This is a genomic window from Mesorhizobium kamtschaticum (assembly GCF_056174585.1).
Window position 1 is genome coordinate 171,098 of the sequence record NZ_JBWBWI020000002.1, and the last position, 461,373, is coordinate 632,470.

The 461,373-nt window shown below is 59.9% G+C and carries 330 protein-coding genes and 117 pseudogenes (1 of these 447 running past the window's edge); 212 read left to right on the forward strand and 235 right to left on the reverse strand.

Annotated features, from left to right (window positions below):
- Positions 1 to 131: 131 nt before the first annotated feature.
- Genes AC0V7N_RS36530 through AC0V7N_RS36550 form a run of 5 tightly spaced genes read right to left on the reverse strand, consistent with a single transcriptional unit; the run spans position 132 to position 4,438 of the window.
- Positions 132 to 668 carry a hypothetical protein gene (locus AC0V7N_RS36530; protein ID WP_496628323.1) on the reverse strand — a complete coding sequence of 179 codons (537 nt, stop codon included), beginning with the start codon at positions 666 to 668 and terminating at the stop codon, positions 132 to 134.
- Entirely contained in the window at positions 665 to 3,076 is a 2,412-nt protein-coding gene (locus tag AC0V7N_RS36535; protein WP_496628324.1) for a VirB4 family type IV secretion/conjugal transfer ATPase, read from the reverse strand. The genes AC0V7N_RS36530 and AC0V7N_RS36535 overlap by 4 nt, the downstream gene beginning before the upstream one ends.
- Before the next feature lie 9 nt (positions 3,077 to 3,085).
- Positions 3,086 to 3,382 (reverse strand): VirB3 family type IV secretion system protein, encoded by a 297-nt coding sequence (locus AC0V7N_RS36540; protein ID WP_183455121.1) that lies wholly within the window; start codon positions 3,380 to 3,382, stop codon positions 3,086 to 3,088.
- Positions 3,383 to 3,392: 10 nt separating this feature from the next.
- Entirely contained in the window at positions 3,393 to 3,704 is a 312-nt protein-coding gene (locus tag AC0V7N_RS36545; RefSeq protein WP_475461717.1) for a TrbC/VirB2 family type IV secretion system protein, read from the reverse strand.
- Positions 3,705 to 3,715: 11 nt separating this feature from the next.
- Positions 3,716 to 4,438, reverse strand: a complete 723-nt coding sequence (locus AC0V7N_RS36550) for a transglycosylase SLT domain-containing protein (RefSeq protein ID WP_496628325.1) — start codon at positions 4,436 to 4,438, stop codon at positions 3,716 to 3,718.
- A gap of 295 nt (positions 4,439 to 4,733) precedes the next feature.
- Between AC0V7N_RS36550 and AC0V7N_RS36555 the strand changes: the two genes are divergently transcribed.
- The 8 genes from AC0V7N_RS36555 to AC0V7N_RS36590 all read left to right on the forward strand — a co-directional run bounded on the left by AC0V7N_RS36555 (position 4,734) and on the right by AC0V7N_RS36590 (position 9,085).
- The gene (locus tag AC0V7N_RS36555; protein WP_496628326.1) at positions 4,734 to 5,075 is read left to right on the forward strand and encodes a hypothetical protein; all 342 of its coding nucleotides are present in this window, start codon (positions 4,734 to 4,736) and stop codon (positions 5,073 to 5,075) included.
- Positions 5,075 to 5,680, forward strand: a complete 606-nt coding sequence (locus AC0V7N_RS36560; protein ID WP_496628327.1) for a thermonuclease family protein — start codon at positions 5,075 to 5,077, stop codon at positions 5,678 to 5,680. Before AC0V7N_RS36555 ends, AC0V7N_RS36560 begins: the two co-directional genes overlap by 1 nt.
- Positions 5,681 to 5,712: 32 nt before the next feature.
- Positions 5,713 to 6,051, forward strand: coding sequence for a single-stranded DNA-binding protein (locus AC0V7N_RS36565; RefSeq protein WP_496628328.1), 339 nt, complete (start codon positions 5,713 to 5,715; stop codon positions 6,049 to 6,051).
- Between the two features lie 13 nt (positions 6,052 to 6,064).
- Positions 6,065 to 6,628, forward strand: a complete 564-nt coding sequence (locus tag AC0V7N_RS36570) for a thermonuclease family protein (RefSeq protein ID WP_496628329.1) — start codon at positions 6,065 to 6,067, stop codon at positions 6,626 to 6,628.
- Complete coding sequence (locus tag AC0V7N_RS36575; protein ID WP_496628330.1) at positions 6,628 to 7,182, forward strand: hypothetical protein; 555 nt, start codon at positions 6,628 to 6,630, stop codon at positions 7,180 to 7,182. The genes AC0V7N_RS36570 and AC0V7N_RS36575 overlap by 1 nt, the downstream gene beginning before the upstream one ends.
- A gap of 114 nt (positions 7,183 to 7,296) precedes the next feature.
- Positions 7,297 to 7,869: a hypothetical protein gene (locus AC0V7N_RS36580; RefSeq protein WP_496628331.1), complete on the forward strand. Its 573-nt coding sequence runs from the start codon at positions 7,297 to 7,299 to the stop codon at positions 7,867 to 7,869.
- Positions 7,870 to 7,916: 47 nt separating this feature from the next.
- A complete protein-coding gene (locus AC0V7N_RS36585) occupies positions 7,917 to 8,402 on the forward strand; it encodes a hypothetical protein (protein ID WP_496628332.1) in 486 nt (161 codons plus the stop codon).
- On the forward strand, positions 8,399 to 9,085 hold the full coding sequence (locus AC0V7N_RS36590; RefSeq protein WP_496628333.1) for an acyltransferase: 687 nt from the start codon (positions 8,399 to 8,401) through the stop codon (positions 9,083 to 9,085). The genes AC0V7N_RS36585 and AC0V7N_RS36590 overlap by 4 nt, the downstream gene beginning before the upstream one ends.
- Before the next feature lie 23 nt (positions 9,086 to 9,108).
- Here the strand turns inward: AC0V7N_RS36590 and AC0V7N_RS36595 are convergent, their stop codons facing one another.
- From AC0V7N_RS36595 to AC0V7N_RS36610, 4 genes are all read right to left on the reverse strand, one after another.
- Positions 9,109 to 9,354: a hypothetical protein gene (locus tag AC0V7N_RS36595; RefSeq protein ID WP_475460744.1), complete on the reverse strand. Its 246-nt coding sequence runs from the start codon at positions 9,352 to 9,354 to the stop codon at positions 9,109 to 9,111.
- A gap of 290 nt (positions 9,355 to 9,644) precedes the next feature.
- Positions 9,645 to 10,517, reverse strand: a complete 873-nt coding sequence (locus AC0V7N_RS36600) for an isocitrate lyase/phosphoenolpyruvate mutase family protein (protein WP_496628426.1) — start codon at positions 10,515 to 10,517, stop codon at positions 9,645 to 9,647.
- Complete coding sequence (locus AC0V7N_RS36605) at positions 10,492 to 11,730, reverse strand: aminotransferase class I/II-fold pyridoxal phosphate-dependent enzyme (RefSeq protein ID WP_496628334.1); 1,239 nt, start codon at positions 11,728 to 11,730, stop codon at positions 10,492 to 10,494. Before AC0V7N_RS36605 ends, AC0V7N_RS36600 begins: the two co-directional genes overlap by 26 nt.
- Positions 11,731 to 11,855: 125 nt before the next feature.
- Positions 11,856 to 12,767, reverse strand: a complete 912-nt coding sequence (locus AC0V7N_RS36610; RefSeq protein ID WP_496628335.1) for a LysR family transcriptional regulator — start codon at positions 12,765 to 12,767, stop codon at positions 11,856 to 11,858.
- 165 nt (positions 12,768 to 12,932) lie between these two features.
- On the opposite strand from AC0V7N_RS36610, the gene AC0V7N_RS36615 reads away from it, so the two are divergent.
- The 6 genes and pseudogenes from AC0V7N_RS36615 to AC0V7N_RS36640 form a co-directional block, all read left to right on the forward strand.
- Positions 12,933 to 14,108 (forward strand): ATP-binding cassette domain-containing protein, encoded by a 1,176-nt coding sequence (locus AC0V7N_RS36615; protein WP_496628336.1) that lies wholly within the window; start codon positions 12,933 to 12,935, stop codon positions 14,106 to 14,108.
- 68 nt (positions 14,109 to 14,176) lie between these two features.
- Positions 14,177 to 15,061 (forward strand): ABC transporter permease subunit, encoded by an 885-nt coding sequence (locus AC0V7N_RS36620; protein ID WP_496628427.1) that lies wholly within the window; start codon positions 14,177 to 14,179, stop codon positions 15,059 to 15,061.
- Positions 15,058 to 15,893: pseudogene (locus tag AC0V7N_RS36625) on the forward strand (carbohydrate ABC transporter permease). Before AC0V7N_RS36620 ends, AC0V7N_RS36625 begins: the two are co-directional and overlap by 4 nt.
- Positions 15,894 to 16,360: 467 nt before the next feature.
- The gene (locus AC0V7N_RS36630; protein WP_496628337.1) at positions 16,361 to 16,642 is read left to right on the forward strand and encodes a winged helix-turn-helix domain-containing protein; all 282 of its coding nucleotides are present in this window, start codon (positions 16,361 to 16,363) and stop codon (positions 16,640 to 16,642) included.
- A gap of 185 nt (positions 16,643 to 16,827) precedes the next feature.
- Positions 16,828 to 17,629 (forward strand): annotated as a pseudogene (locus tag AC0V7N_RS36635) (transposase); the annotation flags it as partial.
- A gap of 294 nt (positions 17,630 to 17,923) precedes the next feature.
- Positions 17,924 to 18,180: pseudogene (locus tag AC0V7N_RS36640) on the forward strand (transposase); the annotation flags it as partial.
- Positions 18,181 to 18,253: 73 nt separating this feature from the next.
- Here AC0V7N_RS36640 and AC0V7N_RS36645 read toward each other — a convergent pair.
- The gene (locus tag AC0V7N_RS36645; protein ID WP_496628338.1) at positions 18,254 to 18,622 is read right to left on the reverse strand and encodes a Rid family hydrolase; all 369 of its coding nucleotides are present in this window, start codon (positions 18,620 to 18,622) and stop codon (positions 18,254 to 18,256) included.
- 290 nt (positions 18,623 to 18,912) lie between these two features.
- On the opposite strand from AC0V7N_RS36645, the gene AC0V7N_RS36650 reads away from it, so the two are divergent.
- Genes AC0V7N_RS36650 through AC0V7N_RS36660 form a run of 3 tightly spaced genes read left to right on the forward strand, consistent with a single transcriptional unit; the run spans position 18,913 to position 21,765 of the window.
- Positions 18,913 to 20,058 (forward strand): FAD-dependent oxidoreductase, encoded by a 1,146-nt coding sequence (locus AC0V7N_RS36650; RefSeq protein WP_496628339.1) that lies wholly within the window; start codon positions 18,913 to 18,915, stop codon positions 20,056 to 20,058.
- On the forward strand, positions 20,042 to 20,356 hold the full coding sequence (locus AC0V7N_RS36655) for a 2Fe-2S iron-sulfur cluster-binding protein (RefSeq protein ID WP_496628340.1): 315 nt from the start codon (positions 20,042 to 20,044) through the stop codon (positions 20,354 to 20,356). The genes AC0V7N_RS36650 and AC0V7N_RS36655 overlap by 17 nt, the downstream gene beginning before the upstream one ends.
- The gene (locus tag AC0V7N_RS36660) at positions 20,353 to 21,765 is read left to right on the forward strand and encodes an FAD-dependent oxidoreductase (protein ID WP_496628341.1); all 1,413 of its coding nucleotides are present in this window, start codon (positions 20,353 to 20,355) and stop codon (positions 21,763 to 21,765) included. The genes AC0V7N_RS36655 and AC0V7N_RS36660 overlap by 4 nt, the downstream gene beginning before the upstream one ends.
- On the opposite strand, the pseudogene AC0V7N_RS36665 reads toward AC0V7N_RS36660, so the two are convergent.
- Positions 21,753 to 21,992: pseudogene (locus tag AC0V7N_RS36665) on the reverse strand (IS110 family transposase); the annotation flags it as partial. The gene AC0V7N_RS36660 and the pseudogene AC0V7N_RS36665 sit on opposite strands and share 13 nt — an antisense overlap.
- 461 nt (positions 21,993 to 22,453) lie before the next feature.
- Between AC0V7N_RS36665 and AC0V7N_RS36670 the strand changes: the two are divergent.
- The 3 genes and pseudogenes from AC0V7N_RS36670 (at position 22,454) to AC0V7N_RS36680 (ending at position 26,407) form a co-directional block, all read left to right on the forward strand.
- Positions 22,454 to 23,668, forward strand: a complete 1,215-nt coding sequence (locus AC0V7N_RS36670) for an IS701 family transposase (RefSeq protein ID WP_496628342.1) — start codon at positions 22,454 to 22,456, stop codon at positions 23,666 to 23,668.
- Between the two features lie 235 nt (positions 23,669 to 23,903).
- Positions 23,904 to 24,674 (forward strand): annotated as a pseudogene (locus AC0V7N_RS36675) (IS5 family transposase).
- A gap of 487 nt (positions 24,675 to 25,161) precedes the next feature.
- Positions 25,162 to 26,407: pseudogene (locus AC0V7N_RS36680) on the forward strand (IS256 family transposase).
- Between the two features lie 396 nt (positions 26,408 to 26,803).
- Here AC0V7N_RS36680 and AC0V7N_RS36685 read toward each other — a convergent pair.
- The 3 genes from AC0V7N_RS36685 to phnF all read right to left on the reverse strand — a co-directional run bounded on the left by AC0V7N_RS36685 (position 26,804) and on the right by phnF (position 29,007).
- Positions 26,804 to 27,157, reverse strand: coding sequence for an antibiotic biosynthesis monooxygenase (locus tag AC0V7N_RS36685; RefSeq protein WP_496628343.1), 354 nt, complete (start codon positions 27,155 to 27,157; stop codon positions 26,804 to 26,806).
- Positions 27,158 to 27,295: 138 nt separating this feature from the next.
- Positions 27,296 to 28,162: a TauD/TfdA family dioxygenase gene (locus tag AC0V7N_RS36690; RefSeq protein ID WP_496628344.1), complete on the reverse strand. Its 867-nt coding sequence runs from the start codon at positions 28,160 to 28,162 to the stop codon at positions 27,296 to 27,298.
- A gap of 125 nt (positions 28,163 to 28,287) precedes the next feature.
- Positions 28,288 to 29,007 (reverse strand): phosphonate metabolism transcriptional regulator PhnF, encoded by a 720-nt coding sequence (gene phnF, locus AC0V7N_RS36695; RefSeq protein ID WP_496628345.1) that lies wholly within the window; start codon positions 29,005 to 29,007, stop codon positions 28,288 to 28,290.
- Positions 29,008 to 29,194: 187 nt separating this feature from the next.
- Between phnF and AC0V7N_RS36700 the strand changes: the two genes are divergently transcribed.
- Positions 29,195 to 30,469 (forward strand): extracellular solute-binding protein, encoded by a 1,275-nt coding sequence (locus AC0V7N_RS36700; RefSeq protein WP_496628346.1) that lies wholly within the window; start codon positions 29,195 to 29,197, stop codon positions 30,467 to 30,469.
- A gap of 464 nt (positions 30,470 to 30,933) precedes the next feature.
- On the opposite strand, the gene AC0V7N_RS36705 is transcribed toward AC0V7N_RS36700, so the two are convergent.
- Both AC0V7N_RS36705 and AC0V7N_RS36710 read right to left on the reverse strand, forming a co-directional pair.
- Positions 30,934 to 31,275, reverse strand: coding sequence for a hypothetical protein (locus AC0V7N_RS36705; RefSeq protein WP_496628347.1), 342 nt, complete (start codon positions 31,273 to 31,275; stop codon positions 30,934 to 30,936).
- A gap of 64 nt (positions 31,276 to 31,339) precedes the next feature.
- Positions 31,340 to 31,785, reverse strand: a pseudogene (locus tag AC0V7N_RS36710) (ISAzo13-like element transposase-related protein); the annotation flags it as partial.
- Positions 31,786 to 33,034: 1,249 nt separating this feature from the next.
- Between AC0V7N_RS36710 and AC0V7N_RS36715 the strand changes: the two are divergent.
- Together AC0V7N_RS36715 and AC0V7N_RS36720 are read left to right on the forward strand one after the other, a co-directional pair.
- Positions 33,035 to 34,186, forward strand: a complete 1,152-nt coding sequence (locus tag AC0V7N_RS36715) for an aminotransferase class I/II-fold pyridoxal phosphate-dependent enzyme (protein WP_496628348.1) — start codon at positions 33,035 to 33,037, stop codon at positions 34,184 to 34,186.
- A 57-nt stretch (positions 34,187 to 34,243) separates the two neighbouring features.
- Positions 34,244 to 35,020: a methyltransferase domain-containing protein gene (locus AC0V7N_RS36720; protein ID WP_496628349.1), complete on the forward strand. Its 777-nt coding sequence runs from the start codon at positions 34,244 to 34,246 to the stop codon at positions 35,018 to 35,020.
- A 213-nt stretch (positions 35,021 to 35,233) separates the two neighbouring features.
- On the opposite strand, the gene AC0V7N_RS36725 is transcribed toward AC0V7N_RS36720, so the two are convergent.
- From AC0V7N_RS36725 to aepX, 6 genes are read right to left on the reverse strand one after another with little or no spacing between them, the layout of a single operon-like run.
- The gene (locus AC0V7N_RS36725) at positions 35,234 to 36,034 is read right to left on the reverse strand and encodes an SDR family oxidoreductase (protein ID WP_496628350.1); all 801 of its coding nucleotides are present in this window, start codon (positions 36,032 to 36,034) and stop codon (positions 35,234 to 35,236) included.
- A complete protein-coding gene (locus AC0V7N_RS36730) occupies positions 36,031 to 37,629 on the reverse strand; it encodes a hypothetical protein (protein WP_496628351.1) in 1,599 nt (532 codons plus the stop codon). Before AC0V7N_RS36730 ends, AC0V7N_RS36725 begins: the two co-directional genes overlap by 4 nt.
- A complete protein-coding gene (locus tag AC0V7N_RS36735; RefSeq protein ID WP_496628352.1) occupies positions 37,629 to 38,237 on the reverse strand; it encodes a CDP-alcohol phosphatidyltransferase family protein in 609 nt (202 codons plus the stop codon). Before AC0V7N_RS36735 ends, AC0V7N_RS36730 begins: the two co-directional genes overlap by 1 nt.
- A 24-nt stretch (positions 38,238 to 38,261) precedes the next feature.
- Complete coding sequence (locus AC0V7N_RS36740) at positions 38,262 to 39,041, reverse strand: sugar phosphate nucleotidyltransferase (RefSeq protein WP_496628353.1); 780 nt, start codon at positions 39,039 to 39,041, stop codon at positions 38,262 to 38,264.
- Positions 39,038 to 40,273 carry an aminotransferase class I/II-fold pyridoxal phosphate-dependent enzyme gene (locus AC0V7N_RS36745; RefSeq protein ID WP_496628428.1) on the reverse strand — a complete coding sequence of 412 codons (1,236 nt, stop codon included), beginning with the start codon at positions 40,271 to 40,273 and terminating at the stop codon, positions 39,038 to 39,040. The genes AC0V7N_RS36740 and AC0V7N_RS36745 overlap by 4 nt, the downstream gene beginning before the upstream one ends.
- A gap of 30 nt (positions 40,274 to 40,303) precedes the next feature.
- Positions 40,304 to 41,143, reverse strand: coding sequence for a phosphoenolpyruvate mutase (aepX, locus tag AC0V7N_RS36750; RefSeq protein ID WP_496628429.1), 840 nt, complete (start codon positions 41,141 to 41,143; stop codon positions 40,304 to 40,306).
- 776 nt (positions 41,144 to 41,919) lie between these two features.
- Here aepX and AC0V7N_RS36755 point away from each other — a divergent pair.
- Positions 41,920 to 42,111: a hypothetical protein gene (locus AC0V7N_RS36755; RefSeq protein ID WP_244662151.1), complete on the forward strand. Its 192-nt coding sequence runs from the start codon at positions 41,920 to 41,922 to the stop codon at positions 42,109 to 42,111.
- A 402-nt stretch (positions 42,112 to 42,513) separates the two neighbouring features.
- Here AC0V7N_RS36755 and AC0V7N_RS36760 read toward each other — a convergent pair whose 3' ends face one another.
- Positions 42,514 to 42,870 carry a transposase gene (locus AC0V7N_RS36760; protein WP_496628354.1) on the reverse strand — a complete coding sequence of 119 codons (357 nt, stop codon included), beginning with the start codon at positions 42,868 to 42,870 and terminating at the stop codon, positions 42,514 to 42,516.
- A 422-nt stretch (positions 42,871 to 43,292) separates the two neighbouring features.
- Here AC0V7N_RS36760 and groES point away from each other — a divergent pair, with 422 nt between their 5' ends.
- From groES to AC0V7N_RS36780, 4 genes and pseudogenes are all read left to right on the forward strand, one after another.
- Complete coding sequence (groES, locus tag AC0V7N_RS36765) at positions 43,293 to 43,589, forward strand: co-chaperone GroES (RefSeq protein WP_095495974.1); 297 nt, start codon at positions 43,293 to 43,295, stop codon at positions 43,587 to 43,589.
- 63 nt (positions 43,590 to 43,652) lie between these two features.
- Entirely contained in the window at positions 43,653 to 45,305 is a 1,653-nt protein-coding gene (gene groL / locus AC0V7N_RS36770; RefSeq protein WP_496628355.1) for a chaperonin GroEL, read from the forward strand.
- Positions 45,306 to 45,463: 158 nt separating this feature from the next.
- Positions 45,464 to 45,598 (forward strand): annotated as a pseudogene (locus tag AC0V7N_RS36775) (sulfite exporter TauE/SafE family protein); the annotation flags it as partial.
- A gap of 77 nt (positions 45,599 to 45,675) precedes the next feature.
- The gene (locus AC0V7N_RS36780) at positions 45,676 to 45,894 is read left to right on the forward strand and encodes a hypothetical protein (protein WP_496628356.1); all 219 of its coding nucleotides are present in this window, start codon (positions 45,676 to 45,678) and stop codon (positions 45,892 to 45,894) included.
- A 77-nt stretch (positions 45,895 to 45,971) separates the two neighbouring features.
- On the opposite strand, the gene AC0V7N_RS36785 is transcribed toward AC0V7N_RS36780, so the two are convergent.
- The 15 genes and pseudogenes from AC0V7N_RS36785 to AC0V7N_RS36855 all read right to left on the reverse strand — a co-directional run bounded on the left by AC0V7N_RS36785 (position 45,972) and on the right by AC0V7N_RS36855 (position 61,839).
- The gene (locus AC0V7N_RS36785) at positions 45,972 to 47,879 is read right to left on the reverse strand and encodes an EAL domain-containing protein (protein WP_496628357.1); all 1,908 of its coding nucleotides are present in this window, start codon (positions 47,877 to 47,879) and stop codon (positions 45,972 to 45,974) included.
- Between the two features lie 237 nt (positions 47,880 to 48,116).
- Positions 48,117 to 49,298, reverse strand: coding sequence for a 5-demethoxyubiquinol-8 5-hydroxylase UbiM (gene ubiM / locus AC0V7N_RS36790; RefSeq protein WP_496628358.1), 1,182 nt, complete (start codon positions 49,296 to 49,298; stop codon positions 48,117 to 48,119).
- Complete coding sequence (locus AC0V7N_RS36795) at positions 49,298 to 49,630, reverse strand: globin domain-containing protein (RefSeq protein WP_496628359.1); 333 nt, start codon at positions 49,628 to 49,630, stop codon at positions 49,298 to 49,300. Before AC0V7N_RS36795 ends, ubiM begins: the two co-directional genes overlap by 1 nt.
- 56 nt (positions 49,631 to 49,686) lie before the next feature.
- A pseudogene (locus AC0V7N_RS36800) lies at positions 49,687 to 51,584 on the reverse strand (glycoside hydrolase family 127 protein).
- Positions 51,581 to 52,054, reverse strand: coding sequence for a substrate-binding domain-containing protein (locus AC0V7N_RS36805; RefSeq protein ID WP_496628360.1), 474 nt, complete (start codon positions 52,052 to 52,054; stop codon positions 51,581 to 51,583). The pseudogene AC0V7N_RS36800 and the gene AC0V7N_RS36805 overlap by 4 nt, the downstream one beginning before the upstream one ends.
- Before the next feature lie 297 nt (positions 52,055 to 52,351).
- Positions 52,352 to 52,507 (reverse strand): cbb3-type cytochrome oxidase assembly protein CcoS, encoded by a 156-nt coding sequence (gene ccoS, locus AC0V7N_RS36810; RefSeq protein ID WP_095496053.1) that lies wholly within the window; start codon positions 52,505 to 52,507, stop codon positions 52,352 to 52,354.
- Complete coding sequence (locus AC0V7N_RS36815; protein ID WP_496628361.1) at positions 52,504 to 54,789, reverse strand: copper-translocating P-type ATPase; 2,286 nt, start codon at positions 54,787 to 54,789, stop codon at positions 52,504 to 52,506. The genes ccoS and AC0V7N_RS36815 overlap by 4 nt, the downstream gene beginning before the upstream one ends.
- On the reverse strand, positions 54,786 to 55,283 hold the full coding sequence (locus AC0V7N_RS36820; RefSeq protein ID WP_496628362.1) for a FixH family protein: 498 nt from the start codon (positions 55,281 to 55,283) through the stop codon (positions 54,786 to 54,788). Before AC0V7N_RS36820 ends, AC0V7N_RS36815 begins: the two co-directional genes overlap by 4 nt.
- Positions 55,280 to 56,842: a cytochrome c oxidase accessory protein CcoG gene (ccoG, locus tag AC0V7N_RS36825; RefSeq protein WP_475460800.1), complete on the reverse strand. Its 1,563-nt coding sequence runs from the start codon at positions 56,840 to 56,842 to the stop codon at positions 55,280 to 55,282. The genes AC0V7N_RS36820 and ccoG overlap by 4 nt, the downstream gene beginning before the upstream one ends.
- 204 nt (positions 56,843 to 57,046) lie before the next feature.
- Entirely contained in the window at positions 57,047 to 57,910 is an 864-nt protein-coding gene (ccoP, locus tag AC0V7N_RS36830) for a cytochrome-c oxidase, cbb3-type subunit III (protein ID WP_258600345.1), read from the reverse strand.
- Between the two features lie 2 nt (positions 57,911 to 57,912).
- On the reverse strand, positions 57,913 to 58,062 hold the full coding sequence (locus AC0V7N_RS36835; protein ID WP_095496049.1) for a cbb3-type cytochrome c oxidase subunit 3: 150 nt from the start codon (positions 58,060 to 58,062) through the stop codon (positions 57,913 to 57,915).
- 11 nt (positions 58,063 to 58,073) lie between these two features.
- Positions 58,074 to 58,805 (reverse strand): cytochrome-c oxidase, cbb3-type subunit II, encoded by a 732-nt coding sequence (gene ccoO / locus AC0V7N_RS36840; protein ID WP_496628363.1) that lies wholly within the window; start codon positions 58,803 to 58,805, stop codon positions 58,074 to 58,076.
- Positions 58,796 to 60,426: pseudogene (gene ccoN, locus AC0V7N_RS36845) on the reverse strand (cytochrome-c oxidase, cbb3-type subunit I). Before ccoN ends, ccoO begins: the two are co-directional and overlap by 10 nt.
- Positions 60,423 to 60,764, reverse strand: coding sequence for a hypothetical protein (locus AC0V7N_RS36850; protein WP_496628364.1), 342 nt, complete (start codon positions 60,762 to 60,764; stop codon positions 60,423 to 60,425). Before AC0V7N_RS36850 ends, ccoN begins: the two are co-directional and overlap by 4 nt.
- A 329-nt stretch (positions 60,765 to 61,093) precedes the next feature.
- Positions 61,094 to 61,839 (reverse strand): annotated as a pseudogene (locus AC0V7N_RS36855) (Crp/Fnr family transcriptional regulator).
- Positions 61,840 to 61,995: 156 nt separating this feature from the next.
- Between AC0V7N_RS36855 and hemN (AC0V7N_RS36860) the strand changes: the two are divergent.
- The 4 genes and pseudogenes from hemN (AC0V7N_RS36860) to AC0V7N_RS36875 all read left to right on the forward strand — a co-directional run bounded on the left by hemN (AC0V7N_RS36860) (position 61,996) and on the right by AC0V7N_RS36875 (position 65,084).
- Positions 61,996 to 63,344: pseudogene (gene hemN, locus AC0V7N_RS36860) on the forward strand (oxygen-independent coproporphyrinogen III oxidase).
- A 151-nt stretch (positions 63,345 to 63,495) separates the two neighbouring features.
- Positions 63,496 to 63,978, forward strand: a pseudogene (bioZ, locus tag AC0V7N_RS36865) (3-oxopimeloyl-[acyl-carrier-protein] synthase BioZ); the annotation flags it as partial.
- Between the two features lie 136 nt (positions 63,979 to 64,114).
- Positions 64,115 to 64,438, forward strand: coding sequence for a hypothetical protein (locus tag AC0V7N_RS36870; protein ID WP_258580783.1), 324 nt, complete (start codon positions 64,115 to 64,117; stop codon positions 64,436 to 64,438).
- 58 nt (positions 64,439 to 64,496) lie between these two features.
- The gene (locus AC0V7N_RS36875) at positions 64,497 to 65,084 is read left to right on the forward strand and encodes a Y4lK-related protein (protein ID WP_496628365.1); all 588 of its coding nucleotides are present in this window, start codon (positions 64,497 to 64,499) and stop codon (positions 65,082 to 65,084) included.
- Between the two features lie 220 nt (positions 65,085 to 65,304).
- Here AC0V7N_RS36875 and AC0V7N_RS36880 read toward each other — a convergent pair whose 3' ends face one another.
- Both AC0V7N_RS36880 and AC0V7N_RS36885 read right to left on the reverse strand, forming a co-directional pair.
- Entirely contained in the window at positions 65,305 to 66,384 is a 1,080-nt protein-coding gene (locus tag AC0V7N_RS36880) for an IS5 family transposase (RefSeq protein WP_496628224.1), read from the reverse strand.
- Positions 66,353 to 66,715, reverse strand: coding sequence for a hypothetical protein (locus tag AC0V7N_RS36885; RefSeq protein WP_496628366.1), 363 nt, complete (start codon positions 66,713 to 66,715; stop codon positions 66,353 to 66,355). The genes AC0V7N_RS36880 and AC0V7N_RS36885 overlap by 32 nt, the downstream gene beginning before the upstream one ends.
- Before the next feature lie 2 nt (positions 66,716 to 66,717).
- Here AC0V7N_RS36885 and AC0V7N_RS36890 point away from each other — a divergent pair, with 2 nt between their 5' ends.
- Positions 66,718 to 67,683, forward strand: coding sequence for a redoxin family protein (locus AC0V7N_RS36890; RefSeq protein WP_496628367.1), 966 nt, complete (start codon positions 66,718 to 66,720; stop codon positions 67,681 to 67,683).
- A gap of 1,237 nt (positions 67,684 to 68,920) precedes the next feature.
- Here the strand turns inward: AC0V7N_RS36890 and AC0V7N_RS36895 are convergent.
- The gene (locus tag AC0V7N_RS36895; RefSeq protein WP_496628430.1) at positions 68,921 to 69,622 is read right to left on the reverse strand and encodes a DsbA family protein; all 702 of its coding nucleotides are present in this window, start codon (positions 69,620 to 69,622) and stop codon (positions 68,921 to 68,923) included.
- A 33-nt stretch (positions 69,623 to 69,655) separates the two neighbouring features.
- Between AC0V7N_RS36895 and AC0V7N_RS36900 the strand changes: the two are divergent.
- Positions 69,656 to 69,766 (forward strand): annotated as a pseudogene (locus AC0V7N_RS36900) (TlpA family protein disulfide reductase); the annotation flags it as partial.
- A gap of 683 nt (positions 69,767 to 70,449) precedes the next feature.
- Here AC0V7N_RS36900 and AC0V7N_RS36905 read toward each other — a convergent pair.
- The 4 genes from AC0V7N_RS36905 to queC form a co-directional block, all read right to left on the reverse strand.
- Complete coding sequence (locus AC0V7N_RS36905; RefSeq protein WP_496628368.1) at positions 70,450 to 71,565, reverse strand: hypothetical protein; 1,116 nt, start codon at positions 71,563 to 71,565, stop codon at positions 70,450 to 70,452.
- Between the two features lie 631 nt (positions 71,566 to 72,196).
- A complete protein-coding gene (queE, locus tag AC0V7N_RS36910) occupies positions 72,197 to 72,931 on the reverse strand; it encodes a 7-carboxy-7-deazaguanine synthase QueE (RefSeq protein ID WP_496628369.1) in 735 nt (244 codons plus the stop codon).
- Entirely contained in the window at positions 72,928 to 73,284 is a 357-nt protein-coding gene (queD, locus tag AC0V7N_RS36915) for a 6-carboxytetrahydropterin synthase QueD (protein ID WP_258580774.1), read from the reverse strand. Before queD ends, queE begins: the two co-directional genes overlap by 4 nt.
- Positions 73,284 to 73,982, reverse strand: coding sequence for a 7-cyano-7-deazaguanine synthase QueC (queC, locus tag AC0V7N_RS36920; protein WP_258580773.1), 699 nt, complete (start codon positions 73,980 to 73,982; stop codon positions 73,284 to 73,286). Before queC ends, queD begins: the two co-directional genes overlap by 1 nt.
- A 613-nt stretch (positions 73,983 to 74,595) precedes the next feature.
- Between queC and AC0V7N_RS36925 the strand changes: the two genes are divergently transcribed.
- Positions 74,596 to 74,985 carry a hypothetical protein gene (locus tag AC0V7N_RS36925; RefSeq protein WP_258580772.1) on the forward strand — a complete coding sequence of 130 codons (390 nt, stop codon included), beginning with the start codon at positions 74,596 to 74,598 and terminating at the stop codon, positions 74,983 to 74,985.
- A gap of 966 nt (positions 74,986 to 75,951) precedes the next feature.
- Here AC0V7N_RS36925 and AC0V7N_RS36930 read toward each other — a convergent pair.
- Both AC0V7N_RS36930 and glmS read right to left on the reverse strand, forming a co-directional pair.
- Positions 75,952 to 76,206: a helix-turn-helix domain-containing protein gene (locus AC0V7N_RS36930; protein ID WP_496628370.1), complete on the reverse strand. Its 255-nt coding sequence runs from the start codon at positions 76,204 to 76,206 to the stop codon at positions 75,952 to 75,954.
- 666 nt (positions 76,207 to 76,872) lie between these two features.
- Positions 76,873 to 78,696, reverse strand: coding sequence for a glutamine--fructose-6-phosphate transaminase (isomerizing) (gene glmS, locus AC0V7N_RS36935; protein WP_258580842.1), 1,824 nt, complete (start codon positions 78,694 to 78,696; stop codon positions 76,873 to 76,875).
- A 684-nt stretch (positions 78,697 to 79,380) separates the two neighbouring features.
- Between glmS and AC0V7N_RS36940 the strand changes: the two genes are divergently transcribed.
- Positions 79,381 to 81,012, forward strand: coding sequence for an IS66 family transposase (locus tag AC0V7N_RS36940; protein ID WP_496628371.1), 1,632 nt, complete (start codon positions 79,381 to 79,383; stop codon positions 81,010 to 81,012).
- Positions 81,013 to 81,288: 276 nt separating this feature from the next.
- Here the strand turns inward: AC0V7N_RS36940 and AC0V7N_RS36945 are convergent, their stop codons facing one another.
- The 3 genes from AC0V7N_RS36945 to AC0V7N_RS36955 form a co-directional block, all read right to left on the reverse strand.
- On the reverse strand, positions 81,289 to 82,263 hold the full coding sequence (locus AC0V7N_RS36945) for a hypothetical protein (RefSeq protein ID WP_496628372.1): 975 nt from the start codon (positions 82,261 to 82,263) through the stop codon (positions 81,289 to 81,291).
- 201 nt (positions 82,264 to 82,464) lie between these two features.
- Entirely contained in the window at positions 82,465 to 82,599 is a 135-nt protein-coding gene (locus tag AC0V7N_RS36950) for a DUF2285 domain-containing protein (protein WP_258580844.1), read from the reverse strand.
- 846 nt (positions 82,600 to 83,445) lie between these two features.
- Positions 83,446 to 84,837 (reverse strand): TolC family outer membrane protein, encoded by a 1,392-nt coding sequence (locus AC0V7N_RS36955; RefSeq protein WP_496628373.1) that lies wholly within the window; start codon positions 84,835 to 84,837, stop codon positions 83,446 to 83,448.
- 374 nt (positions 84,838 to 85,211) lie between these two features.
- On the opposite strand from AC0V7N_RS36955, the gene AC0V7N_RS36960 reads away from it, so the two are divergent.
- Entirely contained in the window at positions 85,212 to 85,394 is a 183-nt protein-coding gene (locus tag AC0V7N_RS36960) for a hypothetical protein (RefSeq protein WP_496628374.1), read from the forward strand.
- A gap of 311 nt (positions 85,395 to 85,705) precedes the next feature.
- Here AC0V7N_RS36960 and AC0V7N_RS36965 read toward each other — a convergent pair whose 3' ends face one another.
- Positions 85,706 to 85,870: a LuxR C-terminal-related transcriptional regulator gene (locus tag AC0V7N_RS36965; RefSeq protein ID WP_496628375.1), complete on the reverse strand. Its 165-nt coding sequence runs from the start codon at positions 85,868 to 85,870 to the stop codon at positions 85,706 to 85,708.
- Positions 85,871 to 86,018: 148 nt separating this feature from the next.
- Here AC0V7N_RS36965 and AC0V7N_RS36970 point away from each other — a divergent pair.
- Positions 86,019 to 86,720, forward strand: a pseudogene (locus tag AC0V7N_RS36970) (IS6 family transposase).
- Positions 86,721 to 87,920: 1,200 nt separating this feature from the next.
- On the opposite strand, the gene AC0V7N_RS36975 reads toward AC0V7N_RS36970, so the two are convergent.
- Together AC0V7N_RS36975 and AC0V7N_RS36980 are read right to left on the reverse strand one after the other, a co-directional pair.
- Positions 87,921 to 89,588 carry a Y4lR C-terminal helical domain-containing protein gene (locus AC0V7N_RS36975; protein WP_496628376.1) on the reverse strand — a complete coding sequence of 556 codons (1,668 nt, stop codon included), beginning with the start codon at positions 89,586 to 89,588 and terminating at the stop codon, positions 87,921 to 87,923.
- Positions 89,589 to 89,780: 192 nt separating this feature from the next.
- Positions 89,781 to 90,768 (reverse strand): annotated as a pseudogene (locus tag AC0V7N_RS36980) (IS5 family transposase).
- Between the two features lie 622 nt (positions 90,769 to 91,390).
- Between AC0V7N_RS36980 and AC0V7N_RS36985 the strand changes: the two are divergent.
- The 3 genes from AC0V7N_RS36985 to AC0V7N_RS36995 all read left to right on the forward strand — a co-directional run bounded on the left by AC0V7N_RS36985 (position 91,391) and on the right by AC0V7N_RS36995 (position 95,645).
- Positions 91,391 to 93,481, forward strand: a complete 2,091-nt coding sequence (locus AC0V7N_RS36985; protein WP_496628377.1) for a prolyl oligopeptidase family serine peptidase — start codon at positions 91,391 to 91,393, stop codon at positions 93,479 to 93,481.
- A gap of 628 nt (positions 93,482 to 94,109) precedes the next feature.
- The gene (locus AC0V7N_RS36990; RefSeq protein ID WP_496628378.1) at positions 94,110 to 94,640 is read left to right on the forward strand and encodes a Spy/CpxP family protein refolding chaperone; all 531 of its coding nucleotides are present in this window, start codon (positions 94,110 to 94,112) and stop codon (positions 94,638 to 94,640) included.
- A gap of 285 nt (positions 94,641 to 94,925) precedes the next feature.
- Entirely contained in the window at positions 94,926 to 95,645 is a 720-nt protein-coding gene (locus tag AC0V7N_RS36995; protein WP_496628379.1) for a Bax inhibitor-1 family protein, read from the forward strand.
- Positions 95,646 to 95,994: 349 nt separating this feature from the next.
- Here AC0V7N_RS36995 and AC0V7N_RS37000 read toward each other — a convergent pair whose 3' ends face one another.
- On the reverse strand, positions 95,995 to 96,978 hold the full coding sequence (locus AC0V7N_RS37000) for an IS5 family transposase (RefSeq protein ID WP_496628431.1): 984 nt from the start codon (positions 96,976 to 96,978) through the stop codon (positions 95,995 to 95,997).
- Between the two features lie 539 nt (positions 96,979 to 97,517).
- Here AC0V7N_RS37000 and AC0V7N_RS37005 point away from each other — a divergent pair.
- The 3 pseudogenes from AC0V7N_RS37005 to AC0V7N_RS37015 form a co-directional block, all read left to right on the forward strand.
- Positions 97,518 to 97,640, forward strand: a pseudogene (locus AC0V7N_RS37005) (insulinase family protein); the annotation flags it as partial.
- Positions 97,641 to 97,692: 52 nt separating this feature from the next.
- Positions 97,693 to 98,735 (forward strand): annotated as a pseudogene (locus AC0V7N_RS37010) (class I SAM-dependent methyltransferase).
- A 249-nt stretch (positions 98,736 to 98,984) separates the two neighbouring features.
- Positions 98,985 to 99,691 (forward strand): annotated as a pseudogene (locus AC0V7N_RS37015) (IS6 family transposase).
- Here the strand turns inward: AC0V7N_RS37015 and AC0V7N_RS37020 are convergent.
- Positions 99,679 to 100,116: a hypothetical protein gene (locus tag AC0V7N_RS37020; RefSeq protein WP_496628380.1), complete on the reverse strand. Its 438-nt coding sequence runs from the start codon at positions 100,114 to 100,116 to the stop codon at positions 99,679 to 99,681. The pseudogene AC0V7N_RS37015 and the gene AC0V7N_RS37020 sit on opposite strands and share 13 nt — an antisense overlap.
- Before the next feature lie 303 nt (positions 100,117 to 100,419).
- Entirely contained in the window at positions 100,420 to 100,833 is a 414-nt protein-coding gene (locus AC0V7N_RS37025; RefSeq protein WP_496628381.1) for a signal peptidase II, read from the reverse strand.
- A 287-nt stretch (positions 100,834 to 101,120) separates the two neighbouring features.
- Here AC0V7N_RS37025 and lgt point away from each other — a divergent pair, with 287 nt between their 5' ends.
- The gene (gene lgt / locus AC0V7N_RS37030) at positions 101,121 to 101,975 is read left to right on the forward strand and encodes a prolipoprotein diacylglyceryl transferase (protein WP_496628382.1); all 855 of its coding nucleotides are present in this window, start codon (positions 101,121 to 101,123) and stop codon (positions 101,973 to 101,975) included.
- A gap of 218 nt (positions 101,976 to 102,193) precedes the next feature.
- On the opposite strand, the gene AC0V7N_RS37035 is transcribed toward lgt, so the two are convergent.
- Positions 102,194 to 102,655, reverse strand: coding sequence for a transglutaminase-like cysteine peptidase (locus AC0V7N_RS37035; RefSeq protein ID WP_496628432.1), 462 nt, complete (start codon positions 102,653 to 102,655; stop codon positions 102,194 to 102,196).
- 156 nt (positions 102,656 to 102,811) lie between these two features.
- Here AC0V7N_RS37035 and ald point away from each other — a divergent pair.
- Both ald and AC0V7N_RS37045 read left to right on the forward strand, forming a co-directional pair.
- A pseudogene (gene ald, locus AC0V7N_RS37040) lies at positions 102,812 to 103,926 on the forward strand (alanine dehydrogenase).
- A gap of 613 nt (positions 103,927 to 104,539) precedes the next feature.
- Positions 104,540 to 104,997: pseudogene (locus tag AC0V7N_RS37045) on the forward strand (Ros/MucR family transcriptional regulator).
- Between the two features lie 250 nt (positions 104,998 to 105,247).
- Here the strand turns inward: AC0V7N_RS37045 and AC0V7N_RS37050 are convergent.
- A pseudogene (locus AC0V7N_RS37050) lies at positions 105,248 to 105,450 on the reverse strand (cold-shock protein).
- A 1,055-nt stretch (positions 105,451 to 106,505) separates the two neighbouring features.
- On the opposite strand from AC0V7N_RS37050, the gene AC0V7N_RS37055 reads away from it, so the two are divergent.
- From AC0V7N_RS37055 to repA, 7 genes and pseudogenes are all read left to right on the forward strand, one after another.
- Positions 106,506 to 107,888 (forward strand): AAA family ATPase, encoded by a 1,383-nt coding sequence (locus tag AC0V7N_RS37055; protein WP_496628383.1) that lies wholly within the window; start codon positions 106,506 to 106,508, stop codon positions 107,886 to 107,888.
- 379 nt (positions 107,889 to 108,267) lie between these two features.
- On the forward strand, positions 108,268 to 108,945 hold the full coding sequence (locus AC0V7N_RS37060) for a S8 family serine peptidase (RefSeq protein WP_496628384.1): 678 nt from the start codon (positions 108,268 to 108,270) through the stop codon (positions 108,943 to 108,945).
- Positions 108,897 to 109,268 (forward strand): hypothetical protein, encoded by a 372-nt coding sequence (locus AC0V7N_RS37065; RefSeq protein ID WP_496628385.1) that lies wholly within the window; start codon positions 108,897 to 108,899, stop codon positions 109,266 to 109,268. The genes AC0V7N_RS37060 and AC0V7N_RS37065 overlap by 49 nt, the downstream gene beginning before the upstream one ends.
- Entirely contained in the window at positions 109,229 to 110,560 is a 1,332-nt protein-coding gene (locus AC0V7N_RS37070; RefSeq protein WP_496628386.1) for an autotransporter-associated beta strand repeat-containing protein, read from the forward strand. Before AC0V7N_RS37065 ends, AC0V7N_RS37070 begins: the two co-directional genes overlap by 40 nt.
- 180 nt (positions 110,561 to 110,740) lie before the next feature.
- Positions 110,741 to 112,022: pseudogene (gene tnpC / locus AC0V7N_RS37075) on the forward strand (IS66 family transposase).
- 159 nt (positions 112,023 to 112,181) lie between these two features.
- Complete coding sequence (locus AC0V7N_RS37080) at positions 112,182 to 112,895, forward strand: IS6 family transposase (RefSeq protein ID WP_496628387.1); 714 nt, start codon at positions 112,182 to 112,184, stop codon at positions 112,893 to 112,895.
- Positions 112,896 to 113,115: 220 nt separating this feature from the next.
- Positions 113,116 to 114,405: a plasmid partitioning protein RepA gene (repA, locus tag AC0V7N_RS37085; RefSeq protein ID WP_496628433.1), complete on the forward strand. Its 1,290-nt coding sequence runs from the start codon at positions 113,116 to 113,118 to the stop codon at positions 114,403 to 114,405.
- Between the two features lie 28 nt (positions 114,406 to 114,433).
- Here the strand turns inward: repA and AC0V7N_RS37090 are convergent.
- A pseudogene (locus AC0V7N_RS37090) lies at positions 114,434 to 115,140 on the reverse strand (IS6 family transposase).
- Positions 115,141 to 115,369: 229 nt separating this feature from the next.
- On the opposite strand from AC0V7N_RS37090, the pseudogene AC0V7N_RS37095 reads away from it, so the two are divergent.
- A pseudogene (locus AC0V7N_RS37095) lies at positions 115,370 to 115,921 on the forward strand (plasmid partitioning protein RepA); the annotation flags it as partial.
- Positions 115,922 to 115,998: 77 nt separating this feature from the next.
- Entirely contained in the window at positions 115,999 to 116,712 is a 714-nt protein-coding gene (locus AC0V7N_RS37100) for a GntR family transcriptional regulator (RefSeq protein ID WP_496628388.1), read from the forward strand.
- Positions 116,713 to 117,224: 512 nt separating this feature from the next.
- Here AC0V7N_RS37100 and AC0V7N_RS37105 read toward each other — a convergent pair.
- The 18 genes and pseudogenes from AC0V7N_RS37105 to AC0V7N_RS37190 form a co-directional block, all read right to left on the reverse strand.
- Positions 117,225 to 117,532: pseudogene (locus AC0V7N_RS37105) on the reverse strand (formyl transferase); the annotation flags it as partial.
- 9 nt (positions 117,533 to 117,541) lie between these two features.
- A complete protein-coding gene (gene hypE, locus AC0V7N_RS37110) occupies positions 117,542 to 118,594 on the reverse strand; it encodes a hydrogenase expression/formation protein HypE (RefSeq protein WP_475460865.1) in 1,053 nt (350 codons plus the stop codon).
- Positions 118,591 to 119,916 (reverse strand): hydrogenase formation protein HypD, encoded by a 1,326-nt coding sequence (gene hypD / locus AC0V7N_RS37115; RefSeq protein ID WP_496628389.1) that lies wholly within the window; start codon positions 119,914 to 119,916, stop codon positions 118,591 to 118,593. The genes hypE and hypD overlap by 4 nt, the downstream gene beginning before the upstream one ends.
- A 56-nt stretch (positions 119,917 to 119,972) precedes the next feature.
- A pseudogene (hypF, locus tag AC0V7N_RS37120) lies at positions 119,973 to 121,478 on the reverse strand (carbamoyltransferase HypF); the annotation flags it as partial.
- An 18-nt stretch (positions 121,479 to 121,496) separates the two neighbouring features.
- Positions 121,497 to 122,360: a hydrogenase nickel incorporation protein HypB gene (gene hypB, locus AC0V7N_RS37125; RefSeq protein WP_496628390.1), complete on the reverse strand. Its 864-nt coding sequence runs from the start codon at positions 122,358 to 122,360 to the stop codon at positions 121,497 to 121,499.
- Positions 122,360 to 122,701 (reverse strand): hydrogenase maturation nickel metallochaperone HypA, encoded by a 342-nt coding sequence (gene hypA / locus AC0V7N_RS37130; protein WP_107653069.1) that lies wholly within the window; start codon positions 122,699 to 122,701, stop codon positions 122,360 to 122,362. Before hypA ends, hypB begins: the two co-directional genes overlap by 1 nt.
- Entirely contained in the window at positions 122,694 to 123,758 is a 1,065-nt protein-coding gene (locus AC0V7N_RS37135; protein WP_496628391.1) for a nickel-dependent hydrogenase large subunit, read from the reverse strand. The genes hypA and AC0V7N_RS37135 overlap by 8 nt, the downstream gene beginning before the upstream one ends.
- Before the next feature lie 41 nt (positions 123,759 to 123,799).
- The gene (hybE, locus tag AC0V7N_RS37140; protein WP_475460876.1) at positions 123,800 to 124,324 is read right to left on the reverse strand and encodes a [NiFe]-hydrogenase assembly chaperone HybE; all 525 of its coding nucleotides are present in this window, start codon (positions 124,322 to 124,324) and stop codon (positions 123,800 to 123,802) included.
- Positions 124,314 to 124,529 (reverse strand): rubredoxin, encoded by a 216-nt coding sequence (locus AC0V7N_RS37145; protein WP_095494259.1) that lies wholly within the window; start codon positions 124,527 to 124,529, stop codon positions 124,314 to 124,316. Before AC0V7N_RS37145 ends, hybE begins: the two co-directional genes overlap by 11 nt.
- A pseudogene (locus tag AC0V7N_RS37150) lies at positions 124,526 to 125,373 on the reverse strand (hydrogenase expression/formation protein). Before AC0V7N_RS37150 ends, AC0V7N_RS37145 begins: the two are co-directional and overlap by 4 nt.
- Positions 125,370 to 125,819, reverse strand: a complete 450-nt coding sequence (locus tag AC0V7N_RS37155; RefSeq protein WP_496628392.1) for a hydrogenase accessory protein — start codon at positions 125,817 to 125,819, stop codon at positions 125,370 to 125,372. The pseudogene AC0V7N_RS37150 and the gene AC0V7N_RS37155 overlap by 4 nt, the downstream one beginning before the upstream one ends.
- Positions 125,820 to 125,986: 167 nt before the next feature.
- Positions 125,987 to 126,283 (reverse strand): HypC/HybG/HupF family hydrogenase formation chaperone, encoded by a 297-nt coding sequence (locus tag AC0V7N_RS37160; RefSeq protein ID WP_496628393.1) that lies wholly within the window; start codon positions 126,281 to 126,283, stop codon positions 125,987 to 125,989.
- Between the two features lie 269 nt (positions 126,284 to 126,552).
- Positions 126,553 to 126,744, reverse strand: a complete 192-nt coding sequence (locus AC0V7N_RS37165; protein ID WP_496628434.1) for a HupE/UreJ family protein — start codon at positions 126,742 to 126,744, stop codon at positions 126,553 to 126,555.
- Positions 126,741 to 126,875 (reverse strand): hypothetical protein, encoded by a 135-nt coding sequence (locus AC0V7N_RS37170; RefSeq protein WP_496628394.1) that lies wholly within the window; start codon positions 126,873 to 126,875, stop codon positions 126,741 to 126,743. Before AC0V7N_RS37170 ends, AC0V7N_RS37165 begins: the two co-directional genes overlap by 4 nt.
- A gap of 10 nt (positions 126,876 to 126,885) precedes the next feature.
- A complete protein-coding gene (locus AC0V7N_RS37175; RefSeq protein WP_496628395.1) occupies positions 126,886 to 127,494 on the reverse strand; it encodes a HyaD/HybD family hydrogenase maturation endopeptidase in 609 nt (202 codons plus the stop codon).
- Positions 127,495 to 128,208: a Ni/Fe-hydrogenase, b-type cytochrome subunit gene (gene cybH / locus AC0V7N_RS37180; protein WP_496628396.1), complete on the reverse strand. Its 714-nt coding sequence runs from the start codon at positions 128,206 to 128,208 to the stop codon at positions 127,495 to 127,497.
- Between the two features lie 12 nt (positions 128,209 to 128,220).
- A complete protein-coding gene (locus AC0V7N_RS37185; RefSeq protein WP_496628397.1) occupies positions 128,221 to 130,011 on the reverse strand; it encodes a nickel-dependent hydrogenase large subunit in 1,791 nt (596 codons plus the stop codon).
- Positions 130,012 to 130,036: 25 nt separating this feature from the next.
- Positions 130,037 to 131,137 (reverse strand): hydrogenase small subunit, encoded by a 1,101-nt coding sequence (locus AC0V7N_RS37190; protein WP_496628398.1) that lies wholly within the window; start codon positions 131,135 to 131,137, stop codon positions 130,037 to 130,039.
- Positions 131,138 to 131,831: 694 nt separating this feature from the next.
- Between AC0V7N_RS37190 and AC0V7N_RS37195 the strand changes: the two genes are divergently transcribed.
- The 3 genes from AC0V7N_RS37195 (at position 131,832) to AC0V7N_RS37205 (ending at position 135,750) form a co-directional block, all read left to right on the forward strand.
- Positions 131,832 to 133,058, forward strand: coding sequence for a DUF8612 domain-containing protein (locus AC0V7N_RS37195; RefSeq protein WP_496628399.1), 1,227 nt, complete (start codon positions 131,832 to 131,834; stop codon positions 133,056 to 133,058).
- A 502-nt stretch (positions 133,059 to 133,560) separates the two neighbouring features.
- A complete protein-coding gene (locus AC0V7N_RS37200) occupies positions 133,561 to 134,232 on the forward strand; it encodes a PAS domain-containing protein (RefSeq protein WP_496628400.1) in 672 nt (223 codons plus the stop codon).
- Between the two features lie 120 nt (positions 134,233 to 134,352).
- Positions 134,353 to 135,750: a DUF234 domain-containing protein gene (locus AC0V7N_RS37205; protein WP_496628401.1), complete on the forward strand. Its 1,398-nt coding sequence runs from the start codon at positions 134,353 to 134,355 to the stop codon at positions 135,748 to 135,750.
- Positions 135,751 to 136,311: 561 nt separating this feature from the next.
- On the opposite strand, the gene AC0V7N_RS37210 is transcribed toward AC0V7N_RS37205, so the two are convergent.
- Positions 136,312 to 136,668, reverse strand: coding sequence for a hypothetical protein (locus tag AC0V7N_RS37210; protein WP_496628402.1), 357 nt, complete (start codon positions 136,666 to 136,668; stop codon positions 136,312 to 136,314).
- Positions 136,669 to 137,119: 451 nt separating this feature from the next.
- A pseudogene (locus AC0V7N_RS37215) lies at positions 137,120 to 138,159 on the reverse strand (cytochrome-c peroxidase).
- A gap of 568 nt (positions 138,160 to 138,727) precedes the next feature.
- On the opposite strand from AC0V7N_RS37215, the pseudogene AC0V7N_RS37220 reads away from it, so the two are divergent.
- Positions 138,728 to 139,197, forward strand: a pseudogene (locus tag AC0V7N_RS37220) (Ros/MucR family transcriptional regulator).
- A 251-nt stretch (positions 139,198 to 139,448) separates the two neighbouring features.
- On the opposite strand, the gene AC0V7N_RS37225 reads toward AC0V7N_RS37220, so the two are convergent.
- On the reverse strand, positions 139,449 to 139,661 hold the full coding sequence (locus tag AC0V7N_RS37225; protein ID WP_464614976.1) for a cold-shock protein: 213 nt from the start codon (positions 139,659 to 139,661) through the stop codon (positions 139,449 to 139,451).
- Positions 139,662 to 139,866: 205 nt separating this feature from the next.
- Here AC0V7N_RS37225 and AC0V7N_RS37230 point away from each other — a divergent pair, with 205 nt between their 5' ends.
- From AC0V7N_RS37230 to AC0V7N_RS37260, 7 genes and pseudogenes are all read left to right on the forward strand, one after another.
- The gene (locus AC0V7N_RS37230) at positions 139,867 to 140,115 is read left to right on the forward strand and encodes a hypothetical protein (protein ID WP_183455186.1); all 249 of its coding nucleotides are present in this window, start codon (positions 139,867 to 139,869) and stop codon (positions 140,113 to 140,115) included.
- Positions 140,116 to 140,740: 625 nt separating this feature from the next.
- Positions 140,741 to 141,208, forward strand: coding sequence for a biotin carboxylase N-terminal domain-containing protein (locus AC0V7N_RS37235; protein WP_496628403.1), 468 nt, complete (start codon positions 140,741 to 140,743; stop codon positions 141,206 to 141,208).
- The gene (locus AC0V7N_RS37240; RefSeq protein ID WP_258580866.1) at positions 141,205 to 141,327 is read left to right on the forward strand and encodes a hypothetical protein; all 123 of its coding nucleotides are present in this window, start codon (positions 141,205 to 141,207) and stop codon (positions 141,325 to 141,327) included. The genes AC0V7N_RS37235 and AC0V7N_RS37240 overlap by 4 nt, the downstream gene beginning before the upstream one ends.
- Positions 141,309 to 141,846, forward strand: a pseudogene (locus AC0V7N_RS37245) (class I adenylate-forming enzyme family protein); the annotation flags it as partial. The gene AC0V7N_RS37240 and the pseudogene AC0V7N_RS37245, both read left to right, overlap by 19 nt.
- Before the next feature lie 1,353 nt (positions 141,847 to 143,199).
- Complete coding sequence (locus tag AC0V7N_RS37250) at positions 143,200 to 144,498, forward strand: M16 family metallopeptidase (protein WP_464614975.1); 1,299 nt, start codon at positions 143,200 to 143,202, stop codon at positions 144,496 to 144,498.
- 4 nt (positions 144,499 to 144,502) lie between these two features.
- Positions 144,503 to 145,899: pseudogene (locus AC0V7N_RS37255) on the forward strand (M16 family metallopeptidase).
- 470 nt (positions 145,900 to 146,369) lie between these two features.
- Positions 146,370 to 147,827, forward strand: coding sequence for a succinate-semialdehyde dehydrogenase (locus AC0V7N_RS37260; protein WP_496628435.1), 1,458 nt, complete (start codon positions 146,370 to 146,372; stop codon positions 147,825 to 147,827).
- 432 nt (positions 147,828 to 148,259) lie between these two features.
- Here AC0V7N_RS37260 and AC0V7N_RS37265 read toward each other — a convergent pair.
- Together AC0V7N_RS37265 and AC0V7N_RS37270 are read right to left on the reverse strand one after the other, a co-directional pair.
- Positions 148,260 to 149,111, reverse strand: a pseudogene (locus tag AC0V7N_RS37265) (type II toxin-antitoxin system HipA family toxin); the annotation flags it as partial.
- Positions 149,104 to 149,232 (reverse strand): annotated as a pseudogene (locus AC0V7N_RS37270) (XRE family transcriptional regulator); the annotation flags it as partial. The pseudogenes AC0V7N_RS37265 and AC0V7N_RS37270, both read right to left, overlap by 8 nt.
- Before the next feature lie 298 nt (positions 149,233 to 149,530).
- Here AC0V7N_RS37270 and AC0V7N_RS37275 point away from each other — a divergent pair.
- The 12 genes and pseudogenes from AC0V7N_RS37275 to AC0V7N_RS37330 form a co-directional block, all read left to right on the forward strand.
- A pseudogene (locus AC0V7N_RS37275) lies at positions 149,531 to 150,163 on the forward strand (prolyl oligopeptidase family serine peptidase); the annotation flags it as partial.
- A 352-nt stretch (positions 150,164 to 150,515) separates the two neighbouring features.
- Complete coding sequence (locus AC0V7N_RS37280) at positions 150,516 to 151,211, forward strand: OmpW family outer membrane protein (protein ID WP_496628404.1); 696 nt, start codon at positions 150,516 to 150,518, stop codon at positions 151,209 to 151,211.
- Between the two features lie 655 nt (positions 151,212 to 151,866).
- Positions 151,867 to 152,544 carry a methyltransferase domain-containing protein gene (locus AC0V7N_RS37285; protein ID WP_496628405.1) on the forward strand — a complete coding sequence of 226 codons (678 nt, stop codon included), beginning with the start codon at positions 151,867 to 151,869 and terminating at the stop codon, positions 152,542 to 152,544.
- Between the two features lie 244 nt (positions 152,545 to 152,788).
- Complete coding sequence (locus AC0V7N_RS37290) at positions 152,789 to 153,442, forward strand: hypothetical protein (RefSeq protein WP_496628406.1); 654 nt, start codon at positions 152,789 to 152,791, stop codon at positions 153,440 to 153,442.
- A gap of 3 nt (positions 153,443 to 153,445) precedes the next feature.
- Positions 153,446 to 154,588: an HNH endonuclease domain-containing protein gene (locus tag AC0V7N_RS37295; RefSeq protein WP_496628407.1), complete on the forward strand. Its 1,143-nt coding sequence runs from the start codon at positions 153,446 to 153,448 to the stop codon at positions 154,586 to 154,588.
- 221 nt (positions 154,589 to 154,809) lie between these two features.
- The gene (locus AC0V7N_RS37300; RefSeq protein WP_496628408.1) at positions 154,810 to 155,781 is read left to right on the forward strand and encodes a DUF4007 family protein; all 972 of its coding nucleotides are present in this window, start codon (positions 154,810 to 154,812) and stop codon (positions 155,779 to 155,781) included.
- A 1,049-nt stretch (positions 155,782 to 156,830) separates the two neighbouring features.
- A complete protein-coding gene (locus AC0V7N_RS37305; protein ID WP_496628409.1) occupies positions 156,831 to 159,260 on the forward strand; it encodes a hypothetical protein in 2,430 nt (809 codons plus the stop codon).
- Positions 159,250 to 160,062: a phosphoadenosine phosphosulfate reductase domain-containing protein gene (locus AC0V7N_RS37310; RefSeq protein WP_496628410.1), complete on the forward strand. Its 813-nt coding sequence runs from the start codon at positions 159,250 to 159,252 to the stop codon at positions 160,060 to 160,062. The genes AC0V7N_RS37305 and AC0V7N_RS37310 overlap by 11 nt, the downstream gene beginning before the upstream one ends.
- Positions 160,063 to 160,071: 9 nt before the next feature.
- Positions 160,072 to 161,949, forward strand: coding sequence for a hypothetical protein (locus AC0V7N_RS37315; RefSeq protein WP_496628411.1), 1,878 nt, complete (start codon positions 160,072 to 160,074; stop codon positions 161,947 to 161,949).
- Positions 161,946 to 163,511 carry a hypothetical protein gene (locus AC0V7N_RS37320; protein WP_496628412.1) on the forward strand — a complete coding sequence of 522 codons (1,566 nt, stop codon included), beginning with the start codon at positions 161,946 to 161,948 and terminating at the stop codon, positions 163,509 to 163,511. Before AC0V7N_RS37315 ends, AC0V7N_RS37320 begins: the two co-directional genes overlap by 4 nt.
- The gene (locus AC0V7N_RS37325; RefSeq protein WP_496628413.1) at positions 163,508 to 168,742 is read left to right on the forward strand and encodes an FtsK/SpoIIIE domain-containing protein; all 5,235 of its coding nucleotides are present in this window, start codon (positions 163,508 to 163,510) and stop codon (positions 168,740 to 168,742) included. The genes AC0V7N_RS37320 and AC0V7N_RS37325 overlap by 4 nt, the downstream gene beginning before the upstream one ends.
- Positions 168,739 to 169,905 (forward strand): aminotransferase class V-fold PLP-dependent enzyme, encoded by a 1,167-nt coding sequence (locus AC0V7N_RS37330; RefSeq protein WP_496628414.1) that lies wholly within the window; start codon positions 168,739 to 168,741, stop codon positions 169,903 to 169,905. The genes AC0V7N_RS37325 and AC0V7N_RS37330 overlap by 4 nt, the downstream gene beginning before the upstream one ends.
- A gap of 23 nt (positions 169,906 to 169,928) precedes the next feature.
- Here AC0V7N_RS37330 and AC0V7N_RS37335 read toward each other — a convergent pair whose 3' ends face one another.
- Positions 169,929 to 170,075, reverse strand: coding sequence for a hypothetical protein (locus AC0V7N_RS37335; protein WP_496628415.1), 147 nt, complete (start codon positions 170,073 to 170,075; stop codon positions 169,929 to 169,931).
- A gap of 97 nt (positions 170,076 to 170,172) precedes the next feature.
- Here AC0V7N_RS37335 and tnpA (AC0V7N_RS37340) point away from each other — a divergent pair, with 97 nt between their 5' ends.
- From tnpA (AC0V7N_RS37340) to AC0V7N_RS37360, 5 genes and pseudogenes are all read left to right on the forward strand, one after another.
- Positions 170,173 to 170,610: an IS66-like element accessory protein TnpA gene (tnpA, locus tag AC0V7N_RS37340; RefSeq protein ID WP_496628075.1), complete on the forward strand. Its 438-nt coding sequence runs from the start codon at positions 170,173 to 170,175 to the stop codon at positions 170,608 to 170,610.
- Entirely contained in the window at positions 170,607 to 170,957 is a 351-nt protein-coding gene (gene tnpB / locus AC0V7N_RS37345; protein ID WP_352608055.1) for an IS66 family insertion sequence element accessory protein TnpB, read from the forward strand. Before tnpA (AC0V7N_RS37340) ends, tnpB (AC0V7N_RS37345) begins: the two co-directional genes overlap by 4 nt.
- Positions 170,958 to 171,028: 71 nt before the next feature.
- Positions 171,029 to 172,612 (forward strand): IS66 family transposase, encoded by a 1,584-nt coding sequence (gene tnpC, locus AC0V7N_RS37350; protein ID WP_496628153.1) that lies wholly within the window; start codon positions 171,029 to 171,031, stop codon positions 172,610 to 172,612.
- 83 nt (positions 172,613 to 172,695) lie between these two features.
- Positions 172,696 to 172,860 (forward strand): annotated as a pseudogene (locus AC0V7N_RS37355) (UPF0149 family protein); the annotation flags it as partial.
- 34 nt (positions 172,861 to 172,894) lie between these two features.
- A complete protein-coding gene (locus tag AC0V7N_RS37360) occupies positions 172,895 to 173,209 on the forward strand; it encodes a hypothetical protein (RefSeq protein ID WP_496628458.1) in 315 nt (104 codons plus the stop codon).
- Between the two features lie 44 nt (positions 173,210 to 173,253).
- Here AC0V7N_RS37360 and AC0V7N_RS37365 read toward each other — a convergent pair whose 3' ends face one another.
- The 20 genes and pseudogenes from AC0V7N_RS37365 to AC0V7N_RS37460 form a co-directional block, all read right to left on the reverse strand.
- Complete coding sequence (locus AC0V7N_RS37365) at positions 173,254 to 174,294, reverse strand: DGQHR domain-containing protein (RefSeq protein ID WP_496628436.1); 1,041 nt, start codon at positions 174,292 to 174,294, stop codon at positions 173,254 to 173,256.
- A 64-nt stretch (positions 174,295 to 174,358) separates the two neighbouring features.
- A complete protein-coding gene (locus AC0V7N_RS37370) occupies positions 174,359 to 174,910 on the reverse strand; it encodes a GIY-YIG nuclease family protein (protein WP_496628416.1) in 552 nt (183 codons plus the stop codon).
- Positions 174,911 to 174,931: 21 nt separating this feature from the next.
- Positions 174,932 to 176,582: pseudogene (gene tnpC / locus AC0V7N_RS37375) on the reverse strand (IS66 family transposase).
- Between the two features lie 64 nt (positions 176,583 to 176,646).
- Positions 176,647 to 177,009 (reverse strand): IS66 family insertion sequence element accessory protein TnpB, encoded by a 363-nt coding sequence (gene tnpB / locus AC0V7N_RS37380; protein WP_496628057.1) that lies wholly within the window; start codon positions 177,007 to 177,009, stop codon positions 176,647 to 176,649.
- On the reverse strand, positions 176,997 to 177,422 hold the full coding sequence (tnpA, locus tag AC0V7N_RS37385) for an IS66-like element accessory protein TnpA (protein WP_496628058.1): 426 nt from the start codon (positions 177,420 to 177,422) through the stop codon (positions 176,997 to 176,999). Before tnpA (AC0V7N_RS37385) ends, tnpB (AC0V7N_RS37380) begins: the two co-directional genes overlap by 13 nt.
- Before the next feature lie 223 nt (positions 177,423 to 177,645).
- Entirely contained in the window at positions 177,646 to 179,052 is a 1,407-nt protein-coding gene (locus AC0V7N_RS37390) for an aminotransferase (protein WP_496628059.1), read from the reverse strand.
- A gap of 163 nt (positions 179,053 to 179,215) precedes the next feature.
- Positions 179,216 to 179,713, reverse strand: coding sequence for an Lrp/AsnC ligand binding domain-containing protein (locus AC0V7N_RS37395; RefSeq protein ID WP_496628060.1), 498 nt, complete (start codon positions 179,711 to 179,713; stop codon positions 179,216 to 179,218).
- A gap of 502 nt (positions 179,714 to 180,215) precedes the next feature.
- On the reverse strand, positions 180,216 to 181,760 hold the full coding sequence (locus tag AC0V7N_RS37400; RefSeq protein ID WP_496628061.1) for a FumA C-terminus/TtdB family hydratase beta subunit: 1,545 nt from the start codon (positions 181,758 to 181,760) through the stop codon (positions 180,216 to 180,218).
- Positions 181,761 to 181,766: 6 nt separating this feature from the next.
- On the reverse strand, positions 181,767 to 183,200 hold the full coding sequence (locus AC0V7N_RS37405; RefSeq protein WP_496628062.1) for an aldehyde dehydrogenase family protein: 1,434 nt from the start codon (positions 183,198 to 183,200) through the stop codon (positions 181,767 to 181,769).
- 199 nt (positions 183,201 to 183,399) lie between these two features.
- Positions 183,400 to 184,326 (reverse strand): LysR substrate-binding domain-containing protein, encoded by a 927-nt coding sequence (locus AC0V7N_RS37410; RefSeq protein WP_496628437.1) that lies wholly within the window; start codon positions 184,324 to 184,326, stop codon positions 183,400 to 183,402.
- Between the two features lie 126 nt (positions 184,327 to 184,452).
- Positions 184,453 to 185,355 carry an aldolase/citrate lyase family protein gene (locus AC0V7N_RS37415; RefSeq protein WP_496628063.1) on the reverse strand — a complete coding sequence of 301 codons (903 nt, stop codon included), beginning with the start codon at positions 185,353 to 185,355 and terminating at the stop codon, positions 184,453 to 184,455.
- Positions 185,356 to 185,470: 115 nt separating this feature from the next.
- A complete protein-coding gene (locus AC0V7N_RS37420) occupies positions 185,471 to 186,622 on the reverse strand; it encodes a CoA transferase (protein WP_496628064.1) in 1,152 nt (383 codons plus the stop codon).
- 12 nt (positions 186,623 to 186,634) lie between these two features.
- Positions 186,635 to 187,887: pseudogene (locus tag AC0V7N_RS37425) on the reverse strand (methylaspartate ammonia-lyase).
- 170 nt (positions 187,888 to 188,057) lie between these two features.
- Positions 188,058 to 188,216 (reverse strand): annotated as a pseudogene (locus AC0V7N_RS37430) (ectoine/hydroxyectoine ABC transporter ATP-binding protein EhuA); the annotation flags it as partial.
- An 84-nt stretch (positions 188,217 to 188,300) separates the two neighbouring features.
- Positions 188,301 to 189,740 carry an amidase gene (locus tag AC0V7N_RS37435; RefSeq protein ID WP_496628065.1) on the reverse strand — a complete coding sequence of 480 codons (1,440 nt, stop codon included), beginning with the start codon at positions 189,738 to 189,740 and terminating at the stop codon, positions 188,301 to 188,303.
- 559 nt (positions 189,741 to 190,299) lie between these two features.
- Positions 190,300 to 192,078: an ABC transporter permease subunit gene (locus AC0V7N_RS37440; protein WP_496628066.1), complete on the reverse strand. Its 1,779-nt coding sequence runs from the start codon at positions 192,076 to 192,078 to the stop codon at positions 190,300 to 190,302.
- Positions 192,079 to 192,098: 20 nt separating this feature from the next.
- Entirely contained in the window at positions 192,099 to 193,148 is a 1,050-nt protein-coding gene (locus AC0V7N_RS37445) for an ATP-binding cassette domain-containing protein (RefSeq protein ID WP_496628067.1), read from the reverse strand.
- A 196-nt stretch (positions 193,149 to 193,344) separates the two neighbouring features.
- Positions 193,345 to 194,451: an extracellular solute-binding protein gene (locus AC0V7N_RS37450; RefSeq protein ID WP_496628068.1), complete on the reverse strand. Its 1,107-nt coding sequence runs from the start codon at positions 194,449 to 194,451 to the stop codon at positions 193,345 to 193,347.
- Positions 194,452 to 195,206: 755 nt separating this feature from the next.
- Positions 195,207 to 195,767 carry a hypothetical protein gene (locus AC0V7N_RS37455; protein WP_496628451.1) on the reverse strand — a complete coding sequence of 187 codons (561 nt, stop codon included), beginning with the start codon at positions 195,765 to 195,767 and terminating at the stop codon, positions 195,207 to 195,209.
- Entirely contained in the window at positions 195,671 to 196,201 is a 531-nt protein-coding gene (locus tag AC0V7N_RS37460; RefSeq protein ID WP_496628069.1) for a M14 family metallopeptidase, read from the reverse strand. The genes AC0V7N_RS37455 and AC0V7N_RS37460 overlap by 97 nt, the downstream gene beginning before the upstream one ends.
- Positions 196,202 to 196,932: 731 nt before the next feature.
- Here AC0V7N_RS37460 and AC0V7N_RS37465 point away from each other — a divergent pair.
- Complete coding sequence (locus AC0V7N_RS37465; RefSeq protein WP_496628070.1) at positions 196,933 to 197,745, forward strand: IS5 family transposase; 813 nt, start codon at positions 196,933 to 196,935, stop codon at positions 197,743 to 197,745.
- 2 nt (positions 197,746 to 197,747) lie between these two features.
- Here the strand turns inward: AC0V7N_RS37465 and AC0V7N_RS37470 are convergent, their stop codons facing one another.
- The 3 genes from AC0V7N_RS37470 to AC0V7N_RS37480 form a co-directional block, all read right to left on the reverse strand.
- Positions 197,748 to 199,376 carry an IS1634 family transposase gene (locus AC0V7N_RS37470; RefSeq protein ID WP_496628071.1) on the reverse strand — a complete coding sequence of 543 codons (1,629 nt, stop codon included), beginning with the start codon at positions 199,374 to 199,376 and terminating at the stop codon, positions 197,748 to 197,750.
- 394 nt (positions 199,377 to 199,770) lie between these two features.
- Positions 199,771 to 200,859 carry a phosphotransferase gene (locus AC0V7N_RS37475; RefSeq protein ID WP_496628072.1) on the reverse strand — a complete coding sequence of 363 codons (1,089 nt, stop codon included), beginning with the start codon at positions 200,857 to 200,859 and terminating at the stop codon, positions 199,771 to 199,773.
- Between the two features lie 14 nt (positions 200,860 to 200,873).
- Complete coding sequence (locus tag AC0V7N_RS37480; protein ID WP_496628073.1) at positions 200,874 to 202,202, reverse strand: aminotransferase class III-fold pyridoxal phosphate-dependent enzyme; 1,329 nt, start codon at positions 202,200 to 202,202, stop codon at positions 200,874 to 200,876.
- 633 nt (positions 202,203 to 202,835) lie between these two features.
- On the opposite strand from AC0V7N_RS37480, the gene tnpA (AC0V7N_RS37485) reads away from it, so the two are divergent.
- From tnpA (AC0V7N_RS37485) to AC0V7N_RS37520, 8 genes and pseudogenes are all read left to right on the forward strand, one after another.
- Positions 202,836 to 203,339 (forward strand): IS66-like element accessory protein TnpA, encoded by a 504-nt coding sequence (gene tnpA, locus AC0V7N_RS37485; protein WP_496628074.1) that lies wholly within the window; start codon positions 202,836 to 202,838, stop codon positions 203,337 to 203,339.
- A gap of 47 nt (positions 203,340 to 203,386) precedes the next feature.
- A complete protein-coding gene (gene tnpB, locus AC0V7N_RS37490) occupies positions 203,387 to 203,680 on the forward strand; it encodes an IS66 family insertion sequence element accessory protein TnpB (protein WP_496628438.1) in 294 nt (97 codons plus the stop codon).
- A gap of 44 nt (positions 203,681 to 203,724) precedes the next feature.
- Positions 203,725 to 205,473: pseudogene (gene tnpC / locus AC0V7N_RS37495) on the forward strand (IS66 family transposase).
- Entirely contained in the window at positions 205,445 to 205,882 is a 438-nt protein-coding gene (gene tnpA, locus AC0V7N_RS37500; protein ID WP_496628075.1) for an IS66-like element accessory protein TnpA, read from the forward strand. Before tnpC (AC0V7N_RS37495) ends, tnpA (AC0V7N_RS37500) begins: the two are co-directional and overlap by 29 nt.
- Positions 205,879 to 206,229 carry an IS66 family insertion sequence element accessory protein TnpB gene (gene tnpB, locus AC0V7N_RS37505; protein ID WP_352608055.1) on the forward strand — a complete coding sequence of 117 codons (351 nt, stop codon included), beginning with the start codon at positions 205,879 to 205,881 and terminating at the stop codon, positions 206,227 to 206,229. Before tnpA (AC0V7N_RS37500) ends, tnpB (AC0V7N_RS37505) begins: the two co-directional genes overlap by 4 nt.
- A gap of 71 nt (positions 206,230 to 206,300) precedes the next feature.
- The gene (gene tnpC, locus AC0V7N_RS37510; protein WP_496628076.1) at positions 206,301 to 207,884 is read left to right on the forward strand and encodes an IS66 family transposase; all 1,584 of its coding nucleotides are present in this window, start codon (positions 206,301 to 206,303) and stop codon (positions 207,882 to 207,884) included.
- Positions 207,881 to 208,480: a UPF0149 family protein gene (locus tag AC0V7N_RS37515; protein WP_496628077.1), complete on the forward strand. Its 600-nt coding sequence runs from the start codon at positions 207,881 to 207,883 to the stop codon at positions 208,478 to 208,480. Before tnpC (AC0V7N_RS37510) ends, AC0V7N_RS37515 begins: the two co-directional genes overlap by 4 nt.
- Positions 208,481 to 208,564: 84 nt before the next feature.
- Positions 208,565 to 208,750 (forward strand): annotated as a pseudogene (locus tag AC0V7N_RS37520) (IS1595 family transposase); the annotation flags it as partial.
- 423 nt (positions 208,751 to 209,173) lie between these two features.
- Here the strand turns inward: AC0V7N_RS37520 and AC0V7N_RS37525 are convergent.
- From AC0V7N_RS37525 to AC0V7N_RS37555, 7 genes are all read right to left on the reverse strand, one after another.
- Positions 209,174 to 210,265, reverse strand: coding sequence for an ATP-binding cassette domain-containing protein (locus AC0V7N_RS37525; protein WP_496628078.1), 1,092 nt, complete (start codon positions 210,263 to 210,265; stop codon positions 209,174 to 209,176).
- A 4-nt stretch (positions 210,266 to 210,269) separates the two neighbouring features.
- Positions 210,270 to 211,097 (reverse strand): ABC transporter permease subunit, encoded by an 828-nt coding sequence (locus tag AC0V7N_RS37530; protein ID WP_496628079.1) that lies wholly within the window; start codon positions 211,095 to 211,097, stop codon positions 210,270 to 210,272.
- Between the two features lie 2 nt (positions 211,098 to 211,099).
- Positions 211,100 to 211,948 (reverse strand): ABC transporter permease subunit, encoded by an 849-nt coding sequence (locus AC0V7N_RS37535; RefSeq protein ID WP_496628080.1) that lies wholly within the window; start codon positions 211,946 to 211,948, stop codon positions 211,100 to 211,102.
- Positions 211,949 to 211,996: 48 nt separating this feature from the next.
- Positions 211,997 to 213,082 (reverse strand): extracellular solute-binding protein, encoded by a 1,086-nt coding sequence (locus AC0V7N_RS37540; protein ID WP_496628081.1) that lies wholly within the window; start codon positions 213,080 to 213,082, stop codon positions 211,997 to 211,999.
- Between the two features lie 78 nt (positions 213,083 to 213,160).
- The gene (locus AC0V7N_RS37545) at positions 213,161 to 213,868 is read right to left on the reverse strand and encodes an aspartate/glutamate racemase family protein (protein WP_496628082.1); all 708 of its coding nucleotides are present in this window, start codon (positions 213,866 to 213,868) and stop codon (positions 213,161 to 213,163) included.
- A 700-nt stretch (positions 213,869 to 214,568) separates the two neighbouring features.
- A complete protein-coding gene (locus AC0V7N_RS37550; RefSeq protein ID WP_496628083.1) occupies positions 214,569 to 215,726 on the reverse strand; it encodes a M24 family metallopeptidase in 1,158 nt (385 codons plus the stop codon).
- A 273-nt stretch (positions 215,727 to 215,999) separates the two neighbouring features.
- Positions 216,000 to 217,103 carry a DUF2817 domain-containing protein gene (locus AC0V7N_RS37555; protein WP_496628084.1) on the reverse strand — a complete coding sequence of 368 codons (1,104 nt, stop codon included), beginning with the start codon at positions 217,101 to 217,103 and terminating at the stop codon, positions 216,000 to 216,002.
- A 1,009-nt stretch (positions 217,104 to 218,112) separates the two neighbouring features.
- On the opposite strand from AC0V7N_RS37555, the pseudogene AC0V7N_RS37560 reads away from it, so the two are divergent.
- Positions 218,113 to 218,543 (forward strand): annotated as a pseudogene (locus AC0V7N_RS37560) (aminotransferase class III-fold pyridoxal phosphate-dependent enzyme); the annotation flags it as partial.
- Between the two features lie 173 nt (positions 218,544 to 218,716).
- Positions 218,717 to 218,992 carry a M20/M25/M40 family metallo-hydrolase gene (locus tag AC0V7N_RS37565; protein WP_496628439.1) on the forward strand — a complete coding sequence of 92 codons (276 nt, stop codon included), beginning with the start codon at positions 218,717 to 218,719 and terminating at the stop codon, positions 218,990 to 218,992.
- A gap of 42 nt (positions 218,993 to 219,034) precedes the next feature.
- Here the strand turns inward: AC0V7N_RS37565 and AC0V7N_RS37570 are convergent, their stop codons facing one another.
- The 4 genes and pseudogenes from AC0V7N_RS37570 to AC0V7N_RS37585 form a co-directional block, all read right to left on the reverse strand.
- Positions 219,035 to 220,114 (reverse strand): IS630 family transposase, encoded by a 1,080-nt coding sequence (locus AC0V7N_RS37570; RefSeq protein ID WP_496628085.1) that lies wholly within the window; start codon positions 220,112 to 220,114, stop codon positions 219,035 to 219,037.
- 194 nt (positions 220,115 to 220,308) lie between these two features.
- Positions 220,309 to 221,477: pseudogene (locus AC0V7N_RS37575) on the reverse strand (M24 family metallopeptidase).
- A gap of 710 nt (positions 221,478 to 222,187) precedes the next feature.
- Positions 222,188 to 223,180 (reverse strand): enoyl-CoA hydratase-related protein, encoded by a 993-nt coding sequence (locus tag AC0V7N_RS37580; protein WP_496628086.1) that lies wholly within the window; start codon positions 223,178 to 223,180, stop codon positions 222,188 to 222,190.
- A gap of 179 nt (positions 223,181 to 223,359) precedes the next feature.
- Positions 223,360 to 224,079 (reverse strand): hypothetical protein, encoded by a 720-nt coding sequence (locus tag AC0V7N_RS37585; RefSeq protein ID WP_496628087.1) that lies wholly within the window; start codon positions 224,077 to 224,079, stop codon positions 223,360 to 223,362.
- A 263-nt stretch (positions 224,080 to 224,342) separates the two neighbouring features.
- On the opposite strand from AC0V7N_RS37585, the pseudogene AC0V7N_RS37590 reads away from it, so the two are divergent.
- Positions 224,343 to 224,495 (forward strand): annotated as a pseudogene (locus AC0V7N_RS37590) (IS5/IS1182 family transposase); the annotation flags it as partial.
- Between the two features lie 37 nt (positions 224,496 to 224,532).
- Here the strand turns inward: AC0V7N_RS37590 and AC0V7N_RS37595 are convergent.
- Together AC0V7N_RS37595 and AC0V7N_RS37600 are read right to left on the reverse strand one after the other, a co-directional pair.
- On the reverse strand, positions 224,533 to 226,164 hold the full coding sequence (locus AC0V7N_RS37595; RefSeq protein WP_496628088.1) for an IS66 family transposase: 1,632 nt from the start codon (positions 226,162 to 226,164) through the stop codon (positions 224,533 to 224,535).
- A 310-nt stretch (positions 226,165 to 226,474) separates the two neighbouring features.
- A pseudogene (locus tag AC0V7N_RS37600) lies at positions 226,475 to 226,795 on the reverse strand (transposase); the annotation flags it as partial.
- Between the two features lie 386 nt (positions 226,796 to 227,181).
- Between AC0V7N_RS37600 and AC0V7N_RS37605 the strand changes: the two are divergent.
- The gene (locus AC0V7N_RS37605; protein ID WP_496628089.1) at positions 227,182 to 228,471 is read left to right on the forward strand and encodes an ATP-binding protein; all 1,290 of its coding nucleotides are present in this window, start codon (positions 227,182 to 227,184) and stop codon (positions 228,469 to 228,471) included.
- A gap of 150 nt (positions 228,472 to 228,621) precedes the next feature.
- A complete protein-coding gene (locus AC0V7N_RS37610; RefSeq protein WP_496628090.1) occupies positions 228,622 to 228,879 on the forward strand; it encodes a hypothetical protein in 258 nt (85 codons plus the stop codon).
- On the opposite strand, the gene AC0V7N_RS37615 is transcribed toward AC0V7N_RS37610, so the two are convergent.
- Together AC0V7N_RS37615 and AC0V7N_RS37620 are read right to left on the reverse strand one after the other, a co-directional pair.
- Positions 228,876 to 229,040: a helix-turn-helix domain-containing protein gene (locus AC0V7N_RS37615; RefSeq protein ID WP_496628091.1), complete on the reverse strand. Its 165-nt coding sequence runs from the start codon at positions 229,038 to 229,040 to the stop codon at positions 228,876 to 228,878. The two genes, AC0V7N_RS37610 and AC0V7N_RS37615, sit on opposite strands and share 4 nt — an antisense overlap.
- 812 nt (positions 229,041 to 229,852) lie before the next feature.
- Entirely contained in the window at positions 229,853 to 230,746 is an 894-nt protein-coding gene (locus AC0V7N_RS37620; protein ID WP_496628092.1) for a TauD/TfdA family dioxygenase, read from the reverse strand.
- A 642-nt stretch (positions 230,747 to 231,388) separates the two neighbouring features.
- On the opposite strand from AC0V7N_RS37620, the pseudogene AC0V7N_RS37625 reads away from it, so the two are divergent.
- Positions 231,389 to 232,330: pseudogene (locus tag AC0V7N_RS37625) on the forward strand (ATP-grasp domain-containing protein); the annotation flags it as partial.
- Positions 232,331 to 232,366: 36 nt separating this feature from the next.
- Here the strand turns inward: AC0V7N_RS37625 and AC0V7N_RS37630 are convergent.
- From AC0V7N_RS37630 to AC0V7N_RS37640, 3 genes and pseudogenes are all read right to left on the reverse strand, one after another.
- A pseudogene (locus tag AC0V7N_RS37630) lies at positions 232,367 to 232,444 on the reverse strand (IS6 family transposase); the annotation flags it as partial.
- A gap of 63 nt (positions 232,445 to 232,507) precedes the next feature.
- Positions 232,508 to 232,813 (reverse strand): group II intron maturase-specific domain-containing protein, encoded by a 306-nt coding sequence (locus AC0V7N_RS37635; RefSeq protein ID WP_496628093.1) that lies wholly within the window; start codon positions 232,811 to 232,813, stop codon positions 232,508 to 232,510.
- Entirely contained in the window at positions 232,726 to 233,127 is a 402-nt protein-coding gene (locus AC0V7N_RS37640; RefSeq protein ID WP_496628440.1) for a hypothetical protein, read from the reverse strand. The genes AC0V7N_RS37635 and AC0V7N_RS37640 overlap by 88 nt, the downstream gene beginning before the upstream one ends.
- Before the next feature lie 520 nt (positions 233,128 to 233,647).
- Here AC0V7N_RS37640 and AC0V7N_RS37645 point away from each other — a divergent pair.
- Positions 233,648 to 233,806: a hypothetical protein gene (locus AC0V7N_RS37645; RefSeq protein ID WP_496628094.1), complete on the forward strand. Its 159-nt coding sequence runs from the start codon at positions 233,648 to 233,650 to the stop codon at positions 233,804 to 233,806.
- Positions 233,799 to 236,024, forward strand: a complete 2,226-nt coding sequence (locus AC0V7N_RS37650) for a recombinase family protein (protein WP_496628095.1) — start codon at positions 233,799 to 233,801, stop codon at positions 236,022 to 236,024. The genes AC0V7N_RS37645 and AC0V7N_RS37650 overlap by 8 nt, the downstream gene beginning before the upstream one ends.
- A 157-nt stretch (positions 236,025 to 236,181) precedes the next feature.
- On the opposite strand, the pseudogene AC0V7N_RS37655 reads toward AC0V7N_RS37650, so the two are convergent.
- Positions 236,182 to 236,673: pseudogene (locus AC0V7N_RS37655) on the reverse strand (IS110 family RNA-guided transposase); the annotation flags it as partial.
- A 188-nt stretch (positions 236,674 to 236,861) separates the two neighbouring features.
- Between AC0V7N_RS37655 and AC0V7N_RS37660 the strand changes: the two are divergent.
- Positions 236,862 to 237,881 (forward strand): annotated as a pseudogene (locus tag AC0V7N_RS37660) (IS110 family RNA-guided transposase).
- A 570-nt stretch (positions 237,882 to 238,451) separates the two neighbouring features.
- Here the strand turns inward: AC0V7N_RS37660 and AC0V7N_RS37665 are convergent.
- Positions 238,452 to 238,640: pseudogene (locus AC0V7N_RS37665) on the reverse strand (IS630 family transposase); the annotation flags it as partial.
- Between the two features lie 58 nt (positions 238,641 to 238,698).
- Between AC0V7N_RS37665 and AC0V7N_RS37670 the strand changes: the two are divergent.
- Positions 238,699 to 239,038 (forward strand): annotated as a pseudogene (locus AC0V7N_RS37670) (transposase); the annotation flags it as partial.
- Positions 239,039 to 239,123: 85 nt separating this feature from the next.
- Here the strand turns inward: AC0V7N_RS37670 and AC0V7N_RS37675 are convergent.
- Both AC0V7N_RS37675 and AC0V7N_RS37680 read right to left on the reverse strand, forming a co-directional pair.
- The gene (locus AC0V7N_RS37675) at positions 239,124 to 240,110 is read right to left on the reverse strand and encodes an autoinducer binding domain-containing protein (protein ID WP_496628096.1); all 987 of its coding nucleotides are present in this window, start codon (positions 240,108 to 240,110) and stop codon (positions 239,124 to 239,126) included.
- A 352-nt stretch (positions 240,111 to 240,462) separates the two neighbouring features.
- Positions 240,463 to 240,657: pseudogene (locus tag AC0V7N_RS37680) on the reverse strand (IS630 family transposase); the annotation flags it as partial.
- On the opposite strand from AC0V7N_RS37680, the pseudogene AC0V7N_RS37685 reads away from it, so the two are divergent.
- Positions 240,655 to 240,906: pseudogene (locus AC0V7N_RS37685) on the forward strand (IS110 family transposase); the annotation flags it as partial. The pseudogenes AC0V7N_RS37680 and AC0V7N_RS37685 sit on opposite strands and share 3 nt — an antisense overlap.
- 225 nt (positions 240,907 to 241,131) lie before the next feature.
- Here AC0V7N_RS37685 and AC0V7N_RS37690 read toward each other — a convergent pair.
- Positions 241,132 to 241,281 (reverse strand): hypothetical protein, encoded by a 150-nt coding sequence (locus tag AC0V7N_RS37690; protein ID WP_496628452.1) that lies wholly within the window; start codon positions 241,279 to 241,281, stop codon positions 241,132 to 241,134.
- Positions 241,282 to 241,583: 302 nt separating this feature from the next.
- A pseudogene (locus tag AC0V7N_RS37695) lies at positions 241,584 to 242,660 on the reverse strand (IS110 family RNA-guided transposase); the annotation flags it as partial.
- Between the two features lie 105 nt (positions 242,661 to 242,765).
- Here AC0V7N_RS37695 and AC0V7N_RS37700 point away from each other — a divergent pair.
- The 3 genes and pseudogenes from AC0V7N_RS37700 to AC0V7N_RS37710 all read left to right on the forward strand — a co-directional run.
- Positions 242,766 to 243,200, forward strand: a pseudogene (locus AC0V7N_RS37700) (IS110 family transposase); the annotation flags it as partial.
- Positions 243,201 to 243,258: 58 nt separating this feature from the next.
- Positions 243,259 to 244,890: an IS66 family transposase gene (locus AC0V7N_RS37705; RefSeq protein ID WP_496628097.1), complete on the forward strand. Its 1,632-nt coding sequence runs from the start codon at positions 243,259 to 243,261 to the stop codon at positions 244,888 to 244,890.
- 30 nt (positions 244,891 to 244,920) lie between these two features.
- Positions 244,921 to 245,616, forward strand: a pseudogene (locus tag AC0V7N_RS37710) (IS110 family RNA-guided transposase); the annotation flags it as partial.
- A 473-nt stretch (positions 245,617 to 246,089) separates the two neighbouring features.
- On the opposite strand, the pseudogene AC0V7N_RS37715 reads toward AC0V7N_RS37710, so the two are convergent.
- Positions 246,090 to 246,590: pseudogene (locus AC0V7N_RS37715) on the reverse strand (helix-turn-helix domain-containing protein); the annotation flags it as partial.
- A gap of 704 nt (positions 246,591 to 247,294) precedes the next feature.
- Here AC0V7N_RS37715 and AC0V7N_RS37720 point away from each other — a divergent pair.
- Entirely contained in the window at positions 247,295 to 248,230 is a 936-nt protein-coding gene (locus AC0V7N_RS37720) for a 3-hydroxyacyl-CoA dehydrogenase NAD-binding domain-containing protein (RefSeq protein ID WP_496628098.1), read from the forward strand.
- 88 nt (positions 248,231 to 248,318) lie between these two features.
- On the opposite strand, the pseudogene AC0V7N_RS37725 reads toward AC0V7N_RS37720, so the two are convergent.
- The 6 genes and pseudogenes from AC0V7N_RS37725 to AC0V7N_RS37750 form a co-directional block, all read right to left on the reverse strand.
- Positions 248,319 to 248,497: pseudogene (locus AC0V7N_RS37725) on the reverse strand (IS6 family transposase); the annotation flags it as partial.
- A gap of 126 nt (positions 248,498 to 248,623) precedes the next feature.
- The gene (gene istB / locus AC0V7N_RS37730; protein WP_496628099.1) at positions 248,624 to 249,505 is read right to left on the reverse strand and encodes an IS21-like element helper ATPase IstB; all 882 of its coding nucleotides are present in this window, start codon (positions 249,503 to 249,505) and stop codon (positions 248,624 to 248,626) included.
- A pseudogene (gene istA, locus AC0V7N_RS37735) lies at positions 249,502 to 250,432 on the reverse strand (IS21 family transposase); the annotation flags it as partial. The gene istB and the pseudogene istA, both read right to left, overlap by 4 nt.
- 29 nt (positions 250,433 to 250,461) lie before the next feature.
- The gene (locus tag AC0V7N_RS37740; RefSeq protein ID WP_496628100.1) at positions 250,462 to 251,283 is read right to left on the reverse strand and encodes an IS5 family transposase; all 822 of its coding nucleotides are present in this window, start codon (positions 251,281 to 251,283) and stop codon (positions 250,462 to 250,464) included.
- A gap of 78 nt (positions 251,284 to 251,361) precedes the next feature.
- Positions 251,362 to 251,586: pseudogene (locus AC0V7N_RS37745) on the reverse strand (helix-turn-helix domain-containing protein); the annotation flags it as partial.
- A gap of 145 nt (positions 251,587 to 251,731) precedes the next feature.
- Positions 251,732 to 251,963, reverse strand: a pseudogene (locus AC0V7N_RS37750) (transposase); the annotation flags it as partial.
- 551 nt (positions 251,964 to 252,514) lie between these two features.
- On the opposite strand from AC0V7N_RS37750, the gene AC0V7N_RS37755 reads away from it, so the two are divergent.
- From AC0V7N_RS37755 to AC0V7N_RS37785, 7 genes and pseudogenes are all read left to right on the forward strand, one after another.
- Complete coding sequence (locus AC0V7N_RS37755; RefSeq protein ID WP_496628101.1) at positions 252,515 to 252,778, forward strand: hypothetical protein; 264 nt, start codon at positions 252,515 to 252,517, stop codon at positions 252,776 to 252,778.
- Between the two features lie 63 nt (positions 252,779 to 252,841).
- Positions 252,842 to 253,978 (forward strand): serine hydrolase, encoded by a 1,137-nt coding sequence (locus tag AC0V7N_RS37760; protein WP_496628102.1) that lies wholly within the window; start codon positions 252,842 to 252,844, stop codon positions 253,976 to 253,978.
- 1,106 nt (positions 253,979 to 255,084) lie between these two features.
- Positions 255,085 to 256,746: an ABC transporter substrate-binding protein gene (locus AC0V7N_RS37765; protein ID WP_496628441.1), complete on the forward strand. Its 1,662-nt coding sequence runs from the start codon at positions 255,085 to 255,087 to the stop codon at positions 256,744 to 256,746.
- 132 nt (positions 256,747 to 256,878) lie between these two features.
- Positions 256,879 to 257,769: an ABC transporter permease subunit gene (locus AC0V7N_RS37770; RefSeq protein ID WP_496628103.1), complete on the forward strand. Its 891-nt coding sequence runs from the start codon at positions 256,879 to 256,881 to the stop codon at positions 257,767 to 257,769.
- Positions 257,766 to 258,650: an ABC transporter permease subunit gene (locus AC0V7N_RS37775; RefSeq protein ID WP_496628104.1), complete on the forward strand. Its 885-nt coding sequence runs from the start codon at positions 257,766 to 257,768 to the stop codon at positions 258,648 to 258,650. The genes AC0V7N_RS37770 and AC0V7N_RS37775 overlap by 4 nt, the downstream gene beginning before the upstream one ends.
- Positions 258,643 to 260,346, forward strand: a pseudogene (locus AC0V7N_RS37780) (ABC transporter ATP-binding protein); the annotation flags it as partial. The gene AC0V7N_RS37775 and the pseudogene AC0V7N_RS37780, both read left to right, overlap by 8 nt.
- An 11-nt stretch (positions 260,347 to 260,357) precedes the next feature.
- Complete coding sequence (locus tag AC0V7N_RS37785) at positions 260,358 to 260,708, forward strand: oligopeptide/dipeptide ABC transporter ATP-binding protein (RefSeq protein ID WP_496628442.1); 351 nt, start codon at positions 260,358 to 260,360, stop codon at positions 260,706 to 260,708.
- A gap of 133 nt (positions 260,709 to 260,841) precedes the next feature.
- On the opposite strand, the pseudogene AC0V7N_RS37790 reads toward AC0V7N_RS37785, so the two are convergent.
- Positions 260,842 to 261,045, reverse strand: a pseudogene (locus tag AC0V7N_RS37790) (DDE-type integrase/transposase/recombinase); the annotation flags it as partial.
- A gap of 83 nt (positions 261,046 to 261,128) precedes the next feature.
- Positions 261,129 to 261,555, reverse strand: a pseudogene (locus AC0V7N_RS37795) (transposase family protein); the annotation flags it as partial.
- Positions 261,556 to 261,613: 58 nt separating this feature from the next.
- On the opposite strand from AC0V7N_RS37795, the gene tnpA (AC0V7N_RS37800) reads away from it, so the two are divergent.
- The 5 genes and pseudogenes from tnpA (AC0V7N_RS37800) to AC0V7N_RS37820 all read left to right on the forward strand — a co-directional run.
- Entirely contained in the window at positions 261,614 to 262,051 is a 438-nt protein-coding gene (tnpA, locus tag AC0V7N_RS37800) for an IS66-like element accessory protein TnpA (RefSeq protein ID WP_496628075.1), read from the forward strand.
- Positions 262,048 to 262,398: an IS66 family insertion sequence element accessory protein TnpB gene (gene tnpB, locus AC0V7N_RS37805; protein ID WP_352608055.1), complete on the forward strand. Its 351-nt coding sequence runs from the start codon at positions 262,048 to 262,050 to the stop codon at positions 262,396 to 262,398. The genes tnpA (AC0V7N_RS37800) and tnpB (AC0V7N_RS37805) overlap by 4 nt, the downstream gene beginning before the upstream one ends.
- Positions 262,399 to 262,469: 71 nt before the next feature.
- Positions 262,470 to 264,053, forward strand: a complete 1,584-nt coding sequence (gene tnpC / locus AC0V7N_RS37810) for an IS66 family transposase (RefSeq protein WP_496628076.1) — start codon at positions 262,470 to 262,472, stop codon at positions 264,051 to 264,053.
- On the forward strand, positions 264,050 to 264,670 hold the full coding sequence (locus tag AC0V7N_RS37815) for a UPF0149 family protein (RefSeq protein ID WP_496628105.1): 621 nt from the start codon (positions 264,050 to 264,052) through the stop codon (positions 264,668 to 264,670). Before tnpC (AC0V7N_RS37810) ends, AC0V7N_RS37815 begins: the two co-directional genes overlap by 4 nt.
- A gap of 245 nt (positions 264,671 to 264,915) precedes the next feature.
- A pseudogene (locus AC0V7N_RS37820) lies at positions 264,916 to 265,332 on the forward strand (hypothetical protein); the annotation flags it as partial.
- Positions 265,333 to 265,411: 79 nt separating this feature from the next.
- Here AC0V7N_RS37820 and AC0V7N_RS37825 read toward each other — a convergent pair.
- Positions 265,412 to 265,669 (reverse strand): annotated as a pseudogene (locus AC0V7N_RS37825) (aspartate aminotransferase family protein); the annotation flags it as partial.
- A 115-nt stretch (positions 265,670 to 265,784) separates the two neighbouring features.
- Between AC0V7N_RS37825 and AC0V7N_RS37830 the strand changes: the two are divergent.
- The 3 genes and pseudogenes from AC0V7N_RS37830 to AC0V7N_RS37840 form a co-directional block, all read left to right on the forward strand.
- Positions 265,785 to 265,940 (forward strand): annotated as a pseudogene (locus tag AC0V7N_RS37830) (aspartate aminotransferase family protein); the annotation flags it as partial.
- A 208-nt stretch (positions 265,941 to 266,148) separates the two neighbouring features.
- Positions 266,149 to 267,090: a M24 family metallopeptidase gene (locus AC0V7N_RS37835; protein ID WP_496628106.1), complete on the forward strand. Its 942-nt coding sequence runs from the start codon at positions 266,149 to 266,151 to the stop codon at positions 267,088 to 267,090.
- Positions 267,091 to 267,462: 372 nt separating this feature from the next.
- On the forward strand, positions 267,463 to 268,017 hold the full coding sequence (locus AC0V7N_RS37840) for an aspartate/glutamate racemase family protein (RefSeq protein WP_496628107.1): 555 nt from the start codon (positions 267,463 to 267,465) through the stop codon (positions 268,015 to 268,017).
- A 12-nt stretch (positions 268,018 to 268,029) separates the two neighbouring features.
- Here AC0V7N_RS37840 and AC0V7N_RS37845 read toward each other — a convergent pair.
- A pseudogene (locus tag AC0V7N_RS37845) lies at positions 268,030 to 268,173 on the reverse strand (tyrosine-type recombinase/integrase); the annotation flags it as partial.
- 12 nt (positions 268,174 to 268,185) lie between these two features.
- Between AC0V7N_RS37845 and AC0V7N_RS37850 the strand changes: the two are divergent.
- Both AC0V7N_RS37850 and AC0V7N_RS37855 read left to right on the forward strand, forming a co-directional pair.
- A pseudogene (locus AC0V7N_RS37850) lies at positions 268,186 to 268,431 on the forward strand (group II intron reverse transcriptase/maturase); the annotation flags it as partial.
- Positions 268,432 to 268,607: 176 nt separating this feature from the next.
- Positions 268,608 to 268,730 (forward strand): annotated as a pseudogene (locus AC0V7N_RS37855) (IS5/IS1182 family transposase); the annotation flags it as partial.
- 103 nt (positions 268,731 to 268,833) lie between these two features.
- Here the strand turns inward: AC0V7N_RS37855 and AC0V7N_RS37860 are convergent.
- Both AC0V7N_RS37860 and AC0V7N_RS37865 read right to left on the reverse strand, forming a co-directional pair.
- On the reverse strand, positions 268,834 to 270,054 hold the full coding sequence (locus AC0V7N_RS37860) for an ATP-binding protein (RefSeq protein WP_496628108.1): 1,221 nt from the start codon (positions 270,052 to 270,054) through the stop codon (positions 268,834 to 268,836).
- Between the two features lie 412 nt (positions 270,055 to 270,466).
- Positions 270,467 to 270,688, reverse strand: a pseudogene (locus AC0V7N_RS37865) (IS6 family transposase); the annotation flags it as partial.
- 453 nt (positions 270,689 to 271,141) lie between these two features.
- Between AC0V7N_RS37865 and AC0V7N_RS37870 the strand changes: the two are divergent.
- The 5 genes and pseudogenes from AC0V7N_RS37870 to AC0V7N_RS37890 all read left to right on the forward strand — a co-directional run bounded on the left by AC0V7N_RS37870 (position 271,142) and on the right by AC0V7N_RS37890 (position 276,391).
- The gene (locus AC0V7N_RS37870) at positions 271,142 to 272,146 is read left to right on the forward strand and encodes an L-histidine N(alpha)-methyltransferase (RefSeq protein ID WP_496628109.1); all 1,005 of its coding nucleotides are present in this window, start codon (positions 271,142 to 271,144) and stop codon (positions 272,144 to 272,146) included.
- 43 nt (positions 272,147 to 272,189) lie between these two features.
- Complete coding sequence (gene ectB, locus AC0V7N_RS37875; protein ID WP_496628110.1) at positions 272,190 to 273,503, forward strand: diaminobutyrate--2-oxoglutarate transaminase; 1,314 nt, start codon at positions 272,190 to 272,192, stop codon at positions 273,501 to 273,503.
- Between the two features lie 370 nt (positions 273,504 to 273,873).
- Entirely contained in the window at positions 273,874 to 275,268 is a 1,395-nt protein-coding gene (locus AC0V7N_RS37880) for an MmgE/PrpD family protein (protein ID WP_496628111.1), read from the forward strand.
- Between the two features lie 23 nt (positions 275,269 to 275,291).
- A pseudogene (locus AC0V7N_RS37885) lies at positions 275,292 to 275,586 on the forward strand (transposase family protein); the annotation flags it as partial.
- 49 nt (positions 275,587 to 275,635) lie between these two features.
- A pseudogene (locus AC0V7N_RS37890) lies at positions 275,636 to 276,391 on the forward strand (IS6 family transposase).
- Between the two features lie 159 nt (positions 276,392 to 276,550).
- Here the strand turns inward: AC0V7N_RS37890 and AC0V7N_RS37895 are convergent.
- The 9 genes and pseudogenes from AC0V7N_RS37895 to AC0V7N_RS37935 form a co-directional block, all read right to left on the reverse strand.
- Positions 276,551 to 278,028 (reverse strand): annotated as a pseudogene (locus AC0V7N_RS37895) (NAD-dependent succinate-semialdehyde dehydrogenase).
- A 308-nt stretch (positions 278,029 to 278,336) separates the two neighbouring features.
- On the reverse strand, positions 278,337 to 279,566 hold the full coding sequence (locus AC0V7N_RS37900) for an aminotransferase class V-fold PLP-dependent enzyme (RefSeq protein WP_496628112.1): 1,230 nt from the start codon (positions 279,564 to 279,566) through the stop codon (positions 278,337 to 278,339).
- A gap of 66 nt (positions 279,567 to 279,632) precedes the next feature.
- Complete coding sequence (locus AC0V7N_RS37905; RefSeq protein WP_496628453.1) at positions 279,633 to 280,106, reverse strand: hypothetical protein; 474 nt, start codon at positions 280,104 to 280,106, stop codon at positions 279,633 to 279,635.
- 48 nt (positions 280,107 to 280,154) lie between these two features.
- Positions 280,155 to 280,450 (reverse strand): annotated as a pseudogene (locus AC0V7N_RS37910) (IS110 family transposase); the annotation flags it as partial.
- A gap of 78 nt (positions 280,451 to 280,528) precedes the next feature.
- Positions 280,529 to 280,974, reverse strand: a pseudogene (locus tag AC0V7N_RS37915) (transposase); the annotation flags it as partial.
- Positions 280,975 to 281,226: 252 nt separating this feature from the next.
- Positions 281,227 to 281,700 (reverse strand): winged helix-turn-helix transcriptional regulator, encoded by a 474-nt coding sequence (locus AC0V7N_RS37920; protein WP_496628113.1) that lies wholly within the window; start codon positions 281,698 to 281,700, stop codon positions 281,227 to 281,229.
- 191 nt (positions 281,701 to 281,891) lie between these two features.
- Positions 281,892 to 282,425 (reverse strand): annotated as a pseudogene (locus AC0V7N_RS37925) (IS6 family transposase); the annotation flags it as partial.
- A 166-nt stretch (positions 282,426 to 282,591) separates the two neighbouring features.
- Entirely contained in the window at positions 282,592 to 283,419 is an 828-nt protein-coding gene (locus AC0V7N_RS37930; protein WP_496628114.1) for a Ulp1 family isopeptidase, read from the reverse strand.
- A gap of 434 nt (positions 283,420 to 283,853) precedes the next feature.
- Positions 283,854 to 284,672, reverse strand: a complete 819-nt coding sequence (locus AC0V7N_RS37935) for a hypothetical protein (RefSeq protein ID WP_496628115.1) — start codon at positions 284,670 to 284,672, stop codon at positions 283,854 to 283,856.
- A gap of 146 nt (positions 284,673 to 284,818) precedes the next feature.
- Between AC0V7N_RS37935 and AC0V7N_RS37940 the strand changes: the two are divergent.
- A pseudogene (locus tag AC0V7N_RS37940) lies at positions 284,819 to 285,295 on the forward strand (transposase); the annotation flags it as partial.
- Between the two features lie 23 nt (positions 285,296 to 285,318).
- Here the strand turns inward: AC0V7N_RS37940 and AC0V7N_RS37945 are convergent.
- The gene (locus tag AC0V7N_RS37945) at positions 285,319 to 287,544 is read right to left on the reverse strand and encodes a recombinase family protein (protein WP_496628116.1); all 2,226 of its coding nucleotides are present in this window, start codon (positions 287,542 to 287,544) and stop codon (positions 285,319 to 285,321) included.
- The gene (locus tag AC0V7N_RS37950) at positions 287,537 to 287,695 is read right to left on the reverse strand and encodes a hypothetical protein (protein WP_496628094.1); all 159 of its coding nucleotides are present in this window, start codon (positions 287,693 to 287,695) and stop codon (positions 287,537 to 287,539) included. Before AC0V7N_RS37950 ends, AC0V7N_RS37945 begins: the two co-directional genes overlap by 8 nt.
- Before the next feature lie 324 nt (positions 287,696 to 288,019).
- On the opposite strand from AC0V7N_RS37950, the pseudogene AC0V7N_RS37955 reads away from it, so the two are divergent.
- Positions 288,020 to 288,895: pseudogene (locus AC0V7N_RS37955) on the forward strand (IS1380 family transposase); the annotation flags it as partial.
- Between the two features lie 381 nt (positions 288,896 to 289,276).
- Here AC0V7N_RS37955 and AC0V7N_RS37960 read toward each other — a convergent pair.
- Both AC0V7N_RS37960 and AC0V7N_RS37965 read right to left on the reverse strand, forming a co-directional pair.
- On the reverse strand, positions 289,277 to 289,660 hold the full coding sequence (locus AC0V7N_RS37960; RefSeq protein WP_496628117.1) for a hypothetical protein: 384 nt from the start codon (positions 289,658 to 289,660) through the stop codon (positions 289,277 to 289,279).
- 110 nt (positions 289,661 to 289,770) lie between these two features.
- The gene (locus tag AC0V7N_RS37965) at positions 289,771 to 290,169 is read right to left on the reverse strand and encodes a GNAT family N-acetyltransferase (RefSeq protein WP_496628118.1); all 399 of its coding nucleotides are present in this window, start codon (positions 290,167 to 290,169) and stop codon (positions 289,771 to 289,773) included.
- Positions 290,170 to 290,286: 117 nt separating this feature from the next.
- On the opposite strand from AC0V7N_RS37965, the gene AC0V7N_RS37970 reads away from it, so the two are divergent.
- The gene (locus AC0V7N_RS37970) at positions 290,287 to 291,639 is read left to right on the forward strand and encodes an IS5 family transposase (protein ID WP_464614840.1); all 1,353 of its coding nucleotides are present in this window, start codon (positions 290,287 to 290,289) and stop codon (positions 291,637 to 291,639) included.
- A 3-nt stretch (positions 291,640 to 291,642) separates the two neighbouring features.
- On the opposite strand, the gene AC0V7N_RS37975 is transcribed toward AC0V7N_RS37970, so the two are convergent.
- Together AC0V7N_RS37975 and AC0V7N_RS37980 are read right to left on the reverse strand one after the other, a co-directional pair.
- A complete protein-coding gene (locus AC0V7N_RS37975) occupies positions 291,643 to 291,765 on the reverse strand; it encodes a hypothetical protein (RefSeq protein ID WP_496628119.1) in 123 nt (40 codons plus the stop codon).
- Between the two features lie 147 nt (positions 291,766 to 291,912).
- A pseudogene (locus AC0V7N_RS37980) lies at positions 291,913 to 292,190 on the reverse strand (LexA family protein).
- Positions 292,191 to 292,233: 43 nt separating this feature from the next.
- Between AC0V7N_RS37980 and AC0V7N_RS37985 the strand changes: the two are divergent.
- Positions 292,234 to 293,358: an IS630 family transposase gene (locus AC0V7N_RS37985; protein WP_258580779.1), complete on the forward strand. Its 1,125-nt coding sequence runs from the start codon at positions 292,234 to 292,236 to the stop codon at positions 293,356 to 293,358.
- Between the two features lie 143 nt (positions 293,359 to 293,501).
- Here the strand turns inward: AC0V7N_RS37985 and AC0V7N_RS37990 are convergent, their stop codons facing one another.
- The 4 genes and pseudogenes from AC0V7N_RS37990 to AC0V7N_RS38005 all read right to left on the reverse strand — a co-directional run bounded on the left by AC0V7N_RS37990 (position 293,502) and on the right by AC0V7N_RS38005 (position 298,703).
- Positions 293,502 to 294,341 carry a 2OG-Fe(II)-dependent halogenase WelO5 family protein gene (locus tag AC0V7N_RS37990; protein WP_496628120.1) on the reverse strand — a complete coding sequence of 280 codons (840 nt, stop codon included), beginning with the start codon at positions 294,339 to 294,341 and terminating at the stop codon, positions 293,502 to 293,504.
- The gene (ectB, locus tag AC0V7N_RS37995) at positions 294,338 to 295,591 is read right to left on the reverse strand and encodes a diaminobutyrate--2-oxoglutarate transaminase (protein ID WP_496628121.1); all 1,254 of its coding nucleotides are present in this window, start codon (positions 295,589 to 295,591) and stop codon (positions 294,338 to 294,340) included. The genes AC0V7N_RS37990 and ectB (AC0V7N_RS37995) overlap by 4 nt, the downstream gene beginning before the upstream one ends.
- A gap of 866 nt (positions 295,592 to 296,457) precedes the next feature.
- Positions 296,458 to 297,630, reverse strand: a pseudogene (locus AC0V7N_RS38000) (IS110 family RNA-guided transposase); the annotation flags it as partial.
- Between the two features lie 326 nt (positions 297,631 to 297,956).
- A complete protein-coding gene (locus AC0V7N_RS38005; RefSeq protein ID WP_496628122.1) occupies positions 297,957 to 298,703 on the reverse strand; it encodes an autoinducer binding domain-containing protein in 747 nt (248 codons plus the stop codon).
- A gap of 369 nt (positions 298,704 to 299,072) precedes the next feature.
- Here AC0V7N_RS38005 and pyrE point away from each other — a divergent pair, with 369 nt between their 5' ends.
- Positions 299,073 to 299,669 (forward strand): orotate phosphoribosyltransferase, encoded by a 597-nt coding sequence (gene pyrE, locus AC0V7N_RS38010; RefSeq protein WP_475461153.1) that lies wholly within the window; start codon positions 299,073 to 299,075, stop codon positions 299,667 to 299,669.
- A 351-nt stretch (positions 299,670 to 300,020) separates the two neighbouring features.
- Positions 300,021 to 300,141 (forward strand): annotated as a pseudogene (locus tag AC0V7N_RS38015) (glycine oxidase); the annotation flags it as partial.
- A 273-nt stretch (positions 300,142 to 300,414) separates the two neighbouring features.
- On the opposite strand, the pseudogene AC0V7N_RS38020 reads toward AC0V7N_RS38015, so the two are convergent.
- The 3 genes and pseudogenes from AC0V7N_RS38020 to AC0V7N_RS38030 all read right to left on the reverse strand — a co-directional run bounded on the left by AC0V7N_RS38020 (position 300,415) and on the right by AC0V7N_RS38030 (position 302,226).
- Positions 300,415 to 301,427, reverse strand: a pseudogene (locus AC0V7N_RS38020) (1-aminocyclopropane-1-carboxylate deaminase).
- A 260-nt stretch (positions 301,428 to 301,687) separates the two neighbouring features.
- Entirely contained in the window at positions 301,688 to 301,918 is a 231-nt protein-coding gene (locus AC0V7N_RS38025; protein ID WP_496628123.1) for an exopolysaccharide production repressor protein, read from the reverse strand.
- A gap of 29 nt (positions 301,919 to 301,947) precedes the next feature.
- A complete protein-coding gene (locus AC0V7N_RS38030; RefSeq protein ID WP_258581105.1) occupies positions 301,948 to 302,226 on the reverse strand; it encodes a LexA family protein in 279 nt (92 codons plus the stop codon).
- Positions 302,227 to 302,269: 43 nt separating this feature from the next.
- Here AC0V7N_RS38030 and AC0V7N_RS38035 point away from each other — a divergent pair, with 43 nt between their 5' ends.
- Positions 302,270 to 303,394, forward strand: a complete 1,125-nt coding sequence (locus AC0V7N_RS38035; RefSeq protein WP_258580779.1) for an IS630 family transposase — start codon at positions 302,270 to 302,272, stop codon at positions 303,392 to 303,394.
- 135 nt (positions 303,395 to 303,529) lie between these two features.
- Here AC0V7N_RS38035 and fdxB (AC0V7N_RS38040) read toward each other — a convergent pair whose 3' ends face one another.
- The 14 genes and pseudogenes from fdxB (AC0V7N_RS38040) to nifH all read right to left on the reverse strand — a co-directional run bounded on the left by fdxB (AC0V7N_RS38040) (position 303,530) and on the right by nifH (position 317,283).
- On the reverse strand, positions 303,530 to 303,847 hold the full coding sequence (gene fdxB, locus AC0V7N_RS38040) for a ferredoxin III, nif-specific (RefSeq protein WP_496628124.1): 318 nt from the start codon (positions 303,845 to 303,847) through the stop codon (positions 303,530 to 303,532).
- On the reverse strand, positions 303,844 to 304,047 hold the full coding sequence (locus AC0V7N_RS38045; protein WP_496628443.1) for a CCE_0567 family metalloprotein: 204 nt from the start codon (positions 304,045 to 304,047) through the stop codon (positions 303,844 to 303,846). The genes fdxB (AC0V7N_RS38040) and AC0V7N_RS38045 overlap by 4 nt, the downstream gene beginning before the upstream one ends.
- 51 nt (positions 304,048 to 304,098) lie before the next feature.
- A pseudogene (locus tag AC0V7N_RS38050) lies at positions 304,099 to 304,540 on the reverse strand (NifX-associated nitrogen fixation protein); the annotation flags it as partial.
- 359 nt (positions 304,541 to 304,899) lie between these two features.
- The gene (locus AC0V7N_RS38055) at positions 304,900 to 306,057 is read right to left on the reverse strand and encodes a redoxin family protein (protein WP_496628444.1); all 1,158 of its coding nucleotides are present in this window, start codon (positions 306,055 to 306,057) and stop codon (positions 304,900 to 304,902) included.
- A gap of 538 nt (positions 306,058 to 306,595) precedes the next feature.
- The gene (locus AC0V7N_RS38060) at positions 306,596 to 306,715 is read right to left on the reverse strand and encodes a FixH family protein (protein WP_496628125.1); all 120 of its coding nucleotides are present in this window, start codon (positions 306,713 to 306,715) and stop codon (positions 306,596 to 306,598) included.
- A gap of 693 nt (positions 306,716 to 307,408) precedes the next feature.
- Positions 307,409 to 308,296, reverse strand: coding sequence for a universal stress protein (locus tag AC0V7N_RS38065; RefSeq protein WP_464615152.1), 888 nt, complete (start codon positions 308,294 to 308,296; stop codon positions 307,409 to 307,411).
- A gap of 96 nt (positions 308,297 to 308,392) precedes the next feature.
- Entirely contained in the window at positions 308,393 to 309,181 is a 789-nt protein-coding gene (locus tag AC0V7N_RS38070; RefSeq protein ID WP_496628126.1) for a winged helix-turn-helix domain-containing protein, read from the reverse strand.
- 28 nt (positions 309,182 to 309,209) lie between these two features.
- Positions 309,210 to 309,689 (reverse strand): NifX-associated nitrogen fixation protein, encoded by a 480-nt coding sequence (locus tag AC0V7N_RS38075; RefSeq protein WP_258580979.1) that lies wholly within the window; start codon positions 309,687 to 309,689, stop codon positions 309,210 to 309,212.
- Between the two features lie 17 nt (positions 309,690 to 309,706).
- The gene (nifX, locus tag AC0V7N_RS38080; protein WP_496628127.1) at positions 309,707 to 310,201 is read right to left on the reverse strand and encodes a nitrogen fixation protein NifX; all 495 of its coding nucleotides are present in this window, start codon (positions 310,199 to 310,201) and stop codon (positions 309,707 to 309,709) included.
- Entirely contained in the window at positions 310,167 to 311,549 is a 1,383-nt protein-coding gene (nifN, locus tag AC0V7N_RS38085; protein ID WP_496628128.1) for a nitrogenase iron-molybdenum cofactor biosynthesis protein NifN, read from the reverse strand. The genes nifX and nifN overlap by 35 nt, the downstream gene beginning before the upstream one ends.
- 8 nt (positions 311,550 to 311,557) lie before the next feature.
- Positions 311,558 to 313,048 carry a nitrogenase iron-molybdenum cofactor biosynthesis protein NifE gene (nifE, locus tag AC0V7N_RS38090; RefSeq protein WP_496628129.1) on the reverse strand — a complete coding sequence of 497 codons (1,491 nt, stop codon included), beginning with the start codon at positions 313,046 to 313,048 and terminating at the stop codon, positions 311,558 to 311,560.
- Positions 313,049 to 313,111: 63 nt separating this feature from the next.
- A complete protein-coding gene (gene nifK, locus AC0V7N_RS38095; protein ID WP_496628130.1) occupies positions 313,112 to 314,653 on the reverse strand; it encodes a nitrogenase molybdenum-iron protein subunit beta in 1,542 nt (513 codons plus the stop codon).
- A gap of 135 nt (positions 314,654 to 314,788) precedes the next feature.
- Positions 314,789 to 316,291, reverse strand: coding sequence for a nitrogenase molybdenum-iron protein alpha chain (gene nifD, locus AC0V7N_RS38100; protein ID WP_496628131.1), 1,503 nt, complete (start codon positions 316,289 to 316,291; stop codon positions 314,789 to 314,791).
- A gap of 98 nt (positions 316,292 to 316,389) precedes the next feature.
- Positions 316,390 to 317,283, reverse strand: a complete 894-nt coding sequence (gene nifH, locus AC0V7N_RS38105) for a nitrogenase iron protein (RefSeq protein ID WP_464615158.1) — start codon at positions 317,281 to 317,283, stop codon at positions 316,390 to 316,392.
- A gap of 557 nt (positions 317,284 to 317,840) precedes the next feature.
- On the opposite strand from nifH, the gene AC0V7N_RS38110 reads away from it, so the two are divergent.
- Positions 317,841 to 318,023, forward strand: a complete 183-nt coding sequence (locus tag AC0V7N_RS38110) for a hypothetical protein (protein ID WP_464615379.1) — start codon at positions 317,841 to 317,843, stop codon at positions 318,021 to 318,023.
- 695 nt (positions 318,024 to 318,718) lie between these two features.
- Here AC0V7N_RS38110 and AC0V7N_RS38115 read toward each other — a convergent pair.
- From AC0V7N_RS38115 to nodB, 15 genes and pseudogenes are all read right to left on the reverse strand, one after another.
- Positions 318,719 to 319,840, reverse strand: coding sequence for a beta-ketoacyl-ACP synthase III (locus tag AC0V7N_RS38115; protein WP_496628132.1), 1,122 nt, complete (start codon positions 319,838 to 319,840; stop codon positions 318,719 to 318,721).
- 6 nt (positions 319,841 to 319,846) lie between these two features.
- Positions 319,847 to 319,957: pseudogene (locus AC0V7N_RS38120) on the reverse strand (trans-aconitate 2-methyltransferase); the annotation flags it as partial.
- A gap of 151 nt (positions 319,958 to 320,108) precedes the next feature.
- Positions 320,109 to 320,456 (reverse strand): annotated as a pseudogene (locus tag AC0V7N_RS38125) (glutamine--fructose-6-phosphate transaminase (isomerizing)); the annotation flags it as partial.
- A 330-nt stretch (positions 320,457 to 320,786) separates the two neighbouring features.
- A pseudogene (locus tag AC0V7N_RS38130) lies at positions 320,787 to 321,604 on the reverse strand (DUF3363 domain-containing protein).
- A gap of 25 nt (positions 321,605 to 321,629) precedes the next feature.
- Positions 321,630 to 321,728 carry a hypothetical protein gene (locus AC0V7N_RS38135; protein ID WP_496628133.1) on the reverse strand — a complete coding sequence of 33 codons (99 nt, stop codon included), beginning with the start codon at positions 321,726 to 321,728 and terminating at the stop codon, positions 321,630 to 321,632.
- Between the two features lie 401 nt (positions 321,729 to 322,129).
- Positions 322,130 to 322,786 carry a hypothetical protein gene (locus tag AC0V7N_RS38140; protein ID WP_496628134.1) on the reverse strand — a complete coding sequence of 219 codons (657 nt, stop codon included), beginning with the start codon at positions 322,784 to 322,786 and terminating at the stop codon, positions 322,130 to 322,132.
- A gap of 896 nt (positions 322,787 to 323,682) precedes the next feature.
- A pseudogene (locus tag AC0V7N_RS38145) lies at positions 323,683 to 325,124 on the reverse strand (methylmalonyl-CoA mutase subunit beta).
- A 436-nt stretch (positions 325,125 to 325,560) separates the two neighbouring features.
- A pseudogene (cysN, locus tag AC0V7N_RS38150) lies at positions 325,561 to 327,502 on the reverse strand (sulfate adenylyltransferase subunit CysN).
- A 2-nt stretch (positions 327,503 to 327,504) separates the two neighbouring features.
- Positions 327,505 to 328,409, reverse strand: a pseudogene (gene cysD, locus AC0V7N_RS38155) (sulfate adenylyltransferase subunit CysD).
- Positions 328,410 to 328,604: 195 nt separating this feature from the next.
- Entirely contained in the window at positions 328,605 to 328,838 is a 234-nt protein-coding gene (locus AC0V7N_RS38160) for a DUF2061 domain-containing protein (RefSeq protein WP_183455225.1), read from the reverse strand.
- 223 nt (positions 328,839 to 329,061) lie between these two features.
- Positions 329,062 to 329,808 carry a sulfotransferase gene (locus AC0V7N_RS38165; protein ID WP_496628135.1) on the reverse strand — a complete coding sequence of 249 codons (747 nt, stop codon included), beginning with the start codon at positions 329,806 to 329,808 and terminating at the stop codon, positions 329,062 to 329,064.
- A gap of 288 nt (positions 329,809 to 330,096) precedes the next feature.
- On the reverse strand, positions 330,097 to 330,885 hold the full coding sequence (locus AC0V7N_RS38170; RefSeq protein WP_183455227.1) for an ABC transporter permease: 789 nt from the start codon (positions 330,883 to 330,885) through the stop codon (positions 330,097 to 330,099).
- A gap of 3 nt (positions 330,886 to 330,888) precedes the next feature.
- Positions 330,889 to 331,804 (reverse strand): annotated as a pseudogene (gene nodI, locus AC0V7N_RS38175) (nodulation factor ABC transporter ATP-binding protein NodI).
- Between the two features lie 232 nt (positions 331,805 to 332,036).
- A pseudogene (gene nodC, locus AC0V7N_RS38180) lies at positions 332,037 to 333,388 on the reverse strand (chitooligosaccharide synthase NodC).
- A 14-nt stretch (positions 333,389 to 333,402) separates the two neighbouring features.
- Entirely contained in the window at positions 333,403 to 334,059 is a 657-nt protein-coding gene (nodB, locus tag AC0V7N_RS38185) for a chitooligosaccharide deacetylase NodB (RefSeq protein WP_258580996.1), read from the reverse strand.
- 518 nt (positions 334,060 to 334,577) lie between these two features.
- Between nodB and AC0V7N_RS38190 the strand changes: the two are divergent.
- A pseudogene (locus AC0V7N_RS38190) lies at positions 334,578 to 334,812 on the forward strand (IS630 family transposase); the annotation flags it as partial.
- 483 nt (positions 334,813 to 335,295) lie between these two features.
- Here the strand turns inward: AC0V7N_RS38190 and fabG are convergent.
- From fabG to AC0V7N_RS38215, 5 genes and pseudogenes are all read right to left on the reverse strand, one after another.
- Entirely contained in the window at positions 335,296 to 336,033 is a 738-nt protein-coding gene (fabG, locus tag AC0V7N_RS38195; RefSeq protein WP_475461204.1) for a 3-oxoacyl-[acyl-carrier-protein] reductase, read from the reverse strand.
- Positions 336,034 to 336,310: 277 nt separating this feature from the next.
- Positions 336,311 to 337,519 (reverse strand): beta-ketoacyl-[acyl-carrier-protein] synthase family protein, encoded by a 1,209-nt coding sequence (locus tag AC0V7N_RS38200; RefSeq protein ID WP_183465611.1) that lies wholly within the window; start codon positions 337,517 to 337,519, stop codon positions 336,311 to 336,313.
- Positions 337,520 to 337,801, reverse strand: coding sequence for an acyl carrier protein (locus AC0V7N_RS38205; RefSeq protein WP_183455234.1), 282 nt, complete (start codon positions 337,799 to 337,801; stop codon positions 337,520 to 337,522). It abuts the gene before it with no gap.
- 110 nt (positions 337,802 to 337,911) lie between these two features.
- Positions 337,912 to 338,031 (reverse strand): annotated as a pseudogene (locus AC0V7N_RS38210) (polysaccharide deacetylase family protein); the annotation flags it as partial.
- Positions 338,032 to 338,072: 41 nt separating this feature from the next.
- A complete protein-coding gene (locus AC0V7N_RS38215) occupies positions 338,073 to 338,663 on the reverse strand; it encodes a NodA family N-acyltransferase (protein WP_258580999.1) in 591 nt (196 codons plus the stop codon).
- 324 nt (positions 338,664 to 338,987) lie between these two features.
- Here AC0V7N_RS38215 and AC0V7N_RS38220 point away from each other — a divergent pair.
- Positions 338,988 to 339,413, forward strand: a pseudogene (locus AC0V7N_RS38220) (LysR family transcriptional regulator); the annotation flags it as partial.
- Between the two features lie 13 nt (positions 339,414 to 339,426).
- On the opposite strand, the gene AC0V7N_RS38225 reads toward AC0V7N_RS38220, so the two are convergent.
- The 6 genes and pseudogenes from AC0V7N_RS38225 to AC0V7N_RS38250 form a co-directional block, all read right to left on the reverse strand.
- Complete coding sequence (locus AC0V7N_RS38225) at positions 339,427 to 339,609, reverse strand: transposase (protein WP_496628445.1); 183 nt, start codon at positions 339,607 to 339,609, stop codon at positions 339,427 to 339,429.
- Between the two features lie 155 nt (positions 339,610 to 339,764).
- On the reverse strand, positions 339,765 to 341,186 hold the full coding sequence (locus tag AC0V7N_RS38230) for an SGNH hydrolase domain-containing protein (protein ID WP_496628136.1): 1,422 nt from the start codon (positions 341,184 to 341,186) through the stop codon (positions 339,765 to 339,767).
- Positions 341,186 to 341,773, reverse strand: a complete 588-nt coding sequence (locus AC0V7N_RS38235; protein WP_496628137.1) for an acyltransferase family protein — start codon at positions 341,771 to 341,773, stop codon at positions 341,186 to 341,188. The genes AC0V7N_RS38230 and AC0V7N_RS38235 overlap by 1 nt, the downstream gene beginning before the upstream one ends.
- A gap of 347 nt (positions 341,774 to 342,120) precedes the next feature.
- Complete coding sequence (locus AC0V7N_RS38240; protein WP_280515988.1) at positions 342,121 to 342,273, reverse strand: LuxR C-terminal-related transcriptional regulator; 153 nt, start codon at positions 342,271 to 342,273, stop codon at positions 342,121 to 342,123.
- 163 nt (positions 342,274 to 342,436) lie between these two features.
- Complete coding sequence (locus AC0V7N_RS38245; protein WP_319944156.1) at positions 342,437 to 342,829, reverse strand: autoinducer binding domain-containing protein; 393 nt, start codon at positions 342,827 to 342,829, stop codon at positions 342,437 to 342,439.
- Positions 342,830 to 342,939: 110 nt separating this feature from the next.
- Positions 342,940 to 343,398: pseudogene (locus AC0V7N_RS38250) on the reverse strand (pantoate--beta-alanine ligase); the annotation flags it as partial.
- Between the two features lie 195 nt (positions 343,399 to 343,593).
- On the opposite strand from AC0V7N_RS38250, the gene AC0V7N_RS38255 reads away from it, so the two are divergent.
- From AC0V7N_RS38255 to bioZ (AC0V7N_RS38295), 9 genes and pseudogenes are all read left to right on the forward strand, one after another.
- On the forward strand, positions 343,594 to 344,553 hold the full coding sequence (locus AC0V7N_RS38255; protein ID WP_258581002.1) for an NUDIX hydrolase: 960 nt from the start codon (positions 343,594 to 343,596) through the stop codon (positions 344,551 to 344,553).
- 63 nt (positions 344,554 to 344,616) lie between these two features.
- On the forward strand, positions 344,617 to 345,591 hold the full coding sequence (gene nadA, locus AC0V7N_RS38260) for a quinolinate synthase NadA (RefSeq protein ID WP_496628138.1): 975 nt from the start codon (positions 344,617 to 344,619) through the stop codon (positions 345,589 to 345,591).
- A pseudogene (locus AC0V7N_RS38265) lies at positions 345,588 to 347,127 on the forward strand (L-aspartate oxidase). The gene nadA and the pseudogene AC0V7N_RS38265 overlap by 4 nt, the downstream one beginning before the upstream one ends.
- A gap of 1 nt (position 347,128) precedes the next feature.
- Positions 347,129 to 348,010, forward strand: a complete 882-nt coding sequence (nadC, locus tag AC0V7N_RS38270; RefSeq protein ID WP_183455240.1) for a carboxylating nicotinate-nucleotide diphosphorylase — start codon at positions 347,129 to 347,131, stop codon at positions 348,008 to 348,010.
- Between the two features lie 189 nt (positions 348,011 to 348,199).
- The gene (gene bioB, locus AC0V7N_RS38275) at positions 348,200 to 349,210 is read left to right on the forward strand and encodes a biotin synthase BioB (protein WP_496628139.1); all 1,011 of its coding nucleotides are present in this window, start codon (positions 348,200 to 348,202) and stop codon (positions 349,208 to 349,210) included.
- A complete protein-coding gene (locus tag AC0V7N_RS38280; protein ID WP_496628140.1) occupies positions 349,207 to 350,346 on the forward strand; it encodes an aminotransferase class I/II-fold pyridoxal phosphate-dependent enzyme in 1,140 nt (379 codons plus the stop codon). The genes bioB and AC0V7N_RS38280 overlap by 4 nt, the downstream gene beginning before the upstream one ends.
- 10 nt (positions 350,347 to 350,356) lie before the next feature.
- On the forward strand, positions 350,357 to 350,992 hold the full coding sequence (bioD, locus tag AC0V7N_RS38285; protein WP_475461219.1) for a dethiobiotin synthase: 636 nt from the start codon (positions 350,357 to 350,359) through the stop codon (positions 350,990 to 350,992).
- Positions 350,992 to 352,257: an adenosylmethionine--8-amino-7-oxononanoate transaminase gene (locus AC0V7N_RS38290; protein ID WP_496628141.1), complete on the forward strand. Its 1,266-nt coding sequence runs from the start codon at positions 350,992 to 350,994 to the stop codon at positions 352,255 to 352,257. The genes bioD and AC0V7N_RS38290 overlap by 1 nt, the downstream gene beginning before the upstream one ends.
- On the forward strand, positions 352,254 to 353,237 hold the full coding sequence (gene bioZ, locus AC0V7N_RS38295; RefSeq protein ID WP_496628142.1) for a 3-oxopimeloyl-[acyl-carrier-protein] synthase BioZ: 984 nt from the start codon (positions 352,254 to 352,256) through the stop codon (positions 353,235 to 353,237). Before AC0V7N_RS38290 ends, bioZ (AC0V7N_RS38295) begins: the two co-directional genes overlap by 4 nt.
- A gap of 455 nt (positions 353,238 to 353,692) precedes the next feature.
- On the opposite strand, the gene AC0V7N_RS38300 is transcribed toward bioZ (AC0V7N_RS38295), so the two are convergent.
- Together AC0V7N_RS38300 and AC0V7N_RS38305 are read right to left on the reverse strand one after the other, a co-directional pair.
- The gene (locus AC0V7N_RS38300; RefSeq protein WP_496628143.1) at positions 353,693 to 355,033 is read right to left on the reverse strand and encodes an IS1380 family transposase; all 1,341 of its coding nucleotides are present in this window, start codon (positions 355,031 to 355,033) and stop codon (positions 353,693 to 353,695) included.
- 172 nt (positions 355,034 to 355,205) lie between these two features.
- Positions 355,206 to 355,304 (reverse strand): annotated as a pseudogene (locus tag AC0V7N_RS38305) (MFS transporter); the annotation flags it as partial.
- An 8-nt stretch (positions 355,305 to 355,312) separates the two neighbouring features.
- Here AC0V7N_RS38305 and AC0V7N_RS38310 point away from each other — a divergent pair.
- The gene (locus tag AC0V7N_RS38310; protein WP_496628144.1) at positions 355,313 to 355,699 is read left to right on the forward strand and encodes an MFS transporter; all 387 of its coding nucleotides are present in this window, start codon (positions 355,313 to 355,315) and stop codon (positions 355,697 to 355,699) included.
- A gap of 293 nt (positions 355,700 to 355,992) precedes the next feature.
- On the opposite strand, the pseudogene hemN (AC0V7N_RS38315) reads toward AC0V7N_RS38310, so the two are convergent.
- Positions 355,993 to 357,320, reverse strand: a pseudogene (hemN, locus tag AC0V7N_RS38315) (oxygen-independent coproporphyrinogen III oxidase).
- A gap of 1,294 nt (positions 357,321 to 358,614) precedes the next feature.
- Here hemN (AC0V7N_RS38315) and AC0V7N_RS38320 point away from each other — a divergent pair.
- Positions 358,615 to 359,770, forward strand: a pseudogene (locus AC0V7N_RS38320) (porin).
- Between the two features lie 470 nt (positions 359,771 to 360,240).
- On the opposite strand, the pseudogene AC0V7N_RS38325 reads toward AC0V7N_RS38320, so the two are convergent.
- Positions 360,241 to 360,455, reverse strand: a pseudogene (locus AC0V7N_RS38325) (coproporphyrinogen III oxidase); the annotation flags it as partial.
- Positions 360,456 to 361,203: 748 nt separating this feature from the next.
- Between AC0V7N_RS38325 and AC0V7N_RS38330 the strand changes: the two are divergent.
- From AC0V7N_RS38330 to AC0V7N_RS38340, 3 genes and pseudogenes are all read left to right on the forward strand, one after another.
- Positions 361,204 to 361,893: a response regulator gene (locus tag AC0V7N_RS38330; protein WP_183455245.1), complete on the forward strand. Its 690-nt coding sequence runs from the start codon at positions 361,204 to 361,206 to the stop codon at positions 361,891 to 361,893.
- Between the two features lie 27 nt (positions 361,894 to 361,920).
- A pseudogene (locus AC0V7N_RS38335) lies at positions 361,921 to 363,383 on the forward strand (type II and III secretion system protein family protein).
- A 91-nt stretch (positions 363,384 to 363,474) separates the two neighbouring features.
- Positions 363,475 to 363,957: pseudogene (locus tag AC0V7N_RS38340) on the forward strand (CpaD family pilus assembly lipoprotein); the annotation flags it as partial.
- 346 nt (positions 363,958 to 364,303) lie between these two features.
- Here the strand turns inward: AC0V7N_RS38340 and AC0V7N_RS38345 are convergent.
- From AC0V7N_RS38345 to AC0V7N_RS38355, 3 genes are all read right to left on the reverse strand, one after another.
- Positions 364,304 to 364,663, reverse strand: a complete 360-nt coding sequence (locus tag AC0V7N_RS38345) for a hypothetical protein (protein ID WP_258581020.1) — start codon at positions 364,661 to 364,663, stop codon at positions 364,304 to 364,306.
- A 149-nt stretch (positions 364,664 to 364,812) separates the two neighbouring features.
- Positions 364,813 to 366,657: an HrpF/NolX family T3SS translocon protein gene (locus AC0V7N_RS38350; protein ID WP_496628145.1), complete on the reverse strand. Its 1,845-nt coding sequence runs from the start codon at positions 366,655 to 366,657 to the stop codon at positions 364,813 to 364,815.
- 282 nt (positions 366,658 to 366,939) lie between these two features.
- Entirely contained in the window at positions 366,940 to 367,644 is a 705-nt protein-coding gene (locus AC0V7N_RS38355) for a secretin N-terminal domain-containing protein (protein WP_496628446.1), read from the reverse strand.
- A gap of 134 nt (positions 367,645 to 367,778) precedes the next feature.
- Here AC0V7N_RS38355 and AC0V7N_RS38360 point away from each other — a divergent pair, with 134 nt between their 5' ends.
- The 16 genes and pseudogenes from AC0V7N_RS38360 to AC0V7N_RS38435 all read left to right on the forward strand — a co-directional run.
- Entirely contained in the window at positions 367,779 to 368,324 is a 546-nt protein-coding gene (locus AC0V7N_RS38360) for a nodulation protein NolB (RefSeq protein WP_496628146.1), read from the forward strand.
- Positions 368,325 to 368,333: 9 nt separating this feature from the next.
- Positions 368,334 to 369,200 carry a type III secretion system inner membrane ring lipoprotein SctJ gene (gene sctJ / locus AC0V7N_RS38365; protein WP_496628147.1) on the forward strand — a complete coding sequence of 289 codons (867 nt, stop codon included), beginning with the start codon at positions 368,334 to 368,336 and terminating at the stop codon, positions 369,198 to 369,200.
- A 12-nt stretch (positions 369,201 to 369,212) separates the two neighbouring features.
- Positions 369,213 to 369,845, forward strand: a complete 633-nt coding sequence (locus AC0V7N_RS38370; RefSeq protein WP_496628148.1) for a nodulation protein NolU — start codon at positions 369,213 to 369,215, stop codon at positions 369,843 to 369,845.
- Positions 369,842 to 370,465 carry a type III secretion system stator protein SctL gene (gene sctL, locus AC0V7N_RS38375; protein ID WP_183455251.1) on the forward strand — a complete coding sequence of 208 codons (624 nt, stop codon included), beginning with the start codon at positions 369,842 to 369,844 and terminating at the stop codon, positions 370,463 to 370,465. The genes AC0V7N_RS38370 and sctL overlap by 4 nt, the downstream gene beginning before the upstream one ends.
- Positions 370,462 to 371,820, forward strand: a complete 1,359-nt coding sequence (gene sctN, locus AC0V7N_RS38380; protein WP_318036880.1) for a type III secretion system ATPase SctN — start codon at positions 370,462 to 370,464, stop codon at positions 371,818 to 371,820. Before sctL ends, sctN begins: the two co-directional genes overlap by 4 nt.
- The gene (locus AC0V7N_RS38385) at positions 371,796 to 372,332 is read left to right on the forward strand and encodes a hypothetical protein (RefSeq protein WP_496628149.1); all 537 of its coding nucleotides are present in this window, start codon (positions 371,796 to 371,798) and stop codon (positions 372,330 to 372,332) included. Before sctN ends, AC0V7N_RS38385 begins: the two co-directional genes overlap by 25 nt.
- 26 nt (positions 372,333 to 372,358) lie before the next feature.
- A complete protein-coding gene (gene sctQ / locus AC0V7N_RS38390; RefSeq protein WP_496628447.1) occupies positions 372,359 to 373,435 on the forward strand; it encodes a type III secretion system cytoplasmic ring protein SctQ in 1,077 nt (358 codons plus the stop codon).
- On the forward strand, positions 373,428 to 374,093 hold the full coding sequence (sctR, locus tag AC0V7N_RS38395) for a type III secretion system export apparatus subunit SctR (protein WP_496628150.1): 666 nt from the start codon (positions 373,428 to 373,430) through the stop codon (positions 374,091 to 374,093). Before sctQ ends, sctR begins: the two co-directional genes overlap by 8 nt.
- 29 nt (positions 374,094 to 374,122) lie before the next feature.
- Positions 374,123 to 374,371, forward strand: a complete 249-nt coding sequence (locus AC0V7N_RS38400) for an EscS/YscS/HrcS family type III secretion system export apparatus protein (protein ID WP_183465589.1) — start codon at positions 374,123 to 374,125, stop codon at positions 374,369 to 374,371.
- 8 nt (positions 374,372 to 374,379) lie between these two features.
- Positions 374,380 to 375,198, forward strand: coding sequence for a type III secretion system export apparatus subunit SctT (gene sctT, locus AC0V7N_RS38405; protein ID WP_496628151.1), 819 nt, complete (start codon positions 374,380 to 374,382; stop codon positions 375,196 to 375,198).
- Positions 375,195 to 376,232, forward strand: a complete 1,038-nt coding sequence (locus AC0V7N_RS38410) for an EscU/YscU/HrcU family type III secretion system export apparatus switch protein (protein WP_496628152.1) — start codon at positions 375,195 to 375,197, stop codon at positions 376,230 to 376,232. Before sctT ends, AC0V7N_RS38410 begins: the two co-directional genes overlap by 4 nt.
- Before the next feature lie 496 nt (positions 376,233 to 376,728).
- On the forward strand, positions 376,729 to 377,166 hold the full coding sequence (tnpA, locus tag AC0V7N_RS38415) for an IS66-like element accessory protein TnpA (protein WP_496628075.1): 438 nt from the start codon (positions 376,729 to 376,731) through the stop codon (positions 377,164 to 377,166).
- The gene (tnpB, locus tag AC0V7N_RS38420) at positions 377,163 to 377,513 is read left to right on the forward strand and encodes an IS66 family insertion sequence element accessory protein TnpB (protein WP_352608055.1); all 351 of its coding nucleotides are present in this window, start codon (positions 377,163 to 377,165) and stop codon (positions 377,511 to 377,513) included. The genes tnpA (AC0V7N_RS38415) and tnpB (AC0V7N_RS38420) overlap by 4 nt, the downstream gene beginning before the upstream one ends.
- 71 nt (positions 377,514 to 377,584) lie before the next feature.
- Entirely contained in the window at positions 377,585 to 379,168 is a 1,584-nt protein-coding gene (gene tnpC / locus AC0V7N_RS38425) for an IS66 family transposase (RefSeq protein WP_496628153.1), read from the forward strand.
- Positions 379,165 to 379,785: a UPF0149 family protein gene (locus tag AC0V7N_RS38430; protein ID WP_496628105.1), complete on the forward strand. Its 621-nt coding sequence runs from the start codon at positions 379,165 to 379,167 to the stop codon at positions 379,783 to 379,785. The genes tnpC (AC0V7N_RS38425) and AC0V7N_RS38430 overlap by 4 nt, the downstream gene beginning before the upstream one ends.
- A gap of 89 nt (positions 379,786 to 379,874) precedes the next feature.
- Positions 379,875 to 380,309, forward strand: a pseudogene (locus AC0V7N_RS38435) (IS66 family transposase); the annotation flags it as partial.
- A gap of 14 nt (positions 380,310 to 380,323) precedes the next feature.
- Here AC0V7N_RS38435 and AC0V7N_RS38440 read toward each other — a convergent pair.
- A pseudogene (locus AC0V7N_RS38440) lies at positions 380,324 to 383,848 on the reverse strand (indolepyruvate ferredoxin oxidoreductase family protein).
- Positions 383,849 to 384,116: 268 nt separating this feature from the next.
- Entirely contained in the window at positions 384,117 to 386,099 is a 1,983-nt protein-coding gene (locus tag AC0V7N_RS38445; protein WP_496628154.1) for a T3SS effector XopP-like protein, read from the reverse strand.
- 2,455 nt (positions 386,100 to 388,554) lie between these two features.
- On the opposite strand from AC0V7N_RS38445, the gene AC0V7N_RS38450 reads away from it, so the two are divergent.
- The 5 genes and pseudogenes from AC0V7N_RS38450 to AC0V7N_RS38470 all read left to right on the forward strand — a co-directional run.
- Complete coding sequence (locus AC0V7N_RS38450) at positions 388,555 to 388,836, forward strand: nodulation protein NopC (RefSeq protein ID WP_258581033.1); 282 nt, start codon at positions 388,555 to 388,557, stop codon at positions 388,834 to 388,836.
- Positions 388,837 to 389,240: 404 nt separating this feature from the next.
- Positions 389,241 to 390,130, forward strand: a pseudogene (locus AC0V7N_RS38455) (SctD/MshK family protein).
- Between the two features lie 420 nt (positions 390,131 to 390,550).
- Positions 390,551 to 392,656, forward strand: a complete 2,106-nt coding sequence (sctV, locus tag AC0V7N_RS38460) for a type III secretion system export apparatus subunit SctV (protein ID WP_496628155.1) — start codon at positions 390,551 to 390,553, stop codon at positions 392,654 to 392,656.
- Positions 392,657 to 392,671: 15 nt separating this feature from the next.
- On the forward strand, positions 392,672 to 393,202 hold the full coding sequence (locus AC0V7N_RS38465) for a tetratricopeptide repeat protein (protein WP_475461266.1): 531 nt from the start codon (positions 392,672 to 392,674) through the stop codon (positions 393,200 to 393,202).
- A 157-nt stretch (positions 393,203 to 393,359) separates the two neighbouring features.
- Positions 393,360 to 393,525: pseudogene (locus tag AC0V7N_RS38470) on the forward strand (IS6 family transposase); the annotation flags it as partial.
- 689 nt (positions 393,526 to 394,214) lie between these two features.
- Here the strand turns inward: AC0V7N_RS38470 and AC0V7N_RS38475 are convergent.
- Positions 394,215 to 395,843: pseudogene (locus AC0V7N_RS38475) on the reverse strand (IS1634 family transposase).
- 1,763 nt (positions 395,844 to 397,606) lie between these two features.
- On the opposite strand from AC0V7N_RS38475, the gene glyA reads away from it, so the two are divergent.
- The 3 genes and pseudogenes from glyA to AC0V7N_RS38490 all read left to right on the forward strand — a co-directional run.
- Complete coding sequence (gene glyA / locus AC0V7N_RS38480) at positions 397,607 to 398,944, forward strand: serine hydroxymethyltransferase (RefSeq protein WP_496628448.1); 1,338 nt, start codon at positions 397,607 to 397,609, stop codon at positions 398,942 to 398,944.
- Positions 398,945 to 398,999: 55 nt separating this feature from the next.
- Positions 399,000 to 400,175, forward strand: coding sequence for a methionine adenosyltransferase (gene metK, locus AC0V7N_RS38485; RefSeq protein WP_496628156.1), 1,176 nt, complete (start codon positions 399,000 to 399,002; stop codon positions 400,173 to 400,175).
- Positions 400,176 to 400,280: 105 nt separating this feature from the next.
- A pseudogene (locus tag AC0V7N_RS38490) lies at positions 400,281 to 401,270 on the forward strand (adenosine kinase); the annotation flags it as partial.
- A gap of 562 nt (positions 401,271 to 401,832) precedes the next feature.
- Here the strand turns inward: AC0V7N_RS38490 and AC0V7N_RS38495 are convergent.
- Positions 401,833 to 402,105, reverse strand: coding sequence for a lysozyme family protein (locus AC0V7N_RS38495; RefSeq protein WP_183455267.1), 273 nt, complete (start codon positions 402,103 to 402,105; stop codon positions 401,833 to 401,835).
- A 633-nt stretch (positions 402,106 to 402,738) separates the two neighbouring features.
- Here AC0V7N_RS38495 and AC0V7N_RS38500 point away from each other — a divergent pair.
- From AC0V7N_RS38500 to AC0V7N_RS38510, 3 genes and pseudogenes are all read left to right on the forward strand, one after another.
- On the forward strand, positions 402,739 to 404,829 hold the full coding sequence (locus AC0V7N_RS38500; protein ID WP_496628157.1) for a prolyl oligopeptidase family serine peptidase: 2,091 nt from the start codon (positions 402,739 to 402,741) through the stop codon (positions 404,827 to 404,829).
- Between the two features lie 187 nt (positions 404,830 to 405,016).
- Positions 405,017 to 405,709 (forward strand): OmpW family outer membrane protein, encoded by a 693-nt coding sequence (locus tag AC0V7N_RS38505; RefSeq protein WP_496628158.1) that lies wholly within the window; start codon positions 405,017 to 405,019, stop codon positions 405,707 to 405,709.
- 132 nt (positions 405,710 to 405,841) lie between these two features.
- Positions 405,842 to 406,636, forward strand: a pseudogene (locus AC0V7N_RS38510) (DPP IV N-terminal domain-containing protein); the annotation flags it as partial.
- 60 nt (positions 406,637 to 406,696) lie between these two features.
- Here the strand turns inward: AC0V7N_RS38510 and AC0V7N_RS38515 are convergent.
- Positions 406,697 to 407,998, reverse strand: coding sequence for a SidA/IucD/PvdA family monooxygenase (locus AC0V7N_RS38515; RefSeq protein ID WP_496628159.1), 1,302 nt, complete (start codon positions 407,996 to 407,998; stop codon positions 406,697 to 406,699).
- 958 nt (positions 407,999 to 408,956) lie between these two features.
- Positions 408,957 to 409,709 carry a carbonic anhydrase gene (locus AC0V7N_RS38520; RefSeq protein WP_258581040.1) on the reverse strand — a complete coding sequence of 251 codons (753 nt, stop codon included), beginning with the start codon at positions 409,707 to 409,709 and terminating at the stop codon, positions 408,957 to 408,959.
- A gap of 732 nt (positions 409,710 to 410,441) precedes the next feature.
- On the opposite strand from AC0V7N_RS38520, the gene AC0V7N_RS38525 reads away from it, so the two are divergent.
- From AC0V7N_RS38525 to rpoN, 3 genes are all read left to right on the forward strand, one after another.
- Positions 410,442 to 410,582, forward strand: a complete 141-nt coding sequence (locus AC0V7N_RS38525) for a hypothetical protein (RefSeq protein WP_258581041.1) — start codon at positions 410,442 to 410,444, stop codon at positions 410,580 to 410,582.
- A gap of 1,524 nt (positions 410,583 to 412,106) precedes the next feature.
- Entirely contained in the window at positions 412,107 to 412,640 is a 534-nt protein-coding gene (locus tag AC0V7N_RS38530; RefSeq protein ID WP_183455271.1) for a peroxiredoxin, read from the forward strand.
- Between the two features lie 73 nt (positions 412,641 to 412,713).
- Positions 412,714 to 414,189, forward strand: coding sequence for an RNA polymerase factor sigma-54 (gene rpoN, locus AC0V7N_RS38535; RefSeq protein WP_258581043.1), 1,476 nt, complete (start codon positions 412,714 to 412,716; stop codon positions 414,187 to 414,189).
- 21 nt (positions 414,190 to 414,210) lie between these two features.
- On the opposite strand, the gene AC0V7N_RS38540 is transcribed toward rpoN, so the two are convergent.
- From AC0V7N_RS38540 to AC0V7N_RS38580, 9 genes and pseudogenes are all read right to left on the reverse strand, one after another.
- Complete coding sequence (locus AC0V7N_RS38540) at positions 414,211 to 414,831, reverse strand: nitrogen fixation protein NifQ (RefSeq protein WP_258581233.1); 621 nt, start codon at positions 414,829 to 414,831, stop codon at positions 414,211 to 414,213.
- A gap of 21 nt (positions 414,832 to 414,852) precedes the next feature.
- Positions 414,853 to 415,149: pseudogene (gene fdxB / locus AC0V7N_RS38545) on the reverse strand (ferredoxin III, nif-specific); the annotation flags it as partial.
- 297 nt (positions 415,150 to 415,446) lie between these two features.
- A complete protein-coding gene (locus AC0V7N_RS38550; RefSeq protein ID WP_496628160.1) occupies positions 415,447 to 416,499 on the reverse strand; it encodes an LLM class flavin-dependent oxidoreductase in 1,053 nt (350 codons plus the stop codon).
- A gap of 316 nt (positions 416,500 to 416,815) precedes the next feature.
- A pseudogene (locus AC0V7N_RS38555) lies at positions 416,816 to 418,417 on the reverse strand (SDR family oxidoreductase).
- A gap of 335 nt (positions 418,418 to 418,752) precedes the next feature.
- A complete protein-coding gene (locus AC0V7N_RS38560) occupies positions 418,753 to 419,358 on the reverse strand; it encodes a nuclear transport factor 2 family protein (RefSeq protein WP_258581045.1) in 606 nt (201 codons plus the stop codon).
- Between the two features lie 300 nt (positions 419,359 to 419,658).
- A pseudogene (locus AC0V7N_RS38565) lies at positions 419,659 to 419,766 on the reverse strand (ferredoxin); the annotation flags it as partial.
- Positions 419,767 to 419,808: 42 nt separating this feature from the next.
- Complete coding sequence (locus tag AC0V7N_RS38570; protein WP_258581046.1) at positions 419,809 to 421,026, reverse strand: cytochrome P450; 1,218 nt, start codon at positions 421,024 to 421,026, stop codon at positions 419,809 to 419,811.
- 915 nt (positions 421,027 to 421,941) lie between these two features.
- Positions 421,942 to 422,502: a type II toxin-antitoxin system VapC family toxin gene (locus AC0V7N_RS38575; RefSeq protein WP_496628161.1), complete on the reverse strand. Its 561-nt coding sequence runs from the start codon at positions 422,500 to 422,502 to the stop codon at positions 421,942 to 421,944.
- Between the two features lie 11 nt (positions 422,503 to 422,513).
- Positions 422,514 to 422,798: a hypothetical protein gene (locus AC0V7N_RS38580; RefSeq protein WP_496628162.1), complete on the reverse strand. Its 285-nt coding sequence runs from the start codon at positions 422,796 to 422,798 to the stop codon at positions 422,514 to 422,516.
- 700 nt (positions 422,799 to 423,498) lie between these two features.
- On the opposite strand from AC0V7N_RS38580, the gene AC0V7N_RS38585 reads away from it, so the two are divergent.
- Positions 423,499 to 424,716: an MFS transporter gene (locus AC0V7N_RS38585; RefSeq protein WP_496628163.1), complete on the forward strand. Its 1,218-nt coding sequence runs from the start codon at positions 423,499 to 423,501 to the stop codon at positions 424,714 to 424,716.
- Between the two features lie 417 nt (positions 424,717 to 425,133).
- On the forward strand, positions 425,134 to 425,328 hold the full coding sequence (locus AC0V7N_RS38590) for a hypothetical protein (protein ID WP_496628164.1): 195 nt from the start codon (positions 425,134 to 425,136) through the stop codon (positions 425,326 to 425,328).
- Positions 425,329 to 425,918: 590 nt separating this feature from the next.
- Here the strand turns inward: AC0V7N_RS38590 and AC0V7N_RS38595 are convergent.
- Complete coding sequence (locus AC0V7N_RS38595; RefSeq protein ID WP_258581050.1) at positions 425,919 to 426,986, reverse strand: hemin-degrading factor; 1,068 nt, start codon at positions 426,984 to 426,986, stop codon at positions 425,919 to 425,921.
- Positions 426,987 to 427,704: 718 nt separating this feature from the next.
- Between AC0V7N_RS38595 and AC0V7N_RS38600 the strand changes: the two genes are divergently transcribed.
- The 17 genes from AC0V7N_RS38600 to AC0V7N_RS38680 all read left to right on the forward strand — a co-directional run bounded on the left by AC0V7N_RS38600 (position 427,705) and on the right by AC0V7N_RS38680 (position 444,872).
- On the forward strand, positions 427,705 to 428,025 hold the full coding sequence (locus tag AC0V7N_RS38600; RefSeq protein ID WP_496628165.1) for an iron-sulfur cluster assembly accessory protein: 321 nt from the start codon (positions 427,705 to 427,707) through the stop codon (positions 428,023 to 428,025).
- Between the two features lie 757 nt (positions 428,026 to 428,782).
- Positions 428,783 to 430,000 carry a cysteine desulfurase NifS gene (nifS, locus tag AC0V7N_RS38605; protein ID WP_496628166.1) on the forward strand — a complete coding sequence of 406 codons (1,218 nt, stop codon included), beginning with the start codon at positions 428,783 to 428,785 and terminating at the stop codon, positions 429,998 to 430,000.
- Positions 429,997 to 431,148, forward strand: coding sequence for a homocitrate synthase (gene nifV / locus AC0V7N_RS38610; protein WP_496628167.1), 1,152 nt, complete (start codon positions 429,997 to 429,999; stop codon positions 431,146 to 431,148). The genes nifS and nifV overlap by 4 nt, the downstream gene beginning before the upstream one ends.
- 6 nt (positions 431,149 to 431,154) lie before the next feature.
- On the forward strand, positions 431,155 to 431,478 hold the full coding sequence (locus AC0V7N_RS38615) for a hypothetical protein (RefSeq protein WP_496628168.1): 324 nt from the start codon (positions 431,155 to 431,157) through the stop codon (positions 431,476 to 431,478).
- Positions 431,462 to 431,842 (forward strand): nitrogenase stabilizing/protective protein NifW, encoded by a 381-nt coding sequence (nifW, locus tag AC0V7N_RS38620; RefSeq protein ID WP_183455285.1) that lies wholly within the window; start codon positions 431,462 to 431,464, stop codon positions 431,840 to 431,842. Before AC0V7N_RS38615 ends, nifW begins: the two co-directional genes overlap by 17 nt.
- Positions 431,843 to 432,026: 184 nt before the next feature.
- Positions 432,027 to 432,878, forward strand: a complete 852-nt coding sequence (locus AC0V7N_RS38625) for an electron transfer flavoprotein subunit beta/FixA family protein (protein ID WP_258599908.1) — start codon at positions 432,027 to 432,029, stop codon at positions 432,876 to 432,878.
- A 16-nt stretch (positions 432,879 to 432,894) separates the two neighbouring features.
- On the forward strand, positions 432,895 to 434,004 hold the full coding sequence (locus AC0V7N_RS38630; protein ID WP_258581056.1) for an electron transfer flavoprotein subunit alpha/FixB family protein: 1,110 nt from the start codon (positions 432,895 to 432,897) through the stop codon (positions 434,002 to 434,004).
- Between the two features lie 10 nt (positions 434,005 to 434,014).
- Entirely contained in the window at positions 434,015 to 435,322 is a 1,308-nt protein-coding gene (locus AC0V7N_RS38635; protein WP_258581057.1) for an FAD-dependent oxidoreductase, read from the forward strand.
- 11 nt (positions 435,323 to 435,333) lie between these two features.
- The gene (locus tag AC0V7N_RS38640) at positions 435,334 to 435,633 is read left to right on the forward strand and encodes a ferredoxin family protein (RefSeq protein WP_183455289.1); all 300 of its coding nucleotides are present in this window, start codon (positions 435,334 to 435,336) and stop codon (positions 435,631 to 435,633) included.
- Between the two features lie 167 nt (positions 435,634 to 435,800).
- Entirely contained in the window at positions 435,801 to 437,540 is a 1,740-nt protein-coding gene (gene nifA / locus AC0V7N_RS38645; protein WP_496628169.1) for a nif-specific transcriptional activator NifA, read from the forward strand.
- Between the two features lie 239 nt (positions 437,541 to 437,779).
- Positions 437,780 to 439,261 carry a nitrogenase cofactor biosynthesis protein NifB gene (nifB, locus tag AC0V7N_RS38650; protein WP_496628170.1) on the forward strand — a complete coding sequence of 494 codons (1,482 nt, stop codon included), beginning with the start codon at positions 437,780 to 437,782 and terminating at the stop codon, positions 439,259 to 439,261.
- A 30-nt stretch (positions 439,262 to 439,291) separates the two neighbouring features.
- Positions 439,292 to 439,486, forward strand: coding sequence for a 4Fe-4S binding protein (locus tag AC0V7N_RS38655; RefSeq protein WP_183455291.1), 195 nt, complete (start codon positions 439,292 to 439,294; stop codon positions 439,484 to 439,486).
- 68 nt (positions 439,487 to 439,554) lie between these two features.
- Entirely contained in the window at positions 439,555 to 439,875 is a 321-nt protein-coding gene (locus AC0V7N_RS38660) for a nitrogen fixation protein NifZ (RefSeq protein WP_183455454.1), read from the forward strand.
- Positions 439,872 to 440,084: a putative nitrogen fixation protein NifT gene (gene nifT / locus AC0V7N_RS38665; RefSeq protein WP_183455292.1), complete on the forward strand. Its 213-nt coding sequence runs from the start codon at positions 439,872 to 439,874 to the stop codon at positions 440,082 to 440,084. Before AC0V7N_RS38660 ends, nifT begins: the two co-directional genes overlap by 4 nt.
- A gap of 35 nt (positions 440,085 to 440,119) precedes the next feature.
- Positions 440,120 to 441,031: an SIR2 family NAD-dependent protein deacylase gene (locus AC0V7N_RS38670; RefSeq protein WP_464615217.1), complete on the forward strand. Its 912-nt coding sequence runs from the start codon at positions 440,120 to 440,122 to the stop codon at positions 441,029 to 441,031.
- A gap of 68 nt (positions 441,032 to 441,099) precedes the next feature.
- Positions 441,100 to 442,968, forward strand: a complete 1,869-nt coding sequence (locus AC0V7N_RS38675) for an ATP-binding cassette domain-containing protein (RefSeq protein WP_496628171.1) — start codon at positions 441,100 to 441,102, stop codon at positions 442,966 to 442,968.
- Positions 442,968 to 444,872, forward strand: coding sequence for an ABC transporter transmembrane domain-containing protein (locus AC0V7N_RS38680; protein ID WP_496628172.1), 1,905 nt, complete (start codon positions 442,968 to 442,970; stop codon positions 444,870 to 444,872). The genes AC0V7N_RS38675 and AC0V7N_RS38680 overlap by 1 nt, the downstream gene beginning before the upstream one ends.
- A gap of 140 nt (positions 444,873 to 445,012) precedes the next feature.
- Here the strand turns inward: AC0V7N_RS38680 and nifA (AC0V7N_RS38685) are convergent, their stop codons facing one another.
- The gene (nifA, locus tag AC0V7N_RS38685; protein WP_496628449.1) at positions 445,013 to 446,833 is read right to left on the reverse strand and encodes a nif-specific transcriptional activator NifA; all 1,821 of its coding nucleotides are present in this window, start codon (positions 446,831 to 446,833) and stop codon (positions 445,013 to 445,015) included.
- A gap of 562 nt (positions 446,834 to 447,395) precedes the next feature.
- Between nifA (AC0V7N_RS38685) and AC0V7N_RS38690 the strand changes: the two are divergent.
- The 3 genes and pseudogenes from AC0V7N_RS38690 (at position 447,396) to AC0V7N_RS38700 (ending at position 451,289) form a co-directional block, all read left to right on the forward strand.
- Positions 447,396 to 448,668: pseudogene (locus AC0V7N_RS38690) on the forward strand (IS256 family transposase).
- A gap of 258 nt (positions 448,669 to 448,926) precedes the next feature.
- Entirely contained in the window at positions 448,927 to 449,844 is a 918-nt protein-coding gene (locus tag AC0V7N_RS38695) for a LysR family transcriptional regulator (protein ID WP_258581062.1), read from the forward strand.
- A gap of 527 nt (positions 449,845 to 450,371) precedes the next feature.
- Positions 450,372 to 451,289 (forward strand): LysR family transcriptional regulator, encoded by a 918-nt coding sequence (locus tag AC0V7N_RS38700; protein WP_258599897.1) that lies wholly within the window; start codon positions 450,372 to 450,374, stop codon positions 451,287 to 451,289.
- A 50-nt stretch (positions 451,290 to 451,339) separates the two neighbouring features.
- Here the strand turns inward: AC0V7N_RS38700 and AC0V7N_RS38705 are convergent, their stop codons facing one another.
- The 4 genes from AC0V7N_RS38705 to AC0V7N_RS38720 form a co-directional block, all read right to left on the reverse strand.
- Positions 451,340 to 452,143 (reverse strand): TIM barrel protein, encoded by an 804-nt coding sequence (locus AC0V7N_RS38705; RefSeq protein WP_183455299.1) that lies wholly within the window; start codon positions 452,141 to 452,143, stop codon positions 451,340 to 451,342.
- 166 nt (positions 452,144 to 452,309) lie between these two features.
- On the reverse strand, positions 452,310 to 453,341 hold the full coding sequence (locus AC0V7N_RS38710) for a LacI family DNA-binding transcriptional regulator (RefSeq protein WP_258581064.1): 1,032 nt from the start codon (positions 453,339 to 453,341) through the stop codon (positions 452,310 to 452,312).
- A 253-nt stretch (positions 453,342 to 453,594) separates the two neighbouring features.
- Complete coding sequence (locus tag AC0V7N_RS38715) at positions 453,595 to 454,953, reverse strand: dicarboxylate/amino acid:cation symporter (protein ID WP_258581065.1); 1,359 nt, start codon at positions 454,951 to 454,953, stop codon at positions 453,595 to 453,597.
- A 764-nt stretch (positions 454,954 to 455,717) separates the two neighbouring features.
- Positions 455,718 to 456,119: a transposase gene (locus AC0V7N_RS38720; protein ID WP_475461333.1), complete on the reverse strand. Its 402-nt coding sequence runs from the start codon at positions 456,117 to 456,119 to the stop codon at positions 455,718 to 455,720.
- Between the two features lie 152 nt (positions 456,120 to 456,271).
- Between AC0V7N_RS38720 and AC0V7N_RS38725 the strand changes: the two genes are divergently transcribed.
- The 5 genes and pseudogenes from AC0V7N_RS38725 to fdxB (AC0V7N_RS38745) all read left to right on the forward strand — a co-directional run bounded on the left by AC0V7N_RS38725 (position 456,272) and on the right by fdxB (AC0V7N_RS38745) (position 459,295).
- On the forward strand, positions 456,272 to 456,337 hold the full coding sequence (locus tag AC0V7N_RS38725) for a hypothetical protein (RefSeq protein WP_258581237.1): 66 nt from the start codon (positions 456,272 to 456,274) through the stop codon (positions 456,335 to 456,337).
- 424 nt (positions 456,338 to 456,761) lie between these two features.
- Complete coding sequence (locus AC0V7N_RS38730) at positions 456,762 to 457,919, forward strand: redoxin family protein (protein WP_496628173.1); 1,158 nt, start codon at positions 456,762 to 456,764, stop codon at positions 457,917 to 457,919.
- A gap of 364 nt (positions 457,920 to 458,283) precedes the next feature.
- A pseudogene (locus AC0V7N_RS38735) lies at positions 458,284 to 458,749 on the forward strand (NifX-associated nitrogen fixation protein).
- Between the two features lie 28 nt (positions 458,750 to 458,777).
- A complete protein-coding gene (locus tag AC0V7N_RS38740) occupies positions 458,778 to 458,981 on the forward strand; it encodes a CCE_0567 family metalloprotein (RefSeq protein ID WP_496628174.1) in 204 nt (67 codons plus the stop codon).
- On the forward strand, positions 458,978 to 459,295 hold the full coding sequence (fdxB, locus tag AC0V7N_RS38745) for a ferredoxin III, nif-specific (RefSeq protein WP_258600069.1): 318 nt from the start codon (positions 458,978 to 458,980) through the stop codon (positions 459,293 to 459,295). Before AC0V7N_RS38740 ends, fdxB (AC0V7N_RS38745) begins: the two co-directional genes overlap by 4 nt.
- Positions 459,296 to 459,455: 160 nt before the next feature.
- Here the strand turns inward: fdxB (AC0V7N_RS38745) and AC0V7N_RS38750 are convergent.
- Positions 459,456 to 459,605: pseudogene (locus AC0V7N_RS38750) on the reverse strand (IS256 family transposase); the annotation flags it as partial.
- Between AC0V7N_RS38750 and AC0V7N_RS38755 the strand changes: the two are divergent.
- A pseudogene (locus AC0V7N_RS38755) lies at positions 459,596 to 459,938 on the forward strand (site-specific integrase); the annotation flags it as partial. The pseudogenes AC0V7N_RS38750 and AC0V7N_RS38755 sit on opposite strands and share 10 nt — an antisense overlap.
- 471 nt (positions 459,939 to 460,409) lie before the next feature.
- Here AC0V7N_RS38755 and AC0V7N_RS38760 read toward each other — a convergent pair.
- Positions 460,410 to 461,373, reverse strand: partial view of an AAA family ATPase gene (locus tag AC0V7N_RS38760; RefSeq protein ID WP_258581067.1) — the 3' portion only. Its footprint extends 413 nt past the window's final position; only the last 964 of its 1,377 coding nucleotides appear in the window; its start codon lies beyond the right edge, outside the window — the gene reads right to left on this strand; the stop codon is at positions 460,410 to 460,412.

Consider the following 461,373-nt stretch of genomic DNA (forward strand, 5'->3'; position numbering starts at 1 on the left):
ACCCGATCCGGCCATTCCGGCTGGGCACAGGAGCCCGCTGACCGGCATCGATGTCCCTGGGCTCGAGCGCATGCCCATAGCTGCCCGGCTCATGTCGCTGGTTTGCGCGAGATTGGGCGCATTCAGCGCCGTCACCCAGAGATTGGCCGAGCCGATGGCGCTGTTCCAGGCGAGGTTGTTTGCAGGCGCGCGGCGCTGTTCATGTCAAACGCGCCCATCACTGTTGGCGCCGTGCCGACCTGTTGACCTGCCGCCTGGAACATGGTTCGCGCGGCGCTGAGCGACTGACCGCTGGCATCAAGACCGGCGACCACATCGCCGCTCGATTTGAACAGCGACTGGCTGTTCAAGGCCGCCCCTCGCGCCGTCGCGTCGGGCGTTGCTGGCATATCCGGCGCATAGCCCTGGATCGCCTTGGCACCGGCGCCCGTCTGCGGCTGCAGGGTCGGGTCGCTGACATTGGCCTTCTTGCCGGTGGTCATGGCGCATTTGACGCCGCTGTTGGCGTCCTGGCGCTGCGTCGTGATCGGCACAAGATTTACCGTCGCGCTCGCGGTCTGCGAGTGTTCGGTAAGCTGCGCGGCATCGATGGTCGGAATATCCGCGCAAGCCGGCGCGGTGAAACTGCAGGTGGTTATAAGAGCGAAGGCGGCGAAAACTGCTTTCATCGCGTGGTCCTTCCCAGGAAGATCGGCAGCCAGACGGCTGGATCATCGCCGACGCGCGCCCGCAGCGCCTCGAGCTCGGCAACGGTCTCCGTGCGTCCCGATAGAACCTTGATCAGGTCCGGCATGCCGGCGAGATTGAGCTTGGCGATGACGCTGTCGCGTCCGTGCTTGATCAGGAAGGATCGGCTTTCCGGAACCGTGCCGCGAATCCAGGCCACCTCCCGCTCCGATAGGCGGAATGCGCGCGCGTAGCTCTCATCATCGGCCTTTGGATTGGGAAAGAACACGTTGGTGGCGGTCTGCTCGATCAACGTGCTCGCCGAGCTCGAGCGCACGATGTCGGCGGCCGACTGCGTACCGAAGCCAATGATGCCGTTCTGCTTGCGGATCGTCTTGAGCTTGTCTTTGATGAAGAAGGCGAAGACGGGGTCGTCGAGCAGGCGCCATCCCTCGTCGAGAAAGATCATCACCGGGTCCCCGGTAAGAAGCTCTTGCGTGCGATGGAAGATGTACATCAGCGCGGCGGTGCGTATGACCGGGTCGTCGAGCACCCGCGTCATGTCGAAACCGAAAATGCTGGAGAGCGAGAACTGATCCGTCTCGTTGTTGAAGAGCCAGCCGCGCTGGTCCGGCCGCATCCAGCTTTCGAGACGGGCGAGCAGATCTCCCTCGCCCGCCCGGATGCGGCCGCGGAGCAATGTTGAGAATGCTTGCAATGTCCGACCGTCCGGACCGGCACTGAGTGCTGCCGCAATCGCGTTGCGGATGACTTGCTCCTCGGAGGCCGTGAGGTCGCCGCCATTCGCCGGCCGCAGCATGAAACCGAAGAGCTGGAACAGGAACGCCCGGTTCGGCGCTGTGTCGGGCATGGAGAGCGGATTGAACCCGGTCGGTTCTCCAGGCACCAGGACCTCGTATTGCCCACCCATGGCACGGATGAAGATCTCCGCTCCGCGATCCTTGTCGACAAAGAGAAGTTTGGGACGCGGCATGACGCGCTGCGACTGCGCCGAGATGAAAGACAGGAACACGGTCTTGCCGCTGCCCGAAGGGCCGACAACCGTGAAGTTGCCGAGGTCGCGGACGTGATGATTGTAGTAGTAGGCGGTCTGCGACGTCGTCTCGAACACGGAGATCGCCGGGCCCCAGTGATTGTTGTCCGGACGGCCGCTCGGATAGTTATGCAGAGAAACAAAACCGGCAAAATTCTTTGAGGAAATCACCGCCTTGCGGGCGATGTAGGCAAAGTTACCGGGCAGCTGCGACCAGAACGCGGGTTCGCAGTTGAGATCCTCGCGCGTCCAGATCACGGAGCGGTCGGTGAGCGCTGCGCCAACGGCCGTGACAGTCGCGTCGACCTCGGACATGCTGCGTCCAAGGCACATCACCGTCATATGATGTTCGCCATAGATCGCCTCGGAGGCCAGGAGCTCGTCGCGGGCGTCGTCCAGGTGCTCGGCGACGATTGAACCCGCCTCGTCCGACATGTCGACCTGGCGGGCGACGCGGTCCACCTGTTTGGCCGCCTCGGGGCGATCGATGATAGCAAAACTTTGGCTGGCGATGAATTCGTGCGGGACGCGCAAGAGATTGTCGAAGGATCCGGGCCCGGTCTGCGCGGGATATTCACGAATTGAGATCATGGCGCCAAACCGCGTGTCGTGCGCGCCGGCGCCGCGGATCTCGAAAGCGTTCTTGCCGAAGAAGACCCGTTTCATCGACAGCGCGTCGCTCAGCGCCATGCGCGGCAACAGCATCGGGCGGGGCAGGCCGCCGTTGACGATTTGCACGAGGAATTCCAATGGTTCCGAATGCCAGACGCCATCGCGCGAGACCACGCCAAGCTGACGGGCGCCGTAGGCGGCGAGGTTCTCCCGCACGGCGGTCGCAGCATCGCGCAGTTCGGTCAAAGCCGTCTGCGCGGCGACAGTTTGGCCGGTCGCATCCGTTCGGCCGAGGAGTTTCGTCAACAAGGCGTCGAAGGTGCCGGCCTGGCCCTGAAGCGGCCTGCGGACGATCGTCAGATAAATGTCGTTGACGAACATCCGCCGCAGCGACAACGCCGCGTCGTAGCGTTCGTCGATCTCTCGGCAGAGCGCATTGTCGAAGGTGGACGCGATCCGCGGTTTGACCTCGCGCCGGATGATGTGGCCGACGAGGGCGAAGCGGGAATTCGCGAGCGTCCGGACAAAGTCGTTACGGGCCAGAAGGCGAGCGTTAATCTCCGACATGTCAGCGGTCTCGAAGGAATAGCCTTCGAGCTTGAGCACCGTCAGGACCAGGCCATCGCGTGTCTTGAGAACGTGATCGTCAACGTGGCGGGTAAACGGGATGTGCGACGCGACCGGACGCTCGCGCCGCGATACCGCGCCAAAGGTCAATTCATCAAGCAGCGCCCGCGCGACCATGCTACCTCCTCATGCCGAATAGCTATCGGCGCCCCAGAAGGCGCGCGAACGTGGGGGACATCTGGTTGACTTGACGAAGAGGATTTCGAAGATGCGATCATCCCTCAGCGTCATCACATAGCCGAAGAGATGCAGCGGGATCGCAACCAGCAGCATCATGAGATCGTGCGAGAGGAGAAAGCAGACGGACGAGGCGACGCCGTTGAACATGAAATACATGTAAGGCACGCCCATAAGCGTCGGCGCGCGCGTCAAGGCCTTGACGAGCGGCGTGATCAGCGGTTCCTCGAGCTGGCGTTCGTCCATTGGATTTTCCTCACTGCCCGACGGCGGACTGGAAGAAGTCGACGATCTGGGCCGAGCCGAAGACGAGCACGATACCGAAGATCACGCTGCCGGCGATGCCCCAGGTGAGGCGGCCCGACCAGGCGAAGAAGCCGCAAGCAATCACGGCCAGGGTCGCCAGCGCAGTGGCGATCGGTCCGGTCAGCGCGGAGACGAGCTGCGTCAGCGTCGATTGAACCGGCTGCAATGTGCCGCCCGACTGGGCGACCGCCTGATTGGCCAGGACCAGGAGAAGTGCGCCGGCTGGAATGGCTCGCTGGCGCAGCGTGTGTCGTAGTCGCATTTGTTGCTCCTTCATTGGACGTGCATCACGAAACCGTCGCTCCATTCGGAGGCGGCGGGTTGCTCGGCCTCCGCCGCAACCGGAGGCGCGAAATTTCTGGCTGGTTCGATCATGTCGGGTGTGGTTGCGGGGCTTTTGCGCGCGGGCGGGCGGGTGCTGCCTGCCGGATCGGGCCAGGCATAGAAATCGTTCATGACGTCGGCGACGAAGCGCACCGTCTCCGGATAGGGCGGTACGCCACGGCTTTTCTCAACCGCGTCCTCGCCTGCGTTGTAGGCGGCCAAAATGAACAATGGATTCCGGTAGCGCTCATGCAGCGCACGCAGAAAGCGGACGCCGCCGCGCACATTGGCTTCAGGATCGCAAAGATCGACCTTGAACCGGCGCGCCGTGTCCGACGTCAACTGCATCAGGCCGTAGGCGCCCTTTTGCGAGAGCGCCGTCGAAACGTCACGGCTTTCGACCTTGGCGACCGATTGGACAAATTCTGGAGAGAAGGCTTCCTCGTTGGCGACCCGCAGCACAAGCGCCTTCGCCGCATCGATCGGCATCGCCACCGTGTTTTGACATGGGGACTGCGGCGCACCCGTGGAAGACTGCCCAACGACCTCGACCGGACGATCCAGGGGTGCGATGGGTTTGACGCGACCGTCGGCGACCACGATCACGGTCATCGGCACCGTGGGTGAAGTGACGGTAACGGTCTGCGCCAGGGCAGAAACAGCGCTGGCCACTAGCGCACCCCCAACACACATGCTTCTGCGCCGCATTTCGCCTCCGGCATCGATTCACTGTGGACAATATAATAGATATTGCTATGTTGGCAACAGCGAAACGAAGATTGAGCAAACTTGTTATGAGAGCCTTCATGCAGGGAATCGGGGTTCACTTTGCGACCATCGCGGCGGGGCTCGTTTGCCTCGTCCCACCTCAGGCACGAGCCCAAAACGCCTCTTTGGCTGCAAGGTCCTGCTGTGTGCCGCCGCCAGTGCGCCGAGTTGGTCGGAAATTCCCTACTGCGTCCCTGTCATGCATGAACTCTTCCGCAGTCTTGCCCATGGCGGCTCCTGGCCAACCTGCCCGGAAGGCAACGCCGGGGGCCTTGGCCACGAGCCCTACTATCCCTGCCCGGCCGGCATGACGGCGATGCGATCGGGATTGGATGGCAATGCCGGCTTGATTGCCTCGCCGAACGGCAACCTCTGCGCCGACACGAAGAAACCGAGCAACGTCTGCTCATGGGGACGTGACAGCTCCTGCCAGGCGACTTATCCGACAATTCCCCGCCAGCCGCGCAGCGATCCCGACTACGTCGACATATCTACCGGCAACGGCGTGCAGCGATTCTATTTTTCGCTGAGGGGGTACTGATGCGCGGCGCGGCGGCAGCGCTTCTCATTGGCGCAGTCACGGCTACATCGGCGATCGCTCAGCCGGCGGCGAAGGGTTGGTTTCCGGTGCCGCCGACGGCCGTCTACCAGACCGGCGACAGCTGGACAGATGGCGAGACCACCTTTCGCCTGTACGGCGTGCAATCCTGCCTACGTGGCACGAGCTTCACCAATGCCCACGGTCTGAATCGCGATTGCGGTGAAGCCTCGCTCGCCATGCTCATCGCTCTCTCCCGGGATCTGCGGCCGCAGTGCTACGACGCGGCGGAGGCGCCGCAGATGAAGACGATGTTCGTCTTCTGTGTCGCGACGCGCGCAACCGGCGCGGGCGCTGGATCACGCATCGATCTCGGCACCGCGCTGATCTCGACCGGCTATGCCTTCGCCGCATTCAATCCGCAGGGACAGCCGGTGCACGCGCCCTACTTCGTGGCGCAACTCGTTGCCGAGCGAGCCAAGGTAGGCCTCTGGGCCTTTGCCGATCTGCCGGATCCAAACGTGATTATTCTGCACGCCCTCAAATCCCCGACCTCGACTTCAACATCAAAATCCCCTGCGGCAACAACCAGCCCGCCCCCGCGCTAACATCGACCTCGAGCCCACCAAGGAGACCTGCTTTGAGAACGACCAACCTGTTCATCCTGCGCGGCCGCGTCGGCCAGGCGCCGAAGGCCTTCGGCAAAGCCGCGAAAATCAATGTTGCAACCGATCGGGCGTGGACCGACAGCAAGGGCAAGCGCCAGGAAGAGACCGATTGGGTCACGGTGACGCTGCTCAACGAAAAGGTCGCGGAGTGGGCGATGGCCACTGTCGGCAAAGGCGACGCGGTCTATGCCGAATGCCGTATTGCCGACGGCTCCTACAAAAAGGATGGCGAGACCGTCTACACGACGGACATCATCGCCAACGCCTTCCACAAGCTCGATCTAGGCCATCGCGATGACGCAGAGATTTGATGTTGGCGCACGCATGACGTTGCTCGCGATGGCGATCGCGGTGTCCCCACAGGCGAGCGCCCAGTCGCCCTCGATCGGTTCGCCGGGCCTATATCGTCCCAACCAGGCTCTCCAATCGCCACCGTTGCGGGTCGAGGTGCTCGACGGCACGCGGTTCCGCGATATCGAGACGACGGCGATCTATCGCCTCATTGGCATCGACACCTGTGCTCCCGATCAGACCGCACTGCTCGGCCGCCAGCCGTGGCCCTGCGGAACCATGGCAGCGGCTTGGCTGGTAAGGGCTACTTTGAACAAATGGGTTGCCTGCAACATCCTGCGCGAGGAGAACGGGGAGCATCTGGCCCGCTGCGCTGCTGCCGATCACGCCGATATCGGCGCCGATATGGTGCGCGACGGGGTCGCCGTCACGTCGCCGCCGACGAACCGCGATCCAGCAATCCGCGCCTACGCTTCAGCAGAGCAGGAAGCGCGAAAAGCCTACCGCGGATTGTGGTCGAGCACCTTCCAGATGCCATGGGAGTTTCGCGCCAGTCCCGAGCGCCACGCGGCAGTCAGCCGACGGGGCGCGCCGTGATGTCCCCGTTGGCTTTCCTCCCTTTCTGGATCGCGCTCGTCCTGGCGGGGTGCGCCCAACCCGTCGCGACACCCGTCGTCGACGCGACGCTGCTGCCGGCGACGGATCCTTTGTATCGACCTGAAAGGGTCCAGCCCGGGCGGCTCGAATACGCCCCGGATCGTTCGACCTTCGCGCCGGTTCTGACGGAGCGCTTTGCCTACCCGACCCAGCCTCAAGCCAATGACGCCTATCGTCGGCTCGTCGTCCTGGCTCCAGGCGCTTCGCGCCCCTACCCCGCCTCGATATGGCTTTTCGGCTGCAAGCCTGGCGCTCTCGACGCACAGACAGCGCGCGTGACACGCTATCGCGGTCCAGTCGTCCACTGTGCCACGGATTTTCTCGACCCATCGGGGCGACGTGTCAGTCGCCAGACAGTGAACTTCTACTATTACCGCTCGGCCTGGAACATGCAGCCGGTCTACCCGCCGGTCACCGCTGTTCCCTGGCAAACTGGAGAGCACTCGCCCAAGGACAGGTGGTGGTGGGTGCCCGGCCGAACCCGCTACGAATAGCAACGACGCGATCAAGCCGGATGCTGCATGATGGCAGGCAACCGAGAATATATTATATTAGATGTCAAAATGAAAACATATGAAACTCGTCCGAGGACCTTCGACCGATTTGACGTGACGATCGTCGCCGCTGCGCTGGTCTGGCTTGCCGCGACATCATCTATAAGCGCCCAGGAGCGAACGCCCGACCCCTCCGCCTGGCGCAACGTTTCCTATGCGGACATGCAACGGCCATCCGTCGATACCGCAACCTATGCTGATATCTGGAAGGATGCGATCGAAGCAAACAACCGCGCCTATGTCGCTCGCGGCGATACGAGATTTGCGAGCGCCAATGCGCCGGCGGTCGAGGCGCATTTTGTCATCTGGAGCACCAAACGGTCCGTGGTCTTTAGTGTCCTCGATACCGTGACGGGTTGCACACCCAAGGGCGTGCCTGCCGCCGGCGTGGCCGTAAAGCTCTGCCCGCTGCGCATCGCGATCTACGATGGTCTGCTGGTCCGCACGCTGGACGGCGGGCGCGCCTGCTTCCTTGAGATCGAGCCAAAGGTGGTAGGCGGCAATCCCGTCGGTTCGGGCTCTTACGTCTCCTATGACACCAAGACCAAGACGCTGAAGACCGGCACGATCGTCGCCCATCAAGCTGTCGAGGGCTGCTCGCTCACCCTCCCGCTCCCCCCCCTGTGAATTGGCCATGGTTCATCTCTCTCCACCCCTAGCTTGAGGAGTATCGCATGACCCTCCCCCCCATCATCGGACTTGCCCTGGCATGCGCGGTCGCACTCATGCCCACCGCACCGGCCAAGGCCGCCGATGCCACGTTCGCCTACAAGCTCTCCTACCGAAACATCGCCAAGGATCCTGACGGCGTTTGGGCCGGGCCCGCTTTGACGCCGTCATCGACCGGGACCGTCACCATCCATGAATACACGTTGAAGTCAGCACAAGGCGACTGGCTGATATCCCAAATCTGGAACGCTGATTGTGGTTCGGCGACCTGTCCGACACGACTGGTTCGGACATCAGCCGACGGGAAGAAGACCGTCGTGGTCGACGACATGATGCATCAGGTGATCCCGCCGGATGATCCACGTTTTGCGGCTTTGCCGAAATCGGAGGCGCAGGCGGCCTTCGCAAGGGCTCCCTTTCTTCTGAGCGCCGACGGCAAGGAGCTTTTGAACGGCGATTTGAGGTTCGAGATAGGCGGAGAAAAGCCGTGAGGACGCGAACCGCTCTCCGGCAAACCCTGTTTGACGCCGGTTTCATTCTCTCTCTGTCGGCGGCCGCCGCCTTCGCCGGGCAATCGGCCGCGAGCCTCATCGACGCGGGGATGCCAGCGAATTGCGCGAAGTTCGCCGCCCGGGTCTCCGGCAGCGAGGGCAATTTCGGAACGACAAACCAATACGGCTGCCTCGGCGCCTTCCAGTTCTGCCCCGGTACGTTCGAACGCTACTACAGCGGTAGCGCACAGAGCTTTCTGGACGATCCATCGGCGCAGACAGCGGCGTGGACGAAATACGAACAGGATTCCTGGGCTCAGGCGCAGAAGAATGGCTTCGTCTCCCTCGTCGGCCAGCAGGTTTGTGCGGGCGGCCAATGCGCAACGATTGACCAATCGGCGATCCTGATGGCCTGCCAATTCGGCTGCGGCGCCAAGGGCAAGCTTGCCAACTATGCGGCGGGCGGCGACTGTAATGCCCGCAATGTCAAAGACGGTAATGGCGTCAGCGTCTGTTCCTATCTGGTCCGAGGCTCGGGTTACGATGTGTCCTGTTTTACCGGTCAACAATTGTGCGCTCAACCGCAGATCGGTCCTGGCGACTTCCCGACCTCGACGGGTATCGCGGCCAATGCGCCGACCCCCGCCAGCGCGTCGATCGTCGTCGCGCCGCACGATGTCTGACCAACGAGTTGAGGTGATTTTCGTCAGTTCGACTCGGATTCATCGCGCAGGATGAATTCCGAGAACGCTGCAAGCTGCTCTTCCACCGGTGCGCAGAGGTCGCCGCCGCGATAGTGGGCATGGACCAGAGCCCAGAAGACGACTTCGTCAGAAAGTCCGGCAAACAGGGCCTTTAACAGAAGGCGGCCCATGATCGTCACCGCCCGCGGGGAATCGTAACGGGATCTCAGTTCGCTGGCGAGGGTTTTCGTATCGGCAATTCGGATCAAAGCCAGTTCTCCTCTTGCACTATTCTTGGGTTACGCTGCCGCCGGCAGCGGTGCACCCTGGCCGAGGTCGTTCACTCGAAGCAGTTCTCATGGATCGCACGGATGCCCGCCTCTCCTACATTCTCCGGGTGTCAAAACAGGCTCGCCCAAGCTAAGAGCGACGACATCCCGTCCGGCTTTCCGTAGCGAAACGGCGCGGGCTGTCAGGGTATCAGTTTCGGGAGGCCGAGACTGGGAAAGGCGCCTTGAAACAAACATCTCGGCAATTTCTGTATATTGTTGTGCGACGGTCAGCGCAGGAAGCGCTTTTCGTCCCCCTTGACCTTGTCCATTTTCTGTAGCCGGAAGATTTCCTCGACGGGCACGATGTCCTTATGGACGTTCTGCACCCCGCCATCGGCAATGATCCGTCGGAAGGCAGCCTGCATTGCGGTGGTTGCGGCGCGGATCCCGTAGTTGCCATAGATCGTCATTTGGATGTTGGCGAGCGCGCGGATCCGAGTCCCGTCGAGTTCCGGATAGGCGTTGGGCACGATCACAAGCGGGACGATGCCCTTCCAGGCGCGGGAAAAGCATTCGATCTCTGCCGGGTCCTTTTTCTTAGAATGGATCAGGATCATATCGGCGCCGGCCTCGACATAGGCCATGCCGCGCTTTAGGGCCTCCGCTTCGCCCAACCCGGCAATCAGGGCTTCCGTGCGGGCAATGACGAGGAAATCCGGGTCGCTGCGGGTGGAGACCGCAGCTTCGATCTTGCCCTGGAATTCCTCAATACGTAGAAGTTCTTGGCGCCCATCGGCGGCAAGGCTGGTGACTTTGGGGAAGGTCTTGTCCTCGATCACTACGGCGGCCGTGCCCGCCATTTCGTATTCCCGGATGGCATGGATGACGTTCACGGCGTTGCCGTAGCCCGTATCGATATCGGCGACGATCGGCAGCGAGGACTGACCGGCGATCGCCCGCAGCATATCGAGATGCTGGGTCATCGTGATCAGGCTCATATCGCCAAGACCGTAAAGCGCCGAAAGCTCGAAGCCGGAAGCCCAGAGGCCATCGAAGCCGGCCTCTTCGGCCAAGATGGCCGACAGAGGACTGTGGGCGGCCATAATGTGAACAAGGCCGCGTTCGGCCATGCGGTCACGCAGTTGCTTTGCTTTGCTCATAGATACTCTCACTTTCTGACAGGGCTTCGCAGGCTGCAAGAATGCGGTCGCAGGCATGCTGGAGATCCTCGATCGACGCGGCGTAGGAAATGCGGATATAGGGCGAGGCCATGAAGCCGCTGCCCGGCACAACGGCGACGCCGAAATGCTCGACAAGATACATGGCGAAAGCCATGTCGGTGTCGATCACCTTGCCCTGAGGACTGGTCTTGCCGATCACACCGGCGCAATTGACAAAGACATAGAAGGCGCCGTCGGGGGGCCGGCATTTAAGTCCTTGTGCTTCGTTGATCTTCTCGACCACGAGATCGCGGCGATTGCGGAAGCTAAGGACAAAATCGTCGATGTAGTCCTGGTTGCCACCGATCGCTTCGATCGCTGCATATTGCGAGATCGAGCTGGTATGGGACGAGGTCTGCCCCTGGATCGTATTCATCGCCTTGATCAGATCCTTCGGCCCGGCGCCGTAGCCGAGGCGCCATCCGGTCATGGCGCTAGACTTGGAAACGCCGTTGACGGTCAGCGTCCGGCCGATGAGGTCTGGCGCGGCTTCGGCCATCGTCGCGAAACGCACGCCATAAACGAGTTTTTCGTAGATATCGTCTGCGAGCACATGAACTTGAGGATGGCGGCGCAGAACGACGGCGAGCGCCGCAAGCTCGGCCTTGGAATAGACCGCACCGGTCGGATTGTTGGGTGAATTCAGCATCAGCCACTTGGTGCGCGGCGTCATCGCCGCCTCCAGATCTTGCGGCTTCAGCTTGAAGCCGAAACGTTCGTGGCAGGCGACGAGAACCAACTCGCCGCCGGCTAGCCGCACCATGTCAGGATAGGACACCCAGCAGGGTGTCGGGATGATGACCTCATCGCCCGGATCGAGACTGGCGAAGAGCGCATTGAAGACCACCTGTTTGGCGCCGCAGCCGACGGTGATCGCGTCGATGTCGTAGTCGAGGCTGTTGTCGTGCAGCAGCTTCTGACGGATTACCTCACGTAGCGGCTTTACGCCGGCGACAGGCGTGTAGCGTGTCTTGCCCTCACGAATGGCAGCTATTCCAGCTCTTTGCACCACGTCGGGCGTATCAAAATCCGGTTCGCCCTGGCTGAGCGCAATGACATCAATGCCCTTCTCGCGCAAAGCGGCGGCAGCGGCAGTCATAGCCTTGGTTTGAGAGGGACGGACGGCTTGTAGTCTTTTGGCGATGAGTGACATACCACTCTCCTCGAAATTCCGGGTTTATCCCAGAACTAGCCAAAGTAACTGCAACTCGCCAATTACGGCATCGCGTAAAACGAGGATAATGATCGCATTTACAGATGGCATCAGAAGCGCGCGACCTATTTGGCTGGGACGTCTTCCTCCGTCATCTTCCGGCAAAGTCGGGTCAGCCAACGGCAAAAGGCGCGGGCGACATCCGGGTTGTCGCTGCGATCGATTGCATAGGCACGGTACTGCATGCCGCTTGGCGCGCGTGACCCGGCAAGCACTTCCAGAAGGCCCTGCCTGATCAGCTCCGCAACCACGATATGCGGCGTCACCAGCAGGCTCTGCCCGGTCGTTACCGCCGGCAGTGCGAGGTAGTGGTGATCGTAACGGGCGCCTGAGGTGATATCGGATGTCTTCAGGTTCATTCCGCGCAGCCAGGTGGGCAGAATGTCGGGCCGGGACGTCACCGCAATAATCGGGGTGCTCCGCAAGGCCTTGAGGCCGCGGCCAGCGACACAATCCGGCGCCCCGACACAGACGAGTTGCTCGTCATAGACGTCCCAGCGGTCAGCCGGCTCGGTCAACATCAAATCTCGAGTCAACAGTACGTCGAAGCTGTCGGTCGAAGCGGGTGCAGACAAGGTGCTGATGACGTCGACCGTGACGCCGCCCATTTCTTTCGAGAATTCGCGTAGATTGGGGATGAGGACCGTATAGGCGAAGGTGGAAAGCGACGTCCGCACGACGAGACGATTGACGTCCTTCCTGTCGCTGCGACGCATCCGCTTTGCGGTGAAAAGGATCGTATCGAGCGGCTCGGCGACGGCATCGGCGAACAGTCGCCCGAAGTCCGTCAACTGGCTCTGTCGGCCGAACCGTTCGAGCAGCTTTGCCCCGAAATACTCCTCCAGCACTGCAAGGTGGCGGCTGACGGAGCTCTGGGTAATGCCGAGTGTCTTCGATGCCCGCGTGACGCTGTTGTCTCGCGCGACCTGCACGAAGGCCCGCACCGCATTGAGTGAGAGATCCTTTTTCTCGGTCAAATTCGTCTCCTATGAACCGGATGGATACTCATCCAGAATCCCTTAACTGACATCGCAATATTCGATAAATGTCACAACCATGTAACAAAACCGTTCAATGGTCAGCCTCAATTTGAACCTATCAAGGCGATGTTTTTGCACATTGCCGACGGACCGAGGTAACCGATGTCGGCGATAACCATCGAAAAAATAGAAAAGACATTCGGCGCCACCCCCGTGCTGCGCGATGTCTCGCTGAAGATAGCCGATGGTGAGTTCCTGACGCTGCTCGGCCCGTCGGGCTGCGGGAAGTCGACGCTGCTGCGCATCCTCGCAGGCCTCGAGGTGCAAACCGGCGGTTCGATTTCGATTGGCGATCGTGTTGTCGACGGCGTACGTCCGAAGCGGCGCGACGTGGCGATGGTGTTCCAGTCCTATGCGCTCTATCCGCATATGACAGTCGCTCAGAACATGGCCCTGCCCTTGCGTATGCGGCGGCTGTCGGCCTGGCAGAGGTTGTCGATGGTCGGCGGGTTGCTGCCGGGCACCAAGGCGGTATCTGCAGAGATTGAGCTGGATGTGATGCGGACCGCGAAAGCGCTTGGCATCGGCCATCTGCTTGCCCGCAAGCCTGGCCAGTTGTCGGGCGGCCAGCGCCAGCGTGTCGCCGTCGGCCGTGCCATGGTGCGCGAGCCGGCGGTCTTCCTGATGGATGAGCCGCTCTCCAATCTCGACGCCAAGCTCAGAGTGCAGATGCGCGCCGAGATCAAGGAATTGCATAACCGGCTCGGCGTCACCTTCGTCTATGTCACCCACGACCAGTCCGAGGCCATGACCATGTCGGACCGCGTGGCGGTCATGCTCGACGGCGAGTTGCTGCAGGTCGCCCCGCCGCAGGAAATCTATGACGATCCCGACGACCGGCGCGTCGCCGAGTTTATCGGCTCACCCAAGATCAACATGCTGGATGCGAGGCTGCGCGAACACGGACTGGCCGATACGGCCGGCACGAGCTTTTCTATTCCCGGCAATATCGGACCGGGTACAGCCCTGACCCTGGGTATCCGCCCCGAAGCGTTCCATCTCGTCGATGCCGGTGGCCCGAATGTCCTGACCGGCGCGGTCCGGCTGGTCGAGCACATGGGCTCCGATCTCTTCGTCCATCTTAACGTCCCGGGAACCGATCATCCGGTCATTGCCCGGCTCCTCGCCGAACGCGCACCGCAGATCGTCTCGGGCCAGACCCTGCATCTCGGCGTCAAGCCGGAGCGCCTGTTGCTCTTTTCCGCCGACGGACGCCGCCTGCGCGCCCATGACCATGCGGGCGCGACCGTGCTGCGGATGAAGGAGCACGTGCAATGAGCAGCGTCGTTTCCACCGAAATCAAGCCTGCCGGCTCTTCGGCAGGCCGGCACGGCAACCGTAAGGCGCTGCGCAATCACAGGCTGGCCGAGACATTCGCGGCCTGGTCATTGGCCGGACCGGCGCTCGTCCTGCTTGTCGCCCTGTTCTTCCTGCCGGTCTTTGCCGTCTTCGGGATCGCGCTCACCGACTGGCAGTTCGGCGCCAGCAATCTCTCCTTCGTCGGGCTCGGTAACTTCAAGGAAGTTTTCGCCGACGAAAGTTTCCGCGCTTCGCTGGTCAACACCATTTTCTATGTCGCCATCGTCGTGCCCGGCACGATCATCCTCGGCCTTGTGATCGCGTTGCTGATCGAAAGCGGCAAGTCCTTTCGTGCCTTCTACCGGGCCATTCACTTCCTGCCCTTCATGGCAACGCTGACCGCCATGGCGATCGCCTGGGAGGCGCTCCTGCATCCCACCATCGGCCTCGTCAACCAGACGCTGGCCGGACTCGGATTGCCGACTGCAAACTGGCTGCGCGACGAGAACACGGTGCTGCCGGTTCTTGCGGTCATCGGCATCTGGCAGAACCTCGGCTACGCCATGGTGTTGTTCCTCGCCGGGCTCAAGTCGATACCACAGGACCTCTATGACGCCGCTGACATTGACGGCGCTGACCTTTGGCTCGACCGGTTGCGCACCGTCACCCTGCCGATGCTCGGGCCGGTTTCCATGTTCGTCTTCATCGTCGTGGCGCTCCGGGCCTTCGAGACTTTCGACACCGTGCAGATCCTCACCCAGGGCGGGCCGGGGCATGCCTCCGAGATGCTGCTCTACACCCTCTACCGCGAGAGCTTCGAATATCTGCGCGCCGGTTATGGCGCCTCTGTCGCCGTCATCTTTCTCTTTATCGTCGTCGCGCTAACGCTCATCCAGGCCCGCGTGCTGGACAAAAGGGTTCACTACCAATGAGCATCCGTCACCTTGCGCCGCCATCGGCCATTCTTCGCCATGCCGCACTGCTGATCACCGGTGCGCTGATCCTCGTTCCCTTCGTCTGGATGGTCAGCCTTTCGATCAAGCCACCGGGCGAAATCTTCCGTGCGACCTTCAGCTTCTGGCCTGCGCAGTTTTACGGCATCGAGAACTATACCCGGGCGCTGACCGAAGCACCGTTGCCGCAATACATGCTGAACGGCGTCTTCGTCTGTACCATGATCGTGGTTCTCCAGGTCCTCGTCTGCGCGCCGGCGGCCTATGCGCTGGCCAAGCTCGACTTCCCCGGCAAGAACCTCCTGTTCGCGATGGTGCTGGTCGCGCTGATCCTGCCGCATGAGGTGCTGTCGTTGCCGCTGTTCATCCTCGGCTACCAAATCGGCATCCTAAACACCTATGCGGTGCTGATCTTGCCGTACGTCGTCTCGCCCTTCGGCATCTTCCTGTTCCGGCAGTTCTTCAAGAGCATTCCCGACGACGTCATCCACGCCGCCCGTCTCGACGGGCTGTCGGAACTTTCCATTGTCTGGAAGATCATGGTGCCGATGGCGCTGCCGGCCATAATCGCCTTCGGCATCTTCTCCGTTGTCGGCCATTGGAACAGCCTGTTTGGCCGTTGATCGCCGTGCGCGACCAAAATCTCATGCCGCCGCCGCTCGGCATCATGGCCTTCAAAAACGAGGAGGCCGGCAACGATTACGGTCCCCTAATGGCCGCGTCCACCATCGTCGTCGCACCACTCATAATCGCATTCCTCTCCGCACAAAGATGGTTCGTCGATGGACTGACCGGAGGCGCCGTCAAGTAAGTCGATTCAACCAAATTCGGGAACACGCCATGTCTTTAGTCATATGCGGCACCATGGCTGATGCCGCATATCCTTGCCAAGACGGCGTCGCCTCAGGGTTTTTGCTGATCGGCTGCTCGGCGGAGAGTTGGCTGGCCATGTGGTAGTCGCTGTGACGCGGCTGTCCGCTGAACATCGGGCGGCCATTATCACCGCCCGGGAAGTATTGCCGGATGCTGTTTTCAGGCTCGTTATGACGCTAGTAATACCGACGGTCTTGGCTGCTGACTCTTTTGTCATTTTTGGCCGATTTGCGCCCCGTGATTCCCTACTGCCGAAGGAGATTCGGCGATGGGATCAGCGGTGAAGTTGCGGACGGACTTTTCGGCGGGGGAGCTTCGCCGTCTTGCACGGAACTCAAAAGGATGTGCGCCAGAGCAGCCGGCTGTTGTCGATTGCGGCGGTTCTGGACGGCATGAGCCGGGCCGATGCGGCCCGGATCGGCGGGATGGATCGCCAGACGCTGCGCGACCGAACTGGCCGCGCTTGTGGAGAAGGGCCCGGATCGTGCCGTCGATGGCGCCGTTCGCTGGTGGCGGATCGACCTGAAGAAAGCCACCAAGGATCGCTTCGGCATTGATTATGACGCGCGCTATGTCGGGAAGCTGCTGCACAAGCTCGGCTTCTCCCACATAAGTGTGCGGCCGCGTCATCCGGCGCAGGATGCCCATATCATCGAGGAATTCAAAAAAACTGGCCTCGCACGCTGAAGGCGCATCTTTGCGACTTGCCGCCGCGCACGAAGGTGGAGATCTGGTTCCAGATGCTATGAGGGCGGAGATCGTCGAGAGTGGCAGATGTCCGACCTCATGCGAAGGAAGCCATCATGTCCTCGAATACAGTTGACCACGAGAACGTCATCATCATCGCGATCGAACTCAGCCGATCGACATGGCTCGATGCGGAAGGCATGCTGCGCGTGCTTGCGGCCTACCTCAGGGGACCGTCAGGCCTGCAGCATTGTGCGGGTGCTCACACCAGATGAGGAGGACGCCAAACGCATTCACCGCGAGCGCGAGCACTTGGTGCAGGAGAGGCTGCGCATCGAGAACCCGCATCCAAGCATTGTTGTTCACGCAGGGGATACACAATTGGCCTTCTCTGCGCTCATGGGATCGTGATCTTGCAGCCGTCCGGATCGGCGACGGTCGGGAATTGGTGCACCATCTTCGGGCTGAGTTGGACCGTCTGCGTCGCCGGCTCGTCATGACCTTGGAGTTGATTCGGGAGGCCGAAGCTGAACGAGACGAGGCGGCCAACGCGAATCCGAAAGACCAGGCTTCCGGAAAGATTGCAAGCCTGTGCCTTATCCGCGGCGTCGGCGCGAACTTCGCGGCCGTTCTCACGCGCGAGGTATTCTACCGTTCGTTCGACAACCGGCGGCAAGTCGCCAGCTACGTCGCCATCACTCCGATGCCTTACCAAAGCGGCGGCGGGATCGGCGGATCGGTCGGGCTGGGAACCCACGCGCGAGAACGACGATGATCCAGCTTGCCTGGCTCTGGCTTCGCTACCAGCCTGGCAGCGACCTGGCCAAATGGTTTCGCGATCGCGTCGGTACGCTGACCGGACTTACGCGACGGATTGCGATCGTGGCGATGGCGCGAAAGTTGTTGACTGCACTCTGGCGCTACGCCGAAGACGGGGTGGTGCCGGCAGGCGTCGATATCCGTGCGGAGGCCGCAATCGCAGCATAGACAAACAGGATTGCCGCTGACCATACTCTGGTCGGCTGCGATACGGGGAGTGCGACCGTCTTCTTCTTTAGCAGTTCATACTGCCGCGTTTCAGGTGGGTCGCGTCTCGCCGGGGCTACGCCTCGTGCAAGAGGCATTCTGGTGCGCGCCCATTGTTGTGGCCCGACCGTATGTAAGGTGACGCAGTTGTAGCTGCGAGACACAGACGCCCCGGACCCTATCGTGCCGAAGCAGGATCATCCTCAACCGGAGAAGACACATTCAATAATCGCGTTGACAGTCGAACCCTCATGTAAGGACGAAGCAAGGATCGGCCAGAAGAACGGGATTGCACGGCAGTGGGCCAGACGCGGCACGCGGCCGCGACAGCCGGCCGACCAGCGCTACAAGAGCGCCGACCTATTAGGCGCAATCTGCCCGGCACGTGGTACCGGGGCGGCTCTCGCACTGCTGTTTGCCGATACCGAGGCCATGCAACTCCATATCAACGAGATCAGCCGCCATGTCGAAAAGGGCGCCGATGCGTACTCATCATGGATCGTGCCGGGTGGGCACACCAGATTTTGCGTCTCCAGGACATGGAAGCCGCAAAAATCACTGAAGAGCGCTTCCTGAGATAGCCGGTCACGACGGGCGGGCGGCGATCACTGTGATTTCGACCAGCGTCCCAGCCGACAGGACTGCCTGGACGCAGCAGCGTTGGGGCCAATGGTTCGGGTCATCGCCAACCCACGCCCCCCACTCGGCATCGAACTCTTTCTTCTGCTCGAGGTCCGACAGCAAGACATTTACGGAGATCAGGTAGCGTTTGTCCGTCCGAAAATGCGCGAGGACGCCCTCGATCTTGCTGAAGCTCGCCTCGATCTGCCTTTGCAGGTCGAGGGTCTTGTCGTCGGACGTCGCAACAGCCCAGACGAGGTTGCCGAATGCGGATCCCGAGCTGCGTCCGGGAGCGACCCCCGGCGCACGCTCTATCGGAAACGAACTATTCACCCCGCCCTCTCTTTCGACGTTTCGACAGATGAAAACTCAAAAATAAGGAACTTTCTCAACAACTGTGCTTGAATACCAACCTAGCGGCTGATCACCCTGCCACCCACCGCTCCACGGCTACGCTAGACCGGCAGGTCTGCACCTTCTTTTCTTCAAAAATCATGCCAGAAAAGACATTGTGAACAAATGATATTTGAAATTTAACGGGTTGACTGCGGACAACTCCACGCAGATTCTAGTGACACTTACAACCGCGGCACAAATATCCTCGGCAATTGTGGAGCCGCCGAATGGACACGATTCGACCAAAAAACTCCCGAACTTACGATATCGTTATCGTAGGGGGTGGTATTGTTGGTCTGTGCATTGGATATGGCCTCTCCAAGAGCCAGCTGAGTGTCGCAATACTTGACGGGGACGATGCAGATTTCAGCGCCTCGCGCGGAAATTTCGGAATGATCTCCATCTCGAACAAAGGGTTCAACAATATCCCCTATTTTCGCCTTTCGCTGACGTCTCGGAAACTATGGCCCTTGTTTGCGGAGGAGATCCGCAAATGTTCCGGCATCGATCCCCATTTCGACGCTCGCGGCAAGGTCTATTTGTGCTTGGGAAAACGGGAACTCGACGACCAGAGAAGACATGTTGAAGAGTTTTCGCGACGCGCGGGGGTAGAGTACCGGAACGAGATTCTCGACAGGGACGACGTTGACGAGTTGTTGGGCCATGTCGGTCTGGGCGAGACCGTAAGTGGGGGATCCTTCAGTCCGCTGGACGGATCCGTCGAGCCCTTGAAATTCTATTCCAGCCTCCTCCAGGCCTACCGTGTTAGCGGTGGGCACTATCTCTCCGGTCACATCGTTGAGCGCGTTGTTCGCGACACCACCTCCTTTCTCGTGACAACATCAGCGGGCCAGTTCTCGGCTCCGAAAGTGGTAATCGCAGCTGGCCTAGGCATCCCGCCTCTCGCCGAACAGGTCGGGCTTCGGGTGAAAGTCCGTCCGGAACGCGGCCAGATCATCGTGACCGAAAGGATCGGCCAGGTCTTCAATTACCCGATTAGCGGCTTCTTGCGACAGAACGTCGAAGGCACGGTTATGATCGGCAGCTCGAGCGAATATGCCGGTTGCGACGATCGCACCACGGTCGAAATCCTGAAGGAGCTCGCGAAAGGCGCGGTCGAGAGACTGCCCTTGCTGCGATCCGTGCAAATTAACCGGTGTTGGGCGGCTCTCAGGCCGCGTACGCAGGACGGCTATCCGATCTATCAGGAATCAGGCGAGCAGCCGGGGGCCTTCGTTGTCTCGTGCCACAGCGGTATTACTCTATCGGCTCTGCATGCGCGTCTCCTGCCGCAGTGGATCATGGAGGGTGCAAGGGACCGCCTTCTCGAGCCGTTCGGAATGGAAAGGTTGCGTGATGAACGACCGGCATGATGCCACCAATCAGATCTCCTCCATAAGTTTGGACTTCGAAGGCAATACCATTCCCGCCCGGGAAGGAGAGACCGTAGCCACAGCCCTTCTCGCCGCCAATCCGGGCTACACGGGCACCAGCCCGGTGAGTGGACGCCGTCGTGGTCCGTACTGCCTGATGGGCGTCTGTTTCGAGTGTCTCGTCGAAATCGACGGCGTTCCAAATCAACGCGCTTGCTTGGTGCCGGTGCGGGAAAACATGATTGTCCGCAGACAGAACGGACTTCGGCCGCTCGACCCGAGGGGGGTGAAGAAATGAGCCCGGATATCGTCGTCATCGGTGCCGGTCCCGCCGGCATGGCCGCGGCAATCAAAGCGGCCGAGTTCGGGCTGTCCGTGCTGGTCCTCGACGAACAACCTGCTCCCGGGGGGCAGAGGTTTCGCGCGATCGAAATGGCGGAGCGACGGGCAACGGGAAGCGGAGGCGCCCTGGATAAGGACGAAGCCCACGGAGCATTGATCGCGAGACGTTTTCAGGAAAGTGGCGTCACTTATTTGGCACAGGCGTCGGTCTGGGACGTGGCAGCCGATCCATTCGAGGTTAGCTATTTGCACCAAGGCAGCAGCGTTTCCGTACGGCCTGAAGCCATCGTCGTTGCGACCGGCGCCCTTGAGAGACCCGTGCCGATACCCGGTTGGACGCTGCCTGGCGTGATGACTGCGGGAGCCGCCCAGCTAATGCTGAAGGATTCTGGACGCATTCCCAAGGGGCGCGTAGCGCTGTTGGGATGCGGGCCGCTCCTCCTTCTTGCGGCAAAGCAGCTTTTGGACGCGGGAGCCGACATCGTCGCGCTGCTCCAGACGACGACCTTCGTCGATTTCCTTCGAGCGACGCCTAATCTTCCGAGCGCATTTCTGGCACCGAAGGTTCTGTTGGAGGGATTGAAGCTGCTCGGTCGCACGATCGGAATCAACGCTGCCGCCTCGCTGCAAGGCGCAAGAATTCTCGGAGGAGACCGCGTGACCGGCATTGAACATACGATCGGTCGACGTACAACGACCCTGGAGTGCGATGTCGTCCTCATGCATTTCGGCGCCATCCCCAATACCCAGATCACGCGATTGGTCAGGGCCGACCACATGTGGAATGGCCGCCAACTATGCTGGCAGGCGATGACCAATGCCTGGCAGGAAACATCGATCCCGAACTTGATGGTGGTCGGCGATGGAGGTGGCATTTTTGGCGCAGACGCGGCCGAACTGTCCGGCCGGCTGAGTGTTTTGAAGATCGCATCTCAGCGGCGGGCGATACCGGAAGCCATAAGAGATAGGCTCGCTCATGATCTCAGGATGAAACACAGTAGGCTTGCCCGCGCGAGGGCATTCTTGGACGTAGTGTACCGGCCACCCGAGGGTTTCCTGCGACCGAGCACCGACGTGATGGTCTGCCGTTGCGAGGAGGTCATGGGACGCGACATCGAAGCCGCGATCGCAAGCGGTGCTTCGGGCATGCGGCGGCTCAAGGCGCATACACGCTCGGGCATGGGCCCCTGCCGTGGCCAGATGTGCTCGATGGCGACATCCGCGATCTTGAGCGGGCAATCGGGTGTCGAATTCGGCAGTCTTGAACCCGCGACGGTGCGACCGCCGCTTCGTCCTTTGACACTCGGGCAACTCGCCTCGACGAAGCACTACCACTCTCATGTTCGCTGCACCACCAACGGATAAAGCCGGTCCGTGCGCGCCTCGGCCTTGCTGCGCAGCCCGGCGAGGCAGACGAGCAGCCCGGCACTGTCACCGCCGGCGACCATGTGGCGCGACATCTTCTCGCTGCCCGGTACAATCGAGGTGACTAGCCAGGTCGATCTGGACAGCTCCAGCGAGACGAAGATTGCGGCAAGATCCACGCGGACAGCGGCTTGTAGCTCGGATTGATCGGCGGTCGAAAGATGCATGAGGCCTCCAAAGAGCGAGTTGCGATGGCCCACTCTGCCAGAGTGCGGGCCACGATCCACTCCCCATGGGATCTGCCGGACCTGCGAGACGGTGGTGCAGGCGCCGTCTCCGAAGCGGCTGATCGCCGGCGGTTTGCCAACCGAGGCGACGGTCGCTCTGGGCTGGTGTCCAAATAATACTAATATAAGTCGGCCCTGAATAAGTAACCGGGGCAGATTTCCGGGCGACGGGGGTTTGCAGGCAGGCGCGTTTATGATTCACGCTTTGCGTGGCTCTGACGAATGATTCGCTTGAAGGCTTGTCGCTGACGGAACTCCGCGGGCTGGTTGAGACGCTGATCGGCTCAGTGCGGGGGCTTCAGGGGCAGGTTGAGAGCCTTGAGGTCGAGAACCATGTTCTGCGCGCCGAGAACTAGCATTACAGTTGCATATTTATCTATATTCTGAATCTATGGGTCTCCATGATTCGGAGGTCATGGATGACGGGTGCATCAATCGAGACGACGCTTGAGCTTTGGGCATCATCGCTGCGTGACGTGAAGGCTCGTATGCGCGGACTGTTTACGCAGGAGCGAGTTCCAGCCTCTGCGAACCTCTTCCTGGACGGCCTGCTGGGTGACAAGCGGCGGAAGACAGGTTGGATGCGCGCTGAGGCGGCCGGTGATCCCGGCCCGTGGCGGCAACAAGCCATTCTGGGTCGCGGACGTTGGGACGCGGATGGACTTCGCGACATCGTACGAGAGTATGTTGTAGAAAGCCTCGGCACAGATGATGCGGTCCTGGTCATCGACGAGACGGGCTTCCTCAAGCAGGGCAAGACATCGTGCGGTGTTGCGCGTCAATATACAGGTTCGGCAGGCAAGATAACGAACTGCCAGATCGGTGTGTTCGCCGCCTATGTGTCCGCTCGCGGTCATGCCTTTATCGATCGGGCCCTGTACTTGCCCAAAAGCTGGACCGGCGATCGGGCAAGGCTTGCAGCAACCCATGTTCCTGAGGCTATAGCCTTCGCCACCAAGCCAGGCTTGGCTGTCGATATGATACGGCGTGCGCTGGCAGCCGATGTGCCGTTTTCATGGGTGGCCGCAGATGCGGTGTATGGCGTCGGGAACGTCGAAGGAACCCTGCGCCGAGCCTGCAAAGGCTACGTTCTTGGGGTTAAATCGGATCACCATTTCGGCTCCTGGTCGGGCAAGCCTTCGGTCGCCGGCACAGCTCAGGAGATCGCCCGTGACCTCGATCCAAGTGCATGGCAGCGTCTTTCCGCCGGTGATGGCACCAAAGGCGCGCGGCTTCATGACTGGGCCTACTGCGAACTCGCCGATCTCGATGCCGACGAATATAACGAGACAAAATCGGGGCTTTGGACCCGTGGCCTCCTGATCCGGCGCAATATCAGCGATGGTGATCTCGCATTCTTCACCACATGGTGCCCAGCCGGGACGGGCATCCAGACGCTCGTTTCCGTTGAAGGCCATCGCTGGGCAATCGAAGACAGCTTCGAGACCGCAAAGAACGAGCTCGGACTCGACCACAACGAAACCCGGTCATGGCATGGCTGGCATCGCCACGTTTCCCTCGTCATGCTCGCCTTCGCCATGACGGCGGTGATCCGGTACCGCGCCAACGACGTGACGCCCCAAAAAAGACCACGGATACCGACCATCAGGATTTGATCCGCTGGTCTATCCAGGAAGTCCGGCGCATCGCCATCAGACTCGCCCAGCGTCGCATAGACCCCGCCTACGTCATCGCATGGTCATGCTGGAGGCGCGCCCATCAGGCGGCCGCTCGACGAGCTCATCTGAAAACAAAAATGCAACTGTAATGCTAGGCTTCGTGGACAAAGCTTGACGCTAGACTCGGTCGCTGATTCAAGGCTGTCTTTTGGAGGCAGCGTTGGGCGAGCGGATTGGGGTATCGGACGAGGAATGGGCACTGATCGGGCCGCTGCTGCCAGCAGAGCGGGGTCGAGGGTGCCGTCCGGCGCAGGATAATCGGCGCTATATCGAAGGCATGATGTGGATGGCCCGAACCGGAGCGCAATGGCGTCATCTGCCTGATGAATATGGCAAGTGGAACAGCGTCTTCCGCCGATACCGGCGATGGGTCGCGACGGGGGTGTTCGATGCGCTGCTCGAAACGCTCGCCGAGATGGTGGAACGCGATGCCACCGCCGACATGATCGATAGCACCGTTGTCCGGGCACATCATTGTGCAGTCGGCATAAAAGGGGACTCAGGAAACTGAGGCGCTTGGCCGATCGCGCGGCGGCTTCACCACCAAACTCCATGCGCGGTGCGACGGAAAAGGCCGACCTCTCGGCTTCGTCCTGACACCTGGCCAGGCGCATGATATTCAAGGCTTCGGCCCGCTGTTTCGAATGATCGCCGACCGTATCGAGGCGCTCCTGGCGGACAAGGGTTATGACTCCGACGCTATCCGCGAAGAGATCGCCAAAGCCGGCGTCCAAGCGGTCATCCCCGCAAAAGCAACCGCCGCGCCCCCATCCCGCATGATCGCGAGAAATACCGTTGGCGCAACCTCGTCGAGCGCCTGTTTAACAAGCTGAAGAACTGGTGCCGTATTGCCACACGCTACGACAAGACCAAGGAATCCTATCTTGGCTTCGTGGCGCTCGCCTCAATCAAACTATGGCTGCCCTTTGTCCATGAAGCCTAGGCGCTGAAGGACGAGCGCGCCCGGCTGAAGAACCTGCCGCCGCGTCCCCCGGTCAGGCCGTCGGGCATGGAGAAAGCGACGCAGCCGTCATCTGGCATAGCACTGTCAAAATCGCTCGCAAATGCCTGCATGATTACGTTTCGGACGGAATATTAGCAATCTCTTGACGAACCGCCGGCCGCGCCAGGAGTTTGCCGCTCTTACGCCATGCCCGCATGCGCGGCGGCGGTGGGTACTTGTGGTGGACAGGGTTTGGTGGGGGCTAGAGGGGCCGCGCTTCAGGCCAGAAAACCGTGAAGACGATGACACTCCGATGCGGTCGGGCAGACAAGCCGTCCGACCAAATAGGAGAAGACCGGCGCGAGGTGCCCGGTGCCGTCGCAGGAGTGGTTGGAATTGTGAGTTGGCGTAGTCTCCGGGGTGTCAAACCTCGAATCATCCGGCGTTAGAGCGCCGGACAGGAGACTACGCCATGACAAGGACTACCATGAATGCGGAAGCCGTTCATCCTGGGGATGAGGCGACGAGCTATCTTTTCGACAACTGGTTTGATCCGATCGAAGCTGGCCTGCGCGCGCGGGTGCGCAGCTTCATCGAGACGATGCTCGAGACCGAGCTGGACGCGGTGCTTGCCCGTCCCCGTTATGGCCGGCAGCCGGCGGCGCGCAGTGATGAGACCACCGGTGTCGCCGGCCACCGCCACGGCAGCCGGACGCGCACGCTGACGGGGACCTTCGGCACCACCGAGATCACGGTTCCGCGGGCACGCCTCGATGCCGGCGAGGACAAGACGGTGGAAGAGCAAGGCCTTGCGCGCCTATCAGCGGCGCACGATGGCCGCCGACGCGCTGATCGCGTCGAGCTACCTGGCGGGCACGAACACCAGGCGCGTGCGGCGTGCGCTCGCCGCGCTGTTCGGCGGCGCGATCGGCAAGGACGTCGTCAGCCGCACCTGGCGCAAGGTGAAGACGGACTGGGACGCCTGGAATGCCCGCTCTCTGGCCGACGAGCCGATCGTGCGCCTGATCCTCGACGGGACGGTGGTTCGTGTCAGGCTCGACCGCAAGGCGACCTCGATCTCGCTGCTCGTGGTCATCGGTGTGCGCGCGGACGGCCAGAAGATCCTGCTCGCGGTCAAGAATATGGGTGGCGAGACGACGGAGGCCTGGCGGGCCATTCTCGACGATCTCGTCGGGCGCGGCCTGCGCCGACCTGAGTTTCTCATCGTCGACGGCGCGCCCGGACTGGACAGGGCGATCGCGGCCCTTTGGGACGGCGTGCCGGTTCAAAGATGCACGGTTCACAAGCATAGGAATTTGCTCGCCCACGCTCCCGAGCGCCTGCACGAGGAGATCAGCGCCGATTACACCGACATGATCTACGCGGCCACGCCGGAGGAGGTCGAGAGCCGCCGCAAGGCGTTCCTGCGCAAATGGCGGCTCAAGTGCCGGGCGGTGGCCGACAGCCTGGAGGAGACCGGCGAGCGTCTCTTCGCTTTCACCCGACTGCCGCCGAGCCAATGGAAAAGCGCCAGAACAACAAACGCGATTGAGCGTCTGCATGAGGAGTTCAAGCGACGCATCAAGACCCAGACCGTGCTGCCTTCGGCCGAAACCGCAGCCATGCTGTTCTGGGCGCTGATGGCATCCGGTCAAATCTCGATGCGAAAAATCGACGGCTGGGAGACACTTCCAATCAAGCCGCTCGATCAGCAGATTGACCTCGCCGCTTGAACCGATAAGCTCAACCTACCGGAGGCTGCTCCGCCGATTTCCAACACTATCCGCTACGGCACCAGGTGCCCAGTGGACGAGGTACTGACCTTCGGTCTCGGGTTGCCTTAAGCAATCAGGCGGCTTTGCGTTCCTTCAAAGCCTTCTCGGAGGCATCCTTGATCGGCTTGGAATACGTCCTCGGTAGCTTTCATCATCACGGCGTGGAAGCCCTTCGCCTGCTCGGCGGACTCTTTCGATCTATTTGCGCAGGAAAGCGGTCTGCAGTTCGAAGAACTCGGAGGGACGGACAGCAATAACTGGGACGCTCGCCTGAAATCGGAGCTGAACGCAATGTCACGCCGAGCTTCTGTTAACCTGACAACGCCACCGCCACACAATCTCCTGGCTTCATGTTCACACCGCCGATCTCGAGCGGAACGCCGCTGGCTCCCGCCCTCCCTCGTCTTGCACCAATCGGTGGTAGGTCGTGACACGCCTATCGACGACCCAAGGGGCGACCACAGCATCGAACCGGCGAAAGTGCTCCGTGGAAAGATGCTCCTTGAATGCGGCCTCACTATTGTAAACCTCATAGAGGAAAATCTCTGACCCATCCTGGTTTTCGCAGACATCAAACACACTGCATCCCGGCTCCAATCTGCGAGAGGCGGATGCGTTCTCCAGAATGGCTTCACGGAACACGCCTCGGTACGCCATCTTCACCTCGAATGTCACGATCACGACGTAGCTGTCACGGTAAGCCTTCATGCGACCCTCGGGATGCATCCGGCAGAGCCGCGATCGTGGCGCAATTTGCGCTGCCACCAAACTCCATTGGGAGGTTCGCGCCCCTTCTCCCGAACAGATCGGCCGTCGCCGAGCGAAGGCCGGCTGCTCCAAGCTTGGTCATTGCGGTCGCTCTCCGTCTGTCGTCACGTGCCAGAGAATTCGCTCCTCGAGCGCGTCGAATGACTCGCGGCGGTGCAAGGAAAAGCGGTTATCGAAGAGCATGAGGTCTCCCGGCTCGATGCTGTCGCCCCAGTAGCCCGGGTATCGTTCGATGACGCTCCACAGAACGTTCGAAAGCTTTTCACTTTCTTCGGCGGACAGCCCTTCGATCAGGCATTCTCGCTGACGCGGCGGGAAAAGCGAAGGCCGGCCCGTCGCGAGCTCGCGGCGCACCAGCGGATGCGCTGGGCCGATGTGGCGGCGGTCGGCACCCTCTGGAAGAGACCGGATTTCTTCCGCATATTCCGGAGCATAGGCAAATACCGAGTAGTGAATGGCCTTCAAAGGAAGGATGAAATCCGCAAGCGCCTTGGGAAGGCTCTCGTAGACCGCCTGAAGGTCCATGAAAGAGGTCTTGGGCGGCCGGCGGCTCGGGGCCTTGCGGCCGTAAAGGAAGGTGAGGGCAGTCGGCGTGTCGAGATAGCTGCCATCGGTATGCCAGGAAAGTTCGGAGGAATCACCATCCCCCAGTACAGCTCCGTCACGCGACACATTCGAGACGACCTTGATTTGCGGATGTTCGGGAATATGCACGGCAGCTCCCGAATTGGGACGCCGCAACGCGCGGACCGGACCAAAGAGGCCGGCAAGCTTAACCAGTTTCCCCGCATCGAGCTGTTGACCACGGAAGCGCAGCACCTTGTAGCGCGCGACAAGGCTTTGGACCTCCTCAATCTGCCCGTTGGTGCCATTGACGAGGTTGCGCAAGTCCATGTCCGTTATGTCGGCCCCCAGCATGGGGGAAAGGGGTTCTGCGGTCAGCAATATCAATCTCCGTTTCAGATTCAGTCGCATCAATCGCGTCGTTGATGCAAATCAAACATAGACAACTAGATTTGTCAATTCCGGCAATACGACACGATGACGCTTGTGGTCTGGATCGACGGAACTCAGTAGTCGAGGATGAAGTCGACGCGGCTACCGCAGTAAGCCGTCACACCGAGAAACACCGGCACATCAGCTTCGTCGATGTTAAGAATTTCCAACTGAAAAACAGGGTCCTGCGCCGACATTTTCAGGTGGCGGGCTTCCTCTGCTTCGGGCAGGCGGCATCTGATGCGGACCGTCTTGCGTCGGAAGTTTTTCACGCCTAACTCAGCCATAATTTCCGATAGCGATATCCGCAAGCTCTGGCCAGCAGGTATCCGGGAAATAACCTCCTCGACGTCTGGAAACCGTTCCATCGGAAGATGGATTAAAGCGTAATGGACCGGCATTCCGTTTGCCTCGCCGAGCAGCGTGACCGTCATGATCGGGGAGCCTGCCTTTATCTGCAGATGATCTGCGATTGCCGCCGGTGCCGGATAGGTAATCGACGACAGGAGTTGCCTTGTCGGCACGCGCATGTTTTCGAGCAGGTTTTGCTCGAAACGGGTCTGGGTCCCGATATGGTAAGCGATGGCATCTTCGACCACGAAGGTACCGCGTCCACGCTCTGAGCGCACAAGTCCTCGGGCCTGGAGATGTGAAAGCGCGCGCCGCACTGTATGGCGGTTGACCCCGAAACGCGTTGCAAGTTCGACATCGCCCGGCAACCGCCCACCAGACTCCAAAACGCCACCTTCGATTTCCTTGACAAGCGTGTCGCTGATGTTCTGCCAGATCGCCATTTCCAATCCCCGTGCTTTACATCTCGCTGACGCCGCTCGCGTCGGCAAGACGCCTAACGTTGCCCTTTCCCGTCATCTGGTTGTCACATGGTATCACTATTAACATAGTTGTCTATGTTAATCATACAAATTTACACCGCTCGGCGAATACGGTACCCGCCATCCTACGATCATGAGGAGGATCGAGATGACCACAAGACGAAAAGTACTGGCAACAGGTCTGGCTGGCCTTGGCCTACTGGCAGTATCCCATACCCGCGCTGCTGCCTCGAAGATTACGCTTCAGGTTGCCTATGCGCCTGCCAATTTCTCTGCCATGTATGATGACCTGTTAAAGGCCTTTATGAAGGAGAATCCCGATATCGCGGTCACTGCACGTAGCTTCGCCACTTACGGCGATCTTATGCAGGACAATCTAAGGGCGCAGATTACCGGCAACCTGCCCGACGTGTCACATGAAGGCCTGAACCTCATCCGCATCTATGCCGACAAAAAGCTCGCGATGGCGCTCGACGGCTACATCGCTCGCGACAGCGACTGGAGCGCCGCGGGCTATCCTGAGATAGTCCAGAAGATCGGTGCGGTCGACGGCAAGGTCTACGCCATCCCCTTTGCGGTTTCTACGCCGACATTGTTTTTTAATCTGGACCTCGTGAAGCGCGCTGGCGGCAATCCCGACAAGCTGCCGACGGACTGGCCCGAAATCTTTGCGCTCGCCAAGGCGATCGATGCGTTGGACAACAACATTTCCGGGATCTATTACGATTATGCTGCCAGCAGCGCGTTCGCATTCGAGACGCTGTTGTTCAGTCGCGGCGGCGCAATGATGAGCCCGGACGAAAAGACGCTGCTGATCGACGGCCCGGAAGGGAAATGGACAATGGACATGTTGCGGCGCTTTGGCGAAGCTGGCCAGGTCGACATGTCGCGCAACGATGCCCTCCAGACCTTCATCGCGGGAACGCTAGGCATCTATTGGAATACAAGCAGCCAGCTCGGCAATTTCGACAAGAACATTGGCGATCGCTTCCGTTACGTCATGACCTCCATTCCCCTACACAAGAATGGTCATCTTCCGGCCGCCGGCAACGGCATGGTTATGTTCAGCGCCGACGATGCACGCCGCGAAGCAGCCTGGAAATACATCAAGTTCGCTTCGAGCCCGAAAGGCCAGGCGATCATGGCGAAGAAGAGCGGATATGTTCCAGTTAATAGCCGCACGCTTGACGATGGTGCTATGCGGGCTTTCTACAATGCCCATCCAAACTACGCGGTCGCGCTGACGCAGATCAAGGATCTGACGGGCTGGTATCTATTCCCCGGCGAGAACGGCGTGAAAGCGAACGATACCTTGACCAAGGCCATGCGCGAAGTCGTGACATTGCGCAAGTCGCCTGACCAAGCGCTCGCCGAAGTGACGGCCGAGATTAGAGAGCTCATTGGCGATTCTCCTGCTCACTGAATAACCTTCTAGGCGGGCATGCAGGGGGCGGCATTCGCTACTGGCGGCGCAGCCGGCAAATATCCACTTTCCAAATCGAGGTTCCGCACATGATTCGAAGACGAAACGCAATCCATCCTGTTTGATGGAGAGAAGCGCATCGAGCACGCTGGAATTGCAAGTCTGCAGATCTCAGACGAGGGACCCCGAGCGCCCACTTTTGGTCTTTCTGCCCGGCGGCGGGCATCTCGCGCGCATTGCATATGGCAACTTCGCCTCCCGCCGCGCCGATTTCCTGGACTATTGGCTCGAAAGCCATAAGATGGGGCTGTTAGCCTGAAAAATTCAGGGCGGGTTGGCGGATGTGGTTCAAGCCTTTGAAATGACGTAGGATTCGGTTGCTAAGGGCTCGGCGCGGAACAAACGCTTCATGTGATGACCCGTAAGCGGGAGGAATTCGGATCGACGCGCGGCGATTGATGGCGTCAGAAGCCGCGGCCGCGCTGCCGCTTGAGTTTTTTGATACGCCGGCGTTGGTAGGCATCGATGTCGCGGAACAGCGGAAAGCGACGATCGAAGAGGAGGTGGGTGATGGAGACGATATGGACAGCCGCCGTGTCGTCACCGCCGATGTCGAGGCAACAGGCAACGCCGCCCTCGTCGCCGAGATTCTGCACGTCAACCACCTGACACCTTGCGGGAATTGGGATCTCGGGCGATTTTGCTTCGAGGCTACGCTGTAGATCTTTGGTGATGGCTGCGTCGATCGGTAACAAATCCTTCAGCTTGGAGATGAGGAGATCGGTTTTCTCAGGAACATCGATCATCTTTGTGCTCTTGATTGTAAGATGGGCGGTTGCTGTCTTTGAGGTGGATGGGCTGAGGAGAACCCTAGATCGCGCGGTTTGCGCTGGGAGCCAAAGGTCCATGGTCAATCGATGTGCATGGCAGTGGTGAGATCGTATAGTTCCACTCGCCGTGAAAGTCGTCGTGGGCAAGGTTGTTGGCGGCCATTTCGGCGTCGGAGACCTTGATCGCTTTGGGATACGCGTTTGCGTCGAGGTAGCATTGCACATCGATGCCTTTGTCCGTCGTCGTCGCTCCGATCAGTTGGACGATGACCTCGTGGCTGATCAGCGGCTTGCCGCGGCAGTTCTGCGTGATGAAGTAAAGAGGCGATACTCGATACGGTTCCACTTGCTCGTACCGGGTGGGTGGTGGGCGACAGTAATGGCCAATCCGGTTTCGTTGGCGAAGGTCTGAAGCTCGCGCTTCCACAAGCGCACGCATGCGCCATTGCCGCCACCGCAATCGACGGTGATGAGGAGGCTGGTCGCGCCGAGAAAGCCGGCGACCAACAGCAGCATTGCGCGGATTTCATGCGCCTGCCCCACGTTCTATCGCGATCTGGCCACCTGATGATTGTCAAGCGGCAGAGTTTGGTTCGGATTGCGGCATTTGCATGCTTGAGAGTCCTTTCACTTGTTTTCCCATGCGTGTCTATAGGAAAACCTTCTTGTGTCCGAAACTGGACAAGAATGTCGCAAGCCTGGTCGCCAAGGCCGAGCCACCGGTTACCAGGCAAGCGCTGTAACGCAAACGGAGCGCTAATTCGGCACGCAACTTGCTTCGATGATTCCATCAAAGGAAGGTCAGCAGTGCGTCACGGGGCTAAGCGGCAATTGGCAAGTCCCTCGACGTTAACCCGGACAAGCGGCGGCGGTGCTTTGTGGACCGCAGGACGACGTCTTCGAACGATGATAAACGTGATCATGTTCTGCAACAGCCACAAGCATCTGAAAGGAAGCGCAGCGTGAGACATTATATGGGCCTTGATATCGCAGTGAAAGAGCATCGTCCACCCGGTTCCTGTTCCGAACTGGGTCGTTGCGGTGCGCCACGAGCGATGCGACGGCCGCTCGGTTGGTACCTCGGGCCGAAGCACTGGAGGCAGTTGGCTTCGGGACCGGGCTTTGCTCGCGATCAGAGGTCCGTGAGTTGGAGCCTTTGCTGAATGATGGCGCGATCGTAGAGCCAGCGTTGATTTTGCCGGGTGGTGGCTTAACGGTAAAGCACTCGTGACGATGATGAATTTCCGAGCCTTCGCAACAGGCCGGCTCGACATGAGACGTGCGCAGGTGGACTCCATTGTGCAGACGCGCGACGGCGTATCTGTACGCCTCGGCACAGAGATCAGCACGGTAGACAATGCGGTCGTCGCTGTCGGGCCGGCAACAACTGCGTTTCTTAGCCAGAACGGATATTCCCTTCCCACCTCCGTCTCAACGGGCACCCTGATCACGGTTACTTCGCCAGAACGCGTCTTGCATCATATCTTCTACAGCGAGGAATTTCACGTTCGGCCGCAAGGTGGGAATCAATATTTGATACGGTTTCCGGATCACAAGGATGCATCTGCGGTCGCAGAATCCCCCGTTGAGGCTGGATCAATCATTGCCGCTCTCGGCAGATGGTTTCCCGATACGCCATTCCAAATCGAATGTGCAATCTGTAGGTCCTGCGTCATCCCACATCATCCGGGGCCGGTTGCGGGCCCTTCAAGCGGCGACTTAACTGGAGACACCAATGCTAGACTCACTCAATGCTTTCGATGCGCGTTCAGCGGCGAGCGCCGAGACTATCGATCTTGGTCGCACCATGGCACCGACCCCGCTAGCGTTCTCGCAGTTCCTTCGAAACGGGATCAGCAACCTGGTATTGGAAAACGACCTCAGCACTCTGGTCCGTCACCATCGGTTCCTCGGCACCGATACCGATAAGCTCCTTGGGGCGAGATGGCTGGCGCCGCGATTGGGAGATTCGGTTCCCCTCGATCGGCTTTTGGTGACGGGCGGCACACAAAGCGCCCTCCTCGTTTTGCTTGGCACATTATTGAAGCCAGGTGATTTAGTTCTGACCGAACTGCTCACCTACCCCGCGGTTAGGCCGCTCACCAACCTCCTTGGCCTCAAGCTGGACGGGGTAGAAATCGACTCTGATGGAATCCTCCCCGATGCGCTGGAGGACTGCTGCCGTCGCCTGGCACCGGCCCTGCTGTTCACCAGTCCCACGGTCCAAAATCCCACAACCTCGATAATGCCAGCCGCGCGCCGGGCAGAAATTGCCGCGATCACGAGAAAACATAACGTACTGATCGTCGAGGACGATGTTCAGGCGCTTTTAGTCGATGATCCGCCGCCTCCGATTTCAACTTATGCCCCAGAAATCAGTTGGTATGTGATGAGCTTGGCCAAATCGATCTCGATCGGCCTACGCGTAGCATATCTCGTTGGGCCTGATGCTGGCTCCGTCAGCAGCCTGCGGTCCAATTTGAGGAGCGTTTCCAGTTGGTTCGTTTCGCCGCTGTCAGCCGCATTGGTGCAGACATGGATGCAAGACGGCTCGGCCCACAAGATCCTGACGGAAGTTAAGAACGAGAGCCGAGTGCGACAAAGGCTTGCATCTGAGATCCTGCGGGATTTTGAATTCGAGACGAAACCGTGCGCACTACACCTGTGGATGCCGTTGCCAGCTGGATGGTCGTCGGAGGCCTTTGGCGAGCATTCGGAGGCCTTGGGGGTGCATGTCCAGACTTCCAGACTGTTCACGTTGCCGGGCAATCAGCCACCAGCGTCGATTCGTGTATCACTGGGTCGACCCTTGGAGCATGGGACCCTTAGTCGCGCGTTAGAGATACTGGCCGGCTTACTGCGTACCGCCCGACCGGCGTCCGGATGAGCGCCGACGATCGATCTCGACTGTGAGAATAAAGGGATCATCACGAGGTGAGTTCAAATGGAAGCCGCGATTGTTTTCAACGACTTTAGTTACTCGGCCGCAAACTATGAGTACAAGCCCGATTACTCGGCCATCGTGGTTGACAGTTTGGTCCGGTACGTCGGTGCCCATAATGTGCTAGGCGCCGTCGTCGATGTCGGCGCCGGAACAGGTAAGCTAACTCGCATGTTGGCAGACCGCGGAGCCCGAGGCATCGCGATCGAACCGAACGAGCAGATGCGCGCCGAGGGGATTAAGATGTCCGCCGGCGATTCTTCGTTCGCCTGGCTACCTGGCACGGCAGAGGTCACAGGTCAGCCGACTGGATCAGCCGACTGGGTTTGCATGGCTGGCGTATTGCAGTGTATTGACGCGTCGCGGGCCTTAAGTGAGACTAGGCGAATCCTTCGCGAGAATGGGTTTCTTACCGTGATGTCACGGTTAGCAGACCTGGGTAACGATCCCATCCACGACGAAATTGAAGACCTAATCTCGAAGCGTGTGCCGAACGTGCGGCGCGCGCCACAGGAGGTGAGGAAATTTCTGGCTACTTTGCCCTCTTTGCTGACCTCTAGCGGCGGCTTCAGAGATTCTCTCTACATGGAAGCCAGTCAGGACGAAATGGTTTCCGCTGAGCGTTTCATCGCGTCGCTGAGGGCAGCCCACGATATTCCGAGCCAAATTGGTATCGAGCGGTGGGAGACACTGATCGCAGAGATCGGCCGCATTCTGCCCACCACGGATACCTTCCGCCTGAGGTACCGCACCTACGCATGGACGGTGATTAAGGCATAGCTTTGGAAACGAGAAATCAAGAAAGGAACCGACACGACGTTGGCCTTGCTATCTTCCCGCTCCGGGCGATACTGCATCCTCCCATGTCCGCGGGGGCTCCAACTCACGCATCCGCACTGCAATTGCGACGTCGGGTGCGACTTCGTTGATGACAAATGGCAGCATTTCGCATTCCTCTCTCCGAGATACAAAACTGTTTCACCCGTGTCATGGTTACGCGCTCGCGGTCAGCCCTCCGTCCACAAAGAGGATCTGGCCCGTAACGAAACGGGCTAAGGGTGATGCAAAGAAAAGGACCGCTCCAGCAACATCGACTGGCGCTGCTAGGCGGCCAAACGGAATGTTCGATACCGCATGTTGAAATGCGTCCGGATCCTCAAGCGCCTGGTCGTTCTTTCGCGTCCGAACAGCGCCGGGAGCCACGCCATTGACCGTGATGCTGTGAGGGGCGAGCTCTGTCGCTTGCTGTTTCATGAGGATAGCTAAGCCACCCTTCGCCGCACACATTGCGCTGTATCCGCGGCCACGGAAGCCAAGTGACGACCGTACCGAAAGCAGATGAACCTGGCTGCCTCCCTTCGCCGTGGAAATCTGGTGTTTGGCAACCGCCTGCGAGAGAAACATCCCAGCGCGCAAGGTGTTCGCGTAGACCTCGTCGAAGGCCTCCTCGGTCACTTCGAGCAGCTTCTGCTCCTTATGGAACCCTACACAGTTGACGAGAATATCAATCGACCCATGTTTCGCCGCGAGAGAACCTGTTAAGTCGCGGAGGGCTTGGATGTTGCAGGCGTCCACCTCGAGCCCTTCGGCATCCCATAGTCTTGCGTTGAATTCTTCGGCAAGATTTCGAGCGTGGTCCCCGTTTCGACCGGCGATAAGGCACTTCGCACCCGCTGCCGCCAGCATCTCGGAGATTGTTGTTCCTATCGCCCCGTATCCACCGACAACGAGCGCGACCTTGCCGAACAAGCACGTCGGGTTCTGGAGAGGCATTTCACGGTCCGCAACCGTCATTGCGACCTCCCGGACCGGGACGATGAACGAGGTAGGTTATCGTCATCGGCAGTCGCGGAAACACGCGTCGCCCGCCACGTCCCGGGCCCATACTGGGTCTTGAAAACGGGCCCCAGATGCTCCGGCGCCGCACCACCAAACCTTGCGGTTCCCGTCATCACGCCGTTTTCTCCAACTTTTCCTTTGAACTGGCAAAACAGGTGAATGGGCGTCGTTCCGTGCTCGGCCTCAAATTCGACGCCATGGCCGCTCACTTTGCCACGAATGCGTCCACAACCGGCTGCGGTCTGAAGGGCGCCTGAGAGATCCGGACCGTTTTGCCGGAGTCCGGCCTGATACACCTTCGACCCATGGAGGAACTGTATCTCAACCCGCCAATTGCCCGTAACGTCAGCCTGCGGGCGCGGTATCAAACCGGACCGGACGAACGACTGAGGTCGATCGAAAGCGGCGGCCAGCCCACGTCCAACGGTGTCCGCCTCTTCGTCGGACAGGTTGATAGGATCTAGGACTATCGACGTCGGAGTGGACCAGAAATCGTGGATCAGAATCCGTGGACGCCGCTCGAGCAGCGCGAGCCTGAGAGCCTCAGCGTCGAGGGGGACCACGGTCTGGTCCCAGTTCACCTTCAGTCGCGTCGCCGTGACGGATCCGGCCCAGGTCAGAACCTCCGTCTCGACGCCGGCGACACCGGCGAGGTGGGTGGCGATCCGCTGCAGGCGCGGGAGCCACTGGTCGCGCTCTGCTCTTGCCTTGGGTGAAGTGATCCACCGGTCCAGAGCGACGACGGCGCCAACCGCTTCTTCCTTGCCCACCTTCATGCAGCGGCCGAAGGCCTGGTGCGGCGCGCCGTTCCACCACATGGCTTCGCAGAGTCGTTTCCGGCCGAGCACGATGGCGGTCGACTGCGGCCCGCGGATATATTTGCCGCCTGCATAGATGACGAGATCTGCACCGCGGCTGGTCCAGGGATCAGGGTTCGCCGGCGAGAGCCCGGCCGCATTGACGAGAACCGGCACCCCGCTCGTGCACGCGGGGTCAAGAACATCGTTCAGCGGAAGTGAGGACGAGCCGTCCATGCGGCCAAGCAGGCAGACCATCGCCACACCGCCCGCGCCGAGAACTCTCGACAGCTCATCGAGCGTCGCGACACTGACGATGTCGGCGCCGGCGATCCGGATTGCCTGCTCATAGGCGAAGCGCTGTTCGGCCGGAATGATCACCTTGTTCCGCAACCCGGACGTGTCCGGCAGTCGCAACATCAACTCGGGGTTATTGCCTGCGATGCATGCCGCTGTCGCAAGGGCCAAGCTGGCAGCTGTCCCCGCCGTAACAAGTCCCCATTCCGCGCCGGTCAGTCCAGCCAGCTTTCTGCCAATCCCTTCGGCCAGCTCGTCGAGATCTACAAAGGCTTGCGCAGCGGCGTTCATCGCATTGACGACGTCGTCGGCCGGGTTGCTCGCGCCGTAGTTCGTGCGCACGCCAGCACAGTTGATCAACGGCTCGACGCCGAACCACCGGTATATCCAGCCGGGCGATTCCGGCTCGCTCGGCGCCTGGGCCGACCATGCCGACGAGAGAGACAATGACGACATCACACCGTCCCTCGCCAAACGAGGATCATCGACGCGGTCACTGCTAAGAGCGTGATTGCCAGATACATGGCCCGGTTCGGCGATGGCACGCGAACCGACGCCACATGGGCAACGCTCAAAAGAGCGAAGACGGTGTTCACGGCCGGCAGGAACCTCGCCGCGGGCATGAAGGGCTGGACGAGGACCAAGGCGGCCATCAAGGGAATGTCGTAGGACAGCGGCACACCGAAAAACCGGCCGTCATCTGACTTTCCGAAGTTCGCGAAATAGCTCAGGCGAATGGCGCCGGCGAGCAGCAGCGCCGTGGCGACGAAGAAGGAGACGAGCGAGGCGCCATTTAGCTGCACGAGGATGATCGCGGGAAGGATGGCGCCATAGATGATGTCGCCGAACCCGTCGAGGCTCTTGCCCATTTTCGCCATGTCCGGCGAGCGGTTTCGGGTTCTCCTAGCGACTACCCCATCCAGGTGATCCGCGAGAACGGCCCACAAAGCTGCGCCGACCGCCAGATCGATCTGCCCCGCCAATGCAAAATAGAGAGCAATCGAGGAGCACAGTAGCCCGACCGTGGTGATGGCATTAGCAGGATCAACGAGGTAGCGAAGCATCTTACACTCTCCCAGACTTGGTCGTCACCAGGCGATATCCCGTGCCGTCATGAACATGGCTTCGGCGAAACGCAAGTCCGCCTCATTGTCGATCTCGTACCATTTGAGGCCGTCGCATCGGGCAGCCGCGATCTGCAACCCTTTCTCGCGCACCAGGTTCGACAGAAGCTCTTCGGTGTAGGATTTGACGGCTCCGGCGTTGATGATGTGATTGAGATGCGGAACGATCGTCCGACGCAGATCTTCTCCGGAAAAGCGGATCAGGTTCATCATTTTGAAGAGAGGCGGCGAACCATCATCAAGGTTCGCTGCCGTCTGCTTCATCCGCACCTCGGCGATGTAGCCGCTGTTCGTCAGGACCACGGCAGAACCTTCCATCGCCGGGCTGAACGGCGCAACGGCAGCGACATTGTCCGCATCGCCCAGCGTCAGGTAGCGAAGCGCATCCGGCTCGAAAAACACGTCGCCTTCGAGCAGATAGGTGTCCCCGGCCAAGAGCGTATCGCGCGCCAGCCATAGCGAGTAGGCACTGCCCGTCCGGTCGAAGACGTCAGACTCGATATAGTCGATGCCGAGATCGCCGAAGCGTCGGCCGCAGGAATATTGGATCGCGTCTTTGCGATAGCCGACGACGATCGTCACCTCCCGCACCCCGACGACCTCGAGGTTCTGTAAGGCGTTGTGAAGGATCGGCGTGCCATTGATCTCGACCAGCGGCTTCGGCCGCAGATCGGTGAGCGGATGCAGGCGCGAGCCAACCCCGGCGGCAAGAATCACCGCCTTTCTCGGAGCAATTGCAGTCATGGGTCTAAGCCCCTCTTGTTTTGGTTGTTGCGACTATCCCTTCGGTTCCAGGCGTTAAGGACGCCGACCACACGCTCTAGGCCCGCCTCGAGTTGCCCCGGCGGAATGCCATAGGAGAGCCTGAGCCCCATGGGATCGCCGAAGGCAGTGCCTGACACGCCGGCCACGCCGGCCTGCGCGAGCAGCGCGGCCACGATGTCGTCAGCCGTCCTGGCGTGACCATTGGCGATCGTCGACCGCAACAGGCCGGACAGATCGAGATAGAAATAGAACCCGCCCTGTGCTTCAGGCATCGGCACGCTCTGCAGTTCGGAGAGGGCGGTAAGCCCAGCCTGCCGCGCCGCCGTCAATTGACCCTTGAGCCGGGCTTCAAAGGCGCCATCTCCCTCACGGAGGTGGTGCAGCACGGCGTGCTGGGCAACGACATTCGGGTTCGATGTCGTGTGCGACTGAAGCGCCTTGACAGCCGAGATCAGTTCCTTCGGCGCAGCGAGATACCCGATGCGCCAGCCAGTGAGGGCCAGGCTTTTGGAGAAGGCATTGACGATCACCGTCCGGGCCCGGACCTCCGGGACGAGCGACACGATCGGATGATGCCGATGGCCATCATGGGTGAAGGGGCAGTAACATTCATCGAAGATGATCCAGAGGTCCCGATCCATCGCGAGTTGGGCGATGCCCGCAAGGGTCTTCGCGTCGTACACAGCGCCGCTGGGGTTGGCGGGCGTGTTGACGACGATGGCCCGGGTCAGCGGCGTGATGACGCGTTGGATGTCGTCGATCCGTGGAACGCAGCCGTTTCCTCGCGTGTCGATATGGACTGGGGTGCCGCCGGCGATCTGGACCTGCGCTGGGAATGTCGTCCAGTAGGGTGCGGGAATGATGACTTGGTCGCCGGGATTGATCAGTGTCATCGCCACGTTGAAAAGAGCCTGCTTGGCGCCGTTCGTCACGGCGATCTCGTCGGCCCGCCAGAGCTGCCCCGTCTCGACCGATACCTTCCGTGCCAGCGCCTCGCGCAACTCCGTCAAGCCGATCGTGTCGGTGTAACGGTTCAGGCCTTGTCGAATCGCCTCGATCGCTCCGTCCCGGATCGTTGGTGCCAGATCGCTCCAGATCTCGCCGGCCGTGAGATCAACAATCACCATCCCGGCATCGGTGGCAGCCTTCGCCGCGGCGCGGGCGGCCGCGGTCCCCGACGATTTGAACAAGTTTGTCCGTGACGCCAACATGCGCGTTTCCATCTTTTTCGGCAAAGCCGCTTACCGCGGCTGTCCCTGGCCGTCCGCTGCCCGCGGAAGGTATTTCTCTTCTGCCGCTGAGAGCTCGCCGTAGTTCATCAATTCGAACAGCTCGTCGAGCGTCGCCACCTCATCTTCGATACCGGCAATGCTTTCTTCCTGAATGATGCGGTCGCACACGTGACGCATTGCCGAGATTGCGGCGCGCATGTTGTGGTTGGCCCAGATCACGGTCGAAATGCCTGCGGCGCGATATTCGGCGACCGGTGTGCAGTAGTATTTCGTTGGCACGATCACGACGGGGAGGCGGTTCCGCCAGAGTCGAGCAAATGCCAAGATCTCGCTGGGATCGGACTTGCGCGAATGGATGAGAATCGCATCGGCGCCGGCTTCCGCATAGGCGTGCGCTCGTGCAAGCGCCTCGTGCTGACCGTATCCGGCGATCAGCGCCTCGATTCGAGCGACGAGAACGAATTCCGGATCCGGAACCTGGTCCTTGACGGCCTTCAGGCGACCGCAGAACTCGCCGACCTCCACCAGCGGATGGCGGTCGCCGACGAAGGAGTTCATCTTCGGGAACGCGGTGTCTTCGAGGCAAATGCCGCTCGCGCCGTGCTGCCGCAGCTTGCGAGCGACCAGACGGGCATTGTTGAAATTGCCGAATCCGCTGTCTCCATCGACGAGGATTGGAATTTCCGCTGCGTCCGCCATCCGTTCCACGACGTCGACCAGCTGGGTCCAAGAGGCCTCGTTCGCATCGCGGTAGCCGAGGCTGGATGAGATCGAGAGCCCGGACGCCCAAAGCGCCTTGAAACCGGCCCGCTGCGCAATCGCCGCGGAGAGCGCGTCATGGGCCTCCATAAGGAATGACGGTCGGTCACGGATGCAAATGAGGTCACGAAGCGTAGATATACCTTCGCTCGCATTGCCGCCTGGATTCCGCAGGTGACGCCCTTTTTCCGATAGTTTACGCCCCCGGCGCGGATCTGACATGCTGCTTTCCTTCCTTCGTTCCATAATCCCGATATCAACCACGACATGAAATCGGTCAGCAGCGCCTGCCGCCTTACTAGGAGGAAGCCTCAAAAGTCATGCCAACTGCGCAGGAAAAGCCTCAGAAAAGTGTTCTCGATATTTATCAATGACTTGAATGATGGTGCGAGCAGGACAAGCCGAACATCCGTGTCGCTATCGCTGGACAAACCCGGCAGTAGTGTCGGTTGCCCACCGTCTTGCCAGGAATGGCGGACAGAATTCCCCCGCAGGAAGCGGAATTCACGCGTCATCTGACTGCTATCCGCGCTGTCCGATGTCCGACAATGTCGTGGCTTCTTCTAAATTCGCTGTGATCAGTCAGGTAACCCTTCAGCGCTTCGTCTCGCTCAAGACACTTCGTTTCAGATCCATCGGCACCGTCTGAACGCAATGGCGGAGTGGAAGGCCGTGACTGCGCTCTGCTGACAGCAACGCACACCGCTTTAGCGGGTTCATACGCAGACAACGTGACAGCGTCAGCCAGGCGTCCTGGCTACTCCCCCGATTATGCCGGATTTAAATCAAATCCGTCTGTGGATATTGACGATTGCGCGACCCTCACCTCTTAGACGGCTAATGCGGGCGGCTACTGAGAGGGACAAATGACAAGCGATTTTTCCGCCGCCCGAGTGCATTTAGATCGAGCGTATCACTACCTTCGTGGCGATGACCCGATGAGCCGGAGGGGACGCGAAGCCTTGGACCTGTTAATTGAGGCGGTTGCCGCCGAAGAGTTCAAGCAGCCACGCCAAAACGCGCAGGTGCTAACGTTTCCGATTGGGCGCCGCTTCTGAGGCGATCTCCATGGCCGCCACTATGAACCATGGTCAGCTAGATAATCCTCCCAGAACGCAAAGAAGCCCGCCCCGGCGTGAGCCGAGACGGGCAATAGAAATGGTCCCAGGCGCGCGTCCACGGAAACAGCGCCGGCAGGTGAAATTCGGCAGAATGTCCATCCTGGCGCAACGTCATGTTCCCCGAACCGAGAGATTGACCGATGCCGTGAAAAAACGCTATTGCGATCCCTGTCTGCCTGTCTGGAGGCGTAACGGCGGTCGGTTGAATGGCGCTTGGCTCATTGACGAGAATTCCACGGATTGGCCTCCATCATGTTGGTGCCGGCACCGTTGGCGTGGTCAGCCGCACCAGTTGTCGCAGGCGTGATGGCGGCCATGAGGAACTCTCACAGGCTCCGCTCAGCCGGGTAATCTCCTGCGTTCGAAGCGGAGCGCGGTCTTCAGGCGTGCGAAGAGCATCTCGACCTGCTTGCGTTCGTTGCGCGACCGTCCGAACTCGGGCGGATCCGCTTTGACGGGCGTCTCGCGTGCCTCTTCGTGGACGCGCAACACGTCGCGCACCGGCGTCTTTGGATAGCAGCGGCGCTTGAGTTCACAACTCTGGCAGTCTCGTTTGCTGGCCCGATATTTCCGGTTTCCACCGCTGACATTGCCTGTGCGCGGGACCGCGAAGTTGCGACGATACTGCCCTGCCGGCGGGAAAGATGAACTTGCGGACCGCATCGAAGATGAAGTCCGCGCGGCTGAAGGTTTCACGCTGGCTTTTGTCCCACACCGGAATGTGCGGCGCGATGTTCTGATCGACGAGCCATCCGAGGAACTTGCCGGTGCCGTATCCGCGCGGCGCTCTTCGCCGAAAAAGCACACTGGGCGAACTGCCGTTCTAGCCCTTCCCCGCCGGCCACACCAAGGCAGGCGCCGCAGGCGGAGATGTTTGAGCCGGTGGGGAAGAGCGACTGGCAAGAAAGATGCAGAAAGAGCTTTCTCCTCACGTAAAGGGGGCCGGCGCATCCGCGCCGATTCCAAAATCTTTTGCTCTTCGCCCGTCCCCTCTTCCGTCTTGACTAGTGCCAGTCGACGGCCTATCTCACCGCCATGTTAGCACTCGCTTCTGGTGAGTGCTAACAACTCTCCGGCTACGGAGAACCGTTCAACATCCGAACTAGGGACATCCAAAAATGGCAAAGTCGAATTTCCGGCCGCTGCATGACCGCGTGGTCGTTCGTCGCGTCGAGTCCGAAGCGAAGACCGCCGGCGGGATCATCATCCCGGATACGGCTAAGGAAAAGCCGCAGGAAGGCGAGATCATTGCTGTCGGCTCCGGCGCCCGCGACGAAGCCGGCAAGCTCGTCCCGCTGGACGTCAAGGCGGGCGACCGCATCCTGTTCGGGAAGTGGTCGGGCACCGAAGTCAAGCTCAATGGCGAAGACCTTCTGATCATGAAGGAAGCCGACATCATGGGCATCATCGGCTGACACGCCGCCGCCTTTCATCCGCACCATCCAATCTGAATTCGGGCGAAATGCCCAGGAGTAAAAATGGCCAAAGACGTAAAATTCTCCCGCGACGCCCGCGAGCGCATGCTTCACGGCATCAACATCCTGGCCGACGCGGTGAAGGTCACGCTCGGTCCCAAGGGCCGTAACGTCGTTATCGACAAGTCGTTCGGCGCGCCGCGCATCACCAAGGACGGCGTCACCGTCGCCAAGGAAATCGAACTTTCCGACAAGTTCGAGAACATGGGCGCGCAGATGATCCGCGAAGTCGCGTCCAAGACCAACGACATCGCCGGCGACGGCACCACGACCGCGACCGTTCTGGCGCAGTCGATCGTCCAGGAAGGCCACAAGGCGGTTGCCGCCGGCATGAACCCGATGGACCTGAAGCGCGGCATCGATCTGGCCGTGACCGAAGTCGTCGCTCACCTCGTCAAGAACGCCAAGAAGATCAAGACCTCGGAAGAAGTCGCCCAGGTCGGCACGATCGCCGGCAATGGCGATGCTTCGGTCGGCAAGATGATCGCGGAAGCGATGCAGAAGGTCGGCAACGAAGGCGTCATCACGGTTGAGGAAGCCAAGACCGCCGAGACCGAACTCGAAGTCGTCGAAGGCATGCAGTTCGACCGCGGGTACCAGTCGCCCTACTTCGTCACCAACGCCGACAAGATGGTTGCCGAGCTCGAGGACGTCTACATCCTCCTGCACGAGAAGAAGCTCTCCAACCTGCAGGCCATGCTGCCGGTTCTCGAAGCCGTCGTGCAGACCTCGAAGCCGCTGCTGATCATCTCGGAAGACGTCGAAGGCGAGGCCTTGGCCACGCTGGTCGTCAACAAGCTGCGTGGCGGCCTGAAGATCGCCGCCGTCAAGGCGCCGGGCTTCGGTGATCGCCGCAAGGCCATGCTGGAAGACATCGCCATCCTCACCGGTGGCCAGGTCATCTCGGAAGACCTCGGCATCAAGCTCGAAAACGTCGGCCTCAACATGCTCGGCCGCGCCAAGAAGGTGTCGATCTCCAGGGAGAACACCACCATCGTCGACGGCGCCGGCAAGAAGGCCGAGATCCAGGGCCGCGTTGCCCAGATCAAGCAGCAGATCGAGGAGACCACCTCGGACTACGACAAGGAGAAGCTGCAGGAACGTCTCGCGAAGCTCGCGGGCGGCGTTGCCGTGATCCGCGTCGGCGGTGCGACGGAAGTCGAAGTCAAGGAAAAGAAGGACCGCGTCGATGACGCCCTCAACGCGACCCGCGCGGCCGTCGAAGAAGGCATCGTTCCCGGCGGCGGCGTCGCTCTCCTACGCGCTTCGCTGGCCATCACCGTCACCGGCGCCAATGCCGATCAGACGGCCGGCATCGCCATCGTCCGTCGCGCCCTGCAGGCTCCGGCCCGCCAGATCGCCGCGAATGCAGGCGCAGAAGCTTCGATCGTCGCCGGCAAGATCCTCGACAACAAGGATGCAACCTTCGGCTACAACGCCCAGACCGGCGAATATGGCGACATGATCGCCATGGGCATCGTCGACCCAATGAAGGTTGTGCGCACCGCTCTCCAGGACGCGGCCTCGGTCGCCGGCCTGCTGGTCACCACCGAAGCCATGATTGCGGAGGCTCCCAAGAAGGAGTCGGCTGGCGGCGGCATGCCGGGTGGTATGCCCGGCGGTGGCATGGGCGGCATGGGCGGTATGGATTTCTAATCCAGCCATTGCCTCGCATTCACGGAAAGGGCGGCAGCAGTGCCGCCCTTTTTCTTTGGGCGAACCTTTTTGCCCACAGGGGGCCGGCGTCCTCTAGAATGCGGAGGGGCAGGCCCGATCACGGGCATCATACGGCGGTACTTTCATGGCGGACACCAATGACTGAATCCATTCTGTTCGCCATAGGCGGCTTTCTTGCCCAAGCGGTGGACGGCGCGCTCGGCATGGCCTACGGCGCGGTCTCGTCGACGGTGCTGCTTTCGTTCGGCGTTCCGCCACCACGCTATCACGCCTGATCTGCGAGCATGGCGATCAGCCACAACTACAAGCCCATCCTCGACGAGACGGGATCACTTCTCCCCGATATCTCGTGCTCAATGCGCTCGGGGCGGCGGACGGCATGTCGGTCGGCATCATCGCGTGCATGCTGGCGCTGGAATCGAGCGCGGTGATACCTCTGGTCGGATGGAACAGGCTGGCCTGGTCATCCGCCAGCTCGGCTCCGCGACGAACGCCAGGTGCAGTTCACCTTTCCGTCGCCGGCCGGGCGCTGCTTGGCCCAGTGCAACTCGGCTTGGCGACACGCTGATCGAGCTCTCGCGAATGAGCCTTGCTGAGATCAAAAGCCTCACCCGCCAGATCCTGGTGTTGCGCGACGCGTGCCGGTCACAACTCCTTTGCGTGCTCTTTTACTGCCAAATCGATCGCCTGGTTCAGAGGCACCGCCTTGGAGAACAGGAAGCCCTGAGCAGTTCTGCAGCCAAGCTTGAGCAGAGTTTGCCGATCTGCCTCTGTTTCGACGCCCTCGGCCATGACGTCGATCCCGAGCGTCTTGCCAAGATCGATGACCGTTTTGACAAGGAGCCGGTCCTCTCGGGACTTGGCCAAGCCGCGAATGAAGCCTTGGTCTATTTTCACCTTGCGTATCCGGCTGTCCTTGAGCGATGCCAAGGTGGAAAAGCCGGTGCCGAAGTCATCGAGCGCGATGGAAATGCCGGCATGTGAAAGCCGTCCGAGCTTTTCATCCACTCTGTCCGGGTCCACCGGGGATTCTTCAGTAATCTCGATTTCGAACATCGTTGCAGGGAGATCTTTTGTCGCCAGACCATCCAGAACCATGTCGTCGATATCGCCGGCTTCCAGTTCGCGCGGTGATACATTCATCGCCACACGAAGATCACGACAGTCAGCTTTCACCATGCCGTCGATAAGTGCACAACAGTCAGCGAAGACCGTTTGGGTCAGCAGCTGAAGCATTCCGGTTTGGCGTGCGGCTATGACGATTTCGGGTGGAGAGATAGAACCATGAATCGGATGGGACCACCTTAGCAAGGCTTCAAAACCGACCACGGCCTCGGTGTCGAGTTTCACGATGGGCTGGAACCAGGGTGCCAAGCTTCTCGTCTTTATCGCTGAATGAAGGTCGCGTTCGATGGACTGGCGGCGTTGCAGTTCCCTGTCGAGGTCGGCATCGAACAGGCAAAACTCGTTCCTACCACGACGCTTAGCTGTGTAAAGGGCGATATCCGCCCGCAACAACATTTCTGTCAGTCCCGGGCTCTCTGCCAAGTATATTCCTATCGATGCCCCGACCCGGACGGACGCGACCTCAGGATAGGGGCGGGCAATTTTGGCTATGATATTGGAGGCGAGATCACTGGCAGAAAGCGAATCCCCCAGTGAGCGAAAAAACAGCACGAATTCATCGCCGCCGATTCGGGCGAGCGTTGAGCCTTCCGGTGCTTCCTGCTCTATCCGGCGGGCGATCCTGACAAGCAGATCATCACCGGTCCTGTGGCCGTACGTATCGTTGACGGATTTGAACCCGTCTAGATCAATCAGCATTGCAACGAAGGGGCCGTCTGCAGTCTCGAACCGACCGATAGCGTGTTCGAGGCCACGCCTGTTGAGAAGGGCAGTCAGGTGGTCCTGCCTGGAACTGGCCTCCATTTCGGCCGCAAGCCGCTCGGCCTCATGCCTCAGGCGGCTTGCTTCGCGGAAGCGCGCTTGTCCAACAAACGCGGCTCGAACCAGGCCGCCCAGGAAGAGCAGAACGGCGAAAGAAAGAACGTACCCTTCAAAGTTGCCTTTCGCCAGCAAGCACCCCGCTGTGATGAGGAGCGGGGGTGTGATGAAGTTGGTCGCTGCCGCGGCATATGAACTGCCGTATGTAACAGCACCAGCTGAGATGCCTGCCAGAATAATCAGATGCAGCGGTGCGTGAGGTGTCGTGTATCCAACCGTAAGGACGGCAAGGAACGACCAGGCAAACCCTGCCAGAAGAGCAAGGATGCCGAACCAGCGAAGTCGCGGCGAAATACCTGTCAGATCGTCCTGGCGCCCCGTTTGCTTTAGCTGATAACGGGCGAGTGCAAGGCGGCCGACATTTATCGCATTGATGACCAGGAACCAAATCGCGGCGCCAAAGCCGCCGCCAGAAAGGGCTTGCACCGTCAAAATAAGGCCCGAGAGGACGGTGCTGATCGGCATTGACACGAAGAGACCGGCCCTCAGGTCAGCAAGCTGATCCTGACGGATTTTGGCCTCCAGCGTGTCTTCTTTCTTCAGGTCCATGGACGGCTAGCTTGCTTCCCAGGCTTCTTCGCAGCGCAAGCCTATGCAAGCCCACTGAAGGACGGGTTAACTAATGGGCGTGGTAACTGGTGCGGCGGCTCGTATGCCTCCTCTTAACATTGGCGGCTGATCATTGAGGTCTTGCCCGCGCCGCGCGTGATCCGCGTCATTCCGAGCATTCGCAACGACACATGGACGCAGCATCGCTATTGGCAGGAGTCGAGACTGTCTGTGATTTCATCGCCTAAGCATGGCCGAAATGCCATGGCGGACAAAGGGAAGATATTGGGCAAAGCGAAGGCCCGCATGTCTTGCAAGCCGTGCCGCCGGGTGCTCGCCTGAGTAGAGTCCGACGAGGATGTTCGTAGCATGATAGAGCGGTGCCGCCGACCGGCGCAGGCAGCTTTCGTATCTGTGGAGCATGTCGGGATCGGCAATGTCGCGCCGGTCGCGACATACTGTCAGGATTCTATAGGCGAGTTGCTTCTGGCCACTGAGGGCGATGTTAAAGCCATGCGCGGTCACCGGGTGCATGCCAATGGCGGCGTCGCCGATGAGTGCGGCGCTCGGTGCCCAGAACTTGTGCGCCCACGTCGTGACCAGCGGATAGCTATGGCGGCTGCTTGCCAAGGTCATTTCTCCGAGGCGCCCTCGACACCGGTTCGTCAATTCCATCAGGAACAAATCGTCGTCTAGAGCAAGCAGTCTATCGGCCTCGTTTAACGGCAAAGTGAGTAGCAGCGACGACACGCCTTCCATGAGCGGCAACATCGCTATCGTCTGATGGTGATCGAACCATTCGACTGCGATCTGCTGATGGACGCGCTCGTGCCTTACCCGGCAAATCAGCATGCCCTTGCCGAGCCGATTGATATCGGCGCCGATGCCGAGCAGGTCGCGCGTGGCGGAAAAACGCGAGTCCGCTGCAACGAGAAGCCGAGCGGTCAATTGCCTGCCATCGGAGAGCGTTATGACTGCTCCTTTGTGGCTGTTTGTTGCACCGACGACCGAGTGGCCGCATATCAGCTGGGCATGATCCTGCAAGCGGATGATCTTGAACAGGGCATCGCGGATCCGACAATTTGGGACCAGAAACCCGAGTGGTTCCCCAGATCCCCTGGGAGGATCGAAACACAGAGCGAAAGGGCTCGATCCGTTGAGCACGCGCGCGCCTTGCAATGGTGATTTGTGCGAAGCGGGGATGGCATCCCAGGCGCCGAGCTCGCGAAGGATTCTAATCGAGGCGTGGGTCAGCGCGATCTCGCGACCGTCGAAAGCTGGATTCGCCAGCCGTTCCAAGGACTGCTGTTCAACAACTGCCACCTTCAGATCGCTCTGCCCCAGCGACGCGGCGAAGGAAAGACCGACCGGCCCGCCTCCGACGATAACGATGTCGAAACTCTCGTCGGAGCCGGCCATCAGCGTGCCGCCATCGCGTGGGCTATCTGCGTGAGATGCTGGTGGAGTTGAGCCGCAAACTGTGGACCGATTGCGCGGGGTTCCAGTGCCCGCCGCGTCGCCTCAAGCCACTGTGCATGAACGTCCGCATAAATCGGCAACGAAGGATGCAGTCTTATCAAACACGGACGCAGCTGATCGCACCAGTCTTTGGGTCCGCCCAGCCAGCGCCATGCCCCCCTGTTGGCAGGGCCGGTCTCAATCCGGTCGTGGCACTCGAAAACCAGGGCACGGATCGCTGGGCCGCGCCCGAGATGAGGGAAAATGCTATCCGAGACGTTTCTTGGCTGCATCTTGTCGGCATTCTTGAGTTGATAAGAGGGCTATCCATGCGGCGACAGCGCCGAATTCAGCTTTCCAGCAGCCACACTTGCATCGAGCCTTTCGCCCGATTGTTCCAAAGAAAGTATGGCAGGGCGATTAGCCTGCAGTCGGAAACGACGGGCGGCGCATTCCTGTACAGGCTGTCTCCCAGCCTTGGTCTACGACGCGCTTCGCGGGGGCGGTGAGCGTGACCACGCCATCGAAGAGGTCGCCCCGCTCCTCCGTTTCGATCCAGGCGTCTCGCGGCAATTTGAGCTGCTGCACTCGCCCCCCGGGGTTGTCTACGTGTTCGACGCAATAGACCAACGGTCCGCACTTGAGCGCCACCCGGCCGATGTCCTGACTGACCTTGGGATGAGCATAGATGCGCTCGGGAGGCATCGGCAGCTCGAGGGTGATCGTGTCTCCGGCATTCCATAGCCGCGAGATCGAAAGATAGCCGTTGCTGGTGCATGCCTCCACGTCGATGGGATGTCCCTCGACCGAGGCTTCGGCTTCGTGCGCCCATCCGGGAATGCGAAGCTTCACGGCGAACTCGGCCGGGGCGTCAGGGCTGACCTCGATCCTGATCGAGCCGAACCATGGATAGGCGCTGGTTTCCCGCAGGAACACGTTTCCCGTAGCAAGCCGGATGTTCGTCGAAATGCCGCCATAGAGATGGAAGGCGATTGCGTCTTCGCTGGCCGACACGAAATAGCCTCCGACCGAAGCGATGAGACGCGACGAATTCATCGCGCAGCATGGGCATGTGTGCCAGGCCCATCGGCTGTGTCGCCCATCGCTGTCCAGCGGATTGGAATAAAAATAGTGCTCGCCATCGCGCGACAGGCCGGTCAGCGCGCCGTTGAACAACGCCTGTTCCATTACGTCGGCATAGCGGCCGTCGAGATCGAGATGCAGCATCCGATGCGCCCAGAAGATCAGCGCTACCGAGGCGCAGGTCTCCGCATAGGCCGTATCGTTCGGCAGGTCGTGGTCTTCAGTAAAGCCTTCATTCGCGGCAGCCGAACCCAAGCCGGAGGTGATGTAGATCTTCGAGGTCATGACGTCGGCCCAGAGCTCCTCGCATGTTTTCTTGAGGCCGTCGTCGTTCAGTTCCGCCGCGAGGTCGGCCATTGCGGAATACATGTACATCGCCCGAACGGCATGGCCGACCACCTTGGTCTGCTCGCGCACTGGCCTGTGCGATTGGTTGTACTCATACCTCTTCGCCCAGAACTCACTAGGGTTCTCCCCGCGCGCGACCGCTTCCTGATCGAAGTAGTGCGGCTGGCGGCCGCGCTCGTTGATGAAATAGGCCGCGAGTTCGAGATGCTTTCTCGCTCCCGTCAAGCGATAGAGCTTAACGAGGGCAAGCTCGATCTCCTGATGGCCGCAATAGCCGTGCTTCTGGCCGGGGTTCGGGCCGAACGTCTTGCGCACATGGTCGACATAGCGCTCAAGGATGTCAAGGAGCCGGCACCGGCCCGTCGCGAGGAAGTAGGCGATGCCGCCCTCGAGCAGATGTCCCAGATTGTAGAGTTCGTGATAGTCGCGCAGGTTGGTCCAGCGCTTGTCCGGCTCGCGCTGCAGGTGCCAGCAGTTCAGATAACCGTCGCCAGCCTGTGCATTTTCGAGATCGTCGACGATCTTTTCGATCCTGGCCTCGATGTCGGCGTCGGGCCTGTGTGACAGCGCATAGGATGCCGCCTCGATCCACTTGCCGGCGTCGGAATCCCAGAACACCTGCACGAAATTGTGCTGGTTGGGCGCGGAGCTCAGCGGCGGCGGGTTCGGCAGTGTCAGGGACTGCAGGATACCGTGCTTGCCAAGCTGGACGTGCTGGGTGGGGATGGTCCGCGTCAGCACAGTCTCAAGCCGCTCGCGCCAGAATTGCCCCTCCAGCGCGACATCGACGAACTGAACCGGCTCGAACTCGTTCATTGGAACGCATCCGTTCCTGCAATGAAGTGCATTGGCGTGCTCACGGCTTCGACGATGCCCGCACGGCCAGTGAACACGGCCGACGCCTGACGCACGCGCTCGGCGATCATCTCCAGCACGCTGTCACCAGCGTCGCGTCCGACCGCGTTCAGGTTCTCATCGAGGCTGGCCAGCCGCGGCCGCGTCGCAAGCACCATCACGTCCCAGTTGTTAAATCCGACGATGGCCACGTCGACAGGTGCTGCCAGGCCAATCTCGCGCAGCGTGTCGCACGCGCCGCCGGCGATCTGATCGTTGCCGCAGAAGATCGCGTTCGGCGTTTGCGGTCCCGAGAACAATCTGGCCGCCGTGTCGCGCCCCAACGCCTCGGCTGACTTTTGGCTTTGGCCGTTCTTCGTGTCGGTCTTGATCCAGACCGGTCGCCGAGGTGTTGGGCGACGCGATCCATTGAAGGAGTCGACCACTATCATGAAAAGACCCAAAAACCGCCAAAACGCTGATGGTGACGACTAAACTGTCCGTTAGACATGCGTTCTCCCTTGAAAGGCTAGCCGACGAAACCACGCCGATGAGGAGATAACCTTGATCTGGATCAGCCAGACACGACAAATCCGGGCGACGCAGTCCTTCGAGCGACAGGGCTTTTCACAAATCTACGTCAAGCGCGGCTTAGCTAAGCTAGCTGTGGAGCCTCAGCATTTTGTTCCCGAACAAGCCGTCTCGGCTGACGACCGGCATCCGCACAGTCGTCGGCACAGCGATCTGGGTCAGCGTTCCGGCTTGTCGTCCCGGTCGATGAGGATGCGCTCGGCGGCCCCGTGAAGATCCTCATATTGACCACTCCTCAAGGCCCACAGAAAGCCGGACAGCCCCAGCGCGCCAAGGAACAGAGCTGCTGGTATGAGGTAGACGAGCGTCGTCATGACGGCTGCACCGATGCGCGAATGCCCGAACGCGTTGCCGAGGGAGCCCCCGTCACCTCGGCGAGCACAAAACCCTGCAGGCGCAATGCATTTCCGATGACAAGCAGCGACGAAGCAGACATCGCGATTGCCGCGATCAGCGGCGTGACGTGCCCCAGAATGGCGATCGGCACAGCAATGGTGTTGTAGACGATCGCGATGGCGATGTTCTGACGGATCAGCCGGCCGGCCTTCCGTGAGACGTCCAGGGCAAGGGGTACGGCCAAAAGGCTTTCGCGCAGGAACACGAAGTCCGCGGCGTTGCGGCCAATATCTGCAGCGGTGGCCGGCGCGATCGAGACATGTGCTGCCCCCAGCGCAGGCGTGTCGTTCAGGCCGTCGCCAACCATTAGAACCTTGTGGCCAGCTCTCGCCAGGGTCTCGATGCGTTCGACCTTGCCGGATGGCAGCAGGCACGGAACGAAGTCGCCGACACCCAGCATTTTTGCAACTTCACCGCAGGCGCCTGCGGTATCGCCCGACAGCATCTCCATGGACACCCGGGCATCGTTCAACTGCACAATGGCTGCCCTTGCGTCGGCACGCAGTGCGTCCTCGAAAACGAAGGACGCGACAATGATCCCGTCTTTCGTCAGGACCGTTCCGCCATAGCCATGCTTTCCTTCGCCACCGGTCCGGGCCTTCCATCCAGCCCATCCGCGTCGGCCCAGCCGCCAGATGCTCCCATCGACAGTGGCTTCGATCCCGAATCCTGGATGCTCGCTGACAGCATCGAATTTGTCCTGCCCGCCGGAAGCGGCAAAGCCGGCTATGGCCTTTGAAAATGGGTGACGCGAGTGCGCGGCCATGTCTGCCGCCATTGCCAGCATGGCCGGATCGATCGAGGCCGCATTGACGAGACGGGGCTGACCGAGCGTAAGTGTTCCGGTCTTGTCGAACACAGCCGTGTCGATCGTTGCCAGGCGCTCCATGGCCGAGCCGTCCTTGACCATGATGCCGTTCTCGAACAGGCGCCGCGCGGCGACCACCTGCACGATCGGCACGGCGAGGCCGAGCGCACACGGGCATGTGATGATGAGGACGGCGATGGCGATCGTCATCGCCCTGTGCCAGTCGCCAGTCGCCGCCATCCAGCCCGCGAACGTTACGAAGGCGGCAAGGTGAACCACTGGCGCATAAAGCGCTGAAACGCGGTCGGCAATCCGGCGATAATGCGCGCGACCGCCCTCGGCGGCTTCCATCAGCCGAACCATTTCTTCCAGGAAGGAATCTTTTGCGGCGGCTGTCGCCTGGACGGTCAGCGGGCCGGTGAGATTGAGAATGCCGGCCTGTACCGCCTCCCCTGACGCCACGGTTCTGGGAGTGCTCTCACCGGAAACCAGCGAACAGTCGAGATCCGAAGATCCCCGAAAGATCTTGCCGTCGACGGGAATCCTTTCGCCGGCAGCGATCAGCAGCTGCATGCCAGGTTCGATCTCGCCAACCGGCAGATAGTCGCGCGCGCCATCGCCGCGCAGCACCATGGCGCCACGCGCCGCCAGCTGCGACAGGCCCTTCACGGCGCTTCGGGCTCGTTCGCGCATCACATGATCCAGCGTGCGGCCGATCAACAGGAAGAACAGCAAGGATACCGACGCGTCGAAATAGGCGTGGTCGCCATGGTTGATGGTCTCGTAAAGGCTCATGGCATAGGCGAGCGACACCCCGACCGCGATGGGCACATCCATGTTCATGCGGCCGTGGCGTAGCGCATTCCACCCCGAACGGAAGAAGATGCCGCCGGCGAAGGCAAGTGCGGGAATGGCGATTAGTGCCGAGACCCAGTGGAACAGATCGCGGGTCGCGCCTTCGGCGCCCGACCAGACCGACACCGAAAGCAGCATGATGTTGCCGGCCGCAAAGCCGGCAACCGCGACGGCGCGGATCAGCTCCAACAGCGTCTTGTCCTTGCCGTAAGCCTCGGGTTCGAACAGGTGTGCGTCATAGCCCAGCCGTCCAAGTGTGGCGACGAATGGCGGAACCTCGTCGCCGCGCCACCGGACCGAAACCCGTTTCGTCGACAGGTTGACGCGGGCGCCCTCGACCCGGTCCAGCTTTCCAAGCGCCGTTTCGATCGCCCGGATGCAGGCTGCACAATGAACCGCCGGTACTGAAAGATCGGTCTGATACAGGTCGCCGCCCAGCGAACGGCTCGCCAGTTTGACTTCTTGGCTCGACGGCAAAACGGATGCGGCGCCAGCGACATCCAGCGCCATTTTGGCGCCCGGTGCACAGCAGCTCATTGCAACGCACCTTGGGAAATGATGATACGGTGAACTTCCCGATAGGGCTCCGCGAGAGCGGCGTCGGCATCGACTTCGACAATCCAGACGCCGTCCCTGGGCGTGTGGTGCGCAGCAAATTCCTGATCCGTTGCGAGAGTTAAAATGATGGACTTGTCCTCGGCCTCATAGGCAGGATGACGGAACAGGACGCTGACGCCGTCCAATGGGACCAGCTTCCCGGCGGCGTCGCTGAGGCTGTAACGGACTTCGCCCGCCGCGATTGTCAGTTTGCCAGTCCAGCCGAGCGCGGCCTGCGCGCGCCCTTCCTCGGCCCTCCTGTTGAATTGCTGGCTGGCCACATAGGTGTTTTCGACGACGAGGCCGGTCCAACTCGTGTTGGCGAGTGTCGCCATGGTCAGATTGACGCCGATGACCACAGCGAAAAAGGCGAGAATGGTGACCAACATATGCCCGCCGGTGAATTCGCGGGATTTCTGCGGATTGGCGCTCATCTGACGATCTCCGGTGCGTTGAAAGTGGCCGTGTATTCGTCCGACTCGAAGCTCGCCTTGTCTTCGACCCGGAATTTGAATGTTTGCGCTTGGCCCTTGATCTGTTCCGCCGGCTGGCGAACGAAAACCTTCAGCATCTTCAGCCGGTCGGGTTCGACCGGAATGGCAAAGGAGCGATCCGCAGGCAGGTCGTCGATCCCGACGACGCTCATCTCGGCCTCCGGCAGGCCCTGCATGGTGACGACGATCGTCCTGGGCTCGGGGATCATGTTGAGCAGCTTGACGGTGTAGCCATTGCGGATCGAACCGTCGGACAACACGACGAACTGCGGATTGCGGTCGTGCAGAACGTTGACCTCGAGCCGGTCGCGCGTCAGAAGCGAATAGAACAGGGTGAGACCGACCGCCGACCACGCACCCATGTAGACGGACGTGCGCGGCCTGAAGATCTTGCGAATGTGGAAATGGGCCAACCTGTCGGCGAAAGCGCCGTCGGCAGTGCGCACCAGCGAAGGCTTCACCGTGCTGGAGCCGCCCCCGGTCGCCACCGCCATGTTGGCGTTGTAGTCGGACAGCGTCGCATAGGAGATCAGCCCGCGCTCCTTGCCGAGCTTGGCCATGACGCTGTCGCAGGCGTCGATACAGAGCGCGCAAGTGATGCATTCGAGCTGCTGGCCGTCGCGAATGTCGATCCCCATCGGGCAGACCGCGACACAGGTGTTGCAATCGACGCAGTCTCCGACCAGCTGCCCAGCGGCCTGAACCTTCTTGGCGTGACGCGAACGAGGTTCGCCGCGCCAATCATTGTAGGTCACCGTGAGAGAATTCTCGTCGAGCATGGCCGCCTGAATGCGCGGCCACGGGCACATATAGGTGCAGACCTGCTCGCGCATCAGTCCACCGAATGTGTAGGTAGTCGCCGTCAGCACGGCGATGGTGATGTAGCCGACGGGTGCGGCGGTCCCGGTGAAGACTTCGCCGATCAGCTTTGGCGCGTCGGCGAAATAGAAGATCCAGGCCCCCCCGGTCGCCGTCCCTATGACCAGCCATATGGCGTGTTTCGATACGCGCAGCATAAGCTTGCGGGCAGTCCAGGGCCCGGCATCGAGCTTCATGCGCGCGTTGCGATCTCCTTCGATCGCGCGCTCGACGACCAGAAACAGGTCGACCCATACGGTCTGCGGGCAGGTATAGCCGCACCAGGCCCGACCAACTGTGGAGGTGACCAGGAAAAGGCCGATGCCGGCCATGACCAGCAGGCCAGCCACGTAGTAGAATTCCTGCGGCCAGATTTCGATGAAGAAAAAGTAGAAGCGGCGGTTGGCAAGATCGACCAGCACGGCCTGATCAGGCGCGAACGGCCCTCGATCCCACCGCAGCCAGGGCGTCAAGTAGTAAATGCCCAGCGTGATTGCCATCACCAACCACTTGAAGCGGCGAAAGCTGCCTGAAGCGCGCTGCGGGAATACCTTCTTGTGCGGGGCATAAAGCGGCTGACGGGCCTTGGCGGAGTTGACCGATTCGGCTTCGAGCCGTTCAATTTGCGTGTTTTCAAGCACGAGAAGCTCCAGTCCCGGCGACGATTTAGCGGCGGAAGCCCGACCGATCGGTTCTGGCTGATGGCCACGTTGAGCACGCTTTGCCGCATGGCGAATTGCACCGCGTTGATGCAAGTCATTCGCCGGATGCCGGAATGGTGTCGAGGCCCGGCGCAAGCCGGGCCCCGTCGCTTGGCGGGGAGGGCGGAGAATAGGCTTCCGTTCCTATTCTCCGCCGCCAAGCGAATGGACATAGACTGCGAGTTCTTTGACCTTGGTCTCGCCGAGACGCCCGATCCAGGCCGGCATGACGCCGTGCTTCGGCGCGCGGACCTGCGCAGCAATAGCCGTCTCGCCCGGTCCATAGAGCCAGATGGCGTCGGTCAGGTCGGGCGCGCCGAGTTCCCTGTTGCCCTTTGCTGTGTCGCCATGACAGGCGACGCAATTTTCCGCGAAAACCTTGGCGCCGGGCTCGATCAGACTTGCGTCCCGGACCAAGTCGGACAGGCTGGCAACGTAGGCGCTGACCTGTGCGATCTGGTCCGCCGTGATGATGTCGCCAAAAGCCGGCATTTCCGACAGGCGCGTATCCGGGTCTGACGCGAAGCGGATGCCGTGGGTGATCGTCTGCTGGATCTGCTCAGCGCTGCCGCCCCACAGCCAATCGTCGTCGTTGAGGTTTGGAAAACCTTTGGAGCCTTGCGCGCCGGAGCCATGGCACTGCACGCAATTGACCCTGAATGCCGCACCGCCGGCAGCCACGGCGAACTCGCGCAAGGCGTCGTCGGCAGCAATCTCCGAGGCGGTTTTCGATTCCACCGCTGCGACATATTTGGCCTTGGCAGCTTCGGCGGCCGCCAGTTCATTCTTGACGTGGTTGCGGCTCGAATAGCCGAGCACACCTCTGGTCGCGGAAGTAAGCATTGGCCATGCGGGATAGGCGATGGTGTAGCCGATCGCCCAGACAATGGTGATGTAAAATGTCGTGACCCACCAGCGCGGAAGTGGGTTGTTGAGCTCCCGGATCCCATCCCACTCATGGCCGGTCGTTGAGATGCCCGAGACCTCGTCGATGTGCTCGCTGCTCATGATCAATCGTCCTTGAGAGGAATTCGAGCGGCTTCGTCAGCTTGCCTGCGGCCGCCAGGGCGAAGCGCGAAGGCAACGCATCCGACGAAGAAGAGCGCCATGGCAAGGAGGCCCCAGCTGTCGGCGAATTCCCGCATCAAATTGTAGTCCACGAGCACACTCCTCAGCGGTAGCCGGCGGCTTCGTCGTAGGTCTTGAAATCGACCAATGTGCCAAGCATCTGGAGGTAAGCGACCAAGGCATCCATTTCGGTGACCTGCTGCGGATTGCCGTCGAAGTCGCCGAGCTTGGCCCTGGGGTAGCGCCCTTCAACGCCGGACGTATCGATGTTGGGATCCGCCTGCGCCATCAGATCGACATTGGCGTTTGCGATCATGTCATCGGAGTAAGGGACGCCGACACGCCTGTTTGCGATAAGATGCGTCGAGAAGTCTTTCACCTCGATCGGCGTATTCTTCAGGAACTCGTAGCTCGGCATGATCGATTCCGGCACCACCGAGCGCGGATCGGCAAGATGCTGTACGTGCCATTCGTTGGAGTAGCGGTCGCCAACCCGGGCGAGGTCCGGTCCGGTGCGCTTCGATCCCCACTGGAAAGGGTGATCGTAGATCGACTCGGCCGCCAGGCTGTAGTGCCCATAGCGCTCGACCTCGTCGCGGAACGGTCTGATCATCTGGCTGTGGCAGAGGTAGCAGCCCTCGCGCACATAGATATTTCGTCCAGCAAGTTCGAGCGGCGAATAGGGCCGCATGCCTTCGACCTTCTCGATCGTATTGTCGAGATAGAAGAGCGGCGCGATCTCGACGATGCCGCCGACCGTCACCACCAGAAGGGAACCAACGAGAAGAAGCGTGGCGTTCTTCTCGATGATGGCGTGTTTGTCCATCAAGCCCATTTTCTGGCTCCTGATCGCGCACGCTGGAGGGCGGGGATGGAGCCCGGCATCGGATCCTCCTCGCGTTGGTAGCCAAAGATGGTCATGGCGATGTTCCAGGCCATGATAAGGGCGCCGGACAGATACATCGCGCCGCCGATGGCACGCATGATGTAGTAGGGATGCATGGCGGCGACGGTTTCGGCGAAGGAGTAGATCAGGAAGCCCTGCTCGTCGTATTCGCGCCACATCAGGCCTTGCATGACGCCGGAGACCCACATCACCGCCGCGTAAAGGACGATTCCGAGCGTCGCCAGCCAGAAGTGCCAGTTGACCAGCCGCAGTGAATAGAGCCGCTCGCGGTTCCACAGCTTCGGCACCATGAAATAGATCGCGCCGAACGAGATCATGCCAACCCAGCCAAGCGCGCCGGAGTGGACGTGCCCGATCGTCCAGTCGGTGTAATGCGACAGCGAGTTGACCGTCTTGATCGCCATCATCGGGCCTTCGAAGGTCGACATGCCATAGAAGGCGATGGCCATCACCATCATGCGGATGATCGGATCCGTGCGCAGCTTGTCCCAGGCGCCGGACAGCGTCATCAGGCCGTTGATCATGCCGCCCCAGGAGGGCATCCAGAGCATGATCGAAAACACCATGCCAAGCGTCTGCGCCCAGTCGGGCAGAGCGGTGTAGTGCAGGTGATGCGGACCAGCCCAGATATAGAGGAAGATCAGCGCCCAGAAGTGGATGATCGACAGGCGGTAGGAATAAACTGGGCGGTTCGCCTGCTTGGGCACGAAATAATACATCATGCCGAGAAAGCCGGCGGTCAGAAGAAGCCGACGGCATTGTGGCCGTACCACCACTGCGTCAGGGCGTCCTGTACGCCGGAGAAGGCGGAATAGCTTTTTGAGCCAACGAACGAGACGGGCATCGACAGATTGTTGATCACATGCAGCATCGCGATGGTCACGATGAACGACAGATAGAACCAGTTGGCGACGTAGATATGCGGTTCCTTGCGCTTCAGGATCGTGCCGAGGAACAGGATGAGATAGGCGACCCAGACGATGGTCAGCCACAGGTCCACATACCATTCGGGTTCGGCATACTCGCGGCTCTCGGTGATTCCGAGCAGGTAGCCTGTCGCAGCCATGACGATGAAAAGCTGGTAACCCCAGAACACGAACCAGGCGAGATCGCCGCCAAACAGCCGGGCGCGGCAGGTGCGCTGCACGACATACAGGGATGTGCAAAGCAGTGCATTGCCCCCGAAAGCAAAAACGACGCCCGACGTATGCAGCGGCCGCAAGCGACCGAAATTGAACCAGGGTTCGATGTTGAGATCCGGATAGGCGAGCTGCAGCGCGATGACCACACCGACCAGCATGCCAACGACCCCCCAGATCACCGTTGCGACGGCCCCGTAGCGTATCGGCCCATCCATGTAATCGGCGGGGTGGATCGGAACTGCTGGCTTGAACTCCGTGTTGCGCAACAGGATCGCAGTGAAGCCAGCCACGGCGAAGAACAAAACCCACATATGCTGGCGAAAAGGTTCGTCTACGCCGAAGCCGGCAGCCACCAGGGCCGCAAAAGCAAACAGGCTTAGAAGGACGATCTCAGTGCCGAATTTCATCGCAAGTACCGATCTCCAATTCCGGCGGACCCAACTCCGCAGTGCATTGATTGCGCAGCCGCCGCCTGCTCGCCCTGATCCATGTCAGATCGCAGGATTTTGCTTCGGGCAGCATCGAGTTCGGTGCGATCAGAGGTGGCGATTGAACGAGGAAACGCAGCACGGGCCGCCCCGCTTATGGACAAGTCCGGCGTCTGCGGGCCGGCCGGCGTGGAGGCGATTCCGTGTGATGTGATGAAGCGCGCGCACAGGGAAAACTGCAGCTCTGCAATGCTTAGGAAAATATCGCTGATGCGCTGCCCAGCGTCGATCGCCTGAAGTGCCTCGGCACTGCCCACGCAATCCTCCCATTTTTGCGCAAGCGTTCATCAATATGAAGAAACGATCGTCTTTCCCGCCTACGAGGCCGCTGTCGTTGGCGGCGATGCCAGCCTCGCTTCTACCCGGCGGTTGCGCGCCGAACACGTCGAAGACGAGTGCTTTGCTGGTGAGGTGACTGAATTCTGCTAGCGATCGGCCATGGCGAGACGGTGGAGAATGCGGAAGCCGTCGGTTTCATTCTGCGCGGCTTTCTTCGAAGGCTTGCGGCGACACACATCGCCTTCGAACGCGAACATGTCCTGCCGCGGGTCGGAGTAGGCGACGGCCCCGCGCGCTTAGGTCTCATCTAAAGGGCGGTTGCGCCTCGGCCGCCGCAGCGCTGCTCCAGCCGGCTGACGCTGTCCACCGTGACATGGCGATTGTTCTCGATCCGGATCACGCCGTCCATTCTCAGTCTGGTCAGCTGGCGGCTCACAGTCTCGTTTGTAAGTCCAAGGAAATCAGAGATCTCGGCACGCGTCAGCGGCAGATCGAAGCACGCGGACCTGGCCGCCGGGCCAACACTGGAATCGATATTCCGGGCGATCATGAGGAGAAAGCTCGCCACCTTCTCCGGTGCGGTCTTGCGCCCAGAGTCACCATCCATTCGCGTGCCTCGTCGAGTTCGTTCAGCGTCTGCTTGAGCAGGCGATGCTCAAGTTCCGGTGATTCCTTCATCATCCGTTCGATGGCCGCCCTCGGAAACGAGCACAGCGAGACAGCGGTTGCCGCTTCCGCATTGATCGCGCTTTTCACCTTGAAGGGCCGTCCCAGAAAATCCGGTGCGAACTGGAGGCCGACTATTTGCTGGCGGCCGTCCGAAAGGCTCTTCGTCAGCTTCACCACGCCTGAAAGCACGTTTGAATAGCTGTCGACGGCCTCGGCGTCGCCGATCAGTTCGACCCCCGGCTCGATCTTGTGCCGCGACGAAGTCTTGGCGAGCCGCGCCAAATCGTCTGGATCGAGCGCACCGCAGACGCCGCGGTGCCGTACCTCGCAGGGTAGGCAAAGAACGGGAATGCCGGAACTATGAATATCTTGCCGTACTGTCATTCCATCGCTCTACCGATCCCAAGTGCCAGCAGGATAGCAATCGACGGTAGAAAAATCGTTGCGGCAGTTTGTCCGTGCTGGACGTTGACCGAAATCAGGGCTTTGGCTGTTCGACGCGTCCAGAGTTCCGGCGACTCAAACACGGTGGACCAAGACATGCGACCGGAATTAACTGCCAGACTTGGCGAGAACGTCCCCCGCTACACCAGTTACCCGACCGCGCCGCATTTCCATCCGGGCGTCGATGCGGCGGTCCAGAAAGGCTGGTTGGAGGCCCTCGAAGGCGGTGACGAGATATCGCTTTACCTGCATATTCCCTATTGTGACAGGCTCTGCTGGTTCTGTGCGTGCCATACCAAGCAGACGCGCCACTATGAGCCGGTGACCGCTTATCTGCGCTCGCTACGCGCGGAGATCGCGACGGTTGCCGCCCTTATCAGCGGCAAGGTCTTCGTCCGCGCAATCCACTTCGGCGGCGGCTCGCCGACAATGCTGAAGCCTGAGGATATGGTGGCTCTAGGCGCGTTCATGCGGGACAGCTTTGATTTTGTTCCGAATACGAAAATCAGCATCGAGATCGATCCGAACGATATGGACGAGGCACGCCTTGATGCACTTGCCGAAATCGGCATGACGCGGGCGAGCCTCGGCGTGCAGGATTTCGATCCGAAAGTGCAAAAGGCGATCAACCGCGAACAAAGCTTTTTGCAGACCAAGGCAGTCGTCGACGGAGTTCGTTCCCGCGGCGTCGAGTCCGTCAATCTGGATCTGCTCTACGGCCTGCCGCATCAAACCAGCGAGAGCCTGTGTTCCACCGTCGCGCAAGCGCTCACCCTGGAGCCGGACAGGATGGCGCTGTTCGGCTACGCTCACGTGCCCTGGTTCAAGAAACAGCAGACGATGATCGACGAGGCATGGCTCCCCGGTCCCACGGAGCGGTTCGCGCAATCGCAACTCGCCGCGCGGGCGATTTTGGACAAGGGATATGAAGCAATAGGCCTCGACCATTTCGCCAAGCCGGGCGATGCGCTGGCGGTGGCGGCCTGCACAGGGGCCCTGCATCGCAACTTCCAAGGCTACACAGAGGATCGCTGCGAGACGCTGATCGGTGTCGGTCCCTCGTCCATCAGCCGGTTTCGCCAGGGCTACCTGCAGAACAATCCTTCGACCGCTCAGTACGGACGTATGGTCGCCAATGGCGGGCTGGCCGCCGTCCGCGGCATCGCCTTTTCCGACGACGATCGCGTCCGTGGCTGGATCATCGAGCGGCTGATGTGCGATTTCGCCTTCTCGGCGATCCACCTGGTGGAGAGCTTCGGGAAAGCCGGCCAAAAGCTCCTTTTCAGGCAGGCTCAATCGCTCTTCAGGATCCTGCTCGACTGCTTGAACTCCAAGGCGACAGTTTCGTCGTGCTGGCGGAAAGTCGTCCCTTCGTGAGGAGCATTGCGGCGAAGTTCGACAAATATTTTGAAAGTGGAACGGCCAGGCACTCGGTGGCAGTCTGAGCACCGCAGAGGACCGGTCACGGTTTTCAGTCGATCGTGAACCGATACGCTACGTTTTGACCATTCATCGGCTACCGTCGCATTGCGGACCAGATACGAAGGTCTTGGGCCATAGGCGTCCGGTCGTGCCTTCCGGCGCCGTCCACCCCACGGCCCGTGCGAGGAGCCGGATCGGGGCATTCTCGGCGCTTCGGTGGATTCCGACGGCTCGCGCTATGGGCTGATCCAGATTCCCGCCGGAGGAAGCAACACACCATTCCACGGCAATCTTGACCTCTACCAAACCCGCATGACGATCGCCGACGGCCGCGAAGTGTTCGCCAAGGCCGTGGAGATGATGACTGCCTGCTCGCAGGACGCGCTCGCTGCGGCCGGGATGCGGTCGCGGGATATCGATCGGTTCGTTCCGCACCAGGCTAACGCCCGAATTTTCGATGCCGTCGGGAGGAACCTCGGCATTGCCGATCACGCGATCGTCAAGACGATCGCCGAATACGGCAACTCTTCCGCCGCGACGATCCCTCTCTCGCTGTCGCTGGCCCACCAGACGGAGCCGTTTCGGCAGGGCGAGAAAATTCTTCTGGCGGCAGCAGGCGCGGGTCTGAGCGGCGGTGCACTCGTCGTTGGAATCTAGCGGCGGCAACCGGCTGCGTAGAGTTGACCTTGTATGATGGGAAGGGCGCAGGCATTCGAGCGTAGACAGCGAGAATCGCTAAGCTTAGAGAACCCCAGGGTCGGGTGGCCCGAGACATAAGATATGGGAGGCGTCAATGGTCAGCCTAAGCCGGGCTCAGCTCTATGATTTGGTCTGGGCCAAGCCGATGACACAGATCGCCCGTGAACTCGGAGTTCGCGATCAGCATATCGCGCGGGCTTGCGATGTCTACAACATTGCACGGCCGCGAAACGGTCACTGGCAAAAGATCGAGCACGGCAAAGCAGTCCAAACGAAAGGGCTTAGCACCGACAGGTTCGGGGCAGATGAGATTGTCGTCATCGGCCAAGCTCCCGGTGAACACCTGCCGGAGTCAAAGCTGCTGGGGGTACCCCACGCAGATCAACTTGGCGGATCGACAGACGCACGCTCAAGCTGATGTGCCAACTTAAGGCTCAGCTCCAGCCTCTTCGCCGTCAATTGAGGGCAGGCTTATGATGATAGATAACAAGCGACTGATGAAGGCGAGCGATATCCCCGCCTTCGTTGTGACGCTGATCAAGGCTGGCTGCGATATCTGTGCTGTCGGCGATACTCGCTATGTGCTTGGCGACGTCGAAGAAACGCTGGCGGCGTACGATGAGCTGGAGTGCATAGGCGAAGAGTTTGAAGACCGCGATTCTTTGATACGAGAGAGCGTTGCCTACCTGCGTTCCATCGGTCGGTACCTCGATCCCGGTTCGCCGCCCACGCATTGGTCCGACAACGAAAAATGGCACAGTAGGGAACACGGGGTTGGGTTCATCCTCGGGACAAAACCGCGCCTGCCCCGCCAACGCGCGGACCGATCGACAACAGCGGTGACGGCGCTTTCCGGCTTGTCCCATCATTGCGAATTGGACATGCAGCCAGTGAGCCGGCCGTGTTACCTTCGCCGTGTTGCCGGGATCGAGTCAGAGATGCCGGAATGCGGCCGATTACCAGGCAAGTTCCGCATGCGTCTCACGGCGGCGCGGCCCACCGAACGGTTCCCGGGGTCACGTAGACACCGCGCCACGCGTCGCGCCGGTGGCGCGCAGGTATAGTCCTCGGGCTGGCCGGCATGGAGGCGCATATCCGCCCCGGTCGGGTCGATGTCGCTTATCCAGTCGGACAGATCGATTTACCGCGGTTTTTGAACGGCAAGGCGGACAAACGGGTGCGGTTGGCCGAATCTGACACTATGACAAGGTTTTCGCCCCTTGCCTGGGTGGGGATGGCTGATCGATTTCGGCGTTGCGTCGGCGGTTTTCGCCGCACTCGCCGTTATGCGGACGCAGTTTGCCCCTCGTGCCAGACGAAGCGGGTGAGATTGTAGGCAAGGTTGGCCATGCCGATCTTCGTCCTGGCGCGGGCGATGCCGATGGTGCGCACGAACAGGCCCATCCTGGATTTCTGCTGCGCGAAGACGTGTTCGACGAATGCGCGGGTTTTCGATCTCCGCCCATTGGCCCGCGACGTCGCCTCGCTCATCGGCCGACCCTTCGGCTTCTTCTGGTGGATGTCAGAGACGTAGCCGTTCTTCTCCAGCCACTCCTCGTTCTTTTTCGAGCGATAGGCCGTGTCGGCCCACACCGTCGAGCCGGTGTTGCCGCGGTTGAGCACATTGCGAAGCTGCGCGCCGTCATAGGCTGACGCGCTCGTGACGTTCCATCCCCGGATGAAGCCGTGCCGGCGATCAATCGAGGCATGGTTCTTATAGCCGAAGGCGGGAATGGCGATGTCGCGTTGCTGCGCCTTTCCCTCTTCGGCGACCTTGGCTTTCGAGAACTTCACCGTCCAGCGTGCATCGCGGTCCTTCTGGCGCAGCTTCGCGGGCTTCTTCTTCCACTCGTCCGGAACCTTGCCCGCCTTGATGTCAGTCTTCTCGGCGTCGGTATTGCGCTGCTTGGGCGCCGCCACGATGGTGGCATCGACGATCTGCCCGCCCATCGCCAGGTAGCCGGCCTTGCCGAGGTGCTTGTCGAAACGGGCGAACAGGTTGTCCACCGCGCCGGCCTGTGTGAGATGCTCCCGGAACAGCCAGATCGTCTTGGCGTCCGGCACCCTGTCTCCGAGACCCAGCCCGAGGAAGCGCATGAAGGATAGCCGGTCCTGGATCTGAAACTCGGCCTGGTCGTCAGACAGGCCGTAGAGCGCCTGCAGAACCATGATCTTGAACATCATCACCGGATCGTAAGGCGGCCGGCCACCCTTCGCGCCATCGGAGCGCTTCAGCGCCTTGCCCAGCGGCTTGCGGAAAACCTCCCACGGCACCACCGCATTCAGCTTCTCCAGCGGATCGCCGGCCTCGCTCAGCCGGACATATCGCTCGTCAATGTCCCAGAAACCAGCCTGTCCCCGCATCCACTGCCTCCGTGCAAATCAACGCGTCGAGTGAATCAAAATCCGGTTCCAAAGGCGAGGTATTTCGAACTGTCCAGTCGACGACCACCTCAGCCGCGTCGTCCGCAAGCAAAAATGTCAGGTTCATCACGACCGGCCATCTGGGCACGTGGAGGTTTTTCCAAGCAATCAGGCGCTTACTGTGCGCTGAGCGCGCTGGCACGGCTTTTGCACTCTTGATGGTGACTGCACGCAATGGGGCAAGACGAGCGATGCTCTCTCCCTGAACCCGTGTGCCGTCTCTCTGAGCGGGAACAAGCTCGCGCAGAAAGCAAGCTTTGGAGAGCAACATTGGTGGCATTACAGATCGAGTCCCCGGCTCCTTCGATTAAAGTCGAGAACTGGCTGCGTGGCGAGCCCCTCACGAGCTTTCAGCCCGGCAAAGTGTACATCGTCGAATTTTGGGCAACGTGGTGCGGACCATGTGTGGACGGGATGCCCCATCTGATGCAGCTGCAGGAGAAATACAGGGAGAGCGGAGTTGAGATCGTCGGAGTCGCGGCTTCTGAAGACGCTCCAACGGCCGATGAGGCCCGAAGCAAGTTGGACGCTTGGTTGACTGAAAAGTTCTCGAATCTGAACTATCGGATCGCGTTCGACTCCACGGGCGAAATGGACAAGCTTTGGATGGAGCCCAGCTTTTCTGTCGCCATTCCGACCATGTTCGTGGTCGACCGAGACGGCCACATCGCCTTTATCGGTCATCCGATGGAACTCGATGCGGTCTTGCCGAAGGTGCTTAACGGCAGCTGGCGCGCCAGCGATCAAGCAAAATCGGCCGATACGGACCGGATCGCGGAAGGCGAAACCATAGCGCGCGAACAAGCGCTGAAGAAGCCGATCAATGATAGATTTTGGGCGGCGGTGGAGAAACAGGAGTGGAAGACGGCGCTCTCGGCGATCGAAGAGGGCATCGCCTTGTTGCCGGACAAGCTCGGTTTCCGCCGGTCTCATGTGAATCTGTTGCTTCACAAAATGCGCGACATGCAGGCCGGCTTGCCCGTCATGCGCCAATTCGTTCGCGACGCGATTAACAGAAACTCCGAGAATTGGATGATTGCGGCGCTAGACGAACTCTTCTTTCCGAACTTTGACTATTCGCACTTTCCGTCTGCTGAACGCTTGGCGATGGGAAAACAGCTGTCCGAACACATTCTGGCACTGAATCCCCAGAAAGCGACCAATGTAAGCTCCTGCCTTATCCGGTGGCAGCTCTGTACTATCACGAGAGCGGCAACAAAGATCGGGCGATCGAGCTGATCGAGCTGGCACTGAATTCGCTGGGCAGTCCGGAACTTATCCGGGACGGAGATAAACAGCGCGAAATATCGCATTTGCTGCAGTTCCTGGCCAACTTCAAGGGTGAGAAGGTTTGTTACGGCGCTCTATGTGCGGCTCCAAACAATGGCCGGGTCGACAGGTGGTATACCGTTTGCGGCTGACCGTCAGGTTTATGTGAGGGACAGAATTGGCCGGGCGGACAGCTTTTTGATGCGAACGGTGCAAACCCGCGCCCGGCTTGCGAAATCGCCTGGCCCGATCTTTTGGGCCTATGTCAGAGGGACGGCGGCCTGCTACGATACGCGCCTTCGGCTAGGCAGGCTATGAGCTGAGCTACGTGTTTGTCCGCTTCGAACCGATCGCCAGTCTGGAGCAGGTGCCTCTCGACACCTCCACCACACTGAGGCTTCATGCCGGTAGCGAATGCGATCTTGGCGGCATGGCCATCAACGCACAAGGGATGGCTTGGCTGGCGGCATTCCTTTGGCGATGTGGTGCCGCGCCCACGCATGCCTTCGCCGGCGGTCCAACGGGGAAGGCCTGTCGCACAATCGATACAGGACTTCAATGCCCGAACACCGGCGCCATCCTCAACAACTCCATAGATGAGGTGTCGGGCTCACAGCTTGGCAGCTTGGTCCAGGCAATTCCGGCCGCCGTCATCCCAATGAGGTGACCTCGACCAGAGCCTCGGCCTTGAATGGCATGATGGAGGTGTATGGGATGGCGGCAACGTCATTTTCGTCAATCCGAACGGGCTTTCTTGCGACCGCTGCGGCTTTATCAACACGCCAAGGGCCACGCTGTCGACAGGCGGCGCGAGCTTGGCGCCGACGGCGTCCACGTCAACCGATCCTTCTGACAATGGGGACTTGTACGATCACCCAGGGGGCGAAAGCCCATGACGATCATCGTCGCGCCGGCCGCGATCTGAAGCACGCGTCCGGCGCGCTTCGTGCCTATCCCTTTGGCGAGGCTTTCGGTGAAAGACGCCGATGGCGGGACGGGAAGACCAAGGCCGGCTGAATAGATCCCGAGCTGTGCGATCGCGTTCGGCCAGGTTGAAGAAAGCGCGCTGAATGCGGGACTGCCACGCTACCGATAGAACGGCGTGGTCCGCCGACTACCGCGTTGCCGGCCACGTAAGAGATTTGGCCCGGCGCGAGAGGCAGCACGCATGGCCAGAGAACGCGCATTGCACCGGCCGCCACCACTGTCAAAATGCCGAAGTTGGTGATCCGGCAGGGGTATCAACGCTTAGCTTTTCCCGCTCTTTGGCGATTAAGCGTTTCAGCGTGGGAATCTCGGGCACCTTTGCAATAACTTCGTCGCCGAGCACCAACGCCGGCGTGCCGGTGATGTACAGCTTGGTGGCGAGCGCGCGATTGCGCTCGAGGGCGTTTGGGATGGCCGGATCATCCATGTCCCGCTTGAGCTGCTCAACATCGAGGCCCACCTGTCGTGCGATAGTCAGGATGGAGAATTCGCTGAGCCGGCCGCGAGCAGCCATAAGGGCGTGATGGAACGGCTCATATTTTCCCTGTTTGCGGGAGGCGAGCGCCGCCACTGCGGCGAATTTTGAGCCCGGTCCCTTGCCCGGATACTCTTTGTAGACAACCTTCAGATTGGGATCGTCCTTGAGGGCTTGCTGGATGATAAGGTCTGCCGTCCGGCAGTGCGGGCAGTTGTAGTCCAAAAACACCACCAGAGGGACGTCGCCATTCGGGTTGCCAGCAGTTGGCGCAGCGGGGTCGTTGAGGAGTGCGTCGCGCTGCTCCGGAATGAGCTTCCGCCAATCCGCGGCAAGCCGACGATGGTCTTCGAGCTGGCGCAGGTAGTCTGTGGCAACTGGATGATATCGCGCCGCCAGCCCAGAAAGAAGCAGGGCTAGGACTAAAAGAGCGACAAGGCTGGCCAACGTTGCAGTCGAGCGGTCGCGCTTTAGAGGGGACCCAGCTTTTCTGTCGGGATTCCGGCCTCGTTCGTGGTCGACCGAGACGGCTACATCGCCTTTATCGGTCATCCGATGCAACTCTATGAGGTTTTGCCGAAAGTGCTTAACGCCGGCGAGACGCTGGAGGCCGGATCCGCCGTTGGTCTCGCGGCAGGAAAGAAGGCGAAATAGCGGCGGCGCGAGAAACGCGCCGGACCTCACTCCGTGCTTGTGCGGATTTCAGCACGCGCCGCTGGCGGGTGACCTTATCGAGAGAAGGGCTGAGTGTCGGGGATTGGAGGTCACTCTGAGCGTTACACCGCAGTCTGGCAGCGGCCAAACGATTGCCGCTGCGACCCCGTATAGTCCGGCGCGCCACAAATGACGGAAGTCGACCGACCGCGTTGCGACAATAGTTGCGCTCCTGGCGCGCGAACGCTGGGCTGCCGCCGCACCGCTCGGATCAGCTGCGCCGGATGCGAGCCGTCGACGCCAGCTCTGCGGATTTCGAAAAGAAACAACGGGTCGATCCCTCAAGCGACCGTCGGCTGACTTGAGTCCAAGCGCGGTGCCACGTTAGACCGCGATCTCGAAGGTCAATTGCTTGACCGCGTCAGCCAAGCGGGCGTCCAATATCGTGGATGGAGTTCGCGGCGGATCGTTCGAAAGCGGTTGCGTCTAACCACGCTGCCCCAGTGCCGCGCTCAAGCCTGAACAGGCCGGCATTATGTGTTTCATCTTTCCTCGCCCTTGGCTGATTGGAGTGGGTCAGCTCACGAAGGTCATAAGTTCCGGGTCGGATGGGAAATCGGTCAGGCAAGGCTGAACACGCCCGAAAATACCGGCAGCTTATGACGCTTGATCAGGGCGTGGAAACGAGCGTGAGCGTCAAGCAGTTCGTCCAGATCGAAACAGAAGGAGATAGCCAGTTGCTTTGTCACGAACGGAGTGAAAACAGTTGGCGCGGGCACGACGGAAAGCTCGGCAAGAGCTTTTAGTCCAGCGATCGTACTGTCGGATGGTTCTATTCCGGTCAGGAGGCAACTGCCGGCACGGAAGGGACCGAAAACGTCGACCGCATCAGCGAAAATAGGCAAATAGTCGCTGAAGACATACGTGCCTTTAAAGCCGCGGATGTATTTTCGTCGCACCTCGGCGCCGACTATCTCGACACCAGTATTAAACCGTGTGACGCCTGCTTCCCGAAGTTGAGTAAGATATTCTATCCGTCGTACTCGGTCGTTCCTGACGCTCGGAGGAACCACCTGGGATAAATAAATGTCGTGTGCGTAGCCTGCGTCACGCAGTCGTCGTGCGAGTGCCGCGTGGCGTTCGAGTTCTTGTGCTTCGTCCTTGATGCTCCCTGTGCAGAGCCAGACAATGTCATACAGACTGTTGAAGTTATGACCGTTACGCTCAATATAGGAGAGGCACTCTTGGAAGTTGGATTGGTAGTCTGTGCGACCCCCGCCGCGTATGGCCATTACCTCCCATTCGTTCTCCTTAAAGCAATAATCACAAGAATAGCAGCAATAAACATGATGATCAAAAACGAAGCTGCGAGCGCCATTTTTGCGTGTTATGCCGAAATTGTACATACCGGTCGGCGCTCTGTCTGGATCAATAAATTGACGGCAGGGTACGTGCTCGGTCACACCATTGATTGTCGCGATCAAAGCCTCGCCGTCGAACATGAAGGGCGAATCGGAGTTCACTCTCGCGGTGATTTTCTTTCGGAATACTCCGTTGGACAATTCAATCTCGATGCGGGGGATCACTTGCCCCAAGATCGGTAACCGGATTTCTGTCGTGAGAAGCTGGACCCCATCGCGAAGTACGCCGAGGCGCATAACCTCCTCAATGCGAAGGTTATGCCTGTTTTCCAGCGCAATGCCAAATCGGGTCAATCGCTTGCTTTGAACACTCATGGTCCTCTCCCAATCCATCTTATCGACCAAAGACGCGCGGCACCGCCCTCCCCTGAAAAATGGATCGTCAGATCCCTGAGTTCGATAATCAACGAGGACAAAACGGTTGCTTTGCGGAGCTTTCCCTGGGGTCGGGAACGGGTGCTTCGGTCGATCGGCTAAATCTCGCCCATTCGCGCAGGACGCCGCAAGAACTGTGCCAACTGCAGGAGGCGCCGGGATCGCGATACGAGATACTGTTTAATGGTAGCGTCGCGCTAACCTTTGAGTGGGCGCGCAGGGGTTGTCGGTCGTGGAGCTGCAGGCGGTGATGGACATGGAGTTCTCGCGCCAGGTTGCCAACGGTCTTGTGATTTGTGCCGTAGCGTTGGCCCGCGTCCTCAGGCCGTCTTGACCATGATGTATTGCTCGATGGATCGCCCCTGTCGTCGTGCTCCCATGCACAATCTGGCCCATCGCGCATCCCTGAATTCGGACCACAAGGATGCCCCATCAAAGTCGTATCAAACGCGGCTGGCCACGCTCTTGGTGCCGGTACCATAAGTCCGCAAGTACCCGACAACGCCGTCAATGGGGGCCGACCCTGCTAACCGAAGATCCGCAGACGCAGTTCCAGTGCGAAAGACGCAGGCTAGACGGCCCTCTTGTTGCCCCACAGCAGAACGTGCAGCTGCGGCAGCACGCGGGCGTCGAACCACCTGTCGCCGGTTACCTTTTCAACCAGCCACTCCATGCGTTTCATTATTCCGTCCAGATCGACAGACGCGTCTTCGTTGCCAGCACGGGGCGGCGTGTGATTGCCGGGTTGCAGGTAAACCGGAAGGCGCGGAAATCGCTCCGCGGCGCCTTTCGCGTAGGCGTAGTCGCTCTCGTCGAAAACAACGAGCTTGAGCACGATCTGCGGCTTCTCCTGCGCCGCATCGACGCACGCCTCGAGAGTGGCCCAATCGGTCCTCATTTCGCTTGAAGGCGGCTTAGGGCTGAGGACCAGCACGTCGAGGTCGGCAAACCAGTCCCTGACCACCGAACCTTGGGTCTCGAGCGCAAAACGGTAACCTTCACCATGGCCTCGCTCGATGAGCGCACGAAACGGCTGAATGGCCGGATTTCCGCCTGATAGCGACACCATTACTGGCCGGCCGCCGGAAAGCGTAACGACGGTTTGCCATACCGCGTCGATTGGCATCATCTCCCATTCATGGCGGTATTGATTGTCCACCGCATGGAGACTGTCGCACCAGGAACAGCGATAGTCACACCCGCCGGTTCTGATGAAGACCGTCGGCAAACCGATGAGCACGCCCTCGCCTTGGATCGTCGGCCCGAAAATCTCGCTCACGCGGATTGCGGGATGCGGATCGGTCATGGCCGGTATTCCGCCCAGGTTTTCGGCGTTTCGCTCACCCGCACGGCCGAGGTTTCGGGCAGGAGTGCCTTGCACCATAGATAAAAATGTCTGGCCAGGGATTCCGCGGTGACTCGCTCATGTCCGAGCACGTCGTTGAGATGTCGATGATCGAAGCTCTCGTCGATATAGCGTTTGAATGGCGCCAAATCGTGATAGTCGCGCACGAAACCGTTGTCGTTCAGTCCATTCGCTGAAAGCTCCACTTCGACGATGTAGTTATGCCCGTGCAGGCGCGCGCATTGGTGATCGGGCGGCAACGAGGTGAGCTGATGCGAGGCCGAGAAGTGGAATTCCTTGGTGATGCGAAACATTATGCGATCCTCCTTCGCAGCGCATCGAGCCAGAAGTCGGAGTCCTCGTAGTCGGTGGGGTCCAGGTGCCCAGAGAGATGAAACGCCTCGCGCCGCTCGACGCAGGTCCCGCACCTCCCGCAGTGACGCTCGGCGCCCTTGTAGCAGGACCAGGTCTGCGCAAATGGCGTGCCGTATGTTGCTCCATCCCTAACGATGTCTGCCTTCGTGAGATTCACATAGGGCGCATAAAGGCGAACCTTCGCGTAGCCGTCGAGCGCGCGGTCTTGCATCATCTGGAAAGCGTCGATGAAGGCCGGACGGCAGTCGGGATAAATGAAATGATCCCCACCGTGCACGGCAGTCGCCACCGCTTCGACCTTGTGCGCGGCGGCGAGACCGAAGGCGGTGGCCAACATGATGGCGTTCCGGTTCGGCACCACCGTGACCTTCATCGTGTCTTCGGCGTAGTGCCCATCCGGCACATCCACACCGTCGGTCAGCGCGGAGCCGGAAAGGCCGCGGCCGATTTGGCGGATGTCGATGCTGCGATGCGGTACGTTCAGTCGTTCAGCGCAAAGGGCGGCGAATCCCAATTCCTTCTGGTGCCGTTGGCCGTAATCGAAAGATAGGAGGCCGGCGAGCTCGTACTCCGCTGCCACCTTGTGAGCAAGAGTAACGGAGTCCAATCCGCCGGAGCAGACGACGAGAGTTTTCATCGTTGGGTCCTTGTTTTAACCGGGTAGGCTGCGACCGGAGATTTCTCTGCGCTCCCAGTACTTCAGGAAATCCATTTTGTGAAGTGAACGGGGGACAAGTTTCATGCTCGGACGTGCCGCTGTGTGCAAGGCGCGCTCAAGGCGGTGAGCCTGCAGGGAACACGGAAACGGACGCTTCAGTGGATGTTCAAAGGCGTACCACAATATGCTCTGAAGGAGGTACGACTTCTCGGAAACAGGGTTCTCGACGCTTCGATCAAGCGCCCGGCGGTGCCGAGCTCCGAGGGACGCCGCGCGAGGGTTTCATGTACAAGACGGCCCGAGGATGGGCTTGCCGCAAAGAACGGATTTACCAGGTGGCATTTTTTCGCAGCCGCGCCGAAATGCAGATGTCTGGAATGATCGACATCAATTGTCGCGGCAACTTGGCTGGCCGGCTCTTCGGGTTCCGTAGATCCCGCGCATTCCGCTTCAGGATCGGTTCGAACCGGAGCACGCCCTCGGTCAGTGGCCGACCGGCAAACCCAAACTAAATGATCGGTCGTGAGCCGACATCTGTGAACAAGCCGTGTGCGTCGATTGCAATGACCCCTGTGTTACGTGCAGTTACCTTATGGCAGTGGATGAACTGGATTTGATGGTTTTCCAGATGGCGGTCGAAAGCGTCCGCTCTCTCTCCTTAAGCTTCGCGGAAAAGGCCGCGGAGATAGCCACCAGGAGCCGCGGTATCCTGCTTTTCGACGTGCGCGTCGACGGTGACGCGGAGGTCCAGCGGGTCGCAGCCATCCGATATCAGGGCGACCACACCGGTGTGCTGGCGTTGGACAGACAGGGCCTTGTTACCCACCATTGCATCGTCAATGGTACTTTCTCACATTTCATTGCGCCATTGGAAAACTGGAACAGCATGCCTTTGTCGATGCAGGCCAAGATCGATGCCAACGGCCATGCCAGTCTCTTCCTAGGCGCCTTGCGAAATGCCGGACATATGCTGGGCAGCTAGCATTTGGCTAGAACCATCTGTGGATTTTTGCATGCGGCATCGTTGCCGGCACTCTGGCATGATTGTCGTGCTCGAAAACGGCTCCGGCGGCCTATTTGCAAAGTCGAATGTCCCGATTCCGAAGCCAAGGACGACACCGACCACAGCGAAGAATAGTAACAACAGGGGCGACGCAAGCTGCCCTGCCCTTTTCAAGCAGGGAGGTGCTTCCGGTGCTCTCACCGACACGAGATCGCAAATGGCACGTGGGTGAGCGCCAGAACTGGCGGCACCCCATGGTGATCGGCTCTCCTCGCTGGAGGAAGCGCCTCGGGCGCCAGGCAGAGGCGGAAGCGACGGTCGAACACTGGCTGGCAGCTCGGGATCTGATCGAGGCGTAAGTCGGACAAGGAAACGTTGTGTCCTATGTCGACGTTCCTTAGAAGCGCACCGGCAGCCTGGGCGGGGGGCTTGGGGTTAGACTGCCGGCGCACGCCACTCATGAAGAGCGGCCCCTTTTCGCGGTTCCGACACCCATAGTCAACCCGGCAGTGTCTGGGTGCGAGAGCGGCCCACCAAGTTGGGCAGGATCGGCCGACACGGCCGACATCTCGCCGCTCTGACAAGAGCACAGCGGGCATCGCTCCTTGTGATGTGTAATTTGCGACTGATAGTCGAACGTCAAGAGCGCCCGGGTCCTGGAAACGAAGAACGGGGAGACGCGAATGCCTTCTGGCGTCGGCCAACCTGATGCTCCAGCCAGTATCGCGTTGCCGACCAGCATGAGTTCGCCGTTGGCAAACCTTCGTCACGAGCCGATGCTATCGTGCACATGTCGCAGCACTCCGGGCGGCGATATCGCCTAAGACAGTATGAAGAAGCGTTCCAACTTCATATTCGGCGAACCCTTGTGCAATTCCTGACTCGGACAGTCGGACGAGAATTCTCTTGGCGGTACTGCGCCACTCATTTGCAGATTATCCGACATCACGCGGCGTCCGATATGTCCGAGTCTGCCTCAAGAATTCCCACAGGTATGGACAGCGATCTCGCTATCCGATCCCGATAGCCCTTGTTGTACCTCAGACCCGACTCGATGTTTTGGATTTCCTCAGCGGCAAGCCCGCACGCCACTGCGAGGTCCTCGATCGAATATCCAAGGTGCTCACGATAAGCGCGGATGATGTGGGTCCCCTGCGACATAGCCGTCAAGACTGGCTCGGGACTGCGCGAATCCTTCATAGACACCTCCAAGAAGATAAGGAGCGCCTGATAAATCGGGAGATTTCCTCCCGAACCTGGCGCGCACCCAGCAAATCAAAAAAAATGGACGTCGATTCGGCCGGACCGGCGTCATCCATAAAATGGGCCACGTGAAATGGACAGCCAGGTCGGAATATGGCGACTCACCTGCTTCTGATCAAGTTTCAAGAACCTGCCTGCCCTGAGATGGCCCGATCAACTGTACCGCATTCGTCCTGCGATCCCACGCGACTCATCCTCGCCGATGGCATTCTTGAACAGCAACTCGAACTCCCCCTGCCTCCGCCTCCAGCACCGTCCACCCAGCCTAGCGGACGCTGATACCTTCGACCAATGTCCGCCGCCGATGCAGCGAAAAACGCGCTATGTTTGAATCACACATCGATTAGCGCTGTTAACCAAATTTTTTAAGCCGCCGATGCTTATTCGCAGACTGATAGGATGGGGCGGCCGAGGATACAGCCGAAAGGGCCGCGGGCTTCTCTGCTGACGTCGGCTTGAGCAAGCTCAATCCGGCTGCCCTGCGCAATTGCCCGACCTGCCGAAAAAGGGATGGCGATTGTTGGATTTCATCCGAGCTTCAGTTCTAGACACGTGTTGTTGCTTTCGGATGGACGAGCATCGCCACCTATAAAAACGTCACAGTCATTCGACGGTGACCGATTTTGCGAGATTGCGCGGCTGGTCGACATCTGTGCCCATGAAGAGCGCCGTGTGGTAGGCAAGAAGCTGTATCGGCAGCGAGAAAATTATCGGCGCGATAATCTCGTCGACGGCAGGCAGCACGATCGTATGCATGGTGTCGAGTTTCGATGCGGCTGCCCCTTTCTCATCGGTGATGAGGATAATCCGCCCGCCACGGGCAGCCACTTCCTGCATGTTGGAGACGGTCTTTTCGAAAAAGCGATCATGTGGCGCGATAACGATAACTGGCATGTTCTCGTCTATCAATGCGATCGGACCGTGCTTCAACTCACCCGCCGCGTAGCCTTCGGCGTGGATGTACGAAATCTCCTTGAGCTTCAGCGCACCTTCCATCGCCAGCGGGAAACTGGTGCCGCGGCCAAGATACAGGACGTCACGACACTTTGACAGTTGACGCGAGAGGAACTCGATCTGTGGCTGGATGCTGTTGAGTACCTGGCCCATGACGCGCGGCACTTCGGCGAGGCTCCTGACGAGCGCCTGCACCTCGTCTTCGGTTACGGTTCCGCGGGCCCTGGCGGCGGCGATGGCGAGTGCGGCAAGAACGGCAAGCTGGCAGGTGAAAGCCTTGGTGGAGGCGACGCCGATCTCCGGTCCGGCAAGGATCGGGAAGACCGCATCGGCCTCCCGAGCGATGGTCGATTCGCGGGCATTGACGATGGCGCCAATTTTCAGCCCAAGCTCCCTGCAGTATCTCAGCGATGCCAGCGTATCGGCGGTTTCGCCAGACTGCGAAATGAAAAGAGCCGCCGACTGCGGCGACAACGGGATTTCGCGGTAACGGAATTCGGACGCAACGTCGATTTCAACCGGCAGGCGCGCATAGCGCTCGAACCAGTATTTTCCGATCAGTCCGGCGAGATAGGCGGTGCCGCAGGCAGAGATCGCCAAGCTCGGGATTCTGGCGAAATCGATGCCAGAAACCATGTCGGCGCGATTCTCTATGATGTTGATATAGTGACCGAGCGCATGCGCGATGACCTCGGGCTGCTCGTAAATTTCCTTCTCCATGAAGTGGCGATGGTTGCCCTTGTTGGCGAGATCGGCCGCGGCCGTGGAGGTCTGTCGCGGACGCTCGACAGGATGGCCGTCGAAATCGAAGATATCGGCGCCCGTCTTGCCGATTACGGCCCAGTCGCCGTCGATGAGATAGGTAATTTCATTGGTGAAGGGAGCAAGCGCGATCGCATCGGAGCCCAGGAACATCTCGCCGTCGCCGTGACCTATCGCCAGCGGCGGTCCATTGCGCGCCGCCATGATGGTCGATGGATCATCCTCGAAGAGAATGGCAAGCGCGTAGGCGCCCCTGACGCGTTTCAACATGGCATGCATCGCCTCACCTCGCCCCATGCCCTCCCGGCGGTGTCTTGCCAAGAGATGCGCGACGACCTCAGTGTCGGTGTCGGTCTGGAACTCGGCTCCCGCCGCTGCCAATTCGTCCTTCAACTCGGCGAAATTCTCGATAATGCCGTTATGGACGACGGCCACACCATCGCTAAAGTGCGGATGCGCGTTGCGTTCAGTCGGTGCCCCATGGGTTGCCCAGCGCGTGTGGCCGATGCCGATGTTGCCGCTCAGCGGCTCTTCCTTCAGTCTCGTCTCGAGATTGACGAGCTTGCCCTCGGCGCGCCGGCGGTGCAAGGCGCCCTCGGTGATCGTCGCAACGCCGGCCGAGTCATAGCCGCGATATTCCAGACGCTTCAACGCGTCGACCAACCGATCCGACACCGGCTGTTGCCCAGCAATGCCAACAATCCCGCACATGTTCGTCTCCGCATTCTTCCCGGCAGCTTCAGCCCACGTGAGACGACACCCACCCGGCCCGCTTTCATTCAGGATCTTGTAGTAGTATTTGGCAATATCGGTACAATTGATTGTAAGGATAGCTACCATCCACTCTATGGATAGACCAAGACGCGGGCATAGACTAAGACGCGGGCCCTGATCTAAACTCCTCGTTGCGCCTGACACTCTCATGACCGAACGCAAGCTCACACCTGCGGCACTAAGCAACACATCGGTCGGCCGGCCATGCGCGGCCATCCCGGCTACGCACCTCCCCACACAACCGCCGACGTAGTCCTTTCCATGAGGTTTCCAATCCACTCGCGTCGGCAGATCGTTGAGGCGTGACGCGCGCTCTGAAGACCCTTTCCATCCAGCTTGACGACGTGGGACTTGAAGACGACGCGCTGCCGGAAGTCGGCGAAGCGGTCGCGCCAGCAAGCACGCGGCCGACGCCCGCACCGCGCCCGATCCGGTTATCGTTACAGGCGCCCGTACGCCTGCGTTAGCCCCGCGCCGCCGCGCGCGAGATCGGCCGTTGGCAAGACCTGATGCGGATATTTTGGCGCGAGAGGAGCCGGTTGCATGCATCCTTCCGTAACCGGGGCAGATTACCGGGCGGTGGGGGTTTGCAGGCGCGTGCGTTCGTGATTCACCCTTTGCGTGACGCTACCACCGACTGATTCGCTTGAAGGCCTGTCGCTCGCGGAACTCCGCGGGCTGGTTTCTGCGCTGATCGGCGAAGTGCGCGGTCTTCAAGGCCGGGTCGAGAGCCTTGAGATCGAGAACCAGGCGCTACGCGCCGAGAACCAGACCCTGAAGGATGAGATCGCCCGGCTGAAGGACGTGCCGCCGCGTCCCCCGGTCAAGCCGACCAAGCCATCGGGCATGGAGAAGGCGACGCAGCCGACATCTGGCAAGGGCAAGCGCCGCCGGCGCGGCGCCAAGCGCGACGGCGGTCGCGTGAGCCGCGAGGTGACGGTTGCGGTGAGCGCTCCTGCGGGCTCTCGCTTCAAGGGGTATGAGACGATCCTGGTGCGCGATCTGGCGTTGTCGGCCGAGGTGGTGCGCTATCGCCGCGAGCGCTGGGTGACACCGACCGGCGAAACGATGGTGGCGCCCTTGCCGGCGGGGATCATCGGCGGCTGGGGCGCGAACCTGCGCCGCTTCATTCTGGCCTGTCACATTCAAGGCCAGGTGACGACGGAGCGGTTGACGACGTTGTTGACCGGGATCGGGGTCGACATTTCGAAGCGCCAGGTGGTGCGGCTGATTTCGGAGTGCCTGGAGGCCTTCGCGGCGGAGGACCGTGACGTGCTGCGCGCCGGGCTGGCTACGGCGCCCTGGATCACCGTCGATGATACGTCGGCGCGCCACGCCCACCAGGACGGCTACACCACCCAGATCGGCGATCGCCGCTTCACCGCGTTCCGCACCGGGCGATCGAAGTCACGGGAGGCGTTCCTGGCGACGCTGCGTGCCGGGCACAGCGATTACTTCATCAATGAAGAGGCCCTGGCCTATATGCGCGACCGCAACCTCGCCGGTCCGGTGATCGTGCGGCTGGCGGCTGCGCCGCACAAGGCATTTGCCGACAGCGCCGCATGGCAGGCGCATCTGGCAGCGCTCGGCCTTGACCAGCTCGCGGTTGAGCCCAACCCAGTCAGGATCGCCACCGAAGGGGCGATGTGGGGGGCGATCCGCCACCACGGCTTTCTCGCCGATACCGTCGTCGTATCCGATGATGCCGGCCAGTTCCGCATCGGCGACCATGCTCTGTGCTGGGTCCACGTCGAGCGGCTCGTCCACAAATTGATACCCGTGACCCCGGATCAACGTCAGGCCGTCGACATCATGCGCCAGTTGATCTGGTGGTTCTATCGCGACCTCAAGAGCTACCAGCGTGCTCCTTGTCCGCGCCACGCGGCGGCCCTGCGCGCCCGCTTCGAGCGCCTGTTCAAACGACGAACCGGCTACGTCATGCTCGACCGGCTTCTTGCCAGGCTGCATCGCCGCAAGCATGAACTCCTGCGCGTTCTCGATCGTCCCGAGATCCCACTCCACACCAATGGTTCGGAAAACGACATCCGCACCTTCGTCACCAAGCGCAAGATCTCCGGCGGAACCGTCAGCGAGGCAGGCAAGAACGCCCGCGACGTCCTGCTCGGCCTGATGAAGACCTGCATCAAGCTCGACGTCTCATTCTTCCGCTATCTCGGCGACCGCCTCGGCATACCAACACAAGAGTCGATTCCGCCGCTCCCGGATCTCGTTAGGCAAGCCGCTCAAGCCTGACTGCCCGGTAATCTGCCCCGGTTACCATCCTTCCGAGCTCGGTTTAAGGTCGTCGTCGCGCATCGACGCCCGGTTTGAGATCGATTCATTCAAGTTTGGCAGCTGAGCCGGTCCGCGGAAATCGGCGCCATCGCACCTCGATTCGAACATGCTCTGGCTGGCGCCATGGCGAGACCCATAGCGCCAGCCACATCCAACGGGTGTGCAGACAACCGCTTTTGCGCCGAACAGACTGGAATGGCGCCATAGCCCTATTCTTTTCGTGACTTTTCGAAATCAGCGGATCACAGGCTCGCCATGGAAGCGGCGGCGCGATGGAGGAGAGACGCCGAAGCCGACTTCCATCATCAGCCGTGGCCTGCGGGCCGGCACGGTGCCCATATGGAAGCCGAACGGATCCTCGACGAAACCGAGACCGGCCTCCCCGGTCAGCGTGACCGGGCTCTGCTCCCCGTAGACATCCAGAACCTCTTGCGCGGGATGGCCGACGAGAAGCGTAAGCTGGTGCTTGAGGGCGCGGCGGTTATGACTGCCTCGGACATAGACATGGGGGCCGGTGCCCTCGTCGACGGGCATCAGGTAGAAGAAGAACTTCAGCATCCGCCAGTCGTCGAGGTCGAAGTGGTATTTGCCAAGCGAAGAAAGGTTCTTGTCGGCGTCGGAGGCTTGGCCGGTCGGGAAACTCCACCAGACACGCGTGGTGATCAACTTCGCCTGGCCGCCGAGATAGTGCGCGGCGATATCCATGAGCAGCGGATCGTTCTGGATGGCGAGTGCCGCCTTGCAGCCCAGAATGCGCTCGAAATAGTGGCCGCTGAGCAACGGACGGCCAAACCGGACCTCAGCCTCCGCATGCTCCGTCGGCATGAATTCGAGGCGGCGGTCGAAATTGCCGAAGCAAGGTGTGCACCTGGCGAATGCGGCTACATCTTCAGAGACCATTGTTGGCAAGACGAGACCGGAAAAAAGCCCATCCGACCGCAGAGCGTCGACAACATCCTGGCGATTGACGCCAGCAAACATGGTGTCCTGGGCTTTCTGCGACACTCGAACAGGCTTTGCACCACGCCAGTGCATTTTCCGTGCCGGCATGGTGCGGGCGAGCATGAACATCGGCAGCCACGCCGGATTCTCTCGAAAATCCGAGAGATAGGTCGGGATACGCACAGCGATGCGATGGAGCATGCTGCCGTTTCGCGCGATCGCCTCAAGGCTTGCAGCGCCGGCTTTGTCGGGGTGCGTATCGGTCATCAGGGTCCTCGGGGTATGAATGCACTATCAACGAAGCCTTGGTTCTCAGTGCTTCGTCCGTATTACCCAAACCCAATTCCCGCAGTGGAAAGACTAACCGCGCGTCAGGTTTTGTGCAATGCACAATAAGCCCGTCATGGGCGGATGCGGACAGATACCTGCGTGTTTTGGAATAGGCCAAATACTAGGCTGTCACCACAATTACACCAGGAACTGTCTGTAGCCGCCGCCCATCAGGTAGCGGCCACGTTGGACGGCGCGACGCACCCTGATCGCGAAGATGGCTGCCCGGATGAGACCAATCTTCTTCGACTCGCCGTCTCCCGAACAGGGCAATGGCGATCTCCTAGGATGCTCCGGCAGCGAACCATCCAAAGCCTGGAGCAGGATACGCAGACGCCCTCTGCGGGGTTCCGGCGGAAGGCAAGCAGCTGCCAGGCGGCCGCAACCATTGATGTCATTCAGAAACTACGGGCAGCGACATGGAACTTCAGGTGCCGCGGCGGCACGATTGCGTCGACATATAGCCGCAACGGGCGGAGAATGGAGGCACCGGAAACGGCGATCTGCAGACTCCGACAGTCCTCCCTCAGCAGCACGAGCTGCACGCCGGCAGGTGTCAGCAGGATGTCCTTGCCGCATGAGAGCGGAGAAAGATCAAGCGGTTCAAAATCGTGGTCGAGCCCAACCGGCTCCGCGGCCGCTCGTAGAATACGGGCGCAGTCGCGCGGATCCCGAAAGAACCTTGCCGACGTGGCGTCCGATTGTGACGCGTCCGCGAAAAGGAGGAAGCGATCTCAACGCTAGGACGCGGCCTGTGCGCCGTGTCTTCCTTGAGGATGATGTTCAAGCGAACGAGTTTCGGCGCCGTGCGCGATCTGATCACAGGCCTTCAAGAAAGATTTGAGGAATCTCGTGCTTTCTTCGCTTAAGGAGCAGATTTTGTTGGAGACCAATGAACTTCCGCGTTTGGCGCAAGTGGTGCTTACTAGACTAAGACTAGGGGCTGCGAATCTGGACGTATCTGATCTCTCCACGCCCCGGCATTGACAACGTTCACCGCAGTTTGTCAGTGCTGGGAAAGTTGGACAACGTATGATGCTCGAAGTGGGCTTGGATAGCTGCCTTTGCGGTTCTCGACTCCGGCCAAGAGGGATCTTTCGCAGGGCGTGCGTTGATCGGCTAGCGGCGGTCCGGCGTGCGCAGGCCAATCCACTTGTCCTTGACCGCGTTGTAATGGTCTTCAGGCTTGTATTTTGTCACGTTCAGGCCAAGGCGCTCGACCGACAGACGCCCGGTCGCCTGTAGGATGGCATAGCTCGCTACCACCACGTCGTGCTCGGCGCTGGCAAGATCGATCTTGCCGGTGATGAGGTCGTTCTGGGCGTTCAACACGTCGAGCGTAGTGCGCTGGCCGACATTGCGCTCCTCGACGACGCCGTTCAAGGCAAGCTGCGCGGCTGCGATCGCCTGCCGGTTGGCCGCGACGCTCTGCTGAGCGGCGGTATAAGCGGTCCATGCCGCGGTCACGGCTTGGCGCACCTGGTCGCGGCTGACGTCGACCTTGATCCTAGCCTGGCTGAGCGATTCCTTGGACTGGCGCACCAGTGCTGAAGTGCGGCCACCAGAATAAATGGGGACGGTCAGCGTCGCCCCGATGCTGGCCGAATTGGTTGTGCCTTCCGTTCCCGAGGTGATCACGCCGGGCACGGTGTTGCGATAAGCGCTCGAGACGCCGGCGCTTGCGGAAAGCTTGGGCAGCAGTGCGCCTTCGGCCGATTTCACTGAAAACGCCGCCGCGTCAACCAGAAGCTGGGTGGCGAGGATGGCCGGATGCTCGGCTGATGTGATCGCGATTGCCTCATCGAGGCTCGACGGCAGCAATTTTGCCACCGGCGCCGCCGGCCTGAGCTTCCCCGGCTCGTCCCCGACGATCTGACGATAGGTTGCCGCACTTGCCAGCGCCCGCGCGCGGACGGCACTCAACTTCGCCACTGCGTTGGCGCGCTGGGCATCGGCCTGCGCGACGTCGGTGCGCGTGCCTTCCCCAACCTCGAAGCTCGAACGCGCAGCACGCGCCTGTTCGGTCAGGAACTGCAGGTTCTGCTCCGTCAGCACGGCAACTTGCCGGTCGCGAATTACGTTCATATAGGCCTGAGCCGCGTTGAAAAGGGTGTCTTGTTCGGCGTTGCGTAAGCTCTCGACCGAAGCGCCGACCTGCGCTTCGGCAGCCGCGACATTGTTCCTGGTCTGAAAACCGTCGAACAGGGTCTGATCGATTTCGACGCCGAAGTTGCCTTGGGTTAGGCGCACGCTCCGGTTCGAGCCGTTAAGGTGGCTGCTGGAATACTCGATGTCCGCGGAGCCGGTGATGGTCGGACGCCAGCCCGACTTGGCGATGGCCACGCCCTCGTCCGTGACGCGTGTGCCGGCGCGGGTCAAATTCAGCGAAGAATTGTTCTGATAGGCCTTAGATAGGGTTCCGAAGATAGTCTCTGCCGACGCCGTTAACGGCGGTAGGATGCTAGCAGAGCAAAAAATAATGGCAAAAATGCTGTTGCGTACAGTCGGCACAAACATATCCCTCATTTTATTTCGTCATGGCAACTGCGCCGCATCGGCGGTCGCGATTAACCAGCCGACACGACGTCTCGGGGCCCTTCAGGCTCTATGCTTGCGCATAGAGAGAGCCACCCGAGCGACCCTTTTCATTCCGGTCATTCTGCGTAAAATCGATTGTTTTGATGGAAACCCATCTACATGATGGATATCAACGGAACCAACGCAAGCTGGAGGCATAGCGGTACAGCGGATCGGCGATCGCAATAAAGTTCACTATCCGGGAGACCGTCCTTCGCCTCCGACGGCGGGACTGGTTCGAGAACCAAGGTCGCCAAAATCGCCGAGCGCATTGCCGCCCGCTGGGCCGATTTTCGCAAGATGCGCAAATGCCTTCAAGCGGGACGGGACAAAGCACGGCAACGCCGCACGGTTTCATGCGCAACGACGATACGCCGCAGGTCTTGCCGACTGGTGTCGCGGTCTTCCCCCGCTGGAATCGGGCCAATCTTGCCGACAAGGCGCGCAAGGTCGGTATCCCGGTGTGGCGCATCGGAGGCGGCAACGCTTAGCCTTGGCCTTGCACTAAGTGCCGCCGCCAAGAATCTGCGAGCTTCTGCTGGCGATCAGCCAGATGCGGGACGCTTCGGCGTAAGTTCACGCTTTGCTGCCCTTCGTGAGCCCAATTCACCATCTGGTCGCCTCCGTGCGGGGTGTGTTTCCGCCATCGAAGGACAAAGCCGCTGGTGATGCAGCCTGTAGACGTTTACAGCTATCGCGGTGGAAGGGATCAGAACTCGCCTGACCGGAGGCAGCCAGCCGTGCGACGGCCTGGTTGACCGTTCCCACGCCGAGCTTTGCTTTGGCGTTTTCAGATGGAAGGTCAGGTGCGCTTTGAGACGCCGAGGATCTGGCTGACGTCCCAAGGCGACTTGCCGCGCGCCGTCCATTTCAGGCATTCGAACTCTCGCGGGTTGAGCGTTGCGCCATCCACCACGTGATCGTTGGCGAGCCTGAGCCCCACATGGATATGAAAGTTGATCGCCACCAGCTGCGATGCCTTTTCATAACGTGGCAGTGACCGCAAAGAGGCGGACGCGACTCGTCGGAAGCAAAGGTCAGCGCCTGCAAACCGGCCGCGATGAGGTGGTGTCACATTGATTGAGGGGTAAGGAAATTGAGGTAGCAGCGCGCCCATGACCGTGAGTGCACCGACCTACAAGAACCACCGCTATCCGATCGAAATCGTGGCCCGTGCTGTCTGGCTCTACTTCCGCTTCAATCTGAGCCTGCGCGATGTCGAGGAAATGCTGCTCGATCGCGGGATCGTCGTTTCCTACGAGACCATCCGCCGATGGTGCCGAAAGCACGGCCCTGATTATGCGCGCCGCATACGCCCAAGTCGCCGACGAAAGATGATGTCTGGCACCTGGATGAAGTCGCGGTGCGCATCAATGGTCAGAAGTGCTGGTTGTGGAGAGCGGTTGATCAGGACGGATATGTGCTCGACGAGATTGTCCAGACGCGTCGCAACACCAAGCGCCAGGCGCCTGCTGACGCGACTTCTGAAGAAGCAGGGTCTGCCGCCAAAGCGTATGATCACAGACAAACTGCGCTCCTACGGGGCGGCCAAACGCCAGCTCATGCCGAACGTGGAACACCGCTCGCATAAAGGCTTGAACAACCGGATGGAGAATTCTCACCTGCCGTTCCGAAAACGGGAACGAACGCGACAGGGTTTCCGGTCGGTCGGCTCATTGCAGCATTTCGTGTCGATCTTCTCCGCCGTCCGAAATCTCTTCGTCCCATCCCAGACCAACCGCTCCGCAGCACAAATTCGAACCCATCGACGCCAGGCAATGGCCGCGTGGGAAGCCGTGAGTGCACGGCCTGCCTGAAAAGCGCGGTATCGGCCTCACGCGGCCACATTTCAAACAACGTGACAACGCCCTATCGGGTTGAGAGACAGGCGCGGGACGAAAAACCGGACAGCGGTGAAACGCAGGCCGACTGCATTCGCCGCTTTCGCGAGAAACACAGCGTCCCCATCCTCAATGCTCTCCCCGGCCGTCATCTTTCTGGTGCGATACATCATGAACTCCGACAATCCGCACCCCCTCCGATATGCCCGCAAAACCAAGCGCCCCGCCTGCGCGCGACACCGCTTGGCCCTGGTCACACCGAAAGACCGACAGTGTGCATTGAGAGCGCAAAAATCGCCGCCAATCGCCCGGCAATCTGCTCGCTACGATCGCCAGATCAAGCCAAAATTCGGTAGTGCGACCGCCGCACGCGAGGAATTCGCTATCGCCGTCAAACAACGTGCGGCGCCTTACTTCAATCCGGCTTATGTGAGGTCGCTCGAGCTGGCCGCGACGACGGATGCGACCTCACATAACCCCCCAGATTCAGAAGTGCCGTTACAGTTCTCTGGACGATCTTGTCCTCAAGTGCTGCAACCGCAAGCGGGCGCTGTCGTCCGTCCGATTTTGGAATATACACACGTCTGGACGGCTGGGCGCGATACGCTCCCCTTCGAACCCTGTTGTGCAGATCATTGATATTACCTTCAAGCTCTGCCTCATAGGCTCTCCACGTCATTCCATCCACACCGGGAGCGGCATCACGCTTGAGAGCATAGAATGCCATTCTCAGGGCTTCCGGACTGATATGGTGGAAGAGCGCGATGAACTTCTCCTTCTTCTTCAGCCTTGCAGCTTTCCGTATGCGATCTAGCGCAGGTGACACACTTTCCCGGTCCTGTGTCCGGCGCGTGCTTTGCTGTCCCGCATTTCCCTTGGTTCCTGCCCTTGGCTCCACCTGCTCCGCTGCCTCTACCGGCGCACCAAATCCTCATGCTTCCCTCGGAAGAGAGCTGGAGCCATCTTGCCCACTTCAGAGGTGAAGTGATTTGATTTCCGCGGAAATGTCGATTGCGACCAACACCCCAACGGTAGGGTTCGACCGATGCGGACGTTCCCCTCGGGGGATCGATAGTTCGGATCCCGTTCCATACAAACCATTCTTATGCGAACGCGCGCCCCAGTGGCGCCCGACGCCCTGCCTTGGTCCTCAAGGCTGTCCCGCATTACACCCGGTCACGGCCGCCTTTCAAAAGCTCGCACGGAGATTTCTGCTACTTGTTTCATCAGGGGTATCTGATCAAACGGCAAGTCCGAGGCAATGTCGCGCCCGACGAGAGCCAATTGTTTCCAAGGCGAATGACGCGTTTTTTCATTACCACGCATCGCAAGCGCCGAAATCGCGCATTGCCGCGCCCAAAAAAGCCGTCGTTCAGGCAGATAAGTCTTCATAAGTTTGGCAACGCGCTGTTTGGAACCTTTGACAGGATAGAGCAAATCCTCTAACGCCTCGCCAGCTTCAAACCATTGATACTTGAATTCACTTTCCAGTAGCTCGGCGTGCGCTCTTGCCACGGCTGTCGGATTTGATTGTTCAGGTGGCAGATCAGCCAGGAGGCCCGTAATGATTTCCATTGGCGAAGCATGATCGGGATGAACCGGACCAAGGCCGAGACTCTCCACCACCTCGACCAATTTGAACGGCGGCAGATTTCCAGAGGCGAAATTGTCGGCAATCGCCAGTCCCAACATCCGAGCAATGCCAGCTAAATCTGTTTCCGACACCGGCATGGAGGATTTCATTTGACGAACCATATCGTCCATCTCGGATTTTGACAGTTCCGGAATAACCATAGCTTCGGCAACCCCTGAATACTTCATCATGACGCTTGCAAGTTGGTAGTGAGCGCCGACCCTTTGTGTGACGAAGAGACCTCTCGTGCCCGAACCATCGCAGACCGAGACATAACACTTGATGACCTTTGGCGACTCCGTTTTCGCCGGCGGTAAGGCGTTCAACCGCATGGCCCGTATGGTTGCGTCGAGATGGGCCTGTCGGGTCTGCGGCAGCCAAGGCCGCATGCGGACAAGCCGTTCGATCATCGAACTCTCAACGGGGGTTTGCGTAGCGGATACGGCCAAAGTTTCAGCCACTGACTGCGCGAGAACAGCATCAGGATGCAACACGAATCCAGCGACGGCCTGATCAATCACCGCCTTCTTGCCAGCGACGAGTTCAACCAGCAGCATGACGCTAGCCTCCGGCGGAAAGCCGGCCAAAAGGGAATTCACACTTTCATAGACATCGAACGGATTTTGTCCTACCTGATCGGCTACTTCCAACAGCGATGAAACGATAGCATTTCCGGCAACACCTTGCGTATCCGGCGGGGCAGTTCGTAGCGCCTCAGCCATAGCCTGTCTCAAACTATCGGGAACAGCCCACCCGGCATCAGTAAAAATCTTCCCGGTCATCATCATATCAATTGGATGCAGCGAATGACCTTCAATTGCATTGTCCAATAGATCATAGATGGCTTGGATTTTTTCGCGAGCTTCCCGGTCACCTCCATTGGAGTCTACTTTAAGGCCGCCTAGCTCAACAACCAAATCAGTCAAGAGAGCGGCTTGCACATCTTCATCGGCCTTACCCAGCGCGCAGCTTTCCAGATATTCAGCGAATAGATCGATAGGATCCTCCGGATCAAACATTTCGGAACCAAAACCCATCTCTTTCTGCACGGTCTGCCGCAGCACGGCGACCAAGTCTTCATCCATATTGTTCAACATGACCAAAATGGGATTGCCCTGCCCCTTACTCTTTTGGTTGGGCGCTTTCGCTTTCGATGGCTTCCTAGCCTTACTCGCATTCTTCATCGATTCGATCCTCTGATTCGCGCCCATCTTTTCTCCATCTTTAGCCAAATCTGCATGAGCCGCCAAATGCTGACTATCCGTGTCCAGCAATTCGAAATGGCGTCACACAGCCTGATTTTTTTGGTTTTCCCGCGCTCCTTCGAGATGCAGGTTCTCGATCGCTTGGGCGTTGGTGCATGGGTCCGGACTTGAGCGGATGTCGATCTTTGAAGCGGCAGGCTATGCCGTGGCCGCCTTGCGGGGGGCGGATTTCGGGCGTGCGCAGGCAAGCATGGGTTGAGGACGGCGCAGCCGATGGCGACTTCGGTCTGCTGAACGGGAAGCGACCGTGCCCGCAAACGCCGCCCGATGGTGGACTTGTATCGCCCTATGGCGGTCTCGACCAGCGAGCGTTTGTTATAACCGTTGGAGACCTGCCATTTCATCCGGCCGTCTCTGCCGATTGCGGCGATATGCTGGTCCCTTTGGCCGGCAGTCTATCGTCGAATGGTTCGACCGCGTTGACGCGAGGCGGAATGACGATTGCGGCGGCAGCGCTATGATCGATGACTGCGTCGTAAGTCGGTTTTCCGTCATAGGCGCCGTCAACAGTAAACTGTCCGATCGGACCGCCAATCTGGTCGAGTAGTGGCTCAACTTGAGAGACATCGCCAGTGTCCTGATCAGTCAGGGTATGGGCAATGATCTCGCCGCTGTCGGCATCCAGTGCCAGATGCAGCTTGCGCCAACTGCGACGGGATCTGGCGCCGTGCTTCTCCTCCAGCCACTGACCCGCGCCGTAGACCTGCAGGCCGGTGCTGTCGACAAGAACATGCACTGGTCCCTCCGGCGCAACCCGGCGATCATGCCGTTTGTTGGGCGATTGCCATGTCCGCGCCCGACGGCTCAGGGTGGTATGATCGGGGACAGCGAGCGCCAGCCCCATCAGTTGCAGCACCGATTCCAGCAGCCTTCTGCCTGGCGAAGCCGCAGGCCAAACACAAGGCCCAGCGTCAAGGTGGTCTCGATCGCCAGATCAGAATAGCGGTGCTGGCCGCCACGTGTCTTGCGTCTTGGCGCTTGCCACCTGGACAGGGCTTCCGGCGTCACCCACAGGGTCAAACTGCCGCGATGACGAAGTCCTGCCTCATATTCTGGCCAGTTCGTCACCCCGAAACTTCATCTTCTCGATATGATGGCGGCGGCTGGTATTGTGTTTGAAAGGCATGGCTACGCTACAAAGGCTATTGCGGTGACCGCTTGCCTAAACCCACACCAATAAACGATCCGTGCACCAACGCCGTGTGGCATCGCTTTTCCTCGGATGCCCCATTCTTTCCGCCGGCGCTAAATCCACAGGCGCGGCCGGTCTTGGTCGCTCACGCCCTCCATGGCCTCGTGCTGTCTGCCATTGAAATCCGTGTGCGGGACGCGTTCCGGAGCGAAGATGTTGGGGGCCAACCACGTTCATTGTGTGTCAAGCGAAGTGAGGATTTGACCCGGTCAGTTTCTCAATTCGGCCGACACATTGTGAGCTTCACTGCTTGGTGCTGCACGGTGTTACCGATCGGGCCGGAGGCTGACCCGGTGATTGCGGGGTGCGCTCGTTGTCGGATTCTCGACGATGTCGGACATGTGACACAACGCTGCCAGAGCGATCCCAGCGTTCCAAACGATTTCCCGGTTGGCACGACAGATGCAGTCCTATGCGCAAAAGCACTGCGACGCCGTCCACTGAGGAGAGCCTAGCTGATGATCGCGTTTTTGGAACATGCGGGTGCAGCCGCCAAAACTGAGTGTTCCCGAGCAGACGGAAGCCATTGCGCTTTCATTTCTCTGGTTGTGCGGACATGACTGAATTCGATTTCCGCCCAACACTGAATGCACCCGACGATGACCCCCGTCTTTGGCTTGAAGATGTAGAAGGTGAACGGGCACTTGCGTGGACCGCCAGCCAGTCGGCAAAGACCCTGAAGGACTTCGGTGGAACGCAGTTCGAGCGCGACCGAGCGGCACTGACGGCGATTTTCGACCGTCCCGACAAGATTCCCCTGATCACGCGCCGCGGTCAGTATCTCTACAATTTCTGGCAGGATGCCGGAAATCCCCGCGGGGTGTGGCGCCGGACCACCCTTTCCGTCTACGTGAAGGCGGATCCGCAGTGGGAGCTACTGCTCGATCTGGACTTCCTCGCCGCGAGAGACGGAGAGGACTGGATCTGGGGCGGCGCGTCGATCGAGCCGGAGAAACGGGAAAGAGCCGTTCTGCGCCTGTCGCGCGGCGGCAGCGATGCGGTCGTGCATCGCGAATTCGATCTAGGGACTCTGAGCTTAGTCACCGACGGTTTCAATCTCCCGGATGCCAAGGGCGGCATTGATTGGCTCGACCCTGACACGCTTCTGCTTTCCAGTGCGATTGGTGATGGCATGGCCACCCGCTCCGGCTACGCGCGCACCGTGCGGCTGTGGAAGCGTGGCGCGGATCCCCTCGCCGCGCCGGTAATCTTCGAGACCGGTTCCGAATCCCTCGGCGTGTCTGGCCATCTGGACCGTACCGCCGAAAGCGAGCGCCTATGGTTTATCGAAAAGCCGGCCTACTTCGAGAAGATAGCCCGCATTGGCGATAGAAGCGGGCCGAAGGTTGAGATCGACCTTCCTCGGGACGCCTGGTGGAATGGCTTCGATGACTGGCTGGCGGTAAAGCCGCGCAAACCCTGGACGGTTGGTGGGACGACCTATGCCGCCGACGCGCTGATCGGCATCTCGCTTTCCTCTTTCATGGCCGGCGAGCGCGGATTTAGTACCCTGTTTGAACCAGCCGAAAGGCGTTCCTTGCAGTCATTCTTCTGGAATGAGGGGAAACTCGTCAGCTCCTACTTCAGCAACCTCGTTCCGCGATTCGAGATGTTCACCCCCGGTCCCCAGGAATGGACGCGCCGAACCCTGGACACTGTGCCCGGCGCGAACAATGTCCAACTCTGGTCCCTCGACGCAGAAGGTCACGAAACCAATGGAGAGGTCTTGGTCTGGGCTCAGGATCCGATCACGCCGCCGCAGCTTTCCCTATTCGATCTCAATGCCGCGCCGCCTCTCAGCGCTTCACTAATCCTGAAGCGCAACCCGGAGAATTTCGACGCATCCGCACTGGTGGTCACGCGCCACGAGGCAGTCTCGATCGATGGTGAGATGATCCCCTATACGCAGGTCGGTCCGGCGGACGGGAACGGCGATGCCCCGGTTCATCTCACCGCCTATGGCGGGTTCGGCATGTCGCTCCTGCCCTCCTACAACTCCGCGCTGGGCAAGCTGTGGCTCGAACGCGGCGGCACGTGCGTGGTGGCGAACATCCGTGGGGGCGGCGAGTTCGGCACCCGTTGGCACGACGCCGGGCGCAGACAGGGCAAGCGTCTCGCCCATGACGATTTCGCCGCCGTTGCGGCCGACCTCGTGCGAAGGGGCATTACGCGGCCGAGCCGGATTGCCGCCGAGGGCGGCTCAAATGGCGGCCTCCTGATCGCCAACATGCTTACCCGCTACCCTGAGCACTTCGGCGCGCTGTTCTGCACAGTTCCGCTTGTCGACATGCGCCGCTACACCAAGCTCCTGGCGGGCGCGAACTGGATCGACGAATATGGCGATCCTGACAAGCCGGCCGATTGGGCTTTCCTGAAGGAAATCTCCGCCTATCACGCCGCAACGCCGGGACAGCCTTATCCGCCTGTCCTGCTCGCCACGACGAAGCGCGACGACCGCGTCCACCCGGGCCATGCGCGCAAGATGGCTGCAAAGCTGCAGGCTCTTGGCTATCCCGCTTACTTCTACGAGCTCAGCGCGGGCGGGCACGGCTACGGCAAGGACAATCGCGAGCGGGCCGCATTCATCAGTCTTGGCACCAACTTTCTACGCAGCATGATCGGCTGGCAAGCCGATAGCGCTCATTGACGACCGGGGGCGCGACAGGAGCAAACTAGGAACAAGTGGGTACAGATCGATGTCTGCGACATCTGTACAAATAATGCGTGCAGAGTTTGCGTAAATGCGCGCCAGAGCTCTGTCGATCTCAACCAATACAGCAGACCTATTCACAGTGCGGCCCGTCATTTCTGAAATGCAAGGAGACAATATCATGGCAACAAAGCGAACGAACGTGGCACGGGGAGTAACAGCGGCCATCGTCCTGCGAGGTATACGGGTCGCAAGTAACGGAAGCCGACACGTTGTGTCGCCTTTGTCGGGTCCGCGACACAGTCTGGGTCTAACCGATCTATTGTTTTGCCCAAGGGTAAGCCACTGAAAGAAAACGCCATTTTTTTGCTTCGGCCCAACTCGACGAGCTGGCACGAGCCTTGAAACCATAAGGGCGAGGCGGCGAGAGCTGCCGGCCGGTATTCATGTCGCGGGCAGCCGCAAGAGAACAAAGGAAGGAAAGCTATATGGCAGGTCTGCGTCAGATCGCATTGTACGGCAAGGGGCATCGGGAAGTCGACCACGTCTTCGCCCGCAACGGCCGAAACGTTGCGCTGGTAGTTTCCCCAGTCGCGGCAAAGATGCCGCTTATCGAAAGGATGGGATGAGGGAACCGAACCATCAAGAACCGGCCAGCCTCTCCGGCACCCCGCAGAAGAAGAGCTGGCGCAAGCGCATCGCCATAGGCGGCATTGCGATAGCGGCGCTTGCCGGCGTCGGCGTCGCCGGCGCGCTCAGCCAGGATTACGAGCGCATACAGCGCTTCGGCATGGGCGGGGGCCATGGCGGACCCGACATGCACATGCAGGCCAACTTCCGCCGCGGGATGGGGTTCGGCCAGCATCGCTTTGAGCGCATGCTCGAAGAGGAGATCGACGCCACGCCCGAGCAGGAAGAGAAACTGAAGGCGATCAGGGACAAGTTCCTCGACGGTCTCCGCCCGATCATGCTCGGCTTAGTCTGTACCCTAAACGATGTCGACAAGCTGCCAACCATCGACCGCGAGGCGGCGGAGAAGCTGCGGGCTGTGCTCGTCGCGGCCTTCGAGCCTCGCAAGCTGACGACGGCGCTGCTCGACGGCGCCGCGGTGCTGACGCCCGAGCAGATGGAGAAGCTTGTCGAATTCTGGGATTAGCCGGCACCCGCTGGTAAGCTTTGTACCGGCACAGTTTCGAATCGGAGCAGACAAACGAGCATGGCGGAACCAGGTTCTCATCGTAGACGACGACAGGCGCCTGTCCGCCATGCTCGCGAAATACCTGACAGGCAACGGCTTTCGCGTGAGAGGCCGAGACGGCTGGTGCAGGCATTGCCGATATCGTGCGGCTGTTGCCCGATGCCGTGGTTCTCGACGTCATGCTGCCCGACATGGACGGCTTCCAGGCCCGCAACTACTGATCCCAAAAACAGGACCATTCACATGAAGAAGCCCAATCCAGTAGATCGCCGTGAAACCGCCCGCAGCCACGCCGGCGACCTGATCCACGAAGGTCTGCGCCAGCACATGCTGCGCGTCTACAACTACATGGGCGTTGGCCTCGTGGTCACCGGCCTGGTCGCCTTCATGGTGTCATCGACTCCGGCGCTCCACGTGCCGATCTTCTCCAGCCCGCTGAAATGGGTGGTGATGCTGGCGCCGCTCGCCTCGGTCATGCTGTTTTCGTTCAAGATGCAGACCATGTCGGCGGCCAGCGCCCAGGCGATGTTCTGGGCGTTCTGCGCGGTCATGGGCCTGTCGCTTGCTTCCGTGTTCCTCGTCTTCACCGGAACCAGCATCGCGCGCACCTTCTTCATCGCCGCCACCATGTTCGGCGCAACCAGCCTCTACGGCTACACGACCAAACGCGACCTGACCCAGTTCTCGTCGTTCCTGATCATGGGCCTGATTGGCGTGGTGATCGCCAGCATCGTCAACATCTTCCTCGGCTCGACCGCGCTGCAGTTCGCCATCTCGGTGATCGGTATTGCCGTCTTCATCGGCCTGACCGCCTGGGAAACGCAGACAATCAAGGAACAGTATGCCGAGAACTTCGATGCGGAATCGCGCCAGAAGCTCGCCGTCTTCGGCGCCTTCTCGCTCTATCTGAACTTCATCAACATCTTCCAGCTGTTGCTGAATTTCACAGGCGAACGCGAATAGCCGCGCCGGGCAGAGCCGGCCAAGGTTGGCGCCCAGACTTGGATATAGAGACATGGCCGGAGGGCGACCCTCCGGCCAACAATCGACCCGAAGGCCCGACCACACCTTGAGTCCGCAAGGGCTTTTGCTACATTGCCCGCTGCATCAGCCTGCACACCGGCCGCGCGAGGACATGTGCGCAAGACAGCCTAACGCTTCATGGCGACGGCATCTCGGCGACCGTCGTCCTACCGCGTGAGCGATCGCGTCTACGACGCCGTCATTGATCGGGCGCCGGTCCCAAGTATTGCGTGGGGTCGTTGGTGCGCGGATATGAAATCGAACGCATTTCGATCATTAATGTAGTTGGTTATGCCTGCGTGACTTGACGCCGGATAGACTCCGGGCGTGCCCATGCCAGCATGCGGTTGAGAACGATGCAACCGATGGCAACCTCGGTCTGTTGAGCCGGAAGAGAGCGTGCTCGCAGGCGCCGTCCGATCAGCCCCTTGTATCGTCCGATGGCTGTTTCGCTCAGCGCCCGCTTGCCGTAGCCGGAGGCTGCCTGCCATTTCAGCCGACCGTCGCTTGCGATTGCGGCAATGTGCTTGTCCCTTTGACCAAGCGGTCCGGCATCACCGCTTTCCACCGCCGTGGAACGCGGTGGAATGACGATGTTCGCGGTTGCGCTGTGCTGCAGGATAGACCGATAGGTTGGCTTGCCGTCATAGGCTCCGTCGGCTGTGAACTGGTCGATCTCGCCGTCGATCTGATCGAGCAGCGGTGCCACCTGGGAAGGATCATCCGTGTCCTGATCTGTCAGCCTTTGGGCAATGATCGCGCCACTTTTGGTATCCACTGCCAGATGCAGCTTGCGCCAGTTGCGACGTGATCTGGCGCCATGTTTCTGCTCCAGCCATTGCCCGGCGCCGTAGACTTTCAATCCCGTGCTATCGACAAGCACATGCAGCGGGCCGTCCGGCAGCGGCGGGTTTCGTCGGGCTGATGGCTCCCACTTCTGTGCCCGACGGCTCAGCGTCGTATGATCTGGAACTGGGACTTTCAGCCCCATGAGATCCAGCAGCGAGTGGAGCAATCCCTCGGTCTGGCGCAGCCGCATTGCCAAGACGCAACCCAGCGTCAGCGCTGTCTCAATGGCGAGATCGGAATACCGGGCTTGGCCGCCGCGGGTCTTGCGTCGCGGAGCGCGCCATCCCGCCAGTGCCTCCGGCGTTACCCATAAGGTCAGGCTACCACGCCGGCGCAGACCTGCTTCGTAGTCACGCCAATTCGTCACCCTGAATTTCATCTTTCCGACGTGATGACGACGATCTGCGTTGTGTTTGTACGGCATGGCACTCAAATCAAGCTGATTTCGATCCTGCCTGCCTATCGCCAAACCGTTGACAAAGGATCCATGCACCAACGCTATCCACCCACCATCGAGAACTGCGAGCAACTGCCATGCAAGCATGGCGCCAAATCGCGCGCCTTCACGCCGAATGAACCAAAGCCTCACTCCCAGATCTTGTTTTCACAGCGTTAAGTTTACGGTGCCATCGTCACAAGCCCCGAACGCTTCGCGTTCGGCGATATCCAATTTCCGACAATGTCGGATACAGTCAGATCTACTAGATTGCGTTTGAATGGTTTCTCCTTTGGCACAGTACATGCTCGTCATCCGCAAACACGTGACCGACCAACAAGAAGTCGCATGATCACCTCACCAAAACATACAGCCGCCGCGGAACAATCACTTTGCCCCGAACTTGCTTATCGCCCGTCCCGTCACCACAACCGGAGCCACCGATGTCTGACGGGCTGCCCAGGATACCTACTGCGACCGCGCTTGCCCGGTGACGAACGCTCCGGCTCCGCCCGTTACCGACCACCGCGCCGGTCGCCACTCATATGGTCTGGTTCAGGATCGGCAGCGCGGATGAGCCGCGGGGGAAATCCGGCATCGCGCATGTCTTCGAGCATCTGATGCTCAAGGCGACGGCCAATCACGCCTCATGACGAGCAGGGCTCCATCGCCTGGAAAGATTGAACCCAAAGGGAGATTCCAATGTCTGAAGCGAGTAAGGAAAAGTTGGACGCATTCTTAGGGAAAATGGTCGGCGATCTCGGTGCGATCGCTACTGGCGCGGGAGTCGTGCTGGGGGACAGACTCGGCCTGTTCAAGGCATTGCGCGAAGGCGGCAAGATGACGGCCGCCGAACTTTCGACACGCACCGGCACCCAGGAACGCCTTGTAAGGGAATGGCTTTCCGCTACGTCGACTACGATGAAGCGAGCGACGAGTTCTATCTCAACGCCGAGCAGGAGCTGGTGTTCGCCGATGAAGATAGCCCGGCCTTCATGGCTGGTGCATTCGAGTTCCTGTCCGCGCTGTGGCTCGATGAAGAAAAGGTGAGGCAGGCATTCCAGTCCGGCAAGGGCGTCGCGTGGCACGATCATAGCGCGTGTCTGTTTCGCGGTACGGAACGATTCTTCCGTCCAGGCTACAATGCCAATCTGATCGACTCCTGGCTGCCGGCCTTGGAGGGCGTCGTCGAGAAGCTCGAATGCGGCGTGGACGTTGCGGATGTTGGCTGCGGTCATGGCGCATCGACCGTGCTCATGGCGCGTGCTTTCCCCAATTCGCGCTTCGTCGGCTTCGACTATCACGCCCCGTCGATCGAGCGCGCCCGCAAGGCCGCCGAGGAAGCCGGCGTCGGCGCCAACACGCGCTTCGAGGTCGCAACCGCCAAGACCTATCCCGACACCTATGACCTCGTCGCTTTCTTCGATTGCCTTCACGACATGGGCGACCCGACGGGCGCGGCCTCCCATGTCCACGGATCGCTCAAGCCGGATGGCACGTGGATGATCGTCGAGCCGTTCGCGCATGATCATTTGGCGGCGAACCTCAATCCCGTCGGACGCGTCTACTATGCCGCTTCCACGTTCCTGTGTACCCCTGCGTCCGTGTCACAGGAAGTCGGGCTCGGGCTTGGCGCCCAGGCCGGCGAGGCGAGGCTGCGCAAGGTGGTGACCGGCGGCGGCTTCAAGCGATTCCGTCGCGCCGCGGAGACGCCGTTCAACATGGTGCTGGAGGCCCGCCCTTAGCGCGGCCGTCGCCAGAAATTTGCAGCTCATCGGCATTTTATGAAGATCACCACCAAAAATCCGGACGCACGCTTATCGGGCACATTTTCAAGGCGTCTAAAGTTTACGCAGAGGTCGCTGCCGAGCCGCCTTCTCTAAACCACTGAAGTCATGTCCGGCGGCAGATTCTTTCCCTCGCTGCGGCCACAAGGCGAGCAGCCGGCACCGTAACGTTAACCGGGCATCGATCAAAATGTGGGATCTGGCGGCATGACCAGATTTTCCCGTGATCCTCTTTATCGTCGCCACCGATTTCCGGCGCATGTGATTGCCCATGCCGTTTGGCTCTATTTCCGGTTTCCGCTCAGCCTGCGGATGGTCGAGGATATGCTGGCAGCTCGTGGCGTCATCGTCTCTCACCAGACCGTGCGACTTTGGGCTGAGAAATTTGGCAGACACTTTGCCAATGATATCCGGAAGCGATCGGCCGGCAAGCTCGGCGACAAATGGCATCTCGATGAGGTTGTCATCACCATCGGTGGAAAGAAACACTGGCTTTGGCGCGCCGTTGATCAGGACGGGTTTGTTCTCGACGTGTTGGTGCAAAGCCGTCGCAATGCCAAGGCGGCAAAGCGCTTGATGCGAAAGCTTCTGAAAGGGCAAGGCCGTTCGCCGCGTGTGATGATCACCGACAAGCTTCGATCCTACGGTGCGGCGAAGCGGGAGATCATGCCAGGCGTCGAGCATCGCTCGCACAAGGGCCTGAACAATCGGGCGGAGAACTCTCATCAAGGCGGGAGAGGATCATGAAGCGCTTCAAGTCAGCGCGACATCTTCAGCGTTTCGTTTCCGTCCACGACCCGATCGCCAACCTCTTTAACGTTCCCCGCCACGATATTCCATCCACCCACCATCGAGAACTCCGAGCAACTGCCATGCAAGCATGGCGCCAAATCGCGCGCCTTCACGCCGAATGAACCAAAGCCTCACTCCCAGATCTTGTTTTCACAGCGTTAAGTTTACGGTGCCCTACGAATGTATGGCCCTGGAGGTCGCTGGGCAGCGACTTCATGATGAAATGAAAGGTTCTGGGCGATGTGCATACGGCTTCGTTGCCCTTGCTGCGATGCGGGCCGATGACATCCAACGCAGCGAGCTGGACCGAGCCGGCCGTATCGACACCGTGCTGGCGATCCCATTTTCGCGCGAGGCGGTCGGCAACGATATAACGGACATTTCGCAGGACAAAGCCAGCGCTTGCGCCGATCCCATGCCGGTGAACGAGCCTGATCGGCTCGAACAGACCCCGCTCACGGATATAGGACCAGGCCCTGCCAAAACGACCAAACGAACGGTCTTCGAGGCTGTTCGAGCCTAGCTTTCGACCTTGACGATCAGACAATGGAACGGCTCCAACTGAGGACGCTTTCCAGAGGTGCTCGCAGACGACGCTTAAGATTCGGCGAATGTTGCAGGTGAGAACGAGGCAGCCGAGTAATTTTCCGCAGTTCGACGCAATTCTTTCACACGCCTGTCACGCGGTCTGATTGCAGATTCGTTCCCCAATTCGGCAAGCACAGAGACCGCCAGGCGGCGTCAGCGATGGGTAACCGTCGCGCTCGACGACTGCAACAGGCGCTCTATAGTCCAACTCGGGAAGCGATCAAAACTTGAAGGTACTTCAAGTGCAAATCGAACCGAAATTCTATGCTTCCCCGGGACCCTCGTTGCGTCTCTCCCGTGAGCCAAAGAACACCAGAATCGAACCAAGAACCAGCCAAATGTCGGCCAGATTGAAGATGACGAAATACCAGCCGCCTACGTGCAGACCTATAAAATCCGTCACCATCCCTATGGTCAGCTGATCGACGAGATTACCGAGCGCACCGGCTGCCATGAGACCAGCGCCAACAATGACCTGTGGCCCTTGGGCACGCGCGACCCACCACCAAAGACCAAGGATAGCCAGCACGGTTACCGTCACCAAAACCGTCAGACCTAATGTGGTGCCACCTGACAGCAGGCCGAACGTCGTGCCCTCGCTGTACCGCGGGCGCAGCGCCAAAAACGGTAATGGGTCGAGCCCGTCGGGAGATGGAAGTGACGCGCGTACCCACATCTTGTCCCCAAGTCGAGCATCAACGCTGCGACGGAGACGATTGCCGCCGCAGTCGCGGCTGGATGGAACCGCCCCGCGGCATCTCGCTTGCTTTCTTTTCTCAAACTTTCTGCTCTCAGGTTATAAGCGGACGCCTATGACATGCGTTTAGAATAAAACCCAGCCGCAATCATGACGCATCTGCGTAATCGACAATCATCAGAGAAGCGACGCACGCTTGCGTTGACCCCGCCAAAACCCGGCCGCATGGTCCGCGCGCAGACACGATCGCAACCGAGAGTTCCCCGTTGAACGACTATTTCCTGCTGCCGCTGGCCTCCTTGCCCTTTCCCAACATCAACCCGATCCTCATCCAGATCGGACCGCTGGCGGTGCACTGGTACGGTGTCGGCTACATCGTCGGCATCCTGTTTGCCTGGTGGTACGCCAAGCGACTCGCCTATAACGCGAAGCTTTGGCCGAACGGCGTCCTGCCGATGAAGCCGGAAGACCTCGACGATTTCATCGTCTGGGCCGCCATCGGCGTCGTGCTCGGCGGACGCACGGGCTATGTGCTGTTCTACGATCTGGCGCGTTACATCGCGCACCCGCTCGATATCTTCGCCGTCTGGCAGGGCGGCATGTCGTTCCATGGCGGCCTGCTCGGCGTCATCCTGGCCATGACCCTGTTTTCCATCAAGCGCGGCATCCGCACCTGGTCGCTGTTCGACGTCGTGGCGGCCGGCGTGCCAGTCGGCCTCGGCCTGGTGCGCGTCGCCAACTTCATCAATTCCGAGCTCTGGGGCCGCCCCACCGACGTGCCATGGGCGATCGAATTCCCCAATGGCGGGCCGTTTGCCCGCCATCCCAGCCAGCTCTACGAGGCCCTGCTCGAAGGTCTGAAGCTGTTCGTCGTGCTGCCCATACTCACCCACTCGCGCCTCAAGCTGAAGACGCCGCCCTTCGTCGGCGGCGCCTTCATCTGCGGCTATGGCCTCTCGCGTATCTTCGTCGAGTTCTTCCGCGAGCCAGACCAGCAGATCGGCTATCTCCTCGGCACCAACTGGCTGACCATGGGCATGATCCTGTCGTCACCGATGGTGCTGGCCGGCATCTGGGCGATGGCCACCGCCAAGCCGTTGCCTCAGCCGCAGCCGGCATGACCCGGCTGAAAGCCAGGATCATCGAGCTGATCGGTGCGGTAAGAACCATAGCCGCAAGTGGCGTATGCGAGTTGCATGAGTGAGGCGGCAAAGTGTCGACCGCGAAACGATCGTCGTTGTCCTTTATCGAGCAACAAACGAGTCGATACAGGACAAAGTGGCCGATTGTTCCTGCGGCCGACACCGTGCGGTGCCGATTTGCTCTCGCTGCATTGCGCCTAGTGAACGCTGGCGACCGCGTCCTCGCGTCCTTCGTTGATCGTCACCCAAACGCCTGAATTCTGGTCCGATTGGCGCTTCAGGTAGGTATTATCAGTATCGGTCCAGACCAGCACCCTGGATTCCAGATTGTCGAGGATGAAATCGCCGAGACTGGTGCGCACGGTGAGCACCGCATGGCCATCGCCGTTCGACCTGCGCGCCACAGTGATCAGCAGGTCACCGGCCGGCAGACCGGCGCTCATCAGTTCCCGACGCTTCTCCAGCGCATAATCTTCGCAGTCGCCGAACCCGGTGTCGGGATAGGACCAGACTTCTTCTTTACCCCATTGTTCGATGTCTGTGAGGGGATTGATCCTTGTGTTGACCGAATTGACCGGTATTGTAGCCCACAGCTTGCGGGTCAATTCGACCGGCGCCTGCTTCTCAAGAATGGCGATATCAATCGTGTCGAGCGGCAGTTTTCGTGAATCCTGCGAAAATCCGAGTGTTTCACGCAACGATTATCGAAGCCCGCCCGTTGGCGCAAGCGCATTCGCAAACACCTGCACAGCGATTCGTGGTTCACTCCACCAAAACAGGGAACGAGCCCCAAAGGGCCGGATAGGAGAACAAAAATGCGCGTCGGCTGCCCCAAGGAAATCAAGAACCACGAATATCGCGTCGGCCTCACACCCGGCTCTGTCCGCGAATACGTCGCCCATGGCCATGAAGTGCTGGTCGAGACCGGCGCCGGCGCCGGCATCGGCGCCGATGACAACGCCTACCGCGCCGCAGGTGCCGCGATCGCCAAGACGGCTGCCGACGTGTTCGCCAAGTCGGACATGATCGTCAAGGTCAAGGAGCCGCAGCCCAATGAATGGGCGCAGCTTCGCGACGGCCAGATCCTGTACACCTATCTTCACCTTGCCCCGGATCCGGAGCAGACCAAGGGCCTGCTCGCTTCCGGTGTTACCGCGATCGCCTACGAAACCGTGACCGACGACCGTGGCGGCCTGCCGTTGCTGGCGCCGATGTCGGAAGTTGCCGGTCGCCTGTCGATCCAGGCCGGCGCGACGGCGCTGCAGAAGGCCAATGGCGGCCGCGGCGTGCTGCTCGGCGGCGTGCCCGGCGTGCTGCCCGGCAAGGTCACCGTGCTTGGCGGCGGCGTCGTCGGCCTGCATGCCGCCCGCATGGCGGCCGGCCTTGGCGCCGACGTCACCATTATCGACCGCTCGATTCCGCGCCTGCGCCAGCTCGACGACCTCTTTGCCGGCCGCGTCCACACCCGTTACTCGACCGTCGAAGCGCTCGAGAAGAGTGCTTTTCGGCCGATATCGTCGTCGGCGCCGTGCTCATTCCGGGCGCCGCGGCACCAAAGCTGGTTTCGCGCGAGATGCTGTCAGGCATGAAGAAGGGTTCCGTGCTGGTCGACGTCGCCATCGACCAGGGCGGCTGCTTCGAAACCTCGCATGCCACCACCCATGCCGATCCGACTTACGAAGTCGACGGTGTCATCCACTACTGCGTCGCCAACATGCCCGGCGCGGTGCCGGTCACCTCAGCCCACGCGCTCAACAACGCGACGCTTCACTATGGCTTGCAACTCGCCGACAAGGGCCTGAAGGCGCTGGTCGACGATCACCATTTGCGCAACGGCCTCAACGTCCACAAGGGAAAGATCACCAACCGCGCCGTGGCCGAAGCGCTCGGCTACGAACTGGTCGAGCCGAAGGCGGTGCTCGCCGCCTGATTTCAACAAAAAGAGTTTCCTCCCGTCGCCCGCCGGTTCATTCCGGCGGGCTTTTTTGGCGACGATTGGCCAGAGGCGTCTTCCCCTCCCCTTTCCGTCAATGTCGCAGTGCAGCTCTTCGGGGCGAAGCGCTGGTCGAGGATGAAGCTGAACGCGCCAGCCGCCGGCTCTTCCTGATGCTGGGCACCGGGCCCCTCCCCGTAAGCACGCGCCTTGGCGCCCGAGGTGCTTGTTCAATCGTTGCCGTCTCGACCAGATCCCAGATCATTGTGAGTTCGATCCTGCTGCTTTACAGGCGGCCAGCTCTGCTCTCGGGGTAGCCATTGTCGAGCGCGCCGGACATGAATTCTCCGAATGATCTATTCCGATCGTCAGCATAGAAGAGATCTAGAACGGGCTTAGCAGCGTTTCAGGATCGCCTCCTCATCACATCGAGCATGGATGTTCCACCGCGGTCGGATCAGCACGAGCAAGACGGCGGGATGCGTCGCTATTGACCATGGTGCAGGACGAGCATGGCAAAAGTCTTGCCCGGGCTTTATTGTTTTCAACGGCAACCGCCACTATGTAGCGACACTTCGCCAGCTGTCTTTCAAGCCACCCGGAGAGTTCCATGACAGAAGAAGCCGACAACAACATCGACGTCCTCATCGAGCTCACTGCCGATGTCGTCTCAGCCTATGTCTCCAACAATCCGGTCCCGGTCGGTGAACTCCCTGCCCTGATCGGCCAAGTGTATACAGCACTGAAAGGCACGGCCGGCAGCGTCTCCGCAAAAGAGCCGGTGGTCCTTGACCCTGCAGTCCCGATCAAGAAGTCGGTGACCCCGGACTACATCATCTGCCTTGAGGACGGAAAGAAATTCAAATCGCTAAAGCGCCATCTGTCGACCGACTATGGGCTGACGCCGGACGAATATCGCGCCAATGGGGTCTATCGGGAGATTATCCGATGGTCGCACCGAATTACGCCGCAGCGCGCTCGGCGTTGGCCAAGACGATGGGGCTCGGCCGCAAACCGAAAGAGCCGGAAACGGAGCCGGCGAAGACCCGCAAGAAAGCCGCAGCCTGACTTTATCTCTCGAGGTTTGTTGTGGCGGGCGCAACAGACAAAGTCTGCGCGGAATATGAAAAGGCGGGGAACCAACCCCCGCCTTCCCTTTCAAACAGCTTGGTTTCCCCAGGATTCGCGCCGGCTTGCAGCAATCTCCTGCTCCAGCGTTCCGGTCGAGCCTTGTTCTCGCCCGCTTCTTATTGGGCGGCCATCAGTCCTTCCTCGACGTACCGCGTCCATCCGGCGATTGCCAGCAGGCAGGAGAAAATTAGCCAGCTTTGCTGAGGCTGCCAGCTGAGGACTTGCCGGTGCGGCGGTCCTGTTCGACTTCATAGTTGATCTTCTGGCCATCAGTGAGCCGGCTCGTTCAACGGCGGAAATGTGGACGAAAACATCCTGACTGCCATTGTCGGGTTGGATAAATCCAAATCCCTTGGTGCTGTTGAACCACTTCACGGTTCCGGTCGCCATATGTGTGTTCCTTTGTAACAATGGCAACGTGGGCAGGCCGTTAGGCCAGTCCCGATTCATAACCGAAAATCTGGAGTTAGGCGCAGCAAAAACGAAAAATTTGCAAGGCCGGTTTGATCGGCCGGCAGCAACTCGCGCGCTTCATCATGACCCTATCATCGTCCTGCGTTTCCGCCGCTCACATAGCCCAAAACAACCGCGGGATCTGAAGCCTAGCAGAGCCATGTCTATGGCTATGATCTCCTCCGAGGACAGCCGTCCGGCGCATTGGCCGCAACACATAGTCCTGCAGGTGACCGTAAACCTTTGAAATTAGGATGCGCCAGGGTCTCGGGTCACGGCAGGTTTCTTGGCCCGAAGGTGATGCCAGGGTGGTTCGGATCGATCCCGCCGGAGCCCGTCGCGTCCCGCGTTCAACGTGAGCGGTTTGAGGACGGGGACGAAGCCGGGTCTCACTGCCGAGAGGCTGCTGCTGGCCGCCGTTCGCGCGCCTGCTGCCTCATCGCCGCCGCGCCATCTGCCAAGAACGTTTTCGATAGCCGGTGAAATTGACGAGTTGGACGCCAGGCACACTTGCAACCGGACATGATTTCTCCGCTGCTTGGCCGGCAAGGTAGGAAGCGGCGCTCAGCCGGTTAGAAAAGGGCGAAGTGACCTGAGCTCCGAAGCTTCGCTAGCAGGATGATGGCCGTTCCGCAGGGGTCAACCTTCGCTTGCTCACGTAACGGAGACGCATCCCAGGCAGCCAACTCTGCCACCAAAAGGGCGGTGTCGCCGTTTACCGATGCGCATCTAGACTAGCGTGAAGTCGCCGCGGTTCCCGGCATGTATCACGTCAAATCCACCAGTTGAAAAATAAACAAGAGTATATTTTCAAATATATTTTTGTATATCTTTCCAATTCTTGGTAGCTAAATATCAATGTCATAACGTCTTTGACATACAATAAGCAGATATATTATTAAATATACCCTGCTCCTCTTGTATTAGACACCATAGGAGGTATCTACAGACCCAGGCCTTCCACTCAACTCCACGTTCAAAGGAACATCGTCATGACTGAAGCCGAACGCACTGAAGCCGAACGCTTTGTGTGGCAGAAACTTCGTCGCCATTTCAACACCGATGATTTGACGGCTCTCGTGAGCTCACGCTGGAAGTTTAACGCACATCTCCTGCCGGATCTTCAATCCCTTATTGAGGACCTAATCGCACCTCGGTCCCCTGAGCTCTTGGGCTTCCACCATATGTACGAGTTTTTGCCGATGAAGCTGTCAGACTTGACCACTTCCGAGGGAGAACACGTCGTGCGGCTGGCGCCCGTGCAGCGTCAGGACATCGACATTGGCGAAGATGAGCCATATCCTTCGATTAACAACGGTATTTGGCTGATAACGATCGACGACGGCACGCCTGCAGCAATCATGCTGTCGAAGTTGCTTACCTGCCATGGGCCAATGGTCCAGGTCGAAATAGGTCATATGCCTAATGAGCTGGGTCATGCCTTCGCTAAGCACTTTCTGCGCACAATTGAGGCCCAGGGCAAGAGCTCCAGATATTATCGCAACAAGGCTGTATCTTTTGAGTCCAGTGGAGGGTTTGGGGGCACGCAGGAAACAATGCGGGTTCATAGGCTTCCTGCTGTAAGCCGGAACGACGTAGTGCTTTCCAAGGCGACTATGGCCCAGCTCGATACGCACATCTTCGATTTTGTTAAATGCCGGGAGGAGTTGAAGCGCCTCGGCCAATCGGGGCGCAAGGGTATTCTTCTCCACGGACATCCTGGCACCGGCAAGACCCATGTCCTCCACTATATTGCTGCCAACCTGCCCGAGCACACCACAGTTCTGGTCACGGCTGAGCAGATGCTGAATATGGAGGAATACTTCGCGCTGGCTCGCGTCCTGCAGCCATGCATCATGGTGATTGAGGATGTGGATCTGGTTGGCCGTTCGCGCGAAGATATTTCTGGTCAAATGGCAGAAACCCGCCTGAACCGTCTGTTGAACGAGTTGGATGGACTTGGCGTAGATTCAGACATCCTCATCATCATGACCACGAATCGGCTGAACTCCCTCGAGGGGGCGCTCGCCTCGCGCTCGGGCCGCGTAGATGTGGCCCTCGAGATTCCTCTCCCTGATGACGATTGCCGCGAGCGGTTGATCGAGCAGTACGGTCATGCGCTGAACTTCCAGGGCGAAGCTTTGGCCGAAGCCGTAGCCCGTTCAAGGGGCGGCAGCGCGGCTTATGTCAAGGAGATGGTGCGCCGTCTCACGCAACGAAGCGTTGCGCGAGACGGCAGCCTCAGTGTCTCACGCGAGGATGTGAAGGTGGTCTTCGCGGACGCTGAAGCAGTACTCAACCCCCTCAAGAGGGATGAGGAAACGGTAAGGAGACACATCGTCGAGGAAGACGATGAAGACGATTGCGATTGCTGACGCTTGCAAGGCGTCCAACGCGTTATGCTGGCACCTTCCTTGCCGGTATGAGAAGCCGAGGAAGCGGGCGCGTTTCGGCGCTCTGCTTCCACGCGATGTTCCGCCACATCTCAGTATCCGCCCGGTTCGCCTCCAACGCAGTGCGGAATTTCGTCTGCATGATCGCATGCCGGAGCTGGAGAAGGAGATTTCAATTGAAGATGCATAAGAGGACCTCTGAGTGATGTTTCGTGACGTTTGCACCAAAAGCTCTGCGCATCGCTGCTGCTTCTCCACCTTTCGCGAGTATCTCAAGACGACAGTGGTAGCGGCGGCACTGCTCGCTGGAGCGTCTGTCGAAAGTAAAGGGGAGCAGCAGTATGTTAATGCTGACGAAAGCATGAACTCCAACCGGAAATTGGCGCGGGCGAGTTGGCGCAATGACGTCGAATTCAACGGCAACGTCGGCCTCGCAGCCATCAACGCGGACGCCGCCTATGCTTTGGGCTTAACCGGCAACGGCGTGAAGATCGGCTTCATCGACCAGCCGGTCTGGACACCGCATCCAGAGTTCGCTGGCAGCCGGCTGACCTTTATCCCCACCTCAGGGACCCGCGTCTATGCGGATCCTCACCTTCCGGTGACCGCCGGTGATGCCTTCTTAGCCGACGGCCGGGAGTTCATCGTCAGCGATGGCGAGATTTCCAGCCATGGCACGCACGTGGCTGGCATTGCCGGCGCCAACAGGGACGGCGCCGGCATGATGGGCGTTGCGTTCGGCGCCGATCTTGTCGCTGCGAGCAACTACGACCCCGGACCCGAGGATGGTCGAGTGAGGGGCAAAGACGGCGCCGTTTATGGCGCGGCTTGGCAGGCGATGATCGATGACGGCGTCGACATCGTCACCGACAGCTGGGGCATCGGCCTTTCGAGTTTGTCGTGGTCCTACGCGCAGGCCTATTCGCAGTTCCAGGAGATCGAGGCGATACGCGGGACGCCGGAAGGCGGCGCCTATGACGGCGCCATAAGGTGGCGCGCAGCGGCACCGTCGTCGAGTTCTCGGCTGGCAACGACGTAGGACAGCAGCCGGATGCAATTGCAGGGCTTGCCAGCTTCGTGCACGATATCGAAAAATACTGGCTGACGACGATGAGCGTCGTCGCGGACGCGGAAAACCCGCAAGGTTATTCGAGGAGCTCCTTTTCCAGCATTTGCGGCTACACGAAATATTTTTGCGTCGCCGCGCCGGGAACCCAGATCAACAGCAGCATTCCAGATGGCGACATCACCGGCCTCGAGTGGGGCGACATCGTCGCGACAACCGCCTGCACCCGGCCTACGACAAGTGGGACGGTACCTCGATGGCCGGCCCGTTCGCCACCGGCGCTTTCGCCTTGGTGAAAGAACGCTATCCCTATCTCGCCAATGGCGAGGTCAACGAAATCCTCAAGACGACGGGAACTGACCTCGGCGACGCCGGCGTCGACGAAATTTTCGGCTGGGGGCGCATCGATGTGGAGAACGCGCTGAAAGGCCCCGGTCAGTTCCAGGGGCACTTCGAAGCAAACCTGCCCGGCTTCTATCGCGGCTCCCGCGAGGAGATCTGGAGCAACGACATTTCGCAGGACGCCCTGGATCAGCGCAAGGGCGAGGACCAGCAGAAGGTCGCCGATTGGGAAGCAAAGAAGATCGCCGAAGGTTGGCAGAACGGGATGACCGAGGAGGCCATCCAGAAAATCAAGAATGATGTCCCGGCACAGGTGACGCCCGACGTCTTCAACAAGGCGATCAAGCTGGTGCGGGTTCATACCGAAGCGGCCGACGCAGTGAAATTCGAAGGCTCGGAAGAGGCCTCAGATGCGGCTGATAACGCTATGCGTGCAAATCCGATCGCCGTCGCCCTATGGAACCAATTCCAGTCCATGGTACCCAACAACACAATTCCGCAGACGGCGCAGTTCGTCGACTTCACGGGTACTCCCGAAGCGAGCCTTGATACCATACGAGGAATTGTAACCGAGGAGCGGGTGGCCGGGGCAATTTCCGAGTTCAATGCCAACGAGGCACTCGTGCCCGCACTCACCTCCAAACTTAAAGACCCCGCTAGCTATTTGGGAGGCCTAACCAAATCCGGCGCCGGTACGTTGCGGCTACCCGGCCACAGCACTTACAGGGGCGATACATTGATCAACGGCGGCCTCCTTGCGGTGGACGGCTCGATCACGTCGAAGGTCGTCGCCAATAACCGCGGCACGTTGGGCGGCAACGGCGCAGTCGGGGGCATTGGAGTGGCCGGCGGTGGTGTCGTGTCGCCCGGCAACTCCATCGGCACGCTGACGTCGAACGAAGACGTGATCTTCGACAAGGGCAGTGCAATCCACATCGAGGTTAACGGAAACAAGGGCGATCAGCTCGTCATCAATGGCACGACCACGCTTGCGGGAGGCATGGTGGTGGTCACCCCGGAAGACGGTGCGAACCCGGAAAGCCTGACAGGCCAGACCTATACGATCGTGACCTCGACCGGCGGAATCAGCGGAAAATTCGAGGGCGCGCAAGGGTATGGCTGCATGGACGCGAGACTGTCATACCTGCCGAACGAAATTCGGCTCCATGTTTCTCCGAATGGCGCCTGCCGGGCCAGGAAGGGACCGCCAATGCTCGTCGGCCCAGCGCCGGGGGGCAAAGGATAACTCCAGGATCCATTTCGCCTTCCTCCTCCCTTTTGAGGTCTTCGCAGGGGGATCAGTCCGGTACGGGAGGCTAATGGGATTTTTTAAAGGCCCGCGGAGCTGGTTCGTGGGCCTTGCGATGGATTTACCGTAATTACCCACGCCCTTGTCAGGGGCAAGAATCCCTGAATCTATGGGGATATGGATCGCACTGATTTGCAGCGTCTGACGAAGGAAGAGTTGATCGATCTGGTGCTGCGGATGCAGCGGCCAGAGAAGACATCACGCACGTCATCCAAGCCACCGTCGAGCGATCGCAAGGCGCGTCGGGACAGGGCAAAGCCTGGTGGCGCCAAGGCGGGTCATGAAGGTCACAGCCGCGCCATGAGTGAGGATGCCGAGCATCATCGATCATCACCCCGACCAATGCCTTTGCTGCCGCGCCAGCCTGTCGAGCGACCTTGCTGCCGAAACCGTCAGCGAGCACGACAAGATTGAGCTTCCCGCGATCAGGCCTTTGATTGAGCGCCATCGGCGTCTGGCAGTCCGTTCCCCGTCCTGCGGCACGCTGGTCGTCGCGGCTGTGCCAGATGCGGCGAAGGGGACGCCGTTCGGGCCACGCGTGCACGCCGTAGCGACCTATCTCAAGCCTTTCCAGGCCCTGTCCTACGAGCGGCTGCAGGGCGCGTTCGCGAACCTTTTCGGTCTCACCATCAGCCAGGGCGGACTGATGAACATGTTGCGCCGTGTGCAGGGCGCGTTCGCGGCCGAGTGCGACAAGGCCGTCGCGGCGTTGCGTCGGGCCAAGGTCATTGCCTCCGATGAGACCGGCGTGCGGATCGAAGGAAGCAACGCCTACCACTGGGTGTTTCGCTGCGCCGAAGCGGTTGTTCATCAAGCGGCGCCAACGCGCGGCGCCGTCGTGGTCCGGACCCTGATGGACGGCCATCGGCCCGACGTCTGGTGTTCCGATCGCTATGCCGCGCAACAAGGTCACGCAAATGCGCATCAGACCTGCCTGGCGCATCTCGCCCGCGACGTCGCCTATGCGGACGAGGCAAGTGAGGACATGCTGCCCTCACGGCTCAAGCGTTGGCTGCAAAGGGCCTTCGCCCTAGCCGACGGTATCGAAACCTTCGCCGCCTCGACCATCACCGGCAAGCGTCGCGCCCTGGAGCGAAGTCTGGACGATATCTTCGCCACCACAACGTCGTGCGATCTGGCCCGCGACATCCAAAACAAGTTCAGGCGAGCTCGCGATCAACTTTTGACCTTTGCCCAATGGCCAGGAATGGTCGACGCGACGAACAACGCCTGCGAACGGGCTCTAAGACCCGCCGTCGTTCAACGGAAGATCCCCAACGGCTATCGCGCCATGTGGGCCGCAAAGGGCGAAGCCGACATTCGAACCGTCGTCGACACAGCTCGTCTCGCGCCAGGCACGAACCCCTTCAAAATCATCCTTCAAACCGTCAGCGCCTGAAATCCGCTATGACTGAGCCCGCGACCTTGATCTTCCGAGCCTCTCTTCGGGCACGGCTTTATCGGGACATCGAGGTGTCGAGTTCGAGCACGCTAGCGGATCTGGCCGAAGCCATCGTAAACTTAACTGGTTTTCCAGAAAGATGTGGGATTTAGCGGCATGACCAAACCTGCCCGTGATCCTCTCTATCGTCGCCATCGATTTCCTGCAGAAGTGCTTGCCCATGCGGTGTGGCTCTATTTCCGTTTTCCGCTCAGTCTGCGCATGGTCGAGGATATGCTGGCAGCGCGTGGCATCATCGTCTCTCACCAGACCGTGAGGCTCTGGGCGGAGAAGTTTGGCAGACACTTTGCCAATGATATCCGGAGGCGAACGGCCGGCAAGCTCGGTGACAAATGGCACTTCGATGAGGTTGTGATCACGATCGCCGGCAAGAAACACTGGCTATGGCGTGCCGTCGATCAGGATGGTTTCGTCCTTGACGTCCTGGTCCAGAACCGCCGGAGTGCCAGGGCTGCAAAGCGGTTGATGAGAAAACTCCTGAGAGGACAAGGCCGTTCGCCCCGTGTGATGATCACCGACAAGCTCCGGTCCTATGGCGCCGCAAAACGCGACATCATGCCCAGCGTCGAACATCGCTCGCACAAAGGCTTGAACAACCGGGCGGAGAATTCTCATCTGCCGTTCCGAAAACGGGAACGAACGCGACAGGGTTTCCGGTCGGTCGGCTCATTGCAGCATTTCGTATCGATCTTCTCCGCCGTCCGAAATCTCTTCGTCCCATCCCAGACCAACCGCTCCGCAGCACCAATTCGAATCCATCGACGCCAAGCCATGGCCGCGTGGGAAGCCGTGAGTGCACGGCCTGCCTGAAAAGCGCGGTATCGGCCTCACGCGGCCACATTTCAAACAACGTGACAACGCCGGCAAAATATGTCTTCGAGGTTCACGGCATCGACAAGCACGGGATGAGCTGACGAAAGGCCTGCTCCGATGGAGCCGGCGGCAATCTTGTTGACCGTTGACTGACGTGAGTTTAAGCCGTGGCGGAACAAACTCGACATTCAGGAGAAAAACCGTCGCGATGCCCGTTATGCCACAACCTGTGAATCCTAAGGAGATAACGTCGGAGCGCATTCGGCGTCATGGCAAAGAACTCTGGGAGAGCGTATGCGCGCGCGGCGCAGGTATCAATTATCCTTTTCCAGACCATATGACCTTGCGCTCTTTCTCGTTGGGAGAGGTCGCTGAGATTCTCAGTGTGTCGGACAGCTATCTGCGCCAGTTGTCAATTGATGGTCTGGGGCCAACACCGGAGCTAGGGACCGCAGGGCGACGCTCCTATACGCTTCGACAGATCAACGAACTTCGTGCTTATCTCGCTTCGGCCCGTCCGAAAGAGGCTTTGAAGTTTTGCCCGCGGAGGCGCGAGGGTGAGAAACTACAGATCATCTCAGTAGCCGCCGGCCCCGCAAGAACCACTACAGCGTTCTATCTGGTTCAGGGCCTTGCACTTCAAGGATTCCGCGTTCTCGCTGTAGATCTCGATCCGAGGGGCTCATTGTCGGAAATGTTCGGTTACTTCTCGAGTATCATTCCCGTCCACAATGCGAGCATGTATGCCGCGATACGCTATGATGACCTCCGGGCCAGTATACGTACTGCAATCCGATCGACCCATTTTGATGGTCTTGATCTCGTGCCGGGCTCTTTCGAGCTCGGCGAGTTCGAGGAGGAAAGTTCGCGGCGCTACCATAGCGAGAACTTGAGGTACCCAGATGCTAGCGTCAGAATGGTGTCTGCGATCAAGGAAGTCGAGGCGGATTACGACGTCGTCGTTATCCACTGTGCACCTGAATACAGCTTCTTGACCGTGGGTGCGTTTGAAGCAGCGACCGGCGTGCTGGTGATGGTTCGCCCGCAATTGGCTGATATTGCGTCAATGGCCATGTTCCTCAACATTTTCTCGCATTCCGTCTCCCTGATCGAAAAAGCTGAGCGGCCCGTAAATTATGATTTTATCAAATTCTTGGTGACACGGCACGACCCGCGCGACGTCTCACAGCAGGAGGCTGTCGCCCTACTGCGGGACTTACTGGGGGATGATCTCTTGACTGCGACCGTCTGGGAATCGAACGCGATCCGGGAAGCGCGGCTCAAAAACCGATCATTGTATGAGCTGTCAGCGGGAGCGGTAGGCCGATCGGCATACGAGCAAGCGATGGAATCGCTGAATTCTACCAATGCGGAGGTAATGGACATCATATCCAAGGTTTGGGGCCGTCCCCCGATTTATGTGTCGCAGGCTTCGCGCTCGACGACTGCAGGTAAGGCGAAACCCCCATCGAGGAGGCTTAGCGGCACCGTAAACTTAACGCTGTGAAAACAAGATCTGGGAGTGAGGCTTTGGTTCATTCGGCGTGAAGGCGCGCGATTTGGCGCCATGCTTGCATGGCAGTTGCTCGGAGTTCTCGATGGTGGGTGGATGGAATATCGTGGCGGGGAACGTTAAAGAGGTTGGCGATCGGGTCGTGGACGGAAACGAAACGCTGAAGATGTCGCGCTGACTTGAAGCGCTTCATGATCCTCTCCCGCCTTGATGAGAGTTCTCCGCCCGATTGTTCAGGCCCTTGTGCGAGCGATGCTCGACGCCTGGCATGATCTCCCGCTTCGCCGCACCGTAGGATCGAAGCTTGTCGGTGATCATCACACGCGGCGAACGGCCTTGCCCTTTCAGAAGCTTTCGCATCAAGCGCTTTGCCGCCTTGGCATTGCGACGGCTTTGCACCAACACGTCGAGAACAAACCCGTCCTGATCAACGGCGCGCCAAAGCCAGTGTTTCTTTCCACCGATGGTGATGACAACCTCATCGAGATGCCATTTGTCGCCGAGCTTGCCGGCCGATCGCTTCCGGATATCATTGGCAAAGTGTCTGCCAAATTTCTCAGCCCAAAGTCGCACGGTCTGGTGAGAGACGATGACGCCACGAGCTGCCAGCATATCCTCGACCATCCGCAGGCTGAGCGGAAACCGGAAATAGAGCCAAACGGCATGGGCAATCACATGCGCCGGAAATCGGTGGCGACGATAAAGAGGATCACGGGAAAATCTGGTCATGCCGCCAGATCCCACATTTTGATCGATGCCCGGTTAACGTTACGGTGCCGAACGGAAGGCCGCGGCGTTGCAGATTGCCTGAAAACAGCTGTGGGCTTCCGCGCGTCCACGCTTCAAAACAATGTGACAGCGCCGCCGGCGGCAATCTTGTTGACCGTTGACTGAAGCGAGTTTAAGCCGTGGCGGAACAAACTCGACATTCAGGAGAAAAACCGTCGCGATGCCCGTTATGCCACAACCTGTGAATCCTAAGGAGATAACGTCGGAGCGCATTCGGCGTCATGGCAAAGAACTCTGGGAGAGCGTATGCGCGCGCGGCGCAGGTATCAATTATCCTTTTCCAGACCATATGACCTTGCGCTCTTTCTCGTTGGGAGAGGTCGCTGAGATTCTCAGTGTGTCGGACAGCTATCTGCGCCAGTTGTCAATTGATGGTCTGGGGCCAACACCGGAGCTAGGGACCGCAGGGCGACGCTCCTATACGCTTCGACAGATCAACGAACTTCGTGCTTATCTCGCTTCGGCCCGTCCGAAAGAGGCTTTGAAGTTTTGCCCGCGGAGGCGCGAGGGTGAGAAACTACAGATCATCTCAGTAGCCGCCGGCCCCGCAAGAACCACTACAGCGTTCTATCTGGTTCAGGGCCTTGCACTTCAAGGATTCCGCGTTCTCGCTGTAGATCTCGATCCGAAGGGCTCATTGTCGGAAATGTTCGGTTACTTCTCGAGTATCATTCCCGTCCACAATGCGAGCATGTATGCCGCGATGCGCTATAGAGGAGAAATTACACGCCCACGCCAGGAGTGGGGCTGCAGCCCAAGCTTCTTTGAATAGCAGAAACCATGCTCCGAGGAGAAGACATGTATAACCAGCACGAAGATACACCGGGATGGGCTCGGTTCAAGGGCAATCGAGTCTATAAAGCATTGAAGAATCTTATTGTCGATTTTAAGGTGCCCCCTTATACGCGACTCGATATGCGTGAAATCAGCGATGTCCTGAAAACGAGCGCGACCCCGATACGCGAGGCATTGATTAAGCTCGAAACCGAAAAGTACATCATGGGCTCTACACGCAACGGCTACTACACCAAGAAACTGGATACAAAGCAAATCTCAGATAAATATGCTATTATCAACATGATCCTCCAGCATGCTCTCAGTGAAAACCTAGATGAGCATTCTAAGCCGTGGCCGGTGCTTCCAACGAATCCCAGCTGGAACGACTATTACTCGATCAGGGACTTTCTTGAGGTACTTTACGATAGGATCGCAGAGTCTTCGAACAACGAAAGAATGCTGGACCTCGTTCGTGAGTTCAACATTCGGACGAGATACGTTCGTTTTTTGGACTTGCAACGGCCGGAGCGTCTATCATGTATCAGAGGTGATATGAGCGAGCTTCTGGAGCTTCTTGATAAGCGAGACAAGAATGGGGCGATCGCAAATGTTGATCGGCAATTCAGTGCGATAATTAACACCGTTCCCGAGCTTGTGCTGGAGGGCAATCATTGTGCCGGGAATACGAAAGAGAGCTGGTTGGAGACATTGTTGTTGATGTGGACTGAGAGCTGACCCGGCGTTTCCACCGAGATGTGGCTCTGGCTCACTTTTGCTGCTGTTGCGGCCGCCGCTTTTGCTGATTCCCCGGCGGATTAGCTTATGCAACATCGACTTCCCCGCGCGAGCCTCGCGCCTGACGGATTGGCGCGGTAGTTGATGTGAAGGTTGTAGCGAACACCGTTCAAATCCAGCTTCGATCGCGCCAACTTTCGGGAACCTGTCCAGACTGCGGGCCAAGCCGGAGGGTTCAAAGTAGATATGTGCGCCGGCCCGCTGACCTGCCCTACGTCACCTTCCGTCAGGCCGCCGCGAGCCTCGGCGTGGCGCGTCGAAGCGGTGGCCGTACGCCGTTCGGCGGCCTTGTTTGTTGAGAATGCCGGCGATGACGGCGTCGGGGTAATGCGGTGCCAGCCGCCGCAGCAGCGCCGGCGGCGCTGTTCTTCATTTGCCGTCCTCTCCGCTGTGTGACCTTTATGGATCACAACTCTGGCACACTGCGATGCCGTCTGGGGAGGGCGGCAACCACCCCATCTTGTTCCGACCCCAGGTCGCTCGCCGTCGAGGATCGCCCAGTCGAGGGCGCTCGGGGCCGCGATCGCCACGGATGCCCGGATGGACGATCAGGCAGAGCGTTCCGCGCCAGACAACGGCCGGGATCGGCCGCTTGAGGAAGGGCGCGATCACGAGGTCCGGCGAAGAGAGCGACCGCCTCGCGAGTGAAGTCGTCATGGATGTCGAGCTCGACCGTCACTTCGTGACCAGCCCGTCTCAGGTCGATATGCAGGCGCTGGGAGAGCGAGTTGAAATTGTGGCAGAGAAGCATGATGCGCATCACCCTCTCTTAGCAGATCCGGGGCAGTTGTTCGCCCGACAGCCAGTCGACAATCCGGCCGCCGCCAAACGAGGTCGTCATCTGGACAAAGCAGTTGTCGTCGGCCACGACGTGGCCGACCAGCGCCGCCTCACCGCCAAGCGGATGGGCGCGCATCGCCGCGAGCACGGCGTCAGCGCCCTCCGGCGCCACGACTGCTACCAGTTTCCCTTCATTGGCGACATTGAGCGGATCGAGGCCGAGGAACTCGCAGGCTGCAGCCACTTCCGGTTTGAGCGGGATCTTGTCTTCGTCGATGCGGAAGCCGACCCGCGATTGGCTGGCGATCTCGTTCAGCGTCGCGGCGATGCCGCCGCGCGTCGGATCGCGCATTAGCCGGATATGCGCCCCGCCAGCCGCGACCATGTCTGCTACCAGTCCGTGCAGGGCCGCGCTGTCGGAGACGATGTCGGTGTCGAATTCCAGGTTCTCGCGTTTCGACATCACGGCGACGCCATGGTCTCCGATCAAGCCGGAAATGATCACCGCATCGCCGGGCCGGGCGGCGTCCGACCGGAGATCGAGCCCGACCGGAACCATACCGACGCCGGCGGTCGAGATGAAGACGCCGTCGGCCTTGCCGCGCTCGACGACCTTGGTGTCGCCGGTGATGATCGGCACGCCGGCCTCGCGCGAGGCGGCGCCCATGCTCTGGGCGATGCGCTCGAGATCGGCGAACGCAAAACCCTCCTCGATGATGAAGCTCGCCGACAGATAGAGCGGTACCGCGCCCGCCATGGCGATGTCGTTGATCGTGCCGTGCACAGCGAGGGTACCGATATTGCCGCCGGGGAAGAAAAGCGGCGAAACGACGTAGCCGTCCGTGGTCATCACCATCCGCCCGCCAGGCACCGAAAAGGCCGACTGGTCGTTGCCGGCCCTCAGCCAGTCATTGTCGAAAGCCTTGTGGAAAATGCCCTCGATCAACTGGCCCATGGCGCGCCCGCCGGCCCCGTGCGAAAGGTCGACACGGCCGTTCGCGACATCGAGCTTGCGCCTGTAGGCCTTGATCATCATGCTCATGCGACCGCCCTCCCCCCATCCACCTGCCGCGCCTTCTCGCGGAAGCGGCCATAGGTCCAGTGCGCGGCGCAGGCGCCCTCCGACGACACCATGCAGGAGCCCATCGGTGTATCGGGCGTGCAGTCCGTGCCGAACAGCTTGCAGTCGGCCGGCTTCTTGACGCCGCGCAGGATCGCGCCGCATTCGCAGGCCGGGTTGTCTTTCGCGGCGGGCGTCACCATCGAAAAGCGCTTCTCGGCGTCGTAGGCCACATACTTCGGCCGGAGCCGCAGCGCGCCATAGGGCACTTCGCCGAGACCGCGCCATTCGAAGCTCTCGCGCAGCTCGAAGAAATTCGCCACCTCCGCCTGGGCCTTTTCGTTGCCGAGCGCAGTCACGGCGCGAATATACTGGTTCTCGACCTCGTGCCTGCCGTCATTGACCTGGCGCACCAGCATCAGGATCGCCTGGATGACGTCGAGCGGCTCGAAGCCCGCCACCACCACCGGCTTCTGGAATTCCCCGGCGAAGAATTCGTAAGGTTCGGTGCCGATGACGGTCGAGACATGGGCAGGGCCGACGAAACCGTCGATCTTGATCGTGCCGAGCTTGCGAACGTCAGGGCTTTCCAGGATGTTCTGGATCGCCGGTGGCGTCAGCACGTGATTGCAGAAGATCGAGAAATTGCCGAGCCCCTTGGCTATCGCCGCCTTGAGCGCGAGCGCGGTCGGTGGCGTCGTGGTCTCGAAGCCGATGGCAAAGAACACCACTTCGCGTTCGAGCTCGGCCTCGGCGATCCTGAGCGCATCGAGCGTCGAATAGACCATGCGGATATCGGCGCCGGCCGCCTTGGCCTTCAAGAGGCTCGATCCGTTCGAGCCCGGCACGCGCATCAGGTCGCCATAGGTGCAGAGCGTGATCTCCGGCCGCATGGCGAGCGCGATCGCCGCATCGATACGGCCGATCGGCAGCACGCAGACGGGACAGCCCGGTCCGTGGATCATCCGCACATTGGCCGGCAGCAGCAGGGCCTCGAGCTCCATCGCTGCCTGCCCTTCATAGCTCTGGACGAGCCGAATGGCTGCTATCGCCGCGGCGGCATCGAAGAGCCTGCCGAGGCTGGTTGTCCGGGACGGCTGCATACCGCGTTCGAACATCGCAGTGAGCTGTACAACACCCCGATGACCTGGCCAGAGCTGCGACGCGAAATCAATGCATCCGGCCTCCTGCAGGGCTGCCACCCCCATGCGCCAAGGCTCACGCGCCGCGCGGTCGCCACCGGGCAGCGGCAGCGATGTAAGCGATCCCGCTCGGCGCCAATGACCCCTATCGGCGATGAGCATTTCGCCCCCCAACTCGTGCCATCGGCGCCGAAACCGTGGCCATCGAGCGCAAGCCCGAGAACCGGGCCGGAAAGCCGATACTCCGCCACCACGGCCGCGACATGGGCAACATGATGCTGGACCGCCACGACCGGCAGGCCCAGGCTCTCTGCCATCCGCACCGAACGGAAATCCGGATGCAGGTCCGAGGCCGCGAATTCCGGCTTTACGTCAAGGATTGAACAGAGATGGGTGATCGCCTCGCGCTGGAAACGGATCGCCTCGGCATTGTTGAGGCCGCCTATATGCTGCGAGAGAAAGGCCTCGTGCCCACGTGTGACGCAGATAGTGTTCTTGAGGTCGGCGCCGGTGGCGATCACCGCAGGTCCATCCTCGCCGAGATCGACGGGCTCGGGCACGAAGCCGCGGGCGCGACGGATGAACGCGGGAGCGCCATCGATGACCTGCATGACGGAGTCGTCGGCGCGGACGGTGATGTCGCGATCATGGGTGACGATCAGATCCGCAATCGCGGCAAGGCGGCGCTCGGCGTCGGCGTTGTCGGCCACAAGCGGCTCACCACCGGGATTGGCGCTGGTTGCGACCAGCGCTGCAGGGCGGTGCGGCGAATGGCAGGCGAGTTCGTCGAGCAGCACATGATGCAGTGGAGCATAGGCGAGCATCAGCCCAATCCGCGCGAGGCCGGGCGCGATGAGGTTGGAGAGCGCACCGGCACGTGCCTCGACCACCACGATCGGGCTCGCGGGCGAGGCCAGCAAGGCTTCTTCGGCTTCGCTCAGTCGTGCGAACTGCCGCGCCGCCTCGATGCCGGCGACCATGACGGCAAACGGCTTCTGGTTACGAGCCTTGCGCAGCCGGAGGAGATCGATCGCTGCATCGTTGCGGGCGTCGCAGAGCAGGTGGAAACCGCCTATGCCCTTGAGCGCGACGATGGCGCCGCCTTCGAGCCGCGCCGCAATCTCCGCGATCGAATGGCTGAGACTCGGGCCGCAATCGGGGCAGGCGACCGGCTCGGCATGGAAGCGCCGGTTCTCCGGATCGATATAGTCCGAGGCACAGGCCCGGCACATCGGAAACGATGCCATCGAGGTCTGCGTCCGGTCATAGGGCAGCGCGCGAGTGATGGTGAAGCGCGGGCCGCAATGGGTGCAGTTGACGAAGGGGTAACCGAAGAAGCGGCTCGCGGGATCGGTCAGCTCACACCGGCATTCGGCGCAGGTCGCGGCATCCGCGCCAATCCGGGTCGCGCTCTTGCCGCCAAGGCTCTCGAGGATCTCGAACCGCTCGCCACCGGCTGGCGAGAGTTCGAGCACGTGGATCGAGTCGATGCGGGCGAGCGGCGGCGCCTGGGTCCGGATCGCGTCGGGAAAGCGGCCCGCATCCGGACCCTCGATCTCTATCAGCACGCCGGCACTGTCGTTCAGCACGAAGCCAGAAAGCCGCATAGTCCGCGCGAGCCTGTAGGCGAAGGGCCGGAACCCGACGCCCTGCACGGCGCCGCGTACCCGGAGCCTGAGCCGCCGGATCGGGTTTTCGATCGGTCGTGCGAGCGCCCTCGCCATGGTTCATGCCACCTTCGGTCACGCGGCCCGGTGGGGGGCGGATGCCTCGAGCCAGGCATAGAAGGCTTCCATGCCCTCTCCCGTGCGGGCGGAGACCGTCAGCGTCTGGAGGCGCGGATTGACGCGCAGGGCGTTGGCGATGCAGAGGCCGACATTGAAATCGAGATGCGGCAGCAGGTCGGCCTTGTTGAGGATCATCAGGTCGGCGGCGGCGAACATGTTGGGATATTTGAGCGGCTTGTCCTCGCCTTCGGTGACTGACAGCACCACAACCTTGTGGGCCTCGCCGAGATCGAAGGCGGCGGGACAGACGAGGTTGCCGACATTCTCGATGAAGAGCGCAGAGCCTGGTTCTAGTGCGAGATTTTCAGCCGCGTGGCCCACCATGTGGGCGTCGAGGTGGCAGCCCTTGCCCGTATTGATCTGGATGGCGCGGGCGCCGGTCTCGCGGATCCGAGCCGCGTCGTTCGAGGTCTGCTGGTCACCTTCGATAACCGAGATCGTGAGGCGGTCCTTTAGGTCATTGATCGTGCGGACCAGCAGGCTGGTCTTGCCCGAGCCGGGGCTGGAGACGAAGTTGAGCGCAAAGATGCCCTGGCGCTCAAAATATCGCCGGTTCTCTTCCGCATAAGCGTCGTTCTTGGAGAGGATGTCTCTCTCCACCTGGATGATCCGCTCCTGGCTCATGCCTGGCACATTGAAGCCGGCGATCCCCTTGCCATAATGGACGCTGCAGTCCGCGGCATGGTGATGCTCATGCCCGCCATCGCCATGGTGATGGTGGTCTTGGCCGTGATGATGGTCATGGCTGTGACGGTGCCCGCCCTCCTCGTGCTTGTGACCCTCGATGGAAGAAGTCTCGCAACCGCATACCGTGCACATCAGCTCACCTCCATATCCCTGATCTTCAATTCGTCGCCTGCCGTCATCTGGACCCGATGCCGTCCGCAGTCCGGGCAGGCGCCGAACCGCTCCTCCAAGGCGACCGTCTTGCCGCAGTCGAGACACCAGCCCTCGCCGGCAATGCGGTTGATCTCGAGCGTCGCCTCGTCCGCAATCGTGCCGTGTCGCACGGCCTCATAACAGAACATCAGCGCGGCCGGCTCGACGTGGCTCAGCACGCCGACATCGAGCCGGACCGACTTGACGCGTGTCGCGCCGTTCTGCCGCGCCGTGTCGCAGACGATCTCGATCACACTCTCCATCAGCGACATTTCATGCATGTGCGGCCTCGCGAACACAAACCTCAAAGGCCACGCAGGGATCGAACAGGACCGCGAGGCGCGACACCGATCTCACGGCAGCCTCATCGGTCCCGACGGGTGACGACAGCAGTGTCTCGACGAAGGGGCCGGCGGGATGAAAATTCCATTCGGTCGGGGCGAGGATGCGATAGGACGAAAGCCTGCCGTCGCCGCCGATCTCGGCCTGATGATAGAGCCGGCCACGTGCGCATTCCACAGCACCGTAGCCACCGGCGCCCGGCGTGGCCCCGCCGCAGGCGAGTGATGCTCCGTCGTAGTTGCCGGTTGCTGCGAGAGCCGCCAGTTGTTTGAGGCAGCGACGCACGTCGTTGATGCGGGCTAGCAGTCGTTGGACCAGATGGGAGGCCTCCACGTCAGCGGCGGCGAGCCGGGCATACGCGCCCGTCTCCGCGACGCGGCCTTGGAGATGCGGGAGGCTTGCATAGCCGGGCTCCGCGCAAAGCCGGGCGATGACTTCCGGATCGTCATTGATGGTCAGTGGATCGGGCCGCCGGCCATTGAAGACCTCATCGTTGCCTATATCCTGCAACATCGCGGCGCAGGCTGATTCCGGCAAAGGTGTGTCGCCCCGGCTCGGGATGCCGAGCGCGCTGGCCGCCGCAGACAGCCGCGCAGGGGCGGCCGCGAAATGCGCCCTGTCGATTTGCCCGGCCTTGACCGCGGCGATGATCTCTTGCGAAGCGGCCAGCGCTTCGCGGAGATATCTACCGGCGGTTGCGCCGAGCGATGCCGGCAGGGGGCATGGCCAATGGAGGATGAGCGCCCGCAAGGTTTCGAAAATCCGCTCGGCGAGCAATCCGGCACCGGAGCCGATCCGTTCGTCCACCTCCATCGCCATATCCGCTGCATTCAGGACGGCGAGCCGCGCCGCTACGGATTGCGCAAAACCGCAGAGCGAAAAGACTTGACCGGCAAGAGGGGGCGCCTCTTCGGGCCTGCGGCCGACGAACATGCGCGTCAGCCCCTGCAGGCGGTTCGCCTTCACCGCGACGGAACAGGCAAGCGCGCGCGACACGGTTACGTCGATCCTTATCGTGCCTGCCCCGAGAAGGAATGTCATTGCGACGCCTCCTCGCGCCTGCGGAAATGCCCGCCCAACAGGTCACGCCGGTTGACCGCCGCGGGCGGGGCGGGCGGCGGTTCGAGCGTGGCAGGATCAAAGAAGGCCCGGGCTGCTTCGTCCGCTGTTTCGAGGGCAGCCTCCATCGTTGCGAACTCGAAGACCGGCGAAAACAGCGAGCAGGAATCGACACGGTCAATCGCATCGAGTTCACCGGCAATGAACCCGACCTCACCCGCCGGCAGGCCGACACGGAGGGTCGTACCGGTGGCAGCTGGGGCGGAGGAAGGGCCCTGCGGCAGATCCGCTGCCACGAGATTCATGAACCATGGTGTAGTCACGATGCCGAACGCACGACCGCCGTAAATCCGAAAACCGGTCGAGGCAATGCCAAGCGCGGGATTGCAGATCGGCACATCGGCCATGGCGGTCGCGTAAATGTGCCGGTAGCAGGCCTCGAGCCGCCGGCCGAGCGCCTGCGCGGGATCGATCTCGGCCCTCTCTGCGACGTCAGCGTCCATCGCCTAGCCTCATGAACTTCGATTGCAGCGCGTCGCAATTTGGACAGCGCCAGTCTTCCGGCAGGTCTGCAAACGACGTCCCCGGAGCAATCTGCCAGACCGGGTCACCCTCAGCGGGATCATAGACATGCCAGCAGATACCGCATTCCATCTGGTCGTCGTCCGACACGGTCTCGCGTTTGCCGAAATTCTCGAAGGCGCTCATTTGAAATAGGCCTCCTCGATCTCACGCAGCCTTACCTCGGAGTCGCGGAAATCATCCTCGGCGGCGATCGCGACCGAGGGAATGTCGCAGATCTCCAACGTATCAAGGATGATCGCGTCCATGGCGTTGTAGAACTGAACCGACCAGACATTGCGCGCGCCCGTCACCACGATGCGGCAGCTGCCATAGCCGCGCGAGGTGAGCTGCACCGGCCCGGCCCGCAGCGTTTCCTGCAGGAAGGCCATGTCTTGCGGGCTCATCGGGAAGAGCGAGAAGGTGATGATATGGCCCGGATCACCCTCGCTGTAACGGGCGATGCGATCACCGATCTCGGTCAGCACGGGCATGACATTCATGGCGCCGGTCGGCGCCGGCCCGTGGCTGATCGAGCCCGGCAGCGCCGAGCACGCCTGTTTGACAGCGGCGGGAATGCTCGCGACCTCGACATAGTCGGCAATGAGCCGGCCCTCACCGTCGGTGAAACGGACGCGCCAGACGCCAGCCATCACCGCCTCCTGCATCCGGGCCGTGATGCCGTTTGCCAATGCCGCAACGCCGGCGACCTCGCCCTCGCCGAGAGTCTGGGCGATCAGTTCCTTGTCGTCGTCGGGGTAAGCGGTGATGTCGAATAGCCGGCCAGGCCGGTCCGCCTTCTGAACGGCGAGCGCGTCAGCGAGTTCCGGCAGGAGCAACGCCGTCCGCCGACATCGGCGGATCATTTCCTCGGCGCTGCTGGTGGCGAGGAAATTGAGCTTGCGGGCACGCAGCGGCGGCTCGGCGTTGATCGGCATCACCGTCATCGCCGCATCCTCGCCCTCGGGACGACCCAGAATCCGGCCTTCATCGCACGATCTCCTTGCCGGCATGGGTGATCTCGACCTTCGGTCCGCCCAAGGGCACCATGACCGGCGCGTCGGGCGCGAGCCAGGCGCTGATCTTCTCGACATATTCGGACCAGTCGCGGATCTTGCCCAGCACGCCGACCGGTTGGTCTCGACGAGTCACGGCGAGGCTCGGCATCAAAACGACGTTAAAGCGGGCCTTTAGCTTGTCTTCGGCCGTGCGCAGGACCACGGCGCCGCGCAAGCGGCCTTGGAAGGCCTGGAGGATATGCGGGAGGACTACGGCGACGTCATCGGCTTCCGGCCGCTGCGACGGATCGCCGGTGAAGAACAGCACGGCATTGTCGGGTTCACTCGCCGCCGGAGCGAGGAAGGTATCGATATTCGTCTCGTCGATGAGGGGCAGGCGCGCCCGCTCGCTCAGGGCGCGGACCAGGACAGATGGCATAGTCTCCTCCACAAATCACGCTGCGAAACATTCCAACGAAATGAGGAGCAAGCGGCGTGCCAGACTTGGAAAAGTTAGATTCCGTTGATCTGGAAGACAAATTTCCGCCTTCACAAAGTATCGCGGGCATCTGGATGGAAAGTCCTTCAACTTTGGAAATTTTCTTTTCACTCGGTACGCAGATGCGGCGGCAGTTCCGGCTCGCGCGAGGTGAGATCGGCAAAGAGGGCGTCGAAAGCCCTCCCCTCGACAGCTTCAGCAAGACCCGCGAGTGCGTTGTCGATGGCGCGGGCCTCGTCGGCGTCCAGCACCCGGATGGCGGAGCCGAGATGGGTGAGTAGGTAGGTTCCCGGCGGTTGTGGGCCGACCAGCATGAGGGAGATCGAGGATATCCGGCCATGTCGCTCGCAGTGGGCGACGAACTCATTGCCGGCGACGGCCCGCATGGGAATGCCGATGCACATGATGCTCCTCCTCCGTCGTCCAGATCTTATGAAATCGGGAGCCGCGGTGCGCGGGGTGCCCACACGACTCCCGACCGGCCTTAGTCTTGGGAGAAGTTCAGCCGGCCAGCAGGACTGCACCGGCAAGGGCAATGGCCACGCCGGCGGTCCGCGCGGCAACTCGTCGGGCGTTGCCGAACCTCAACCAGCCCGAAACCGGTGAGATGCAGGATGACCGTGGCAGCCATGAAGCCCGCCACATAGCCGCCCGCATGCGCCATCGCCGGAAGCTAGGTGCCATGGGCGTGGCCATGGAAGAGCGCGCATGTTCCAACCACCGTCGCCGCGACCGACGTTGAAACCTTCACTTCGAAAGCAACCAGCAGACCGAGCAGCGCGACGGTCAGCGCGATCCCGGTTTCCACCATTGGAAAAGCGAGGCCGTAAATGCCCAGGGCGCCCCCCGCCGCCATGACAGTCACGAAGGCCAAGGGAACGATCCATCGGGCTTTACCGCCGGCAAGCGCGCGTCGGTGTGAAGGCCGACATGCGCGTGGGCGATGTCTGGTCGCGCCATCGCGACGAGCGTCGCCGCAACCCTACGAAAATTCATGATATCCTCCTCAATAGCGCAATGCGGCCGATTCGGCTCGGCGCTCGTAACGTTCGAAATCGATGTCGTTTTCAAGTAGTGGCGGAACCGCTGCTCCTTCCGGTCGCGCAGAGACGACGACGCCCCAGTCCCGCAATATTTCTACTGCCGTTTCGATTGCGCGCGGTATGACTGCCTTGACCGGCGTCGTCAGCGGGCCGCCCCAGTCCTCGAGATCCAGCGGCTGGCACCCGATGAGAACCAGTCGATCGGGATAGTGCCCCATGAGGTCAGCGGCGCTCAGCACCTCCTGGAAGCCGGTCTGATGCAGGCTCATCTTCTTGGTGCCAGTAAATTTCGGCACCTCGTCGTCTTCCACGATCTTCATCGTGCCCGGCTCGAGGCCGTAGTCGATGGCGTCGAACACGATCAAACGATCGTGTTCATTGACGAACTGCACGAGATAGACCCCCTGCGTGCCGCCATCGAGGACGGTGACGTTGTCAGGCACCCGATACGCCTTGTGGAAGGTTTCCACCGCGCGCACGCCGAAGCCTTCGTCGGCCCAGAGGATATTGCCTATGCCAAGCACGAGAATCCGCGGGGAAGGCGAACAGGCCAAGGGATTTGGGGCGACCATCTAGTCCTGCCTGTCCTTGAAGAGCCGTTCGCCGGAAATCATCGACGAGATTATGCTCTGTCGGCTCATAATGTCCTCGCGGATCGCCACATAAATGTGAACCATGACGAAGACGAGGATTACCCACATGCCGAGATGGTGGAATGTGTGGATGTCCTGGCTGTTGGGCCAGATCGAGAACACCCAGCCGAAGAGCGCATATTCCCAGCCGTCGCGGCCGGCACCCTCGCTATAGAGCGCAAAGCCGGTGATCACCATGAAGAAGAGCGGCAGGGTGAACATCAGGAACATGGTGGACTGGGAAAGAGGATTGTGGCCGACATACTTCGGCTGCCGGGCCAAGAACATGTACCATCGCAACTCACGCAGCCATTCCTTCAAGAAGCGGCCGCTCCAGAAGGGCACATAGAAGATCTGGCGGGCATGGATATTGCCGACAAAGGCCCAGTAGACCCTGAGGATAAGGAACACGGCAAGGACCTGCCCGGCCGCGAAGTGGATGAAGCGGATATACCCCATCAGGAAATTGGCGATGGCCTCGCCCGGCACGGAAGGCAGCGGCGAGCCGATGAAATAGCCGGTTAGCGCGAGCGTCAGGATCGAGACGGCGTTGACCCAGTGCCAGATGCGCACCGGGGCTTCGTAAACATAGATGCTCTGGCGCTCTGCCTTTTCACCGTGGTCGGCGGCTGCGGGAGTTTCATGGATAGTCATGACTTATCCTCCTCACCGGACCTGGACCTTGGCCATTTCCTGACCGTCCGGGCTCATCACATGCGTCGAGCATGCTAGGCACGGATCGAAGGAATGGATGGTCCTGAGGATTTCGAGCGGTTGGGTGGGGTCTGACATCGGCGTATCCATCAACGAAGCCTCGAAGGCGCCAATATTTCCTGCCGGATCGCGGGGGCTGCCGTTCCATGTGGTGGGCATGACGCACTGGTAGTTGTCGATCTTGCCGTCCTTGATTTTGATCCAGTGCGCGAGCGCGCCGCGCGGGGCCTCGGTAAAGCCGACGCCCTTGACCTCCTTGGGCCAGGTTTCCGGCTTCCACTTGTCGACATGGGCCGTAGAAAAGTCGCCGGCCCTAATATTGGCAATCAGCTTGTTCCGGAAATAGCGCATCTGGTGGCCGGCCCAGCTCGATTCGAGCGCACGGGCTGCCGTGCGGCCGAGTGTCGAGAAGGGGGCTGAAACCGGAAGGCCGAGATCCTTGAGCACCTTTTCGACCGGGTCCTTGAACTCCGCCTTGTTCTGGGCATAGCCGACGACCCAGCGGGCGAGCGGCCCGACCTCCATGGCATGGCCGCGCCAGCGCGGCGCCTTGATCCAGGAATATTTAGCGGCCTCGTCGAGCTGCTCGATATTGGTCTTCGTCCCCTTGGCGTTGGGGCCGAGTTCGTAATGTGGCTCGGTAACCCCGTCCCAGGGATGCAGGCCCTTTGTCTCGTCGGGATATTTGTACCAGGAATGGGTAACGAATTCCTGGATCTGCTCGGGATCCTCATGGTCGACCGGCAGCACTTCGGCGAGATTGCCATTGATGATCGCGCCGCGCGGCAGCTTCAGGCTTGCCTCGGAGTAGTCGTTGACGTGCTCGGGTACGTCGCCATAGGCTAGCACGTTCTTGCCCGACAGACCGCCTCCATAGAGCCAGTCCTTGTAGAAGGAGCCGATGGCCATGATGTCGGGAACGTATACCTTGTCGTTGAACTCGATAATCTGGTCGATGATCGAGGTGACCATGTTAAGCCGTTCCATGTTGATCGCGCCGACCGCACCAGTACCGTCGATATTGATCGGACAGGGTACCCCGCCGACCAGCCAGTTTGGATGCGGGTTCTTGCCGCCGAAGATCGTGTGGATCTTGACGATCTCCTTCTGGAAGTCGAGCGCCTCCAGATAATGCGCCACCGCCATGAGATTGGCCTCCGGCGGCAGCTTGTAGGATGCATTGCCCCAATAGCCGTTCTTGAAGGGTCCGAGCTGGCCTGACTCGACGAATTTCTTGAGCCGGGTCTGGATGTCTTTGAAATAGCCTGGAGAGGAAAGCGGCCAGTCGGACACGGACTGCGCGAGCGCCGAGGTCGCCTTCGGATCGGCCGAGATCGCAGAGATCACGTCCACCCAGTCGAGCGCATGAAGATGGTAGAAGTGCACGACATGGTCATGAACCTGCAGCGCCAGCTGCATCAGGTTGCGGATCGAATTGGCATTGTCGGGGATGGTGATGCCGAGCGCATTCTCGACCGCGCGTACAGAGGTCAGCGCATGCGTGCCGGTGCAGACGCCGCAGATGCGCTCCGTGAAGGCCCATGCGTCGCGGGGGTCGCGGTTCTTTAGGATGACTTCGATGCCGCGCCACATGGTGCCGGTCGAGACCGCATTCCGGATGATGTTGTTCTCGTCAACATTGACCTCCACCCGCATATGTCCCTCGATGCGGGTGACGGGATCGACGACGATGCGCTTGCCCGAATTGTCCAGTGTGAAGCCTTTGGGTGTTTGAATTGTCACGATGCTGTTCCTCGCCGAGAGTGATTTATGATGCGTCGGCTTTTTCGCGCTTGGTGGTTACGCGCTTGAAGGCGGTCACCGCGGCATGGGCGGCGATTGCACCACCCACGATGCCGGCGGCGGTCATGCCGACCTTGTCGGCGTTGGCCTCGACGCCGAACTGGTGGAGGTTCGTCAGCCGGTCATAGAAGCTGCCGTTGTCCCAGAAGCCGTCTTCCGAGCAGCCGATGCAGCCGTGGCCTGACTGGATCGGGAAGGAAACGCCACCGTTCCAGCGCACGGTAGAGCAGGCATTGTAGGTGGTCGGGCCCTTGCAGCCCATCTTGTAGAGACAGTAGCCCTTGCGTGCGCCCTCATCGTCCCACTCCTCGACAAACTGGCCGGCATCGAAATGCGGTCGGCGGTAGCACTTGTCGTGGATGCGCTGCGAATAGAACATCTTGGGCCGTCCCTGCCGGTCGAGTTCCGGCAGCTTGCCGAAGGTCGTGATGAAGGTGACGACCCCGGTCATCACCTCCGCGATCGGGGGACAGCCTGGTACCTTAATGATCGGCTTGTCGAAGATGACCTTGTCGATCGCTGTCGCCCGGGTCGGGTTCGGCTTGGCCGCCTGGACGCAGCCCCAAGAGGCGCAGGCGCCCCAGGCGATAATCGCCATGGCATCCTCGGCCATCCACTTCAGCTTCTCAACGAAGGGTTTGCCGCCGTCGATGCAGAACATGCCGTCCTCGTTGAGCGGCGGATTGCCCTCGACGGCGAGGATGTACTTGCCCTTGTACTTCTCCTTCGTCTCTTTGAGAATCGCCTCCGCTTGATGGCCGGCGGCCGCCATGATCGTATCGTCGTAGTCGAGCGAGATCATCGACAGCACGACGTCTTTGACGAGCGGATGGGCCGAGCGGATGAAGCTCTCCGAACAGCAGGTGCATTCGAGCCCATGCATCCAGATGACGGGAACGCGTTCCTTGGTTTCGAGTGCTTCTGCCATCGCTGTCGCGGCACCCGGGCCGAAGCCGAGGCTCGCGGCCGTCAGGCTGCAGAACTTGGTGAAACTGCGCCGGGTGATCCCTTGGCGACGAATGACGTCATATAAGGTTTCGGCATGTTGCTCCTCCAGCAAATTCATCCCCCATCGCATCGCCCGGATAGACGCCGGGCTCTGCCAGAAATGCTTGCTGCAAGAAGCGGACCAATTTAGTAGGGGTCAGAGGGATAATCACCCGGTTCGGGATAATGCTGTTTCCGACTCCACTGCGGACGTTGGAGGGTCCGCTACCGGGTCGCAGGCCAGCTCGCGTAGTCACGATTCAAACGGAAGCCAATAGCTGCACCCTTGAGGGGTTACCCAAGGCGGCCCTAAGCCCCAGTGGCGAAAGCTCAAGATGAATTAGGGCATACGCCTCGGCCCACGCCTTTGCGAGGAGCCCTGGATGCGAGATAGTTCGAGGAACTTTGGCCAAGCATTGGAAGTCCACAGCAGGCGCGAAGGGCCATGTCTGCACCGACCCTTATCAAACATCGAGAAAGCCATTGCCAATCAATGAGTTGAACCGTTGAATCTTTTGGTGGCGTTTTCTGCCTCATCCTCGCTCTCCGATAGCTTCTCGGGTTTGATGTCGCAGCCCATGCCGCAATCATCTCGTTCCAGCGAATGGTCGAATTCTTCGCCATCACATCAGGTAGCAACCGCCACCAGTGCCCCTGTCACTCGCTTTGCGGTTGAGTGGCTTTCAAATGGTCTCACCTTGACTTTCAAATAGTCACGCCGATAATTTCTATCGGTCACCACTGAAATTTCAACCGGTCAGGAGATCGGAACGATGGCTGATTACCCCCGCTTCGTTGAGCAACGCATCAAGGATGCGCTTTCAGACACTCGTGTCGTCTTGGTTGCTGGCCCTCGCCAATCCGGGAAAACGACCCTTGTGAGAAGGATGGCGGGCGCTGACGTTGCGTATCTTACTTTGGACAACGCGACTACGCTTGAGGCGGCGCAACAGGATCCCGTCGGATTCGTAAGGGGCATTGACCGAGCAGTAATCGACGAAATCCAGCGTGCTCCAGAACTTCTGCTCGCGATCAAGGAAAGCGTGGATGCCGATCAGCGTGCGGGACGGTTTCTTCTTACGGGTTCCGCCAATTTGATGACGCTTCCCCGTGTCGCGGATTCACTCGCTGGACGTATGGAGATCGTTCGTTTGCTGCCTCTGGCACAGAGCGAAATTCATGAAAATAGACCGAGCTTTCTCGAAAACCTGTTTCAAAACAAAATAGCCGCAGTTAAAAATTCAGTCCTCGGCGGAGATCTCGTCGGCGCTGTTCTTGCAGGGGGCTACCCAGAGGCGCTACGGCGCCCATCATGGTCACGGCGGCAGGACTGGTATGCGGACTACATAGAGGCGATCGTCCAGCGGGACGTTCGCGACATAGCTCAGGTTGATCAAATCAGCCAAATGCCCAGGCTCCTCCGCGTGCTTGCCGAACATTCTGGGCAGCTAGTGAACTATTCTGCCATCGGCAACTCGCTCGCAATGAATCACGTCACGACACGGAAATACGTGGACATCTTCGAAAGCCTTTTTCTGGTTCGAACCTTGCAACCTTGGTTCAGCAACAAACTCAAGCGGCTTACGAAAACTCCGAAAATCCACTTCCTGGATTCCGGCCTCCTCGCCGCGCTCCGGGATTTATCGCCTGATCACATTAGGAGTGACCGCGGAAAGTTCGGAGCATTGCTGGAAACTTTCGTATTCGCCGAAATTCTCAAGCTTGCAAGTTGGGCTGACGACCGTTTCGAGTTCTCTCAATTTCGGGACAAGCAGCAGCACGAGGTCGATATCGTCATAGAGGACAGGAGAGGTCGAGTGACAGGGATTGAGATAAAGGCAGCAGCCACAGTCACAAGCTCAGATTTCAAGGGCTTGCGAATGCTGGCAGAAGCATGCGGAGATCGTTTTGTCTCTGGAGTGGTGCTGTACGACCACGATAAGATTGTCCCATTCGGAGAGCGCCTCCATGCGGCACCGCTTTCGGTACTTTGGGGGTAGAGAGCAGGTACGGTGCCGGATGGCCGTTGCTGCCGACTGCCGGAATTCTTCGCTCGCAATTGCTAGCCCAACATCAACACAACGCGCCGACTGCCGTTGTATCTCGCCGCGAACCGTCTTGCGTTTGTGGCCCCCTCGCCCTCACGGCCGGTTCAGCGTCAACGTATCGTGCCGCAAGGCCGCAACCAGAACGGCACCCGTGCGACCGCGGCAGAAGCCAGGGGTTACGTGCATCACGGCAAGACAATGGCGTCGGCAAGCCCGCCAGCATCGTCGCCAGTGCGGGCCTGGGAACCGCCATTGTCGAGGCGCTGGTCAAGCAGCTGGAGGCCAACATCGAGGTCATCAGCGATAAGAACGGCACCAGCGTGTCGGTGACAAGGGCAACACCTTCACCTCGCGCGTGCCGCGGGCGGCGTAGCGTGATCCATCCGGTGGCGGGAGCCTTGGGCGCAGGTCCGCCATCAGGTTGGATCGCGCCAAGGCGCGGGATCTAGTCAATATGTCCAGCGTAGTCGCCAAGTCCGAAGAGCAGAAGGACGCCGAAGCCGAAGTCGAGGGCTTTCAGGACGACCTTGGCCCGTTCGTCGTTGCCGCCGAGACAACACGAATGGCCATGGTTTTCACAGATGCAAAAGAACCCGGCAATCCCGTCATTTTTGCCAATGACGCCTTCCTCGCCCTGACCGGATACGCCAGGGAAGAAGTGCTGGGTCAGCCCTTCAATTTCCTGATGGCGGACGGCGCCGACGCCAGGGCGCTGAAACGCATCAAGCTCGAGTTCGAAGCCAATGCGGAGGCGGGCACGGAAATTCTCTACAGGCGCAAGGATGGCAGCGAATTCTGGGCGGGCCTTTTTGCCAGTCCTGTGCACGACAAGAGCGGCGCCATCGTCCTGCGCCATCGTCCAGTATTTTACCTCCTTCGTCGATCTCACCAGACACAAGGAGGAGCAGGCGCAATCCAAAATGCTCATCGACGAACTGAACCATCGCGTGAAGAACACGCTGGCAACGGTGCAGTCGATCGTCTGGCAGGCGTCACGAGCCAATTCCGATCCGCGAAGCGGTCGAGTCCCGGCTGGATCGGCCAGAAGGCGATCTGCCTTCTGGCCATAGTCCTCCTCGACCAACCAGGCCCAGCGGACCCATCGGCCGGGATTTTGGCGCTTTGAAAGCGGTGTCCAGTGGCCTGTCCCGGCTTCGGTGCTTTTTACTTACCAAGCTGCCTGACCGCCCTTGCTTTGGCCACTCGGATTAGTGTAGCCTTGATTACCGTAATCAGGATTACGCTAATGTTCGTAGGTCGCGCCCAAGAGCTCTCCCGCCTCCGCAAGGAATTCTCCCTCGCTAGGCCCTCTTTGCTCGTGGTATATGGACGGCGCCGGATCGGGAAGTCCGCGCTGCTTAAGGAAGCTGCCAAGGACCGTCCCCACGTTCTCTATCAAGCGACGCGTGTCACCCCCACTCTGAATCTGGAGGGCTTCAAGGAGGAAATCGCCCGCTCGCTCGGCGCCGATCCCCTGTTGGACGGCCTCGGCGATTGGCTGAGCGTGCTGACATACCTCGCGCGTAAGGCCGAGGGAACGCTTGGGCTGATCGTCGTCCTGGACGAATTCCCCTACCTTGTCGAGGGCGATCAGGCCCTGCCATCGATCATCCAAAAATTCTGGGACGCGGTCGTCGCCGCCGAGGGCAAGCTGAACTTGGTGCTCTGCGGGTCGATGATTGCCCAGATGGAGGATCTGTTGGCCGAGAGGAACCCACTCTACGGGCGCCAAACCCTACCCCTGGAAGTCAAGGCGCTGCCGCTGCGGGACGCGGCCGGGTTCTTCCCGGATTACCCTGCTGTGGATCGTATCCTTGCCTATGCCATCTTCGGTGGTATCCCCTTTTACCTAAGGCTCTGCGATCCGAGCGCAAGTCTCAAGGAGAACGTCAGCAATTTGCTGCTCGCCGATACTGGGGCGCTGGTAGACGAGCCGAACGTCCTGCTCCAATCGGAACTTCGGGAGACCCAACGCTACGCCAGCATCCTGGCGGCGATCGCGGACGGCTGCACCAAACTCGGGGAAATCGGCGGCCGTCTCCGGGACATCAAGGATTCCGTTTCGCTGAGCCCCTACATGAAGCGGCTCGAGCGCATGCGGCTGGTTCGGACCGTACATTCCCTCGACGCCAACCCCAAGTCACGGGACACGCGTTACTTCGTGGACGATCCGCTTGTTGCCTTCTGGCATCGGTTCGTTCGGCCGAACATGTCAAGTGTGATGCAGGGCTTCGGTCCCGAGATTTGGCGGCACCAAGTGGTGCCGCGGCTGGACGAGTATATGGGCGGCGCGTTCGAGGAAATCTGCCGAGGGCACGCCCGCCGCCATGCGCAGGAGGCTCTTCCGTCTCCGGCCCAGGAGATCGGTCAAATCTGGGATGCCGAATATGATATTGACGTAGCCGGACGCTTGCTGGACGGATCGATGCTATACGGCGAGTGCAAGTGGCGCCGTGGAATGATTGGGGCGGATGTCCTCGCGACACTGATCGACCGCGCCGGAAGAACCGACTATGGTCGTGGCGTAGAAGATCGCCACTTCGTCCTATACGCGCGCACCGGTTTCAAGGCAGGTGTCCAAGAGCGTGCCAAGGAGGACGGGCGAATTGTGATGCTGACGCCCGACACCATGCTCGCCCTCTGAAATCCTCAGTCAAATCGGGCGACGGTCGATGCGGTCCTCGGCCCAGTCACCCTCGCGGTTCAGTCCGACGCGTCCGGCTTTCTCGAGGGTGCTAAGGATCGGACACAGGCGCTTGGCGATGATGGTGACGGCGCGCGGATCGTCCCCGGCACCCGTGCCTCGTTGCGAACTCCTGCGCGCATTCGGCGGTCGACATCGGACGCTTGGCGGTCCGCAGAATGTCGAGAGTCATCTTGCGCTTGTTTGTCTCGCCGATGACCTTGTCGAGTTCCCTGACGCTTTCGGCCATGGGCAGCCGGCCGCGGCGCTACTGAGGCTGACCCAAGTCGTTCCCAGAGCTTGGCGCGTGCATCGACAACCGCAAATCGCGTGATGGGTTCGGCGGTTTGCGATGTGTCGCTACGCGCCCACGATCACGTGGTGCCGGCGGCCGGCGAAACCAAGGCCAGCGGTAAGAATCGGCGTCAAATGGTGCGACACTGCCAAGATGGCGGACCTGCGACGGATGCAAGAATCGACTGACAGCGATGAGCGGCAGCGCCAAAGCGCAGTGACAGGCCGTTAAGCGCCGGGCAGCGTGCCCTTCGCCGACATCTCGAAGACATCGAGCAGGATAGCCAGCCCGACGCCGCACGCGGTCAGGATGAGGCCGGCCATGAAGATGCGGTTGGCGCGTTCGTAGATGGGTCGGCGCAGCGAACTCATGTCGAGCAGCTTGGACAGCGCCCGCATCTGCAACGCGATGCCGATCAGGATCGGCACAACGGCGAATAGGTCGTAGAGCCGCCATGGCACGGGGTTTGCCGCCCAATGCGTGACGAAGCCGAGCGAAAAGGCAAGCAGGATGCCCACGACAGTGATTGTGCCATTGCGGAAAATCGTCTCGATCAGCTCTTCCTTCGGATCGTGCTCGTCCAAGCGTCCCTCGCCTCCCTCAGTCGTAGCAGGCCTTTGCACAGTGTGAGGCTAGGCTCTCGGGAAATCCCTGTACATCGCCGCCAATTAGTCAAGAGAGCTTCTGGCAAAGCGAACAGGTGGTTGTGCGGGGAATTAGCGGAACTGGGCGGTGAAACGCCGTTGAATTTGGCACAGACTGAGACCTGCGATCGGGGGCCATGTGCCCTATCGTCCCATATGGGCGCTCCTTGTTGTAGTATCTGCGACAATCCTCCAACTTTTCGAAGCCCTTTGGTCTGACTCGCGCCAGATACCTAACATGATGCCGTCGCAACGAGCTGGCGACGGAAGCATTGTCTGCAGTTTGGGATCATGCCAGGCATTGCCTTCTCAAAGAGGTCGCGATCCGTCTCGTCCCAGTAATGGTCGCATTCATTCTTGATTGCGACTTTCCGTAGCCAGCCCCGGCCATTTATTTCCCTAGGATCTGCGATGCAGGTCGAGGCGTTGTCGCAGTTTCGGCGGGCAAGATAGGCAAGACGACCTCGGGTACCTTTCCGGTCAGCGAGTTAAGGAAGGCAACGAGCAGGTCGACTTCTTCGGCCTTCAACACTTCGCCGAGCTGGGTGGTGCCCATAATAGCCACGGCCTGTTTCAGATCCCAAACCTTGCCCGAATGAAAATAGGGCGCGGTGAGTGCCACGTTGCGCAGCGGCGCCACGCGGAAAACAAAGGAATCGTCGGCTGAATTGGTGACGGCAAAGCGGCCCTTGTCGTTTTCCGGCCGTACCTCGGCGCTGGGCTTTTCAATAAGGCCGAGTGCGGAATAGGCCTCCCCGCCAACGTTGAACGAGCACCCTTTCTCCATGAAAAGCGCCAGGCCCTGTTTTGTTCGGAAGTCATGGCGGCGTCATCGCCATTGAGGAAAGCATCGAAGGGGGGCCGGCGTGACCAGTGTCGCCTCAAAGGCTTCAACTGCCTTGGCTAAGTTGTCGAAGGTGACGCGATCGACCTCACCGGGGAAAGCTGCATTGAACCAATCGACATATTGCGGCATCGACTTGAGCGTCGCGATGACTTGACCCGGTGTGTTGGCCATTTCGACACCGGCTTGGACCGGTCCCTTGGCCTAAGCCTTCAGGTCTTCGGCGCGACCATCCCAAAACTGCGCGATGTTGAAGACAGCGTTCAGTACCGTCGCGCGTTGCGCGGTCCCTTCTGCCAACCATGGCCGATCGAGGTTTCAAGATTGTCGTCGCCCCCGGTGGCCAAGTTGTGGCACGAATTGCACGACAAAACGCCTGACGCCGAGACGCGCGGATCGAAGAACAGTGCCTTACCGAGGGCGATCTTTTCCGGTGTGATCGGGTTGTTGGCGACTGCCGGCGTGGTGGATGGCAAAGCCTTGAAAGTGGCCAGTGCCGTTTCTCTGAGGTCGGCGGCGATCGGTTCGGCAGCAAAAGCGGTGGCTGCCGGCAAGGCGACAGCCATCGCAGTGAATAGCATTTTCATAAATGATCTCCGAGCGTTATTGTGGGATATGCGGGTCGTGAACGCTCTGCGCTAGATCAACGGCGGGAGAGGACCGGGCCTGACGGCCAGACTTCTATCGGGCCTGCGATCGAATGGCGGAAGCCGCCACCAAGGCTGTGTCCATCGCTCCGACCGTGGATCCCAACACGTGGCCGGCGCCGTCGCAATTTGTTCGCGCTGACGGCCTGGTTGGTTCCTTGGGGCGTGGCGACGATCATCATGACAATGCCAGGGCGGAAAGCATCATGGAGACCATGGAGTGTATCCGATGACTTACGAAGCCTTCAGCGGCGCGAAACACCTTCGGCTTTTTCATTTTGCAAAATTCAAACGGAGAGGATCGAGCTTCAAAGCAAACTCCGACCCAGTTACGGGAAAAGCCAACACCGAGCGGATCAACGTTCATGACGGTGGGATGCGGCGCTATAGACCTCGATGCTGGATGAGCATCGCAATAATCCTGTCGAGACAATTGTTGCGTTCGGCGGCAACCCCCACTATGAAGCGACGCTTCGCCGACTATGTTTCAAGCCGCCCGGAGATTTTCATGACAGAAGAAGCCGACAAAAACATCGACACCCTCATCGAGCTCACCGCCGATGTCGTCTCAGCCTATGTCTCCAACAATCCGGTTCCGGTGGGTGACCTCCCTGCTCTGATCGGCCAAGTGCATGCAGCTCTGAAAGGCACGGCCGGAAGCGTCTCCGCAGAAGAGCCGCTGGTCGTCAAGCCTGCAGTCCCGATCAAGAAGTCGGTGACACCGGACTACATCATCTCCCTTGAGGACGGAAGAAATTCAAATCGCTAAAGCGCCATCTGTCGACTCACTATGGGCTGACGCCGGACGAATATCGCGCCAAATGGGGCCTGCCGGCGGATTATCCCATGGTCGCGCCGAATTACGCCGCGGCGCGCTCGGCCTTGGCCAAGACGATGGGGCTCGGCCGCAAACCGAAGGAGCCGGAAACGCCGGCGCCGGCGCCGGCGAAGCGGACCCGCAAGAAGGTCACGGCCTAATTTCGGCAACCGAGATTCGTTTTGGAGTGTGCTGCTGCCATTGGCATGATCTGCGCGGAATATGAAAAGGCGGGGGGAGCAACCCCGCCTTGTCTTTGCAGACAGCCTGGTTTGAGGAATTCGGGACGGTTTGCAGCAATCTGCTGACCGATTCTCCGGTCAAGCCATGTTCTCGCCCACTCTTGTCGAGCGGGTCAGCCCATCCGGGACGTGCCGCGTGCTTCCGGCTCTTGCGGGACGCAGCCGAAAAATCAGCCAGCTTTGCTTAGGCTGCCAGCGGATGACTTGCCAGTGCGGCGGTCCTGTTCGATCTCATAGTTGACCTTCTGGCCGTCATTGAGGGTTGAGAGGCCCGCGCGCTCGACAGCGGAAATGTGGACGAAAACATCCTGACCGCCATTGTCGGGCTGGATAAATCCAAATCCCTTGCTGCTGTTAAACCACTTCACTGTTCCGGTCGCCATATGCGTATTCCTTTGTACAATTGCAACGTGGGCAGGCCGTTAGGCCAGTCCGATACATAGCCGAGACTTTAGGCAAAGCAAAAACGAAAAATTGCGGGGCCCGGCTCGATCTGCTGATGGTGGCTCGCGCCACTGGGTCAACGGCCGGGTGGTTAACGTCGCCACCTTGGTGCATAACCCTGGCGAGGCTTGAAGGAGTTCGGAATTGGATTGTTTCAAAAGGATCGAGGCGTTAATCGATGCGGCCAGCGCGGATGCGATCGATAGGGCGCGCGTTTTGCTGGATCAGTTGGACGATAAGTCGCAAACAATCGCCCAAGCGATCGACGACTTCCTGCTTGATCTGATGACCCTGGTGTTTGTTATAGAAAGCACCCAAGAGATGTTCCATTATCCGGCACGGCGGTTGGCACATCTGAAATTGACCAGGGTCAGGCTGTTGTTGGCATCATAGCCTTGAGCTTAGAGCCGGTCGCCGGTTAGAAGGCATCGATCTGTTCGTCGGCTCACCAGCGCGCAAAAACTGCCTGCATGGCGTGTGCAAAATTCCGTCGCCCCCTCAGCCAGCGGCGGCTGCAACTGCTCACCTTTCCAGCATCGCCGCCCCGATCGGAAAAGGAAACGTTCAATGTCACACGGACATCAGTGAATAGCGAACTCGGCATGGCGCCCACGCAAAAGGCCCCTCTTTGTCGCCCACTTAACCACCCAGCACCGAAGAACCCGATCGGCGGAAATTGTCACGGTTTCTGGCTTGTTCCGACGACTGAACGGAGAAGAGAAAAAATTCTGATCCAAACTGCCCAAACTGCAAAGTGTGTTTTCGCACTTTCGCAGATGGCGAAGCATCAGATGTTCTGCCTTCCAATCGGGGCTGCGCCCGATCCTGGCTGCGCCAGGCTGTAATGAGCGAAGTCCATTTCCGTTGCCGAAAATGGCTATGCAAACACCGTGCGATTTCGGCTCTCGAATGGCAGCATCTATCTCGACGATTGACCCAACGCCTTGAGGTAGGCCGCCACCTAAACTGCGAACAACGATAATACTAACCCCAGCCCTGTTCTTGGAAAAACAGGATAATGCAAAAATTACCCTTTGATACAGTTCTGATCGCCAATAGAGGCGAGATCGCCGTACGAATCATCAAGACGCTGCGCGAGCTGGAGCTGCGCTCTGCAATTGGCTACCACGATTTCGATGCGGGGACGCCAGCCGTCTCAATGGCCGACGTGGCGGTTCCCATAAGCGGTCGCACACCGGTCGCGGCCTATCTCGATAATCATCGCTGCCGCCCACGATTTGAACGCTGGGCGATTCACCCGGGCTATGGATTTTTGTCGGAGAATGCGGAATTTGCTCGCAAGGTGTTGGAGGCCGGCATCGTGTTCATTGGGCCTACTCCAGAGAATATCGAATTGATGGGCGACAAGATCCAGGCCCGCAAGTTCGTTCAGCGGAATGGCTTTCCCGTCGCGCCTTCGGCGATCGAAGAGGATGATCCAGCAACGTTCATTTCGCGCGCACGGTCCATTGGAACGCCTTGGTGAAACCATCCGCCGGCGGCGGTGGCAAGGGCATGCGGATCGCGCGACATCGATGCATTGGAACACGCCATTGTGCAGGCACGCAGGCGCAGCGGTATTTCGGAGATGCTGCGAAGCCATGATTATCGATGACACTGGCAAGGAGTTGCCGCCAGGCGTGACAGGCGAAGTAGCGGTGCCGGTCCCCAACGTCTTCTATGAATATTGGCGCGATCAACAAGCGACCCGAGAGGCGCAGCGTGAGGGATGGTATCGCAGTGGCGATCTCGGTCACCGCGATGCCGACGGTTATTTTTGGGTCCGTGATCGCAAAAGAACCTGATCATTTCCGGCGGAGAAAACATCTATCCGGCGGAAGTCGAGCGTGTGCTTAACGAGCACACCGATGTCGCAGAATGCGCTGTCGTCGGCCGGCCGGATCCGCGCTGGGACGAAGTACCAGTCGCCTACGTGATCAGGCGGGGGCTCGGATCGAAGCAGAAGCACTGGCTGCCTATGTGCAGTCCCAAGTCGCCCGTTTCAAAGTCCCGCGCGAGTTTATTTTCACCAAAGAATTGCCGCGAACGGCGTTGGGCAAAATCCAGCACTCTATTCTGAAAGAGCGCGATGCGCGATCAAGCCTGCAAAGAGGCAGCAATTGAAGAACAGGGCCTTGCGCGATGACTGGGTTCTTTTACGGCCACAGGTGAACTTGCGATTCAAGATGAATGCGGCGGTGACGGTGCCATACGAACTCGGCCTCGGCGAAAGGTTCGGAGGCTATCGCTTGTGATTTCTTTCGCGATTTAGATTTTGGACGTGAAGCGTAATATTGAGCGCGCTGCTCATGCCGCCTCACCAATCGCCGTCCGGCCGTCGATCGCCCTTTACGAAATCTCCCAGCTTCGGCTGCCTGCGGGATCAGCAAAGGGCGTCGCTCAAGGCCGCTTCGTCCTCGCATCCGCCGATATATGATCAATTAAATGCAATGTCTCAGCGTCCTGAGGATGGCGAATTGCGGTTCCTTGGTCCGCTCCGGACATTGAAGAAGGCATGCCGATAAGAAACACGCCGAGAGCGTCTCCCGGCGCTGCCTTATTTGTTGGTTTTTCAAAACGGCCAGGCGCTGTCTGTCGGCTTGGGGGCGCAGCCCAGCGTCTAGCAGCCCCGCGATTTTGTCGGGAGGTGTACACACATTGCCTCGCGATCCCGGATAGCTTTGGGCAACTCTGACAACTGATATCAAGCACGCTGCCGAGGCCAGAGCCGGCGATGCCACGCTCTAGCCAGGTGCCATTGAGCGGCCTCCTTGACGTCGGCCTGCCAAGCTCCCGGTCGCCTCTCCGCCACTGCGAATAGCCTGGCGGCCAGCTCTTTCCTACCGGCCACGCTCCTGACTCCGCTGCTCGTTCAGCGTCGCCCCTGGCCTGCCTGTCGAGGACAGCGTTCTGCGTCGACCACCATCGTCTCCATTCCAACCCTCTCAGTGCCGCGGCCAGTTCGAGAAGCTTCCTATCCCCTGCCGCGGCAGCACGCTCAATCGTCTTTCACCCGAGCAAGATATCGTCTCAAGCCGCAAGCGCTTCGCGTTCGGCGCCGTCCGATGTCCGACAATGTCGGATACGCAACATAGCAGAGCCCGATTTATCACATTGCCGAAACGGTTTTCTCATTTGGCACGGCACGTGCGCGGTCATCCGCAAACGCGTCACGGACCAAGGAGAAGCCGTCCCATGATCACCTCACCAAAAAATAACGCCCCACGTCTCCCGGACGCATCCAAAGATGAGGCTCGAGCAAGGCCTGGCAACATGCAGACGGCTCGGGTGGATCGGCGCTGCCTATCGGTCCACTTTCTCCCACACGGGGAGACGGGGACGCAGCGCCTTCAAAATAAGGAAATCGCTTTGCCACGAACCTTGCCGATCGTCCGGCCACCACAACCGGAGCCATCCACCAAACTTCCGTCTCGGTGGCTGCGCAGGGCATTCATTGAGACCGCCTTGGTTTTCGCGATGACCGCTCCGGTTCTGGCCGCCACCGACGACGGCAAGGTGACGGATTTCTTGCTCGACAACGGCATGGAGGTGGTCGTCATCCCCGATCACCGCGCGCCGATCGTCACCCATATGGTGTGGTACAAGGTCGGCAGCGCCGACGAGCCGTCGGGCAAATCCGGCATCGCGCATTTCTTCGAGCATTTGATGTTCAAGGCCACGGCCAATCACGTCGCCGGCGAGCTGAACCGCGCGGTGGCCGAGATCGGCGGCTCGCACAATGCCTTCACCTCTTACGACTATACCGCCTTCTACCAGAGAGTGGCGCCCTCGGCGTTGGAGCAGATGATGAGCTTCGAGGCCGACCGTATGCGCAACCTCAGCCTCACCGACGACGATATCAAGACCGAGCGCGACGTGATCATGGAGGAGCGCCGTCTGCGCGTCGACAACAATCCGCAGGCGGTTCTAGAAGAGGAGGTCAACGCGACGTTGTGGCAGAATCAGCCTTACCGCATCCCGATCGTCGGCTGGATGCAAGAGATGGAGCAGCTGAACCGCACCGACGCCGTCGCCTTCTACAACAAATATTATAACCCCAACAATGCCGTGCTGGTGGTGGCGGGCGATGTCGAGCCGGGGACGGTGAAGGCGCTGGCCGAGAAGACCTATGGCAAGCTCCCGCGTGGACCCGAGCTGCTGCCGCGAGTCCGGCCGGTTGAGCCGGAGCAGAACACTAAGCGCACGGTGACGCGCACCGACGCGCGCGTGTCGGTGCCGAACTTTTCGACGCATTGGGTGGTGCCGTCCTATCGCACCGCTGAGCATGGCGAGGCCGAGGCGCTCGACCTGCTTGCCGAGATCCTCGGCGGCGGCAGCCGCAGCCGGCTCTACCAGCAGTTGGTGGTGAAACAGGGAATAGCCACCGAGGCCAGCGCCTGGTTTCAGGGCACCATGCTCGACGCCACCAATTTCACCGTCTACGGCGCGCCGCGCGGCGACGCCAAGCTCGCCGACATCGAGGCTGCGGTCGATGCCGAGATCGCCCGCATCGCCAAGGACGGTGTGACCAATGACGAACTGGACAAGGCCAAGAACCGCCGTGTCCGCTCGGTGATCTTCGCCCGCGACAAGCAGGACTCCATCGCCAGCATGTATGGCTCCACGCTTGCCACCGGCGGCACCGTAAACGACGTCGAGGAATGGCAGGACCGCATCCGCGAGGTCACCGCCGATCAGGTCAAGGCGGTTGCCGCCCGCTATCTCGTGTCCGACCATTCGACCACCGGCTATCTCTTGCCCAAGACGGAGAAATGATGTGATGATGAACCAACACCGTGCCGCCTTTGCACAAGCCCTGCCTTTTCCGCTTTCAGCGGCACAAGGCAGCGTCGCGCGCCTTGCCACCCCGCTGGCCATCCTTTTCATCGCCATTTTCTTCCTCATCCTGCCGGCGCTCAGGGCCCATGCGGCGATGAATATCCAGGAGGTGAAATCTGAAAAGGGCATCACCGCCTGGCTGGTGGAGGACCATACGCTGCCGATCATCACCATCCGCTTCGCTTTCCACGGCGGCTCTACCCAGGACCCGGCCGGCAAGGAGGGGCTGGCGAACCTGATGGCCGGCCTGTTCGACGAGGGCGCCGGCGGTCTCGACAGTGATGCATTCCAGGTGAAGCTTGACGACGCCGGCGCCGAGATGAGCTTCGACGCGCAGCGCGACGGCATCCACGGCTCGATGCGCATGCTTTCGGAACAACAGGACGCCGCTTTCGATCTGCTCAGGCTCGCGGTGAACAGGCCTCGCTTCGATAAGGAGCCGGTCGACCGCATCCGCGACCAGCTTCTCTCCGGCATCATCGCCAATGAGCGCGACCCCGAGGCGATCGCTCAGCGCAAATGGCTGCGCGCGATCTATGGCACCCATCCCTATTCCCGGCCGGACGAAGGGAACAAAGTGAGCCTCGCCGGCATCACGCCGGCCGATCTCGGCGCCTTCCACAAGGCCACTTTCGCTCGCGACGGGCTCCATGTTGCGGTGGTCGGTGACATTGACGCAAAGAGGCTGAGTGAAAAGCTCGACCAGCTGTTCGGCGATTTGCACGACAAGCAGACGCTCTCCCCGTTGCCGATGTCGCCGCCAAACTCGGACAGCAGGTGGAGGTGAACTACGAGCTTCCCCAGACCTCGCTGCGATTGGCTTTTCCTGGCGTCGGACGCAGTGAGCCGGGTTTCTTCGCCGCGCTGCTGATGAACGATATCCTCGGCGGCTCGCCCTTCACGTCGCGCCTGTGGGAGGAGGTGCGCGAAAAGCGCGGCCTTGCCTATGGCGTCGGCTCTTATCTGGCCGGCTACGAGCATTCTCATGAACTGCTGGTTACGACGGCGACGCGCTCCGACCGTGCCGCCGAGACGCTGAGCATCGTGCATCAGGTGGTGAAGGATATGGCGGAGAAGGGCCCGACGGAGGCCGAGCTCGAGGCGAGCAAGAAGCATCTGATCGGCGCCTATGCCATCAACTATCTGGATTCCTCCAGCTCGATTGCAGCCACGCTCGTCGGATTGCAGCTCGACAAGCTTGACATCGACTACATCCAGCGCCGCGCCGCCCTCATCGATCAAGTGACACTCGACCAGGTCAAGGCTGCGGCGAAGAAGCTGCTTTCGGCCGAGCCCGCCATTATGGTCGTTGGCCCGCCGCTGGGGGGCAAAGGATGAATACAGGAGCCCGTTTCGACTTCCCTCTCCCCTTGTGAGCTTTTTCACGGGGAGTGTGGTCCGGTTCGGCTGGCTAGGGGGTTTTTAAAAGCCCGCCGAGCGGTTTTGGGGGCCCTTGCGAGGCATTTGCCGGTTCAGGCGGACTACTCGCCTGATTGTCGCGCGCTCCTCCTCACGCCAGCTTCTTCGGGTGGAGGAGGACCCGATCATGGTCCGCAGATTGAAGGCGCAGGCCACCCGCATGCACTGCGTGCGAATGGCGAAGCCGACGTCCGATTTTTTCGCCTAACGGGAACCGCGAGCATCGATTAGAGAATTCAAAGTATCCTCCCCTTTCCAGTTTGGGGACGGTGGTCTACCAGCTGCCTGGCTGAGGCCCTAAGGAACCCGGACGTCGCGGAATACATCGCACCCTGCTACATATACCCGCTGCGTCGAGGAGGTATCCGGTATTGCCCCTGTGCCTGCCGATGATCCGTCACTTGAGATCCCCCGAGCTGTTTGGACCCATTGATCGCCTGCCGGCACTTGGCACGCGGATTAGCAAGCGAACATTCGAGGTCCTCAACCCGTCGACCGGCGAAGTGCTGGCAGAGCTTCCCGACATGGGTGTCGAGGAAACATGCGCTGCGATCGACAAGGCCTATGGCGCCCAGCCTGGATGGGCAGGATTGACCGCACGTGAGCGCAGCGACGTTCTGTGGCGTTGGCATCAGTTGATCATCGACCACGCCGACGATCTCGCCGCTATACTCACAGCGGAGATGGGCAAGCCGCTTGCCGAAGCCAAATCGGAGGTGTCGCATGCTGCGGCGTACCTGCAATGGTACGCCGAGCAGGCCAATCGCATCTATGGCGAGACGATCTCCGCACCGTCGACGGACCGTCGGATGCTGGTGATCAAGCAACCGATCGGCGTCGTCGGGACGATAACACCATGGAACTTCCCAGCCTCGATGGTCGCACGCAAGATCTCGCCAGCCTTGGCCGCAGGCTGCACCATTGTCCTCAAGCCCGCTGAGCAAACCCCCCTCGTGGCTGGCGCAATGTTCGCCCTCGCCCATCAGGCCGGCTTTCCCGAAGGCGTCGTCAACCTGATCTATGCGTCCGAAGGTGATGCGGTTGGCCGCGAACTTTGCGCCAATCCCAAGGTCCGCAAGATCAGCTTCACCGGATCGACCGAGGTTGGCCGGCTGCTGATGCGCCAGTGCTCGGACCAGATCAAGAAGGTCAGCCTCGAGCTCGGCGGCAATGCACCTTTCATCGTCTTCGACGACGCCGATATCGACGCAGCGGTCGACGGTGCGATCCAGGCGAAGTTCCGCAATGCCGGCCAGACCTGCGTTTCGGCGAACCGCCTTTACGTCCAATCGAGCGTTCACGACGAGTTCGTTGAGAAATTCGTGGAGAAAGTCCGCCGCTTATCGGTTGGTGACGGCTTCGCTCCCGGAGTGGACATCGGACCGCTCATCGATAAGCATGCTCTGGCCAAGATCGAATCCCATAGCGCAGATGCGGTCGCCAAAGGCGGCACAATTCGATGCGGGGGCAATCGCATCGGCAAGGATGGCACGTTTTTCGAACCGACGGTCCTCACCGAGATTTCCAGCGTGATGGCGGTTGCGCAGGAAGAGACTTTCGGGCCGCTGGCGCCGATCATTCGCTTCGACGATGCGGATCAGGTCGTGCGTGAGGCCAACGACACGATCTACGGCCTCGCCGCCTATTTCTATGCCTCAAACCTGAAGCGTGTCTGGAGTGTGGCCGAGGCCTTGGAATATGGCATGGTCGGTATCAACACGGGACGCATGTCCTCGGAAGCGGCACCTTTCGGCGGGATCAAGCAGTCCGGCATCGGGCGTGAGGGTTCCCGCCATGGCCTCGAGGACTACCTCGAAATGAAATATCTCTGCATGGGCGGGATCTGAAGCATCTGCTTGCGCGGTTCGCAGATCCGGCAATCGCACGAGCGATCTCCGAAGACGGGAATCGAAAGATCGCTGCGCGATGGGTGCCGGCGTGCGGCTCTGCAACCCGTGGAGACGCAATTCTGAAGTACTGGCTGGACGTTCTCTCGACGCCACAAGCGCCTGGTTGTCGGGTGAAGAGGGCGCGCATGTGACGCAGGATAAGCTTGCGAGCGATCAGGCGTTCCTCGCCGAGAAGGCCTCGAGGTTTCGAGTGCAGCTAGGCAAGTGGCCTGCGCAAGGTCCCTTGTTTGCAGTGGCGCGCCGCGTGGGCCGGTACATCAGCGGCTTCATCGGTTCCGCCTATGGCGGCGAACCCACTGCTCGATCGACTGAAGCTTCTGCGGGCGGCCTGGATCTTGATACGCAGACGCTTGCCGGTAGCCTACGGCATCGCGTGGCTCGTGCGCCGTGTTGCGCAAGGGCATCGACGATCTCCGGATAGCTGCCACGCTCGCCATCCTTGGCGCCCATCATCGCCATCGCCGATAGGAACGGGACGCGGATCGCACCATTGCGGTCGAAACGCCGCGACAGCATGACCGCCTTTCCGGCGACATCGATCAGCTCGTGCAGGGGAGTGGCGATACCTGCCTGAGCGGCCAGCCGCAGCGCGATCACCTCCCAGGTCTCCATGCTGTAGTCGTCGGTCTCCTTCGGAAACTTGGCGATGGTGAGGCGACCATGTTGATCGATGACCGACGCCTTCGGCCGGGCACCGCCGAGGCAGGAGCCAGAGGCAAAAATGAGCTGCATGTCTTCGTCCGTTTCCTCGTCACGAAGAATTCGCTCAGTGATTTGGAGCAGCGGGCCAAGCTCGATCAGGGCGGGAACGCCATCGCGGGTCGGTGCCTGAAAAACCTCGTCGCCAACGCAGCGGAAGCGGAGCGCGCCAAGGCGGGTCTCGTCGGCGACGCCAAGCAGATAGTCGCTTTCCGTGAGGGTGCGAACGGCGCGTCCTTCGCGTTCAGCCAAGCGGCGCTCGGCGCGCTGCATAAGGCGGCGACCCCAAGTATTCGGAGCTGAGTCGCCGATAGACCCGAAGGTTGCCAGTCCGGCAGAAGGAGCGAAGGCCCCGCGGGTCAGAGCAAGAGCAGGTTCGAGCGAGAAGCGGTCCGGGTCCTTAAGCCAAGCGCCGTCATACTCGAAAAGGATGGTTTCCGTGCCTCGGACGCGATTGCTCCTCGCCATTCCGATCGGGCGTATGCGACCGTCCAGATCGATATGCACCTCGAACTCAGTCATCGCGCGATGATGCGACTGGCCGCCTGAGATGGACGTGCTTAGGCAGATCGGCGCTGGCCAGCGCCTGGCCGACGCTGTCGTTTCTGATGTCGGCGACTTGACTCAGGCCCTCTAGCAGGCCGTCCTGCGAGCTCGCACACGAGATCGATCAGGCGCTTACGGATGCAGTCATTGTCGGATTTTCGGCGATGTCGGACATGAGACACAACGCTGTCAGAGTGATCGCATTGTTCTGAAACGATTTTCTCAGTTGGCACGACACATGCGGTCCTATCCGCAATCGTACTGCCGCGCCGCACCGACTGAGAAGACCTCATCCGATGATCACCCTTTTCGAACATGCGGTCGCCCCCGCAAACACTGAGCGTTCCCAAGCCGACGGAAGCCATTGCGCTTTTCTTTCCTGGGGTTGTCCCGACATGACCGAATTCGATTTCCGCCCCACACTGAACGCTCCCGACGATGATCCCTACCGTTGGCTCGAAGATGTCGAAGGCGAACGGGCACTTGCTTGGGCCGCCAGCCAGTCGGCAAGGACACTGGAGCACTTCGGTGGAACGCGGTTCGAGCGCGACCGCGCGGCCCTGACAGCGATTTTCGACCGTCCCGACAAGATTCCCCTGATCACGCGCTGCGGTCAGTACCTCTACAATTTCTGGCAAGATGCCGGAAATCCGCGCGGACTGTGGCGCCGGACCACCCTTGCCGCCTACATGACGGCGGATCCGCAGTGGGAGCTACTGCTCGATCTGGATGCCCTCGCGGCTAGCGACGGAGAAGACTGGGTCTGGGGCGGCGCGTCGATCGAGCCGGAGACGCGCGAAAGAGCCGTTCTGCGCCTGTCGCGCGGCGGCAGCGATGCGGTCGTGCATCGCGAATTCGATCTAGGGACTCTGAGCTTAGTCACCGACGGTTTCAATCTCCCGGATGCCAAGGGCGGCATTGATTGGCTCGACCCTGACACGCTTCTGCTTTCCAGTGCGATTGGTGATGGCATGGCCACCCGCTCCGGCTATCCTACTCGCCACCACGAAGCGGGACGACCGCCTTTGCTCCTTCCAGCGCTTCAGCTCGTGTCGTCGTTTGTCAGCGGTTTTCGACCGTCTTCGACAGGCGGGCACAGCCACAAGGACAACCGGGAGCGGGCAGCATTCATTGCCCTGGGGAACAATTTCCTTCGCAGTGCCATCGGCTGGCACGGCGATGGCGTTCGATAGGTGGGCGCAACCCACGCAAAGGCAACGTTCAAATAAATTGAGCACAGGTCGATGATTGCGGGAACGCGCAAATAATCTCGGCACAAGTCCCATACAAAACGAGCATGACACTCCGTCAATATAAATTAATCCGAGGAGATTCTTAGTAGTGCAGTGCATCATTTCTGAAGGTAAAGGAGAGAATATCATGGCGAGAAAGCGAATGGGCGTGGCGCGGGGAGTAACAGCGGCCGTCGTTCTGATGATGGTGGGACAGCAGGCCGTCGCGGCGGAGCCTCCGGTAGCCGCAAGCGTCCCGCAGGCAGGGGTCTCGGTCACGGAAGCGCCAAGCCCTTGGCAGATCCGCCTGCGTGGGTTGGGGGTCATCACTGAGGATTCGGGCTACGTCAACGGAGTGCCCGGCTCCGGGCTTTCCTATTCGGACACCGTGATCCCGGAACTCGATATCTCGTATTTCTTCACGGACAACATCGCCGCCGAACTCATACTCGGCACCACCTATGCCAACATCGACGGCCAAGGAACGCTCGGCGGGCTGGGCAACATCGGCAAGGTTTGGCTGCTGCCGCCTACGCTCACAGTGCAGTATCATTTTACCGATTTCGGCGCCTTCAAGCCCTATGTCGGCGCCGGCGTAAACTACACGATCTTCTATAACCAGAATGCCGGCAGTGCCGATGCTCTCAAGGTTAAGAACACGTTCGGCACCGCGCTGCAGGTCGGGTTCGACTACATGGTGGATCAGCACTGGGGCGTCAACTTCGACGTGAAGAAGCTTTTCCTGAAGCCAGACTTCGACGTCACCGTGGCCGGGGCGAAGCTGACGGGGAAGGCCGAGCTTGATCCGTGGTTGATAGGGGCAGGTGTCACCTACCGCTTCTGATAAGAAAGGCGAAGGCGGCTTGCTGACGGCCGATCTGAAATGAAGGGCGCCTCGTGCGCCGTTTTTGTCGTCCGCTCTGCGCAGACGAATCGACCCGGATCATTCGAGGAGCCAGCCTTGTTGCCCGGGCGGGGAAGTATCCGAATTGGAGGAAGTTCTCGTCAATTTCCCGATGACGATCCGACGCATAGCAGCCGATTGCGGGCGACACTTAAAGAAGCCGTTGTCGAGAGGACGGCCTCCCAGTTCCACCGGCCAGAAAGAGTACCCCTTTTGCTCAACGCGGCCGCGATTAACGCCTGAAATGGAAGTGCTCAAAAGCACCTTGGAGCAGAATGGCTTTATCCCTGCTGATGGAAATGCTCCGGCCAGCTCCTCCCTGTCGACATCAGTCGCCCGGATGTCATGTCTGAGCTTATGCGCCTGCTGGATCATTACGGACTTACTGCAGATGGCTTCGGTACTTTCATCCGGTGGCGATTAGATGTTAAAGAACAAGCATGTAGTCCTCCCTGACGCGTCACGGCCTTGAGTTCGATGAAGTCAGGTGCCTTAGACAGAGCAGCGCGCGCTCGTGGCCAAAAGCCGCTATGGAAAGGGCCGAGAGACTCAACCGTAATTGAGGCAACGGCCACTGGCCGTTTCGATTTCGCAGATGGAAGACGATGAAAGCATGATCCGTTCAGTTAGAGGGTTGCACCAAGGCGGTCACTCCTCGCTGGCAAGTGTGATCGACGAGCGAGGAAGCACGCGAGCCTATTACGAGACAAATGCGGCCGACTATGCTGCGCGCACCTTGACTCTTTCCGTGACTGAGGCCCTCGGCGCCTTCTTAGCCACACTTTCACAGGGAGCTATGGTCGTGGATCTCGGTTGCGGTGCTGGCCGCGATTTAGAGGTGATCGCGCGCCACGGCCGTCCAGTTGTGGGGCTCGATCTGGCGGAGAGCCTCGCCCGCATTGCCCGCAGCCACTCTGGAGCGCCGGTCGTTGTGGCCGACATGCGACAGATGCCCTTTCCCGACAAAACGTTCGGTGGCGCTTGGGCTGCAGCGTCGCTGCTTCATCTGCCACGTGCCGATATCCCCAGCAGCTTGAGTGAAATCCGTCGAATCCTGACAGCGGGCGGGCGTCTGTTCACGTCTGTAAAGTCAGGGGCGAGTGAACAACAGGACCCTGACGGACGGTGGTTCACCTACTTCGATCCTCAAGAGTGGCATGCTAGCGTTCACGCTGCGGGATTCGATGTGGAGCGGTTGGATGTACAAGAGGGCGGGTCGAGCCGACCGGGCGCGCGAGCCCGGTGGATCAACTGTTGGGCAAGGCGACGGTAGAGGGCCCACCAAGTCCTTGATCTATCAGCTGTCAATCGTTGCTTGTGCGGGCGTCTTTTCTACCGCGCTCTGGGCGGCCGCTGAGCAGCCGGCGCCGGCGCCTAACTTGGCGATCTCACCACCTATCACACCGTCCGAGGCTGCGCCCGGCCAAGCTCCTGCGCTTCCGATTTTAGTTCGTGTGGAATCCCTCCCCCCTGTGGTCCTGCAGTCGAACAGCGCACCGCCATGGTGGTCTCCATCGTTGCCGGCGCTACTCGCATTGGCAGGTGCGCTGCTCGGCGTAATTGCGTCACAGTGGACAACGCGCAGGACCATTGAAGCCGGCAGGCGAAATGTCGAAGACGCCGTTAATCAGAAAGCCAACGAGATGGAGCTCGTGGAGCTGCGAGCGCGCCTTGAGGGGTTCTATGGCCCGTATCAGCAACTATCGGAGGAGAACAGGCTTCTCGCCGAGGAATTTCGCTCGCGGCAGAGCGACAGCAATATCCGCACCTTGTTGAAATTGCTTGATCCGAATTGGTTTCCCCGATTGTCCAAGCCCGATCAGACTATCGTTGAGGAGATCATTCGCAACGGTCTTGTTTTGCGAGATCTGATCCGGGCCAAGTCCGGCCTTGCTGATCCTGCGGCCCTACCCTACCTGGCCAGGGCCGGTACGCACTTCACCATGCTAAATCTCGCCAAGGCAGGGGCGCTCGGCAATGAACCAGAGCGGTTCGCAGTTTATATCTATCCACATCAACTGGATGGAGTTCTTAGGGCGGAAGCCGAACGCCTCAAAGAACGAGTCAATTTGCTGCGGTCTGCCCCTGCGCAAGCACACAGGCCACTTGAGCCGTTGGTCGTACCCGACGCACTCGCGCTGCCGCCGTGGCCCGAATCGCCCCGCGGCTGAGCCATGAATCGTAACGACGCCGTCAACAAGGTATGCAGCCCGGCACAAGTAGCTTTCCTGGCTCGCACTTTCGCGGACACCGCCAGTTCCTATAAATATTTTTGGCTGATCGGCCTGTTGAAGCTTCTGCCGAATGGGGACCGCCTCTCCGTTACAGCTGTCGTGGAGGAGATGGTCGTTGCCGCCTGGTATCCAGTGGTTCTCTATCGTCTTTCGCTGGGATACCACGATCGCCTTCAGAACCTGGTGTTAGATCTTGCCGCTCATAGCGGCCTGCCGGGCCAAGCGCGTGAGCAGGATGTGCGGCAGGCGCTGAAGGGATGGGCTGAGGCGAGAGAACGTCTGGAGAGCCTAGGGCGGTACGTTCCAACAAGGTTCATCTCCCCATGGTTCGTGGACGCCTTGGAGCCGTCGATGCGAGACGATCGTCGGACACGGGCCATCACGGAACTCGCTGCGCGACGGGTGGTTGGAGGGGCGTCGGCTCCTTACTCGCTAAGCGTCGGAGTTCGTGGCGAAGCTGAGCTATCGATGGACTCGGTGTGGCGCTTATGGTTGATGGACGCCTCGCCAATTGTTCGTGGCCTCGCGGAGCAAAAACTCTCCTTGTTCTTGCAAGCGAGAAATCCGAACGCACCCGGAATCCCCGGTAAGCTTGGGCCGCCGCCCATACGTGATCTAGGTCCTGCGCGGCGTTTCTTTACAACGGCGGCCGAGCACGGCGTGACCTTAGTTGACATCTTCACCGATGCGCCACTGGATGCCACGTTCTCGGTCGATCACTTCCTACCGCGCTGTTTTCTTGCTCACGACCTAATTTGGAATCTTGCCCCTGCCACGCCACAAACAAACCGCGAGAAATCCGACAGCGTTCCAGATCGTCAGTACGTTCCATCCCTAGCACGACTACACTACCGGTTGATTCGTTCGGACTGTGCGACGGCTCGAATTGCTGAGGATTATGTGGCTGCGCTTCGCACAGACTTCTCGACCCTGCGAACAACGAGTGATCAGAACTTCATCGAGCGCTATCTTGACCTCTATCGGCCACTCACTCAGATTGCGGCCAACCAGGGGTTTAGCTGCGGATGGAACCCGCGCCCGCCGTCGATCACGCCCGTTGAACCAGCTCTTCGCCAAGGCTAGTCGGACTGCCCCGCCACGACAAACGGCGATTCATTTCGGCGCAATTGAGCAATCAACCTGTCTGAACGATAAGGTCGCCCCGGCGTCAAGCAGCCTGCCGATCACGCCAAGACGAGAGGTTTCGCCGTCCTCCACACGCCACAGCGGCCGCGCTATAATGAATTGGGCGAAAGACGACCGCTTCGCTGGAGTTCCCAAGTAAAACTCACTAGCCTAAAGGCATGACGAATCGGGACAATCTCAATCTGAACGATCCAGTCGGCGGATATCGGTTCAGTGGTCATCAAACATTTGCGCTCCGGATCGCCTGGTTGCCAAAAGCCGTGGCGGCTATCGAGGACGGCAGGGATGTACTGACCAATCCGCTGGAAGGGGTTGTTGAGCTAGGGCTCGGTAAAAACATGGTAGAGGCATTGCGATGTTGGGTGGAGGCCTACGGAGTCGCGCGCCGAACTTCTGATGGATGGCAGCTTACCGAGGAAGCCGCTGTGATTTTCGCACGCCAAGGTACAGATCCTTACTTGGAGGATCCCCAGACGCTTTGGTGGCTGCATTGGAAGATCTCGAGCCTCCGAAAAGCGCCCTTTTTCGCATGGGACCTTTTGGTAAACCGCTGGAACGATCCGACCTTCACCAGCAGTGCAGCGATTCAGGAGTTCGCGCGGCAGGCGGAGCGGGAGGGGCGTAGCCTCTCCGAAATCACCCTGAAGCAGCACATTGATGTCTGGTTGCGCACTTATTCATCTCCTCGCGGCGCCCGGGCGATGGAGGATGGCTTGGACAGCCCCCTCGCGGCCCTCGGCTTTGTGCGCCCAGCTGGAGAACGCGAAACGGGCGGACGCCGCGAGCCGGTATTCGCTTTCGACCTTGGCCTAAAGCGCAGCATCAGCCTGCCGTTGTTCCGTTATGCCCTGCTCGATTGGTGGGGGGCAGAAGCGCGGGACGGCATCGCTGCGTTCCACGAAGTTGCCCATGGCCCCGGCAGCCCCGGCCGGGTTTTCAAACTCCCGGAAGCGGACGTCCGTGATCGCTTACGAGCGCTATCGGACGATCCGCGGTCGGGCTTTGAGCTACATGAGAGTTTGAACCAATATCAAGTGCGCCGCCGCGGACCTGCCCCCTCATTGCCGACGGCCTTACTGGCCGCCTATCGGCGCGCGCCCATCCGAACAAAGGGGGCAGCCAGTGCGTAGGCCGGTGCATGTTGAAGACGGACTCGAACAAATACCTTTCTTGCGGGTGAACCCCCGCCACCTTCGGTCGATTCAAATCGAGCGCGACTACGCCGATCCAGCGGCTTCGACGCATTACGTGGTGACCCCTTTTATCAAGGCGACGTTTGAGCGGCTTGCCCAAAGTCTGACCCCAGGAAGCACAGCGCGTGCCTGGCGAATCACAGGAGACTACGGCGCAGGTAAGTCGAGCTTCGGCCTGGCCTTTGCTCGTTATGCTGAAGGTGCGTTGGAGGGACTGCCGCAAGCTCTGCGACAATCTTCTCCTCTCGTCCGCCTCGCACCTGTACTGGTGGCGGGAGAGCGCGAGGCTGTTGCGCGTAGCCTCACAGCCGCCCTTGGGGCAACTGTGGCGCGGTTGGGAATGCGGCCGTCAAAAAGCGTGGCCAAGATCCTGGCCCATCCCTTAGGTGTCTCGGCGTCCACAATCGTGGAGACCCTGGAGGCGGTGGCGGCGCAGGTTCGCACAATGGGTTTGGCTGACGGTCTACTGGTGGTGCTCGACGAATTAGGCAAGAACCTCGAGTACGCCGCGCGGACCACAGATGACGATGTCCATCTATTGCAACATTTGGCGGAGGTGGCCGCCCGCAGCGGAGAAACTCCTATCGTGGTCATGGCCGTGCTCCACCAAGGAGTGGCGGCCTATACGCAAGATCTAGCTATCGAGCAACGGCGGGAGTGGGAGAAGGTCAGCGGTCGCTTCGAGGAAGTGCTCTTTGCGCCACCACTCGAACAAAGCGCCCTGCTTGTGGCAGCGGCGCTGGACCTCGATCAGGCTCGCCTGCCCGCCGGACTTGCCAAGCATGCTCGCAGCGCCATGCGTCAGGTCTTGGCGGCGGGCTGGTATGGTGTTGGCGCGCCAGTTGAGGATTTGGCGGCACTAGCGCCGCAACTCCTGCCGTTGGATCCCATGGTGCTACCAGTGCTCGTTCGGATTTTGCGGCGTTTTCGGACAGAACGAGCGATCCCTGTTCAGCTTCCTATCCTCCGCCGAGCCGCACGGACTGATGGATCACGCGCGTGCCGCCCACGAGCGCCTGCAAGTCTACCGTCTGAACCATCTTTACGACTATCTCACCACCAACCTTTCGAGCGCCCTGGCGGCTGGACCGGCTGCCACGCGCTTTGGTGTGGTGGATTCCGTAATTCGAAGCGCGATGGTGGATAACGCCCTCGAGGTTGCCGCCTTGAAGGCGGTAGGATTGCTCAACCTTCTGGACGACCCCGGCCTATCCCTTACCCGAGAACTTTTGGTGCTTGCTATCGCAGGCGGGGACTCCGCTAGCCTCCGGGCAGCGGAGGCGGCAGTAGAGCGGCTGAGTACGACCGCGAAACTACTCTATGACCGGGGCGCGGGTGGCGGCCTATGCCTATGGCCCCATACGAGCGTTGACCTTGAAACGGCTCTTCAGGAAGGACTCAAGGCGTCAGATGTGACGGATGGACTGCTGGACGCCTTGAGACGCGTCCTGCCCAGCGATCCGGTACTGGCCCGACGCCATTATGTGGAAACCGGGGCGCTCCGGCACTTCGAGGTAATTTACGCGGAACCCGTCGAGCTTCGTCGAGCGCTAGCCGAGGCTCCGGACCTATCGCGGGTGGACGGCCGCATTGTTGTGGCGCTCAACCGCACCACGGCGGAGCGCCGCGAGGTGCTAGAAATCATTGGCAACCATAAGGCCTGGAACGACGTCCTCCTCGTTGGCGTGCCCGAACCCGTGGGGACACTTGCGCCTCTCCTGCGTGACGTCCGCGCTTGGGCGTGGGTGCGCGAGAATACACCTGCCTTGGCCGGCGATCGCTTGGCCCGCCAAGAAGTGTCCCGCCAGCTTGATCTCGCCGAGGATAGACTTCGCCGGGCCCTAAATGAGCTGCTCGACCTCCGCGGGGACGGAGCCGGTGCAAGCACATGGTTCCACAGCGGCGAGAGGTTGTCTGTAGAGTCAGGGCGCGATCTCGCCGCTCGGCTCTCGGAAATCTGCGATACGGCTTACCGGTTCTCCCCCCGCGTGCGAAACGAGCTGATCAACAGACGAGTCCTGTCCTCGGCCGCAGCGCGAGCGAGATCCCTGCTTGTCGAAGCCCTTGCTCTGAAAGCAGACCAGCCACTGCTAGGTCTGGATGGAGCCCATACACCACCCGAAATGGCCATCTACCTTTCTGTCTTACGTCAGGGCGAAGTGCATGTTGAACGCGACGGGTGCTGGCGCGTGGAGACACCGGCCGCACTGGACCCGTTACGGCTCACCCCCGCTCTTGAGCGCATCGGCGAACTGTTGACGGCGGAAGGTGATCGCCGCGTTCCATATCTGGACATCGTCGAGGCGTTGCGCCTCCCACCATATGGAGTGCGGGACGGCCTTATCCCCCTACTCTTGGCGGTCTATCTGGCGGCGCACTGGCACCATACCGCAGTCTATGAGGACGGCACTTATCTGGACCAAGCCGGCGGTCCCGAGTTCGCACGGATGCTCAAGGAACCGGAGCACTTTGCTATCCAGCACTGCGCCGTGGAGGGCGTGCGCACCGAGGTGTTCACCCGTCTCGCCGCGATCTTGGGCGTGCCGGCACAGGCGGAGGCGCCGGATCTTCTAGATGTCGTCCGACCGCTGCTCCAGTTTGTCGCCCGCCTGCCGGATCACGCTCGACGGACTCGCGCGATTAGCGTCACGACGGCTGCGGTCCGCGCATCTTTGCTACGAGCATCGGATCCGTCTGCGCTGCTCTTTACCGACCTTCCGCTTGCTTGCGGACTCGAGCCCTTCACCGCAACCGGGCCTCTCGAAGAAGAACGACTGGAGGACTTCATACGTGCCATGGCCGCGGCGGTCCGAGACATGCGGGACGCCTATCCGGCTTTGCTGGACAGATTGACGGCCGCAGTGGCTGACATCATGGATGCCGCGGGCCCGCTGGAAGCAGTGCAGGCGGTGCTCGCCCGCCGCGCCGCTCCTGCCAAAGGGGCGATCGTGGAAACCGAGCTCAAGGCCTTTGCGCTCAGACTTGCCGACGGCGCTCTTCCGCCCAAGGCCTGGCTCGAGTCGATCGCAAGTTTCTTGGCTCGCAAGCCGCCAGAGCGATGGGCCGAGCCAGACGAGCGTGAATTCCACCATCGGCTCAAATTGCTTGGCCGTCGTTTCAGCCGCGTCCTGGCGACCATCGTCAACGAGAATGGCCGGCTCGACGTCGTGAAAGGAGAAACAGCCTTCCACGTTGTCATCACCTCGGCCGATGGCCAAGAATTCAATGATTTGGTACGCGGGACGGCTGCAGACCTGCAGGTCGACGGAATCCAATCGGAGTTTGCTGAGCTATTGTCTCGACATGGGCGCCAGGGCGTCCTCGCTGCGGCCCGGGCTTTGGTGGCGGTTGCTCGTAGTGCGGCAGATGACCCGGATCCGACCAGGGACTTGGGGAGACCTTCAAATGATCAATGAGACACCGGTCCGACACATTCTCAGCCTTTCGGGAGGCAAGGACAGTACGGCACTGGCCATTTATCTCCGAGACCGGGTGGAGAACATGGAGTACATCTTCCATGACACCGGGAAGGAGCTCCCGGACACACTTGAGTATATCGAGCGGCTCGAAGCCTATCTCGGCACGAAGGTCGTCCGGACTACGACGCGGGAGACGTTCGACGATGTGCTTCGCACCAAAGGCGGCATGCTGCCATCTGGGAAGCGCCGCTGGTGTACCGACCTGCTGAAACTGAAGCCATTCGAGGCCTACATTGGGGTCGAGGCGTGTGTGAACTACGTTGGTATCCGGGCGGACGAGAACCGGGTCGGTTACATCAGCCACAAGCCCAACATCAAGGCGGTCTTCCCCTTTGTGGAGGACGGCATCGACTACGCCGGCGTGGTGCGCATCCTCGATGACGCGGGTCTTGGCCTGCCTCCATACACGGAATGGGGTAGGACCCGCTCGGGCTGCTTCTTCTGTTTCTACCAGCAGAAGATCGAATGGGTCCGCCTAAAGACGCACCATCCGGAGCTCTACGAACAGGCGAAGGCTTATGAAAAGCCCAACCGCATCAACGGCCAGGTGTTCCACTGGACCGATGAGCCGCTGACGGAGATCGAACGGCCAGAGCGGATGGCGGAGATCGAAGAAAGTACGCGCAAAGCCCAGGAGCGGCGACGCGTTCGCACACCGAATCGGCCGCTGGCTGCCGTCTTGGGAGGGCTCGAATTGGAGGAGCCCGCCCGTGACGGCTGCATGATCTGTCAGCTCTAGGCGCACCGCATGTCCGAATCCGACCCGCCGCCGAAGACCGAACCCACCCCCGGCGAACGTTGGGTGGGATTCTTACGCGGCTACGGACCAGCGAACCGCGTTGATGGGATGTTTGCAGAGTCGACTGCGGGCCACGCGGCCGCCCACGGGACGGACCCGCTGCTCTTCACCCATCCCACGACCGCGACACTCGATCAGGCATTGGATCCGCCCCGTGGGCGGCTTACCAATGTGGTGCTCACGGGGACTGCCGGCGATGGCAAGACCACGCTATGCAACGACCTATGGGCGCGCTTCGGCGGCGGAGCGGAACGTCAAACCGGTCGCCACCGTGGTAACTACCTCCCGCTTGAGGTCGAGACACCGACCGGCCGTCGGACCATTCATTTCATCTTCGAGTTCAGTGCCTGGTGTCCTCAGACCCTGCCTTGGCCGGATGACAAACTTGATCTCTTGAACCGCTTCGCACGCTCAATGACCGAAGCGGATCCTGCGGAAATCTTTGTCATCGCCGCCAATGACGGCAAGCTCGTTCAGGCTTGGGATGGGTTGCCGGCGGGTTCGCCCGCAGCGGCGTTCAGCTCTACGCTAGAAGACCTGTTGGCGACGGACCGACAGTCCGCGCCAGGCCTAAATCTCTTGTTCCTGAACTTGAGTCGGATGCCTACCAAGGCAGTTCTGGAGCAGGCGCTCACGTGCCTGCTCGACCGGGTCGAATGGCATTGTTTGGAGGACGAGGCTGCTGACGATCCGGCGTTCGGCCCGGCGTCACCTTTTTTCCGCAATTTCCGATTGCTGTCGGACCCTGCGATCCAGGCGCGGCTCTTAGCGATAGCCGAACTCCTCGATGCCAACGGACTGCACATCCCCATCCGAGAGGTGCTCCTCCTCTTGGTCAACAGCCTGCTGGGCTGGTCGGGCGCGCAGGACGGGCTGGCGACGGTGGAAGAGCTTCGCCAGCTCGCGCGGGAGGACCGCGCGCACGAGGCGACGCTTTACGGCAATCTGTTCGGGGCAAACCTCACAGAGCGTCGGCGGGAGCAGTCTGCGGTTTTCCGTCACCTGGGCGGCTTCCGCATCGGTCGGGAAACCAGCAATGCCCTGGACGGCTTGTTGATCTTCGGAGCCGCCGATCCGACGCTTCAAGCCGACCATGAGCGTTTCCTCGCCTCCGATCCCTACTATGGCTCAAATGCCAGGTTTGATGAGATGCGCATCGCCTACTTGGAGGCTGAGGACGAGCGTGTCGAACAGGCGCAGGCCTTCCTGGCCGCATTAGTCAACGAACGCCGACGGCTCTTTTTCCGCCTGCCAGAATCCTCTGGCCGCCTCGATCCGTGGAAGCTCAGCGTCTTCCACGCCGCTGGCAGTTATCGTGCCCAAGTTCTCCAGCGCCTCCGCGCCGGCCAGCCAGTGGACTCAGGCGTGCTGAAGCGGCTGGTCTGCGGTCTCAACCGCATCTGGACAGGGATGCTGGTCGCCGAAATGGACAAGCTTTATCTAAGCACCGGTTTAGATCTGAGCACCGCGCGCGTTAGCGACATCTTCCTGTACGAAGCGGCCATCCAGCGGAGTATCCATGGTGATGAGGTGGGAGTGGCGCTCGGAGAGGACCACATCCCGGTCTTGCGGGTATCTCTAGGCGGGCCGCAGCACAGCGCCACTTTCAAGCTGCATCTCACCCGGTACGAATTCCTAATGCGAGTGGCCCAAGGCGCACTGCCAGGAAGCTTCTCGAAGGAATGCAACGAGGATGTCCTGGCCTTCAAGAGCCAAATCCTCTCTCAGTACTACGCACTTATTGGCGATCGGCCCGCGCCCATTGCAATCCTCAGCCTGACAGCAGAAGGGGCGCTGCACTCGCGGCAGCTCAGCGTGACCCTTTGAACCTTCAGGCGCCGGAAAATTTCACCAAGGTCCCGCACAGCTGGGATGTGTTCAGCGACGTCAAGGTCTGGTTGGAGGAGGCCGTGTTCGGCCATCGCCTGTGGCCGCGCCAGAACCCGTGGCTGCTGCTGCTCGAATTCCTGAACGTGGCCGAGGCGCAGCAACGAGAGCCGGGCGGCTTGCTGGCGGCCCAAGAACCCACCCGCCTGCAACCGTACGCCCTCAGCTATCGGATGGGTCTGCGCAACATTCTGTTCAACAATGACGAGCTCGCGGAGGTAGCGGCGCTGCCCTACGAAGACGACACCCTGTGGGCGCTTTGGTTCAAGAGCGTGGAAGGCGCTGAGGCCGCCCCGGCCGAAGGCTTCGACTATCTCAAACGCCGCTTCAGCCGGTTCCACGACTTTGCGGATCTCGTCGCCCTCGTTCGCCAGACGACGCTGGAAGGTGACAACAATCGCCGCTGGTCCTCGCGATTCATCTTCCCCTTCGGCGCCCAGGCACTCTTCAGCGACGCTATTATCACTGGCGGCGATCCGCGTCGCGACTACATCAACTTCGGCCGAACGGGTGAGATCCTCTATCTGATGCTATCCCGAGCCAAGCGGGTGGACGAACTCCGGCCCAAGTTGGCGGCGTTTCTGGCCCCGGACCAACCAAAGAACCGCCTGATCGGCCTGCTGAATGCCGAAAGCGATGGTCGCCCGAGTCTGCAGATGAAGGGCAATTCCTTCCTACCCTACCGGGCTCACCCGGCCTTCGACCGCTTGGCCGAGGACTGGCTCGCGGTCCTGAACCTGGGTTTGCCTGCCCAAGACGCCTTTGGTCACCTTGCGCCGCTAGCGAGCCTGCATGTGATGCTTTATCAGCTGGAGACAGCTGCGGCCTGGGCCGGGAAGGTCCGACCAAGCTTGGTCTGCGAGATTATCGCCCCCCGACGTGAGTTGGTGCGCCAGCGGTCCATCGCTAGCTTCAATGAAAACGACGCCCTCGCTCGCCAATCGCTCATATTCTTCGCCGAGACTGTCTTGTCGGAATCCAACTGGCCATCGAACGAGGCCTCCGATCTGTCGGAAGATGAACGGCTTGAGCGGGCCGGTGAACTCCTCAAACAGGAATTCAGTTACTCGGTCGACGGGCGTCCTGCAACGGTGGAGGCGCTTCGTTTTCAATTCGAGCAGGCGGCAGAGTCCAAGCTCGACGAAAACGCGGGTCAGATTCACCTGCGGTACGGACGTTATGTTGGATTGGTGTCTTCGCGAGGCACGAACCGCAACCGCTACGCGCCAACCGACGAGCTCCTGAAGACGTTGGTGATCGCCCGGGTCAAGAAGCGCGCCGAATTCAGTAAGTTCCTCGCCGATCTCTACGTCCACTATGGCCTGGTCTTCGGCCCTGAAGAGGCCCGAAGCGCGCTTACGCCCTTCGACTTCAATGAGGGGGCTTTTGGAAAGAACCGCGAGCGACTAGAGGCCAGGCTTGGCAGTATGGGCCTTCTTAAGCGCCTCTCCGATGGCTGCGCTTACGTGCTGAATCCCTTTGCCAAGGACACCTCCCAGTGACGGCGGAACTTAGCCTCATCGGCCGTATGGCCGCCCGTTTGGTCCGCAGGACGTTGGACCGTGAAGCACAGAAAGCCGGTTTCGCACGCTTTCTGCTGCACGGTCTTTCTACAGACGAAGTGGCTGGGATCGTTTCGGTGATCGGCCAGGACGAGGCGCTCGTTTCTCGGCTAGACATCAAGCTCCCGCGCCACGCCTATGACGGGGTCTCAGGAATCCCCCAGGAGTTTCTGACCGACGAGGCCGCCACTAACCTTCGACACGCCGTATGCGACCGGGAAGGTCGTATCATGGCTCTCACCGATGACAGCCAACTACAATCGCTCGCGCAGGTAGAGAAGATAGACGCCGACGCCCTGCTCGGCGCGGAACGAGTGGGCGATTGGGTGGACGAAGCCTGTGGGGATCTCGGCCTTCCCGAGGATAGCGCAGCCCACCTGCATGCCGCCCTGCAGGCACTGTTCCGGATCGATCGCGTGGGGCTGCCTCAGGTAGCGGGTTACGTCTCGGCGGTCCGGGCGGACCTCGAGACTGGCACCTTGCCTCAGCGCGCGCTGGGCCGGGCGCTCATACTGGTCGGACTGCCACGCTACGATGCCTTGTTCGACGATATTCCGCCAGGCAAGCTCGGTTGGTCCTCGCAATGGCGGCAGCGCTACGAACGTCATTGGGGTCGGCAGAGCTATCTCGCCAAGCGCGACGCCGCCCAACTCCCGTTTTCCCGGACTAGGCTCCGGGATAAACTCACCGAATTGCGCGAAGAGTTGCGCGATGAGGTGGTTGCTGCGCTGGAAGCCTATGTCGAGGCGCCGGACGGCGTCAGCGACGGTTCCACAAAGCTCTTTCACTACGATTGGTCGGAGTTGGAGCGCTTCTTCGAGGAGGCCCAGAAGAGCGAGGGCCGGTTCATCGGCGAAGAGACCCACACCTTCTACAGCATTCGCACCGAGCTGGTCAGCGAGGCCGAACTCGACTACTTGACCGCCTTCAAGGATCAGCGGCGCCAGAAAAGCCCTCCTAAGCTTCCCGAGGACGAGGAGTTCTACACGGCCCACGCCCATGAGCTGCGCGATGACCAGCGACTGGCGGCGCTTTGGGAACGGTTCATCTTCGGCCAGCGGGTGGATTGCCGTGATTTCCTGGACGGCCTCGCACAGGCTCTGCAACGGACCCACCATCAACTTTCGGGCGCCGGACGCGTCCTCGTCGTCGAAGGGCAGGAAGACGCCAAGAGCCGGTTTATGTCGTTGAACGACTTGGCAGTCCGGCAGTTCGCAACACGTTATCGCGGCCTCGGGCAAGCCTTGGTTGGAGTCGTCGAGTTCCGACGTACCGCGGCCTTCGATTACCCGGCCTTCGCCAGCGAGATTGCGGTCCACAAGCAACGTACGGCAGACGCCACTAGCCGGCGTGCACGGCAGCTCAACTTCAAGATCTGGGTCGAGCGTCGGGATGGCGGCGCTGTCGAGAAAAGCGCCGAGTTGAAGTTGGTATGGGAATGCGGTCTCGGAGACGTCGGGCTTTCGCTCGCGCAAGACCTTGAACGGCTGCGCACAAATGTGACCGGAACGCCCCTAGTCCAGTGCGTCGCAGGGCGACCTAAGGGGTCCGGGCGCACTCACGAGCGCAGAGTCGATCTCGGCGATCTCAAGACGCTTGAGCCGGCCGCCTCGCGTGAGCGCGGCGCCTTCGTGCCCGCCAGATCCAAGTGTCAGTCTCTGACCAAAGCCTGGAAGGCCGCGCTCGAGGATCTTAGGGCCGATGCGCTGGTTTCGGATGCCGTGGCTAACGATCTCCGCGGCCGCTACGACGCTTTCGAAAGGGCCTACCGCGCCGCTTTAGAGGACGTAGAAATCACCGGCTGGGGCGCTGGGAGCGCACAGACCCAGGCGGAGTTCTATGGTCAGCTCCTTGCCGGGATCGTTGATCAGGTCTCCACGCCAGTGGCATTGGATCGGCTCCTGCGGCAGCCCCTCGATGTGGGCGTGGCCCATCCCGGTGAGACCTCCGACATCGCTGGGTTCGCCGTCGTCTGCCCTTGGCAACCACTTCGCCTTGCCGCTCAAGGTGCGCGCTGGCGCATGCTCCGCCGCCAGATGGCGCGGCTTCTGGCGGACGAACCGGTGGAATTTACCGACGCCGGCGGCCTCTTCTTCAACGAACTGCGCCGCGCTTTGGCCGAACCCCTCCGTCCGGAGATTGTAGGGGGATGGCGTGGTGAGAAATCCATCGTGCTGTCGCTCAACGATGTGGTGAACGACTACAGCTTGCACGAGCCGCCCGTAGCTCAAGCGGGGCGCGGCGGGACAACCAGCGACAATGTCGCGCCGATTGCCAAACAGATCGCCGAACTGGTGCAGCGCTACCTCGCGCTCCAGCCGCACGAGCGGGATAACCTGTCGGTCGTTCTCTACAACTGCGACGCCGCCGCCCTCCCTCAAGCCGTCGTCGACATTATCCGAAACGAAGCGCAGGGCGAGGACGGGGAGGCCATGTGCCAAGTGGTGCTCCGGCACCGCGACGAGGGCCGTTTGCGCGGCCTCTATCAACAGCTGGTGGGCCGCGAGCAGAACGGAGACGGCCTGCATGCCAGCGAAGCGACCCGCGATTTCATGGCTCGCCTGCGGATCACTATCATGGTCAACCAAGCCGCGCCCGATCCTTCGGCCGATGGACCGCCGTATGACATCGTCTTCTGCCACGACGTGATTTCGCGTGCCGCCCGGCAAGGCTGGGTAGAACTGCAGAGAATGACCTATCCGGCCGACCAGATCGACACCGGTCACTGGTCCAGACGCCGGCCGATTCGGCGCGGTGACCGCGACGCCATGGTGTACCTGGCATGCCCAGCGCAGCCGTCGGAGGGCTGGGCCTTCCTGGATGCGCTGGGCGCACTGCACGATGCTCATCAGGCTGGCAAGGCGCGCGCCGCAGGTGCCACCCTGATGCCGGCTCGCCAGACCGATATCCAGGATCCAGGAACGCGGGCCATTCTCAACGAAACCCATCGGCTGGGGGCCTGGGTGGTCAACTTTGACGACCTCCTCGACCGCCGCCAGCTGATGGACAGCAAGATCCGGATCATTCGCTACAAGCATGCAGCCGCCGGAGGACGGAACCTAGTGATCTCCTCCAAAGCCCCAGACGAGCTGCTACAGGCGACCCTGCGGGGTCGCCTGCGCGCGCTCGACCCGGCCTTCACGCCGGAGGAGCTTTCGGCTCTAGCACCGCGGCTGATCGACCACGCCAATGCCGTCTCGGGTGACATCGTTCTGCGTGCCGCCAAGCGGGGGAGCAATGCCAACGAACTTATAGGAGTGGTAATGAGCCGCTACCTCGTGGAAGCGGAGCTCGGACGGGACCGGCCCAAGGCCTGGATATTCCTCGACGACTACGCGGCTTGGCTCGGGCAGGACGAAAAGCGAATCGCCGATCTCCTGTGTCTGGCACCGGGGGTCGGGCAGGATGGTCGGCCTGTGCTGGATATCGTGGTGACGGAAGCCAAGTATGTCACGGCGGCCTCCGCCACCGCGAAGGCAGGAGACTCAGCACGCCAGCTACGAGACACATTGAAGCGGCTCGAGCGCGCCCTCGACCCGACACAGCCGCCGGCGGACCGCGAGATCTGGCTGGCGCGACTGTCGGACATGCTGCTTGACGGTTTGCGTGACCCAGGCGGGCTCACGGACCAGAGCACAGATTGGCGACGGGTCCTCCGTGATGGTGAATGCCAAATCCGTCTCCGCGGGTACTCGCATGTCTTTGCTCATGCGGGGCCAGACGCCGTGACGCTCGCTCTGGACAAGTTGGTGGGCGTGGCCGAAACCGATACTGGTGAGCAAGAACAATACGGCCCCGACAGCTTGCGACGACTGCTGCGCTGCTATGCGAAGGATGAGGATCCTACAGCTTTGCGCCAGGAAGTCCGCGGCGAGAGCCCGCCCGGAAGCCGTGGTTTCGAGAGTCCGCCAATCACCATGCCGACGTTGCCAGACCCCGCGCCGATGCCGGCCACTGCGGTCGACGAGCCGAGTGCCGACGCTGTTGAAGCACCGGGCGACGTAATTTCAGAGAGGGCCCCGGTCACACACTTCCAAGCCGCTCTCGCTTTGACCGGGCTGGGCGCGCATGGCGACGCACAAGACGCCGCCTGGCTTGAAGATATCGGGACGCGCTGCCGAAACGCCCTACTGCGGTATGGCATGTCGGCGCGTTTGGAACAGGCGGTGCTGACACCCAACGCGGCGTTACTGAAATTTCGCGGCACCGACGAGCTCACTGTCGCGACCGTCGAGCGGAAGCTGAGGGAGTTGGAGACAACCCACAGCCTGGAGGTGGTGAACGTGAGGGCCGAGCCCGGACGGGTGGCGATCTCCATCCGGCGGCCGAAGCGCGAGACCCTCACCATCGGCGAAGTCTGGCGCGACTGGAAGGTCGATCGCGACCAACCCAATGCGCGCCTGCTGATCGCGGTCAAAGAGGACGACGGTGGCCCGTTGTTCCTGGAACCAGAGCCGGCGCCGCACACTCTCGTGGCCGGCAGCACAGGAAGCGGCAAGTCTGTGCTCATTCAGAACATCCTTCTTGGCATCGCGGCGACCAACCGCCCGGATCAGGCACATATTCACCTGATCGATCCGAAGGCCGGCGTAGACTACTTCGCGTTCGAACCCCTGCCCCACCTTGTGGACGGAATCGTAGACGTCCCCGAAGACGCCCTCGTTCGCCTCGACGCCTTGGTGGCGGAGATGGAACAGCGTTACGCGTTGTTCAAAGCCGCACGAGCTGCAAATTTGCGCGCCTACAACGCTAAGGCTGCCAAGGCCCTGCCACTTATCTGGCTCGTCCACGATGAGTTTGCGGATTGGATGCAGATCGACACCTATCGAGCAGGGGTTGAATCGGCGGTGAGCCGGCTGGGGGTCAAGGCGCGCGCGGCCGGTATATATCTCGTGTTTGCCGCACAGCGTCCTGACGCAACAGTTTTCCCTATGCAGCTGCGCAGCAATCTCGGTAATCGGTTGGTATTAAGAGTGGACAGCGCCGGCACTTCAGACCTCTCCCTAGGTCAGAAAGGAGGCGGAGCCGAGCGCTTACTGGGAAAGGGCCATCTCGCGGCTATTTTGGGTGGTGGGACCGAACCAGTTTTCGCCCAGGTCCCCTTCGTAAGCGACGATGATCTCGTACGCCTCGTAGAGGCTATTCGCCGGGACCTGGATGAAGGATCATGATCCACGCCTATCTGGACAATAACGCCACCACGCAGCTGGCGCCTGAAGCGCTTGCTGCGATGCTGCCATTTCTGAAAGAACAGTATCTCAACCCGTCGTCGACCGCCGGTCAGTTGTTAGGCGCCCACGACGTGGTGCAGCAGGCAAAGCGAGCCTTGGCCCGTCTCTTGGGCGATGTCGAACTCGCCAAGCAATTCACGCTCACTTCTGGCGCGTCAGAGGCCAATAGCTGGGCAGTCGCCGGTGTCATGGCGAGCGCTGGAAACCGCCGTATTGTCACCACCGCCATCGAACATCCCTCTCTCTTGGAAGCGGTGGCCGCTCAGGCGCGCAAGGGAGCCGAAGTACGCTACGTGCAGCCGGATGAGTCAGGTCGGATCGAGCCAGATGCGTTCGCTGCGAAACTCACACCCGACACTGCCTTCGTTTCTGTCATGGCTGCGAACAACGAGACGGGTGTCGTTCAACCCATTGGAGTTTTGGCCGAGATCGTTCGCCGCCTCGCTCCGGAGGCGATCCTGCACGTGGACGCCACGCAGGTTGTGGGTCGGATACCTGTCGATCTGACAGAAGAGTTCGTCGAAGTCGATCTGCTCTCCCTATCGGCGCATAAATTCCACGGCCCGAAAGGCGTGGGCGCGTTGTACATTAGGGACGGGCTGCGGCTCGAACCGCTTATTTATGGTGAACAGGAGGACGGGCGACGGGGCGGGACGATGAACACCGCTGCCTCCGCCGGGCTGGCCGTTGCCGCGGAACAGGCGGCTCGGCGGCTGCTTGTAGCTAATGGCATCGAAGCGCTTCGAAACAACTTTGAACGGGAGTTAGCTATTCGCCTGCCGCAAGTACGTTTTAATGGGATTCAAGCACTACGTCTGCCAAATACGTGCTCTTTGACGATCCCGGGGTGCGACGCCGATGCGATCGTCGAGCGCTTGGCGATGCGCGGAATCTGTCTCTCCACAGGGTCCGCCTGCCGCGCTGGCTCACCCGCTCCGTCTCATGTGCTTACGGCTATGGGGATCAGTTATGAGGATGCCAAGGCCACACTACGAGTGAGCCTGTCCGCTTTCACATCGAAAGGGGACCTCGAGCTGGCGACGACGGAAATTGTGGCTGCTGTGAACGCGGAATTACAGCATACCCACGCTGACGCCTCCTAATCGATGGTTTTGAGTTCACGTAATCATGGCAGACGTGCCGGAAGCTGCACCTCATCGACCGCCTTTCCGAACCAGTCCGCATAGGCGCGCTTCAGACGATCATCACCGGGCGCTGCGCCGAGCATGTACAGCATGAGGCGGGTGGTCAAAGATTCGCCACGCATCATCATGCGGTCGCCAGCTGAGTCCCATATGATGCCGACATACGGGGTAAGCGGTGCGCCAAGGCACCTTGCAAGATGCCGATGAACATGGAGGTTTCGGGCCATGACATTGGAACATGCAACGGGCGATAAGGTCGCCGAGTTAAGCGGCGCCGCGGCGGCCGAAGGTCTTAAAACGGTGCCCGGGCGCGTGCGGCAACGAAGGCTGTGGAGTTGCACTGAGAAGCGCGCGTTGGTCGACCTGGCGAGCGCGGCGGGGTCGTCGGTGACCGAGGTCGCGGAAGCGTTCGGCGTAGCTCCGTCACAGCTCTATGCGTGGCGCAAGCAGATGGCCGGCGGGGAACTCGATGCCGATCAGGCGATGGCGACCTTCGCGCGCATCGACGTGAGCGATCTGCCGGATGTCGAACGCCCCGTCGCCGATTGCCCGGACCCGGCCGGCAGGATCGTCGTGGCCTTTGCGAGCGGCACGCGATTGCGGATCGACGGGATCGTCGATCCGACAGCACTGCGCATCGTCCTGGCGGAGTTGACCAGGTGATCACGGTGGTGCCGACCGACCGGATTTACCTGTGCTGCGGCGCGACCGACATGCGTCGCGGGATCAACAGCCTGGCGCGGATGGTGCAGCAGGTGCTCGCGCTCGACCCGCACACCGGCGCGATCTTCTGCTTCCGTGGACACAAGGGTCATATCATCAAGATTCTGTCGCATGACGACCAGGGGTTCTGTCTGTTTACAAAGCGGCTGACCGATGGTTGTTTTGCCTGGCCAACCACCAAGGATCAGGTCGCCGTGTCGCTCACCAAGGCGCAGCTTTCGCTGCTTTTGGACGGGATCGATTGGCGCCGGCCGAGCAAGATTTATCGACCGCGTTTGGCTGGCTGATTTTGATGTTTCTTATTGATTTTGTGTTGATTCTTCTTCCGTGACGAGGGTCTTTCGGGTATAGGTTTTGGGTGTCGGAACAAGCTCCCTCAACCGCTGATTTCTTCGCTCGGATCGCCCTTCTGGAGGCGGCCGTTTCTGCCCGTGACATCACCATCGCCGAACGCGATGAGCAGCTTCGAAGAGAGCGCGCCGAGGCCGCACTTCGCATCCAGCGCCTGCAGCTGCGGATCGATCGCTTCAACCGCAAGGCCTTCGGCCGCTCCTCCGAGAAGCTGGGCCAGATGCGGCTCGAACTCGAAGATCTCGAGACCGATTTCGCCGCCAGCGTGCCCGATCTCGAGCTGCCCATCGTTGCTGACACCGACAAGGTCCGGGTGTTGCCGGTGCGTAAGCTCAATCCCAACCTGCCGCGCAAGCGGGCCGTTCGCGAGCCGTCTTGCGCATGTTGCCCGGGCTGCGGCGGCGATCTGCGCGCCATGGGCGAAGATAGCGACGAGATGCTCGATCTGGTTGCCCAGGCCTGGCAGGTGATGGAGACCATTCGACCCAAGTACAGCTGCCGGACCTGCGATAAAATCATCCAGGCGCCGGCGCCAGCCAAGGCCATTGCACGCGGTAAGCTCAGCTATGCCGCGCTCGCCCATATCATGATGGCGAAGTGGGGTTATCATCTGCCCTTCTACCGTCTGGCCCAGATGATGGCCGCCAAGGGCGTCGATATCGAGCGTTCCACGCTTGCGCGCAGCGCCGGCTACGCCGCCGCCTTGCTCGATCCGATCTACAACCGCATCCGCGAGATCGGCCGTACCCGCACCAAGATTCATACCGACGACACGCGGCTTCCGATCCTGGCGCCCGGCAACGGCAAGACCCACAAGGGCGCGCTCTGGGTTTACGTCGCCGACGACCGCAATTCGGGTTCGCAGGAGCCGCCGATCGCCTGGTATCGCGCCACCATGGGCCGCGCCGGCGAGAGCGTGATGACCGAGCTCGCCGGATTTGCCGGCACGCTCCAGGCCGACGGTTTCAGCGGCTATAACCAGCTCTACAAGGGCGGCGCCATTCGAGAAGCTGCGTGCCTGGCCCATCTGCGTCGCAAGATATTCGACGTTCACGACAGCCAGCCGACCGAGCTCAGCACGACGGCGATGGCCGGTATCCAGGCGATCTACCGGATCGAGGAAGAGATACGGGGGCTCCCGCCCGCCGAGCGATTGGCCGCACGACGAATGCGGACCCGACCACTGGTCCGCGCGCTGCGACGACAGCTCATGCGCCAGGGCAACGGTTTGTCGCGCCATGCCGATATCGCGAAGGCCTTCGCCTATGGCACCAGACGATGGCGCGCGTTCAATCGCTTCCTCTACGATGGCCAGCTCGAGCCCGACAACCTGATCGCGGAGCGGGCGATTCGTGGATTTACGGTCGGCAGGCGCAATTGGCTCTTCTCGGGCAGCTTCGCCGCGGCAGAGCGGTCAGCGGTCGTGCTCAGCATCATTGAGACCTGCAAGCTCTGCGGCGTCGATGCCGAAGCCTACATGGCCGACGTCACCGAGCGCATCCAGAATGATTGGCCAGCCTCGCGCTGGGACGAACTGATGCCGTGGAATTGGGTGCGCCGCGAAGAGATGCAGCTCTCCTTGGCGGCATGAGCGCGCTCGATGACATGGCGCTGTCGGACGAGGCGCTCGAGGCCTGGATGGCTGCCAAGACCAACCGCCCGCTGGTGCGGACCATGTCGGCGCTGGATGGCTTCGTAACGGCGGCGGTCACCGGGCCGCGCTACCCGGACCCGCAAGACTGGATGTGCCCGCTCATGGGGTTGCGGCGCGACGTCCTGGCCAAAGGGTCTGCAACCGATCACGCCGTGTTTGCCAGCGTCGCCAGGATCCACAACCGGATCAACGAGACGCTCTTCGACAGACCGCAGGATTATGCGCCCCGAATTCGCAACCAAGCCCAGCGGCGGCATCGACCCCCGGCCGTGGTGCCAGGGGTTCTACGCGGCCATGAATCTCAACATCAAAAGCTGGAGACGGCTACTCGACCTCGACAACCCCAACCACGGCCTGCTGCTGCCGATCCTGATCTACTGCGTCGACAAAAAGGGGAGGCCCGTCCTCGGCAAGCCCAGGCCGGGGCCCGAGACCGCGCATTTCATCGAACACGAGGCCTACAAAGACATCGCCCTCGTCATCCCCGCCCTACGCGAACTCCACTACGTCACCCGTTATGACGACCCGCAGTGATCGGCGGCGACGCGCCGACTAACGGCTGACCTACCATAGACGCATCACAAGACGATATTGGGAGGTGCCTTGGCGCACCGCTTACCATACGGGGGTTGGGAAAGCGACATAGGCAGACGTCGCAACTGAGCGAAACTCTCGTCCAATGAGAGATTTCGACGCAATGCCGCCAATACTCGCGTCACGATCTTCAATCCGAGGGGTCTAAACAGGAGACGCGGCTCAGGCGGCTTTCTAGCGGCACGGACGATAGCTGGGGCAGGTTCTTGGAATACTTCCTTTAGTTTTGGTTCCAGATCGGCCAAACGTCCGTAGTATTCGATGACGAGGTTCCGATAGTAATCTATACGATCCTCCTCCAGCCGGATTCGAGCGGCTGTCCGTAGTTCGGATGCGTGCTCTAACGCCATGACCCGAGCTATTGCATTAGCGTTCGTGTCATAGAAATTTCCGATCGTAGTCCATTCGGGAGCGCCTGCTGGAATGCTGGTGGTGAATCGGTCGGCGGCGACCTGCCCGCGCGAAAACCAAGGATGCTCGTCGAGCAAGCTACGCGTGATGATTGCGGGCAGATCGACTTCGTCGAGAATGATGATGTCCCTGCGCTGCACCGGTATGGCTTTCTTGTTCAAAGAAATGAAGAGGCCGCGTGTCCGACGCAGGCCTAGCTGATCAGCTTTGTGGCCGACAAAAATTACGGAGACCTGCTCGCGTCCCAGCTTCGCATCGGTGGCGAGAGCCTGCTTGATGCCGGCAAGACGATGCTGTCCGTCAAGTGCGAAGAGTTTCTCCTTTCCACTGAGTTCAAGATAGCCGACCAAATCCTGGTCCTGCTCAATGACCTCACCTAGCTTATGTTCGTCGCGACGCGCTGACAGACCGAACGGATGCCAGTTAGGCGACCCGCCCATGACTCCAACGACAAGAGAACCGAAGAATCGGTCAGGCGTCTGAAGCAGATACTCCGCAATGTCTTGGGCTCTTTTGCTGTCGTCCAGGCGGCGCTGGATGACCTCACTCAATTGCGGATTGTTCTGCAGCTCGCGCGCATAGGTGACCCTTTCGCCTAGGTCGCTCAGACGCATCAGCGCCACGTAGTAGAGCCAACTACCGAAGCTCCCCTGCAGAGCTGGGAGAAAAGCGTCCCGGTCATTGCCAAGCACTCCGTTTGGCTCGCGTTTCGGCTTTGAAACCTAGATCGCTGTAGACCGGCATCAGGGCCTCCATTGCAGCAGTCTCCAACGCCATGATCTCGTCGTGTGTTCCTTGAAAGGCAGCGGCCGCGAAGTGCAGTTCACCTTCGAACACCTTGAGAAATTTTCGCACACGGACACGGCCGGTGTCATGGTCTTCTTCATTAATGTATTCGATGAACCGCTGACGTAAGGTTCGCTCGGTCTTTCCCACGTAAAGCGGATAGCCAACCGGTGGCAAAGAACTCGGCGGCAAACCCACGAAGAAACAATAGATCCCCGGCTGGTCGGGTACCTGGGCTAAATTGGCTTCGGTAAAGGGAATATAATTCCAAACCAGGGGATAATTTTGATCGAATTCCAGCCACCGGGCCGGATATGGGGCGCACTTTATCGTGCGCATTTCATCTGCGGCGAGATCGAGAAGAAATGTATGCGGCGTCTCCGCCCCATTGATTTTTTGGTTGCAACGGCCAGGTCGAGCGCTTGCAGATGGTCCTATGAGCACGTCGGGGAGTCCCGGACGAGCTCATTGTGAGGCGCTGATCCGTTGCAAATAGGCCAGGGCATGAGGGCGTCGATGTCTTTGGAGAGGTGGCCATTTGCGAGGCTGATGAAGAGATCGCGCAGGTAGGCGTATGGTTCGACGCGGTTCATCTTGCATGTGCCGATCAGGCTGGCGAAACGGGCCCAATTACGGCCGCCTTCATCATGGCCGGCAAAGAGAGCATTGCGGCGGTTCATGGCTGGACTTCTGATCGCGTTTTCGACGAGGTTGGAGTCGATGTCGACGCGGCCGTCGTCCAGGAACAGCCGGAAGCCGACCTGGCGTTTCAGCATATAGGCCATGGCCTCGCCGAGATCGGACTTGCGTGAGACGCGCGCGGCCTGGGCTGTCAGCCAGGTGAAGAACTCGTCCACCAGCGGGCGGGACAGGTTCTGGCGGACGCCCGGCGATGATCGGGGTCACAACCTCGGATGCTGTCCTCGATCTTGTAGAGGGCGGCGATGCGCAACAACGCCTCGTCGACGATGGGCGAACCCTTCTTTGGCTGGGACTTGATCAGTTTTCTGCGGCCATGTGCCCAGCAGAAGGCCAGCCTCAACGGATCGCCGCCCGTGCGTTTTGGCGTGGCGAGGTGGGAGTAGCCGCCATAGGCATCGTCCTGGATCGTGCCGTTGAAGCCGTCGAGGATTTCTGCGGCATATTCACCTTTACGCCCAGGCCGATAATGGAACACCACGCCCGGCGGCGCAGATCCGTTCCAGCCGCGGTCGTCGCGCAGAATAGCCCAGAGATAGCCAGTTTTCGTCTTGCCGCGTCCGGGATCCAACACCGGAGCCGTGGTCTCGTCGACATATAGTCGTGAGCTACCCTGTTTCAGGACCATGGCCATGTGGTCTACCACCGGCGCGATCACAGCGCCCGTCCGACCCAGCCAGTCGGCCAGGACGGTGCGGTCGATCGGCACTCCGTGTCGGGCCATGACCGCGGCCTGCCGGTTCAGCGGCATGTGTTCGGAATGCTTGGACACGGCGATCTGCGCCAAGAGGGCTTCGGTCGGCCAGCTACCTTCCAGCAAATGCGCCGGCGCCCTGGCCTGAACCACTCCCGTGCGCCCCTTGGGGCAAGCGTATTTCGGGCGGATCGCGACGATCACCTGATAGCGCGCCGGGATATGATCGAGCCGCTCCGTCCGGTCTTCGCCAATCCGGACCATGTTGCCGCAACCACAGGGGCAGGCAATGCTATCAGGCTCGATCACCTGTTCGACGCGCGGCAGGCTCTGGGGCAGCGCGCGCGCCTTGCGTTGCCTGCGTGAAGCAGTCTTTTCGCAATTGGCTGTGCTGGCCGCGATCTTTTCCTCGACGAAGGCGATCTGGGCCTGTGTTTCGGCAATTGCCGTCTCCAGGTCCTCCAGCGCCAGTTCCATTTGCGTCGGATCGAGCTTTTCCGATTTCGGCCCGAACTTCGTGCGGCGATAGTCCTGAACCTGGCTCTCCAGCTTCTCGATCAGTTCCTTCAGCTCGGTGATGAAGGCGTCCTTTTCAGCCACCACCGCCTGCTCATGCTGACGGGCCGCACGCTCAACCGACAGCTCGAACTGCACGGCCGCAAAGGCGTTCACCACCTCTGCAGGCAGGTCCGGGAACTGGCTGAGATCAATGGGCGCAGACATGCGCCTTCGTAGCAAATCGAAGCAAAAAAGCCCAATAAAACAACGCCAAAACCGAACCGGTGAGTCAACCTGCCGCAGCGGGCGGCGCTACCCGCTGCGCTACCACACGTCGCCAGTCGAGACCTTCGAACAAAGCTTCATACTGACCCCGCGACAGCCGCATCGTTCCATCCTGCACTTTGGGCCACGCAAAACCACCCTGTTCCAGGATTTTGTAGGTCAGCACCATTCCGGTGCCATCCCACACCAGGATTTTTACACGATCCCCGCGCTTCGACCGGAAGATCACCGTCACCCCGGAATGCGGATCAAGCTTCAACTCGGTCTGCACCATCAAGGCAAGCGCCTGATGGCCACAGCGGAAGTCCACCGGGCGCGTCGCGATCAGGATCGGTAATCGTTGACCCGCGACGATCATGCCGTCCATCGCATCGCGCGCACCAAGGCCGCAACCCGGTCAACCGGCACATCACCGGGAACCCGTATCACCAGGCCTGCGCCTATTTCTACCGTCACCATCGGCGAACTATCGGTAGCCGTCTTCGGCTCCGTCGTAATCGCCAGTGGCACAAAGGCGGGTTCGAATAGGCCGCTATTCTCGCAAGGCACGGCCGGCATCAGTTCCGCAGGCAGCGCCAAAAGACCCTGACGCGCCTGCCGTCGCCAGTCCGAAAGCTGATGCGCAATGAGATCATGACGACGCGCAACATCAACAACCCGCGCACCGGGTTGAAGGCTCTCCGCGACAATCCGCGCCTTCAGATCATTGGGCCATCGTCGGTTTCCACGACGAGCCTCGACAACTTCGCATCGCCCAACAAATCCCTCGCCATCCGCCATGCCAAATCTCCAGCTCCTGCCGAAAACCTTCTGGCAGAAACCTCAATGTTCAGAAACAAGCGGAATCAATGGGCTGTAGACGGCGCATACGAAGAAATGGGTCCAAGGGGCGAATCCGGTGCGGCTCTAATGTGGCGGCAGTCTGCGTTGTGAAGCTCGGCTGTCGCCAGAATTTTGTTGGGCCGGCGGCAATCCTACCGGTATCCACCGACTTCCGTGGGGATCAAATCGCGCCCTCGGCCTGCAGCGCGCGGTAGGTCGTGTCGACTGATTTCGCGGTTGCATCGACGATGATGTCGATCTCTTTTCGGGTAATGATCAGAGGTGGGGCGTAGCCGAGGATATCGCCGTGCGGCATAGCCCGGCCGATCACGCCATTCTCAAACAGGGCAGCGGCGACGCGCACGCCGACCTGAAGTCCGGGCTCGAATGGTACCCGTTCTTTAGGACTCCGCATCAGCTCTACGGCGGATAGGATGCCTACGCCGCGAACCTCGCCAACAATGGGATGTCCCTCCAGTTCGGCTTTCATGCGGGCATGCCAGTACGGTCCGACATCCCGAACATGTTCCAAGATGTTTCTTTCCTTTATCAATTTAATATTGGCAAGCGCGGCCGCCGCGCAAAGCGTGTGACCGGAATATGTCCAGCCATGGCCGAGTGGGCCGTGCTTCTCCGTTCCTTCTTCCAAGACCGACCAGACGCGGTCCCCGATGATAGAGCCGGAAATGGGCAGGTAGGCTGAACTCAAGCCCTTGGCGATCGTGACGAAATCCGGCCGCATGCCATAGAGGTGGGAACCGAATTTCTCACCGGTTCGCGCGAAGCCGCAGACCACTTCATCGGCGACTAAAAGGATATCGTACTTGTCGAGCACCGCTTGAATGGCGGTCCAGTATCCCTTTGGGGGCGGAACGATGCCGCCGGTCCCAAGTACCGGCTCTCCGATGAAAGCTGCGACAGTCTCCGGGCCTTCAGCGAGGATAAGGGCTTCAAGATCATCGGCACAGCGCTTGGAGAATGCCTCCTCACTTTCGCCGTCATGCGCTTGGCGATAGTAATGTGGCGTCGTCGTATGGCGCACCAAATCCAGAGGCAGGTCGAAGAAATTGTGAAAGAAGGGAAGACCTGTCAGGCTACCGGTGACCAGCCCGGACCCGTGATATCCGCGATGCCGCGAGATGATCTTCTTCTTTTCGGGGCGGCCGAGGATGTTGTTGTAGTACCAGACCAGCTTGATATTGGTTTCGTTGGCGTCGGAGCCGGAAAGGCCGAAATAGACCCTTCGCATGTTCTGACCGAAATATTCGACGACCGCCTCCGCCAACAGAGCAACCGGCTCCGTGCCCTGGCTGGCATAAACATGCGCGAACGGCAACTCATGTGCTTGCCTGGCAATGGCGTCGGCTATCTCGGTGCAGCCATACCCCATATTGACGCAATAGAGCCCGCCAAAACCGTCGAGGCTTTTTCGACCTTCCGTATCCCAGATGTAGACGCCTTCCCCTCCGGCCATGATCCGATTTGGCGTCTCGCCGCGGCTGTGCTTGGCTAAGTGCGTAGACGGATGAAAGACGAAGTTTCGATCTTTCTCCTGGAGTTGCTCGGTTCCCAGATTGCTCAAGCCCATCGTTCCTCTCCTCGCGATCAGTCGGCGGAGGACACTCAGCCAGCCGCCTCTTAGCAATTAGTATACCGGCAAACACCTCTCGGGTTTCGCGGGAATGCACGTCTTTGGCCAACGAATTCGCGGAATCGGCACCAATCGCCGTGGAAACCAAGGCTTCGGGGATTTACCGTTGCCTTAGAGCGGACAAGGGGATTGGTGAATTGGATTTCACTGGTTTGGTCACGACAAGGCTATAGTATTGGTCGATCCCCAAGCCTGCCTGCAGCAATCCCTCCATGAAATCCTGATACGCAGCCATGGAAGGAGAAGAAACGCGCATCAGATAGTCGATCCGCCCCCCGATAGCCCAGCAGTCCAGGATTTCCGGAATCTCTTGGATCGCAGTCTCGAAGTGTCGTTGATCCTCGAGACGATGGCGATCCAGAACCACCTCCACCATGATAGAGATGATGCCACCGATGAGGGCTGGACTGAGTCGCGCGTAGAACCCCTCAATGATCCCTGCGGCTTGGAGCACACGGAGCCGCTCCGAACAGGCCGACGCCGAAAGGTGAACACGCTTTGCGAGCTCGCTTTTCGAAATCCGACCATCCGACTGGATCTCTGAGAGAATCCGGACGTCCCAAGCGTCTAGTCGCACAGGATCGGGTTTCGACTTCATGACCTTTTGCTCTCAAGCGGTGGTCGACAGCGCAATTAGTGCCAACCAATTCTATCATTGATTGAAGTGAGCGAATGTAGTGGACGTCATCCGTCCTCGGCCTACAACGCTTCAGTGCGAGGTTGTCTAAAGTCAGGTGACTGAGAGGGATCCAAGCAGAAAGGCTGTAGAACAGTTGGGCTATTGCCCCTCCCTAACCGCGCGATGACGCATTTGCAGAGGGGTGATCGCCTGTCGGCGGCGACCTCGTCGTAAATAGGTAGCGCATTTTTGGTATCTCCGGTGCTTGACCTGATTGGCCCCCTCGACAGCACCGGAGCATCGATCGTATGGGCGGCAGGTCGATGCGGTGTTTACATCCGAGCATTTGGCATCGAGAGCGACTTGAAGGCCTTTCTTATCTGGCTCGCCGAGGAGCTGAACCACAAAAAATACCGCTTATGTTACCGATGCGGCCCAAATCCGGCGCGGGAGTCTGGCCGGATCGCGCAGCCGGGAAGGTTCAAACGCCGATGCTGCGGGCGATGCTGTCGGCCGCCATGCGCTTACGCCACTCAAGAGGTCCGGAATTGTGAATGGAGTTTCCCTCAACATCGACAGCCATGATGACCGGCATGTCCTGCACCTCGAATTCATAGATGGCTTCCATGCCCAGGTCTTCAAAGGCAACGATCCGCGCCGCCTTGATCGATTTTGAAATCAGGTACGCAGCGCCCCCCACTGCGATGAGATAGGGCGCCTTGTGTCTGACAATCGACTCGATGGTCGCCGGTCCCCTCTCCGCCTTACCGATCATCGCGAAAAGTCCGGTTTCGACGAGGATCCTGTCAGTAAAACCGTCCATCCGGCTGGCGGTTGTCGGGCCAGCCGGCCCGACCACCTCATCCCTCACTGCGCGGACGGGTCCGACGTAGTAGATCACGCGTCCCCGCAGATCGACCGGGAGCGGCTTGCCGGCATCGATCAGGTCGACCATTCGCTGGTGGGCGGCGTCACGACCCGTCAACATCTTTCCGGACAAAAGAAGGGTATCCCCGCAGCGCCATGATGCCGTCTCTTCCTTTGTGAGCGTATTGAGATTGACCCGCCGGAAGCCGGTTGTGTGCAAATCCTCATGACCGATCTGGGGCCATTCGGAAAGGTCGGGCGGCTCAAGCCTGATGGGTCCGTAGCCGTCCAAGGTAAACTTCAGGTGCCGGTTGGCAGCGCATTGCGGAATGAGCGCCACGGGTTTGGACGCCGCATGGGTAGGATAGGTCGCAACCTTGACGTCAACGACTGTCGTCAGGCCGCCTAGGCCCTGAGCGCCGATGCCTAGGGCATTAATTCGTTCATAAAGCTCGACCCGCAGTGCCTCCTCCGCGCAGGACGGCCCCCTGGCGATCAACTCCGACATGTTGATAGGCTCGTTCATGGCCTCCTTGGCAAGCAGCATTGCCTTTTCGGCACTACCACCGATGCCGACGGAGATCAGGCCGGGCGGGCACCATCCGCTGCCAAGCGTCGAAACGGTCTCGACCACCCAGTCGGCAACGGACGCGCTGGGGTTGAGGGTGGTGAAACGCGCCTTGTTTTCCGATCCACCCCCCTTTGCGGCGATGGTGATCTCAATCTGGTTGCCTTGCACAAGGTCGAGGTGGATGACCGCTGGCGTGTTGTCACGCGTGTTCACCCGCCTGGCAAGCGGATCCGAGACGATCGATGGTCGAAGGGGATTGTGAGGGTCTAGATATGCTTGGCGGACGCCCTCATTCACGAGGTCGGCGAAACTGGCCGTTGATTTGATGCGGACGCCCATGCCGACCTTTGCAAAGACCACCACAAGACCGGTGTCCTGGCAGATCGGGCGCCGTCCGAAGGCCGCCATGCGGGAGTTCAGCAGAATCTGCCCGATGGCGTTCTTAGCCGCCGGACTCTGTTCGCGCGCGTAGGCCTGCGAAAGGTACCGGATGTAGTCGAGGGGATGGTAGTACGAGATGTACTGAAGGGCGTCGGCGACGCTCTTTGTAATATCCTTGCCGGCAATGGTCCGTGTTTTTTTGTTCACGAAATCTTATCCGAATGACCCAAGCCCATTGACCAGTTTCAGGCTTTGGAAGCTCCGCAATCCCTGCTCGCCCCCTTCGTATCCATAGCCGCTCTGTTTGACGCCCCCATATGGTGCATCTGCGGAAACCCCTTTCAGGTAATTTACACTGATCGCGCCTGCCGAAAGACCGCCGATCAGCGCCCGTTTCGCATCGGTGGCACCGGTGAAGAAGTAGGCAGCCAGGCCATACTCAGTGGCGTTGGCTTCTTCGATCGCCTCCTCGATCGTGTCGAACGGCGCCACGGTGAGGATCGGCCCGAACGGCTCGTCATGAAGCACTTTCGCATCCTTTGGCACCCCTGTCAGGATGGTCGGTGGCCAGTAAAAGCCCGGCTGGTCGAGGCGGGTGCCGCCGGTTTCGACGCGCGCGCCGCGATCGACAGCATCCTGGATCAGACGCTGCATGGCCTCGATTCGCCGCACGTTTGCCATTGGGCCCATCTCCGTCGCCGGGTCGTCCGGTGGGCCGATCTTGATCTTGCGGGCGACTTCAGTCATCCGGGACAGGAATTCCCCATAGCGAGGCCGCGCGACGAGGATTCTGCTGGGCGCATTGCAGCTTTGGCCCGCGCACTCGAACTTGTATTCTGTGATTGCCGGTATAGCTTTTGCCAGATCGGCATCCTCGCATACAACTACCGGAGAGTGCCCACCGAGTTCAAGAATGCACCGCTGCAAGTTATTCGCGGCGAGCTTGGCGAGCTGTTTTCCAACCTCGGTAGAGCCCGTGAAAGTTAGGACCTTGACGATCGGCGAGCTAAGGAGATGCCGGGATATTTGCACCGGAACGCCAAAGATGAGATTGACCACGCCGTCCGGAATACCCGCTTGTCGCAAGGCTTCTACGAAATGGACAGCCGCGCTTGGTGTCTCTTCAGCCCCTTTGAGGATCACCGGGCAGCCCGCCGCCAAAGCTGGGGCGAGCTTGCGGGCGATGAGAACGGCGGGATAGTTCCAAGGCGTAAAGGCAGCAACGACGCCAAGGGGCTCGGGGACGATCATCCGGTTCGGGCCCATCGGAATAGGGGCCGACAGCTCTTCGGCGTGCGTGCCGTTCCACTCCAGTGTTTCGACAGCGCGCGCGTACTCACCTGTCGCTTCGGCAATCGTCTTTCCCTGTTCGGTCGACAAATCCTTCGCTGCGTCTCCCACCTTCGTGGCAAGGATCCTGGCGGCCGCCACGAGGATCTCGCCGCGCTCTTTTGCAGGCCGTGAGGACCAAGCCCGGCGGCTTCGCTCTGCGGAAGCGACAGCCTCATCCAGATCCGATGCTGAAGCCGCGGCCACCGAGCCAAATACCTTCTCTGTCGCCGGGTTGGTCACCGGCAGAGTAATTCCGTCACTACCGGCTCGCCACCTGCCATTGATGAAAAGCTGATAGCTCGTGGCGTTGGGCATCGCATGCTCCACTTGAGTGAATTCCTGCCAGTGCGAGACCAGCCGATATCCGGACCATGGGCTCGCTTCTCTGCAGTTTCATCGCGATAGCCGCATGCGGTCAAATATCGAATGTCGCCCAAAACCATCTCGAATCCAGATTGATACGGCTCAGACACCCGCGAAAGAGCGGTAGCACTCAAACTGATTTGGGATGTGCCTAAGGCCGGTCCGGAGCGGTGGCTGACCAGTGCTTGCTCTCGATCAATGTCTTCACGACCTTGGGGATCAGCTTGCGGACCGCAGAGACGGCTGGAGAGCGGTCGTCTTTCGGGTTGACGGCAAGGACAACGGAACGGGTGATCACCGGATCAATGATCTTAACCGTCCGGACTTGGCCTTGAGATGCCTCTTTCTGAATGGCCGACGGGGTAAGGATGGAATACGCCTTTCCTTCCATGACCATATTGATGATCGTAGAAAGGGAGTCGACTTCGAATCTGACGTCCAGCACACAACCGTGTTGCGCAACGACATCGGCCACCGAACGCCTGACATTGTTGTTGCGCATTGGAACCGCCAGCGGGAACGCGTGCAGGTCGGCGAGCCGTATCGAATCTTCGAAAGGCGGTTCACCCGGCGGCGCCACCAGGCAAAACTCTTCGCGCGCCAGCACCGTCATTTGTCCCACGCTCTCGGCAGTGCGGTAAAGGACAGCCAGATTGAAGCGGCCAGCAGCCATCCACTCCTCCAGCGGTCCGGTCATCCCCTCGATCATCTTAAGCGAGATCCTCGGCAATTCGCTTCTTACCGATTCAAGCAGGGGACCGCTAAGGACGCGAGCGGCTCCGGACGGAATGCCAATGGTCACCTCTCCGGAAGGAGCAGCCACCGAGTTGGTCAGTTCCGCCTCAGTGAGCTGAATTTCCTTCAGAATGATCCGCGCGCGCTCAAGCAGCTTGTCTCCGGACGCCGTGACGCTGACACCGGTCCTGTCGCGTACCAGCAGCTGGGTGCCGAATCCTTCCTCGAGTTGACGCACATGCAGGCTTAGAGCGCTTTGAGCAACGTTGAGGGTCGCAGCTGCCTTCGTGAAACTGCCGGCTTCGACGACGCCGACAAAGTATCTTAACTGCCTGATGTCCACGATGAACAAATCCAACCGGGGCATGATCCCCAGTGCCTTCTTATCTATCTCGAAACGAGATGGCGGGCAAGCCACAAAACTGTCGGATTGGTTTCAGAACCGCCTGTCCGGCCGCTGATTATAGGCTCAGTTGTTGCTGGAGAGAGCCACGATCTCGTGGGCGCGCCGCACCACTGGCGGATCGATCATCTTGCCATTCAACGAGAATGCGGACAGTCCACGTGTGGCGGCATCATTTTCCGCCGCGACGACACTATGGGCCCACTCGACTTCCTGTGCGCTTGGCGAGAAAGCCTCATTGAATATGGCCACCTGTGTCGGATGGATCGCCAAAGCTCCGGCAAAGCCAAGCCGCCGCGCATGCGCCGCGGCTTCACGAAGTTTATGAGTGTCGGAGAACTCGCCGATGCTGCCTATGAAGCCTAATGGGAGCAAGCCGGCCGCACGGGCGGCAAAAAGAACAGAAAGGTTCGGCGTCAGCAGAAGGTCGAATTCCGGGGCGCCGCCAACAGCGGCACTGAAGTCTTCAGGACCGAGCGCCATTGCGACCATCCTTGGATGCGCCGACGCAATGGCCGCTAGCCTTTGCAAGGCGCCCGGGGTCTCGATCTGGGCAAGGAACCGGATGCGTCCCTGAGCAAGATTTCTTTCTCGTTCAAGTTCCGAAACCGCATTCGCGATCTCTGACACCCACTCTGCCGAATCCGTCTTCGGAAGAACAAGCGCGTCAACACCCGCCATCACGGCTGCATCGAGATCCGCCGCCAAGGCGCGCAAACCACGATTCACGCGGACCAAAACCGATGCGCCTTTCCGGCCCACCCTTGCCACGCATTCTGGAAGCTGCCGCCGTGCCTCGCCCTTTTGATCCTGAGGAACGGAATCCTCGAGGTCGAGAATGACGCCGTCCGCCCCGCGCTCATGGGCAGCCTCCACAAAGCGCGGAACGTGAGCGGGCACGAAGAGCAGGGATCTCCAGCGGGGTACGGACATCGCGCTTTCAACTGCCGGAAAGGTGTCCTTGATCATGGAGTCCCCTCTGCGATCGATCGTGGCGAGGACGGGCCGATGCGCTGAGATGACACGACATATCCACGCTCGCAGTACATCGCGAGCGCACTCACCTTACCGACAAGACGCGTGCTCACCCTGACGCAGCTCTTTCGCGCAAAAGCCCCAGAACCTCCTTGCGGACAGCCTCGGTATGAGCGCCAAGTGCCGGCACTGGGCGTAGCGAGGGGCGCTCCGAGTTGAAAATCGCCGCCGGCGCTATCGCCTCGACGGTTCCTTCGGGTGTGCCAACCTCGACCCTGCGAATGTGGGGATGCTTTGAAACATCCACCACTTCGTTAAGTCGGCCATATGCCAAGCCGGCCGCCTCAAGCTCCTGCATTGCTTCGTGGCAAGATAGTTGAGAAAACCGTCGTTCAACGATCTCATCAAGTTGCGCACGGTGACCGAGGCGCTCCATGTTGTCGGCAAAACCAAGTGCGCGTGTGAGCTCGGGCTGCCTAAGGAATTTCTCGCAGAAATTCACCCATTCGCGGTCATTCTGAACCGAAAAGATGACTTCCTTGCCGTCGGCGCAACGATAGGCGCCATACGGCGCCAGCGATGGGTGTTTCACGCCGGCGCGTACCGTGTGATACCCGCTGTAGTCGTTTTGCAGAACCGGCACGTTCATCCAGTCGGCGACGGCATCGAACAGTGACACCTGGATGCCTGTCCCTTCGCCGGTGACCTCGCGGTGATACAGCGCCTGAAGAATGGCGCTATGCGCTGTCATGCCCGCCGAGATGTCGCAAACCGAGACACCTACACGCGCCGGCCCTTGTTGGTTGCCGGTGATCGCGCATAGACCTGTTTCGGCCTGAACGATGAGATCATAAGCCTTCAAGTGGGAATACGGCCCTTTCTCCCCAAAACCAGAAATGTCGCAGGTGATCAGGCGCGGATATCGTCGACGGAGATCCGCACATCCGAAACCCAGTTTTTCGATGCTGCCCGGCTTCAGATTCTGGATAAAGACGTCCGCACCGGCAACGAGCGTGTCCAGGACGGCCCGATCGGCCTCCAACGTCAGGTCCAGACAGACCGACTCCTTACCCCGGTTGAGCCAGACGAAGTAAGCGCTCTGTCCGCGCACCAGCTTGTCGTAGTTTCGCGCAAAGTCCCCTTCGGGCCTTTCGACCTTGATCACCCGGGCGCCGGCATCCGCAAGACGAGACGACGCGTAGGGCGCTGCGACGGCCTGTTCTACCGCCACAACCGTGATGTCCTTGAGACTGTTCTTCATCAGGAGCGCTTCCTACGCGGCGTTCAGATTCTGTGCCCGACGTCGATCAAGCATGGCGAGCAACCGATTTTGTTCATTGCCGACAATGGAAAGGCCTTCGTCGACGCCCATGCCTGGTTTCGCGAGCATCATGTCCGCCCGCGTGGCCACCGAAATGTGAACCGTCGCCCGCGCCGAGAGATCCGTCTCGCTGCAGCTGCCTCCCACATAGGCGCCTACGTCGTTTTCTTTGCAGAGAAGCACCGCTCGGGCGCTGTCGGCGATCGAGCCCACGTCCGGCGTCTTGATCTGCACGAGATGGGTCGCCTTCGCCTCCGCAAACAGACGCACATCCTCAAGCGTGTTGCAGCGTTCATCGACAACGATGCGCGCACGCGACGCCCGGGCGTCCAGGATGCTGACGATCCGCGCGTAGTTATCGACCTGTGCCGGCGTAGACCCGAAGTCGGCTGGAGATTCGATATTCACCGTGAACTCCGGAACCACATCAGCCACCTTGCTGATGAAGTCGGCGATGCGCTGAACGTCGAGACCGATCTCCATCCCGATCCAGCCGTATACATCGAAATGCAGCACCGGATGGTATCCTGGTTGGCCGATTTGCTTGACGCGTTGCGCCACCCATTTGACGAAATCCAGAAAGGTTTCCCCTCCGACGCCGAATTTGCTGCGCGAATTTATGAGGCCGTGGGGGAGCGCATCCGCCCCCTTCAAGATCATTTTATCGACGTTGATTTCGCGCGCATCGCCGCTTTGGGCGTAGATCGGCACCCTTCGGTTGGGAAGCGGCAGGCCAAGTTCGGCACATACGACCTCGGCCATGGTCCTGCGCGCAGCGTGGGCGGCGGCTCTGAGAAGGGCCTGGCTCACCCCGTATTCGATTGAGAGGGGCAGCCGCTCGCCCTTTGCAAAAACGAAAACCTCGCTGCAGGCATCCAGAAACCGCGAAGAATCAACATCGAGCAGCCGGGGAACAACGACTTTTGATGCGATCGCGATGATCGATGCGGTTTCGAACAAAGGGTCGCGTCCGCCGGCGCCGGAGTACTGGACCCCCATCATATCGCCCAGACGACCGCATCATCTTCAAGTATCAGGCCAATGCTGACAGAGGCCGCGGGAATGCGGATGGAGCGGAAGCCCGGCAACAGCGGCTCCCCGACGTAGATGAAACCGTCCTGTCGGGCTCCTGCCCTGATGGCCGCTTGATCATCGTAGAAAAAGGCACCGTTGCCGGGCGTTAAAAGAACGTCTTTGATTCGCACGTTTTTGCCGCCGAGATTGGCCAGCTCATCCGTGGCTGGCGAGGTCAACGAATTGCGTCACGGAAAGTATGCAACATCTGCAATTGAAGCCGCCAATATAATGCCCCGATCATAGCCATCACTTTTTAAGATGGCCTGGGCGAAATCGTCGACCTGCTGGCTTTGAAGGCCTACACCGCTTCCTTGACGGCTGAAAGAAACTGGCGGGTGCGGTCGCTCTTCGGATCACCAAACAATTCGCTTGGGGGCGCCTGTTCTTCAATTCTACCCCTGTAGAGAAATCAGACCCGGTCTGAAATATCGCGCGCAAATCCCATTTGATGCGTGACCCATCAGCATGTCCTGGAAGCCGAGGGCGATCTTTGGGTGAGCCTGATCGTCAGGGTATGCAAAGGGCAGAACATTGGCGAATCCTATTCTGATTGATGGCCCTGCCTTGACACGATCGGTTTGTGGACCGGCATCGGCCGTCCACGTACCCCGATCGCATGTGCCGCCGCAAGGACGGTAGTATCAGAATAACGCGCACCGACCAATTGTAGCCCAACGGGGAGCCCTTGATCATCCAGCCCCGATGGAATGGACGCAGCCGGTTGCTGTGTCAGGTTGAAGGGATAGGTGAAGGGCGTCCAGCCCACCCACCCCGTGTAACTATCATCTGGCTCATTTCGCCCGACTGGGAACGGGGCGATAGGCATTGTCGGTGTGACCAGGAGGTCATAATCTTCGTGGAACTTCGCCATGAGAGCGGAAAGTTCGAACCGCATCGCCTCCGCTTCCTGAAATTCGGTAAGCGTAATCGTCAGACCGCGTTCGGCACCTTCCAGAAAGCCGGGATCTAAAAGTTGTCTTTGCTTTTTGTTCATTCGCGACAGAATACGGGCGGCGCCGGCGAACCAAAATGTCTCAAATATCTTGACCGGATTTGCGAATCCCGGATTGACTTCGACCACCTCCGCTCCAAGAGCCCGAAGTTGGTCGACCGCAATATCGGTGACTCTTTCGATGTCGTGAGCCACCTTCACATACCCAAGGTCTCGACTGTACCCGATGCGCAGACCCTTGAGGGTTTTTGCTGAATTGATCTCAAGGCCGGGATAGGCGGGTCCAGCGTAGCCGTCGCGAGCATCCTTTCGTGCGATGACATTCATCATCAGGATCGCATCCGCGGCCGTGCGGGTCATCGGCCCCAAATGAGACAGCGTGGTCATAGCGCTAGCGGGCCATTGCGGAACGATGCCGAAGGTCGGCTTGAAGCCGAAGGTTCCTGTGAAGCTCGCTGGTATCCGGATTGATCCCCCACCGTCGCTACCTTGGTGAAGAAAGCCGAGGTTGAGGGCCGCCGCAACTGCTGCGCCGCCAGAGGAGCCGCCTGGCGTCAGTACAGGATTCCAAGGGTTGCGGGTGATGCCGTAGAGGGGGCTGTCTGTAACACCTTTCCAGCCAAACTCCGGAGTGGTTGTCTTGCCAAGGATAACGGCACCGGCCTCGCGAATGCGCGCTGTAACGGGCGCGTCGTCTGTCCAGGGTCCCTCGGCGCTGCTCGTCAGTGATCCACGCCTTGTCGGCCAGTCCCGCGTCAAGGTTAGATCTTTGATGGTGACCGGAATGCCATCGAGATCTCCGGCTGGCTCCCCCTTCATCCAGCGCCCCTCCGAAGTCCGGGCAGCAGACCTAGCCCGCTGGTGATCGACGAGGCAAAATGCGTTTAGCATCGGGTTGTTTGCGTCGATCCGGCTGAGACAGTCATCGACGACTTCAACGGGCGAGAGCTGCCGCCTTCGGTATAGCTTCAGGCATTCGCATGCCGTCAGACCCTCAAGAGATGTTGGCACGGATGAACGACTCTTCATTTTACAAGGTCCGCTATATTCAGTTCTTCCGGCATAAAGTGCGAGCTATTGTTGATTGCGGTCTTCCCGACCTTGTTGTGCTGCATTGACGTCCCCTATTGCATCTATATTTGGCCAAGCGGCAGCTCGCATCAAATTCAGTTTGTGTATCATGGTCATCTTGCAACGATACGGCCGGAAGCCGTGAGTGCCGTGGCCCGCTTCATGGCCACCCTGATACGAATGGCCCGCATTTTCCAGTTATGTACATCAAGTTCAGCAACTTGGTTGGCGCTAATGCGGCCGCGACCGGTAAAGCAAGAAATTGGAGCAGTTCAGCGATCAAGCATCTTAAAGTATCGCCGTTCTTGCCGCTGTCCTAAAGAGGGATTCGGCCATTGGGGACTTGTGATTTCTATTTCTGAAGTCCGATCAACCGAGAAGTATGTGACATCAGCTTGCAGCTCCCGGACGCGTATCGTTAGGTCAGCCGACCTCAGTTTATGGTGCGGCGCGAACAATGCAGAACGAGTTGAGCCCGATCACGTCACAAGGTTGGCCGGATCCTTACCGCATGACCTCAGATTTGGGCCTCTGGAAGCACGCGGTGACTCGTTTGCCTCGATCGCCACCACGTGACGTATAAGGCTACCAACCAGAGCACAGGGAGAAGGGTCAATAGCGACGCCACTGCGGCGACTGTCGGGTCGATCTGGTTCCGTATATTTTCCCACATCTTCAGCGGCAGGGTGTACATTGAGAATCCGCCGACAAATGAGGTGACGACGACCTCGTCAAAGGAGTGAATGAAGGCGAACACCGCGCCGCCGATGATGCCCGGCCGTATCAAGGGCAGAGTCACCCTCATGAAGGTCTGCAGCGGCCCAGCCCGCATGCTCATTGCTGCCTGCTCTAGCGTACGGTCAAAATTTGCCAGTGTCGCCGACACTATCACGACGACATAGCCTATGGCGCCGATGCTGTGTGCCAGGACGATACCTGTCTTCGAGCCTATCAGTCCGAGATTGGCCAGCCCGAAGTAGGTCGCTACGCCCACAACGATAACTGGAATGGTAATCGGCGTCAGGATCGCCATGGTCAGAGAGCTGCGCAGCTGCGGGCGGGCGCGGCTGATGCCGTAGGCCGCGAGCGTGCCGACAACGGTCGAGAGGATGGCGACTGCAACGCCGATCTGAATGCTGGTCCAGGCAGCGCCGTACCAGGACGGATCGTCGAAGAAAGAACGGTACCACCGCAGCGAAAGGCCCGAGGGTGGAAATTCCAGAACCGACCCGGCGCTGAACGACATGATGATCACGACGGCTTCGGGAAACAGCAGGTAGAACATGACCACAACGACGAACACCGGTCCAACGATCTTCGACCATTGGCTGTCGCCCCGGGCTTGATAGAGCTGGACCGTCCATCGCTTCGCACGTGAGGAAACGGGAAGTTCGCGGAGATAGCTTTTCATTGTGCCGAATGAAGGCAGCCGGCTTGGCCGAGACTTCCGCACTGCTTGTACCGCGCGCCCCTGGGTACCCGAAAGATCGAGCCCAAGCATGGAGAGCACGACCACGGCGATCGCCAGGAGAATGAAGGACGAGGCTGCAATGGGTGCCATATCAAAGCCGGTCGAGACCTGCGACGCGATGAAGGTCGACAGCATGGCATCTCGCAAGCCGCCGACGGCGGCCGGCGTGATGTAGAAGCCGAGGCAGATCACAAAGACCAACAGGGAGCCACTGCGCACGCCCGGCAAGCTGAGCGGAAAGAACACGCGCCAGAACGCAGTGAACGGCCCCGCGCCCATGCTGCGCGCTGCGGCCATCAGGGACCTGTCAATACCCATCATGACACTGACCAGAGGCAGGATCATCATAGGCAGCATAATGTGCACCATGGCGATATAGACGGCCATACGGTTGTAGATGAGCGGCAGCGGGCTCGAGATCAGACCGAGTTCGAGCAAAAGATTGTTGATCAGGCCGCCATCGCCAAGAATTATGATCCAGGCATACGTGCGCGCCAATCCGCTGGTGAGATAGGGGATAACGACGAGCACGATGAGCGCCATGCGCAAACGCTTGGAGGCAGTCACGATCAGATAGGCCGCGGGATAGCCGATGATGAGGCAAATCGCTGTGGCGACCAAGCTGATCTCGATCGTCTGGTAGAGCACGCGGACATTCGCCGACCGGCCGAAAAATGCACGATAGTTGACCATCGAAAAGTCCGGCGCATTGAGGCTAGTCAGGAAGAGCTGAACGATCGGTATACCGAAAACGACGAGCAGGATGGCGAGTGCCGGAACGGTGAGTGCAATGGGCATTCGGCCGAATTTCTGAAGCATTTGCATTCGCCCATCTCCCGGGGGATTCACGCCGCTACGAAGCGAACGTCGGACCGCAGCCAATCAAGCCGCACTGTGTCGCCGGGTTGGAAGATCTGCTGCCCCGAGGCGGCATGTTCGCGCGCGACGAGCACGTTGCTCCCGACGCGCACATGGTATTTCCGCAACGGTCCGGCATAGATCATATCGTCGACAGTGCCGGTAACGGACTGGCACTGGCTCGCATCGGCCCTCTTCGGCGCCGCCGGCGCGGAGGCGCGGATACGCTCTGGCCTGATCATGGGCACGGTGCCGGACGGCTGCGCCGCATCGGATTCCACATCACAATCGAGATTTTCGAGAATGTTGGCCTCACCGAGAAAATTCGCTACAAAGCGGGATGCCGGCCGATCGTAAAGGGCTTCCGGCGAATCGGTCTGTTCAATCCGCCCGGCACGCATGACAACGATGCGATCTGACAGTGTAAGCGCCTCCTCCTGGTCGTGCGTCACGCATATGGTGGTGATGTTGAACTCTTTGTGAAGGTTCTTCATTTCGATCTGCATCTGCTCGCGAAGGTTGCGGTCGAGGGCGCCGAGAGGCTCGTCGAGCAGGAGGAACGGCGGATCAGCGATGAGCGCACGGGCAAGCGCCACGCGCTGCTGTTGGCCGCCGCTCAGTTGCGACGGCATGCGACCGCCGAAGTCCTTGAGATGCACACGCTCGAGGATGCGATCGACCCGCTTTGCCCTGTCGGCCGTCTTGACGCCCCGCATTTCGAGCGGGAATTCCAGATTCCGACGTACCGTGAGGTGCGGAAACAGCGCATAGCTTTGGAACACAATGCCTTGGTCGCGCCGATAGGATGGGACAGCGGCCACAGAATTTCCGGCGATCAGAATGTCGCCCTTACTGGCCGCTACGAACCCGGCAAGCAGCATGAGCGCCGTGGTCTTGCCCGAACCGCTCGGACCGAGAATGGTCAAGAACTCGCCGCGACGAACTGTCAGTGACAGGTCCTGTACGGCGGCGACCTGCCCGTACATCTTGGTAACGTTTCGAAATTCAATCTGAGCGGGAATTGAGTTCTGCTCCAATGCGTTATCCTCGATGGATGGGACGGACGCAGCGACATCGCGATGGCGGCTGCCAAGATCGAGATCGACGGATCGTCCGAAATGGAATCCTGAAAAACAAGGACGTCCGACATGGTCGGCTCCTTCAGAATATCATAGGTCGGCAAGGCGGCAAATTAGAGATTACCCCCTCGCCGACCAACTCACAGATCTGGATCTATCGCAGAACCCACTCGTTCCAGCGCTGCGCGAGCCTTTGCGTATTCGACAGGCCATCCGAGCCGACCTCGGCGTACCACCGACCGTTTATGGGGATGCTTTTCGCTACGTAGTCCGGATGTGTAGGCAGCTTGCGGGCTACATCCTCTGGTATGAACTTAAAGGCGTTACGGTTGCTGGGACCTTCGGGGTAGAGTTTGCAGAAGGCCGCCTGGCGTTCACCCCGGGTGGCGAATTCAACGAACTTTTGAGCGTTTTGCGTATTGGGCCCCCCTTTCGGGATTACCCAATAGTCCCACGTTAGCTTGGCCTGACTGCGGTTGATTTCGATCGGCGAACCCTTATCAATCAACGAGATTGCCCGTCCGTCATAAGAATTCATGATATCGCCAGTTCCACCACTCATCAATTGCTGAATCTCGGACCCATTCGTCCACCACTTCCGGATATGCGGCTTTATCTTGTCCAGGCTGGCGAAAATCCGGTCAATATCCATCGGATAAAGTCTATCGAGATCGACGCCGTCCGCCATCAGCGCCTCTTCCCAGGGTCCTTCGGATCCAAACTGACCCGACACGAGGAAGCGAGTACCGGGAAACTTTGCGACGTCCCAGAACGCGGCCCAGTTGGTCGGTCGCGGCTCGTCAGCAGGGAACTTCTTTGTATTATAGACCATATTATAAGAATAGACAAGCGAGGCGACGCCGAACGTATCCCTGGCGAAATCATAGAACCCGTCAAGCTCTTCCTTCTTATAGATCGAGTAGTCGATCTTCTCGAGATACCCTTTATCACTTGCGGGAAACACGGCGCCCGGATTAAGTGGACTTGCGTCGATCGTGACGTTGTTTGCTTTCATCATCAGCTCAAGCTTCGCGAAATCGAGGTCTTGGGTGATTGGAGTTACGTTGATACCAGTCTCTGCTGCGAACGGTTTCACATACGCTTCGATTTGTGCCTTTCCGACTTCGCCGCCGTTGACCAAGACTCGCAGTTCTCCAGAGGATTGCGCCACAGCTCGGGTAGTGACAGAAGATAGCGCGCCTACAGCGATAGCGGACGACGTCGCCTGGATAAAACGTCTGCGGTTTAGACGATGCTTCATTGCTTCCTCCCAGTTGATCCTTTGGTCACGAGAGCCCCCGGATTCTGCGATACGACGAGGTTACTTCCCGACACGTGCCAAGAGGCGGAATCCGTCAGCATTAAAGGAAAATTGCGGAGAAACGCCGACCGGACAGCTCTGTAACTTCGTCGAACATCCATCGCCCGGCGCCTTCCGTCAAATGCTGATTGTATATCGGAGGCATCTAGAACCAATATGTCCTTCAACGTCCCTGATACGTCCGGAGCCGCCGTTCGTCAGCCTCGTGCATAAGCCAATCAGCGGCGATGTCATAGGGTATGGATGCGGTCTGTTGATTAACCGTGCAGACGACAGAGACGTAGGAGGCGAGGTTAAGGACCTTGCATCGCTGTTGGGTAGCACTCCGCCTGCGACGCTGCCCCGCACTTGATCCTCAGTGGGACAGCGGCTTGGAACAAAGGCGCGGGCACACACTCTTGAGCGCAATTGTACTACATCATTGCCCAAGACGCGTCGAGCATGGGCCCGCGTAGGCAACTGGCGAACACTTGCCGACGTCATTTTGCGAACGGGTCCGCATGGCCTGCAACAAATTTCGTGAAAACGATGCTCGTGAGCAATGCGTGAGAAGATACTGCTGCCGAACTAGCCTAGCAACACCGCTGTCGCGCCGATAGGCTCACTCGACCACTCTCATGATCATAGCCATCACTTGCCTGCCCACCGAAACGGCGTCCTGTTCAGCCTGGTAACATCGACACTCAAATCAACTTTCAGCGTTTGAGAGGTCTCGCTATGATAGCCACCTCTTCATTAACGCTGACATGCGCACCCGATTTGATAGTGCAGACAATTGCTGTTGAAGGCGCGCGGATATCGATGGACTGGGCCGACACTGAATCCATCGGATGCAACTTCCCGATTATGTCTCCCTGCTCCACTTTTTGCAGCACCGAGCATCGAGGTTCGAAGATGCCCGTGTCTGGTGATGTTACCTTGTCGGACAATAACGTTTCAAGTGTTTGACTAAGCTTCTGCTGACGGTAGGTCGGAATTTCTTCTGTTCCCTCGATCAGGCCAAGCGTGATTAAACCGTTGCGCACGCCAGTCTCATAGATTTTCAGATCCTCGAATCCAACGGTGCCACCACCAAATTCAGTACAAATGAATACCTTGCCCTGGCTATGCACCCAACTATCGAACATGCCAGCAGTCTCATTATGTTCCCAAAGCAATGTTACCGGCAATTTGAAGGACTCTCCCAGACGGAGTGTCTTGGCCATGAGATCGGCATCAGCAATAGGATGCGTAATGACCGCAGGCGCAGAATCCACGTTGGTCCCATGCTATGCAGATCAAATATGGTATCGGCCTCTGGCACCAGCATTCGACAAACCGCATCTGCAATACGTTCGCTTACCGAGCCGTCGGCGCGTCCCGGAAACATTCGATTGAGGTTTGAGCCGTCGACCGGTGTGTTTCGGCTCCATGCGCGCATGGCCGGCGGATTTAGCACCGGTACGATGACAATTCTCCCGCAAGTTTGGACTTCGGGCAGCCACTCCATAAGCCGCCGAGCGACTATTGGCCCCTCCAATTCATTGCCGTGATTTCCTCCAGTGATTAGAAGGCGTGGTCCCTCGCCTCTATTGATGCTGAAGACCGGTATCGAAAGAGCTCCGCAGTCGGCACCTTTGGGAACAACGAGATGCCCCGTGATCAAGCCAGGCGCGTCGATATTAAACGTTAGGTGCGGTGCTTCGCTCATTGTTCGGCTTTCTTCGAAATCACTTTTGCCAGACTTTTTCGCTGCATCCTGCAATCAGGAGTGGAGCGACCCGGGACTATCTTCCGTCGCGGATACTGAGGTCAAATTCAGTTTGCTGATCGTCGACATCTCGTTTTGATATAGACACGGAACCGGCATGGCTGCTTCGTCTGCTTTGGCTCGAAGTATGGCTCCGGAACGACGCGAAGGCCGGCTGAAGCCGAAAGTTCTCGTCACGCCCGCCACCTATCGCCCGGCTCCGCTACCTTGATGAAGAAGCTAAGATTGAGGACCGCTGCTGCTGCAGCACCGCCAGACAGCCGCCAGCCGTCAGGTATTCCATGGACTGCAGAGAGGGCTGTTGTTCGTTTCCAACCAAATTCCGCAGTGGCTATCTTGCCGAGGATAACGGCACCGGCCTCTCGAACGCGCGCTGGCGCGTCGTCTGTCTAAGGTCGCCCGGCCCCGTTAAATTCTGTCCCTCATGCGCAAAGCGCCGACCTGGAAGTCTTCGGAATCGATGGGTGAACAGTTGCGGCCCTACCGAAAGCGACCGAACAACTGCGAACAAACACCTTTGCGGATAAGGCCGTCTTGATATCCTTTCCGCAGATTTTGAAATTCATGCAGGCCTTCACGCGCAGTCCATGTGCGCTTTCTAGCCGCCTGCGCTACCGGTCGCTGCGCTCGGGTACTCATGAGACCTGTGCGCGGGTGCCTGGACTGGCGTGTTGATCTGTGATTCTCTTAATCAGTCCAATGGATTGAGGGATGCGATGTCACGTCGGCGCATTGGTCAGGAAAAGTTTGGTTTTGCCGTTGATCGCGGCCAGCATTCGTCTTTGGCTGCGCTTGCCAGACTGATTGACTGGGTGCCGATCGATCAGGCCCTTTGTGTGATTTCCTGCTCTTCGAAGGGCGAGGCTGCCTGGCCGCCAGAGGCCTTATTCAAGGCGATGCTGCTGTCGATCTGGTACGACTTGTCCGACGTCAAGCTTGCCGAGGCGTTGGACGACAGAGGATCGTTCCGACGGTTCTGCGGGTTTTCGGCTCAAGAGCCGACACCTGAGCGAACGGCTTTCGTGCGGTTTCGAAAGGCCCTTGTGGCCCATGGTCTGGACAAGACGCTGTTCGACGAGATCACCGGCCAGCTCAAGGCCAAAGCGATTCAGGTGAAGACCGGTACGCTTGTCGATGCGACGATCATCGCCTCGGCCAGTGAGGATGACGAAGAGGGCCATTGGGTCAAGCATAAGGGCCGGCCAGCGGTTCATGGCTTCAAGGCCCATGTCGGTGCCGACGCCGATACAGCTCTGGTCGAGGAGATCGCCGTCACACCCGCCAACATCAACGACGGCAAGGCCGGTCCCGATGCTCTGCCTGACAATCCCGGCCAGGTGTTTGCCGATAGCGCCTATCGCGGCAATCATTTCGGCGACGCGGTGCGTGCCAAGCCCCACTTAAACACCGCCTGTAAGAATATGTTATTATATCAGCACGTTAGGCGCGCGCCGGCGCGTGTTACCACTACATTTTGGGGATGATCTCAGGCGAGTTGTTCGTCGAGGTTGTGTGGCAGAGCGATGCCAGATGCCTTGAAGACGTTGCCCACTTGGCCCGTAACGTGGGTTCTGGTGGTGACGATGCGACCATCCTTTTCGATGGTGGCTTCCTGGAGGCGGTCGAGATCGCGTAGAAGCGGCTGCCATTCGGGCGTCAGGCCTTTGGCCCGGCAGAGGCGGTACAGTTCCTTGCTGAGTACGAGCCCCAGGAACGAGCAGAACACATGCCCGCGGATGGCGGCATCGGATTGGTGGAAGATCGGCCGGGTATTGAAGGTTGCCTTGGCGGCGCGGAACAGGCTCTCGACCTCGAGCAAATCGCGATACCGCAGCACGGCCTGGAGCGGGGTCACCTTCGCGTTGGTCCGCACCACGGTGATGCCGTCGTACCGGGCTTCCTCGGCAAGCTTGCCGACATCGATCTTGAAGTTCTTGCCGCTGGCCTTGAGGTAACGCCGGTAGGCCGAGTTGCCGACCAGTGCCTTGTCGCCCTTCTTGAGCTGTGCCTCGAGGCCGGCGATGATCGCCTGGCGGTCGGCCTTGTCCTTCTCGGCCTCGGCGTCATTGCGGCTGACAATGTAGCGGTCTTTACCGACCTTGACCTCTTTGACCCACAACTGAGTTTCACCGCGCTGGCGCTCGAGAACGAGCGGAACCATCGGTGCCGCGTCATTGAGCACGACGTTGTGGATCACGCTGCTCGAGCGTTCGCGGGCCCCCAGAATGTATTCCATGCCCAGCTTTTCGAGCGCGGCGATGGTATCGGCGCTGATCATGCCGCGATCGGCGACAACGCAGGCGCGTGTGACGCCGAAGCGCGTTCGCAGCCGATCGACCACCGGCAACAGGACGGTCACGTCAGCGGTGTTGCCGGGCACCATCTCGGTGCAGATCGGCCGGCCCTCGGCATCAACGACCAGCGCCAGGATCATTTGCGCCAGATCGGGGCGGAAGTCCTTGGAATGCCCGCGCTTGCCCAGCGTCTCGCCGCCCGCGCCATGGAAGGACAACGAGGTTGTGTCCATGAATACAAGGCTGAGGTCGGTGAACAGGTCCTGCCGGCGCGCGAAGAGCTTTTCCTCGATCGCGTCTTTCACGCAGCGCGCCACCAGCGCGCCTTGCGCCTTTTCGCCGAGTTCCTCGCCCAGCCACGCCATTGCCCGGTAAAAGTGATGGAGCGCCAGACCCTCGGCGCCCTCGATACCATAATCGGCCATCCAGTTCGCGCAGTCGCGGTCCGAGCCCGAGACGAACAGCCGATGCAGCGTGCCAACGAACACCGCCCGTTCCACCGCAAAGCCGAACTGGCGCCCTTCCAGCACCTCTTCCAGCACCTCGCCGATCCCGAGCCGCTCCCACAGCCGCCCGAACAACAGCGGACCGCCGATGCGGCGAGAGGCAATTCGCCCCGCGTCAATGTCGGACAGGATGAGGCTGCGTTCGCCATGGCGCGCAATCGAGGCCGCCAATCTGTCAAGTTCGCCGCTGGCAACCAGCGCATCCTTGCGGCCCAGCGCCTTTATCGTGCGCTGGCGAACGTTTTTGCCGTCGCGGACACTTTCCACGAGGTAAAGATAGCGGTGGCCGCGCGCGACTCTCTCAACGACAAACATGCCAGCGTTGTTAGCGAATAAATGCCATAAAATCCATACAACATGCGGCTAGCAGATCAAATGTTGTTACCACACATTTTCGCGCCGAAAACTCAAGGCGAGTGAAGTCAATAGCTTAACGGACAGCGTTCGCCATCCGTTCACCTCCAACTGTTCAAGTCGGGCCAAGGGTGGAACGCCACGCATCGTCGCCACCGGCATGTGGGGAAGGGACGAAGCCGAAACACTGGCACGCCTTGAGGCCTGGAACCAACCGATCCATCGCATTCGTGGCCGGATCGAGAAGGAAGCGCCGCAGCCGAATAGTCCGTCCGTATCTTCACCGCTGATCCCATCCCCCGAATCCTCCTCGCGACAAGGAATCACGGATCAATCGCTGCGGATACCCCTAGAGTCAGCCCTCAGAACCTTTGGTATCACTTGCGCGGTGGCGGAATCGCGCGATGACGTCATCCAGTGGTACTGTCATCGCTCGCTCTAGGTTTGTCCAGTAGTACTCGGCACTAGCGATTAGCTCCTCGCTCTGGTCAGGTGCTCGCTCCGCCTTCCAGTACCTGATCAACGCGAGCATGGTGAGCCGCGCGAGAGCTGCAATTGGCAAAAGTGGAAGTTCTGACTCGTTTATCGGCCGGCTTTGCTCGTACCCGGCGACAAAGGCAACGGCATCCTGCCAGGGGTGATCTTGCGTGCGGCCGATCAGGTGCGCGACCGTATTCGCAGGGTCGAAGATCACCGCGCTATGGACAGTGTCACCAAAGTCAAGGATGGCCTTAACGAAGTCATCGCTGTGCGGATCCACCACAACATTGTTGGGAGCGTAGTCACCGTGGATCACTTGCATTTCAAGACTGGGCAGCCTCGGCAGCACGACTTCTTCGAAGAGCTTGAAGACCCGTTGAGCCAGCAGTCGGTGCTTGGGGTCTGGCGCGTACTCAACAAGTCCCGTCCAATGGGGAAAGTGCCTAATGTCGTAAACTAAGCTGCGCGCGGCAGCTGGATGCCCAAATAATCGCAGCGCACTGTTTACTCGCCCGAGCATGTCTCCCGCTTTGGTCAACTGCTCAACGTTGGCATCCATATGCTCCCATAAAAGGCCTTCGACAAAGCAGAAAACGCTGAGTGTTCGACAGGTGCCATCGCCTAAGTCGATTGGAACGCCATCCCTATGATCAAGCGTAGGCTTGATCCGCTGGATCGGCAAGGCGTGAGCGGCGTCATCAAGATAACGCATCGCCGCAATCTGCAAAGCCGTAACTGGTTCAGGCTCATCAGACGGTGACACCTTTACGAGGTATTTATTCACATCGGCTTTGAGCCTGAACGTATGGCCCTTTTCACTGCCCAATCGTTCAACCTGTCCGCTGAGCCCATAGTGCCCTTCAAGCATGTTGTTCAGCAACAAGGGGTCGATAGATTGGCTTGATGAGAGCAGGCTGCTCTCCTCCAGGAGCCGTTGCAGCATTGCGTCAGGTAATTTGTTCATGTTGCTAGAGCCTTCTAGAGCCGCTGCTTCGCTACGATGGCAAAGGTCTCAAGGAATCGAGAGACATCGGCGGCAGTGAAAGCGACTGGAGGACGAACTTTCAACACATTACCTGCGGGGCCGGTCCGGCTGATCAGAACCCGACGATCGCGAAGGTCCTTGATGATGCTTTCGCAGCGAATGGGATCGGGCTCGAGTGTCTCTCTGTCCTTGACGATCTCGACACCAAGGTACAGCCCGCTGCCTCGGATCTCCGCAACATAAGGAGAATCCTGTGTCAGCGTTTCAAGCCCTGCCAGCAAGGTCGCTCCGTTTACGGCAACCCGTTCACGCACATTCTCCTGCTCGAACACATCGAGCACTGCGGATGCCGCGGCTATTGAAAGTGATCGGCCGCCCAATGTGTTGAAGTAGCTGACCTTCTGTCCGAATTCGTCAGATACCTCCGGGCGGAAGACGACGCCAGAGATGGGGAAACCGTTCCCAATCGCTTTGCCCATCGTGACGATGTCAGGAACCACCCCGTGCCGACTGAACCCCCACATCGAATCTCCGAGCTGAGCGAACCCTGATTGAACCTCGTCAGCAATGTGAAGGCCACCAGCGGCATGGACTTCGTCGACCATTGCCTGCATGAAGCCCACAGGGTGAGTAAAGATGCCGTCCGAAGTGAACGCGGAATCGGCAATCAAGGCTGCTAGCCTGTATCCATGCCGTTCGAGATCAATAATTGCGGTACGCACTTGATCCCGCATATAATTCTCAAGGGATTGTTGGGGTCCGCAGAACCTGGGGTCAGGAGCGGCAATAAGTCGGACGTTTGATCCGAGCGGAGATCCTGAGCCCAGCATTGGGGAAAAACTGGCGACCTCACGAGTGCGACCGTGAAACGCCCAGCGCGTAACTATGATACCCTCGCCGCCCGTATGGTACCTCGCGACCCGAATTGCGAGATCATTTGCTTCAGATCCAGTGCAGGGCAAGCTTAGTTTCGACAGTTCAGCTGGGAATGTTGCAAGTAGCCGCTCGGCATAGGCGACCAGCGCTTCCTGGGGGTAGCGTGTATCAGTGTTGACCGTTGAGATCTGGCGGGAGACTGCGTCCGCCACATGCCTGTGCGCGTGCCCAACGCCCTGCACGTTGTTAAACGCGTCGAGATAGTCATTGCCGTCACTGTCTATCAGGTGGGCACCAAAACTCGATACAAACTCCACCGGAATAGTCTCGGAAAACTGGTAGCCCGGTCCAAGCACCATGTTCCGGCGCCGGATGATGTCCTGGAGTCGTTCGGGCAGATCGCTGATACCATTCGCATCGATCCGGGTGGGCTGGCGCGCGCTCATCTTAGCGTGACAACGAACAATCGGTGAAAACCACCAGGGTTTTCCTCGGGTTAGCTGCTATTTGGCCAAAAAGAGCAATGCCTCGCTTAAGATTGACAGATTCAGGCTGGATGCAAGGTACTGCAATCGTTACGTTAACCGCTGCGAAAACGCACAAGTTCATCTGGAGTGTCCTAGAGGCTGCAATTAAAGCCATGTTCTCGCTCGGCAGTAAACAGTCCGCGGCTGCGGGCGTCCAATTCAGTTTGCAGATTGGTGTCTTCTAATGACGAGATAACGGCATGCGAGGCGGCGGCCGGAGCGGCGCGAGCAGGCCATCAAGCACGGCGCGAGTCGGCCGGGCCGCTCCGGCGCCATTTCGCCAGCGCGCTGCGCAACATATCGGACGGCCGTCTGTCACCCTGCGATGCCCCCACATCTTCTCCCGCCGCCCCGGACGAAGCTGGGATGGGGCTAAAGCAGTTCGAACTCGCACGCGGCCCTTATCAACCAAAGACCGCAATATCCTTGTGATCGAAGGCTTTTCATGTGATTCTTCGGGCTGGTCTGAAGGGTACGCATACGACGAAGGCCGCCTACTGACGCGTACCTTGAGGCGTTAGTGTCCGCTTAGATTAAGTGGACACTTAGCGAATGAAGTATCTGGCTATGGAGCAGCCGTCGACGGTGGAAGCGAGCACGTCCGCGGCTCTGCCGCTGCCGCCGGGTGCGGGCCGACAGCGGACGCGCCGCTCCTGGACGGTCGAGCAGAAGCTGGCGATCGTGCGTGAGGTGCAGGAGTCCGGTGATCCGGTGTCGGTTGTGGCGCGGCGTCACGACCTGAACGCGAACCACTTGTTCATCTGGGTGAAACAAGCCCAGCAAGGGCGATTGGGCCGATCCAACCCGCTGTCCGAGACCCCACCGATCGCCTTCATTGACATGGGTGTTGTCGGTCCCGGCCTGCACGATATAGAGCCGGAAGAGCCTGCTCCTGCGCGATCGCGCTCTGAAGTAGCAGCTGCGACCAGCCAAGCGGTGTCTACCGGTGGCCGGATGGAAATCGTCGGGGCCAACGGCCGGCGTGTGATCGTTGACCGCACTGTCGACGTAAGTGTCCTGATGCGGATCTTGCAGGGGCTGGAAATGCTGCGATGATCCCGACAGAAGGCGTGCGTGTGTGGCTTGCCACAGGCTACACCGACATGAGATGTGGCTTTCCATCACTTGCGCTACGGGTGCAGGAGGTCCTCAAACATAATCCCCTTGGGGGCAACCTGTTTTGCTTCAGGGGGAAACGCGGAAATTTGTTGAAGGTCATCTGGCATGATGGCCAAGGATCATGCCTGTTCACAAAAAGACTCGAGCGCGGCCGCTTCATTTGGCCGACAGTTGAGGGCGGAGTTGTGAAAGTATCTCCTGCACAGCTGAGTTATCTCTTGTCAGGGATAGACTGGCGGAACCCTCAGGAAACGTCGCGTCCAACTCGGGTTGGGTAGCATTTTTTAGTTGAAAATACAATGGAATGTGATTCAATCGGCGCATGACTTCGAAGCCGGTTGATCTTCCCTCGGATCTTGCCAGCGCCTACGTGGCGCTGCTGGCTGAACGTGAGGCGTTGCAGGCTGAACGCGATGTGGCGGTCGCGGGTGCTGCCAACTGGCAGGCCGAAGCGGCCAACGCACAAGCCATGCTGTCCGACACCGAGGCGCGGATTGCGCATCTCGAGCTGCGCATCGAGAAGCTGAAACGCGAACTGTACGGGCAGCGCTCCGAGCGCACGGCGCGGCTGATCGAGCAGTTGGAATTGCAACTCGAAGACCTCGTGACCTCGGCGAGCGAGGACGAGCTTGCCGCGGCCGCCGCGGCCGCGAAGGCCCAGAGCGTGCGCGCCTTCACGCGCAAGCGGCCAATGCGCAAGCCCTGGCCAGCCGACATCGAGCGCGAGCGCATGGTCATCGAGCCGCCCACCACCTGCGCCTGCTGCGGCGGACCGCAGTGTCGAAACTGGGCGAAGATATAACGGAGACGCTGGAGGAGATCCCACGCCGCTTCAAGGTCATCGAAACGGTCCGGGAGAAGTTCACCTGCCGCGATTGCGAGAAGATCACCCAGCCGCCGGCGCCGTTCCATGCCACGCCGCGCGGCTTCATCGGTCCCCAACTGCTGGCGACAATCCTGTTCGACAAGTTCGGCATGCATGCTCCACTCAACCGCCAGAGCGCGCGCTTCAAGTGCGAAGGGATTGACTTGCCGCTGTCGACGCTGGCCGATCAGGTCGGCCACGGAACCTTCGCCGTCATGCCGCTCTTCCGCCTGATCGAGCGCCATGTGCTCGCAGCCGAGCGCCTTCATGGCGACGACACCACCATCCGCATCCTGGCGAAGGGCAAGTGTGCGACCGGGCGCATATGGACCTATACGCGCGATGACCGTCCCTTCGCCGGGCCTGCGCCGCCGGCGGCGATCTATTATGCCTCGAGCGACCGGCGTGGCGAGCATCCTCAGAAGCATCTGGCCGGGTTCAGCGGCATCCTTCAGTGCGACTGTTACAGTGGCTTTGAGCCGCTGTTTGACCCGCAGCGGAAGGAGCAGCCGATCACGCCGGCCTTTTGCTACGCTCATGCGCGGCGAGGATTCTTCGAATTGGCCGACATCGCGAAAAAGGCCCGGGATGGCAGAAGGGCAAACCGATCTCCCCGATCGCGCTGGAGGCGGTCAGGCGCCTCGACGCGCTGTTCGAGATCGAGCGCGCCATCAACGGCAAGACAGCCGCTGAGCGGCGTGCCGTGCGGCAGGAGAAGAGCAAACCACTTCTCGACGATATGCACGCCTGGTTGGTCCGCGAGCGCGATACCCTCTCGCGCTCTTCCGAGGTCCTGAAGCCAATCAACTACATGCTCAGGCGCTGGGCCGACTTCGCCCGCTTCATCGACGACGGCAGAATTTGCCTCAGCAACAACGCGGCCGAAAGAGCGCTGCGTGGCATTGCTCTGGGAAGGCGAAACTGGACCTTCGCCGGTTCCCCTGCGCGGCGCCGACCGCGCCGCCGTTATGCTTACCCTCATCACCACGGCACGCCTCAACGACATCGACCCGAAAGCCTTTCATCACCACGGCACGCCTCAACGACATCGACCCGAAAGCCTGGCTCGCCGACGTCCTGGCCCGCATTGCCGATCTTCCCGCCTCGCGTCTGCACGAACGTAAGCGGTGCGCCAAGGCACCTTGCAAGATGCCGATGAACATGGAGGTTTCGGGCCATGACATTGGAACATGCAACGGGCGATAAGGTCGCCGAGTTAAGCGGCGCCGCGGCGGCCGAAGGTCTTAAAACGGTGCCCGGGCGCGTGCGGCAACGAAGGCTGTGGAGTTGCACTGAGAAGCGCGCGTTGGTCGACCTGGCGAGCGCGGCGGGGTCGTCGGTGACCGAGGTCGCGGAAGCGTTCGGCGTAGCTCCGTCACAGCTCTATGCGTGGCGCAAGCAGATGGCCGGCGGGGAACTCGATGCCGATCAGGCGATGGCGACCTTCGCGCGCATCGACGTGAGCGATCTGCCGGATGTCGAACGCCCCGTCGCCGATTGCCCGGACCCGGCCGGCAGGATCGTCGTGGCCTTTGCGAGCGGCACGCGATTGCGGATCGACGGGATCGTCGATCCGACAGCACTGCGCATCGTCCTGGCGGAGTTGACCAGGTGATCACGGTGGTGCCGACCGACCGGATTTACCTGTGCTGCGGCGCGACCGACATGCGTCGCGGGATCAACAGCCTGGCGCGGATGGTGCAGCAGGTGCTCGCGCTCGACCCGCACACCGGCGCGATCTTCTGCTTCCGTGGACACAAGGGTCATATCATCAAGATTCTGTCGCATGACGACCAGGGGTTCTGTCTGTTTACAAAGCGGCTGACCGATGGTTGTTTTGCCTGGCCAACCACCAAGGATCAGGTCGCCGTGTCGCTCACCAAGGCGCAGCTTTCGCTGCTTTTGGACGGGATCGATTGGCGCCGGCCGAGCAAGATTTATCGACCGCGTTTGGCTGGCTGATTTTGATGTTTCTTATTGATTTTGTGTTGATTCTTCTTCCGTGACGAGGGTCTTTCGGGTATAGGTTTTGGGTGTCGGAACAAGCTCCCTCAACCGCTGATTTCTTCGCTCGGATCGCCCTTCTGGAGGCGGCCGTTTCTGCCCGTGACATCACCATCGCCGAACGCGATGAGCAGCTTCGAAGAGAGCGCGCCGAGGCCGCACTTCGCATCCAGCGCCTGCAGCTGCGGATCGATCGCTTCAACCGCAAGGCCTTCGGCCGCTCCTCCGAGAAGCTGGGCCAGATGCGGCTCGAACTCGAAGATCTCGAGACCGATTTCGCCGCCAGCGTGCCCGATCTCGAGCTGCCCATCGTTGCTGACACCGACAAGGTCCGGGTGTTGCCGGTGCGTAAGCTCAATCCCAACCTGCCGCGCAAGCGGGCCGTTCGCGAGCCGTCTTGCGCATGTTGCCCGGGCTGCGGCGGCGATCTGCGCGCCATGGGCGAAGATAGCGACGAGATGCTCGATCTGGTTGCCCAGGCCTGGCAGGTGATGGAGACCATTCGACCCAAGTACAGCTGCCGGACCTGCGATAAAATCATCCAGGCGCCGGCGCCAGCCAAGGCCATTGCACGCGGTAAGCTCAGCTATGCCGCGCTCGCCCATATCATGATGGCGAAGTGGGGTTATCATCTGCCCTTCTACCGTCTGGCCCAGATGATGGCCGCCAAGGGCGTCGATATCGAGCGTTCCACGCTTGCGCGCAGCGCCGGCTACGCCGCCGCCTTGCTCGATCCGATCTACAACCGCATCCGCGAGATCGGCCGTACCCGCACCAAGATTCATACCGACGACACGCGGCTTCCGATCCTGGCGCCCGGCAACGGCAAGACCCACAAGGGCGCGCTCTGGGTTTACGTCGCCGACGACCGCAATTCGGGTTCGCAGGAGCCGCCGATCGCCTGGTATCGCGCCACCATGGGCCGCGCCGGCGAGAGCGTGATGACCGAGCTCGCCGGATTTGCCGGCACGCTCCAGGCCGACGGTTTCAGCGGCTATAACCAGCTCTACAAGGGCGGCGCCATTCGAGAAGCTGCGTGCCTGGCCCATCTGCGTCGCAAGATATTCGACGTTCACGACAGCCAGCCGACCGAGCTCAGCACGACGGCGATGGCCGGTATCCAGGCGATCTACCGGATCGAGGAAGAGATACGGGGGCTCCCGCCCGCCGAGCGATTGGCCGCACGACGAAGGCGGACCCGACCACTGGTCCGGGCGCTGCGACGACAGCTCATGCGCCAGGGCAACGGTTTGTCGCGCCATGCCGATATCGCGAAGGCCTTCGCCTATGGCACCAGACGATGGCGCGCGTTCAATCGCTTCCTCTACGATGGCCAGCTCGAGCCCGACAACCTGATCGCGGAGCGGGCGATTCGTGGATTTACGGTCGGCAGGCGCAATTGGCTCTTCTCGGGCAGCTTCGCCGCGGCAGAGCGGTCAGCGGTCGTGCTCAGCATCATTGAGACCTGCAAGCTCTGCGGCGTCGATGCCGAAGCCTACATGGCCGACGTCACCGAGCGCATCCAGAATGATTGGCCAGCCTCGCGCTGGGACGAACTGATGCCGTGGAATTGGGTGCGCCGCGAAGAGATGCAGCTCTCCTTGGCGGCATGAGCGCGCTCGATGACATGGCGCTGTCGGACGAGGCGCTCGAGGCCTGGATGGCTGCCAAGACCAACCGCCCGCTGGTGCGGACCATGTCGGCGCTGGATGGCTTCGTAACGGCGGCGGTCACCGGGCCGCGCTACCCGGACCCGCAAGACTGGATGTGCCCGCTCATGGGGTTGCGGCGCGACGTCCTGGCCAAAGGGTCTGCAACCGATCACGCCGTGTTTGCCAGCGTCGCCAGGATCCACAACCGGATCAACGAGACGCTCTTCGACAGACCGCAGGATTATGCGCCCCGATTCGCAACCAAGCCCAGCGGCGGCATCGACCCCCGGCCGTGGTGCCAGGGGTTCTACGCGGCCATGAATCTCAACATCAAAAGCTGGAGACGGCTACTCGACCTCGACAACCCCAACCACGGCCTGCTGCTGCCGATCCTGATCTACTGCGTCGACAAAAAGGGGAGGCCCGTCCTCGGCAAGCCCAGGCCGGGGCCCGAGACCGCGCATTTCATCGAACACGAGGCCTACAAAGACATCGCCCTCGTCATCCCCGCCCTACGCGAACTCCACTACGTCACCCGTTATGACGACCCGCAGTGATCGGCGGCGACGCGCCGACTAACGGCTGACCTACCATAGACGCATCACAAGACGATATTGGGAGGTGCCTTGGCGCACCGCTTACGCGTCGTCACAGGAAACGTCATTCGAAAAACCCGGCATGGCCGGGAGAGCGTGCGAACCTTGTGGTCGCGCGTGCCGCCTGCGCTGCAATTGACGAATGTTTTTCGCACCGCCACGGGTCGTCAGATGCGCCGAAGCCCGTATGGCGGCATCATCATCAAATCAGCCGTAGCTGTCTTTGGTTGATAAGGGCCTCGCACGCTAAGGTCGAACGGAGTAGGAACGTTAAACGGCGCCGTTGACGGTCAACGCACGATTTCGCGCGCCAAACATGCTTCCTCGAAGGTTGCGAACCTAGTAAAGGGCCAAAGGGCCACTCGCCGAACGCTGAAAGAAATTCATGTGAGCATACGCGCTGTAGCATAGCCGGGAGCCGAAGCGACCTGAAGCCTTTCGGTCGATGTTTCTCGCTGTTCGATGTGTAGCTGCCCTGGGATGTTCCTTCGCGCTGGTGTGAGCTCGCCATCGCGAGTGCAAACCCGGAAATGTTATAGGACATTATTGGCATCTGTGTTTGGCGTTACTTGACCGTATGATCGTTTTGCTGCCAAGGCATTTGGCCAGGGTCCCTGCCGATCGGCCAATAGCCGCATTCGACTTCGCCAATCTTCAGGTGTGGAACGCGAGAACATCGGATGCCGCAAAGGAAAGCTGCACGGGTTGTCCCGGGACCAACGCGGGAATCCTTCCGACATCCTTTCGGATTGCCAGCAACCTAATCTCTCCCGGTAGGTCGACGACTACATGCACATCAGCCCCTAGCGGCGCCACGTCGACTACGACACCCTCTAAGACATTCCGGTCTGGTTCATCACTCACAATATGATTTGTGGCGTCCATAAGTTCGATATGTTCCGGTCTGACGCATAGATCGGCACCTCCATGCTGGTCTGGCAGCGCCGATCTCGTGTAGATCTCCATTCCACTGCTGGTGATATAGGAGCCAAGGTCGCCACGTGATCGACCTCGTCTGGTTCCGTAGAACCAATTGGATCTGCCAACGAATTCCGCTACAAACTTATCTGCAGGCGCCTTATAGATTTCCGTCGGAGAACCGCGCTGAATCATCTTTCCCGCATGCATGACGACTACTTCGTCACTTAGGCCAAGAGCCTCCTCCTGGTCGTGGGTAACAACAATGGTGGTCGCGCCTACTGATCTGAGGATTTCCTTAAGCTCGATACGCAACTCCAGGCGAAGCTTAGCATCAAGTGCTGATAGTGGCTCATCTAGTAGCACGATTTGGGGGTCAGTTGCCAGTGCCCGCGCAAGCGCGACGCGCTGCTGTTGTCCACCGCTCAGCTGGCTAGGGTATCTGGCCTCCATACCGGTCAAGCGCACAAGTGACAGCATCTGCTGGACTCGAGAAGGTATCTTCGGCTTCGGTGTTCCGCGGTACCGCAGCCCGTAGGCGACATTCTGCTCCACCGTCATGTGCGGGAAGAGCGCATAATCCTGGAACAGAAGCCCAACATTGCGTTCGTAGGGTTTCAGATGATCAACCTTTTTGCCTGCGATTGCCACAGTTCCGCTATTCGGGGCCGTAAACCCAGCTATCATGCGCAACGTTGTCGTTTTACCGCAACCGCTCGGTCCCAACAAAGAAATAATCTTTCCTTCCTCTATTTCCAAACTAAAGCCATCAACAGCTATAAATTCGCCATATTTCTTGGTGACGTCTTTCAGTTCAAGAACATTCATTGAGTCAAGCCCTATAGATGCCATGGCCGATTACCCGATCAAGACCGATCACGCGATCGAGCACGACCAAAATGACGACAGTTAGCCCCATCAGAAAGACGGCCGCCGCAGCGAGAGTGAGATCGAAGTTCGACCGCATCAGGCTCACGAGAGCGACAGGAAGCGGATAAGTATTGAAGTCGCTCAAAAAGAGGCTGATTGTTAAATCGTCCATGGAGAATGCGAAGGCAAAGATCGCACCAGCGGCGATACTATTCTTAGCGAGCGGCAAGGTTATAGTGAAGAAAGCTTGGCGTTCATCGGCGCCAAGACTCAATGCAGCTTCACGCAGCGTGGCACTTATGCCAGTCAGCCCAATCAGTGTCATTCTGATCGTAAAGGGAATTGCGATGATAAGGTGCCCAGCGAGCATTTTAAGAAATGTCGGCAGCACGTTCACTGCCGCAAATGCCATCAGCAATGCAAACCCAATGATAACTCCTGGCAGCACCAAGGGCGACAGGAAGGCCGTCGTGACAGGATCCCGCCATTGCGCAGACATTCGACTGATTGCCAGCGCGGCCAAGGCTCCAATCGTGGCCGCGGCGACGGTCGCCGCGGTCGCCAGCAACATGCTCGTGTGAAGTCCGGACCAGAGATAGCCATTCTGGGCGAATTTGATGAACCACTTAGTCGACAGACTCGGGGGAGGGAATTGGCCAAGATAGTCACGCGAGTCAAATGACATAATCACGGTCATCACCACGGGGAGCAGCAAAAACACTGCCGTCACCGCGATTACTGCCTTCAGAAGTACGCCAAGACTGGAGTCTGCGTTTCGCTTGCTGAGCATCGTTATGTCCGATCCAGCAACGTAGCAATTTTAGTGATAATAAAAATCATTAGAAGCGATAGGATCATCATGATAATTGACATTGCAGACCCGCTGGGATAGTTAGATACTTCACTGAAACGACTGTAGATAATGTTTGAAATAAACTGTACCCTTCCTCGCCCCAGGATCCAAGGGATGGCGAAAGCGCTTACGCCAAACGTCATTGAAACCAAAAACGCAGACACGATTCCCTTGATGCACAGCGGGACGGTTACGGAAAGATGCGACTCCATCGCCGAGGCGCCAAGAGACTGAGCCGCCTCGGTCAACCGAGGGTTCAGATTCAGTATCGTGCCGATCATAATCAGGATCGACATCGGTATTGCATAGTGGAGCAATCCCACGATAATGGTGATGTTAATATACGCATTGCCGTTCATGTTGACGCCTAGGAAAGATACAAGCGGCGCGAGAATCCCAACAGAACCAAATGTCAATTCGATCGCATAGATTCGAACCATCGCGCTCAAGAACAGCAGCCCGATGAGACCTGAGATCCAGATCTTCCGCATACTCGTAGATGCATTCCTAGCAACATAATAGGCGACCGGAAACGCCACGGTGACAGCGACCACGGATGCGAAGAACGCCAACACGTAGGTCTGAGCGAAGTACCGCGCATAGACCGGGACGAAAAGTTCCGTATAATTCTCAATGGTTAGAGGAGCTCCCGCCACGGCCCCAATTCGGCCGGGTGTGAATGTGCGAAAACTCTCTTCAATGACTGTCAATAGCGGCAGCACAAGAAAGAGTACAAATACTGCTGCCGCCGGAAGCAGCAGCAGCAACTGGGATTTAGAGTTTTTCATTTGGACCCCTGGCCGGCGCGCTTGCGCAAAGAGTCGCCTGGCTTTCACCTAAAGTAAAGGTTGGATTTCCTGCTCCCAGCGTTTCATCCAAGGATCCGACTGCTCGGAGACATACGACCAGTCCGGAACGTAGGCATATTTATTCATTTCCTCGTTGTTGAATACGAACGGCTTGGCTTCGTCAGGGATGGCCGCCTTGACACTGGCAGGCAGACCTCCCACAAGCCGATTGTATTCGGCGGTGATATCCGGCCTAATGAGAAAGTTAACCAACTTGAACGCGGCGTCAGTATGCCCACCTTTCAGCACACACCAGCCTTCTTGCAGGTAGAACGTTCGGAACCCTGTTGTTGTTGGGTCCATCCGGTTCAGCAATCGCATATTGAACTTACGATTCAACGACGTATAGGTTGAGTTTGAATTGAAAGTTATACTGGTTTCTCCTGAGCTAAGGGAGTTTGTGACGTCAATATCTGCGTTTGCGACTCGGCCAATGTTGCCGCTTCGAGCCAACTCTTTCATAAAGTCCCATGCCGGCTCCATGTTCTTCTCGTCACCTCCCTTGGCAAGCGCCAACGAGATCATCTGGACATTCTGATTTAGGGTAGGGATCGGAAAACAGATCTTGCCCTTGAGACGCGGGTCTAAAAGGTCGTCGAGCTTAGCAATTTCGAAGGGAGTGGTATCTTCCCGATAGAACCATGAGAGGCCAGTAACCGTACGTGGGATATTTATGATGTTTCCAGCGCCATCCTTGACGAGCAGCTTTTCCGGAACATCGGCGAGATTCGGAACCTTTTCCAAGGTAACCGGCTCCCCCCAGCCCTCACGGGCGACTGTTTGCCACGATACATCCCATCCCGTGAGAAGATCTATGCCGGGGTTTGGCCACATGGCCTTTATCTTCGGCAGAATGGCGGCGGAACCGCCTGTATGCAGAATCCAATTGACATTAATGTCCGATTGTTTGGCGACAACTGTCTTCATTGCTTCGAAGTAGTCTCCGCCCCATTCAACCACAGTGATCGTCTCGGCAGCACGCGCCCCGGCTATCCGCGCGAGCGAAAGACCAACACCAGCAGCCCCAACCGAAGCTGCACTCTTTAGAAGATTTCGGCGTGATATCTTGAACATGATCGTTCCCCATTGGGTGTTTTTATGGCAAGTTAAGGCGCTAGGCTCGACCGCGCATTTTTGACGCGCTCACCTCCTTCAGGCGACGGACGCCAAGGTCATTCGGCAAAGAGTGGTGATGTCATAGACAGGCAGACCTGTGATTTCGCGCACTGCCGGCGCCGATAAAGGCATTGCCGTGCATTCGAAAAGGAACGCTGCAATATCTGGGTGGGCCTCGAGTACTTGTTGAGCGCACGCGACGACATCCTTTTCTACGTCCGCGAGGTCAGTTGGCGGCGGTGGTCGCAGATTCTCGTTTTTCACAAGTAGACTATCTTCGATCCCCCCTATGACCACCTTGGCCCGTGCAGTCGGATCGGTAATCCCAAGCATGTCTTCGGTGACGTACTTTGGCTGAGCTACAAGGACAGCTAGCTTTGCGGTGGGAGGCAATTGGCCGAGGAGCGCCGGCAACAGCAGTAGGCTCGAAGACACCACGGGGACATTCACTGCCGCAGCGACGGCAGCTTGGTGGCGGATAAAGTAGCCACAGTTTGCGGTTATCACGACTGCGCCGCGCTCGACCAGGCGCTTGGCTGCGGCAATGCAGGCTGACTCCAGCTCCGGCGCGCCCGGGACCACCATGTCCACCCATGCACCCGCAACGGCCTCGGCGATTACGGGAACACCGTAAGTTGTCGAACTCAGCAAGCAGCCGTGTGGCCGATCGGTCGGCATGGCATCCGAGGCCTCCCCGCGTTCCAGATTGAGAATTCCTAGAGAGCGCTCGGGGTGCGGTGCCATTCAGGACTCCGTTGGCGTTGGTATATTGCAACTTCCGATAGACTATCGCGACGTAACGACCTTTAGGTTGCCTGCGTCGCTCCAATTAAGCATCGGCAGTAGACAGCGGGCGGCCGCGGGCGTCCAATTCAGTTTGCAGATTGGTGTCTTCTAGCGACGAGATGACGGCATTGCGAGGCGGCGATGACGCCAAGCAGGCTTCTTTCCTCCTGGCTGGCTCTTGAAAAAGGGCTCGCGACAGCCCCGGGTTCGTGATTCACCGTGACGGCCGCCAACGGTTCCCCGCTCTTGCGCTCCATCGGCATCAGAGAGTCCCAGGCAATAATTCTTCAGCGACTCAGCTCGGTCGGCGTGGCCGATCACCCCTATCAAAGCATCGACATGGGCGTCGAATTGGCTTCACTCCCGGCTGTCCAGTCGGGCATGGCGGGGCGTTTCCCTAATTACGAAGCAACATTAACAAAACCAGCGCGAACCCGCAGCCGCGGCTTTCTGACTCAGCAAGACTAGAGATGCGGTCCCTTTGCTCGTCGGCAAAGGGACCGCACATCTCACAACCGGGTAGGCCGGCAGCGATGCTGACCCGGCATGACGCGCTCACCTCCTTCAGGCGACGGATGCCAAGGTCATTCGGCAAAGAGTGGTAATGTCGTAGACAGGCAGACCTGTCATTCGGCGAATCGCCGGCGCCGTCGACGCGTCACGCGCGATAGAGCGTGTGTGGTGTACTGCTGAGTATCTCCGCTCCGCGCTCCGTCACCAAGACGGTCTCGCTGCAGCCAAACAAGTAACGACCTTCCCCGAGGAGAATGACGGGCATATGGACGGTCATGTTGCCCTGAAGGACGTCGGTTGCGCCAGGCTCCAGGCTGATGTTGCCACGTTCGCCCCAGGGGGCACCGGTTTGGTATCCAACCCGGTGATTAAGGGCTTGCGGTCGCACAGATCGCTCGATCACCCTGCGGGCCGCCGCGTCCACCTCTCCCGCCGTTACACCTGGTTTGATCGCGGCGATGGCGGCTTCAAGTGCCTCCTCCGCCAAGGCGTGCAGAGTTTCGGTCTCAGGATGCCGGCCAAGCACAGCGCCGCGGACCAGCGGCCCGACATAGCCTTGCTTCATGCCGCCGACTTCCACCATCGCAGGTTCGTTGTTGCCTATTGGATGGCTCGTCAGTTTCGTATGCGGCAGCTTCGTGCGTTCACCGAACCCGATTGAGACCAGCCTGACGCCCTCGCCACCGGCTTTGCTGACCTCACCGTGGATGGCCGCCGCCATTTCAGCCTCAGTGATGCCAGCCCGGAGCGACTGCTGAAATGCGCCCACGGCCATGTCGGTTATGGCCATCGCATCGCGCATTGCCTTGATTTCCAGCTCGTTCTTCACAGCCATCACGGATGAGACCAGGCGAGAGGCATCGGTAACCTCCATTTCCGGGAGGTACGCCTGCAACGCGATTACATCGGCCGGCGCGAGGTTCCAGCAGCCCAGCTCGAAACCTACCCTCTTGCCTGCCAATCCCAACCGGCGAAGAACATCGGCGCATACTTTGGCAAAATCGGGCTGCTCGGTATAACCAACCATCTCATCGATGCAGCCTTCCGCGCGAACGCCAGTGAGCTCGTATTCCCGGACTACATATGTTGGTGCCTTCCCAGGCACCAGGATCAACGGAAACGGCATGAAATACGCACCCATTCCATCGTATCCGCTGAGATACTGGAGATGACCGTGTGCGGTGACCACAAGTGCGTCAAGCTCGGCTCGGGCAATCGCTTCAACCACCTTCTTCTGCCGTCGCTCGTATTCTGACTTCGGGAACGGGGCACCGGTGAAGGGAATTAATTTGACCGCGGTCATAGATAGCTCCTTTTCGTCGTTTCAGTCGATCAATTTGACGGGACGAATACACCCGCCGCGCCTACTCTTGAATCCAAAATACCAGTCCAGTCGTCTCAGGTTTGTTGATTGCAGAAGCCCACCCTCGAGGCGATTGACTCGATTAAACGTTGCGCTCTTTGCCAGCTGCGATTGGATGGGCTCGCCAGGACAACGGCAGAAGTGCGTGTGGAGCGATGCGAGCGTCATGGTCTGAAGAGCACCCCGCCTTGACGTGAGTTTTTCGGTAGCCAGCTAGTCTCCAGATTTAAGCGCATCGAGTGCTTGCCGATGCACCAGGTGCGCTCTCCAAAGAACCATCTCGTTCCAATCCGGCTTCTGGGGGTAGAAATGCCGCTTGGTGGCATTCCGAATCTGCCTCCCCAGCTCGGAATCAACCTCGTCTGGTCTATACCTAAACAGCCAGTGTTCATCGCGTATTGAGGACATAATTGTCGAAATAGCGTACGTTCCGTATTCGAGGGCAACATAGGTGTGCCGGCTGCCTAACATGCGCTCCCAAAATGCGTCTTGCGTCCCAGGTATGGCGACCGAGGAAGAATTCCCTATATCCGGCGACGTCACGGACGGGCCAAAGATGCTGACGGCTCGCTCATAGCCGCTGAGTCCAGACGACTGCTCGCATTGCAACTCCCCATAGCCGTAAGGACCGAGCCCGGTGTGGTAGTCGATGATGATGACGTTATCGCGGGCTGCTACGTCAAAGTCGGCCACTATTTTCTCGAGGGTTCGCCTGGCTTCCGTAGGCTCGGACCCGCCATAAAACAGGCCGCCAGGCTTCGTGTACTGGCCACGCCCCATCGCCGATCGGTAAGCCTCCTCGCCGTGCAGCTTGCGATATTGGGCGAGCGCAGCTTCTGCGCGCCGGATTCCCTCCTCTGACCTGACTGCAGGAACGAAATACTCGTCCAACTTTTCATACTCGGGGTTGGGGGGCACCGGTTTTGAAAAGTCGATGCAGTTTCTATTGAGGTCGCATCCCTCGGCAGTCGACCTGCGATCCCAGGCAAACCCGTAGCAGTTCAGTGCGTGGATGAAGAGCACGGCCGTGGAGGGCGGAAGCTCCTCGTGGAACTTTGCTCGCAAAAATAGCAGTTGCGCTGCCGACCCATGGTAACCTTCTGGCCCATGCGTGCCGGAAACGAGGATCAAGAGATTCTTGGCATCCGCGCGACCGAAATAGGCTGTATCGGTGAATAGTGCCTCGCCCGAAGGGCCCTTTGCGCTGCACTGATACGCCCTCGACTCTGGCGCCGCCGTCACGAATTTCTGCCTAGCTTCCAGATAGCTATCAGAAAAATCAACTGCGGCGACCTGCTTTACTATGTCAAAGTTCATTCCGCTTAGCTCCACCCTTTGGTTCGTCTCCGGATTCGGGAACGAATAGTCAGTTCTGCGAAGACACCTACCGTCATTTTTGACGGCAAGACTACCCTGACATGCTGTAACGCTGCCGCTTTTCCTATTTTCTTAGAGCAGAATTACAGTAATGAAGGGCCTCTTTTCTGAAATTGTGCGCTGGTTCGGCAGGGGTCGCGCCGTTCACGACAACGCGTTCACGCACATTCTCCTGCTCTGACACATCGAGCACCGCGGACGCCGCGGCTACAGAAATCGATCGGCCATCCGGCGTCGGATAATGTCCTGGAGTCGTTCAGGCAGATCGCTGATACGATTCGCATCGATCCGCGTGGGCTGGCGCGCGCTCATCTTAGCGTGACAGCGAACAATCGAAGAAACGCACCGGGGCTTTCGTCGGGTCAGATACTATTTGGCCAAAAAGAGCAATGCCTTGCTTAAGATTGACAGATTCAGGCTGGATGCAAGGTACTGCGTTACGTTAACCGCTGCGAAAACGCACAAGTTCATCTGGAGTGTCCTAGAGGCTGCAATTAGTACCATGTTATCGCTCTACAGTAGACAGTCCGTGGCTGCGGGCGTCCAATTCAGTTTTCAGATTGGTGTCTTCTAATGACGAGATAACGGCATGCGAGGCGGCGGCCGTTGGAGCGCGAGCGGGCTTCAAGCGCGGATCGACCGCGATGCGCCGGTGAGAAAACATCAAGCGCGGCAACCATAATGAACACCAGAGCGACGGCCGCCTCTAAAGTAAAGCGCCAGCCATCTAAGAACGCGATGGCACTGTCCGGAACATTATTGGTGGACCCAATGCCGGCGGCACATACTTGGCGGGTAGCGGATCGAACTGCATCAACGAGGTCCGACAGAAATCAAGTGACTGAAAGTGCAGATCAAAGACGTGCTCCTCGCGTCGGGCAACGGCGCATTCTTCTATGTCGATCAAGCTGCCATCAGCTCCGGCGCAATCCAGGACGGCATCTATGTCGGCGCACCGCTTTGCGCGGCGGCTGCACTTGGCAACATTCAAGTCCTGAAGGAAAGAAACATCCTCGAGCATGTCCAGGATGTCTGGCCCCATTGGCTTTCCGGTATGAAAGCCGAACTGGAGGGACATCCCATTGTCGGCGAAGTTCGCGGCGTTGGACTCCTGTCCGCCTTAGAAATGATGCGGGGATCCCAAAGCGCGCATACCTTTTGAGCCCGAACTGCAGGTCGGCGCGCGTGCCGCCGCTGCCCTGCTTGAGAACGGTGTCATCGGCCGAGCCATGCCGCATGGCGATATCCTCGGATTTGCCCCGCCTCTGATCATGACCCGGAACGAAATCGACATCATCGTCGACGCGACCTCGAAAAGCGGTCGATACGACCTATCGCGCTAAAGGCCGAAACTGCGATGTGACCATGGCCGCACATTAATGGGTAGAGGCAAGAACGATGCACATCGATGCAATTGTACGATAGCTTCTCAGCCGCCAGAACGACATTGTAGATAGACTCTGCGCTTTCTTGCGTCTGCCCAAAGCACGAACCCAGCTTTCACAGGAGGGATGCGCGACGCGCAAACGTTTCTGGCGACCTGGCTCAAAAGCATGGGCTTGAGCGATGTCCAGCTTCTCGATGGCGGAGGCCATCCCGCTGTCTATGGTGCTTGGAACGGTGCACCCGGAAAACCTACGTTGCTCATCTATGGACACTATGATGTACAGCCTCCCGACCCGCTTGAAGCTTGGGTAACTCCATCTTTCGAACCAACGATACGAGACGGACGGCTCTATGCGCGCGGTGCATCTGACGACAAAGGCTCGACTGCAATCGCGCTAGAAACTATCGCTGCTTTCTCATCGTCCGAGGCGCCTGCACTATGAATGGGAAGGTCTTTCTGGAGGGGGAAGATGAAATCAACAGTCCTAGTGGATTGATTCCAACGCTTGGTGCCCGCGTTTGACTGCTGCAATGATCTCATCGGGGTCTGCTTTCCAGACGAATGGCCGCGGTTCGTGATTGTGCTCAGTCATGAAGCGGTTGATTGCCGCCTGCAGGTCGACGACGGAGTGGAAGACGCCGTGTTTCAGTCTCCGTCGTGTCAGTTTTGCGAAGAAGCCCTCGACTGCGTTGAGCCACGAACATGATGTTGGAACGAAGTGGAAGGTCCATCGCGGATGTCTTGCCAGCCAGGCGCGGACCTTCGGCTGCTTATGGGTCGCATAGTTGTCGAGAATGACGTGGACTGCCTTATCCTTCGGCAATTGCGCCTCAATCACGTTGAGGAAACGGATGAACTCCTGATGCCGGTGGCGCTGCATGTTGCGGCCGATCACCGAGCCGTCGAGAACATTGAGGGCAGCAAACAGGGTGGTGGTGCCGTGGCGCTTGTAATCATGGGTCATCGTGCCACCGCGACCCTTCTTCAAAGGAAGTCCTGGCTGGGTGCGGTCCAGCGCCTGGATCTGGCTCTTTTCATCGACGGAAAGAACAATGGCATGGGCCGGCGGCGAGACGTAGAGCCCAACGACATCGTGCAGTTTCTCGGCAAAGGCCTTGTCATTCGACAGTTTGAAGCTGCGCCAGCGGTGCGGTGCAAGACCATGCTCGTGCCATATCTTGACGACCGAAGAGGCCGCGATCCCCACCGCCTTTGCCATCGCGCGAACGGTCCAGTGTGTGGCTTCTTGCTTGGGCGTTTCCAGTGTCAGCGCGATCACCTGATCGACCAGTTCGGGATCGAGTGGCGCAATGCCTGGCGGGCGGCTCTTGTCGCGCAAAAGGCCTTCCACGCCTTCGGCCATAAAACGCTCCTGCCATCGCCATACGCAGGTCTTCGATTTGCCGGTAGCCTCCATAATGGCCACAGTTCCCAAGCCGTCATCGCTCATCAGAATGATCTTCGCCCGCCACGCATGCTTCTGCGGCGAACCGTGCTTTGCCACGATGGCTTCGAGCCGGATCCTGTCGGCGGCAGTGACGTCAAATGTAATACCGGTGCGCATGCCCGATCGTCGCACATGCGAAAACCGATGGGAATCCAACATCGGACTCTTTTGTCTCGATCATTCCACTAGTTTCCGTACGATTGTGGAACTGTACAGCAACTTGCTCCAGATCCATCAAGACCATTTGTCTCAGTGTAATATTAAACCAACAATGAAAGTCGGACCAATTAAGATTTGACGGTCCGAGAGCGTCAATCGATGACGAATAGCTGCTGCGGAACGTTGGATAGGCATTCAACCTGTCTCTCGGTTATCAGGATGCTTTCGGTAATCTCGATCCCCCAATCCCCGTACCAAAGGCCTGACATGAAGTGGAAGGTCATGCCTGGCTGCAACTCGGTTTTGTCGCCGGCTCGAAAGCTAGCGGAATGCTCGCCCCAATCCGGCGGATACGCAAGGCCAATCGAATATCCAGACCGGCTCGTTTTAACGAAGCCGTATCGAGCAAGTGCCTGGGCATAGGCATTGGCAATGTCCTCGCAGCGATTTCCGGCCACTGCCTTCTCGAGCCCCGCCCTCATACCGTCGAGAACGGCCTTTTCCGCGTCGAGGATCTTCTGTGTCGGCTTCCCAAGATAATACGTTCGTGAGAGCGGGCAGTGGTAACGCTTGTGCACGCCAGCCAGCTCAAAAAAGATGCTTTCGTCGGCTCTCACCGGTTGATCGCTCCAAGTGAGATGTGGCGCTGAAGCATCTGCGCCGGCCCCGATCATTGGCATGGCTCCGGGGTAATCTCCCAGAAGCCACCGTTACCACGCGTTCCTGCGTGGAAGATTTCCGCGACCACGTCAGACTGCTTCATACCTGGCCGAAGCACATCGGATATGCGCTGATACACGCCTTCGATAACCTTGCCTGCTCCCCGCATATACTCAATTTCCCGGGGAGATTTTATGATACGCTGCCAATTGATCAGTCGGTTCGTGTCCTTGAACTTCGCGTTGGGAAGCGAAGCTGAAAGCACTTCGAATGCGGCAGCCGTAAAGAAGTAGTTATCCTTCTCGACACCAATAATCGCAGAGGCATGGCCTTCACTGAAAATAACGTCTGCAAGGACCGTCATCGGATGAAGAGTATCGGACTGAACGTAATGGTCCTCATACCATCTGATCCGATCTTCGCCGATGTAGGCAGTGCGGCGACAACCATTGGCATCGATCCCCCGGCCAAACCAAAGTGGATCCTTGTCCTTCGAAACGACCACGCATTGATGCACGTAGAATGACCATCCGTCATAACCGGTCAGCCAAGCCATGTTTGCAGGGTCAGTGACCACCAGCAAATCAACACCAGCCTGCTCCATAGCCTGGCGGGCTTTCTCGAGACGGCTCCGATATTCGGATAGCTCAAATCGCAGCATTTTCGTACCCCAAAGAAACAGGTTATCTTAGCAGACCACGCCCGGCAGACGGCAATCGGCGATCTTCGTAGCCTATTTTGACGGCGACGCCTCCATAACGGTCAAGCATCGCCGGCAGCAGATGAGCAGCGCCGCGTCAATTGTTCAAATACAATTTCGTTAAGGTCTCGATCTTGGATCGAGATGGTTAGCTCGGCGAGGCCAATCCCAACGCTAATCGTTCGCCTGCGACACCGTCATTGACAGTCGACCAATCGGTGTAATCAGACGAACTATCATGCCGATATCGAGACGTTCCCAATACATAACGAGCGGGGTCACCTAATGGCGTCGGCACCTCGAAACTCCTGAGCTTGAATACCGGCTGGACAACACGGCCAGCTTCGCGGCCGAAAGTTGGCATCTTTCGGTATCAATCACATCGAAATCGGGATTCCTGAGACCGGGGTTGTCGCACCGAAAAGGCGAGGAGGGGAACGGTCGGACTATCGGTTTGAGGGCCGATATGGACGCCTTGCCAAATTGCAGGAGCATCAAATAGGCCGGTCCGACGTTTATCCAGTACGGAAGCGAGCAGTTCGACATTTACCTCATCGTAGTCAGGAGTCGTCTCACCTTGCCTTCAAAATCAAAAACTTCCTTGAGCAAGAAGGCAATGTCGTTGATCGGAGAATTGATGGTTTGCGTGTTCGTGCGTTCTTCCGTGGCTGTCAGTTTCGCAGCGGCTTGCCGGTGGCAAGCATGTGCTTCACCCTCTCGACCGTTGCGGTCGTCTCGAACAGAGCGGTAAATGTCTGCCGTTCCAGGGCGATGATGTCGTCCTCGACCATCGGCTTCAGCGGATCGGCATCCGGGCCTCCGCTCAGCACGTTGATCAGCGCCTCGCCAACGACTATGTCGTGGGCGGTCGCACGGCCGGAGAAGGCTGCGCCTTTCAGAATGTTGCGCAAGTCCGAAGCGCCGGATGGGCCAGACACCGCAAGCAGTGGTGGCTTGGGGGCAACATAGCCGTCGGAGAGCGAAAGCGCTTTCTGCTTCGCGTCGGCCAGGAGCCGGTCGCGATTTATGGTGACACCGTCGGTCGGGCGCAGGAAGCCGAGGCTCCTTGCTTCGAAAGCGCTGCTAGAAACCTTGGCTGGAGCGATTAGGTTGAACGCGGCGACCGCTGGCACGCTTAGGCCCGTCGTGGCGCTGGCAAGGCCACTCTGGCGGATCAGCATTTCCTTGCAGCCGCCCCAGCCGGGGACAACCCCAATGCGGGTTTCGACCAAGCCGATGGAGAGCTCGGCATGGGCTTGGATTGCATCGCAATGGAGCAGCATTTCGCAGCCGCCACCAAGAGCGAGGCCGGCGGGGGCGCCAACGACCGGGAACGGGGCGTATTTGACCGCCTTGAAGGTTTGGTGCCCCATGTCAATGAACTCGCCCAGGGCGTCGGAGCCGCCTTTTTCGATTCTTTCGAGAAAGACACGCAGGTCGGCACCTGCACTGTGGATAGGAGAATCGGATCCGATGAGCAGTGCTCTGAAGCCTTTACCCACTTCCTCAAGTGCCGCATTGATCGCGTCGAGCAAGGCCTCAGAGAACGTGTTCATCTTAGTGCAAAATTCAAGACAGACGACGCCGTCATCCAGGTCCCACAGTGCGGCGCAGCCATAGTCGACCACTGGCTTGGTTGTGAGCTTCAGATCAGCAATGGTCATCACGCCCTCGCCCCGCCCAAACTCCGTTCCGGCTACGCCGCTCTGCGCAACGCCGCCGCCGTAGGCTCGTCCGTTTGACTTCGACCCTGAATTCGGACGTACGTTCACAGACTCCATAACGTGCGGACATTGGGCGGGCCTACTGCTCCAACCAAAGCACGTCCAACTGCAACCGGTGATCAACAAAAGCCAGGCGCCAAGGTCTCATCCACCGTGCGTTTGATCAGCTGGGTCAATTCGCGTCGCGTTAGCCAAACGAGCCAGTCATCATCTTCGATTCCGTGGTCAGGTAAACGCAAAACAGACCCGTGGGCTTCTCTGTGGAGATAACCATACAGATCGGCGACTCCCTTTTCGATTGACCAGGTGGGGACAAGGCCATAAATGAAATCGGGTGACCATTTCGCCCATGCCAACCCAAATGCAATGCTCGAAAAGGTTCTGGGCAACCCCTGTCCTCTAAAATCCTCTCGAAGCCATATGTCGCCTTGGTAAACTACGGCCCCCGTTATTTTCCGAGCGGTTGATGCACGGCAAACACACGAGGACCCTGAGCCGGCTTGGCTCTTCGGATCTGCGTAGCACGCCTTCAATGACTCCAGGTGTTCAGCCAAGTTGGTTGTCCTTAGATCGTCCACACGAAGTGCCTGTACATGCGCTACCTCGCTCGATTGATCTTCTCCGACAATCCAAAACGCACGGCCAAGTTTAAGCCGTGAACAATCGGGTCGAAAAATTGGAAAGGTTGGCGATTTTCCAACGAGGTTTGTAGTAATATCAAGGTATTCTTCAAAATTTTCTCCCATCTTGAAACGAATTCCCGCTTTTCGCGCTGCTTCATCAAACGAATGAATGTATCGCGATACGTCAAGGCTTGTAACACACTTTTCGGTTGTCACATAATTTTCCTTTCTTTATTGCCTCCGCCGCAGGTAGATAGTGCGCTGAAAATAAGAGTGTGTGATTGTAAAAGATACTATCAACCCTTGTAGTTGACGCGTCGACTCGGGCGTCTTTCCCGCAACGCGGCAACTGCGGGGCATTTCTGAAGACCACCTCAATCCGATGGGATCGTTCGCTAGCAACCGCAAACCCAGCCTGCCTCGCTGCTCGGAATCCTCGCATGACTAAATCATCCGTCGTCCGACGGCCAGAACGGCTTAGAAGGCTGGGCATCGAGCGGATCTTTGGGTGGACGACTGATGGCGCCGCCTCGTGCGCAACTACGAGCAGCGAATAGACGTCTCCCACGCACAATCCTCGTCGCAAGGGCGCAAACCTGAACCACAGAAACGTTCATTGTGAAATGGGTTAGCCAGCGTAGCCGGTAACCGGGGCAGATTACCGGGCAGTCAGGCTTGAGCGGCTTGCCTAACGAGATCCGGGAGCGGCGGAATCGACTCTTGTGTTGGTATGCCGAGGCGGTCGCCGAGATAGCGGAAGAATGAGACGTCGAGCTTGATGCAGGTCTTCATCAGGCCGAGCAGGACGTCGCGGGCGTTCTTGCCTGCCTCGCTGACGGTTCCGCCGGAGATCTTGCGCTTGGTGACGAAGGTGCGGATGTCGTTTTCCGAACCATTGGTGTGGAGTGGGATCTCGGGACGATCGAGAACGCGCAGGAGTTCATGCTTGCGGCGATGCAGCCTGGCAAGAAGCCGGTCGAGCATGACGTAGCCGGTTCGTCGTTTGAACAGGCGCTCGAAGCGGGCGCGCAGGGCCGCCGCGTGGCGCGGACAAGGAGCACGCTGGTAGCTCTTGAGGTCGCGATAGAACCACCAGATCAACTGGCGCATGATGTCGACGGCCTGACGTTGATCCGGGGTCACGGGTATCAATTTGTGGACGAGCCGCTCGGCGTGGACCCAGCACAGAGCATGGTCGCCGATGCGGAACTGGCCGGCATCATCGGACACGACCACGGTATCGGCGAGAAAGCCGTGGTGGCGGATCGCTCCCCACATCGCCCCTTCGGTGGCGATCCTGACTGGGTTGGGCTCAACCGCGAGCTGGTCGAGGCCGAGTGCGGCCAGATGCGCCTGCCATGCGGCGCTGTCGGCAAATGCCTTGTGCGGCGCAACCGCCAGCCGCGCGATCACCGGACCGGCGAGGTTGCGGCCGCGCATATAGGCCAGGGCCTCTTCATTGATGAAGTAATCGCTGTGCCCGGCACGCAGCGTCGCCAGGAACGCCTCCCGTGACTTCGATCGCCCGGTGCGGAACGCGGTGAAGCGGCGATCGCCGATCTGGGTGGTGTAGCCGTCCTGGTGGGCGTGGCGCGCCGACGTATCATCGACGGTGATCCAGGGCGCCGTAGCCAGCCCGGCGCGCAGCACGTCACGGTCCTCCGCCGCGAAGGCCTCCAGGCCCTCCGAAATCAGCCGCACCACCTGGCGCTTCGAAATGTCGACCCCGATCCCGGTCAACAACGCCGTCAACCGCTCCGTCGTCACCTGGCCTTGAATGTGACAGGCCAGAATGAAGCGGCGCAGGTTCGCGCCCCAGCCGCCGATGATCCCCGCCGGCAAGGGCGCCACCATCGTTTCGCCGGTCGGTGTCACCCAGCGCTCGCGGCGATAGCGCACCACCTCGGCCGACAACGCCAGATCGCGCACCAGGATCGTCTCATACCCCTTGAAGCGAGAGCCCGCAGGAGCGCTCACCGCAACCGTCACCTCGCGGCTCACGCGACCGCCGTCGCGCTTGGCGCCGCGCCGGCGGCGCTTGCCCTTGCCAGATGTCGGCTGCGTCGCCTTCTCCATGCCCGATGGCTTGGTCGGCTTGACCGGGGGACGCGGCGGCAGGTCCTTCAGCCGGGCGATCTCATCCTTCAGGGTCTGGTTCTCGGCGCGTAGCGCCTGGTTCTCGATCTCAAGGCTCTCGACCCGGCCTTGAAGACCGCGCACTTCGCCGATCAGCGCAGAAACCAGCCCGCGGAGTTCCGCGAGCGACAGGCCTTCAAGCGAATCAGTCGGTGGTAGCGTCACGCAAAGGGTGAATCACGAACGCACGCGCCTGCAAACCCCCACCGCCCGGTAATCTGCCCCGGTTACGCGTAGCCGCCGTTCCTCGCGAGGGAATATCTTGCCGCTCACTTCCCTAACGACGTCAACAACGATGTGTGTCGTGTGTCAGTGGGTCGGACGATATAGCCCAACGTCTTGTAGACCGCGAGGATGAACGATCTCGATCGCTTCGGCAGGCCGATAACAAGCGCTTCGCGCCGCGGCGCACCATTGAACTCAGCCTCGGGCAGGGCCTGGTGCAATGCCGCAATGCGACTACGCGCACATCCACTATTACCGCTGCCTGGGTTCGGATGGCTGGCGCCGTCTCGGCCATGCGGCGCGGTTCGAGGAAATCCGGGAAGTAGCTTCCCTTCCTGAGCTTCGGGATGCGCAGCTCGACCGTGCCGGCCGGCGTCTCCCAGTCCCGGTCGCGGTAGCCATTGCGCAGGGCGAGCCGCAGCGGGTTCTTCTCGCCATAGGCAGCGCCGGTGGCCGCGCCCACCTCCATTTCCATCAGCCGCTCGGCGGCAAAGCCGATCATCTCCCGCAGCAGATCGGCATCCGGGGTCTTCTCCACGAGCGTGCGCAGGTTCATCATGTCGTCGGTCATCGGTGGTCCTTCCGAAATGGGTTGGCGTCAACAACCAAACCCTACCGGAAAGCGCCGATGACCACCGACACGCCGCTCACGCTACAGCCCTACTAACGGCGCGCTCGCGAGCGGCTTCGTAACCGCCGAACTACACCACCTGATGGGACACGACCCGTCCAGCCGTGTCCGGTCGAAGACATCTATTGTTTAGACACCTAAATGAGGCGTGAGTATTCCGCCGGCGGGCCGCGGGACACATGGTTTACCCTCGCGCATAACAACACTTTTAATGGCACACCAATTGCATGGGACGCGGTGAAGGATCCGTTAATTCAGGAACGGCCAAAAAACGATGCCGATTTACGCCTAGACCGCCATGCAGAACGCAACCGAGGACAACGCCAATGGCAAGACGAGCGCTCATCCTGGTTGAAGGTCACAGGACCAGTGGTCTGCTGTACGTCCGAGCGGCCAAGCGTCTTGGACTTCATCCAATTACCCTGGCGGCTGATCCAGCCTGCTACGACTATCTTGCGGCGGAACAGGTTGAGGCAATCCGTGTCGCTACAGACGATCTCAATGCGCTGATCGGCGAATGTTCTCGGCTGCGTGCGACCTATGACATTGCCGGCATTACAGGCTTCTCGGGCGACGATGAGTCGATCTATGCTACAGTTGCCAAACTCTGCCGGCATTTCGATCTACCGGGACCGCATCCCGCGTCCATTGAACGATGCTGCGATAAATTCGCTCAACGTCAGCACCTCGCGCACTCCGGCGTTCCAGTACCTGCCTATTGCTTGGCCGCGAACGCGACAGAAATAGAAAGCTCTGCTGCGGAGATCGGCCTGCCGGTGATTGTCAAGCCAGCCGTAGGCAGCGGTAGCAGCGGGGTCCGATTATGCCGCAACGCCGATGAGATAGCCGAGCACACGACCTATCTGTTGGGCGGGAAGCACATTTGGCGATCTTCGCCGAGGATACTGATCGAAGAATTCGCACAAGGCCCCTTTTATAGCGTCGAGATAATGGGAAATGAGGTTGTTGGGATTGTCGCCGCTAATTTCGGCCCCCCACCGCATTTCGTCTTCCGTAATTTGGCCTTTCCGGCCCCGCTAAGGGATGACGAGCATGAGCGTATCATCAATGTTTCGCTGAGCTGTTTGCAGGCTCTCGGTCTTGGCTGGGGGCCCACGAACATAGAACTCCGGTGGACGAAGCGCGGCCCAGTCGTGATCGAAGTCAATCCGCGTCTTGCTGGCGCACTCGAGCCTCAACTGGTCCAACTGGCTTACGGTATTGACCTCATCACTGAGCACATCAAGCTTGTCATTGGCGAAGAATGGGATTTGCGCAGGGGACATTCACAGACTGCGGCTGCGCGCTTCCTGGTTCCTGATCATGATGGCATCCTTGATTGGATCGGCGGCGACAGTCAGGCGGCTGCTGTACTAGGCGTCGTCGAGACCAAATTGTATGTTGAATCCAAGACTTCGATCATCAGGAAAGGCGATTTCCGAGACTGGATCGGACATGTCATTGCCGTTTCACCCAGGCTTGCCCAGACCGAGGCGATACTTCAGCAGGCCATCGACTTGATTAATTGGTCGATGACATCATGTCAGAAGCTTGGTGAACAGGAAGAATCAGCGACTCCCAACCGCAACGCACTGAAGAAGGATCGTGCCCACTGAAGTAGATGCTTATGGGGCGAGCGGCGAGGGCGTAGCATCCTTCGGCGCTGCTGAATCCAACATTGGAAGGAAGTGCCTCATGTCGCAGTCTTTTGACGCGAGCCGGTCGCCGCTCTTGTACAGGATAACACGGTCATCGGCGTCATCGAAATGAGCAAGGCGAAATGGCTGATTGCCGCGCTCATACCCGATCTCCGGCCTCTCAACAAGATCGATGCCGACGCACCAACCAGCATTCTCGTCAATCGCGTGAATGACAGCAGTACTCGGAATAATCCGCCACCCGGAATTGTGGCAGCTTTCAACAACGGTATGTGCCATATGTCCAAACACTACGGTCTGAGCCCGGACAAATATCGCGCCAAGTTGGGTTTTTCGACGGATTGCGATCGAATAGCGGTTGACTAGATGTTGTCCACCCGGCGGAAGTGGTGGGGGCTAACCCCGGTCCAGGACCGAAACGCGCGCGAGAAGGCCGACAGCTCCGAGTAGCCGAGGCAAAGCGCCACCTCGGTCATCGGCATGTTGCTTGTCTTCAGATAGTGCCGGGCGAGTTCCTTGAGCGCCAACCGTAGCACGTCGTTTTAGGTCAATCCGATAGCCTTAACCTGCCGTTGCAGCAGTGAGGGGCTCTAACCGAGAATCCGGGCAATGTCGGCGATGGTAGGGGTGCGTTCGTCGAGGTTCATCTTGATCTGCGTTTTCAGGATCGACACAAGATCCTGCGGACTGCACTGCAAGGCGCGCCGGACTTCAGCATTGCCTCGATGATGGCGTAGAGATAAGAGGCGCGCTCGGCATTGGCGTAGACAGCACGTCCCGCCTGGAGGAAAAGCTGTTGGTTCGCCACCCGAAACGCACGGGACGCTGACGAAGCTGATGGTCCGCCCTGATCCTCGACCACGCCGACGGCCGACCTCGCTCGGAAACGACAGGAGGCGCGCCATGATGTCTGAGAAGATCAGGCCGCACCATCTGGAGCCAAGGCGATCCTGTATGTTCGGCAATCCTCTATCCATCAGGTCCTCACAATCGCGAGAGCAGCGCCCTGCAGTATGCGATGCGAAAGCATGCGCAATCAAAGAGCCGCTCCATGCCAGAAACAACTCTGGCTTGCCCGCGATCCAATTCCCCGCCAATCCTCAAACAGACCAAAAAGGCTCTTCGGCGTGTCCGGCGTCAGATCGGAACGGCGTCCAGCATCAAACCGGAATGGGTGTGCAGAATCACCGTCCGGCTTCGTCGGCTCCTGCAACCGCAGCATTGCCACCACCTCGTCAGCCCGAAGCATTTCCGCGCCTTGCATCGTTCGTTTCGCGACGATGCAAGATCCGCTGAGATATCGGTCGTCCATCTCCTCGTTTGACACGAGGGGTCAGTTCTAGGCTTCGTCAGGGGTCAGTTTCTCATTTCGCCCGACAAACTTGAAACGCGCAACGCTGTACCGGCCGTCGACACTGACAGGCACCTCACCCTCGATGGCCGCGCGACGAACGACGCGGCGCTGGCTGCCGTAATCCTTGGTCGCACAATGCATCGTGGCTCGGTTGTCCCAGATAGCAACATCACCCTGCTTCCACTTCCAGCGCACCGTGTTTTCCTGCGCGGTGATATGAGACTCAAACAGATCGAATAGCCTCTGGCCGTCATATTTCGAGACGCCAACGAAACGTGCTACATAAGAGCCGAGCACCAGCGTGCGCTCGCCGGTCTCGGGGTGGACGCGTACTACGGGATGCTCGGTCTCGATCCTCTGTTCGGTAAGGGCCTCGGCATAGGGCCTCTTAAAATAACCGCCAGGGAAGCTGTGAACAGCCCAGAGGTCGTCGGCAAGCCGTTGCAGCGGCAGCGGCAAGTCGAGATATGCGGTCGCCGTGTTTGACCACACCGTGTCGCCGCCGACTGGTGGGATCACAACGCCTCGCAGCACCGAAATCTTGGGATAGGCATCCATGCAGGACCAATCGATGTGCCAAACGTCTGCTTGGATATCTCCGCGTGCGGAATCAATATCGAAGATCGGCATGGTTCCCTCCGGATATGGCGAAGGCTTCCCAAAACGAAGAGCAAAGCGCTCCTGCGCATCGTCGTCGAGATGACCCTGGTCGCGGAAGAAGATGACCTTGTGCTCAAGCACCAAACCGTTTATCGCAGCGATAGTCTGGTCCGGCAAATCGGCCGACAGCTTGGTGTTCCTGATCTCAGCGCCGATGCGCGCCGCGCATTTAACGACATCGGTGCATGGGATGACATTGTCCAAGTCCATTTCACTCATGGTGGCATTCTCCAAAGTTGCGGCCTTTTCGCCATGCAAAGCTATTCAACTGTGACAAGAAATCATTCATGGCATTGTAACCGATCGATCCAACGTACAATTCTGCTATCGTGTGTCAGCTCTTGAGCGTCTTACAGAAACACGGAGCCAAGGTTATCGATCAGTGACACTGATTATCTCAGAAGAAGCGCCAACTCGGCACTTTGCAAGCACTTCCAAATTCCGCGGTGTATATCCTTTCATAGGGCATCGCGGTCAGAGGATGTCTCTGGCCCGTACTCGATTGGCTTGCTTCACAATGTTCAAATGATGTTTTCCTCCTATTCGCTGACGAGTAGTGTTATACGTCTCCATTGCGAACCGCACCTACCTCTTCTGGGGGGCTGATCTCACCCGAGCGAGATCGAGCGACGTCTGGGCTGAAGACCGCCTGCCGCCGAACTCATAAGGCGCCGACGCACAGCCAGATGCGCCGTATTGAGCCGCATTTCCCGGCCACCTGAGCTCCAAGCTGCAGGCTGAATGCGATGGCCATTAGTCGACCGCTGATCATGTTGTTCAGCGAAGGACAGGTGAGAGAATACAAATGCGCGGCACTGACGACTGACGCTTTCCCGAAAGCCACAGCTCTGCGCATTTCGATCTGCTGGACCGGACCCCGGATCGATTGAACGATGCTGCGACAAACTCGTTCAACGTGAGCTCCTTGCGGAGGGCGGCGTTCCAATACCTGCTTATCGCTTGGCAGCGAATGCGACGGACGTAGAAAACTTTGCCACGGAGATCGGCCTGCCGGTGGTTCTTAAGCCATCGGTCGGCAGCGGTAGCATGGGTGTCCGATTGTGCCCGTAACGCCGACGAGTTGGTCGAGCATATACGACCTATCTGTTGGGCGGGAAGCACATATGGCGCTCTTCACCAAGGATACTGGTCGAAGAATTCGCACAAGGCCCCCATTATGGCGCCGAGATAATGGGAAATGAGGTTATTGGGATTGAAGTTGCTGACTTTGGCCCCCCACCGCATTTCGTCTATCGTGAGTTCACCTTTCCGGCCCTGCTGACCGATGACGAGCATGAGCGTATCACCGATGTTTCGCTAAGCTGTTTGCAAGCTCTCGGCCTTGGCTGGGGGCCAACGAGCATTGAATTCCGGTGGACGAAGCGCGGCCCAGTCGTCATTGAGGTCAATCCGCGTCTTGCTGGCGTGCCCGATCCGCAACTGGTTCAGGCGGCTTACGGGGTCGATCTCATCACCGAGCACATCAAGCTTGTCATCGGCGACGAATGGGATTTGCACAGAAGGCATTCGCACATTGCAGCTGCGCGAATGCTAGTCCCTGATCGCGATGGCACCCTCGATTGGATCGATGGCGGCAGTCGGGCGGCTGCTGTACCAGGTGTCACCGAGGTTAAAGTGTATGTTGAACCCAAGACGCCGATCGTCAGGCAAGGCGATTACCGAGACTGGATCGGCCATATCGTGGCCGTATCACCCAGCCGTGCTCGGACCAAAGCGATACTTCAACGCGCCGTGGGTCTAATCGGCTGGTCCATCACACCATTTCCGACCCTTGGCGAATAACATCAAGGTTGGCAGTTAGGAGAAGGCCGCGCGCTGAAAATAGAATTCGACGGTGTCGAGGACGCTGTCGATGGCGCGGTAGAGATACATCCACCGGGCGCGGACCTTGCTGTAGGGTCGAGTGGCCGGGGTGAATTCACCCCCAGGCTCCACAGATCCGCACGTGAGTGTCTCCACTCATCCGGCTCCTACTGTCCAGCCGGTGCCCAATACAGCAACCGCCAATGTGCAAACAGCGCTGGCTCCCGACGCCTTACGTCCTGGACCCAATACCGCGTCACGCCTACGATGGCGATTCAGGCGGCGATATTTCGACATCGCCCAGCGTGCCAGGCGCAGGTCGAGATGCATCAATGCTCGGGAAAGTGCCGATTTGTGGTAACGACCATAGTAGTTTATCCAACCAGGAAGGATCGGATTGAACATCTTGGCCAGATCATTGATGCGCTTGTCGATACGGCGGTCAAGCTGCCAGTCCCGCATTGTCTGACGGATGGCTTTCGCGGTTGCTGATACCCGGACTGAAATTGACGAAGGTCTTGCCCCATCGGTTCATTGCCAGTCTCGGCCGAAACGTGTAGCCGAGAAAGTCGAACTTCTGGTTGGGTAATGCCCCCGCCGAACGTTATCCTTGCAATACACGATCCGTGTCTTGTTTGATGTAACGTCAGTCCACATTCGGCAAATCGCCGCTCAAGATCCGTTTGCAACTTTTGGGCCTGACGCTCGCTGCTGCAATGACAAACGGCATCATCGGCAAAGCGTTCAAACGGAATTTCAGGATGGTGTTTGGCCATCCACCGACCGAACGCATAGTGCAAAAAGAGGTTCGCCAGCAAGGGTTCCCGTCTCTCGAGGTTCCAAGGTGCCGTTCTCCAGTTGCACGGGAGCCGTCAGCCACCGTTCGATGTATAACAACTCCCACGAGCAGTCGGTGTGCTTTCGCACCGCCCGTAGCAGCAGGTCGTGTGGAATGGTGTAGAAGGAAACATCTCCAGACTGCCCATCACCAGGACCTTCCCGCCTCGGCAACGATCATGCGGGAGGGCCACGCCTTTGAAGGGCGGCCTCTGGCCGTAATCAGCCGCCTCAAACGCCGCGGCGAGCCAACGCTGCTTTTAGAATTGCCGGACGGCAGCCGGACCTACATTCCCGTCGCGTGGACGGATCTCGGGGGCCTGGGGGGTGGTTCCACAGCCTCGCCGGCTAATCACTCCAGCATTGGGCGGCTTTCAGACCTTCTGCATCTGCGCTTTCTGACCGACGCTCTTCTTGAACGGCGCGGCGAGTCGCCGCCCGATGACAAGGAGGAGCGACATGCAACTGAAGCTGAGATTCGCCGAGGAAGACCGCAAGCGGCCTCCCGACCCACCCACCAGGGAGACGCTGGACGCCGAGGCGCGGGCGGAGGCGTTGCGCCGGCTCGCCCTCGTGATCGCGCGCATGCTGACAGTGAGGGAGGCCGGTCATGACTGAACACAGCAAAATCGCCGCCGGTCACCAGGCCCGGCTGGCTGTCGTCTACCTGCGCCAGTCGAGCGCCTCACAGGTGGAGAACAACCGTGAATCGACCGAGCGGCAATACGCGCTCTCCGGTCGGGCGCGCGAGCTGGGTTGGCCGGACGAGCGTGTCTTGGTCATCGACGAGGACCTTGGCCTGTCCGGCTCCGGCAGCGTCATGCGCGCCGGCTTTGCGCGGCTGACCAGCGAGGTGGCGCTGGCCCGGGTCGGCATCGTGCTTGGCCTGGAGGTTTCGCGGCTGGCGCGCAACAATGCCGACTGGCACCGGCTGATCGAGTTGGCCGGGCTGACCGATACGCTGATTGGCGATGCCGACGGGATCTACCACCCGGCTCTGTTCAACGATAGGCTTTTGCTCGGGTTGAAAGGCGCCATGAGCGAGGCCGAATTGCACGTCCTGCGCGCCCGCCTCAATGGCGGCATCCGCAACAAGGCAGCGCGCGGTGAATTGCGCCGCGGCCTACCGATCGGCTTCGTCTGGGGCGAGGCGGACGGCGAGATCCTGATCCATCCCGACGAGGCCGTCGCCCATGCCATCCGCACCGTCTTTGCCCGCTTTGCCGAGCTCGGCTCGGCGCGCCGCGTGTGGCTGTGGTTCCGCGAGCAAGCGATGAAGTTCCCGCTGTGGCTTAATGCACGCACCGAGCTGCGCTGGGGCGAGGCCAGCTACCACGCGATTCACAGCGTGCTTGCCAATCCAGTCTATGCCGGCGCCTATGTCTATGGCAAGTATCGCCGAGAGACGGTGCTCGACGAAACCGGCGCGCGGTGCAAGCGGATACGCAAGCTGCCGATGGAAGACTGGCAAGTGCTGATCAAGGACCACCACCAGGGCTATATCGATTGGCCCACCTTCGAGGCCAATCGAGAGCGCATGGCGGCCAACACCCAACCCCGGACGCACGCCAAGGCGCAGGAACAGGCCGGTGGCGCCGCCAGAGAGGGTGGCGCCCTGCTGCAGGGCATTGCCCGCTGCGGCCACTGCGGGCGACGGCTGCACACCCATTATCGCGGCCGCACCGTGACGCCGGGCTACCATTGTCCCGGCAAGGTGGTCGTCGAGGGCAGAGGCGTCCATTGCCTCAATGTTGGCGGCGGGCAGATCGATGAAGCCGTGGTGGCGGCCTTCCTGGAGGCGCTGGAGCCGGTGCGCCTGACCGCCACGCTCGAAGCGGCCGAGCGGCTGGAGAACGATCGCGACGCAGCACTCAAGCAATGGCGGCTCGACGTGGAGCGCGCCGCCTTCGCCGTCAACCGCGCCGAGCGCCGCTATTGCGCCGTCGATCCCGACAATCGCCTGGTCGCCCGCAGGCTCGAGCAGGAGTGGGAGGAGGCGTTGCGCGCACTGGAGGCGGCAAAGGCGGAACTGGCGCGGCGCGAGGAGCAGCGTCCGCGCGTCCTGTCGGCCACGGAGCGGGAAAAGCTGCTTGCCCTCGGGGCCGATCTGGCGAGCGTTTGGTACGCGCCCACCACCACGCCGCGTGACCGCAAGGAATTGCTGCGCACGCTCCTCGATGAGGTCACCCTCCATGTCGATCGCGACGAGGCAGCGGCGCTTCTCGTCCTGCGCTGGAAGGGCGAGGCTACGAGTCGCCTCACCGTCGCCTTGCCGCGCTCGCGGCCGGCGACGGTTCGTACCGACGAGGACACGCTGGCGCTGCTGCGGCGGCTGGCACCGCATTATCCCGACGCGGTCATTGCCGGCGTCCTCAACCGCCAGGGCCGCCGAACGGCGTACGGCCACCGGTTTGACGCCAACCGCGTCGGCTATCTGCGTAAGCACTGGAAGATTCCCGCCTGCAAGGCCAAGCCACCAGCCGCCGACGGCGACATCGTCACCGTCCGTCAGGCCGCTGCCGCGCTCGGCGTGGCGCCATCGACGCTTCACCGCCATGTCAACGACGGCCTCATCCCGGGCGAACAGGTGACACCCGGTGCGCCATGGCGCATTCGCCTGACCGCCGAACTCAAGGCCCGCTTCCTGGCCACGCCTGGCGAAGGCTTTGAGCCCATCCGCGACGCCATGGAGAACCTCGGCCTGTCGCGCCAGGTCGTGTTGCAGCGAGTAAAACGCGGCGAACTCGAAGCCGTCCATGTCGTGCGTGGACAGAGAAAAGGCCTATGGATCAAGACGATAGACCAAAATCCCAGCCTCTTCGAACAGATACCGTGAACCAGGGGGTATTATGACAATGGATCCAAGAATGCCCGAATGTCGAGATCGAGAACCCAGTCATGGCGCCAGCCTCTCTGCCTTGCCATACCCACGGCCTCGAGTGCCGATTTGCCGGGCCTATCCTGGCGTCGTTCTCGTCGTTGATGACCACGAGCAGTTGCTCAATTCGATTACGCCCGATCGGCGCCACGACCCCGAACTCAGACAGGTGTGACCGCAATGCGTTCGATATCTGAGTGCGCTGGCGGTTGAGCATCAACCGGACGCGGTGCGCATCATAACGCTTTGCTGCTCGGGCGATTTCACTGGCACGAAGCGCCTAGTCGGCCGTGTCATTGCCTCGCAGATGGCTTCTGCGTCTGCGGCATCATTCTTCCGCCGCTTCAGATAGGGCTTCGCATACTGTGCCGGCAGCAGTCGCACATCGTGGCCACGTGCGATCAGTTCGCGAGCCCAGTGTGCGATGAACTGCACGCCTCGATCCCCGCCAAGCATCGCGGCAAGCTCTCGAAAAACGCCAGTACGCGCCCACGCGTCAGCTTCCTGCGAAAGGAAACCTCACCAACCGCATCCACGCCGTGCACTTAAAACACGGAAAACACGGACTTCGCAATATCCAGACCGACCGCATGACGTTGCTCATCATAGCGCTCCTCCATCTCTGGTCCCGCGAACATACCGCAGGGAGGGAGGAGAGCCGTCCACATGCGGTAATCGCGGGAGCGAGTTGCCCTAGAAATCAATCGTAGTCTTGGAGGGTGGCTGTTCCCCGATAGGATGGAAATACGGGCTCACGACCTGACGCCGGGCCCAAACATCGAATGGAGAATAGCCATGGAAGAATATATCGGTCTCGATGTGTCGATGAAAGAGACGGCAGTTTCGATCCGCCGTGAAGGCGAACGGATCTGGCGCGGGAAGTGCGCATCTGATCCCAACATCATTGCCGAGCTTGTCCGCAAGCGGGCGCCAGCTGTAAAACGAGTGGTGTTCGAAACGGGGCCTCTCTCCGTATATCATGCGCTACGCGCCAAGGGATTACCGGCAATCTGCATCGATGCCCGTCACGCCAAAGCTGCGCTCGATATGGCGGCGAATAAGACGGATGCGAATGATGCCGATGGTTTGGCGCAGCTTGCAGAAGTCGGGTTCTTTCGCGAGGTGCGCGTGAAAGGTTTCGACAGCATGTTGACCCGGACGCTCGTGTCGGCTCGCACCCGGCTGGTCCGAATCACCACCGAGCTTTCAAACCAGATCCGGGGGCTCATGAAGACATTCGGGTTGCTCGTTCCTGCAGGTTAGGGAACCACATTCGAGAAGAACGTTCGGGGCCTTCTTGTCGATCACAAGGAACTTGCTCTTATCGTGTTGCCGATGTTGGAAGCCTGGCGCGGCATTCGCATTCGTGCCGCCGAGCTTGGGCGCCAGCTCGTCGCAGATGCACGTCAGAGCCAGGCATGCCGCATACTCATGTCGATCCCTGGCATCGGCGCCATCACCGCAACCTCCTTCGCCACTGCCATTGAAGATCCGGGCAACTTCAAGAAGTCCCGATCTGTTGGCGCCTGGATCGGCCTGACGACGCGCCGCTACCAATCCGGAGAAGTCGATTATGACGGCCATATATCCCGACGCGGTGACCGCCATTTGCGAGGGCTTCTCTACGAAGCAGCGTCGGTTATTCTGACGCGTAGCACGACCGAGAGCACCCTGCGGACATGGGGCCTCAAGCTCCGCGAGAGGATCGGCTTCAAACGCGCGGCCGTTGCCGTAGCGCGCAAACTGGCGGTCACGATGCATGCGATGCTCAAGACTGGCGAGCTCTTTGATCGGAACGCAGGAGCAACAACATGAAATTGCGGATAGCGTTCAGGATCTGAGCGCCTGAGACGTCCCCGCCGGGGGCCGAGCCATTCCGCTGATGGGGTAGCACCGCTGACTCAGCAAAGTGCGTCGTCCACATTGAAGGCTCCTCCCGCGAAGCTCCATCATGCGGCGACCGATGTCGACCGCGAAGACAACCGTGTACCCGGCAAACGCATCTCCAAGAACGAAGATACTTGACGTCCCCACGGCGACAAGACAACCCCATCATAAGCCGAAAGTCACCGACCGAAAGTCGCAGGGTGTTGAGACCACGGGCTATCCCTATTCCGCCGCTTATCTCGAGGCCGTTCCTTAACGCGACCTCCAGTTCAAGGCAGGGGATATCGGCCTGATCGACGGCGGATTCGTTCACGGGGTCACACGACCATCAGGCAACGGAAACCGTCGCCTGCTGCTCTGGTGGACCTGAGATGGATGTCGCAAGGTCGGCAGGGGGGTGCTCCCCTGTGATCATTACACATCCTGGCTCTGCGCGTCGCGTGGGAGGCTGGTGCGGCTAGTCCGTGTGCCGTCGGAGCGCGATTTGAGGATCGGCGTTTGAAGCTGGCTCTTCTCGTCGACGCTGGGCGCCAGCGTCCTATTGGGTGGCGACAGGTAGAGCCCGACGATGTCGCGCACCTTATCGACGAACAGCGGATCGCTCGACAGCTGGAACGTCTCCGAGTGGTGCAGATGCAGCCCAAAGGAGGTCCAGATCCTGCCGGCCGTCGTGTGCGAGAAGCCCGTTCGCACGGTGGAGCGCAGAGTCGGGACTGTCAAGAATTCCGTGTGCGGGCGGCCAATGATGGGTAAAAAGGATTCCCATTCCCGACGCAACGAACCTGCGATACCGAATGAACTTCTCGACCAGGTTCTGGCAGGAGGGGGCAGCCAGTGCCGTGTTCGAACAGGGCGATCTGTTGGGTTCGTTAGAGAAGGCTCTGACCTAGCGCGCTGAACGCGGAAATCGATCGCGATCTGGCGCTGGCAATGCGCGTAAGGCTATGGCCGCAAGACGGTGTCGACCGAGATCGGCAAGCTTGAGATCGATGGTCCGCGCGACCGCCAGTCGAGTTTCGATCCGCAGCTGATCGGCAAGGACCGGCGCCGTTTTTCCCGGCTTTGATAACGATATCGTTGATATCCAATAGGTGAAGAGCTTGCCATGTGACGAATTGTTTTTCCAGATGACTAGACAGATAAAGCATTACGTTGCTTCGACGCCGTGGCTTACAGTTCGATAATTCCAAGACGGATTGCCTTTATAACAGCGACCGTCCTGCTTGCAGCGTTCAACTTTTTTAATACATTCTTAACGTGGAAATTAACAGTATTTTCGGATATTCCTAAAATAACTCCTATTTCCCATGACGATTTCCCTCTTGATGTCCACAAAATACATTCCTTCTCTCTTGTGGAAATTTCAGGGATAAATTCGATGGAATTCGAATTTGCGATCTTAGCGACACTAAGATGGAAATGTGTCGCAGCAAGTTGTAGGTAGGTGATTGTTCTATTTTGGAATTCACGGTCGCAATTCCGAACAAAGCTCATGATCGCTAAGCTGCCATCCGGGCCGCGCAATGGAATAGCAATTCCTGACCTTAGGCCGAACATTGCAGCCTCGTCGAAGATGCGTCGTTCGTGTGCAGTCGTGCTTGCGCTACTGTACACCTCCCCCCATCGAATGGGGCCTGCCCGCGTCCGACTCTCCTTGATTATGGGAGCTATCCTGTCATAGCCCCTTTCGAGACATCGCTCCTGCCACTCATCAGGATAATTCAAAATCTGCTCCGAGACGCATCGGACTGGCTTCAAAATCTTGCGGTCGGCTGTAAGAGGACCATAGGCTATCCAAGTGCAGTCGAAATTTAGCGCAAAACCCGACAAAAGGTCGAACAACTGTTTGGGCTGAGAGACACCATCTGAGTAGTCGAGAAACCGACTGAACTCTACCGCAACCCCATCCCTGACTACATTTGGGAAAAGCATTGACGGCTCCAAGGAAATCTGATCGGAAACTCCCATGGTCGGTCTGCGCACTTGAGGAAACCCGCAGTCACCCGCGAGCCTTCCGTCGCCTCTTTTGGGTAGCCAATCGCGCGCCATGCTGTCACCGGTGCACCACGCCGTTGCCTGTGAGACAGTACGGCTCTGCGCGCCTTTGGCGGCCGGTACTGGCACGGCTCCCACGGCAAGTTGACGCAGAGCCGACATCTTGCTTTCCTCGCTTGTCTCGTTGAGTGATGCGTATCATCGGCAACTCCTACAACGTAGAAAATGTAGACATTTCAAAAGTCGTGCCAAATTTTCAGAAAGGGGTCCCAACAAGACATTGTTTTTGTCTTTCAGTCGCTTACCGGGTGTAGCAGCAAATCGGACAAGTGCCGCTACGTCGTGAGCTCGACAAAGTTGACGACAAAATCAGTTGGGGAGTTTGGGAGGCTGTAGGAGATAGAGCGTTCCGGAGCGAGCCTAAACGGCAGCCCTCTCCTGAAGTCCCGTCGCCGGGACGAGAGTTCGGCAACGTCGTGTGTAGTGCTGTGAATGCTTTGGCAAGCCACGCTTCCTAGTGGATTGATTCCAACGCTTGGTGCCCGCGTTTGACTGCTGCAATGATCTCATCGGGTTCTGCTTTCCAGACGAATGGCCGCGGCTCGTGATTGTGCTAAGTCATGAAGCAGTTGATTGCCGCCTGCAGGTCGACGACGGAGTGGAAGACGCCGTGTTTCAGTCTGCGTCGTGTGAGCTTTGCGAAGAAGCCCGCCTGTTCGGTATCAGCAAGCGCGGCGATCGCTATCTGCGCACATTGATGATCCATGGCGCACGCGCTGCGCTCGGCAAAGCAGCGGGCAAGCAGGATCCTCGAAGCCTTTGGCTTAGTAAGTTGCGGCAAAGGCGGCATCCCAATGTCGCGGCTGTCGCGCTCGCCAACAAGAATGCGAGGATCGTGTGGGCCATGCTCTCGGGCGGCACAGTCTACGAGCACGCACCATCGGTGAAAGCAGCTTAAGGCGAAGCGGCAAACGAAGGAATAACAGAAGGAGGTCTCACCCCAGCAATTGCAACAAAATGGTAGGAGATGGTGAAACGGTCATTCCGTCGCTTCCCGAACCTGGTGTGTGGACCGGCTTGGCTTCGGCCAATGTCTAGGGGCCCATGAGGTGGAAGCGCGCGAAAATCCATCGGGGCTCGCGGCGATGACGTTGTCCAGCCGCATCAGGAAGCCGGATATACGTCAGCAGTTGTGACCGACGATCTTGATGTAGCCGACCTGTTGCAATCGGGCGGGGTCCATATACGTCCACATATAGGTCATCGTGCCGCCGCGGCCCTTCTTCAAAGGAAGTCCTGGCTGCGTCCGATCGAGCGCCTGGATCTGGCCCACATGGGGATTTGCGGGTCAAGAGGTTTGGATCAGGATTCGATGGTAAATCTCCGCTCGTTGCTCGGTATCCAAGGTCTGAGCCGTTTGCATGACCCGGCCCGTTTCCGATGCCGCTTTAAACTCACATCCGGTCGCCGCTAACATCGGCCGCACCAATATCCCGCTTGCGTCGGGCGAAGGCTCAGGAGGACGGAACCATTCTCTTTTTCGGCTTTTTAAGCCAGGCCAAATTTCGGTCCGCTCACCTGGATCCGCCGGAGCTGATCAGGCCCCGGATGATTGAAAGGGGGAAGCGTTTGTTTTCAGGCGGCCGTTGTCTCGGCTCCATCCAGCACAACCCCGGCGGTCACATATTTCCAGAAGGCGATCAGCAGCTTTCGCGCCAAGGCAACGATCAGCACTTTCCGAACTCGGCCACCATTGAGCTGTACACGCTGCTGAAACCACAGGGTCAGAATCGAACGGGGCTGATGCCTTACCCACAACCAGGCGAGCTGGATCATGGTCGTTCGCAGCCGGGGGTTTCCGGCTTTGGAGACACCTTTGTTCGTGCGCGACGGATCCGCTCCGCCAGGGCGTCGGCGCGAATCCGGCCAACCTGCCGTCGGTTGGAAAAGGTTCGGAACAATCCCTCCGACCACAGGACGCCGGCGAATTCCGGGCCAATCCCCTTCAAATTCTTTAGCATTGCTCCCGGCGCTGGCGTGCCGTCCGACGGGCTGAGCATAGCATCCCGCTCAGTCTCCACGGACTTGATCTGCTGAAGCGTGAGTTCGAGTCGATCAAGTTCGCGTCCAATCTGTGCCTTCAAATGCTCAGGCAGCGGACGACCATCACCGGTCCTGAGTTCCTCAAGCCGCTCCCGTCTTTTGCGCAATAAAGGCTCATAGTCGGAGATGCCTTGGGCGAAGAGCAGCCCCTTGATCCGATTGACGTGCTCGACCCGCTCCGCTGTCAGCGTCTTGCGCTCGCGGCAGATTCGGCGGCGATCCTCCTCTTGTGGGGTCGGTGCTCGAACCATGGCGCACACCCGCGGCTCGCCTCGCTTGTACGCCAGCAACGCGCGCACCAGAGCTTCCTTGTCGATCTTGTCAGTCTTCGCCCGTCGACGTCGGCGCGACGTCGCAATTGAAGCGGGGTCCACGACGTGGCTTTCGACCCGTCCGTCCTGCAGCAAGCGGTGGATCCAAAAGCCGTCGAGGCCCGCCTCTTGAATCACGATGATTGGAACGATCTGCCCCGTGCGGACATGCACCTTTGTCCTTGAGCTGAGAGAACCGTGCCCATAGTCCAGCGATGTCACCGCTGCGAACCGTATGCTTCGACATCTTTTCACCGCCCGGCGACAGCGAAGTGATCAACCAGGTCGATTTACTGAGACCGTATGTTCTCGGGGTGAAGGCGGCTCACCCTCGCCGTAAGCTGAGATCGGGGGTTGCTTCGGAGTGGCCGAAGCCGAGCCCCAAGCTTAGCGAGGATGAACCATGGATCAGCATAGCAGACTTTTCGTCGGTCTGGACGTCTCGAAACTGAAGATTTCTGTAGCCGTCGCGGATGGCGAGCGGGGTGGTGAGGTAAGATTTTTCGGGGACATACCCTCAGATCCCGCCTCGGTGTCATCCATCGTGCAAAAGCTGGCCAAGCGAGGAGCAAAGCTCCACTTCTGTTACGAGGCAGGGCCTACAGGTTACGAACTCTACCGTCAGCTCACCGAGATGGGCCATGATTGTGTGGTGGTGGCACCGGCACTAATTCCCAAGCGTCCCGGAGACCGAGTGAAGACCAACCGGCGCGATGCGGTCAGCTTAGCACGGTTACATCGTGCGGGTGAGCTGACAGCGGTTTGGGTGCCGGACCGCGGGCATGAGGCTATGCGCGATCTCGTGCGGGCCCGAGAAGCAGCCCAAGAGGGTAACCGGGGCAGATTACCGGGCGGTGGGGGTTTGCAGGCGCGTGCGTTCGTGATTCACCCTTTGCGTGACGCTACCACCGACTGATTCGCTTGAAGGCCTGTCGCTCGCGGAACTCCGCGGGCTGGTTTCTGCGCTGATCGGCGAAGTGCGCGGTCTTCAAGGCCGGGTCGAGAGCCTTGAGATCGAGAACCAGGCGCTACGCGCCGAGAACCAGACCCTGAAGGATGAGATCGCCCGGCTGAAGGACCTGCCGCCGCGTCCCCCGGTCAAGCCGACCAAGCCATCGGGCATGGAGAAGGCGACGCAGCCGACATCTGGCAAGGGCAAGCGCCGCCGGCGCGGCGCCAAGCGCGACGGCGGTCGCGTGAGCCGCGAGGTGACGGTTGCGGTGAGCGCTCCTGCGGGCTCTCGCTTCAAGGGGTATGAGACGATCCTGGTGCGCGATCTGGCGTTGTCGGCCGAGGTGGTGCGCTATCGCCGCGAGCGCTGGGTGACACCGACCGGCGAAACGATGGTGGCGCCCTTGCCGGCGGGGATCATCGGCGGCTGGGGCGCGAACCTGCGCCGCTTCATTCTGGCCTGTCACATTCAAGGCCATGTGACGACGGAGCGGTTGACGGCGTTGTTGACCGGGATCGGGGTCGACATTTCGAAGCGCCAGGTGGTGCGGCTGATTTCGGAGGGCCTGGAGGCCTTCGCGGCGGAGGACCGTGACGTGCTGCGCGCCGGGCTGGCTACGGCGCCCTGGATCACCGTCGATGATACGTCGGCGCGCCACGCCCACCAGGACGGCTACACCACCCAGATCGGCGATCGCCGCTTCACCGCGTTCCGCACCGGGCGATCGAAGTCACGGGAGGCGTTCCTGGCGACGCTGCGTGCCGGGCACAGCGATTACTTCATCAATGAAGAGGCCCTGGCCTATATGCGCGGCCGCAACCTCGCCGGTCCGGTGATCGCGCGGCTGGCGGTTGCGCCGCACAAGGCATTTGCCGACAGCGCCGCATGGCAGGCGCATCTGGCCGCACTCGGCCTCGACCAGCTCGCGGTTGAGCCCAACCCAGTCAGGATCGCCACCGAAGGGGCGATGTGGGGAGCGATCCGCCACCACGGCTTTCTCGCCGATACCGTGGTCGTGTCCGATGATGCCGGCCAGTTCCGCATCGGCGACCATGCTCTGTGCTGGGTCCACGCCGAGCGGCTCGTCCACAAATTGATACCCGTGACCCCGGATCAACGTCAGGCCGTCGACATCATGCGCCAGTTGATCTGGTGGTTCTATCGCGACCTCAAGAGCTACCAGCGTGCTCCTTGTCCGCGCCACGCGGCGGCCCTGCGCGCCCGCTTCGAGCGCCTGTTCAAACGACGAACCGGCTACGTCATGCTCGACCGGCTTCTTGCCAGGCTGCATCGCCGCAAGCATGAACTCCTGCGCGTTCTCGATCGTCCCGAGATCCCACTCCACACCAATGGTTCGGAAAACGACATCCGCACCTTCGTCACCAAGCGCAAGATCTCCGGCGGAACCGTCAGCGAGGCAGGCAAGAACGCCCGCGACGTCCTGCTCGGCCTGATGAAGACCTGCATCAAGCTCGACGTCTCATTCTTCCACTATCTCGGCGACCGCCTCGGCATACCAACACAAGAGTCGATTCCGCCGCTCCCGGATCTCGTTAGGCAAGCCGCTCAAGCCTGACTGCCCGGTAATCTGCCCCGGTTACCCCAAGAGGCTCAAAAGCGGGCGCGTCAGCAGCTTCAGTCGTTCCTACTTCGACATGGCCGCATCTATTCGGGCCGCTCATCCTGGTCGCTGGCGCATATGCGGTGGATATCGACTCTGAAGTTCGAGCATCCGGCGCACTTCATCGTGCTCAAGGAATACTGCCAGGCGATCGAGGATGCCGAGGTGCGCTTAAAGCGTGTGACCGATCTGATCTCGGAGACTGTCAAATCCTGGACGATGGCTCCTGTTGTCGAAGCCTATCAGGCGTTACGAGGCGTGTCGTTGATTGCCGCCGTCGTCTTTGTTGCCGAAATTGGCGACATCCGCCGCTTCGAAAACCCCCGCCAGCTGATGGCCTTTCTTGGCCTCGTTCCGTCAGAGAGCTCGACAGGTGAACATGTCAAACGTGGTGGGATCACTAAGGCCGGGAACTCTCGGGCCCGTCGCATGCTGATCGAAGGCGCATGGGCTTACCGCTTCCCTGCGCGGGTAAGTCGAACCAAGCAAGCGCAGTTGGAAGGCCTACCGAGAACCGTTCGCGAAATAGCGTGGAAAGGTCAGCTCCGCCTCTGCTCTCGCTATCGAAAAATGATCCTCGCGGGGAAGCACAAGGCCATCGCGATAACCGCGATCGCTAGAGAAATGGGGGCCTTCCTTTGGGCTATCGGTCAGGAAGTGCAACCAGCTCACCACGCTTAGCCAAGCGCCGCATATCGCGCGCATTAGAAAGAGGGAGACAAGATCGATCATCTGCTGATGCTCAATGTTGGAGGCAGGGCCCCGGTCGGGGAATCTTCGATGGAACTGAGTGGCCGACTACGTCGATGCCCGTGCTAAGATAGAAGCAGCCCCAGGCGTACACACGGAAATGCGGTATCCAACCCGCGTATAAGAGTTTGCAAACCGTCGTCTTGAGGTCCTGTCTCCTACATTGCGCATTAGCTACACTGTGCAGGGACCAGCCATTATTGGCGGGATGAACAGTCGTGGCCATGCCGCTTGCATTTGAACATAAGAGTTCCACAGAAACGAAGATCGCGCCAAGATCGGTGCGGATAGCGGTAGGCGCTTGGGATCGGTCAGTGATAATTTGCATGGTCGCCTCCAGAGTGGGTGGTTTAGCAACCTCACTCTGCCAGAGCATCGGTCGCTATCCACTCCCCATGGGATCTCTTTTCATCGACGGAAAGAACAATGGCATGGGCTGGCGGCGAGACGTAGAGCCCAACGACATCGTGCAGTTTCTCGGCAAAGGCCTTGTCACTCGACAGTTTGAAGCTGCGCCAGCGGTGCGGTGCAAGACCATGCTCGTGCCATATCTTGACGACCGAAGAGGCCGCGAGCCGTGTGGCCTCTTGCTTGGGCGTTTGCAGCGTCAGCGCGATCGCCTGATCGACCAGTTCGGGATCGAGTGGCGCAATGCCTGGCGGGCGGCTCTTGTCGCGCAAAAGGCCATCCACGCCTTCGGCCATAAAACGCTCCTGCCATCGCCACACGCAGGTCTTCGATTTGCCGGTAGCCTCCATAATGGCCACAGTTCTTAAGCCGTCATCGCTCATCAGAATGATCTTCGCCCGCCACGCATGCTTCTGCGGCGAACCGTGCTTTGCCACGATGGCTTCGAGCCGGATCCTGTCGGCGGCAGTGACGTCAAATGTAATACCGGTGCGCATGCCCGATCGTCGCGCATGCGAAAACCGATGGGAATCCAACATCGGACTCTTTTGCGATCAATCCACTAGGTTAGGCTCACCGCAAAGCGGCGCCAGCGGTGGACTGGAAAGAGCTACCGAGCTGGACTGCGTCTGCCGTTTGACGACCTCTCTAATACGATTGGTCCGGTAATACAGAGCCCGGATTTGCTTGCAGCGCAAAGCTTGCGGCACTTGAGGGTGGCAACGATTAGCGGTGTTCCGTAGTGCCTTGCGCCGTTGTGGCCAATCTCGCGATCAGATGGCTGGAATACATAAACTGAATTTGACCCAATACAGCTGGCGACCGATGATTGTTCCAGCGAGGCGGCCACAACGCCTCAAGGGCGTTCGTACACGGGCCACAACGCCTCAAGGGCGTTCGTACACGGGTTGACCGGTTCCATCGTAGTCGATCACGGGCTCCGGGTACGCTGTAACGTCAAACCCTGGCTGGAATCAGGACTGGCATGGCGTCAGAAGGCTTTTCTTTGGCCGCGAGCGCGAGCGAGCCGAGGCAGATGGGGTCGCCAGGCATGCGGCCGGCAGACTTTGGCGAGCCGGAGGATATTGCCAATGCCGTGGCCTAGTTGGTTTCCGACCAGGCATCGTATGTGACCGGCCAATGTTTCATCATCGATGGCGGGCTCACCGTAGCATCTCCCTTGCAACCTGGATTATTTTAGATGTCTGATCTCAATCACACGGCAGTACTTGGTGCGGGCGTCATTGGCGCGAGCTGGACGGCGTTGTTCCTGGCTTCGGGCTACAGCGTCTCCGTTTTTGACGTTTCAGACTCCGCTTTAACCCAGGTCAGGAAGTACGTTGAGAATGCCTGGCCCATGTTAGAAGACCTCGGCCTTGCCAGGAACGGCAACCCGGACCGGGTCAGTTTTCATAAGTCGGCGACCAAGGCTGTCGACGGCGCCCAGTTCATCCAGGAAAGCGTTCCCGAGAGGCTTCCTATGAAGCATGAACTCTACGCCACTGTTGAGCCTGCGATAGCGCCCGAAGCAGTCGTGGCGACGTCCGCTTCGGGACTGACCCTCAGCGAAATGCAAGCCGGGTGGAAGGACCCTTCTCGTTTCGTCCTTGGGCATCCCTTCAATCCTCCGCACCTCATTCCTTTGGTTGAGGTAATGGGCAATGAGCGGACGGGGCACGGCGTCATTGAAACAGTCGAGCGCTTCTATGCCAGCGCCGGCAAGGTCACAATCCGGGTCAACCGCGAAGTGCCCGGCCACGTGGCTAACCGCCTGCAGGCCGCCGTGTGGCGCGAGGCAATTCATCTTGTAAAGACAGGCGTGGCAAGCGTCGAAGACGTCGACAAGGCGATGTGGGCCGGACCAGGCCTCCGTTGGGCTGCCATGGGTCCGACAATGTTGTTCCATCTCGGCGCGGGAGAAGGTGGCTTAGCCGCCTTTTGCGAGCGCTATACCGACAGCTTCAATCGCTGGTGGGACGATCTTGGTGTCCTTCATCTGGAACCGGAGCTTGCGAAGCAACTGGTTTCTGGCATCGCCAAAGCAGCTGACGGCCAGACGCCTGCAGATTTGTCAGCGTATCGCGACGGCCTGATCACCGCAATGTTGAAGGCGATAGCGCCCCTGCGCGCCAGCTGAAGGGACTTGGCATGACCAACGAGACGATCGAAAAGAAACGGCCCAGTCGTCGTGGTTTTGTGGCTACGGCTCAATGTTGCGTTGCTGGTCAGGCGGCGAGAACGGCTAACTGTTCGGCAGGGAAGGATTCGGATTGAAGGCGTACCTCGCCTATCGCTTGCGCACCATGCGGACCATTTCGATGCCGGTCAGGATGATGCCAACGCTTGTTGGGGATTTGAAACCGGGCATCGTCGGGCGCCGATGTTCCTGCTCGATCCTTTTGTCATCAGGCATGAATAAGCGCGACGCGCCAATCCATGTTATCGTGCACGGATGGATCAACTACTGTCCACCTACCGGTGTCAATGCCGGGTGAAATTTCCCCAAAAGTGCCGAAGTAAAATTCCCCAATTATGCCGGCCCGGACGACGCGGAGAATTGGGTATTTTTCGGCGGCCGCCCTCGGGGGCGTGAGGGTGGAGCGAAGGACGGTGGAGTAATCAGGGCTTTCGAACGGACGTGTTCAGGCATCAATTCGGCATGCTGGCGCAGCCTGTAGCTTGATCCTTCGATCTGAACGACGACGGCATGATGCAAAAGCCTGTCGAGAAGCGCGGTGGCGACCACGGCGTCGCCAAAAACATCTCCCCATTCTGCAAAGCCGCGGTTGGACGTCAGGATCATTGCCCCTTTCTCGTAGCGGGCGTTGACGAGCTGGAAGAACAGATTGCCGCCGCCGGCGATGACCGGGAGATAACCGATCTCGTCGACGATCAGCAGACTTGGCCTGCAGAAGAAGCGGATGCGTTCTTGCAGCCGTCCCTCGCGCTCGGCCCTGGACAGCACTGCAATGAGATCGGCCAGGGTGCAGAAGTAGACGCTCTTGCCCGCTTTGACAGCTTCGACGCCGAGCGCGATAGCCAGATGGCTTTTGCCAGTTCCCGGCGGCCCGAGGAAATGGGCGGCCTCGTGCCTTTCGACGAAACCCAGTTGCGCGAGTGTGAAGATCCGATCGCGATCGAGGGAGGGCTGGAAAGAGAAATCGAAGCCGGCGAGCGTTTTGATGGTTGCCAGCCGACCCATCCGCAGCGCCGTCTTTATACGGCTGTTCTCCCGTAGGGTCAGCTCTTCGGAAAGGAGAATGTCGATCGCTTCGAGTGCCGACAGCTCGCCATGCTCCAGACGGCGGACAATATGGTCGAGTGCTTCAAGGGCACGTGGCATCTTCAAGCCGACCAGGTCATGGCGAATGCGGTCGATCATCGACGGCACGGAATCGAGAGCGGCGCTCATGGGCGGTTCTCCTGTGCCATGGCTCTGGCGACGGCGTCGTAGAAGGCGAGCGGCCGCTGTGTGACCCGGTCCCCGGATCCATGAAGAATGATCTCGTCATTGTTAACGTGCGATCGCGATCGCGGCGGTGAGCGAAGGGTTCTGTGCCCTGGTTCGACGCGGCGCTGATGGCGACCTTCCAACACCGGATGCACAGCAATCAGCGCACCGTCTTCGAAGATTCGAACCTCATTGGCCAAGGTGTGAACTTCGACAAGCCGCCTTCTGGTGGCGTCGGGCACGCTGTATGCGTTTCCACCGACACTGACCATGCCCTCTCGGGATATCCTGCGCTCAAGCCGCAGAACCGATCGGAACGGAGCCAGCGGCAAGGGACGCAGATGAAGGCGCTCTTCAGCGAAGGCTTCCATGACGACGCGCTGCGTTGTGGCGTGTACGCGCGGATTGGCAACGACAATGGCGCGATATGGTTTGCAGGCCTTTGGATGAAAGCCGAAATGGCGGGCGAGATCGAGCAGAGCACGGTTATAAACAATGCCGCCCGTTTCGCCTTCGCCGATGACCGCGGTCTTCATTCGGTCGTAAAGGATCTCGCGCGGAACGCCGCCGATCGCATCGAACGCCGCCGCGTGGCATCGCAGGACCGTCGGCAGATCCTGATGCATAGCAAAGCGCGCCCAGATGAGACGGCTATAGCCCAGCACCATAGAAAACAGCCAGACGATCCTCGGGGTTGCCGGCTCGTCGGTGAAGACGACATGGAATTGGGCGAAATCCACCTGGGCCTGTTCGCCGGGAGCTATCGAACCGAACTTCAAAGCCGGGTTCTGAGGTCGGACGAACGTCTCTGAGAAAGTCCGTGACGGTAGTGTAGCCCCCGGCATACCCACGATCCTTCAGCTCTCGCAAGAGCCGCCGACCGCTAAGTGTCTGACTCATAATGTTTCTGAAGCCAATCAAGGGTTTGCCAGCCTGCGCGTCATGAGTTGAGCGGAGGCCATCAAGAGCCAATCGGTTGAGCTTTCAATGGTAGCTTCGAAGTCCTTGGCAAGGCGTCGGTTGCGTCCGAACCAGGCGAAGGAGCGCTCGACCACCCAACGACGCGGAAGCACTTCGTAGCCCTTGGCGGTGTCGGATCGTTTGATGATTTCGACGTTCCAGTCGCCTTTCCCCTTGAGCGCGGCCTTGAGTTTTTCACCGGCGTAGCCGCCATCGGCAAAGACGTGGCGCAGCCAGGGGAAGCTGGCTCGAATGGAGAGCAGGACATCGGGGGCGCCGTCGCGGTCCTGGATATCGGCGGTATGGACGACCGCGCCGACCAGCAGGCCCAGGGTGTCGGTCAGGATATGGCGCTTGCGGCCTTTGATCTTCTTGCCCGCGTCATATCCGCAAGGCCCGCCACTCTCCGTGGTTTTCACGCTTTGGCTGTCGATCACACCGGCGCTGGGTGAGGCTTGGCGACCGGCGGCCAGACGCACACTCATGAGCAGCAGGTGATTGATCGTGCTCCAAAGACCGCAGTCGCGCCAAGCGTAGAAATAGCGCTGCAGCGTCGACACCGGAGGCAAGTCCTTGGGCAGCATCCGCCACGGCAAACCACTGCGCAGCACGTAGAACAGTCCATTCATGATCTCCCGCCGTGACCATTTGGGCGGACGCCCTAGGCGTGACGGAGACGGAATGACCGGATCGAGAACCGCCCATTCCATATCCGTCAAATCGCTTGAATATCGCAACCCTTTCCGGGCATGCTTCGCCCGGGTGATATCGGTCCACATGTGCCTCTCCGTCGATGCTTCGCAACACCGACTGAATCACAAGTCATTGATATCACCCAACTTCTTTTCGGGTCAGACACTAAGGCCGGGATAGGCAGCAACCCGTTCACGCAGATAGGCGGTGAATGGATCAATCACCGTCGCCCGCGGCTTCCTTGGTCCATAGGCAGGGGCCTCAAGGCCACGCTCGATGTATTTGCGGATTGTCTTTCGATCGACGCCGGTCTGCCTGGCGATCGCAGACACCGACATCCCTTGCCGGTGTAAATCTAAAATCATGATTATCTCCCCGAGTTTGATCACCGCCATTCCCCTCTCGACCATCGAGAGCAGTATCGGTGATGACGCGCCGCCGGTCTTCCGGGGCGCGCCCCGGAAGACCGGCGGCAACGCTAAACTGAGGAAGATTCAAACGGCACTTCTGGGGAGTATTGATCCGGTATCGACACCAAGGGCCGAAACGGATCGGCAGCATCCGCCAACCGCAACCGGAGCGGACCAGGTAGCGCACGGCGTTGACCACCTCCCGGAAATCAACCTCGCGCGGACGGCCGCGACGGCCAGGCTTGGGCATCAGCGGTGCGAACTGCTCCCACTCTTCGTCCGGTCAAATCAGATGGGTAGCGCTTGGTCTTCTTGGCAATCTGGGCCATCCGCGCACGGCTCTGCTCTGTCCACATCCAAAGCTTGAATCATAACCAAGCCTCAGACGGAACCCATAGCCAGACGATTTCCAAAACGGTCTTAGCCATCAGCCGCGGCTAACAGCGCGCTGAGGCGCTTGGCTCCACAAAATTATTTTCGGCTCTTTGTTTCTCTTCAGTAAGAGTTTTCTCAGACTGGGCGTAAATCAGCAACACTTCCATAACCTGCGATGCTAACATCAGCCTTAACAAGATTTGGCGGGCGGCGAGCTATGATGGAGACGGGGGTAGCTTCTGAAAAACCAGCGTAGTCGCAAGGTGCATCCTGGAAGCGATCAGCGGTTCCAAATGGCAATGCGGCGCTGCCGAGAAAAGGCATGAGCCGTACTGACGTCGAAAAATGCGCTCTCCAAAGGCGTGCGGTAGATAACGATTCAAGTGCTACCTTTTACGATCGGTGGGATCAATGATTGGGGGCCACTTCTTGATGACGGTGCCATCGATGTCGCCAAAGCTGTCTACCAAGTCGTTTTCACCAAGAACAACTCGGATGGCTCATGGGAGCATCCCACCGCAAGGCGGACGAAATGAGACTGAGCGAATACGTAGAGTACGATGCCACCGGTTTGGCCTCGCTCGAAGTGACGCCCATGGCATTGACGCAGCTAGCCCGCGAGGCGCACGACCAAGTCAATCCGCGTATCAACGCCGTGATCGAGTTCTATGAAGATGCTGGCACTGTCGCGGGCGCGGATACTGGTCTCTTTCTGAGGCCTACTTGGGCAACTTTGGCATCGTCATCAGCTTTGAGTATGCAATCGATCGAATTGGCCTGGCGCACTTGTTGGTGAGGTCCGTACTGCGCACTCCTCATGAATCCCACCTAACAACCCGAACTTGTAAAGGTCCACCGCATGACTGTCCCCTCGATCGCCAATCCTGACTTGATCACCCTGTTCGACGACAAGGCGCGCTGGATGTTGCCCGACCACCGCCGCCGCGGGTTCCATAACCTTCACACCACCATGCGCTACGCGATATCGCTGCGCGCGCCCCGCGTCCTGCCACTGAGAAAGGAGATCGACTGGACCATCGGCGAGCGTCCCGACGTCGCACGTTTCCTCGCCATGCCGCATTTTTCGGCCTTCGTCGTGGTGCGCGACGATCGCGTCCTTTACGAGGCCTATGCGCCGGACTTCGGGCCCGAGAAGCCGCATACCATCATGTCTATCACCAAGACGACGCTCAACCTCATGCTCGGTCGCGCGGTCGCCGACGGCCTCGTCGATCTCGGCGAGCGAGTAGGCGCCTATCTGCCGGAGATCGGTACAGGCTACGCTGAGGCGACAGTCAAGGCCGTCGCAGACATGAACGTCGTCAACGACTTCAGCGAGGACGACTTCGACCCCTACACTTCGGTCTTCGACATGAGTGCCGCCATCGGCTGGCGCCTGCCGCTGGAGGGTCAGAAGGAAGGGACGACCCGCTCCTTTCTCTGCGGCGTTACCGGAGACGATCTCGTGAATCGCAGCGGCGAGGCGCTGTATAAGTCAGCAAACACTGATGTCCTCGGTTGGATCATCGAGCGCGCCAGCGGCCGGCCGCTGCGCGAGTGGCTGATCGAGATCGTCGAGGCGGCCGGCATCGAAGGATGCTTCCATATCACTTGCGACCGCGAAGGTGTGCCGTCGGTCAGCGGTGGCGCCTGCCTTACCGCGCGCGATTTCGCGCGCTACGGCCTGCTCTTCGCGCGTAATGGCGCGGGTATCGATGGCCGCCGCGTCGGCGATGCCGCCTTCATCGAAGAGACCCGTCGTAATCCGGGCCCTTCCATGGCAAAGCCATTCGACTGGCTTCATTATAGTCGTCAAACGTACACCGACGGAACGTTGTTCGGACATAGTGGCTGGGGTGGGCAGTATATGCTAGCGAATCCTGACACCGGCACCGTCGTGGTCTACCTCAGCGTTTTAGAGAACAAAGCCGGCAGCGATTACGAACTTGGCGCGGCTTTGATGAAGATGATGGCCGATCTTGTCGCGGGAAAATGAACTGGTCGCCGGCAGGCGAAAATTCGACGTTGCTCTAGTTGCGCTAGACGCTTTGCCGTCTTCACCGGGCTGGGTGAAGGCTGCTCACGGCTATTCCGCCAAGGTGGCCTGAGCAGGGGCTGGCGTCGGAGCGCTGCTCGTCACGGTGTCAGAACGTGCAACTGTCCCATAATGACGGGCAACGTTCTCCTCACTAAAACACGATCAATGAGCGTTACCCCGGTCCCCCGCCCTCCCAGGGCAGGTTGGCTGTCGTCGAACATGCTTCGGCGACAGCCTCTTTTTTGGCGAAGTTGCAATTCGCGCAGTCACGATCTCGTGCCCGCACATTGCAATATTTCGTGTCGACCTTCTCCGCAGTGCGAAACCTCTCTGGAGTACATTAAGAATACGGTAATCGATGCGATCGGACTTTCTCATCTCGTCATCTTTAGTTGACGGTTGCGTCTTAGGCAACTCGATGGTGATGCCGACGCATTAACCTGATCGTGGACACCGCACGTCTTGAAAATAACGTCGAGGGTCAACTCAAAGGGCCGTAATTCTTGCTTCTTACGAAGAGCAGGTCCTTGGAGTGGCACCGTTTGACCGGACAGGCAGCGAGTTCCATTAAGCACCAGTGGCTTTCGGCCTGAACTCGCATGGCGAGAAAAAGCGCAAGCCGGAGTACGGATGGATTTCAATGGTCCGAGAATCAGTGGGTGTTGGAGCGCAGCGCGATGACGACCCCGTCATATCGTTGTCTGCGTATGGCTCACGCGCTCTGCTATCCGGCATGAATGGACAAAGTCGAGCTCAGAAAAGATTTTCGTTTTGGAGGCAATCTTCAGCAACCCCTACTTTGCCCCTGCTGCTAATATCCAAAAAAAGTCGGAGGGTGATGCTGTCAATGCGGTCGCAGCTTTATCAAGCATCGGATTTCCGCCTCGGGAAAACTAAGGTCTTTCTCGTGGTTAGCCCTTTTGCCGCCAGCAACAGACGGACCGGGTGAGACCGTGTGCTAGCATCTCCTTCGACAGCTCTCGTTGTCGGCCGGGGAAGGCAGAACCGTACGAATCTCGTCAATCATTCGCCAGCAAAAAAACAGGGGAAAGGGTATATCACCCATGAATAGGAACTATCGCATTCTCGATCTCATCCGGCGCAATCGTTCGCCGCATGAAAACCACCTTATCGACGGATTGGTCGACGGCCGCGTGACTCGCCGCGAGTTCATCCGCCATGGCAGCCTGCTTGGCCTGTCGCTACCGCTGCTGAGCGGCGTAACCGCGGCCATGGGCTTCGGTGGGATGCCGTCGCCTGCTCGCGCCCAGGGCTCGCCCGGCGCAACCATTCGCGTCGCCATCTACTCACCGACTGCTACGATCGATCCAGTGACCGTCTCCGACGGTGGTGGCTATATGCTATTGCAGCAGGTCGGAGAATATCTCTGCGTCGACGGCCCCGACCTAGTGCTTCGTCCGCAACTGGCCGAGAGCTGGAAACCTAACGATACTGGCACGGTTTGGACCTTCAAACTGCGTAAGGGGGTGAAATTTCACAGCGGCGGCGAGATGAAGGCCGACGACGTGGTGGCTACCATCGACCGGCTGGCCGACCCGGCCGGCTCGTCCAATGCGCTGTCCGTTTTCAAGGGCGTCTTACAGAAGGGCGCGACCAAGAAAGTCGACGACTACACCGTAGAGTTCCACATTGACGCGCCTAACGGCAACTTTCCCTACATGCTGTCGTCCGACAACTACAACGCCATCATTCTGCCTGTTAGCTACAAGGGTGACTACGAGAAGAGCTTCGACGGCACCGGCCCGTTCAAGCTGGAGAAATACACGCCAAAGGTCGGTGCATCTTTTGTGCGTAACGAGGATTACTGGGGCGAGGCACTGCCTAGTCGCACCGAGTTTACTTTCTTTGCCGATGAACAGTCGCAGATCCTAGCACTCCAGGCAGGGCAGGTGGACATTGTGAACGGCGTGTCGGCGCTACGCGGCATTGGCCTGCTCAACGACCCGAACTTCGACATAATCAGCCTCAAGTCGTCCGGGACTAGCCAACTGCACATGCGCTGCGACTCCGATCCGTTCAAGGATCCGCGCGTGCGCCGCGCCATCGCGCTCTGCCTCGACCGCGACAAGCTGGTCGCCGGTTTGATGAAGGGCCACGGTTCACCCGGCAACGACAGCCCGTTCGCTCCAGTCTACCCCTCGACCGACGCGAGCGTGCCGCAGCGCAAGCAGGATATTGCGCAGGCCAAGCAGTTCATGGAAGCGGCGGGGGCAGGCAATGGCTTCAAGATGACGCTGACCACCGAGCGCTATGGCGAAATCCCGGAGTACGCACAGCTCATCCAGAACTGGGTCAAGGAGATCGGTGTAGAGCTCGAGCTCAGCCTCCTCAACTCGGACGCCTATTATGGCGATGCGGTGTTCGGCAAATCGAACTGGCTGGATTCGGTGATGGGCATCACCACCTACGGCCACCGCGGCGTGCCAAACGTGTTGCTAGCAGCACCGCTGAAGAGCGAAGGCACGTGGAACGCCGCGCATTTCAAAAACAAGGATTACGACACACTCGTGTCCAGCTACATCGCGGCTCTCGATCTCGACGCGCAGAAGGCCACCGCCGGCAAGATCCAGAACCTGCTGCTCGAGGAAACGCCGGTCATCTTCGGCTATTTCGGCGACTGGCTGGTGGCCACAGCCAAAGGCGTAACCGGCGCGCAGCCGACGGCCATCGGGCAACTTTTCCTCGATAAAGCGTCGAAGGCCTGAACCGAAAGCGAAGCCAATCGTCTAACAGCCAGCTCCTCACCGGGGCTGACTCCACGCGGAGTATAAGCCATTCTCTCCTTCCTTGTCCGGCGCCTGGCTCTATCCCTCGTCACACTGTTCCTGCTCAGCGTCATGGTGTTTCTGGGCGGCCAAGTGCTGCCCGGCAATGTCGGGCGCGCCATATCGGGACCGTTCGCCGACCAGCGCGCGGTCGATACGCTCAATCACACGCTCGGTGTCGATCGCCCGCTGCTCACCCAATATGCGACCTGGATCTGGAACTTCGTGCAGGGCGACCTGGGCACGTCCTATATCTTCCGCTCACCGGTGGCGCCCTTCGTCATCGACGCGCTCGGCAACTCGATCAAGCTCGCGGCGGTCGCCTTCGTGCTGGTTGTGCCGATCGGCATTCTTGGTGGCGTCGTTGCAGCACTCAATCTCAACCGGCCGCTCGATCGCATCATCAGCCTTGGCGGCCTGTCAGTGACGGTGCTGCCCGAATTCGTCACCGGCATCATCCTAGTCCTGATCTTCGGCGTCTGGCTGCGCTGGCTGCCGATATCGGCGGCATGGCCGCGCAATGCTGGCTTCTTCACTCAGCTCTATTATCTCATCCTGCCTTCGCTGCCGCTGTTCCTGGTGCTGTTCGGCTACATCGCCCGCATGGCACGCTCCGGCATGATCGAGGCACTCGATTCCGATTACACACGAACGGCCGTGCTGAAGGGCCTCCCCTGGCGCACCGTGATCTGGCGCCATGTGCTGCGCAATGCGCTGCTGCCGACCATCACCGTGATCGCGACGCAGACCGGCTATCTCATCGGCGGTCTCGTCGTCATCGAGACGCTGTTTCGCTACCAGGGCATCGGATCGCTGATCGTCACCGCCGCGCGCGGCAAGGATTTCCCGATGCTGGAATCGGGAACCCTGACCATCGGCATCGTCTATGCCGTGGCAACACTGGCCGCCGACTTTCTCTACTCCGTGCTCAATCCGCGTATCCGGCTAGGGACAGACCAATGAGCACCACCGACGCTCCCGCCGGCATGCCGGCCCCGGACACGACCGCACGGCGCGGGCCCTGGGCAGAGGTCCTTTTCTCGCTGCTGCGGTCCGGCACGTTCCTCATCGGCCTCGGCATCGTGCTGTTCTGGGTCGCCTGCGCACTGTTCGGCGAGCATTTCGCGCCTTACGACCCGCTCGCCGACGACATCATCAACGCGCTGGCGCCGCCTTCGGCGCAGCACTGGTTCGGCACCGACCAGATCGGCCGCGACGTCTTCTCGCGCGTCATCGTCGGCTCGCGCGACATCTTGACCGTCGCCCCGCTGGCAACCTTGCTGGCGACCGTGGCCGGCACGGCGCTCGGCCTGCTCACCGGCTATTTTCGCGGCCTCGTCGACGATGTCGTCAGCCGCATCCTCGAAGCCTTCATGGCGATCCCGGTGGTCATCGTCGCGCTTTTGGCCATCGTGGCGCTCGGCACATCCAAGACGACGGTCATCGTCGTCATCGGCCTGAGCTTCGCGCCGATCATCGCGCGCACGGTGCGCTCCGCGGTGCTGGCCGAGCGCGAACTCGATTATGTCGCGGCAGCACAGCTCAGGCATGAAAGTGCGCTGCATACGATGTTCGTCGAGATCCTGCCGAACGTCATCCCGCCGATCCTGGTCGAGACGACCGTGCGGCTCGGCTATGCCATTTTCGCGGTCGCCACCCTCTCCTTCATGGGCTTCGGTATCCAACCGCCCTCGCCCGACTGGGGGCTCTCTATCTCCAACAATTACGGCATGATCGGCGGTGGTTTCTGGTGGACGGTGCTGTTCGACGCGCTCGCCATCGCCTCGCTGGTGATCGGCGTCAATCTGGTGACCGATGGCGTGCAAGGGGCGCTCAATGACTGAGAAGGCCGCCGACGCGCTCGAACTGCACGATCTCTCGGTGGCTTATCGCGTCGGCGGTCTCAACCGGGCGGTGCTGCGCAATCTCAGCCTCACCATCGGCCAAGGCGAAGCCTACGGGCTGGTTGGCGAATCCGGCTGCGGCAAGTCCACCGTCGCCCTCACCGTCGTGCGCTATCTCCCACGGAACGGCTCGATCACGGGCGGCGCCATCTCGCTGGACGGCCAGAACGTCATGAAGCTCGATGCCGAGGCCCTTCGGCGCGCGCGCGCCGAAAGCGTGTCGATGGTGTATCAGGACCCCGGCAAGGCGCTGAACCCGTCTCTGCGCATCGGCCGCCAGCTAACCGAGATCTTCGAGCTTGGTGGCGTTTCGGGGCAGGCGGCGACCGAGAAGGCAATCGCCATGCTGAACCGGGTGCGCATTTCCGACCCGACCAGCGTCATGCAACGATACCCACACCAGCTCTCAGGCGGCATGCAGCAACGCGTGGCGATCGCCATGGCGCTGGCCAACAATCCCTCGATGCTGATCCTCGACGAGCCGACCACCGGCCTCGATGCGACCGTGGAAGCCGAAGTGCTCGACCTGATCGCACAGCTCAGGCAAGAACTGTCGGCCTCGATCCTGTTCATCAGCCACAACCTCGCCGTCGTCTCCAACATGTGCGACCGGGTCGGCGTTCTCTACGCCGGCATGCTGGTCGAGGAAGGGCCGACAGAGGTTGTGTTCAACGATCCGTGCCATCCCTACACCGTGGCCCTGCTGCGCTGCCTACCGCGTGGCGGCCAGCGCAAGGACCAGGGCCGCCTCGACACCATCCCGGGCTTCCTGCCGGGCATTGGCGCTGACATCAAGGGCTGTGCCTTCGCCGACCGCTGTGCGCTTGCCGACGATCGCTGCCGCACCGAGTTGCCGCCGCCCTACGATCTGAGTGACGAGCGAGGCAGGCGCCTATCGCGTTGCTTCCATCACGACAAGGCACAGGCCCTGCCGCGTGCCACACCCAGCGATGTGGCGCCTGCACCAAAGCCGGCGGCGGCACCCGTGCTGCGCGTCGCGGGACTGAACAAAACCTATGCCAGCCACTTGCGCGCCGTGAAGGACGTGTCGCTCGATCTGAGGCCAGGCGAAACGCTGGGGCTGGTCGGCGAGTCCGGCAGCGGCAAAACGACATTCGCCAGGCTGCTGCTCGGCCTGGTGCCGCCCGATGACGGCGGCACCATCGAGCTCGAGGGTAAGCCGCTGGCTCCGCGCCTGGAGAACCGCAGCGACGACCAAATCAAGGCGATGCAGATCGTCTTCCAGAACCCGGATTCGGCGCTCAACCGCTCGCATTCGATCCGGCACATCCTCAACCGCGCATTGAAGCGGCTGTCCGGCCTCTCCGGCAAGGCGCAGGAGGCGCGCCTCGACGACCTCGTTCGGTCGGTCCGCCTCACCGAACGGCATCTGGCCGTCAAGCCGCGTCAGCTGTCAGGCGGCCTGAAGCAGCGAGTCGCCATTGCGCGCGCCTTCGCCGGTGAGCCGCGCATCGTCGTCTGCGACGAGCCGACATCGGCGCTCGACGTGTCGGTGCAGGCGGCCATTCTCAACCTGCTCGCCGACCTGCAGTCGAAGGAAGACGTCAGCTACATCTTCATCTCGCATGATCTTGCCGTGGTGCGTTACCTCTCGGACAAGATCGCCGTGCTTATCTCGGCCGGATCATGGAACTCGGGCCTTCTGAAGATGTGTTTTCCGGGCCCCATCATCCCTATACCGAAGCGCTCCTGTCGGCCGTTCCAAAACTCGATCAGACCGAGACGGCTCGCATTCGTCTCGACGGTGAAATCCCCAGCGCCGCCAACCCGCCATCAGGCTGCGTCTTCCACACACGCTGCCCGCGAAAGATCGGTGCGATCTGCGAGCAACAGGAGCCGCCGCTCAGCGAGGCGCAGCGCGGACATTCGATCCGCTGTCATATCCCGTATGCCGAACTTGCCAGGCTCCAAAGCTCGACGCCGCCGCAGGAGGTACCGGGTAACCAACTCATAGCGTGTGAAAACAGATTGGGATGAAGAAAGCCCAGGTACCAACCGCGGACAGCTAATAAGCCCGGCCCGACTGTAACCCGCCTTAGCCCTTTGCGCCTTCTCGGTGCTCTGGCGATCCGGTCGGTTTTGTTGCAACGGCTGAATAGGGGCACAGAGAGGAAACGATCGCCTCCCGATTGGTCTGCCTACCGTCGATGACGACGCGATCCGGTCGGCCATGACGCTCCAGCGCCTTTCTGAGGAAGCGTTTGGCCGACGGCAGGTCGCGCTGCTCGCTGAAATAGAATGCGACGGTGTCGCCGACACTGTCGATGGCGCGATAGAGATACATCCACTGGCCACGGACCTTGATGTAGGTCTCGCAAGCGACAGGCGAGGTACGCCTTCAATCCGAATCCATCCTTGGCCGAGCAGTTCGAAATCCTCGCCTGATTGACCTCGCATCAGGCGCCGATGGTCCTGTTCGATCCGGTTATTCAGGTATCTACTCTTGCGGATCCGGATCGGCTTCAGCCGGCGCCGGGAGCGATCCTGCAAGCGATTTGTGGTGTCGCAGGCATCATGTGAATCATTTCGATGCCGGTCAGGATGGTGGCTGCGGTGGCCGTCGATTTGAAGCCGAGCATCGGCCGGATACGGCGCTTGATGCGTCGACATGCCATTTGCCGGTCACGCTACGCTTGCGCCGCTTGAAGCGCTCCAGCAACAAGGGCGCGAAACGGACCGTCCAGCGGTGGATGGTCGTGTGATCGACCGTAATGCCGCGCTCGGCCATCATCTCCTCAAGATCACGCAGGCTCAAATTGTAGGCCAGGTACCAGCGCACGCAAAGCAGGATCACAGATTGGTCGAACTGGCGGCCTTTGAACATCGTAAGCGGTGCGCCAAGGCACCTTGCAAGATGCCGATGAACATGGAGGTTTCGGGCCATGACATTGGAACATGCAACGGGCGATAAGGTCGCCGAGTTAAGCGGCGCCGCGGCGGCCGAAGGTCTTAAAACGGTGCCCGGGCGCGTGCGGCAACGAAGGCTGTGGAGTTGCACTGAGAAGCGCGCGTTGGTCGACCTGGCGAGCGCGGCGGGGTCGTCGGTGACCGAGGTCGCGGAAGCGTTCGGCGTAGCTCCGTCACAGCTCTATGCGTGGCGCAAGCAGATGGCCGGCGGGGAACTCGATGCCGATCAGGCGATGGCGACCTTCGCGCGCATCGACGTGAGCGATCTGCCGGATGTCGAACGCCCCGTCGCCGATTGCCCGGACCCGGCCGGCAGGATCGTCGTGGCCTTTGCGAGCGGCACGCGATTGCGGATCGACGGGATCGTCGATCCGACAGCACTGCGCATCGTCCTGGCGGAGTTGACCAGGTGATCACGGTGGTGCCGACCGACCGGATTTACCTGTGCTGCGGCGCGACCGACATGCGTCGCGGGATCAACAGCCTGGCGCGGATGGTGCAGCAGGTGCTCGCGCTCGACCCGCACACCGGCGCGATCTTCTGCTTCCGTGGACACAAGGGTCATATCATCAAGATTCTGTCGCATGACGACCAGGGGTTCTGTCTGTTTACAAAGCGGCTGACCGATGGTTGTTTTGCCTGGCCAACCACCAAGGATCAGGTCGCCGTGTCGCTCACCAAGGCGCAGCTTTCGCTGCTTTTGGACGGGATCGATTGGCGCCGGCCGAGCAAGATTTATCGACCGCGTTTGGCTGGCTGATTTTGATGTTTCTTATTGATTTTGTGTTGATTCTTCTTCCGTGACGAGGGTCTTTCGGGTATAGGTTTTGGGTGTCGGAACAAGCTCCCTCAACCGCTGATTTCTTCGCTCGGATCGCCCTTCTGGAGGCGGCCGTTTCTGCCCGTGACATCACCATCGCCGAACGCGATGAGCAGCTTCGAAGAGAGCGCGCCGAGGCCGCACTTCGCATCCAGCGCCTGCAGCTGCGGATCGATCGCTTCAACCGCAAGGCCTTCGGCCGCTCCTCCGAGAAGCTGGGCCAGATGCGGCTCGAACTCGAAGATCTCGAGACCGATTTCGCCGCCAGCGTGCCCGATCTCGAGCTGCCCATCGTTGCTGACACCGACAAGGTCCGGGTGTTGCCGGTGCGTAAGCTCAATCCCAACCTGCCGCGCAAGCGGGCCGTTCGCGAGCCGTCTTGCGCATGTTGCCCGGGCTGCGGCGGCGATCTGCGCGCCATGGGCGAAGATAGCGACGAGATGCTCGATCTGGTTGCCCAGGCCTGGCAGGTGATGGAGACCATTCGACCCAAGTACAGCTGCCGGACCTGCGATAAAATCATCCAGGCGCCGGCGCCAGCCAAGGCCATTGCACGCGGTAAGCTCAGCTATGCCGCGCTCGCCCATATCATGATGGCGAAGTGGGGTTATCATCTGCCCTTCTACCGTCTGGCCCAGATGATGGCCGCCAAGGGCGTCGATATCGAGCGTTCCACGCTTGCGCGCAGCGCCGGCTACGCCGCCGCCTTGCTCGATCCGATCTACAACCGCATCCGCGAGATCGGCCGTACCCGCACCAAGATTCATACCGACGACACGCGGCTTCCGATCCTGGCGCCCGGCAACGGCAAGACCCACAAGGGCGCGCTCTGGGTTTACGTCGCCGACGACCGCAATTCGGGTTCGCAGGAGCCGCCGATCGCCTGGTATCGCGCCACCATGGGCCGCGCCGGCGAGAGCGTGATGACCGAGCTCGCCGGATTTGCCGGCACGCTCCAGGCCGACGGTTTCAGCGGCTATAACCAGCTCTACAAGGGCGGCGCCATTCGAGAAGCTGCGTGCCTGGCCCATCTGCGTCGCAAGATATTCGACGTTCACGACAGCCAGCCGACCGAGCTCAGCACGACGGCGATGGCCGGTATCCAGGCGATCTACCGGATCGAGGAAGAGATACGGGGGCTCCCGCCCGCCGAGCGATTGGCCGCACGACGAAGGCGGACCCGACCACTGGTCCGGGCGCTGCGACGACAGCTCATGCGCCAGGGCAACGGTTTGTCGCGCCATGCCGATATCGCGAAGGCCTTCGCCTATGGCACCAGACGATGGCGCGCGTTCAATCGCTTCCTCTACGATGGCCAGCTCGAGCCCGACAACCTGATCGCGGAGCGGGCGATTCGTGGATTTACGGTCGGCAGGCGCAATTGGCTCTTCTCGGGCAGCTTCGCCGCGGCAGAGCGGTCAGCGGTCGTGCTCAGCATCATTGAGACCTGCAAGCTCTGCGGCGTCGATGCCGAAGCCTACATGGCCGACGTCACCGAGCGCATCCAGAATGATTGGCCAGCCTCGCGCTGGGACGAACTGATGCCGTGGAATTGGGTGCGCCGCGAAGAGATGCAGCTCTCCTTGGCGGCATGAGCGCGCTCGATGACATGGCGCTGTCGGACGAGGCGCTCGAGGCCTGGATGGCTGCCAAGACCAACCGCCCGCTGGTGCGGACCATGTCGGCGCTGGATGGCTTCGTAACGGCGGCGGTCACCGGGCCGCGCTACCCGGACCCGCAAGACTGGATGTGCCCGCTCATGGGGTTGCGGCGCGACGTCCTGGCCAAAGGGTCTGCAACCGATCACGCCGTGTTTGCCAGCGTCGCCAGGATCCACAACCGGATCAACGAGACGCTCTTCGACAGACCGCAGGATTATGCGCCCCGATTCGCAACCAAGCCCAGCGGCGGCATCGACCCCCGGCCGTGGTGCCAGGGGTTCTACGCGGCCATGAATCTCAACATCAAAAGCTGGAGACGGCTACTCGACCTCGACAACCCCAACCACGGCCTGCTGCTGCCGATCCTGATCTACTGCGTCGACAAAAGGGGAGGCCCGTCCTCGGCAAGCCCAGGCCGGGGCCCGAGACCGCGCATTTCATCGAACACGAGGCCTACAAAGACATCGCCCTCGTCATCCCCGCCCTACGCGAACTCCACTACGTCACCCGTTATGACGACCCGCAGTGATCGGCGGCGACGCGCCGACTAACGGCTGACCTACCATAGACGCATCACAAGACGATATTGGGAGGTGCCTTGGCGCACCGCTTACTGAACATCGCAATCCCCCGAAATGGTTGAAGGTCCCCTTGCCACTCGCGAGTAACAAAAACGTTGCAACACATCCGGATCTGTGGGGCAGTCACGTTGCGGCCGACCAAACACGCACTTTCTGTGGCGCGGTCCGGCCCGCTCAGAGAGCCTCCGTAACCCAACCGCCCCACAGATCCTCATGCTCCCCATCTTGCCAATGGGGTCTTCCGCGCCCCGGCGAGATCGATTTCCGCAAAAGGTGGACGAGATCGGCCCAGCGCTGGAGGATGCCGTCGGCGAGACCGACTACGCCTCGCTGGCGCGGTGCACCCAGTATGCCCACTTCACCCCGGAGTTCATCGTCCGGGCGATCTGGCCCGGCCTCCAGCGTTTTGGACGGCGCGGCGGGCGGGTGCTGGAGCCAGGTATCGGCACGGGCCTGTTTCCGGCGCTGATGCCGCAGGCCCTGTGCGACCTGTCGCACGTCACCGGAATCGAACTCGATCCGGTCACGGGACGCATCGCGGGCTGTTGCAGCCGTCGGCGCGCATTGTCACCGGTGACTTTGCCCGCACGGAGTTGTCGGCGTCCTTCGATCTCGCCATCGGCAATCCGCCGTTGTTATCGCAGCTTCAAGGCCATGGAAGGGGTTAATGGCGCATTCTGGCCATCGGTATTGGCAGATCTGTGAGTGCCTTCAACGAGTAGCAAACACGCTCTTCACCGCATCCGCCGTCTTCGAAACCACGATGTCGGCCTCTTCGCGCGTCAGGCACAGCGGCGGCGCGAAGCCGAGGATATCGCCCTGCGGCATGGCGCGGCCGATGACGCCGCTCGCGGCAAGGGCCGTTGCCACCTGAGGCCCGATCTTCTGCGAGGCGTCGAAGAACACCCGGTCGTCCTTGTCGGCGACGAATTCGACCGCCGCCAGCATGCCGTCGCCGCGCACGTCGCCAGTCCGGCATCGGCCGCGAAGGCTCGCGCCATGGATTGGAAGCTTTCACCGATCTGAAGTATCTCTGCCTGGACCTTGCATAGGTTCGTCCGCCATCCCTCAAGGAGTAGAAAAAATGCTCGACCAGTCCAACGAACTCGCCGCCTGGGACCGCGACCACTTCTTCCACCCCTCGACGCATATGGGCACCCACGCGCGCGGTGAGAGCCCGACGCGGATCATGGCCGGCGGCGAAGGTGTCACCGTCTGGGACAACAACGGCAGGAAGAGCACGGCCGAAGTTCGCCGGAATCGATCGCGGCGGCGATGGCGTCCGCAATCGCCTGGTATCTCGCGCCTTCTGATGAGGACAGCACCGGCTTCCAAGTCCAACGCATGCTCGCTCCCTCTTCGCAAAATATTGAGATGATCCAATACAGTAATTGACATGATCATCAAGCGTCGTATCACCTGTGACGCGAAGTGCAAAGGGATGCAGGATGCCTCAGTTCGGATTGGAAGAATACGCGCGGCGCCTTGCAGGAACCAAGGAAGAGATGATGCAGCGCCGAATCGAGGTGCTGCTGATCACCTCGCCGGAGAACATGAACTATCTAACCGGCTACGACGCTTGGTCGTTCTACACGCACCAGATGGTTATCGTCGCCCTGGATCATCAGCCGGTTTGGGTGGGCCGTGGCATTGATGTTCCATGTGCGACCAGCACGGCATATCTGCCGTCGGGCGATGTAATTGGATACCCCGACCACTATGTTCAGTCGACGGAGCGACATCCTATGGAGTTTGTCGCCCAAGAGCTTGACCGAAGAGGCCTCGGCAATCGCGTCATTGGCGTAGAAATGGACAACTACTACTTTACCGCGCGATGCTTTGAGCGGCTGCAGTCCTCGCTGCCTAAATGCACGTTTAAGGATGGCTCGAACCTGGTCAACTGGGTCCGCATCGTTAAGTCAGAGGCGGAGGTCGAGCTCATACGACAGGCTAGCGTCATAGCAGATCGCGCGATGAGGGTTGGAATCGATGCCATCACCCCGACCATAAGGCAATGCGACTTGGCTGCGCGGATCATGCAGGCCCAGATCACCGGGACAGAATCATTCGGAGGTGCTGTCCCTGGCGGGTTGGTCATGGGGATTGGCCCCCGAGCAGACGCACCCCACCTTTCCTGGACCGACGATCCCGTAGGCAGTGACGTTGTGGTGAACATCGAACTTGGCGGCTGTCGGGCTCGCTATCATGCCGGTCTGGCGAGAAGTGTTTATTTGGGCACCCCACCTGATCAATTGCGCCAACTTGCTGCCGTTGTTCGAGAAGGGATGGAGACCGTGCTCTCTGCCATCGCTCCAGGACGAGCATGCTCACAAATTGAGGAGGTCTGGCGGAGCGTCATTTCGCGACACGGTCTGAACAAACCATCTTGAATTGGATATTCTATCGGCCTGGGCTATCCGCCCGATTGGGGTGAACACACGGCCAGCCTGCGGCCAGGCGATACGACCGAACTCCAGCCCAATATGATTTTTCACGTGATACTTGGGATGTGGCAGGGCGAACTCAGCTTGGTCCTGAGTGAGACCATTCGCGTGATGGAAAAAGGCTGCGAATCCTTTTCTCGAATGCCGCGCGAATTGTTTGTCGTCTCCTAAAGGGAGCATTTCATGACTTCGAGCCATGTAGTAACTCCGCTAGGGCTACTTCGCCTCGACGAGCCTAAACCAAAGAGCTGCCCGTCGCGGTGTTTGGGTGAGACCGGAGTTTTCCCACAGGGTATGATTGAGGAGGTTGTCGAAGGCGTGTCAGTACCCGACATACTTCACGATCTCCCTCATGTGCGGGAAGCGTACGTCCAGGCCGCTCGCCGGCTGAAGGGTCGTGGGTGCTCCGCGATTATCTCCAACTGCGGGTACTCGGTATTATATCACGATCTGATTAGAGAAACCGTTGGCCTTCCCACGCTGACGTCAAGCCTGCTACTTCTACCCGTTCTCGCAGCTATCACACCGGCGACACAGAAGATCGCAATCATCTGCTTTGATTCGACGGCGCTTTCTGACGCGCATTTGCGAGCCGCATGGCCACAACTGGAGGTAGCCAGGATTACCAAGGCCGGGATTGAGGGAACGGAAGCATGGCGGCAGATAAATCGACCTGACGCGGTTTACGACTGGGATCTTATCGGCGCCACCCTGAGCCGACTTTGCGAAAGCTCATTGCGTAGCGAAAATCTGGGCGCGATCATCGTCGAATGCTGTGCGTTTTCGCCCTTTGTACCTCAGATTCGGGATATGGTTCAGCGCCCAACCTTTGACATCATTTCTGCAATCCGCGCGTCGTTATCGCAGTCATGATCATCCGATTGCCTAGATAAGGATCCCTTCAACTTCGTCGAGGCTGACCCCGTCGTGGCGACGATCATACAGCTGGGCAGTCCGGGTCGACGCATGGTTGGCCATGTGCGCCGCCTTTCCCAGCGTGCCGCCGTTCTTCAGGTATGCGGAGATGCCCCTGGAAACAGGATGACTTCGATAGGTACGACAGACAAGCCGTTTCGAATTGAGAAACGTCAAGTGTACGAAGCTTACCAAGCGGTCAAAGCCAACCATGGCGCAGCCGGAGTGGACGGTGAGACCTTGGAGATGTTTGAGAAAGACCTTGCGAGAAATCTTTACAAGATCTGGAATCGGATGTCATCGGGGGCTTACTTTCCGCCGCCGGTGCGCGCCGTCTCCATTCCGAAGAAGACTGGGGGGCGAAAAGTCGTTTCGCGTGTAGTCGACGCCGGCTTTCTGTCGACATATTGTCGTTCATAATTATTGTCAACGAGTTTTGATGCTTCGGACCTTGGCGCGGTCTGACCCGCGAATCAAAGTGAGAATTGACCGAGACCCTCAAACGTCGCGTGTCGGATAGTGCTGGTCACCAGCGCCTTCATCGGGCGCGTTTGCGGGCACGGTCGCTTCTCCGTCAGCAGACCGAAGTCGCCATTGGCTGCGCCGTCCTCAACCGCATGCTTGCCTGCGCACGCCCGAAATCCGCCCGCCGCAAGGCGGCCACGGCATAGTCTGCCGCTTCAAAGATCGACATCCGCTCAAGTCCGGACCCATGCACCAACGCCCAGCATCGTCATGTGGGCTTGGAATCAATTACTTTTGAATCACTTTCGACTATCGATGCCCCAATGGCGTGATGGACCAATGAATCAAGTCGACGGCATGCCGAAGTATCGCTTTGCTCTGTTCGAGGGTGGGTGAAGCGGCGATAACATATCCCATACAGTCTCGGTAATCGCCTTTCCTGACGATCGGCGTCTTTGGTTCAATGTACAGTTTGACCTCGGCGACACCTGGTACAGCAGCCGCCCGAGTATCGCCATCGATCCAATCAAGTATGCCATCGCAATCAGGAAGTAGGCTTCGCATGGCCACAGTATGCGAATGCCTTCTGCGCAGATTCCATCCTGCGCCGGTGGCAAGCTTGATGTGCTCGGTGACGATATCGACACCGTAAGCCAGCTGAACTATCTGGGGATCGGGCGCGCCAGGAAGACGAGGATTGACTTCAATGACGACTGGGCCACGCTTCGTCCACCGGAGTTCAATGCACGTTGGCCCCCAGCCAAGGCCGAGAGCTGGCAAACAGCTCAGCGAAACATCGACGATACGGCTATGCTCCTCATCGGTCAGTGGGGCCGGAAAGACGCCCTGCCGAAAGACGAAATGCGGTGGGGGGGCGAAGTCAGCGGTGGCAATCCCAATGACCTCATTTCCCATTATCTGGACGCAATAGAATGGGCCTTGTGCGAATTCTTCGACCAGCATCCTCGGTGGAGAGCGCCATATGTGCTTCCCGCCCAACAGATAGGTCGTATGTTCGGCTAGCTCATCGGCAGTTCGGCACAATCGGACACCGACGCTGCCGCTGCCTACGGCCGGCTTAAGAATCACTGGCAGGCCGATCTCTGTGGCAGAGCTTTCTACTTCTGTCGCATTCGCTGCCAGGCGATAAGCCGGCATTGGAATGCCGGCCTCCGCGAGGAGCTGACGTTGAGTGAATTTGTCGCAACATTGTTCGATGGATTCGGGGTTCGGTCCCGGTAGATCGAAATGCCGGCAGAGCTTACCAACTGTTGCGTAGAATTGGTCGCCGGCGCACGTAATGCCAGCAATGTCATAGGTCTCACGCAGCCGAGAACATTCGTGGATCAGCGCATCAAGATCGTCTGTATCGACACAGATTGCCCTAATTCCTTCCGCCGCAAGATAGTCGTACCGAGCTGGACCAGCCGACAGGGCAAGTGGATGAAGGCCAAGACGCCGGGCAGCTCGGACGTACAGCGGACTGGTATCCCCTATGCCTTCAATCAGGATGAGCGCTCTTTCTAACATTGCTTTTGATTCCACGTTGCTGCTGTGCAGCGCATCCTTGCGTCATCAGCATCAGCTTTTTCAGCCGTGCCTGACCTCAGACCCTTGCGCTGAACGTAACATCGGTAATGATCTGCGATCGCAAAAGTTCTGAGAATTGATATGAAGAATCTGTTGCAACGCTTTGACAAGCTGTAGTCTAGGTCGTGTGGACGGTTTTGTTGCAACGGCTGAATAGGGGCACAGAGAGGCCCTGATGCGAGGTCAATCAGGCGGCGAGGATTTCGAACTGCTCGGCCAAGGACGGATTCGGATTGAAGGCGTACCTCGCCTGTCGCAGGCATCATGTGAATCATTTCGATGCCGGTCAGGATGGTGGCTGCGGTGGCCGTCGATTTGAAGCCGAGCATCGGCCGGATACGGCGCTTGATGCGTCGACATGCCATTTGCCGGTCACGCTACGCTTGCGCCGCTTGAAGCGCTCCAGCAACAAGGGCGCGAAACGGACCGTCCAGCGGTGGATGGTCGTGTGATCGACCGTAATGCCGCGCTCGGCCATCATCTCCTCAAGATCACGCAGGCTCAAATTGTAGGCCAGGTACCAGCGCACGCAAAGCAGGATCACAGATTGGTCGAACTGGCGGCCTTTGAACATCGCAATCCCCCGAAATGGTTGAAGTTGAAGGTCCCCTTGCCACTCGCGAGTAACAAAAACGTTGCAACACATCCGTAGCTTGACCTAAACGACCCCAATCAGAGAGGACTCTTAGGTCAGGTCAGGTCAGGTCAGGTCAGGTCAGGTCAGGTCAGGTCAGGTCAGTGCCGTTGGTATCCCATCACCATCCTTGAGAACACGGCGGGCAACCGACACCTACTGTCGGGTTTGCCGACTCCGCGACACAATGGTTTCGGCCTGGCTGCCTGCTGCAGGCCCGTTTAAGTCATTGAAAAAGACCTGAAAAGAACTTCAGACGCGCCCCTCAGCGCATTGGCACGACTTTTGAAGCTCCTTCTTCGTGAGAGGGCGGGAAGATCCCGACCGATATCGTTGGTTGCAACGTCAATAAATCTTATCGCCAGTACACCGTCATTTAATGGAGCTATCTCTATGGCGCGACACCACCCCGGCACCCCTGCAGTGGCCACGGACAATAAATATGAAATCATCGGCGCGGACGTTCCTGATGAAACGCTATTCAGGGGCGACCTATTGGTGGCGTCCCTATCGGAATCGCCGCGTACCGTGAACTCCATCTACTACTACGACGACACGGGATCACTGTTGTTTGAACGACTATGTAAAGAAGAAACGTATTACTTGTTCAGAACTGAATGGGAGATACTCGCCGAGTACGCAAAGGCGATTGCCGGAATCACGGGTCCTGTCTCCCTCATTGAGCTGGGATCCGGGAACGCCGAGAAAACAACTCTGTTGATTGATGCTTACGTGGAAATGCATGGCCTGACCTCTTACGCCGCCGTCGACATCAATCGCTCGATTTTGGAGAGAGCGGCTGAAAACATTCTCTCAGTGTCATCGGATTTGAACTTCTTAGGGGTCGTCGGGACTTACCAAACCGGGCTCGCAGAGATCAAGAGCCTCGTTGGTCCAAAGCTTTTATTTTGCCTGGGCAGCACGATCGGGAACATGCACGACGACGAGTTGGATAATCTCCTCCTATCGGCGCGCTCGGCCCTGTCTCCCGGCGATTATTTTTTGGTCGGGATAGATTTGGATAAAGAAACGGAAATCCTGGAGGCGGCATACAACAGTCAGACCGCTATTCTGACCAACCTATGTGTTCTACAACATTTGAACTGGCGGTTCAGTGGAGACTTTGACCTATTCCATTTTCGACATGTGGCATTTCACAATAAATCGCTGCATCGCATGGAGAGCCACTTGGAGGCTATGCGGACTCAATCGGTCAATCTCCAAAAACTGAAATTCTCCTTTCATCTAGAGGAAGGAGAGATGATTAGGACTGAGATCATGAGAAAAGTTGAGCTAAATGCGTTTAAAGAGCTTTTTTACGATTACGGCTTTCGACATGTCAAATATTGGACCGATCGTAGCCGGCAATATGCCGTAATTTTGTTTAAACTTTCGTAATACCTGACTGATTTATCCTCAGAACCCAACACGGAGGCATCGCGTGAAGGAAGACATTGAATCGGAAGTTCGACATTACTGTCGCTCCTACCCTGCAATGTTCGCCGAAGCGAAGGGCAGTTATTTGATTGCCCAGACCGGTGACAAATATCTCGACTTTCTGGCCGGCTGCGGATCATTAAACTATGGGCATAATGACCCGGTGATGCAGTCTGCCCTACAAGACTATATCGCTAGTGACGGCATCGCTCTTGGGCTTGACCTCCGAACAAGCGCCAAACAGGAGTTTATCGACACATTTGAAGACTTGATTTTGCGCCCAAGATCGCTTGAATATCGCATTCAGTTCCCCGGCCCCACTGGCGCCAATGCTGTCGAGGCTGCGGTTAAGCTCGCACGCAAGGTTACCGGTCGCACCAACATTATCGCCTTTACGAACGCTTTTCATGGCTGTTCTCTCGGCGCGCTAGCCCTCACGGGAAATTCTTACCACCGAAGAGCATCCGCTTCCATGCTCCACGGCGTTCATCGCGCGATGTACGATGGCTATCTAGGCTCAAGCTGCGATACGGCCGAATCGCTTCGGAAGCTGCTGAGCGATCCATCCGGCGGAATAGACAAACCCGCAGCAATCATTCTCGAGGTGGTGCAGGGCGAAGGAGGGATCAATGTGCCGACGCGCCGCTGGGTCAAAAACATCGAGCAGGTTGCCCGACAGCATGGTGCGATCCTAATCGTCGACGAAATTCAAACAGGCTGTGGTCGCACAGGACCGTTTTTCGCGTTCGAGGCCTTCGATATTCGACCCGACGTGGTGCTAGTGGCGAAGTCAATTTCGGGGTTCGGGCTTCCAATGTCTCTTGTCTTGCTGGCTCCCTACGTCGACCTTTGGGGCCCTGGTGAACACAATGGAACGTTCCGCGGGAATAACCATGCGTTCGTCACTGCTACGGCTGCTCTTAGAGAGTATTGGCGCGATGAACACTTTGAGCATGAAACCGCTCGCAAGGGCAGGATTGCCAACAAGATCTTGTCTGAATTCGCCATCCCTTTCGGCTACCACGTGAAAGGGAGAGGCCTGATGCTTGGGCTTGACGTCATCGACAGCAAGTTGGCTGCTCAGGTGAAAGCGGAAGCCTACAAGCAGAAACTCATTGTCGAGCTATGCGGGCCATCCGACGAGGTGATCAAGATAATGCCGCCGCTGACGGTCTCGGATGAAGAATTGATCGCCGGAATTAATGTGCTTGTTTCTACAATCAGGACTGCTTTTTGCCCCGAACGAACGAACGAGGCTGTGGGCCGCAGCGGCGACAGTCAGATCCCAGGGGGTGGGTGGAAAGCGCCTGCTCCTTGACAGAGTGGAGTTGTTCACCCCCTCTGGAGACGACAATGCCTACAGCAGCCTACCAGACCAAAGTACCGACCACCATCTGCACCGATCTTGACGCAATTCTCGATTCGATGGAATTGAGCCTATCGATCTAGCTAATCAGTTCGCTGTCGCTGGGCAACCGAAAAGGATGACCAAGCGCGCGGTGCGTAGCGGCGATGTCGCGGGCTGCTGACGGGTTTTCGCAGCTCAGGGAGAAACTCGGTCAAGGCGCCTCACCAAGGCTGCTCCTTCGCTTAAGGCATTTCTGCATACGAGCCGCTGCGCGACGATCCTTGAACTGTCGGCGAACCGTCAGGCAGCGCCTGTCGAATGAAAGTTGTGAGAGGTTTTCATGACTACCTTTTCCGAATTTACCGGCACCCTGACCTACGACGCCATTCCCGAAGAGGTCCGTGCCATTCTCAGGCGCAGTTTTGCAGACACGCTCGGCGTCGCGGTGGTGGGCGCAACCACGGAGATCGCGTCGATCACCAGGAAGATCGCCGATCGCCTATGGCGCTCGTCGCCTGAAGTTGGTGCGGCCAGGATGATTTTCGACGGGCGCCCGGTCAGCCCTGCGGGGGCGGCCTTCGCCGGCGCCTTCACCGTCGACTCTATTGATGGCCACGACAACAACAGCCCTTGCAAGGGTCACGCCGGTTCGGCGGTGTTTCCTGCGCTGCTCGCCGTTGCCGATTCGCTCAGGGCCTCGGGCGCTGCAATCTCGGGCAGAGAATTCATGGTTGCGCTGGCCGTCGCCTATGAGATTGCCTACCGTGCCGGCCTGACGCTTCACGGCACCGTCTCCGACTACCATACTTCAGGGGCGTGGACGGCAGTCGGCGTAGCTGCGGGTGTCTCCCGACTGCTGGGGCTCAGCCAGCAGCAGACGCGCCACGCAGCGGGCATTGCAGAATATCACGGGCCTCGCAGCCAAATGATGCGTTGCATCGATTTCCCAACCATGCTGCGTGACGGCGTCGGCTGGGGTGCGCCCTCAGGCGTCATGGCGGCCTATTTGGCCGAACTCGGCTTCACTGGCGCACCGGCGATCACGGCTGAGGGGGCCAGCGCCGACCCGTGGTGGCGTGATCTCGGAGATGCTTGGCGTGTTGCTGAAGATACCTCATACAAACCCTATCCTGTCTGTCGCTGGGCGCATCCATCGATCGATGCCGCGCGCGACCTGATGCGTGACAACAACCTTTCCAGTAAGGATGTCAGGCGCGTCCGCATTCAGACGTTCCATTATGCCGTTCGGCTTGCCGGTCACAACCCGAAGACGCTGGACGAAATGAGCTATTCGATCGCGTTTCCGGTTGCGACGATGATCGTGCGTGGCAAAATAGGGCCGCAGGAGCTCTTGCCGGAGGTTCTGCAGGACGAAGAAATCCGGCGCATTTCCAAGGCCACCGAGCTTGTCGAAACCGAGCACTACACCCGCATCAGCGTCGGCAAGCGCTGGGCCGACGTGACGCTTTACCTCAAGGACGGCCGAGAAATCATGTCGGAGCCGCGCACCCCGAAAGGCGATCGCGACGATCCCATGACCGCGGAAGAGTTCCACACCAAATACGTCAATTTCACCACCGGTTTGATCGGCAAGGGCCGGGCCGGCGAGATGGAGGCGATGGCGTTATCATTCGATAGATTGAACAGTAAGGGGCTGAGCCGTCTGATTGGCGTGGTCGTTGCGCCACTCGATCGCGATCCTCGCCGCGGCACCGTAACGTTAACTGAAGGCTGACGGAAATCTGCGATGCGACGCGCATGTCGAAGATTGTTCGTGCTCCGCTCGAGCGCCGCCATCGTTTTCCCGCCGAGACCATCGCGCATGCGGTTTGGCTGCATTTCCGCTTTCCGCTCAGTCTGCGCATGGTCGAGGATTTGCTGGCCGCCCGCGGCATCATCGTCACCCACCAAACGATCAAAACATGGGCGGGGAAGTTTGGTCGGCATTTCGCCAATGAGATCAGGCGAAGCTCAGCCGGTTGGCTGGGGTGACAAATGGCGCCTCGACGAAATGGTCGTCACCATTGCCGGGAAGAAGCAGTGGCTTTGGCGGTACTGTCACATTGATTGAGCGGTAAGGAAATTGAGGTAGCAGCGCGCCCATGACCGTGAGTGCACCGACGTACAAGAACCACCGCTATCCGATCGAAATCGTGGGCCGTGCTGTCTGGCTCTACTTCGCTTCAATCTGAGCCTGCGCGATGTCGAGGAAATGCTGCTCGATCGCTCGATCGCGGGATCGTCGTTTCCTACGAGACCATCCGCCGATGGTGCCGAAAGCACGGCCTGATTATGCGCGCCGCATACGCCGCAAGGCGCCGACGAAAGACGATGTCTGGCATCTGGATGAAGTCGTGGTGCGCATCAACGGTCAGAAATGCTGGTTGTGGAGAGCGGTAGATCAGGACGGATATGTGCTCGACGAGATCGTCCAGACGCGCCGCAACACCAAGGCCGCCAGGCGCCTGCTGCCGTATGATCACCGACAAATTGCGCTCCTACGGGGCGGCCAAACACCAAGTCATGCCGAACGTGGAACACCGCTCGCATAAAGGCTTGAACAACCGGGCGGAGAATTCTCATCTGCCGTTCCGAAAACGGGAACGAACGCGACAGGGTTTCCGGTCGGTCGGCTCATTGCAGCATTTCGTGTCGATCTTCTCCGCCGTCCGAAATCTCTTCGTCCTATCCCATCCCAGACCAACCGCTCCGCAGCACAAATTCGAACCCATCGACGCCAGGCCGTGAACGCGTGGAAAGCCGTGAGTGCGCACGGCCTGCCTGAAAAGCGCGGTGTCGCCTCACGCGGCCACATTTCAAACAACGTGACAACGCCCCGGAAATTGCCTTGTGTGTAGCGCCCGTTGGCTCGGAAAGCCATCGCAAGGCGCCGAGGCCGGTTGCCTTGCCCCTGCAACTTCCATCAATCGCTCAAGCTTGCGCAGCTCTGGCGCGATCATGCTGATGACTATAAGGTCAGATAAAGATAGGCCTTCTCACGCGGAACATAGCCCCAATTACACGCTCAGGCAAATATACTTCATTTCAGTATAATCATCGATTCCGTATTTAGAACCTTCGCGGCCTATTCCCGACTGCTTGATGCCGCCAAAGGGCGCTACCTCAGTGGAGATCAGCCCGGTGTTGACCCCCACCATGCCGTACTCGAGAGCCTCCGCCACCCTGAAGATTTTCGAGACATCCCTCGAATAGAAGTAAGATGCAAGGCCAAATTCAGTGTTGTTTGCCATTTCTATGACATGTTGCTCGGTCGAAAATTTGAACAGCGGCGCAATAGGTCCGAATGTCTCTTCGCTGGAAAGGCGCATATCGCCGGTTGCGCCGGTCAAGATAGTGGGCTCAAAAAGAGGCCCCCTTGGCTCGCAGGTTTGCCACCGGCTTCCACCGTGGCCCCCTTTGCCACGGCGTCGGCGACGTGCTCCAGTACTTTCTTCAACGCGTTCCGGTCGATGAGGGGGCCTGTAGTGACCCCTTCGGTGAAGCCGTCGCCGACCTTCATCTCGCGAACGCGCTCGGCGAGTTTCGCAGCGAAGGAATCATAGACACCCTCCTGAATGTAGAGGCGATTGGCGCAGACGCAGGTTTGCCCAGCATTACGGTATTTGGAAATCATTGCGCCGTCGACAGCAGCGTCGAGATCCGCGTCATCGAAGACGATGAAGGGCGCGTTCCCCCCGAGTTCGAGGCCGAGCTTTAAGATCTGCTCTGCGCCTTGCCGCATCAGCGTTTTTCCGACATTGGTCGAACCCGTGAACGTGAGCTTTCGGATCGTCTTATTTCCGCAGAATTCCTGACCGACCATCACCGCATCGGTCGTGGTGAGCACAGAAAAAAGACCGGGTGGCAGACCGGCGCGTTCTGCAAGGAGAGCCAGAGCGAGCGCGGATAGGGGTGTCTGAGCCGCTGGTTTTGACACTATACTGCAGCCGGCAGCGATTGCCGGGGCCATCTTGCGGGCAAGCATCGCATTCGGGAAGTTCCACGGCGTGATTGCCCCCACAACTCCGATGGGCTGCCTGATCACGATGATGCGCTTGTCCGGCTGATGACCTGGAATGGTGTCGCCGTAAACTCGCTTTGCTTCCTCACCGAACCACTCGACGTAGGACGCACCATAAAGGATCTCTCCCCTCGCCTCCGGCCATGGTTTTCCCATCTCCAAAGTGAGGATGGTGGCAAGATCATCGACATTCGTGACTAAGAGGTCGTAAAGCTTTCGCAGGACTGCGGCGCGCTCCTTGCCCGTCCTATTCGCCCAGTTCTTTTGGGCATGATGGGCAGCCTCAATCGCCGACCTGACCTCCTCTTCACCAAGATCTGGAAGGGTTGCGAGCAATTCGCCGGTTGAGGGATTGGTGACCTCGAACGTGAGGCCCCTTGAACCTGCCGCTACCCACCCAGTCCCTACAAGAGCTTTATCCGTCACTAACGACTTGTCTTTCAACTTTGCTAGAACTGTTTCAGAAAGTGACATTGGTTTCTCCGTATCGGTGCTAGCCCAAGAGCCGCCGTACATATCTACCTAGGATATAACTAAGCGCTCTATTGGGCATTGGATTGTTCAAGAATTGGCAGATTGCAGAAACGAAGAGTAATCTCCCGCACGCCCAGGCTGAACGATCGGCACGGAATAGACTCCCTCTGCACCTCTCAGAGGACGCCTCCACATCCACCTGTGGTGAGGATGCGGCCACGAATGATCGGCGGCCGGCCTTTCAAGTACCCGGGTTTCGGTTTCCCCATATCGCAATAAATCTGCACAGAGAACAATTAATCCCCGCTTCAGTCCACGAATTCGTCGGAATAGACCACGGCTGGAGAAGGAGCCCTGACATCTTCGCGCCGCACCGCTTCCACGGCTCTCTCAAGATCATTCACCAGCAACGAGATATACTCATCTCGCAGCGGTCCGAGCACCAATTGTATTGCGGCCGGCTCTTTCAGTAAGTTTATCTTCCAGCCATAATCCTTCATTTTGATCGCAATCGAATATACGTCGGAGTAGTCGCTGCCTATTCCGACCACGTTGAGCTCAGCCCCGCCGACTATTTTCAAGCCAGGGCTTCGTTCAACGAAAGCCAATATGGCATCTCTCAGCTTGAGGATTTGACCTGCGCGGGAGAGGTATCCGTCCCGCCCCAGATAACGCATGACCGCCCAGGCCGAGGCGATTGCGCCCCCGTTACGCGTCCCAGTAAGAACTGGTGAACGATAAAGTCCTGCTGCCCATGTATCGAAGATGAAGGGCTGATGGCGGGCTAGCTTATTTCTATAGAAAACGCCGGAAACTCCCTTGCCACTATAGCCGTACTTATGAAAATCCGCCGAGATTGAACTTACACCGGGGATTCGAAAATCGAAGTCGGGAACTTCTCGTCCGAGTTCACGGACAAACGGCGCCAAAAACCCACCAACGCAAGCGTCCACATGCAACCAAATCCCGTGTTCTCTGGCAATTTCCGCTAGTTCTCGAACTGGGTCACAAACGCCATGCGACCAAGATGGCATTGACGCGAGCATCATGACTGTGTTTTCGCTAACTGCTTCGGACATTGCTAAAGCGTTTGCGCGGAAATTTGCATCCACCGGAACGCGACGTATGGAGTATCCGAAATATCGCTCATACTTTTCGAATGTGGGATAGCCCGTCTGAGGAATCACTATTTCCGGCTTGTCGATGTCAGGCCGTTTTTCTTTGGCGTATTCTAGAGCAGCGGCAGTAGCGAGAAACAGGCTCTCGGAACCGCCGCTGGTCACGGCCCCGGTTGCATCCTTTCCAGCGTGGAACAAACTAAGCGCCATCTGTATTAGATCGCGTTCAAATTTTACCACGGTAGGGTAGTTGTTGCCCTTCGTAAAAAAGGCAAGGTGAGCGGCCTTGGCAACTTCGAATGTGCCATCATCAAGCAGGAGCCCGCGGTCATTGAGCCAACGATCTGGGAACGTCGAGCGCGGGTCTGCGTCTTGTGAACGCAGCTGCTCTAGTTCTTGTTCGATCTCGTCCCGGGTCATTCCACTCTGTGGGAACGAGTTGCTAGTAGTAGTTTCAAATTGTGCGGCTTGCATATTTAAACTTCTCTACGAGTAGCCTTTGTATGGAGGAATTCTAGCAAACCGCCTCCAATAAGTGTTTCTGTTTTCTGCCACCGTTCGAAAAAGTCCTTTCTTGGAATTGCCCCAGATTGAAAGCTTCGACTGGCGACGGCGACCATTAGAGCCGATTTCGAAACTCATGAGGCTTTGGTCAATATCGAGTGAGGCACGTGGACACCTCGAACTACCGGCATTTCCAGAGGAGGATGGTGCGGCAATGAGGTTGCGAACAGCCCTGACACGAGGCGGTGGCTGGATTTCGGTCATTGGGGCTGATGCTGTTGCCGATTTCGGCATCGCGGCGGCGTTTTCCGCGGCTCTCGCCGTCATGCGAACGCAGATCGCCCCTGGTGCCAAACGAAACAGGCCGATGCGGCATTTCTGCTGCGCGAACACGTGCTCGACGTAGGCGCGGGTCCTGGAACGGCGGCCGTTGGCTCGCGCTGCCGCTTCGCTCATCGGCGGACCCTTCGGCTTCTTCAGGTGTCGGAGGTGTAGCCGTTCTACTCGAGCCAGCGCCTCGTCGTCTTCGAGTGGTAGGCGGTGTCGGCCCACACCGTCGAGCCGGCGCGATGTCGCAATCGAGGCCGGGTCGACGACATGATTTTCGATCCCTTACGAAAAGCGTGCCAGCAGCCCGATGGCGTCACCGGCGAGCACCGCATGTTCGACATCTTCTCCGTTGCCTGGAAACAGCGACGTTATCAACCAACTCGATCGGCTCAATTCCAAAGACACGAAATTGCGCCAAGATCGGAACGGATAGCGGTCGGCTCTTCGGTGCGGTCAGCTATAACAGGCATGGTCATCTCCATAGTGGGTGGTGGATCACACCACTCTGTCATAGAGTAGATCGCTATCCACCTGCCCATGGGATCTGCTTTCGGTGCCGCCACAATCCTGGCGTCGACGATCTGCCCGCCCATCGCGAGGTAGCCGGCCTGGTGAGGTGCTTGTCGAAACGAGCAAACAGGTTCTCCACCGCCCGGGCCTGCGTGAGGTGCTCCCTAAACAACCAGATCGTCTTGGCGTCGGGAACCTTGTCGCCGAGCCCCAACCCAAGCCATCGCTTGAAGGAAAGCCGGTCCTGGATCTGGAACTCGGCCTAATCGTCCGAGAGACTGTAGAGCGCCTGCAGAACCAGGACCTTGAACATCATCACCGCATCAAAGGGCGGCCGGCCGCCTCTGGCGCCATCGGAGCGATTCAGCGCCTTGCCGAGCGGCTTGCAGAAAACCTCGCACGGCACCACCGCGTTCAGCTTCTCCAGTGGATCGCCGGCCTCGCTCAGCCTGAATGAAAACAAGGGGCGGGACACCTGATGCAAGGGCCCCTGCGCACTTACACTGAATGTCGGCCGATCAGGTTCGACGAGCGCGTGGCGCTTGCGACCCTTGAGCTTCTGTCCCCGTCGTAGCCGCGAACGGCAGAGCCGCCAGACGATCCTCCCGAAAGAAGATGGCGTTAATGATCTTGCGGATCTATCGACCACTCCAACACTCTTGGCTTCTGCAGGTTTACCTCGATCGTTCCCATCACTTAGGTGGACTAATTGCTCGTCGAAACTACAGCACATCGATTATACTAAACTGCGAAAATGGACAGCCCGATCCTCTTTGGCAACCCGACTCACTATGTCGCTGAAATACCTTTCAACACCAAATTCAGGAGTTAGAAATCTCTCTGCGATCTCAGTATAGTGGTCAATGGAGGAAACAATAAATTTGATGTGATAGTCAAATTGACCCATTACTTCGTAACATTCCACAACTTCGGGAATGGCGCACATATGGCGTTCGAAGAAATGTAATGCATCGCGATTTTGCCTCGACAGGACTACCTTAGCTAAAACAATCTGGATACTTTGCAACTTTTCAATCGCTATTTCTGCAATGTAACGACGGATGATTCCGTCTTTTTCGAGCTTTTTGACCCTCTGCCAACACGGCGACACGGAGATGCCGACCCTGTCGGCGAGGATCTTAATTGGGAGCCGGCCGTTTTCTTGGAGCACATCCAGAATCCGGTAATCCATGCGGTCTAGCTTGTTCATATCACTTACTCTACCGGACGATAAGATCTTCCTGAACGTTCTTTCAGCAGTGCTGGCTATGTGGCCGGCAGAGGATGCCGCGGCAATGCGTCGCCACCCTGCCACATTTGCCGAATTGTAACAGCCCCTGCAACTCTGGGCTCACGAAAAAGAAAAGGGATAACGCACCTTCTGTCGCGGCCTCAACATCAGCTTTGATGTTTCTGTCGCGTTCGTTCCTGTTTTCGGAACGGCAGGTGAGAATTCTCCGCCCGGTTGTTCAAGCCTTTTGCGAGCGGTGTTCCACGTTCGGCATGACTTGGCGTTGGGCCGCCCCGTAGGAGCGCAGTTTGTCGGTGATCATACGCTTTGGCGGCAGACCCTGCTTCTTCAGAAGTCGCGTCAGCAGGCGCCTGGCGGCCTTGGTGTTGCGACGCGTCTGGACAATCTCGTCGAGCACATATCCGTCCTGATCTACCGCTCTCCACAACCAGCATTTCTGACCGTTGATGCACACCACGACTTCATCCAGGTGCCAGACATCGTCCTTCGTTGGTGCCTTGCGGCGTATGCGGCGCGCATAATCAGGGCCGTGCTTTCGGCACCATCGGCGGATGGTCTCGTAGGAAACGACGATCCCGCGATCGAGCAGCATTTCCTCGACATCGCAGGCTCAGATTGAAGCGGAAGTAGAGCCAGACAGCACGGGCCCATGATTTCGATCGGATAGCGGTGGTTCTTGTAAGTCGGTGCATTCACGGTCATAGGCGCGCTGCTACCTCAATTTCCTTACCGCTCAATCAATGTGACAGCACCCTTCCAACTCATGACTCAAATGCGATAGCCCTGCTTCCGGGTGGAAAATGGCGCCGACGCCACCGGTTGTTCCGTTACCGCTCCTCCACCGCAAAGTTATCTTTTGCGTTCAGGGAGCCACGGCGCCTGCGTTGGCTGATGAACACCGTCCGTTCGCGCATGTGGGGTCGAACTAATTCGTGGCGAAGAGGAGGCAGGCTCATAATCCAACAGTTGCCGGAGTTCCCCTGGCTCGAATGCCATTATTGGTGGGGAGCCGGGTTCATCATCCAACAGCTGCCGCGGCTCTTCCTCGTGCGGCAAGCGCCCTCTCAGCCGGTCTTGCAGCGCCTGCCGATCGGCGACGAGGTAGTCGAGGTGCAGCGGCTCGTTGTCCGGCCGCTCCTCGTCGACCAACCGTTCAACCAGCGCCCGCGTGCCGTCCACCACAAAGACGCCGCAATCGTAATCGTTCGGCTGTCGGGGCATGCGGGCTGGCGCCAAGGTGGCGTTCAGCAGTCTCGCGAGCTGTGTTGCAGGCACGTCGTTGTATCCCTTTCGTTGGAGGGAGTCGTAGTGATAGGCGACCGGCCTTTCCCGGTTGCGGCGATCAACCAGCAGCAGCGACCAATGGGTGCCGAGGCTATGCTCAGTGGCATTGTTCACCGGCAGGAACAGGAAGTCGGCCGTGTCGTTGCCGTCCTGATCATAGAGAATGCGCTGCAATGCGTATAGCCTCTCGATTTCGCTGAAACTGCGGAAGCGCAGGGGACCATTGGCTATGAGGGGATCCACCAACTGCGTTTGCCCGGCGAGCGTTGGATCGATCCCCTGCAGCGCCTGCGCCAGGAACAGGTAATCCCTCAGGATATGGGCGTCGCTCAGCCACTCCTCGGCGCCGAGCACCGACCCCTTGGGGACATTGGACGAGGCTGTCGGATCCATCGCCCCGATCTGGGCATCGGAGGAGGTGGTCGTAGGCGTAGTCACATCAACCACTGGAAGACCGCGGTAGGTGTTTGGCAGCCTGGCGGTTACTGGCGAGGCGTGTTGGGAGCTCTTGCCGGTGCCGCTGGCGCAGCTTCACTCATCGGCGAAAGTCGACCGCGATGGATGAGCCGAGCGGCATCAAGCCCTTCCGCCCGCGGGACGGCGGCGGACCCTGTCGCTTGCATCGTGGACTGCCACCGCATCTGCCACTGCTCCAACTCCTCGCTCAACCACGCCATAGCTTCATCGTCCGAGGAGGCTGGCAGCGGAGAAAGCGCGAGCGGCGAGCCGGGCGGTCGAGTGCCCTGGTTTTGACCCGGTACTGGCCCGGACGGATTGGGATTAACCGCAGCCTCAAAATCCCCGGAGGTCTCTGAGCGAGCTCTGACTTAGTGCACTGGCGCTGCTTCCGACGTTGGCCACATACTCCAATCAAAGTTGAGCGGCATCTGCAGCGACCAGGTTGACGTGGGCCTGGCAGGTTCCTGCCGTCCAGCTTGGACTATGTCCTGCGCCTGCTCAGGGAGAAACCCGGACCACGGTGGGCCGTCTTCAACCATCAGAGCATGATCGTAACCTTCCGCGCGGACCAATGGCCAACTGACAGGTCCCTGCTGCAGAGCGGCGTCCCCAACGGACGCGACCGCATGCGGCGCCGCGGCGTCTTCGTACCCGCTCCCCTGCATTATCGGCCGCGCCTCCCATGGCGATGCACCCAGTTGATGGGCGAGGGGCGGCGTCAGCAGGCGACCGCCTGAATTAGCGATCTCGCTCAGCTGCCGCTCGGCGGCAAGGCCTTGCGGATCGTCCAGGGTCCTCTGCCTCTTCGCTGGCCTCAACTCAGCCGTGTCATGCTCATCGTCGATGAGGACCTCCTCGCTTGGCAGGAGGTTGCTCCAGGCAGGTGCACCCATCAGCTCGCCCGGGGACCGCTGGTGATTGGACTCTCCGGGATCCGGTGCCTGGTCATGGCGCGCGGCGGGCTCGAGAGATGACGAAGGGCCCGGTTCGTCCATCAGCTCCCAACGCACATCCTGATCGTGCGCTTTCGCAGGAAGCTTCTTTGCCCAACTGCCAGCTTCCTGTGACGCGCTGTGATGCGCAGCGGCGTCGCCGACCCGCCTCGACTCCATCGGTGCCGCGTCTTCGGAATTGATGAGCGTCACGTTCTGGGGGCGAGGATTCAGCTTAGCGCGGCCGATCGGCATGACTCCGCCCGTTGACTGCGAGGTCCGGAGATGACCTAGCCCGGAAAATTCATGGTGAGTTGGCGGATGTAGTGCAAGCCATTGAAATGACGTAGGATTTGGTTGCTTAGGCCGATCCGCGCCATGTTCCGGAGACCACACCCGCCATGAATGATCTTACCCTGCCGCTGAGCGGTTTGTCATCAGTGGGCGGCAAATCCGTCATCGCCCGTTTTGACGGCGGCCTGCTGTCGTCGAACAGCGGTGTTCTGGCTCTGGCCGAGGTGGAAAAGCGGCTGCGGGTGGCCGAGCGTCTGGCGCGCTGCATCGACGATCCGCGCTGCCCGGACCAGGTCGTGCACAGCCTGGCGGACATGATCGGCTTTCGCATGAAGATGATCGCCGCCGGCTATGAGGATGGCAATGACGCCAACCGGCTGCGCTCCGATCCGGTCTTCAAGATGGCCCAGGATGCGCTGCCGTCGGGTCGGGATCTGGCCTCCCAGTCGACGATCTGCCGGCTGGAGAACCTGCCCGGCGTGCGGGAGCTGGTCGCGATGGGGCCGCCGATGGTCGACCTCTATTGCGCTTCCTTCCGGCAGGTGCCGAAGCGGATTGTGCTCGACATCGACGACACGTTGGATCCATTGTCATAATACCCCCTGGTTCACGGTATCTGTTCGAAGAGGCTGGGATTTTGGTCTATCATCTTGATCCATAGGCCTTTTCTCTGTCCACGCACGACATGGACGGCTTCGAGTTCGCCGCGTTTTACTCGCTGCAACACGACCTGGCGCGACAGGCCGAGGTTCTCCATGGCGTCGCGGATGGGCTCAAAGCCTTCGCCAGGCGTGGCCAGGAAGCGGGCCTTGAGTTCGGCGGTCAGGCGAATGCGCCATGGCGCACCGGGTGTCACCTGTTCGCCCGGGATGAGGCCGTCGTTGACATGGCGGTGAAGCGTCGATGGCGCCACGCCGAGCGCGGCAGCGGCCTGACGGACGGTGACGATGTCGCCGTCGGCGGCTGGTGGCTTGGCCTTGCAGGCGGGAATCTTCCAGTGCTTACGCAGATAGCCGACGCGGTTGGCGTCAAACCGGTGGCCGTACGCCGTTCGGCGGCCCTGGCGGTTGAGGACGCCGGCAATGACCGCGTCGGGATAATGCGGTGCCAGCCGCCGCAGCAGCGCCAGCGTGTCCTCGTCGGTACGAACCGTCGCCGGCCGCGAGCGCGGCAAGGCGACGGTGAGGCGACTCGTAGCCTCGCCCTTCCAGCGCAGGACGAGAAGCGCCGCTGCCTCGTCGCGATCGACATGGAGGGTGACCTCATCGAGGAGCGTGCGCAGCAATTCCTTGCGGTCACGCGGCGTGGTGGTGGGCGCGTACCAAACGCTCGCCAGATCGGCCCCGAGGGCAAGCAGCTTTTCCCGCTCCGTGGCCGACAGGACGCGCGGACGCTGCTCCTCGCGCCGCGCCAGTTCCGCCTTTGCCGCCTCCAGTGCGCGCAACGCCTCCTCCCACTCCTGCTCGAGCCTGCGGGCGACCAGGCGATTGTCGGGATCGACGGCGCAATAGCGGCGCTCGGCGCGGTTGACGGCGAAGGCGGCGCGCTCCACGTCGAGCCGCCATTGCTTGAGTGCTGCGTCGCGATCGTTCTCCAGCCGCTCGGCCGCTTCGAGCGTGGCGGTCAGGCGCACCGGCTCCAGCGCCTCCAGGAAGGCCGCCACCACGGCTTCATCGATCTGCCCGCCGCCAACATTGAGGCAATGGACGCCTCTGCCCTCGACGACCACCTTGCCGGGACAATGGTAGCCCGGCGTCACGGTGCGGCCGCGATAATGGGTGTGCAGCCGTCGCCCGCAGTGGCCGCAGCGGGCAATGCCCTGCAGCAGGGCGCCACCCTCTCTGGCGGCGCCACCGGCCTGTTCCTGCGCCTTGGCGTGCGTCCGGGGTTGGGTGTTGGCCGCCATGCGCTCTCGATTGGCCTCGAAGGTGGGCCAATCGATATAGCCCTGGTGGTGGTCCTTGATCAGCACTTGCCAGTCTTCCATCGGCAGCTTGCGTATCCGCTTGCACCGCGCGCCGGTTTCGTCGAGCACCGTCTCTCGGCGATACTTGCCATAGACATAGGCGCCGGCATAGACTGGATTGGCAAGCACGCTGTGAATCGCGTGGTAGCTGGCCTCGCCCCAGCGCAGCTCGGTGCGTGCATTAAGCCACAGCGGGAACTTCATCGCTTGCTCGCGGAACCACAGCCACACGCGGCGCGCCGAGCCGAGCTCGGCAAAGCGGGCAAAGACGGTGCGGATGGCATGGGCGACGGCCTCGTCGGGATGGATCAGGATCTCGCCGTCCGCCTCGCCCCAGACGAAGCCGATCGGTAGGCCGCGGCGCAATTCACCGCGCGCTGCCTTGTTGCGGATGCCGCCATTGAGGCGGGCGCGCAGGACGTGCAATTCGGCCTCGCTCATGGCGCCTTTCAACCCGAGCAAAAGCCTATCGTTGAACAGAGCCGGGTGGTAGATCCCGTCGGCATCGCCAATCAGCGTATCGGTCAGCCCGGCCAACTCGATCAGCCGGTGCCAGTCGGCATTGTTGCGCGCCAGCCGCGAAACCTCCAGGCCAAGCACGATGCCGACCCGGGCCAGCGCCACCTCGCTGGTCAGCCGCGCAAAGCCGGCGCGCATGACGCTGCCGGAGCCGGACAGGCCAAGGTCCTCGTCGATGACCAAGACACGCTCGTCCGGCCAACCCAGCTCGCGCGCCCGACCGGAGAGCGCGTATTGCCGCTCGGTCGATTCACGGTTGTTCTCCACCTGTGAGGCGCTCGACTGGCGCAGGTAGACGACAGCCAGCCGGGCCTGGTGACCGGCGGCGATTTTGCTGTGTTCAGTCATGACCGGCCTCCCTCACTGTCAGCATGCGCGCGATCACGAGGGCGAGCCGGCGCAACGCCTCCGCCCGCGCCTCGGCGTCCAGCGTCTCCCTGGTGGGTGGGTCGGGAGGCCGCTTGCGGTCTTCCTCGGCGAATCTCAGCTTCAGTTGCATGTCGCTCCTCCTTGTCATCGGGCGGCGACTCGCCGCGCCGTTCAAGAAGAGCGTCGGTCAGAAAGCGCAGATGCAGAAGGTCTGAAAGCCGCCCAATGCTGGAGTGATTAGCCGGCGAGGCTGTGGAACCACCCCCCAGGCCCCCGAGATCCGTCCACGCGACGGGAATGTAGGTCCGGCTGCCGTCCGGCAATTCTAAAAGCAGCGTTGGCTCGCCGCGGCGTTTGAGGCGGCTGATTACGGCCAGAGGCCGCCCTTCAAAGGCGTGGCCCTCCCGCATGATCGTTGCCGAGGCGGGAAGGTCCTGGTGATGGGCAGTCTGGAGATGTTTCCTTTGATGCCGTGCATGGCGGCCAGCAATTGCGCCTGTTCAACGCCCATTATGACGAATACGGCTTCCAGCCGATCGTGGTGTTCGATGGCGATGGCCGGTTCGTCGGTGCGGTTCTTCGGCCAGCCAAGCGGCCGAGCGGGGCTGAGATCCGCCCCCATCTGCGCCGCCTCGTGCAGGCGATCCGGAACAATTGGCCTCACACACGGATCCTGATCCGGGCCGACAGCCATTATTGCAGTCCACCGGTCATCGACTGGTGCCGCGCCAACGGTGTAGACTTCATCCTCGGCGTGGCGCCGACCACGACGCTGCGCGAGCATGTCGCGCATCTGGAAGCCATCACGCTGGCGCGTTTTGAGGCGTCGAAGACGAACAAGGTCCGCCGCTTCAAGGAGTTCTTTGACGGAGCCGCCAGTTGGAGCCGCGTGGAGCGCATCATCGCGCGGGTCGAGGTCGGCGCCAAAGGAGCCGACACCCGCTTCATCGTCACCAATCTGGCCAGTGGCAAGGCCAAGGCGCTCTACGAGGACCTCTACTGCCGGCGCGGCGCGGCCGAGAACCACATCAAGTCCTGGAAGACGCATCTTGCCGCCGACCGCACATCCTGCACAAGAGCGACGGCCAACCAGTTCCGGCTCTTCCTGCATGCCGGCGCCTACTGGCTAATGTGGGGCCTGCGCGCTGCGATGCCGAAACGCTCGAGCTTTGCCGTCGCCCAATTCGACACGCTGCGATTGCGCCTCATCAAAATCGCCGCGCGGGTGGTCGAGATGAAAACGCAAATCCGCCTGCACCTGCCGACATCCTGCCCCGACCAGCGTATTCTGCACATCGTCCTCGATCGCATCCCCCAACTCGCGACATAACGATGGGGCGCAGGCGCCCCGAAACGAACCCGCCGACCGCAACCTGCAAACCCCGCCTGCCATCACGACGGATCATCGCCGGCGCCCCACCAGGCTTTGTCAAAATGCACCCCGAGGGCGGCCAGATCGCCGATGCAGGCCGCCGAAAACCGATCGCCGTGCATCAAGGCGGCTAGGTGATCGTGCGGAAGTTACTGCCGCCGGTACACTTCTTCCGCGCGTTGGGTGTCGCCGACGTGCTCACGACATGGGGCGAAAGGGCACAAGCCGCGACTTGTCGAACTGCGCTGCCGAATCGTCCAGCACTCCCTCGACCAGATTGACGTACTCCCGATCGCCCGGACAGCCGAGTGCCCGTAGCTGCGATCAATCCGAATAGACTTAGGGTACGTCATTTGGCGCAAACCCTTTGCCGACGGCGGGCCAGTGCCCGCCGCCCAACTGCCCGTCGATCTCCACATCACAACAGATATAGGGCTTGGCGCGATTGAGGGGCGCCAATATTCCTGGGGCGGCGCACCTCCCTCTCCGATTGATGTTCGCAAGGCGCGCCGAACCCGCGGATAAGCCATTCGCAAGGCCCAGGATGCCTGCTGCTCGGCTGGCAAGGTCGGCCACGATGCCGCCAGCTTCGTGGTGATAGTCGCGGCTGTGGTGTTCCATGAAGAATGAAGTGGCGAAGCGCACGTCGTGAAAATTTGCGCACAGGTGCGAAGCGAGCCCGCCAATCGGTGGAGCGAATGCTCGCCACACGACCCCACGCATCAGTGCCCATCACGCGGGCGCGAACATCAGTCTCCACGACGTTGTAGCAGAGTTCTTCTTGGAGCAGGCATCGCCATCGGATTCGGAGCGTCGTCCTTTCGGTGATGGATTCAGGTCGGCACTCGATGCCGAAAACGCAAGTGCGGCTCGCCGCACAGAGTGGTAGCCGGCAGGAGTGTCGCACCCAGCCTTCTCGCTACCGCCTGCGACGGTAGGTTCTCGGGATGGACGAAGCTCATGAGCGCCGGCAGCCCGATATCGCGCGCGGTCCAGACTTGCACGCGCCGTGCGGCTTCGGCCGCATAGCCGCGGCCGTCGAAACCGGCGTAGAGGCTCCAAGCGAGCTCCGGCTCGTCGAGATAGGAGGGGTGCCACAGGCCGACACGCCCAATGACGGAACGGGTTTCCTTGAGTTGGACGGCAAACAGGCCGTAACCGCTCAGCACCCATTCGCCAAGCATGGCGGCGAAAACCGTCCAGGCCTCCCATTCGTTTTTAGGCCCGCCCATGTAGTTCGCCCTGAAAAACTCTTGGATCCCTTGCGTTGCAGGGATTCCCATCGGGTTTGAAGTATTGGAGAATGCCGGAAACCACCTTCGATCCCGTCGTTTCCTGGTGTTTTTGCAATGCTTCCAGCCCGTCCGTCGTCCGGTAAGAATGATTTGTTCCGCGAGCGCCTCGATGCCATCATCAATCCGCGCCATCCGCTGGTCCGGTTGTCGGCATTGATGCCGTGGTCGCGCTTTGACGAAGCGTTTGGCGGGTTTTATCGCCCGATCGGCAGGCCGGCCAAGCCGACGCGGCTGATGGTCGGTCTGCATTACCTCAAGCACGTCCACGACCTGTCCGACGAAGAAATGGTGGAGCGTTGGGTTGAGAACCCGTACTGGCAGTTTTTCTGCGGCTTCGAGTTCTTCCAGCACGAGCCGCCGATCGATGCCAGCACGATGACGCGCTGGCGCAAGCGGATCGGGTCCGAGGGGCTGGAGGAAATGCTGAAGGCAAGCGTCGACGTCGCACTCGAGACGGGGACTGCGAAGCCCGGTTCGCTGGAGCGGATCACCGTCGACACGACGGTGCAGCCGAAGGCGATCGCCCACCCCACCGACAGCCGGCTCTACCTCAAGGCAATCCAGATCCTGGTGCGTCAGGCCAAGCGGTACGGCATCATGCTCAGGCAGAGCCACATGCGGCTGGCCAAGGCAGCGGCGGTACGGGCGGGTCGCTATGCGCATGCCCGGCAGTTCCGCCGGATGCGTCGCGAACTCAAGCGCCTTCGCACCTATCTCGGCCGGGTGTTCCGCGACGTCGGTCGCAAGATCGCCGGCAATGCCGAACTCGAGGCCAGATTTGCCCCGTTGCTCGGGCTCGTCGAGCGGCTCTTGGCGCAGAAGCCGAAGGACAGGAACAAGATCTATTCCCTGCACGCGCCCGAGGTGGTCTGCATCTCGAAGGGCAAAGCCCGCAACCCTTACGAATTCGGCTGCAAGGTCGGGATCGCGGCAACCAACCGCGAGGGCCTCGTGCTGGCGGCCAAGGCGTTCGAGGGCAATCCGTATGATGGCCACACGCTCGCAGCAACGGTCGATCAGGCCGCGCAGATTGGCGGCGTCGAGCCGGACCGCATCTACGTCGACAAGGGCTATCGCGGCCACGATTATGCCGGCGCGGGATCGGTGATGGTCGCCGGCCGCAAGCGTGGCCTGACGGCCACCATGTGTCGGGAACTGAAACGACGATCGGCCATCGAGGCCACCATCGGTCACATGAAGACCGACGGCCGACTGGACCGCAACTTCCTCCTCGGCCATGATGGCGATGCGACCAATGCGCTGCTCGTCGCCGCAGGCCACAATCTGCGCCTGGTCCTCACGGTTCTCGCGCTTTGGCTTGCCTGGTGCCTGCAAGCACTCCAGCCGAAAACTGCGAAATCGGATGCTTCCACCCGTCTTCACGCGTTCGGAATATCAACGCCTTAGCCGTTATTCAGGGCCGACCATGTAGCGCATACGCTCGTGGTCGGCGTAGAAGGCCGCATGAGCGGGGAAGTCCTCCTTGCGCCAGCCACGCAGCACCAGGCGTTCGCTTTCAAGCGTCGGGATCATGCCTGCGCCTTTCCCTGGCGCGCGCCGCTGCCGTCACCATCTCTCGACGGGCGGGATGACCTTCTCATCTTCAGCAATTTTCTCTCCCCTCATTTCGTCGCCGATCAAAGATCTCCGCTAGTGTACCGTCGCAGTGATTGTGACGGGTTAGTCTACGCCGAGAATGGGCAGGTCCTGTGGCGGGACGAGCAACTGGATGCTGCGAGCGACACCGGGCTGCTTGTCGATCAAGCCGAGTTGGTTGAGGGTCTTGAGCATCTGATGGACTGACGGTGCGGTGACCCTGAAGTAGCGCTGGAAGTCCGCCTCCGCCGGAGCGCGGCGATTGATCTGCGAATAGGCCCAGATGAAGGCGAGGTACTGGCCTTGTTTGGCGGTGAACCGTACTGTCGGCGCCGGCGTCTTCGGTCAAGCAATTGATTCATTGTAGATTCACCTACGGCTCTTCCACCAAGAAGGGCTTTGGGAATGAACATACGATATCGGGTCGAACTCAGCCAATCCGAACGAGACGAGCTGCGTGCTTTGGTGAGCGGGGGTAAACTGCCGGTGCGGCGGCTCAAGCGGATGCAGATCCTGCTGGCCGCCGACGCCGGGGTCGCCGACGAGGCCATCGCCATCTCGGTGCAGACCAGCGACTCGACCATCTACCGCACCAAGAAGCGCTTTGTGGAGATCAGCCTGGAGGCCGCCCTCAGTGAAGGGCCGCGTCCGGGGGCGGCTCGCAAACTAAGCGGCAAGCAGGAGGTGCAACTGGTGGCGCTGGCCTGTTCTGATCCGCCGCAGGGATGCGCCCGGTGGACTTTGAAGCTTCTGGCCAACGCCCTGGTCGAAGTGATGGAACACCCGAGCGTCTCACGCGACACCGTCCGCCGGCGGTTGAACGACAACGATCTGAAGCCCTGGCAACAGAAGATGTGGTGCATCGCCAATATCGATGGGGAGTACATCGCCCGCATGGAGGATCTCCTCGATCTCTATGCCGAGCCGCATGATCCCAAGCGACCGGTGGTCTGCTTCGATGAAAGTCCGATCCAGCTCATCGGCGAGGTGCGCGTGCCCATCGTGCCGAAACCCGGAAAGCGATACCGCTACGACTCCGAGTACAAGCGTAACGGCACGGCCAACCTCTTTGTCATGGTCGACGCCAACCGGTCGTGGCGCAGGGTCAAGGTCACCGACCGGCGCGCAAACGAGGACTTCGCCGTCTGCATGCGCGACCTGGTCGACGTGGACTATCCCGGCGCCGACAAGGTCCGCGTCGTGATGGATAACCTATCAACCCACACGGCCTCCGCTGTCTATCAGACCTTTCCAGCAGTCGAGGCGCGTCGGATCTTGCGACGCCTGGAGTTCCACTACACACCCAGGCACGCCAGTTGGCTCAACATCGTCGAGATCGAAATCGGCGTTATGCGCCGCCAATGTCTTGATCGCCGCATCGCTAGCCGCGACCTCCTTGAAACAGAGATCCGGACCTGGGAACGCCGCCGCACCGAAAGTGGCGCCCGCATCCGCTGGATGTTCTCCACACAGCAGGCCCGAGCGAAGATGGCAAAATCCTATCCCACGCCATCTCTCAAAGAGTCATAATCACCGCGACGCGACACTAGGAGCTCTAGCCACCGATCTAAACCTGATGTGATCGCCCCTGGAAAATGCAGTGGATAAACAGTCCTGAAGTTGATCGAGAGACGGCGAACTGCCGGCAGGAGCAGTCGCTGTGATATCCAACGTTAGGTCCAACAGAGAACAAGATCCGGCTTCGCAAACCCGAAAAAGCAATTCAGCAGCACGCGACGCTTTCCGTTGCCTGGTTGCCCGGTAACCCCGTGAACGAAACCGCCATCGATTAGGGCGATATCCCCGGTTTTGAGCTGGAACTCGCGACAAGGAACCGCCTCAAGATAGGCTGCCGAATAGGGATAGCCAGTGGTCTCCACACCTTGCGATATCCGGTCCGCAACTGTCGGCTTGTGGCTCCAGAGTTTCAGATTGCCGCCTTCCTCAGGCATGCTGGGATAGAAGTTGAGTGCTGCGACAGTGTTGTGCGCCACCGCAGAAAGCTCGTAATCGTTTCCAGCACACAACACTTGAGCGACATCATCGTGGGGGTCCAAGGAGAATGTGCCGCTGCCGGACCAACTGAGAGCGCGACAAACATTAGCCTGACCGCGCTCCGAACGGGCCAGCCGCAATTCAATGCCCTGTTTTTGAAGCTCGCGCTTCAATGCGTCGAACAATGCTCGGACCGGATCAACTAGATTTTCAAAAAGGGCGTCGACGTACGGTCGCGCAGTTTCCGCCTCTGCGAAATAGGTGGCTGCATCCTTCCTGTAGTGGGATGCGCCGACATATTGTCCGGGGACGCCATCCTTACGCTCTTTGAGTCCAGGACTGTCACTGAAGTTCGCGGTGATCTCCTCGGCTATTTCGGTGCTGAAAGCTTGCCTGATGTGCAGAGCGGTGATCTCGCCTTTCAGGACTGAGATGATATCAGCAGTGCTGATCGAGCCGGTCCGTTCTCTGGTCGAAACAGGAGAGATGGCCGGCGCTTGCGATATCTGATTAGTCATTGTCTTGCCCCCTTTAGTGCGTGATCAAGGATGGCGATGCCATGATCGAGTTCGGCATCAGTGATGGTTATCGGCGGGAGGACTTTGATAACGTCGCGATCTGGCCCTGAGGATTCGATAAGCAGACCGTTTTCGAACGCGACATCGTGCACGCGGCCAACAACAGCCGGTGAACGGCACTTGAGGCCAGCCATCAGACCGCGGCCGCGCTTTTGTTCGATGTATCTGGGAAATTTCGCGACGAGGCGGTCAAGGTGTCCCTGCAGTTTGGCCGCTGTCTGCTCCACGCCTGCAGTAAACTGCCTGTCGGACCACATTTTGCACATGGCCGCTGCCGTCACGAAGGCGAAATTATTGCCTCTGAAGGTCCCGCTATGTTCTCCGGGCATCCATATGTCCAAGTCAGGTCGAATCAAAACGACGGATAACGGACTGCCCGAGCCGCTTAGGGACTTAGAAAGGCACACGATATCCGGTTCGATTTTTGCGGACTCGAATGAGAAGAAATCGCCAGTTCGGCCCGCACCCGCCTGGATATCGTCGACGATAAAGACGACGCCATGCTCACGGCAAATGCGCTGAATTTCTGTGAGCCAAGCCGCGGATGCGGCGTTCATGCCGCCTTCTGCCTGGATGGTCTCCAGAATGATTGCGGCTGGCTTTTCTATGCCGCTCCCCGGGTCCCCCAAAAGGCAGTCGATGTAGCTCGCCGAATCGAAGGCTTGGCTCGGATAGGCGTCATAAGGAATACGGATCACATCGTGGCGCGCAACGCCTCCCAGCTCTCTGGTAGACGCCGACCCCGACACCGCCAGGGAGCCGAGTGACATACCGTGGAACGCATTCGTGAATGCCATGACGCTCGAGCGGCCGGTATACTTTCGCGCCAGGGCCAGCGCCGCTTCGTTGGCGTTCGTGCCGGTCGGCCCAGGAAACTGTATCTTGTACGAAAGACCTCTGGGCTTCAGGATCGAATCGACAAACGCTTCAATGAAGTCACGCTTTGCCGCCGTATACATATCAAGGGACAGAAGAATGTTCTCACCGACGAGATATTCAATTGCTGGTGCCATAATATTCGGGTTGTTGTGTCCGTAGTTGAGTGCGCCGGAACCCACAAGGAAATCGATGTGAGGCTTGCCGGTCTCGTCCCAGATCGTCGCCCCGAGGGCCTTCGTAAAGACTGTGGGAAAGGCCCGGCAATATCGACGAACATTGGATTCATGAGCCGTGAAAGCGTCGGTGTTCATTTTAGGTCCTCTGCAAGTAGATCATTCAACAAGGAGAGCGATAAAGCGCTTGTGGTTCGCGGTAGATGTTCTTCATATCACATCGACAGCAGAATGGCCGGACGAAACTTTTTTGGTCAGTAATTTCGCGGAGTGCTACTGGTGTGTGCCGACGTCCTCTTCAAAATGTCGCCAATTGTTGCGTTGCTCTCCAAGCCAATACCTGGGCGAATGCGATGAACAAACTCGGTTTAGAATTTCCGGCCAAGCACCGATACTACGGCATCGGGTAGTTGACGGATCAGCCCCATCGCCCATACGAGCATTCCGGCCGACCAATCACAGGCGTCGTGCGATCCGCTGGAGCGCGTCACTACAGGTTGTGTAGCGCGGCGGTCGAAGCCGCTCGCGAGCGCGCCTTCAAACAGCGCGGCAGCGAGCGAGCGGCTTTGCGGCGGTCATCGATGTTCCCCGGCAAAGCTCGGTTGCGGATACCAACCTGATTTTAAAGGAACCATCGATGACCGATGACATGACGAGCCTGCGCGCGCTCTTGGAGAGGACTGTGGATTCCGGTCTCTTGCGGGACATGATGGGCTTTCCCGCCAGCGAATGACGGAACCGGAGGTTGGGGCGCCATCGGCGCCGCGTCGCGCCGGCACCGTCGAACTGCTGACGCCGAGCCCGATGTGCTTGCCGATATTACTTTCTCCAAGAGAGCACCACACCAAGCTCCACGCCACGGATGAGATCGACAAGCGCTTTCTTTCCGATCGTGATATCATTTCCTTGCGCGGGCGACCTCGTGGCGAAGCGCGGCGCACCGGTTGAAAGCGCCGCCGGACAGCCTCATTCAAGCCTTGATTGAGGCGCCCGCGCGCCTTTTCCTTTGGCGGGCGCGGGCGCCAAGCCTCGACAAAGTGCTCGTAGCCCTTCTGCGCCTGCTCGGCGATGCGCATCTCCTGGTTCCGGAGATCCTTGACATTGCAGGCATACGCGGGTCCGCGACTGTTGCCTTTTTCTGCGGCTTGCCGGCCTGCAACTCCATGCTGCGCATCTTGTGGGCGACGAGGCTTTATCGCGCCCAGAGGTAGTCCTCCTCCTTCGTCAGCAGATGCCAGCATAGAACCGTCAGCTTGCGCGCTACAGCGACGGCGGCAACCTGATGGCCGCGCCTGGCCCGGATACGGACGAAGAACGCATGTAACGGACCCGACGCCTTGGCGGCTGCCCAAGCGGCTTCCACAAGCATTGCGCGGGCGTGGCTGCGCCCCACTTTGCTGATTCGGCCATGATGTGCCGCTCCCAAGCCCGACTGCCGAACACGCGGGTTGAGACCGAAATAGCTCACCAGTTTCTGGGGACTCTTGAAGCGAGCGACGTCGCCGATGGCCGCCATCAGCCCGGCTGCCACGGCCAGGTTGACGCCGGTGATGGTGAGCAGACGCCTGATCGCTGGATCGTCTAGCGTGGTCTCGGCAAGCTCCCGGTCGAAGATCGCAAGGTCTTCGGCAAGCCGATCGAGTTCGCTCGCATGCCGCTCGATCGCAAACCGCTCATCGTCGGGCACTGGCTGGCGCGCCAGCCAGGCACGCCCGCGGACGTTGAACAGATCGGTATGCGGACACTTCGGGATCAGGTGCGCATGCAGGATCGCATGCACCTCGTTCTTGATCCGGGTCCGATGCCGCACGACCTGATAGCGCCGCGCGACCAGCCTGCGCATTCGCTCGGTGGCCGCATCTGGTGTCCAGATCTCCGGCAGGTAGCCGGCCGCGTACAAGCTGGCCAGCGTGCCCGCGTCAACCTTGTCGGTCTTCACATGGGCATGGGCGATCGCCTTCACCTGAAGTGGGTTGGACTACTCGCTTCACGAAGGGTGACAGCACCCGTGACACCGCCATGCAGTTGCCAGTCGCCTCTATTACCACCTCGTCTGTCGCCAGAAGGCTCTTACCAAAGCCCTCCAGCGCCGTTCGGGTCATGTCGACACGCCCTCCATGTCGAAGCTTACCATCTTCCCAGAAAACCACCTCCCCGAAGGTTCGGTGGATGTCCATTCCAATCACGCGTCGCATATGCGCCTCCTGTCAGAGCGAAACGACGGGAGCGGCGGGCGACACGACAACTACGGATTCGCGCTCACGGCGCAACCGGGCGAGTCGCAGAGGCGGCCAGCTACTAACACGAGCTCTCGGCTCATCGTGTGGATCGGCCTGCCCGCACCTTCGTGCTCCCGGTGCCTCCGTCCCGGATGGTCGCACCATACACCGCGATCCTGGAAACCGCAGCCGGACATCGGCACCGAGATATTCATACCGGTTACCAATCCACTCGAGCGCCTCAACGGCGAAATTAGGCCGCGCACCGAGTCGATTCTTCTTTCTTACGGTTCGATAATCCCAAGTTTCAAAGCTTTTACAGCAGCTACCGTTCTGCTGGTCGCATCCAACTTCCGCATTAAGTTTTTCACATGGAAATCTACGGTGTTTCGGGATCGTCCTAATATCGTCCCTATTTCCCCTGACGTTTTTCCTCTCGAGACCCAAAAAATGCACTCTATTTCTTTAGGAGAGAGCTTATAAACGTGCTCCGATGCCATCGGAGTTCCGAGCTTCGCAACCCTCAGATGAAACTGTACCGCGGCAATTTGCAGGTAGGTGATCGCTCTATTTTGCAATTCGCTGTCCGAGGATTGAGCAAAACTCATAAACTTGAAGCTGTCAGCGGGGCCATGTAATGGAATGGTAATGCCTGATCTCAAGCCGAACGTCGCCGCCTCATCCAGGACGCGGCGTTCATTTTCAGTTGTGCTTTCGTCGGCATAAACCTCACTCCATCGGAACGCCCCTACCCCCTTTCGACCTTTCTTGATGAGCGGGTCTATTTTGGCATAACCCATTTTTAAGTAGCGCTCCTGCCATTCATCAGGGTAATTCCACATCACCGGAAAGTCCGGCCGGGCCGGCTTCAAAACCCTTTGTTCTGATGCAAGCGGGCCATAGGCGATCCACGGGCAATCGAAATTCAGCGCAAACACAGACAACAATTCGAACAACTGTTCGCATTGAGCGATATCATCAGTGGTGTCGAGGAATAGGCTTAACTCGACCGCAATCCGCGGGAGTTCCATGATCTCTCCTTCAGTTGCGTTCTCATTGGTCCGAGCTTGCTCCAGCCCAGCATCCCAACTGCGTAGTCAATGGCAATCTGAGTCGTAGCTCCTTCCGCCACCTGTAGCCGGACGTTCAAGATCTGTGCCAATTTGGGCGCAAAGCTTTTCTTCAGACAGCCAGCGCTACCCAGCCGTAGGGGAATGGGGCCGCCAACCCGTGATTACGCTTTAGGCACGCAATAACGATAAGAGAAAAATCTGCGCGAAACGGTCGCACCGGTATTGACTTTAATTGACACACCCCGCGAACACTTGCATAAGCCGCATAGCGGTAGTGGCTGAGGGGCATGCCGCACCCAATTTTTCCCTAGGGGCGAGGTCTGATCTATGGCGGCACTGGCAAAATTCAGACCAGTTGATTCCGGCCAACACGACAAGGACGAACTCCGCGAGATTGTCCGTGAGCGCTCTTTTCGATTCGGACGCTACACGCTCTCGTCGGGCATAGAGAGTGACATCTATTTCAATATGAAGCCTACTATGATGGTGGCGCGAGGCGCGCAACTTGCCGCTCTTGAGTTCCTAAAGATCGTTGAGCAAACGAAAGCAGAGTACGTCGGCGGCCTTGAAATGGGTGCGGTCCCCGTAATCGGATCAATGGCGGCTGTCAGCTCGGTCATGAACAAGCCCATAAACACGATCTTCGTTCGCAAGGCTCAAAAGGCCCACGGCACAAGGGACGTGATTGAAGGCCTTGGCCCCAAAGAAGAGCTCAAGGGAAAAGTCGTCCTGATCGTTGACGACGTTGCCACAAGCGGCAAGTCGATATTGAAGGCGATTGAAGAGGTTCGCCTCGTCGGCGGCATTGTGCGTGACGCTGCTTGCCTCGTGGACCGCGACGAGGGCGCTACGGCGCTGCTAGCCCAACATGGCGTAACGCTGCATTCCGTGCTGCATGCGAGCGAATTTGTGGAACGCCACTGACAATCTCATACAACGTCTTTCCGGCGACCTAGCCTTAGAGCACATTCCGCCGATTTGCAGCGAGTGCAAGCGCCTCGCGACTGAGAGCGATTGCCCTTGCCCATCCTCCCTGTTGTTGGTGCAACACATGCTCGCTGCTGTTCACCAGCGGCTTGACGTCGTTGGCTACCTCTCTGAGCAAGGCGCCATAAGACTGAAGGCTTTTACCGATTATCTGGCGGCGGTCGTTCGCATAGCTTCAGAGACCGGCGACGCGGCACCCTGGATTGATCTAGCCAGCCGGTTTAGCGCTCTTTTCGGTCCCGATGAGGTTGCCAATTAGGGCTTATCGCGCTTTTGCTGGACGAGCAGCTCGGCGGCAATGCGTCATGGTTCGCCGGCGGCATGCCGGCGCCATGGTGCGAGCGTAAAAAGCGCCGAGCAGCCGGTGCTGGATCTCGGACGCGACGCCGCCGACTGGTGGGATGCGGCGTTGGTGCATGGGGCCCTCGTTCCAGGCACGGATGAGCTGCGTCCCCCATTCCGCGGTATCAGCTTCGCGACCCCCTCGGTGGCGTGTCATGCAAGCGGGCCCGAGCGAATTGCCATTGAGATAGACCCGATTAAGGCATTCCAAATGAACCCGGTTACCTTCGCGTTGGGCGGCAGTTCACAGCCGGTCCCCGGTTTGCCGGGCAGGCCCCCCGAACGAACTTGGAGCGCATCGCTGGCACGGCTGGGCGGAGCAATCGCAATCTGTCGAGCGTCAGCCATTGCGAAAGGTGTAGCCATAACCGTTGATCGCCGGCGCGCCGCCGAGATGCGCGTAAAGGACCCTCGCCCCCTCCGGGAAGAAGCCTTTCTGGACGAGGTCGATCATCCCTTGCATCGATTTGCCCTCGTAGACGGGATCGGTAATCATACCCTCGAGCCGCGCGCACAGACGGATGGCCCCCTTGGTTTCCTCGGATGGAATGCCATAGTGCGGGTACGCGTAGTCCTCGAGCAACACCACGTCATCCTCGACGATTTCGGTTCCGAGTTCGACGAGGGTCGCTGTATGTTGGGCAATGCTTAGCACCTGCGCCTTGGTTCTCGCGGGGGTGGCGGAGGCATCGATACCGATCACATTGCGCTGTCGACCGTCCTTGGCAAATCCGACGAGCATGCCGGCATGCGTTGAACCTGTCACTGTGCAAACGATGATGTAGTCGAAGGCAAACCCAAGCTGTTTCTCCTGGGCGCGCACCTCCTCCGCGAACCCTACATAGCCGAGGCCGCCATTCTGGTGAACAGACGCCCCGGCTGGTATCGCATAAGGTCTGCCGCCCCTCGCCTTGACCTCATAAAGCGCCTTTTCCCAACTGCGGCGGATACCGATGTCAAAGCCATCGTCGACCAGGCGCACCTCTGCTCCCATAATGCGGCTCAAGAGAATGTTGCCGACCCGGTCGTAGACGGCATCCTCATGTGGAACCCAGCTCTCCTGAACCAGGAGACATTTCATGCCGATCTTGGCGGCGACCGCGGCGACCATCCGGGTGTGGTTGGACTGCACGCCCCCGATGGTGACGAGCGTATCGGCATCTGACGCGATCGCGTCGGGAATGATGTATTCGAGTTTGCGCAGCTTGTTCCGCCAAACGCGAGACCGGAGTTGCAGTCCTCGCGTTTGGCGTAGATTTCCACCTTTCCCCCCAGATGCTTGCCGAGGCGGTCGAGCTTCTCGACGGGCGTGGGTCCAAAGGTGAGCGGATAGCGTTCGAACTTTTCCAGCATGTTCTCTCCAGCAAAACGTGATTGAGCTGAACCAGCTCCGCCCTCGCTCATGGGCTTTTGATTTGGCGCCAGCTGCGTCGTCAGAGGTTGCAGACGGCCCCATTTTCTTTTCAGCGCCGCAGCTGCATCTCCCGCCGTTCGACGGCCCAGGATGCGGTCACCCAGCTCATTTCAAGCGCACTTATTCTTGGACGGTCAGCTCGATGTCCCTGGTTGATCCAAAGTGGCGTGAATCTGAGTTCTGATCTTGTCACCGCGCCTCAACGGAGCAGCGATATGCCGCCCATCGGAACGAGTTGAGGCACATCTGAAGATTCATTCCTAACCTCATCATGGTCTGGCGGCTGGTATCCAACTTTCTTGCCCTTACCGAAATGCTCAGCCCTTTGGCCAGCTCTGCTAGCGCAGCCAGACCGCCAGATCAGAAAGAGCACGCCACCGAAATAGCCCACCTGAAGGAGCAGCGAACAAGCCAGCGTCGTGACGACCACTAGTGTACCGTCGCAGTGATTGTGACGGGTTAGTCTACGCCGAGAATGGGCAGGTCCTGTGGCGGGACGAGCAACTGGATGCTGCGAGCGACACCGGGCTGCTTGTCGATCAAGCCGAGTTGGTTGAGGGTCTTGAGCATCTGATGGACTGACGGTGCGGTGACCCTGAAGTAGCGCTGGAAGTCCGCCTCCGCCGGAGCGCGGCGATTGATCTGCGAATAGGCCCAGATGAAGGCGAGGTACTGGCCTTGTTTGGCGGTGAACCGTACTGTCGGCGCCGGCGTCTTTCGGTCAAGCAATTGATTCATTGTAGATTCACCTACGGCTCTTCCACCAAGAAGGGCTTTGGGAATGAACATACGATATCGGGTCGAACTCAGCCAATCCGAACGAGACGAGCTGCGTGCTTTGGTGAGCGGGGGTAAACTGCCGGTGCGGCGGCTCAAGCGGATGCAGATCCTGCTGGCCGCCGACGCCGGGGTCGCCGACGAGGCCATCGCCATCTCGGTGCAGACCAGCGACTCGACCATCTACCGCACCAAGAAGCGCTTTGTGGAGATCAGCCTGGAGGCCGCCCTCAGTGAAGGGCCGCGTCCGGGGGCGGCTCGCAAACTAAGCGGCAAGCAGGAGGTGCAACTGGTGGCGCTGGCCTGTTCTGATCCGCCGCAGGGATGCGCCCGGTGGACTTTGAAGCTTCTGGCCAACGCCCTGGTCGAAGTGATGGAACACCCGAGCGTCTCACGCGACACCGTCCGCCGGCGGTTGAACGACAACGATCTGAAGCCCTGGCAACAGAAGATGTGGTGCATCGCCAATATCGATGGGGAGTACATCGCCCGCATGGAGGATCTCCTCGATCTCTATGCCGAGCCGCATGATCCCAAGCGACCGGTGGTCTGCTTCGATGAAAGTCCGATCCAGCTCATCGGCGAGGTGCGCGTGCCCATCGTGCCGAAACCCGGAAAGCGATACCGCTACGACTCCGAGTACAAGCGTAACGGCACGGCCAACCTCTTTGTCATGGTCGACGCCAACCGGTCGTGGCGCAGGGTCAAGGTCACCGACCGGCGCGCAAACGAGGACTTCGCCGTCTGCATGCGCGACCTGGTCGACGTGGACTATCCCGGCGCCGACAAGGTCCGCGTCGTGATGGATAACCTATCAACCCACACGGCCTCCGCTGTCTATCAGACCTTTCCAGCAGTCGAGGCGCGTCGGATCTTGCGACGCCTGGAGTTCCACTACACACCCAGGCACGCCAGTTGGCTCAACATCGTCGAGATCGAAATCGGCGTTATGCGCCGCCAATGTCTTGATCGCCGCATCGCTAGCCGCGACCTCCTTGAAACAGAGATCCGGACCTGGGAACGCCGCCGCACCGAAAGTGGCGCCCGCATCCGCTGGATGTTCTCCACACAGCAGGCCCGAGCGAAGATGGCAAAATCCTATCCCACGCCATCTCTCAAAGAGTCATAATCACCGCGACGCGACACTAGACGGATGGAGTGAGAAGCGAAGTAGACAGTCAGCGCGTTGCTGCACAGGACCAACCACAGGACGCCATGAAAGATTCTAAAGGGCAACGCCGTTCTCCTGGTTTGTCCCATCAAGTCATGCTGCGACCTGGTCGGCCGCAACATGGGTCTGGCAGTTCTTCGGGCAGACGCGGCCGCAGGCTCCGCAGCCAATGCAGCGGCCGGCATGATCGACAACCATGATCATGCGATTGAGCTCGCCATCGAAGTCGTCGTCCTCGCCGTCGCAGACGCCGAGGATTTCACCCGCGTCATCGACGCCGTGAAGGTGCATGACCTCGCGCGAGCAGACCTTGAAACAGCGCCCGCAGCCGATACAAGTCCTGCCATCTATAGCGGTCAGATATTCCGGCAGCCATATGGAGCCGTCGCGGGTGGTGAATGTGCTCCTCATCGTAAATTCTTCATTGCAGCGAGCTCTCTCTTGGCATCATCCAACTCGGCAAAAACGGCGTACGCTTTCTCGGCAACCTCCTCTATCTCAGTCCATTGGACCGGGAGATCCTCTGCAAGGTCGCGCAATTTCATCTTCGCAACTGCCGCACGCAGCTGAAGCTTTCGGACTTTCTTCCCCATCTCATCTAGGCTTGACATAAATCCTTCCTCGAAATCAGTTTCTTCACGGCCGCGCCACGGCGGGAAGCCAATAGCTGCAGTCGCATCGTCGACCAGTTTCGTACCGGCCTCCGCGAGTTTCCGGAACGTCTCGAAGCCGAACTGGTGGACGTCTCGACAGAACGACCAACCGCCCGACCGTGAAAAGCATGCGCCCCGAAGCCCCCATCGGTTTCATCTCTGTTATTGGCGATGTCATCTGCCCGGAGCGCTCCTCGATCCCAAGCCCGACGGCGGTGTAAAACATGTCCAGCCTCCACAGCACGTCCGGAGCGGGATCGGCGATGATGGGGATGGCACGGCGCTGTTCCTTCGTGATGATGAAGCCGGCCAGCAGCTCGGTGTCAGCTTTGCCTTGCCATGAGCCGTCGAAGTCTTGAGCACGGATCAGCCGCACCAGGCATTTGACAAACGGGGTGGCAAGGGCCGCCTCGTCCTCGTTTACAGCAGGGCTAACTGCGGCATCAGACATTTCGCCTTCTCCTCAATTTCCAGTCCTCGTCCTCGATGGACGATTTCTGTTTTCGGGGACGCCTGCTTCGGGCACACTTGCGCAGCCGACGTCCGGCTCCGGGCAGCCGATTCCACGCAATTGATGTCCCCCTGCCTTGAAGACGTCCTGGACTGCGGGGTCTTCCACCGCGCCCAGAATTCGCGTCGAGCATCCCGTCTCCGGCGATGCGGCCGGAGGTCATCGCAAGATTTTAACTCCAACCTGCGGCAAGCGATGCGCCCTGTGCTGCAATGGACATACTTACCGCCGGCTCGCCGCAGAAACTGGACGAATTGGCCAGGGTTCAATTCCAATTGTCATCCCTTTGCGATCTTTGCTCATGAGGCGACTGCGGTTTGATTTTCAGGAGCCTTGTTTTGCGGAACCACACAAAGATCCGCGTAACAGGCGTTTTCACCCGTGTAGTTGGCCAGGGCTTGGAGCAATGGGCTAAGGTAGTACTGTTTGATGTGGTCCGGCATTGTCTCCGGATCACCCAGAGATTTCAATGCCACCTCGATCAAATCGATCGCGCGATCCTTGTCGCCGCTCTCGTAATAATACTGAGCGACCGGGAGGTACCAACGGAATTTAAGGGGGCCGTCGCCTTGTGGAGGATTGAGTGTCAGGATCTGTTCCGAGAGCTTGTCGCCCATCGCAAAGCGCTCAGCCTGGGGGAGATGGGAGTTGTCCATTTCCGGATCGAAGAGTTGGTTCAGGGCCATGACCATCCAAGACACGGCCTCGAATTTTTTGTCGATCGCGTCCTCGACTAATTGGCGCATGGCTGGCAAGCCGGCCCGCATGTCGCGCCGCTTGTGAAGCAGTAGATTCGCATGAGTTTCCCGGAACCCGCTATCATCTGGCATTAAGGCGAGGCCTTCTTCGATGGCCGTGAGTGCCGCCATCCAATCCTCGGCCTCCATCGCCGGCCGAAGTTTGGCGTATATCGGCATGGTCAGCGATAGTTCGCGTGCTGTGCGTTGGTTACTAGCGACTCGCCGTGTATCGGCGGCTTTCGCTTCATCGCTGCTGCGCCAGCTGCCGTTAAGAACCTTCGGCAAAACGTCCTCGAGGTCCGCCGGGTCGCCGATAAAGGCGATGTGGCCGTCTCGGGCGACCACAAACGAGGTCGGAATCCCGACAGACAAGCTGGGTTCCATCCAAAGCTTGTTCATTTCGCCTGTGTAGTCGAACGCGATCCGATAATTCAGATTCGGGAACCTCTCGGTCAGCCAAGCATCCAAGTTGGTCCGCGCCTCCTCCGCGGTCGGGCCCTGTTCGCTAGCTGCGACTCCGACGACCTCAAATCCGCTGTCTCGATATTTCTCCTGCAGCTGCATCAGATGAGGCATCGCCGCCACACAGGGTCCGCACCCAGTCGCCCAAAATTCTAGGAGGTACACCTTGCCGGGCTGGAAGTTCGTGAGGGGCTCGCCACGCAGCCAGTCGTCCACTTTGATGGGAGGAGCCGGGGACTCCATACGCAACACCATGTTGTTCTCCAAAGCTATTGCCAAGATTGCGCGCTTTATGCGCGAGCTTGTTTCCCCGGTAGAGACGGGGCAGAAGGTTCAAGGAAAGGAGAGCATCGCTCGTCTTGTTCGTCTGCATGCAGTCAGCCTTCACTCAGTGTTGCCGCATCTCAATTCGCAAAGGCCGTGCCAGCGCGCTCAGCGCGCAATAAGCCCATGATTGCGCTTTGAAAAACCTCCAAATGTCCAAGATGTCCGGTTGTATTGAACCCGACATGTTTTCTGCCGCTGTCCGGTTTTGGACACGCATGACGCGCTTCGCGCCACAAAAAGCATGGCCACGGACGACGCAACAATATTCGGATTGAGGGACGAGTAGATGGACATCATGACTGCGCGGGCCACGCCATGCTCCTATCATCGTCCGCTTCACGCCACCTGGCCCGAGCTTCTTGCTCCGGTCCGGCCGGCTATTGCGGATCTCGCCACTTGCGATTGCAAGGTGGCTGCTCGATCCGACCGCGTGTGCCCTCCTCGCTCCGCCTGGGCGATTGAATTCCTAGTTGGCGACATATGAGTTCGTCACGACGAAGCCGGTCCAGCTGCGGCTCGCGAATACCGCCATCGCCAGATTGACGATGATGATCGTGGCGAAAAAGCCCGGGATGAGTGGCGGCATGTACCGTCCGGCGAGCTCTCTCCGGGATTTTTCTGGTCTCGTGTCGTTATCTTCTGTGTCCCCTGTGCTCAGGCGCTACAGGGACCGCCTGATGCGAATGTGAGCGTTGTCGGAATTGACCAGCCCGAAAACCGCCCGGTCGCCACGCGGGTCGGGCCGGGCCGGCTGAAAACGCTGAAAATGCAGCCGCCCTCGCCGCTACTGGCTACCGTCCCAGGCGATGATAACGTAATTGATGCCATCGATTCCCGCCGACTACGGCCAAGAGAACAACCGTCTCGACTTGAAGTTGGGGCCTCGGCCACGGCACGGTCATTGCGTGGTTCAGCTCCCAGCCAGTGAAGGAGATCGCGATAGCGCGCATGCGATGCCGGGTCCGAAGTCGGGCCTGCCGCGCTGAAACGACTCTCCTTCTCGATCCGACGCCGACCTGCGAAGCGTGCTTTTGAGTGCATTTAAGAGCGCTCTGTACCTCTGCCCGACCGGTCTCCGCGTTGCGGATCATCTCCGGGCGAAGAGAACCCCCGAGAGCGCGCTAGACACGTCCGATGGTCTCGGCGACGGCGCGTGCACATTGGCTCCGAGGAGCTTCGCGAAATTTCCCGCGTTTGCCTGACCCTTCTCCAATTGGCAGCAGGATCGGTGACCAGGAGAGTCGAGCTTTGAACAGCATCGGTGCAACTCCCGAACCAGTCATCGAGCCAAAAACAGCGGCAATGTCGGCTTCTCAAAGATCCATCTCGTCGCACCGCCAAAGAGCCGCTCACGCAGCCGGCGGCTGCCATAAACGCCCATGACTATCATGTCGGCAGAAATGTCGATTGCGTGCTGCGCAAGCACCGTGGCCGCCGGTTTGCCGGCACTTGGCAGTAGGTCAACCGACACCCGAGCACCGTGCCGAGTGAGATAGGCAGCGATGTCGGCTCCAGGCTCCGCGCCGTTCCCGTTGTAGTTCGCCTTCGGATCGACCAGAGCGACACGAACTTCCTCAGCAACGCATAGGAGACCCAGCGCTTCCCGAACAGCACGGGACGCCTCGAGTCGTGAATCCCAACCGACCAGGACGCGCCGTGGCCACAGGGTCGCCTCAGCGCCCTTCGGCACAATAAGCACCGGCTTTCCCGTATCGAATAAGCTGCCGTTTATAACAAGAGGTCCGAGAATACTGTCGTTGAGAAGTGCGGGGCCAACAATTGTCAGGTCGGCGCAGAGCGCCCGCTGTCGCACAACCTCACCCACGCCGGTCGCATCGCAATAATCGGTATCGACGTCATAGGAAAGGCACATGGCTCTCAGCAGCTTCTGGATATCCTTGGAGCGCTTTTCCTGTCTGGCCACCTCCTGTGAAAACCTGTCGATTTGCCGAAACCGATTGTTCAATCTGGCAATTGTCTGTCCACGTCCCGTAGGCCACTCGGGGATACCATCTCCGATCGGCGGATATGACATAGCGAGCATCGGAGCCGGTATAATCCGTACGGAAAGGTGCGCGCCGACTTCGGCACACAAGCCGGCAGCAGTTCTGATGTCCTGATCGGAATGGTCGGCGCCGGTCACACAGAGTACGGTTTTAAAACCCATTTGCCTGCTTCTTCCTGAGTATGCGTTTAGGGGCGTTTCAGGCCGCAAGACCGGCTCACGGCGAGGGTGGGAGTGCCACCACACCCGGCACTTGATTCAGTCGGCCGGCTTCTCGAGCGAGTAGCCGGCCGACCTGACGGTGCGAATGTCGCTGTCGGGCGAAGCTGACTTCAGGGCTTTTCTGATCCGGCTGATATGGACATCGACGGTGCGTGGTTCGACATGGATGTTGTCCCCCCAGGCCCTGCCGATAAGCTCCTCCCGGCTGAAGACCTTGCCGGGAGCTTCAATCATAAGCCGCAGCACGTTGAACTCGATGAGTCCGAGGTGAATGTCGTGGCCATTGCCGCGAATCCGGCGGGCATCGAGCTTCATCTCGAGGCCGCCACAGGTGAGCCAGCCGCCGTTTTCAAGACCATTTGCGCCCCGCTTCGGCAGCGCCAGCCTCGCCCGTAGACAGTCGAGCAGCTTGGCCGGGTCGATCGGCCGCACAAAGATCTCGTCAATGCCAGCTTTCAGGAGATCGAGGTGCTGGTCCTCGGCGCCGCGCGCGATCAGGGCAATAACGGGCAGGTCGGCCGTCCGCGGCTCCTCCTTGAGGCGGGCGCAGATTGTGGCTCCCGTCGCGCTTGCTGGCACGCAGTCCAGCACGACGGCGTGGAACTCCCGTTGTTCGGCCAATACAAATGCTTCCTTCGCGCAGCCTGCCTGCTCACTCGCGAAGCGGTCCGCCTCCAGAATGTGGCTATAATTCAGATAGAACTCCGCATCTTGCGAACAGATCAAAACGAGTGGCTTCATCGGCGCTACCCCAAGAGCCCCCTCATCGACCTGGCCCGCCTCGGCTTCCGTGGGCTGGCTATCGCGCTCGCTCAAGATTGTCATGGCCCCCCTTGCTCGAAGATCCGCTTCATCACGCACGCGCCACCTCGGGATAGGTCTCGATGGTAGCGATTGCGTCGCCGACCAGTTTCGTGCCGGCCTGAGCGAGCTTCCGGAACGTCTCGAAGCCGAACCGGTGGACGTCGCGCAGGGTCTTCGACAGAACGACCAGCCGTCCGGCCGTGAAAAGCACGCGCCCAAAGCCCTCATGGCTCATCTCCATCATCGGCGATGCCATCAGGCCGCAGCGCTCCTCGATCGCAAGCCCGACGGCGGCATAGAACTTATCGAGCCTCCACAGCACGTCCGGATCGGGATCGCCGATGATCGGGATCGCACGGCGCTGTTCCCTGGTGATGATGAAGTCGCCCAGAAGCTCGGCATCCGGTTTGCCTTCCCATGACCCGTAGGAATCCTGAGCACGGATCAGCCGCACGAGGCATTTGACGAACGGGGTGGCAAGCGCCGCCTCGTCCTCGGCGACAGCAGTGCTAGCCGCGGTATCTGACATTTCGCCTTCTCCTCATTTCAGTCGTCCTCGAAGGACGGTTTCTTCTCGGCGACGCCTGCCTCCGCCAGCACCTTGCGCAGCCAGGGGGGAGGACACGTCCTGAGCATCATCTGCGTGCGCAACAGCACCTCCTGGATGGGTTGGGGGTGCGGCACCTTGATCGGATGGATTTTTGCCGAAACTACCTTGGCCGCCGAAGGCCCGCCGATCGCCAGACAAAACAGGAGATGACAGCCCTTCAGCGCCTCCACCTTCGGCGTGATGCGGTCATCGCCCTCGCTGCGATGCTCCCCGCTCTCGTCGGAAACGTCATCGAAGGCCACGGCTTCCACGAGGTTCCATTCCTCGCGCGTCACGTCGTAGACAGCAAAGCGCTTGGCCGACCCGAAATGGGCATTGAGGTCCTTCATGTCTTGCGTGGCGATGGCCACGCGCAATGCGCCTGCTCGTCTTTCCGGCATCGGTGCGTGAACCTCGTCAGTGACGAGTGAGAGGCGACGAACGGAGCTCATCTGGCATTTCTCGCTTACGGAGTGGATCAAGTGCCTCAGGCGTCGGCGCGTGCTGGTTGGCCTGGAAGATGTTGGCAACTTCGAAGATCAGGTCGCGGGTGCCCTGATAGAGGATTGTGAGCTTGTGCTGGCTGCCGAGCCGGTCGAAGACCGGGAAGCCGACGCGCATGAGCGGGATGCCAAGGCGCTGCGCCGCCTGGCGGCCATGGGAATGGGTGACGAGAAGATCAGCGCCCGCGGCAAGAGCTTCCAAATCGCCGAGATCGCCGATCTGAACCGACTGCGCCGGTACTTTTTCCAGAATTTTCGACATATCGGTCGTGGAGACCGCCGCCGCGATTTCGGAGCCCATGCCGACGAAGAAGGTCGCGAGTTGATAGAGTTGGTCTGGTTCAGCAGCGATCGCAATTTTCTTGCCTCCGAAATGGAAATGTCCGTCGAGTAACGCATCCTGCAATCGGCCCCGGCGACGGCGCACCCCGGCCGGCACCGACGCGCCTGAAATCGCGGACAGCAGCGAGACGAACCGGTCAGCGCCCTTCAATCCGGTCAGCGACTGGAACAAGACGTAAGGCACGCCGGTCAACTTCTGCAGCACCTCCGCCGGGCGGCGCATATGCTCGCCGATGGCGATACAGTGCTCGGCCGTGCCAAGCTCGCGGATATCCTCGACGCTGGTGCCGCCATAGGTGGTCGTGACCCAACGGTCGGGCACAGTACCGTCGAGTGAGCCTGAGACGTCCGGCAAAATCACCGGCTTCAGTCCAAAGCTTTCAACCATCTCACGCAAATGCTCGATGTCAGCCACAGTGAGGTTCCAGCCGGGCAGGATCGCGATCTTCTTTGACTGCCGCACCTGCTCGCCAGGGCGTGTAATGCCTTCGATCATCGCGGTGACAGCCTTGGCCCAGCCCTCTTCGATCGCGCCGTCGAAATCCGGCGTGTTGGCCAGCACGATCTCCGTACCCGCGATCTCTTCCGCGCGCTTCAGCCTGATGCTGGCGATATCGCCTGCGCAATCTTCGCCACGGGTTTCCACCAGCGCCGTCGTGCAGACCCCGATCAGCTTTGGCTTTGTGCGGACCTTGAGGTTGAGGATCGCCTCTTCCAGATTGTCCGCCCCGCCGAGGATCGTCGTCACTTCGTCCATCGCGGTGGTCTGCAAGGGGATCGCTTCCTTGAAATGCCGCACGAAGAGCACGAGCGCGAAGCTGGTGCAGCCCTGGCTGCCGTGGAACAGTGGCATCGCGCCCTCGACCCCAAGAAAGGCCAAGGCCGCACCCAGCGGCTGTGACGACTTCAGCGGATTGACGGCTGCCGATTTGGTCTGGGAAAGAATGCGGGCCATAGGCTTCCTCAACGCTCGCCGCAATCGTCGGCCGTCATGCCGGCAAATTCCTGGACAGCGTGCAACGTCGCGGTCTCGCTCTTCGTGCCCGGCAGTTCGTCCTCGACCGCAGGCTGGCAATCCCACGGTGCCGGCACGCGCACCTGGGACCAGATCGGGTTATGAATGGCGAGGTCGATCTGGCGTACGAGTTCCACCATGCCGTCATAGCCCGCATAAGGGTGTTGGCGCTCCTGGTTGATATCGAGCCAGGGTGTCTTGGCCTTGAGCGCGATGAATTGCGTGCGCCCGCCCGACAGCATGATATCGGCCTTGTGTTCTGAGAGCATGGCGTAAAGCTCGCTCGCTGCCATCTGCTCGAACATGTGGTTGTCGTCCTTCAGGATCTGCTTGATGCGCTCCTTGTCTTCGACTGTGGATTTCTTGACCGAGGTGCCGACGATCTCCATGCCGATCTCCATCAGCGCGTGGACGATCGACCAGGACTTCACGCCGCCTGTATTGAGCAGCACGCGCTTGCCTTGAAGCCGCCGCCGGTAGGCTTCGAGCTTCCTCCACGCAATCGCCTCTTCCACTGCGATCAGGGTCTGTGTGCGGTTGAGGATCTCGCGATCGGCACCCTTCCTCACGAGCAGCTCAGCAATGTTGCGAAGTGCTTCCGAGGTGTCGGTAATGCCGTAGAAGGAGCCTTCGAAGAACGGGATGTCCCAGCGCTCCTCCATCTTGCGGGCAAGATTGATGAGTGCCGTCGAGCACACGACCATAGCCGCCCGGGCGCGGTGCGCGGAAGCAACGTCAAGGTAGCGCGCGTCGCCCGGAATGCAGGCGCGCACCCGGATCCCTAGCCGATCAAGCAGCGGCTTCACCAGCCAGAACTCGCCGGAGAGGTTGAATTCGCCAAGGATGTTGATGTCGTAGGACCCGGCGTCGTCGGGTTCCACCGTCCCGATGACGTGATCGAGCAACGCCTCGGCCGCGAGCTTGTTGCCGAGGTTCTTGGAGCCGGCCAAGCCCGGCGCATTGACCGGCACCACGGCCAAGCCGAATTTTTCCCCCGCACGTTTGCACACGGCCTCGATGTCGTCGCCGATCAACGCCGTCACGCAGGTCGAATAGACGAAGATCGCTGGCGGCGCATAGGCTTCCCTAATCTCGCGGATCGCCTTGAAAAGCTTGCGCTCGCCCTGCCCCATCACCACGTCGAGTTCGGTCAGATCGGTTGTGAAGCTTGTGCGCCAAAGCGTTGCCCCGGACGAAGCCGCTCCGCGGTTGTCCCAGGAATTGCCCTCGCAGGCGAGCGGCGCATGGACCAGGTGCGCGACGTCGGTGATCGGCTGCAGCACGATCTTGGCGCCGTCAAAGGCGCAGCCGCCGGCTGCCGCGCCGGGGGTCAGCGGCTTCGAGCAACCCTCTTTGCGCGCCTTGGCATCCTTGCCGCGGTTTCTATCGCAGGCGGGCTCGTTGAAGACATCCTGGATTTTGGCGCTGAGCGAGGACATTGCGTCGGTCTCCAAAAGTGCATTGGAAGGCGGCCAGCCTCGGCGAAAGACCGGCCGCCGCTGCTAGCGGGTGAGGTCGTAGGAATAGTCCGTCACACCCGTCTCGCTGGTCTCGCGATCGAGCTTGTCGAAGATCTTGTCGAGGATCGTCGTCAGGACGCGCAGCCCGCCTTGGTAGCCCATGAGCGCAAAGCGATGGTGATGGTGCCGGTCGAAGATCGGGAACATCAGCCGGATCAGCGGCGTGCCGGTGTCGCGCTCCAGATACTTGCCATAGGAATTGCCGATCAATAGGTCCACCGGCTCGGTGAAGAGCAGCGAGCGCATCGCCCAAAGGTCCTTGCCCGCCCAGACCTGGGCGTCCTTGCCGAAGGGCGAGGATGCAAGCAGTTCCTTCATCTCGGCTGCCCATGCCGAGCTGCCGTTGGTGGCGAGGCAATGGGTCGGCTCGCCGCCGGTCTCCATGACGAAGCGGGCCATGGCGTAGACGAAGTCCGGATCGCCGTAGATCGCGTATTTCTTGCCGTGCAGCCAGGACTGGCTGTCCGCCATGGCGTCAACCAGTCGGCCGCGCTCAAGGCGGATTGTCTCGGGGATCTCCTTGCCGGAAATCGCCGAGACCTTCATCAGGAATTCGTCCGTCGCCTGGACGCCGAGCGGGTAATGGAACGAGGCCGTCGCCTGCCCGACTTGCTCGCAGTAGTCCAGCGTTTTTCGGGTGTTGTAATACTGCAGCGAAAGTGTCGCCTCGGCGTTGAGTGCCTCCTTCACGTCTTCGATCTTCGTACCGCCATCATACATGCGATATTCACCGTCCGACGGCGTGTCGAACTGGTCGGAGGCGTCCTGGATGAAGGTGTAGGACACACTCATCAGGTCGAGCAGGCGCTTGAGTTCCCGGTTGTTGCCGACGCAGAAGCCGTCGAAACCGGGAATGATGTTGATGGTTCCCCCGGCTTCCGTGCGCTCCTGGCCTTTCCAGAAGTGCTCCAAAATACCCTTGACCATTACGTCATAGCCATCGACATGGCTGCCGACGAAGGCCGGCGTGTGGGCGAAGGGCACGTCGAAGTCGCGCGGGACCGAGTTTTCGTCCTTGGCGTTCTCGATGAAGCTGTGGAGGTCGTCACCAATGACCTCCGCCATACAAGTCGTCGAGACGGCGATCATCTTCGGGTCGTAGAGCTGGTAGGTGTTGGCGAGCCCGTCGACCATGTTCTTCAGGCCGCCGAATACTGCCGCATCCTCGGTCATGGAGGAGGAAACCGCCGAAGCAGGCTCCTTGAAATGGCGCGACAGGTGTGAGCGGTAATAGGCCACGCAGCCCTGGCTGCCGTGGACGAAGGACATGGTTCGTTCGAAGCCGGCGGCCGCGAACACCGCGCCGAGCGGCTGGCAGGCCTTGGCGGGGTTCACGACAAGCGCTTCGCGGGCGAGGTTCTTTTCCCGGTATTCCCACGTCTTGGTGAATTCGCGTTGATCGGTAACGATCTGATCCGGGTGCGGACATTCGAAATTCAGCTTCTTCTCGGCGAGCATCTGCCTGTATTCCGGCTCGCGGAACAGGGGAGCGTGGTCAAGAATTTTTTCAGCCGACTGCGGCATTGGTGATTACCTCTTTTTCATCTGGCCGCCCCATAAGGCAGCTCAGGGACGTCGAGACGTTTCAGGTGTCCCGCGGGCCACGGGGCCGCGGGCGTTCATCGTCTCCCTTGGGGAGACCGGGCTAAGGCCCGGGTGTTATTCGGCAGCCATCGCCCGCCCACGGCTCGGGCTTTTTTTCCAAGGCGCGTCGTAAAGGCCCCAGACCGGGTTGTTGATGGCAAGATCCACGTCGCGGGCGAAAATGGCAAAGCCGTCATAGCCGTGATACGGCCCCGAATAATCCCAGGAGTGCATCTGACGAAACGGTATGCCCATCTTCTGTACGGGGTATTTTTCCTTGATGCCCGAGCCAACGAGATTGGGGCGAACCCCCTCGATAAACTTCTCCAACTCGTAACCGGTCACGTCATCATAGATCAGCGTGCCGTTCCTTACGTAATGGCCTGTGCGCTGATAGTCGTCGTTGTGGGCGAACTCGTAGCCTGTGCCGACGATCACCATGCCGAGGTCCTCGTAGGCTGTGATGACGTGGCGGGGGCGCAGGCCGCCGACGTAGAGCATAACAGTATTGCCTTCGAGGCGCGGCCGGTACTTGGCGGTGACCGCATCAACAAGCGGTCTGTACTTGGCGATAACCTTCTCCGTCTTCTCCTCGATTTCAGGGCCAAAATGCTTGGCTATCTTGCGCAGGGAGGCTTCGATCTGGGAGGGGCCGAAGAAATTGTACTCCATCCAGGCGACGCCATACTTTTCCTCCATGTGCCGGCAGATGTAGTTCATCGACCTGTAGCAATGGATGAGATTGAGCTTGGCCTTCGGCGCGCGCTCTATCTCGGCGAGCGTGGCGTCGCCCGACCAGTTGCCGACCACGCGCAGCCCTATCTCCTCGAGCAGGATGCGCGAGGCCCAGGCGTCGCCGCCGATATTGTAGTCACCGATCACGTTGACGTCGTACGGGCCGGCCTCGAACTCCACGTCCTTCTTCTCGAAGACCCAGTCGCGGATCGCGTCGTTGGCGATGTGGTGGCCGAGCGATTGCGAGACGCCGCGGAAGCCCTCGCAGCGCACCGGCACGATCGTCTTTCCGTGCTCCTTGGCCTTGTTGCGGGATACGGCTTCGGTGTCGTCGCCAATCAGGCCGATCGGGCATTCGGATTGCACGCTCATGCCGTTGTTGAGGGGAAACAGTCCCTCAATCTCGTCGATGATCTGTTCCAGCTTCTTGTCACCGCCGAAAACAATGTCCTTCTCCTGGAAATCGGAGGTGAACTGCATTGTCCCGAACGTGTCGATGCCCGTCGTGCCTACATAGTAGTTGCGGCGCTGCGACCAGGAATATTGCCCGCAGCCGACCGGGCCGTGCGAGATATGGACCATATCCTTGATTGGACCCCACACCACGCCCTTAGAGCCGGCATAAGCGCAGCCACGAATCGTCATCACGCCCGGAATGGACTTGATGTTCGATTTGACGTCGCATTCGGAGACGACCTCGCCTTCCTCGCCAGCCTCGTCCCCACTCTTTGCGACGCTGAGGTGCTTTTTGCGGCGCTTCGCCGCCTTGTCGGGATATTGCGACAGCACCTCCTCGATAAGCTTCGCATGGAGAGTGCCGTCATTCTCGTAATCCAGGCTCATGGGACCCCTTTAAAGGTTCGAGTGGCGCCTCACCGACGAGGCGCCGTTCTTTGAAAGGCGCGTCAGCGCAATGCGGCGCCTCGTGGCGGCAGCGCTCGTTACTGGGCGGCCGCTTTCGTCGCTTCCTTGGCCTGAAGCTCGGCAAGCATCTGCTCGTCGGTCTTCATGATGCCGAAGTCGAGCAGCATGTCCTCGAGCTCCTCCATGGTGATCGGAGTCGGCACGGTGCCCTGCCCCGAATTGCCATGGATCTTCTCGGCCAGCGCGCGGTATTCCCCCGCCTGCTTGGAGTCCGGCGCATACTGGATAACCGACATCTTCCTGAGCTCGGCGTGCTGGACGATGTTGTCGCGCGGCACGAAATGGATGAGCTTGGAATTGAGCCTGGAAGCCAGTGCTTCGGCGAGGTCGAGCTCGCGGTCGGTTTGACGCTCGTTGCAAATCAGGCCGCCGAGCCGCACGCCGCCCGAATGGGCATATTTCAGAATGCCCTTGGCGATGTTGTTGGCGGCATAGAGCGCCATCATCTCGCCGGACATGACAATGTAGATTTCCTGGGCCTTGCCCTCGCGGATCGGCATCGCGAAGCCGCCGCACACCACGTCCCCGAGCACGTCGTAGGAGACATAGTCGACATCGTCATAGGCGCCGTTCTCCTCGAGGAAGTTGATCGAGGTGATGACGCCGCGCCCGGCGCAGCCGACACCCGGCTCGGGACCGCCGGATTCCACGCACTTGATGCCTTTATAGCCGACCTTGAGCACGTCCTGGAGTTCGAGGTCTTCGACCGAACCTTGCTCTGCCGCGAGGTGCAGGACCGTATCCTGCGCCTTCGAGTTCAGGATCAGGCGGGTGGAGTCGGCTTTGGGGTCGCAGCCGACGATGAGGATCTTCTGCCCAAGGTCGACAAGTGCGGCGAGCGTATTTTGGGAGGTGGTGGACTTGCCAATGCCCCCCTTGCCGTAGAATGCGATCTGACGCAGACCTGACATGTAGCTTTCCTTCCTTCGTTCCATCCATCGCGGCTGCCCGCGACATGCCGGTCGGCAGCTCTCGCCGCCTCACACCCAAAGGGTCTCAAGATGCGTGCCAATTGGCTTGATCGAACACAAGAAAAATTTTGATGTTGCTTTTCAGCTATTTAGCCTGAGGGCAAACAGTGCTTGTCGGAACAAGCCCGTGTAGCGGACACGACAAAGGCGACAGAAAGATCCGATGGCGCTGCTCGAGACCGCTACAGGTTGACCTCGGTGTCCGGAGCAAGTTGGAGCAGCGAGTTAAGGCGCTTCGGTCGAGAGACCTGCTGCAGAGTCTTCGGTCCACGCGTAGCTGTGTATCGCTCCAGGCTGCTTTTGATCCCGCGCGGTTCAGCCTTTGTCTTCTCGATCGCGAGGTTTGCTTCTTCGCACCAGACGTCACAACTGTTACCGTAGGCTTGGCTGCCATTTCTGCTGATACGCTTGGATTGACCCCAAGGCGGTCATTTGCACCAACGGAAAACGAGCACAACTGTCCGAGCTCATGGATCGTCACGCTGGGAATAGCTGCCTTGGGCGATCTCGCACAGGTGTCGGTGATGCGTCAGGTAGATCACCTGACCGGCACATGCCATCTCACCAAACAGTTTGAAGACCTCCTCGGATCGGACGTGGTCGAAGGTCTCCATTATATCATCGGCGATAAGGGCACGGAGGGCCTAGACGGAACCGTCGGCCGTCAGCTCCGAGATTGACGGGCGCGCCATCGACGACCGTTTCCCAGATCAGGCCTCCGTTCCTACTGACCGACAGGCCTCCTTCAGTCGCGGCGTAAATCGTGTCGGCGTCTTTGCCGATGCGGCGAGGTCGATCAGCTTGGGAGCGGTCCAACCACAGACCACATCTTCCCGGCAATGTCGGGCAGCAGGCGCTGTACGTGTTCTTGCTCCTTGCCACCATAGTTCAGTTCGGACCGGGCTGCGCTTCTACAGGAAGGGTTTGCCTGCCCTGTGATCACATCCCTTCGTTCGCCGACGCAGCGGTTACCGTCCAGAGCGAGGGGATCGCAGTTGCTTGGGCAAAACGTTTCAAATTCGACTTCATGCTGATCTTTTGCGTTCAGGGAGCCACGGCGCCTGGGTTGACTGATGAACACCGTCCGTTCGCACATGTGGGGTCGAATTAACTCTTGGCGAGGGGCGCTTGCCGCACGAGGAGGAGCCCCGGCAGCTGTTGGATGATGAACCCGCCTCCCCACCAATGATGGCAATTCGACCCAGCGGAACTCCGGCTACTGCTCCATGTGGCGCAGTAGATGGGATACCGACGGACTGACTAGCCGTGTCCGGGGCAGCGGCCGGACCACGAGCCGCTGCACCCCTCAGTCGGTTTTGCAGCGCCTGCCGATCGGCGATGAGGTTGTCGAGGCACCAGCCTGAAACCGCCGATCTTAGAGCATCCTCAGCAGCGCGCCGCCTATCGAATACCCCGCGCCAAACGCGCAGATCAGGCCGAAATCGCCGGGCTTCATGTCGGCGTGGTTCTCCGACAGCGCGATGATGGCGCCGGCGCCCGCCGTGTTGCCCAGTCGCTCCAGCACCATCGGCGCGCGATCATGGTCGACCTCGTGGCCGAACGACAGTTTCAGGATCATCGCGTTCATGCGCGCATTGGCCTGATGCAGCCAGAAGCGCCTGACCGCCTGCGGCGTCAGCCCGTGCTCGGCGAGGAATTCGACGATGAACTTCTGCCCGGCGACGGTGACTTCCTTGAACACCTTGTTGCCGACCTGCTTGATCAGATTACCTTCCAGATTGATCATGTAAGGATCATCCTGGGCGGTGCGGGTGTGATGGCCGAGATTGGTGCGGATGTTGTTCGACATCTGCGTCCAGATGCGCGTGTCGAGCACCTCGAATCGTTCCGGCCGCTTCTCGCCCTGGGCAAGCCCCTCCACCACCATGGACACGGACGCGTCGCCGAAGATGAAATGCGTCTGCCGGTCGCGGAAATTGAGATGGCCGGTGATGATCTCCGGCGTCGTCACCAGAATGCGTTTGTGCGCGCCCGACCGCACCAAATTGACGGCGATGTGCAAGGCAGCGGCAGCCGAAGAGCAGCCAAGCCCCATGTCGAAGCCGGCGCCCTTGGTGCCCAGCGCTTGCTGCATTTCGATGGCGATCGCCGGATAGGGTCGCTGGTGATGCGAGGCCGAGCAGATCACCAGATCGATGTCGGACGGCCTCAGCCCGGCATGGTCGAGGGCTTTCCTTGCCGAAGCGATGCCGAACTCGGCCTCCAGCGACAGCGCGTCATCAGGCCGCGCCGGGATGCGCGGTGCCATGCGGGTCGGGTCGAGAATGCCTTCGCGCTCGATCACATGGCGGGCGCGCACCCCTGAAGCGTGGACGATGAAGTCGCTGTCCGATTTCGGCAGCGGCGGCTGGCCGGTCTCCTGGCGGCGCGCATTCTCCATGTCGACCCAGGCATTGAAGCTGGCGACCAGTTCTTCATTGGTGATCTTGGCTTCAGGGACTTCAACGCCGATGCCGCTGATGATGACGCGATGCATGTTTCAGTCCGTCGCACGCGCAGGCGCTGCGGCTCTCACGTGGGCGTCGAATTCGCGCGCCGGCCGCGTTCGCTCATCCTCGAATTTGACATAGAGGGCGGCGGACCAGTCAGCCATGTCAGCTCCCATAATCATTCAACGGTGACCGATTTTGCGAGATCGCGCGGCTAGTCGACATCATGTGCCCATGACCAGCGCCGTGTGATAGGCAAGAAGCTGTATCGGCAGCGAGAAAATCATCGGCGCGACTGTCTCGTCGACTGCCGGCAGCCCCCGCAGCCGCCAATTTGTCCTTCAACTCGGCGAAATTCTCGATAATGCCGTTATGGACGACGGCCACACCATCGCTAAAGTGCGGATGCGCGTTGCGTTCAGTCGGTGCCCCATGGGTTGCCCGGCGCGTGTGGGCGATGCCAATGGTGCCGCCCAGCGGCTCTTCCTTCAGCCTCGCCTCGAGATTGACGAGTTTGCCCTCGGCGCGCCGGCAGTGCAACGCGCCCTCGGTGATCGTCGCAACGCCGGCTGAGTCATAGCCGCGATATTCCAGACGCTTCAACGCGTCGACCAACCGCTCCGACACTGGCTGTTGCCCAACGATGCCAACCATCCCGCACATGCTCGTCTCCGATTTCTCCCGGCAGCCTGGATCGACCGGAAGGACACCCGCCCGGCCGTTTCTATTGAGAGCCTCCTAGGGGAATTCGGTACGACTGGTAAAATCGATTATTGGGATAACTGTTATCCACCCAGTGGATGGGGGTAGGACGCGTTTGGGCGACGTCCTCGATTATCCGGCGGCGAGACAGCTCATTTCGGCGATACGGGCCTCCTGAACGATCCGGGACGCGAGCGCCTCACGCAGATTGCGCAGATTGGCCCTCACTGTCTAATGATCGAAGACGCGCCCCAGCAACGCCGATCGGAGGGACTGAAGACGCCGGATTGCTCAGTATTTCGACGAAATCGGCATGACACCCCCTTCGCTGCAGGCTCCGTCGAGCACAATCGATAGTTGGGCGCCATTGCAAGGTCCAGGCTGGACACTACGGCAGCAAACGTCCCGCGACCAAAAACAAGTGCTCAAGAGAAAAACCCGCCGCGCTTCGCGGCGCGACGGGTCGATCGGGCGTTGATGAAGCATCGCTGCTGCGTCGTCATGAAACGCTGGGCCCACCCCTTTGCCGACCGATGTTCGAGGAGATACCCTCTCGCGCTGAACCACGCCAGAAACCTCCTTGCCGATGTGCCGCTGGAGCACCCGCCGCCATGGCACCAGCGTGAGCTCGCGCGACCTCTCGATCGCGGCATATTTGCCGCAGGCGAGCTCAACCGATCGGCGCAGCGTACCCTCTACCCGATCTCCTGCCCGGGCTTCGGCATACGAGAGCCCAAGTTCTGCGAAAGCTGACCGACAACACGGTTCAGCTCACGCTGACGCAGGATCGAAATCATGTTGGCGCGATAAACTATCCGGTCCTGCTCTTCACTCGCGAGACCCTGCAAGAGCAGCCACTGCCGCCTGCGTGCCTGCGCGGCCCGCACATCACGGCCGAAACCCGAGCCATGCAAAGCCTCCGGTCTGTCAGAGACCAGCTCGCGGTCAATCCAGGTGGCGCCGTCGAAACCAATCTGTTGCTCAAGCGACAATGAGGAGAGCTTCTCGACCGTGACAGGTTCTTCGCTGGCACGCTGACGCTCGTAGACGACGACGCGTTTGGGATGGTCCGGCCCGATGACCCAGGTGCCGTCAGGCTCGCGCTTCACTCCACCGGTGGCGTGGCGGATCGCTTCAAGGCGTCGGACGTTGCGTTTCGGCGAAAGGTTCGGTGACCGACCGATCATGCTTCAGATGGATGTCGATGTTGTAGCGCCCGTTATGGGCGGCCACGATGTCCGCGATCGTACGGTCAAACTGCCTTGGCTCGGTGTTGCTCGGAGTGACACGAAAGCGGCTCCGCTGGACAACCAAAGGGTTGTTATGGCCAGGGATCAAAGCCCGAAGGGCCGAGACCGCCGTGACCAGAGCGAATGAAGCGGGCTCGGTTCACGAGAGCCCGCCGCGCGTCATCACGCGCGCGGGCGCCCGCCAACGTCAATTCAATAGGACGGGTTTGCGATAGTGGGGCTTGGGGGCTTGATCCTGTACTCGAAATCTTCGCCCAGCATGCGCAATATTTCATGTGGATCGAAAACCGATCGTTTCGGCGAGGTAGAGGATCCGTCCACATCGACGCGCCGACTATCCCCCTTGGATGGCCGCGAAGGATGCTTCTGGTCAACTCTTGAAGATTACAGCAGCGGTGGACGGTCTGGCGAAAGTCCCATTTTCGAGAAGAACACGTTCCATACCTCAACCTCGCCCAGTTGATCAGGAACATGGTTCTCCTGATGGATACTGCAGCGCTCCGGGACTGGCCCTGTGAACTTCGACCTATCATATGCATTCCCGATGGCGCGGAAATAGGCCACATGGAACCTTGAGTGTCCCAATTTTTTCTCAAGTAGAGTGACCATCTCCTGGAGATCGTCTACGCCAAACGTCTTTCCCATCTGCTGATCCCCCGGAGCATCCGTCGCCGAGACATAACGCACAAACAACGTTTTTCGTGTCCGAGCGATGTCGAGCATCTTATTGTATTTGTAAATCAGCTTCTCTCGGCAGGACCGTAACGCTTCCGGCGTGAATATCACTGCTTTGGACATGGTCCGATCGAATTCATGGTGGTAAACTACCCCGTAATTTTCGCAAAATGCTGACGTCCCATTGAAGCAGGCTGATACACGAAGCCCAAATCGCGCTCCATCATCTGCCATTATTTCCTCGATGGAGGCTATAGGTGTCACAATCCAATCAAAACAGCTGCTTGGGCGCCGTTTGAAATAGCGCCTGATTTGCGTCGCAGGAGTGCAGTCAGATCCAAGGCTAAAAATAGCTTCGTAAGGCATTGCCCGGTCCTTAGGTGGTACCAGATGGGAGTGAAAGAGCGATGCTTTCCAGCATTTCGAAAGATAGGGCAAATCGATTGTATTGATACGGACCATCAGCGCTGCGGATATGGAACACGCAGCATCAAACTGTCCAAGCCGGTCATCATCGCGCGGCTTAGGATCTTTGTCCGCGATAGGCTGTTACCGGTGGGTTTCGTTCCTCGCCGAATGGAGGCAGCGGTAAGCGAACGCACTCTCTATCGGCGGCGGCTCGCTGGCCGTGCGGGCGAAACGAAATCGTCGAAAATGGAGGTCATTCAATTTCGGAAGCAGATACAAGCTGCAGTCGTGGGGCAGCGTGTCTGGCGATACCCTGGTGGCAACCGTGTCCTTGATCGCCTGCTTGAACATCGACAGTGATCACCATCGGCCGTGACAGCGACCGGCTGGCGAGGCACTGGCCATCGGGCGGCTGCCGCCGTGGATGTCATTCAGCCACCGGAGGGCAGCAAGATGGTACTTCAGACGCCGCGTAGGCACCGATGGCGTCGACGCATAGCCGCAACGGGCGGAGCACGGAGGCGCCGGAAACGGCGATCTGCAAACTCTGGCAATCCTGTCGCAGCAGCAGCACGTGCTGCATCCCTGCTCGCGTCAGCAGGACGTCGTTGGCGCATGCGTCGCCTCCGTGCGGGATGTGTTCCCGCCATCGAAGGGCAAAGCCGCCATTGATGCAGCCTGTAGACCTTTACAGCTTGCTAGCGAACGACGCGGCCAAGATTCGCCTGACCGGAGGCTGCGTCGTGGAGGTTGACAGCATCAATGCTGACAACCTTCCGGCGTCATCCGCTGGCCTTTGACCTCGATGGGTGCGCGGCGTGGCGGCACCCAGCCGACCTGGCTGAAATCAGGGATCAAGAGCCGGCTCCGATCGATTGGTCGATGCGAACCGGAAACAGGGGCTCGCAGACGGCAACGCCTTCGGTGAAGGCGGGCCGCCGTTCCGCTGCCAGCGTCTCGACCGGACGTTCGCTTTTCAACGGATAGAGCGTGGTGCCGATGATGGCTCGATCGCCTGCCTGATAGGCTGCGTTGCGCCGCGCTGCCGCGGCATGAACGCGTGCCTGGACATGCCCGCCCTGGAGGCTGGACAAGACGCCGCCCTCGGCCTCGATCGTCTGCAATTCCGTCCAGGCTGTCTCGCACAGTTCCGCGGTCAGCGCTTCGACCGCGCCGGATCCGTAGGCAGGATCGGCGACATGATCGATATGGCTTTCATTGGCCATGATCAGTTGCGCGTTGCGGGCAACGCGGCGGGCAAAACCCGCCGGTAAGCCATGCGCGATCGTGTGCGGCAGGATTGAGATCGAATCGGCGCCGCCTGATGCTGCCGCAAAGCAGGCAATCGTGGTGCGCAGGATGTTGGTTTCGGGTCCAATGCCGTCATCATGCGAAACGACGTCTCGGCGTGGATATTGGCGGTGGAATTGGGGATCGAACAGGCTTCCTGCAGCCGTGCCCAGAGCCTGCGCAGTGCCCGAACCTTGGCCACCGACAGGAATTGGTCCTGGTCGACGCTGAGCGCAAAGCCGATATGCGGTGCGGCATAGACAAGCGGCTGCCGCGCTGTCTCGAACATTCTGAGATAGGAGACAGCCGAGGCCAGCATGATGCCGAGCTCTTGCGCTTCCGTGGCGCCGGCATTGTGGAACACACGCCCGTCCGCCTCCAGCAGCACGCCTGGAACACCCATCGAGAAGAAATGCGCCAGCGATTGCGGCATCGAGGCCTGTAGCGCCTCGATCGACATGCGCAGCCGGCCGGTTCCGGCGAAGATCGCCGCCGGATCGATGCCGAAGGAGAGGTTGAGCTTCGCCGGGTCCGAACGGCGCTTGCTCAGGAACGCTACCAGCCAGTCGGCCAAGGCGCGGCTCCAGGGATGCGCATCGATACGGATCTGGATGCGATTGAGCGGTACGCCGTCCAGCACCGTCTCCAGCGCCTGCGCCGTTCTCGGCAGGCCGTAGCCGAATGCGTTCGGCGCCCCTTCGAAGACAAGCGACAATCCCGTCGCGCCTTGCGCTACGTCCTCCAGAGCCTGGGCTCTGGCGCGGTCGATATCCGGATCATCGACGCGCTGGCTGACGATCCAGGGCGATTTCGGGTTTGCACGCACGAGCGGTTCCGCCGCGATGCTGCGGTCGTAGAGCGGTTCGATGCGGATGTTGTCGTCGGTATGCGAGACCAGCGTTTCCTCGAAGGATGCGCCGGCCAACGCCTTTTCCGCCAAGGCCAGCCATCGCTGGCGCTCGGCATTCTCTGGTTCAACATCCCTGGTCAAGGCTCCAGCTCCCATCCTTCTTCCTCGTTTTTATGCGTCCGCATCAGCCTGGAACACAGTCTACGGTTCCCGGTCCGATATCGTAATGCAATGCACTTGTTGGATCTGAATTCGACCTATCGGAATTATGTCAGCCTGTGGCACAAACCATGGCCGATTGCCACATACCGGCAAAATTGACGATGTCGGCAGCAACCCACGAGCTCCATCCATCTGGTCGGGAAGCGCATAGTTCAGGGCGATGCTGCGTGATCAGGTGGGTGGTCTCCGGCTGTTTCGTTGTTTTTGAGTTTGCAACCGACATCGAACTGTTGTGTGCGACCCCGGCTCAACAATCCCTGCGGGTGGGGGCGAGGCGTCCGCCTTCGTCTCATGGCTAAATCAAAGACAGCCGATGGCGCCACTCGCGGCCAGTGCCGGCCCTTCGAACAGGGTAACGACTGCCTTGTCATCAGATGGATCCACCATTGTCGGCAGGAGGTGGTTGCGCAATGTCGCGCTCGATCAGGCAGAGTTCCAGGGCCTCTACCATCTCTTCGGCTGACTTGCCGAGTGTCTTGAGATGGATTTCGGGTTTTTCCGGGGCTTCATACGGTGAATCGACGCCGGTGAAATTCTTGATCTCGCCATTCAGCGCCCGAGCATACAGGCCCTTCGGGTCGCGCCTGGCGCATTCTTCGAACGGCGTGTCGACAAACACCTCGACGAATTCGCCGTCGGCCATCAATTCCCGCGCCATGCGCCGCTCGGCGCTGAACGGTGAAATGAAGGAGACGATGACGATCAGCCCGGCATCGGCCATCAGCCGGGCGACTTCGGCGACGCGGCGGATGTTTTCGACGCGATCGGCGTCGGTGAAACCAAGATCGCGATTGAGGCCGTGACGGACATTGTCGCCGTCGAGGATATATGTGTGGCGCCCCGTGGCGAACAGCTTCTTTTCGAGCAAATTGGCGATGGTCGACTTGCCCGAACCCGAAAGTCCGGTGAACCAGAACACGGCTGGCCGCTGGTTCTTCATGTCGGCGCGGCCGCGCTTGCCGACGTCGAGCGATTGCCAGTGAATGTTTTCGGCGCGGCGCAGCGAATGCAGGATCATGCCGGCGCCGACCGTGGCGTTGGTGATGCGGTCGATCAGGATGAAGGCGCCGGTGGTGCGGTTCTCGGCGAAGGTGTCGAAGGCGATCGGCGCGCGCGTCGAGATGTTGCAGATGCCGACTTCGTTCATTTCGAGCGACTTGGCCGCCTCATGGGCGAAGTCGTTGACGTTGATCCGGTATTTCAGGTCGGTAATGGTGGCGCTGGTCTGGTCGGTCTCGGTGCGCAGGATGTAGGAACGGCCGGGCAGCAGCGCATGCTCGTCGAACCAGACGAGGTTGGCGGCGAACTGGTCGGCGACCTGCGGCCGTGCGGCAGGCGAAACCAGCATGTTGCCGCGTGAGATCTCGACCTCATCGTCAAGGACAAGCGTGACCGCCTGACCGGCCGCGGCCTGGCCGAGGTCGCCGCCATAGGAGACGATCCGCTTGACGCGCGAGGATTTGCCGGACTTGGCGACAACGACCTCGTCCCCCGGGCGCGACCGAGCCGGACGCGATCGTGCCGGCAAAGCCGCGAAAGTCGAGATTGGGACGATTGACATACTGGACCGGAAACCGGAACGGCAGTTCGACCACCGCCTCGTCGACTGACACGGTCTCGAGATGCTCGATCAGCGTCGGGCCGGAATACCATTCCATGCTTTCCGAGCGGCGGGAGACGTTGTCGCCGTAGCGGGCGGACATCGGGATCGGCACGATGGTCTGGAAGCCGAGATCACGCGAGAATTGCCGGTAGGCCTCGGTGATTTGTTCGAAGATCGCCTGGTCGAACCCGACGAGATCGATCTTGTTGACGGCCAGCACGATGTGCCGGATGCCGAGCAGCGAAGCGATGATCGAATGGCGCCTGGTCTGGCGCAGCACCCCTTGCCGCGCGTCGATCAGCACGATCGCCAGATCGGCGGTCGAGGCGCCGGTTGCCATGTTGCGCGTATACTGTTCGTGGCCGGGCGTGTCGGCAACGATAAACTTGCGCTTCGGCGTGGCGAAAAAGCGATAAGCGACATCGATGGTGATGCCTTGCTCGCGCTCGGCCTCGAGGCCATCGACCAGAAGCGCGAAATCGATGTCGTCGCCGGTCGTGCCGTGCTTGCGCGAATCGCGTTCGAGCGCGGCGAGCTGGTCCTCGAAAATCTGCTTGGTGTCGGAAAGCAGGCGCCCGATCAGCGTCGACTTGCCATCATCGACGGAACCGCAGGTCAGGAAGCGCAGCAGCGATTTCTTCTCCTGCGCCGCCAGATAGTCGCGGACGCCGTCGGTGGGTGCGAGGCTCTTTGCCATGATGTGGCGCATGGTCAGAAATACCCCTCGCGCTTCTTCTTTCCATCGAGCCGGCTTCATCGCGGTCGATCAGGCGACCCTGTCGCTCGGAGGTGCGCGCGGTCAGCATTTCGCCGACGATGGCTTCCAGCGTGTCGGCATCCGATTCGATGGCGCCGGTCAGCGGATAGCAGCCGAGCGTACGGAACCGCACAAGCCGGTTCTCCACCGTCTCGCCGGGGCGCAGTTTCATGCGCTCGTCATCCCGCAGGATCAGCATGCCGTCGCGCTCGACGACGGGCCGTGGCTTGGCGAAATAGAGCGGCACGATCGGGATGTTTTCCTGCAGAATATACTGCCAGATATCGAGTTCGGTCCAGTTCGACAGCGGGAAGACGCGGATCGATTCGCCCGAGGCGATGCGGGTGTTGAATATCTTCCACATCTCGGGTCGCTGGTTCTTCGGGTCCCAGACATGCTGAGCGTTGCGGAAGGAGAATATGCGCTCCTTGGCGCGGGATTTCTCCTCGTCGCGACGGGCGCCGCCAAAGGCGGCGTCGAAACCGTATTTGTCGAGCGCCTGGCGCAGCGCCACGGTCTTCATCACATGGGTGTGCGTGTTTGAACCGTGATCGAACGGATTGATGTTGTCGCGCACACCATCTTCGTTGACATGAACCAGGAGATCGAAGCCCAGTTTCTGCGCCATCTGATCGCGAAAGGCGATCATCTCGCGGAATTTCCACGTCGTGTCGACGTGAAGGAAGGGGAATGGCGGCTTGGCGGGATAAAACGCCTTCATCGCCAGATGCATCAGCACGGACGAATCCTTGCCGACGGAGTAGAGCATGACCGGTTTGGCGAACGAGGCCGCAACCTCGCGGAAGATGTGGATGGACTCGGCCTCCAGACGTTGCAGGTGCGTCAAAGGAACATTCATGTCGGCACTTTCTAATCCAGCCTTTGACGGCGCTTAAAGCGCCGCCCCGGGCAGAACTGCCAGTCATCCCCGAAGCGGGCCCTTGCAAGCGCGAATGTGCGCCGGACGTTCGACGCTTGCTGAAACCATATGATCACAGCTTTCGTCATCGCGACGATCTGAGACATCCGAGAGATTGCCCCAATGGTGTGCTGTTCAATCAGCCGGCAATATCATGCGCCGGCCAAACGGAATGAACGACCATGCCCGTTCGTGGAGATAGTACAGCACGATTTTTGTAATAACTTCAGCACTGGCGATCGATCCCGCGGAAACGACGTTTCCAGTTATGAGCCAGCTCAGCGCGAACGTATCGACACTGCCTGTGATGCGCCAACTGACAGCCTTGGCTATGGATCTGCCGTGGGTCTCGGGGACAGGAATGAACATGCGCAATCGCTCCAGGGGGACGTCAAAACCGACCTGATTTGGTCAGCTTGGTTTGATGGTGGGAACGTTCTTGATCCTGCCTGTCGATCAGGTCGGGAGGAAGTACGTTGGCGGTCATGCCCTTCTTGGCAAGTCTGCAACAAGAACGCCCTTAGTTGATGCCAATCGCGGCCAAGTGGCAGCCCCGTCGTGGAGCAAGCCCGCTACTGGCTGCGAAGGCCAGTCACACGGCAGCGACGTCAAAGAACCTCGCATAAGGTCCGTTTGCGAAGTGAAGCCGCAACTCGTCGAAGTTCTCTACCGTTTCGTCGAGCGGTCGCGCTTCCTGGCGCTGAAGGATGGCGCGACCGGAAAGCTGAAGCCCCGGAACCCCCAAGAAATCCCAAACCGCTCCCAAACATGTGGCGGGTTCTTGAAGAAGGCTCTCATATTCGATTACCAGCACGTTGGACGGCGCGAAGGCGTGCGCAACTCGAGCGTAGAAAGCGTCGGCGGTTTTGAAGTACGCCTCGCAGTTGGCGATTGGCAATCTGACCCGTGGTGGCGGAGCCGCATCCTTGTCCGAACTGAACTTCAGCCATTGGCCGCTTTGCCGTGCCTGCACCAGCGACCTTAGCGATTCCAGTATGTTTCTCCGGACCACGAGGATGACCTTGAGTCCTGGCCAACGGGCCAGTTCCGCAAAAAAGCCCGGATGATCGTGAAACTGAGGTTCGTTGACCTTGCAGCCAACATGCGTCACCGTCTTGTCGCTCCAAGTGGGACAGCGCACGTAAGCAAGCTCTAGGAGCTCGCGATCGCCGAGCAGCAAGCGATCCTTATCGGGCCAGTTGGTGTCGTACTCGTTGAGCAACTCACCGTTACTCAATATGTTCGGATGCTCGTTTAGCAATACTTCCAGGTAGTGTGTCCCAGTCCTTGGCAAAGCAAGGATGGCAAAAGGCTCAGGTGTCGGTGAAATGTGGGTCATAGTGTGTGTTCCAGCTGATGATAGTTTCGACGGTTCAGGGGCGCCCAGGACAAGAATACGGGATGTGATCTCTTAAGACGGACGGATGCAATCCGCGCTCATGCAGCCGGATCGCGCCATGAGGTTCTGGTATCGCAGACCGGCGTGCACGGCTGCGTCCGGTCGCGTGTGCGCCTCAGCTTGTGTGTTCTGCTGTCCCCAACTCACAGTCGCTGGGCCAAGCACGCTCGCGGCTGTAGCCGTTCGCGATGCTGACTCTCGTTCTCCTTCTTGTGTTCGAAAGTAGCATCAACGCAGCAGGCGCCGGCGAAGCAGCACCATCGAGAGGAAGAAAGGCACTACCGCGTATATGCAAAGCGCACCAATGTGCAGGGCGATGTCCCCAGCCGGGCGATCAAGCATGCCCGGACGAATTAGGTCGATCGAATGCGCCAGCGGTAAGATGCCCGCTATGTGCTGAAAGGTGCTTGGCAGTTGAGTGACCGGGAAGACAGCGCCGGACAGGAACAACATGGGTGTGAGGAAGAGCGTCTGGTAGAATATGAAGTAGTGGTAACTGGGCGCAAGCGCGGTTACGATCATCGCCAAGCTCGCAAAGGCCAACCCAGTGAGAGCGATGACTGGTAGCACATAGAGGACGGACGACCATGCTGAGTAGCCCGCTATGACGGCCACCATCGCAATTGCCGTACCGGCCAGAAAGGCCCTTGTGGTTGCCCACACCAACTCACCGAGAACGATGTCGCCGAGGGTAAGTTGTGTGTGCAGGATCGCTTCCCAGGTCCGCTGTTCGTTCATGCGAGGGAAAGTCGCATAAATTGTTTCGAAGGTGGACGCGGTCATCGCACTTGTCGCGACCATGCCGGCTGCCAAAAAAGCAGGGTACGACGCGTCTTCAACGCGACCTACCATCATTCCGAGACCAGTGCCGAGTCCGAACAGGTAGATCATAGGATCGGCGAGGTTACCGAGAATCGACGCGAGCGCGACCTTCGTCCATGCCAGATAGTTGCGGCGCCATACCGCAATCCAGTTCCAAGCGTTGGCGGGTAGAGCCGCCGAAAAACCTTTACCCATCGTTCACTTCTCCATCTCGCGTCCGGTCAGCCGCAAGAAAACGTCCTCCAGACTGGGTGGACGCTCCAGAAGGCGCAGACCCGCGCGCCCGCGCAGTTGTACGCGAACCTGCTCCGGATCGGCCGTATAGCAAAAGAGCGTCTCGCCGCTCACCTCGACGCGCTGCACGTATGGCCTGATCAGCGAAACCAACTCCTGGGGATTCCCGCCGAAGATCTCGATCACCTGGCACCCGATGTGTTCCTCAATCAGGGCATGAGGGCTGCCTTCGGCGAGTTTGCGTCCATGCTCCAGAACGCACAGCCGATCGCATAAACGCTCGGCCTCTTCCATAAAATGGGTAGTCAAAATGATCGTCTTACCGCGCGCCAGCAAGAAAACGCAGACGCTCCCAAATCAGGTGTCGCGCGTGCGGGTCGAGGCCGGTCGTCGGTTCATCCATCACGAGTAGCTGGGGGTCGTTGATCAGCGCACGTGCCAGTGTCAAACGCCGTTTCATGCCGCCGGATAGTTCGCCGACACGTGCATCCGCCTTGCTCTCAAGACGGGCGAACTCGAGGAGCGACGGGATGACCTCTTTGATCTTGCGTGTGCTCATGCCGAAGTAGCGCCCGAACACCAACAGGTTCTCTCGTACGGTGAATTCCTGGTCAAGGTTGTCGAACTGCGGAACCACGCCGATGCTCTTGCGTGCCAAGCGACTCCGCGCACCCACTGGCTCTCCAAGAACCGTGATCTTGCCCGCATCAGGCACTGTCATGCCGAGGAGCATACGCGCAATCGTGCTCTTGCCCGCACCGTTCGGCCCCAGCAAGCCGAAGCACTCTCCCGACGCAACGGTGAACGACAGCCCGTTCACAACAAGCTTGTCGCCGAAGGACTTCTTCACGCCGGCAAGGTCGATTGCTACTTTGGACATGTGTCGATCTCAGTCTTAAGAGGCCGATCAGCCGGCCGGTAGCTAATTTGCGAATATTTCTTGGCAGAACCGGCCATCGCATTGTGACGGCCCCTTTGGATAGTCACAGCCGAAGCAAACGTGTGTCGCTCTCACCGGACGGATTGGCGTCGAGATGCAATCGATCGCCGTTGCTGACAATTGATGGATGTTGCCCAGGCTCACAACGTGTCCATCCAGCCAACGCACTCGATCACTCAGCGCTGCAAACGCTGTCCGCGTTCACCAACTTTGAAGAATCGCGCGGAAGATCCGTTCTTCGAATTGCCTCAGCACTTCCCGAACTGCCTGTACCAACTCCGGCAATCGGGTTTGCGACGATGATCTGCTTTTTGTCGGCGTTGGGCAGGGTGGCAGTCTTGCGTGAAAGCCAATCACTATTGCTCAAGGTGCACAAAGCATAGGCTTTCAAGGGGAGTAACAGAAAGATGTTGATAAAAGTGTGCAGAGAAAAGCCGATAAATCGAGCTTGCCGAGCTCGACATGCTGTCACGGTGCACCGAATGATGGTCATTGCTGCAATAACCAGGATTGTCGGCCACGGCAGCGTGGCTGTCAGTGCAAACTGCGCAATCCCGGCTATTACCGACAGGGCAAGAAGTAGCGGGCCAAGATTCTGTCCGACGACGTCCAATGTAAGATAGCGATCGAGGCCGGGCAACAGGCGCAGCGCAAGCAGCGTGTCCCGGAAAGTGCTCCGTGCCCAGCGCAGTTGTTGGCGCAGATAAGGTCCTAACCTATCGGGAACCACCGTTACAGCAATAGCGTCCGGAACGTACTCGGTTCGAAAGCCTGCCTCCAGCATGAGGATCGTAAGATGGCGATCCTCACCGAAGTCGCTTGGCTTGCCCGAAACATCTGCGTCTCGTACTGGTCTAGCAGCGAAAGCAGCGAAGATCGGCGGTACATAGCACAGGGGCCGCAACAGCACATGACGGCACCGAAGCGGGCTTGCGCCGCCCTCTCCTCGTTGCAGGCCAGCCAGTACTCCATATCGATCAATCGGGTCAGCCAAGTGTCGCTCCGGTTGCTTGCCGTCAACTGGCCCATGGCAGCGCCGATTGCTGGATCCTGCATCTTCCGTGCAAGCTTCCTGATGACGTCGGACGCAAGTGTCGTGTCCGAGTCGACGTTGAGCACCAAATCTCCAGATGAGCGACGTATCGCGGCGATCTGCGCTTTGCGCTTGCCGACATTCTCTGGGAGCAGAATGAAGTCGAATCGCGGGTCGCCGGCGTAATTGTCGTGAACGGGAATGACGGCGTCGCGATTTCCAGAACCGTCATCAACCACGTAGACACGTAGCTTTCCGGCGTATTCCTGGTTTGCAATGGAATCTAGGCACGCCGAGAGCGTAAGCGGGCCTTCGTTGTAGCAGGGGATGATGACATCCACGCTCGGCCAGAGGTCGGAGCCGACCAGGTCTTCCGACGCCGGTGCAACGGTTGGCGGCAGGGAATAAACCGCCTGCATGCCCTTATAAACAGTCGAGAGCAGTGCATAGCACGCGACGGCGACAGTACTGGTCGTGGTAAGCAGGTCCATGGGATCTCGTATGTTCAGTGATGTTGAGGGAGCGGGCGGATTACAAAACCGCGGTGATGCAGCGCTGGAATCAGACGGGATAGCGCCGTGACAGTCTGGTCACGCAGACTGGCGTAAGTGGCCGATTTCAACTCCTCGGGCCACCCGTCGTGCAAGAGCACAATTGCGCCCGGCCCAACACCGGTGAGCACCTCATCGACAATCGCGTCGACGCCAGGGCGAGCCCAGTCTCGCGGGTCAACTGACCAATGGACGCATGCCAATCCGGCGCGCGCCGACGTAGTGAGCACGTCCTCGGTCCAGACCCCATACGGCGCGCGCATGCGCCGCACCGTGGCCTGGGGACACGCCATCCTGATGGCGTTGCTTGCCTCGACTATTTCACGTTCGACTTCGCCGGGTCCGCATCTGGACAGGTCCGGATGAGTCATCGTGTGATTGGCTACCTCGTGCCCTTCTGCAATCATTCGTCGGATGAGTTCCGGCTGGTCTGCTGCGTGGGCGCCGATGACGAAGAACGTCGCCGGCACCCGATGTTGCGCCAACAAATCGAGGATCTGCGGTGTGCAAACTGGATTGGGCCCGTCGTCAAACGTCAAATAGACGCTGCGATCTTGAGTGCCGTCAGCGCAGTCACTGGGCACTTCGCACATGTAGTCCACATTTTTCATAGGTTCGGAACGCTCCGATCGATTAGGGTGCCGGGCGGCCACTCGCCCATCGAGCATCGAATTGGCGCAACATGGTTCGGCATCGCCTGCCGAACCGTGCCGGATGGAATGGAGAGGTTGTCGCGTCGTGTCGACGCGATGGACCTTGCACGGGTCACCGAAGAACCAAGCCGCAATCGACATGCGACTTGATTGATGTTGGGCGTATGCCGGAAGGCGTACACCAGAAAATGCTCCTCGGGGCCGAAAGTGCTCCTCGGAGCTAACGCAAACATCGACAACGTTCCTTTAGGACTTCCTTGAATTCTCCCTATGCGACGTTCTGCAAAATCGGTAAAATCGTTTGTTTCGATCAGATGCATCCACGCTTTGGATAGCTGATGACATGCGTTTTCAAACGGCTCGATGTAAATCTCCTCGTGGTGTACGACGCGCGCTCGCCGGGCGCGGCCTCACTGCCGCGGCAAGCCGAAGCATCGGATGACACGAGCCCTTTCGAACAATTTTCGTGACTAGCCCGCCAGCTTGCGGCGCGCTTTGGCGCGTCGCATTGTGTGGTCCAGCGCTATCGAGCTACGGTAGCGCTCGGCCTGGGGTGGCCATCGCCGCAGCGTTCTGGAGCATCGGGCGTTCATCATCATCGAGCGGATCGAGCAGACCTCGAATCTGACGCTGCATCGGCAGAAGCTGGCCGCACGCGGTATCTTAGTGTCCCGTAATGCGGTTTGGCAGTTTCTCAGGCGCGAGGGGTTGAGATGGGCCAGCTCATCCTCACAACCACATCCACCGAATGCGCAAACTACCTCGCAAACGCTCGTGGGTATGCTTCCACCAAAATGCTTTAAGCCAACCGGCCATGTCGTCGCGCGGCTGCACGATTCTTTCCACGATGAAATATTGCCATGAACAGCCGCGAACGTATTCTAATACCGCGTGCGGAAGCACTCGCCCCTTAAGTTCGTTAGAGTGGCGACCTCTCGCGTGATGCCAACCCGCACGGTGGCCATCTCCCGCGTAATCTCGGCCGCCACTACCTGTGGCTCTTGGCCATCGGGGCGGCCGACGGCCAAGGGTGATCACGCTGCTCTGCTGGGCTATCTGCTCAATCACGCATATTGCTGCCCCTTCTGTGATGCTGGATGAATCCCAGATCTTCGTGGCAGATAGCTGGTTGCGCAGGTCGCGGACCGTGACGCAAGGGCGTTTTGGAACAGGTAAGCTCCGGTCAGCCCGTGCTCAGATCATAGCCATGCCGCCATTCACATGGATGGTCTGGCCGGTGACGTAGGCGGCTTCGTTGGAGGCGAGATAGGCGACGGCGGACGCGACTTCAACGCTGGTGCCCATACGGCGCGTCGGGATCGCCGCCATGATCGCCTCTTTCTGCTTGTCGTTGAGCTTGCCGGTCATTGCCGATTCGATGAAGCCCGGGGCGACGCAGTTGACGGTGATGTTGCGGGTGGCGATCTCCTGCGCCAGAGATTTGGAAAAGCCGATCATGCCGGCCTTGGAGGCGCAGTAGTTGGTCTGGCCGGGATTGCCGGTGACGCCGACCACCGAGGTGATGTTGATGATGCGGCCGTGGCGGCGGCGCATCATCGGATGGGTGAGTTCACGGGTCAGCCTGAACACGGCTGTCAGGTTGACTTCGAGCACGGTGTCCCAGTCGGCATCCGACATGCGCACGAACAGCCCGTCCTTGGTGATGCCGGCGTTGTTGACAAGGATGTCGACGCCTTCGAGGTCGGCCTCGGCCTTCTGGCCGAGCGCCTTGACCTCGTCGCGGTTGGCAAGGTTGGCCGGGAACAGCTTGACCCGGTCGCCAAGCTCGGCGGCCAGCGTCTCGAGCTTTTCGACACGCGTGCCGTGCAGGCCGACGATGGCGCCCTGCGCATGCAGCATCCTGGCGATCGCCTCGCCGATGCCCCCGGATGCGCCGGTGACGAGCGCCTTGCGGCCAGTCAGTTCCAACATTTATTATGCTCTTTTCAAATGCTGCAGCATCGCCGCGCCAGAAGTCTCGGTTCGTGGCAGCTTCCTCGCCGCGAACTCGCGCAGCGCAGAGGTCTCGGCCACGATAATTCCAGGCGCCGGATGACCGACGTGATCACCTCAATCTGCTGCTTCACTGGGCTACTGCAAGTACTTGCACTCCAACCCTTCAGCCCACCTGAGCAAGGAGGCCGCTACGGACCGATCGGGGATTCCGCAAACATCGGGATACAGAAGGTGACCTTGCCGGCATGTCGTCCTACACCTGCCTGAATGCCAGAACTGCGTTCATGCCGGCCATGGCGAAGGCGTTGCTCAGTGCCACGCGGACCTTGCGCTCGCGCGCGACGTTGGGCGTGACATCGAGATCGCAATCGGGGTCTGGCTCGCGATAATTGGCGGTCGGCGGCACGACACCCTCTTGGATTGCCATCACGCAGGCGATCATTTCAAGCGCGCTCGCGGCGCCGAGGCAATGCGCGTGCATGGACTTGGTGGAAGAGATGGACATCGAGTTGGCGTGGCCACCGAAGACTCGCTTGATCGCCTCCGTCTCCATCCGATCATTGGCCTTGGTGCCGGTGCCGTGCGCATTGATGTAGTCGACATCCTGGGCATTCAGCCCGGCATCGGCAAGGCAGGCGCGCATCGCCGCCTCCGGCCCCTCGACAGCCGGCGCGACGAGGTTGAAGGCATCAGCGGAAAGGCCGATGCCGGCGATCTCGGCAATAATCGTTGCGCCGCGAGCAGTGGCATGTTCATAGCTTTCCAGCACGGCCATCCCCGCACCCTCGCCCAGCACCAAGCCCCTCCTGTCGGAGGAGAAGGGCCTGCAGGTATCTGGCGCAATCACGCGCATTGCTTCCCACGCTTTCACCACACAAAATACGAATGGCGCGTCGCTGCCTCCGGCAAGCATCACGTCGGCCCGGCCGCACCTGATCTGGTCTACGGCTGAGGCAATCGCATGGTTGGCAGAGGCGCAGGCGGAGGTGACGCCGAAGACCGGCCCGCGCAGGCCGAGGCTCATGCTGACCTGGCCGGCAGCGGCACTCGGCATCGCCTTGGGTACGTCCATGACGCCAGCACGGCGCGCGCCGTTCAAAAGGAGAGCGCGGTAGCTTGCCTCGATCGCTTCCCAGCCGCTGCCGCCGACGCCCACTATCGCGCCGAAGCGATAGGCATTTCGTTCATCGCAGGAAAGTCCGGCCTGTCGCATGGCTTCCCGCGCTGCAAGCACGGCAAGCAGGCTGAAGCGGTCCATGGTGACGAGCTGCTTGCGGTCGATGTCGTGCTCAGGGAGCGTCTTGATCTCGGCACCGATCGTGCCGGTCAACCCATGAAGCTCTGAAGTGACAATCGGGCCGATTGCTGAGCGACCTTCGCGCATCTCTTTCCAGATGGAGGGGGCATCAGTGCCCAGCCCGCACAGCCCGCCTATTCCGGTGATGACGACCCGCCTGTCCATTCAAGCTGCCTCAGCAAGCAAGCCGCGGATGGCTTTCACGATGTCGCCAACATTCTGGAGATCCGACCACGCCTCCGATGTGTTCATTTCGATCTTAATGCCATAGGCTTGCTCGAGGTCCCAGAGCACGTCCGCCAGTCCCAGCGAATCGATGCCGAGCGCGGTCACTTCCGTCTCGGTCGTTATTTCGCCGACTATGGGTCGAAACGCTCCCGCAAAGTTCTCAGATTCGACGCGTTTCTTGATTATGGTAATGATTTCCGTTGCGAGTTGATCAGCCATTCTGTCTGTTCCTTTCGATTTCAGCTGGTTTGACGTGGACGCGGCTCAACTCCTACGGGCCGCGTTGCGAAAATAGCCACCGACAAAGCTCATGCTCATAAGGGCGGGCTGAGTTCCGGCCGATCTACGGCGTAGGCTCCGATGACGAAGAAGGTCGCCGGCACCCGATGTGGCGCCAGCACATGACGGATCTGCGGTATGCAATGTGGGTTGGGCCAGTCCTCAAAGGTCGGCGTCAGCGCATCACCCGGCACTCACATGTGTAGTCCTGCTACAATTCTGGACCGTTTCGGTCGATCAGGGTGCCGGACGGCCACTCGTCCATCGAGCGTCCAATTGGCGCAACGAAGACGATCAAGTCCTCGACGCGGGTGGGCGGCAGGTCGGGATGTATATTTGCGAGGGTGGACCGTACCTCAACCCCCGACACAATGCTCGCCAGACCGCCGCGGCAGAACCTCTCAACGTGGTTCCGCATTGCCTGCCGAACCGTGCCGAACACAAATGGAACCCCCATCCGCTGCAGCAATGGGTACACAACGCTCAGTGAAAAGCTGATTCCGAGTCCCTCAAGATCCGGACGGACCCCGTATAAGCCAATTTCGGCCACCAGTAGATCGACCTCGCCAACTTTGATGAAGCGGCGCAGTATGCCAATATGAGCCGCTATGCCGTGCGCGTCGTAACCGATTGCGCGGAATTCCGGCCTTGCACCGGCCCAGCTACGGCCGCCTTCGAATGGCTTTGCGAGGAAGGCCCCATGCCGTCCATAAGTCTTTAGAAAGAAATCGGAGAGTTCGACATGGTCGGCCAGTTGCAATTCATTTTCCCAGCACAACTTCCACCGTACGTCAGAGCCCATGGAAATACCTCATCTTGATTGCTGTTTTTGAGATAAGCGCCTACGCATGGAGAGCTTGTCGCGTCGAGCTGACGCGATGGACCTTGCGCGGATCACCGAAGAACCAAGCCGCAACCGACATGCGAGTTGATTGATGTTTCGGCGTATGCCGGAAGGCGTACACCAGAAGATGCTCCTCAGAGCCGAGAATGCTCCTTGGAGCTAACGCAAACATCGACGATTTTCCTTTAGTGCTTCCTTGAATTCTCCCTATGCGACGTTCTCCAGAATCGGTAAAATCGTTTGTTTCGATTAACGGCATCCACGCTATGGATAGCTAAAGACATGCGTTTCAAAGGGATTGACCTAAATCTCCTCGTTGTGCTCGACGCGCTGCGGGTGGAGCGCAGCCTCTCGGCGGCGGCCCGCCCCATCAACCTCAGTCAGCCGGCCATGAGTGCAGCCGTCGCCCCCGCTGCGCGATTTTTTCGTGCGATGAACTGTTTACGACGAGCGGCCGCTAACGTTTTGTGACCCCGCGTGCGGCAGCACTTGCCCCCGCGGTTCGCGACGATCTCTGCACATCCAGTGCTCGATTATGGCTGTCTACCACAAGCAGCTGTCCGGCAGCTTACGTTCGAGAGATACATGTCGATGAGGCACGTCTCGGTCAGGTTCGGGCGTATTCTGAAGCCCTCCATCGAGGAATGGTTCTTGCTTGAACACCCCCGTCGCGACCCATCGCCGGTATCGGCGGAAGACGCTGTTCCACTTGCCATATTCATCAGGCATCAGGCAGATGAGGCCATTGCGCCCCGGTTCGGGCCATCCACATCCTGCCTTCGAAATAGCGCCGATTATCCTGCGCCGGACGGCACCCTCGACCCCACTCTGCTGGCAGCAGCGGCCCGATCCGTGCCCATTCCTCGTCCGATACCCCAATCCCCGCGCCCAACGCTGCCTCCAAAAGACAGCCTTGAATCAGCGACCGAGTCTAGCGTCAAGCTTTGTCCACGAAGCCTAATAGACGACCGTGTCTCCAAACTTGCCCCAACACATGTGTGAGCTTTGCTACGCGCGCGAATGCGCCTCGCACTCGTGCTTTGCCAACCGCCCGCGGGCTTATTTCGTCACAGCAAGGGCATTGTCTGTGGCTAGAACCGGCCAGTATTTCGAAATTGCCAGAATTGCGCCGACGGAAGAAAAATGACCGTAGTCGAAATAGAGAAACTCGCCTGCGTCGGCGTAGGGGCAGCGTCCTGCGCTACAGAGGAATTTCAGCGGATCGATGAAAGTGGCGCCTTTGGTAAATGAGCGCACACGATTGTTGATGTCGGGATCCATGGCCATTGGCCAGTATGTATCATCCGAATTTCTGCGCTTTGCGAAGAATGCGATTTTCCGAACGTCGGTTATGAATTGCGGAGACTGGCCGATGACGAACACGCGCACACCCTGGCCACGAAGCGTATCGATCGTTTGCTGGAGACCGTCGAAACTTCTCGCCTCGTAGTCGGTCCACCGCCCGCTGAGGACAACCGTCTTGATGCCTGCGTCCCGGATGATCTCCAGGGCCTTCTGATTGAACCGTATGCAATCCGGGCGTGCATACGAGAAGTAAGAGAGAATCGGTGGACAGCCTGCGTAAGTATATTCCACGACGTTGGCTTGAATTTTCCTTTTGTTGGCCTCCAGCCCTGAAACATAGTGGGCGGCGAAGGAGTCGCCCCACAACAAAACGGTCGTAGCGAAGCCGCGAGTGCGTGTGCAGTCCTCGATGTTCCAGCTTTCGATCCGGCTCGAGCCCTCGTTGAAACAGGTCCCCTCGAGCCAGTCCCCGGCAGGAATCCGCTGCTGGGCATACTCCGGGAACCGTTGCGGAAAGCCGTTGCCGAGCGCGCCGGCCGCCCCGCCAACGCAAACAAGAGCGATCGCACCCGCTGAAAAGGCGAAGATCGGCAACGGGGCGGTGAAGGACCTTTTCTGCCGAAACGGCTGCTCGATATACTTCCAGGAGAATGCAGCCAATGCGAAGCTTGCAACCGTCATCGCAATGATTATCGACGGGTCGAGATTTTGTAACGAAAGATAGTGCGCGAACGCATTGATCGGCCAGTGAACAAGATACAGCGAATAGGAGATGAGGCCGATCAAGACCAGTGGCCGGACTTCGAGTATGCGGCTAGCAATCGTCGAGGGGCTATTTTGGCCGACATAGATAAGGAGGGCCGTTCCGATGCACGGATACAGCGCGTTGTAGCCCGGGAACGGATCGCTCTCCGAAATCGCGAAGAACCCGATGGCGAGAAGGCCAAATCCGGCCAGCCCCACCATTTCCATAAGAAATCGATTGTTCAACGGCGGGGGCCGTTTCAGCATGAGCACGGCGCCCAGCATGAGTTCCCAGACTCGTGTCGGCAGCAGGTAGAATCCAGCGCTTGGCGCCAGCCATGTCGCCATGACCGCGAGCACGAAGCTGCCGACAATGATCGGTAGGAGTGCTGTCAGCCAGCGCTTCGCAAAATAGCGATAGATCAGGAACATCAGGATTGGGGCAAGAGATAGTACTGCTCCTCGACCGAAAGCGACCACGTGTGCAACAGCGGTCGGAGCTCGGCATCGATGGAGAAGTAATTTGACGTTTTCCAAAAATAGATGTTTGACCAGAAAGTCGATGCCGCTATGACGCTGAGACTGAATTCATGCAGATCTGACGGCAGAAGAATGAACAATGCCGCGATGCAGGTGAGGAGCGTGACAAAGATCAGAGCCGGCAGAATGCGTCGGGCACGGCGCCAGTAGAAGCTGACGATCGAAAACTCGCCGCGTTCAAGGTCGTCCAGAAGGCTTCCGGTGATTAGGTAGCCAGATATGACGAAGAAGATGTCCACACCGGTAAAACCGCCGGGAATTGCCGAGATTCCGAAATGGAACAGTACGACCGGCAACACCGCAAGGGCCCGAAGGCCATCGATATCACGCCTGTATGTCATTAAAAAAGTCCTCTGTTCACAGGCCACGGCGAGTGTCGGCAGCACACAGTTTGGGCTGGCGTCGGTACCCGCAGCCCTTGGCGGCCACTCCCCTTCCGGTCGCCCGCAAAGCTCTCCGGACGTGTATGACCATGTCATCGACGCCAGCCTCCTTCGCTGGGACAATGACATTTTCGGGGAAGGCATTCGGGTTAAGGCGTTCTCTGCTATTGACCCGCCGAACCAAGAAACATCCTGTGCCAGGTGTCCTGACGTGATTTCGAAGCATGAGGATCCATTGCGATGCTGCGTAGTCGGTTCCAAAAATCGGCACCAAAACTCAGTCGACGGCGGACTAACGTCTCCTCGCGCTATTGAGCAAATCGATTTTGTTTATGCGGCCCCATCCAATTGATGGATGCATGCCCCCCCCGGGCGCCTTCACTGCCGGAATTAAGGAGACTGGGGCGGACGATGCTCGGTTCAGATAGAGGCGAACGAGACGATCAGGTTGTGGCGTGACCGGAAGCGGCCATCCTTGCTACAGCCTGATTGATGGTTCGCACGCCAAGCTTTGCCTTGGCGTTTTCCAGATGGAAGGTCACGGTGCGTTTCGAGAGGCCGAGGATCTGGCTGATATCCCACGCCGCGCCGCCCATTTCAGAGCTTCGAACTCCCGCGTCTTTGCGCCATCCACCACGCAATTGCCGGCGAGCCTGCGCCGGACATGAATGTGGAAGTTGATCGCTACCAACTGCAAGGCTTTTTCGTAGCATTCCAGCGACCGCAAGACAGGCGGACGCGCCTCATCTGAAGCGAAGGTCAGCCAGCAAAGCGGCCGCGATGATCATGCATGGACATGGTCAAGCCGCACCGAATGCCAAACTGAGCTGCGTTTTCCAAAACTTCTTGCTGCGAGGCTGGCAAATACCGATGATCTCGATCCAGCCCCCAGTGGAAAGTATCCCAGCCTCGCAGCCCGCGCAGGATCACCGGATCGACGCTGTGGTAGCGCAGTCGCAGATAATTGGAGGTCCAGGAAGAAGGATAATTCGAGATCACTAACGGCGTGTCGCTGGAGGCTGGCGGGTAAGTGAAGTAAGCGAAGAGCGGAAATTCCAAGCCGGCGGCGGCCGAGGCCATTGCCTCGTGGAGATCCGCAGCATCGACGCTTGCTGAAAGTTGCTCGATGAATTTTTCAAATAGCCGATGCATCTGGTTTTGCGTAAACTCCGCGGATGTTCCTCGATGCCAGGCGCGGGGCTCGGGCTAAACGATCGCGAATCGAAGCGACGCGCAGGATCTCGTCCCGATCATCGCTCCCATTACTTTCCTGCCTCTGCTTGAAGACAACGCCGCGAACCTGACCAATTGCCAGGCGGTGACGTTGACACATTGTCGATGAGCCGTGTGTCGCCCAGCCAAGCCGCGACAAGCAGCCGTGCCGGTCGGTCATGGCTTGCCAAAGCTCGCAGATCTGTTTCCGCGCGAAGTTCCAGGTATTCGACCTCGCGATAGCCGGCGGCCAGAATTGTTGCACGCGCTCCATCAAGCGTTGGCTGAAGGGAGAGCCGCGCTCAAGCCGCTCGGCCGTATCGAAGAGGACCGATGCCAGCTTTGCGGCGATGACGCGTTCCGCTGGCGAGAGCCGGACGTTGCGCAATATCAAGGTCCCTCACCATGCGTCTGACAGTCTGAAACTGCTGGAAATCCTTCTCGCCAAAAAACGCGAAGTCAGCGCCGGTCTGCGGAAAGAGCTTGGCCACGACCGTCGCCACACCATCGACAGCCAGCTGCGCTCAACCCGCGCCTCCTTCCCTTGCGTTACCCGCTGCGGGTGTCGCGTTTGGCATATTTTTGTGCAAATGCGAAGAGCTAAAAAAGCGGACTTGCGGATCTGCGGTGTTGACGCGCAAACCTCCACGCTTACACTAAATCGATTAAGGCGCCCCTAGCTCTGGGCCAACCACTTCGCGGACATGGACCACAAGAAAACAGGAACCAGGAAAGACAGAGCCGCCATCAAGGCCGGCCAAGTCAAAGTCGATTTGATCGCCGTTGTCGTCGCCGTCAATGACAGTGAACCCTGTGTCCTAACAATCGGCCGGATGAACACCCTTCCCTCCGGACCGTTTGCGCTCGAGCACCGATCGCTGCAATCCGGCCTGAGGGGGTGGGTCGAGCATCAGACCGGCCATCCGCTTGGGTACACCGAGCAACTCTACACGTTCGCGGATCGGGACCGCATCGGCGCCGAGCGCGAGCGCGCCATCTCCATCAGCTATCTCGCACTGACCCGCAAGGAACAGAGCTCGACCGAGTGCGGCTGGCGAAGTTGGTACGAATATTTTCCATGGGAGGATCACCGCTCCGGCACGCCGCCGGTGATGCTGGATTTTGTGCGACCGCGCTTGATCGAGTGGGCGGATGGCGCAAGCGACGCAGCCACGCGACGCGAACGCCGTCAGCGGTCGGCGATAGCGTTCGGCTTCGATGATCGCCATTGGAACGAGGAACTCGCGCTTCAACGCTATGAGTTGCTTTACGAAGCAGGCCTGGTTCAGGAGGCCGGAAGCGGAACGGACGCGACCCCGCTTCCCCTGGTGCCCAGCGAGTCCATGGTCGCCGATCATCGCCGCATCATGGCGACCGGCATTGCGCGGCTGCGCTCCAAAATCAAATACCGGCCGGTCGTCTTCGAGCTTATGCAGCCGACTTTCACACTGCTGCAGCTGCAGCGAACGGTGGAAGCCTTAGCTGGCAGGCTCATCAACAAGCCGAACTTCCGCAGGCTTGTTGAGCAGCAGGAGCTGGTCGAGGAAACTGGCGAGACTTCCGTTGATACGGGGGGGCGACCAGCAAAGCTCTATCGTTTCCGCCGTGGGGTCCTCGATGAAAGGGCGGTCGCGGGCACGAAATTGCCGCTGACGCGGGCTTGACAACCTTATAGTCAAGGTAGACATATCCCCTTATTATCAGATCGAATATAATCGGAGGCGCTGATGACTGGGGCGTTACCTACTGCCGCGTCCTTGTACGAGCGCGTCCGGCGCGTGGTCCCGCCAGTCGAATGGTCGGCCTTTGCAAACGACATTGATGCCATCCTCGCGCTGAAGCGGGAGCGCAACGCCATCATCCTGGCGCACAATTATCAGACGCCTGAGATCTTCCATTGCGTCGCAGACGTCGTCGGCGACAGCCTCGCACTGGCCCGTAAAGCAATGGCGGTGGATGCCGACATCATCGTGGTTGCCGGCGTGCATTTCATGGCCGAGACCGCAAAGCTGCTAAATCCGAACACGACCGTGCTCATCCCGGACCTGGGCGCCGGTTGCTCACTGGCGGATTCGATCACGGCACAAGATGTGCAGCTGATGCGGCAGCGCTATCCGGAGGTCCCGGTTGTCACCTATGTCAATACGTCCGCCGCCGTGAAGGCCCAATCCGACATCTGCTGCACCTCGGGCAACGCCAAGGCGGTAGTGGAATCGCTCGGCGTGCCGCGTGTGATCATGCTGCCCGATGAATTTCTTGCGAAGAACATCGCCGCCCAGACGAAGGTCGAGATCATCGCCTGGAAGGGTCATTGCGAGGTGCATGAGCGCTTCACCCCGGCCGATATCCGCGAGCTGCGCGCTGCACACGCGGGCGTGGTCGTGCTCGCCCATCCCGAATGTCCGCCCGACGTTGTCAGAGAGGCGGATTTCTCGGGGTCGACGGCCGCCATGTCGGATTATGTCGAGCGGGAGAAACCGGCACGGGTCGTGTTGATGACGGAATGTTCGATGAGCGACAACGTCGCGGTCGCGCATCCCGACGTCGAGTTCGTTCGCCCCTGCAATCTTTGCCCACACATGAAGCGCATCACGCTCGCCAACATTCGCGCCGCGCTCGAGGAGAACCGGTACGAGATCCGGATCGATCCCGGGATAGCCGACCCCGCCCGCCGCGCGGTCGAGCGCATGCTTTCAATATGAACCTTGATGTCCTCGACATCGCCGGAGCGCCGGTCGTCATCGGCGCCGGCATTGCCGGCCTGATGACGGCGCTTCATCTAGCGCCGGAACCGGTCGTGCTTCTGTCCAATGCGCCGCTTGGAACCGGAGTCTGCAGCGAGCTCGCTCAGGGTGGTCTTGCGGCAAGTCTCGGCGGCGACGACGACCCCGAACTTCATCTTTGCGACACAATTGCAGCCGGCGACGGCCTCTGCGACGAGGCGACGGTGCGGCGAGTGGTCCGGGCTGCAACCAATGCGATCAAGACCCTGGACCGGTTCGGCGTCGCCTTCGACCGCTACCCTGAAGGCGCTTTGCGGCTCGGGCTTGAGGCAGTACATTCGCAACGGCGGATCGTGCATGCCGGCGGCGACGCCACGGGTCGGGAGCTGGTCCGCGCACTCATCGCCGCAGCGCGCCGGACAGCCTCGATCACTATTCTCGAAAACGTGGAGGTCCGCCGCCTGATCGTGGAAGACGGGTCGGTCATCGCCGTGGTCGCGGTCGGGTACGCGGGTGCGGTCGCTTGCCCACGCGCCGCGCGGTGCTGGCAACCGGCGGCATCGGCGGCCTGTTTTGCGACACGACAAACCCGCCTGGCTCATGGGGACACGGGCTGGCACTCGCTGCCTGGGCCGGGGCAGAGCTCGCCGACCTGGAATTCGTGCAGTTCCATCCGACCGCCCTCGACACCCCGCGTCGGCCGATGCCGCTGGTGAGCGAAGCAGTGCGCGGCGAAGGCGCGATGCTCATTGACGAGCGAGGAGAGCGCTTCCTCGCTGAAACGCCTGGCGGCGAGCTTGCGCCTCGCGACGTGGTGGCGCGCGCCGTTTGGCATCAGCTTGCTGCCGGGGGCCGCGTGTTCCTGGACGCGCGGCGATGTCTCGGCCCTAGTTTTGAAAAGCGCTTCCCAGGCATTGCCGGTTTGTGCCGCGAGGCAGGTGTAGATCCTGCGACCGACCCGATTCCGGTGCGCCCAGCGGCACATTATCACATGGGCGGCGTTGCCGTAGACGCCGGCGGCCGCAGCTCCGTCGAGGGATTGTGGGCGTGCGGCGAGGTTGCTTGTACTGGCCTGCACGGCGCCAATCGTCTCGCAAGCAACTCGCTCACCGAAGCGGCGGTCACCGCGAGCTGGGTTGCTGAAAGCGTTGCCGGCGCATCGTATACCCGGCGACGGCGTGTATGTTCCACGTTGGTGCCTCCACGGCCAGACGCTTCAGGCATCAGGGCGGTCGTCTCCGCCGCACTCGGCATCATCCGCGATGGCCAGACGATGCGCGAAGCGGTGGCGACCCTGCTGCCGATGGCAGGTCACGACGGCCCCAGTCCGGCCCGGCTTTGGTCTCACTGATGCTGGCCGTTGCAGCCCTACGGCGAGAAGAGAGCCGCGGCGCGCACTGTCGATCCGATTTCCCCCGGCGCGATGCAGACGCGTGTACGTCACGGCTGACGCTGAACAGCGCAATGCAGGCCGCCGCCGCACTCAGTTGCCGGGCACCGATACGGAGCACGTGATATGGTTTCATTCTCGCCCCTCCCCTCGACACTGATCGAACCGATCGTGCGCGGTGCCCTTCTCGAAGACCTTGGCAGATGCGGCGACCTGACCAGCGATGCAGTGATCCCCCACGATTGCATTGCCACCTTGGTGCTCAAATCGCGACAGGCGGGCATCGTTGCCGGGCTCGATCTGGTCGCGTACGCCTTCCTGCTCGTGGAGCCCGCGATCGACATTCACATTTGGCGTCCTGACGGCAGTGATGTCGGGGCGGGCGAAACCATCGCGAAGCTGTGTGGACCGGCGCGCGGCCTGCTCGCAGCCGAGCGCACAGCGCTCAATTTCCTGTGTCGCCTGAGCGGCATTGCCACAGCCACAGCGGCGATGGTGGAGTCCGTGCGTGGCCACAAGGCGAGGATCGTATGCACTCGAAAGACGACTCCCGGCCTGCGCGCGCTGGAGAAATACGCCGTGCGCGTCGGCGGCGGCGCCAATCACCGCTTCGGGCTCGACGACGGCGTGCTTATCAAGGACAACCACATAGCGATCGCCGGTGACATCCGCACAGCTATAGAGCGGGCGCGCGCCGCCGCAGGCCACATGGTGAAGATCGAGGTTGAGGTCGACACGCTGGAACAGCTGGATATCGCGCTTACAGTTGGAGTCGACGCGGTGCTGCTGGACAATATGTCAGTCGAGGACCTTGCCCGCGCCGTGGCAACGGTCGGCGGCCGCACAATCACCGAGGCCTCAGGTCGGGTGACACCGAAAACGGCTCCCGCAATCGCAGCCACCGGTGTCGATCTCATTTCCATGGGCTGGCTGACACACAGCGCGCCGATCCTCGATATCGGCCTGGACATGCCAGCCCTGGGAAACATCGGCACCCGCTTGAACTGATGGAGACGAAATGAAGAGCAGTACCCCTCGGACCTGCACGCAGCGAAAAGGTGCTCGAAGCGAGCCTGTTACCGTTCAACAACGTGAGATTCGAGGCGCATTGCGCTGACGACGGTCATAGTGCTGCGAGCCCCGCCGGTCGATTGACCCCTGCACGCGCTCGCCGACCAGCAACAAAGGCTTTTGAAGATGACGATTGAAATGAACGCGGAAACCGATGTGAACCAGGTTGTGGACACCATCGACGTAGCGCTACCCCGATGGAGCAGCAAGGAGGCGGAGGCGATCCACGGCATGCCGTTCAATGACCTGCTCTTCCTGGCTCAGACGGTTCACCGCCAGAACTTCGATCGCAACCGGGTGCAGCTGTCGCGGCTGCTCAGCATCAAGACCGGCGGATGCCCGGAGGATTGCGGTTATTGCAGCCAATCTGCACATCACAACACCGGCTTGATGGCCACGAAGTTGATGGAGGTCGAGCGGGTCATCACTGAGGCGACCAAGGCGCGTGACGCCGGCGCCACCCGCTATTGCATGGGCGCGGCCTGGCGCCACCCGAAGGAGCGTGACATGAACGCCCTGATCGCCATGGTCGAGGGCATAAAGGCACTCGGCATGGAGACCTGCATGACGCTCGGCATGCTCGAACTTGGCCAGGCGCAACGCTTAAAGGCGGCCGGCCTCGACTACTATAACCACAACATCGACACCTCCGAGCGCTACTACCCAGAGGTTGTCTCCACCCACACCTTTGCCGACCGGCTGCAAACGCTTGGCCACGTGCGCGAGGCTGGCATAAAGGTCTGCTGCGGTGGCATTTTCGGGATGGGCGAGGAAAAGGCCGACCGCATCGACATGCTGGTCACGCTGGCCAACCTGCCTGAGCCGCCCGAAAGCGTGCCGATCAACCTTCTGATCCCCATCAAGGGCACGCCGCTTGCCGAGGCCGGCCCCCTCGACCCGCTCGACTTCGTGCGTACAATTGCGCTCGCTCGCGTCATGATGCCCAAGTCCTTTATAAGGCTGTCCGCCGGCAGGACGGCGATGAGCGACGAAATGCAGGCACTGTGCTTTTTCGCCGGCGCCAATTCCATATTCGTTGGGGACACGCTGCTGACGGCGGAAAATCCCGGCGAGGACAAGGATCTTTTGCTCTTCCGGCGCCTTGGCATCGAGCCGATGGCAGTCGAGGCGCAATGAACGAGGCACCGCTTGCCCGCTACGAGGCAACCTTGCAGGGATTGGCGCGCAGGGACCGGTTGCGCACACTTGCGCCACGCGCCGGGCTCGACTTCTCGTCGAACGACTATCTCGGGCTGGCCGCCTCCAGGAGACTTGGCGAGGCGGTTGCGGCTGCCATTGCGCGGGGTACGCCGGTTGGCGCAACCGGGTCGCGGCTGTTGCGCGGCAACGCGCCGGAACATGAGGCACTGGAGGCGGACGCGGCGGCGTTCTTCGCATCCGAACGCGCGCTGTTCTTCGGCAGCGGCTATATCGCCAACTTCGCTCTGCTGACCGCGCTGCCGCAGAGGGGCGACCTTTTGATCCTCGACGAGCTCGCCCATGCCAGCATGCATGAGGGCGCGCGGGCAGGACGCGGCGAGTTCAAACTCGCCGCGCACAATGACGTCGATGCCGTCGAGGATGCGATCAAGCACTGGCGCGCCGAAGGCGGCACGGGGCGCGTCTGGATCGCGGTCGAAAGCCTCTACAGCATGGATGGCGACCGTGCGCCGATGGAGAGCCTCGTCGCGCTTGCCGATCGGCACGCGGCATTCATCGTCGTTGACGAGGCGCATGCCACCGGCGTCTGGGGACCGGACGGCCGGGGGCTGGCCGCCGCATTCGAGGGCCGCGACAACATCATTGCGCTCCACACATGCGGCAAGGCGCTCGGCGCTTCGGGCGCGCTCGTTACCGCTCCACGAACGTTGTGCGACTATCTCGTCAACCGTTGCCGGCCATTCATCTACGCCACCGCGCCATCGCCGCTGATGGCGGTGGCAGTGCGCGAAGCGCTCGCCATGCTGTCCGACGAGCCCATGCGCCGCGTTCAGCTGCAGGATCGCGTTGCCTTCGCCGGCCGTCAATTGGTCGAGCGCTGCGGCGTGAAGCCGAGCGGCTCGCAGATCCAGCCCTTTGCCATCGGCGATGTCGGGCGCACCATGGTGGTGGCGGCGGCACTGCAGGCCCGCGGCTTCGACATCCGCGGCATCCGCCCGCCGACCGTGCCAGAGGGCACATCGCGCCTGCGCATTTCGCTGACGCTCAACGTCGACGAAGCTGCCATCTCGGCCATGGTCGACGCGCTCGTTGAGGTGTTGGCCCAAACATGACCAGAGCGGCATGACCCAACGCATCGTCATCACCGGAACCGACACCGGAATTGGCAAGACCGTGTTTGCGGCTGGCCTCGCCGGTTTGCTCGACGGCTTCTACTGGAAGCCGGTGCAATCGGGCCTCGACGGCGAGACCGACAGCGAGGTGGTTGGGCGGCTTGCCGGCCTGCCGCCGGGGCGCGTGCTGCCGGAAGCCTACCGCTTGAAGAGCCCGCTGTCGCCGCATCGTTCGGCCGAAATCGACGGCGTCGCCATCAAGGCTGCCGATCTTTCATTTCCGGTCCTGCCGACGCCGCTCGTCATCGAGGGCGCGGGCGGACTGATGGTGCCGCTCAACCGGCGCACAAGATTCATCGATTTATTCGAGCAGTGGCAGTTGCCGGTCATCCTGTGCGCCCGCACCGCGCTCGGCACCATCAACCACACGCTCCTCTCAATCGAAGCTCTGCGAGCCCGCTCTATCCCAATCATCGGCGTCGCTTTTGTCGGCGACGAGGTGGCAGACACGCAAAGGACAATTGTGGAATTCGGCGGGGTGCCGCAGCTTGGCAGGCTGCCGTATCTCGACCCGCTGACGGAAAAGACGCTGAGAGACGCAATGATTGCCGGCTTCGCCTTCGCCTCGATTACGGGAGATCACTGATGTCGCAGTCCCGTGTGTGGCATCCATTCACCCAGCACGCGCTTGAGCCGACGATTCCTGAAATCGTGCTAACCGAAGGCGCCTATCTCCACAAGGCCGACGGCACGCGCATCCTGGAAGCCATTTCCTCCTGGTGGGTCGTCACCCACGGGCACCGCCACCCCCGCATCATGAAGGCGATCGAGACAACCGCGTCGAGCCTCGACCAGATTATCTTTGCGGGCTTCACGCACGAGCCGGCCGAACGCCTGGCCAAGGCGCTTGTCGGCCTCGCTCCCGGCGGACTCGACTGGGTGTTCTATTCCGACAGCGGCTCGACCTCAGTCGAAGTCGCGCTGAAGATGGCGCTCGGTTATTTCCGCAACATCGGCGCGCCGCGCTCGCGCATCGTCGTCATGGAGCACAGCTATCATGGCGACACGATCGGCACGATGAGCGTCGGTGCCCGCGGCGTGTTCAACGCCGCCTACGAGCCCTTGCTGTTCGAAGTCGACACCCTCCCCTTCCCGGCCGCCGGGCGCGAGCAGGAAACGCTGGATCGGTTCGAGGCAGTTGCCCGCGACCGGCGCGCCGCCGCGCTGATCGTCGAACCGCTCGTGCTTGGCGCCGGCGGCATGCTGATGTATCCGGCCTCGGTTCTGACCGAGTTGAAGAAAATCACTGAGGCCTCCGGCACGCTGCTGATCGCCGACGAGGTGATGACCGGCTGGGGGCGCACTGGAACCATGTTCGCCTGCGAGCAGGCGTCAATCTCTCCGGACATCCTGTGCACCTCGAAAGGCCTGACCGGTGGCGCCATCCCGCTGGCGGCCACGCTCGCCACCGATGCCATCTTCCAGGCCCATTATTCCGAGGATCGGAAGAAGACCTTCTTTCATTCGAGTTCCTACACCGCCAATCCGATTGCCTGCGCGGCAGCACTTGCCAATGTCGAGATCTGGCGGGACGAGCCGGTGGCCGAGCGCATTGCGGCCTTGAGCGCGATGCAGACCGCCGGGCTTCGACGCTTTCGCGACAACCCATATTTTACCGACTGCCGCGCGACGGGAACAATCGCGGCACTCGATCTGCGCACCGGCTCAGCCGGCTATCTGGCCGAGATCGGGCCAAAACTGCGCGCTTTTTTCCTCGAGCGCGGTCTGCTCGTGCGCCCGCTTGGCAATGTCCTCTATCTTCTCCCACCCTATCGCATCACCGGCGACGAGCTCGAGCGACTCTATGACGCCATTGAGGAGGCGGGCGAACGCTTCGGTTCAAGGCCATGAGCAGATCGTCGCGCATTCTTGGGTTTGGCCATCATGCGCCGGCGCGCAGGGTCGAGAACCCGGAAATCGAGAACAGTCTCGGGCTCGAACCCGGGTGGATCGAGCGGCGGACCGGGATACGGTCACGCTTCTGGGCAAACGACGAAGACACGTTGTCGGGCCTTGCCGCGCATGCCGGCGACATGGCGCTGGCGAATGCCGGCATCGAGCGGAGCGACATCGGTCTTCTGTTGCTCGCCACCTCGACACCCGACCATCTTCTGCCGCCAAGCGCGCCGCTGGTCGCACATGGGCTCGGGCTCGGCCGGGCCGGCGCGGTCGACCTGACCGGCGCCTGCGCCGGCTTCATCTATGCGCTGATGTTGGCCGACGGGTTCACTCGCCTGCATGGCAAATCGGCCCTTGTCATCGCCGCCAACATCCTCAGCCGCCGCATCAACCCGGCCGAGCGCTCCAGCGCCGTGCTGTTTGCCGATGCCGCCGGCGCCCTGGTGATTGGCCCCTGCGAGGACCCCGATCGCGGCATTCTCGGTGCCTCGGTGGATTCCGATGGCTCGCGCTACGGCCTGATCCAGATTCCTGCTGGAGGAAGCAACAAGCCGTTCCACGGCGACCTCGACCTCGAGCAGACTCGAATGACGATCACCGACGGCCGTGAAGTGTTCGCCAAGGCGGTCGAGATGATGACTGCCTGCTCGCAGGACGCGCTCACTGCTGCCCGAATGCGGCCGCAGGACATCGACCGGTTCGTGCCGCATCAGGCCAATGCCCGCATTTTCGATGCCGTTGGGAGAAACCTCGGCATAGCAGATCATGCGATCGTCAAGACGATCGTCGACTACGGCAACTCTTCCGCCGCGACGATCCCACTGTCGCTGTCGCTGGCCAACCAAGCGGAGCCGTTCCGGCAGGGCGAGAAGATCCTTCTGGCCGCAGCGGGTGCGGGTCTCAGCGGCGGGGCCCTCATCGTTGGAACTTAGCGGAACGCTCGGCCACGCACAGGACTGTCATGGATGAAGCTAGGATGGCCCAATGCGAAAATAGTCGCCTGCAAGCTCCATGGCTCTGGTTCCCTGACGCGAGAGCCAATCACCGTGCCGACGACCTTTTTCGAGCAGGACGAGTGGCAAGGCTACCTGACTGGGCGAGGTCTGCCTGGCGCTGGCTGCCGGCGTGGAGGTGGCTGAACCCGGCAACGTCATGCAGTGCGAAAAAAATCCCCATATGCCCGTTTTCAACGACACTCGCTCCATTTCGAAACTAGCCGCCTTGATGCACGGCGATCGGCTTTCGGCGGCCTGCATCGGCGATCTGGCCGCCCTCGGGGTGCATTTTGACAAGCCTCGTCGGGCGCCGGCGATGATCCGTCGTGATGGCAGGCGGGGTTTGCAGGTTGCGGTCGGCGGGTTCGTTTCGGGGCGCCTGCGCCCCATCGTTATGTCGCGAGTTGGGGGATGCGATCGAGGACGATGCGCAGAATACGCTGGTCGGGGCACGATGTCGGCAGGTGCAGGCGGATCTGGGTTTTCATCTCGACCACCCGCGCAGCGATCTTGATGAGGCGCAAACGCAGCGTGTCGAATTGGGCGACGGCAAAGCTCGAGCGTTTCGGCATCGCAGCGCGCAGGCCCCACATCAGCCAGTAGGCGCCGGCATGCAGGAACAGCCGGAACTGGCTGGCCGTCGCTCTTGTGCAGGATGTGCGGTCGGCGGCAAGATGCGTCTTCCAGGACTTGATGTGGTTCTCGGCCGCGCCGCGCCGGCAGTAGAGGTCCTCGTAGAGCGCCTTGGCCTTGCCACTGGCCAGATTGGTGACGATGAAGCGGGTGTCAGCACCTTGGGCGCCGACCTCGACGCGCGCGATGATGCGCTCCACGCGGCTCCAACTGGCGGCGCCGTCAAAGAACTCCTTGAAGCGGCGGACCTTGTTCGATTTCGCCGACGCCTCAAAACGCGCCAGCGTGGTGGCTTCCAGATGCGCGACATGCTCGCGCAGCGTCGTGGTGGGCGCCACGCCGAGGATGAAGTCTACACCGTTGGCGCGGCACCAGTCGATGACCTGCGGACTACAATAGTGGCTGTCGGCCCGGATCAGTATCCGGGTGTTCGGCCAATTGCTCCGGATCGCCCGCACCAGGCGGCGCAGGTGGGGGCGGATCTCAGCCCCACTCGGCCGCTTGGCCGGTCGCAGGATCGCGCTGACGAACCGTCCCGCCCCATCGAACACTACGATCGGCTGGAAGCCGTATTCGTCATGGTGGGCATTGAACAGGCGAAGCTGTTGGCCTCCGTGCACAGCGTCGAACGTGTCGTCGATGTCGAGCACGATCCGCTTCGGCACCTGCCGGAAGGAAGCGCAATAGAGGTCGACCATCGCCCGCCCCATCGCAACCAGCTCCCGCACGCCGGGCAGGTTCTCCAGCCGGCACAGCGTCGATTGCGACGCCAGATCCCGACCCGACGGCAGCGCATCCTGGGCCATCTTGAAGACCGGATCGCGGCGCAGCCGGTTGGCGTCGTTGCCGTCCTCGTAGCCGGCGGCAATCATCTTCATGCGAAAGCCGATCATGTCCGCCAGGCTGTGGACCACCTGGTCCGGGCAGCGCGGATCATCGATGCAACGCGCCAGACGGTCGGCCACCCGCAGCCGCTTTTCCACCTCGGCCAAAGCCAGAACGCCGCTGTTGGACGACAGCATGCCGCCGTCGAAACGGGCGACGACGGACTTGCCGCCGACTGATGACAAACCGCTCAGCGGCAGCGTAAGATCGTTCATGGTGGGTGTGGTCTCCGGGAAATGGTTCGGATCGGCTTAAGCAACCAAATCCTAAGTCATTTCAACGGCTTGCGCCACATCCACCAACCCCCATGAATTTTCCGGGCTAGGTGTTTCGCCCGATCTGGACGGCCACACAAATATCCAGCCTCGGGTGGCTCGTGCAAACGGTTGCCATCAGTTGGGCAAGGGCTGAGAGGAAGAATACTGGCAATGTGGATGCGGCCTGCACGAGCGCAACCATCAAATCGGACGCTGAAATGGTTGCCATCACCGCTTATGTCTGTCGGATACAATATTGTGCGCAGCGTTGGTCCGGCTTTTGGCGGCGTAATCCTGGCATTCTTTGGACCGCTGGCCGCTTTCGCTTTGGCTGCGGTGAGTGATCTGACGCCCCTGGCCGTCTACCGACATTCGGATCTTGGTAATCGAAGGCTGGTTATGGGCCTTCTTCCCGGTCGCCGCCTGCTGGTTGGCACGAACCAATGTGCTGTCGAGCATCACTTAGTAATTCTGAGGATCCCGATCAGGTCAGCGAATATCCGTTCCCATACCGGCCTTACCGCGCCTGAAGTGTGCAGGATTTCGAGGCGCTGGCATTGCTCGTGCTCAGTTCATATCGCCGGGCCATCCCTCGCTCCAGATCGAATCTCAACGCAGATTTGAATCGTGAAAGGGTTATCATGGCCCTCTCAGCTTTGCTGAGACTGACCTATGGCCAAAAGTCCCGTAGATGCAGTGTGGAATGTCAATCCACAGACCCCCACCATATTGCGCTTAGAGACGCCCTCCTTCTGTGGCCGAGATGGGCGCCAAGGCTGCTGTCGTGGCCGCGCCGCGATGCGGGTGAGCTCGACGGTTTGTCAGCCGCACCTCGGTGCGTGTCGCTGAAGACCAATTGCCTCTGGAGTGCGAACCTGCGGGCCTTTTCCCCGCTCGGCCTCCCGCTTGGCCTTCGTTCAGCGATTTGCGAGAAAGGCATCGAAGGCGGCAGCAACAGCGCGAATCACAAAGCGATGTTCCTGCCGCACGCGGATGATACCATCTTCGATGTCGACGATCCCGTCCTTGACCAGCATCGCCAAGCGTTCGGCGGAATCGAGAAAACGGATCGGATCAAATTCGTGGGCGGCACAGATTGCCGGCACATCGGCCTCCAAATCGCACATCAGCCGCTCGATGATTGCGGCTCGCACGCGGTCTTCGTCGGTGAGACGATAGCCCTGTGACGTCGCCAGACGGCCAGCTACGATATGACGGCTGTAGCAATCCCGTGTGACCTCGTTCTGGACGTAACCCTCGCCGACGCGCCCGATAGCCGACGCGCCGAAACCGATCAGGGTTTTGCAGGTATCGGCCGAGTAACCCAGTGAGTTGCGCCGCAGGCGCCGGTTTTCTGCGCCAGCGCGAGTTCGTCGTCGGGCAAGGCGAAATGGTCGAGCCCGATCTCTCGGTAGCCGGCGGCAACCAGCGTCTCGGCCACGGCCGCAGCCTGTTCGGCACGGGCAGCACTGACCGGCAGCGCTGTCTCCTCGATCAGGCGCTGATTCTTTATAGCGGATGGAATGTGCGCGTAGCCGAACACCGCAAGCCGGTTGGGGCGCATGGCGACCGCCGCCGTCGCGGTCTCGACGCAGGACCGCACCGTCTGATGCGGGAGACCGAAGATCAGGTCGAAGTTGATGCGGCTTACTCCATGCCGGCGCAGCATTTCGACGGCAGCCGCCGTCTGCGCCTCACTCTGGACCCGGTTGATCGCTTTTTGAACAATGGGATCGAAGCTCTGCACGCCGAGGCTGGCGCGGTTCACGCCAGCTGCTGCTAAGGCTTCGGCCATCTCGGCCGTGAACGTGCGCGGATCGATCTCGACTGCAACGGCGGTCGTCTTCCTGAACGCGAAGCGGCGGCGTAGGCACTCCATGATGGCCAAGAACTCCGCTGGCCCGATGAGGGTTGGCGTTCCGCCGCCGAAATGGACGTCGCTCACGGGCAGCGGCTGCGGCGGTTGCTCCGAGACCAAACGGATCTCGTCACGCACCACCGCCAGATACTTGAGAATCGGAGCATCTTGGCGGGTGATGGTAGTAGGGAAGCCGCAATACCAGCACGTCGATCGGCAGAATGGTACGTGGAGATAGAGTGACACCGGATCGTCAGCCGGTAGGTCCCTGAGCCATTCCGCATAAGCCTCTGCACCGACCGCCGCGGAGAACTCCGGCACAGTCGGATAGATGGTGTACCAAGGCAGGCGGGCCTCGCGATATTTGGCCAGAAACGAAGTCTGCAACAGTTACCGTCCCATGCTGATAACGGTCATCCTTACCGCTGCGCTCTCCTGTGTCTTTGCGCTATGTCAGTCCGTTCCGCTTTTCGCCGCAATTTGCCTTTTGCCAGTGTCAATGCTCACGGGGCGATGCCACCGCCGATGAGTCTCCGTGGGATGGTATGAACACCTAGCCGGTTAGCTACGGCGCTATCGCTTCCCCCGAGACCATCGCCCACACCGTTCGGCTCTACTTCCGCTCTCATTTTCAGCCGGGCGCCTAGATGAAACGTTGGTGGCGCGGCATGCCCAATCCTGACGAAGTACGAGACTTTGCTCGCCGGCTGCTGGTTGAGGCTTATAGAGACCGTCTGACATCTCGATGAGCTCGTGGTCGCGCGTTGATCAGGACGGGAATGCGACGGGATTATCGAGGCCGCCGCAATGCCGAAGCTGCCACGCACCTGCTTACCTGATTGCCGATAAAAGGACCGCGCCCAAGGCGCACGATGATCGATGCATCGGCAAAGCGCCAGGTGGTGCCGCAAGTCGAACATCGTTCTCACACGGTCTGAACAATCGCACCGAGAATTCGCATGCTGCTGCAAAAACCGAACGGGCCATCCCGGCCAGCGATCCAGAGGCGGTTTACAACGGTTCGCGTCGGTCTTCCCAGATCTGCGAAATCACCTTGTCCGGACTGGTTTCCACGCGATCATGGCCGGCTTCATACTGATTAGGCGCGGCCCTCCGCCCAACCGGCCCGGCCGTCCTTCGACAATCGCGTGCCCGACCTTGCTCGTGGATTGTGTCAGGGTCAGTCGGGTCTCGTCTGATCATCGAGCGGTTCCGCCGAATGATGTCTCCCGAGGTTCCAAGCCGAACAAATGCTGTCACCATTGAACGAAACTGTCGCATATCGAACAAACAAACCAGATTCCAAACATTTGCCCTTCGTGCTCAGCCTGACGCCCAAAAACAAGAAACGCGACGCGAATGAGACTGGCCAATTTGAGGGTCAGCCCGCAACTCACGTCTTCAGCGTGGCACGTGACTTGCACAATCGACTCCGAAAGCGGTTGTGACGGTCTGCCGACAATAGCGGAGATGACTATGGCCATGGCTCAGAAATGCGATTCCACGGGCCAACTGACGATTTAGGCTGACGAGTCGCGTCGAGCGCAGGGCGCCGACCCAGATCAGTGTGACGGATAATGGCGGAGAAGCAGCGCTATGCCATTCTCCTTCGAACAAGGGACTGGTGAAGGGCTCATTCTTGGTCGCCCGCCCCCTTTTAATCTTTGAATGGAGATCAAGAATGAATATCAATAGCCTTCTTGTCGGCTCCGCTGCGGCCCTGACCGCAATTTCCGGTGCGCGCGGCGCCGACGCCGAGCTGGGACCCGCTGAACACGTCAAGATCTGCGACGTCTACGGCGCTGGCTACTTCTACATTCCCGGCACCGATACCTGCCTGCGCATTGGCGGCTATGTTCGTTATGACATCGGCGCCGGCGACCTCGGCTCGAATGACGGCGCAAGAATTTCAGCTGTGAGAACTGGCGAGGATCGGGGAACATGGTGGAACACCACGCGCTTGGCATTAAAAACCTGGACGGGCCAGGAGACCGAACTCGGCACCTTTAAGACCTATTCCGAAACCCATTTCAACTTCGGCAACCGCAACATTTATCCGGGTCCGGATAGTCCTCAGAACTATGCCTTCAACAGTGACGTCATGTTGACTTTCGCCTGGGTTCAGCTTGGTGGCCTGCGAGTTGGTAAGGACTGGTCGGCCTTCGACACCTTTATTGGCCACGCCGGCAACGTTCTCAATGGCAAGCTTGCTCCTTACGGCGACGCTGACACCAACGTAATTCAGTACTACTTCGACGCCGGCAATGGCCTTTCGACTTTAGTTTCACTCGAGGAAGGCTCGAGCGCAGTCGGTACTATCGACAGCTATGTTCCGCACATCGTCGGCGGCATGAGGTATACGCAAGGCTGGGGCGCGATCACTGGCGTTGTCGCTTATGATAGCAATTACGGGTCGGTGGCCAGCAAGGTCCGCCTTGACGTGAATGTCACCAGCGAACTTTCACTATTCGGAATGGTCGGCTACGGTTCCAACGGCAAGCTCAACGATGACTCCACTAACCTCATCGACGCCCACGGTCGTGGTTTCTACAAGCAGTGGGGGGGGCAACTGGGCCTTCTGGGTCGGCGGCGCCTATTTGCTAAACGAGAAGACGTCGTTGAACCTGCGACTATCGGGCGATCAGTTCAAGAACTATGGTCTGGCTGCCAACGTCGCCTATACGGTCGTACCAGGTTTTACAGCGACGGTCGAAGTCGACCATTATCACTACGGCAATTTCGGCGTCGGCATGGTCGACCCTTCCAACGTGAATTGGACTAACGCCGACAAAAAGAACAGCGTCGGCGGCATCGTCCGTTTCCAATACTCATTCTAACGGACTGAAAAGTTGCATCTCGGTGTCCTATTGAGTGGACCTATTGCCGCGTCCGTGTGAGCGAAAGCGAGTGTTAGCAGGGGCATGAGGAACTCGAAATTGCGGGATCTCAGCCGATAGTGCGACAGCTCAGTCCCAGGAATTCTAAAACCCCGTGTTGCTCTGGTTGCTTTGCAGCACGATCTTGACGACCGGTGCTGTACTGGTTCATTTAGAAGTTCCTGCTGCGCGTGATACTCAGGCGAGAATTTGCCCTTGCTGCTCAACCGGAAGACGCGGTCGGCGTGGAGGCCCGTCCCGTTCGGGACGCCGCTGCGCAGCACAGCGCGCCGTAGGAGACAATCGGTTGGCCAGAGAAGCCGCTTCCAGCGGGTCGCCCATAATCAGACGGTAACGACACAGCCGAGTTCCTGTTCGTGCCAGTGAACGATGCCAGTGCTACGGATCTTAGTCGCCGCTGCAGCCATAGCGCCAGGCGGCGCCGGCGTTCCGCCGCCGAAATGGACGTCGCTCACGGGCAGCGGCTGCGGTGTTTGCTCCGAGGCCAAACGGATCTCGTCACGCACCACCGCCGCATCTTGGCTTGGCGGGTGATGGTGGTAGGGAAGCCGCAATACCAGCACACCGATCGGCAGAACGGAATGTGGAGATAGAGCGACACTGAGCCGGCAGGTCCCTCAGCCATTGACCATGAGCCCTGGCATTGACCATGAGCCCTGGCACTGACCGCCGCGGAGAACTCCGGCACAGTCGGATAGATGGTGTACCAAGGCAGGCGGGCCTCTCGATATTTGGTCAGAAACGGTCACCGAGGTCGCCTTGAAACCACCAGAGCCGGCTTCTCCGCGCTCAGATGGAGCGGCAGCCTGGTCAGTGATCGCCGCTCTCGACGCTCTGATGACCCGAGCGCAAGCTCCCGGCCGCGGCACGAGCATCAGCCTCTGGCCGCGGCGTGTCACCCTAGATGAGCTTGATCGGGCCCGCCCTTCGGTGCGAACACATCATGCCACCGGCAGGGCAGCGTGCGACTCGCCGCGCCTGGCTGAAATGCGAATGCATCCATTATGTGTATACCTACAATCCGAACATTCGATTGTTCAAGTCACTTCTCGAAAGCTAACCCTTCGTAGCCACGGAATCATGGGGTTCTCGGGGCGACCTCGGCCTAACGAATGCAGGGGCCGCACGTAGGTGGACGATGCGCAGAGAAATTGCAGGCGGAGTTGTGGCATTTTGGGTTGACCAAGCGGCATTTCGGCCCGTCAACTCGTCTTCACATGTTCCATCCCCGCCTATTGCAGGAGTGCGGCTTCCACGCTCCTGCGATTACCCGTCGGAGAGAGGGTTACGAATACTGCGACGAGTTGCGCGACTTCTGCTGTCGCACCATCCCATAGCGGTCGGTCACCTGTCCTACCTTGATAGGAGATGAAATGCGAACGCTGCTCGTTGACCATCATGCGGATCTTACGCGCGCCGTGCGAGTTGCGCTCGGCGATAGCGGTTTCGCCGTTGACGTCGTTGGTACACTGGAACAGGCGTCGAGTGCATTTTGTTGCGCGAGCTATGAAATTCTTCTGCTGGAGTTGGTTCTGCCGGATGGCGATGGTCTGGATTGGCTGAGGCAGCTAAGGAGCGACGGACATTCAGTTCCTGCCGTCGTGATGAGCAACATCGACCATCTTGAGCAGCGAATTGCGGTTTTCAATGGTGGCGCGGACGACTTTCTGGTCAAGCCGGTGTTTACGGACGAACTCATCGCCAGAATGCGAGCTGTTCTGCGCCGGTCGACACAGATGACCGACCCGATCATCGTATTTGGCAATCTCCACTTCGATCCGATCGGCCGTCAGGTTTCCGTTGCTGGTCATCCGCTGATGGCCGCACGCCGTGAACTATGTATTCTAGAGCATCTGCTCAACCGTGCAGGCCGCATCGTGCCGCGTGCGCACTTGGAAGATCACCTCTATTCGTTCAACGATGAAGTATCTGCCAACGCGCTTGAAGTCGGAATCTATCGCTTACGCGGACATCTCAATAGGTCAGGTGCAACGCCACGGATCAAGACCGTGCGCGGCATTGGTTACATTCTCGAATGTCCGACTAGCGCGACATCCGCATAGTTGGTCGAATTGAAAGAAAAGACTGCCTTGAAAATCATTCCAACTGGTCATGCGGGCACTGATCCGCGGCCGCCGCTCATCGTCGGCCAGAGACCTATTTTTTCGCGCTACTTGAGCCATGTCCTCTGCGCGCTCATTTTGTTTTCTCCCCTTCCCGCCACTGCCCAGAACAAGCAGGTTCAAGCGGCACCGCGTGCCGCTTCCAACAGCATCAACGCCACGCTGAACCTTTCCTCTTCGCTCGGCAAGACAGTTCATTTGCCCGCGGCAGCCGCGACTATCTTTGTTGCCGACCCGGCGATCGCCGATTATCAGGCACCCTCAAGTAAAACCATCTTCGTATTTGGCAAGAAATCCGGGCAAACGAGCCTATTCGCCCTGGACGAAAACGGCGAGGCTCTCGCTGAGTTTCGTATCGTCGTCACGCAACCGATCGGGGAACTGCGCGCCATGTTGAGGGACCAGGTCGGCGACTATCCGATCCGAGTCAGCTATACGCCGCGCGGTGCCATCTTAAGCGGTACAGCGCCCGATGCCGAGACCGTCGACACGGCGAAAAGAGTTACTGAGCAATTTCTCGGGGACGGTGCGCAGGTCGTCAATAACATCAAGGTCGCTGGATCCTTGCAGGTTAACCTCAGTGTCCGCGTAGCGGAGGTCTCCCGTAGCGCGATGAAGGCACTCGGCATTAACCTGTCCGCCTTCGGTCAAGTCGGCAATTTCAAAGTGGGTCTATTAAGCGGCAAAGGTGCTGGCGCTGGTGCGGCGAATGGGGGCGGTACAGCAGAAATCGGATTCGACAATGGTGCTGTGAACGTCGGCGCGGTTCTCGATGCGCTCGCCGAGGAGCACATCGCTTCCGTGTTGGCCGAGCCAAACCTCACCGCTATGTCAGGTGAAACTGCCAGCTTCCTGGCCGGGGGCGAATTTCCCATCCCTGTCTTGCAGGACAAGGGGCAAGTCTCGGTTGAATTCCGTCACTTCGGCGTCAGCCTAGAATTCGTGCCAACCGTTCTCAACAACGACCAAATCAATATTCGCGTAAAGCCGGAAGTCAGCGAACTATCGTCTCAAGGGGCTGTTCAAATCAACGGCATCTCCGTGCCGGCAATTTCCACCCGCCGTGCCGACACGGTCGTCGAACTCGCCAGCGGGCAGAGCTTCGCGATTGGTGGACTCATCAGGCGGAGCGTCAACACTGATATCAGTGTTTTTCCTTGGCTGGGCGAGTTGCCGGTCCTTGGCGCCCTGTTTCGTTCGTCCTCATTTCAAAAGCAAGAGACGGAACTGGTTATTCTGGTGACGCCTTACATCGTAAGGCCAGGATCGAACCCCAACCAGATGAGCGCACCGACGGACCGGATGGGGTCGCCTTTGGACCAGGGGGCCACTCTGACGAATTCGTTGGCAAGTCCGCCAGGAGACCAGCGCCCTAGTCCCGCACTGGTGCGTCAGGCGCTAAGGGCGGCCTCGGCTTTATCATTGAATAGCGGTCTACGAATGACGTTGCGGATCATAAGTCTGGTGGTCACTCTGACGGTAAGCGTAAGTGGCTGCACAAGCACCGCGCCGATTGTCGAGCCATTGGCACCGATCCTTATCGGGCAGGAGACCACCGTACTAACGTTACACAGCCTTCGCGCTTCCGAACGGCGGCGTTTGCGCGTTTTCCTTGAAACGGCAAGTCACGGCCGGCGCGATGCCCTTCACCTCCTTATCAGCGGGGCGTTCGGGCTCAGCGCAGAGGCCGTCCATGAGGCCAGGCAGATGGGCATCGGCGCCTACAACATCCATTTGCTCGACCAAACCAACGGCGGCGCAGTGCGAATAGAGGCGATTGTCTATCGTGCCCGCCCTCCTGTTTGTCCTTCGTATTCCGGCCCTTTACTCAATGACAAGTCCTTCGACCAGACGCTTGGCTGTTCGATACGCCATAACCTGGCGGCAATGGTCAGCGATCCGCGCGATTTGCTCGACAACAAGGCTGTCAAACCAAGCGATGGTGATCGTGCGGCTGTACCAGTAGCCAGATACAGGACCTTCGCGAAGGGCAATGACGGCTGATGTCAAGTCGTCTCGTCTCTACCTGGTACACCCTGGCAGCTGCTCCAGCACCTACGCGCGGACCCATCGGATTTGGCGCAGGATCATCGCCTCATCGAGGTCGTTGACCTGCGACGATCCAGATGGAAAACAGCTGCCCCCTTACCACACTAGGGCGCACTTGAGTGGACGTTGCAGGCTCGCGACTTTCCTTGGTGAGACAGCCGCTACTGTCACGCTGATGGTGTGAACGGAGTTGAGAGGATCCGCTCCAAGGCACCTTTTGAGGCAAGACGATGGCATGCGCACTGAGCGGACTCTTTGTTGGCGTTTTAAGCTTCGCGTACCTGAAGTGCCACCGCTTGGATCAATGGCCAGGCGCCCAAATATTGGCCGGTTCGTGTCGAACAAGATGGCGCGGCGCCGTGCTCCAGGCGGCGAGTGTTGCGGGGCCGGCGGTGCCCCATGGCCGCCGGAGGATCACTTTCTTCAGCGGGCGCTGCGCCTCAGCTTGATGGCGCCGTGCGTCGGCGCGCCCGAGCTGGCCGGCGCCACGCTTAATTTTCTGCCGCAATCGAGAACGCGTTGTCAAACCCAAGTCGCATTGGGCCTTGATGATCGCTCTGCTTTGGCGCGCACAATCCCCTCTGCCGGGTTCTTTTGTCGAGCTCTCCTTCTCACCCGCCCGGTGTGACACCACTTCAAAGGCGCAGGTCAGCTGGATCAAGCCGGACCTGCTCTAGACACTTTGGAATAGATGGCGATCTGGCGATCTTCCAGGCGCGCCGGTCAGATCGATAGCGCCGCGGCAGCAAAGTTTACGCGGCCGCTGATTGGCAGGATGGGGGATCGCGCCGAGGAAGCGCAATCCGTTTATCAGGCCACGTTCTGAGATAATTGCGGCGTGCTGATCGGGCTAGGAATACCTGCGGCGGGGATCGGTTCCGCATTCAGGCGTGCCTGCAGATTGTTCAAATACTCTTCTGCATAGGTTTGCGCCGTTGAAAGCGGCAGATTGATACCGGCCGTCGCAGCCTCTTCCATTGCCTTCCTGATGAGCCCGTTGCGAATCGCGAGTTTGACCTGGGGGCCGGCGACAAGACTGACCGCCTGCGCTGCGACACCGAGGCCAGCTTCTAGCAGCGCCTGCTTCATATTGCCTCCGGTAATAGCTGTACGGACAACATTTAACGCTTGCGCCTCGCACGCAAGCGCCATCGATGCGAGATCGGCCACTTGGCCCACGGCCGGAATGAAGCTGAGTAGACCAACCGCCGTCGCAGTCCAATCAACCACTGTCGAGTACACCTTGAGCACGTCGCCGACTGTGTGGATGAAGGCCCCGCCGTTCCTTTTGGAAGACTTGATATCGGGCTGGTCCGCCGCACCCATCATCATGTCCGCGACGGCCTCCTGCTCTGCAGCGGCTTCAGGCACATGGGTTTTCGTTTTCTGAACGGTGCTGTTCGCAACAGACATGTTGCCGTAGAATTGCGCGAAGTCTTTTTTGCTGATGTTACCGGAATCGACCGTATGCCCGCCGCCGAAGTCGAAGAACTCATTGTGGGTCTTATAGCCCGTAATTGAATTGTTCAGCAAACCGAACAAAAGCGGATCGGAGAGTAACTGCGAGGCCGTTTGGCGTACCTTCGGATCGAGGCTCTTGTCGTCTGCCATGCTCGCCAGCTTGTCACGAGTCAGGTCACCGCTCCCAAAGAAGGCGCGCTGATTGCTGTTAATCATCTTGAGCGTGTTCAGCTCGGTTTGCGTGAGGCTCATTGACGATGTAGCGGCTTTGAGGAACTCGTCTTTATGGACCGTATCTGAACCACCGCACAGCTGCTTCCAGGCATCCGGGTGATTTAGGAAGTGTTGAGCAGCCGCAATGACCTGAGGCGGACATTTGCCGGTTTTCGCTTGGCCGTCGACGATCCGCTTGAAATCAGCCAGGCTTAGATCCTTAGGCAGGTCGTCGGAGTACCGGTAAAGCTCGCGCAATGCATCGCTCAAGGTCATGACCGAAGGCTGAGCATTTCCGGCGCTGTCGGATGGAATGTAGTTCTGCTGGTAGCTTTGCGCCTGCTGGTCCTGAAATTCGGCAACTTGTGAGTGATGGTGGGAAAATCCAGACAAATCCTTCGCCGTGATCTTGCCTCCACAGCGACCATCGCCCTGCGATCCGATCGCGTAAAAGAGTTCGGGATCCTGCTGCAGTCCTTCGATCGCCGCTTTCAGATCCGGCGGCGTAGAGGGATCATTGGCTTTATCGCCAAGCGACTCCCAACTGAGTGGGCATTGGTCCTTGTGACGGTTCAGCACTGCCACGATCTGCAACTCGGCCTTGGTTAGCGAGCCGCCGTTCCACGTGATCGTCGAGCTTGGCACGGGAGCCGGCGATATGAAATCGGAGGCGATCGCAGGAGGCTGCGGGGCCTGATCCATCGATTCGATTGCCGCCTTCATATGCGACGGCAGCAGGTCCAATGGGTGCTGCCGCAAATCTTCCAACGTCGATTCGACATCCGGCGCCAGCGGACCCCGGAGCGCGCCAGGATTGGTCATGTCTCCGAGCAAGTAGGTGGACAGCATTGCCTCGAAGGACGATGCGCTTTGCTGAGTCTGCAATACCGCGGCAGAAGGCTTCAGGCCCGACCATGCCTGTACGGGCTGTGGAGATTCGAGGTGATGGATGATGAAAGGTTGCTGGCCGACATTGTGCATCCTCAGACGTGACGTTGAAATCCCAACAAAGGCCTCATGTAAGCCAATGTTTCACGAACGTTCCGAGCGTTGGCCGGTCGCCAAGATGGCCCCTAGCAGTGCCTTTAATTGCTCCGCTCGTTGTTAGCCCCAAGGTCAATTCCAGCCAAAAGCCAGCGACATGGGCTTCCGATTCCCATCATGAGCGGCTTAGCTTTCGAGAAACTGACGAATTTCAGAAGAATTCACAATCAGGAGCGGCCGACGTGATGATTTCTCCAGAAGCTGCGGCGTCTCCTTAGATCATCTCTGGCTCAGCTCAGGCTTCCCTGCAACGCTATCCGTTTGCGGCACGTCAGAAGAATAAGAGACTTCCGGTTGTCCGTTACGGACGACCGTGGTGGAGGAACCCCGAAACAATATCAGTACCGATTCCCTTGGCGGCGTCTCAGCGACGTGAGGCTGCGCCTGCGCCTCGGCCACAAGGCCGTTGAACGTCTGCTCCACGAGCGCGATGAAGCGCGGTGGACCGGAAACAAGGACGAGGCCATTTCCGGGCGTGGGTCTCACTACATAGCGGTCATCGGAGATGCCAAGCCTATCGAGGGCGCCGTTGAAGGCATCGAAACGAACCGAAGTGAGCACAAGCATCCGAGTTTGCGCTTCTTTTGCAGCGGACACATAGAGCACAAGCCCATCATAGTACCATTGGAGATGGTACAGGTTGGTCAAGCGGTCCAGGAACTCGCGCGGTGGCAAATCCGGCATACGCCCGCGAATCCGCCCCTTCACCTCGGCGCTGATATTGACCCTGATGTTCAGGTTGTTGCCGAATTCCTGCAACGCGGCAGTGAGATCCTGATCTAGAACCGTATACCTATAGGGTGTCGAGGGAAGCGATAGGGGGGCGCCGACAGTTGTTTGGATGCCGGCGGAGAGAAAAAACCCGACACAGAGAAGTCTTTTCACGCTGTGCAGGATGGTGGATCGTATGAACGTTCTTGGCATCTCGCCCTGATAAACCAAAGGATGGAATTTTCACAAGTCACCAAAGTCGTCAAAGTGACTTTAAGTGACCAACCGACGCTCCCGTCAGCTTGTCGTCAGCTCGCCTCCCTAAGGGATTGACTCAACAGCGGGCGATGAACCGGCTGGACTCATCACACGTTAAAGAGAAGCAATCGAGTCCTTGTATGATGATGCCTGTCACGTCGATCCCTGCCAGTGTTACTGACAGTCTCTCCAGGGTTGGCTCACCGTCATTCGGCGAGCAGGCCCAGTTTGACCACGCTCTAGCCCAGGCGGCTGCCTCGATGAAAAACGATGCCGCTGCGGCGGCGCCTGTTCCTTCCCCCTTGGATGTTCAACGCGCGACTGCGCAGACAAGTCCACTGGGACACCGCGTGCTGCAGGCGATTTCTTCGATGCACGGGGACAATGCAGTTACTTCTGCCGCGCCCGACCATCAGGTAGCCCTTCCGAAGGGCGCTCTACCGGGTGCGGCTGAGAGGCTTCCGGTCGAAGGTGGGGCAACGGGGACGTCGGACGTTCCGCGAGCAGGGGGTGACTTCGAAGCGATGGTTGCTGGTCTGCGGGATCTCTACAACGGCGTCACCCAGGTTGCCCTTGTTTCCAAAGGTGTCAGCGGCATCACCTCATCAGTGAACAAACTAATAAAAGAAGGATGAACAGCGCGAATGATTGGCTTAGCCCATGGCGAAATCATGCGTAGTCGCCCGTCTGGTCGGCGATCGCTTCATTTTGTCGTGCTGCCACTTCTCTTCGCCTTGAGTGGTTGCAAGGTCGATCTCTACACGCAATTGCAGGAGCGCGAGGCGAATGAGATGCTGGCGCTTCTGATAGACAACGGAGTTGACGCGGTCCGGGTTGCCGCTAAGGACGGGACCAGCACGATCCAGGTTGACGAAAAGCGGCTTGCCTTCTCAATCAACCTCTTGAATGCGAAGGGGCTGCCGCGCCAGTCTTTCAAGAACATCGGCGAGATATTCGAAGGATCAGGACTGATTGCCTCGCCGACCGAGGAGCGCGCCCGTTACGTTTATGCTCTGAGCGAAGAGTTGTCGCGCACGATCAGCGATATTGATGGCGTCTTCTCAGTACGTGTTCATGTCGTTCTGCCGAATAACGACCTGTTACGAGCGGGCGGCACGCCATCCTCAGCCTCGGTCTTTATCCGGCACGACGCCAAAGCAAATCTTTCCGTTCTGCTGCCGAAAATAAAGATGCTCGTCGCCGACAGCATCGAAGGCTTGTCCTACGAAAAGGTCGAAGTGGTTTTGGTGCCAGTGGAACGGTCCGTACATGAGCAACCCTCCGTACCGGCGACTGCGTTGGCCCAAGCGTCTAAATCCTTTCCCGCGCCACTTCTGGCGATCGTGATGGGTGTTGCCGCAGCTGTATTCGCTGTGGCGTGCTATCTCTTAGCAAGTGTTCTTCGGCATCGGCGCAGACAATCATCGGGCGAATTATCCAAGATCGGGGGCCGCTCGGGTGTTTCCGCTGTCGAGGCCATTCGAAAAAAAATCATTGGCCGTGCGGCATAGGGGATATTCTCAATGCCCATTTCGATGCAGACTAGCGATCGCGATCATTCGTCGCAATTACGTTCCGTGTACTGGAGCAAGCTTGCTGCTTCGGCCCATCCGACTCGTATCGCCGCCTGTCTGGATCCGACGTTATCGGCTGCGACAGTGGTGCAGTTGCAGACCTGTGCCAGGCTGCAGCCAAAATTGGCAGAATTGCTGCTTGACAATGACACGGATTCGAACGGATGCGGCTGGGGGCAGGATCTTCTGCAGGGGCATGACCCGCGTCGGGCTGCCCTCTTTGCGGGCAGTGTTTGGCATGCTCGTTCGCTGCTGAAGCTTGTTTCACAACGTCACCTCACGGTGCTAGTTGAACATATCGGCGCTGATGCGCACGCTTTTGGCATCCGACATCTGGCGTATGCGATCACAGGCAGTTTGATCGCTGATCCGAAAAAACTCGCGCTCCAAATTGAACACGATGGACATGCCTGCCTTGGTGCTTGGCTCGATCAGAGTCCAGTGCTTGAGCGTAACCGCGTGCTTCTACGGTTGCCCCTCGGGACAGCCGCCGAGAATCCAGCGCCCGAGCACGGCAATGCCTCAGGCCAGTTGTTTTCGCTCGTGCTAGCCCATTTTGAGACGGAGATCCCGGCGCTATGACAGCCGATGTTTCCGCGGCGCCCGTCGCACCGCAAATGCGCCCAGTTGGGCCACTGATACCGGCAAGTGAGCTCGAAATCTGGCAGTGCGCCGCAGAGGCGCGTGCTGCGGCAGAACGGCATCAGCAGCGGGTTCGCAGTTGGGCACGCGCCGCTTATCAGCGTGAGCGGGCGCGCGGCCAAATCGAGGGTTTGAATGCAGGCGCGGAGGAATTGGCACGGCTGATTGCGGGGACAGTCTCCGAAGTGGCGCAACGAAAGGCGGTTCTGGAGCAGGAACTGCCACAGCTCGTGATGGAGGTCCTAAGCGATATTCTGGGCGCTTTCGACCCGGGTGAGCTGTTGGTGAGGGCTGTTCGTCACGCCATTGAGCGCAAATACAGCGGCGCGGAAGTTTGCCTTCATGTATGCCCCATGCAAGTCGATATGCTCGCGCGCGAGTTTGCTGGATGCGACGGAAGGGAGGGTCGGCCGAGGGTTCGGATCGATCCGGATCCGACGTTGTCGCTTCAACAGTGCGTGCTGTGGAGCGAGTATGGCAATGTCGATCTGGGACTTGACGCACAGATGCGCGCGCTGCGTCTCGGCTTCGGGTTGCTGTCTGAGGAAGGCGAACCGTGACCACACCGGTACCAGAGCATAGTAATTTCGCTGGCATCCGGGCTCCCGATCCGGCGATCTCGTCTTTGAGGTCTGCAGCAAAGCAAATCGACACGCGTGTGGTGCGCGGACGGATCACGCGGGCTATCGGTACACTGGTCCATGCTGTCTTGCCGGACACTCGTATCGGGGAACTTTGTCTCCTACAGGATCCGCGAACCGGACTGTCGCTGGAAGCCGAGGTGATCGGCCTGTTGGATGATGGGGTGTTGCTTACGCCGATTGGCGACTTGGTCGGCCTGTCCAGCCGCACAGAAGTCGTGGCCACCGGACGAATGCGTGAAGTGCCAGTCGGCCCCGATTTGCTCGGCCGCGTGATTGACAGCCGTTGCCGTCCACTTGACGGCAAAGGCGAAGTTAAAACGGCCGAAACTCGTCCGCTGCGCGGCAGGGCACCCAATCCGATGACAAGGCGCATTGTTGAGCGGCCATTCCCGCTCGGAGTCCGTGCCCTGGATGGTCTCCTGACATGCGGCGAGGGCCAGCGAATCGGGATCTATGGCGAGCCTGGTTGTGGCAAGTCGACGTTATTGTCGCAGATCGTAAAAGGTGCCGCCGCTGACGTAGTCATAGTCGCCCTCATAGGCGAACGCGGACGTGAAGTTCGTGAATTCATCGAGCGGCATCTTGGGGAGGCCGGCCTGCGCCGTACGGTCGTTGTCGTTGAAACGTCCGACCGCTCAGCAGTGGAGCGGGCGCAATGTGCTCCTATGGCGACTGCGCTCGCCGAATATTTTCGCGAACAGGGACTACGCGTCGCTCTCATGATGGACTCGCTGACGCGCTTCTGCCGCGCCATGCGAGAAATAGGCCTCGCTGCTGGTGAGCCGCCGACCCGACGGGGCTTTCCTCCATCCGTGTTTGGCATGCTGCCAGGCCTGCTGGAGCGGGCCGGCATGGGTGAGCGCGGCTCGATCACGGCCTTCTACACTGTGCTTGTCGAAGGTGATGGCACAGGTGATCCAATCGCCGAGGAATCGCGCGGCATTCTCGATGGCCATGTCGTCCTCTCACGCGCTATCGCGGCGCGATCGCATTTCCCCGCTATCGATGTGCTGCAGAGTCGCAGCCGCGTGATGGATGCGGTCGTTTCTGGGACACATCGCAAGGCAGCATCCTTCTTCCGCGATCTCCTGTCGCGCTATGCCGAGAACGAGTTTTTGATCAATGTCGGCGAATACAAGCAAGGCGGCGACCCCCTAACTGACCGGGCTGTCGCGTCGATTGGCGAGCTGAGGGAATTTTTGTGCCAGACCGAAGGCGAGGCGTCGCATTTCGAGGAGACGGTCGCATGGATGTCGCGTCTGACCGCGTGAATCGTGTTCAGGCCTCAAGGTTACGGCTCCTGAAGGAAATGCAAGAGCGTGGTGCCCGTAGGGAGCTGTCCAGGAAGGAAACCGAGCGCCATATGGCCACCTTAGCCGTACACAATGCCTCGCAGGGGCTTGCAATCGCACAGCAACATTGCGCTTCGGCCGAAGCAGCGCTCTACCAAGAGCTGATGACGCTCGACAGCTTGTCCAGCGCAGCACTCGACCGTCACGACCGTTGTATTGACCGGCTTGCGGCTGAGATCGCTTTCAAACGCCAGATGCTTGATGATGCACGCCTTGCTCAAGAAAAGGCCGAGATAGCGGCATCTGAGAAGAGGGAGCTATGGGTCAGATGTTCGGCGGCAACGCACAAATGGCAACAAATCGACGATGACGTCAGGCGCGCCGTCGATATTCAGTCGGATGCCGCAGGCGAGATAGAGGCCGACGATGAAATGTTGCTTCGGTATGGGAGGGTTTCTCTCGCCCAGATGTCGCGCAGCCAGATCCGATAACCGCAGGTTCTGTGAATGACGCGCTCGTGCAGTTTAGAGCCGCTTTGGTAACCACTGTGGTCAGACCCGCTATACTCGAACCAGCGCTAACACTGTCCCACGAGGTCGCCTCGTGGCTCAATGATATAGCGACTTCCCGCACGCCGTTTCAGAGCCGTATGGGCGACAAGTCGCTATCGCTGCGGATGGGCGGAGTTGTGTGGCAGCAGGAACCTACTGCCATTCCGATGCTTGACTGCATTTGGCGGGTGGGAGGTGAAACGGTCGTCTTGTCGCTGTCCCGACCGCTTATAGAGGCGCTCGTCTCGACAGTGCAGAGTGGCCTTGCTTTCCCTTCCGAGCCAACTGCTTCGCTCATTCTCGAACTTGCACTCGAGCCGCTGATAGCTCGCCTGGAGCACAGGACGCAGCGGAGCGTGCACCTCCTTTGCGTGCGTGAAGCCATGACACCGGCACCTTATCTCGAGCTGGATATCGTCTTCGGTCCCGTCAGTGGCAAGGGTCGTCTGTCCCTGTTCTCGCCTCTTGATGGCTTGGTGCCGTCTGCGTTCCGCGCTTTGGGCGTACTGATTGGGCAGTTGCCGCGACAGCCGCGCGGGCTTTCCACAGAGCTTTCGGTCATAGTTGCAGGAGAGATCGGCACGCTTCGCGTTCCGGCGGCGCTTCTTCGAAGAGCATGTGCCGGTGATGCTCTGATACCAGACATAGCGCCGTTCGGCCGTGGCCAGATCACCCTATCAGTGGGTCAGTTATGGACCGAGGCAGATCATGAGGGCGACCACCTAATCCTGCGGGCGCCTTTCCGCCCGCGATCGTGCCCGTTGGAGAATGCGCATATGAAACAACCCGAATCTCAACTAGGGCCGTCGGAAGCCGATCTCGACGAAATCGAGATCATGCTTGTCTTTGAATGCGGCCGCTGGCCTATCCCTCTAGGAGAATTGAGGAGTGCCGGCGAAGGGCATGTTTTCGAACTTGGTCGGCCGATCGATGGTCCAGTCGACATAGTTGCTAATGGTCGGCGTATCGGGCGTGGCGACATTGTGCGCATCGGAGATGAGCTGGGCATCAGACTCTGCGGCAGATTGGCATGCAATGACTGAGATTCAGCCGGCCGTCCTGACGCTTCTTGCGGTTACCGCCGGACTCGGGCTGCTGGTTTTAGCAGTCGCCACGACCACGGCGTTCGTAAAGGTATCGGTTGTCCTATTCCTCGTCCGCAATGCGCTCGGGACCCAGACGATACCACCGAACGTGGTACTATACGCTGCGGCATTGATCCTCACCATGTTCGTTAGCGCGCCTGTTATTGAACAGACCTATGATCGCCTCACAGATCCGAAACTGCATTATCAGACGATCGATGACTGGATAAGCGCCGCTCAAGAAGGAAGTGAGCCCTTGCGCGATCATCTCAAGAAGTTCACGAACGAAGAACAGCGGCGATTTTTCCTTTCCTCGACTGAAAAAGTCTGGCCAGAGGAAATGCGCGCCAAAGCCACACCTGATGATTTTTCCATTCTCGTACCATCTTTTCTAATTTCAGAACTCAAGCGTGCATTCGAAATCGGCTTTCTCCTTTATCTGCCCTTTATCGTCATCGATCTTATCGTAACGACAATCTTGATGGCGATGGGCATGTCAATGGTATCCCCGACGGTTATATCTGTACCTTTCAAACTATTTTTGTTTGTCGCTATTGATGGCTGGTCGAGATTGATGCACGGACTTGTGTTGAGTTACACGATACCGGGAGGTTAACTATTACTGAATCGACTATTGTCACACTTATGAGCCAATCTTTGATGGTTTTCATGATCTGGATTCTGCCGCCGCTCATTGCATCGGTGGTTGTTGGCCTGGGCATTGGCATCATCCAGGCGGCAACGCAGATTCAGGATGAAAGCTTGCCGCTGACGGTGAAGCTTCTGGTCGTTGTCGCGGTAATTGGCCTGTTTGCCCCTGTGCTGAGCGCCCCGCTCATAGAGCTTGCCGACCAGATCTTTACTGAGTTTCCCGCAATGACACCAAGCTACTAGCCTCAGCCATGTATGCGTCATCGGGCGAGATTCAAATCCTGATCCATGCGGCTCTCGAGCTCGTCGTTGCGGCCAGTCTTGGCGCAGCCCGCGCGATAGGCATTATGCTGGTACTTCCTGTATTTACACGATCTCAGGTCGGTGGGCTGATCCGCAGCTGCCTGGCTGTTGCCTTCGGACTGCCGTGCTTGGCACAGGTGAGCGACGGGCTGCACGCGCTGGATCCTGAAACGGTTCCAATCCATGTAACTCTGCTCGGTTTGAAGGAGGTTTTTGTCGGCGTGCTACTTGGCACTTTGCTCGGCATCCCCCTATGGGGCCTTCAGGCGGCTGGTGAGTTTATCGATAACCAACGTGGCATCACCAGCCCGTCCGCTCCGACCGACCCCGCGACGAACAGCCAGGCTTCCGCTATGGGCGTTTTTCTCGGGATCACTGCAATTACGATCTTCGTCGCATCAGGAGGTATGGAGGCTGTCATCAGTGCTCTTTATGGCAGCTACCTGATCTGGCCCGTTTTTCGGTTTCACCCCACATTGAGCCCGCAAGGAGCAATGGAGCTATTAGGGCTCCTCGACCACATTATGCGCACGACATTATTGGTCTCCGGCCCTGTAGTGATCTTCCTGCTGCTGGTGGATGTATCAATGATGATACTCCGTCGCTTTGCGCCGCAATTCAAGTCGAGCCAACTGTCCCCGACGCTCAAGAATATCGGCTTTCCGATTATCATGGTCACCTACACCGCCTATCTGGTCGAGGGCATGAAACTGGAGATTGCACAAGCGAATGGCGCGCTTGAGTGGTTCGGCAAGTTGCTGAAATGAGCGACACGAGTGAAGAAAAGAATCACGCCGCCACCCCGACGAAGCTGAGGGAAGCGCGCAAAAACGGGCAGATACCGCGCAGCGCCGATTTCGTCCGCGCGGCCGGCACTTGCGCTGGGTTCGGCTACCTTTGGCTGAGAGGGAGCGTAATCGAAGACAAGTGCCAGGAAGCGCTATTGCTGGTCGACAAGCTGCAGAACCTTCCTTTCGATATCGCGGTCCGGCAGGCATTGGTCCTGCTGATCGAACTCACCCTGGGGGCCGTTGGCCCGCTGCTTGGAGCTCTCGTCGCCGCGGTAATTTTGGCGGGATTGATAGCCAATGGCGGATTTGTCTTCTCTCTCGAGCCGATGAAGCCCAAGTTTGAGAAGATTGACCCTTTTCAAGGGCTGAAACGCATGGTGTCTGCGCGTTCAGCAGTCGAGCTTGGGAAGACACTGTTTAAGGTAGTGGTCCTCAGCACCACCTTTCTTATCTTGCTTTTCGGCATGTGGAAGACGGTGATCTATCTGCCAGTCTGCGGCATGGGCTGTCTCGGCTTGGTCTTTACGGAGGCGAGACTGCTGATGGGGATTGGCGCCGGTGCACTTCTGGTGGGCGGGCTGATCGATCTCCTGTTGCAGCGTTCGTTGTTTCTGCGCGAAATGCGCATGACCAAGACCGAAGTGACGCGCGAGTTGAAGGAACAGCAGGGGACGCCAGAGTTGAAGAGTGAACGGCGTCGCATCCGCGACGAGACGGCTGGCGAGCCTCCGCTTGGGTTGAATCGCGCCACGTTGATCTTCAGAGGAAAGGCGGTACTGGTCGGTCTTCGCTACATTCGTGGTGAGACCGGGGTGCCGGTCCTAGTTTGCCGCGCCGAGGGCGAGGCCGCTTCGCACATGTTCTGTGAGGCGCAGGCGCTACATCTCACTATTGTCGATGATCATGTCCTAGCGCATCAGCTCATCAGCGCGACGAAACTGGGCAACGCCGTTCCCAGGCAACATTTCGAGCCCGTCGCGAGAGCACTCTTCGCCGCAGGCTTAGCCTAGATGTGGCGCCTCAACAGGCTGTCCTCGGTGAGGCCGAGTCTGCTGATTGGCGTTGTGGGTTTAGGCTGCGGGTCTGTTCCACTAGCCATTAAGCCAGGCAGGCGGCTCGACGGCGCTGGGAAGTCGGGCATGGGACGGCATAGGCCTATTCCCGGCATAGGCCTATTCCCCAAGACCACGCTTGATGAAGCGCCCGGCCTTGCGTTGGTCTTGGCGTGTAGGTTTGATGCGGATGGGCTTGAGCCCAAGGATGCGGCAATCCTCGCGAAGGCTTTCGCCTTGTAGCCGAAGCCGGCCTAGTAGGCGACCGCCTCGTATGGTCGAATTGGTGGCTCGTCCGATATCCCTGCACGCGTAGTGCCACCGGGCAGACGGCTGCAGGAAGGGCAATCACCGGATCGACCTCGATCGCGGCGACTTGAGAGACCTTGGCCACTAGGTAAGCGGTGCGCCAAGGCACCTTGCAAGATGCCGATGAACATGGAGGTTTCGGGCCATGACATTGGAACATGCAACGGGCGATAAGGTCGCCGAGTTAAGCGGCGCCGCGGCGGCCGAAGGTCTTAAAACGGTGCCCGGGCGCGTGCGGCAACGAAGGCTGTGGAGTTGCACTGAGAAGCGCGCGTTGGTCGACCTGGCGAGCGCGGCGGGGTCGTCGGTGACCGAGGTCGCGGAAGCGTTCGGCGTAGCTCCGTCACAGCTCTATGCGTGGCGCAAGCAGATGGCCGGCGGGGAACTCGATGCCGATCAGGCGATGGCGACCTTCGCGCGCATCGACGTGAGCGATCTGCCGGATGTCGAACGCCCCGTCGCCGATTGCCCGGACCCGGCCGGCAGGATCGTCGTGGCCTTTGCGAGCGGCACGCGATTGCGGATCGACGGGATCGTCGATCCGACAGCACTGCGCATCGTCCTGGCGGAGTTGACCAGGTGATCACGGTGGTGCCGACCGACCGGATTTACCTGTGCTGCGGCGCGACCGACATGCGTCGCGGGATCAACAGCCTGGCGCGGATGGTGCAGCAGGTGCTCGCGCTCGACCCGCACACCGGCGCGATCTTCTGCTTCCGTGGACACAAGGGTCATATCATCAAGATTCTGTCGCATGACGACCAGGGGTTCTGTCTGTTTACAAAGCGGCTGACCGATGGTTGTTTTGCCTGGCCAACCACCAAGGATCAGGTCGCCGTGTCGCTCACCAAGGCGCAGCTTTCGCTGCTTTTGGACGGGATCGATTGGCGCCGGCCGAGCAAGATTTATCGACCGCGTTTGGCTGGCTGATTTTGATGTTTCTTATTGATTTTGTGTTGATTCTTCTTCCGTGACGAGGGTCTTTCGGGTATAGGTTTTGGGTGTCGGAACAAGCTCCCTCAACCGCTGATTTCTTCGCTCGGATCGCCCTTCTGGAGGCGGCCGTTTCTGCCCGTGACATCACCATCGCCGAACGCGATGAGCAGCTTCGAAGAGAGCGCGCCGAGGCCGCACTTCGCATCCAGCGCCTGCAGCTGCGGATCGATCGCTTCAACCGCAAGGCCTTCGGCCGCTCCTCCGAGAAGCTGGGCCAGATGCGGCTCGAACTCGAAGATCTCGAGACCGATTTCGCCGCCAGCGTGCCCGATCTCGAGCTGCCCATCGTTGCTGACACCGACAAGGTCCGGGTGTTGCCGGTGCGTAAGCTCAATCCCAACCTGCCGCGCAAGCGGGCCGTTCGCGAGCCGTCTTGCGCATGTTGCCCGGGCTGCGGCGGCGATCTGCGCGCCATGGGCGAAGATAGCGACGAGATGCTCGATCTGGTTGCCCAGGCCTGGCAGGTGATGGAGACCATTCGACCCAAGTACAGCTGCCGGACCTGCGATAAAATCATCCAGGCGCCGGCGCCAGCCAAGGCCATTGCACGCGGTAAGCTCAGCTATGCCGCGCTCGCCCATATCATGATGGCGAAGTGGGGTTATCATCTGCCCTTCTACCGTCTGGCCCAGATGATGGCCGCCAAGGGCGTCGATATCGAGCGTTCCACGCTTGCGCGCAGCGCCGGCTACGCCGCCGCCTTGCTCGATCCGATCTACAACCGCATCCGCGAGATCGGCCGTACCCGCACCAAGATTCATACCGACGACACGCGGCTTCCGATCCTGGCGCCCGGCAACGGCAAGACCCACAAGGGCGCGCTCTGGGTTTACGTCGCCGACGACCGCAATTCGGGTTCGCAGGAGCCGCCGATCGCCTGGTATCGCGCCACCATGGGCCGCGCCGGCGAGAGCGTGATGACCGAGCTCGCCGGATTTGCCGGCACGCTCCAGGCCGACGGTTTCAGCGGCTATAACCAGCTCTACAAGGGCGGCGCCATTCGAGAAGCTGCGTGCCTGGCCCATCTGCGTCGCAAGATATTCGACGTTCACGACAGCCAGCCGACCGAGCTCAGCACGACGGCGATGGCCGGTATCCAGGCGATCTACCGGATCGAGGAAGAGATACGGGGGCTCCCGCCCGCCGAGCGATTGGCCGCACGACGAATGCGGACCCGACCACTGGTCCGCGCGCTGCGACGACAGCTCATGCGCCAGGGCAACGGTTTGTCGCGCCATGCCGATATCGCGAAGGCCTTCGCCTATGGCACCAGACGATGGCGCGCGTTCAATCGCTTCCTCTACGATGGCCAGCTCGAGCCCGACAACCTGATCGCGGAGCGGGCGATTCGTGGATTTACGGTCGGCAGGCGCAATTGGCTCTTCTCGGGCAGCTTCGCCGCGGCAGAGCGGTCAGCGGTCGTGCTCAGCATCATTGAGACCTGCAAGCTCTGCGGCGTCGATGCCGAAGCCTACATGGCCGACGTCACCGAGCGCATCCAGAATGATTGGCCAGCCTCGCGCTGGGACGAACTGATGCCGTGGAATTGGGTGCGCCGCGAAGAGATGCAGCTCTCCTTGGCGGCATGAGCGCGCTCGATGACATGGCGCTGTCGGACGAGGCGCTCGAGGCCTGGATGGCTGCCAAGACCAACCGCCCGCTGGTGCGGACCATGTCGGCGCTGGATGGCTTCGTAACGGCGGCGGTCACCGGGCCGCGCTACCCGGACCCGCAAGACTGGATGTGCCCGCTCATGGGGTTGCGGCGCGACGTCCTGGCCAAAGGGTCTGCAACCGATCACGCCGTGTTTGCCAGCGTCGCCAGGATCCACAACCGGATCAACGAGACGCTCTTCGACAGACCGCAGGATTATGCGCCCCGATTCGCAACCAAGCCCAGCGGCGGCATCGACCCCCGGCCGTGGTGCCAGGGGTTCTACGCGGCCATGAATCTCAACATCAAAAGCTGGAGACGGCTACTCGACCTCGACAACCCCAACCACGGCCTGCTGCTGCCGATCCTGATCTACTGCGTCGACAAAAGGGGAGGCCCGTCCTCGGCAAGCCCAGGCCGGGGCCCGAGACCGCGCATTTCATCGAACACGAGGCCTACAAAGACATCGCCCTCGTCATCCCCGCCCTACGCGAACTCCACTACGTCACCCGTTATGACGACCCGCAGTGATCGGCGGCGACGCGCCGACTAACGGCTGACCTACCATAGACGCATCACAAGACGATATTGGGAGGTGCCTTGGCGCACCGCTTACGCCACTAGACCGCCAGGACCGGGTGTTTTGCGCGTGAAGGAGTGCCGCTGAGCCTGCCGACGTTCGCCGACCAGGTTGGCGCGGCCACATTCGCGCTCGTGCCCATCCATCGTCGATCGAGCCTCATGTCCTCCTCGCCGACCGCTGGCACGGCGGCGATACAAACGTGCCGGTCCTCGCCAAGGGCAAGGCCGATAATGGCAGGCTGCGGGTCTATGTCAGCGTTCGGCGGTGTCGATCCGCCCGCCGGGCTGTTTCATTATTCGCGCTACCGGCGTGCCGAACATCCACGGGCCTATCTTGGCACCTGGTCCGCGATCCTGCAGGCCGACGCCTATGGCGGCTATGGCGAACGCTACGCGCCGCCGGTACTCGAAGCAGGGCGAATGCGCGCCGCAAACTTGTTCGAGCTCGTCGGGAGCCAAGCTTTGCCACAATCGCCTAAAAGAGGATCATGCGCGTACCAGGGCAATCTTTACGTTAAGGTCGGATTGTACAGGGCTATACTTGCCACAGAAAGCGGCTTGTTCCGCCGTTCCGGCTCCGGTTTCGCCTCTGCGCTTTCAAGGCGCGCCAGAAGCCGGGCCCGCTCTCCCGCAGCCTTTTCCACGCTGGCCTGCTTGACGTGGCCGTAGCCGCGAATGAGAGCCGGGACTGACGCCAAGGCAGCAGCCGCCTCTAACTTCGCTGGCGTCAGGATGCGGGCGATGCGGTCGACATCGGCCTCGTAGCTTGCGAGCAGGCCGCGCTCCGTCCGCCGCTCGGCGGAATAGCCGAACAGATCGAGCGCTGATCCGCGCAGGCCCTTCAGCGACGCAAGCAGGCTGAATGCCTTCATCATCCCCGGCCCGAAACTTGATTTCTTTGGCTTTCCGTCCGCGCCGCGCCGGCCCATGATCGGGGGCGCGAGGTGGAATTCCAGCCGGTCGTATTCCTGGAATTGCGCCGCCAGTTGGCGCTGGAACGATCCGTCCGTGTAGAGGCGGGCGACTTCATACTCGTCCTTGATAGCCATCAGTTTGAAGAGGTTTTTCGCCACGGCCTCAGCGACCGGGGCGGAGCCCGGCAAGACTGCCTGCTCGGCCTTGCGGACGGCCGCGACACGATCGGCGTAACGCTTCGCATAGGCGGCGTTCTGATAGGCGGTCAGGAACTCCACTCGACGCGCGACGATCTCGTCAAGCGTCTGTGTGATACCGGGCTCCGCCGCCTGGCCAGGCCGGCCGAGCATTCCTTTGACGAAATCCGGCTGATGCGCCGCGCGCCGTCCCCAGCGGAAAGCTGCGATATTCATGGCGACCGACTCGCCATTGAGTTCGATGGCGCGTTCGATCGCGTCCGCCGGCAGCGGCAGCCCGCCATGCTGGTAGGCGAAGCCCAGCATGAACATGTTGGCCCCGAGCGAATTGCCGAACAGCTCCGACGCAGTGCGCGTGGCGTCGAAGAAATGCGCCTTGTTTTCGCCGGCAGCCTCGCGAATGGCCTCCTTCAGCCGCTCCACGGGCAGCGAAAAATCGGCCGAGCGCGCGAAGTCGCCCGGCATGATCTCGGCGGTGTTGGCGACGAAAATCGTATGGCCCTCGCGCACCGCCGCCAGCACCTTCTTGTTGCCCGACACGACCAGGTCGCAGCCGAGAACGAGGTCGGCCTTGCCCGCCGAGACGCGGATGGCGTGGATATCCTCAGGGGTTTTTGCGATGCGGACATGTGAAAAGACCGCCCCGCCCTTCTGCGCCAGGCCCGCCATGTCGATCATGCCGCAGCCCTTGCCCTCCAGATGCGCCGCCATGCCGAGGATGGCGCCGACTGTGACGACGCCGGTGCCGCCGACGCCGTCGATGATCGACGACCAGCCGTCGCCATTGAGCGCAAAAAGCTGTGGCTCCAGCACGCCTTCGAGCGGATCGGATTTTCCTGCCATGCCTTCGGCCTTGCGAATCTCGCGCCATGCACGGTGACGAAGGATGGGCAAAAGCCGTTGACGCAGGAGAAATCCTTATTGCAGCTCGACTGGTCAATGCGGCGCTTGCGGCCGAACTCAGTTTCGACGGGTTGGATCGAGGCGCAGTTGGATTGGACGCCGCAATCGCCGCAGCCTTCGCAGACGAGCTCATTGATGATGACGCGCTTGTCGGGTCCGGAAAGGTTCCGCGCTTGCGGCGGCGGCGCTTTTCGGCCGCGCAGGTCTGGTCATAAAGCAGCACGGACACGCCCTTCACCTCGCGCAACTGCCGCTGCACCAGGTCGAGATCATCGCGATGGTGGATGGTGGAACCGGCGGGAAACCCTATCCCGGCGGCGGCATACTTGCGGGGTTCGTCGGTGACGATGGCGATGCGCTCGACGCCCTCGGCGTGCACCTGGCTCGCGATCATGTCGACGGTCAGATTGCCTTCGAGCGGCTGGCCACCAGTCATAGCGACGGCGTCGTTGTAGAAATCTTGTAGGTGATGTTGGCCTCGGTCGACAGCGCGAAGCGGATCGCCAGCGTGCCGGAATGGTTGTAGGTGCCGTCGCCGAGGTTCTGGAAGATGTGGTCGCGCTTCGAGAACGGCGCCTGGCCGACCCATTGCGCGCCTTCGCCGCCCATGGCAGTGAAGCCAAGGGTGTTGCGGTCCATCCACAGCGCCATGAAGTGGCAACCGATGCCGGCTGCGGCGATCGAGCCGTCCGGCACCTTGGTCGAGGAATTGTGCGGGCAGCCGGAGCAGAAGAATGGCGTGCGCGCGCCAATGTCCTTCTTGTCGGCAAGCATCGCCTGGAACTGCTTTAGCCGAGCGACCCGTGCAGAAATCTCCTCCGACGGTCCGATCGTCTCGACGATGCGCTCGCCGAGCGCGATCGCGATATCATTAGGGTCGAGGGAACCCTTGGCCGGGAAAAGCCAGCCGCCGCGCTCGTCCTTCTTGCCAATCACCATGGGCTGCATGGCCGTGTTGTAGAGGCTCTCGCGCAGCTGGACTTCGATCAGCGAGCGCTTCTCCTCGACGACGATCACCTTCTCCAGGCCACGCACGAAATCCGCAATGTGCTCGAAGTCGAGCGGCCACGGGCAGCCTATCTTGAACAGCCGCACGCCGAGCTGGTTGGCGCGGGCTTCGTCGACGCCGATATCCTCCAGCGCCTGGCGTACGTCAAGATAGCTCTTGCCGATGGTGATGATGCCGATCTTCGGATTTCGGCCGCCCGAATAGACGATTCGATTGAGATCATTGGCCTTGATGAAGGCCGCCGCTGCGGCACGCTTGTGTTCGTGCAGACGCGCTTCCTGGCCGAGCTGGTCTAGCTCGTGGCGGATATTCAAACCGCTGGGCGGCATGTCGAACTCGGGGATGATGATGTTCAGCCGGTCAAGCGACGCATCCACCGAAGCCGTCGATTCGATATTGTCCTTGACGCATTTGATCGCCGCCCAGGTACCGGCGAAGCGCGACATGGCGTAGCCGTAAAGGCCGTATTCGATCAGTTCCTGCACGCCCGCCGGATTGAGGATTGGGATCATGGTATCGACGAACACGAACTCGGTGGCGTGCGCGTTGCTGGATGATTCCGCCATGTGGTCGTCGCCCATCAGGGCGAGCACACCGCCATACCTGGACGATCCGGCGAGATTGGCGTGGCGAAAAACGTCGCCGGAGCGGTCGACGCCCGGACCCTTGCCGTACCAGATCGAAAAAACGCCGTCATATTTGCCTTCGCCGAGCAGTTCCGTCTGCTGCGTACCCCAGCAGGCCGTAGCGGCCAGTTCCTCGTTCAGCCCGGGCTGGAAAACGATGCTGGCGTCGGCAAGCTGCCGTTTGGCTTTCCAGAGCTGGAGGTCGAGACCGCCGAGCGGCGAGCCGCGATAGCCCGAAACGAAGCCGGCGGTGTTAAGCCCCGCGCGGCGATCGCGCTCGCGCTGCATGAGGAGCATACGCACGACCGCCTGCGCGCCCGACAGGAAGATGCGCTCCTTGGAAAGGTCGAATTTGTCGTCGAGCGCAACGTCATGAAGCGTCATCTGCAATTCCTTCGACGCGACAGCTCAAATCGGGCGTCCGCTTCAGACAAGTTTTGGCCGGAGTGTTCCGCACACCAGCGCCGCTCGCCCTTTTTGCGATAGTTGAGGTCCGGGGCCGGCAACCCGTGCAGTTCGCGGCATACGCTGTTTGGCTCAAGACCAGAGAGGCTCAACTGCCAGCATCTGGACCAACAACCCTCTGGCCTCCAGATTTCGGAGGTATGACTCATGGTGTCACCACAAGCGGCACTTTACTGCGAGCCCCCGACTATATCGCGTGTCGAGCGGCCGGTGTCGACCGGTGCTCCACCGCGGCAAGCGGATGGCGTGGGTGGCCGCTGAGCCCTCCGGTAAACAGGGACTTGCAGAACGCAGGGGTGAGCTTGCCGCGGTGGATTACGACGTTCTCGTGACCGATCGCAGCCCGGGCGTCCTGCCACTGGCGATTGTGGCCGCGCTGTTCATTGGATTTGACGTGGCAAGCGACGAAGTCGGCGTCATTCAGCGTCGCCAACTGCCCCGCATCTACCGACTCCTTCGTATGGATGTGCACCCACATCGGTTTCGGCATTGCACCATTGCGCAGCGCCTTGGGCTGCAGCCGGATTTCGAACAGCGTCCCTGGCTCCCCCCTCAACGGCTGCGGTGGATCCGCAGGCGTCAACTCCTTGGCCTGCCGCAAGTGTTCAAGGTACTTCTGCGACGGAAATGCGTAGGTCTTCATGCATTCGATCGTAATCGTGGCCTTTTGCTCTTTCAAAGCCTTTGCCAGTCCCTGCGCCTGGCCCAACATTTTCTTGAGCTGTTCTGTGTCTTCGTGCACTTTGGGTACTTGCGAAGGCGAGAGTCGGAGGAGACTAGCATGCTGCTTAAACGCGGCCAGACAGGCCTGCATCTCGGCGGCCTGGGTCTGCAGACTCTCGACCACGGTGTCCACGACGTGTTCGGCGTTCTCGGGTTTCATCTTGCGCGCTTGCGAGACGGCCTTTTGCTGACCAGCCAGATCGAACTTCAGGAGTTCGGCCAACCGTGCCAGCATCTGCTCCGAAGCCGGGGCCTGCCAGATCGCCAAGCGTGCCGCCGCCGACGCACTCGCATCCGGCGCCTCCTCCGCACTCACGAGCTTTTTCGTACCTAGATCGGAAAGCACGACAACCTTGGCTGCTGGCGCCGGGTCGCCGTCGTTTGCAGCGACTTGCGGCTCCGGCTGGCCGGCGGCTGAAGAGCTAGCACCGGCGGCCTGCCTGTCTTTCCCTTTCCCTTTCCCTTTCGCTTTCCGTTTCTTGCCCACTGCAGTGCCTTGGGCCCCTGCAGCCTCGCTGGCAGTGTCGGCCGGTATCGCAGCGCGAGCGTCGGCCGGCGGTGCAATGATGGCTTTGGTCTGCAGTTGTTGTGCCAAGGTTTCGGCGATTGGAGCCGTGCCGGCAGTGCCGGCCGGTTTTGCAGCACCAGCGGCTGCCGGCGATGCAATGATGGCTGGCGACTTCGGCTGCAGTTCCAGGAAGTGCATGACCTCGTGCGCAGTGATCCATGCGTCGTCCACGATCTGGCCCAACAGTTCCAATGGGAGGCCGGCACCTGTTCGGTCATCGCCTAACTTGGCAAGCATGTCGTGCAACGCCAATCCAAATTCCGAAAGCCGTTCCATGACTCCTTCCAGCACGGCGCGGTGCTCTGCGTCGAGTGGGCGCCCTTCGCTGGACATCACAGCGTCGCGGGTCGAGTGGAATGCCGGAAAAACGTCGCTGATGAAGGTCCCCAGCAGACGCACCTTCCGGTCCTCACCTATGAGGATTTCCCTCACGGCTGCTTCGAATGTGCTCGCCAGCGGCTCAATCTTGAGCTGCGCGAGAGCGACCCGCGATTGCAGCACCATGACCTTCAAATTCGCTGCCCAGCCGGTGTGCAGGCGCAGTGCGGCCTGTTCGCCCTCTCGCATCTCGGCCGTTGCGCTCGGTAAGTTGGCAGTGGCGGCGCAGACGGACCGCATCCGTTCGCAGCGCCGCAGCTTCTTTTCCCACCACTCCATGAGGGCCACATAGTGCTTCGCCACACTGGAAACTGCTCGGCTCAGCTGGTCGCGGGGAGTGTTGGATGCGCGCAACTTGTGGAGTACCGCGTCCGCAGCCTCCCTTTTTTCGCGCAAGTCGTGGAGTATATTGGTGGCCAACGTGTTGCATTGCTTCGCCCGATTGAGCGTTTCGTCGCGGAATTCACGCGCCCGATCGTCGGACAGAATGCTACGCGCCACTGCCGGGGCAGGCTTGCGTAGTAGTTCAGAACTGTCGAGCCTGCATTGATGAGCCGATCCATCTGATCTTGCGCCTCCTCCCACGAGTTGTGTCCGCGCAGGGCCGCATCACGGCAACCGTCAAGCTCGTTAAGCAGGCCGAGCATTCGTAGCTTTGCCGCGTTGATTTCTTCGCCTGTCAAAGAAATGGGAACTGCCACACTCGAACTTGCAGGCTGGCTGGCGACCGGCGCCGTAGCTCCGCCCTCGGACGCCGTGGCTCCACCCTCCGAGACTGAGGGAAAATCGCGTTGCCGCGCAATCGCTGCAGGTGGCGCAGCGGCTTCACGTGGCGCAGCAGTCAGGGTTCGATGTTCGCCAACGGAGTGGCCGGAAGACCCGTCGCCCAGGGCATCATCGGCACCGCGCGCGGAGGATGTCCCTCTATCTTGAGCCCCAGAGCGGATCCGCTCGACAACGGATCCGAACAATTGACTGCCTTCCCCAGGAGCAACACTGGATTGCGAGCGCGAACTGCTCGCCCCCAACGTGCTGTCGGCTCCAGCATTCCCTATGCGCGATCTGCCAGATCGACCAATGCCCGTCATATTATGTCTCCGATATTGGCAAGAATGCGCCCATTGTGTTGGGTCTGATGTCGCTCAGCCGTAGTGGATCTGGCCCCTGACCTGCGGGAGCTTGGTGCGCCCTGTACCACTGCTCTTTGCCCTCAGCAGAGACTAGTGTGGGCTTGCTTGCTGCCTTCACCGGCACGGTTGTTCGCCCACTTACGCCGAAAAATGAGCTGCCGCTGGAACCTGCTCCGGCTAAGCGCATCCGGGCAGCCATGTCTGCAAACCTTTGGCTTCTGCGTCCGATCGCCGGGCGGTTACCAAGGTCAGCTTAGCCAAAGTGGGGGTAGTGCACATCGGACGAGCCACCAATTGACCATACATGACGATTCGCACTCCTATGTTTCGCATTGAGTTCAGGCTGGCTTGGCGTGGCAGGTCTAGACCGCCTAGCTGACGATTAGCTGACGAAGGGCTCCTCGGGACGCAAAAACCGACCTGGCTCATGCGTTAGCGATTGGGGTATCTTAGTTGGACGTGAAGGGAGCGCGACGGAAATGTCAGGCGAGGGCTCGGGCCATAACTTCCATTCCGCGATAGCGTTGACGCGATGGAGCGCTTTGAGCCGGCTGCGCGAACAAATTACGGAAGGTCGAGAAGATCGAAGAAGTGCTGCAGGTTTTCCAGCGAACGGAAGCCTTGCTCGTGCGCTTTCGCAGCGGCTCGTGGGAATTCTTGGTCCAATGTTAGGGCCCCTGTGCGCGCGGTGCTCGACATCCGGGATGACCTGCCGTTTTCGTCGCTCTGTAGGAACGCAGTTGTCGGTAATGATGCGCGTTGGTGCCAGGCCTGTTCTTCAGCAGACGATGAGCAGGCGCCTAGCGCCCTTGGTACTGTGGCGATCCTGGACGTTCCCGTCGAGAACATATCAGTCCTGCTCGACAGCCCGCCACAACCCATGAACGTGCGTCTACCCCAGCGCCTCCTCACAAGATCAGCGCGAGAGCCGTGCCCTCCCCTGATGCGGTCGACTGCAGGTTCCCAAATGGCCGAGTTCCCGGTTCGGCCAATACCGGTCATGGTCTAGCTCCGATGCAGGGGAGATACGTTCAGCGTTGTCGGTGATCCTCAGACGCTTGGTCGTCGAGCGCTGCCTGGCCCAAAAAACGCAACCGCCGCTTCTCTTCGTGCCACGTCGATTCCGGCGTGGCGCCCTGCTTGATGTCAACGCTCTCGCGCAAAAAGGATGGCAATGATCCAGTGGACACCGCGTTTAGTTCCCCGAAGCTACGTTGGTGGCCCGCTGAAAAAACTTCGCATCGAAGGCGGGGAGCACAAACGCGCTCAGGCCGGCGGGTCACTGACCGGCAGCGGCTATTGATAGCGCAGTGGCGCAGCCTGGACGCGCCGGAAGCGTAGGACGACCGAATGGATATCCAGGTGATGCGCACGCAGTAGCACCGTAGGTTGGGCGGCCGACGCACGGATCGAAGACGTTTAATATTGGCACAAACAGGCGTCGCGTGCGTGCGATCGGTGACTAAGAGGGAGCGGAGAGCAGGAGTACGGCCACAGCACAGCTGATGGCAGGCGGCAACCGCGTCACCTGTGAAGAGGACCGCACCGACGGTGGGCGCTCAGTCACGGCATGACATGTCCTGGCTTTCTTTGCGCGTTCTTAAGGCGACAACATCATTCGCGTCACTACAACTGCCGCGCTAGAACCGAATGTCCACATCATGACCTTGCCGCGCACGAAGGCCAGATCGTGCACGACCATCTATTTTGAGGTAGCGCCGCATTTTGTTGAGACTCGTCAGCTTCTCGAAAGCTCACGCTCATAGCTTGAGGAGATTGAGCTTGTTACGCGTCGCCGCCAATGGAAACAGATGCCGGAGTAACTGATGGTCGCAGCAATTGGTAGTGGAGGTGGCAACATCGGTGTTTCCTTGGCCCAAAAGGGCCATGGACATTCGAATGGACAGCCGCATCAAGGATCCTCCGGGTCTTCTGGTCAGAGCAGGCCGGTTGGCGGGAGCGAACCGGCGGATCGTCCAACCATTTCTGACCAAGCTGCAGTTCAAAGCGAGTTCGAAAGCACTCTTCGTGCGGTTGCGCTGCAAATTGCGAGCGATGCCATGGATGAAGCGGAGGATGCTATGGCAGAAACTGAAGAGGATGCCTGACGTTGGATGGTCCGCGTCAGGACGTGCGTGCTGTTGCTGACGGCACAGTTTGAACAGAAAGGAAAACAACATGAGTAAAGTAGGTACTGCTACTAGTGCGGCTGGTACTGCCGCCTCAGGTGCTGTAGACGTAGCTACCAAAGCTGCTGGGGCTGCCGCGTTCCAGGCGCAACTCGCGGAGCTAACGGCGGTTAGCTTGGAGGCTACGGCTAGGAGTATACAGCTGCGCACTCTTACGACCAACCTCAACACAATCAAGAAGGCGGCCGACGAGCGCGTTCAGTAGTGTCGGAAGCGGGGCTCTAGAGTAGCCCCGAACGTGTCCCCAAGTGGCGCGATGTGGAACCAAGATAAGCCGCATGGCAATTGCCGTGCGGCTTATCTTCTTGTTCGGGAGATCATCCTTGAATGACGCCGTTTCCCTTCATTTCGAAGTTCTGTCGGGGCTCTATTGCGGACTGACCGGTAAGGCGGCTCTAGAAACGGGCTTGATCGGCAGTGGCCTCGATGCGGATATAATCTTCGTCGAGCAAGGACTCGCGCCGCATCATTTTCGTATGACTCTTCTTGGCAATTCGATCGAGGTCGAGGCGCTTGCAGCCGGCCTCAGGATGGAAAACAACAGGAATATTGCGGCAGGGGAGTGCGTTGTGGTGCCCCTTCCGGTCGTCATTCATGCAGGCGCGATGTCCATTCTCTGGTCAGTGCAGGATGCTGCGCCAGCCAGTGGGATCGGCATACCACGTCTTTCCATCTCCGTGCTTGCCTTGGTGTTACTCGGCTCTCTCGGGATCGGCGCGCTCTCGGCCATTTTCTCCTACTACGGCAACGCTGGGCATTGAGCGCCAATTCACCTGGTGCCGACCTTGAGTTCAAGCTTAGCAATAACCGCGCTGACGATCAGACTAACGTGGCAGCGGCCAAAGACCTCCAACAGGAAGTCGACAAAGCGGGCCTGCTCAATATTAAGATCGGCTCCGCCAAGGGTGTTGTGACCGCTGAAGGGACCGTCACGTCTGCATCGGTCATCCGTTGGCAGAGGGTTCAGCAGTGGTTCGATCATCGCACGAAGGGCGCTCTAACACTGGTCAATGGAGTGGTCATCAAAGAGGAGAAGGCGCCATCCGCAATCGCCGTTGAAGCTGTTTGGCGTGGGCCCCTGCCGTATGTTGTAATCGCTGGTGAGAAGTATTTTGTCGGCGCCATTTTGGATGATGGGTGGATGGTCGATCGGATCGAGGACCGTCGTGTGCTGCTGAGCCGAAATGGCCGCCTTGCTGCTCTCCCGTATTAATGATTTCCAAGTTCGCAGGCCATATCAAGGAGAACGCCATGGTCAAGCTGCCCCACCTATCCTGTCGCCTCGCTATCGTGCGCTGCCTGGAGGCATCGTCGTCCCGAGGGACGAGTTACGGCGAATTGTGCTGCTCCGGCAGAACCGGAGCAGCTTGATCAAAGGCTATCTGCTCCGGTTGTGGCTCGCTGCCCACGGTAGTTCTCGGGATATTCAGCTGCTGCGGCTTTTCGCGTATGCGTTCATCTCGAAGGTCATCGGCGGTGAGGCCCTTACGGTTCTGGACAGACTGGGTACACCTCCTGGCAAGCCGTCCTCGTGCCTGCCTCTCGTTCTCAAGCGCAAGCGATGCCCTCTGATGGGTCTTCGAAAGCTGCGTAGCAGCAGAGCAATTCTCAAACCATCATAGAGGGGCCTCGGATGGCCAACGTTTTGCGTAACTTCATCGAGCGTGCGCCGGCCAACCCGGACTTAATGGTCGCGTTGATGCTGCTTCTAGCCGTAGCTATGATGGTCATGCCAATCCCGATCATGGTGATCGACACGCTGATCGGATTCAATATGGGATTGGCCATACTGCTGCTATTGGTCGCCCTGTATGTCAGCACGCCACTCGATTTCTCGTCGTTGCCCGGCGTCATTTTGATATCCACGGTATTCCGTCTGGCGCTCACCATCGCAACGACGCGACTGATCCTGGCCGAGGGGGAGGCAGGTAGCATCATCCACACCTTCGGCGATTTCGTAATCTCAGGCAATATCGTCGTAGGGTTTGTCATATTTCTGGTCGTGACCATGGTGCAATTCATGGTCCTCGCGAAGGGCGCCGAACGTGTCGCAGAAGTGGCGGCGCGCTTCACGCTCGACGCTCTGCCGGGCAAGCAAATGGCGGTCGACGCAGAGTTACGCAACGGCCACATCGATGCCAACGAATCGCGCAGGCGGCGCGCCACATTGGAGAGGGAAAGCCAACTTTATGGGGCGATGGATGGCGCGATGAAATTTGTGAAGGGCGACGCCATTGCCGGGCTGGTGGTTATCTTCATCAACATGCTGGGTGGGATTTCGATCGGCCTGCTCTCGAAGGGCATGTCGTTCGGCGAGGTGCTGCATCACTATACTCTGCTGACGATAGGTGATGCGTTGATCTCGCAGATTCCGGCCCTGCTGCTCTCAATTACGGCGGCGACCATCGTCACTCGCGTAACTGGGGCTGCAAGTTCCAACCTTGGTACGGACATAGTCAAGCAACTCACCGCCAGTAAGCGAGCATTGCGGCTGGCGGCCTGCGTCTTGGTTGTGATGGGGTTCGTTCCTGGTTTCCCCCTGCCCGTCTTTCTGATCTTGGCCGCAGTCTTCGCCGCGGCAAGCATTGTCAAGGGTGATGTGCCGGGCGCCGGCAAGGTCGATGCTGCAACTGCAGCGCCAGTAGAGAAGGAAACCGTCCCTGCAGAGGCATGTCCGATCGCCTTCTTCCTTGCGCCGAGCCTTACGCATGCGATCGACCAAGTTGAATTGCAACAGCACATTGCACGCGTTTCGCAACTAGTCTCAGCCGATCTCGGCATTGTCGTTCCGCGCATCCCAGTCGCGGTCGACCAGCAGCTGCCCGAGTCGCAATTCAGGATAGATGTCGAGGGCGTGCCAGTCGAACAGGATTTGATTAATCCGACACAGCTCACCCTTACAGACGATCTGGCGAGCATTGAATCGAGCGGCATCCCATTTCGGCATGATCCAGAAATGGACAAAATCTGGGTTGAACAAAGCCATGCGCCGGCTCTCAATGCCGCCGGCATCGGGCATCACCGTCCCAGCGAACGCCTCGCGTTGCGTATCCATGCGACCTTGACCCGCTATGCACCGCGCTTGGTGGGCATCCAAGAAACCCGCCATTTGCTGGGTCGCATGGAGCAGGAATACGCTGATCTGGTGAAGGAGGTGCTGCGCACCACGCCAATCCCTCGGATTGCCGAAGTGCTGCGCCGCCTGCTGGATGAAGGTATCCCCATCCGCAATACCCGACTCGTCTTGGAGGCATTGGCCGAATGGAGCGAACGTGAGCAAAACGTCGCACTGCTCACGGAATACGTCCGTTCTGGCATGAAGCGGCAGATCTGTCACCGCTATGCCACACACGGAATCGTGCCCGCCTTCGTTATCGAACGTGAGACTGAGGATTTCATGCGCAGCGCCGTTCGGGATTCGGCTGCAGGCCCATATCTCGTGTTAGAGGATCGGCAAAGCGAAGCGCTGCTGTCACAGGTGCGTCAGATCCTTTCCAGCGCAGCACCGGATCAGACCCTCCCTGTCGTATTGACTTCAATGGATGTCCGGCGTTTCGTCCGCGGTTTTCTAAGCCGAAACGGGATCGATCTTGCTGTTCTGTCTTATCAGGATCTCGCCTCCGACTTCACGATTCAGCCCGCCGGATCGATCAAGCTCCGACTGGAACCAATATTGGAACGTCACGGAAACCGCGCAATATCGGCGTTGCCGCCAACTGACAGTCAAAGCGCTCGATGATAGGGAAAACCAAGCATGAATTCACATGAGAATGCAGTCGCTGCGCCGTACTCAGTTCTCTTCGCAGTGCTCGCCATTCTGCCTCTCGCGGGTTGCACTAGCTGGAATAAGCCGGGTCTTTCAGTGAAGGAGACATCGCCACCAGAGTTGCTGGGCGCCAATAACATCGATCCGGCTATGCGCGAACGCATTTGGCGCGCAGTCAGTCAGGATTCTCAAGTGCAGGCTTTGCGGGATGATCTGAAGCAGCATCCGGACAATGTCGATGCGGCAATCCGTCTTACGAAGGCCTTGCTGGCGCAGGAACGCGCGCATGAGGCGCTTCAGGTACTCGACAGCGTCTTAGTTGCCGTCCCAGGAAATTTGCGTGCATTGAATGCGAAGGGAGTTGTCTTGGATAACGAGGGGCGGCATGACGCGGCACAAGCGCTATACCGCCAAGCTCTCGAAGCAGAGCCAGAGAATCAGATGTTGCACCATAATCTCGACTTGTCGCTAGCGTTTGACGGGAAGTCCAAACGGAGTGCGTTGGCACCATCGCGATAGAGGCATAGCGGGAGCGCTGTACGCGAGCTGTGACGGCATTGGACCTACACAAGCAGACACAGCAGGTATGCAGGCGGTATTACGTTAACTGGCGGTCAGCTTTTCGGGCATAGGGCGACGGTATGAACGGATCGCCCGTTAGCTACAATCGCCACCGCCGCCCGAGGTCATTGCTCACGCGTCCGGCTTTATTCCGATTTCCGCTGAGCTTGGGTCTGGTTGACGAAATGCTGCTGGAGCGCGGCATTGTGGTCCCCTACGAGACAATCCGTCGTTGGGTCAGGAAGTTCCGGATCGAGTACATTCGACGACTGAGCAGGCGATGATCGACAAAGTATTTGAGACGGTATTGCAGCGCGGGGCGGCGGCTCTTGCATCGAAGCGGCAATCTGCTGCGGCGTCCCCGCCCTGGTGGTTATGCGGGGCGCATCTATGATGCGACATGGCGCGCACAAGCGCTATCTTGGCAAGCTCTCGAAACAGAGACGTTGCACTCCGGGAAGTCGAGCGGAGTGCACTGGCACGATCGCGGGCGCGGCAACCATGGTCGTTCCTGATCCTGCATGCTGCGGCCGAGCCGTCGGGCACATTCCATCCCCTTTGCTAGCCTCACGAGGCGTGCACGCGAGAAGCGATGGCGCTGAGGCGAGCACCGCATGTGTTCGAGCGGGATGCCGGAACTGCACCTGATGTCGAGACGATCTCTTCCATGGCGGGGGCGCTTGTCGCGTGGTGGTAGCAGGTCAGATGGGGGGCTTGAGGCCAACGAGGTGGCGGCCGTCGAGATGGCACGCCTGTCGCCGCCGGAACCGAGATCCACCGGTTCGGTGGCGCACTCCGGGGGAGCGGATCCGGCAGCCCTGCGTGGGTCACTGTCTGGCGTGTGCGTTCCGGCAGGACTCACAGCCGACACTGTTATGCCCCACTTAAACACCGCCTGTAAGAATATGTTATTATATCAGCACGTTAGGCGCGCGCCGGCGCGTGTTACCACTACATTTTGGGGATGATCTCAGGCGAGTTGTTCGTCGAGGTTGTGTGGCAGAGCGATGCCAGATGCCTTGAAGACGTTGCCCACTTGGCCCGTAACGTGGGTTCTGGTGGTGACGATGCGACCATCCTTTTCGATGGTGGCTTCCTGGAGGCGGTCGAGATCGCGTAGAAGCGGCTGCCATTCGGGCGTCAGGCCTTTGGCCCGGCAGAGGCGGTACAGTTCCTTGCTGAGTACGAGCCCCAGGAACGAGCAGAACACATGCCCGCGGATGGCGGCATCGGATTGGTGGAAGATCGGCCGGGTATTGAAGGTTGCCTTGGCGGCGCGGAACAGGCTCTCGACCTCGAGCAAATCGCGATACCGCAGCACGGCCTGGAGCGGGGTCACCTTCGCGTTGGTCCGCACCACGGTGATGCCGTCGTACCGGGCTTCCTCGGCAAGCTTGCCGACATCGATCTTGAAGTTCTTGCCGCTGGCCTTGAGGTAACGCCGGTAGGCCGAGTTGCCGACCAGTGCCTTGTCGCCCTTCTTGAGCTGTGCCTCGAGGCCGGCGATGATCGCCTGGCGGTCGGCCTTGTCCTTCTCGGCCTCGGCGTCATTGCGGCTGACAATGTAGCGGTCTTTACCGACCTTGACCTCTTTGACCCACAACTGAGTTTCACCGCGCTGGCGCTCGAGAACGAGCGGAACCATCGGTGCCGCGTCATTGAGCACGACGTTGTGGATCACGCTGCTCGAGCGTTCGCGGGCCCCCAGAATGTATTCCATGCCCAGCTTTTCGAGCGCGGCGATGGTATCGGCGCTGATCATGCCGCGATCGGCGACAACGCAGGCGCGTGTGACGCCGAAGCGCGTTCGCAGCCGATCGACCACCGGCAACAGGACGGTCACGTCAGCGGTGTTGCCGGGCACCATCTCGGTGCAGATCGGCCGGCCCTCGGCATCAACGACCAGCGCCAGGATCATTTGCGCCAGATCGGGGCGGAAGTCCTTGGAATGCCCGCGCTTGCCCAGCGTCTCGCCGCCCGCGCCATGGAAGGACAACGAGGTTGTGTCCATGAATACAAGGCTGAGGTCGGTGAACAGGTCCTGCCGGCGCGCGAAGAGCTTTTCCTCGATCGCGTCTCTTCACGCAGCGCGCCACCAGCGCGCCTTGCGCCTTTTCGCCGAGTTCCTCGCCCAGCCACGCCATTGCCCGGTAAAAGTGATGGAGCGCCAGACCCTCGGCGCCCTCGATACCATAATCGGCCATCCAGTTCGCGCAGTCGCGGTCCGAGCCCGAGACGAACAGCCGATGCAGCGTGCCAACGAACACCGCCCGTTCCACCGCAAAGCCGAACTGGCGCCCTTCCAGCACCTCTTCCAGCACCTCGCCGATCCCGAGCCGCTCCCACAGCCGCCCGAACAACAGCGGACCGCCGATGCGGCGAGAGGCAATTCGCCCCGCGTCAATGTCGGACAGGATGAGGCTGCGTTCGCCATGGCGCGCAATCGAGGCCGCCAATCTGTCAAGTTCGCCGCTGGCAACCAGCGCATCCTTGCGGCCCAGCGCCTTTATCGTGCGCTGGCGAACGGTTTTGCCGTCGCGGACACTTTCCACGAGGTAAAGATAGCGGTGGCGCGCGCGACTCTCTCAACGACAAACATGCCAGCGTTGTTAGCGAATAAATGCCTTAAAATCCATACAACATGCGGCTAGCAGATCAAATGTTGTTACCACACATTTTCGCGCCGAAAACTCGAGGCGAGTGAATTCAACAGCTTAACGGACAGCGTTCGCCATCCGTTCACCTCCAACTGTTCAAGTCGGGTTATGGCCCCTCTGGTTGATCAAGGGTCGCAAATTGCCACCCTGCCATGAATTTCCTCATTGCTCTGACAACTGGCGCTTTCGAGAAGCCGACGAGTCGAAGGTCGTCGAAGGCCAATGAGGGCCGCGGTGATTTGGCCCTCTGGGCGGGGGCAACTGCGGTCGAGCATCCGGACGACAGACTGACTTCGCGGGCCGCGCGGTTCAGCACAAGCGTCAGCGGCTCGCCCGATTGCACAATTTACTCGTTGCCGTTCTCGCACCTCGCGCTCCGTGTTGTCGGGTTTGTCGCGTCCCAAACAGGGTGATGTTTCAGTCGGCGTGCCGCCGCACTCTCAGTTGAGCCATTGAATAGACATTCGGAACGGTTGTTCTGAGGCGCTTCCTGCGCGGGTTGGCATGACTCTTGAGGTTCTCATTGTGCGGCGGCACCTGCCGCGGACCGGCATCACGGATTCATCGTCCTATTTGAGCTCTAGAAAGGAGACAACAATGAGGGCGGATATGTCAGCTTACGGTTTGACCGAATTATCTCCAGAAGAAGCCTCTGCAATTTCGGGAGGGCTATTCTGGGGAGTAGTTTCATTTTCCAGGAAAGCCGAGGTTCGATCCGACGCTGACCCGTGGGCGGGGGCTACGAGCCGGTGCCGGACCGAACCGTCTCAGGCAACGCCGCGTATCTCGTCAAACATTGGGGCATCGGCGCGGCTAAATTGTGGCGAAACCGTGTCACATTGTCACCAATCCCAACAGACACTCCCTCAACGTGACAGGACGTTTCGCAAACAGCGCGGCGTCCCCTACTGGCCGGGCTAAGGACGGCGTCGAAAGGTTTACCGGCCGGCGCTTCCAAAAACACTGATCCAGTCGTGCAAAAACGACAGACGAGGTAGACGTTTGATTCCGCATACCTGCCTGGCCAAGCAGTTCGCCGGCCTCACTGCCTGACCAGCATATCGCAATGTCCATTTTCTGTGGTTGAAATATATCCTTCAACGAAATTTACAGAGACTTAGCGCAAAAAATTGTCGGCAATGATACGCTCGCCACAACATCCAAGTCCCTGGCGGAAAAACCCTGACTTGTTTCATATGTCCGGCCGCGGCGCAGCATTTAGTCTTCGATTGAGCGAATGCCAAGAAGAGATCTCATCCTGGTTGAAGGAGATGGAAGTGGAAATGTTTGCTTATGCTACCCGGATTGGTGCTGACCGATGATGACACTGGTCAGACGTCTGCGGACGGCAGCGCATCTTGATCGCCTTCGAATCCTGGGCCTTTGCGCGCATGCAGACCTAACTGTCTGCCAGCTGGCCGAGATTATGGGCCTGCGTCGCGAGCACGTTCTGCGACACCTTAGGCTGCTCGCCAGAGCCGATTTTCTTTGGTGCGACGATCAACGTCGGTCCTACTATCTGAAAGCAGGAGGCAAGGACGGCGGGCTGGTTCAATTCTTGGTCGATCTCCTGCCCCCCAACCATGGCCATCATAAACGAGACCTACAACGCCTCGAAGCGACGATGCAAGACGCTCGGGCGAAGGGGACCTCCTGCTTAATCGTCGAGACAGACCAACCCAAAAAAGCGGAGCGCGAAACTATCATGGACAACTCCGCCGACGGCGCCATCGCGCAGCCCGACACCTACGGACGGTCTCCCTTGGCCGCGGTCGATTGCCGCGTTCACGAACTGCTTCTAAGACAGGAGCGGCAGGAGCGCACGACGCTCAAACTGATCGCTTCTGAGAACTTCGCCTCTTCGGCCGTGCTGGAAGCGACCGGCTCGATTTTCACGAACAAGTACGCCGAGGGATACCCCGGTGCGCGCTACTACGCGGGAAACGAGATCGTCGATGAGCTTGAGAACCTCGCCATTGAGCGCTTGAAAACACTATTTGGCAGCGAACACGCCAACGTCCAGCCTTATTCCGGCTCGCCGGCCAATCAGGCTGTCTATCGCGCGCTTTTGAGCCCGGGCGACAAGGTGATGGGCTTGTCTCTCCCCGGTGGGGGTCATCTGACACATGGATGGGCCGTCAACTTCTCCGGCGCTGATTACAAACGCGTCCCCTATGGGCTGCACGAAAAGACGCAGCAGATTGACTATCACCGCTTGCGCGAGACGGCCAAGCGGGAACGGCCGAAACTCATTTGGGTCGGCGGAACGGCTTATCCGCGTGTTTTTGACTATGCGGCAATGGCCGAAATCGCTTCGGAGGTGAACTCCTATCTGGTGGCCGACATCGCACACATCAGTGGCCTGATTGTCGCAGGAGCGCACCCGAACCCCGTCGGCCATTGCGACGTCGTCAGCAGCACGTCTCACAAGTCAATCCGCGGTCCCCGCGGGGGCTTCATTTTGTCAAGGAATGAAGATCGCTACCAGGCGCTCTATCATCCGAAAAGCAAACACAATCTCGCCAAACGTATAGACCGTGCGGTGTTCCCTCTCCTGCAGGGCGGACCGCATATGAATATCATCGCCGCTCTAGCTGTCACTTTGCAGGAAGCCGCGAACCCGTCCTTCCGTGTCTACGGTCAGCAGATCGTCAAGAATGCCAAGGCGCTGGCCCAGGCGCTTCTGGAGCGAGGGTATGACCTGGTCACCGGGGGGACTGACAATCACATGCTGATCCTTGATCTGCGCGATCGACCACTGTCAGGCAAAGCCTATGCGGAGCGATTGGCAAAGGCAGGCATCATTACGAATTTTAACATGGTGCCGGGCGACCCGCGCCATCCGGCGGTCACAAGCGGAATTCGCCTGGGGTCGCCAGCAATGACGTCCATGGGCATGCGCGAGGCGGAAATGGTGCAGATTGCCGCCTTCATCGACCTGGTCTGCCGCCAGCCCAATGATCCGGATGTCCATGCCAGGGTGCGGAGAGAGGTCGCCGACTTCTGCGCTGCGTTCGAGGTCCCTGGCATCACCGACAGGTAAGGCGGGCAAATCGAAGGTTGCCACCTAACTCCAACATCTGAAGCGAGGACATTCAATGACCAGGCAGTTCGTATTCTCTTCCGAATCCGTCGGCGCGGGACACCCGGATAAGATGGCCGACAACATCTCGGATGCCATCCTGGATGCGATCCTCCGCACCGATCCGAAGGCGCGCGTCGCGTGCGAAGCGTTGGTGAAAACAGGGATGGTCGTTCTGGCTGGCGAGATCACTAGCGATGCGCAGGTCGATTACAGCCAAGTTGCCCGCGAGACGATACTCGATATTGGATACGATGACGATGCCATCGGCTTTGATGGTCGCCGTTGCGCCGTCGTTCTGGCTCTCACCGAGCAGTCGCCCGACATTAGCCAGGGCGTTGACGAGGGACGAGGGCAGGATCTCGACCAGGGAGCGGGGGACCAGGGCCTCATGTTTGGCTTCGCATGCAGCGAGACCGATACACTCATGCCTTTGCCGATCCAACTCGCCCACAGTCTGACAAAAAGGCAGGCGGAGGTGCGGAAGGCGGGACAGCTTGGCTGGCTGCGCCCGGACGTAAAATCTCAAGTGTCCGTCCGCTATGAAGGTTTGCGCCCGGTGGCGATGGATACCATAGTCCTGTCGACGCAGCATGCGGAGGAAGTCTCACAAGAAACGGTCCGCGAAGGCGTCATCGAGGAGATCATAAAGCCGGTCCTGCCTCCCAACTTGGACACGACGGGGATCAGGTTCCTGGTCAATCCAACCGGCCGGTTCGTGGTCGGTGGGCCACGCGGCGACTGCGGGCTCACCGGACGCAAGATCATCGTCGATTCCTACGGTGGGATGGGTCGTCACGGCGGCGGCGCCTTTTCGGGCAAGGACCCATCCAAGGTTGACCGCTCGGCCGCCTATGCCGCGCGGTACGTCGCAAAGAATGTCGTTGCCAGCGGCCTTGCGGAGGTCTGCGAGGTTCAGCTTGCCTACGCAATCGGCGTGGCTGCCCCGGTGTCCATCCTCGTCAACACTTTCGGGACCGCAAAGATCGAGGAAAAAAAGATCGAGCACCTTATTCTCGATCTTTTCGATCTCCGACCGAAAGGCATCATCAAGATGCTTGATCTCTTGCGCCCGATTTACCGCAAGACCGCGACATACGGACACTTCGGCCGTGAAGAGCCTGAGTTCACATGGGAGAAGACGGACAGAGCTGACGACTTGCTGCGTGAGGCAGGACCGGCAGCTGCGTGAGGCGCCGATGTTGGATCCAGCTACATGCGGCAACCCATTCCAACTCCCGAGACCCGCGCCCGGCCGGCATGGCAGAAGGCCAGCGACCGTTAAGCGGAGACTTTGATGCCGGAATATGACGTGCTTTGCATCGGCAATGCCATTGTCGACATCATCGCCCAGTGCGACGAGGAATTCCTCGAGACCAACGGCATCATCAAGGGCGCGATGAACCTCATCGACACCCAGCGCGCCGAATTGCTCTACAGCCGCATGGGCCCGGCGATCGAGGCCTCCGGCGGCAGCGCCGGCAACACGGCGGCCGGCGTCGCCAGCTTCGGCGGTCGTGCGGCCTTCTTCGGTAAGGTTTCCAACGATGCGCTCGGCGAAATCTACGCCCACGACATCCATGCGCAGGGCGTCGCCTTCGACACCAGGCCGCTCAAGGGCCTGCCGCCGACGGCGCGCTCGATGATCTTCGTCACCCCCGACGGCGAACGCTCTATGAACACCTATCTCGGCGCCTGCGTTGAGCTCGGGCCGGAAGATGTCGAGGCCGATAAGGCTTCCGGCGCCAAGGTCACCTATTTCGAGGGCTATTTGTGGGATCCTCCGCGTGCCAAGGAAGCGATCCGGCAGACAGCGAGGCTGGCGCACGCAGCGGGCCGCGAGGTGTCGATGACGCTTTCGGATTCGTTCTGCGTCGACCGCTACCGCGACGAGTTCCTCGACCTGATGCGTTCGGGCACCGTCGACATCGTCTTTGCCAACAGCCACGAGATCAAGTCGCTCTACCAGACATCGTCGTTCGACGAGGCGCTGGCGCAGATCCGCAAGGATTGCAAGATCGCCGCCGTCACCCGCTCGGAAAAGGGCTCGGTCATCGTGCGCGGCGACGAGACCGTGGTCATCCAGGCGACCACGATCAAGGAACTGGTCGACACGACAGGCGCCGGCGACCTCTATGCCGCCGGTTTCCTGCATGGCTACACGCAAGGCCGCGACCTCAAGACCTGCGGCGATCTTGGCTCACTGGCCGCCGGATTGGTGATCCAGCAGATCGGCCCGCGCCCGCGCCAGAACCTGCGCCGCGAGGCCGAGCAGGCGGGACTCGTCCATCCGCACGTTCCAATCGCTGGCTCTCGCCTTCCCGTTGAGAAGGCTGTCCAGGGACCGCGGGTAAATTGAAACCCCACGATCCCCGATAGGCGGCGGCTTTCCGTCTGCGTCCAGATCAGCAGAGGGATAATATCTGGGTTCCATCGTGTCTTCGCGGCGGCAGAGCCAAGCCTCGTCTCAATCGGATTTAGGCAGAGAGTTGCTGCTGGGCAAAGCGAAACCTTGGCGCCGGAGCCGTGCTTCAGTTCTCCTTTGGCACCACCGTGCCAGATTCTGGCCGGGCGGTTTAAAACACCCACAGAAATCGCGCACCGATCCCTCGCGGTCGACCTGTTCTTCCTTTTTGAATAGTTAGGACCGACACAGGGCAGTTCGCGAGATAGCTGCGTCTCGGCGCTACGCCCTTCAGCTAGCCCGCCTTAGCCCTTTGCGCCTTCTCGACCGCGGGTCTCAAATGGGCAAGTGCTGCGCATGACTCCCTCATAAGCGGATCGTACGAGACAGATCTCGGCGCCCCCTTCAAGAATTCGTCGCGCATGTCGACCGCAACGGCTGCCTATCATCGCCTCGTTGCTCCCTCCGCCGTCTTTTCCCGTCGAGGCCTCATCGATCGTATTGCCGTACCATCTGTGTTGATGCCGTAGCCTTGCCGAAAGCTCCATGCCATACGGATGTTGGCGCAGGCGTCCGCCAGGTCGGGCTTCAGCTCCAAGGAAGCACCTACCCCATCCGAATACCGCGTGGCAGGGACGCGCATGACGGCCGTGCCGATATACTGCCCGGACAAAGCGATGGCTTGATCAAGGTGTGGTTGTCCGGGGGGAACCAGCATGACCCGATTGCCGGATCAAAGGTAATGGCAAGCGGATCGGGCTCAATGAACTCGCGACGATCTCCGGCGCCAAACCTGGATCGCCGTGCGGCTGAATAGGGCAGCGTAGAGCATAGGTAGCTCATAATCAAGGTTTGAGACAGGAGCGGCAGCCGACGAGCCGCGCCAGGCGATCGTGCTGGAGTTCTGGATGGTACGCTGGCGGTGTCAGCGGTCCACCAGCCATGCCGGCGGGGATGACGGCGTGGGCAATGCAGTTGACGATGAGTTGCTCGTCTTAAACCAAGACGTCGCGTCCAACCAAGTTCACGATGAGCCTCACTGCTTGAGTCTTCCGCAATGCCCAACGAGCTCGCGCAGGAGACCGATCAGGCGTTACCCACTCGTTGTCGGATTTCCGACGATGTCGGACATGAGACACAGCGCCATCAGCGTGATCGCATTGCTCTGAAACGATTTTCCCAGTTGGCACGACAGATGCAACCCTATGCGCAAAAGCACTGCGACGCCCCACCGACTGAGAAGAACCCACCTGATGATTACGCTTTTCGAACATGCGGTCGCCGCCGCGAACACTGAGCGTTCCCGAGCCCACGAAAGCCATTGCGCCTTCATTCCTCTGGTTATCCCGACATGACCGAATTCGATTTCCGCCCCACACTGAACGCTCCCGACGATGATCCCTACCTTTGGCTCGAAGATGTGGAAGGCGAACGGGCACTTGCTTGGGCCGCCAGCCAGTCGGCAAGGACCCTGGAGCACTTCGGTGGAACGCGGTTCGAGCGCGACCGCGCGACCCTGGCAGCGATTTTCGACCGTCCCGACAAGATTCCCCTGATCACGCGCCGCGGTCAGTACCTCTACAATTTCTGGCAAGATGCCGGAAATCCGCGCGGACTGTGGCGCCGGACCACCCTTGCCGCCTACATGACGGCGGATCCCCAGTGGGAGCTACTGCTCGATCTGGATGCCCTCGCCGCGAGAGACGGAGAGGACTGGATCTGGGGCGGCGCGTCGATCGAGCCGGAGAAACGGGAAAGAGCCGTTCTGCGCCTGTCGCGCGGCGGCAGCGATGCGGTCGTGCATCGCGAATTCGATCTAGGGACTCTGAGCTTAGTCACCGACGGTTTCAATCTCCCGGATGCCAAGGGCGGCATTGATTGGCTCGACCCTGACACGCTTCTGCTTTCCAGTGCGATTGGTGATGGCATGGCCACCCGCTCCGGCTACGCGCGCACCGTGCGGTTGTGGAAGCGTGGCGCTGATGCCCTCGCCGCGCCGGTAATCTTCGAGACCGGTTCCGAAACCCTCGGCGTGTCTGGCCATCTGGACCGCACCACCGAGAGCGAACGCCTTTGGTTTATCGAAAAGCCGGCCTACTTCGAGAAGATAGTCCGCATTGGCGATAGAAGCGGGCCGAAGGTTGAGATCGACCTTCCTCGGGACGCCTGGTGGAATGGCTTCGATGACTGGCTGGCGGTAAAGCCGCGCAAACCCTGGACGGTTGGTGGGACTACCTATGCCGCCGACGCGCTGATCGGCATCTCGCTTTCCTCTTTCATGGCCGGCGAGCGCGGATTTAGTACCCTGTTTGAACCAGCCGAAAGGCGTTCCTTGCAGTCATTCTTCTGGAATGAGGGGAAACTCGTCAGCTCCTACTTCAGCAACCTCGTTCCGCGATTCGAGATGTTCACCCCCGGTCCCCAGGAATGGACGCGCCGAACCCTGGACACTGTGCCCGGCGCGAACAATGTCCAACTCTGGTCACTCGACGCAGAAGGTCACGAAACCAATGGAGAGGTCTTGGTCTGGGCTCAGGATCCGATCACGCCGCCGCAGCTTTCCCTATTCGATCTCAATGCCGCGCCGCCTCTCAGCGCTTCACTAATCCTGAAGCGCAACCCGGAGAATTTCGACGCATCCGCACTGGTGGTCACGCGCCACGAGGCGGTCTCGATCGATGGTGAGATGATCCCCTATACGCAGGTCGGTCCGGCGGACGGGAACGGCGATGCCCCGGTTCATCTCACCGCCTATGGCGGGTTCGGCATGTCGCTCCTGCCCTCCTACAACTCCGCGCTGGGCAAGCTGTGGCTCGAACGCGGCGGCACGTGCGTGGTGGCGAACATCCGTGGGGGCGGCGAGTTCGGCACCCGTTGGCACGACGCCGGGCGCAGACAGGGCAAGCGTCTCGCCCATGACGATTTCGCCGCCGTTGCGGCCGACCTCGTGCGAAGGGGCATTACGCGGCCGAGCCGGATTGCCGCCGAGGGCGGCTCAAATGGCGGCCTCCTGATCGCCAACATGCTTACCCGCTATCCTGAGCACTTCGGCGCGCTGTTCTGCACAGTTCCGCTTGTCGACATGCGCCGCTACACCAAGCTCCTGGCGGGCGCGAACTGGATCGACGAATATGGCGATCCTGACAAGCCGGCCGATTGGGCTTTCCTGAAGGAAATCTCCGCCTATCACGCCGCAACGCCGGGACAGCCTTATCCGCCTGTCCTGCTCGCCACGACGAAGCGCGACGACCGCGTCCACCCGGGCCATGCGCGCAAGATGGCTGCAAAGCTGCAGGCTCTTGGCTATCCCGCTTACTTCTACGAGCTCAGCGCGGGCGGGCACGGCTACGGCAAGGACAATCGCGAGCGGGCCGCATTCATCAGTCTTGGCACCAACTTTCTACGCAGCATGATCGGCTGGCAAGCCGATCGCATTCGATAGGTAGGCGCAATCCAGGCAAAGGCAACGTTTCAAATAAAGTGAGCACAGGTCGATGATTGCGGGAGCGCGCAAATAATGTCGTAACAGTCTCATGCAAAACGAGCGTGAGACGCAGTCAATATAACTCAATCCGCGGAGGTTCTTAGTAGTGCAGTGCATCATTTCTGAAGGTAAAGGAGAGAATACCATGGTGAGAAAGCGAATGGGCGGGGCGCGGGGAGTAACGGCGGCCTTCCTCATGATGGTGGGACAGCAGGCCATCGCGGCGGAGCCTCCAGTAGCCGCAAGCGTCCCGCAGGCAGGAGCCTCGGTCACGGAATGGCCAAGCCCTTGGCAGATCCGCCTGCGTGGGTTGGGGGTCATCACTAAGGATTCCGGCTACGTCAATGCGGTGCCCGGCTCCGGTCTTTCCTATTCGGACACCGTGATCCCGGAACTCGATATCTCGTATTTCTTCACGGACAACATCGCCGCCGAGCTTATCCTCGGCACCACCTATGCCGACATCGCGGGCCAAGGAACGATCAGCGGGCTGGGCAACATCGGCAAGGTTTGGCTGCTGCCGCCCACGCTCACATTGCAGTATCATTTTACCGACTTCGGCGCTTTGAAGCCCTATGTCGGTGCCGGCGTAAACTACACGGTCTTCTATAACCAGCATGCCGGCAGTGCCGATGCTCTCAAGGTTAAGAACACGTTCGGCACCACGCTGCAGGTCGGGTTCGACTACATGGTGGATCAGCACTGGGGCGTCAACTTCGACGTGAAGAAGCTTTTCCTGAAGCCAGACTTCGACGTCACCGTGGCCGGGGCGAAACTGACGGGCAAGGCCGAGCTCGATCCATGGTTGATAGGCGCAGGTGTCACTTACCGCTTCTGATACGGAAGGCGAAGGTGGCTCTCCGACAGCCGATCTGACAGTAAGGGCGCCTCGTGCGCCCTTTTGCCGTCGGCCCGCCGGTCCACTTTTGTCAACCAGCCGTCCACCCAGGTTGTCCGAGCTGTCGGATATGCGACCTATGCCTGCACCAGCACAACATGGGATGTGGAGGCCCCGGACACGCAGCTCAGCCATGACTACACGCCACCGGCTGAGAATAACCCCGACCAGAGGAGTGTCTCGCCGGACGGCAAATGGATCGCCTCTATCGATTGCAGGATGTTGCGCTGAGCCGGGACGGATCCGAGGGCAATTACTACGTCTTTTCGACACTGAGCTGGTCGCCGGACTCGCGCCACCTCGCGGCTTACCGCGTTCGCCCCGGCTACAAGCGGGAGATCCCCTACCTCAATTCGTCGACGGACCAGTTGCAGCGCGAATATTCAACGATGGTCTATCCAAGCCGGGCATGTCCTTCCGCTGCCCCAGTCGGACCTGTTCGACATTGCCAGCCAGCGCCAGGTCGCGATTGACAACGCCCTGTTCTCGAACCCTTTCGAAGTTTCCTCTCTCCAATGGTGGGAGGAAGGCCGCGGCTTCACTTTCGAATATAACCAGCGCGGGCATCAGCTCTATAGGCTCGTCGAGGTAGACGCCGCCACTGCCGCGCGCGCTGCCTGATCGATGAAACCAGTGAGACCTCCGTCGATTACCGGCCGCTGGCGGCGGGATCAGGAAGGTACCGGAAAAACCTTTCGTCACGATGTCGATGACGGGAAGGAGATCATCTGGGTGTCCGAGCGCGACGGGCACGAGCACCTGTACCTGTTCGATGGACGGACGGGCGCGCTCAAGAGCCAGATCACCCGAGGTGAGTACGTGGTCCGGGGGGTAAACCATGTCGATTCGGTCAGGCGCCGGCCTTGGCCGCAACCGCGGCGGACATCATTCCTTGGATGCCACCGCCAATGACCAAGAGTCGACGAGTCATATCCCGCTGCCCATTTCTTCGCCTGCGGTGTCGCACCAGCTCTCGAGGGAGGTACGACTGATGAATCCAGGATGCTCGGGGTTCGCGTATGGCGAGCGCCCAAGAAGGCTGTTGAGGATGCGACGTGCGCGCCAGGCCAGCAGCCTAAGATTCGGATCGGCCAGCCCGCGCTGGCCGAGGTTCGCGTTCTGTACGAAGATGCGTCTGTCACGCGGTCCGTCCCAGGACACCGAAAAGTCCTCGCCAATAACCATCTCTTTGTCGATCTGTTCCAGCCGGTCCGCGATCGGTTCCAAGAAGCCTGGCACCGCGTTCTCGTAACCGGTGGCCAGGATGACGATGTCGGCCGTGACTTCTTCGATATCGTCAATGCCGCGCTGCAGGGTCAGCCTGTGACCCGCGCCAGCGTTGATGCAGCGCGAGACGTTGCAACCCGGCCGCAGTGCGATGTCGCATTGGTTTGGCTCGAGAAATTCGTGGCGGTACAGCGCCTGATACACAGCGCGCAGCGTGCTTTCCGAAATGCCGTCCGAGGCAAGCACAAAACGCCGAAGGAAGAGCTTGCGCTGCGACTCGCTCATCGCCGCGAAACGATCCGAAAAGCAGGGCATGAACAACTCGTTTGTGAACGGGCTGTTGTCGATGGGCAGGTAGTTTTCGCGCTGTGAGACCCAAGTGATCGAGGCAGGCCGCTGTTCGTTCGGCCGGCTGACAAGATGCAACAGCACCTCGGCTCCCGACTGTCCCCCGCCAACCACGCAGACATCCTTTTTCCGCACTTCTGGATGGATGTGCAGTACATCAGATGAGTGGAACAGGTTGGCCCCAGTCCAGCCCTGAAACTGAGGCGGAATTTGCGCCTGCTTGCCAATGCCGACCACCACGTTTCTGGCGCCAAGAACCGCGTCGTCCGTCCGCACCCGAAACTCGCCGTCAAAGCGGATTTCGCGCACCGTCTCTCCGCCGCGGACAAGCGGATTTTTTTGGAAAGCCCAGTTCAGGTACTGCTCGAACTCAGCTCTGAGCACGGCCTCGAACTGTGCGTTCAGGAAGTGGTACAGACGCCCGTTCTCGTGCAGGTAGTTTACGAAAGTGTAGGCCGATCGCGGATTCACCAGCGTGACCAGATCCTTGAAGTGGCTCTGGAGCTCCGAGGTATCGAATGCGCTGCCTGGATGCCAGCGGAAGTCGACTTGCCGATCCAGGAACAGTGCCCCTTGCCCGATTTCCTCGTGTAACTGACACGCAAGGCTCAAATTAGACGGGCCAGCACCGACCCCAATGCAAGAGTGCTCCACTTGTCTTGCTCCTATAGCGTTTCCCAATAAGGGATGTTCGCGGCAAGTATCGGCCATAGCTGTTGGGCTTACCCTCCAGCAGGGATTCTCGACCTTGGTGCCGCTGGATTTGCAGCAGCTTGTCCTCGCGTTCGTGTTGTCGGGTGTGAAGCCCGTGGATCCAGCCAAGTGATAAGATCAACAACTCATGCCGGCGACATGTCGCGCTTGGGCGGATTGTCGTATGTCCGCCACGTCGCCGTCAGCGACATGCTTCCAAGCCTCCCGTATCTAATCGGCGCAGTCGCCCGCCTTGGCCATGATGCGCCGACCTTCGACCGGCTTGGTGACCGTCAAGGCTGCGGTGTTGAATGCAGCGACAGTATTTTTCGATGAGGCTGATCATAGGAGGACATCCGCTGGGGCGTTCTGAATGTCCCCTGCATCGAACGTGCCAGAAGGAAATTATGTCAAACCAACGGGCAGCAGGTTCGTGATCGGGTCGGGTATCTGCTCACGGCAGACTCAGACCAAGTTGCAACGGCCAAAATGTTTAGAGAACGATTCCCCGATAAGCAGATCATTAGTGTTGCCCGCCGGGCCGATCTCACAGCAAAAGTGATTTTGCCTCACGTTCACGATATTCGGTCAATCGAGAAAGCGACTATTGAAGCCTGCCAGTTTGAGGGTTCGGTCATAATCGTGAACGGTGAAAGGGTGGGTAAACGACCAGCTGAATATGCGCCGCCCGAAACCGCAGCGTTGTGCAGACTGTTGCGGATGGAATGCTGGACGAGACAATTAGAGCGTTACTGCATAGGACCAGTGACGCGTCAGACGCGATAAAAAGTTCCAAAGGGCAAGGCCGTTCTCCTGGTTGGAAGTGATGCGGGTCGGCAGCTCTCGCCGACTCGCACTTAAGTTGCAAAGCTCGTGCCATTTGCTTAGCTTTGCTGGATGGAACCGCAACAGAGCCGACTCAACCGAGGCCTAGAATGAAGCGCCGATTAGGTGAATGGATAGGCCGCGCGTTCAACGGGTAGAGTGAGGTAAATCGCTCGATGTCTGCGGGGTCGACGTCGACCGGCTCCATTGCCACCATCCACTCGACGTTTTCGGTGCATGGCGGTGTCGTCAATGACCCCTCGTAGGTCCAGTAGCCAAGCGACGCCGGCAGGAGCCCGTTGGGATCGACCTCGTCGACCGCGATCTCCTCGCCTGACTTTCCGGGAAAGGCCGCGGCAAGGCCGGCAAAGCTGACATTTGTCGCGCCCGGCCTCAAAAAGACGCCCAGCACACCCAGACCACCGCTCTGTGTGTCCTTATGAACGAAATGCGCTTCCATCGGGAAGGTCTTGCCCGCCATCTGGTGTTCGCTCGGCGCATGAAAATGGAACTGTACCAGTTCGTAGACACGATCCCCGCGAGTCAGCGTGCTGCCTTCCGGCATATTGATTTGGATGGTGTGGCCGTTGTTCACCATCTTGCCGCCGCCTTTTCCCCAACCGATGGCGATATGTGGAATCTCGGCCTTGACTGCGCTCTTGATATTGATCGGTGATTGCTGCGTGCCTGCCGAGCAGGCGAAATTTTTCTTGTCCAAATCGGCCCAGTGCTCCGGTCCGTCCGGGCCTGTATATCCCCAATGAGTGCTGGCCGCATGCGCGGCTTGAACGCAAACCGGGCATGCTCCGAGGGCGACGAACCCTTTAATCAGATTACGACGATGCATATTGTTTTTGCTCCTTAATGCGAACTGATGTTTCCGATTGCGGCTGTCCTAGCAGGCCGCTCGCCAATAGGGCGACGCATGTGGTCAAGTGCGGGGCGACGCCTGGCGCAAGCCTTGGCTTCCGTCCATGAAGCAGACTGGCGGCTTCGACCCCGCAACCGCGCTGATTTAGGCTAACCGATTACAGATTGACATTGAGCAGACCTGAACGTGGCGGCACACCAATAACTCGCGGCGGTACCCCATCTAGGGTTGCGTACAATCTTGCGAATTTTTCTCGCTATTCGCGGTGGCAGAGGCAAAAGTGCTTCGACATTCGATCGTGGAACTGGAACACAGCGCCCACGGCAGCCGTCACCAGCGTAGGGGACTTTTTCGCCGGGATCGTAGAACTTCTCATTCTCCTCACAGAAACTACGCGGTTTGTCGCGGCCGTTGTCACGGGAGAGTGCGTCCCAGCCTTGTTCGCGACCGATTGATCCTTGCCCTCGCAAGCCAAGGTGGCTCATCGCCTCGACTAACGTCGTTCCAGACATTGCCCTTGAAATCCAAGAGCACGTCGTGACCCTCGCTGCCGACGGTTTCGGAACTTGAGCTAACCGAATACCCATTGTTATCCCAAATACTACTTGTGATACGGCCCACCAAAACCAAGCGCCTTCATATATTTCTCAGCGGAGCTTTGGAAAATCGATTGGTTGGATGGGGCACATTTACGGGATGGATATCTTGATGTCGCGTTCGCCTTTCTGCTTACCAATGCCGCGGCAGCGGCGGATGAGCAGCGAGGATCCGGCGGATGCGGAGGCGAAGATGGGTTTCGGTGTTCTGCAGCACCCCGCGCTGGTCTCTTTGGAGCATGTGATGATCTAGTCACCCCGACGATGGCGCGTGTTATACGGCGAACAAAAAAAGGCGACGGGCGGCGGCGGGCACGGACGCCGCCGACCAGCTGCGTTCCTGCGCGTCGGTGGCATGCCTGGCGACATAAACAGGTCGGGGTCCATCGCTACTTCGAACCCAACATGGTCTGAAACCGGTCTGGTCGCCATCTGGTTTATCTCGGAGGTCAGTGTTCATGCACCGGATTGAGATCACACAGTCGGTCACCAGTAGGTTGTACAGTCCCGCCGGAGGCGGCTGTTGCGGAGGCAGTCCACCCGCCACAAGCGCGGATGAGATCGGTCGCGAATTCAAGCAGCTTGGGCCCTCCGCGACGCACGGCCGACAGGCAGAATTATCGAAGCAAGTTGCGTGCCGGACTTGCGCCGATGATGCTGCACCACTTCTCCGTGCGCGCGGCCCGGCCAGGTCACGATTTCGTCGGGCTTTCGACATTCTCGTCCAGTCTCAGACACAACATGGTTTGCTGGTAGATACCTCACCTCACCCCACCTCAGTCGCGCAAACGGACCGACCTGCCCTGAACGAACGCGGCAGCCACCTGAGCCAGAGCGGAAGTTGTGACCGCCTGACAGTACGCGCCCGTTGTGCGACGTTCGGGGTGTGATTGGACGCCCACCGTAAACTGCCTGTCTTGCGAGCCCGCGGATTTCCGAGCTTTACGACATAGCCGATCGATACCACTTCGATCCAGGGAACGCTGATACGGTGACCTGGTCGAGCTCAGTACCTTTGCTGAGGGGCGAGTAAACGACTAAAGGCGCGCCCCGCTACTGCTCGCGCCGAACGGTTGCCTGCGAAGCAGTGAACCCCTGCTTCAAGTCAAATGGCATGGCGCTTGCGATGTAGTCCCTAGAAGGCATCCAGCACATATGAAAGCCACGAACGAACCATGGCCTATACGCGAAGCTGCATGCAAGCGCCTGAGGAAACTATGCCCATTCCGGCTATACATCGAAGTATCATCCCTTCCAGACCTCCGTGCTCGGTAGCTGTCTTGCGCATGGCTGTTCTGGGACCGACGCGCCAATTCATGGCGCTCCCCCAATTGCTGGCCGGTCCTGATCAATGTGTGAGTGTCAAAGAACTCCCAAAAAGGGATGCCCAAGCTGACGTCGGCGCGTCACTGCCAACCACCTTCGGTACTCCGAAATCGGGGCTCTCTCGCAACCCAACAGTTGGCGCGTCACAGCCCTATTTCGTAACTGACCCTTCTAATCACCACGCCTGTTTCCTCGATGACGAGCAGCGGGTCGTCGATGTCCCCTTCAGGCGATCGCCGCAAAAGGCTGTCGGCGCCGCCCGAAGCCACCAAGATCACCTATGTCGACGTCGTTCGGGTGATGAAGACCAGAAGCCAAGATGCTCCCATCCCACGAGAATCAAAGCGGGTCGGGAACCGCAAGGCCTTATCTGGTGCCTGGGGCGCCGAGGCCGACAAATGTCGGCACGCCCAGAAGGCGTGCACAAGTTTTCATTTAAAGGAGCGAGCTGATGACCGTCCACAAGAGGGTTCCCTTCGTTACCTTTCTCACGCGTGTGCGCGATGAGTCAGTTCAGGGGCCCAATCCATATCGCTGGGAAGAAAAGACATCCGACGACTACTTTGCCGGCAAGCGCGTCATCCTGTTCTCGCTACCTGGCGCCTTCACGCCGACCTGCTCGACCTACCAACTGCCCAAATTCGAAGCCCTCTATGACGAGTTTGAGAAGGAGGGAATTGAAGCCATCTACTGCCTTTCCGTCAACGATGCCTTCGTCATGAATGCGTGGGGGAAATCCTTGGGCCTGCAGAAGGTACGGCTCATCCCGGATGGATCGGGCGAGTTTACGCGCAAAATGGGCATGCTGGTTGCCAAGGACAATCTCGGCTTCGGTATGCGCTCTTGGCGCTACGCCGCCCTTATCAACAATGGCGTGGTGGAGCAGTGGTTTGAGGAGGATGGTTTCTCCGACAACTGCGAGGCCGACCCCTATGGCGTATCATCCCCGCAGAACGTTCTTGAAACCCTCAAGGCTGCCGCATGACCTAGCAGCGTCAAAGCCTCGCAGATCCCATTGGCCACCGCCAGAGCAACGCTCGACAGGAGTCGCGCCCACCATGCAATCCTCAGCAAGCCTTCTTCAACGTCAGAAGCAATCTATGATTGCGTCGCCTCAACTGATTGAGTCGATCCGATTGCTGCAACTGGCGCATACCGAGCTGCATCAGTACGTGGGGCAGGAAATCGCAAAGAACCCGCTTTTGGAATTGGCGCCAAGCGAGGAAGGGCCGTCTGGAGATGATTGGTCGATTCCGGAAGAGGTTCCCGACATCGGCGTACGTGAAAAGGACTTTGACAAGCCGATCAGTGCCGAGGCCCCGGAAAGGTTCATGCAATCGAAATCGACCGGCAACTCGACCGGCAACACAGCCAACGCCCCGCCGGGCGCGGGCAATGCAGTCGACAATTTTTCCGTCTCCGCCGAAACATTGCACGACCACGTCGCGCGTCAGATCGCCCTCACTGCGTTCACATCGCAGGAGAGGCTGATTGCTGGCCAGCTTGCCACTCATTTGGAAGATACTGGCTATCTTCAGGTAAGCCTTGTGGAACTGGCCAGCAGCCTAAACGTCCGGGCGGACGATGTGGAACGGGTGCTCGGAATCTTGCAGCACTTTGATCCACCGGGACTTTTTGCGCGAACGCTCAGCGAATGCCTTGAGATCCAGTTGCGCCAGCGAGACCGGTTCGACCCGGCGATGGCAGCGTTGGTTGCCAACCTTGAGATGCTTGCGAGACGCGATTTTCAGGCATTGAAGCAGCATTGCGGCGTCGATGAAGAAGACCTTCTCGACATGTTGCATGAAATCCGTGCTCTCGACCCCAAGCCTGGAAATCAGTTCCACACCGGAGGGCCGGAATGCGTCATGCCCGAAGTCTTGGTCATGCCCTCGCCTGGCGGTGGGTGGCACATCGAACTTGATCCGAACACGCTACCCAAGCTGCTGATCAACCATACCTACTTCGCCGAAGTCTCGCGCGCGGCCGTCCAAAATTCGAAAGATCAAGCATTTCTCCACGAATGCTTGCAAAACGCGAACTGGTTAATCCGCAGCCTCGATCAGCGCGCCAACACGATTCTTAAGGTTGCGACTGAAATCGTGCGCCAGCAGGAGGCCTTTTTGGAACATGGCGTCTCCCACCTGAAGCCTCTCAATCTCAGGACTGTCGCTGAAGCGATCAACGTGCACGAGTCGACGGTAAGCCGGGTGACATCCAACAAGTACATGCTTACCCCACGCGGTGTTTTCGAGCTGAAGTACTTTTTCACTGTCGCGATCGCCTCCTGCGAAGGCGGCGACGCGCACTCCGCCGAAGCTGTGCGTCATCGGATCAAAGCGATAGTCGCCGGAGAATCGCTTGCTGACGTGCTTTCCGACGATGATATCGCTGCCCGGCTCAAGGAAACCGGCATCGATGTTGCACGCCGCACCGTCACAAAATATCGCGAAGCGATGAACATCCCCTCCTCTGTGCAACGGCGACGGGAAAAGCGCTTATGGCTAGAGGGCGATCAAGGCTCCGCGGCCTAGCAGCGCTGACGAAAGCGGCGCTTAATCCAAAGCGATCCCGTTCTTGATGTGTGCGAGGCGGCTTTCGCCTTGCTCGGGGCCGAAGCAGCTTTCGAAATCATTGCATTCCCGGCAAGTGGGCGCGGTGCATAGCGAAAAACCTTCGGCCTCGCAGAGTTTGCGGTAGAAGAACTTCTTCCATTTCATGTTTTGGGTGTTGCCGGCTGCCAAGGTCGGAAAATGCGTGGAAAGCAGGCGGCTGAGCTCGGCCCGATTGAGAAGGCCAAGATCCTGCCAGAGATGGTTGTTGCGCATGGCACGCCGGGCGACGATCTTAGCGAAGCAGGCGCTCGCCGGGTCGCCCGGCCGGGCATGCGCCAGCAGCAGGCTGTGCAGAAGTTCTTCTTCCATTTCCGGCTTGGGGTCGCATAGCTCGTCCAAGGCGAAGGCGTTCATCGCGGTAGCGGGGAAACTGTGGGTCAGCACGTCGCGCAGCTCTGCGCGCGAAAGGCCAGTCGACTCCGTCGCCGTCGCCTCGCCGGCCTCGACCTCCTCGAGCGCACACGAAAGCACACAGGCAAGCACATGCTGATCGAACCCACTCTTCAACTCGATCCGCGGCCATTGGCGGGCGCAGAGCCAACTATAGTGATGAGCGAACATGGTGCCGTTCTCCTGGTCGTCTGCCGCGACCTTGTCGGCCGCAACATGCGTCTGGCAGTTCTTTGGGTAAACGCGGGCTCCGCAGCCAATGCAGCGGCCGGCCTGGTCGACGAGCATGATCATGCGGTTGAGCTCGGCGTCGAGGTGTTCGCCCTCGCCGGCACGGAGGGATCACTCGCTGATCGACGCTATGGAGGTGCACCGCCCGCGCGAGCAGACCTTGAAGCAGCGGCCGAAGCCGATGCAGGTCGTGCCGTCGAGAGTGGTCAGATATCGCGGCACCCATCTGGAGGCGTCGCGGGTGACGAAAGCGCTCATCGGGAGTTCCCCAATGCATGGAGCTTTCTTGCAGCTGCTGAGCGCCCGGGGTACCGCGGGCATGCGGAAGCTGCATCCTCACTATGCGAGCGGCGTAGTGACACCGCTTCCGGGCCGCAGACCGGAGCCACAGCGATGGATAGCCTGGCAAGGCACTGGTTTGACTGATCTTCGACATAGGTTGCCCCAAACCCCATCACGACAAGCGACCTGGAGATTCCGTCCTACCTTGTGCGCGCGCTTCTGCCCTTTCGAGACGACAAGCAGATGAGGTGGAAGCTCAAGCCGTTGCGGATTTCAAACCCTCACCTGAGGGAGGGACTTGTTGACCGCCGGGATGATCTTGTCTCCCCAGAGCTCGATCTGGCGCAGCATTGTCTTTTGGTCGAAATCCCCCAATTGGGTCTGAATTGCGATCTGGTCCGGTTTCAGGATATCCATCTCTTCCAGTAGGCGATCAATCACGCGATTCACGCTGCCGATCGGCAGGTTCTCGCGCATAGTCTCCAATGACAGATCCTGCTGCGTCGGCGTTTCCTGCAGCAAATAGCCGTCCAGGCTCTGCTGGCGGCGCTGATGCAGTGCTTCAGACAGCCGGCGCTGGAAGCGGGCATTGTCGAGATAGCTGTTTATCTCTGCCTGGTCGTCGCTGGCATAGCAGCAACGCAGCAGCGATATCTTGGCGTCCGTGACATTCTTACCTTCGGAAGCCGCCGCCTCCTCGATCGATTCGCGCAGCGTGCTCAAAGTCTCTAAGCCGTTGTGGAATGCTGTGACAAAGAAATTGTGTCCCTCGCGATAGGCCCGGCTCATGCGCGGGGGACCGCCGGCGATCCAGATCGGCGGGGTCGGCTTCTGGACGGTGGGCACCGAAATCGCCGTCGGGGGTATCTTCTCATACCGGCCATCGTGCTCGAAGATATTTTGGTTGAGGCCCTTCAGAAGGATGTCCAGATATTCAGAAAAGATGGCCGGCGCCTCATCGATGTTGACGCCAAAGCGTTCGAACTCGAATTGCTGGTATCCCACGCCGACTCCGAGCTCGAGACGGCCGTTCGCCACGACGTCGGCGAAGCCGATCTCGGAAAGCAGTCGCTGCGGGTGATAGAGCGGCAACACGCAGACGGCAGTGCCGAGGCGAATGGTGCTTGTCAGGCCGGCGCAGTGCGCCACCATCATCAAGGGCGACGGAACAAGGCTGTAATTGTTGAAGTGGTGCTCGGCGAACCAGGCGGTGTTGAAGCCAGCCTGCTCCGAAAGAACGGCTTGTTCGATTGAGTTGCGGATGACGCTGTCGGAAGATTGATGATAGCCGCGCTGGGCGGCCAGGATGAAGGTTGCGAATTCCATGGTCTTTCATGTCTCCAGAGGGAATTGGTAGAACAGGGGATGCGATCGGCATGCGCACAGATGGCTTTGGCCACGGTGTGGATCCGATGGTTGGCGGCGGCATAGTCTTGCGGCAAACCGCTCGCATTCTGCGGTTGCACGCGCGCCCGCGAGCGGTTGGAACTGCTTCGACCGCGATGCGGACGTGTTCGTCGCCGCCGAACATCTTCGATCGTAGACAGCGCTGCGGGCGCGGCGCGGGCGGAGCTTGAAGCCTTGGATGTCGTCGGCTTCGACGAGCCGCAGCCGTCGCCTGGCGAATGGCGAATGGCGATAATCAACCCGCGTCCTCCGCAAAATATTCGTCATAGAATTCGCTGGCGTTTCCCGCATCGCCGAACGAGGTCCAGCCGCCGTCCACATAGAGGATCGAGCCGTTGATGTATGAGGCGTCAGACGAAGCGAGGAAAAACGCCGCGTCTGCGACGTCTTTCGGCCGTCCCATCATGCCCATCGGAATTCGTCGTGCGATCGCTGTTGAGTCGATGCAGCCGGCCTTCACCAACTGAGCAAGTGCAGACGTGCGGATGTAACCGGGAGCGACGGTGGCTGTCCGAATGCCGACCGGCCCGAGTTCGGCCGCCATGCATCGGGTCAGCATGTCCATCCCCGCTTTCGAGGCGCCGTAGGCATGGCGCGGCGCAAAAGGGCAGAAAGCTGTTGATCGATCCGAGATCGAGGATCACGCCGCCGGGGCGCATCGCTTTGGCCGCCTCACGCGCGCAAGTGAAGGCGCCGGTGAGATTGACATCCAGGACCTGGTCGATTTCTGCCGGCATTTGTTCGAAGCCCGCCACAAAGGTGTCGGCAATAGCAGCACCGTTGACGAGGATGTCGATGCGCCCGAAGCATCCCCTCATCTCCTCGAACAGCGCCACCACCTCGCTCTCGATGGCCACATCCACGAATTTCGCCAGGTTCTTTCCGCCGAGCGATCCAGCGAGTACAGTAGCAGCAGCGCGATCTTTATCAGCAATCACGACGGTATCGCCGGTCGCTGCAAAACAGCGAACTATGGCGGCGCCTATGCCGTTCGCGCCACCCGTGACGAGCACGATTCGCGCATCGGTTCGTTCGCACTCAGAAGAGAGCTCGGCTCTGGGCGTCCCTTCCACCGCCGGGTGCGCGTCCCCCGGCTGGTTGAATGACGTCCAGCCGCCGTCGACCACCAGCACCGATCCGGTGATGTAGCGCGCCTCAACGCTGGTCAGAAAACGCACGGCCCGGGCGATCTCGTCGGGCCGCGCCATGCGCCCCATCGGCACGCGGCGGCGTACCGCCGCAAGGTCCATTTTACCCGCGCGTTCCAGTTCTGCGACCATCGGCGTGCGCACATAGCCTGGCGCAACCGCCGTCACGCGTATGCCGCGCGAAGCCCATTCGCATGCAAACGACTTCGTCAACGAGATCAGGCCCGCTTTCGAGGCTGCGTAGGCATTGCGCCTGGGACTGCCGACCAGCCCCCCCAGCGAAGCGACGTTGACGATGACGCCGTCCCGCTTCATCCGCCTCGCCGCTTCGCGGGCCATGACAAACGGCCCAATCAGGTTTACTGCCAAGCCGCGCCGGAAGGCATCGGCTGCCGTGTCGACAGTCGCAGTCATGGTCGGTCCGATGGCCGCGTTGTTGATGAGAACGTCGATTTGAGCGAACTGCGCTTCGACCCGGCCATAAAGGGCGAGGACTTCCACGTCTCGCGAGACGTCGCATTCGAGGCCAAGATGCGGGTCGCCGAGGCCACGGGCCAGTTCAACCACGCCGCTGCCCGGAAGGTCCACCGAACAACAGTGTCTCCACCCCCGGCAAGGATATCGACCAGGGCCCGGCCGATCCCGCCCGCGGCGCCTGTAATGATGACGATGCGTCCTGCCCGCTTCATAAGAACTTCTCCGCGCCGAGCCTCAACGATGTCACCCCATCAATATTCGGCGGCCAAATGATCCGTTGCGGCAAAGCAGCACGTCCTGGTGATGGCCAGTTGGCCGGCGAAGCTGGCGACGGACCCTTTGATGAGAGGCGATCTGGATCCAGGTAAGCCACTTGCCTCTGCGAACCGGTCCTCCGGTCTGAGCTTGGGGGTCGGAGACTGCCGCGCAACAGAGTCCCGTTCTTGCGCCAGCAAATTTATCAGCGACAGAGCAGACCGCTGTTGCGGTCACGCCGCTACGGGGCAGAAAGACAATCCTCTCGGCTACGTCTTTACCGGGCAGGCTCTCACCGGGATCGCTGTGCCATTGCAAAATCATCATAGCTTTTGTCTCCGTTCGGAACCTCTGCAGGCCTGATGGCGAGGAGGATGCGATGCTTCTCAAGCGCGTAGACTGGGTCATCCGGATGAGGTGCGCCGATAGGCTGCCGCGACCCGAACCGTTCTGCCTCAGGGATCGCTGCTGGGATCTGCTCCTCGAGCCAATCGTAGACCACCGTCCGTTCGGCAATCCGCCACTCCCCTTCCCTTTTCTGAAACAGATCGCAGTAGCGGCCGCAGAGGAGCGTCTGGCGTACTTCTCCGTATTTGTCCGGTCCGCGTTGCAGCGCGGTGAAATAGCTCTCGACCGCGGCTTCTGTCGGGGTGATGAATTCGATCAGGATGTTCGTGATCTGATGGATGTTGCGAGGCCCGGTCTGGAAGACCCCGAGCGCAAACCGGATGAAGCCCTCTGCCGAGCCGCAATAGGCGCCGTGATTGTCATGCGCATCGAGCCAGTACGCGCTGCGCAACGCCGCCTCGTCCGCGCGGTCTATCCCGCGGCAGTACCGATAGAGGCAGTCGCGGATCGCTTCACGGTCGAGTAGTTCGGTAATTTTTCCCTGGTCCATCGTCTTGGTCGCAAATCCTGTGATCGGAAGAGGTTCGCTAAGCCGCCCAAGTTTTTTCACACCATGGGAGCACCTCGTTTCCGGAGATGCCCCTGCACCGTTGGCCCAGGACGGCGGCGCGCCGCATGCCGTTCTTTCCAGTGTGCGGCCACATGGTCGAAAATCAAACCCGCCGGCCTCTCGGTTGAATGACATCCGATTCAGCCCGCGCAGCGGGTGTAGCGTCGAGTTCCAGTGCACGTTCGGGCAAGATCGCGTGCCTCGTGACGCAAGTAGGTGCTTCCCCTCCGCAACCTCAATGTCACCAGGCAGGATGTAGCCCTCCTCATCGAGCTTGAAGATATCGGGCGCTTGCGCCGAGCATCGCGCGTGACCCTGGCATTTGGGTTTATGGACGATGATGCGCATACCGCTACCTTCAATTTCCGTGCCCGCTCGGGGCTGGCTTCATCAGGACCAGTGCAGGATCAGATTTTTGATCCCGAATACATGGCCGCCAGAGGTGATGGGTGCCGTACCTTTCTTGATCCGGAAGGCCGGAATGCGCGCCAGCCACTCCTCCAGGCCAATGACAATCTCTCGCCGGGCAAGGTGTGAGCCAAGACAGCGGTGGGGACCATAGCCAAAGGCGGCGTGGCGGTTGTTCTCTCGCGCCAGATCGATCGTGTTGGGGCATTCGAATTCTGCCGGGTCACGATTGGCAATCATCGTGGCGCAGGAAACGTAATCCCCCTTACGGATCGGCGCGCCTTCGAAGTCGATGTCCTTGGTTGCCACTCGGATCATCTGAACGGTCGGATAGGCGCGCAGCAATTCTTCAGCTGCGAGCGCGATCCGGTCCGGTTCGCTCCGCAGCAGTTCCTGATCTTTGAGGTTGCGGGCGAGATACGCCAAGTCAAAGCCTATAGCAGCTGCCACCGTATCGAGCCCCGCGACGAACACAAGCACGCCGATGCCACGGACTTCCACGTCGCTTAGCTGGCGGCCCTCGACCTGTGCCTGCACGATGAAGGTCATAAAATCGTCGACCGGGTCCTTGCGGCGCTTGGTCGCAAGCTCGTCGATAAAGGCAACAATTGTCTGGGCAGCGGCCGGTCGTTTCAGATGGTCGCCGTGGATGAGATCTTTCGCCCAGCCGACAAATGTATCGAGCCGGTGATCCGGCAACCCTAGAAAGCGAAGGAAGATGTTGACCGTGAAAGGAAAGGCGAACTCCTTCATGACGTCGCAGCTTGTGCCCGCTGCGGCAATCCTATCGATCAGCGCGACCGCTCGCTCGCGGATAGCCGGCTCCAATACCATGGCCCGCTTTGGCGAAAGCAGCGGATTGAGCAGTGAGCGAAAAACGCCATGGGCCGGTGGGTCAAGTTCGAGCGGGATCATCGGCCAGTTTTCGCCCAGCGCGGATGCGAAGATGCTGCGATGGCTCGAAAAGGTTTCAGCGTCCTGCAGCACCCGGCGCTGGTCGCTGGCGCGAGTGATGACCCAGGTGCCGCGGCCATCGCGCGTGTTGTAGGGAGAATAGAAGATCGGCGGCCCGGCATGGACGCAAGCGACCGCTGCGTGCGGGTCCCCGTTGGGCGCCGGCAGCATGCCTGGCGACGTAAACAGGCTGAAGTCCCTCACCATTTCGGGCGGGATGTGATCTGGAACCCAGTTAATCGCCATTTGGCTTCTCCTCAATGTCAGGCGTTCTGGCGCTCGATCGGGATCCCACGGCTGGTCACACGTCGATTACCAGCGTTCGGCACGTCCTGGCTCAGGCGCCGTAAAGATTGGCCGTCACTGCTGAACTCCATCAAGCAGTGCTGACGTCCCCTGACTAAACTTGTCGGGGCAAGTTGCGTGCCGATTAGCGCACCGTTTGCGTTGCACCAGTTGGTCCGAACCGGTGGCCCGGTCTTGGCGGCCTTTTGGTCGGATTGCGACATTCTTGTTCAGCTTCGGACACACGAAGGAGCAAATGAAAGGACCCTCAAGCATGCGAACGCCGCGGCCCGAGCCGAATTTGGTCCTCACCCCTTCCCGAGTGGCGCGCTTGCTGAGAGCTGGAGGATGTCAAAGCCCCCCTCGACAGAGCGGGAATAGCAACAGTGCGCGTCGTGGATGCTGCCACAGCGTGTATTCGCAGACCGCCGTGACTGCGCACGCAAGGACGCGCTGGATCTAGAGACAGCGCTCCTTACGCGGTCGACACACAGTGCCAGCCAGTGTGCGACAATGCATCGGCCGGCCCGTCCGGAACGGCTTACCTCTTTCCCGAGCCGGTGCGGAAGTGCAGATTTACCCTAACCATACAGCACCATTGCTCGGTCCGGGTGACCGAGCGAATGTGCGGCATGAGGTAGCAAAAGCCACCGATCATTATTCAACCCGTTGATAGCGAGTGGCTATTTTCAACGTCTCCGAGGGTGGCGGACGGAGGCTTGACGCAGCCGTGCGGAACGGCTGCGGCATTTCTGAACCGTCGCCACCGACCGATTTTGGTGCTGTCTAAGACGTGCTTCCCGACGTGCAGATTGTTTTGATAGGCATGTCGGTGTCAAAGAATAAACCTTCCTCCTCAATCCATTGAGAGTGGCGCTACCTGTAGAAAAGCACTTTGCCCCCAGGAATGAGTTGTCGGCAGAAGTCGTAGTCGGCGATGTTCCGAGTCAACAGGACAAGCCCCGATTTCGATGCCTGCAGATACAGAGTGCAGTCATGCAGGCAGCGCAGCTTCTGGTCATCCTGGTAGCCCTGCAGGCGACAGAGCACGCCATTCAGAACAGCAGCGCGGCCGAGGACGTCGGCATCGGGCGTTAGGATCCGGTGTCCGGGCATGGATCGGATTACCTCGGACAGAGCCTTATGCACGCCCCCGGTGCGGGGATCGTCGGGCTTCAGGACACCAAGCGTGTGGGCCAACTCCTGGATGCAGATGGCTGAATGGTTGTTGTGCCGACCGTCCATAATCTGCTTCACCAACGCAGGCGCTTTGCCTTGGAGCCTGTCGATGTACACACAGGTGTCGAGCAATAGCGCTTGCCCGCCGAGCTCGCCCTCGTTCACGAAGGGCAGCTGATCATCAGGTCGGCGAGCAAGTGTTTTGGTTGGAAAGCCACGAAGCGAGCGAAGGGCTGCTTCAACATCAAATTCTGACACTCAAACCTCAATCAGAAGCCGAGCTTGATGTCTGGATCGATGGTTCCCGCGAGCTTGTCCATGGTCGCGGGGAAATTGTCCTCGAGCGCGACATTCGCAAGAGCGAATTCAAGCAGCTCGGTGTCACCCTTAATGCCCGTCTGGCGCTTAGCCTGCTCAATGAGGGCATGGCTCAAACGTGCTGTGATCCGCTCGTCCTTAGAGCCGATCAGGCCTTTGCGAATGGCAGCACGAAGCGTCTGCCGAACGACAAACTTCTGCTCGCCCGGCATGTCCTTGTTGGCGTCCTTACGCATCAGACTCCGCTTGCGCTTCTTTTCGCAACGAGGCGCTGTTGCGGAGCAGTCGATAACGACCGCATTCCCAGCGTCTTCGTCATATCGCCATCTCCGATGCTGTTAGCCAAGGCGTGTGTTTTGTCGAACATAACAGGTGGGAGCTGCTTTGTCACTCGGAAGCTCGCTCAGATTGCTGAGCAGTCATTCGTTCCGGCAAATGTGCGGCGTGCTCGGTCTCGGCGAAGGGCTCCTGCTAAAGCCAAAAAGGGTCGCTGCAAAAAATCGATCGGGTGCCTCCAAGTAAAGCGGTATGGCGCTTGCTCTCATCGTTAAAGCCCATCATGGCACGAAGAAAGCTACAAGCAGAACCATGGCCGAGACGCGAAGCTCTGTAGGAGCGCTGAGGAGAGCGTGCCCCCGTTCCCGCCGCGGGACATCGTTTCCTTCAGACTTCCGTCCTCGCTAGCTGCTTTGCGCATGGCCGGCCCGAGACCGAAGGTGATGGTCGCCATAGAATCGCCCGATGGGGTGCCTTCCGACAATGACACCCTCGTCCCCAGCTCAGAGAAGCCGGCACCGATATTGCACGCGGCACTATCACAACATGTCCGGCAGCGATGAACATCTTGCGTGAAACGCCGGGAACAGCGGCGCTTCTGGCTTTAATGCGTCAACGCAGCCAATCCATTTTGCAGCATCCAAACTGGCGAGCTTATCGATGACCGAATCCGCGACAGGCTTCCTGGAGGCTGTTCCGCACGACCCAAAAAAGCCAGATGAACGGTCGCGTCCCGCATGGGGTGCGGTCATTTCGCTTGCCTTGGGCACCTTCGGGCTGGTGACGGCAGAGTTTCTTCCGGCCAGCGTGCTGACGCCGCTCGCGCGCGAGCTCGGTATCACCGAGGGTGCGGCTGGACAGACGATGACAGCGACCGCGATTGCTGCGGCGATCTCGGCGCCGACGATGGCCATCATCACAAAGCGCCTGGACCGCAGGATCGTACTGTGGGCGATGATGCTGCTGCAGATCCTGTCCAACCTTCTGGCGGAAGTCGCGTGGTCGCTGCCGGTTTTCCTGGCGGCGCGCGTCGTGTTCGGCATTGCGCTCGGAGGCTTCTGGTCGATTTCGGCATCGGTGGCGATGCGGCTCGTTCCAAATCACCTTCTGCCGCGCGCCATGTCAATCATCCTCACCGGCGTTTCGGTCGCTGTCGTATGCGCGCCTCCAATCGGCGCCTATGTCAGCGACATCTGGGGATGGCGAGAGCCCTTCATGATCACCGCGGTCGTTAATGCCGTTACACTGCTGGTGCAACTCGTAACGATGCCGACGCTGCCTCCGGTTGAAATGGCTGGATTCCGAAGTCTGCTGGATGTGGCCAAAAAGCCGACCATCAAGGTCGCCCTTTTAGTCATAGTCCTGGTCGCTTCTGGGCACTTTGCCAGCTTCACCTACATCCGCGCCGTCCTTGAGAGGATTCCCGCGCTCGATAGCAAGACAATCCCGCTGGTATTGCTCGCTTCTGGCATAGGCGGCATCTTCGGCAATTTAGCTGGCGCATTCCTGGCCCAACACAGCCTCAAGGCAGTCGCGGCCCTGCCATCCCTGCTCATGGCGATAGCCGCTATCTCGTTGCTGATGCTGGGAGCATCGGCCTGGGCCTCGGCGATTGCGATTGTCGTATGGAGCTTTGCCTTCGGTGCGGTGCCGGTGGGATTACAGACGTGGATGGTGCTGCGCGCCGTTCCCGGGCAGGCCGAAAGCGCCGGTGTGCTGACGGCCGCAACGTTCCAAGTGGCCATCGCGGCGGGCGCGATTTTCGGCGGACTACTGGTGAAATATGCCGGCGTTCACAGTGTCTTTGCCTACAGCGCGGTTGCCACGTTCCTCGCCGCCCTCACAGTTTTCCTGCTTGGCCCGAAGCGCGCAACCTAGACGGCCCGACAGGCAATGCCTTCAGCTCAGCGCGCTGAGAGATGCAATCGCATCAGCCGCCTGGATCGCGGCTACTGTCACTTCAACGTCGGCTTCAGATCGGGCATGGACAAGCGCCAGCGCCCTCACCGGCCCACCTCCGCGCCTACGGGGAGCGGTCAGCGTTCGCCCGGGCGGAGTTGGTCAGGGTTACGCAGCCCGGGCGAGCGCCGGTCGCGCTTGGCAGCTGATGGTGACTAGGCGCGGTTCTAGAAGCGTCGACTCGTTTCCTGTCTCTCGCAATGGCGGCGACACGCTCGAGGAGCGACGTCTCCCCGGATCGCGTTATTCTGGTTGCCAGTTTCGGACGGCTTGATCTCACAGATGAACAGCTTGTCTACCCATGGCTCCTCCCGGCGACAAATTGCAGTTTACGCGATGAGCAGATTGGTGCCGATGCTGAATGCCGGGCCTTTTTTGGCGCGGCGTCGCGACATCAACGACTCGAGCTTCCCGGCTGCCATCCAGGTCGAAGGAGAGGACCGCCTCCAGCTCATCTGGTCCCGCCAACCCCGGCCCGGCCGCCCAAGGCATGCCGACCTGCTGTACATCCAGCACTACCATCAATGCTGAAAACACTGGATTGTGCGTAGCTAGATGTTGCGCCTCCAGAGGTTGTACAGGTCACAAGCAAGGAATGGCGCAATGAATACCTTGCGTGCGGCTGCATAGACCAAGCGTTCGCGGTCTTTCCGCGTCCTTTGATCGAGGCCGTCTGCTTTTCGGCCTATGCCCTGTCGGCAAAGGACTTCCTGGCCCTGGCGTCTACCGCGCCTTGCCGGCGACGCGGATCTTTCGAGTATGCCTTTGTGGAGGCCGTGCTCTGGCATAGTGATAATGGGACCAATCGATTTCTCGTCCATCACTTGCCCTCCGTCGAGCAAGGCCAGAATGTTGGACCCTGGAGCGACAGACCCCCCTGCGCGGGGCAGCTGAGCCATAGCTTCAGCGCGGCGTTCGGGTCGTCGAAACGGGAGCTATGATGACCATACTCTCCAACGGCATAGGCAATCTCGGCGATGGAACCTCCAATCGAGGCGATCCGCGGCGGATCCGAAAAGACAGCTGCGCCTCGGTGGCAGCGGCAGGCAGAGCGGTAGCCAGCAGAACCCACATTACCGGCGCGGGCACCGAGCGAAAACGGAAATCACCATGCATCGGTCTTACCTCACGCGGTCCGTCGGGGTTGGAATACGCGGCAGGGTCTCGGCTAGGAGCCGCCAGTCGCCGCGCTCGCATTCGCCTTCGCGGCGTTCGCCGAAGAACTGGATGATCATTCTGCCGTCGGCGCCATAGGCTTCGAGTGAGGTGAGGTGACCGTCCCTGGTCGGCTTGCGCACGGCCCAAACCTCGCGGATGTGGTGGGTTGAGAGATGCAGGCGGAAGGTTTCGTCCAGCACATTGATCCGCGGCCCGATGGGCTTGACCGACTTGATCGGGCCGGAATGGATCTGGATGCAGCCACGATTGCCGACGAAGCACATGATCGGCATCTCGTCTTCGCTCGCGCATTGGAACATGGCGCCAACGGCGGCATTGTCGAGTTGCCAGGCGTAATCCTGGCCAACCATGCGCAGCGCCCGGCAGCGACTGAGCTTCAGCGTCTTCAGCATGTCGAAGAACTGATGCACGTCGGTCAGCCGGCTCCAGTGCTCGCGCAGCTCCGTGACCATGGCGGCTTGGTCCGGAACCTCTGCGTCAGAGTCGGCTCCGTTTGCCTTAACCCACAAGATCGGCTCCTGGTTCGAGGATGCGAGCTCCGCCACCAGCTTTTGATAGGCGTAGAGGTTGGAGGCCGGCCTGACATCCACCTGATGCACTGCTGCGCCGGCAGCGTCGAAGAATTGCAGGCTGCGGCGGATGTTGCCGTCGTCGCGCTTTTCAACGGCAAAGCCATGCGCCCAACCCTTCGGGAAGATGCGCAGGTTGATGTCGTCGCCGAGAACCATGGCATGGTGGTTGCCGGTTACGACCTTGTTGTACAAGCCAATCTTCTCGTGCACGGCACTTTGATTTCGGGTCACCGCCCTTACCTCGCCCACGGCTTCGAGGCCTATCAGCAGATCATTGACGCGCGGCTCGATGCGCGCCGCGCCGGAACCGCAATGCGCCGCGACCAGCTCCGCTTCCGAAATGCTCAATTTGGCGGCGAGATCATGCTCGCGGATTTTCGGACTGTCTTCCTGTGCCCGCCGGATTTGGTCCGGAGAGGGTTTCTCGCGCTGCTCCATGTCTTACCCCTGCTTCCACATAATTGTTGAGGATCAGCTGTCCTGTTCCAATCGAGCCCGCCCGTGTGCTCGATGCCGATCTTTTGCTCGGCCAGGATCACCGGCTCGAAAGGCGCTGGCTGCTGTACGACGGCGCAACGAGACTGACAGTCAGATGTCGGTCTCCCATCAAGCGGTCGCCGGCGACTGGCCGGTAGCGAGCGATTGTAGAGGTCGACGCCAACCGACCGATCCCGCGTTTGGGGGTGGACGGGCGGGGCTGCTTTCCTTCAGAAAGCGGATCTGGTCAAAACCTGACATCTTGCTTCCCTTACATTGTTCCACTGATCGCGAGGCCACCCGCGAATCAGTGTCGGTCGGCAGTTGTGCCGCCTTCCAAAGCGGGGCTTCAAAAGTCGTGCCAATTGCGCAGAAGCGACCTCGGAAAGACGTTCGCATACGGGTCAAGGGTTTAGGCAGGAGTGGCACGACCCACGCCGAGACCACTGTGTCGCGGGTTAGACAAACCATCAGTTGTGTCGCCCAGCCGTCTTCCAGGAACGAGGACGGGATTGCTACGGCGCAATTCACGTGACGAGCGACGTGCGCACTTCCGACAATGTCGCACATCCGACACAGGGCTGAAGGGCCAAGCTTTTGTTTTAAAAACGTTTTACTTTGGCATGGCACGTGCGCTGTCGTCCGCAAATGCGTGACGGATTGAGGAGAAATTCGAGCCATGATTACGCTCACCCACACCGCAGTTGCTGCCGTCAAGACCGTCCTTTCCCGCGCCAGCGAGCCGGCGGAAGGCTTTCGTATCATGGTCCAGACCGGCGGCTGCGCCAGCTTCAAATACTCGATGGGCCCCGAGAGCGTCTTGCGCGAGGGCGATGCGATCATTGAGGCAGATGGGGTCAAGGTATTCGTGGACGTAGGGTCTCAACCCCATGTAGCAGGCATGACCGTCGACTTTGTCACGGGGTTGGAGTCCTCCGGCTTCGTCTTCGATAATCCCAACGCGCGGGAGAAGTGCGCTTGCGGCAAGTCCTTCGGCTGATCGCCCGAGAAGCCGCATGTGGAACTTTAGCGGGAAGGCCAAGGAACACTTCAACCGGACGCATGCCGACGTTCTGGAAACAGCCAATTCAGGAGGTAAGCTCGGGACCATCCGCTACGGCGACATGTTTGAATCTGTCAACGGCATCGACCGGGGGACGTCAAGGATCACTGCCGCCGAGCGCCAGACCTTCAGCGGCCGCGCCGCGGTCGCCTCATTGTCGGCGGCTATCGAACTCACCATCGGCAAACCGCCATGGAGCAGATCAGTTGCTACACAAAGGCTGCCCCGGGATGCCTCGCAGCCATCGTGGAAGTGCTTGTACTGGTCCAGGGAGAAATGCCCGCGGCGGGGTCTATTGCGGCAGAGCAGGTCTAGACGCCCGCCAAAACAGACGCCCGCGCCCTCAATAAGGAGGCAAGGTCGAAGCCCGTCTCGGGACCGGCGATCGCTTCAGGTGGGATGCGCGGAACGTCCCCGCCCGAAACAGTTCAGCTCCTGGAGGGCCCGAAGTCGCCGGCCGCCCAGTGACGGCGCTGCAGCAAACTCGACTGATAGTAGACGCTGTCGGGAGTTAACCGGAGGCCCTCGCCGGGGAGGCGAACTTGACGATATCGACGGCGACCATGTCGACGTCAGACTTTCGGACGCCTGCACCGGCCGCCAGTCTCCACCACACCCACCAAGGGCCTGCGCCAGAGCTCCATGCGACCGATCTCCCGCGTCGCTTCGTTCTGGTCAACTGAGGGATCACAGCATGAGACCTGTCTATCTCGACAACAACGCCACGACACGGGTCGATCCTGAGGTCGTTCAAACGATGTTGCCGTTCTTTAGGGATCGATTCGGCAACCCTTCGTCGACGCATGATTTCGGCGCCTCGGCCTTTGCGGCGGTGAATAAGGCGCGCCTGCAGCTGCAAGCGCTGATCGGCGCCGAGCTCGACCATGAGATCATCTTCACATCGGGCGGGACGGAAAGCGACAATGCAGCGATTCTTTCGGCGCTGGAGGTGTTGCCCAGCCGGACAGAGATCCTGATTTCCGCGGTCGAGCATCCTGCGGTGCTGACACTCTGCACGCATCTTGAGAAGACGCGGGCCGTCACGGTGCACAGGATCCCGGTGGATCGCCAGGGCCGGCTCGACCTCGACGCCTACAGGGCCGCCCTGAGCCCACGCGTGGCAATCGTCTCGATCATGTGGGCAAACAACGAGACCGGCACGATCTTCCCTGTTGGCGAGCTTGCTGAGTTGGCCAAGGAAGCCGGCGCCCTCTTCCATACTGATGCTGTGCAGGCGGTCGGCAAAGTTCCCATGGACCTGAAATCGACCGCAATCGACATGCTGTCGCTGTCCGGCCACAAGCTGCATGGCCCGAAAGGGATTGGAGCGCTTTTTGTAAAACGTGGCGTGCCCTTCCGCTCGATGATCAAAGGCGGGCACCAAGAGCACGATCGGCGTGGGGGCACCGAGAATACGCCTGGCATAGCCGGGCTGGGCATGGCGGCCCAACTCGCCTTGAAATTCGTGGACGACGCGACCACACGGGTAAAGTCGCTGCGCGACCGCCTTGAAGACGGGATACTCGAGCGCGTCCCGAACACCTTCGTCAATGGCGATCCGCTGGAGCGGTTGCCAAACACCGCAAACATTGGCTTTGCACATGTCGAAGGCGATAGAATCCCACTTCTCCTCAGCCGCGCCGGAATTGCGTGTTCCTCCGGCTCCGCGTGCACCTCCGGCTCATTGGAATCGAGCCACGTTCTGAGGGCCATGAAAACGCCGCACGGCTCAGTCCGCTTCTCCCTCGCGCGCGACAACGGCGAAGCGGACATCGACCGAGTGCTCGAGGTCTTGCCGCCGATCGTGGAGAAGGTGCGTGGCTCACCCAGTCCTGGGCCGGCGAGGCGAGGTAATGAAGATCATCAATCGGGTCTAGGCCAGAGCGGCAGCAGAATAGACTTCCTTTCATGAACCGTGATGTCTTCCTCAACGATACCACCATGCGCGATGGCGAGCAGGCACCCGGCGTCTCCTTCACCATTGCGGAAAAGCTGGAGCTCGCCGAGTCTCTCGCGGCAGCCGGCATCCCAGAGATCGAGATCGGCACGCCGAGCATGGGCGGCGACGAGATCGAAACAATTCGCGCCGCGGTCGCCAGGAGTCTCCCAGTGCGGCTCACGGCCTGGTGCCGGATGACGTCGCGGGATCTCGAGGCGGCGATCGAGAGCGGCGTCACCGCCGTCAATCTGTCGCTGCCTGCATCGGACATCCAATTGGCCGCCAAACTCGGCCTCGATCAGGGGGCAGCGCTCCAGATCATCGCGCAGATGGTCGGGCGCGCAGCCGCCCACGGCTTTTTCGTTGCCGTCGGCTGCGAGGATGCCTCGCGAGCCGATCGGGATCATCTGGCCCGCGTCATTGAGACGGCCGCGCGCGCCGGCGCAAGCCGCGTCAGGCTGGCCGATACGGTCGGCGTTCTCGACCCTTTTTCGACCTTCGAGATTGTCGCTCAGCTCGCGGCGCTGTCTCCCATCGACCTCGAATTCCATGCACACAACGATCTCGGCCTTGCGGTCGCCAACACGCTGGCAGCAATACGCGCCGGCGCCCGCCATGCCTCCGTCACCGTCCTGGGGCTCGGAGAGCGGGCGGGCAATGCCGCGCTGGAAGAGGTGGCCACCGCGATGGCCGTTCTCGACGGCGCGGATACAGGCATCGAGCTGACGGCATTGCCGGACCTCGCCGCCCGGGTGGCTTGGGCCGCCTGCCGGCAGACCGCGGCCATGAAGCCGATCGTCGGCGCCGATGTTTTCAGCCACGAGTCCGGCATTCACGTCGCGGGGCTGCTGAAGGACCCGCGTACCTATCAGGGGCTCGATCCGGCTCTCGTGGGCCGCTGCCGGCGAATCGTCATTGGCAAGCATTCCGGTGCGACCGCGATCGCCTATGTGCTGGGCGATAGTGGCCGCGATCTCGACCCGGATCTGGCAGCCGCGATGGTTGCCCGCGTCCGCCGCAAGGCGACCGAGACCAAATCGACCGTCACCGCAACTCAACTGGTCGAGCTCTACGACACACTGCGCAGCGAGGCAGCCGGCCGAGACCTTGGAAAGGAGTAGGTGGCGATGTCATTTATCCTCGACCATTTCCTCCGGATTGGTAGCCGCGCGGGGCGGCGTAAAGCCGCTCGGCTAGCCCTGATGGTCCATAAGGTCATCGCCGATGTGAAGGCGCGCGACCGCCGGGTCGGCGCCCATGCGCTGATGGAGAACGTCCCGCCTCGCGTGACGCTGGTCGGCGTTGCCGCGTTCCTGAATGGCCGCTTCGATCTCGACGTCACCTGCCCGATGACGGCATCCCATTCGCGACTGCAGATTAGCCGGTGCGACGAACGCACCAGACACCACGGTTTCCGACCCAAGGGAGAGTGCAATGACTTGTTCTGCTGATGGCCATACCGTCGACGTGACGGACATTCTCGCGCGACTGAAGGGCCTTTCGGCTGCGGAGGAGTTCTTCGCGGTCCTTGGCGCTTCCTATGACCCGAAGGTGCTCGACGTCTCACGGCTCCATATTATGAAGCGCGTGGGAGAATACCTTGCCGAAGAAGATTTCTCCGGTCTGCCTGACCGGGTGATCGCCGCGCGGGTGCGCACCAAGCTGGAACGCGCCTACGAGGATTTCGCTGCTTCCTCGCCGCTCACGCACCGTGTCTTTAAGGTGCTTAAGGACCACGATCCGAACAAACCTGCCATGCCGGGCCGCACCTTCGTCCCGTTCGACGCCGCATTGAAGCGGTTCGAAAAGGAATGAGCGCGACACGATTGCGACGCGACATTGTCGAGAAGCCGACAAATCCGGTCATCACGACGCCGCCCTCAGCGCAACCAACCGAACTTCCAGGAATATGGGCACGCAAAACAATTGGCACGAATGATGCAGGGGAGAAGAGGAACTGCCAAGCCCGTATCCCGATAGGAGCCTAGAGAAACCGCCAATGCACATCGTAATCTGCATCAAGCAGGTGCCGGACTCGGCACAAATACGGGTCCATCCGGTGACGAACACGATCATGCGCCAGGGTGTTCCGACCATCATCAACCCTTATGACTTGTTTGCCCTGGAAGAAGCACTCAGACTTCGCGACGCTTATGGTGGCGAGGTCACCGTGCTCAGCATGGGTCCGCCCATGGCAGAAGACTCGCTACGCAAGGCGCTCGGTTACGGAGCCGATCGGGCGGTGCTCTTGACCGACCGTTATTTTGCCGGCTCGGACACGCTGGCGACCTCCTTCGCTCTTTCCCAAGCAATAGCGAAGGTTGGCGAAACGTTTGGCCCGCCCGACATCGTGTTCACCGGCAAGCAGACGATCGATGGCGACACCGCCCAGGTCGGGCCTGGCATAGCCAAGCGCCTCGACCTCCAACAACTCACCTACGTCGCGAAAATCGGCTCCATTGATCTTGCTGCCCGCGAGATCGAGGTCGAGCGCCGCTGCGAAGGCGGCACGCAGATGCTGAAGAGCAGGCTGCCTTGCCTCATCACCATGCTGGAAGGCACAAACGAGATCCGGCGGGGCTCGTTCGAGGACGCGCTGTGCGCCGCGCGCAGTCAGATCGTCAAGTGGACTGCGGTCGCCGCTGGCATTGAGGACCTTACCAGATGTGGGCTGCGCGGCTCGCCGACGGTCGTCAAGCGCGTTTTTGCCCCGACTGCGCGGGCGGAAAAAGCGGAGCAAATCGAGACCGCGGAGAAGACCTTGCGCGATGCCGCTGACGAACTCATCGCCGCAATCTTCACCCGTCAGCCGCCGCTGGAACATGAACTCGCCTTCAACAACGGCGCGTGACGGCCAGGAGTAGACAATGTCGACAGCGAATCGAGAACCCGCTCGCCCTGCCGCCGGCCGTGCCGGCATAAAGAAAGAACTGCCTGACCGTTTCAAGGACTACCGGCACGTCTGGGTCTTCATCGAACTCGAACGTGGCCAAGTCCATCCCGTGTCTTTCGAACTCCTCGGCGAAGGCCGCAAGCTGGCCGACAAGCTTGGCGTCCAGCTTGCGGGCGTCGTGCTCGGACCGCCAGGAGAAGCCACCTGGTATGCCGTTGCCGAGGCGTTCGCTTATGGCGCCGACCTTGTCTACATCGCCGAGGTACCGCTGCTCGCCGATTATCGAAATGAGCCGTTTACCAAGGCGATGACGGATCTGGTCGATACCCACAAACCCGAGATCCTTCTTCTCGGAGCGACCACGCTCGGCAGGGATCTTGCCGGGTCCGTGGCGACGACCTTGCAGACCGGGCTCACGGCCGACTGCACCGAACTTGACGTGGACACCGACGGTTCGCTCGCGGCTACCCGTCCGACTTTCGGCGGTTCCTTGTTATGCACGATCTACACGCTCAACTACCGGCCGCAGATGGCGACAGTGCGAGCGAGGGTCATGCCCATGCCGCAGCGCACCGATAAGCCCGTCGGGCGTATCATCCAGCACAAGGTATCTCTGGCCGAGGACGAGATCGTGACCAAAGTCCTCGGCTTCCTGCCTGATAGCCAGTCGGCAAAGGCAAATCTCGCCTATGCCGACGTCGTGGTTGCGGGAGGCCTTGGCCTCGGCGCGGCGGAGAACCTGCAGCTTGTGAAGAATCTCGCTCGAGCAATTGGCGCCGAACATGGCTGTTCGCGCCCGCTGGTCCAGAAAGGCTGGATGCCGGCTGATCGACAGATCGGCCAAACTGGCAAGACCATCCGGCCGAAGCTTTACATTGCGGCGGGGATTTCCGGCGCCATTCAGCACCGGGTTGGAGTTGAGGGCGCCGATCTCATCGTGGCCATCAACACCGACCCGACCGCGCCGATTTTCGATTTTGCCCACCTCGGGATCGTGACCGATGCCATCCGCTTCCTGCCCGCACTTACGGAAGCCTTTACCCGGCGGCTGTCGCCGCACAGTCGCGACAAGCTTGCAAGCTAAGGAAACGGATATGATCGAGGAGAAATTCGACGCCATCGTCGTCGGGGCCGGCATGTCCGGGAACGCAGCTGCTTACATCATGGCAAGCAACGGCCTGAACGTGCTGCAATTGGAGCGCGGTGAATATCCGGGCTCCAAGAACGTTCAGGGCGCCATCATGTACGCGAACATGCTGGAGAAGATCATCCCCGATTTCCGGGATGATGCGCCTCTTGAGCGGCATCTGGTTGAACAGCGGCTTTGGGTGATGGACGAGACCTCCCACACCGGGATTCACTATCGGTCGGATGACTTCAACGAGGCAAAGCCCAACCGCTACACGATCATACGCGCCCAGTTCGACAAATGGTTTTCACGCAAGGTGCGCGAGGCCGGGGCGACGGTTCTGTGCGAGACGACCGTAACGGAACTCGTCCGTGATGCCCAGGACAAGGTGGTCGGCGTCCGCACGGACCGGGCCGGCGGGCCGATCTTCGCGGACGTGGTCGTTCTCGCAGAAGGTGTCTCGGGACTGCTTGGCACGCGCGCCGGCCTGCGCAAGATGCCGAAACCAGAAACCGTGGCGCTCGCCGTAAAGGAAATGCATTTCCTCCCCGAAGAGGTCATTGAGCAGCGGTTCGGCGTCAAGGGCGATGAAGGCTGCGTCATCGAGGCGGTGGGGACGATCTCCCGCAGCATGGCTGGGCTCGGCTTCCTCTACACCAACAAGGAGTCAATCTCATTGGGCATAGGCTGCCTCGTCTCCGATTTCGCCGCGACGATGGAGAGCCCTTACGTCCTTCTCGATGCGTTCAAAAACCACCCATCGATCCGGCCGCTGATCGCCGGCTCTGAGGTGAAAGAATATGCCGCGCATCTCATTCCCGAAGGCGGCCACAAGGCGGTTCCGCAGCTCTTTGGCGACGGCTGGGTCGTGGTCGGTGATGCCGCCCAATTAAACAACGCGATTCACCGCGAAGGTTCGAACCTCGCCATGACCTCCGGCCGGATCGCGGCTGAGGCAATCGTCGGGGTCAAGCGCCGCAACAATCCGATGACCAGACGAAACCTCACCATCTACAAGACCATGCTGGACAACTCCTTCGTGGTCAAAGACCTTCGGAAATACAAAGACATGCCGGCCTTGATCCACACGAATTCCAGCAACTTCTTCACGACCTATCCGCGCTTGATATCCCTGGCCGCGCAGAACTTGATGCGTGTCGACGGCACACCGAAGATTGAAAAGGAAAAGGCCACCACCCGCGCTTTTATCAACGTGCGTTCTCGCTGGGGGCTGGTCAGCGACGCGGTCCGCCTGGCATTGGCCTGGCGCTGAGGGAAGACAGGATGACGATCGCAGTGACGAATTTACGCGTCGAGGACAAGCTTTACCAGAACCGCTATCTGGTCGATCCTGGCCGGCCGCATATCAAAGTGCGACCGCACGAGAGCCCGAGCGCGAACTTGCGCGCGCTTACCCACATCTGCCCGGCGAAATGCTATGAGTTGAACGACAAGGGTCAAGTGGAGATCACCGCCGACGGCTGCATGGAGTGCGGCACTTGCCGGATATTGTGCGAGAGCAATGGCGAGATCGAGTGGAACTACCCGCGCGGCGGCTTCGGTGTCCTCTTCAAATTCGGGTGATCGGCGATCGCACCGTTTCGGCTGCACCTGAAATGCAAGCAAACGCCAAAGCATTTTTTAGACCGATCTCGCAGTTTGAGAGGAGCTCATGAATTCTGTGCTTTCGAATTTCAGAATCCAAAATGGCGCATGGAAGGAGCACTCTGGAAGACCCCTGAGGTGTTTCCATGGCTCTCATGCCGAGCGATAGGCTCGAAGAAGAAGGACCTTCGAACACCCTGCCTGAACCACGGATCAACTCCATCCACGAACCGGACATCTCCCCCAGGGGATTCTACGAAATATCGCAGGTCCTGACTGCCCCCACCCGGCTTGAGATTACGATCGCCAATGTCGTGAATACCCTTTCTTCATTTGTGCAATTACGCCATGGAGCCATCGTCGTCCTGGACGCCGAAGCAGCGCCGGGGATTACCGCAATCGTCGGCAGTTCCCACCCATCTCAATCAGAAATTGGCCGCGTCATACCGCAAGCCGCGATAGACCGGATCGTCGCTACGGAGGCGCCGCTCATAATACAGGACGTTGGCAAGTCCGAACTATTTCAGGCTGAGGTTCAGCCGTCTTCGAGTGGCGGCACGATCCCAATTGCCTTCATCGGAATCCCGCTAGTAGCTGAGCACGAGATCCTTGGAACATTGTCGATCGACCGCGTCGGTGAGGGCGAGAGCATCTCTTCCGGCGACGAGGACGTACGGTTCCTGACCATGGTGGCCAACCTTGTCGGCCGCACCATTCGTCTCCATCGTATGCTGAGTATGGATGGTCAGCGATACATTGAGGAGCAAGGGCGACCGGAGAAGTCGTTCGACGAGAACAGGGCCGACGCAGCCCGGCATCGGCATATCAAAATCGACGGGATCATCGGGGAAAGTCTCGCGCTCAAGCGGGTACTCGAAACCGTCTCGGTCGTGGCGAGAACCAATTCCACAGTGCTTCTGCGGGGCGAAAGCGGCACTGGCAAGGAATTCTTTGCCCAAGCCATCCACAAGCTTTCAGCCCGGGGGAAGAAGGCTTTCGTCAAATTAAACTGCGCAGCACTGTCTGAAAGCGTTCTGGAATCAGAGTTGTTTGGGCACGAAAAGGGCTCCTTCACCGGGGCTATCTCGCAGCGCGCCGGCCGCTTCGAACTGGCAAATGGCGGAACGCTGCTACTTGATGAAATCGGCGAGATTTCGCCTGCTTTTCAAGCCAAGCTGTTGCGCGTCCTGCAGGAAGGCGAACTAGAGCGAGTCGGCGGCACGAGAACGCTTCAGGTCGATGTCCGGCTCATATGCGCCACCAACAAGGATCTTGAGACGGCTGTCTTAAATGGGGAGTTCAGGGCCGACCTTTATTACCGCATCAATGTCGTGCCAATCATCCTACCCCCGCTCAGAGAGCGCGCCGGCGATATTCCACGCCTTGCGAACGCGTTCCTCGAGCGGTTCAACAAGGAAAACCATCGCGAGCTCGCCTTCGCGCCGCTGGCGCTTGACCTGATCTCGCAATGCTATTTCCCTGGCAATGTCCGCGAGTTGGAAAACTGCGTTCAAAGGACAGCGACACTTGCGCGTTCGACGACGATCACTCCATCGGATTTCGCTTGCCAGAACAACCAATGCCTTTCTTCGCTTCTCTGGAAAGGAGCCGGCCCTTCGCATGGCGGCAGTGCCACGGACGAGCTCTCGAAGATGCCGATCCGGCGCATCGAGGCCCCGGAAGGGTTCTCGCCCGTAAAGGCCTGCGATCCCAATGATCCCGCTTGCCCCGCAAAGGGCCGGCACCTGACGGAACGCGAGCGGCTGACCGACGCGATGCAGAAGGCCGGTTGGGTTCAGGCCAAGGCGGCTCGTGTCCTGGGCCTCACGCCGCGGCAGGTCGGCTACGCTCTGCGCCGGTATGGTATCGAGGTGAAGAAATTCTAGCCAGGCGTGCTGGCGACTTCAAACGTCAGTTCGGAGTGTCGTCCTCACGCTGTGCGTGCCCAGGACGCGGTGCCTCCTCGACCCGATTGGCTTGTGCACTGTCACAAGCCGGACAAAATTGTGCCGGAGCAAACCGACAGAAAGCGACACGCAGAGCCAAACGGGAACTAGTACCGCTCTTTGAGCCGGCATAACTCTTGCGCCTTGAACTGCGACGTTACCAGCAACGGAGCCGTTTGATGTCCGCACCGACAATTTCGCTTCAGGGCCTGACCAGAACGACAGTCTTCGACGAGTTGCTGGCGACCGCGAGATCCGGTGGCTGCGCATCGTCAACCTGCGGCGTGGCGGGAAAGCCGGAGGACATGGATCCGGCTGTCTGGGACAAGATCAAGGATCACCCGTGCTTTTCGGAAGAAGCGCATCACTTTTTCGCGCGCATGCACGTCGCGGTCGCACCGGCCTGCAATGTCCAGTGCAACTACTGCAATCGCAAGTATGACTGCGCCAACGAAAGTCGGCCTGGGGTCGTTTCGGAAAAACTGACACCCGACCAGGCGCTGCGCAAGGTGATCGCGGTCGCCAACGAGGTGCCGCAGCTTTCCGTACTCGGGATCGCCGGACCGGGCGATGCCTGTTACGACTGGAAAAAGACAAGGGCAACCTTCGAAAGCGTCGCCAGAGAGATCCCCGACATCAAGCTTTGCGTCTCAACCAATGGGCTCGCGCTGCCTGACCATGTCGCCGAGCTCGCCGACATGAACGTCGATCACGTGACTATCACCATCAACATGGTCGACCCGGAAGTCGGCGCAAAGATCTATCCTTGGATCTTTTACGATCATCGCCGCTACGCCGGCATCGAGGCCGCCCGAATCCTGCACGAGCGGCAGATGTTGGGCCTGGAGATGCTCACCGCGCGCGGCATCCTCACGAAAATCAATTCGGTGATGATTCCCGGCGTCAACGACGAGCATCTGATCGACGTGAACAAATTGGTCAAGGAGCGTGGCGCGTTCCTGCATAACGTCATGCCGCTGATTTCCGACCCGGCGCACGGTACGCACTACGGCCTGACTGGGCAGCGCGGTCCAAATGCAACAGAGTTGAAGGCGCTTCAGGATCGTCTCGACGGCGGCGCCAAGTTGATGCGCCACTGCCGGCAGTGCCGGGCCGATGCCGTCGGCCTGCTCGGCGGGGATCGTGGCCAGGAATTCACGCTCGACCGGATTGCCGGCAAGGACACCTACGACTCCAGCAAGCGCGAGGCCTATCGACAGGTGGTCGCGCACGAGCGCCGTGATCATGTGGCGGCCAGGAGCGCGGCGATCGGAATGGTCAAGGCAGCAGGCTCCGGCAAGTCCCTTCTCGTCGCGGTGGCGACTAAGGGGGGCGGCCGTGTCAATGAACACTTCGGTCATGCAAGGGAATTCCAACTTTTTGAAGCCTCGCCGAAAGGGATCAGCTTTGTTGGGCATCGCAAGGTCGAGCAGTATTGCGTCGGCGGCTGGGGCGAAAAGGCCACCCTCGACGGCGTCATCGCTGCGCTGGATGGCATAGACATCGTGCTCTGCGCCAAGATCGGAAATTGCCCGAAGGATCAGCTCGCGGAAGCGGGAATCCGAGCAACGGACGCTTATGGTCATGACTACATCGAAACCGCAATTAGCGGAGTTTACGCCACCGCGTTTGCGATCGGACCACTGGCTGCAACGGCCTAGCCGTCTCATTCCAATCCACCAGGAGTTAAAATGGCTTTCAAGATCATCGCGTCCCAATGCACCCAATGCGGCGCCTGCGAGTTCGAATGTCCCTCTGTAGCGATCAAATTCAAGGGCGAGGCCTATGTGATCGATCCGAACAAATGCACCGAATGCAAGGAGGCCGCCGACACGCAGCAATGCGTATCGGTATGTCCGGTGCCGAAGACCTGCGTCCCTGCTTGACTCCGTTTCGGCTTCGCCGCGACCGCGTCGCCTCAGAAGGAGGCTCTAACTCGAAAGGAATGTATCGCATGTGGCTCGGACGCGAACAGGACATCGAAATCCGCAAGCCTCCGCGATTTACGCCGGGTGAGCGGGTGCGTGCCACACGACACATAAAGAATGACGGCACCTATCCTGGCAGGGAGATCGGCGAAAACCTCGTGCGGAAGGGCGACGAAGGTTATGTGCGCGACATTGGCACCTTTCTCCAGCAGTTCTTCATCTACGCGGTCGAATGGATCGATCGCGGCACGGTGGTCGGCATGCGAGCGCGTGAACTGATGAGCCTCGACAAAGCGGAGGCTCCTTGCAGTGCCGAAAGCAGTGCCCGTGAAGGAACGGCTCGATGAAAGTCATGATCCGCAGGACCGGTGCTGGCTTGTCGGCGTATCTCCCAAAGAAGGATTGCGAAGAGGCCATCATCAAGCTGGAGAACGAACATTTGTGGGGCGGGGCCATAACACTCAGGAACGGCTGGCAGTTCGTCCTACCCGACCTTCCGCCGGATACGCGTTTGCCGATCACCGTCGAGGCAAGAAAGATCTCCGACGAGGACTGATGTTGCGGGTGGAAGAGGGTGCGAGAGCAATGAGCATGAACACGATCCTGAACTTGGGCCACCTCGTCGTCATCCAGGGCAGTTTTGCCGAAAAGCTGCTTGACCTTGCGCGCAACGCGCTCGGGGCCGATGAGATGATCCCATATCTCGGTCCGGGCCTTCTCCGCCTCAGTTCCGCTGAACCGTCGGTACCGTGCACGCCGGAAGCCGTCGCCGCGGCGCTAAATAGCCGGGCGCCAGCCCCTTCAAAGATTCGCACCAATATGTGGTCCGTCGCGCAGTTCATCGAACAGCGCCGGCATCGCCGGACGCTTCAGGCATGGATGGCGGAGATATTCGCAGCGCCGGCGGCGCCGACTGTTCTCCACACCTGGCTCGCGAGACTGCCGCTCTCCCTAATCATCGATAGCTGGTACGACAGTGCCATGCGCACGACCCTCGCAGAGGCCGGTCGAACGGACGTCGTTGAGATACAAGGCGTCACGCGGGCGAACGAATTCGGTGACATTTGGACGAAAGCCTACGACTTGTCTGGGAGCGAACTCGAACCCAGATCAGCCGCAAAGACGGTTCTCTATACGCCTCACGGCAGCATTAGGCCGGCCGCAAACTTTCTGGTCGCGGATTCCGATTATGTCGAAGTGCTCACCGAGATCGATCTCCAGACGCCGATTCCTGATGTGGTGAAGGAACGGCGCACCTATCGAGGCCTTTTCTTCGTCGGTTGCCGTTTCAACGATCAGATGCTGCGCACCTTCGCCCGACAGATCATGAAGCGCTCCAAAGGCCCACACTATGCGGTGATGGATGCGGCAATACTGACCAAGAACGAACGCCGTTTCCTTGCGGCAAGCGCAATTACGGTCATCGATATGCCCTTAGGTGAAGCCGCTGCTCGCCTCGTCGGATCGGGCACTGCTGTAGATGGTGGCCAAGATTTTCGTTAACGGGCGTCGTTAGTTGTGGGTCTCTCGCTTGCCTCAGGAAGCGTCGGAATTCAGTCTGGAACATACACGTGGGTACTGATGCAATTGGCGGCGCGACGAAGCCTCTGAATTCGTCCAAGCATGAGCAAGCGGCCGGGTGGGGCCGTGGCTTCAGCACGCTGCTGCGCATTACCCGCATGAATTTGCGGAACCGGTGGCAGGTCGCCTTCGCTTTCGGATCGACGATCGTAGCGGCAATCCTCCAGCTGCTCATTCCCCAGCTTCTCGGCCAGGCTGTCGACCAGACTCAGATAGCGATTGGGGGCGGTATTGCGGCGATCCCCGCAGAACAAGCGCTCTGGACTTCGGCTCTCCTGCTGCTCGCCGCGAGTACGCTACGCGGCCTGTTCACGATGGCGCAGAACTATTTTGCGGAGGCCGTCGGGCATCACGTCGCGTACGAACTGCGACTTGCTTGCTACGACAAGATCCAACGTCTCAGCTTTTCTTTTCACGACCGGGTTCATTCAGGCGATCTAATCACCCTCGGCATGCTCGATCTCGACGGCGTGCGGATGTATTTTTCCACCGCCCTGGTTCGTATGCTTCTGCTCACCATGCTGATGGGCATCGGCGCCTACACGATGATATCAATCGACGCGATGCTCGGGGTGATCGCGCTGAGTTTCGTCCCTTTCGTAGCCTGGCGCTCGTCGGTCACACAGCTAAAGCTACGCGCCACCTGGCTCGACCTGCAGGAGCGGCTTTCGGTTCTAGGCCGCGTGATGGAGGAGAATCTCGCAGGCATCCGCGTTGTCCGCGCGTTTTCGGCACAGGCCTTTGAGATGGTGAAGTTCGACCGCGCCTCGAAGAACGCGCTCGCCCTCGCCCACGAGCAGGTTGACGTCTACGTGCCCAACACGTCGGCGATGACGCTGTCATTCTTTTTGGCCATGGGGTTGGTCCTCTGGATCGGTTGCAACAAGCTCATCGCGGGCCAAATCAGCGTCGGAACGCTCGCCACGTTCCTTGCGTTTATGACCATTCTGCAAATGCCCGTCCGGCAGATCGGCCTAATGGTCAATGGCTTCGCCCGCGCTTACACTTGCGGCTCGCGCCTCTTCGGTCTGCTCGACCAGGACATCACGATCAGGGATGCTTCCGGCGCCAAACCGCTCGAGATCAGTGAAGGCACTCTGAGCTTCAATAATGTCTCGTTTGTATATCCCGGCACCGGAAACCGCCCCATTCTGAAGAATATCAGCTTTTGCGCCCGTAGAGGCGAAACGATCGCTATCGTCGGTCCGCCGGGTTCGGGCAAATCGACAATCGCTCACCTGATCGCCCGCTTTTATGACGTCACCGGGGGCACCATCACGCTTGACGGGCAGGACATCCGCGCGGTCACCCTTGCCACACTTCGCAAGGAAGTCGCAGTCGTACAGCAGGATGCATTCCTGTTCACTACCACGATCGAGAACAACATCGCTTATGGCGATCCCTGGGCGAAAGAACAGCGAATCGAGCGCGCCAGCGAATCCGCCCAGTTGCACGATTACATCCTCAGCCTCCCCGCAGGCTACAAGACGGTCGTTGGCGAACGCGGCGCCACCCTATCGGGGGGCCAGCGCCAGCGTCTCACGATAGCTCGCACAATGATGCTGCGCCCAGCAATCGTCATTTTCGACGACTCAACGGCCGCGATCGACGCCGCCACTGAGCAGCGCATCCGCGCGGCGATACGGCGATTCGCCAAGGATAGGGTGACGATCATCATTGCCCACCGGCTGAGTTCGCTCAGGCACGCCGACCGGATCCTGTTTATTGACAATGGCGAGATCGTGGAACGCGGCACCCATCAAGAGCTGTTGGCCAAGCGAGGACGCTATAAGGCCCTTTATGATCTCCAGTTGCGCCCGGAAGATGACAGTGCGATCACGCACAGAGGCGCGCCCTGATGACCAAGGGGCACCCCGCCGAACTTGAAATCGAACCTAATGACGGCGGCGGACGCCCCCCGCACGCGGTGGTCGGCTCCCACCGCATCAAGGAGGAGATGTTCGGCAGGGCTTTCGACAAGAGCATCGTTCGACGCATCTGGACTTTCGTTCGTCCCTACCGTGCTAGGGTAGTCATCTCGAGTGCCGCATTGCTGATCTTCGTCGGCACGCAGCTTCTCATCCCCCTGATCATCCGCCGCGCGATCGATCATGCCATAACTCCGGCAGGCGTTGATCGCTCCGCCCTGCTCAGGGCCGCCGGCGCGTTTGCGCTCGCTATTCTGGTTAATTTCGGCGCCGCCTACGCGCAGGAAACCGTAGTCGGAAAAATGGCTGACAACGTCCTCTTCGATATCCGCCGCGCAATGTTTGCCCATCTGCAGAAAGTTTCGCTCTCCTTCATGGACAAGACCGAGGTGGGACGCCTGATGTCCCGCCTTCAAGGCGACGTTAGCTCGATCCACGAATTCGTCGAGACCTCAGTCTATTCCGTAGGAGACATTGCTCTTCTCTTCGGCATCGTTTTCGTGATGCTGTGCCTCGACTTCCGCCTCGGCTTCCTGACACTCTCGGTCTTGCCGGCCCTGTTGATCACCCGCATCGTCTGGCTGCCGCGTGCCCGCGAAGCCTTCATGGCGGCACACGAAACCAATTCGGTCGTCAATGGCGCGCTGGCGGAAGCCATTCATGGCGTGCGCACCGTCCAGTGCATGGACCGCCAGCAGATAAATTTCATGCTTTATGACGACAAGGCGCATGCCGACCTCAGTGCTCACCTGACCGCTGCCAAGTATGCACAGGTGATGGTGCCGATCGTCGATGGCCTCACCGGGCTCGCCATGGCTATCGTCATCGTGGCCGGCGGCTCCATGATCATGAATGGTCGCATCGACTTGGGCGTTTTGGTCGCCTACCTATTCTATATCCAGCGCTTCTTTGACCCAATTCGCTCCCTTACCCTCCAGTATTCGGTCATGCAGCGCGCCATGGCCTCCGGCAAGCGGCTGACCGATGTGCTGGACGTTAGGATCGATGTTCAGGACAAACCGAATGCCAGAGTGCTTTCGCCGGAAATGGATGGCTCGGTCGAGTTCAGGAACGTCACGTTCGGCTACAATCCCGGCCATCCGGTGCTGAAAAACGTTTCCTTCAGGGTCATGCCCAGCGAGACGGTCGCTTTGGTCGGGCCGACCGGTTCTGGTAAATCGAGCGCGATGGCCCTCGTCCACCGCTTCTATGATGTTCAGCAGGGCCAAGTGCTGGTCGGCGGATACGATGTGCGAGATCTCACCCAGGAATCGCTCGGCCGAGAGGTCGCCATGGTGCTGCAGGAGCCGTTCCTGTTCACCGGGACGGTCTTCGAAAACATTCGCTACCACAAGACGGATGCCACGTGGCACAACGTGATCGAGGCCGCCAAGGCAGTCGGCGCTCATGACTTCATTATGAGCCTTGCAGACGGATACGATACCCAGCTCGGCGAACGCGGCGGCAACCTTTCTCTCGGCCAGCGCCAGCTTGTCAGTTTCGCGCGTGCTCTCGTTGCCGACGCCAAGATTCTCGTTCTTGACGAGGCCACCGCCAATATCGACAGCTACACGGAAATGCTGATCCAGAAGGCTCTTTCAAAATTGCTTAAAGGCCGCACTGGCCTCATCATCGCCCACCGGCTCGCCACGATCCGCAGTGCCGATCGCATCATCGTGCTTCAGAACGGCCAAGTCTTTGAGACCGGAAACCACGACCAACTAACGGCCTTGGGTGGGCTCTATTCCAAGCTATACAATCTCAACTACTCATCCTTCGACGACATTCCCGAAAAGAAATCCGATACGGGGGTACAAGCCTCCTCTTCGACCTAATGCAAACTTCTGCGCTGCGACACCAATTGATCTCCAAGCGAATTTCTTGGTCTCGTTGGCGCCTGCCTCTTCCATTTGGCGCATGGCCCCACTGAAACACCAGCGCATGAATTGTCTTGGTTATTGGCTTAGCCGTTCTTTCACAGACGCTTGATCTCGATGCCGTATTTCCTCAGCACGTAACCAATCTGGCGCGGCGTCAGTCCAAGCAGGCGTGCCGCCTTCGCCTGGACCCAGCCACATCTTTCCATCGCTGCGATGACACGTTCGGCATCGGTCGTTCTCGCACCATTTAAGTGCACTGCGCCGGCAGGGCCCAGCGGCAGCTCCCCTGCGGTCTCAGGCGGGACTGCGACGGCGGCAGAACTCCCGGCAGCAGCCGGCGGTATGGCCGGAACCACTGGCACCGGCACGATCGGCCGGGGTTGCAGCGCGAGTTTGCCAGATTTGGCCTTATGCAGCGCCGCAGCGAAGCATTGGCCCTGGTAGCATGCAAAGTCGTCTTTCCCGATTGATGGTCCCGCGGCCAGCACCGCTGTCCGATTCACGCAGTTTTGGAGCTCGCGAATGTTGCCGGGAAAATCACAGTTTATCAGCACTTCAATCGCACTGGGATCGAAGGTCAGCATACTGCCGTTCTCACCGTTGAAATTCCTGAGAAACTCGGCTGCGAGGAGCGAAATATCACTGCGCCTTTCGCGTAGCGCCGGCACCAGCAAGTCAACCACACTGATGCGGTAATAGAGGTCCTCACGAAACTCATTGCTGGCAACTGCCTCTTCCAAGTTCTTGTTCGTGGCGGCAATGATGCGAACATCGACTTTAATGGTCTGGTTGCCGCCGACGCGCTCAAACTCCTGCTCCTGCAGCACGCGCAAGAGCTTTGCTTGGAACGAGGGCGAGATCTCGCCGATCTCGTCCAGGAACAACGTCCCCTTGTCGGCGAGCTCAAAGCGCCCCTTGCGCGAGTTGAACGCGCTTGTGAATGCACCCTTCTCATGACCGAACAATTCGGATTCCAGGACTGTCTCGGTCAGCGCCGCGCAATTGAACTTGATGAAGGGCCGCTTGGCGCGCGGCGACAACTCGTGGATAGCCTTGGCGGCCAGCTCCTTCCCGGTACCGGATTCGCCTCGCAACAGAACCGTAATCTTCGCCTTGGCCACCCCGGCGACCTTCTCGAGCATACCGTGTAGCGCCGGACTGTCGCCAATCATCCCCTCGACGTGAACCTTCTTACGCTCTCGCGCAGGATGCTTGAGCTCGCGGAATTGCCTTTGCAGCCGCTCCTTCTCCGCCATCGGTTGCTCGCGGTCGCAGGCGAATGAGCGATGCAACTTCACTGTCTGTCCAACCAGGTTGGCGATCGCGGGTAGCAGACGGAGGTTGTAATCGAGCCAAGATCTTGACCTGTTGTCCAGTATGCGGTCGATGGTCAGCGTGCCCACGATATTCGCATCGACGCGAATGGGAACGCCGATGAAGGACACTGGCATGTTGTCGGAGACCCCGAGCACGTCCGTGTCGGCGGCACTGAAGGCAGAATGCACCGCTATGTTCTCGGCGTAGAGGGGCGTGTCCGTCGTCACAATCTGGTCGATTGCCTTCCGCGGCAGGTACATCCGGCTGCGCTCATCGCAGCTCTCGCTCCAGCCGGCGCCTACGGTAATGTCCAGTTCGCCATCACCGTCGAAGAGAGAGATGATGCCGTGCCGCATCGGCACAAACGATCGCAGAAGATCGACGACCTTGGCCAAAGTGACTTCGAGCCGGGAGGGGGCGGTGAGTGCTTTCGATATTTCGAAGATCCCGGTAAGCGTGCTCTCCTGCGACGGCACAATGGGGACCGCGTTGATCGTCGCGGATTTTGATTCGTCCGTTTTCGCGCCCAGCGATATGGAGCATGACGGCGTCTGCTCAGCAGTCGGTTCGGATTCCCGATTATTTTCCAAGTCTAGCATATCATCCTCGATCTCGGGCCACGAAATCAATGCTCGCGGCATGTGCGCCTGTGACGCCGTCGGCGCGTAGGCGCTCTCGTTAAGTGGCGTGGCGCGTTTCAGGCTCCTCCCGAGCGCAACCATACTTTGGTCTACAGACGGGAAGGAGGGAGGCTAGTCAACCGAGCTTTCTTTCATTTGTGAAAGCGAACTCGACGCCCATGAGAGAATCCCATCATGTAATTTTCGGGCAGGTGGCAGGTGGATGTAACGGCCGTGCTCGTCGCTGCCAAGGCTACGGACCTGCGGCCTCGCGCGGGCCCACTACGGCCGCTTCGAATGGCTTCGTAGAAGGCGCAGGCTGACGATAAGCACAACGTCCACCGCACTCCCTGCGCATGGAAAGACCTCGTAACTTTTCGTGTTTCCTTGAGTAGGCGCCTAAGCACACATCGAGCTGACGCGATATAGCTTGCGCAGATCAGGGGGATGTCCCGGTCATTGTTGAAATTCTGAAGGGGCGGCGTTGGTCGCCTCGAGCCTGTAGGCTCGGGGTGTCGATTCCACTGAGGAGAGCAACGCCATGAAAAGGAATATCACATTGCCGACGGCTGCGGCGAGCGGAGCTTTGGAAGAAGCGTTCGCCGACGTTCAGGAGAGCTTCGAGAGGCTCTGCCTTGCGGCCGGAATGGAGGCGCCGGGCGCGATGATGGAGGCGGACGTCGAAGCAGCCTGCGGCCCGCGCCACGGCCGGGTTGAAGAGCGCGAGGCGCACCGCTGGGGCTCGACGCGCGGCCGGATCGGGTTTCACGGCGGCAAGGTCGCGGTCGAGCGTCCGCGGATCCGGACCGTCGATGGGCGGGAGATGGCACTGCCGAGCTGGGATCGCGCGATGTCGGAGGACTGGCTCGGCCTCTGGGCGATGAACCTGATGCTGATCAACGTCTCGACGCGGCGGTTCGGACGGGCGGTGCGACTTCCGGAAGGCGATGTGCCGGCGGGTCATGGCAGCGGCGTGTCGAAATCGGCTGCGTCGCGACGCTTCGTGGCCTTGTCGACGGAGAAGCTCGACGCCGTCATGAGCGCGGATCTGTCTGATCTCGACCTCCTGGTCATCCAGATCGACGGGCTGCATGTGAGCGACGATCTCGTGCTCGTCGCCGCGATCGGCATTGACGGCAAAGGCGGCAAGCATCCTCTCGCGCTGGTCGAGGGCGCGACCGAGAACGCCGCCACCGTTCAGGCGCTTCTGGACAATTTCGTAGAACGTGGGCTCGATCCGGCGGTAGCGCGGTTGTTCATCGTCGACGGCGCCAAGGCGCTGTCCAAGGCGATCCGCGCGACTTTCGGCAAGGACAGCCTGATCCAGCGCTGCCAGATTCACACGGCGCGCAACATCATGGATAGGCTGCCCAAGCAGCTTCACGCCTCGACGCGCCGGGTGCTGCGCCAAGCCTGGGAGCTCGACGACGCCGGCAAGGCCGAAGCTCATCCGAAACCTCGCGCGTCGGCTCGACCAGGATCGGCCAGGCGTCGCGGCCAGCATCCTGGAAGGACTGGTCGAGATACTCACCGTCGTCCGGCTGAAGCTGCCCATGCAGCTTCGCCGCTCGCTCGCCTGCACCAACATTGCCGAGAACATGATGGGCACGATCCGCCGCGTCACGCGCAACGTGAAGCGCTGGCGCAATAGCAAGATGGCCCTCAGATGGGTCGCAGCCGGCATGATCGAGGCCACCAAGGGCTTCCGCAAGCTCAAGGCTCACAAGCAGTTGCCGGTCCTGGGCGCTGCGCTGATCGCCCATCAGCAGCGCCTCGCCGCAAAGCCCGTTGCTCCGGCATCGAGGGCTGCCTAACATGATATCGCGCAACGTCGCTCAGCCGAAGTTCAACAAGCTTCGGGACATCCCCCAGATCAGCGAGGGGCTTGGCAGGAACCGACGTGCGATCCGGCTATTCGGCCTAAACCGGAAGGCATACGTCAGATAAATGTGCTCGCAGCCGACGCAGACATCAAGTTTTGTTTAGGGCGCTTTTGAAAGTTGCGCTTGCGACGTGCTGCAAAACTGCGATTGTTTCGCCGAAATATATCCGCCATGTGGATAACGGAAGACATGCGTTTCAAAGGGCTTGACCTAAATCTCCTCGTTGTGCTCGACGCGCTGCTGGCGGAGCGCGGCCTCACGGCGGCGGCCCGCCGCATCAACCTCAGCCAGCCGGCCATGAGTGCGGCCGTCGCCCGGCTGCGCGATTATTTCGGCGATGAACTGTTTACGACAAGCGGCCGCGAACGTTTTCTGACCCCGCGTGCGACAGCACTTGCCCCCGCCGTCCGCGACGCTCTCCTGCACATCCATTGCTCGATTATCTCCTCGGATCCGTTTAACCCAGCTCAATCCGATCGCCGCTTCAGGATCATTATTTCCGATTTCGCCACGCTCGTGTTTTTAGAAAAAGTCGTGGAGCGTGTTGCACGCGAAGCCCCCGCCGTCAGCTTCGAATTGCTACCTCTCGACGACAACCCCGACGAGCTTCTCCAGCGCGGTGACGTGGACTTTCTAATTCTTCCGGATTTCTTCATGTCGAGCCCCCATCCAAGCGTGGCGCTTTTCGATGAGACACTCGTATGCGTAGGCTGTCCCACCAACAAGCAGTTGCCACGGCAGCTTACATTCGAGAGATACATGTCGATGAGGCACGTCTCGGTCAGGTTCGGGCGTATGCTGAAGCCGGCTTTTGAGGAATGGTTTTTGCTTGAGCATGGTATTAAAAGACGTGTCGAGGTCGTCGTGCATGGCTTCAGCATGATCCCGCCGATGGTGTCCGGCACGGCCCGTATCGCGACCATGCCCTTGCGGCTGGTCAGGCATTTCAAAAAAACGTTCCCCTTGCGGATCGTCGAACTTCCGCTGCCGCTTCCCGCGTTCACCGAAGCCGTCCAATGGCCGGCTCACCACAGGAGCGATCCGGCAAGCATCTGGATGCGGGAGATCATGATGCAGGAGGCATCTCGGATGGCTGCTCCGCTGTGAAACCAAGGGAGGCTCCAGGCGCTCCTGGATTTACTCAGCGTCACGCCACCCACTCTCACGTCGTTGTCAGGAGTGAAGAGACGACGGACTCTGATCCGCGGGTCGGAGCGCCCCTTTCCTGAAGACCGTCGCGTCGCGAAAATTCGCCTCAAGCTTGTCCGACGGACCGAGCCCAGCAATCATAGAAGCCGCAGTGAGTTCCGGCCGGGCTACGGCGGAGGCTCCGATGATGAGGGACGTGAGTCGCTGCCAATTGCGTGAACCTCCGCGCTCGCGCTGCGCAGGCTTTTTGGAAAAGGGCGGATTCGACATGCTTAGCCAGTTGCAAGCCATTCTCTCCGCACAACCCCACCCCACTTCGCAGTAAATAGAAAATTTTTCTCTTTCGAGCTGGTCATAAGGCACAGGTCACGCGATAGAGCAGCGGGTGATCGGTGCGTCAGGTGTTTTGTCCATGCGAGATTTCGGAAAAGTGATAAAATGGTTTGTTTCGATCAACGGCATCCACGCTATGGATAGCTAAAGACATGCGTTTCAAAGGGCTTGACCTAAATCTCCTCGTTGTGCTCGACGCGCTGCTGGGGGAGCGCAATCTCTCGGCGGCGGCCCGCCGCATCAACCTCAGCCAGCCGGCCATGAGTGCGGCCGTCGCCCGGCTGCGCGATTATTTCGGCGATGAACTGTTTACGACGAGCGGCCGCGAACGTTTTCTGACCCCGCGTGCGGCAGCACTTGCCCCCGCGGTTCGCGACGCTCTCCTGCAGATCCAGTGCTCGATTATTTCCTCGGATACGTTTCACCCAGCTCAATCCGACCGCCGTTTCAGGATCATTCTTTCCGATTTCGCCACGCTCGTGTTTTTTGAGAAAGTCGTTGAGCGTGTTGCGCGCGAAGCCCCCGGCGTCAGCTTCGAATTGCTGCCTGTCGACGACGGCCCCGATGAGCTTCTCCAGCGCGGTGACGTCGATTTTCTAATTCTTCCGGATTTGTTCACGTCGAGCGCGCACTCAAGCGTGGCACTGTTTGAGGAGAGACTCGTGTGCGTAGGCTGTCGCACCAACAAGCAGTTGCCACGGCAGCTTACGTTCGAGAGATACATGTCGATGAGGCACGTCTCGGTCAGGTTCGGGCGTCTAATGAAGCCCTCCATCGAGGAATGGTTCTTGCTTGAACATGGCCTCAAGAGACGTGTCGAGGTCGCCGTGCAGGGCTTCAGCATGGTCCCGCCGATGGTGTCCGGCACGGCCCGTATCGCGACCATCCCCTCCCGGCTGGTCAGGCATTTCGAAAAATCGTTCCCCCTGCAGATCGTCGAACTTCCGCTGCCGCTTCCCGCATTCACCGAGACCCTCTGTTGGCCGTCACTCCACAACAGCGATCCGGCAAGCATCTGGATGCGGGAGATCATGATGCAGGAGGCATCTCGGATGGCTCCTCCGCTGTGAAACTACGGGAGGCTTCCAGGCGAACTTACATTTGGTACCCCTGCCACTCCTTAATCTGGCGTCAATAGCCGGCGCTGAATGAAGTCAATGCTGGCAGCAAGTGCGCCTGCAAGATCGTCCAGCGTGCGGACCACCTCGATCAGCTCGAACGAGAAGGGTCCCTCATAGCCGCCATCAAGCAGCGCCTGGATCTGGCTGCCATTGTCGGAACCTCCAAGGAAGCGATCCGGGTAAATCCAGAACGTCGGGTCATTCACACCTGAAATGTGCACCAGGCCGGTAAGCTCGGAGAACAAGAACGTCTCCCCGGCCAGGGTGTGGTGGAACGTGTCGTGCACGAGGCGGAACACTGACTGGCCGTCAACCGCGGCAATGGCCTCGGCCGCTTGCTTCTTTGATCGAAGCGAGCAGGTGCGAAAGCCCAGCGGCTCGATGAGACCTATCAGACCGCGCGGCTGGAGGATCGGCTTGAGCGCGTTTAGAGCGACGCGCAGACTGTCATGGCGCTCGCCATTGCACGCCCACGAGCCGTCGTTGACCGGTTCCAGCACGACCGTCTTGGCCCCGCACGCCGCCGCATAGTCGGCGAGCTTGATCGCCGCCGACTGACGCGTGGGAGTCCAGTCGTTGAAGCGCTGCAAGGCGTTGACCGAGATTATGGTTACGCCAGCTTCGGTGGCGGCAGACCGGACGTCCGCAGCAGGAATGGCGCATGCAACAGGATTGCTGAAATGAAGGTCACGGATTTGAACATCGGTTAGGCCCTGGTCACGCGCAAGCGCGAAAAATGCACTGACGTCAAGAGGGGGCGCTGCCATGTGGTTGACCGCAAAGCGGGGAGATACCTGGCGCATGGCTTGGCTTTCCTTTCAGAAGTGCGGCCGCCAGTTTGCCTGTCTGGCTTATGCCGCGCCCCCCAGCGCAGGCCGATGCACAAGCCTGATTGAAGCAAGCCAGTCAATCGAGCGTTCCTTGCATTTATGAAAGGAATTTTGGCTCCGTGATAGAATCGCATCAATGTCAGATGTTTTCCGGGACATAGATGTCGAACGGCAGAAATGTCTGGCCCGGCATTTCCGCGGTGCCGGTCTTGATGCCTCGGTCTATGAGTAACATCAGCTCCTGGCAAAGCCGACGCAGTGGAGTGGCGACGGCCATGGTGACGATTTCATCTGCGAGCGCTGCCCGCGTCTCGGGCGTGATTTCATTCACGATCGCGACAAGATCCACACCTTTGCCCTCTTCGCGCAGCGCGGAGATAGCGCCCTCCATGCCCCCGCCGGCCATATAGAAGCCCACGAGCTCAGGTTCCCGCTGAATGAGATCCAGCATGGCTTCGTAAGTGATCTGCCGCTCTTCCAGGTTCACGAGCGTATCGAGCACTTCGAAGGTAGGTGCGTTCTCACGGAAATAGGAACGAAAGGCGACCTCCCGGAGCTCATGCCCCTGGAAACGGTGGCTGCCAACAAACACGGCCACCTTCCCAGGCCGTTTGGCGGCCTTGGAAAACATCCAAGCGGCCGTCCGCCCGACTTTGCGATTATTAAGACCGATGTAACCCTCGCGCACCCCGCAGGCGAAGTCAGAAAGCAGCGAGAACACCGGGATGCCTTTCGCCTTGAGCTCCTCGACCGCTGCCGTGATCTTCGGGTGGTCCGGCGCCACCATGGCGATCGCGTCGCAGCGGTTCCCAAGGCTCTTAAGGAGCGGGATCAGATCCCCGGGCAAATGTGACGGAGCAAATTCAATGAGCGGAATGCCGTGGAAGGATTGGGACAAACTTACCGAGGCCTCGACCTCGCGTGCGAACTCTTGGTAGAAATGCTGGGCCGGTTTTCTCAAGATGAAGCCCAGCCGGTAGCGCGGCAGGTGCCGCTTGAAGCGGTGCGTGATGAGACCGGCAGCATGATAGCCGATCGCGTGGGCTGCTTCGTGGACGCGCCGCGCAGTCTCCTCGCGCACAGGAAGGCGGGCGTTCAGAACCCGATCGACCGTTGCAACACTGACCCCGGCTTCGCGGGCAAGATCGACAATTGTGGGACGTTTGGCCATTATCAAATCTGAATGGTTATGAGCGGTGTGGCTCTATGATCGAGCAGCCTGGGCGGTGATCCCAGACTGCAAGTGAAGGGCTCGGCATGCCCGTGGTCGACATCATTATCGATGGACAGCACTGCGAGCGCGTATCAGCATACGATTCGGTTTGCTTAGGCCACTTATAATATGCACTCACCGCTTTTAACGCTCCTGATGGCATTTAGCGCCAAGCGCTTTTTCAGGCCAGCGAGGCGATCGTTAGATCTAGTCACGGGCCCGGCCACTTAGCAGGCGCGATGGGCGCACGATCGATCGGCCGGTTTAATGTCTCCGCAAGCTGATGACCGGAGAAGGCGGCTTCCAACTGCGCTTTATCCAATTCGCCCTCCCAGCGGGCGATGACGAGCGCTGCCACCGCGTTGCCGACCAAGTTCGTCAGCGCTCGGCACTCCGACATGAAGCGGTCGACGCCAAGGATAAGAGCGAGGCCAGCGACGGGGACACTGGGTACTACGGCGAGCGTAGCGGCAAGCGTGATGAAGCCCGCACCTGTTACGCCTGCAGAACCCTTTGAGGAAAGCATCGCAACGAGCAGCAGGAGCACCTGATCGACGATCGACAGATCCGTGTTCGTCGCTTGTGCTATGAAGAGGGCGGCCAGCGTCATATAAATATTGGTGCCGTCCAAATTGAATGAATATCCTGCCGGGATGACGAGACCCACGACAGAACGTTTGGCGCCAGCCCGCTCAATCTTCTCCATGAGCGAGGGGAGCGCGGCCTCCGAAGAGGACGTTGCCAGAACAAGCAGCAGCTCTTCCTTGATGTAGCGAATGAGAGAAAAGATGGAGAAGCCGTTGTAACGGCAGACCGCGCCGAGCACCCCGAACACGAATAGGAACGCGGTGAGATAGAACGTCGCGACCAGCAGGGCGAGGTTGACCATCGAACCGATTCCATATTTGCCGATGGTGAAGGCCATCGCGCCGAAAGCCCCGATCGGTGCGGCCTTCATCAGAATGCCGACCAGCTTGAACACCGGCGCGATGAGCGCCTGGAGCAGAGAAAGCACAGGCTTCCCCGTGTCTCCGCCCTTTGCCAGAGCGATGCCGAACAGAACCGAGAAGAACAGGACCTGCAGGATGTCGCCCTCCGCGAAGGCACCGACGACCGTTGACGGGATGATGTTCATCAGGAAGCCGATCACCGACTGCTGGTGCGCCTTTGCGGCATAGGTGCTCACCGCCTGGGCATCGAGCGACGCCGGATCGATGTTGAGGCCGGCGCCGGGCTGAACGACATTAGCAACTATGAGGCCGACGATCAGTGCCAGCGTCGAGAAGGTTAGGAAATAGAACATCGCCTTCCCGGCGACCCGGCCCAACTTCTGAAGATCGTTCATGCCGGCGATGCCGGTCGCAATTGTCAGGAAGATGACAGGCGCGATGACCATCTTGACGAGCTTGATGAATGCATCTCCGAGCGGCTTCACGCTTTCGCCGATCTCCGGATAGAAATAGCCAAGTGCGACGCCAAGCGCGATTGCGGCAAGCACCTGCACGTAAAGCCGCGCAAAATGGGGTTTATGAGGGCCTGCGTTCGCGCTGCGGATCTCTGGAGCTAACACTGTCTCTCTCCCTGACCGGGTCGGGGCGGGCGCTTCCTCCCTTCCCAGGCTTCTCCCACGCGGCGCCCCGGTCCAACGCTGCTGCCATCTCGGTCGCAAGTGCCGTGCCAAATGAAAACCTTCGCCAGACGCCCCTCAGGCTTGCGGTTTTGCCAGCAGTTGGATGACCCCGCATTTTCCGTCTGGTTTGCGGCACCTGAGCGGAGCATTGCGTCGAAGATCGCCGAGCCACTTGTTTCCCGACGTGCTCTTCATAGCTCCCTGCGGCAGAAGACGGACGCTTCCGCCCTCATTGATTCCAGTCGCAGGCCATAAACCGAGTGGGGTGTCGCTCTCACTTGACCTCAAGTTGCAACCCTCACAGCATAAGTCAGGTTGGTTGGGTGTTTGTTCCGCCCCCTGCTACGGGCGTCAGATGATCGGCGCGATGGTGGGGCCCGCTCAGCCCGCCAGACGAAGAAACTCGTCGAGTCAGGAGGGCTCAGACCGCCTACCAAACATTCCCACGCCACCGCCGCCGATCTCAAATGGAGGCTCTCCCGTACGGCTCCATTTGATGGCACTCCAGCGGTTCTCCATACGGTCTACGTCAGGTCCGACAAGATCGGCATTACGCCGGCGTCAGCCAAGATGAACTTCGACAGTAGCGCCGCGCTTCAAAGCCGGGCGACGTTCCCAACCTGTGGCGCGACAATTCTGGGTTCTTCCGCATATTTGGTGCAGGTGCGTCGTTCCCTTGGTTCCCCCGTCTGTTTCTACGGTCGTTAGGCGGCTGCCAGCAGCCTGTTTCTCAGCAGCGGATACCCGGAGCGCCCATACATCTGGCGCTTGATGGTCTTGAGACGGTTGATCTGTCCCTCGACGGGACTGGTGCTCCAGGGCTGGGTGATTGCGGCCCGAACAGCCGCAATGTCACGGCCGATGCCTGCTGCAAGGGAAGCCAGTTCGCTGTCCGTGGCGTCCTCGATCCATTGCTCGAGGCCGGCATCATCGTCGCCGCGTATCAGTGCAGCGAAACGTCGAGCCAAGTCACCCGCCTTCAAGAGTTCCGGCGCGCAGTCATAGAGATGGCCCAAGAATTGCTCGGTCTGCTCATCGAGCAAAGTCGTGTCTTCACTCAGCAGCCATGCACAGTTTCGGCATTTCAGCTCCTGTTCGTGAGCCACTCTGGCTCAGCTCAGGCAGAAATTCCACTTAACCCCCTGTTCAATTTTGCCGAGCCAGCTCTCACAAAGCAGGAATCCCGAAGAGTTCACCGGCCGGCACATGCCGGCCTTCATCCTGGCCTGTCGCCACGACCATCATCGTCAATCTTACGATGGTGGTATTCGCGAGCCGCAGCTGGACCGGCTTCGTCGTGAAGAACTCCTATGCCGCCAGCTAGGAATTCCATCGCAGCGGACGATGATAGGAGCATGGCGTGGCCCGCGCAGTCATGATGTCCATCTGCTCGTCCCTCAATCCGAATATATGTTGCGTCGTCCGAGGCCACGCTTTTCCGGCGGCGCGAAGCGCGTGATGCGTGTCCAAAACCTGACAGCAGCAGAAAACATGTCGGGTTCAATACAACCGGACATCTTGGACATTTGGAGGTTTTTCAAAGCGCAATCATGGGCTTATTGCGCGCTGAGCGTGCTGGCACGGCCTTTGCGAATTGAGATGCGGCAACACTGAGTGAAGGCTGACTGCATGCAGACGAACAAGACGAGCGATGCTCTCCTTTCCTTGAACCTTCTGCCCCGTCTCTACCGGGGAAACAAGCTCGCGCATAAAGCGCGCAATCTTTGGCAATAGCTTTGGAGAACAACATGGTGTTGCGTATGGAGTCCCCGGCTCCTCCCATCAAAGTGGACGACTGGCTGCGTGGCGAGCCCCTCACGAACTTCCAGCCCGGCAAGGTGTACCTCCTAGAATTTTGGGCGACTGGGTGCGGACCCTGTGTGGCGGCGATGCCTCATCTGATGCAGCTGCAGGAGGAATATCGAGACAGCGGATTTGAGGTCGTCGGAGTCGCAGCTAGCGAACAGGGCCCGACCGCGGAGGAGGCGCGGACCAGCTTGGATGCTTGGCTGACCGAGAGGTTCCCGAATCTGAACTATCGGATCGCGTTCGACTACACAGGCGAAATGAACAAGCTTTGGATGGAACCCAGCTTGTCCGTCGGGATTCCGGCCTCGTTCGTGGTCGACCGAGACGGCCACATCGCCTTTATCGGCGACCCGGCGGACCTCGAGGACGTTTTGCCGAAGGTTCTTAACGGCAGCTGGCGCAGCAGCGATGAAGCGAAAGCCGCCGATACACGGCGAGTCGCTAGTGACCAACGCACAGCACGCGAACTATCGCTGACCATGCCGATATACGCCAAACTTCGGCCGGCGATGGAGGCCGAGGATTGGATGGCGGCACTCACGGCCATCGAAGAAGGCCTCGCCTTAATGCCAGATGAAAGCGGGTTCCGGGAAACTCATGCGAATCTACTGCTTCACAAGCTGCGCGACATGCGGGCCGGCTTGCCAGCCATGCGCCAATTAGTCGAGGACGCGATCGACAAAAAATTCGTGGCCGTGTCTTGGATGGTCATGGCCCTGAACCAACTCTTCGATCCCGCGATGGAGAACTCCCATCTCCCCCAGGCTGAGCGCTTTGCGATGGGCGACAAGCTCTCGGAACAGATCCTGACACTCAATCCTCCACAAGGCGACGGCCCCCTTAAATTCCGTTGGTACCTCCCGGTCGCTCAGTATTATTACGAGAGCGGCAACAAGGATCGCGCGATTGAGTTGATCGAGGTGGCATTGAAATCTCTGGGTGATCCGGAGACAATGCCGGACCACTTCAAACAGTACTACCTTAGCCCATTGCTCCAAGCCCTGGCCAACTACACGGGTGAGAACGCCTGTTACGCGGATCTTTGCGTGGTTCCGCAAAACCAGGCTCCTGAAAATCAAGCCGCAGTCGCCTCATGAGCAAAGATCGCAAAGGGATGACAATTGGAATTGAACCCTGGCCAATTCGTCCAGTTTCTGCGGCGAGCCCGCGGTAAGTATGTCCATTGCAGCACAGGGCGCATCGCTTGCCGCAGGTTGGAGTTAAAATCTTGCGATGACCTCCGGCCGCATCGCCGGAGACGGGATGCTCGACGCGAAAACTGGGCGCGGTGGAAGACCTCGCAGTCGAGGACGTCTTCAAGGTCGGCCAGGGGGACATCACTTGCGTGGAATCGGCCCGGCCAAGCCGGACGTCGGCTGCGCAAGTGTGCCCGAAGTCGGCGTCCCCGAAAACAGAAATCGTCCATCGAGGACGAGGACTGGAAATTGAGGAGAAGGCGAAATGTCTGATGCCGCGGTTGGCCGTGCCATCAACGAGGAGTAGGCGGCCCTTGCCACCCCGTTTGTCAAATGCCTCGTGCGGCTGATCCGCGCTCAGGACTCCTACGGCTTGTTGGAAGGCAAATCGGACGCCACGCTGCTAGCCGACTTCATCGTCACCTGGCAACAGCGCCGTGCGATCCCTGTCATCGGCGATCCCGCTCCGGACGTGCTGTGGAGGCTGGACATGTTTTACACCGCCGTCGGGCTTGGGATCGAGGAGCGCTCCGGCCAGATGACATCGCCAATAACAGAGATGAAACCGATGGGGGCTTCGGGGCGCATGCTTTTCACGGTCGGGCGGTTGGTCGTTCTGTCGAGACGTCCACCAGTTCGGCTTCGAGACGTTCCGGAAACTCGCGGAGGCCGGTACGAAACTGGTCGACGATGCGACTGCTATTGCCTATCGCGACGTGGCGCGGGCGTGAAGAAACAACCGATTTCAAGGAAGGATTTATGTCAAAACTAGATGAGATGGCGACGAAAGTCCGAAAGCTTCAGCTGCGCGCGGCCGTTGCCAAGATGAAATTGCGCGACCTTGCAGAGGATCTCCCGGTCCAATGGACTGAGATAGAGGAGGTTGCGGAGAAAGCGTACGCCGTTTTTGCCGAGTTGGATGATGCCAAGAGAGAGCTCGCTGCAATGAAGAATTTACGATGAGGAGCACATTCACCACCCGCGACGGCTCCATATGGCTGCCGGAATATCTGACCGCTATAGATGGCAGGACTTGTATCGGCTGCGGGCGCTGTTTCAAGGTCTGCTCGCGCGAGGTCATGCACCTTCACGGCGTCGATGACGCGGGTGAAATCCTCGGCGTCTGCGACGGCGAAGACGACGACTTCGATGGCGAGCTCAATCGCATGATCATGGTTGTCGATAATGCCGGCCGCTGCATTGGCTGCGGAGCCTGCGGCCGCGTCTGCCCGAAGAACTGCCAGACCCATGTTGCGGCCGACCAGGTCGCAGCATGACTTGATGGGACAAACCAGGAGAACGGCGTTGCCCTTTAGAATCTTTTGTGGCGTGTTTGTGCTGGTCCTGTGCGGCAACGCTGTGGCTGTCTACTTCGCCTCGCATTCCATCCGTCTAGCAGTTGTCAGAGCTATGACGGAATTTGGGTGACTGGGTTGATCAAGCGGCGCTTTGCGGCTTCATTTCGATGACCTCGATGCTGTCCTGGAACCTGGCACCTGCGAGCTGTTTGGGCAACTGATTTTGTCCCTTCAATCTTCGCCAGGATGTTGCGGCGGCCATGACGAGCTTGAAGACCATCAGGCTGGCGGGAGGTCGAAATCGGGCTTGGCATCGTCCGATGCCACCTGCCCGGTTATAGCCGTGGAACTGGCTCAAGCTCGCCCGTATCGCGCACGTTCCGTCTTCCGACGCGTCACCGGCCAGAGCAAGGCGGTCGGCACGATCGGCTCAACGATCAGGAGGTCGCCCGCCTAGTCAAGCGGACTGCGCTCGCGGCTAGAGTACGCGGCGACTTGCCGGAAGGCAAACGCGGAAAGCTCTGCCGGCCATTCGGCGCTCGCCTCCCCGGCCAAAGTCGACGAGTGCTATTTACCCTGTGACAAAGGACATGGGGCGAACAAGTACATCCATCACTATTGACCACGGTCATAAGAGAGTTAACCGCCTTGATGCACGGCGATCGGTGGAGATCAGAACCGGCGCCTCAGTGATCGCGGCCAGCTTCAGCCCTTTGGTGAACCGGCATGCCCCTCTAGCCACCGTGCCAGATCACCTTCAAGATCCGCCGAAACAGAAAAGAAGTCCCAAAGGATCGGGTTTCAGTGCCTTCTGGACCTGCAGAGCCGGCGCGCGCAAGCCCTTGCGCCTCGGTGTGACCAGTGACAAGCACACCCGGCCGGAATTGAGACCGTCGGATCACCGGGGCGGTCCACCTGAGTCGAAATGGACTGGGCCGAGATGGAAGCGCGTCGTGCTCGAGGGGCGCATCGCTAAGGTGGCCTGGCGGGGGGCAGGACGCCCGAAAGGGGCCGCACGTATGCGGCACCTTCGGCGCCGTGCAAGAGCTCAGCATTGAAAAACCAGCACAAGGCGAACTCTGGCCGCAGAACATTAGCCGCAGCACCCACTCTCATCTTCTTCGGCTCTTTGCCCTCTTGAGGTTTTCTCACTGAGGCCGAGAAGGCGGCTATTGAGACGGCTCGACAATGTTCGGGTGTCGCCGAAGACCATCTCCACATCCTCGCGCGAGACGACATCACTGCCATCCCGTGCCAGGCTCCGTTGAGCCAAACGACGGACCATCTCCTTGACATAGGCCGCGCTGCTGTTCTCCGAGCGTGCGACGGCATCCGCCAGCGCCCCGTCTTCGAAGACGAGCGCACGACCATACAGCGCGATCAGCCGCTCGCGGCAACCGGCGTCGGGAAGCGGGATCTCAATTGCTTCGTCCACGCGGCCTGGCCGCGAGGCGAGCGCGTCCTCAATGTCCTCCGGCCGGTTCGTCGTCAGGAGGAAGAGGATATCTGCATTTGGTTCAAGGCCATCGATCTCGTTCAACAGACGGTTGAGCAAGCATTCGGCTTTTGGGCTGTAAATGTTTTCTCGCGACCGACCCACCAGATCCACGTCTTCAAGTACGACGATGCTCGGCTGAAGGGTGCGGGCCAACGCGATGTAGCACGCAATATCCGTTGTCTGCTCAGCCGTAACCAGAACGGTAGTGCGTCCGGGCAGATTGGCAGAAACATAACGGATGACGTGCGTCTTGCCTGTACCAGGGGGACCATAAAGCAGAATACCCTTTTGCGCGTGTTGGCCGAGGCGCTTCAACCCCTCTCGGTGTCGATCAAAGTCGAAGACGTTGGCATCAAGACGCGCCATAGTTGCCTCCGAAAGCACCACGTCGTTCCGGGGTACGGCGGGAAGGCGATGAACCCGAATCGTTCCCGGCATCCCGGAGTTTCGTGCATCGAATTCGAAAGAGAGAACCTTGTTGCGGTAGTATCGCGAGCTTTCGCCTGCCGCCTGGATTTTGCTCAGAAATCCGCGCGAGAAGGCGCATGCCTGCTCGCCA

What these genes read in the sequence shown, in the direction of transcription:
- AC0V7N_RS36530 (WP_496628323.1), bottom strand. Translation starts at nt 668, where the DNA reads ATGAAAGCAGTTTTCGCCGCCTTCGCTCTTATAACCACCTGCAGTTTC.
- AC0V7N_RS36535 (WP_496628324.1), bottom strand. Translation starts at nt 3,076, where the DNA reads ATGGTCGCGCGGGCGCTGCTTGATGAATTGACCTTTGGCGCGGTATCG.
- AC0V7N_RS36540 (WP_183455121.1), bottom strand. Translation starts at nt 3,382, where the DNA reads ATGGACGAACGCCAGCTCGAGGAACCGCTGATCACGCCGCTCGTCAAG.
- AC0V7N_RS36545 (WP_475461717.1), bottom strand. Translation starts at nt 3,704, where the DNA reads ATGCGACTACGACACACGCTGCGCCAGCGAGCCATTCCAGCCGGCGCA.
- AC0V7N_RS36555 (WP_496628326.1), top strand. Translation starts at nt 4,734, where the DNA reads ATGCATGAACTCTTCCGCAGTCTTGCCCATGGCGGCTCCTGGCCAACC.
- AC0V7N_RS36560 (WP_496628327.1), top strand. Translation starts at nt 5,075, where the DNA reads ATGCGCGGCGCGGCGGCAGCGCTTCTCATTGGCGCAGTCACGGCTACA.
- AC0V7N_RS36570 (WP_496628329.1), top strand. Translation starts at nt 6,065, where the DNA reads ATGACGTTGCTCGCGATGGCGATCGCGGTGTCCCCACAGGCGAGCGCC.
- AC0V7N_RS36575 (WP_496628330.1), top strand. Translation starts at nt 6,628, where the DNA reads ATGTCCCCGTTGGCTTTCCTCCCTTTCTGGATCGCGCTCGTCCTGGCG.
- AC0V7N_RS36585 (WP_496628332.1), top strand. Translation starts at nt 7,917, where the DNA reads ATGACCCTCCCCCCCATCATCGGACTTGCCCTGGCATGCGCGGTCGCA.
- AC0V7N_RS36600 (WP_496628426.1), bottom strand. Translation starts at nt 10,517, where the DNA reads ATGAGCAAAGCAAAGCAACTGCGTGACCGCATGGCCGAACGCGGCCTT.
- AC0V7N_RS36605 (WP_496628334.1), bottom strand. Translation starts at nt 11,730, where the DNA reads ATGTCACTCATCGCCAAAAGACTACAAGCCGTCCGTCCCTCTCAAACC.
- AC0V7N_RS36615 (WP_496628336.1), top strand. Translation starts at nt 12,933, where the DNA reads ATGTCGGCGATAACCATCGAAAAAATAGAAAAGACATTCGGCGCCACC.
- AC0V7N_RS36630 (WP_496628337.1), top strand. Translation starts at nt 16,361, where the DNA reads ATGCGGCCCGGATCGGCGGGATGGATCGCCAGACGCTGCGCGACCGAA.
- AC0V7N_RS36650 (WP_496628339.1), top strand. Translation starts at nt 18,913, where the DNA reads ATGGACACGATTCGACCAAAAAACTCCCGAACTTACGATATCGTTATC.
- AC0V7N_RS36655 (WP_496628340.1), top strand. Translation starts at nt 20,042, where the DNA reads ATGAACGACCGGCATGATGCCACCAATCAGATCTCCTCCATAAGTTTG.
- AC0V7N_RS36660 (WP_496628341.1), top strand. Translation starts at nt 20,353, where the DNA reads ATGAGCCCGGATATCGTCGTCATCGGTGCCGGTCCCGCCGGCATGGCC.
- AC0V7N_RS36670 (WP_496628342.1), top strand. Translation starts at nt 22,454, where the DNA reads ATGATTCGGAGGTCATGGATGACGGGTGCATCAATCGAGACGACGCTT.
- AC0V7N_RS36685 (WP_496628343.1), bottom strand. Translation starts at nt 27,157, where the DNA reads ATGAAGGCTTACCGTGACAGCTACGTCGTGATCGTGACATTCGAGGTG.
- phnF (WP_496628345.1), bottom strand. Translation starts at nt 29,007, where the DNA reads ATGGCGATCTGGCAGAACATCAGCGACACGCTTGTCAAGGAAATCGAA.
- AC0V7N_RS36700 (WP_496628346.1), top strand. Translation starts at nt 29,195, where the DNA reads ATGACCACAAGACGAAAAGTACTGGCAACAGGTCTGGCTGGCCTTGGC.
- AC0V7N_RS36705 (WP_496628347.1), bottom strand. Translation starts at nt 31,275, where the DNA reads ATGATCGATGTTCCTGAGAAAACCGATCTCCTCATCTCCAAGCTGAAG.
- AC0V7N_RS36715 (WP_496628348.1), top strand. Translation starts at nt 33,035, where the DNA reads ATGCTAGACTCACTCAATGCTTTCGATGCGCGTTCAGCGGCGAGCGCC.
- AC0V7N_RS36720 (WP_496628349.1), top strand. Translation starts at nt 34,244, where the DNA reads ATGGAAGCCGCGATTGTTTTCAACGACTTTAGTTACTCGGCCGCAAAC.
- AC0V7N_RS36725 (WP_496628350.1), bottom strand. Translation starts at nt 36,034, where the DNA reads ATGACGGTTGCGGACCGTGAAATGCCTCTCCAGAACCCGACGTGCTTG.
- AC0V7N_RS36730 (WP_496628351.1), bottom strand. Translation starts at nt 37,629, where the DNA reads ATGTCGTCATTGTCTCTCTCGTCGGCATGGTCGGCCCAGGCGCCGAGC.
- AC0V7N_RS36735 (WP_496628352.1), bottom strand. Translation starts at nt 38,237, where the DNA reads ATGCTTCGCTACCTCGTTGATCCTGCTAATGCCATCACCACGGTCGGG.
- AC0V7N_RS36740 (WP_496628353.1), bottom strand. Translation starts at nt 39,041, where the DNA reads ATGACTGCAATTGCTCCGAGAAAGGCGGTGATTCTTGCCGCCGGGGTT.
- AC0V7N_RS36745 (WP_496628428.1), bottom strand. Translation starts at nt 40,273, where the DNA reads ATGTTGGCGTCACGGACAAACTTGTTCAAATCGTCGGGGACCGCGGCC.
- aepX (WP_496628429.1), bottom strand. Translation starts at nt 41,143, where the DNA reads ATGGAGGCCCATGACGCGCTCTCCGCGGCGATTGCGCAGCGGGCCGGT.
- AC0V7N_RS36755 (WP_244662151.1), top strand. Translation starts at nt 41,920, where the DNA reads ATGACAAGCGATTTTTCCGCCGCCCGAGTGCATTTAGATCGAGCGTAT.
- groES (WP_095495974.1), top strand. Translation starts at nt 43,293, where the DNA reads ATGGCAAAGTCGAATTTCCGGCCGCTGCATGACCGCGTGGTCGTTCGT.
- groL (WP_496628355.1), top strand. Translation starts at nt 43,653, where the DNA reads ATGGCCAAAGACGTAAAATTCTCCCGCGACGCCCGCGAGCGCATGCTT.
- AC0V7N_RS36785 (WP_496628357.1), bottom strand. Translation starts at nt 47,879, where the DNA reads ATGGACCTGAAGAAAGAAGACACGCTGGAGGCCAAAATCCGTCAGGAT.
- ubiM (WP_496628358.1), bottom strand. Translation starts at nt 49,298, where the DNA reads ATGGCCGGCTCCGACGAGAGTTTCGACATCGTTATCGTCGGAGGCGGG.
- AC0V7N_RS36795 (WP_496628359.1), bottom strand. Translation starts at nt 49,630, where the DNA reads ATGCAGCCAAGAAACGTCTCGGATAGCATTTTCCCTCATCTCGGGCGC.
- AC0V7N_RS36805 (WP_496628360.1), bottom strand. Translation starts at nt 52,054, where the DNA reads ATGATAGTGGTCGACTCCTTCAATGGATCGCGTCGCCCAACACCTCGG.
- ccoS (WP_095496053.1), bottom strand. Translation starts at nt 52,507, where the DNA reads ATGACGACGCTCGTCTACCTCATACCAGCAGCTCTGTTCCTTGGCGCG.
- AC0V7N_RS36815 (WP_496628361.1), bottom strand. Translation starts at nt 54,789, where the DNA reads ATGAGCTGCTGTGCACCGGGCGCCAAAATGGCGCTGGATGTCGCTGGC.
- AC0V7N_RS36820 (WP_496628362.1), bottom strand. Translation starts at nt 55,283, where the DNA reads ATGAGCGCCAATCCGCAGAAATCCCGCGAATTCACCGGCGGGCATATG.
- ccoP (WP_258600345.1), bottom strand. Translation starts at nt 57,910, where the DNA reads ATGAGCAGCGAGCACATCGACGAGGTCTCGGGCATCTCAACGACCGGC.
- ccoO (WP_496628363.1), bottom strand. Translation starts at nt 58,805, where the DNA reads ATGGGCTTGATGGACAAACACGCCATCATCGAGAAGAACGCCACGCTT.
- AC0V7N_RS36870 (WP_258580783.1), top strand. Translation starts at nt 64,115, where the DNA reads ATGGTCAGCCTAAGCCGGGCTCAGCTCTATGATTTGGTCTGGGCCAAG.
- AC0V7N_RS36875 (WP_496628365.1), top strand. Translation starts at nt 64,497, where the DNA reads ATGATAGATAACAAGCGACTGATGAAGGCGAGCGATATCCCCGCCTTC.
- AC0V7N_RS36880 (WP_496628224.1), bottom strand. Translation starts at nt 66,384, where the DNA reads ATGCGGGGACAGGCTGGTTTCTGGGACATTGACGAGCGATATGTCCGG.
- AC0V7N_RS36885 (WP_496628366.1), bottom strand. Translation starts at nt 66,715, where the DNA reads ATGTTGCTCTCCAAAGCTTGCTTTCTGCGCGAGCTTGTTCCCGCTCAG.
- AC0V7N_RS36905 (WP_496628368.1), bottom strand. Translation starts at nt 71,565, where the DNA reads ATGAGTGTTCAAAGCAAGCGATTGACCCGATTTGGCATTGCGCTGGAA.
- queE (WP_496628369.1), bottom strand. Translation starts at nt 72,931, where the DNA reads ATGACCGATCCGCATCCCGCAATCCGCGTGAGCGAGATTTTCGGGCCG.
- queD (WP_258580774.1), bottom strand. Translation starts at nt 73,284, where the DNA reads ATGTTTCGCATCACCAAGGAATTCCACTTCTCGGCCTCGCATCAGCTC.
- queC (WP_258580773.1), bottom strand. Translation starts at nt 73,982, where the DNA reads ATGAAAACTCTCGTCGTCTGCTCCGGCGGATTGGACTCCGTTACTCTT.
- AC0V7N_RS36925 (WP_258580772.1), top strand. Translation starts at nt 74,596, where the DNA reads ATGGCAGTGGATGAACTGGATTTGATGGTTTTCCAGATGGCGGTCGAA.
- AC0V7N_RS36930 (WP_496628370.1), bottom strand. Translation starts at nt 76,206, where the DNA reads ATGAAGGATTCGCGCAGTCCCGAGCCAGTCTTGACGGCTATGTCGCAG.
- glmS (WP_258580842.1), bottom strand. Translation starts at nt 78,696, where the DNA reads ATGTGCGGGATTGTTGGCATTGCTGGGCAACAGCCGGTGTCGGATCGG.
- AC0V7N_RS36945 (WP_496628372.1), bottom strand. Translation starts at nt 82,263, where the DNA reads ATGACCGATACGCACCCCGACAAAGCCGGCGCTGCAAGCCTTGAGGCG.
- AC0V7N_RS36960 (WP_496628374.1), top strand. Translation starts at nt 85,212, where the DNA reads ATGCCTTCAAGCGGGACGGGACAAAGCACGGCAACGCCGCACGGTTTC.
- AC0V7N_RS36975 (WP_496628376.1), bottom strand. Translation starts at nt 89,588, where the DNA reads ATGGGCGCGAATCAGAGGATCGAATCGATGAAGAATGCGAGTAAGGCT.
- AC0V7N_RS36985 (WP_496628377.1), top strand. Translation starts at nt 91,391, where the DNA reads ATGACTGAATTCGATTTCCGCCCAACACTGAATGCACCCGACGATGAC.
- AC0V7N_RS36990 (WP_496628378.1), top strand. Translation starts at nt 94,110, where the DNA reads ATGAGGGAACCGAACCATCAAGAACCGGCCAGCCTCTCCGGCACCCCG.
- AC0V7N_RS36995 (WP_496628379.1), top strand. Translation starts at nt 94,926, where the DNA reads ATGAAGAAGCCCAATCCAGTAGATCGCCGTGAAACCGCCCGCAGCCAC.
- AC0V7N_RS37000 (WP_496628431.1), bottom strand. Translation starts at nt 96,978, where the DNA reads ATGCCGTACAAACACAACGCAGATCGTCGTCATCACGTCGGAAAGATG.
- AC0V7N_RS37025 (WP_496628381.1), bottom strand. Translation starts at nt 100,833, where the DNA reads ATGTGGGTACGCGCGTCACTTCCATCTCCCGACGGGCTCGACCCATTA.
- AC0V7N_RS37055 (WP_496628383.1), top strand. Translation starts at nt 106,506, where the DNA reads ATGACTGAAGCCGAACGCACTGAAGCCGAACGCTTTGTGTGGCAGAAA.
- AC0V7N_RS37060 (WP_496628384.1), top strand. Translation starts at nt 108,268, where the DNA reads ATGAACTCCAACCGGAAATTGGCGCGGGCGAGTTGGCGCAATGACGTC.
- AC0V7N_RS37070 (WP_496628386.1), top strand. Translation starts at nt 109,229, where the DNA reads ATGGCCGGCCCGTTCGCCACCGGCGCTTTCGCCTTGGTGAAAGAACGC.
- AC0V7N_RS37080 (WP_496628387.1), top strand. Translation starts at nt 112,182, where the DNA reads ATGACCAAACCTGCCCGTGATCCTCTCTATCGTCGCCATCGATTTCCT.
- repA (WP_496628433.1), top strand. Translation starts at nt 113,116, where the DNA reads ATGCCACAACCTGTGAATCCTAAGGAGATAACGTCGGAGCGCATTCGG.
- AC0V7N_RS37100 (WP_496628388.1), top strand. Translation starts at nt 115,999, where the DNA reads ATGTATAACCAGCACGAAGATACACCGGGATGGGCTCGGTTCAAGGGC.
- hypE (WP_475460865.1), bottom strand. Translation starts at nt 118,594, where the DNA reads ATGAGCATGATGATCAAGGCCTACAGGCGCAAGCTCGATGTCGCGAAC.
- hypD (WP_496628389.1), bottom strand. Translation starts at nt 119,916, where the DNA reads ATGCTCATCGCCGATAGGGGTCATTGGCGCCGAGCGGGATCGCTTACA.
- hypB (WP_496628390.1), bottom strand. Translation starts at nt 122,360, where the DNA reads ATGTGCACGGTATGCGGTTGCGAGACTTCTTCCATCGAGGGTCACAAG.
- hypA (WP_107653069.1), bottom strand. Translation starts at nt 122,701, where the DNA reads ATGCATGAAATGTCGCTGATGGAGAGTGTGATCGAGATCGTCTGCGAC.
- hybE (WP_475460876.1), bottom strand. Translation starts at nt 124,324, where the DNA reads ATGGACGCTGACGTCGCAGAGAGGGCCGAGATCGATCCCGCGCAGGCG.
- AC0V7N_RS37145 (WP_095494259.1), bottom strand. Translation starts at nt 124,529, where the DNA reads ATGAGCGCCTTCGAGAATTTCGGCAAACGCGAGACCGTGTCGGACGAC.
- AC0V7N_RS37155 (WP_496628392.1), bottom strand. Translation starts at nt 125,819, where the DNA reads ATGCCATCTGTCCTGGTCCGCGCCCTGAGCGAGCGGGCGCGCCTGCCC.
- AC0V7N_RS37160 (WP_496628393.1), bottom strand. Translation starts at nt 126,283, where the DNA reads ATGTGCATCGGCATTCCCATGCGGGCCGTCGCCGGCAATGAGTTCGTC.
- AC0V7N_RS37170 (WP_496628394.1), bottom strand. Translation starts at nt 126,875, where the DNA reads ATGAATTTTCGTAGGGTTGCGGCGACGCTCGTCGCGATGGCGCGACCA.
- AC0V7N_RS37175 (WP_496628395.1), bottom strand. Translation starts at nt 127,494, where the DNA reads ATGGTCGCCCCAAATCCCTTGGCCTGTTCGCCTTCCCCGCGGATTCTC.
- cybH (WP_496628396.1), bottom strand. Translation starts at nt 128,208, where the DNA reads ATGACTATCCATGAAACTCCCGCAGCCGCCGACCACGGTGAAAAGGCA.
- AC0V7N_RS37190 (WP_496628398.1), bottom strand. Translation starts at nt 131,137, where the DNA reads ATGAATTTGCTGGAGGAGCAACATGCCGAAACCTTATATGACGTCATT.
- AC0V7N_RS37195 (WP_496628399.1), top strand. Translation starts at nt 131,832, where the DNA reads ATGGCTGATTACCCCCGCTTCGTTGAGCAACGCATCAAGGATGCGCTT.
- AC0V7N_RS37200 (WP_496628400.1), top strand. Translation starts at nt 133,561, where the DNA reads ATGTCCAGCGTAGTCGCCAAGTCCGAAGAGCAGAAGGACGCCGAAGCC.
- AC0V7N_RS37205 (WP_496628401.1), top strand. Translation starts at nt 134,353, where the DNA reads ATGTTCGTAGGTCGCGCCCAAGAGCTCTCCCGCCTCCGCAAGGAATTC.
- AC0V7N_RS37225 (WP_464614976.1), bottom strand. Translation starts at nt 139,661, where the DNA reads ATGGCGACCGGAACAGTGAAGTGGTTTAACAGCAGCAAGGGATTTGGA.
- AC0V7N_RS37235 (WP_496628403.1), top strand. Translation starts at nt 140,741, where the DNA reads ATGCAAAAATTACCCTTTGATACAGTTCTGATCGCCAATAGAGGCGAG.
- AC0V7N_RS37250 (WP_464614975.1), top strand. Translation starts at nt 143,200, where the DNA reads ATGACCGCTCCGGTTCTGGCCGCCACCGACGACGGCAAGGTGACGGAT.
- AC0V7N_RS37260 (WP_496628435.1), top strand. Translation starts at nt 146,370, where the DNA reads ATGATCCGTCACTTGAGATCCCCCGAGCTGTTTGGACCCATTGATCGC.
- AC0V7N_RS37280 (WP_496628404.1), top strand. Translation starts at nt 150,516, where the DNA reads ATGGCGAGAAAGCGAATGGGCGTGGCGCGGGGAGTAACAGCGGCCGTC.
- AC0V7N_RS37285 (WP_496628405.1), top strand. Translation starts at nt 151,867, where the DNA reads ATGGAAGACGATGAAAGCATGATCCGTTCAGTTAGAGGGTTGCACCAA.
- AC0V7N_RS37295 (WP_496628407.1), top strand. Translation starts at nt 153,446, where the DNA reads ATGAATCGTAACGACGCCGTCAACAAGGTATGCAGCCCGGCACAAGTA.
- AC0V7N_RS37300 (WP_496628408.1), top strand. Translation starts at nt 154,810, where the DNA reads ATGACGAATCGGGACAATCTCAATCTGAACGATCCAGTCGGCGGATAT.
- AC0V7N_RS37305 (WP_496628409.1), top strand. Translation starts at nt 156,831, where the DNA reads ATGGATCACGCGCGTGCCGCCCACGAGCGCCTGCAAGTCTACCGTCTG.
- AC0V7N_RS37310 (WP_496628410.1), top strand. Translation starts at nt 159,250, where the DNA reads ATGATCAATGAGACACCGGTCCGACACATTCTCAGCCTTTCGGGAGGC.
- AC0V7N_RS37315 (WP_496628411.1), top strand. Translation starts at nt 160,072, where the DNA reads ATGTCCGAATCCGACCCGCCGCCGAAGACCGAACCCACCCCCGGCGAA.
- AC0V7N_RS37330 (WP_496628414.1), top strand. Translation starts at nt 168,739, where the DNA reads ATGATCCACGCCTATCTGGACAATAACGCCACCACGCAGCTGGCGCCT.
- AC0V7N_RS37335 (WP_496628415.1), bottom strand. Translation starts at nt 170,075, where the DNA reads ATGATGATGCGTGGCGAATCTTTGACCACCCGCCTCATGCTGTACATG.
- tnpA (WP_496628075.1), top strand. Translation starts at nt 170,173, where the DNA reads ATGACATTGGAACATGCAACGGGCGATAAGGTCGCCGAGTTAAGCGGC.
- AC0V7N_RS37360 (WP_496628458.1), top strand. Translation starts at nt 172,895, where the DNA reads ATGCGCCCCGAATTCGCAACCAAGCCCAGCGGCGGCATCGACCCCCGG.
- AC0V7N_RS37365 (WP_496628436.1), bottom strand. Translation starts at nt 174,294, where the DNA reads ATGCGTCTGAGCGACCTAGGCGAAAGGGTCACCTATGCGCGCGAGCTG.
- tnpB (WP_496628057.1), bottom strand. Translation starts at nt 177,009, where the DNA reads ATGGACGGCATGATCGTCGCGGGTCAACGATTACCGATCCTGATCGCG.
- tnpA (WP_496628058.1), bottom strand. Translation starts at nt 177,422, where the DNA reads ATGGCGGATGGCGAGGGATTTGTTGGGCGATGCGAAGTTGTCGAGGCT.
- AC0V7N_RS37390 (WP_496628059.1), bottom strand. Translation starts at nt 179,052, where the DNA reads ATGGGCTTGAGCAATCTGGGAACCGAGCAACTCCAGGAGAAAGATCGA.
- AC0V7N_RS37395 (WP_496628060.1), bottom strand. Translation starts at nt 179,713, where the DNA reads ATGAAGTCGAAACCCGATCCTGTGCGACTAGACGCTTGGGACGTCCGG.
- AC0V7N_RS37405 (WP_496628062.1), bottom strand. Translation starts at nt 183,200, where the DNA reads ATGCCCAACGCCACGAGCTATCAGCTTTTCATCAATGGCAGGTGGCGA.
- AC0V7N_RS37415 (WP_496628063.1), bottom strand. Translation starts at nt 185,355, where the DNA reads ATGATCAAGGACACCTTTCCGGCAGTTGAAAGCGCGATGTCCGTACCC.
- AC0V7N_RS37420 (WP_496628064.1), bottom strand. Translation starts at nt 186,622, where the DNA reads ATGAAGAACAGTCTCAAGGACATCACGGTTGTGGCGGTAGAACAGGCC.
- AC0V7N_RS37435 (WP_496628065.1), bottom strand. Translation starts at nt 189,740, where the DNA reads ATGAAGAGTCGTTCATCCGTGCCAACATCTCTTGAGGGTCTGACGGCA.
- AC0V7N_RS37440 (WP_496628066.1), bottom strand. Translation starts at nt 192,078, where the DNA reads ATGCAAATGCTTCAGAAATTCGGCCGAATGCCCATTGCACTCACCGTT.
- AC0V7N_RS37450 (WP_496628068.1), bottom strand. Translation starts at nt 194,451, where the DNA reads ATGAAGCATCGTCTAAACCGCAGACGTTTTATCCAGGCGACGTCGTCC.
- AC0V7N_RS37460 (WP_496628069.1), bottom strand. Translation starts at nt 196,201, where the DNA reads ATGAGCGAAGCACCGCACCTAACGTTTAATATCGACGCGCCTGGCTTG.
- AC0V7N_RS37470 (WP_496628071.1), bottom strand. Translation starts at nt 199,376, where the DNA reads ATGTTTGTCGTTGAGAGAGTCGCGCGCGGCCACCGCTATCTTTACCTC.
- AC0V7N_RS37475 (WP_496628072.1), bottom strand. Translation starts at nt 200,859, where the DNA reads ATGAACAAATTACCTGACGCAATGCTGCAACGGCTCCTGGAGGAGAGC.
- AC0V7N_RS37480 (WP_496628073.1), bottom strand. Translation starts at nt 202,202, where the DNA reads ATGAGCGCGCGCCAGCCCACCCGGATCGATGCGAATGGTATCAGCGAT.
- tnpA (WP_496628074.1), top strand. Translation starts at nt 202,836, where the DNA reads ATGAAGTATCTGGCTATGGAGCAGCCGTCGACGGTGGAAGCGAGCACG.
- tnpB (WP_496628438.1), top strand. Translation starts at nt 203,387, where the DNA reads ATGAGATGTGGCTTTCCATCACTTGCGCTACGGGTGCAGGAGGTCCTC.
- tnpA (WP_496628075.1), top strand. Translation starts at nt 205,445, where the DNA reads ATGACATTGGAACATGCAACGGGCGATAAGGTCGCCGAGTTAAGCGGC.
- AC0V7N_RS37515 (WP_496628077.1), top strand. Translation starts at nt 207,881, where the DNA reads ATGAGCGCGCTCGATGACATGGCGCTGTCGGACGAGGCGCTCGAGGCC.
- AC0V7N_RS37525 (WP_496628078.1), bottom strand. Translation starts at nt 210,265, where the DNA reads ATGAATGTTCTTGAACTGAAAGACGTCACCAAGAAATATGGCGAATTT.
- AC0V7N_RS37530 (WP_496628079.1), bottom strand. Translation starts at nt 211,097, where the DNA reads ATGCTCAGCAAGCGAAACGCAGACTCCAGTCTTGGCGTACTTCTGAAG.
- AC0V7N_RS37535 (WP_496628080.1), bottom strand. Translation starts at nt 211,948, where the DNA reads ATGAAAAACTCTAAATCCCAGTTGCTGCTGCTGCTTCCGGCGGCAGCA.
- AC0V7N_RS37540 (WP_496628081.1), bottom strand. Translation starts at nt 213,082, where the DNA reads ATGTTCAAGATATCACGCCGAAATCTTCTAAAGAGTGCAGCTTCGGTT.
- AC0V7N_RS37545 (WP_496628082.1), bottom strand. Translation starts at nt 213,868, where the DNA reads ATGGCACCGCACCCCGAGCGCTCTCTAGGAATTCTCAATCTGGAACGC.
- AC0V7N_RS37550 (WP_496628083.1), bottom strand. Translation starts at nt 215,726, where the DNA reads ATGACCGCGGTCAAATTAATTCCCTTCACCGGTGCCCCGTTCCCGAAG.
- AC0V7N_RS37555 (WP_496628084.1), bottom strand. Translation starts at nt 217,103, where the DNA reads ATGAACTTTGACATAGTAAAGCAGGTCGCCGCAGTTGATTTTTCTGAT.
- AC0V7N_RS37565 (WP_496628439.1), top strand. Translation starts at nt 218,717, where the DNA reads ATGGGCTTGAGCGATGTCCAGCTTCTCGATGGCGGAGGCCATCCCGCT.
- AC0V7N_RS37570 (WP_496628085.1), bottom strand. Translation starts at nt 220,114, where the DNA reads ATGCGCACCGGTATTACATTTGACGTCACTGCCGCCGACAGGATCCGG.
- AC0V7N_RS37580 (WP_496628086.1), bottom strand. Translation starts at nt 223,180, where the DNA reads ATGACCATTGCTGATCTGAAGCTCACAACCAAGCCAGTGGTCGACTAT.
- AC0V7N_RS37605 (WP_496628089.1), top strand. Translation starts at nt 227,182, where the DNA reads ATGGCAAGACGAGCGCTCATCCTGGTTGAAGGTCACAGGACCAGTGGT.
- AC0V7N_RS37610 (WP_496628090.1), top strand. Translation starts at nt 228,622, where the DNA reads ATGAGCAAGGCGAAATGGCTGATTGCCGCGCTCATACCCGATCTCCGG.
- AC0V7N_RS37620 (WP_496628092.1), bottom strand. Translation starts at nt 230,746, where the DNA reads ATGAGTGAAATGGACTTGGACAATGTCATCCCATGCACCGATGTCGTT.
- AC0V7N_RS37635 (WP_496628093.1), bottom strand. Translation starts at nt 232,813, where the DNA reads ATGCGGGACTGGCAGCTTGACCGCCGTATCGACAAGCGCATCAATGAT.
- AC0V7N_RS37640 (WP_496628440.1), bottom strand. Translation starts at nt 233,127, where the DNA reads ATGGCCAAACACCATCCTGAAATTCCGTTTGAACGCTTTGCCGATGAT.
- AC0V7N_RS37645 (WP_496628094.1), top strand. Translation starts at nt 233,648, where the DNA reads ATGCAACTGAAGCTGAGATTCGCCGAGGAAGACCGCAAGCGGCCTCCC.
- AC0V7N_RS37650 (WP_496628095.1), top strand. Translation starts at nt 233,799, where the DNA reads ATGACTGAACACAGCAAAATCGCCGCCGGTCACCAGGCCCGGCTGGCT.
- AC0V7N_RS37675 (WP_496628096.1), bottom strand. Translation starts at nt 240,110, where the DNA reads ATGTCGGCTCTGCGTCAACTTGCCGTGGGAGCCGTGCCAGTACCGGCC.
- AC0V7N_RS37720 (WP_496628098.1), top strand. Translation starts at nt 247,295, where the DNA reads ATGTCTGATCTCAATCACACGGCAGTACTTGGTGCGGGCGTCATTGGC.
- istB (WP_496628099.1), bottom strand. Translation starts at nt 249,505, where the DNA reads ATGAGCGCCGCTCTCGATTCCGTGCCGTCGATGATCGACCGCATTCGC.
- AC0V7N_RS37740 (WP_496628100.1), bottom strand. Translation starts at nt 251,283, where the DNA reads ATGTGGACCGATATCACCCGGGCGAAGCATGCCCGGAAAGGGTTGCGA.
- AC0V7N_RS37755 (WP_496628101.1), top strand. Translation starts at nt 252,515, where the DNA reads ATGAGACTGAGCGAATACGTAGAGTACGATGCCACCGGTTTGGCCTCG.
- AC0V7N_RS37760 (WP_496628102.1), top strand. Translation starts at nt 252,842, where the DNA reads ATGACTGTCCCCTCGATCGCCAATCCTGACTTGATCACCCTGTTCGAC.
- AC0V7N_RS37765 (WP_496628441.1), top strand. Translation starts at nt 255,085, where the DNA reads ATGAATAGGAACTATCGCATTCTCGATCTCATCCGGCGCAATCGTTCG.
- AC0V7N_RS37770 (WP_496628103.1), top strand. Translation starts at nt 256,879, where the DNA reads ATGGTGTTTCTGGGCGGCCAAGTGCTGCCCGGCAATGTCGGGCGCGCC.
- AC0V7N_RS37775 (WP_496628104.1), top strand. Translation starts at nt 257,766, where the DNA reads ATGAGCACCACCGACGCTCCCGCCGGCATGCCGGCCCCGGACACGACC.
- AC0V7N_RS37785 (WP_496628442.1), top strand. Translation starts at nt 260,358, where the DNA reads ATGGAACTCGGGCCTTCTGAAGATGTGTTTTCCGGGCCCCATCATCCC.
- tnpA (WP_496628075.1), top strand. Translation starts at nt 261,614, where the DNA reads ATGACATTGGAACATGCAACGGGCGATAAGGTCGCCGAGTTAAGCGGC.
- AC0V7N_RS37815 (WP_496628105.1), top strand. Translation starts at nt 264,050, where the DNA reads ATGAGCGCGCTCGATGACATGGCGCTGTCGGACGAGGCGCTCGAGGCC.
- AC0V7N_RS37835 (WP_496628106.1), top strand. Translation starts at nt 266,149, where the DNA reads ATGCCTCAGTTCGGATTGGAAGAATACGCGCGGCGCCTTGCAGGAACC.
- AC0V7N_RS37860 (WP_496628108.1), bottom strand. Translation starts at nt 270,054, where the DNA reads ATGTTAGAAAGAGCGCTCATCCTGATTGAAGGCATAGGGGATACCAGT.
- AC0V7N_RS37870 (WP_496628109.1), top strand. Translation starts at nt 271,142, where the DNA reads ATGGCGCGACACCACCCCGGCACCCCTGCAGTGGCCACGGACAATAAA.
- AC0V7N_RS37880 (WP_496628111.1), top strand. Translation starts at nt 273,874, where the DNA reads ATGACTACCTTTTCCGAATTTACCGGCACCCTGACCTACGACGCCATT.
- AC0V7N_RS37900 (WP_496628112.1), bottom strand. Translation starts at nt 279,566, where the DNA reads ATGACCCGGGACGAGATCGAACAAGAACTAGAGCAGCTGCGTTCACAA.
- AC0V7N_RS37905 (WP_496628453.1), bottom strand. Translation starts at nt 280,106, where the DNA reads ATGAGCGAAGCGGCAGCGCGAGCCAACGGCCGCCGTTCCAGGACCCGC.
- AC0V7N_RS37920 (WP_496628113.1), bottom strand. Translation starts at nt 281,700, where the DNA reads ATGAACAAGCTAGACCGCATGGATTACCGGATTCTGGATGTGCTCCAA.
- AC0V7N_RS37930 (WP_496628114.1), bottom strand. Translation starts at nt 283,419, where the DNA reads ATGGATCCGACAGCCTCGTCCAATGTCCCCAAGGGGTCGGTGCTCGGC.
- AC0V7N_RS37935 (WP_496628115.1), bottom strand. Translation starts at nt 284,672, where the DNA reads ATGCCGATCGGCCGCGCTAAGCTGAATCCTCGCCCCCAGAACGTGACG.
- AC0V7N_RS37945 (WP_496628116.1), bottom strand. Translation starts at nt 287,544, where the DNA reads ATGACTGAACACAGCAAAATCGCCGCCGGTCACCAGGCCCGGCTGGCT.
- AC0V7N_RS37950 (WP_496628094.1), bottom strand. Translation starts at nt 287,695, where the DNA reads ATGCAACTGAAGCTGAGATTCGCCGAGGAAGACCGCAAGCGGCCTCCC.
- AC0V7N_RS37960 (WP_496628117.1), bottom strand. Translation starts at nt 289,660, where the DNA reads ATGCGTGGGGTCGTGTGGCGAGCATTCGCTCCACCGATTGGCGGGCTC.
- AC0V7N_RS37965 (WP_496628118.1), bottom strand. Translation starts at nt 290,169, where the DNA reads ATGGGCGGGCCTAAAAACGAATGGGAGGCCTGGACGGTTTTCGCCGCC.
- AC0V7N_RS37970 (WP_464614840.1), top strand. Translation starts at nt 290,287, where the DNA reads ATGCTTCCAGCCCGTCCGTCGTCCGGTAAGAATGATTTGTTCCGCGAG.
- AC0V7N_RS37975 (WP_496628119.1), bottom strand. Translation starts at nt 291,765, where the DNA reads ATGATCCCGACGCTTGAAAGCGAACGCCTGGTGCTGCGTGGCTGGCGC.
- AC0V7N_RS37985 (WP_258580779.1), top strand. Translation starts at nt 292,234, where the DNA reads ATGAACATACGATATCGGGTCGAACTCAGCCAATCCGAACGAGACGAG.
- AC0V7N_RS37990 (WP_496628120.1), bottom strand. Translation starts at nt 294,341, where the DNA reads ATGACTAATCAGATATCGCAAGCGCCGGCCATCTCTCCTGTTTCGACC.
- ectB (WP_496628121.1), bottom strand. Translation starts at nt 295,591, where the DNA reads ATGAACACCGACGCTTTCACGGCTCATGAATCCAATGTTCGTCGATAT.
- AC0V7N_RS38005 (WP_496628122.1), bottom strand. Translation starts at nt 298,703, where the DNA reads ATGGAACTCCCGCGGATTGCGGTCGAGTTAAGCCTATTCCTCGACACC.
- pyrE (WP_475461153.1), top strand. Translation starts at nt 299,073, where the DNA reads ATGGCGGCACTGGCAAAATTCAGACCAGTTGATTCCGGCCAACACGAC.
- AC0V7N_RS38030 (WP_258581105.1), bottom strand. Translation starts at nt 302,226, where the DNA reads ATGAATCAATTGCTTGACCGAAAGACGCCGGCGCCGACAGTACGGTTC.
- AC0V7N_RS38035 (WP_258580779.1), top strand. Translation starts at nt 302,270, where the DNA reads ATGAACATACGATATCGGGTCGAACTCAGCCAATCCGAACGAGACGAG.
- fdxB (WP_496628124.1), bottom strand. Translation starts at nt 303,847, where the DNA reads ATGAGGAGCACATTCACCACCCGCGACGGCTCCATATGGCTGCCGGAA.
- AC0V7N_RS38045 (WP_496628443.1), bottom strand. Translation starts at nt 304,047, where the DNA reads ATGTCAAGCCTAGATGAGATGGGGAAGAAAGTCCGAAAGCTTCAGCTG.
- AC0V7N_RS38055 (WP_496628444.1), bottom strand. Translation starts at nt 306,057, where the DNA reads ATGGTGTTGCGTATGGAGTCCCCGGCTCCTCCCATCAAAGTGGACGAC.
- AC0V7N_RS38060 (WP_496628125.1), bottom strand. Translation starts at nt 306,715, where the DNA reads ATGCCGCCACTCATCCCGGGCTTTTTCGCCACGATCATCATCGTCAAT.
- AC0V7N_RS38065 (WP_464615152.1), bottom strand. Translation starts at nt 308,296, where the DNA reads ATGGGTTTTAAAACCGTACTCTGTGTGACCGGCGCCGACCATTCCGAT.
- AC0V7N_RS38070 (WP_496628126.1), bottom strand. Translation starts at nt 309,181, where the DNA reads ATGACAATCTTGAGCGAGCGCGATAGCCAGCCCACGGAAGCCGAGGCG.
- AC0V7N_RS38075 (WP_258580979.1), bottom strand. Translation starts at nt 309,689, where the DNA reads ATGTCAGATACCGCGGCTAGCACTGCTGTCGCCGAGGACGAGGCGGCG.
- nifX (WP_496628127.1), bottom strand. Translation starts at nt 310,201, where the DNA reads ATGAGCTCCGTTCGTCGCCTCTCACTCGTCACTGACGAGGTTCACGCA.
- nifN (WP_496628128.1), bottom strand. Translation starts at nt 311,549, where the DNA reads ATGGCCCGCATTCTTTCCCAGACCAAATCGGCAGCCGTCAATCCGCTG.
- nifE (WP_496628129.1), bottom strand. Translation starts at nt 313,048, where the DNA reads ATGTCCTCGCTCAGCGCCAAAATCCAGGATGTCTTCAACGAGCCCGCC.
- nifK (WP_496628130.1), bottom strand. Translation starts at nt 314,653, where the DNA reads ATGCCGCAGTCGGCTGAAAAAATTCTTGACCACGCTCCCCTGTTCCGC.
- nifD (WP_496628131.1), bottom strand. Translation starts at nt 316,291, where the DNA reads ATGAGCCTGGATTACGAGAATGACGGCACTCTCCATGCGAAGCTTATC.
- nifH (WP_464615158.1), bottom strand. Translation starts at nt 317,283, where the DNA reads ATGTCAGGTCTGCGTCAGATCGCATTCTACGGCAAGGGGGGCATTGGC.
- AC0V7N_RS38115 (WP_496628132.1), bottom strand. Translation starts at nt 319,840, where the DNA reads ATGCATCGCGTCATCATCAGCGGCATCGGCGTTGAAGTCCCTGAAGCC.
- AC0V7N_RS38140 (WP_496628134.1), bottom strand. Translation starts at nt 322,786, where the DNA reads ATGCCTTACGAAGCTATTTTTAGCCTTGGATCTGACTGCACTCCTGCG.
- AC0V7N_RS38160 (WP_183455225.1), bottom strand. Translation starts at nt 328,838, where the DNA reads ATGTTCATTCCTGTCCCCGAGACCCACGGCAGATCCATAGCCAAGGCT.
- AC0V7N_RS38165 (WP_496628135.1), bottom strand. Translation starts at nt 329,808, where the DNA reads ATGACCCACATTTCACCGACACCTGAGCCTTTTGCCATCCTTGCTTTG.
- AC0V7N_RS38170 (WP_183455227.1), bottom strand. Translation starts at nt 330,885, where the DNA reads ATGGGTAAAGGTTTTTCGGCGGCTCTACCCGCCAACGCTTGGAACTGG.
- nodB (WP_258580996.1), bottom strand. Translation starts at nt 334,059, where the DNA reads ATGAAAAATGTGGACTACATGTGCGAAGTGCCCAGTGACTGCGCTGAC.
- fabG (WP_475461204.1), bottom strand. Translation starts at nt 336,033, where the DNA reads ATGTTGGAACTGACTGGCCGCAAGGCGCTCGTCACCGGCGCATCCGGG.
- AC0V7N_RS38200 (WP_183465611.1), bottom strand. Translation starts at nt 337,519, where the DNA reads ATGGACAGGCGGGTCGTCATCACCGGAATAGGCGGGCTGTGCGGGCTG.
- AC0V7N_RS38205 (WP_183455234.1), bottom strand. Translation starts at nt 337,801, where the DNA reads ATGGCTGATCAACTCGCAACGGAAATCATTACCATAATCAAGAAACGC.
- AC0V7N_RS38215 (WP_258580999.1), bottom strand. Translation starts at nt 338,663, where the DNA reads ATGGGCTCTGACGTACGGTGGAAGTTGTGCTGGGAAAATGAATTGCAA.
- AC0V7N_RS38230 (WP_496628136.1), bottom strand. Translation starts at nt 341,186, where the DNA reads ATGTTCCTGATCTATCGCTATTTTGCGAAGCGCTGGCTGACAGCACTC.
- AC0V7N_RS38235 (WP_496628137.1), bottom strand. Translation starts at nt 341,773, where the DNA reads ATGACATGGTCATACACGTCCGGAGAGCTTTGCGGGCGACCGGAAGGG.
- AC0V7N_RS38240 (WP_280515988.1), bottom strand. Translation starts at nt 342,273, where the DNA reads ATGGGCGGCGCGGCGTGGGATATCAGCCAGATCCTCGGCCTCTCGAAA.
- AC0V7N_RS38245 (WP_319944156.1), bottom strand. Translation starts at nt 342,829, where the DNA reads ATGCATCGGCTATTTGAAAAATTCATCGAGCAACTTTCAGCAAGCGTC.
- AC0V7N_RS38255 (WP_258581002.1), top strand. Translation starts at nt 343,594, where the DNA reads ATGGACCACAAGAAAACAGGAACCAGGAAAGACAGAGCCGCCATCAAG.
- nadA (WP_496628138.1), top strand. Translation starts at nt 344,617, where the DNA reads ATGACTGGGGCGTTACCTACTGCCGCGTCCTTGTACGAGCGCGTCCGG.
- nadC (WP_183455240.1), top strand. Translation starts at nt 347,129, where the DNA reads ATGGTTTCATTCTCGCCCCTCCCCTCGACACTGATCGAACCGATCGTG.
- bioB (WP_496628139.1), top strand. Translation starts at nt 348,200, where the DNA reads ATGACGATTGAAATGAACGCGGAAACCGATGTGAACCAGGTTGTGGAC.
- AC0V7N_RS38280 (WP_496628140.1), top strand. Translation starts at nt 349,207, where the DNA reads ATGAACGAGGCACCGCTTGCCCGCTACGAGGCAACCTTGCAGGGATTG.
- bioD (WP_475461219.1), top strand. Translation starts at nt 350,357, where the DNA reads ATGACCCAACGCATCGTCATCACCGGAACCGACACCGGAATTGGCAAG.
- AC0V7N_RS38290 (WP_496628141.1), top strand. Translation starts at nt 350,992, where the DNA reads ATGTCGCAGTCCCGTGTGTGGCATCCATTCACCCAGCACGCGCTTGAG.
- bioZ (WP_496628142.1), top strand. Translation starts at nt 352,254, where the DNA reads ATGAGCAGATCGTCGCGCATTCTTGGGTTTGGCCATCATGCGCCGGCG.
- AC0V7N_RS38300 (WP_496628143.1), bottom strand. Translation starts at nt 355,033, where the DNA reads ATGAACGATCTTACGCTGCCGCTGAGCGGTTTGTCATCAGTCGGCGGC.
- AC0V7N_RS38310 (WP_496628144.1), top strand. Translation starts at nt 355,313, where the DNA reads ATGTCTGTCGGATACAATATTGTGCGCAGCGTTGGTCCGGCTTTTGGC.
- AC0V7N_RS38330 (WP_183455245.1), top strand. Translation starts at nt 361,204, where the DNA reads ATGCGAACGCTGCTCGTTGACCATCATGCGGATCTTACGCGCGCCGTG.
- AC0V7N_RS38350 (WP_496628145.1), bottom strand. Translation starts at nt 366,657, where the DNA reads ATGCACAATGTCGGCCAGCAACCTTTCATCATCCATCACCTCGAATCT.
- AC0V7N_RS38355 (WP_496628446.1), bottom strand. Translation starts at nt 367,644, where the DNA reads ATGCCAAGAACGTTCATACGATCCACCATCCTGCACAGCGTGAAAAGA.
- AC0V7N_RS38360 (WP_496628146.1), top strand. Translation starts at nt 367,779, where the DNA reads ATGAACCGGCTGGACTCATCACACGTTAAAGAGAAGCAATCGAGTCCT.
- sctJ (WP_496628147.1), top strand. Translation starts at nt 368,334, where the DNA reads ATGATTGGCTTAGCCCATGGCGAAATCATGCGTAGTCGCCCGTCTGGT.
- AC0V7N_RS38370 (WP_496628148.1), top strand. Translation starts at nt 369,213, where the DNA reads ATGCCCATTTCGATGCAGACTAGCGATCGCGATCATTCGTCGCAATTA.
- sctL (WP_183455251.1), top strand. Translation starts at nt 369,842, where the DNA reads ATGACAGCCGATGTTTCCGCGGCGCCCGTCGCACCGCAAATGCGCCCA.
- AC0V7N_RS38385 (WP_496628149.1), top strand. Translation starts at nt 371,796, where the DNA reads ATGGATGTCGCGTCTGACCGCGTGAATCGTGTTCAGGCCTCAAGGTTA.
- sctR (WP_496628150.1), top strand. Translation starts at nt 373,428, where the DNA reads ATGACTGAGATTCAGCCGGCCGTCCTGACGCTTCTTGCGGTTACCGCC.
- AC0V7N_RS38400 (WP_183465589.1), top strand. Translation starts at nt 374,123, where the DNA reads ATGAGCCAATCTTTGATGGTTTTCATGATCTGGATTCTGCCGCCGCTC.
- sctT (WP_496628151.1), top strand. Translation starts at nt 374,380, where the DNA reads ATGTATGCGTCATCGGGCGAGATTCAAATCCTGATCCATGCGGCTCTC.
- AC0V7N_RS38410 (WP_496628152.1), top strand. Translation starts at nt 375,195, where the DNA reads ATGAGCGACACGAGTGAAGAAAAGAATCACGCCGCCACCCCGACGAAG.
- tnpA (WP_496628075.1), top strand. Translation starts at nt 376,729, where the DNA reads ATGACATTGGAACATGCAACGGGCGATAAGGTCGCCGAGTTAAGCGGC.
- AC0V7N_RS38430 (WP_496628105.1), top strand. Translation starts at nt 379,165, where the DNA reads ATGAGCGCGCTCGATGACATGGCGCTGTCGGACGAGGCGCTCGAGGCC.
- AC0V7N_RS38450 (WP_258581033.1), top strand. Translation starts at nt 388,555, where the DNA reads ATGGTCGCAGCAATTGGTAGTGGAGGTGGCAACATCGGTGTTTCCTTG.
- sctV (WP_496628155.1), top strand. Translation starts at nt 390,551, where the DNA reads ATGGCCAACGTTTTGCGTAACTTCATCGAGCGTGCGCCGGCCAACCCG.
- AC0V7N_RS38465 (WP_475461266.1), top strand. Translation starts at nt 392,672, where the DNA reads ATGAATTCACATGAGAATGCAGTCGCTGCGCCGTACTCAGTTCTCTTC.
- glyA (WP_496628448.1), top strand. Translation starts at nt 397,607, where the DNA reads ATGGACAACTCCGCCGACGGCGCCATCGCGCAGCCCGACACCTACGGA.
- metK (WP_496628156.1), top strand. Translation starts at nt 399,000, where the DNA reads ATGACCAGGCAGTTCGTATTCTCTTCCGAATCCGTCGGCGCGGGACAC.
- AC0V7N_RS38495 (WP_183455267.1), bottom strand. Translation starts at nt 402,105, where the DNA reads ATGCTGGTTCCCCCCGGACAACCACACCTTGATCAAGCCATCGCTTTG.
- AC0V7N_RS38500 (WP_496628157.1), top strand. Translation starts at nt 402,739, where the DNA reads ATGACCGAATTCGATTTCCGCCCCACACTGAACGCTCCCGACGATGAT.
- AC0V7N_RS38505 (WP_496628158.1), top strand. Translation starts at nt 405,017, where the DNA reads ATGGTGAGAAAGCGAATGGGCGGGGCGCGGGGAGTAACGGCGGCCTTC.
- AC0V7N_RS38520 (WP_258581040.1), bottom strand. Translation starts at nt 409,709, where the DNA reads ATGCATCGTCGTAATCTGATTAAAGGGTTCGTCGCCCTCGGAGCATGC.
- AC0V7N_RS38525 (WP_258581041.1), top strand. Translation starts at nt 410,442, where the DNA reads ATGTCGCGTTCGCCTTTCTGCTTACCAATGCCGCGGCAGCGGCGGATG.
- AC0V7N_RS38530 (WP_183455271.1), top strand. Translation starts at nt 412,107, where the DNA reads ATGACCGTCCACAAGAGGGTTCCCTTCGTTACCTTTCTCACGCGTGTG.
- rpoN (WP_258581043.1), top strand. Translation starts at nt 412,714, where the DNA reads ATGCAATCCTCAGCAAGCCTTCTTCAACGTCAGAAGCAATCTATGATT.
- AC0V7N_RS38540 (WP_258581233.1), bottom strand. Translation starts at nt 414,831, where the DNA reads ATGTTCGCTCATCACTATAGTTGGCTCTGCGCCCGCCAATGGCCGCGG.
- AC0V7N_RS38550 (WP_496628160.1), bottom strand. Translation starts at nt 416,499, where the DNA reads ATGGAATTCGCAACCTTCATCCTGGCCGCCCAGCGCGGCTATCATCAA.
- AC0V7N_RS38560 (WP_258581045.1), bottom strand. Translation starts at nt 419,358, where the DNA reads ATGGACCAGGGAAAAATTACCGAACTACTCGACCGTGAAGCGATCCGC.
- AC0V7N_RS38570 (WP_258581046.1), bottom strand. Translation starts at nt 421,026, where the DNA reads ATGGCGATTAACTGGGTTCCAGATCACATCCCGCCCGAAATGGTGAGG.
- AC0V7N_RS38580 (WP_496628162.1), bottom strand. Translation starts at nt 422,798, where the DNA reads ATGCGTAAGGACGCCAACAAGGACATGCCGGGCGAGCAGAAGTTTGTC.
- AC0V7N_RS38585 (WP_496628163.1), top strand. Translation starts at nt 423,499, where the DNA reads ATGACCGAATCCGCGACAGGCTTCCTGGAGGCTGTTCCGCACGACCCA.
- AC0V7N_RS38590 (WP_496628164.1), top strand. Translation starts at nt 425,134, where the DNA reads ATGAGCAGATTGGTGCCGATGCTGAATGCCGGGCCTTTTTTGGCGCGG.
- AC0V7N_RS38595 (WP_258581050.1), bottom strand. Translation starts at nt 426,986, where the DNA reads ATGGAGCAGCGCGAGAAACCCTCTCCGGACCAAATCCGGCGGGCACAG.
- AC0V7N_RS38600 (WP_496628165.1), top strand. Translation starts at nt 427,705, where the DNA reads ATGATTACGCTCACCCACACCGCAGTTGCTGCCGTCAAGACCGTCCTT.
- nifS (WP_496628166.1), top strand. Translation starts at nt 428,783, where the DNA reads ATGAGACCTGTCTATCTCGACAACAACGCCACGACACGGGTCGATCCT.
- nifV (WP_496628167.1), top strand. Translation starts at nt 429,997, where the DNA reads ATGAACCGTGATGTCTTCCTCAACGATACCACCATGCGCGATGGCGAG.
- AC0V7N_RS38615 (WP_496628168.1), top strand. Translation starts at nt 431,155, where the DNA reads ATGTCATTTATCCTCGACCATTTCCTCCGGATTGGTAGCCGCGCGGGG.
- nifW (WP_183455285.1), top strand. Translation starts at nt 431,462, where the DNA reads ATGACTTGTTCTGCTGATGGCCATACCGTCGACGTGACGGACATTCTC.
- AC0V7N_RS38625 (WP_258599908.1), top strand. Translation starts at nt 432,027, where the DNA reads ATGCACATCGTAATCTGCATCAAGCAGGTGCCGGACTCGGCACAAATA.
- AC0V7N_RS38630 (WP_258581056.1), top strand. Translation starts at nt 432,895, where the DNA reads ATGTCGACAGCGAATCGAGAACCCGCTCGCCCTGCCGCCGGCCGTGCC.
- AC0V7N_RS38635 (WP_258581057.1), top strand. Translation starts at nt 434,015, where the DNA reads ATGATCGAGGAGAAATTCGACGCCATCGTCGTCGGGGCCGGCATGTCC.
- AC0V7N_RS38640 (WP_183455289.1), top strand. Translation starts at nt 435,334, where the DNA reads ATGACGATCGCAGTGACGAATTTACGCGTCGAGGACAAGCTTTACCAG.
- nifA (WP_496628169.1), top strand. Translation starts at nt 435,801, where the DNA reads ATGGCTCTCATGCCGAGCGATAGGCTCGAAGAAGAAGGACCTTCGAAC.
- nifB (WP_496628170.1), top strand. Translation starts at nt 437,780, where the DNA reads ATGTCCGCACCGACAATTTCGCTTCAGGGCCTGACCAGAACGACAGTC.
- AC0V7N_RS38655 (WP_183455291.1), top strand. Translation starts at nt 439,292, where the DNA reads ATGGCTTTCAAGATCATCGCGTCCCAATGCACCCAATGCGGCGCCTGC.
- AC0V7N_RS38660 (WP_183455454.1), top strand. Translation starts at nt 439,555, where the DNA reads ATGTGGCTCGGACGCGAACAGGACATCGAAATCCGCAAGCCTCCGCGA.
- nifT (WP_183455292.1), top strand. Translation starts at nt 439,872, where the DNA reads ATGAAAGTCATGATCCGCAGGACCGGTGCTGGCTTGTCGGCGTATCTC.
- AC0V7N_RS38670 (WP_464615217.1), top strand. Translation starts at nt 440,120, where the DNA reads ATGAACACGATCCTGAACTTGGGCCACCTCGTCGTCATCCAGGGCAGT.
- AC0V7N_RS38680 (WP_496628172.1), top strand. Translation starts at nt 442,968, where the DNA reads ATGACCAAGGGGCACCCCGCCGAACTTGAAATCGAACCTAATGACGGC.
- nifA (WP_496628449.1), bottom strand. Translation starts at nt 446,833, where the DNA reads ATGCTAGACTTGGAAAATAATCGGGAATCCGAACCGACTGCTGAGCAG.
- AC0V7N_RS38695 (WP_258581062.1), top strand. Translation starts at nt 448,927, where the DNA reads ATGCGTTTCAAAGGGCTTGACCTAAATCTCCTCGTTGTGCTCGACGCG.
- AC0V7N_RS38700 (WP_258599897.1), top strand. Translation starts at nt 450,372, where the DNA reads ATGCGTTTCAAAGGGCTTGACCTAAATCTCCTCGTTGTGCTCGACGCG.
- AC0V7N_RS38705 (WP_183455299.1), bottom strand. Translation starts at nt 452,143, where the DNA reads ATGCGCCAGGTATCTCCCCGCTTTGCGGTCAACCACATGGCAGCGCCC.
- AC0V7N_RS38710 (WP_258581064.1), bottom strand. Translation starts at nt 453,341, where the DNA reads ATGGCCAAACGTCCCACAATTGTCGATCTTGCCCGCGAAGCCGGGGTC.
- AC0V7N_RS38730 (WP_496628173.1), top strand. Translation starts at nt 456,762, where the DNA reads ATGGTGTTGCGTATGGAGTCCCCGGCTCCTCCCATCAAAGTGGACGAC.
- AC0V7N_RS38740 (WP_496628174.1), top strand. Translation starts at nt 458,778, where the DNA reads ATGTCAAAACTAGATGAGATGGCGACGAAAGTCCGAAAGCTTCAGCTG.
- fdxB (WP_258600069.1), top strand. Translation starts at nt 458,978, where the DNA reads ATGAGGAGCACATTCACCACCCGCGACGGCTCCATATGGCTGCCGGAA.